This is a genomic window from Mesorhizobium sp. BR1-1-3, from assembly GCF_020165455.1.
GTDB lineage: Bacteria > Pseudomonadota > Alphaproteobacteria > Rhizobiales > Rhizobiaceae > Mesorhizobium > Mesorhizobium ciceri.
In genome coordinates this window covers 55,464-486,832 of record NZ_JAIUIC010000004.1, presented here as the reverse complement: position 1 = coordinate 486,832, position 431,369 = coordinate 55,464, and the positions used below count along the sequence as shown (strand labels likewise).

Annotated in this window: 402 protein-coding genes, 3 tRNA genes, 8 pseudogenes and 2 riboswitches (1 of these 415 only partly in view); of the genes and pseudogenes, 189 read left to right on the top strand and 224 right to left on the bottom strand. The window is 62.5% G+C overall.

Annotated elements, in window-relative coordinates; genetic code table 11:
• Nucleotides 1-3: 3 nt before the first annotated feature.
• Nucleotides 4-912 (bottom strand): LysR substrate-binding domain-containing protein, encoded by a 909-nt coding sequence (locus LB559_RS12470; protein ID WP_127417422.1) that lies wholly within the window; start codon nt 910-912, stop codon nt 4-6.
• A 110-nt stretch (nt 913-1,022) separates the two neighbouring features.
• On the opposite strand from LB559_RS12470, the gene LB559_RS12465 reads away from it, so the two are divergent.
• Together LB559_RS12465 and LB559_RS12460 are read left to right on the top strand one after the other, a co-directional pair.
• Nucleotides 1,023-1,313, top strand: coding sequence for a muconolactone Delta-isomerase family protein (locus LB559_RS12465; protein WP_013532552.1), 291 nt, complete (start codon nt 1,023-1,025; stop codon nt 1,311-1,313).
• Nucleotides 1,314-1,487: 174 nt separating this feature from the next.
• The gene (locus LB559_RS12460; RefSeq protein WP_024503048.1) at nt 1,488-2,486 is read left to right on the top strand and encodes a transporter; all 999 of its coding nucleotides are present in this window, start codon (nt 1,488-1,490) and stop codon (nt 2,484-2,486) included.
• Nucleotides 2,487-2,502: 16 nt separating this feature from the next.
• On the opposite strand, the gene LB559_RS12455 is transcribed toward LB559_RS12460, so the two are convergent.
• From LB559_RS12455 to cysS, 8 genes are all read right to left on the bottom strand, one after another.
• A complete protein-coding gene (locus LB559_RS12455; RefSeq protein WP_224674165.1) occupies nt 2,503-3,189 on the bottom strand; it encodes a glutathione S-transferase family protein in 687 nt (228 codons plus the stop codon).
• Nucleotides 3,190-3,198: 9 nt separating this feature from the next.
• The gene (gene rarD / locus LB559_RS12450; protein WP_224674164.1) at nt 3,199-4,125 is read right to left on the bottom strand and encodes an EamA family transporter RarD; all 927 of its coding nucleotides are present in this window, start codon (nt 4,123-4,125) and stop codon (nt 3,199-3,201) included.
• Between the two features lie 82 nt (nt 4,126-4,207).
• On the bottom strand, nt 4,208-5,830 hold the full coding sequence (gene cimA / locus LB559_RS12445) for a citramalate synthase (RefSeq protein ID WP_224674163.1): 1,623 nt from the start codon (nt 5,828-5,830) through the stop codon (nt 4,208-4,210).
• Nucleotides 5,827-6,783, bottom strand: a complete 957-nt coding sequence (gene pip / locus LB559_RS12440) for a prolyl aminopeptidase (RefSeq protein WP_024503052.1) — start codon at nt 6,781-6,783, stop codon at nt 5,827-5,829. Before pip ends, cimA begins: the two co-directional genes overlap by 4 nt.
• A complete protein-coding gene (locus LB559_RS12435; protein ID WP_013532558.1) occupies nt 6,780-7,256 on the bottom strand; it encodes a GFA family protein in 477 nt (158 codons plus the stop codon). The genes pip and LB559_RS12435 overlap by 4 nt, the downstream gene beginning before the upstream one ends.
• The gene (locus LB559_RS12430) at nt 7,253-7,744 is read right to left on the bottom strand and encodes a GFA family protein (protein ID WP_013532559.1); all 492 of its coding nucleotides are present in this window, start codon (nt 7,742-7,744) and stop codon (nt 7,253-7,255) included. Before LB559_RS12430 ends, LB559_RS12435 begins: the two co-directional genes overlap by 4 nt.
• 6 nt (nt 7,745-7,750) lie before the next feature.
• Nucleotides 7,751-8,137 (bottom strand): VOC family protein, encoded by a 387-nt coding sequence (locus LB559_RS12425; RefSeq protein WP_013532560.1) that lies wholly within the window; start codon nt 8,135-8,137, stop codon nt 7,751-7,753.
• Nucleotides 8,134-9,570: a cysteine--tRNA ligase gene (gene cysS / locus LB559_RS12420; RefSeq protein WP_224674162.1), complete on the bottom strand. Its 1,437-nt coding sequence runs from the start codon at nt 9,568-9,570 to the stop codon at nt 8,134-8,136. Before cysS ends, LB559_RS12425 begins: the two co-directional genes overlap by 4 nt.
• Nucleotides 9,571-9,960: 390 nt before the next feature.
• Here cysS and LB559_RS12415 point away from each other — a divergent pair, with 390 nt between their 5' ends.
• Nucleotides 9,961-10,116, top strand: coding sequence for a hypothetical protein (locus LB559_RS12415; protein WP_013532562.1), 156 nt, complete (start codon nt 9,961-9,963; stop codon nt 10,114-10,116).
• A 61-nt stretch (nt 10,117-10,177) separates the two neighbouring features.
• On the opposite strand, the gene LB559_RS12410 is transcribed toward LB559_RS12415, so the two are convergent.
• Complete coding sequence (locus LB559_RS12410) at nt 10,178-10,939, bottom strand: SOS response-associated peptidase (RefSeq protein WP_224674161.1); 762 nt, start codon at nt 10,937-10,939, stop codon at nt 10,178-10,180.
• 128 nt (nt 10,940-11,067) lie between these two features.
• Between LB559_RS12410 and LB559_RS12405 the strand changes: the two genes are divergently transcribed.
• The 4 genes from LB559_RS12405 to LB559_RS12390 all read left to right on the top strand — a co-directional run bounded on the left by LB559_RS12405 (nt 11,068) and on the right by LB559_RS12390 (nt 13,533).
• Nucleotides 11,068-11,502 (top strand): NUDIX hydrolase, encoded by a 435-nt coding sequence (locus tag LB559_RS12405; protein WP_024503054.1) that lies wholly within the window; start codon nt 11,068-11,070, stop codon nt 11,500-11,502.
• Between the two features lie 81 nt (nt 11,503-11,583).
• Nucleotides 11,584-11,961, top strand: coding sequence for a TIGR02301 family protein (locus LB559_RS12400; RefSeq protein WP_224674160.1), 378 nt, complete (start codon nt 11,584-11,586; stop codon nt 11,959-11,961).
• A 458-nt stretch (nt 11,962-12,419) separates the two neighbouring features.
• The gene (locus LB559_RS12395; protein WP_008874920.1) at nt 12,420-12,677 is read left to right on the top strand and encodes a hypothetical protein; all 258 of its coding nucleotides are present in this window, start codon (nt 12,420-12,422) and stop codon (nt 12,675-12,677) included.
• An 82-nt stretch (nt 12,678-12,759) separates the two neighbouring features.
• Nucleotides 12,760-13,533, top strand: a complete 774-nt coding sequence (locus LB559_RS12390) for a hypothetical protein (RefSeq protein ID WP_013532566.1) — start codon at nt 12,760-12,762, stop codon at nt 13,531-13,533.
• Nucleotides 13,534-13,566: 33 nt separating this feature from the next.
• Here the strand turns inward: LB559_RS12390 and LB559_RS12385 are convergent, their stop codons facing one another.
• On the bottom strand, nt 13,567-14,898 hold the full coding sequence (locus tag LB559_RS12385) for a dihydroorotase (RefSeq protein ID WP_224674159.1): 1,332 nt from the start codon (nt 14,896-14,898) through the stop codon (nt 13,567-13,569).
• A 75-nt stretch (nt 14,899-14,973) separates the two neighbouring features.
• Between LB559_RS12385 and LB559_RS12380 the strand changes: the two genes are divergently transcribed.
• From LB559_RS12380 to LB559_RS12370, 3 genes are all read left to right on the top strand, one after another.
• Nucleotides 14,974-15,834 (top strand): YgfZ/GcvT domain-containing protein, encoded by an 861-nt coding sequence (locus LB559_RS12380; protein WP_224674158.1) that lies wholly within the window; start codon nt 14,974-14,976, stop codon nt 15,832-15,834.
• Nucleotides 15,834-16,469 carry an HD family hydrolase gene (locus LB559_RS12375; protein ID WP_013532569.1) on the top strand — a complete coding sequence of 212 codons (636 nt, stop codon included), beginning with the start codon at nt 15,834-15,836 and terminating at the stop codon, nt 16,467-16,469. Before LB559_RS12380 ends, LB559_RS12375 begins: the two co-directional genes overlap by 1 nt.
• Before the next feature lie 165 nt (nt 16,470-16,634).
• Nucleotides 16,635-18,776 (top strand): putative bifunctional diguanylate cyclase/phosphodiesterase, encoded by a 2,142-nt coding sequence (locus LB559_RS12370; RefSeq protein WP_127368965.1) that lies wholly within the window; start codon nt 16,635-16,637, stop codon nt 18,774-18,776.
• Nucleotides 18,777-18,787: 11 nt separating this feature from the next.
• Here the strand turns inward: LB559_RS12370 and LB559_RS12365 are convergent, their stop codons facing one another.
• A complete protein-coding gene (locus LB559_RS12365) occupies nt 18,788-19,678 on the bottom strand; it encodes a fatty acid desaturase family protein (RefSeq protein ID WP_027162671.1) in 891 nt (296 codons plus the stop codon).
• Nucleotides 19,679-19,790: 112 nt separating this feature from the next.
• Here LB559_RS12365 and LB559_RS12360 point away from each other — a divergent pair.
• Nucleotides 19,791-20,701, top strand: a pseudogene (locus LB559_RS12360) (LysR substrate-binding domain-containing protein).
• A gap of 18 nt (nt 20,702-20,719) precedes the next feature.
• Here the strand turns inward: LB559_RS12360 and LB559_RS12355 are convergent.
• The 19 genes and pseudogenes from LB559_RS12355 to rpoZ all read right to left on the bottom strand — a co-directional run bounded on the left by LB559_RS12355 (nt 20,720) and on the right by rpoZ (nt 39,961).
• Nucleotides 20,720-20,980, bottom strand: coding sequence for a DUF3303 domain-containing protein (locus LB559_RS12355; protein WP_244514281.1), 261 nt, complete (start codon nt 20,978-20,980; stop codon nt 20,720-20,722).
• A gap of 31 nt (nt 20,981-21,011) precedes the next feature.
• A complete protein-coding gene (locus LB559_RS12350) occupies nt 21,012-22,475 on the bottom strand; it encodes a RimK family protein (protein ID WP_127368967.1) in 1,464 nt (487 codons plus the stop codon).
• Nucleotides 22,472-23,578, bottom strand: coding sequence for a peptidase C39 family protein (locus LB559_RS12345; protein ID WP_224674157.1), 1,107 nt, complete (start codon nt 23,576-23,578; stop codon nt 22,472-22,474). Before LB559_RS12345 ends, LB559_RS12350 begins: the two co-directional genes overlap by 4 nt.
• A 310-nt stretch (nt 23,579-23,888) precedes the next feature.
• Nucleotides 23,889-24,680 (bottom strand): anti-sigma factor family protein, encoded by a 792-nt coding sequence (locus LB559_RS12340; protein ID WP_224674156.1) that lies wholly within the window; start codon nt 24,678-24,680, stop codon nt 23,889-23,891.
• Nucleotides 24,677-25,195: an RNA polymerase sigma factor gene (locus tag LB559_RS12335; RefSeq protein WP_013532577.1), complete on the bottom strand. Its 519-nt coding sequence runs from the start codon at nt 25,193-25,195 to the stop codon at nt 24,677-24,679. The genes LB559_RS12340 and LB559_RS12335 overlap by 4 nt, the downstream gene beginning before the upstream one ends.
• A 173-nt stretch (nt 25,196-25,368) precedes the next feature.
• The gene (locus tag LB559_RS12330) at nt 25,369-28,119 is read right to left on the bottom strand and encodes a DUF2339 domain-containing protein (RefSeq protein ID WP_224674155.1); all 2,751 of its coding nucleotides are present in this window, start codon (nt 28,117-28,119) and stop codon (nt 25,369-25,371) included.
• A gap of 82 nt (nt 28,120-28,201) precedes the next feature.
• Entirely contained in the window at nt 28,202-28,720 is a 519-nt protein-coding gene (locus LB559_RS12325; RefSeq protein ID WP_013532579.1) for a PaaI family thioesterase, read from the bottom strand.
• On the bottom strand, nt 28,717-29,493 hold the full coding sequence (gene recO / locus LB559_RS12320) for a DNA repair protein RecO (RefSeq protein WP_224674154.1): 777 nt from the start codon (nt 29,491-29,493) through the stop codon (nt 28,717-28,719). The genes LB559_RS12325 and recO overlap by 4 nt, the downstream gene beginning before the upstream one ends.
• 132 nt (nt 29,494-29,625) lie before the next feature.
• A complete protein-coding gene (locus LB559_RS12315; RefSeq protein WP_013532581.1) occupies nt 29,626-30,771 on the bottom strand; it encodes a porin in 1,146 nt (381 codons plus the stop codon).
• 694 nt (nt 30,772-31,465) lie between these two features.
• A pseudogene (locus tag LB559_RS12310) lies at nt 31,466-32,382 on the bottom strand (aminoglycoside phosphotransferase family protein).
• Between the two features lie 5 nt (nt 32,383-32,387).
• Nucleotides 32,388-33,314, bottom strand: coding sequence for a GTPase Era (gene era, locus LB559_RS12305; RefSeq protein ID WP_224674153.1), 927 nt, complete (start codon nt 33,312-33,314; stop codon nt 32,388-32,390).
• On the bottom strand, nt 33,311-34,066 hold the full coding sequence (rnc, locus tag LB559_RS12300) for a ribonuclease III (RefSeq protein ID WP_013532584.1): 756 nt from the start codon (nt 34,064-34,066) through the stop codon (nt 33,311-33,313). Before rnc ends, era begins: the two co-directional genes overlap by 4 nt.
• Nucleotides 34,066-34,815 carry a signal peptidase I gene (lepB, locus tag LB559_RS12295; protein WP_013532585.1) on the bottom strand — a complete coding sequence of 250 codons (750 nt, stop codon included), beginning with the start codon at nt 34,813-34,815 and terminating at the stop codon, nt 34,066-34,068. Before lepB ends, rnc begins: the two co-directional genes overlap by 1 nt.
• Nucleotides 34,816-34,893: 78 nt before the next feature.
• Nucleotides 34,894-35,307 carry a holo-ACP synthase gene (acpS, locus tag LB559_RS12290; RefSeq protein WP_024503069.1) on the bottom strand — a complete coding sequence of 138 codons (414 nt, stop codon included), beginning with the start codon at nt 35,305-35,307 and terminating at the stop codon, nt 34,894-34,896.
• Nucleotides 35,304-35,903, bottom strand: coding sequence for a DUF2062 domain-containing protein (locus LB559_RS12285; protein ID WP_013532587.1), 600 nt, complete (start codon nt 35,901-35,903; stop codon nt 35,304-35,306). The genes acpS and LB559_RS12285 overlap by 4 nt, the downstream gene beginning before the upstream one ends.
• Nucleotides 35,904-36,157: 254 nt before the next feature.
• A complete protein-coding gene (locus LB559_RS12280) occupies nt 36,158-36,538 on the bottom strand; it encodes a VOC family protein (RefSeq protein WP_224620996.1) in 381 nt (126 codons plus the stop codon).
• A gap of 35 nt (nt 36,539-36,573) precedes the next feature.
• Entirely contained in the window at nt 36,574-37,152 is a 579-nt protein-coding gene (gene pyrE / locus LB559_RS12275) for an orotate phosphoribosyltransferase (RefSeq protein ID WP_024503071.1), read from the bottom strand.
• 50 nt (nt 37,153-37,202) lie between these two features.
• Nucleotides 37,203-39,431: a RelA/SpoT family protein gene (locus LB559_RS12270; RefSeq protein WP_013532590.1), complete on the bottom strand. Its 2,229-nt coding sequence runs from the start codon at nt 39,429-39,431 to the stop codon at nt 37,203-37,205.
• Between the two features lie 128 nt (nt 39,432-39,559).
• A complete protein-coding gene (rpoZ, locus tag LB559_RS12265) occupies nt 39,560-39,961 on the bottom strand; it encodes a DNA-directed RNA polymerase subunit omega (protein WP_013532591.1) in 402 nt (133 codons plus the stop codon).
• Between the two features lie 323 nt (nt 39,962-40,284).
• Here rpoZ and LB559_RS12260 point away from each other — a divergent pair, with 323 nt between their 5' ends.
• Both LB559_RS12260 and LB559_RS12255 read left to right on the top strand, forming a co-directional pair.
• Complete coding sequence (locus LB559_RS12260; protein WP_010915096.1) at nt 40,285-40,866, top strand: NYN domain-containing protein; 582 nt, start codon at nt 40,285-40,287, stop codon at nt 40,864-40,866.
• A gap of 11 nt (nt 40,867-40,877) precedes the next feature.
• Entirely contained in the window at nt 40,878-41,534 is a 657-nt protein-coding gene (locus tag LB559_RS12255; protein ID WP_224674151.1) for a uracil-DNA glycosylase, read from the top strand.
• Between the two features lie 17 nt (nt 41,535-41,551).
• Here the strand turns inward: LB559_RS12255 and LB559_RS12250 are convergent, their stop codons facing one another.
• Genes LB559_RS12250 through dapA form a run of 3 tightly spaced genes read right to left on the bottom strand, consistent with a single transcriptional unit; the run spans nt 41,552 to nt 43,664 of the window.
• Complete coding sequence (locus LB559_RS12250; protein ID WP_224674150.1) at nt 41,552-42,262, bottom strand: GH25 family lysozyme; 711 nt, start codon at nt 42,260-42,262, stop codon at nt 41,552-41,554.
• 15 nt (nt 42,263-42,277) lie between these two features.
• Nucleotides 42,278-42,757, bottom strand: a complete 480-nt coding sequence (smpB, locus tag LB559_RS12245) for an SsrA-binding protein SmpB (RefSeq protein WP_013532594.1) — start codon at nt 42,755-42,757, stop codon at nt 42,278-42,280.
• Nucleotides 42,758-42,782: 25 nt separating this feature from the next.
• Complete coding sequence (dapA, locus tag LB559_RS12240; RefSeq protein WP_013532595.1) at nt 42,783-43,664, bottom strand: 4-hydroxy-tetrahydrodipicolinate synthase; 882 nt, start codon at nt 43,662-43,664, stop codon at nt 42,783-42,785.
• 247 nt (nt 43,665-43,911) lie between these two features.
• Between dapA and LB559_RS12235 the strand changes: the two genes are divergently transcribed.
• Both LB559_RS12235 and LB559_RS12230 read left to right on the top strand, forming a co-directional pair.
• Nucleotides 43,912-45,963 carry a lytic transglycosylase domain-containing protein gene (locus LB559_RS12235; RefSeq protein WP_224674149.1) on the top strand — a complete coding sequence of 684 codons (2,052 nt, stop codon included), beginning with the start codon at nt 43,912-43,914 and terminating at the stop codon, nt 45,961-45,963.
• A 109-nt stretch (nt 45,964-46,072) separates the two neighbouring features.
• Nucleotides 46,073-46,972: an alpha/beta fold hydrolase gene (locus LB559_RS12230; RefSeq protein WP_224674148.1), complete on the top strand. Its 900-nt coding sequence runs from the start codon at nt 46,073-46,075 to the stop codon at nt 46,970-46,972.
• Between the two features lie 59 nt (nt 46,973-47,031).
• On the opposite strand, the gene LB559_RS12225 is transcribed toward LB559_RS12230, so the two are convergent.
• From LB559_RS12225 to LB559_RS12215, 3 genes are all read right to left on the bottom strand, one after another.
• Nucleotides 47,032-48,117, bottom strand: coding sequence for a tyrosine-type recombinase/integrase (locus tag LB559_RS12225; RefSeq protein ID WP_224674147.1), 1,086 nt, complete (start codon nt 48,115-48,117; stop codon nt 47,032-47,034).
• Between the two features lie 241 nt (nt 48,118-48,358).
• Nucleotides 48,359-49,498, bottom strand: a complete 1,140-nt coding sequence (locus LB559_RS12220) for a porin (RefSeq protein WP_224674146.1) — start codon at nt 49,496-49,498, stop codon at nt 48,359-48,361.
• A 139-nt stretch (nt 49,499-49,637) separates the two neighbouring features.
• A tRNA-Ser gene (locus LB559_RS12215) sits at nt 49,638-49,728 on the bottom strand.
• A 451-nt stretch (nt 49,729-50,179) separates the two neighbouring features.
• Here LB559_RS12215 and LB559_RS12210 point away from each other — a divergent pair.
• A complete protein-coding gene (locus LB559_RS12210) occupies nt 50,180-51,328 on the top strand; it encodes a porin (RefSeq protein ID WP_127371729.1) in 1,149 nt (382 codons plus the stop codon).
• A 243-nt stretch (nt 51,329-51,571) separates the two neighbouring features.
• Nucleotides 51,572-51,752, top strand: a pseudogene (locus tag LB559_RS12205) (IS5/IS1182 family transposase); the annotation flags it as partial.
• A gap of 67 nt (nt 51,753-51,819) precedes the next feature.
• Here LB559_RS12205 and LB559_RS12200 read toward each other — a convergent pair.
• Nucleotides 51,820-53,493: a tetratricopeptide repeat-containing sulfotransferase family protein gene (locus LB559_RS12200; protein ID WP_064993362.1), complete on the bottom strand. Its 1,674-nt coding sequence runs from the start codon at nt 53,491-53,493 to the stop codon at nt 51,820-51,822.
• A gap of 117 nt (nt 53,494-53,610) precedes the next feature.
• Here LB559_RS12200 and LB559_RS12195 point away from each other — a divergent pair, with 117 nt between their 5' ends.
• The gene (locus LB559_RS12195; protein WP_224674145.1) at nt 53,611-54,723 is read left to right on the top strand and encodes a pyridoxal phosphate-dependent aminotransferase; all 1,113 of its coding nucleotides are present in this window, start codon (nt 53,611-53,613) and stop codon (nt 54,721-54,723) included.
• A gap of 35 nt (nt 54,724-54,758) precedes the next feature.
• On the opposite strand, the gene LB559_RS12190 is transcribed toward LB559_RS12195, so the two are convergent.
• Entirely contained in the window at nt 54,759-55,751 is a 993-nt protein-coding gene (locus tag LB559_RS12190) for a helix-turn-helix domain-containing GNAT family N-acetyltransferase (RefSeq protein ID WP_013532604.1), read from the bottom strand.
• A 175-nt stretch (nt 55,752-55,926) separates the two neighbouring features.
• Here LB559_RS12190 and LB559_RS12185 point away from each other — a divergent pair, with 175 nt between their 5' ends.
• From LB559_RS12185 to LB559_RS12150, 8 genes are all read left to right on the top strand, one after another.
• On the top strand, nt 55,927-56,211 hold the full coding sequence (locus tag LB559_RS12185; RefSeq protein ID WP_063173625.1) for an acylphosphatase: 285 nt from the start codon (nt 55,927-55,929) through the stop codon (nt 56,209-56,211).
• Between the two features lie 71 nt (nt 56,212-56,282).
• Complete coding sequence (locus tag LB559_RS12180) at nt 56,283-56,933, top strand: TetR/AcrR family transcriptional regulator (protein WP_224674144.1); 651 nt, start codon at nt 56,283-56,285, stop codon at nt 56,931-56,933.
• 63 nt (nt 56,934-56,996) lie between these two features.
• Nucleotides 56,997-58,160, top strand: a complete 1,164-nt coding sequence (locus tag LB559_RS12175; RefSeq protein WP_224674143.1) for an isovaleryl-CoA dehydrogenase — start codon at nt 56,997-56,999, stop codon at nt 58,158-58,160.
• A 2-nt stretch (nt 58,161-58,162) separates the two neighbouring features.
• Nucleotides 58,163-59,770, top strand: a complete 1,608-nt coding sequence (locus LB559_RS12170) for a carboxyl transferase domain-containing protein (protein ID WP_224674142.1) — start codon at nt 58,163-58,165, stop codon at nt 59,768-59,770.
• 93 nt (nt 59,771-59,863) lie between these two features.
• A complete protein-coding gene (locus tag LB559_RS12165) occupies nt 59,864-60,334 on the top strand; it encodes a hypothetical protein (protein WP_318014163.1) in 471 nt (156 codons plus the stop codon).
• A gap of 39 nt (nt 60,335-60,373) precedes the next feature.
• Nucleotides 60,374-60,745, top strand: a complete 372-nt coding sequence (locus LB559_RS12160; RefSeq protein WP_224674141.1) for a hypothetical protein — start codon at nt 60,374-60,376, stop codon at nt 60,743-60,745.
• A 39-nt stretch (nt 60,746-60,784) separates the two neighbouring features.
• Nucleotides 60,785-61,159: a hypothetical protein gene (locus LB559_RS12155; protein WP_224674140.1), complete on the top strand. Its 375-nt coding sequence runs from the start codon at nt 60,785-60,787 to the stop codon at nt 61,157-61,159.
• A 163-nt stretch (nt 61,160-61,322) separates the two neighbouring features.
• Nucleotides 61,323-63,305, top strand: coding sequence for an acetyl/propionyl/methylcrotonyl-CoA carboxylase subunit alpha (locus tag LB559_RS12150; protein ID WP_224674139.1), 1,983 nt, complete (start codon nt 61,323-61,325; stop codon nt 63,303-63,305).
• 77 nt (nt 63,306-63,382) lie between these two features.
• On the opposite strand, the gene LB559_RS12145 is transcribed toward LB559_RS12150, so the two are convergent.
• Together LB559_RS12145 and LB559_RS12140 are read right to left on the bottom strand one after the other, a co-directional pair.
• Nucleotides 63,383-64,504: an ABC transporter substrate-binding protein gene (locus LB559_RS12145; RefSeq protein WP_013532613.1), complete on the bottom strand. Its 1,122-nt coding sequence runs from the start codon at nt 64,502-64,504 to the stop codon at nt 63,383-63,385.
• A 393-nt stretch (nt 64,505-64,897) separates the two neighbouring features.
• Complete coding sequence (locus LB559_RS12140; RefSeq protein ID WP_013532614.1) at nt 64,898-65,164, bottom strand: SEL1-like repeat protein; 267 nt, start codon at nt 65,162-65,164, stop codon at nt 64,898-64,900.
• A 449-nt stretch (nt 65,165-65,613) separates the two neighbouring features.
• On the opposite strand from LB559_RS12140, the gene LB559_RS12135 reads away from it, so the two are divergent.
• From LB559_RS12135 to LB559_RS12115, 5 genes are all read left to right on the top strand, one after another.
• Complete coding sequence (locus LB559_RS12135) at nt 65,614-65,955, top strand: DUF2147 domain-containing protein (RefSeq protein WP_013532615.1); 342 nt, start codon at nt 65,614-65,616, stop codon at nt 65,953-65,955.
• 224 nt (nt 65,956-66,179) lie between these two features.
• The gene (locus tag LB559_RS12130) at nt 66,180-66,338 is read left to right on the top strand and encodes a hypothetical protein (protein WP_224674138.1); all 159 of its coding nucleotides are present in this window, start codon (nt 66,180-66,182) and stop codon (nt 66,336-66,338) included.
• Nucleotides 66,339-66,377: 39 nt separating this feature from the next.
• Nucleotides 66,378-66,572 carry a hypothetical protein gene (locus LB559_RS12125; protein WP_027162961.1) on the top strand — a complete coding sequence of 65 codons (195 nt, stop codon included), beginning with the start codon at nt 66,378-66,380 and terminating at the stop codon, nt 66,570-66,572.
• Nucleotides 66,573-66,688: 116 nt separating this feature from the next.
• Nucleotides 66,689-68,152, top strand: a complete 1,464-nt coding sequence (locus LB559_RS12120) for an AMP nucleosidase (RefSeq protein WP_224674137.1) — start codon at nt 66,689-66,691, stop codon at nt 68,150-68,152.
• 71 nt (nt 68,153-68,223) lie between these two features.
• Nucleotides 68,224-69,270, top strand: a complete 1,047-nt coding sequence (locus LB559_RS12115) for an endonuclease/exonuclease/phosphatase family protein (protein WP_224674136.1) — start codon at nt 68,224-68,226, stop codon at nt 69,268-69,270.
• Between the two features lie 4 nt (nt 69,271-69,274).
• On the opposite strand, the gene LB559_RS12110 is transcribed toward LB559_RS12115, so the two are convergent.
• The 3 genes from LB559_RS12110 to LB559_RS12100 form a co-directional block, all read right to left on the bottom strand.
• Nucleotides 69,275-69,874: a DUF922 domain-containing Zn-dependent protease gene (locus tag LB559_RS12110; protein WP_224674135.1), complete on the bottom strand. Its 600-nt coding sequence runs from the start codon at nt 69,872-69,874 to the stop codon at nt 69,275-69,277.
• A gap of 129 nt (nt 69,875-70,003) precedes the next feature.
• A complete protein-coding gene (locus LB559_RS12105; RefSeq protein ID WP_224674134.1) occupies nt 70,004-71,683 on the bottom strand; it encodes an electron transfer flavoprotein-ubiquinone oxidoreductase in 1,680 nt (559 codons plus the stop codon).
• Between the two features lie 63 nt (nt 71,684-71,746).
• Nucleotides 71,747-71,893: a hypothetical protein gene (locus LB559_RS12100; RefSeq protein WP_155924989.1), complete on the bottom strand. Its 147-nt coding sequence runs from the start codon at nt 71,891-71,893 to the stop codon at nt 71,747-71,749.
• A 10-nt stretch (nt 71,894-71,903) separates the two neighbouring features.
• Between LB559_RS12100 and LB559_RS12095 the strand changes: the two genes are divergently transcribed.
• From LB559_RS12095 to LB559_RS12085, 3 genes are all read left to right on the top strand, one after another.
• Complete coding sequence (locus LB559_RS12095) at nt 71,904-72,548, top strand: hypothetical protein (RefSeq protein WP_013532621.1); 645 nt, start codon at nt 71,904-71,906, stop codon at nt 72,546-72,548.
• 198 nt (nt 72,549-72,746) lie between these two features.
• A complete protein-coding gene (locus LB559_RS12090) occupies nt 72,747-73,628 on the top strand; it encodes a uracil-DNA glycosylase family protein (protein ID WP_024505277.1) in 882 nt (293 codons plus the stop codon).
• 54 nt (nt 73,629-73,682) lie between these two features.
• Nucleotides 73,683-74,495 carry a helix-turn-helix domain-containing protein gene (locus LB559_RS12085; RefSeq protein ID WP_224674133.1) on the top strand — a complete coding sequence of 271 codons (813 nt, stop codon included), beginning with the start codon at nt 73,683-73,685 and terminating at the stop codon, nt 74,493-74,495.
• Here the strand turns inward: LB559_RS12085 and LB559_RS12080 are convergent, their stop codons facing one another.
• Nucleotides 74,496-75,398, bottom strand: coding sequence for a DMT family transporter (locus tag LB559_RS12080; RefSeq protein ID WP_224674175.1), 903 nt, complete (start codon nt 75,396-75,398; stop codon nt 74,496-74,498).
• Nucleotides 75,399-75,469: 71 nt separating this feature from the next.
• The gene (locus LB559_RS12075) at nt 75,470-77,776 is read right to left on the bottom strand and encodes a xanthine dehydrogenase family protein molybdopterin-binding subunit (protein ID WP_224674132.1); all 2,307 of its coding nucleotides are present in this window, start codon (nt 77,774-77,776) and stop codon (nt 75,470-75,472) included.
• Nucleotides 77,777-77,932: 156 nt separating this feature from the next.
• Here LB559_RS12075 and pepN point away from each other — a divergent pair, with 156 nt between their 5' ends.
• From pepN to LB559_RS12060, 3 genes are all read left to right on the top strand, one after another.
• Nucleotides 77,933-80,578, top strand: a complete 2,646-nt coding sequence (gene pepN, locus LB559_RS12070; protein ID WP_224674131.1) for an aminopeptidase N — start codon at nt 77,933-77,935, stop codon at nt 80,576-80,578.
• A gap of 259 nt (nt 80,579-80,837) precedes the next feature.
• Nucleotides 80,838-83,159, top strand: coding sequence for a PAS domain-containing sensor histidine kinase (locus LB559_RS12065; protein ID WP_224674130.1), 2,322 nt, complete (start codon nt 80,838-80,840; stop codon nt 83,157-83,159).
• Between the two features lie 55 nt (nt 83,160-83,214).
• Nucleotides 83,215-83,526 (top strand): type II toxin-antitoxin system prevent-host-death family antitoxin, encoded by a 312-nt coding sequence (locus LB559_RS12060; protein ID WP_224674129.1) that lies wholly within the window; start codon nt 83,215-83,217, stop codon nt 83,524-83,526.
• Between the two features lie 494 nt (nt 83,527-84,020).
• Here LB559_RS12060 and LB559_RS12055 read toward each other — a convergent pair whose 3' ends face one another.
• From LB559_RS12055 to LB559_RS12040, 4 genes are all read right to left on the bottom strand, one after another.
• Nucleotides 84,021-86,969, bottom strand: coding sequence for a bifunctional [glutamine synthetase] adenylyltransferase/[glutamine synthetase]-adenylyl-L-tyrosine phosphorylase (locus LB559_RS12055; protein ID WP_224674128.1), 2,949 nt, complete (start codon nt 86,967-86,969; stop codon nt 84,021-84,023).
• Nucleotides 86,969-88,447, bottom strand: a complete 1,479-nt coding sequence (locus LB559_RS12050) for a sensor histidine kinase (protein ID WP_024505283.1) — start codon at nt 88,445-88,447, stop codon at nt 86,969-86,971. The genes LB559_RS12055 and LB559_RS12050 overlap by 1 nt, the downstream gene beginning before the upstream one ends.
• Nucleotides 88,448-88,454: 7 nt before the next feature.
• Complete coding sequence (locus LB559_RS12045) at nt 88,455-89,129, bottom strand: response regulator transcription factor (protein ID WP_023812818.1); 675 nt, start codon at nt 89,127-89,129, stop codon at nt 88,455-88,457.
• A 292-nt stretch (nt 89,130-89,421) separates the two neighbouring features.
• Nucleotides 89,422-90,975 carry a Do family serine endopeptidase gene (locus LB559_RS12040; protein ID WP_013532632.1) on the bottom strand — a complete coding sequence of 518 codons (1,554 nt, stop codon included), beginning with the start codon at nt 90,973-90,975 and terminating at the stop codon, nt 89,422-89,424.
• 206 nt (nt 90,976-91,181) lie between these two features.
• Between LB559_RS12040 and LB559_RS33010 the strand changes: the two are divergent.
• Nucleotides 91,182-91,405, top strand: a pseudogene (locus LB559_RS33010) (type II toxin-antitoxin system RelE/ParE family toxin); the annotation flags it as partial.
• Here the strand turns inward: LB559_RS33010 and LB559_RS12035 are convergent.
• From LB559_RS12035 to LB559_RS11995, 9 genes are all read right to left on the bottom strand, one after another.
• On the bottom strand, nt 91,402-91,866 hold the full coding sequence (locus LB559_RS12035) for a cytochrome c-type biogenesis protein (RefSeq protein ID WP_013532633.1): 465 nt from the start codon (nt 91,864-91,866) through the stop codon (nt 91,402-91,404). The pseudogene LB559_RS33010 and the gene LB559_RS12035 sit on opposite strands and share 4 nt — an antisense overlap.
• Nucleotides 91,863-93,854: a heme lyase CcmF/NrfE family subunit gene (locus LB559_RS12030; RefSeq protein WP_224674127.1), complete on the bottom strand. Its 1,992-nt coding sequence runs from the start codon at nt 93,852-93,854 to the stop codon at nt 91,863-91,865. The genes LB559_RS12035 and LB559_RS12030 overlap by 4 nt, the downstream gene beginning before the upstream one ends.
• A 32-nt stretch (nt 93,855-93,886) precedes the next feature.
• The gene (gene ccmE, locus LB559_RS12025) at nt 93,887-94,330 is read right to left on the bottom strand and encodes a cytochrome c maturation protein CcmE (RefSeq protein WP_224674126.1); all 444 of its coding nucleotides are present in this window, start codon (nt 94,328-94,330) and stop codon (nt 93,887-93,889) included.
• An 8-nt stretch (nt 94,331-94,338) separates the two neighbouring features.
• Nucleotides 94,339-95,478 (bottom strand): c-type cytochrome biogenesis protein CcmI, encoded by a 1,140-nt coding sequence (ccmI, locus tag LB559_RS12020; protein WP_024505286.1) that lies wholly within the window; start codon nt 95,476-95,478, stop codon nt 94,339-94,341.
• 93 nt (nt 95,479-95,571) lie between these two features.
• Nucleotides 95,572-96,009 carry a hypothetical protein gene (locus tag LB559_RS12015; RefSeq protein WP_224674125.1) on the bottom strand — a complete coding sequence of 146 codons (438 nt, stop codon included), beginning with the start codon at nt 96,007-96,009 and terminating at the stop codon, nt 95,572-95,574.
• Nucleotides 96,010-96,193: 184 nt separating this feature from the next.
• Complete coding sequence (locus LB559_RS12010; protein WP_318014162.1) at nt 96,194-97,627, bottom strand: ATP-binding protein; 1,434 nt, start codon at nt 97,625-97,627, stop codon at nt 96,194-96,196.
• Nucleotides 97,611-98,276 carry a response regulator transcription factor gene (locus tag LB559_RS12005; RefSeq protein ID WP_013532639.1) on the bottom strand — a complete coding sequence of 222 codons (666 nt, stop codon included), beginning with the start codon at nt 98,274-98,276 and terminating at the stop codon, nt 97,611-97,613. Before LB559_RS12005 ends, LB559_RS12010 begins: the two co-directional genes overlap by 17 nt.
• A 119-nt stretch (nt 98,277-98,395) precedes the next feature.
• The gene (locus LB559_RS12000; RefSeq protein WP_013532640.1) at nt 98,396-98,698 is read right to left on the bottom strand and encodes a hypothetical protein; all 303 of its coding nucleotides are present in this window, start codon (nt 98,696-98,698) and stop codon (nt 98,396-98,398) included.
• Nucleotides 98,699-98,872: 174 nt separating this feature from the next.
• Nucleotides 98,873-99,280, bottom strand: a complete 408-nt coding sequence (locus LB559_RS11995) for a DUF3168 domain-containing protein (RefSeq protein WP_064993409.1) — start codon at nt 99,278-99,280, stop codon at nt 98,873-98,875.
• A gap of 292 nt (nt 99,281-99,572) precedes the next feature.
• Here LB559_RS11995 and LB559_RS11990 point away from each other — a divergent pair, with 292 nt between their 5' ends.
• Entirely contained in the window at nt 99,573-100,361 is a 789-nt protein-coding gene (locus LB559_RS11990; protein ID WP_224674124.1) for a 2-keto-4-pentenoate hydratase, read from the top strand.
• Here LB559_RS11990 and LB559_RS11985 read toward each other — a convergent pair.
• The 5 genes from LB559_RS11985 to LB559_RS11965 form a co-directional block, all read right to left on the bottom strand.
• On the bottom strand, nt 100,358-101,161 hold the full coding sequence (locus LB559_RS11985; protein WP_027162976.1) for an ABC transporter permease: 804 nt from the start codon (nt 101,159-101,161) through the stop codon (nt 100,358-100,360). The genes LB559_RS11990 and LB559_RS11985 overlap by 4 nt on opposite strands.
• A complete protein-coding gene (locus tag LB559_RS11980) occupies nt 101,161-101,994 on the bottom strand; it encodes an ABC transporter permease (RefSeq protein WP_013532644.1) in 834 nt (277 codons plus the stop codon). The genes LB559_RS11985 and LB559_RS11980 overlap by 1 nt, the downstream gene beginning before the upstream one ends.
• Nucleotides 101,995-102,017: 23 nt before the next feature.
• Nucleotides 102,018-103,133 carry an ABC transporter substrate-binding protein gene (locus LB559_RS11975; RefSeq protein WP_027162977.1) on the bottom strand — a complete coding sequence of 372 codons (1,116 nt, stop codon included), beginning with the start codon at nt 103,131-103,133 and terminating at the stop codon, nt 102,018-102,020.
• A gap of 67 nt (nt 103,134-103,200) precedes the next feature.
• Nucleotides 103,201-104,295, bottom strand: a complete 1,095-nt coding sequence (locus LB559_RS11970) for an ABC transporter ATP-binding protein (protein WP_127385415.1) — start codon at nt 104,293-104,295, stop codon at nt 103,201-103,203.
• A 120-nt stretch (nt 104,296-104,415) separates the two neighbouring features.
• Nucleotides 104,416-105,312, bottom strand: a complete 897-nt coding sequence (locus tag LB559_RS11965; RefSeq protein WP_013532647.1) for a LysR substrate-binding domain-containing protein — start codon at nt 105,310-105,312, stop codon at nt 104,416-104,418.
• 84 nt (nt 105,313-105,396) lie between these two features.
• Here LB559_RS11965 and LB559_RS11960 point away from each other — a divergent pair, with 84 nt between their 5' ends.
• The 5 genes from LB559_RS11960 (at nt 105,397) to LB559_RS11940 (ending at nt 111,557) form a co-directional block, all read left to right on the top strand.
• Nucleotides 105,397-107,016 carry an amidohydrolase gene (locus tag LB559_RS11960; RefSeq protein WP_206524306.1) on the top strand — a complete coding sequence of 540 codons (1,620 nt, stop codon included), beginning with the start codon at nt 105,397-105,399 and terminating at the stop codon, nt 107,014-107,016.
• Nucleotides 107,013-107,945, top strand: a complete 933-nt coding sequence (locus LB559_RS11955; protein WP_013532649.1) for a dimethylarginine dimethylaminohydrolase family protein — start codon at nt 107,013-107,015, stop codon at nt 107,943-107,945. The genes LB559_RS11960 and LB559_RS11955 overlap by 4 nt, the downstream gene beginning before the upstream one ends.
• Nucleotides 107,946-108,095: 150 nt before the next feature.
• Nucleotides 108,096-110,249 carry a transglycosylase domain-containing protein gene (locus LB559_RS11950; RefSeq protein ID WP_224674123.1) on the top strand — a complete coding sequence of 718 codons (2,154 nt, stop codon included), beginning with the start codon at nt 108,096-108,098 and terminating at the stop codon, nt 110,247-110,249.
• Nucleotides 110,250-110,410: 161 nt separating this feature from the next.
• The gene (locus tag LB559_RS11945; RefSeq protein ID WP_224674122.1) at nt 110,411-110,995 is read left to right on the top strand and encodes a DUF1214 domain-containing protein; all 585 of its coding nucleotides are present in this window, start codon (nt 110,411-110,413) and stop codon (nt 110,993-110,995) included.
• A complete protein-coding gene (locus LB559_RS11940; protein ID WP_224674121.1) occupies nt 110,988-111,557 on the top strand; it encodes a DUF1254 domain-containing protein in 570 nt (189 codons plus the stop codon). Before LB559_RS11945 ends, LB559_RS11940 begins: the two co-directional genes overlap by 8 nt.
• Before the next feature lie 136 nt (nt 111,558-111,693).
• Here LB559_RS11940 and LB559_RS11935 read toward each other — a convergent pair whose 3' ends face one another.
• Nucleotides 111,694-111,882, bottom strand: coding sequence for a hypothetical protein (locus LB559_RS11935; protein ID WP_013532653.1), 189 nt, complete (start codon nt 111,880-111,882; stop codon nt 111,694-111,696).
• Between the two features lie 187 nt (nt 111,883-112,069).
• On the opposite strand from LB559_RS11935, the gene LB559_RS11930 reads away from it, so the two are divergent.
• On the top strand, nt 112,070-113,104 hold the full coding sequence (locus tag LB559_RS11930) for a hypothetical protein (protein ID WP_224674173.1): 1,035 nt from the start codon (nt 112,070-112,072) through the stop codon (nt 113,102-113,104).
• Here the strand turns inward: LB559_RS11930 and LB559_RS11925 are convergent.
• The 3 genes from LB559_RS11925 to LB559_RS11915 all read right to left on the bottom strand — a co-directional run bounded on the left by LB559_RS11925 (nt 113,082) and on the right by LB559_RS11915 (nt 116,004).
• On the bottom strand, nt 113,082-113,429 hold the full coding sequence (locus LB559_RS11925; RefSeq protein ID WP_224674120.1) for a DUF1491 family protein: 348 nt from the start codon (nt 113,427-113,429) through the stop codon (nt 113,082-113,084). The two genes, LB559_RS11930 and LB559_RS11925, sit on opposite strands and share 23 nt — an antisense overlap.
• Before the next feature lie 69 nt (nt 113,430-113,498).
• Nucleotides 113,499-114,296 carry a peptidoglycan-binding protein gene (locus tag LB559_RS11920; protein WP_013532656.1) on the bottom strand — a complete coding sequence of 266 codons (798 nt, stop codon included), beginning with the start codon at nt 114,294-114,296 and terminating at the stop codon, nt 113,499-113,501.
• The gene (locus tag LB559_RS11915) at nt 114,271-116,004 is read right to left on the bottom strand and encodes an ATP-binding protein (RefSeq protein ID WP_063171731.1); all 1,734 of its coding nucleotides are present in this window, start codon (nt 116,002-116,004) and stop codon (nt 114,271-114,273) included. The genes LB559_RS11920 and LB559_RS11915 overlap by 26 nt, the downstream gene beginning before the upstream one ends.
• A 535-nt stretch (nt 116,005-116,539) precedes the next feature.
• Here LB559_RS11915 and LB559_RS11910 point away from each other — a divergent pair.
• Together LB559_RS11910 and LB559_RS11905 are read left to right on the top strand one after the other, a co-directional pair.
• The gene (locus tag LB559_RS11910; RefSeq protein WP_024505540.1) at nt 116,540-116,893 is read left to right on the top strand and encodes a DUF5330 domain-containing protein; all 354 of its coding nucleotides are present in this window, start codon (nt 116,540-116,542) and stop codon (nt 116,891-116,893) included.
• A gap of 100 nt (nt 116,894-116,993) precedes the next feature.
• Nucleotides 116,994-117,422 (top strand): SufE family protein, encoded by a 429-nt coding sequence (locus LB559_RS11905; protein WP_224674119.1) that lies wholly within the window; start codon nt 116,994-116,996, stop codon nt 117,420-117,422.
• A gap of 92 nt (nt 117,423-117,514) precedes the next feature.
• Here LB559_RS11905 and LB559_RS11900 read toward each other — a convergent pair whose 3' ends face one another.
• The gene (locus LB559_RS11900; RefSeq protein WP_013532660.1) at nt 117,515-117,940 is read right to left on the bottom strand and encodes a MucR family transcriptional regulator; all 426 of its coding nucleotides are present in this window, start codon (nt 117,938-117,940) and stop codon (nt 117,515-117,517) included.
• 444 nt (nt 117,941-118,384) lie between these two features.
• Nucleotides 118,385-118,753 (bottom strand): SH3 domain-containing protein, encoded by a 369-nt coding sequence (locus LB559_RS11895; RefSeq protein ID WP_224674172.1) that lies wholly within the window; start codon nt 118,751-118,753, stop codon nt 118,385-118,387.
• A gap of 162 nt (nt 118,754-118,915) precedes the next feature.
• On the opposite strand from LB559_RS11895, the gene LB559_RS11890 reads away from it, so the two are divergent.
• The 3 genes and pseudogenes from LB559_RS11890 to LB559_RS11880 all read left to right on the top strand — a co-directional run bounded on the left by LB559_RS11890 (nt 118,916) and on the right by LB559_RS11880 (nt 122,219).
• The gene (locus LB559_RS11890; protein WP_224674118.1) at nt 118,916-121,039 is read left to right on the top strand and encodes a S9 family peptidase; all 2,124 of its coding nucleotides are present in this window, start codon (nt 118,916-118,918) and stop codon (nt 121,037-121,039) included.
• A pseudogene (locus LB559_RS11885) lies at nt 121,036-121,655 on the top strand (LysE family translocator). Before LB559_RS11890 ends, LB559_RS11885 begins: the two are co-directional and overlap by 4 nt.
• A 156-nt stretch (nt 121,656-121,811) precedes the next feature.
• Nucleotides 121,812-122,219 carry an SET domain-containing protein gene (locus LB559_RS11880; RefSeq protein ID WP_224621034.1) on the top strand — a complete coding sequence of 136 codons (408 nt, stop codon included), beginning with the start codon at nt 121,812-121,814 and terminating at the stop codon, nt 122,217-122,219.
• 1 nt (nt 122,220) lies between these two features.
• Here LB559_RS11880 and LB559_RS11875 read toward each other — a convergent pair whose 3' ends face one another.
• The 4 genes from LB559_RS11875 to LB559_RS11860 all read right to left on the bottom strand — a co-directional run bounded on the left by LB559_RS11875 (nt 122,221) and on the right by LB559_RS11860 (nt 125,359).
• The gene (locus tag LB559_RS11875) at nt 122,221-123,168 is read right to left on the bottom strand and encodes a cytochrome c (protein WP_224621035.1); all 948 of its coding nucleotides are present in this window, start codon (nt 123,166-123,168) and stop codon (nt 122,221-122,223) included.
• Nucleotides 123,169-123,177: 9 nt separating this feature from the next.
• A complete protein-coding gene (locus LB559_RS11870) occupies nt 123,178-123,618 on the bottom strand; it encodes a c-type cytochrome (RefSeq protein WP_027162990.1) in 441 nt (146 codons plus the stop codon).
• A gap of 156 nt (nt 123,619-123,774) precedes the next feature.
• Entirely contained in the window at nt 123,775-124,374 is a 600-nt protein-coding gene (locus LB559_RS11865) for a superoxide dismutase (RefSeq protein WP_013532667.1), read from the bottom strand.
• A gap of 106 nt (nt 124,375-124,480) precedes the next feature.
• On the bottom strand, nt 124,481-125,359 hold the full coding sequence (locus tag LB559_RS11860; protein ID WP_024505546.1) for a branched-chain amino acid aminotransferase: 879 nt from the start codon (nt 125,357-125,359) through the stop codon (nt 124,481-124,483).
• Nucleotides 125,360-125,516: 157 nt separating this feature from the next.
• Here LB559_RS11860 and LB559_RS11855 point away from each other — a divergent pair, with 157 nt between their 5' ends.
• Entirely contained in the window at nt 125,517-126,179 is a 663-nt protein-coding gene (locus tag LB559_RS11855; RefSeq protein WP_024505547.1) for a haloacid dehalogenase type II, read from the top strand.
• A 170-nt stretch (nt 126,180-126,349) separates the two neighbouring features.
• On the top strand, nt 126,350-127,174 hold the full coding sequence (locus tag LB559_RS11850; RefSeq protein ID WP_013532670.1) for a L,D-transpeptidase: 825 nt from the start codon (nt 126,350-126,352) through the stop codon (nt 127,172-127,174).
• Between the two features lie 32 nt (nt 127,175-127,206).
• Here LB559_RS11850 and LB559_RS11845 read toward each other — a convergent pair whose 3' ends face one another.
• Nucleotides 127,207-128,754, bottom strand: coding sequence for a helicase HerA-like C-terminal domain-containing protein (locus LB559_RS11845; RefSeq protein WP_013532671.1), 1,548 nt, complete (start codon nt 128,752-128,754; stop codon nt 127,207-127,209).
• 348 nt (nt 128,755-129,102) lie between these two features.
• Here LB559_RS11845 and LB559_RS11840 point away from each other — a divergent pair, with 348 nt between their 5' ends.
• Genes LB559_RS11840 through LB559_RS11830 form a run of 3 tightly spaced genes read left to right on the top strand, consistent with a single transcriptional unit; the run spans nt 129,103 to nt 132,950 of the window.
• Nucleotides 129,103-130,545: a methylmalonyl-CoA mutase subunit beta gene (locus LB559_RS11840; RefSeq protein ID WP_013532672.1), complete on the top strand. Its 1,443-nt coding sequence runs from the start codon at nt 129,103-129,105 to the stop codon at nt 130,543-130,545.
• Entirely contained in the window at nt 130,542-132,665 is a 2,124-nt protein-coding gene (gene scpA, locus LB559_RS11835; protein ID WP_224674117.1) for a methylmalonyl-CoA mutase, read from the top strand. The genes LB559_RS11840 and scpA overlap by 4 nt, the downstream gene beginning before the upstream one ends.
• A 60-nt stretch (nt 132,666-132,725) precedes the next feature.
• On the top strand, nt 132,726-132,950 hold the full coding sequence (locus LB559_RS11830; RefSeq protein WP_224674116.1) for an AbrB/MazE/SpoVT family DNA-binding domain-containing protein: 225 nt from the start codon (nt 132,726-132,728) through the stop codon (nt 132,948-132,950).
• A gap of 32 nt (nt 132,951-132,982) precedes the next feature.
• Here the strand turns inward: LB559_RS11830 and greA are convergent, their stop codons facing one another.
• Nucleotides 132,983-133,456, bottom strand: coding sequence for a transcription elongation factor GreA (gene greA / locus LB559_RS11825; protein WP_224621039.1), 474 nt, complete (start codon nt 133,454-133,456; stop codon nt 132,983-132,985).
• A gap of 121 nt (nt 133,457-133,577) precedes the next feature.
• Here greA and LB559_RS11820 point away from each other — a divergent pair, with 121 nt between their 5' ends.
• Nucleotides 133,578-134,954, top strand: coding sequence for a TIGR03808 family TAT-translocated repetitive protein (locus LB559_RS11820; RefSeq protein ID WP_027162992.1), 1,377 nt, complete (start codon nt 133,578-133,580; stop codon nt 134,952-134,954).
• On the opposite strand, the gene LB559_RS11815 is transcribed toward LB559_RS11820, so the two are convergent.
• Together LB559_RS11815 and LB559_RS11810 are read right to left on the bottom strand one after the other, a co-directional pair.
• Nucleotides 134,947-135,951 (bottom strand): asparaginase, encoded by a 1,005-nt coding sequence (locus tag LB559_RS11815; protein WP_027162993.1) that lies wholly within the window; start codon nt 135,949-135,951, stop codon nt 134,947-134,949. The genes LB559_RS11820 and LB559_RS11815 overlap by 8 nt on opposite strands.
• Nucleotides 135,952-135,976: 25 nt before the next feature.
• On the bottom strand, nt 135,977-137,143 hold the full coding sequence (locus LB559_RS11810) for an acetyl-CoA acetyltransferase (protein WP_027162994.1): 1,167 nt from the start codon (nt 137,141-137,143) through the stop codon (nt 135,977-135,979).
• Between the two features lie 203 nt (nt 137,144-137,346).
• Between LB559_RS11810 and betI the strand changes: the two genes are divergently transcribed.
• The 5 genes from betI to betB are packed head-to-tail and all read left to right on the top strand — an operon-like array spanning nt 137,347 to nt 143,630.
• Nucleotides 137,347-137,937 (top strand): choline-responsive transcriptional repressor BetI, encoded by a 591-nt coding sequence (betI, locus tag LB559_RS11805; protein ID WP_013532678.1) that lies wholly within the window; start codon nt 137,347-137,349, stop codon nt 137,935-137,937.
• A 2-nt stretch (nt 137,938-137,939) separates the two neighbouring features.
• Nucleotides 137,940-139,463: a choline-sulfatase gene (gene betC, locus LB559_RS11800; protein ID WP_263499030.1), complete on the top strand. Its 1,524-nt coding sequence runs from the start codon at nt 137,940-137,942 to the stop codon at nt 139,461-139,463.
• Complete coding sequence (locus LB559_RS11795) at nt 139,463-140,464, top strand: threonine/serine dehydratase (protein ID WP_224674114.1); 1,002 nt, start codon at nt 139,463-139,465, stop codon at nt 140,462-140,464. The genes betC and LB559_RS11795 overlap by 1 nt, the downstream gene beginning before the upstream one ends.
• Nucleotides 140,457-142,109: a choline dehydrogenase gene (gene betA, locus LB559_RS11790; protein WP_013532681.1), complete on the top strand. Its 1,653-nt coding sequence runs from the start codon at nt 140,457-140,459 to the stop codon at nt 142,107-142,109. The genes LB559_RS11795 and betA overlap by 8 nt, the downstream gene beginning before the upstream one ends.
• A 57-nt stretch (nt 142,110-142,166) precedes the next feature.
• Nucleotides 142,167-143,630 (top strand): betaine-aldehyde dehydrogenase, encoded by a 1,464-nt coding sequence (gene betB, locus LB559_RS11785; RefSeq protein WP_013532682.1) that lies wholly within the window; start codon nt 142,167-142,169, stop codon nt 143,628-143,630.
• An 8-nt stretch (nt 143,631-143,638) separates the two neighbouring features.
• Here the strand turns inward: betB and LB559_RS11780 are convergent, their stop codons facing one another.
• Nucleotides 143,639-145,879, bottom strand: coding sequence for a mannose-1-phosphate guanylyltransferase/mannose-6-phosphate isomerase (locus LB559_RS11780; RefSeq protein ID WP_224674113.1), 2,241 nt, complete (start codon nt 145,877-145,879; stop codon nt 143,639-143,641).
• 11 nt (nt 145,880-145,890) lie between these two features.
• Nucleotides 145,891-147,411 (bottom strand): phosphomannomutase/phosphoglucomutase, encoded by a 1,521-nt coding sequence (locus LB559_RS11775; protein ID WP_224674112.1) that lies wholly within the window; start codon nt 147,409-147,411, stop codon nt 145,891-145,893.
• A gap of 201 nt (nt 147,412-147,612) precedes the next feature.
• Here LB559_RS11775 and LB559_RS11770 point away from each other — a divergent pair.
• The 5 genes from LB559_RS11770 (at nt 147,613) to LB559_RS11750 (ending at nt 149,939) form a co-directional block, all read left to right on the top strand.
• Nucleotides 147,613-147,689 (top strand) — tRNA-Pro (locus LB559_RS11770).
• 522 nt (nt 147,690-148,211) lie between these two features.
• The gene (locus LB559_RS11765) at nt 148,212-148,502 is read left to right on the top strand and encodes a hypothetical protein (RefSeq protein ID WP_224674111.1); all 291 of its coding nucleotides are present in this window, start codon (nt 148,212-148,214) and stop codon (nt 148,500-148,502) included.
• 207 nt (nt 148,503-148,709) lie between these two features.
• Nucleotides 148,710-148,925 carry a hypothetical protein gene (locus LB559_RS11760; protein WP_024503705.1) on the top strand — a complete coding sequence of 72 codons (216 nt, stop codon included), beginning with the start codon at nt 148,710-148,712 and terminating at the stop codon, nt 148,923-148,925.
• A 6-nt stretch (nt 148,926-148,931) separates the two neighbouring features.
• Nucleotides 148,932-149,372 carry a hypothetical protein gene (locus LB559_RS11755; protein ID WP_224674110.1) on the top strand — a complete coding sequence of 147 codons (441 nt, stop codon included), beginning with the start codon at nt 148,932-148,934 and terminating at the stop codon, nt 149,370-149,372.
• A 222-nt stretch (nt 149,373-149,594) separates the two neighbouring features.
• On the top strand, nt 149,595-149,939 hold the full coding sequence (locus tag LB559_RS11750; RefSeq protein ID WP_013532688.1) for a hypothetical protein: 345 nt from the start codon (nt 149,595-149,597) through the stop codon (nt 149,937-149,939).
• Between the two features lie 33 nt (nt 149,940-149,972).
• Here the strand turns inward: LB559_RS11750 and LB559_RS11745 are convergent, their stop codons facing one another.
• The 4 genes from LB559_RS11745 to LB559_RS11730 all read right to left on the bottom strand — a co-directional run bounded on the left by LB559_RS11745 (nt 149,973) and on the right by LB559_RS11730 (nt 155,437).
• On the bottom strand, nt 149,973-151,592 hold the full coding sequence (locus LB559_RS11745; RefSeq protein WP_013532689.1) for an ABC transporter ATP-binding protein: 1,620 nt from the start codon (nt 151,590-151,592) through the stop codon (nt 149,973-149,975).
• Nucleotides 151,593-151,639: 47 nt separating this feature from the next.
• Entirely contained in the window at nt 151,640-152,764 is a 1,125-nt protein-coding gene (locus tag LB559_RS11740) for an ABC transporter permease (RefSeq protein ID WP_013532690.1), read from the bottom strand.
• The gene (locus LB559_RS11735; RefSeq protein WP_127367381.1) at nt 152,757-153,680 is read right to left on the bottom strand and encodes an ABC transporter permease subunit; all 924 of its coding nucleotides are present in this window, start codon (nt 153,678-153,680) and stop codon (nt 152,757-152,759) included. The genes LB559_RS11740 and LB559_RS11735 overlap by 8 nt, the downstream gene beginning before the upstream one ends.
• Before the next feature lie 164 nt (nt 153,681-153,844).
• Nucleotides 153,845-155,437, bottom strand: a complete 1,593-nt coding sequence (locus LB559_RS11730) for a peptide ABC transporter substrate-binding protein (RefSeq protein WP_013532692.1) — start codon at nt 155,435-155,437, stop codon at nt 153,845-153,847.
• A 412-nt stretch (nt 155,438-155,849) separates the two neighbouring features.
• On the opposite strand from LB559_RS11730, the gene LB559_RS11725 reads away from it, so the two are divergent.
• Entirely contained in the window at nt 155,850-156,263 is a 414-nt protein-coding gene (locus tag LB559_RS11725) for a TadE family protein (protein ID WP_174564973.1), read from the top strand.
• On the top strand, nt 156,264-158,045 hold the full coding sequence (locus LB559_RS11720; RefSeq protein ID WP_224674109.1) for a TadG family pilus assembly protein: 1,782 nt from the start codon (nt 156,264-156,266) through the stop codon (nt 158,043-158,045).
• A 10-nt stretch (nt 158,046-158,055) separates the two neighbouring features.
• Here LB559_RS11720 and LB559_RS11715 read toward each other — a convergent pair whose 3' ends face one another.
• The 10 genes from LB559_RS11715 to LB559_RS11670 all read right to left on the bottom strand — a co-directional run bounded on the left by LB559_RS11715 (nt 158,056) and on the right by LB559_RS11670 (nt 174,284).
• On the bottom strand, nt 158,056-159,678 hold the full coding sequence (locus LB559_RS11715) for an alpha-glucosidase family protein (protein ID WP_224621061.1): 1,623 nt from the start codon (nt 159,676-159,678) through the stop codon (nt 158,056-158,058).
• On the bottom strand, nt 159,665-161,680 hold the full coding sequence (gene glgX / locus LB559_RS11710) for a glycogen debranching protein GlgX (RefSeq protein ID WP_224674108.1): 2,016 nt from the start codon (nt 161,678-161,680) through the stop codon (nt 159,665-159,667). Before glgX ends, LB559_RS11715 begins: the two co-directional genes overlap by 14 nt.
• A 199-nt stretch (nt 161,681-161,879) precedes the next feature.
• Nucleotides 161,880-163,508, bottom strand: a complete 1,629-nt coding sequence (locus LB559_RS11705; RefSeq protein ID WP_224674107.1) for an alpha-D-glucose phosphate-specific phosphoglucomutase — start codon at nt 163,506-163,508, stop codon at nt 161,880-161,882.
• 3 nt (nt 163,509-163,511) lie between these two features.
• On the bottom strand, nt 163,512-164,957 hold the full coding sequence (gene glgA, locus LB559_RS11700) for a glycogen synthase GlgA (protein ID WP_063171713.1): 1,446 nt from the start codon (nt 164,955-164,957) through the stop codon (nt 163,512-163,514).
• A gap of 3 nt (nt 164,958-164,960) precedes the next feature.
• Nucleotides 164,961-166,226 carry a glucose-1-phosphate adenylyltransferase gene (gene glgC, locus LB559_RS11695; RefSeq protein ID WP_013532699.1) on the bottom strand — a complete coding sequence of 422 codons (1,266 nt, stop codon included), beginning with the start codon at nt 166,224-166,226 and terminating at the stop codon, nt 164,961-164,963.
• A gap of 52 nt (nt 166,227-166,278) precedes the next feature.
• Nucleotides 166,279-168,492, bottom strand: coding sequence for a 1,4-alpha-glucan branching protein GlgB (gene glgB, locus LB559_RS11690; protein WP_063171712.1), 2,214 nt, complete (start codon nt 168,490-168,492; stop codon nt 166,279-166,281).
• A gap of 107 nt (nt 168,493-168,599) precedes the next feature.
• Nucleotides 168,600-171,068 carry a glycogen/starch/alpha-glucan phosphorylase gene (locus LB559_RS11685; protein WP_224674106.1) on the bottom strand — a complete coding sequence of 823 codons (2,469 nt, stop codon included), beginning with the start codon at nt 171,066-171,068 and terminating at the stop codon, nt 168,600-168,602.
• Between the two features lie 232 nt (nt 171,069-171,300).
• A complete protein-coding gene (locus LB559_RS11680; RefSeq protein ID WP_023760533.1) occupies nt 171,301-172,083 on the bottom strand; it encodes an ATP-binding cassette domain-containing protein in 783 nt (260 codons plus the stop codon).
• Nucleotides 172,084-172,085: 2 nt separating this feature from the next.
• Nucleotides 172,086-173,147, bottom strand: a complete 1,062-nt coding sequence (locus tag LB559_RS11675; protein ID WP_224674105.1) for an ABC transporter permease — start codon at nt 173,145-173,147, stop codon at nt 172,086-172,088.
• A 159-nt stretch (nt 173,148-173,306) separates the two neighbouring features.
• Nucleotides 173,307-174,284, bottom strand: coding sequence for a sugar ABC transporter substrate-binding protein (locus LB559_RS11670; RefSeq protein ID WP_395316708.1), 978 nt, complete (start codon nt 174,282-174,284; stop codon nt 173,307-173,309).
• A gap of 267 nt (nt 174,285-174,551) precedes the next feature.
• Here LB559_RS11670 and LB559_RS11665 point away from each other — a divergent pair, with 267 nt between their 5' ends.
• From LB559_RS11665 to LB559_RS11650, 4 genes are all read left to right on the top strand, one after another.
• Nucleotides 174,552-175,778 carry an ROK family protein gene (locus LB559_RS11665; protein ID WP_224674104.1) on the top strand — a complete coding sequence of 409 codons (1,227 nt, stop codon included), beginning with the start codon at nt 174,552-174,554 and terminating at the stop codon, nt 175,776-175,778.
• Entirely contained in the window at nt 175,778-176,224 is a 447-nt protein-coding gene (locus LB559_RS11660) for an RbsD/FucU family protein (RefSeq protein ID WP_027164094.1), read from the top strand. The genes LB559_RS11665 and LB559_RS11660 overlap by 1 nt, the downstream gene beginning before the upstream one ends.
• Nucleotides 176,221-177,144, top strand: coding sequence for a carbohydrate kinase family protein (locus tag LB559_RS11655; protein WP_064995169.1), 924 nt, complete (start codon nt 176,221-176,223; stop codon nt 177,142-177,144). Before LB559_RS11660 ends, LB559_RS11655 begins: the two co-directional genes overlap by 4 nt.
• A gap of 247 nt (nt 177,145-177,391) precedes the next feature.
• Nucleotides 177,392-178,534, top strand: coding sequence for a DegT/DnrJ/EryC1/StrS family aminotransferase (locus LB559_RS11650; protein WP_024503690.1), 1,143 nt, complete (start codon nt 177,392-177,394; stop codon nt 178,532-178,534).
• 1 nt (nt 178,535) lies between these two features.
• Here LB559_RS11650 and cysQ read toward each other — a convergent pair whose 3' ends face one another.
• The 3 genes from cysQ to cysD are packed head-to-tail and all read right to left on the bottom strand — an operon-like array spanning nt 178,536 to nt 182,195.
• Nucleotides 178,536-179,339 carry a 3'(2'),5'-bisphosphate nucleotidase CysQ gene (gene cysQ / locus LB559_RS11645; protein WP_224674171.1) on the bottom strand — a complete coding sequence of 268 codons (804 nt, stop codon included), beginning with the start codon at nt 179,337-179,339 and terminating at the stop codon, nt 178,536-178,538.
• Nucleotides 179,340-179,349: 10 nt separating this feature from the next.
• On the bottom strand, nt 179,350-181,287 hold the full coding sequence (cysN, locus tag LB559_RS11640; protein WP_024503688.1) for a sulfate adenylyltransferase subunit CysN: 1,938 nt from the start codon (nt 181,285-181,287) through the stop codon (nt 179,350-179,352).
• Between the two features lie 2 nt (nt 181,288-181,289).
• The gene (gene cysD / locus LB559_RS11635; protein ID WP_013532711.1) at nt 181,290-182,195 is read right to left on the bottom strand and encodes a sulfate adenylyltransferase subunit CysD; all 906 of its coding nucleotides are present in this window, start codon (nt 182,193-182,195) and stop codon (nt 181,290-181,292) included.
• Here cysD and LB559_RS11630 point away from each other — a divergent pair.
• The 3 genes from LB559_RS11630 (at nt 182,194) to LB559_RS11620 (ending at nt 184,908) form a co-directional block, all read left to right on the top strand.
• Nucleotides 182,194-182,607, top strand: a complete 414-nt coding sequence (locus tag LB559_RS11630) for a hypothetical protein (protein WP_224674103.1) — start codon at nt 182,194-182,196, stop codon at nt 182,605-182,607. The genes cysD and LB559_RS11630 overlap by 2 nt on opposite strands.
• A 70-nt stretch (nt 182,608-182,677) precedes the next feature.
• Nucleotides 182,678-183,976 carry an O-antigen ligase family protein gene (locus LB559_RS11625; RefSeq protein WP_063171706.1) on the top strand — a complete coding sequence of 433 codons (1,299 nt, stop codon included), beginning with the start codon at nt 182,678-182,680 and terminating at the stop codon, nt 183,974-183,976.
• A complete protein-coding gene (locus LB559_RS11620) occupies nt 183,973-184,908 on the top strand; it encodes an NAD-dependent epimerase/dehydratase family protein (RefSeq protein ID WP_224674102.1) in 936 nt (311 codons plus the stop codon). Before LB559_RS11625 ends, LB559_RS11620 begins: the two co-directional genes overlap by 4 nt.
• A gap of 35 nt (nt 184,909-184,943) precedes the next feature.
• Here the strand turns inward: LB559_RS11620 and LB559_RS11615 are convergent, their stop codons facing one another.
• The 8 genes from LB559_RS11615 to LB559_RS11580 all read right to left on the bottom strand — a co-directional run bounded on the left by LB559_RS11615 (nt 184,944) and on the right by LB559_RS11580 (nt 194,345).
• The gene (locus LB559_RS11615; RefSeq protein ID WP_013532714.1) at nt 184,944-185,480 is read right to left on the bottom strand and encodes a sugar transferase; all 537 of its coding nucleotides are present in this window, start codon (nt 185,478-185,480) and stop codon (nt 184,944-184,946) included.
• Nucleotides 185,481-185,602: 122 nt separating this feature from the next.
• Nucleotides 185,603-186,538 (bottom strand): glycosyltransferase family 2 protein, encoded by a 936-nt coding sequence (locus LB559_RS11610; RefSeq protein ID WP_224674101.1) that lies wholly within the window; start codon nt 186,536-186,538, stop codon nt 185,603-185,605.
• 93 nt (nt 186,539-186,631) lie between these two features.
• Nucleotides 186,632-188,617, bottom strand: coding sequence for a nucleoside-diphosphate sugar epimerase/dehydratase (locus LB559_RS11605; RefSeq protein ID WP_063167692.1), 1,986 nt, complete (start codon nt 188,615-188,617; stop codon nt 186,632-186,634).
• 384 nt (nt 188,618-189,001) lie between these two features.
• Nucleotides 189,002-189,880 (bottom strand): sulfotransferase family protein, encoded by an 879-nt coding sequence (locus LB559_RS11600; RefSeq protein ID WP_224674100.1) that lies wholly within the window; start codon nt 189,878-189,880, stop codon nt 189,002-189,004.
• A complete protein-coding gene (locus LB559_RS11595) occupies nt 189,877-190,704 on the bottom strand; it encodes a glycosyltransferase family 2 protein (protein WP_224674099.1) in 828 nt (275 codons plus the stop codon). The genes LB559_RS11600 and LB559_RS11595 overlap by 4 nt, the downstream gene beginning before the upstream one ends.
• A 74-nt stretch (nt 190,705-190,778) precedes the next feature.
• Nucleotides 190,779-192,290: an ABC transporter ATP-binding protein gene (locus LB559_RS11590; RefSeq protein ID WP_224674098.1), complete on the bottom strand. Its 1,512-nt coding sequence runs from the start codon at nt 192,288-192,290 to the stop codon at nt 190,779-190,781.
• Nucleotides 192,280-193,059, bottom strand: a complete 780-nt coding sequence (locus LB559_RS11585) for an ABC transporter permease (protein WP_224674097.1) — start codon at nt 193,057-193,059, stop codon at nt 192,280-192,282. The genes LB559_RS11590 and LB559_RS11585 overlap by 11 nt, the downstream gene beginning before the upstream one ends.
• A gap of 356 nt (nt 193,060-193,415) precedes the next feature.
• Nucleotides 193,416-194,345 (bottom strand): class I SAM-dependent methyltransferase, encoded by a 930-nt coding sequence (locus LB559_RS11580; RefSeq protein WP_224674096.1) that lies wholly within the window; start codon nt 194,343-194,345, stop codon nt 193,416-193,418.
• Nucleotides 194,346-194,631: 286 nt separating this feature from the next.
• Between LB559_RS11580 and LB559_RS11575 the strand changes: the two genes are divergently transcribed.
• A complete protein-coding gene (locus LB559_RS11575) occupies nt 194,632-197,370 on the top strand; it encodes a hypothetical protein (protein ID WP_224674095.1) in 2,739 nt (912 codons plus the stop codon).
• 183 nt (nt 197,371-197,553) lie between these two features.
• Here the strand turns inward: LB559_RS11575 and rfbD are convergent, their stop codons facing one another.
• The 5 genes from rfbD to LB559_RS11550 form a co-directional block, all read right to left on the bottom strand.
• Nucleotides 197,554-198,456 carry a dTDP-4-dehydrorhamnose reductase gene (rfbD, locus tag LB559_RS11570; RefSeq protein ID WP_224674094.1) on the bottom strand — a complete coding sequence of 301 codons (903 nt, stop codon included), beginning with the start codon at nt 198,454-198,456 and terminating at the stop codon, nt 197,554-197,556.
• On the bottom strand, nt 198,453-199,523 hold the full coding sequence (gene rfbB, locus LB559_RS11565) for a dTDP-glucose 4,6-dehydratase (RefSeq protein WP_224674093.1): 1,071 nt from the start codon (nt 199,521-199,523) through the stop codon (nt 198,453-198,455). The genes rfbD and rfbB overlap by 4 nt, the downstream gene beginning before the upstream one ends.
• Nucleotides 199,524-199,545: 22 nt before the next feature.
• Entirely contained in the window at nt 199,546-200,100 is a 555-nt protein-coding gene (gene rfbC, locus LB559_RS11560) for a dTDP-4-dehydrorhamnose 3,5-epimerase (RefSeq protein ID WP_013532726.1), read from the bottom strand.
• Nucleotides 200,101-200,982, bottom strand: coding sequence for a glucose-1-phosphate thymidylyltransferase RfbA (gene rfbA, locus LB559_RS11555; RefSeq protein WP_224674092.1), 882 nt, complete (start codon nt 200,980-200,982; stop codon nt 200,101-200,103).
• 143 nt (nt 200,983-201,125) lie between these two features.
• A complete protein-coding gene (locus LB559_RS11550; protein ID WP_224674091.1) occupies nt 201,126-202,313 on the bottom strand; it encodes an O-antigen ligase family protein in 1,188 nt (395 codons plus the stop codon).
• Between the two features lie 120 nt (nt 202,314-202,433).
• Here LB559_RS11550 and LB559_RS11545 point away from each other — a divergent pair, with 120 nt between their 5' ends.
• From LB559_RS11545 to LB559_RS11520, 6 genes are all read left to right on the top strand, one after another.
• Complete coding sequence (locus LB559_RS11545; protein ID WP_224674090.1) at nt 202,434-202,859, top strand: calcium-binding protein; 426 nt, start codon at nt 202,434-202,436, stop codon at nt 202,857-202,859.
• A 49-nt stretch (nt 202,860-202,908) separates the two neighbouring features.
• Nucleotides 202,909-203,688: a thermonuclease family protein gene (locus LB559_RS11540; RefSeq protein ID WP_224674089.1), complete on the top strand. Its 780-nt coding sequence runs from the start codon at nt 202,909-202,911 to the stop codon at nt 203,686-203,688.
• A 187-nt stretch (nt 203,689-203,875) separates the two neighbouring features.
• The gene (locus LB559_RS11535) at nt 203,876-204,586 is read left to right on the top strand and encodes an SOS response-associated peptidase (protein ID WP_013532730.1); all 711 of its coding nucleotides are present in this window, start codon (nt 203,876-203,878) and stop codon (nt 204,584-204,586) included.
• Nucleotides 204,587-205,144: 558 nt separating this feature from the next.
• Nucleotides 205,145-205,324 carry a hypothetical protein gene (locus LB559_RS11530; RefSeq protein ID WP_013532732.1) on the top strand — a complete coding sequence of 60 codons (180 nt, stop codon included), beginning with the start codon at nt 205,145-205,147 and terminating at the stop codon, nt 205,322-205,324.
• 11 nt (nt 205,325-205,335) lie between these two features.
• Complete coding sequence (locus LB559_RS11525) at nt 205,336-205,545, top strand: hypothetical protein (RefSeq protein WP_224674088.1); 210 nt, start codon at nt 205,336-205,338, stop codon at nt 205,543-205,545.
• Nucleotides 205,546-205,551: 6 nt separating this feature from the next.
• Complete coding sequence (locus LB559_RS11520; protein WP_013532734.1) at nt 205,552-205,845, top strand: hypothetical protein; 294 nt, start codon at nt 205,552-205,554, stop codon at nt 205,843-205,845.
• A 22-nt stretch (nt 205,846-205,867) separates the two neighbouring features.
• Here LB559_RS11520 and LB559_RS11515 read toward each other — a convergent pair whose 3' ends face one another.
• Nucleotides 205,868-206,893, bottom strand: a complete 1,026-nt coding sequence (locus tag LB559_RS11515; RefSeq protein ID WP_064995160.1) for an NAD-dependent epimerase — start codon at nt 206,891-206,893, stop codon at nt 205,868-205,870.
• Nucleotides 206,893-207,045, bottom strand: coding sequence for a hypothetical protein (locus tag LB559_RS11510; RefSeq protein ID WP_224674087.1), 153 nt, complete (start codon nt 207,043-207,045; stop codon nt 206,893-206,895). Before LB559_RS11510 ends, LB559_RS11515 begins: the two co-directional genes overlap by 1 nt.
• Before the next feature lie 491 nt (nt 207,046-207,536).
• Between LB559_RS11510 and LB559_RS33120 the strand changes: the two are divergent.
• Nucleotides 207,537-207,593: pseudogene (locus LB559_RS33120) on the top strand (Fic family protein); the annotation flags it as partial.
• A 3-nt stretch (nt 207,594-207,596) separates the two neighbouring features.
• Nucleotides 207,597-208,109 carry a hypothetical protein gene (locus LB559_RS11505; RefSeq protein ID WP_245321920.1) on the top strand — a complete coding sequence of 171 codons (513 nt, stop codon included), beginning with the start codon at nt 207,597-207,599 and terminating at the stop codon, nt 208,107-208,109.
• A gap of 92 nt (nt 208,110-208,201) precedes the next feature.
• Here LB559_RS11505 and LB559_RS11500 read toward each other — a convergent pair whose 3' ends face one another.
• Nucleotides 208,202-208,792: a biotin transporter BioY gene (locus LB559_RS11500; protein WP_027164125.1), complete on the bottom strand. Its 591-nt coding sequence runs from the start codon at nt 208,790-208,792 to the stop codon at nt 208,202-208,204.
• Nucleotides 208,793-208,909: 117 nt separating this feature from the next.
• Between LB559_RS11500 and LB559_RS11495 the strand changes: the two genes are divergently transcribed.
• Nucleotides 208,910-209,818 (top strand): MBL fold metallo-hydrolase, encoded by a 909-nt coding sequence (locus LB559_RS11495; protein WP_224674086.1) that lies wholly within the window; start codon nt 208,910-208,912, stop codon nt 209,816-209,818.
• Between the two features lie 31 nt (nt 209,819-209,849).
• Here LB559_RS11495 and LB559_RS11490 read toward each other — a convergent pair whose 3' ends face one another.
• Complete coding sequence (locus LB559_RS11490; protein ID WP_024503644.1) at nt 209,850-210,635, bottom strand: DUF1499 domain-containing protein; 786 nt, start codon at nt 210,633-210,635, stop codon at nt 209,850-209,852.
• Nucleotides 210,636-210,715: 80 nt separating this feature from the next.
• On the bottom strand, nt 210,716-212,344 hold the full coding sequence (locus LB559_RS11485) for a fatty-acid--CoA ligase (protein WP_224674085.1): 1,629 nt from the start codon (nt 212,342-212,344) through the stop codon (nt 210,716-210,718).
• A gap of 182 nt (nt 212,345-212,526) precedes the next feature.
• On the opposite strand from LB559_RS11485, the gene LB559_RS11480 reads away from it, so the two are divergent.
• A complete protein-coding gene (locus LB559_RS11480) occupies nt 212,527-212,883 on the top strand; it encodes a hypothetical protein (RefSeq protein WP_013532740.1) in 357 nt (118 codons plus the stop codon).
• A gap of 147 nt (nt 212,884-213,030) precedes the next feature.
• Nucleotides 213,031-213,420 (top strand): DUF427 domain-containing protein, encoded by a 390-nt coding sequence (locus LB559_RS11475; protein ID WP_013532741.1) that lies wholly within the window; start codon nt 213,031-213,033, stop codon nt 213,418-213,420.
• A 35-nt stretch (nt 213,421-213,455) separates the two neighbouring features.
• Here the strand turns inward: LB559_RS11475 and LB559_RS11470 are convergent, their stop codons facing one another.
• The 3 genes from LB559_RS11470 to ppdK form a co-directional block, all read right to left on the bottom strand.
• A complete protein-coding gene (locus LB559_RS11470; protein ID WP_013532742.1) occupies nt 213,456-214,196 on the bottom strand; it encodes a polysaccharide deacetylase family protein in 741 nt (246 codons plus the stop codon).
• A gap of 168 nt (nt 214,197-214,364) precedes the next feature.
• Nucleotides 214,365-215,468, bottom strand: a complete 1,104-nt coding sequence (locus LB559_RS11465) for a glycosyltransferase family 9 protein (protein WP_224674084.1) — start codon at nt 215,466-215,468, stop codon at nt 214,365-214,367.
• A gap of 118 nt (nt 215,469-215,586) precedes the next feature.
• A complete protein-coding gene (gene ppdK, locus LB559_RS11460) occupies nt 215,587-218,265 on the bottom strand; it encodes a pyruvate, phosphate dikinase (protein WP_224674083.1) in 2,679 nt (892 codons plus the stop codon).
• 222 nt (nt 218,266-218,487) lie between these two features.
• On the opposite strand from ppdK, the gene LB559_RS11455 reads away from it, so the two are divergent.
• The 4 genes from LB559_RS11455 to LB559_RS11440 all read left to right on the top strand — a co-directional run bounded on the left by LB559_RS11455 (nt 218,488) and on the right by LB559_RS11440 (nt 222,387).
• Nucleotides 218,488-218,832 carry a VOC family protein gene (locus LB559_RS11455; protein ID WP_013532745.1) on the top strand — a complete coding sequence of 115 codons (345 nt, stop codon included), beginning with the start codon at nt 218,488-218,490 and terminating at the stop codon, nt 218,830-218,832.
• A gap of 127 nt (nt 218,833-218,959) precedes the next feature.
• Nucleotides 218,960-219,034 (top strand) — tRNA-Gln (locus LB559_RS11450).
• 221 nt (nt 219,035-219,255) lie between these two features.
• Nucleotides 219,256-221,346, top strand: coding sequence for an O-antigen ligase family protein (locus tag LB559_RS11445; RefSeq protein WP_224674082.1), 2,091 nt, complete (start codon nt 219,256-219,258; stop codon nt 221,344-221,346).
• Nucleotides 221,347-221,514: 168 nt separating this feature from the next.
• Nucleotides 221,515-222,387 carry a phytanoyl-CoA dioxygenase family protein gene (locus LB559_RS11440; RefSeq protein WP_224674081.1) on the top strand — a complete coding sequence of 291 codons (873 nt, stop codon included), beginning with the start codon at nt 221,515-221,517 and terminating at the stop codon, nt 222,385-222,387.
• A gap of 86 nt (nt 222,388-222,473) precedes the next feature.
• On the opposite strand, the gene LB559_RS11435 is transcribed toward LB559_RS11440, so the two are convergent.
• A complete protein-coding gene (locus LB559_RS11435; protein WP_013532748.1) occupies nt 222,474-223,373 on the bottom strand; it encodes a LysR family transcriptional regulator in 900 nt (299 codons plus the stop codon).
• 128 nt (nt 223,374-223,501) lie between these two features.
• On the opposite strand from LB559_RS11435, the gene LB559_RS11430 reads away from it, so the two are divergent.
• From LB559_RS11430 to LB559_RS11410, 5 genes are all read left to right on the top strand, one after another.
• Nucleotides 223,502-225,139, top strand: coding sequence for an ABC transporter substrate-binding protein (locus LB559_RS11430; RefSeq protein ID WP_224674080.1), 1,638 nt, complete (start codon nt 223,502-223,504; stop codon nt 225,137-225,139).
• A 761-nt stretch (nt 225,140-225,900) separates the two neighbouring features.
• Entirely contained in the window at nt 225,901-227,103 is a 1,203-nt protein-coding gene (locus LB559_RS11425; RefSeq protein ID WP_224674079.1) for an alpha-2,8-polysialyltransferase family protein, read from the top strand.
• A gap of 75 nt (nt 227,104-227,178) precedes the next feature.
• Nucleotides 227,179-228,060, top strand: a complete 882-nt coding sequence (locus LB559_RS11420; protein WP_224674078.1) for a hypothetical protein — start codon at nt 227,179-227,181, stop codon at nt 228,058-228,060.
• Nucleotides 228,061-228,152: 92 nt separating this feature from the next.
• Entirely contained in the window at nt 228,153-228,521 is a 369-nt protein-coding gene (locus LB559_RS11415; protein WP_024503628.1) for a hypothetical protein, read from the top strand.
• A gap of 180 nt (nt 228,522-228,701) precedes the next feature.
• Nucleotides 228,702-228,917 (top strand): hypothetical protein, encoded by a 216-nt coding sequence (locus LB559_RS11410; RefSeq protein ID WP_082827353.1) that lies wholly within the window; start codon nt 228,702-228,704, stop codon nt 228,915-228,917.
• A 262-nt stretch (nt 228,918-229,179) separates the two neighbouring features.
• Here the strand turns inward: LB559_RS11410 and smc are convergent, their stop codons facing one another.
• The 3 genes from smc to LB559_RS11395 all read right to left on the bottom strand — a co-directional run bounded on the left by smc (nt 229,180) and on the right by LB559_RS11395 (nt 234,154).
• The gene (gene smc, locus LB559_RS11405) at nt 229,180-232,641 is read right to left on the bottom strand and encodes a chromosome segregation protein SMC (RefSeq protein ID WP_224674077.1); all 3,462 of its coding nucleotides are present in this window, start codon (nt 232,639-232,641) and stop codon (nt 229,180-229,182) included.
• A 105-nt stretch (nt 232,642-232,746) separates the two neighbouring features.
• A complete protein-coding gene (locus LB559_RS11400) occupies nt 232,747-233,490 on the bottom strand; it encodes a DsbA family protein (RefSeq protein WP_013532754.1) in 744 nt (247 codons plus the stop codon).
• 163 nt (nt 233,491-233,653) lie between these two features.
• Entirely contained in the window at nt 233,654-234,154 is a 501-nt protein-coding gene (locus tag LB559_RS11395) for a DUF721 domain-containing protein (protein ID WP_013532755.1), read from the bottom strand.
• A gap of 53 nt (nt 234,155-234,207) precedes the next feature.
• On the opposite strand from LB559_RS11395, the gene mutY reads away from it, so the two are divergent.
• Both mutY and LB559_RS11385 read left to right on the top strand, forming a co-directional pair.
• Nucleotides 234,208-235,356 (top strand): A/G-specific adenine glycosylase, encoded by a 1,149-nt coding sequence (mutY, locus tag LB559_RS11390; RefSeq protein WP_224674076.1) that lies wholly within the window; start codon nt 234,208-234,210, stop codon nt 235,354-235,356.
• The gene (locus tag LB559_RS11385) at nt 235,349-235,960 is read left to right on the top strand and encodes an HAD family hydrolase (RefSeq protein WP_224674075.1); all 612 of its coding nucleotides are present in this window, start codon (nt 235,349-235,351) and stop codon (nt 235,958-235,960) included. The genes mutY and LB559_RS11385 overlap by 8 nt, the downstream gene beginning before the upstream one ends.
• Nucleotides 235,961-236,026: 66 nt before the next feature.
• On the opposite strand, the gene LB559_RS11380 is transcribed toward LB559_RS11385, so the two are convergent.
• Nucleotides 236,027-237,160, bottom strand: coding sequence for a site-specific DNA-methyltransferase (locus tag LB559_RS11380; protein WP_013532758.1), 1,134 nt, complete (start codon nt 237,158-237,160; stop codon nt 236,027-236,029).
• A 175-nt stretch (nt 237,161-237,335) separates the two neighbouring features.
• On the opposite strand from LB559_RS11380, the gene LB559_RS11375 reads away from it, so the two are divergent.
• Complete coding sequence (locus LB559_RS11375; RefSeq protein WP_224674074.1) at nt 237,336-238,022, top strand: HAD family hydrolase; 687 nt, start codon at nt 237,336-237,338, stop codon at nt 238,020-238,022.
• A 42-nt stretch (nt 238,023-238,064) separates the two neighbouring features.
• Here LB559_RS11375 and LB559_RS11370 read toward each other — a convergent pair whose 3' ends face one another.
• Complete coding sequence (locus LB559_RS11370; protein WP_224674073.1) at nt 238,065-238,796, bottom strand: hypothetical protein; 732 nt, start codon at nt 238,794-238,796, stop codon at nt 238,065-238,067.
• Here LB559_RS11370 and LB559_RS32875 point away from each other — a divergent pair.
• The 5 genes from LB559_RS32875 to LB559_RS11350 are packed head-to-tail and all read left to right on the top strand — an operon-like array spanning nt 238,795 to nt 245,133.
• Nucleotides 238,795-238,923 carry a hypothetical protein gene (locus LB559_RS32875; RefSeq protein WP_263499029.1) on the top strand — a complete coding sequence of 43 codons (129 nt, stop codon included), beginning with the start codon at nt 238,795-238,797 and terminating at the stop codon, nt 238,921-238,923. The two genes, LB559_RS11370 and LB559_RS32875, sit on opposite strands and share 2 nt — an antisense overlap.
• A gap of 1 nt (nt 238,924) precedes the next feature.
• Entirely contained in the window at nt 238,925-240,322 is a 1,398-nt protein-coding gene (gene thrC / locus LB559_RS11365; protein ID WP_024503622.1) for a threonine synthase, read from the top strand.
• A 14-nt stretch (nt 240,323-240,336) separates the two neighbouring features.
• The gene (locus LB559_RS11360) at nt 240,337-241,629 is read left to right on the top strand and encodes a M16 family metallopeptidase (RefSeq protein WP_013532762.1); all 1,293 of its coding nucleotides are present in this window, start codon (nt 240,337-240,339) and stop codon (nt 241,627-241,629) included.
• A 15-nt stretch (nt 241,630-241,644) separates the two neighbouring features.
• The gene (locus LB559_RS11355; RefSeq protein WP_013532763.1) at nt 241,645-242,241 is read left to right on the top strand and encodes a GNAT family N-acetyltransferase; all 597 of its coding nucleotides are present in this window, start codon (nt 241,645-241,647) and stop codon (nt 242,239-242,241) included.
• 3 nt (nt 242,242-242,244) lie between these two features.
• Nucleotides 242,245-245,133, top strand: a complete 2,889-nt coding sequence (locus LB559_RS11350) for an EAL domain-containing protein (RefSeq protein ID WP_013532764.1) — start codon at nt 242,245-242,247, stop codon at nt 245,131-245,133.
• 5 nt (nt 245,134-245,138) lie between these two features.
• Here the strand turns inward: LB559_RS11350 and LB559_RS11345 are convergent, their stop codons facing one another.
• The gene (locus LB559_RS11345; RefSeq protein ID WP_224674169.1) at nt 245,139-245,747 is read right to left on the bottom strand and encodes a YqgE/AlgH family protein; all 609 of its coding nucleotides are present in this window, start codon (nt 245,745-245,747) and stop codon (nt 245,139-245,141) included.
• 170 nt (nt 245,748-245,917) lie between these two features.
• On the opposite strand from LB559_RS11345, the gene LB559_RS11340 reads away from it, so the two are divergent.
• From LB559_RS11340 to LB559_RS11330, 3 genes are all read left to right on the top strand, one after another.
• Nucleotides 245,918-246,724, top strand: coding sequence for a protein-disulfide reductase DsbD domain-containing protein (locus tag LB559_RS11340; RefSeq protein ID WP_027164141.1), 807 nt, complete (start codon nt 245,918-245,920; stop codon nt 246,722-246,724).
• A gap of 85 nt (nt 246,725-246,809) precedes the next feature.
• Entirely contained in the window at nt 246,810-247,292 is a 483-nt protein-coding gene (locus tag LB559_RS11335) for a peroxiredoxin (RefSeq protein WP_027164142.1), read from the top strand.
• Between the two features lie 72 nt (nt 247,293-247,364).
• Nucleotides 247,365-247,841, top strand: a complete 477-nt coding sequence (locus LB559_RS11330) for a DUF2938 domain-containing protein (protein WP_128337998.1) — start codon at nt 247,365-247,367, stop codon at nt 247,839-247,841.
• A 133-nt stretch (nt 247,842-247,974) separates the two neighbouring features.
• Here the strand turns inward: LB559_RS11330 and rnhA are convergent, their stop codons facing one another.
• The 12 genes from rnhA to coxB form a co-directional block, all read right to left on the bottom strand.
• Nucleotides 247,975-248,493, bottom strand: a complete 519-nt coding sequence (rnhA, locus tag LB559_RS11325) for a ribonuclease HI (RefSeq protein ID WP_027164143.1) — start codon at nt 248,491-248,493, stop codon at nt 247,975-247,977.
• Between the two features lie 4 nt (nt 248,494-248,497).
• On the bottom strand, nt 248,498-249,460 hold the full coding sequence (locus LB559_RS11320) for a homoserine kinase (protein ID WP_024503619.1): 963 nt from the start codon (nt 249,458-249,460) through the stop codon (nt 248,498-248,500).
• A gap of 5 nt (nt 249,461-249,465) precedes the next feature.
• On the bottom strand, nt 249,466-250,476 hold the full coding sequence (gene ispH, locus LB559_RS11315) for a 4-hydroxy-3-methylbut-2-enyl diphosphate reductase (RefSeq protein ID WP_013532771.1): 1,011 nt from the start codon (nt 250,474-250,476) through the stop codon (nt 249,466-249,468).
• Between the two features lie 88 nt (nt 250,477-250,564).
• Nucleotides 250,565-251,320, bottom strand: a complete 756-nt coding sequence (locus LB559_RS11310) for an SURF1 family protein (protein WP_224674072.1) — start codon at nt 251,318-251,320, stop codon at nt 250,565-250,567.
• Nucleotides 251,317-251,703, bottom strand: coding sequence for a DUF983 domain-containing protein (locus LB559_RS11305; protein ID WP_024503617.1), 387 nt, complete (start codon nt 251,701-251,703; stop codon nt 251,317-251,319). The genes LB559_RS11310 and LB559_RS11305 overlap by 4 nt, the downstream gene beginning before the upstream one ends.
• Nucleotides 251,704-251,724: 21 nt before the next feature.
• Nucleotides 251,725-252,216, bottom strand: a complete 492-nt coding sequence (locus LB559_RS11300; RefSeq protein ID WP_127365997.1) for a murein L,D-transpeptidase family protein — start codon at nt 252,214-252,216, stop codon at nt 251,725-251,727.
• Nucleotides 252,217-252,307: 91 nt separating this feature from the next.
• Nucleotides 252,308-253,189: a cytochrome c oxidase subunit 3 gene (locus LB559_RS11295; protein WP_013532775.1), complete on the bottom strand. Its 882-nt coding sequence runs from the start codon at nt 253,187-253,189 to the stop codon at nt 252,308-252,310.
• A gap of 1 nt (nt 253,190) precedes the next feature.
• Nucleotides 253,191-253,823, bottom strand: coding sequence for a cytochrome c oxidase assembly protein (locus LB559_RS11290; RefSeq protein ID WP_224674071.1), 633 nt, complete (start codon nt 253,821-253,823; stop codon nt 253,191-253,193).
• Nucleotides 253,823-253,981, bottom strand: coding sequence for a hypothetical protein (locus LB559_RS11285; RefSeq protein ID WP_013532777.1), 159 nt, complete (start codon nt 253,979-253,981; stop codon nt 253,823-253,825). Before LB559_RS11285 ends, LB559_RS11290 begins: the two co-directional genes overlap by 1 nt.
• Before the next feature lie 2 nt (nt 253,982-253,983).
• Nucleotides 253,984-254,928 (bottom strand): heme o synthase, encoded by a 945-nt coding sequence (locus LB559_RS11280; protein WP_024503612.1) that lies wholly within the window; start codon nt 254,926-254,928, stop codon nt 253,984-253,986.
• 75 nt (nt 254,929-255,003) lie between these two features.
• Nucleotides 255,004-256,656, bottom strand: a complete 1,653-nt coding sequence (gene ctaD / locus LB559_RS11275) for a cytochrome c oxidase subunit I (protein WP_013532779.1) — start codon at nt 256,654-256,656, stop codon at nt 255,004-255,006.
• A 38-nt stretch (nt 256,657-256,694) separates the two neighbouring features.
• Nucleotides 256,695-257,594 (bottom strand): cytochrome c oxidase subunit II, encoded by a 900-nt coding sequence (coxB, locus tag LB559_RS11270; protein ID WP_013532780.1) that lies wholly within the window; start codon nt 257,592-257,594, stop codon nt 256,695-256,697.
• A gap of 376 nt (nt 257,595-257,970) precedes the next feature.
• Between coxB and LB559_RS11265 the strand changes: the two genes are divergently transcribed.
• Together LB559_RS11265 and tldD are read left to right on the top strand one after the other, a co-directional pair.
• Entirely contained in the window at nt 257,971-258,525 is a 555-nt protein-coding gene (locus LB559_RS11265) for an invasion associated locus B family protein (RefSeq protein ID WP_013532781.1), read from the top strand.
• Nucleotides 258,526-258,682: 157 nt separating this feature from the next.
• On the top strand, nt 258,683-260,095 hold the full coding sequence (gene tldD, locus LB559_RS11260; protein ID WP_027164150.1) for a metalloprotease TldD: 1,413 nt from the start codon (nt 258,683-258,685) through the stop codon (nt 260,093-260,095).
• A 25-nt stretch (nt 260,096-260,120) separates the two neighbouring features.
• Here the strand turns inward: tldD and LB559_RS11255 are convergent, their stop codons facing one another.
• A complete protein-coding gene (locus tag LB559_RS11255) occupies nt 260,121-260,414 on the bottom strand; it encodes a hypothetical protein (RefSeq protein WP_063167679.1) in 294 nt (97 codons plus the stop codon).
• Between the two features lie 74 nt (nt 260,415-260,488).
• Between LB559_RS11255 and LB559_RS32870 the strand changes: the two genes are divergently transcribed.
• Nucleotides 260,489-260,611 carry a hypothetical protein gene (locus tag LB559_RS32870; RefSeq protein WP_263499028.1) on the top strand — a complete coding sequence of 41 codons (123 nt, stop codon included), beginning with the start codon at nt 260,489-260,491 and terminating at the stop codon, nt 260,609-260,611.
• A 198-nt stretch (nt 260,612-260,809) separates the two neighbouring features.
• On the top strand, nt 260,810-261,469 hold the full coding sequence (locus LB559_RS11250) for a transglutaminase-like cysteine peptidase (protein ID WP_224674070.1): 660 nt from the start codon (nt 260,810-260,812) through the stop codon (nt 261,467-261,469).
• Between the two features lie 16 nt (nt 261,470-261,485).
• Here LB559_RS11250 and LB559_RS11245 read toward each other — a convergent pair whose 3' ends face one another.
• Nucleotides 261,486-262,727, bottom strand: a complete 1,242-nt coding sequence (locus tag LB559_RS11245; RefSeq protein WP_224674069.1) for a class I SAM-dependent RNA methyltransferase — start codon at nt 262,725-262,727, stop codon at nt 261,486-261,488.
• A complete protein-coding gene (locus LB559_RS11240; RefSeq protein ID WP_013532785.1) occupies nt 262,724-263,488 on the bottom strand; it encodes a TlyA family RNA methyltransferase in 765 nt (254 codons plus the stop codon). The genes LB559_RS11245 and LB559_RS11240 overlap by 4 nt, the downstream gene beginning before the upstream one ends.
• A gap of 326 nt (nt 263,489-263,814) precedes the next feature.
• Between LB559_RS11240 and LB559_RS11235 the strand changes: the two genes are divergently transcribed.
• The gene (locus LB559_RS11235; protein ID WP_032809851.1) at nt 263,815-264,810 is read left to right on the top strand and encodes a sterol desaturase family protein; all 996 of its coding nucleotides are present in this window, start codon (nt 263,815-263,817) and stop codon (nt 264,808-264,810) included.
• Nucleotides 264,807-265,958, top strand: coding sequence for a GNAT family N-acetyltransferase (locus LB559_RS11230; RefSeq protein ID WP_013532787.1), 1,152 nt, complete (start codon nt 264,807-264,809; stop codon nt 265,956-265,958). The genes LB559_RS11235 and LB559_RS11230 overlap by 4 nt, the downstream gene beginning before the upstream one ends.
• A gap of 88 nt (nt 265,959-266,046) precedes the next feature.
• Here LB559_RS11230 and LB559_RS11225 read toward each other — a convergent pair whose 3' ends face one another.
• The 6 genes from LB559_RS11225 to LB559_RS11200 all read right to left on the bottom strand — a co-directional run bounded on the left by LB559_RS11225 (nt 266,047) and on the right by LB559_RS11200 (nt 271,063).
• On the bottom strand, nt 266,047-266,340 hold the full coding sequence (locus tag LB559_RS11225; RefSeq protein ID WP_027164153.1) for a hypothetical protein: 294 nt from the start codon (nt 266,338-266,340) through the stop codon (nt 266,047-266,049).
• 148 nt (nt 266,341-266,488) lie between these two features.
• The gene (gene dxs / locus LB559_RS11220; protein ID WP_024503605.1) at nt 266,489-268,402 is read right to left on the bottom strand and encodes a 1-deoxy-D-xylulose-5-phosphate synthase; all 1,914 of its coding nucleotides are present in this window, start codon (nt 268,400-268,402) and stop codon (nt 266,489-266,491) included.
• A gap of 142 nt (nt 268,403-268,544) precedes the next feature.
• A complete protein-coding gene (locus LB559_RS11215) occupies nt 268,545-269,465 on the bottom strand; it encodes a pirin family protein (protein WP_063167672.1) in 921 nt (306 codons plus the stop codon).
• Nucleotides 269,466-269,504: 39 nt separating this feature from the next.
• On the bottom strand, nt 269,505-269,771 hold the full coding sequence (locus tag LB559_RS11210) for a DUF2277 domain-containing protein (protein WP_013532791.1): 267 nt from the start codon (nt 269,769-269,771) through the stop codon (nt 269,505-269,507).
• Nucleotides 269,772-269,881: 110 nt separating this feature from the next.
• On the bottom strand, nt 269,882-270,133 hold the full coding sequence (locus tag LB559_RS11205) for an exodeoxyribonuclease VII small subunit (RefSeq protein WP_013532792.1): 252 nt from the start codon (nt 270,131-270,133) through the stop codon (nt 269,882-269,884).
• 3 nt (nt 270,134-270,136) lie between these two features.
• A complete protein-coding gene (locus LB559_RS11200; RefSeq protein WP_024503603.1) occupies nt 270,137-271,063 on the bottom strand; it encodes a histone deacetylase family protein in 927 nt (308 codons plus the stop codon).
• Nucleotides 271,064-271,184: 121 nt separating this feature from the next.
• Nucleotides 271,185-271,365, top strand: a riboswitch (cobalamin riboswitch).
• Nucleotides 271,366-271,367: 2 nt separating this feature from the next.
• Between LB559_RS11200 and bluB the strand changes: the two are divergent.
• A pseudogene (gene bluB, locus LB559_RS11195) lies at nt 271,368-272,093 on the top strand (5,6-dimethylbenzimidazole synthase); the annotation flags it as partial.
• Between the two features lie 122 nt (nt 272,094-272,215).
• Here the strand turns inward: bluB and LB559_RS11190 are convergent.
• Together LB559_RS11190 and LB559_RS11185 are read right to left on the bottom strand one after the other, a co-directional pair.
• On the bottom strand, nt 272,216-273,199 hold the full coding sequence (locus tag LB559_RS11190) for a hypothetical protein (RefSeq protein ID WP_224674067.1): 984 nt from the start codon (nt 273,197-273,199) through the stop codon (nt 272,216-272,218).
• Nucleotides 273,200-273,488: 289 nt separating this feature from the next.
• Nucleotides 273,489-274,097: a TetR/AcrR family transcriptional regulator gene (locus LB559_RS11185; RefSeq protein ID WP_013532796.1), complete on the bottom strand. Its 609-nt coding sequence runs from the start codon at nt 274,095-274,097 to the stop codon at nt 273,489-273,491.
• A gap of 120 nt (nt 274,098-274,217) precedes the next feature.
• Here LB559_RS11185 and LB559_RS11180 point away from each other — a divergent pair, with 120 nt between their 5' ends.
• Nucleotides 274,218-275,441 (top strand): MFS transporter, encoded by a 1,224-nt coding sequence (locus LB559_RS11180; protein ID WP_224674066.1) that lies wholly within the window; start codon nt 274,218-274,220, stop codon nt 275,439-275,441.
• Nucleotides 275,442-275,478: 37 nt separating this feature from the next.
• On the opposite strand, the gene LB559_RS11175 is transcribed toward LB559_RS11180, so the two are convergent.
• From LB559_RS11175 to aroC, 3 genes are all read right to left on the bottom strand, one after another.
• Nucleotides 275,479-276,021, bottom strand: a complete 543-nt coding sequence (locus LB559_RS11175; protein WP_224674065.1) for a GNAT family N-acetyltransferase — start codon at nt 276,019-276,021, stop codon at nt 275,479-275,481.
• A gap of 33 nt (nt 276,022-276,054) precedes the next feature.
• Entirely contained in the window at nt 276,055-277,155 is a 1,101-nt protein-coding gene (gene ribB / locus LB559_RS11170) for a 3,4-dihydroxy-2-butanone-4-phosphate synthase (RefSeq protein ID WP_013532799.1), read from the bottom strand.
• Between the two features lie 103 nt (nt 277,156-277,258).
• On the bottom strand, nt 277,259-278,368 hold the full coding sequence (gene aroC, locus LB559_RS11165) for a chorismate synthase (protein ID WP_013532800.1): 1,110 nt from the start codon (nt 278,366-278,368) through the stop codon (nt 277,259-277,261).
• A 179-nt stretch (nt 278,369-278,547) separates the two neighbouring features.
• Between aroC and LB559_RS11160 the strand changes: the two genes are divergently transcribed.
• Nucleotides 278,548-278,808, top strand: coding sequence for a DUF1344 domain-containing protein (locus tag LB559_RS11160; protein WP_013532801.1), 261 nt, complete (start codon nt 278,548-278,550; stop codon nt 278,806-278,808).
• Between the two features lie 168 nt (nt 278,809-278,976).
• On the opposite strand, the gene LB559_RS11155 is transcribed toward LB559_RS11160, so the two are convergent.
• The 4 genes from LB559_RS11155 to LB559_RS11140 all read right to left on the bottom strand — a co-directional run bounded on the left by LB559_RS11155 (nt 278,977) and on the right by LB559_RS11140 (nt 282,025).
• The gene (locus LB559_RS11155; RefSeq protein ID WP_013532802.1) at nt 278,977-279,564 is read right to left on the bottom strand and encodes a histidine phosphatase family protein; all 588 of its coding nucleotides are present in this window, start codon (nt 279,562-279,564) and stop codon (nt 278,977-278,979) included.
• Nucleotides 279,565-279,608: 44 nt separating this feature from the next.
• A complete protein-coding gene (gene fabI, locus LB559_RS11150; protein ID WP_013532803.1) occupies nt 279,609-280,427 on the bottom strand; it encodes an enoyl-ACP reductase FabI in 819 nt (272 codons plus the stop codon).
• Nucleotides 280,428-280,533: 106 nt separating this feature from the next.
• Nucleotides 280,534-281,463, bottom strand: a complete 930-nt coding sequence (locus tag LB559_RS11145) for a DnaJ C-terminal domain-containing protein (RefSeq protein ID WP_024503598.1) — start codon at nt 281,461-281,463, stop codon at nt 280,534-280,536.
• A 100-nt stretch (nt 281,464-281,563) separates the two neighbouring features.
• The gene (locus tag LB559_RS11140; protein ID WP_013532805.1) at nt 281,564-282,025 is read right to left on the bottom strand and encodes an RT0821/Lpp0805 family surface protein; all 462 of its coding nucleotides are present in this window, start codon (nt 282,023-282,025) and stop codon (nt 281,564-281,566) included.
• A gap of 72 nt (nt 282,026-282,097) precedes the next feature.
• Here LB559_RS11140 and pdxH point away from each other — a divergent pair, with 72 nt between their 5' ends.
• Nucleotides 282,098-282,715, top strand: a complete 618-nt coding sequence (gene pdxH, locus LB559_RS11135; protein ID WP_013532806.1) for a pyridoxamine 5'-phosphate oxidase — start codon at nt 282,098-282,100, stop codon at nt 282,713-282,715.
• A 9-nt stretch (nt 282,716-282,724) separates the two neighbouring features.
• Here the strand turns inward: pdxH and LB559_RS11130 are convergent, their stop codons facing one another.
• Together LB559_RS11130 and LB559_RS11125 are read right to left on the bottom strand one after the other, a co-directional pair.
• Nucleotides 282,725-283,477, bottom strand: a complete 753-nt coding sequence (locus LB559_RS11130) for a crotonase/enoyl-CoA hydratase family protein (protein WP_224674064.1) — start codon at nt 283,475-283,477, stop codon at nt 282,725-282,727.
• A 19-nt stretch (nt 283,478-283,496) separates the two neighbouring features.
• A complete protein-coding gene (locus LB559_RS11125; protein ID WP_224674063.1) occupies nt 283,497-285,266 on the bottom strand; it encodes an acyl-CoA dehydrogenase in 1,770 nt (589 codons plus the stop codon).
• A 214-nt stretch (nt 285,267-285,480) separates the two neighbouring features.
• Here LB559_RS11125 and LB559_RS11120 point away from each other — a divergent pair, with 214 nt between their 5' ends.
• Together LB559_RS11120 and LB559_RS11115 are read left to right on the top strand one after the other, a co-directional pair.
• A complete protein-coding gene (locus tag LB559_RS11120) occupies nt 285,481-285,699 on the top strand; it encodes a hypothetical protein (RefSeq protein WP_013532811.1) in 219 nt (72 codons plus the stop codon).
• 246 nt (nt 285,700-285,945) lie between these two features.
• Nucleotides 285,946-287,055, top strand: a complete 1,110-nt coding sequence (locus LB559_RS11115; RefSeq protein WP_224674168.1) for a glycoside hydrolase family 25 protein — start codon at nt 285,946-285,948, stop codon at nt 287,053-287,055.
• 13 nt (nt 287,056-287,068) lie between these two features.
• Here the strand turns inward: LB559_RS11115 and purD are convergent, their stop codons facing one another.
• Nucleotides 287,069-288,346: a phosphoribosylamine--glycine ligase gene (purD, locus tag LB559_RS11110; RefSeq protein ID WP_224674062.1), complete on the bottom strand. Its 1,278-nt coding sequence runs from the start codon at nt 288,344-288,346 to the stop codon at nt 287,069-287,071.
• A 278-nt stretch (nt 288,347-288,624) separates the two neighbouring features.
• Nucleotides 288,625-289,440, bottom strand: coding sequence for a phytanoyl-CoA dioxygenase family protein (locus LB559_RS11105; RefSeq protein ID WP_013532814.1), 816 nt, complete (start codon nt 289,438-289,440; stop codon nt 288,625-288,627).
• An 89-nt stretch (nt 289,441-289,529) separates the two neighbouring features.
• Between LB559_RS11105 and LB559_RS11100 the strand changes: the two genes are divergently transcribed.
• Complete coding sequence (locus LB559_RS11100) at nt 289,530-290,441, top strand: LysR family transcriptional regulator (RefSeq protein WP_224674061.1); 912 nt, start codon at nt 289,530-289,532, stop codon at nt 290,439-290,441.
• A gap of 68 nt (nt 290,442-290,509) precedes the next feature.
• A complete protein-coding gene (ubiA, locus tag LB559_RS11095) occupies nt 290,510-291,493 on the top strand; it encodes a 4-hydroxybenzoate octaprenyltransferase (protein WP_024503590.1) in 984 nt (327 codons plus the stop codon).
• Between the two features lie 167 nt (nt 291,494-291,660).
• On the opposite strand, the gene LB559_RS11090 is transcribed toward ubiA, so the two are convergent.
• The 3 genes from LB559_RS11090 to LB559_RS11080 all read right to left on the bottom strand — a co-directional run bounded on the left by LB559_RS11090 (nt 291,661) and on the right by LB559_RS11080 (nt 294,827).
• A complete protein-coding gene (locus LB559_RS11090) occupies nt 291,661-292,227 on the bottom strand; it encodes a DUF6101 family protein (RefSeq protein ID WP_024502652.1) in 567 nt (188 codons plus the stop codon).
• A 186-nt stretch (nt 292,228-292,413) separates the two neighbouring features.
• Nucleotides 292,414-293,844, bottom strand: a complete 1,431-nt coding sequence (locus LB559_RS11085; protein WP_224674060.1) for an FAD-binding oxidoreductase — start codon at nt 293,842-293,844, stop codon at nt 292,414-292,416.
• An 8-nt stretch (nt 293,845-293,852) separates the two neighbouring features.
• The gene (locus tag LB559_RS11080) at nt 293,853-294,827 is read right to left on the bottom strand and encodes an L-threonylcarbamoyladenylate synthase (protein WP_224674059.1); all 975 of its coding nucleotides are present in this window, start codon (nt 294,825-294,827) and stop codon (nt 293,853-293,855) included.
• A 192-nt stretch (nt 294,828-295,019) separates the two neighbouring features.
• Between LB559_RS11080 and LB559_RS11075 the strand changes: the two genes are divergently transcribed.
• Complete coding sequence (locus LB559_RS11075) at nt 295,020-295,505, top strand: hypothetical protein (RefSeq protein ID WP_224674176.1); 486 nt, start codon at nt 295,020-295,022, stop codon at nt 295,503-295,505.
• A 178-nt stretch (nt 295,506-295,683) separates the two neighbouring features.
• Nucleotides 295,684-296,073, top strand: a complete 390-nt coding sequence (locus LB559_RS11070) for a hypothetical protein (protein ID WP_024502648.1) — start codon at nt 295,684-295,686, stop codon at nt 296,071-296,073.
• 105 nt (nt 296,074-296,178) lie between these two features.
• Here LB559_RS11070 and LB559_RS11065 read toward each other — a convergent pair whose 3' ends face one another.
• Together LB559_RS11065 and glyS are read right to left on the bottom strand one after the other, a co-directional pair.
• Nucleotides 296,179-296,472 (bottom strand): ATPase, encoded by a 294-nt coding sequence (locus LB559_RS11065; protein WP_224674058.1) that lies wholly within the window; start codon nt 296,470-296,472, stop codon nt 296,179-296,181.
• Between the two features lie 109 nt (nt 296,473-296,581).
• Nucleotides 296,582-298,702 carry a glycine--tRNA ligase subunit beta gene (gene glyS, locus LB559_RS11060; RefSeq protein WP_224674057.1) on the bottom strand — a complete coding sequence of 707 codons (2,121 nt, stop codon included), beginning with the start codon at nt 298,700-298,702 and terminating at the stop codon, nt 296,582-296,584.
• A gap of 88 nt (nt 298,703-298,790) precedes the next feature.
• Here glyS and LB559_RS11055 point away from each other — a divergent pair, with 88 nt between their 5' ends.
• Nucleotides 298,791-299,105: a hypothetical protein gene (locus tag LB559_RS11055; RefSeq protein ID WP_224674056.1), complete on the top strand. Its 315-nt coding sequence runs from the start codon at nt 298,791-298,793 to the stop codon at nt 299,103-299,105.
• A 3-nt stretch (nt 299,106-299,108) separates the two neighbouring features.
• Here the strand turns inward: LB559_RS11055 and LB559_RS11050 are convergent, their stop codons facing one another.
• A complete protein-coding gene (locus tag LB559_RS11050) occupies nt 299,109-300,029 on the bottom strand; it encodes a glycine--tRNA ligase subunit alpha (protein WP_174299093.1) in 921 nt (306 codons plus the stop codon).
• Between the two features lie 218 nt (nt 300,030-300,247).
• Here LB559_RS11050 and LB559_RS11045 point away from each other — a divergent pair, with 218 nt between their 5' ends.
• Nucleotides 300,248-300,709 carry a GNAT family N-acetyltransferase gene (locus LB559_RS11045; protein WP_224674055.1) on the top strand — a complete coding sequence of 154 codons (462 nt, stop codon included), beginning with the start codon at nt 300,248-300,250 and terminating at the stop codon, nt 300,707-300,709.
• Nucleotides 300,710-300,790: 81 nt separating this feature from the next.
• Here LB559_RS11045 and LB559_RS11040 read toward each other — a convergent pair whose 3' ends face one another.
• The 5 genes from LB559_RS11040 to LB559_RS11020 form a co-directional block, all read right to left on the bottom strand.
• Entirely contained in the window at nt 300,791-302,566 is a 1,776-nt protein-coding gene (locus tag LB559_RS11040; RefSeq protein ID WP_224674054.1) for a tetratricopeptide repeat protein, read from the bottom strand.
• A 255-nt stretch (nt 302,567-302,821) separates the two neighbouring features.
• Nucleotides 302,822-303,265 carry a DUF1284 domain-containing protein gene (locus LB559_RS11035; RefSeq protein ID WP_224674053.1) on the bottom strand — a complete coding sequence of 148 codons (444 nt, stop codon included), beginning with the start codon at nt 303,263-303,265 and terminating at the stop codon, nt 302,822-302,824.
• Nucleotides 303,262-303,855, bottom strand: coding sequence for a biotin transporter BioY (locus tag LB559_RS11030; RefSeq protein WP_224674052.1), 594 nt, complete (start codon nt 303,853-303,855; stop codon nt 303,262-303,264). Before LB559_RS11030 ends, LB559_RS11035 begins: the two co-directional genes overlap by 4 nt.
• 106 nt (nt 303,856-303,961) lie before the next feature.
• Complete coding sequence (locus LB559_RS11025; protein ID WP_027164176.1) at nt 303,962-304,630, bottom strand: GntR family transcriptional regulator; 669 nt, start codon at nt 304,628-304,630, stop codon at nt 303,962-303,964.
• Nucleotides 304,631-304,735: 105 nt separating this feature from the next.
• Nucleotides 304,736-305,752, bottom strand: a complete 1,017-nt coding sequence (locus LB559_RS11020; protein ID WP_013532830.1) for a polyprenyl synthetase family protein — start codon at nt 305,750-305,752, stop codon at nt 304,736-304,738.
• 201 nt (nt 305,753-305,953) lie between these two features.
• Here LB559_RS11020 and LB559_RS11015 point away from each other — a divergent pair, with 201 nt between their 5' ends.
• From LB559_RS11015 to moaB, 6 genes are all read left to right on the top strand, one after another.
• On the top strand, nt 305,954-306,178 hold the full coding sequence (locus LB559_RS11015) for a DUF2007 domain-containing protein (protein WP_027164177.1): 225 nt from the start codon (nt 305,954-305,956) through the stop codon (nt 306,176-306,178).
• Entirely contained in the window at nt 306,178-306,978 is an 801-nt protein-coding gene (locus LB559_RS11010) for a tRNA1(Val) (adenine(37)-N6)-methyltransferase (protein ID WP_224674051.1), read from the top strand. The genes LB559_RS11015 and LB559_RS11010 overlap by 1 nt, the downstream gene beginning before the upstream one ends.
• A 79-nt stretch (nt 306,979-307,057) precedes the next feature.
• Complete coding sequence (locus tag LB559_RS11005; protein WP_027164178.1) at nt 307,058-307,921, top strand: S49 family peptidase; 864 nt, start codon at nt 307,058-307,060, stop codon at nt 307,919-307,921.
• An 83-nt stretch (nt 307,922-308,004) separates the two neighbouring features.
• On the top strand, nt 308,005-308,190 hold the full coding sequence (locus tag LB559_RS11000; protein ID WP_027164179.1) for a membrane protein: 186 nt from the start codon (nt 308,005-308,007) through the stop codon (nt 308,188-308,190).
• 20 nt (nt 308,191-308,210) lie between these two features.
• Nucleotides 308,211-309,110 (top strand): 4-(cytidine 5'-diphospho)-2-C-methyl-D-erythritol kinase, encoded by a 900-nt coding sequence (locus LB559_RS10995; RefSeq protein WP_224674050.1) that lies wholly within the window; start codon nt 308,211-308,213, stop codon nt 309,108-309,110.
• Nucleotides 309,097-309,651 carry a molybdenum cofactor biosynthesis protein B gene (gene moaB, locus LB559_RS10990; RefSeq protein WP_024502637.1) on the top strand — a complete coding sequence of 185 codons (555 nt, stop codon included), beginning with the start codon at nt 309,097-309,099 and terminating at the stop codon, nt 309,649-309,651. The genes LB559_RS10995 and moaB overlap by 14 nt, the downstream gene beginning before the upstream one ends.
• A 20-nt stretch (nt 309,652-309,671) precedes the next feature.
• Here the strand turns inward: moaB and LB559_RS10985 are convergent, their stop codons facing one another.
• Both LB559_RS10985 and LB559_RS10980 read right to left on the bottom strand, forming a co-directional pair.
• Nucleotides 309,672-310,646 (bottom strand): hypothetical protein, encoded by a 975-nt coding sequence (locus LB559_RS10985; RefSeq protein ID WP_224674049.1) that lies wholly within the window; start codon nt 310,644-310,646, stop codon nt 309,672-309,674.
• 143 nt (nt 310,647-310,789) lie between these two features.
• A complete protein-coding gene (locus LB559_RS10980) occupies nt 310,790-311,314 on the bottom strand; it encodes a glycosyltransferase (RefSeq protein WP_013532838.1) in 525 nt (174 codons plus the stop codon).
• Nucleotides 311,315-311,463: 149 nt separating this feature from the next.
• Here LB559_RS10980 and LB559_RS10975 point away from each other — a divergent pair, with 149 nt between their 5' ends.
• Together LB559_RS10975 and LB559_RS10970 are read left to right on the top strand one after the other, a co-directional pair.
• Entirely contained in the window at nt 311,464-312,618 is a 1,155-nt protein-coding gene (locus tag LB559_RS10975) for a PA0069 family radical SAM protein (RefSeq protein WP_023808673.1), read from the top strand.
• 152 nt (nt 312,619-312,770) lie between these two features.
• The gene (locus tag LB559_RS10970) at nt 312,771-313,472 is read left to right on the top strand and encodes a ribonuclease HII (protein WP_224674048.1); all 702 of its coding nucleotides are present in this window, start codon (nt 312,771-312,773) and stop codon (nt 313,470-313,472) included.
• A 274-nt stretch (nt 313,473-313,746) separates the two neighbouring features.
• Here the strand turns inward: LB559_RS10970 and LB559_RS10965 are convergent, their stop codons facing one another.
• From LB559_RS10965 to LB559_RS10935, 7 genes are all read right to left on the bottom strand, one after another.
• Entirely contained in the window at nt 313,747-314,238 is a 492-nt protein-coding gene (locus LB559_RS10965; protein WP_013532841.1) for a F0F1 ATP synthase subunit B, read from the bottom strand.
• A gap of 10 nt (nt 314,239-314,248) precedes the next feature.
• A complete protein-coding gene (locus LB559_RS10960; RefSeq protein WP_013532842.1) occupies nt 314,249-314,848 on the bottom strand; it encodes a F0F1 ATP synthase subunit B in 600 nt (199 codons plus the stop codon).
• Nucleotides 314,849-314,911: 63 nt separating this feature from the next.
• Entirely contained in the window at nt 314,912-315,136 is a 225-nt protein-coding gene (locus LB559_RS10955) for a F0F1 ATP synthase subunit C (protein WP_006206606.1), read from the bottom strand.
• Nucleotides 315,137-315,221: 85 nt separating this feature from the next.
• On the bottom strand, nt 315,222-315,980 hold the full coding sequence (locus tag LB559_RS10950) for a F0F1 ATP synthase subunit A (protein WP_013532843.1): 759 nt from the start codon (nt 315,978-315,980) through the stop codon (nt 315,222-315,224).
• A gap of 59 nt (nt 315,981-316,039) precedes the next feature.
• Nucleotides 316,040-316,447, bottom strand: a complete 408-nt coding sequence (locus tag LB559_RS10945) for an AtpZ/AtpI family protein (RefSeq protein WP_013532844.1) — start codon at nt 316,445-316,447, stop codon at nt 316,040-316,042.
• Between the two features lie 254 nt (nt 316,448-316,701).
• On the bottom strand, nt 316,702-317,886 hold the full coding sequence (locus LB559_RS10940) for a cell wall hydrolase (protein ID WP_013532845.1): 1,185 nt from the start codon (nt 317,884-317,886) through the stop codon (nt 316,702-316,704).
• A 144-nt stretch (nt 317,887-318,030) separates the two neighbouring features.
• Nucleotides 318,031-319,320, bottom strand: coding sequence for an MFS transporter (locus tag LB559_RS10935; RefSeq protein ID WP_224619719.1), 1,290 nt, complete (start codon nt 319,318-319,320; stop codon nt 318,031-318,033).
• A 119-nt stretch (nt 319,321-319,439) separates the two neighbouring features.
• On the opposite strand from LB559_RS10935, the gene LB559_RS10930 reads away from it, so the two are divergent.
• A complete protein-coding gene (locus LB559_RS10930) occupies nt 319,440-320,348 on the top strand; it encodes a LysR substrate-binding domain-containing protein (RefSeq protein WP_013532847.1) in 909 nt (302 codons plus the stop codon).
• A 32-nt stretch (nt 320,349-320,380) separates the two neighbouring features.
• Here LB559_RS10930 and der read toward each other — a convergent pair whose 3' ends face one another.
• Together der and LB559_RS10920 are read right to left on the bottom strand one after the other, a co-directional pair.
• A complete protein-coding gene (gene der, locus LB559_RS10925) occupies nt 320,381-321,814 on the bottom strand; it encodes a ribosome biogenesis GTPase Der (protein ID WP_224674047.1) in 1,434 nt (477 codons plus the stop codon).
• Complete coding sequence (locus tag LB559_RS10920; protein WP_013532849.1) at nt 321,811-322,476, bottom strand: tetratricopeptide repeat protein; 666 nt, start codon at nt 322,474-322,476, stop codon at nt 321,811-321,813. The genes der and LB559_RS10920 overlap by 4 nt, the downstream gene beginning before the upstream one ends.
• Before the next feature lie 213 nt (nt 322,477-322,689).
• Between LB559_RS10920 and LB559_RS10915 the strand changes: the two genes are divergently transcribed.
• Nucleotides 322,690-323,697, top strand: a complete 1,008-nt coding sequence (locus tag LB559_RS10915; RefSeq protein ID WP_013532850.1) for a polysaccharide deacetylase family protein — start codon at nt 322,690-322,692, stop codon at nt 323,695-323,697.
• A gap of 33 nt (nt 323,698-323,730) precedes the next feature.
• On the opposite strand, the gene sbmA is transcribed toward LB559_RS10915, so the two are convergent.
• The 3 genes from sbmA to LB559_RS10900 all read right to left on the bottom strand — a co-directional run bounded on the left by sbmA (nt 323,731) and on the right by LB559_RS10900 (nt 326,602).
• The gene (sbmA, locus tag LB559_RS10910; RefSeq protein ID WP_013532851.1) at nt 323,731-324,990 is read right to left on the bottom strand and encodes a peptide antibiotic transporter SbmA; all 1,260 of its coding nucleotides are present in this window, start codon (nt 324,988-324,990) and stop codon (nt 323,731-323,733) included.
• A gap of 113 nt (nt 324,991-325,103) precedes the next feature.
• A complete protein-coding gene (locus tag LB559_RS10905) occupies nt 325,104-326,264 on the bottom strand; it encodes a YbfB/YjiJ family MFS transporter (protein ID WP_224674046.1) in 1,161 nt (386 codons plus the stop codon).
• Nucleotides 326,265-326,380: 116 nt separating this feature from the next.
• On the bottom strand, nt 326,381-326,602 hold the full coding sequence (locus LB559_RS10900) for a hypothetical protein (RefSeq protein WP_024502627.1): 222 nt from the start codon (nt 326,600-326,602) through the stop codon (nt 326,381-326,383).
• Between the two features lie 94 nt (nt 326,603-326,696).
• Between LB559_RS10900 and LB559_RS10895 the strand changes: the two genes are divergently transcribed.
• From LB559_RS10895 to LB559_RS10885, 3 genes are read left to right on the top strand one after another with little or no spacing between them, the layout of a single operon-like run.
• Complete coding sequence (locus tag LB559_RS10895; RefSeq protein WP_013532854.1) at nt 326,697-327,689, top strand: LysR substrate-binding domain-containing protein; 993 nt, start codon at nt 326,697-326,699, stop codon at nt 327,687-327,689.
• Entirely contained in the window at nt 327,686-328,942 is a 1,257-nt protein-coding gene (locus LB559_RS10890) for an aminopeptidase (RefSeq protein WP_127369392.1), read from the top strand. The genes LB559_RS10895 and LB559_RS10890 overlap by 4 nt, the downstream gene beginning before the upstream one ends.
• Nucleotides 328,943-328,963: 21 nt before the next feature.
• On the top strand, nt 328,964-329,317 hold the full coding sequence (locus LB559_RS10885) for a DUF488 domain-containing protein (protein ID WP_224674045.1): 354 nt from the start codon (nt 328,964-328,966) through the stop codon (nt 329,315-329,317).
• A 213-nt stretch (nt 329,318-329,530) separates the two neighbouring features.
• On the opposite strand, the gene LB559_RS10880 is transcribed toward LB559_RS10885, so the two are convergent.
• From LB559_RS10880 to LB559_RS10840, 9 genes are all read right to left on the bottom strand, one after another.
• Complete coding sequence (locus tag LB559_RS10880) at nt 329,531-329,881, bottom strand: ArsC family reductase (protein ID WP_063167640.1); 351 nt, start codon at nt 329,879-329,881, stop codon at nt 329,531-329,533.
• Between the two features lie 173 nt (nt 329,882-330,054).
• Complete coding sequence (locus LB559_RS10875) at nt 330,055-330,408, bottom strand: nuclear transport factor 2 family protein (RefSeq protein WP_224674044.1); 354 nt, start codon at nt 330,406-330,408, stop codon at nt 330,055-330,057.
• A gap of 136 nt (nt 330,409-330,544) precedes the next feature.
• A complete protein-coding gene (locus tag LB559_RS10870) occupies nt 330,545-331,150 on the bottom strand; it encodes a 2'-5' RNA ligase family protein (protein ID WP_027164192.1) in 606 nt (201 codons plus the stop codon).
• A 177-nt stretch (nt 331,151-331,327) separates the two neighbouring features.
• A complete protein-coding gene (locus tag LB559_RS10865) occupies nt 331,328-332,413 on the bottom strand; it encodes an ABC transporter ATP-binding protein (protein WP_224674043.1) in 1,086 nt (361 codons plus the stop codon).
• Entirely contained in the window at nt 332,403-333,011 is a 609-nt protein-coding gene (locus LB559_RS10860; RefSeq protein ID WP_224674042.1) for a cupin domain-containing protein, read from the bottom strand. The genes LB559_RS10865 and LB559_RS10860 overlap by 11 nt, the downstream gene beginning before the upstream one ends.
• Before the next feature lie 259 nt (nt 333,012-333,270).
• Nucleotides 333,271-334,341, bottom strand: coding sequence for an ABC transporter substrate-binding protein (locus tag LB559_RS10855; RefSeq protein ID WP_024502621.1), 1,071 nt, complete (start codon nt 334,339-334,341; stop codon nt 333,271-333,273).
• A complete protein-coding gene (locus LB559_RS10850; RefSeq protein ID WP_224619729.1) occupies nt 334,326-335,195 on the bottom strand; it encodes an ABC transporter permease in 870 nt (289 codons plus the stop codon). The genes LB559_RS10855 and LB559_RS10850 overlap by 16 nt, the downstream gene beginning before the upstream one ends.
• The gene (locus tag LB559_RS10845) at nt 335,192-336,076 is read right to left on the bottom strand and encodes an ABC transporter permease (protein ID WP_224674041.1); all 885 of its coding nucleotides are present in this window, start codon (nt 336,074-336,076) and stop codon (nt 335,192-335,194) included. The genes LB559_RS10850 and LB559_RS10845 overlap by 4 nt, the downstream gene beginning before the upstream one ends.
• A gap of 104 nt (nt 336,077-336,180) precedes the next feature.
• Nucleotides 336,181-337,461: an NAD(P)/FAD-dependent oxidoreductase gene (locus LB559_RS10840; RefSeq protein WP_224674040.1), complete on the bottom strand. Its 1,281-nt coding sequence runs from the start codon at nt 337,459-337,461 to the stop codon at nt 336,181-336,183.
• Between the two features lie 237 nt (nt 337,462-337,698).
• Here LB559_RS10840 and LB559_RS10835 point away from each other — a divergent pair, with 237 nt between their 5' ends.
• The 6 genes from LB559_RS10835 (at nt 337,699) to LB559_RS10810 (ending at nt 343,597) form a co-directional block, all read left to right on the top strand.
• Nucleotides 337,699-338,856: a fumarylacetoacetate hydrolase family protein gene (locus LB559_RS10835; RefSeq protein WP_224674039.1), complete on the top strand. Its 1,158-nt coding sequence runs from the start codon at nt 337,699-337,701 to the stop codon at nt 338,854-338,856.
• A gap of 76 nt (nt 338,857-338,932) precedes the next feature.
• The gene (locus LB559_RS10830) at nt 338,933-339,478 is read left to right on the top strand and encodes a hypothetical protein (RefSeq protein WP_064995104.1); all 546 of its coding nucleotides are present in this window, start codon (nt 338,933-338,935) and stop codon (nt 339,476-339,478) included.
• 321 nt (nt 339,479-339,799) lie between these two features.
• Nucleotides 339,800-340,735 (top strand): substrate-binding domain-containing protein, encoded by a 936-nt coding sequence (locus tag LB559_RS10825; protein WP_063167633.1) that lies wholly within the window; start codon nt 339,800-339,802, stop codon nt 340,733-340,735.
• A 114-nt stretch (nt 340,736-340,849) separates the two neighbouring features.
• Nucleotides 340,850-341,836 (top strand): ABC transporter permease, encoded by a 987-nt coding sequence (locus LB559_RS10820; RefSeq protein WP_013532869.1) that lies wholly within the window; start codon nt 340,850-340,852, stop codon nt 341,834-341,836.
• A 3-nt stretch (nt 341,837-341,839) separates the two neighbouring features.
• Nucleotides 341,840-342,631 (top strand): ATP-binding cassette domain-containing protein, encoded by a 792-nt coding sequence (locus tag LB559_RS10815; protein WP_013532870.1) that lies wholly within the window; start codon nt 341,840-341,842, stop codon nt 342,629-342,631.
• A gap of 138 nt (nt 342,632-342,769) precedes the next feature.
• On the top strand, nt 342,770-343,597 hold the full coding sequence (locus tag LB559_RS10810) for a LacI family DNA-binding transcriptional regulator (protein ID WP_224674038.1): 828 nt from the start codon (nt 342,770-342,772) through the stop codon (nt 343,595-343,597).
• A 131-nt stretch (nt 343,598-343,728) separates the two neighbouring features.
• Here the strand turns inward: LB559_RS10810 and LB559_RS10805 are convergent, their stop codons facing one another.
• Both LB559_RS10805 and LB559_RS10800 read right to left on the bottom strand, forming a co-directional pair.
• Nucleotides 343,729-343,923, bottom strand: a complete 195-nt coding sequence (locus LB559_RS10805; protein ID WP_013532872.1) for a hypothetical protein — start codon at nt 343,921-343,923, stop codon at nt 343,729-343,731.
• Between the two features lie 199 nt (nt 343,924-344,122).
• Nucleotides 344,123-344,713 (bottom strand): TetR/AcrR family transcriptional regulator, encoded by a 591-nt coding sequence (locus LB559_RS10800; protein WP_013532873.1) that lies wholly within the window; start codon nt 344,711-344,713, stop codon nt 344,123-344,125.
• Between the two features lie 241 nt (nt 344,714-344,954).
• Here LB559_RS10800 and LB559_RS10795 point away from each other — a divergent pair, with 241 nt between their 5' ends.
• From LB559_RS10795 to LB559_RS10785, 3 genes are read left to right on the top strand one after another with little or no spacing between them, the layout of a single operon-like run.
• Nucleotides 344,955-345,209 carry a hypothetical protein gene (locus LB559_RS10795; protein WP_013532874.1) on the top strand — a complete coding sequence of 85 codons (255 nt, stop codon included), beginning with the start codon at nt 344,955-344,957 and terminating at the stop codon, nt 345,207-345,209.
• Nucleotides 345,203-348,379, top strand: a complete 3,177-nt coding sequence (locus LB559_RS10790) for an efflux RND transporter permease subunit (protein ID WP_224674037.1) — start codon at nt 345,203-345,205, stop codon at nt 348,377-348,379. The genes LB559_RS10795 and LB559_RS10790 overlap by 7 nt, the downstream gene beginning before the upstream one ends.
• 15 nt (nt 348,380-348,394) lie before the next feature.
• Nucleotides 348,395-349,546, top strand: coding sequence for an efflux RND transporter periplasmic adaptor subunit (locus LB559_RS10785; protein WP_013532876.1), 1,152 nt, complete (start codon nt 348,395-348,397; stop codon nt 349,544-349,546).
• Between the two features lie 22 nt (nt 349,547-349,568).
• Here the strand turns inward: LB559_RS10785 and LB559_RS10780 are convergent, their stop codons facing one another.
• Together LB559_RS10780 and LB559_RS10775 are read right to left on the bottom strand one after the other, a co-directional pair.
• Complete coding sequence (locus tag LB559_RS10780; protein WP_224620052.1) at nt 349,569-349,754, bottom strand: hypothetical protein; 186 nt, start codon at nt 349,752-349,754, stop codon at nt 349,569-349,571.
• A 109-nt stretch (nt 349,755-349,863) separates the two neighbouring features.
• Nucleotides 349,864-349,995: pseudogene (locus LB559_RS10775) on the bottom strand (LysR family transcriptional regulator); the annotation flags it as partial.
• Between the two features lie 132 nt (nt 349,996-350,127).
• Between LB559_RS10775 and LB559_RS10770 the strand changes: the two are divergent.
• The 7 genes from LB559_RS10770 to LB559_RS10740 all read left to right on the top strand — a co-directional run bounded on the left by LB559_RS10770 (nt 350,128) and on the right by LB559_RS10740 (nt 359,042).
• The gene (locus LB559_RS10770) at nt 350,128-350,820 is read left to right on the top strand and encodes a GntR family transcriptional regulator (RefSeq protein WP_063167630.1); all 693 of its coding nucleotides are present in this window, start codon (nt 350,128-350,130) and stop codon (nt 350,818-350,820) included.
• Nucleotides 350,821-350,855: 35 nt separating this feature from the next.
• The gene (locus tag LB559_RS10765) at nt 350,856-351,962 is read left to right on the top strand and encodes a mandelate racemase/muconate lactonizing enzyme family protein (RefSeq protein WP_224674036.1); all 1,107 of its coding nucleotides are present in this window, start codon (nt 350,856-350,858) and stop codon (nt 351,960-351,962) included.
• A 1-nt stretch (nt 351,963) separates the two neighbouring features.
• Nucleotides 351,964-353,148 carry a mandelate racemase/muconate lactonizing enzyme family protein gene (locus LB559_RS10760; protein WP_224674035.1) on the top strand — a complete coding sequence of 395 codons (1,185 nt, stop codon included), beginning with the start codon at nt 351,964-351,966 and terminating at the stop codon, nt 353,146-353,148.
• Nucleotides 353,149-353,395: 247 nt separating this feature from the next.
• On the top strand, nt 353,396-355,060 hold the full coding sequence (locus LB559_RS10755) for an ABC transporter substrate-binding protein (RefSeq protein WP_224674034.1): 1,665 nt from the start codon (nt 353,396-353,398) through the stop codon (nt 355,058-355,060).
• 100 nt (nt 355,061-355,160) lie between these two features.
• Nucleotides 355,161-356,144, top strand: coding sequence for an ABC transporter permease (locus tag LB559_RS10750; RefSeq protein ID WP_181172681.1), 984 nt, complete (start codon nt 355,161-355,163; stop codon nt 356,142-356,144).
• Entirely contained in the window at nt 356,141-357,019 is an 879-nt protein-coding gene (locus LB559_RS10745; RefSeq protein ID WP_082827345.1) for an ABC transporter permease, read from the top strand. The genes LB559_RS10750 and LB559_RS10745 overlap by 4 nt, the downstream gene beginning before the upstream one ends.
• Complete coding sequence (locus LB559_RS10740; protein WP_224674033.1) at nt 357,012-359,042, top strand: ABC transporter ATP-binding protein; 2,031 nt, start codon at nt 357,012-357,014, stop codon at nt 359,040-359,042. The genes LB559_RS10745 and LB559_RS10740 overlap by 8 nt, the downstream gene beginning before the upstream one ends.
• A gap of 33 nt (nt 359,043-359,075) precedes the next feature.
• Here the strand turns inward: LB559_RS10740 and LB559_RS10735 are convergent, their stop codons facing one another.
• Nucleotides 359,076-359,978: a LysR family transcriptional regulator gene (locus tag LB559_RS10735; protein WP_224674032.1), complete on the bottom strand. Its 903-nt coding sequence runs from the start codon at nt 359,976-359,978 to the stop codon at nt 359,076-359,078.
• Between the two features lie 112 nt (nt 359,979-360,090).
• On the opposite strand from LB559_RS10735, the gene LB559_RS10730 reads away from it, so the two are divergent.
• The 7 genes from LB559_RS10730 to LB559_RS10700 all read left to right on the top strand — a co-directional run bounded on the left by LB559_RS10730 (nt 360,091) and on the right by LB559_RS10700 (nt 368,421).
• The gene (locus LB559_RS10730; RefSeq protein ID WP_224674031.1) at nt 360,091-361,746 is read left to right on the top strand and encodes an ABC transporter substrate-binding protein; all 1,656 of its coding nucleotides are present in this window, start codon (nt 360,091-360,093) and stop codon (nt 361,744-361,746) included.
• 17 nt (nt 361,747-361,763) lie between these two features.
• On the top strand, nt 361,764-362,633 hold the full coding sequence (locus LB559_RS10725; protein ID WP_032898906.1) for a DUF427 domain-containing protein: 870 nt from the start codon (nt 361,764-361,766) through the stop codon (nt 362,631-362,633).
• An 80-nt stretch (nt 362,634-362,713) separates the two neighbouring features.
• The gene (locus tag LB559_RS10720; RefSeq protein ID WP_013532887.1) at nt 362,714-363,478 is read left to right on the top strand and encodes an SDR family oxidoreductase; all 765 of its coding nucleotides are present in this window, start codon (nt 362,714-362,716) and stop codon (nt 363,476-363,478) included.
• A 419-nt stretch (nt 363,479-363,897) separates the two neighbouring features.
• Nucleotides 363,898-364,872, top strand: a complete 975-nt coding sequence (locus LB559_RS10715; RefSeq protein ID WP_224674030.1) for an ABC transporter substrate-binding protein — start codon at nt 363,898-363,900, stop codon at nt 364,870-364,872.
• Nucleotides 364,873-364,949: 77 nt separating this feature from the next.
• The gene (locus tag LB559_RS10710) at nt 364,950-366,035 is read left to right on the top strand and encodes a glycine betaine/L-proline ABC transporter ATP-binding protein (protein WP_224674029.1); all 1,086 of its coding nucleotides are present in this window, start codon (nt 364,950-364,952) and stop codon (nt 366,033-366,035) included.
• Nucleotides 366,032-368,014, top strand: a complete 1,983-nt coding sequence (locus LB559_RS10705; RefSeq protein WP_224674028.1) for an ABC transporter permease — start codon at nt 366,032-366,034, stop codon at nt 368,012-368,014. The genes LB559_RS10710 and LB559_RS10705 overlap by 4 nt, the downstream gene beginning before the upstream one ends.
• Nucleotides 368,015-368,043: 29 nt before the next feature.
• The gene (locus tag LB559_RS10700) at nt 368,044-368,421 is read left to right on the top strand and encodes a GFA family protein (RefSeq protein ID WP_013532891.1); all 378 of its coding nucleotides are present in this window, start codon (nt 368,044-368,046) and stop codon (nt 368,419-368,421) included.
• A 15-nt stretch (nt 368,422-368,436) separates the two neighbouring features.
• Here the strand turns inward: LB559_RS10700 and LB559_RS10695 are convergent, their stop codons facing one another.
• The gene (locus tag LB559_RS10695; protein WP_224674027.1) at nt 368,437-369,795 is read right to left on the bottom strand and encodes an NAD(P)-binding domain-containing protein; all 1,359 of its coding nucleotides are present in this window, start codon (nt 369,793-369,795) and stop codon (nt 368,437-368,439) included.
• A gap of 318 nt (nt 369,796-370,113) precedes the next feature.
• Between LB559_RS10695 and LB559_RS10690 the strand changes: the two genes are divergently transcribed.
• Nucleotides 370,114-370,830: a helix-turn-helix domain-containing protein gene (locus LB559_RS10690; protein WP_013532893.1), complete on the top strand. Its 717-nt coding sequence runs from the start codon at nt 370,114-370,116 to the stop codon at nt 370,828-370,830.
• A 154-nt stretch (nt 370,831-370,984) separates the two neighbouring features.
• On the top strand, nt 370,985-371,356 hold the full coding sequence (locus LB559_RS10685) for an endonuclease domain-containing protein (RefSeq protein ID WP_224674026.1): 372 nt from the start codon (nt 370,985-370,987) through the stop codon (nt 371,354-371,356).
• Between the two features lie 119 nt (nt 371,357-371,475).
• Here the strand turns inward: LB559_RS10685 and LB559_RS10680 are convergent, their stop codons facing one another.
• From LB559_RS10680 to LB559_RS10665, 4 genes are all read right to left on the bottom strand, one after another.
• Entirely contained in the window at nt 371,476-372,516 is a 1,041-nt protein-coding gene (locus tag LB559_RS10680; protein ID WP_063167621.1) for a heme-dependent oxidative N-demethylase family protein, read from the bottom strand.
• A 9-nt stretch (nt 372,517-372,525) separates the two neighbouring features.
• On the bottom strand, nt 372,526-373,491 hold the full coding sequence (locus LB559_RS10675) for a PDR/VanB family oxidoreductase (RefSeq protein WP_224674025.1): 966 nt from the start codon (nt 373,489-373,491) through the stop codon (nt 372,526-372,528).
• Nucleotides 373,488-374,084 carry a dimethylamine monooxygenase subunit DmmA family protein gene (locus LB559_RS10670; RefSeq protein WP_224674024.1) on the bottom strand — a complete coding sequence of 199 codons (597 nt, stop codon included), beginning with the start codon at nt 374,082-374,084 and terminating at the stop codon, nt 373,488-373,490. The genes LB559_RS10675 and LB559_RS10670 overlap by 4 nt, the downstream gene beginning before the upstream one ends.
• A gap of 142 nt (nt 374,085-374,226) precedes the next feature.
• Nucleotides 374,227-375,360, bottom strand: a complete 1,134-nt coding sequence (locus tag LB559_RS10665) for an aminomethyltransferase family protein (protein ID WP_224674023.1) — start codon at nt 375,358-375,360, stop codon at nt 374,227-374,229.
• Nucleotides 375,361-375,646: 286 nt separating this feature from the next.
• On the opposite strand from LB559_RS10665, the gene LB559_RS10660 reads away from it, so the two are divergent.
• The 16 genes from LB559_RS10660 (at nt 375,647) to LB559_RS10585 (ending at nt 393,236) form a co-directional block, all read left to right on the top strand.
• Complete coding sequence (locus LB559_RS10660; protein ID WP_013532898.1) at nt 375,647-375,934, top strand: hypothetical protein; 288 nt, start codon at nt 375,647-375,649, stop codon at nt 375,932-375,934.
• Nucleotides 375,935-375,946: 12 nt separating this feature from the next.
• Nucleotides 375,947-376,324: a hypothetical protein gene (locus LB559_RS10655; RefSeq protein ID WP_013532899.1), complete on the top strand. Its 378-nt coding sequence runs from the start codon at nt 375,947-375,949 to the stop codon at nt 376,322-376,324.
• A gap of 35 nt (nt 376,325-376,359) precedes the next feature.
• The gene (locus LB559_RS10650) at nt 376,360-376,521 is read left to right on the top strand and encodes a hypothetical protein (RefSeq protein ID WP_013532900.1); all 162 of its coding nucleotides are present in this window, start codon (nt 376,360-376,362) and stop codon (nt 376,519-376,521) included.
• A 14-nt stretch (nt 376,522-376,535) separates the two neighbouring features.
• On the top strand, nt 376,536-377,939 hold the full coding sequence (locus tag LB559_RS10645; protein WP_024502594.1) for an APC family permease: 1,404 nt from the start codon (nt 376,536-376,538) through the stop codon (nt 377,937-377,939).
• Nucleotides 377,940-377,984: 45 nt separating this feature from the next.
• The gene (locus LB559_RS10640; protein ID WP_024502593.1) at nt 377,985-378,674 is read left to right on the top strand and encodes a hypothetical protein; all 690 of its coding nucleotides are present in this window, start codon (nt 377,985-377,987) and stop codon (nt 378,672-378,674) included.
• Nucleotides 378,671-378,994 carry a hypothetical protein gene (locus LB559_RS10635; protein WP_013532903.1) on the top strand — a complete coding sequence of 108 codons (324 nt, stop codon included), beginning with the start codon at nt 378,671-378,673 and terminating at the stop codon, nt 378,992-378,994. The genes LB559_RS10640 and LB559_RS10635 overlap by 4 nt, the downstream gene beginning before the upstream one ends.
• Before the next feature lie 115 nt (nt 378,995-379,109).
• On the top strand, nt 379,110-380,006 hold the full coding sequence (locus tag LB559_RS10630) for a class II glutamine amidotransferase (RefSeq protein WP_063167616.1): 897 nt from the start codon (nt 379,110-379,112) through the stop codon (nt 380,004-380,006).
• Nucleotides 380,007-380,010: 4 nt separating this feature from the next.
• On the top strand, nt 380,011-380,736 hold the full coding sequence (locus LB559_RS10625) for a GXGXG domain-containing protein (RefSeq protein ID WP_013532905.1): 726 nt from the start codon (nt 380,011-380,013) through the stop codon (nt 380,734-380,736).
• Between the two features lie 6 nt (nt 380,737-380,742).
• Nucleotides 380,743-382,071 (top strand): FMN-binding glutamate synthase family protein, encoded by a 1,329-nt coding sequence (locus LB559_RS10620; protein ID WP_010914750.1) that lies wholly within the window; start codon nt 380,743-380,745, stop codon nt 382,069-382,071.
• 60 nt (nt 382,072-382,131) lie between these two features.
• Nucleotides 382,132-383,439 carry a type III glutamate--ammonia ligase gene (glnT, locus tag LB559_RS10615; protein ID WP_024502590.1) on the top strand — a complete coding sequence of 436 codons (1,308 nt, stop codon included), beginning with the start codon at nt 382,132-382,134 and terminating at the stop codon, nt 383,437-383,439.
• A gap of 36 nt (nt 383,440-383,475) precedes the next feature.
• Entirely contained in the window at nt 383,476-384,729 is a 1,254-nt protein-coding gene (locus LB559_RS10610) for a sarcosine oxidase subunit beta family protein (protein WP_013532907.1), read from the top strand.
• 16 nt (nt 384,730-384,745) lie between these two features.
• Nucleotides 384,746-385,021, top strand: coding sequence for a sarcosine oxidase subunit delta (locus LB559_RS10605; RefSeq protein ID WP_224674022.1), 276 nt, complete (start codon nt 384,746-384,748; stop codon nt 385,019-385,021).
• Nucleotides 385,021-388,002, top strand: a complete 2,982-nt coding sequence (locus LB559_RS10600) for a sarcosine oxidase subunit alpha (RefSeq protein ID WP_224674021.1) — start codon at nt 385,021-385,023, stop codon at nt 388,000-388,002. Before LB559_RS10605 ends, LB559_RS10600 begins: the two co-directional genes overlap by 1 nt.
• Nucleotides 387,995-388,618 carry a sarcosine oxidase subunit gamma gene (locus tag LB559_RS10595; RefSeq protein ID WP_224674020.1) on the top strand — a complete coding sequence of 208 codons (624 nt, stop codon included), beginning with the start codon at nt 387,995-387,997 and terminating at the stop codon, nt 388,616-388,618. Before LB559_RS10600 ends, LB559_RS10595 begins: the two co-directional genes overlap by 8 nt.
• 147 nt (nt 388,619-388,765) lie before the next feature.
• Nucleotides 388,766-391,135, top strand: coding sequence for a DUF1989 domain-containing protein (locus LB559_RS10590; protein WP_224674019.1), 2,370 nt, complete (start codon nt 388,766-388,768; stop codon nt 391,133-391,135).
• A 391-nt stretch (nt 391,136-391,526) separates the two neighbouring features.
• Nucleotides 391,527-393,236 (top strand): APC family permease, encoded by a 1,710-nt coding sequence (locus tag LB559_RS10585; protein WP_224674018.1) that lies wholly within the window; start codon nt 391,527-391,529, stop codon nt 393,234-393,236.
• A gap of 68 nt (nt 393,237-393,304) precedes the next feature.
• Here the strand turns inward: LB559_RS10585 and LB559_RS10580 are convergent, their stop codons facing one another.
• The 4 genes from LB559_RS10580 to LB559_RS10565 all read right to left on the bottom strand — a co-directional run bounded on the left by LB559_RS10580 (nt 393,305) and on the right by LB559_RS10565 (nt 400,558).
• Entirely contained in the window at nt 393,305-396,451 is a 3,147-nt protein-coding gene (locus LB559_RS10580; protein ID WP_224674017.1) for an efflux RND transporter permease subunit, read from the bottom strand.
• 199 nt (nt 396,452-396,650) lie between these two features.
• On the bottom strand, nt 396,651-397,802 hold the full coding sequence (locus LB559_RS10575) for an efflux RND transporter periplasmic adaptor subunit (protein ID WP_024502583.1): 1,152 nt from the start codon (nt 397,800-397,802) through the stop codon (nt 396,651-396,653).
• A 56-nt stretch (nt 397,803-397,858) separates the two neighbouring features.
• Nucleotides 397,859-398,464 carry a TetR family transcriptional regulator gene (locus LB559_RS10570; protein ID WP_013532915.1) on the bottom strand — a complete coding sequence of 202 codons (606 nt, stop codon included), beginning with the start codon at nt 398,462-398,464 and terminating at the stop codon, nt 397,859-397,861.
• Between the two features lie 453 nt (nt 398,465-398,917).
• Entirely contained in the window at nt 398,918-400,558 is a 1,641-nt protein-coding gene (locus LB559_RS10565) for an acyl-CoA synthetase (RefSeq protein WP_013532916.1), read from the bottom strand.
• Nucleotides 400,559-400,748: 190 nt separating this feature from the next.
• Between LB559_RS10565 and LB559_RS10560 the strand changes: the two genes are divergently transcribed.
• Nucleotides 400,749-401,714, top strand: a complete 966-nt coding sequence (locus LB559_RS10560) for a sugar-binding transcriptional regulator (RefSeq protein ID WP_013532917.1) — start codon at nt 400,749-400,751, stop codon at nt 401,712-401,714.
• A gap of 91 nt (nt 401,715-401,805) precedes the next feature.
• Nucleotides 401,806-403,860: a bifunctional aldolase/short-chain dehydrogenase gene (locus LB559_RS10555; RefSeq protein WP_027163848.1), complete on the top strand. Its 2,055-nt coding sequence runs from the start codon at nt 401,806-401,808 to the stop codon at nt 403,858-403,860.
• Nucleotides 403,861-403,913: 53 nt separating this feature from the next.
• Here the strand turns inward: LB559_RS10555 and LB559_RS10550 are convergent, their stop codons facing one another.
• The 4 genes from LB559_RS10550 to LB559_RS10535 form a co-directional block, all read right to left on the bottom strand.
• The gene (locus LB559_RS10550; protein ID WP_224674016.1) at nt 403,914-404,759 is read right to left on the bottom strand and encodes an acyl-CoA thioester hydrolase/BAAT C-terminal domain-containing protein; all 846 of its coding nucleotides are present in this window, start codon (nt 404,757-404,759) and stop codon (nt 403,914-403,916) included.
• A 101-nt stretch (nt 404,760-404,860) separates the two neighbouring features.
• Entirely contained in the window at nt 404,861-405,913 is a 1,053-nt protein-coding gene (locus LB559_RS10545; protein WP_224674015.1) for a substrate-binding domain-containing protein, read from the bottom strand.
• A 51-nt stretch (nt 405,914-405,964) separates the two neighbouring features.
• Nucleotides 405,965-406,960 (bottom strand): ABC transporter permease, encoded by a 996-nt coding sequence (locus tag LB559_RS10540; protein ID WP_224674014.1) that lies wholly within the window; start codon nt 406,958-406,960, stop codon nt 405,965-405,967.
• Nucleotides 406,961-407,026: 66 nt separating this feature from the next.
• A complete protein-coding gene (locus LB559_RS10535) occupies nt 407,027-408,550 on the bottom strand; it encodes a sugar ABC transporter ATP-binding protein (protein WP_224674013.1) in 1,524 nt (507 codons plus the stop codon).
• A gap of 135 nt (nt 408,551-408,685) precedes the next feature.
• Here LB559_RS10535 and mtnK point away from each other — a divergent pair, with 135 nt between their 5' ends.
• Nucleotides 408,686-409,960, top strand: a complete 1,275-nt coding sequence (gene mtnK, locus LB559_RS10530) for an S-methyl-5-thioribose kinase (RefSeq protein ID WP_063171611.1) — start codon at nt 408,686-408,688, stop codon at nt 409,958-409,960.
• Nucleotides 409,957-411,051, top strand: a complete 1,095-nt coding sequence (mtnA, locus tag LB559_RS10525) for an S-methyl-5-thioribose-1-phosphate isomerase (RefSeq protein WP_224674012.1) — start codon at nt 409,957-409,959, stop codon at nt 411,049-411,051. Before mtnK ends, mtnA begins: the two co-directional genes overlap by 4 nt.
• A gap of 10 nt (nt 411,052-411,061) precedes the next feature.
• Here the strand turns inward: mtnA and LB559_RS10520 are convergent, their stop codons facing one another.
• On the bottom strand, nt 411,062-411,601 hold the full coding sequence (locus tag LB559_RS10520; protein WP_013532925.1) for an Lrp/AsnC family transcriptional regulator: 540 nt from the start codon (nt 411,599-411,601) through the stop codon (nt 411,062-411,064).
• A 49-nt stretch (nt 411,602-411,650) separates the two neighbouring features.
• On the opposite strand from LB559_RS10520, the gene LB559_RS10515 reads away from it, so the two are divergent.
• From LB559_RS10515 to fba, 3 genes are all read left to right on the top strand, one after another.
• Complete coding sequence (locus tag LB559_RS10515) at nt 411,651-412,826, top strand: MFS transporter (protein WP_224674011.1); 1,176 nt, start codon at nt 411,651-411,653, stop codon at nt 412,824-412,826.
• Between the two features lie 66 nt (nt 412,827-412,892).
• Nucleotides 412,893-413,107, top strand: a riboswitch (FMN riboswitch).
• Nucleotides 413,108-413,184: 77 nt separating this feature from the next.
• Complete coding sequence (locus tag LB559_RS10510) at nt 413,185-413,658, top strand: 6,7-dimethyl-8-ribityllumazine synthase (RefSeq protein ID WP_224674010.1); 474 nt, start codon at nt 413,185-413,187, stop codon at nt 413,656-413,658.
• 163 nt (nt 413,659-413,821) lie between these two features.
• Nucleotides 413,822-414,886, top strand: a complete 1,065-nt coding sequence (fba, locus tag LB559_RS10505) for a class II fructose-bisphosphate aldolase (RefSeq protein ID WP_224674009.1) — start codon at nt 413,822-413,824, stop codon at nt 414,884-414,886.
• A gap of 57 nt (nt 414,887-414,943) precedes the next feature.
• Here fba and ftsZ read toward each other — a convergent pair whose 3' ends face one another.
• The gene (gene ftsZ / locus LB559_RS10500) at nt 414,944-415,978 is read right to left on the bottom strand and encodes a cell division protein FtsZ (protein WP_013532929.1); all 1,035 of its coding nucleotides are present in this window, start codon (nt 415,976-415,978) and stop codon (nt 414,944-414,946) included.
• A 483-nt stretch (nt 415,979-416,461) separates the two neighbouring features.
• Here ftsZ and LB559_RS10495 point away from each other — a divergent pair, with 483 nt between their 5' ends.
• Nucleotides 416,462-417,817, top strand: coding sequence for a glutamine synthetase family protein (locus LB559_RS10495; RefSeq protein WP_013532930.1), 1,356 nt, complete (start codon nt 416,462-416,464; stop codon nt 417,815-417,817).
• 6 nt (nt 417,818-417,823) lie between these two features.
• Here LB559_RS10495 and LB559_RS10490 read toward each other — a convergent pair whose 3' ends face one another.
• The 4 genes from LB559_RS10490 to LB559_RS10475 form a co-directional block, all read right to left on the bottom strand.
• Entirely contained in the window at nt 417,824-418,621 is a 798-nt protein-coding gene (locus tag LB559_RS10490; protein ID WP_224674008.1) for an aspartate/glutamate racemase family protein, read from the bottom strand.
• Nucleotides 418,618-419,889, bottom strand: a complete 1,272-nt coding sequence (locus tag LB559_RS10485) for a dicarboxylate/amino acid:cation symporter (protein WP_224674007.1) — start codon at nt 419,887-419,889, stop codon at nt 418,618-418,620. The genes LB559_RS10490 and LB559_RS10485 overlap by 4 nt, the downstream gene beginning before the upstream one ends.
• Before the next feature lie 92 nt (nt 419,890-419,981).
• Nucleotides 419,982-420,821: a substrate-binding periplasmic protein gene (locus LB559_RS10480; protein WP_224674006.1), complete on the bottom strand. Its 840-nt coding sequence runs from the start codon at nt 420,819-420,821 to the stop codon at nt 419,982-419,984.
• A gap of 206 nt (nt 420,822-421,027) precedes the next feature.
• On the bottom strand, nt 421,028-421,717 hold the full coding sequence (locus LB559_RS10475; RefSeq protein ID WP_224674005.1) for an SDR family NAD(P)-dependent oxidoreductase: 690 nt from the start codon (nt 421,715-421,717) through the stop codon (nt 421,028-421,030).
• Between the two features lie 371 nt (nt 421,718-422,088).
• Between LB559_RS10475 and LB559_RS10470 the strand changes: the two genes are divergently transcribed.
• Entirely contained in the window at nt 422,089-423,204 is a 1,116-nt protein-coding gene (locus LB559_RS10470) for an anhydro-N-acetylmuramic acid kinase (RefSeq protein ID WP_224674004.1), read from the top strand.
• Here the strand turns inward: LB559_RS10470 and LB559_RS10465 are convergent.
• The 3 genes from LB559_RS10465 to LB559_RS10455 are packed head-to-tail and all read right to left on the bottom strand — an operon-like array spanning nt 423,201 to nt 426,966.
• Nucleotides 423,201-423,623, bottom strand: coding sequence for a GNAT family N-acetyltransferase (locus LB559_RS10465; RefSeq protein WP_224674003.1), 423 nt, complete (start codon nt 423,621-423,623; stop codon nt 423,201-423,203). The two genes, LB559_RS10470 and LB559_RS10465, sit on opposite strands and share 4 nt — an antisense overlap.
• Entirely contained in the window at nt 423,620-425,011 is a 1,392-nt protein-coding gene (locus LB559_RS10460) for a sigma-54-dependent transcriptional regulator (RefSeq protein WP_224674002.1), read from the bottom strand. The genes LB559_RS10465 and LB559_RS10460 overlap by 4 nt, the downstream gene beginning before the upstream one ends.
• Nucleotides 425,008-426,966, bottom strand: coding sequence for an ATP-binding protein (locus tag LB559_RS10455; protein WP_224674001.1), 1,959 nt, complete (start codon nt 426,964-426,966; stop codon nt 425,008-425,010). The genes LB559_RS10460 and LB559_RS10455 overlap by 4 nt, the downstream gene beginning before the upstream one ends.
• A 169-nt stretch (nt 426,967-427,135) precedes the next feature.
• Here LB559_RS10455 and LB559_RS10450 point away from each other — a divergent pair, with 169 nt between their 5' ends.
• Complete coding sequence (locus LB559_RS10450) at nt 427,136-428,464, top strand: dicarboxylate/amino acid:cation symporter (protein WP_224674000.1); 1,329 nt, start codon at nt 427,136-427,138, stop codon at nt 428,462-428,464.
• A gap of 67 nt (nt 428,465-428,531) precedes the next feature.
• Here LB559_RS10450 and LB559_RS10445 read toward each other — a convergent pair whose 3' ends face one another.
• The 4 genes in view from LB559_RS10445 to LB559_RS10430 are tightly spaced (each overlapping or abutting the next) and all read right to left on the bottom strand, a layout consistent with a single transcriptional unit that may run on beyond the window.
• Complete coding sequence (locus tag LB559_RS10445; RefSeq protein WP_024502565.1) at nt 428,532-429,560, bottom strand: ROK family protein; 1,029 nt, start codon at nt 429,558-429,560, stop codon at nt 428,532-428,534.
• On the bottom strand, nt 429,557-430,279 hold the full coding sequence (locus LB559_RS10440; protein ID WP_013532941.1) for a ribulose-phosphate 3-epimerase: 723 nt from the start codon (nt 430,277-430,279) through the stop codon (nt 429,557-429,559). Before LB559_RS10440 ends, LB559_RS10445 begins: the two co-directional genes overlap by 4 nt.
• Nucleotides 430,276-431,109 (bottom strand): alpha/beta fold hydrolase, encoded by an 834-nt coding sequence (locus LB559_RS10435; RefSeq protein WP_063167593.1) that lies wholly within the window; start codon nt 431,107-431,109, stop codon nt 430,276-430,278. Before LB559_RS10435 ends, LB559_RS10440 begins: the two co-directional genes overlap by 4 nt.
• Nucleotides 431,109-431,369, bottom strand: the final stretch of a protein-coding gene (locus tag LB559_RS10430; RefSeq protein WP_224673999.1) for a sugar phosphate isomerase/epimerase family protein. The gene runs 558 nt beyond the window's last position; only the last 261 of its 819 coding nucleotides appear in the window; the start codon falls outside the window, past its right edge; the stop codon is at nt 431,109-431,111. Before LB559_RS10430 ends, LB559_RS10435 begins: the two co-directional genes overlap by 1 nt.

The following is a 431,369-nucleotide window of genomic DNA, read 5'->3' as shown; positions in this document are numbered from 1 at the left end:
CCCCTACTCCCCTACTCCCCTACTCCCCTCTTCCGCCGCAGCCTGCCGCAAATCGGCAATCACCGCGCGCCGGTCATGACGCCGCCAAGCGAGATGGAGTGAAACCGTGCGGTCGAACCACGGCAGGTCGCGAAACACGATCCGCGGCGGCGCGGCGGCACGCAGGCTGGCTTGCACCGTCGCCAGGCCGAGACCCGCGCTGACAAGGCCGAGCGAGGTCAGCGGGTCCGCCGTCTCATAGGCGATGTCGGGCAAGAAGCCGGCTTTGGCGCAGGCGGCAAGGAACTGGCCGCGATTGGTGTCGTCCGGCTGGCGCACGACGGTGATCCAGGTGCGACCGTCAAGATGGTGCGGCCCGATCTCTGGCACTTCAACGAGTGGGTCATCTTCGGGGATCGCCAGCACCAGCGGCTCATGCCGCAGCGCCATGGCGGCGACATCCGGATCATCATCGGGTGGCGACGAGTAGACAAAGCCCAGATCCAGCGACCGCTGCCGTAGCCCTTCCAACTGCGCCGCCGAACGCAGGCTTCTCAGCTGCAGGTGGAAATCCGGCCGGTCGCGACGGAACTGGCGCAGCATCCCGGCGACAAGCCCGGCATGAACGGCCCCTTCGACATAACCGATGGCGAGCCGGCCGACGGCACCGCTGGCCAGGTTGCGGCCGAACTCCTCCACACGTCGCGCATTGGACAGCAGCGCGCGGGCCTCGGGGAGGAAGGCGCGGCCCTCGGCGTTGAGATGGACCCGCTGCTTCGACCTCTCAAAGAGGGAAACACCCAACTGCTCCTCGAGCTGGATGATCTGCCGGCTGAGTGGCGATTGGGAAATATGCAGCATTTCGGCTGCGCGCCCGACATTTCCGGTTTCGGCGACCGTGACGAAATAGCGGAGCTGGCGCAGGTCGAACATTTCTCCTCCAAGGCTCAAGTCCCTTTGGGTCTCAACTTTAGCCTAATCAGTCTTGGACTGTCTGACCAGCCAAAAGCGATAATCGGCCATCCCAACCAAAGGAGACCGCCATGCAGTTCTTTGCCCTTCTCGCTCGCAACACCGAAAAATTTACCGATGCCGATTTCGCTCCACTTCTGCCCGGCGAAGCCGAACAGCGGCGCACGCTCTACGCCGAAGGGGCGGTACGTCAGGTGTGGAACCGAGGCGACATCCCGGGCAGCGGCATGATGCTCGAGGCTGCTGATGATGCTGAGGTTCGCGGCCACCTCGCCACCTTGCCGTTGGTCAAGGCCGGCATGATGGACATTGCCGCAATCGTGCCCCTCAAGCCCTACCCCGGCTTCGGCCCGAAGCACTGACAGGGCACATCCGGGGGTGACGAAGGCGTCACCCCCGGATTGACACGGGGGATCGACAGACTGTGATCGGCTGTCAAGAAACCGTCACACGAAACCGGCTTCGCGCGTGCTAGGAATCAGTATCAGGCAGCCGCCGTGCGGCGCCATCTTCGGAACATGCGTCTGGCACCGCCCATGGACATCACTCTCGCCCCGGAAGGCACCGATCTGTCGCCCTACCTGCCCGACGAGCACGGACTGTTCTTCATCTATCACTTCACCGCTGAGGGCGTGCGAACCAGGGACGCCGCCGCCGCGCACTGGACATGGCGCAGCTACCAGCTTTCCGACATGCGGGCCCGCCACGAAATCGGCGCCGATCGGGCTTTGCCGGCACCGGTGCGTGAAGCTTTCCTGTCCGCCAGCCATGGCTGCCACATCGACCTCGAGGACGACTGGCTCTATGGCGATCTGCCGGACCTGCGCCATGACTATTCGGCGGAAGCGGGCGGGCTTGGCCATTTCCGCTTCGCGCTCAATGACACGATGCTGGTCGGCGCCCGCAAGCAACCGCTGCAGTCGGTCGACAACATCCGCAAGGCGATCGAGAATGGATCGCGCAAGTTCCGCTCGCCAGCCGAGTTGATCGAGGCTGTCGTCGGCCAGTCGTTCGATGGCATGGTGGCAGAACTCGCGGCACTCGGCGACAGTCTCGACGGCATCGAAGACCGTATCGTCTGCGACGCATGGCACAATGAACGGCAATCCCTGGTCGACGCGCGCCGGCATCTGGTGGTGATCCACAGGCAGATGGCGACGCTGACCAATCTGTTCCGTCACCTTGATCATTCGCACCGCAACGACCTGCCAGACAGCATCAACGACATGGCCGCGCGCCTTTCACACCGGGCGCAGACGCTGCACTATGACGGCGAGCAATTGCAGGCGCGCGCCCGGCTATTGCAGGACGAGCTTATGGCAAAGCTGACGACGCAGTCGAACCGGCTGCTGTACGTCCTGTCGGTAATGACGGCGGTGCTGTTGCCGATGACCATCATCTCAGGCCTGTTCGGCATGAACGTTGGGGGCCTGCCGCTGGTCGACACGCCAATGGGCTTTTGGGTGGTGACGGCTGTGTCGATGGTGATCGCGGGCGCGACCTATCTCTTTGTCAGGCGGCTCGGACAGATGTAGCACCCGCCGGCAGCTTTCACGCAGTGACGCGAAGATCCTCGATGATGGTGCCGGCGGCGGCCACTTCCGCTTCGTGATCGGGCTCGCGCCAGGTCTCGGCAAGCCCAGCCGCATGCCATTCGCGCATCGCCGGCAGAGCAAGCAACTGCGCCGGATACGCTGCAGCCGCACCTTCGAAGGAGAGCCCATAAGACTGTGCGCGGAACGCCACCGGGGCAAAGAAAGCATCTACTGCGGTGAAATGAGCGCCCGCCAGAAATGGTCCGCCGAAACGAGCAAGACCATCATTCCAGAGGTCGCCGAGGCGAAAGAGGTCCTGCTTCAGCGCATCGGACATCGGAAACGGCTCTACCCGCACGCCGCAACTCATCGGACAGGCGCTGCGCAATGCGGTGAAGCTCGAATGCATCTCGGCGGCGGCCGAGCGCGCCCAGGCGCGCGCCTTGGCTTCGACGGGCCACACGCCATGGTGGCGTTCGGCCAGATATTCGACGATGGCCAGCGAATCCCAGACCGCCCAGCCGTCGTCGACCAGGCACGGCACGCGGCCGCTCGGCGAGAAGGAACGGTACAGATCCCAGCTCGATCCGGTCGGGAATGGCGTCAGCCATTCCTCGAATGGGATATCCAGCGCGCGCATCAGCACCCAGGGCCGCAGCGACCATGAGGAATAATTTTTGTTGGCGATATGCAGCAGGTACATCGAACCCCCTTACCGTGCGGGCTGCGGCGCGGCGCGTCGCGCTGTCGTCAACATCGACCAGGAATAGACCGCCAAAGCCGCCCAGATCAGCGCAAAGGCGATGGCCTGGATGGTGCCGAAAGGCTCGTCGAAGATCAGAACGGCGATCAGGAACACCATGGTCGGCGCGATATATTGCATGATGCCGATGGTTGACAGCCGCAGCAGCTTGGCGCCGAAGGCGAACAGCAACAACGGCACCGATGTGACTGGACCGCAGCCGATCAGCAACGCCGTATCCGTGCCACTGCTGGATACGATGTGGTCCTGTCCGGTCGCGATGAGATAGACGATGTAGCCAAGTGCCGGCACCGACAGCAGAAGGACTTCGAGCAAAAATCCCTGGCTCGGGCCGATCGGCAGCGTCTTGCGGAAGAAGCCGTAGGCGGCGAAGGAAAACGCCAGTGCCAGCGACACCCAGGGCAGCTTGCCGCCTTCGATGGTCAGCACGGCGACGGCGACGGCCGCCAGCACCACCGCCGCGATCTGCAGCCGATCGAGCCGCTCGCCGAGCAGCAGCGCGCCGACAACGACGCTGACCAGGGGATTGATGTAGTAGCCGAGCGCGGTTTCGACGGTGCGGTCGACCGCGATCGCCCAGACATAGATGCCCCAGTTGACCGAGATCAGCGCCGCCGTCAGCGCGGCCATGGCGATGGTGCGCGGCGAACGCATCGCCGCCTTGAAATCCGCCGTGCGGCCGGCCCAGATCAGAACGGCGGCGGCGATCGGCACCGACCAGACGATGCGATGGGCAATGACTTCCGCGAGCGGCAGATGAGCGACCGCCTTCATGTAGAAGGGCAGCAATCCCCATAGCAGATAGGCGCCGAGCGCCAGCAGAAAGCCGCGCCGGGCCTTGGACTCTGCATCCAGGGTAATTGCTTCAGTGGCCATGGGCCACGCTATGGCCCAGTCACCTTGGCAAGACCATCGCAAAGTTCTGATGGATCAATGGACTTTCGCTGATGGTTCAACCCTATTCGGCGGCCACCAGTCCGGCCATCTCGCGGTTCTTCATCAGCTTGTAGACGATGGAATCCATCAGCGCCTGGAACGAGGCGTCGATGATGTTCTCGGAAACGCCCACCGTCCACCAGCGCGCGCCGGTGCCGTCATGCGATTCGATCAGAACGCGGGTGATCGCCTCGGTACCGCCATTGAGGATACGCACCTTGAAGTCGGCCAGCTCCATGTCGGCGATCTCGCTCTGGAATTTGCCGAGGTCCTTGCGCAGCGCGATGTCGAGCGCGTTGACCGGGCCATGCCCCTCGGCCACCGACATCTTCTCCTCGCCATCGACCACCACCTTGACGATCGCTTCGGAGACCGTCTTCAACTGGCCGTTGGCGTCGAAGCGGCGCTCGACCATGCAGCGGAACGAGGTGACGTTGAAGAATTCCGGCAGGCCGTGCAGCATCGTGCGGGCGAGGAGTTCGAAGCTGGCATCGGCGCCTTCATAGGCATAGCCCTCGGCCTCGCGCTCCTTGACCACGGATATCAGCGCGTCGAGCCGGTGATCGTCCTTCGGCACCTCAATGCCGCGTCGCCTCAGCTCGGCGAGGAAATTGGCCTTGCCGCCCTGGTCCGAGACCATGACACGGCGGCGGTTGCCGACCGTTTCGGGGGGGACGTGCTCATAGGTCGCCGGCTCCTTGGCGAGTGCGGAGGCATGAATGCCGGCCTTGGTGGCGAAGGCGGAAGCGCCGACATAGGGCGCTTGCGCCTCTGGCGCTCGGTTCAGGAGTTCGTCAAATGCGCGCGACAACCTGGAAATGCCTGTCAACGCCTCAGCCGAAATGCCAGTTTCGAAACGATCGGCGAAGGCCGGCTTTAGCGCCAGCGTCGGCACGATCGAGATCAAATTGGCGTTGCCGCAGCGCTCCCCGATGCCGTTGAGCGTGCCCTGGATCTGGCGCACGCCAGCCTCGACAGCGGCGAGGGAATTCGCCACGGCCTGGCCGGTGTCGTCATGGGCATGGATACCGAGATGATCGCCTGAAATGCCCGACGAAATAACCTTCTCGACGATGGCGCGGACTTCCGATGGCTGCGTGCCGCCATTGGTGTCGCACAGCACCACCCAGCGCGCCCCGGCATCATAGGCGGTCCTGGCGCAGGCCAGCGCGTAGTCGGGATTGGCCTTGATGCCATCGAAGAAATGCTCGCAGTCGACCAATGCCTCCTTGCCGGCGGCGATCGCCGCCTCGACGGAGGCCTTGATGGCGTCGAGGTTCTCCTCATTGGTGCAGCCGAGCGCGACACGGACGTGGTAGTCCCAGCTCTTGGCGACGAAGCAGATGGCATCCGACTTCGATTGCACAAGAGACGCTAGGCCGGGATCGTTGGACGCCGACACCCCTGCCCGCTTGGTCATGCCGAAGGCGACGAATTTGGCGCGCTCCGTGCGCTTCTCCTGGAAGAAGGCGGTGTCGGTCGGGTTGGCGCCGGGATAGCCGCCTTCGACATAGTCGAGGCCAAAAGCGTCAAGCAGTTTTGCGATGGCGATCTTGTCCTCGACGGAAAAGTCGATGCCCGGCGTCTGCTGGCCATCGCGCAATGTGGTGTCGAAGAGATAGAGGCGCTCGCGGGTCATGGTCATTTGCCTGCAAACTTGTCCGTCGCGCGGATCAGCCGGTCGAGGATACCCGGCTCCGAATAAGCATGGCCGGCGCCCTCGATCAGATGGAAATCCGCCTTTGGCCAGGCCTTGTGCAGCGCCCAGGCATAGCGCGCCGGGCATGGCATGTCGTAGCGGCCATGGACGATGGTGCCGGGGATGTCGCTCAGCCTGTGCGCGTCGCGCAGCAATTGTCCCTCTTCCAGCCAGCCGGCATGGACGAAATAGTGGTTCTCGATGCGGGCGAACGCGACGGCATAGTCGTCCTGCCCAAACGGACCGCTTGTCTCAGGCTCCGGCAACAGCGTGATCGTTTCGCCTTCCCACAGGCTCCAGGCGCGGGCCGCCTCGATCTGCGCCTTTCGATCCGTGCCGACCAGCCGCTTGCGATAGGCGGCCATCATGTCGCTGCGCTCGGCCTCCGGGATCGGCGCCAGGAAGCGCTCCCATTTGTCCGGGAACATTTCCGAGACGCCGAACTGATAGTACCATTCCAGTTCCGCACGCGTCAGCGTGTAGATGCCGCGCACCACCAGTTCGCTGACGCGTTCTGGATGGGTCTCGGCGTAGGCGAGCGCAAGCGTCGACCCCCAGGAGCCGCCGAACACCAGCCATTTGTCGAAGCCGGCCATTTCGCGCAGCCGTTCGATGTCGGCGACCAGGTGCCATGTCGTATTGGCTTCGAGCGAGGCGTTGGGCGTCGATTTTCCGCAGCCACGCTGGTCGAACAGGATGACATCGTAGAGCTTCGGGTCGAACAGCCGCCGGTGTTTTGGCGAAATGGTGCCGCCCGGCCCGCCATGCAGGAACACCGCCGGCTTGGCGCCTTTGGTGCCGGAACGCTCCCAGTAGACCTGGTGGCCGTCGCCGACATCGAGCATGCCGGAATCGAACGCCTCGATCTCGGGATAAAGCGTACGCAATTGACTGCTCATAGTTGTAAACCTTTGGTCGGCCAGTCCGGCGTTTCATGGTCTGGGTGCTGGAAGGAGATGATGGATTCCTGCCTGTTGTAATAATCAGGATCCTGGTGGACGGGCTGATCGAAGATCGTCTCCACCCAGGGCAACCGCGCGGCATAGTTGACCTGGATCTGCGGTGCCAGGTCCGAACGGTCGTCGAAGGCACCGATCGCGATTTCCAGCCCGCCGGGCTGCCGATATGTCAGCGGCGTGCCGCAGCGGGCGCAGAAACCACGATCGATGTTGACCGACGACTGGAAGTAACTCGGCTCTTCATGGGTCCATTCGACGCCATCTCTGGGCACCGTGACCAGCGCGCCGAAGAACGAGCCGAACTGCTTCTGGCACATGCGGCAATGGCAGATGGACGGACGGCCGAGCGCTCCATGAACGCGGAAGCGCACGGCGCCACACTGGCAGCCGCCGGTTCTTACCTGATCGGTCATGATCTTTCCTTTGGCGGCCATTGTTCGGTGTCGTGGTCGGGGTGCTGGTAGGAAACGAGATCGGCCAGATAGGAGGCCGACGACATGTCGGCCATGGTGTCCTCGCCCGGCAGTTGCGGGATCGAGTCGACATAGGGCAGCTTTGCCTCGATCCCCCATTGAATCAGCGGCACGATCTCCGCTGGATTGTCGAACGCACCGATGGCGAGGCCAACCCCGTCCGGCGCGGTGAAGGTCAGCGGCGTGCCGCAATCGGCGCAAAAACCGCGATCGACATGGTTGGACGAACGGAAGTATTTCGGCTCGCCGCGCGTCCAGTCGAGCCTGGCGCCACGCACCGAAACCAGCGGCGCGTAGAACGCGCCGAACGCCTTCTGGCACATGCGGCAATGGCAGACCGAAGCGTCGCCCAAAGCGCCTTCAACGCGAAAGCGCACCGCGCCGCACTGGCAGCCGCCGGTGTAGATCGGTCGGTTGTCGAGGCTCATCGCTGATCACTCCGGCGCATGGCAGACGGCCTCGACGTTGTTGCCGTCGGGATCGAGGACGAAGGCGCCATAGTAGTCCGGGTGATAGTGCGGGCGCAGGCCCGGCCCGCCATTGTCCTTGCCGCCGGCGGCAAGCGCCGCAGCATAGAAGGCTTCGACCTCGGCGCGGCTGCGCGCGGTGAAGGCGACGTGCTGATGGGCCTTCTGACCATCCTTGCCTTCCTGCAGCCAGAATACCGGCCGATCGCGACCGTAGCCACCGACCTTTTTACCGCCGGTGTACTCCAGCGGCACCATATACAACAGCGCGGCACCAAGCGGCGCCATCGCCTTGTCATAGAAAGCCTTCGAAGCGTCGAAATCGGCAACGTTGATGCCGAGATGATCGATCATCTTTTTACCTCCCAGGTGGTGATGCGTTCGCCTGTGACCGGATCCTTGCCGTCCTTCAACTGTATCCCTTGGGCCAGCAGGTCGTCGCGGATGCGGTCGGCTTCGGCCCAGTTCTTGGCGGCGATGAACGCGAGACGCTTGGCGATGGCCTTGCCGACGTGGCCTTCATCAACCTTCGCCGACGCGACGTCGAAGCCGAGGAACAGCAGCGACGCCTTCAGCGATGCAGCGGCATCGTTGCCGTCCATTGCCTCGCCGGCCAACTGGGTCAGGACCTGGAAGGCGGCATAGGTGGCGAGATCGTCCGACAAGGCGTCAATGATCTCCACGGGCACCTGTCCCGCCGCCGTCGGCGCGAGGTCGGCCCCCCGCTTCCATTTTCGCAGGGTGTTCTCGGCCTCTTCCAGCTTGCGCACGGAAAAGTCGATCGGCTCGCGATAATGCGTCATCAGCATCGCCAGCCGCAGCACCTCGCCCGGCCATTTGCGGCCGCCGAAGGTCTCGGTCTCCAGGAGTTCGTTGATCGAGTAGAAGTTGCCGAGGCTCTTCGACATTTTCTGCCCTTCGACCTGCAGGAAGCCGTTGTGCATCCAGATGTTGGCCATCATTTCGGTGCCATGGGCGCAACGCGACTGGGCGATCTCGTTTTCATGATGCGGGAAGATCAGGTCGAGGCCGCCGCCATGAATGTCGAAGACCTCGCCGAGATAGGCGGCCGACATCGCCGAGCACTCGATGTGCCAGCCCGGCCGACCCCTGCCCCATGGCGAATTCCAGCCCGGCTCCTCCGGTGACGACAACTTCCAGAGGACAAAATCGCCGGGATTTTTCTTATGCGCGTCGACGGCGACGCGAGCACCGGCCTGCTGCTCGTCGAGATTGCGCTTCGACAGCTGGCCGTAGTCGGGCATCGACGCCGTGTCGAACAGGACTTCGCCCGCAGCAACATAGGCATGGCCGCGTTCGATCAGGCTTTGAATCAAGGTGATCATGTCGACCTTGCCGTCGGCACGGGGCTCGACGAATTCGGTGGCGCGCGGCTCGACCGTCGGCGCCAGGCAGCCGAGAACCGCCACGTCGCTGTGGAACTGGTCGGCGGTCTTTTCGGTGACCCGCCTGATCGCCTCATTCAACGACAGCGTGCCGGAAGCGATCTCGCCGCCGAAATCGCGCAAAGCGCGCGCATTGATCTTGTCGTCTACGTCGGTGATGTTGCGCACATAGGTGACGTGCGTCTGCCCATAGAGATGGCGCAGCAAGCGGAACAGCACGTCGAAGACGATCACCGGCCTGGCATTGCCGATATGAGCAAAGTCGTAGACGGTCGGGCCGCAGACATACATGCGCACGTTCAGCGGATCGATCGGGACGAAATCCTCTTTCGTCCGCGTCAGCGTGTTGTAGAGGCGCAGGCCCTGCGATGCGTCGGACATTCGTGCCTTCCCGGTTCAGAACTCAATTCGACGAAGCCAGCCCTGCGCGAACGCAAATCAGGCTCCAGCCTGCTGGCCGGGGCGTTTGTCCAATCTGGGGAGAGATGAGGCGAAAACGTCCGGACCAGCGCGAGGCTAGCCAATAATGCAAATGCCACAAATGGCGAAAGACGTTTTCATGGGCGGCTTTATCGCCTTGGCTTGTGTTGCCGTCAAGTCGCAAGTTTCGGCAAAACCGTCGCTGGGTCACAGGTAATGATGCACTGAAACATTTTATTAAACATGTCGGCACAGTCATGAAACATTCGCCGGCTAGATCAGCAGGCGTCACGATTTGGTCAGAATCGGCCATCAAATGCAGACACGAAAATGTTACCAGGGAAGAGAGACATGCCCCGAACCAAGCAGGAAGCCAACCGCGCCAAGCAGCCGGCGCTGGCCAACCACTATCGCGCAATCGGCCCGGCCGCGATCGTCGCCGCCCTTCTCCATACCGCCAAGAAGAAAAAGCCGGCGCAGAAGATCGTTTCGCCCCGCGCTGCCTGAAGGGGTGTGCGACCGGCGCCAATGGCGCCAGAAATGAAGGCGCCGACGCGCGCGCCCTCTGCTAGAACAACCTCATCTGACTGTCGTCCGCGCCGGACTTCTGGCGCTTGACCTTCTCGGGCTCCGGCCCGATCTCGCCCCGCTCCTGAATCTCCGGTCCGGTGTTGGCGACCTTGTTGACGAGGTCGGAGACCGGAATTGCCTCGAAGAAATCGAGCTGTGCCGGTCGCAACAGATCGGCGACATCGCGCGGTTCGAGCGTGCGGCAATCCAGCCAACGTGTGAAATCCCTGGGATCGATCACCACCGGCATGCGGTCGTGGATATGCGCGATGTCGGCATTGGCGTTGATGGTCAGGATGGCGCCGGTGTCCATTTCCGAACCCCCCGGCTCGGCATAGGTCTCGATCAGCCCGGCGAAGGCAACCAACCCGCCATGCCTGGGGCGTATCCAGTAAGGCTGCCCCTTCTTGCCACCGGTTTGCCGCCATTCATAAAAGCCGGACGCCGGCACCAAAGCGCGGCGATGGCGCATGGCGGCCTTGAACGACGCCTTTTCGGCAGCCCCTTCGGAGCGCGCGTTGAACAGCAGCGGAAACTCGCGTGTATCCTTCACCCAGGTCGGGATCAGCCCCCAGCGCACCAGCATTGGCTGCCGGTCCGGCAGATTGGAGTCCGGCGCCTGCGGAGGGCCGGCGACCGCCATCAGGATCGGCTGCGTCGGGGCGATGTTGTAGCGCGCCGGGAAATCCTCAAGCCCCGCCACGTCCAGAAAGGCAGCGGTCTGATCCGGCGTCGCGGTCAAGGCGAAACGTCCGCACATGGTCGATTGATGCCCTTCGAAAGGTTCGGTTTCTGAAAGTGGCGATGGAACCTGCGTTGCGCAACCGCTAAAACTTGTCCACGCTGGCCGGTCCACAACTGACCGGCCTTCAGCCTGATTGGGAATCCATGAACGAAGCGCGCAAAATACTTCCGGCAGTCTCGGTCGCCGTCGTGCGGGCAGACACCGTGCTTCTGGTCAAGCGAGCCCGGCAACCGTCGCAAGGGCTCTATGCCTTTCCGGGCGGCAAGGTCGAACCTGGTGAGACGCTGGAGGCAGCGGCAGAGCGCGAACTTCAGGAAGAAACCGGTTTGCGTGCCACAAATTATCGCCCGCTGCGGGAAATCCACATCGACGGCCGGGATGACAGCCACCCGGTCGATTATCTCCTCACAGTCTTCGGCGCCGCCTATGCCGGCGGCGAGGCCGTGGCCAGCGATGATGCGGAGACGGCGGCCTTCTATACGCTCAGCGAGATGGCGGCGCTGCCGCTGGCAGGCTCGGTATTCGCGGTCGCCGAAGACTTGTTGGCCCCCGGCGGAAACGCCGGACTGCTGTCCTGAAATCAACTTGCGGGCGACAAATTGTTTCGCCACAAAGACTTATGCTGTTTAGCAGAGCCACGCAGCTGGTAGAGAAGGCTTATGAATCGTCCATCCATGCTCCTCGCCATGTGTCTTGCGGTCGGCGCGACCGTTTCGATACGGCCCGCGCTCAGCGCCGAGTCGCCGTTCGAGCCCGGGTTGATGCGGCTGGCGGAGGTTCTGGGCTCGCTGCATTTCCTGCGCAATCTGTGCGGCGAAAAGGGCGACCAGTGGCGTGTCGAGATGACAAAACTGCTCGATTCGGAAAATCCGGACGCCGAGCGGCGCGCCCGCTTCATTGCCAGCTTCAATCGCGGCTACCGCTCCTTCGGCGGCACCTATACGAGGTGCACGCCCTCGGCGACCGAAGCCATCAGCCGCTACATGAAGGAAGGCGAGACGCTGTCTCGCGATATCGCCTCGCGTTACGGCAACTAATGCATGTCGCCCAAAAGTGGCTGCGGTTTTGGGAGAACGATACGCATAAAAACGAAAACCTAAAGCGCCTCGCCTGAATCCGTTCAAACGCGGCGCGCTTTAGGCACTCGCTCATCGACAACTATCCGAACCATTGCTGGGTACAGCCGATATATCGGCTTGTGCCAGGCGATATCTTGGTGCAATCCTCATGTTGCACTTCTGCAACAGTATTAACGAAACCTTACCGCGCGAAAGCGGAATTAACTCAAACTGAAGGTTTTCGCCCCGCAGGCCGCCCCAATCGGCTAAGTTTGACTCGAACTGAACGCAGCTTCGCACAAGGCAATCGGGCTTTGTAAAAGACGATCAAAAAAATGTCGTATTTACAAATACTTAATTGTCCCTGCGTGTGAAATGAACAGATCAGGCCTGATCCACATCAATGGATCGCAGCTTGAAAGGGTGGACATTCGCTTATGGAACATGGTGTCAACGACATCGACGCGCTGGTCAGGGAAGAAAAACGCTTGACCGCCGTGGAAAGCCACAGCGAGGCCTGGGCGGAAGGTCTCTCCGCCGGGATAGAGCCCGAGATCATTGCCGAAGCAGCGCTCGAAACAGCCTTCGGCGAGATGTTGCGTGCCAATGGCGAGACCTCGGCCCTTGCCCTGCTCGACCGGATGCGTGAAAAGGTGATTGCTGGCGCCTTCGAACCTGAACGGCTGCGGCACTGAACCGACGTCCGGTTCTTTGACGGCAATATGCCGCTCGGGCGTCATGCCCGTAAGCAGGGAGAAACGGGCAGTGAGTTTTTCGATGTCAGGCAAGCCGCGTGGCTTGGTCCTTCGCATCTCTTTCGCCGCTTGCTGTGCCGCGATTCCCCTGGTTGTGTGTCTCGCGAGCAGCCCCGCCTATGCGCTGAGCGAAATCAAGCGCGAAGAGCTCCCCCCGACGGTCACGCCGCCGGCCGACGACATGTCGCCCCCCGGAAGCACCGTGCCAATGCCCAACCCGGTCGGGACGCCGCCGCCGTCTAGCCAGCCGACTGCTCCTGCCGAAGCCGAGCCGGACAGTCCGGCGGATGGCGGCGTGACCAGGCCACGCGTCGATCCGGACACGCCGGTGCCCGAGGTCATCTACGATCTCGGCAAGCTGCCGGAACCAGTGCGGCGCATGCATGATTTGATCGTCGAAGCCTGCAAGGGCGGCGATATCGAAAAGTTGCGGCCGTTGATCGGCACGGGCGACAACACAACGCAATTGTCCCTAACCGACATTGATGGCGATGCCGTCGCTTTCCTCAAGGGCCTCTCGGGCGACCCGGACGGCCAGGAAATCCTGGCCATCCTGGAGGAGGTGCTTGATGCCGGCTACGTCCACCTCGATGCCGGCACGCCACAAGAGCTCTATGTGTGGCCGTATTTCTTCGCCCTACCGCTGGACAAGCTGGACGCCAAGCAGCGGGTCGAACTGTTCAAGATCGTCACCGCTGGCGATTTCGACGACATGAAGCAGTTCGGCGCCTATATTTTCTATCGCGTCGGTATCACCCCTAGCGGACAGTGGTCATTCTTCGTCGCCGGGGATTGAGAGCGGCTCTTCCCACCCACGGGGGTAGGGAGCCTAGCGGGGCAATGCCTCAGAAAACTCCACCGCCCTACCCTGGCTTGGCGTGGCGATCTCGCCTTCCCACATCACGCGGCGGCCGCGAATGACGGTGCCGACCGGCCAGCCGACCACTTCTCTCCCGTCATAAGGCGTCCAGCCGGCTTTCGAGCCGGCCTGCGCATTGGTGATGGTCTGGCGCCGCTTCATATCGACGATGGTGAAGTCGGCCTCGTAGCCGGCAGCGATGCGGCCCTTTCTCGCCATGCCGAAGATCCGCTGCGGGCCGTGGCTAGACAGGTCGACAAAGCGCTGCAAGGTCAGCCGGCCGGCATTGACGTGGTCGAGCATGATCGGCACCAGCGTCTGCACGCCGGTCATCCCCGACGGTGAGGCCGGATAGGGCTTTGCCTTCTCGGCCAGCGTGTGCGGCGCGTGGTCGGAGCCGAGCACATCGACGATGCCTTGCGCAATGCCATGCCAGACGCCATCGCGATGGCGCGCGGCACGCACCGGCGGGTTCATCTGGATCAGCGTGCCAAGCCTGAGATAGTCGTCGGCGCTCAGCGTCAAATGATGTGGCGTCGCCTCGCAGGTCGCGACATCCTTGTGTTGTTCGAGGAACACAATCTCCTCGGCGGTCGAGATGTGTAGAACATGGATGCGGGCACGGGCGTTTCGCGCAATGCGTACCAGCCGTTCGGTACAGCGCAAGGCGGCGATCTCGTCGCGCCAGACAGGGTGCGATGCCGGGTCGCCTTCGATGCGTTCGCCAAGGCGCTCGCGCAGCCGGAATTCGTCTTCCGAATGAAAGGCGGCGCGCCGGCGCGTGTTTCTCAGGATCGACGCCACGCCCTCGTCATCCTCGACCAGCAGGTCGCCAGTGGACGAGCCCATGAAAACCTTGATCCCGGCCGCACCCGGCAGCCGCTCAAGCTCGCCGACATCCCCGGCATTCTCGCGGGTGCCGCCGACCCAGAAGGCGAAATCGCAATGCATGCGCCCCGTGCCGCGTCGGACCTTGTCGGCAAGCGCTGCCTCGCTGGTGGTCAGCGGATTGGTGTTGGGCATCTCGAACACGGCGGTGACGCCGCCAAGCACGGCAGCGCGCGAACCCGTTTCCAAATCTTCCTTGTGCTCCAGTCCCGGCTCGCGAAAATGCACCTGGCTGTCGACGACACCCGGCAGGACATGCAGGCCGCGGCAGTCGATCGTCTCGCCGGCCGAGGCCTGGCGGAGATCGCCGATGGCAGCGATGCGCCCGTCCTTCACGCCGATGTCGCGGGCCCCTTCGCCGTCATGGTTGACCACTGTGCCGCCTGTCAGGATGAGGTCGTAGATCATGGCCATGCTCTCTTGCGGGGGGAGTGCCAGCGGCTTACGTAAAGGCCGACCATTTTGCAAGATCAGGTTGCTTTTCCGCCCATGCCCTGTGCCCAGCTCAAAGACCGCGCCCTCATTTCCGTATCAGGTGCGGATGCCGAGCATTTTTTGCAGAACATCCTGACCACCGATCTCGACATCCTGGCTCCCGGCGAAGCCAAACCCGGTGCGCTGCTGACGCCGCAAGGCAAGATCCTGTTCGATTTCCTGATCTCCCGCACCGGCGAGAATGCATTCCGGCTCGAATGCCGTGCCGACATATCGGACGATTTCGTACGCCGGCTGACGCTCTACAAACTGCGCGCCAAGGTCGAGATTGCCAAATCCGATCAGGCGTTTGTCACCGTCGCGTGGGGACATGAATCAACACCCTCACAATCTGATTCAACGGCGGCCGCCGACACACGCTTTCCGAAGGGTGCCGTCACGCGTTCCTATGGCGAAACGGATGAGCGCGGCGATCTTGCCGCGTGGCAAGCCTTCCGCATTGTCGGCGGCATTGCCGAAAGCGGCAGCGACTACCAACTCGGAGACGCCTTCCCCCACGATGTGCTGCTGGACGAAACCGGCGGCATCGGCTTCAAGAAGGGCTGCTATGTCGGCCAGGAGGTCGTCTCGCGCATGCAGCATCGCGGCACGGCCAGGCGGCGCGTGCTGATTGCATCGGCCGACAGGCCCCTGCCCGCGCCCGGCACCGAACTGACCGTCGCAGGCAGGCCGGTTGGCACGCTCGGCTCGACCGTAGACACGACCGGTCTGGCCATTGCGCGCATCGACCGGGTCAAGGCGGCGCTCGATGCCGGCCAGCCGATCATGGCCGGGGACGTTCCGGTAACGCTGGCCATTCCCGGTTGGGCAAAATTCGCCTTCCCGCAGGAAGCCGTCAGCGCGGAGGAGGCCTGATGGCGGCCGACCGCGTCGGCGCGCCGGCACGCGCCTGGCAGCGCATGCTGTCGGGCCGCCGGCTCGATTTGCTCGACCCCTCGCCGCTCGACATCGAGATTTCGGACATTGCGCACGGGCTCGCCCGCGTTGCCCGCTGGAACGGCCAGACCAGCGGCGAGCATGCGTTTTCGGTCGCCCAGCACTCGCTGCTGGTCGAAGCGCTGTTCTGCGACCTGGTGCCCGAGGCTTCGGCCGACGCCCGGCTGGCGGCCCTGCTGCACGACGCCCCCGAATATGTCATCGGCGACATGATCTCGCCGTTCAAATCGGTGATGGGCGGCAGCTACAAGGATTGTGAGTTACGGCTGCAGCGCGCCATCCATCTGCGCTTCTCGCTGCCTCCGGAACCAAGTGCTGCGCTGCGCAAGGAGATCAAGCGCGCCGACCAGATCGCCGCCTATTTCGAGGCAACGCTGCTCGCCGGCTTTTCGACCGCCGAGGCGACCGAGTTCTTCGGCCGTCCGCGCGGCTTCAATGCCGACCGCTTCGATTTCACGCCACGTTCGGTGACCTGGGCGCAGAACGCGTTTCTGAAACGGTTTTCGGCGATCGAGACGTCGCGGCATCAGGTTTCGGCGACCGCAATCGGCTAAAGCGCGTCGCGCTGAAACGGATTCACGCGACGCGCTTTAGGTCTTTGTTTTTATGCATGTCATTCCCCCAAAACCGAGGTCACTTTTGGGCGACATGCATTAAAACGCTAAATTAACCAGCGGCGACCACAGTAGCTTGTTCGATCACGGTCCGCAGGCGCGCTCATGCCCGTCGCTGATGCCAAGGATGGTTCGGCCGTCCCGAAACGGGAGGCCGAAGGCATGGACCGCTCCCGCCACATGGAAGACGAACTGCGGGAGCAGAACCAACGCTTTTCGGCTGCGGTCGAGAACATGTCGCACGGCCTGTGCATGTTCGACGCCGACGAGCGGATGATCATCTGCAACGGCAACTACCTACACATCTTTTGCCTCGACGCCAGGGTGATAAGGCCCGGCATCCGGTTCCTCGACATTCTGCGCCACAGCGTCGATATCGGCGTCGCCTCGCAAACCGCCGACGAACTCTACGCCATCCGCAAGCCTTATATCGATCAGGCAAAGCCCTCGACCTACGAAGAAACACTGTCGGACGGCCGCATCGTCAGCATCTCGCACCGCCCTCTGGCTCTGGGCGGCTGGGTTTCGATCTATGAAGACATCACCGAGCAGCGCCGCGCGCAAGAGGATCTCAAGGAGCAGCACCGCCGCTTCGACGCAGCGCTCGCCAACATGTCGCAAGGCTTGCTGATGTATGACGCCGACGGCAAGATGATCGTGCGCAACCGGCGTTTTCTGGAGCTCTACAAGGTCACCCCAGCGGACTTTCCGCTTGGAACGACGCACCGCGACGCGCTCGAACGGTTGCTGGAACTCGGCATCTATACGAAGATCGATGTCGACAGCGAAGTCGCCAAGACCGAAGCCTGTCTGGCGGCGGCAAAAATGCATTCGGCCTATCGGCATCTTACCGACGGCAGGACGGTTTTGGTCACACGTCGGCCGATGGATGGCGGCGGCTGGGTGGTGACCTTCGACGACGTCACCGAACGTCGCCGCACCGAAGAGCGCATGACCCATCTTGCGCATCACGACACGCTGACGGGATTGCCCAACCGCTCGATGTTTCGCGAACGGCTCGACCTTGCGCTGGAGGACACGGCGGCCACGCCGCTGGCGATCTTCTCGCTCGATCTCGATCGCTTCAAGGCAGTCAACGACACCTGGGGACATCCGGCCGGCGACTGGCTGCTGAAGAGCGTGGCCGAGCGGCTGCAGCGCTGCCTGCATAATGAAAACGACGTCGTTGCCCGCTTCGGCGGCGACGAGTTCGTCATCATCCAGGTCAATTTCAAGGGCATTGCCAGTGCTGAAAAACTCGCGAAGCGCATCGTCGAGACAATCGGAAAACCGTTCCGTGACAAGAGCCGCGAGATGCATATCGGCATCAGCCTGGGCATCGCGGTTTTCCCCGACGACGGCGGAGATGCCGACACGCTGCTGAGGAACGCCGATACAGCGCTTTACCGGGCGAAGAGCGAAGGCCGCAATCTGTATCGGTTCTTCGAACCCGGAATGGACGCAATGGTACAGGCACGGCGTGCGTTGGAGGTCGACCTCGGGACCGCACTGTCGCGCCAGGAATTCGACCTCGATTTCCAACCCATCATGAACATCGCCTCCGGCGAGATCGTCGGCGCGGAAGCCTTGATGCGCTGGCATTCCCCAGAACGTGGCATGGTGGCGCCGGACAGCTTCATTCCGGTCGCCGAAGAAACCGGATTGATCGTGCCGCTTGGAGAATGGGCGCTGAGGAAAGCCTGCACGGCGGCGGCACGCTGGCCCGCCGGCCTGCGCGTGGCGGTCAATGTCTCGGCCGTGCAACTTAAAAGCGGCAGCTTCGCCCGCAGCGTCATCTCGGCGCTGGCTTTCTCCGGCGTGCCAGCCGGTCGGTTGGAACTGGAGATCACCGAAACCGTGCTGATGGACGAAAGCGAGGTGGTGCTAAGGACGCTGCGGCAGTTGCGCGAACTCGGCATCCGCATCGCGCTGGACGATTTCGGCACCGGCTATTCGTCGCTCGGCTACCTCAGGCGTTTTCCTGTCGACAAGATCAAGATCGACCGTTCGTTCATCCACGACCTCGGCAATCGCGACACCGCGGCGATCGTTCGCACCGTCATCGGGCTGGGTGCCGAGCTTGGCATCACTGTCACCGCCGAGGGGGTCGAGACCGAGGTGCAACTCGACATCCTGCGCAGCAATGGCTGCACCGAGGCGCAGGGCTTTCTGATCGGCGCGCCGTCAAAGGCGGCCGAGATCCAGCGTCTGTTGAGATCCCGGGCGCCGCACAGCCAGACCGGCTAGGCCGGCCATCGTCAATGCAGCGTCTCGATGTACTTTTCGTGGAAGCTGACATAGCCGGGCTCGACCACCTTGAGATGCCGCTCGATCAGCGCATGAAACCGCGGCAGTTGATGAAACGGCACGCCGGGATAGGCATGATGCTCGGCATGGAACGGCATGTTCCACGCCAGCTTGCGGACCAGCCAGTTGGTCAATGTGGTCCTGGTGTTCTCCAGCATGTTGGCGACGAACGGACAGCGACCATGCTCGGCCAAGAGATAGAGGCGCAGAAACGGCTGCCCCAACAGAGCGGGCAAAATCCAGACATAGACAAGCACCGAGAGCCGGAAATAGACGGCCAGCAGAAGGAGCACGGCATAAAAGGCAATCATGGCGCGTGCCTCGATGCGCACCTTGTCATAGCCCTTTGGCGGAACGTAGCTTTCGCGACCACGATCCGCGGCGTTGGCATAAAGCGTCTTGATGTGGCCCCACCATAACGGGATGCCGGATATGTGGACGAGGTATTGCCGCCATGTCTCCGGCTTGGGGAACGCCAGTTCCGGGTCATTGTCGGGATCTTGCGTGTATCGATGGTGGGCAAAGTGGAAGTAGCGGAACCAGTCCGCCGGCAGCGCGATCGCCAGGCTGCACACCCGCGCCACGACATCGTTCAGCCGCTGCGCCTCAAAGGCCGTGCGATGAACCGTCTCGTGCAGCAGCGTGAACAGGAACACGATGAGGAGACCTTGCGGCAGCATCAGCAGCGGCCAGAACGGCACTTTGGCGGCGATCAGCGATCCGAGGATCACGATCGCACCCCAATGAGCGGCAAGCTGAACGAGGCCCGCGGCATCAGACTTGGCGGTCAGCCGGTTGCGCTCCTCCTGCGTCAACGATGAAATTACGTCGCGATGATCCACGGGCTTCGATCCAGGCTGGGATTTGATAGAATCCACTGTAGCGCATGAAAAACCTTTCCAAAAATGACGATTTCTGCGATTTAGATAAGCTGAACTTATCTATTCGGTGATCATGGCCGTACTTCCCTCTCTCAAAGGACTTCAGGCTTTCGAGGCTGCGGCCCGTACAGGCAGCTTTGCGGGGGCGGCGGAAGAGCTTTCTGTATCCGCCGCCGCCGTCAGCCAGCTCATCCGCACCGTCGAGGAGCAGATGGACCGCAAGCTGTTCCATCGCGTCAACCGGCGCGCCGTCCTCACCGAGGCCGGCGTCGAGATGCTGCCCAGGCTGACCATGGCCTTCCAGGAGATCGGCAGCGTCGCGCGCCAGCTGGGCGGCGATGCGTTCCGCCCGCGCCTCGTGGTGTCGGTGCCGCCATCCATGGCCATGGGTTGGCTTTCGCAGCGTCTCACTGGTTTTGTCTCAAGCCATGGCGCCGTCGACATATCGCTCAGAGGCGAGGATGACCCGGTGCCGTTCGACCGTGAGTTGATCGACATCAGGCTCACTTATGGGCCGCATTATCGCGAGCACCCGACCGAGGATATCGTCCAGGACGCGGTCTATCCCGTGTGTGCACCCGGGCTGGCCGACACGATCAAACCCGAAGGCCTCGCCAGCCTGCCGCTTATCCATACCGGCTGGGGACCGACCGGTGCGTCCTTTCCGTCGTGGCACAACTGGTTCGAGGCGGCCGGCATCGAACCCGGCCGGGCAGCGCAGCGCGGGCTCTCGGCCACTCGTCGCGCGCGGCACTCGACCTTGCCATTTCGGGATTGGGCGTGGCGCTGGCGCAAGGGATCTACTGTGCCGAGGCGCTGGAGGACGGCCTACTTGTCAGGCCCCTCGCCCAGATGGTCGAGCTGCGCCAGCCCTATTGCCTGACGATCCCGGAGCGCAGCGCCAGACGCGATGTCGTGGACGCGTTTCGCCAGTGGCTGATCGACGAGTGCCGGCGCGCAGTCGGCTCGCCGGCACTGCGTTGACGTGACACGCGGCAATGGTCAGAGGTGCCCGCTCAATGCCTCAGCCATGTCCTTGTTTGTCGCCACGGGGATGATCTCGAATTCCACCAGATCCGCCCATTCGATGACCCAACGCTGCAGCAGCGTGACGTCATCGGCCTCCACCAGCAGGAAGCAGCGGCTCATGTCCGCCGCGATCCAGCTGTGGTGGACGAGCAGCTCGTCCGGTTTCAGGCGGCCGCGGTCGCGAAAGCGGCGATAGATCTCCTTGCGATCACAGCCGGTGAAGTCCTCGATCACGATAAATTGCATGTCCTACCCCCCGATCAAATTACCGCCCCGGCCGGTCCAATCGCTCCAGGAACCACTGCGTCAGCCGCACCCAGACCTCGTCCTTCTCACCGGAATCCTCCCAGCCATGGTCGAGGTTGGGATTGTCATTCACCTCGATGACGAAGACGCCGTCCTTGGTCTCCTTGAGGTCGACGCCATAGAGCCCGTCGCCGATGCAGCGCGCCGCCTTCACTGCCGTCTCGACGACATGCGCCGGCGTTTCCTTCAGCGTGAAGGTCTTGATGCCGCCCTGGTCGGGCTTGCCGTTGGCCTTGTGGTTGACGATCTGCCAGTGCTTCTTGGCCATCAGATAGTGCACGGCAAACAGCGGCTGGCCGCCGAGCACGCCGACACGCCAGTCATATTCGGTCGGAATGAATTTCTGCGCGATCAGAAGGTCGGAATCCTCCAGCCATTCGGTGGCGAGCGTCTTCAGTTCCTCGACGTTGGCGCATTTCTTGACGCCGCGCGAGAACGACGAATCCGGGATCTTCAGCACCAGCGGAAAGCCCAGCGTCTGCGCCGCCAGTTCGAGATCCGAGGTGCCGGCGATCATCACCGTCGGCGGCACCGGCACCTTGTTGTAGGCCATCAGCTCGTTGAGATAGACCTTGTTGGTGCAGCGGATCATCGACAGTGGATCGTCGATCACCGGCATGCCTTCCTGCTGGGCGCGGCGGGCGAAACGATAGGTGTGGTTGGAGATCGAGGTGGTCTCGCGGATGAACAGCGCGTCGTAATTGGCGAGCTTGGCCAGGTCCCGCTTGGTGATCGGCTCGATTTCGACGCCCATCTTCTCGGCGATCTTGGCCCAATAGCGCAGCGACGAGATCTCCGAGGGCGGCAATTCCTCATGCGGGTCGACCAGCGTGGCGAAGGTGTAGCGCGCCGGCGTACGGCCCTTGGTGTCGCGCCACTCCCGGTTGGTGTAGGTTTCCAGGCACTGGATGAAGCTTTTTTCCTCGTCCTCAGTCATCCGCGCCAATGGATGAAAGCCGATCTTGCGGATCGAGGCCCATTCGGCGCTGTCCTTGATGTGGACTTCGAGCGCCGGTGCGCGGAACCAATCGAACAACAGCTTGGCGAAACGGTCCCAGATTTTTGACGGCCCGATGCCGAAGAAGATGCAGACCTTTTGCGGAAAGGCGCCACCAAGATCCTTGCGGCATTTGTTGAGCGCCAGTTCCAGTTCCGGCAGCGCGTGCTCATAGAGCTTGCGTTCCGACAGGTCGATCATCGTCTCGACGGTCGGGATCACCTTGTGGCCGCGCGAGCTTGCCAGCAGCGAGGCATAGTAGCCGCGGCTCTGGTAGGCGTAATTGTTCGACAGGTTGATGACCTTCGGCCGCTGGCCGCGAAACAATGACGGATGCGCGAGATAGTCGCGATTGGTGATGATCTTGTGCGGTGTCGCCACCTGGTCGAGATCGCTCTGCCTGCCGGTAAGGATGACCCAGGTCATTGTCTGTCACGCTTTCCCAGAGTGATGGCGGCACGCAGTCCATCGCGACCGAACTGCGCCATGTTCATGAAGATGCCGTAAGGCACGGGAATGTTGGCTGCATCAAGGATGGTCTCCTGCCTTTCATCCTCGACCCAAGGGTCGTGGATCAGGATATGGTCGCCGTCATCGCCGATCGCCAGCACCCAGTGCGGCACCTTCTTGCCGAACATCAGGAAGCCGCTGATCAGCACCAGCACCAGCTTTCCCCCAGCGATCGCAGCGCGGATATCGTCGATTGTGAATGCACGGTAATTCACCGGGATGCCGTAAAGTTCCGCGCGTCGGCGAAAGTCGACCTGCGCCAGTTCCATTACCCTGCGCTTGTCCTCGCTGCGCACCGATTGCAGGAACAGCGCGCCATAGAAGGAGACGTAGATCTCCACCGCGAGCCCGCTCTCGTAGCCCGAGACAGCGAGGCCGAACGGCTCGCAACCGCCGGGACCCGACATCATGAAGACGGTCGTCGCTTCACGCCACAGGCGGATTTCCATGACCGGATCCGGCACGAAGCCGCGATCGAAATTGGCCATCGCCATCATGAGGCAGCACGGACCGCAGGTGAATTCGCAGGTCTGCTGGTAGAACGGCACCTTGGTGGCGATCGGAATGTCGCCACGCAAGGTTTTTTCGTAGCGAAGTGCCGTTTCGCCATCCTCATAGTAGCCGGGCTCACGCCCGATCTTGCGATAACCGGCCCGTTCGTAGATGCGGATCGCGCGGCTGTTGTCTTCGCGAACTTCGAGACGCAGCATCATGCGGTCGTGCTCGAAGGCGGCATCTTCGGCGGATCCGAGCAGGATGCGGCCGACACCCAGCCCGCCGAAAAACGGACTGGTCGCAATCGAGTAGAGGCGCGCCACGCCGCTGCCTTTGCGAAACAGCACGATCGCATAACCGGCCACGCGGCCGTCGACTTCGGCGACCAGCGTCTCGGCGGTTTCACGCTCGATGAACAGTCGGAAGGAGCGGCGGGAAATACGGTCGCTTGAGAAAACAGCTTTCTCGATGGCGGCGAGATCATCGACGTCAGACGCGCGGGCCGTGCGGATCTCGGCAGGCATGCGGCTTCAGAAAACCTCGATTGGTGGTGGAAATGGCCCTACTCGAACACGTCCATGACGCCAACCAGGGCGTTGGGAAAACCGGCGTCCACCTGGGCGCACGAAGTCCGCTCCACCACCTTGAATCTTCGCCTCGTTTTTCCAAAAACCGTTTCCGATTTTCGGGGCGATGCGACGGCATTCATCAAGCGCTATCGCACCTCGATTAGGGCCGAATTGTGACAAATCCGACGCCGATCCGACGGGCGCAAAAGGTCCTTCGGCCGGATCGGCATTCGCGGATCGACGGCACCGGCAAAAGCGGTGCCGTTCAGCTTGCCAGCCCGTTTACAAGTTGCGTGTAGGCGTTCCTGGCGACCTCGTTCAGCCGCTCGCGCGGCAAGGAGCCGACGACGGCGCAGCCATAGCCCTTGTCCAGCCAGTAGACGGCCTCGGGTCCGTCTTGCGTGGCGGCGTAGGTGCCCTTGGCATTCTCCGTCGATTCCGTGGTGACGAACAGCGATATACGCTGCCCATTGCCGTCCTCGTAAAGCAGCATGGCGGCCTTGCTCTCGCCTGCCGGAAGCAACCGGCCGCCGACCAACTGGAAACCGTTCGCGGTCAAGTCGGGTGCCACCAGCTTCAGCCCTACCCGGTTGGACAGCCAGGTCTGCAGATGGTCCTTGTCGCTGGCCGGAACCTCGACGGCATGCCGCTTTTCGGCGGCATAGATGACATGGGCCGCGATTGCCTGCTCGGCCAGCCGATCTTCCGCCGGGTCCTCCTGCCCGATGCCGTCGACGCCGGCAAGGTAGCCACCAAGCCCGCCGGCGACCAAAAGCACGGCGGCAGCAGCGGCAAGCCACCAGCGCGAGCGTGGCACAGCTGCCTTGACCGGCGCCTCGCCAAGCACGACCTTGCGCAACCGCGCAGGCATGGCTTCGTCCAGCACCCCGGCGAAGGCGGCCTGCAGCGCCGCCCGGTCGGCGGTGAAACGGGCGCTCCTGGCCTTCATCTCGGGATTGGCGTCGAGCCAGGCGTCGTAAGCGGCGCGCTCGTCTGCAGGCAGCTCGCCATCGAGCGCCATGTGGATGTCCCGTTCGGAAAAGTCGCGGCGGATCATTTCTCGACGATCCTTATCGCGCGGCGACGCGCCGTATCGTCCAGCAACCCGCGCAATTCCTCACGTCCGCGCGCAATGCGCGACATCAGCGTGCCAGCGGGGACGCCCAGAATGTTGGCGGCTTCGGCATAGGAAAAACCTTCGATGGCAACCATGACAAGAGCTGCGCGTCGATCGGGGCTGATCGCCTGCAACGCGTCGATGATCTCGCGCGAGGCGATACTCTCCACCTGCTCTGCCGGCTGGGCAACGGCCTCGCCCGCCTCCAGCGGCAACATCGCCGCCTCGCCGCGGCGGTTCACCTTGCGCATCTGGTCGATGAACAAATGATGCATGATCGTAAACAGCCACCTCCGGGGGCTTTCTCCTGTCTGCCAGTTGTCGAGCCGCACAAGCGCCCGCTCGAGGCAATCCTGGACAAGGTCGTCGGCAGCGTCGCGGTCGCGCAAAAGCGAGCGTGCGTAACGGCGCAGGCGCGGTATTTCGCCAAGGATTGCTGCCTTCTTTTCGTCCATGACCGCTGGTTTCGAGGTCGCCCTTGTTGATCTGGATTGAACGCGCCTTCCGGGCGCGGCGCAAGCGGCCAGCGCGAAGCGGTCTCCCGCCCCGGTCACCCAAGCAATGAGATAACGAGCCCATTGGCCGATTTATTCCCGGTCGGGGTGAATCTTATTGTTCTTGCTTGCCTTTATCCGTTTTCCCTCGCCGCCCGTGTCAAAAGCCGCTGATAGAACAGGCCGATACCGATCAGAACCGCGCCGAGGCCGATGAAGGATAGCGCCCGGAGTACGCCTTCCAACTCCGACATGTCGAATATGAAGACCTTCAGCACGGCGATCGCGATCAGCGCGGCCGAAGCGATGCGCAGCACCTGCGATTTCAGCCAGACGCCAGCTGAGAGCAGCGCAACGCCAATCACCAGCCAGAGCGCCGAATAGGTGTAGGTTTCCAACTGGCCGAGGCCGCTCCACAGGCCGATGAATTCGCCCTTGAACAGGCGCCTCACCGACAGCGTGGCATAGGCGAAGGCAAGCGCGGCAGCCACCACGGCCAGCATCTGCGCATACCATTTTGGCCGCTTGTCCCTGGCGTAGAGCGCCAGTCCCCCGGCGGCGACCGCCGGCAGGAGATAGGCGAGGAACAACAGGTTGAACACCGGGATACGGCCGGTCGATTCGTCGGTAAGCAAAGGATTCAGCACCACGAAATGCCTGACAACGATGAAAGCGACCGAGGCCACACCGGCGGCCATCGAACCATAGCGCAGCACCGAGCTTGGCGAGCGCATGTCGATGGCGACCAGGATGGCGCCGGCGCCGATGGCGATCAGGGTGTAGATCGACTGTTCGGCGAGCGTCATGGCACCCGTGTCGATGACGCCGCCATGCATGGCGTGGCGCACCAGCATGGCGAGCGTGAGCAGCGCAAACAGCGCCGCCGCCGCTTCCATGGCAAGGCGCGGCCGGCCATTCGTTGTGCGCGCAAGCTGCCAGGCGGCAAAGCCGAAGGCCAGTGCGGGCACGCCGTAGCCCGGCAGCAGCCAGTTGAACACCGGCGTCGTCGACAGGAACCCGGCGCCGACAATGGTCGGGTCGAAGGCGACACGGCCAAGCACCGCGATCACCGCGCCGACCGAAATCCAGCCGAGCACCGGATAGGAGCGCCAGCGCGTGGCCAGCGCCGGCACGATGGCCGCCGCACCGAGCAGGATGGTGGTCCAGCCGGAATCGAAAGCCATATGCATGAGCAGGAGCCCGGCGATGGCCGCGCCGCCCAGGGCAAACGAGACCGCGACACCGCCCTTGAGCGGCGGCTCCTCGGCCCGCGCGATCCACTCGCCGCCGGCGGCGAAAATGACGACCAACAGTGCCGCTGCGGCGGCGTAGACAGGGTCACGGTCGAGATTGCCGAAAGTGAACCAGAGCGCCAGCAGGACGACCAGCGGGACGTTGACGCCCCACGCCGCCCATGAGGCCGCACGTATCTGTGTCCCAGCGGCGAACCGGCGCGCGGCCCAGAAGCCGGCGCCGATGAAGACCAGGCCGAGTGCGATGCCGATGCGCAAGGTCAGCGCGTTGGACGTGGCCACCGGCAGTCCGTCGACGCCCAGGGCGCCGCCCGAAAAATCGGAAGCGATCGAGGTTGGCGGGATAATGCCGAGATAGATCAGCACCGTGACCAGTCCCGCGGCATAGAGGAGCGGCAGCGCCAGCGGACGATAAAGCGTGACCGCCACCATCGCGGCGATCACCACCGCGCCCGGCAAGGCATAGCCGGCGGCAGCAAAGGCCGGGTCTACCGACAGGCCCAGTGCCGAGAATGCGACGAACAGGCCAGGCACGATGGACGGCCAGTCGAAAGCCCTGTCTGGCGTGGTTTCGTCGCCACGGCGAGCGAGCCAGACAAGGGCGAGCACGGCCAGCGTGACGGCGTCGATGAGCAGGATCGCAGAGAGGTTCGCCCCCGGCGCATCGGTCATATAGAGGATGGTCCAGGCACCGGTGCCGAAAAAGGCAGCCGCCATCAGCAATTTCCAGTCGCGCATGCGGGCGATGACGCCGCTCGCTGCGAGCACGATCGCAAGATAACCGAACAGCGCCCAGGGATTGGGTGCCTGCGAGGCGACGAGCACCGGCGTCACCATGGCACCGACAAGGCCGATGCCGGCCAGCGCCTGGCCATGGACAAGGGCTGCCGCGATCGTCGCCACGCCGATGACGCCGAGCAGCGTGAAGGCGAGTGCCGGGCCGATGAAGCCGTAGATGCCATGCGCGGCATAGACGGTGCCGAACAGGATGAAGGCACCGGCCGCTGTCAGGATCGCCGGAATATAGGCGCCCGCGGCGCCTTGTACGGGCATCTTGAAGCCGGTGCGGCGGATGAACTCGCCGCCGGCGACCAGCACAAGGCCGAGCGCGCCGGCCATGGTCAGCCGTACGCCGGGGCCGAAAATGCCGGCTTCGATGGTGTAGCGGATCAGGAACAGACCGCCCAGCGCCAGGGCGATGCCGCCGACCCAGACCGCCCAGCGGGTGCCGAGCGCGGTTTCGACATCGGATTGGCGGGCGGCTTTCGTCGCTCCGGGAAGCTCCGCGGGTTCCACCGCCTTCGGCGCCGGTTCTGGAGCGGTCCACGGCCCGGACACGATCTCGCCGGTCGAGTCTTCCGTTTCCGTGGCTGGCGCCGGTGCGGCGACCGGCTCGCTTGTCGCTGGAGAGGGAATGTCGGCCGCTGCCGCAACGGCTGGAATCACATCGGCGGGCACGTTGTCGGCCACCGCCTGTTCGGACGGCTTGGCCGCAGGCGGCACGGCTCCCGAGAGCACAAGGCTGCGCAGCGCGCCAAGCTCGCGCTCGACAAGGCCGATGCGGCTCTGCTGGCGCGAAATGATGACGAACAAGGCGATGATGGCGACTAGGCCAATCAGGCTTTCAAACATGGCGGTTCCCCCAAACCAGGCCAGTTTTCACTGACATTCGTCGTACTGACATTCAAATGCGGCGGCCAAGCGGCCAGAAAACTCAGCGCGCCGCCAGATTGGCGGCCGGAAAGATCGAGCATGTTTCGGTGCCGAAAGCCAGCAGCTTGCCGCCGCCATCCTTCAGCGTCGCTTCCGACACCGCCAACGTGCGGCCCTTGTGAACAACCCTGCCCTCGCAGACCACTTCGCCGGTCTTCGGCGTGATGGGACGCGTCAAATTCACCTTGAACTCCGCCGTCGTATAGGCCTCGCCCTTTTCGAGCAGCGTCTGCACGGCACAGGCCAGTGCCGAATCGAGCAGCGTCGCCGCCCAGCCGCCATGCACGCTGCCCAGCGGGTTGAGATGGCGCTCGCTCGGCATGCCACGAAAGACAGCGCGCCCTTCCGAGACTTCGGTGAGAGTGAAATTCAGCTGGAAGGAAATCGGCGGCGCCGGATACTTGCCGTCGACGATGCGCTGCAGCAATTCCAAACCGGTGTATTTCAGGATGTCGGCGTGCGGAATGGTGCCGAGCCCGAGCGGTGAGACCCGGCCAGGATAAAGTTCGACTTCGCTCATGTGAGGATTTCTCTGGCTGCGTCCTCGCCAGCTATGGCCTTGCCGCGCGCGTGATGTTTGCGCAAGGCGGCGAGGAAGCCGGTACGAGCGTCCGGCGGCTCGATGCCGCGCGGCTCATAGACGTGCCGGGTGAAAAAGAAGCCGGTGAGCCGGAAGGCGTCCTCGACATCAGCCGCATCGGCGCGCAGGCCAGAGCCGCGCTGCAGGAAGGCCGGCAGAGCCAGCATCTTGTCGCGCCATGGCAAACCGGCTTCGCGCGATACCGCGCGTCCCGACTTCGGCGAGACATAGGCCAGGTCCTGTCGCGTGCCGGTGGCGGCGCATTGGCTGAGATCGAGGCCGAAGCCGAGTTCGTCCAGCACCAGAAGCTCGAAGCGCGCCACCAGTTCGCCGGCAACGTCGGCGTCGTCGAGATGGACGATCATCACGGCAAGCGTTTCGTAGAGACCTTCATGCGCGTCGCGCTCGGGCAGCAGGCGCAGATGCGCGGCCATGGTCTGCAAGCCGTAGACGGCGACGGCGCTGTCGATCAACCGGGCAGCATTCATCTCGATCGCCTCGGCCTGGAACGTGCCGAGATGCTCGTCAAGGCGTGCCCGCCACAACAGGTCGACGCGATTGCCGGGCTGGAGGACGGGCTGCTGTTTGCGCGAACGGCCGCCGCGAACAAGGCCGAGATGACGGCCATGCGCTCGCGTCAGCACCTCGAGAATGGCGCTGGTTTCGCCATGCTTGCGGGTGCCGAGAATGATTCCCTCGTCGCGCCATTCCATTTCAGGAGCTTTTCACCGATCGGGTGGCGAAATCAAGGTATGGGCTTGGCTCCTGGGTAACTCTCACACCAATGCATAAAAAACCGCCCGCAGCGATGTGCTGCGGGCGGGCTGGTGAGGTCAGTCGATCTGCTAGAAATTGCGCTGGAAGCGGACGATGCCGCCGACGCTGCTCTTCTTGTCGGCCTTGGTCCAGTTGTTGAAGTCGAAGTCGTCGAATTTTCCTGCATTGAGGTAATCGACTTCAGTCGTGACCGTAAAGCCGGGCACAATGGTATAGGCAACGTTGGCAGCGACGCCGAGGTTCTTCCAGTCGTCATAGGAAATCTGGGCGTTGAACGAGGTCTTCTCGTTGAACTTGTAGGTGCCGCCACCCCAGACTGCCCAGTTACCGCCCCACGGCTTGTATTGGGTACGGCCTGTGCCGAAGTCGTTGATGTTGTCGTTGGTGCCGTAGCCGCCCATGACGAACAGCGTCAGTTCCTTGCTGACGTTGACGTCCAAACGGACCTTGCCGGCCACTTCCTCATAGTTGCTGTCATAGGCCACGACGCCAGTGATCGCACCCCAGTCGCCCTTGTACTTCAAGCCGCCGACGACATGCGGAACATAGCTGTCGATGGTGTTGACGGCGGTGCCTTCCTCAAGCGAGACCACGCCCGTGAAGCCGCTGCCAGCGTCGAAGTAATAGCTGATGAGATTGGTATCCTTGACACCATACGGGATGAGCGTGTCCTGGATGACATTGCCGGCATAACCGATGAACTGGTCGTATACCGTTTCATCCTTACCGACGCGCAGGCCACCGAGCTGGATCCAGGCGAAATTGAGGGTGGTGGTCTTGTTGCCGGCCTGCCAGCCGTTGTTGGCCGGGGTCTGGTCGGTATAGTCGCCGGAGGAGTTGCCGAACTGGAAGCGAGTTTCGGTGAAGGTTTTCAGCGTGCCGAGCTCGGTTTCCTGGCCGGTATAAGTCCTCAGCGTGAAACGCATGTTCTTATACCAGGTGTCGTTCGTTCCGCCGTCCATGTGATCGGGAACGTTGTTGGCGCCATCGAGCGAGCCGGAATCGCCGACGCCCATGTCGTAGCGGAGGTAGCCGCCGATGCGCAGGCAGGTCTCGGTGCCCGGAATATAGAAGTAGCCGGCGCCGTAGACGTCGCAAATCTTGACGTATTCGGCCGGTTCCGGTTCGGCGACGACGACAGCGTCGGCGGCGCGTGCGCCGCTGACCGCGATCAGGGCCGCGGCTGAGCCGAGAAGGAGGCTCTTGATGTTCATTTTCTGACCTCTCCAGTCATAGTTTTAAATGGCTTCGGATTTGTGGCTGGCGGCAATGTTTTCCCGCCTCACCCCCACAACGAAAAAGGCTCACACCGCTCGCCCTTTTCAGCGGCGAACATACCCATCGATCATCTGCCTTCAATGACGATTTCCGAAATAATGCCAATTCCGCGAACAGATTAATGCTGTGTTGCACAAATAACACTTGCCGCGATGGCGAATGGCACAAGTGGCACAACGTCACACATTGAATATATATACGGATACTTTCGCGACTAAATATAACTACGACGTTTTATATTTCTAAAAGACCGCACAATGTGGAATATCTACCTGGTTTTCGCCGACATCGACCTGAATCTTGCCGACCCCTCTATCGCCAGGTGACGCCCATTCGCCAATCCCACTCTGATGCCGAGGCGAAAAGCGGGATGACGCTTCCAAGCCTGTCTGCTTCTTCCAAGACGATCGAAACCCTGGAGCGCTGTGGTGTCCCCGATTGTGACAGCAGCCAAACGTTCAAAACGATTCCTCCGTGACGCCTCTCAGTCGACCTTGGCGACACGGGCGACGTGGTCGTCCGCCTCGATCAGGCGGATCGGCACTCCCGGGAAGCATGGCGTCGGTCGGAATGTCCCTGGTCGCGCCATGCGACGGCGGATGTTTGGCGACGGGACTGGGTTCTGGTTGGCTAGAGTGGCTTATCGTTCGGCGCTTCACGCTCGCGCGCGCGGTCGGCAAGGACTTCATCGATTACGTGACAGGATTTCTCAACCTCAACAGGGTTGGCGTCGATCTGTCCAGCGACCGTGATCAGCGCCTTCCAAAGCGTCCAGCCACGACCGCGCGCCCACATCGCCTCGTCGGTCGGAAGCCCGGCACGAAACGCCTCCCGGCTTTTGCCTTCAAACAGCGTCCACGCAATCGCCAGATCGCAGGCGGGATCGCCGACGCCGGAGGTTCCGAAGTCGATCACCGCGCTCAATCGGCCTTGCCTGACCAACAGGTTTCCCCAGCTGACGTCACCGTGGAACCAGACCGGCGCACCGTGCCATTGTGCGGCAAGTGCTGCCTCCCACACCGCACTGGCTGCGGCCGTATCGATCTTGCCTTCGAGGGCGGCAATCGCTTGCCGGGCCTCGCCATCGTAGACGCTGAGTGCTCCGCCGCGAAAGAAATTGTGCTGTCCCGGCGCCGGTCCACCGGTGGCATCGATACGCTGAAGGGCGACCAGGAACGCGGCCAGGTCGGTCGCAAATTGCGGCAGGCTGGCATTCCGCTCGCGCTCTGCCGTCTCGCCTTCGATCCAGCGGTAGACGGACCAGTGCCAGGGATAGCTTTCGGCCGGAACTCCCATCGCCAGCGGCACCGGGATCGGCAGCGGCAGCAGAGGTGCGAGCCTCGGCAGCCAGCGATGCTCCTTTTCCACCTGCAGGGAATAGGCCGCGGCGCTTGGCAGTCGCACGGTCATCTCGCCGCCCAGATGAAAGGTCCTGTTGTCCCATCCGCCTGATGCAACCGGCCTGACCGGAAGATCCTTCCACTTGGGAAATTGCGTGGCGTCAATCGGCTGACAAGCGTTATGTCGATGTTCGGCTTGCTGACCATCGAGCCTAGCGCGGAAACTCGAGCCCCATTTCGCGGTAGCGCTCGGGGTCGTCGCCCCAGTTCTCGCGCACCTTGACGAACAGGAACAGGTGCACCTTCTGTTCGAGGATGCCTGCTATCTCCATGCGCGCCGCCTGGCCGATGGCGCGGATGGTCTCGCCCTTGTGGCCGAGAACGATCTTCTTCTGGCTGTCGCGCTCGACATAGATGGTCTGGTCGATGCGCACCGAGCCGTCCGGCTTCTCTTCCCATTTCTCGGTCTCGATATGCGAGGAATAGGGCAATTCCTGATGCAGCCTGAGATAAAGCTTCTCGCGCGTGATCTCGGCCGCGAGCTGGCGCATCGGCAGGTCCGAGATCTGGTCTTCCGGATAGTACCAGGGACCGACCGGCAGAGACTCGGCCAGATAATCGAGCACGTCCTTGCAGCCGGAACCGGTCAGCGCCGACACCATGAAGGTGCGCTTGAACGGCACCCTTTCGTTCGCTGCCGCCGACAGAGCCAGCAGCGCTTCGTGCTTGACGCGGTCGACCTTGTTGAGGATCAGCACCATCGGCTGGCGCACATCCTTCAGCCGCTCAAGGATGGCGTCGGCGTCGCCCCTGATGCCGCGCTCGGCGTCGATCAGAAGCAGTACGATATCGGCGTCCTTGGCGCCGCCCCAGGCGGTGGTCACCATCGCCGTGTCGAGCCTCCGCTTCGGCTTGAAGATGCCGGGCGTGTCGACGAAAACGATTTGCGCATTGTCATGCGTGGCGATGCCGCGCACGATGGCGCGGGTCGTCTGCACCTTGTGGGTGACAATCGACACCTTGGCGCCGACCAATTGGTTGACCAAGGTCGACTTGCCCGCATTGGGCGCGCCGATCAGCGCGACAAAGCCGGAATGCGTGGCGGCGGCTGTGCTCGCCGGCTCTTCGGTAGCGGTCATGCCGCGCTCCCTTCACTGGAGGGCCGCGAGCCCCCCGATTTTTGGGCCGATGCGGCGGCCCAGACGCCTTCGCGCACAAGAAATGCCGAAGCCGCCGCTTCTTCGGCCGCCCTGCGCGAGCCGCCGGTGCCGCTTATCGGCGCAAAGCCGCGGACCTGCAAGGATACAGTGAAGACCGGCTGATGGTCGGGTCCCTCGCGCTTGTCGATCACATATTCGGGTCTGATATCGCTGGTCTTGGCAATCCATTCCTGCAGATCGGATTTCGGATTGAGCGGCTTTGCGATCACCGTATGCGAGCGCGGTTCCCAGTAGCGCAGGACGAACCGCCGCGCGGCCTCGATGCCACCGTCGACGTAAACCGCCGCAATCAGCGCTTCGACCGCATCCGCCAGATAGTTTCCGCCCGAGCCCCGCGACCGCATCTTCAAGGCAGAATCGGCGCGGACCAGATCCTCCAGCTGCATTTCGATGCCGATTTCGGAGCAGGTCCGCGCATCGACCAGCGCATTGAAGCGCGGCGCGATTTCACCTTCCGGCGCATCGGGAAATTTTTCGAAAAGCATATCGGCGACGACAAGCCCGAGCACGCGGTCGCCAAGAAATTCAAGGCGCTGGTTGTTGGTGGCCGCCTTGACCGCACTGGAATGCGTCAAGGCGGTCTCGAGCAAACGGATATCCTTGAAGACGTAACCGGTCTTGGCCTTCACCAAACCGGCCAGTGTTTCGCCTGTCGGGCGCTTCAAAGCCATCAATTGACGAAGTGAAACAGGCGCGAAGCGCGCATCAGCGACGGCCATTTCCAGATTTCGAGAGGGCTCGCCTTGCCGGCGATCGAGAAGAAGACAAGATTGGCGCGGCCAACCAGATTTTCCGCGGGAACGTAGCCGACAGTGAAACGGCTGTCGGCGGAATTGTCCCGGTTGTCGCCCATCATGAAATAGTGGCCGGGCGGCACGTCGAATTCGCGGGTGTTGTCGCCGATCGAGTTCGAATTCAGGTCAAGCGTATCGTAGCTGACGCCGTTGGGCAGGGTTTCGCGATAGACATCGATCGGGCGCGATTCCTCGGTGATGTCGGGATTGTCGATCTGGCCTGTTTTCACGCGCGGCACGCCGACGCCGTTGATGAACAGCTGGCCGTCCTTGACCTGGATCTTGTCACCCGGCAGGCCGACCACGCGCTTGATGTAGTCGACGGACGGATCAGGCGGGAATTTGAAAACCGCCACGTCGCCGCGCTTCGGCTCGGAGCCCCAGATGCGGCCCGAAAAAATATCGGGTCCGAAAGGCAGCGAATAGCGCGAATAGCCATAGGACCATTTGGTGACGAACAGATAGTCGCCTTCCAAAAGCGTCGGCCGCATTGATCCCGATGGGATCGAAAAAGGCTGGAACAGCAGCGTGCGAATGACCAGGGCGAGCAAAAGCGCCTGGACGATGACGCTGACGGTCTCGCCAAGCCCGCCGGATTTCTTCTCGGATTTTTCAGCCACGCTCATGTCGTCCTCGATTGTGCGTTGGATGGTATAGAGTCTCGGCGCGCGCTGGGCAACGTCAATGCCGGTCGTCAGAGGCAATCAATGTGGCGCTTCTTCGACGGGCAGCGCCTCGATGATCACAAAGGCTTGAGCGAGCGGGAAATCATCCGTGATGGTGAGGTGGATTGCCGCCCGATGGCCCTTTGGCAGGATTTTGTCCAGCCTGGCCTGCGCTCCTCCCGTCAGCGCCATGGTCGGCGCGCCACTGGGCAGGTTGACGACACCCATGTCGCGCCAGAACACGCCCTGCGCCAGTCCGGTGCCCAGCGCCTTGGCGCAGGCCTCCTTGGCGGCGAAGCGCTTGGCATAGGAGGCCGCGCGGGCGCGTCGATTGTCCGAACGCGCCTGTTCGATGTCGGTGTAGATTCTCTGGACGAAGCGCTGGCCGTGACGCTCCAGCGATTTCTCGATGCGTCTGATGTCGATCAGGTCGCTGCCGATGCCGATGATCATCGCGCAGTGGAACCGATGCTTGCGCCGGGATGGGACGATTGCGCATGCCGGCTTGCGCGCTCGGCCAGGCGTTTGCGCCGCTGTTCGCGGAAAGCGTTCATACCCCAGCGCGTGATGGCGTAGAACAGCAGCCCGAAGATCAAGCCGAGCGGAACCGCACCGATCAGCATCGGTTCAAGGACCGGTTTCCACAATTGCGCGAAGGAGAGGTTGTGCAACATCTCGCCCAGATGCGCCGGCGGCCCATGTGTCGGCAAACGGTCATGCAGGATGAGCTTGCCCGTTTCCCACGACGCGCCCCATAGCAACGGGAAGGTGAGCGGGTTGCCGAAAAAAACCGCGCCAAGCGCCGCCGCCACCAGATTGCCGGCGATCACCCAGCACAGGATGGCAGCGATGATGAAATGGAAACCGACGGGGAAGAATGAAGCGAAGACACCGGCCGCAACGCCGGCCGCCACCGCATGCGGTGTGGCCTTCAGCCGCAGGATGCGCTTGGAAAAATACTGAAGCGAGCGCGAAAACGAGCGGCGCGGCCAAAGATAGGTACGCACCCGCTCATAAAGGCCATCAGGCTTGCGGCGTCGAAATAGCACTCTGTTCCCGTTCCACAGCGCCCGCAACGGCACCTTCAGCCGGGCGTGGCAGCCACATCTTGCGCTTGACGATCACCCTATGGCAATCGCCAGCTTATATAACAACGCGCTGGCGCAAGAACAACCAAACACCTTTTGTGCGCCGCGCTTGTCGCCGCCCTTCGGGGCGGCAGGTCTTGCTTCGAACATTGGACAATCGCGGCAAATTTAAGGAACGGCAGTCGCATCGCCGAAAGGCACAGCGCCGCCAGCGGCTACGGCAGGTATTCGCTGACCTCGACCAGATTGCCGTCCGGGTCGCGGAAATAGACCGACATCATCGGACCTCGGGCCCCGACACGTTCAACCGGGCCGAGTTCCACCACCACACCATTGGCCGCGAGCCGCGCACGGACCTCATCCAGTGGCCGCTCGGTGATCAGGCAGAAATCACCTGATCCTGATGTCGGCGACTTCGCCTTTGGCTCGAAAGTCCGGCCGACCTCATGCACATTGATCTTATGGATACCGAAAGCCAGCGCCGTCGGTCGATCGGCCGCGTCGATGCGCTCAAAACCCAGCACGCGCTGGTAAAACTCACAGGTCACTTCCAGCGAAGCGACCGTCAGCACGAAATGATCGATGCCGGCGATCATTTCCAATTCGTCTTCACGCATGTCGGCATGCCCCGTCAGATGTTGCGGCTGCCGGGCTTGATCGCCGGGATGGCGGCAAGCTCCGGCGGCAGCCGGTCGGCCGGATAGGCCGGGACCTCATACTCGGCAAGCGCGATGAGCGGCACGCCGACATCAGTCTTGCCGGCCGAACGGTCGATGATGCAGGCCGCGGCAACCACCTCGGCGCCAAGATCGCGCAGGCACTCGATGGTCTCCCGGATCGACAGGCCGGTGGTGACGATGTCCTCGACGATGACGACACGCGACCCCCTGGCGATCTCGAAGCGGCGCAAGCGGAACTCGCCCCCTTCCCGCTCGACCCAGATCGCCGGCACGCCGAGATGACGTGAGGTCTCATAGGCCGGGATCAGCCCGCCGATCGCCGGGCCGACGACATAGTCGATCTTGCCGGGCACGCCTGCGCGGATCTTCTCCGCCAGCGCCTTGCACAGAAGCTCGGTCTTGTCGGCATGCATGAACACGCGCGCCTTCTGCAGGAAGACCGGACTCCGCAGGCCCGAGGTCAAAATGAAATGCCCTTCCAGAACAGCACCCGCCTCGCGGAAAATGCCCAGCACTTCATCGGTGTTCATGTCTGCCTCTTTTTGATTGACCATGATGTTGTCCGAAACCGGAGCATGGTCTAGCCATTGACGCGTCTTGCATCGCTGACGCTCGAATTGTCCTTGAGCTGCGATAGCAGCCGGTTGAGGTGCTTGAGATCCCAGACTTCGAGATCGATCAGCATTTCGGTGAAGTCGGGCGCAGTGCGCACCATCGACAGCGTGTGGATGTTGGCGTCGTTCGAGGCAACCACCTGCGCTATATCGGCGAGTGACCCCGGCGCGTTGATGGCGGTGACCGATACGCGCGCCGGAAAGCGTTCCTTGGTGCGCTCATCGATGTCCCAGCGCACGTCGATCCAGCGCTCGGGCTGGTCATCGAACGCCTGCAGCGCTGGCGACTGGATCGGATAGATAGTGATGCCGGTGCCCGGCTGGACGATGCCGACGATGCGATCGCCAGGCACTGCCCCTTCCGGCGCGAAGCGCACCGGCAGATCGCCGCGCACGCCGCGGATCGGCACGGCTCCATCGCGTGGCTGGTCCTTGTCCTTGCGCGCGGCACGACCCGGAATCTGGAACAGCATGCCGGCGGCATTGCGGATCTTCGACCAGCCCTCCTCTCGCGGCTTGGGGACGGCCGTGGTGACGCGCTCATCCTTGTAGTCAGGGAATACCGCCTTCATGACATCAGTGGAGGCGAGCTCGCCACGCCCGACAGAGGCCAGCACATCCTCGATGTCCTTGCGCGCCAACCTGTGCAGCACCTGCTTCAGGCTCTCCTTGGTGAAGGTCTTGCCGGCACGCTCGAAGGCGCGTTCCAGGATGCGGATGCCAAGACCCGAATATTGCTTGCGGATGGCGTTCTTGGTGGCACGGCGGATGGCCGAGCGCGCCTTGCCGGTGACGACGACCGATTCCCACGCCGCCGGCGGCACCTGCGCCTTGGAGCGGATGATCTCGACCTCGTCGCCGTTCTTCAGTTCCGTCATCAGCGGCATGATGCGGCCGTTGACCTTGGCACCGACGCAGGTGTCGCCGACATCGGTGTGCACCGCATAGGCGAAGTCGATCGGTGTCGCGCCGCGCGGCAGCGCAATCAACATGCCTTTCGGGGTGAAGCAGAACACCTGGTCCTGGAACAGTTCCAGCTTGGTATTTTCGAGGAAATCCTCAGGGTTGTCGCCTTCGGCAAGCTGCTCGATGGTGCGGCGCAGCCAGGCGTAGGCGTTGGTTTCCTTTGAAATCGCGTGGGCGGCGCCATTCGTCTTGCCGCCGGTATCCTTGTAGATCGAATGGGCGGCGACGCCGTATTCGGCGATCTTGTTCATCTCTCGGGTGCGGATCTGCAGCTCGACACGCTGGCGCGACGGGCCGACAATGGTGGTGTGGATCGAGCGGTAGTCGTTCTGTTTCGGCGTCGAGATGTAGTCCTTGAAGCGACCCGGCACCATAGACCACGCGGTGTGGATGGCGCCAAGCGCCCGATAGCAGTCCTCGACCGTGTCGACGACGACGCGAAAGCCGAAGATGTCAGAGAGCTGCTCGAAGGACAGCGCCTTGGCCTCCATCTTGCGGAACACCGACCACGGCTTCTTCTGCCGGCTCTTTACGCTGGCGTTGATCGCATGCTTCTCGAACAACGTGGACAGTGCCTTTTCGATGTCCGTCAGCACGCCCTTGTTGCGTTCGAAGATTTCGGCAAGCCGTGCGGTGACGGCGCGATAGGCTTCAGGATTAATGAAGCGGAAGGCGATCTCCTCCAGCTCTTCACGCATGCCTTGCATGCCCATGCGCCCGGCCAGCGGTGCGTAGATATCCATCGTCTCCTCGGCGATGCGCAGGCGCTTGGCCTCCGGCATGTGGTCGAGGGTGCGCATATTGTGCAAACGATCGGCGAGCTTGACCAGCAGCACGCGGACATCTTCCGAAATCGCCAGCAGAAGCTTTCTCAGGTTTTCCGCCTGCTCGGCCTTCTTCGAGACCAGATCGAGCTTCTTCAACTTGGTCAGGCCCTCGACCAGCTTGCCCATTTCGGGACCGAACAGATCGTCGATCTCGGCCCGCGTGGCGGTCGTGTCCTCGATGGTGTCGTGCAGCAAGGCGACCGCGATCGTCGCCTCGTCCATATGCATTTCGGTGAGGATGGCGGCGACTTCGAGCGGATGCGAGAAATACGGATCGCCGGAAGCGCGCTTCTGGTGGCCATGCTTCTGCATGGCATAGACATAGGCCTTGTTGAGCAACGCCTCGTTGACGTCAGGCTTGTAGCGCTGGACGCGCTCGACAAGCTCATACTGACGCATCATGGGCGGAATCTCGCGGTGCTGAAATGATTGATGCGCCGCACTAGCGTACGGCGCATCCCATAGATAGCCACGAAACTGACTGGACGGAAGTGCCGGAAACGTATTCCAGGCAGGTCCAGAACGCTGGCTTAGTAGTCGTCGCTCTTTTCCGGCGGCACCAGGCCCTCGATGCCGGCCAGGAGGTCTTCCTCGGTCATCCGGTCGAAGGTGATGTTCTCCTCGGCGTCGTCGGCGTCGGTGGCGGCAACGGCGGTGCCGGTCTGATCGGCAATCGCCTCGCCATCGGCCTCGGGCTCGTCGACTTCGACGTGCTTCTGCAGCGAATGGATCAGATCTTCCTTGAGGTCGTCGGGCGACAGCGTCTCATCGGCGATCTCGCGCAGCGCCACAACCGGATTCTTGTCGTTGTCACGCGGCACTGTGATCGGCGCGCCCTGGCTGATCTGCCGGGCACGATGGCCGGCAAGGAGCACCAGCTCGAAGCGGTTGTCGACCTTGTCGATGCAATCTTCAACGGTTACGCGGGCCATGGATTGCCCCTTTCATGCGATGGATTTGATGGAAAACAGGCGCGGTCCATAACCCGAACGCCGCCAAAATACAAGCATCATGGCAATGGCTGGGTTGCATGGCGCCCAAACCTTGGTTCAAACACCCGATTTGGCAAAACCAGTCTGTCTTATGTGTTCGGTGTCCCGATCACAATTGCTTGCAGTGCCGCACGCGCCCTTGGATTGCCGCGAAACTGGCGCTATCTCGGATGGCATAGAGGTCAGCCGGTTTATTATGAGCCTGACCGAACGCTATCGCATTTGGTTTAGACGGGTGTTTATTTCGAGAAGGAATATTTTCCATGTTCGACCCTCGTGAAAAAATCGCCCTATTCATCGACGGCGCCAATCTCTACGCGACGTCGCGCGCGCTCGGCTTCGACATCGACTACCGCAAGCTTCTGTCGAGCTTCCAGAAGCGCGGCTATCTGCTGCGCGCCTATTATTACACGGCGCTGGTCGAGGATCAGGAATACTCCTCGATCCGTCCGCTGATCGACTGGCTCGACTATAATGGCTTCAAGGTGGTCACCAAGCCGGCCAAGGAATTCACCGACTCGACCGGCCGCCGCAAGATCAAGGGCAATATGGACATCGAGCTCACCGTCGATGCGCTGGAACTCGCCGATGTCGTCGACCACTACGTCATCTTTTCCGGCGACGGCGATTTCCGCACATTGGTCGAGGCATTGCAGCGGCGTGGCCGCAAGGTATCGATCGTCTCGACCATGGCCTCGCAGCCGCCGATGATCTCCGACGATCTGCGCCGCCAGGCCGACCATTTCATCGACCTGACGACGCTGAAGAACGAGGTTGGCCGTGACCCGTCCGAGCGCCCGGTGCGCAGGCCCGAGCCGGCCGAAGTCGACGAGGACGATTATTGAGGCCGGTCGCCTTGACCGTGCTTTCCGCCTCCGAACCCGGCCGCGATTGCCCGCTCTGCCCAAGGCTGCATGACTTCATCGCCGAGTGGCGGCAGCGCGAGCCGTCCTGGTTCAATGCGCCGGTGCCGACTTTTTTACCACCCGAGGGTGACGCGGCGGTTCAGTTGCTGATCGTCGGGCTGGCGCCTGGCCTGCGCGGTGCCAATCGAACGGGCCGCCCGTTCACCGGCGACTATGCCGGCGACCTGCTCTACTCGACGATGATATCGCACGGTTTTGCGCGCGGAGAGTTCAAGGCGCGGCCAGATGACGGATTGGAGCTGGTCGGCACCGCGATCACCAACGCGGTGCGCTGCGTGCCGCCGGAGAACAAGCCGGTGGGCGCCGAGATTGCCACCTGCCGGACATTCCTGGTGCCGACGATCGCCAGGTTCCCGAACCTGCGCGCCGTGCTGGCACTGGGATCGATCGCGCATCAGTCGACGGTGCGGGCATTGGGCGCGCGTGTCGCCGCCTATCCGTTCAAGCATGGCGGGCAGCTGCCGGCCGGCAGCATCACGCTGTTTTCGAGCTACCATTGCTCGCGCTACAACACCAACACCGGTGTGCTGACCGAAGCGATGTTCGTTAGCGTTTTCAGCCAGATAGCGGCGTTCCTGCAGAAATAGAGTCGGGCGCCAGCGGATCAGCTTGATGGCGCAAACAGTGCAGCCAGCACCGCCGGCCCACCCTTCAGCACGTTCATATCGACATCGCCATTGATGCCGTCGACGCGACCCCTGTTGTGGTACTGCCAGTAGACCCAGTCGTCGCGGTCCGGCTCCAGGAGCAACGAGCGGAGCCAGAGCGGACGGGCAGCAATGCGCCCTGCATAGGTCTGCGCTGCCTCATCGGTCAGATAGACGATCGCAGGTTTGCCGAACGTCGCCTCGACTGGAGCGAGGAACGCGGCCAGTTCGGCGTTCAATTGTTCGGGCGTCGGCCGCTGCGGGCAGTTGCCGCCGAACTCGATGTCGACGACCGGCGGCAGCAGCGGCTGGTCGTGCGGCACAACCGAGATGAAATTCTTCGCCTGGTCGGCGCCAGGTCGGCAAAAGGTGAAAAAGTGATAGGCGCCGACGGCGAGACCGGCGGCGCGGGCCTCTTCCAGATTCCTCGCGAAGGCATCGTCGACATGATCGCCGCCTTCGGTCGCCTTGATGACTGCGAAAGCGACATCGTCGGCGGCGACACGCGGCCAGTCGATCCGGCCCTGATGATGGGAAACGTCGATGCCCCTGAGCGGATATTTGTCGCGGTCCGGCGAGAATGCCTTGAAATAGATGTAGCCGCCTGCTGCGACGAAACATACCAAGACCAGACTGGCCAGACCAAAGAGGACAATTCGGTTCTTCAAGCGAATGGCCCCAGCCTACCCACGCTCTTTTAACAGCCGGCCCTTCTCGCGCGACCAATCGCGCTGCTTCTCGCTCTCGCGCTTGTCGTGCAGTTTCTTGCCGCGGCCGACAGCGAGCAGCAGCTTGGCGCGGCCCTGGTCGTTGAAATAGATCTTTAGTGGCACAAGCGTCATGCCTTCGCGGTCGACGCTTTGCGACAGTTTCGCCATCTCGCGCTTGTTGAGCAGCAGCTTGCGGCGCCGCCTGGGCTCGTGGTTGAAGCGGTTGGCCTGCAGATATTCCGGCAGATAGGAATTGATCAGCCAGATCTCGCCGCCTTCGACCGAGGCATAGCTGTCCTGGATATTGGCCTGGCCCTGGCGCAGCGACTTGACCTCGGTGCCGGTCAGCACCAGACCGGCCTCGACCGTGTCGAGCACCTCATAGGAAAACCGCGCCTTGCGGTTTTCCGAAACGGTCTTGTTGTTGGGATCGGCTTTTCTGACTTGATTCATGATGCGGAGAGGTGGCGCCTCATCCCTAATTAATCAAGCCGGCGTGCTTCATAGCCGCATCGATCTTGTCGGCAGTCGACTGTTCGATCGTCACCAGCGGCGAGCGCAGCACGTTTTCGACCTTGCCTAGCTTCGACAGCGCGTATTTGGCGCCGGAAACGCCAGGCTCGATGAAGATCGCCTTGTGCAGCGGCAGCAGGCGATCCTGCAGATCCAGCGCCTTGGCGCTGTCGCCGGCAAGCGTTGCCTCCTGGAATTCGGCGCACAGCCGCGGCGCGACGTTCGACGTCACCGAAATACAGCCGACGCCGCCATGCGCGTTGAATCCAAGCGCCGAAGCATCTTCGCCCGAAAGCTGGATGAAATCCTTGCCGCACGTGGCACGCTGCTCGGAAACCCGTTCGACCTTGCCGGTGGCATCCTTGACACCGACGATGTTCTTGAAGTCGTGCACGAGCCGGCCCATCGTGTCCGGCATCATGTCGATGACCGAGCGCGGCGGGATGTTGTAGATGATGATCGGCAGCTTGGTCGCCCTGGCGACCGCCGCGAAGTGCTCATACAGGCCGCGCTGCGTCGGCCTGTTATAATAAGGCGTGACGACCAGGGCGGCATCGGCGCCGGCCTTCTCGGCATACTGCACGAGCCCGACGGCTTCCTCGGTGTTGTTGGAACCAGCGCCGGCGACGACCGGAACTCGTCCCTTGGCCACCTCGATGCATACCTTGACGACCTGGCGGTGCTCGTCATGCGACAGTGTCGGCGACTCGCCGGTGGTGCCGACCGGCACCAGGCCCGTCGTGCCCTCCGCGAGTTGCCATTCGACGAATGCGCGAAAGGCTTTCTCGTCGAAACGCCCGCTCTTTTCGAACGGTGTCACGAGCGCAGTAAGCGAGCCTCTCAGCATATCGTCCAACTCCTTGGCACTTCTGGTGTTTTGTGTCGGTGTTTGTGGTCGCGCCTTCTAACCGAAAGCGAAGCGGCGCACCATAGTCTCGACATGGTTGCGCGGCAAGCATTGCCATGGTGCCAGCAAGCGCAATTCGAACGGCCTCGCTAACTCTTTGTTTACGGGCTCTTCACGACCTAAGTTTAGGCTTCGAGGCATCTTCGCCAGCTTGTGGAATGCCAGGACAAGGAAAGATTTAAGGATCATGCCGGGCGGTCGGCCTCACCTTCTCGCGCTGCTTGGCGCCGCGCTCGCGCTGATGCCGGGCATGGCGATCAGCGGCAGCGTGGACGCACGGGTCACCTCAGCCATTCCGATTCCAGGCGCGGCAATTGCGCTGCCAGACCTGCAGGACAGAACGCGACAGGCGCCCTTGCCCGACGTCGCCCCTCTGAAAAGCGGACTGGATGCGTTGGCGCAGGGTGATAGTCCCCGCGCTCGTGGCGTGCGCGATGCCCTTCCGGCGCAGTCGCTCGACCAGCATATCCTTGCCTGGGCGATCGCGCTTTATGGCGGCGACAAGGTTCCGAGCGATGATATCACTGCCGCGGCCAAGATGCTGCCCAACTGGCCGGGGACCGTAGCCCTGCGCAAGAACAGCGAGCGCGCGCTCTATCGCGAGAACCCTGCCCCCGACATCGTCATCAGGGCGTTCGATGGCAGCCAGCCGCAGACATTCGAAGGCGTGATGGTTCTCGCCCGCGCCTATGTGGCGTCCAGCAATACCAAGGCGGCGCGTTCCGTGCTGTCGCCCTTCTGGCGCACCGCGATCCTGGAGGCCAAGGACGAGGCGGCGCTGATCAAGGAATTCGGCAGCCTGATCCCGGCCGCAGACCACCGCTTTCGCATGGAGCGCATGTTCTATGCCGACCGCGCGAATTCCGCGCTGCGCGTCGCCGGCCTCGCCGGCGCCCAGCAGCTCGCCGATGCATGGGCGGCGGCCGACAAAGGCGACAAGAACGCGCCCAAGCTGCTGAAGGCCGTGCCGGCAATGCAACGTTCGGCCGGCTACTTCTTCGCGCAGGCCGAATATTTGCGCAAGCAGGAGGATTTTGCCGGCGCTGCAGCCATTGTGATGCAGGCACCGACCGATCGCGAAGCTCTGGTCGATCCGGATGCCTGGTGGGTCGAGCGCCGGGTGCTGTCGCGTGAACTGGTCGACCAGGGCGACATGAAGGCCGCGTACAAGATCGTCGCCACACACGCTGCCGAAAGTGCCACCAACGCGGCCGACGCCGAATTCCATGCCGGCTGGTACGCGTTGCGCGGCCTGAACGACCCCAAGCTTGCCGCAACGCATTTCGCTCGCATCGCCGACCTTGCCCAAGGGCCGATGACGCTGTCGCGCGCGTATTACTGGCTCGGCCGTGCCGCCGAAGTCGGCGGCCCGGGCAACGCCAAGGATTATTTTGCGCGCGCCGCTGCCTACGGCACGACATTCTACGGCCAGCTTGCCGCCGAACGTGTCGGCCGGCAGGCGCTCAACATCGTCTATCCCTCGCCAAGCGCCGCCGACCGGCAGAACTTTGCCGGCCGCGAGGCCGTCAGCGCCATCAAGCGGCTGCAGGAAGCGGGCTACGACCGCTATGCCGAGACGCTCTATCGCGACCTTGCCGGGCAGTTGACCAGTCCAGGCGAACTGGCGCTGCTCGCTGTCCTTGCCGAAAAGCAAGGGAACCATTTTATGGCGCTGAAAATCGGCAAGATCGCCGGGGCGCGCGGCATCGATGTCGGCGCATTGTCGCATCCGCTCGGCGTCATTCCCGATTCGGCTGACATTTCCGGCTCGGGCAAGGCGCTGGCCTATGCGATCGCCCGCCAGGAAAGCGAATTCAACATCGGCGCCGTGTCCAGCGCCGGCGCGCGCGGGCTGCTGCAGCTGATGCCGGGAACCGCAAGGCAACTGGCGAAGAAGGCCGGGTTGCAGTTTTCGCAAACACGGCTGACCACCGATGCCGGCTACAACGCGACGCTTGGTTCGGCCTTCCTCGGCGAACAGCTCGACCGCTTCAACGGCTCTTACGTGCTGACCTTCGCCGGCTACAATGCTGGCCCCAACCGGGCCAGCCAGTGGGTGGCCAGATATGGCGACCCGCGCGGCAAGGACATCGACGCGGTCGTCGACTGGATCGAGCGGATTCCCTACACGGAAACAAGAAGTTACGTTCAGCGCGTGATGGAGAATTACGAGGTCTATAAGATGCGTATTTCCGGCAAATACGACATTGTCGGGGATCTGGTGAACGGGCGGAGTTGAGCCTTTCTGTCCTTCTCCACTTGTGGGAGAAGGCAAGAGCGCCTTTTATTGACCATCCCTGCCCTCGCCTGTAGCTGTCCAGATTGATACAGCGAGGTCGCACATTCCGATGGCAAGCGGGCAACTTTTTTCCGACTTCTTCTACAGCGCACCGGACGGGTTAAAACTCCATGCGCGCGTCTATGGCGAGGCCAATTCCGGACCCTGGCCGGTTGTCTGCCTGCCTGGCCTGACCCGCAATGCCAGGGATTTTCACGAGCTGGCGCTCTATCTGTCGACGCATGCGGCAACTCCACGAAAGGTCATCGCCTTCGACTACCGCGGGCGCGGGCAGTCGGCTTATGATCCCGACGTCAAAAATTACAATGTCGGCGTGGAGGCCGGCGACATTCTCGCCGGGCTGGCGGCGCTGAACATCGGAGAAGCGGCCTTCATCGGCACCTCGCGCGGGGGATTGATCATTCATGTGCTCGGGACGATGCGGCCATCCGTCCTGAAAGCCATTGTTTTCAACGACATCGGACCGATGATCGAGACGGCCGGACTTGCCCATATCCAGTCTTATCTCGAGCGCGACCCGGCACCGAAAACCCGCACACAGGCGGCGGCCGCCCAGCGCAGCGTGCATGGCGAAGACTTCCCCGCTCTTGCCGGCGCCGATTGGGATCGGATGGTATGGGCTCTCTACCGCGAAACGGATGGTGGGCTGGTGCCGGATTTCGATCCGAAGCTGGTGGATACCGTTGCCAGTCTCGATCTGACGCAGAAGCTGCCTGACCTATGGCCGCAATTCGAGGCGTTGGCCGCCATACCGTTGCTCGCCATACGTGGTGCCAATTCGAGATTGCTGTCGATAGACACGCTCAAGCAGATGAGAGAGCGCCATTCCATGATGGAGACGATCACTGTCGAGGACCAGGGCCATGCGCCATTCCTCGAGACCGGCAGCCTACCGGGCTACATAGCCGCCTTTCTCGATCAAGCCGAGCGGAAGAATATCCTGAAGTAAATCCCATGACCGAACAAGGTCACGGGATAGATAAGATAGTATAGGCAAGTTTCTTCAGCCTACTTGGCTTTTGAACTTTTCCGAGTCGCTTTCGGCGACTCCTTAGCGGCGGCGGCTGCCCCGTCCCTCTTTTTCCGCTCTGCCGTCGGCGACGAAGGCGTCGTCACGGGCGAAGAAAACATGGGGCCTTCAGCGCAATTGCCGCCCGGCTGAGTCGATCGAGGCGTTTCCAGCACGATGACACAGCCATCGAGATCGTTGGTGGCCAGATGCGCGTAGCGCATCGTCATCGACAGCGTTTGGTGGCCGAGCCACATCTGCACGCGCCTGATGTCGATGCCGCCCTGGACAAGACGCGAGGCGCAGGTATGGCGCAATATGTGCGGCACCACCTGATCGTCGGCGCCGAGGCCGACTTCGGCCTTCGCGTCGTTCCAGATGGCACGGAACTGTGCCTGGCTGAGCTTGGTGAACGGTCCTTTGGGCCGGCGACCCTCAGTGGGAGGCAGCTTGATGACCTCCTTGACCCGCTCGGTCATTGGAATGGTGCGGCTGCGGCCGGATTTGGTGATCCAGAAGGAGACGCGATGCTCCTGGATGTCGTTCCAGATCAGCCCGAGCGCCTCGCCAAGACGGCATCCGGTGTCGACCAGGAAGACGGAAAGCCTGTAGGCATCCTCGCTGCGGCTCTTGATGGCGGCGAACAGGCGCGCCTCTTCGTCCCTTTCGAGGAAGCGAATCCGACCGGCCCGCTCCTTCTGGCGGCGGAACTCGGGCAGGCTGTGGATATCTCCCATCTTGTAAGCCTTGCGCAGCAGTTTGCTGAGGGCAGCCATCTTTCGATTGATGGTTGCGTTGCTGTTGCCGCGCTGGCGCAAGGTGCCGATAAGGTTGTCCAGGGTACTTTGGTCAAAGGCGCTGAAACGCTCCCCAAGGAGGATCTCGTCTATCTCGCCGATGAACGAGCTGACATTGTACTTATGCCGCCCATCATCCCATAATATGTCTCGATATGCTGAAAAAAGATCTCCGACCCGATGCGACTTTACTTCTCTTATTTTATTGAAGCTGTATTTTATTTTTTGAGAAGAAAACATCGCAAAGGGATCAGAGGACACGCCCCCTTGAATTGCTTCGTTTGTCATTTATTCGCCACACCCCCGAGTGGATAGATCAGACCTATCCGCTTGGAAGCGTCCTTTCAAGAGATTTTAATCACGCAGTTGTGATCTCATCCGCGCATCAGCGGATCCCACGAAACCACTCCACGGATTCATTCAGCTACCGTTACCCCCATCCTTCTGTTTGCCTTGATCCAGTCACGAAACAAAAACAGCCCGGGCGTTTGCGCGCCCGGGCTGGATTTCACCTGTAAGGAACCAGCCCTTAGAACGAGCGCTGGAAGCGGAGGATGCCGCCGATGCCGTCGTAGCTGTCATGCCAGTCGCTGTCGGCCGCATTGACGTAGTCAACTTCGCCGGTGATGGTGAAGCCGGGGACGATGTCGTAAGCAATGTTAGCGGCCAGGCCGAACTTCTTGCCATCGTCATAAGAAGCCTGCACGTTAAACGAGGTCTTCTCGTTGAACTTATAGCTGCCACCACCCCAGATAGCCCAGCTGCCGTCCCACAGTTTGAAGAAGTTGTGGCCCGTGTTCGGATCCAGGAAGTCGTCGTCACTTCCGTAGCCGGCCATCAAGAACAGCGACAGCTCGTTAGTGGCATTCACATCCAAGCGAGCCTTGCCGGCCCATGCTTCGTAGTTGCTGTCGTAAGCAGCAACCGCGGTGATGGCGCCCCAGCCCTGCGTGTACTTCACGCCACCGACGACATGCGGAACATAGCTGTCGATCGTGTTGTCGCCCGAGCCTTCTTCGAGCGAAACAACGGCCGAGAAGCCGTTGCCAGCATCGAAGTAGTACTGAACCACATTGGTATCGAAGGTGCCGTAGGGCACCAGCGTATCCTGAATGACGTTGCCAGCGTACCCGACGAACGTATCGAAAGCCGATTCATCCTTACCGACGCGGAGACCACCGAGCTGGATCCAGGCGAAATTCAGCGAGACACCACTATTACGAGCCTGCCAGCTGTCACCAGTCAAAGAACCGGCGCCATCCGGATCACCGAAGGCATAATCCCCACCGCTGTTGCCGAAATTGAAACGGGTCTCGGTGTAGGTCTTCAACGTGCCGAGTTCGGTTTCCTGGCCGGTCCAGGTCTTCAGCGTAAAGCGGGCGTTCTTGTAGTAGGTGTCGTTGTCATCACCGTCCAGATGATCAGGAACGTTGTTGACGCCGTCGAAAGAAGCCGCATCACCCACGCCGATGTCGTAACGGACATAGCCGCCGATACGCAGGCAGGTCTCGGTGCCGGGGATGTAGAAGTAGCCAGCGCCGTAGACGTCGCAAATCTTGACGTATTCAGCGGGTTCCGGCTCGGCGACGACGACAGCGTCGGCGGCGCGCGCACCGGAAACTGCGATCAGGGCCGCAGCGGAGCCGAGGAGAAGGCTCTTGATGTTCATTTTCTGACCTCCAGTCAGAATCGAATGAAACAGTGGCTTGCGGAGAGTCAGGCGACGCCACAGGAACGGCGCTTCCTTCGACTATCAATTTGTTATTGTTAGGAGATTTTTCCTGCGAAGCGCGCAGCGCGAAGCAGGATGGCGGAGAGGATGGGATTCGAACCCACGAGAAGCTTTTGACCTCTACTCCCTTAGCAGGGGAGCGCCTTCGACCACTCGGCCACCTCTCCGTTGCGCCGCTGGATAAAGAAAAGCGCCGGCACAATCAACAAGCCCGCATCATTATCTGAAAAAATAAGAAGGCGCCGAACCGCGATCTTCCATGCATGTGGCGGTTCTGCGGTTGTTTCCTGGCTAGCGACTCGGGAACTCGCCATGATTCCGTCGGTCCATCGCCGGATTCGGCGGCAAACAAGGGGTTGCGGCGGGCCTGATGGTTAACGAGAGCTTTCTGAGTGAGGCCAAATCGTGTCATTTGTGCAACAACGCCAGGGGATAGCAGCCAGGCAGCCCTTTCACCGGTACGATCGTGGTTGAACGCCGCCGCCTCATGAGTAATGTCGATTTCGAAGGAGCGGCGCGGTGCGCATCTTTTTCGGTAGTGGGGATGGGGCAGGGAACGCTGTCCTTCAGCAAAGAATACCCAGACCCGTTTTTTAACTTTTGACTGGAGGTCAGAAAATGAACATCAAGAGCCTTCTCCTCGGCTCCGCTGCGGCCCTGATCGCAGTTTCCGGTGCGCGCGCCGCCGACGCCGTCGTCGTCGCCGAGCCGGAACCCGCTGAATACGTCAAGATTTGCGACGTCTATGGCGCTGGCTACTTCTACATCCCCGGCACCGAGACCTGCCTGCGCATCGGCGGCTACATCCGCTACGATATCGGCGTGGGCGATCACGGCACCAACGATGGCGTCAACAACGTTCCGGACCGCATGAACGCCGGCGACGAGCACGACACCTACTACAAGCAGGCTCGCTTCACGCTGAAGACCTGGACCGGCCAGGAGACCGAACTCGGCACGTTGAAGACCTACACCGAAACCCGCTTCAACTTCGGCAACAACACCGGCGACTATACCGATGAGTTTGCCGGCGACTGGCAGGCTCACAACAAGGGTACCACGCTGAATTTCGCCTGGATCCAGCTCGGCGGCTTGCGCGTCGGTAAAGACGAATCGGCCTTCGATACGTTCATCGGCTATGCCGGCAACGTCATCCAGGATACGATTGTTCCCTACGGCGGCTTCGACACCAATGTCATCCAGTACTACTTCGACGCCGGCAACGGCTTCTCGGCAGTGGTCTCGCTGGAAGAAGGTTATGGCGACTACTCGATCGACAGCTATGTTCCGCATGTTGTCGGCGGCGTGAAGTGGACGCAGGGCTGGGGCGCCATCACCGGCGTTGTCTCGTATGACAGCAACTACGAAGAAGTTGCCGGCAAGGTTCGCCTGGACGTGAACGTCTCGAACGAACTGTCGCTGTGGGTCATGGGTGGCTACGGCTCCGACGACAACCTCGGCGATGATCCGCTGGTCGGAGCTGGCGGTCGCGGCATGTACAAGCAGTGGGGCGGCAACTGGGCAGTGTGGGGCGGTGGCACCTACAAGTTCAACGAGAAGACCTCGTTCAACGCTCAGGTCTCGTATGATGACTGGAAGAACCTCGGCATTGCGGCGAACGTCGCTTATGACGTCGTTCCGGGCTTCACGGTCACGGCCGAAGTCGACTACCAGAACGTCGGCAGTGACGACCTTAACAAGGGTTGGTTCGGCGCTGACAAGAAGAGCAACATCGGCGGCATTCTCCGCTTCCAGCGCTCCTTCTAATAGACGTCTAGACATCGCTTCGGCGAGATCGAAAACCCGGCGGGCAACCGCCGGGTTTTTTTAAGCTTTTATGCGACCACTACACATGGTGCTGCAGCTCGCTGTCTTACCTTTGGTTCGGCCTCAACAGCGAAGCTCACGGACGCCTTGCCGCAAAGTTCGTAGCAAATTTCGGAATTGGATTGGTCGACCGCGAACTATCCACAAGCCATTGGTCTGGCAAGGCCTTCACCGCCGGCCAGAAGCATCAAGCGCCAGATGCGGCGGCGCTCGCGGTCGAGCCCGGCAACATCAAGAGCGAACACAGAATGGGCCGCAACTACCTCTCCGGCCAGCAGGCGATGCCCTCAACGCCATCCTGGCAGCCGCCGGCTATGACTTCTCCTCCCTGCTCATATGGCTGAAGAGATTTTTGTCGCTCTAGATCACCCTGCCTCACCTCCGACCCAGGTCGGTCGCCGCTTAGGTCCGGATTGTTCACAGTCGACGGATTATTTGTCCGCCAGGTCGCCCAATGCATCAATCAGCGGCTGAATTTCATTTTCATAATTTTTCCAGCGCTTGACCGACGATGTATAGATCGGTTGGCGGACCTGCCAGCGGCTGGGCGTGTTGACCGAACCATCCCTGTCGAAAAAACGCAGGCAGGCGTCATCCCAGGGCAGCCCAAGGTAATCTATGAGGCGGCGTGACTGCGCCTCCTGATCCTCGACCAGCGTTTCGTAGCGATTTTCGAATATAAGGCCTGGAAAAACCTCGTTCCAATGGCGCATCAGTCGGTCATACTCACGATAGTACAGACCCAGTATCCGCAAATCAGTATTGTAGCTGTGTCCTTTGTTGAAGGTCTGGACAAAGCAAGAGACGCAATTGTCGATGGCGTCACGGCGGCAATGAATGATGCGCGCGTTGGGAAAGAGAAGACCGATAAGGCCGATCATTTCAAAATTGTGCGGCATCTTGTCGACCACGCGAAGCGCGGCAGGCGCCCACTCCCTAAGGTAGGACAGATGCTCTTCCGCCAGCGTTCTGGACAGGTCTTGCGTGACCGACATGGCCGGCCGGCTCAAATCGCCGGCCGATGAGGTTTTAAGGCCGATTGCATTGGCGACCCGCCTCAATTTGTTAAGCTCGCCTGCCCCTTGAACATCGGGATGGCTGGCGCAGATCTGTTCCGTGAGCGTTGTGCCCGACCGCGGCATGCCGACCACGAACACAGGCACTTCGGAAGGATTTCCATAGCCGGCCCTGGCCGCCAGAAAGTCCGGCGTGAAGGTTTCAATCAGGGAGTCGATCCAGCGGCGATACAGATTGATATCGAAGGTGTAGCCGGAGGCCCGTTTCGCCCTGTTAAAATGGTCGAATGCCTCACTGTAGCGCTTGAGGTCGTTCAGTACCTTGCCGGCAGCGTGATGGAGCTTGTAAGCACCGTCCGGATCAAGCTTGGGATTGCCGAGTTCACGCAGGATGGATTGGAGTTCCTCCGGCTCTTCGGTGAATTTTTTCGTCTGTACAAGGTCGTTGTAGGCAGCCGGCACGTCGATGCGACGTCCGATTGCTTCTTTCAGAAAGGCGGCGGCCTCATCCATGCGCCCCAGGCCGCTGAGCGCGCTGGCCAGCCCCGCCCGCACTTTGGGATGATCGCGGTTGATCTTGAGCGCCTTCTCGTAAAGCGGCAAAGCCATGTCGGGTTTGTCAAACTTGGTGTAGGCGCGCCCCAGTGCACAAAGCACCTCGATAAGGCCGGGCTGCAGTTCCAAGGCATACAGCATATGCTTGATGGCAGGCGAATATTCGCTGACCTTCACATAGGCCTCGCCAAGGCTGAGGTGGTAGTAGGGGTTTTTAGGTTCCTCGCCGACCGCCCGCGCGAAATATCGCAAGGCCATCTCGTCATCGTAACGCTGGTATAGGGTCCCCAGGATATACAGAGCGAGCGGATGGTTTGGCGTGCGCGCCAGCACCCGAAGGCACAGATCCTGGGCCTCGTCGAGCCGCTGGGCCTGCTGAAGGGCATAGGCCTGGTTCAGCAGCGCTTCGTCGGCCTGCGCTCGCGATTGAGCGTTTCCTTGGCTCATTGTCGGCTTGAGTATCGGCCCCTTCGCTTTCGGCGCGGGTCCGGGCTTGATGTGCTTTGACCAAGCAGGCGGCAGACGGTTGTTCATCACGTCTCGCTAGCAAAAGCGGCCGAAAGAATCCAGCGTTACGGATCTGCCCAGCGGCAACTTGCACCGACCCATCCGGCGCGCTAGCAAGAAGGCCCTTTCAAGCGAGCTTCCACCATGCATCAGCGCCCTCCCCTCATGCCGCTCATCGCAGCGCTTCCCTCGACGGTGCCGTTTGTCGGCCCCGAAGCGCAGGAGCGCGAGCGTGGCCGCGCTTTTCGCGCCCGCATCGGCGCCAATGAGAGCAGCTTTGGTCCCTCGCCGCGCGTCATCGCCCGCATGGCCGAGATCGCCGGCGACATGTGGATGTATTGCGATCCCGACAATCACGATCTGAAGGTGGCGGTAGCCGCGCATCACGGCGTAAAAGCAGAGAACGTCGTTGTCGGCGAAGGCATAGATGGCCTGCTCGCCCTGGTGGCACGCATGTATGTGGCGCCCGGCGATGCTGTGGTCACCTCGCTCGGCGCTTATCCGACCTTCAACTTCCACATCGCCGGTGTCGGCGGACGACTGGTGACGGTCCCTTACGAGAACGACCGGGAAAGCCTGGATGGCCTGCTGGCGGCGGTGCACAGGGACAAGGCCCCGCTGGTCTATCTCTCCAACCCCGACAATCCGATGGGCAGTTGGTGGGAGGCGAGCGAGATCATCCGCTTCATCGAGGCGCTGCCGGAAACCACCATGCTGGTGCTCGACGAGGCCTATGGCGAACTCGGGCCGGCCTCGGCGCTGCCGCCGATCGATATCTCCAGGCCAAACGTCATCCGCATGCGCACCTTCTCGAAGGCGTACGGGCTGGCGGGCATACGCTGCGGCTATGCGATCGCTGAGGCCCAGGTGATCCGCGACTTCGAGAAGATCCGCAACCATTACGGCGTCAGCCGCATTGCGCAGATCGCCGGCGTCGAGGCGCTCGCCGATCAGCACTATCTGCAAAGCGTGGTGGCGCGGGTCGCGGCCGGCCGCCGACGCATCGCCGGCATTGCCGAGGCGAACGGGCTGAAGCCACTGGCGTCGGCGACCAATTTCGTCACCATCGATTGCTGCGGCGATGGCGCCTTCGCGCTGAAAGTTCTGCAAGCCCTGCTGTCACGCGACGTCTTCATCCGCAAGCCGATGGTGCCACGGCTCGACCGCTGCATCCGCGTCAGCGTCGGCCTCGATCACGAGCTCGACATTTTTGCCGAGGAACTTCCCGGTGCTTTGGCGGCAGCGCGGGGTAATTAGGATACCGCTGGCGCGCAACCGGCAGCAAAAGCCGCCTACAAATCCATTTCCCAGGTCTGGCCGGTCAGATCCTTGCCGAAGCTGCGGTGGTGCTCCTGCGAGACCAGCCTGAAGCCGGCACGTTCGTAGATCGCGCGCGCCGCAACGAGGATGTCGTTGGTCCACAGAACTAGCTTGGCGTAGCCGCAAGCCCGGGCCTGGTTCACGCATTCCGCCACCAGTCGTTTGCCGATGCCGAAGCCGCGCGCCGACGCCTCGACATGCAGCATTCTCAGCTTGGCCACCTTGTCATCCTGATGAACCAGGAACACCGCGCCGACCGGCTGACCACCGCGCTCGGCGATCCAGCAGAAATCGCGGCCGGGCACGAAATTGCGAATGAAATCGGCGCCGATCTCGGCGAGCATGGCCTCGAACTCGATCGTCCAGCCATATTCCTCGGCATAAAGTTGGGCCTGGCGCTGCACGACCCAGCCGACATCGCCGACGCGGTGCGGCCGCAACGTCACCTCGCCGCTTTCACGGGTGGGATCACCCAGCAATTCCCCCGCCTTGCGCAAGGCGCTGCGCAGTTCATGCAACCTGTCGTCGGGTACGCTTTCGATCAGCCGCGCCGTATCCCGATCGGCCGCCGCCTGCAGCCTGGCAAGCGCTGCCTCGCCCCTTGCGGTCAGCGAGAGGACCCTTCGGCGCCGGTCAGCCGGGTCCGTTCTGGCCTCGGTCAGCCCCTGGCCCGCGAACTTGCGCAGGATCCGCGTCAGATAGGCGGCATCGACACGCAACTGTCTCGATATTTCGGAGGCCGCCGGGCCATTCTCCAGCCGAAAAGCCCCAACCAGGAAACCTCGCTCGCCGGCGATTTCGGCGGAAGCCGGGTTGCTGCGGTGACCCAGTTCGAACAGCACGCGCGCCTCGGTCAAAGTGAATGCACTTTGTGTCAGCGTCTCGTCGAGAAGGCCGACAGTGCGCGTGTAGAAGCGATTGAAGCGCCGGACATCGGCCACCAATGCGTTGCGTTCGTCCAACATTTGCGGCCAGCTCCTAATAAAGCAGTTCCATTTTCCTAAATTAGTGGACTGAGTCAATTAAATTCAAGGCCAGAAGGCCAGCTAAAGCCGGAAGGCCCAGCTATTGCGTCCGCGCGCAGGTTGCATTCCTCAGGCCGTGCGCCAGATTCAAAACGAGACAGGCTTGGAGAGATTCATGGCTGGTCATCGCAGGAAAGTGCACGCACGCGTCTACGGCAACGTGCAAGGCGTCGGCTTCAGAGCCTGGGCCCGGGATGAGGCCACGGGCCTTGGTCTTGCGGGCTGGGTTTGCAATGAAGCGGACGGGTCCGTAACGGCCGAGATCGCAGGCCTCGATGAGGCGGTCTCGACAATGATCGAGCGCCTCTGGAAAGGGCCGGCCGGGGCTTTGGTTTCCAAGGTCGACGTCGAGGAGTTGGAGGCAGACAACGCCTCTGTTGGGTTCAGGATCGTGGCATGAAGGCGGATTTGGATTGAGCGCCTTGAATTAATTAAACGTTCGTTTTATTATTGCTCCGCAGAGGAGCTGACATGGCACGCACCGCCGGGTCTGATGGCGAAAAGACCGAAGCGACCATTCGTGAGGCGGCGGTCAATCTGATCGCGCGTTTTGGCTACGAGGCGATGTCGATGCGACAGCTCGCCGCCGAGGTCGGCGTACAGGCGGCCGCACTCTACCGCTACTTTCCGACCAAGGAAGAGCTTCTGTTCACGCTGATGCGCGAGCACATGGAAGGTTTGACCGAAGCGTGGGAAACAGCTCGCCCGGTTAATGCCGATCCCGTGCAGCGGCTTTCGGCCTATGTCGAAAACCACATCACTTTCCACATCGAGCGACGGCACGCCACGCATGTGTCGAACATGGAATTGCGCAGCCTGTCGCCGGAAAGGCTGACGCAGATCCTGCGCATGCGCACTGCCTACGAGAAGGAGCTGCGCACCATCCTGCGCGACGGCGCCGAGACGGGCACCTTCAGCATCGACGACACCGGGCTGACCGCCATGGCGCTGATCCAGATGATGACCGGCGTCATCGTCTGGTTTCGGCCGGGCGAACGGCTGTCGATCGCTGAAGTGACCACAACATATCTTTCAATGACAATGCGGCTCGTCGGCGCGAAGATCGACGCCTACAGCGCCGCGCGTCCCTTCGGACGCGCAAAGGACGCTGCAGCATTTTGATTCGCGCATGATCCCTTTTCGAATCAAAGTCGATTTTCGGGGTCATGCGCAGGGAGGAGAAAAATGTACACCAACACGCTCAGCTTCGGGCATGACGAAGAGATCGAGGCGCTGCGCGACATGGTGCGGCGCTTTGCCCAGGACCGGATCGCGCCGATCGCCGCCGACATCGATCGCTCGAATGAATTCCCGGTGCATCTGTGGGGCGAACTCGGTGCGCTCGGCCTGCTTGGCATCACCGCCGACCCCGATTTCGGCGGCAGCGGCATGGGCTATCTCGCCCATGTGATCGCCGTCGAGGAGATTTCGCGCGCTTCGGCCTCGGTCGGCCTCTCCTACGGTGCCCATTCCAACCTCTGCGTCAACCAGATCAACCGCTGGGCGACGCCGGCGCAGAAGGAAAAATACCTGCCGCCACTGTGCTCGGGCGAGCGAGTCGGCGCGCTGGCGATGTCGGAATCCGGCGCCGGCTCGGACGTCGTCTCGCTGAAGCTGCGCGCCGAAAAGCGCAATGACCGCTACGTGCTCAACGGCACCAAGATGTGGATCACCAACGGGCCGGACGCCGAGACGCTGGTGGTCTATGCCAAGACGGATCCGGACCTGAAATCGCGCGGCATCACCGCCTTCATCGTCGAGAAGGCTTTTGCCGGATTTTCCGTGGCGCAAAAGCTCGACAAGCTCGGCATGCGCGGCTCCAACACCGGCGAGCTGGTGTTTAGGGATGTCGAGGTGCCCTTCGACAACGTGCTGCATGAGGAAGGGCGCGGCGTCGAAGTGCTGATGTCTGGCCTAGACTATGAGCGCACGGTGCTTGCCGGCGGCCCGATCGGCCTGATGGCGGCGTGCCTCGACGTGGCAATCCCCTATGTGCATGAGCGCAAGCAGTTCGGACAGGCGATCGGCGAGTTCCAACTGGTGCAGGGCAAGCTGGCCGACATGTACACGACGCTGAATGCCGCGCGCGCCTATGTCTATGCCGTCGCCGCCGCCTGCGATCGCGGCCAGACGACGCGCAAGGATGCCGCCGGCTGCGTGCTGTTTGCCGCCGAGAAGGCGACGCTGATGGCGCTCGACGCCATTCAGCTGCTTGGCGGCAACGGCTACATCAACGACTATCCAACCGGCCGCCTGTTGCGCGACGCCAAGCTCTACGAGATCGGCGCCGGCACCAGCGAAATCCGCCGCTGGCTGATCGGCCGCGAGATCATGGCGGAGGGGGTGTAGGTATGGCCACGCTGCAAACCCAGATCTCCCCCTCCTCCGAAACCTTCCGTGCCAATGCCGAACGCATGCGGGCGCTGGTCGCCGACATTGCGGAGAAGGCTGCCACCGTCGAGCTCGGCGGTTCGGAGGAAGCGCGTGAGCGCCATGTCTCGCGCGGCAAGCTTCTGCCGCGCGAGCGCCTTGCGCAATTGCTGGATGTCGGCTCACCCTTCCTCGAGATCGGCCAGTTCGCGGCATGGTCGATGTATGGCGAGGAGATCTCTTCGGCCGGCATGATCGCCGGCATCGGCCGCGTCGAAGGCACCGAGGTGATGGTCGTCGTCAACGACGCCACCGTGAAGGGCGGCACCTATTATCCGCTGACCGTGAAGAAGCATTTGCGGGCGCAGGAGATCGCGCTGCAGAACAATCTTCCCTGCATCTACCTCGTCGACAGCGGCGGCGCCAATCTGCCCAACCAGGACGAGGTGTTTCCCGACCGCGAGCATTTCGGCCGCATCTTCTACAACCAGGCCAACATGTCGGCATCAGGCATTCCGCAGATCGCCTGCGTCATGGGTTCGTGCACGGCGGGCGGCGCCTATGTGCCGGCGATGTCCGACGAGACGATCATGGTGCGCAATCAGGCAACCATCTTCCTCGGCGGCCCGCCGCTGGTGAAGGCGGCGACGGGCGAGGATGTCAGTGCCGAGGATCTCGGCGGTGCGGATGTGCACACCAGGCTTTCCGGTGTTGCCGACCACTATGCGCTGGACGACGACCATGCCCTCGCCATCTGCCGGCGCATCGTCAAGAACCTGAATCGGAACAAGACTGTAAGCCTGAACTCTAGGAGAGCGATTCCGCCGCTTCATCCGGCGGATGAACTTTATGGCATCGTGCCGACCGACCTGCGCCAGCCCTATGACGCGCGCGAGGTCATCGCGCGCGTCGTCGACGGTTCCGAATTCGACGAGTTCAAGCAGAATTACGGCACCACGCTGATCACCGGCTTTGCCCATCTCCATGGCATGCCGGTCGGCATCATCGCCAACAACGGCGTGCTGTTTTCCGAAAGCGCGCTGAAGGGCGCGCACTTCATCGAACTGTGCTGCCAGCGCAAAATTCCATTGGTCTTCCTGCAGAACATCACCGGCTTCATGGTCGGTCGAAAATATGAAGCAGGCGGCATCGCCAAGGATGGCGCCAAGCTGGTGATGGCGGTTGCCACCGCCAGGGTGCCGAAGGTGACTGTCATCATCGGCGGTTCGTTCGGCGCCGGCAATTACGGCATGTGCGGCCGCGCCTATTCACCGCGCTTCCTGTGGATGTGGCCGAACGCCCGCATCTCGGTGATGGGCGGCGAACAGGCGGCAACGGTGCTTGCCATGGTCAAACGCGAAGGCATCGAGCGCAAGGGCGGAGAATGGAGCGCCGAGGAAGAGGCGAAATTCAAGAAGCCTATCCTGATGAAATACGAGCATGAGGGCCATCCGCTCTATTCGTCCGCACGCCTCTGGGATGACGGTATCATCGATCCTGCAAAGACGCGCGACGTGCTGGCGCTCAGCCTGTCGGCCGCGCTCAACGCCGAAATCGAGGACACGCGCTTTGGCGTGTTTCGGATGTGAGAATGGACGGTCAACTTCGACAGCCAAACGGCGGAACTATACCGGCAGGCCGTTGCTGCCGTGTGAAAAGGCTGAACTGTATGGACCAAGCGATTGGTCAGTATAGGCGGCTTCGAATCTCAAACAGTGAACTGGCGGGGGGACAAAATATTCGCTACTGTTTATCCAGCATGGGACAATGGGGACGGGCTGGAAATGAAACTGAAATATTGCCAGGGAACGGCTGCTTCGATACTTTCCGCATTTCTAATATTAACGGCGACCGGCATCAGCTCGGCGGAATCGCTCGCAGGACGCAAGGGAGACGTGCGTTTTCCGCCGACCTTGGGTTCGGGCGAATGCAACGTTGCCTACAAGGGTTACGTCGCGGCGAGCGGCCATTCGGCCTACGCCACAACCTTTTATTCGCGCGTTGTCGACCTCTACATCATCTGCGGGACGAAGCTCAACGCGCCGTCCCAGAAGGCGGCGGAAGAGACGGCGCTGCGCAATTGCCAGGCCGGGTTGACACGGTGGAAGCTCAAGACCGCGAGTGGCGGCTGCGCAATCTCGTCATCGAAATAAGCAACCGGCCGAGACTTTTTTGCGAATGGGGGAAGCAGAATGAAATCCGGGACCTGCAAACGAGCAGCCACCCCCATAGTGGCAGGCTTGCTGATGGTGGCGGCCTCCACCGCTGCCATGGCCGGATCGCTGGCAGGCAGCAAGGGCGACGTGCGCTACCCGGTGACCATTCCTATAGGAACCACCGGGGGCTGCGGGAAGGCCTATGCAGCGTATCTCGCAGCCGCAGACCATTCGGCTTTCGCGGCGACGCCAATCGTTCCGGCGACCGAGTACTTCGTTTGCGGCGTGAAGCTGAATGCATCGTCACAAAAGGCGGCGGCGGAACTGGCACTGAAATCCTGTCAGGCCAGCAAAAGCAAATACAAGGTTACCGTCGCCGGCGCCTGCAGCATCGCCGCGTCCAAATAGACCGGAAAGCGCCCGGTTTTTCTCCTTGGGGAAGACAAAATGAAATCCACGAATTCCAAGCGAACAGCCATGGCGATATTGGCTGTATTGCTGGTGTTCGCAGCATCCGGAGCGGGCATGGCCGGCTCACTGGCGGGAAGCGAGGGAGACAAGCGTTTCCCGCCGTACCTGCCGCGAAATCCCAAGGATCCCTGCACCAAGGCCTACAAGGCCTATGTCGCGGCCGGTGGCCATTCAGCGTACGCAACCACTCCCTACGCACGGATAATGTCGTCGTACATAGTTTGCGGCGGCCACCTCAACGCACTATCTCAAAAGACGGCCGAAGAGTTGGCGATGAAATCCTGTCAGTCCACCCGCGGCCACTACAAAGTCACGACCGGCGGCAGTTGCGAGATCGCGGCCTCGAAGTAGGTACAGCCGACCGCAAGGTAGAGCACTTCCCTGGTAAGGGAGAGGTTTACTCCGAGGGCTTAAAAGGCTCGCGGGACAGCACCCCCCTCTGTCCTGCCGGTCAGAGGGGGGTGTTCAAGCGCCATGCTTCCCATGGACTTCGAACCTTACATGCGGAGGCTCCATGTTCGCCAAGATCCTGATCGCCAACCGCGGCGAGATCGCTTGCCGTGTCATCCGTACGGCTCGGAAGCTGGGCGTGCGTACCGTCGCCATCTATTCGGATGCCGACGCAAAATCCCTGCATGTCGAGATGGCCGACGAGGCGGTGCATATCGGCGCCTCGCCCGTCGGCGAAAGCTATCTGCGCGGCGACAAGATCATCGCGGCGGCCCTGGCAACGGGTGCGCAAGCCATTCATCCCGGCTACGGCTTCCTGTCGGAAAATCCCGATTTCGTCGACCAGGTGACAGCGGCGGGGCTTATTTTCGTCGGCCCATCCGCGGCCTCTATCCGTGCCATGGGGCTGAAGGACGCCGCCAAGCGGCTGATGGAAAAGGCCGGCGTGCCGGTCGTGCCGGGCTATCATGGCGAGGCGCAGGAGATCGTGCTGCTTGCCTCCAAGGCGCGCGAGATCGGCTATCCAGTGCTGATCAAGGCGCGCGCCGGCGGCGGCGGCAAGGGCATGCGCCGGGTCGAGCATCCCGATGAGTTTTCCGAGGCGCTGTCCAGCGCACGGCGCGAGGCGAAAGCCGCGTTCGGCGACGACCGTGTGCTGGTCGAAAAATATGTCGACAAGCCGCGCCATATCGAAGTGCAGGTCTTCGGCGACAATTTGGGCAATGTCGTGCATCTCTACGAGCGCGACTGCTCGGCGCAGCGCCGCCACCAGAAGGTGATCGAGGAATCGCCGGCGCCCGGCATGACGCCCGCTTTGCGCAAGGCGATGACGGAGGCGGCGGTGAAGGCCGCCAAAGCGATCAATTATTCAGGCGCCGGCACCATCGAGTTCATCGTCGATGCCTCGCAGGGTCTGAAGGCCGACCGCTTCTGGTTCATGGAGATGAACACCCGTCTGCAGGTCGAGCACCCGGTCACCGAAATGGTCACCGGCACCGACCTGGTCGAGTGGCAGTTGCGGGTCGCGTCAGGCGAAAAGCTGCCCAAGACGCAAAGCGAGATCGCGCTCGTCGGCCATGCCTTCGAGGCGCGCATCTATGCCGAGGACGCGGCAAAAGGGTTCCTGCCGGCGACCGGTACGCTGCATCATCTGAAATTTCCGGATGCGGCCCCGCAAGGCGCCACGATGCGCATCGAGACTGGCGTGCGAGCGGGTGACGCCATCTCGCCCTATTACGACCCGATGATTGCCAAGCTGGTCGTCCACGCAACGGACAGGCAGGCGGCTCTGGAGGCGCTTGGCGCGGCGCTATCCCGGACCGAGATCGCCGGCTCGACCGTCAACACCGCCTTTCTTGCCGCTCTCGCCGCCGATCCGGATTTCGCCGCAGGCGATGTCGACACCAGCCTGATCGCCAGGCACCAGACGGCGCTGACCGAGGTCGCGCCGCCGACCGGCGAAACCATCGCTGCCGCGGCCGTTGCGGCCTCCGGCGCCGGAGCATCGCCGTCACCCAACGATCCGTGGTCGTCGCTTGCCGGTTATGCGCATTTCCACAGCGTGGCGCGACGCACACGTTTGAAGTTTGGCGAAGACGAAATCGTGGCGAAAGTTTCGGTGCGGTATGACGGGCGGTTCCAGGTGACGCTGGACAAGCCCTATGACGACACCAATTCGCATGATTTTCGCTCAACACCACGCCTCGCCCGCTGGCCAGGCCACATCACCGTGTTCGAAGGCGCCGTCGGCTACACCTTTACGGTGCCGGACCCGCTGGCACGGGCCGACGAGGCAGCGGCGGGTTCAGGCAGCCTGCGCGCGCCGATGCCGGGACTGGTCAAGCTGGTGCGCGTGGGAAAGGGCGATGCCGTGATCAAGGGCCAACCGCTGCTGATCCTGGAGGCGATGAAGATGGAACATACCATCGCCGCGCCGCATGACGGCGTGATCGCCGAGATTGCCACCGAGGGCGCGCAGGTGACCGACGGGACAGTGCTGGTGCGATTCTTCGAGGAACAAGCTATCCCGACCGCTGTAGCCAGCTGACGGTTTGAAGGTAAACAACAAAATGGCCGGGACGAACCCGGCCATTTCTCTATGCTATTCAGTCGCCGGGCCGGCGATTACTGCGCGATCGGCGCATATTTTCCGTCATGCCACTGGTTGATGTCGTAGCTGGCATTCTTGAGATCGCCCTTCTCGTCGAAGGTGACATTACCGACAACGGTGCTGATCGGCGTGCCGTTCTTCAGCGCCTCGGCAACCTTGGCCGGATCGTCGCTGCCGGCACGCTTGATGCCTTCGGCGAATGCCTGGATGGTGGCGTATGAGAACAGCGTGAAGCCCTCCGGCACGAAACCGCCGGCCTTGATTTTCTCGACGGCTGCCTTGGCTTCCGGCTTTGCCTGCGGATCCGACGGGAAGACGAACATGGTGCCCTCGCCGGCCGGGCCAGCGACCTGCCAGAATTCCGGCGAGGCGATGGAGTCCGGCATGATCAGCTGGAACTTCAGGTTCTGTTCCGCCGACTGACGCAGGATCAGGCCAGCTTCAGGATGGTAGCCGCCGAAATAGACGACGTCGGCTTTCAAGTCCTTGAGCTTGGTGACGAGAGCCGAATAGTCCTTCTCGCCAGCGTTGATGCCGTCATAATAGACCTCCTTGAGGCCGCCGGCATTCATCGTTGCCCTGACGGCGTCAGCCACGCCCTGTCCGTAGGCGCTCTTGTCGTGCAGGACGACGACATTCTTGCCGGCGAACTTCTTGGCGATCCATGGGCCGATGAAGGCGCCCTGCGCATCGTCACGCGTATAAAGGCGCATGATCGTCGGCCAGCCGGCCTTGGCGGCCGCGTCGGTCAGCACCGGGTTGGAAGAAGCCGGGCTCATCATCAGCGCGCCGGCTTCGGCATAGACGGCCGAGGCCGGAATGCTCGAACCCGAGCAGGCATGGCCGTCGATGAACTTGACGCCATCGGCGACGACGCGGTTGGCAACCGACACCGCCTGCTTGGGATCGCACTGGTCGTCTTCGATATCAAGCTTGATCATCGAGCCGTTGACGCCGCCAGCGGCGTTGATCGCATCGGCAGCGGCCTGTGCGCCCTGCTTGAACTGATCGCCGATGGTGGCGAGCTGTCCGGTCATCGGGCCAATCACCGCAAAGGTGATATCGTCGGCGAATGCGACCGGCGTGCTCATCATCAGGCCGAATATGGCCGCGTTCAAAATACTCAATTTTTTCATGATGGTAGAACTCCTCCACTCACGCGCGGCCGCCCCGGCCACGCTTCTTCCAGAGAGGCGGGACAATTTCATCCTTCATTCGGCCTGTCTAGGCGCATTGGCGCCGCTCGATTGGGCCTGCAAGACGTGATCCACGCAAAAAGCCACGCCAGCCTTGTTCCGGCTGGTCGTGGCTTTTTTGCCCGTCGAGCAATCTCCAGGCGCCCCCGCCCCTAAAAATCCCGCTCAGCTTCCCTGTGTCGCGCACGACTGGGCCTTGCGGCCTGCCGCGTTCTTTCGCTTGCCCTCGTGACCGTCTTGCGCGGCCTTCAATTTCGCCGGGTCCGGCCGTCTGTGCGGCCTTGATCCCGGAGCTTCCCTGTCTTCGATAGGCCTGTCTGCGATTGGCAGATTTCAGTGCATGGTCATCCATTCGCGGGCTTCGCGAAGCGCCGTGGCGATCTCGACCTTCGACATGGCCGCCGACAGTTCCGAGCGCAGTTCCGCGGCGCGGGCCGAGCCCTTGATGGCGGCGATGTTGAACCATTTGTGGGCGGCAACGACATCGGTCTCGCAATCGCGGCCGGTCGCATACATCATGCCCAGTTCGAAAAGGATGTCGGCCTGGGCAGTTGCCCCCATGGCGCCGAAACCTGCTTCAAGCATTTCAAAACGTGCCATTTCAATCCCCTGTTTCCGGCCCCTGTCAGGCTCCCGAGAGCTGCCTTCTTTCGTCCTTGGCGGCTGCTCTTCCGATGCTTTCGAGAATGCCGTGCAGGCTTGAATCCGTCGTTAAATGGCGTGCTTAATTTGAGGAAAACAAAGCTAAAACAAGAGGTAAACGCGGAAATTCGTTAAGGATACAAAGCCAGCAATTCAGCCTGCTTGCGTCAAATTTGACGAAAATTTCCCGATGCCAATTCAAGACTTCGCTAACCACAGGAGACAAAGGCGATGCGCCGATCGTTTCATTTCCTTGGCCAGGAGGCGCATTCGGGGCCCTTCAAAATCCGAAAGTCTTCCGTTGCGGCACCGCTTTTGTTTTGCCGGGAGCTGGATTAGCTTACGTTTGCGTAAGCGGCAGACCGGCGAGGCGGAGCATCCGGCCGGACATCTAAAGGGAGGAAGACATGTTTCGAAGAGTGAGCCTGGCCCTTGCGGCCACGTTGATCATGGCCGGTGCGGCCTGGGCCGATCCGATCGAGGGCAATTGGAAGACGCAGGCCGGCGACACCGCAGCCATCGCTGGCGGCGGCTCGTTTTCCATCACGCTCAAGTCCGGCAAATATGCCGGCAAGACCATCGGCTCGCTCAAGGCGACGGGCGACAACAAATATGCCGGCAACATCACCGATCCGGCAAACGACAAGACCTATTCGGGCAAGGCGACATTGTCGGGCACCTCTCTCAAGATGAGCGGCTGCGTGCTCGGCGGGCTGATCTGCAAGAGCCAGACCTGGCACAAGCTCTGATCGAGCGCATCTTTCCGACCTGATGACGGGGCCCCGACGGGCCCCGTTTTCGTTTTGTCGATACATCCTGCGCCGGTGATGCTCGATGGAGGCCGGCGGCTATCCAACCGACGCCGGCGCCGTCGAAACCCCGTCAATCATCTTGAACCGCAGATGAACGCCGCCATCAGAGCCGGTTCAGTTGCATCAGGGCATTCTCCGGCGTGTTGAAGGAGACCGACCCAATGCTTGCTCGCCGCTTCACCATCGTCTGCCTGCTGGTGAGCCTGTTTGGAATGTTCTTCGCCATCCTCGTCGCTGAAGTGGGCCGTCCGGCCCGCGCCTGGGACGAAGCCAGTTCCAGAACCTGCCGCCTCGCCTGCCCCACCCATCTTCGCAACTGAACAAAGAAACCAAGACCTCGAAAAGAAAAGCTGAACGCCATGAACCGCATCGCCGCCAACGCTCTCAAGACCCTTCGGCTTCTGCCGCGGGCGGCGCTTATCCTGACGGTTCTGGCCGCTCCGGTCCTGGCCGTACCGATGATGCGCGCCGACACCGGCTCGACGATCGACGCACCGGCCCTGAAGAAGTCCGGCGTCGGCTTTGTGCTTCTGGTCAGCCTGCAGCGCGGTTGAAGAAAAACGGCGCTTTGACCGCCTTCGGTCGCGACACCCCTCCCAAGTGCCGATCCAAGTCTCTATATTGAGCCATGGAAAAGCGAATCTACCCACAAGCCATCGAATCTGTCGTCATGCCGGAGCCTTTTGGCCGGCAAAGCTTTGATAGCGCCGAAAAGGCCGTCAAGGCACTGCAGGCGCTTTACGATCGCAACACCAGGTTCCTGCGCGACTCCTTCGCAGAATTGGCGGCAGCAGGCGGTGATAATGGCAAGCGCTACCGGGCCTTCTATCCGGAGATCGGCGTCACCACCAACTCATTCACCCAGATCGACTCGCGCCAGGCCTATGGGCATATGCCGACGCCTGGGCATTTTTCCACCACCATCACCCAGCCGGGCCTGTTCGAAAGCTACCTCGTCGAGCAGTTGCGCCTGATCATGCGCAATCATGGGGTTGCGGTCACGGTGTCGGAATCGACCACACCCATCCCGCTGCATTTCGCCTTCCTTGAAGGCACCCATGTCGACGGCGCGGCGGCAGAGCGTATCAAGCGGCCGATCCGCGACCTGTTCGACGTGCCCGATCTCGACGGCACCGACGACCAGATCGCCAACGGCACCTTCGAAGTCGCCTTCGGCGAGCCGAGGCCTCTGGCGCCCTTCACGGCGCAGCGCATCGACTATTCGCTGCACCGGCTGTCGCACTATACGGCAACCACGCCGCAGCATTTCCAGAACTTCGTGCTGTTCACCAACTATCAGTTCTACATCGACGAATTCGTCGCCCGCGCCCGCGACCTGATGGCCAATGGCGGCGGCGGATACACGGAGTTCGTCGAGCCGGGCAATGTCATCACCAAGGGCGGGCAGAGCGCGCCCAGCGAAGGCGTTGCACCGCCGCGCCTGCCGCAGATGCCGGCCTATCACCTGAAGAAGTCGGGACATGGCGGCATCACCATGGTCAATATCGGCGTCGGGCCTTCCAACGCCAAGACCATCACCGACCATATTGCGGTGCTGAGGCCGCATGCCTGGGTGATGCTCGGTCACTGCGCCGGCCTGCGCAACACGCAGGCGCTTGGCGACTATGTGCTGGCGCATGCCTATGTGCGCGAGGACCACGTGCTGGACGACGATCTTCCGGTCTGGGTGCCAATCCCGCCGCTGGCCGAGATCCAGGTGGCGTTGCAGGAAGCCGTCGCCGAAGTCACCGGCCTTTCGGGCTACGACCTGAAGCGCATCATGCGCACCGGCACCGTCGCCACCATCGACAATCGCAACTGGGAACTGCGCGACCAGCGTGGGCCGGTACAGCGTCTGTCGCAATCTCGCGCCATCGCACTCGACATGGAATCGGCGACCATCGCCGCCAATGGCTTCCGCTTCCGTGTTCCCTACGGCACGCTGCTGTGCGTTTCGGACAAACCGCTGCATGGCGAGTTGAAGCTGCCCGGCATGGCGACCGAATTCTACAAGCGCCAGGTGGCGCAGCACCTGACCATCGGCATCAGGGCTATGGAGAAGCTCGCGGAAATGCCGATGGAGCGGCTGCATTCGCGCAAGCTCAGAAGTTTTTCGGAAACGGCGTTCCAGTAGGCCGGTTCCACGCATCGCATGGGCGTTTCGCCATCTTGATTGAGCCGCATTTCTGCCGATAAGCAGGCGGCATGGAGAAAGCGGGCTTCGGGACATTGCTGATTTCGGTTGCATTCCTGGCAATGCTGGCCTGTTCGATCGCGCTGGTGGCCGGGTTTTTCGGAACGCTGCATCCCGCCTTCGATTCCTTCTCGCATTTCCGCGTCCACCTTGCCGTGCTGATGGCGCTTTGCGCACTGCCGCTGCTGGCCACGACATTTCGACTGCAAGCGGCCGTGGCACTGCTTTTTGCCGTGGCGGCCTTCGCCACCACTTCCGGCTCGGTGTCCTTCTCCCGCCTGTGGCCGGTTCAGGCGGCCTATGAAGCCAAGAACGAAGACCGCGCGATCTACAAGCTGCTGCAGATGAACCTGCGCTACGACAATCCAACGCCGAAGAAGGTGCTGTCGCTGATCGGCCGGACCAATCCCGACGTGATCACCCTCGACGAGGTGTCGGCGATGTGGGCGACCGAGCTTGGCTATATCAGCAGCGCATATCCATACCGTATCCTCTGTCCTTACCCTAACAAGATATTCGGCGTCGCGCTGCTCTCGCGGCGGCCCTTTGCCGCCGGCACCGAGGCGCGTTGCGAAAGGCGTGGTGCCATGGCGACAGCGACCGTCGACTTCGGCGGCATCGACGTCGATGTCGCCGCGATCCATCTCAGCTGGCCCTGGCCACGCGAGCAGTACTGGCAGATCGGCGAGTTGACGGAGCCGCTTTCCGCGCTCGGCGAGACGGCCATCATGGCGGGCGACTGCAATGCCGCCCCATGGAGTGCCGCAGTGCGGCGAGTCGCGGCGCTTGGCGGGCTGACCGTCATGCCTTCCGCCGGCCCGACCTGGATCCACATCAGGCTGCCGGATTTCCTGCGGCGCTTCGCCGGCCTGCCGATCGACCAGGTTTTCAGCAAGGGCGGCGTGACGATCCATTCGGCGATACGGCTGGAAGACACCGGCTCGGATCACCTTCCGGTCATGGTGGAGTTCTCGCTCAGGCTGAACCAGCAAAAGCCGCTCGATGAACATGAAACCGCGACCGCGGCCATTGTCCAGACCGGCAAGACGCCAGGCTGAAGGATCAGGGCCTGACCAAAGCGATGACGAGATGCTGGACATGGCCGCCGTCGCGATGCTCGCGCGCATCGAAAGCGAGCTGCTTGGCCTCATATGCGGCATTGGTGGCCTTGATGCGTCGCTGTGCCTCGCGACGTGTCTTGTAGCAGGACCGGTCGTCGGCAACCCTGAGGCCGGAGATGGATCTTTCCGTGGCCCGCATCATCTCCCTGGCGATGCGGCCATGGGTTTCCTCATGGGCGCGGACGCCGGCGAAGAACCGCGTCCAGCGCTTCCGGAGCGTCGGGGTGGTGGCCGAGGCGACACGCGGAAACGTGTAGAAGAGATTGAGCGTGCCGTTGGCACGCCGCAAGCGGCAGACGCCATTGTCCTGGCTGGTGTCGAGGTCCCAATCCACAGCGTAGCCGGTCAGCGCGATGGCATGCGTCATGAAGCCGTGCTTCGGCCCCTTGCGGTCCATAGCCTGGACTAGTGCCAGCCCCGTGTTCCCGGTGATGTCGTAGGTCCGCGTCTTGACCACCACCCTGGTGCCGGCCGGGGCCGCCGAAGCCAAACCGAACAGCGCACCGATCGCCACAAGGCATGCCAGAACCGCCAGGCGCATTGGCCATCTCCTTATCGTCAAGGAATGGAACCATAAGCGCGCGGCAGTTTCAACAGTTCTAATGTTCCACATGCCACGGGAGACCCCGAGCCATCGTCGGGACCTTTGCGCGCTGCGGCCGGCGCGGGCCTACATGCCCTGATAGACCGGGCCTTCTCCGCCTTGCGGCGGCACCCAGTTGATGTTCTGGTTCGGGTCCTTGATGTCGCATGTCTTGCAGTGGACGCAGTTCTGCGCGTTGATGACGAAGCGCACATCCTTGGCCGTGGGATCGGCGGCGGCGTTGCCGTCCTTGTCGACCCACTCGTAAACCCCGGCCGGACAATAGCGCGTCGAGGGGCCCGCAAAGACATCGTGCTCGGAACGCTTCTGCAGCTCCATGTCGCCGACAAGCAGGTGGACCGGCTCGTTTTCCTCGTGATTGGTGTTGGACAGGAACACCGAGGACAGCCTGTCGAAGGTCAGCACGCCATCGGGCTTCGGATAGGCGATCTTCTTGTGCCGGGCGGCAGGCTCGAGCGTTGCGTAGTCGGCCTTGCCATGCTTCAGCGTGCCGAAGGGCGAGACACCGAACAGCGTGTTCAGCCACATGTCGAGGCCGCCAAGGCCGACACCGACGATGGTGCCGAAGCGCGACCACAGCGGCTTGACGTTGCGCACCTTCTTCAGATCCTTGCCGATGTCGGTCGCGCGCCAGGCTTCCTCGTAGGACGCGAGTTCGTCGTTGGCGCGCCCGGCGCCGATCGCCTCGGCGACATGCTCGGCCGCCAGCATGCCGGACAGCACGGCATTGTGCGAACCCTTGATGCGCGGCACGTTGACGAAGCCCGCGGCACAGCCCATCAGCGCACCGCCGGGGAAGGACAATTTCGGCACCGACTGCCAGCCGCCCTCGGTGATGGCGCGCGCGCCATAGCCCAGCCGCTTGCCGCCTTCGAACGTAGCCGCGATCGCCGGATGGGTCTTGAAGCGCTGGAATTCCTCGAACGGCGACAGCCAGGGATTCTTGTAATTGAGGTGGAGGACGAAGCCGACCGCCACCTGGTTGTCCTCGAGATGGTAGAGGAACGAGCCGCCGCCGGTCTTCAAGTCAAGCGGCCAGCCGAAGGAATGCTGGACCAGCCCCGGCCGGTGGTTCTCCGGCTTGACCTGCCAGAGTTCCTTCAGGCCGATGCCGTATTTGCCCGGTTCGCGGCCATCGGAAAGCTTGTATCTGGCGATCAGTTGCTTGGCGAGCGAGCCGCGAGCGCCCTCCCCGATCAGCACATATTTGCCCATCAGCGCCATGCCGGGTGCGAAACCCGGGCCGTGCGTTCCGTCCTTCTCGACGCCCATGTCGCCGGTAACGACACCGGTGACGGCGCCTTGCTCATTGTAGAGCAGGCCGGCAGCGGCAAAGCCCGGATAGATCTCGACGCCGAGCGCTTCGGCCTTGGTCGCCAGCCAGCGGCAGACATTGCCCAGCGAAACGATGTAGTTGCCGTGATTGTTCATCAGCGGCGGCATGAAAATGTTGGGCAGACGGAACGAGCCGGCAGGACCAAGGACCAGGAAATGATCCGCGGTGACCGGCGTCTTGAAGGGATGGCCGTCCTCGTCGCGCCAGCCCGGCAAGAGCCGGTCGATGCCGATCGGATCGACGACGGCGCCGGAGAGAATATGGGCGCCGACCTCACCGCCCTTCTCCAGGACGACGACCGAAAGCTCGGGATTGACCTGCTTGAGGCGGACGGCGGCGGCGAGGCCCGCCGGACCGGCACCGACGATAACCACGTCGAATTCCATGCTTTCGCGTTCGATGTCGCTCATCAACCCCTCCGCACTGGCTTATCCCATTCGGGTATCTTGCTGGCTCCCGCGCTGCATAGCGCATCAATTGACGACAGGAAACCGGCGCATACGTGACAATGCCGTTTTGGCCAAAAAGTCGCGCATTGCGAGGCTGGAAGACTGCTTTTCGCCTGGCATTGCCTGCGGGGCGCGCGTTTTTAATTGTTCGACGGCTTGCTTATCGGCCATACTTCACGCCATGCGCTTTCCTGGGCCAGCCGGCTTTTCATCGACGCGCTTTCTTTTCCCGCCCGGCCGGATCCGCCGGGCGCTCCTTTTGGCCCTTCTGATGCTGGCGCCGCATCACGCTGCCGCCGACGAAGTGAAGGTCTGGGCGGCGGGCGCCTACTCCTTCTCCGACGAGCTTGGCGGCTTCCACATCACCGGCGCCTCGGGCATCGGCACAAAGGACGATCCGTTCGTCATCACCGAAGAGCTGACTTCGTCAACGCCGGTGACGCTGACGATCCGCACGACAAAGCCGATCCAGGCCTTCGGCAAGGCCGGCGAATTCGCCAACGGCATGATGTATATGCGCATCGAGGTGCTCAACAACAGCGGCCAGGCCTGGGTCGAATTCCAGTTCGAATTGCAGGAGATCCTGAACCAGCCGAGCGTGTTCGGCGACGGGCTTTCCTTCGACCAGCGCAACAAGACGCCGGACAATATCCGGTCGAGCAATTTCGCCGATTTCGATCGCGATTTCGAACCCTATGACCGGCTGCTGTTCAGGAATGGCAAGGTCGACCCGCTGAAAACCGCCAGCTTCGAATTCCTGATGACCGACTACACGCCCAGATGGACCTTCTACCTGGTGCAGGATCCGCGCATACCAACGGGCTGACACGATAGGAATTTTTTCTTGACTCGGTGAGCTCAGCTATGGTACATTTTTGCCTATGGTGCTGAGTTGCGCCAGTGACCCGCCGCACAGGCGGGTTTTTCGTTTGATGCTCCGTCAGCCAACGCGCCGGCGAGAGGCTCCGAAGGAACCCAAGCTGCCAGTCTTGCAAATTGCCGCCACGCGGACGAATGTGAATCGATGACTGCCGCTTCCCCAACCAACAGACCTGATATCGCCGACCTGCTGGCGTTTTACGCCAGCGTGGGCGTCGACGAGGCGCTCGAAGAGCAGCCGGTGAACCGGTTCGCCGAGGTTGCGCCAAAGCCGATGGAGCGCGCGCCGATCGCAGCGCCTTCGGGTGGCACCGCCGCACCGCTGCGCTCGACGACCGTGTCCCGCGGCGAAGCCGGGGACAGAGCAAATGCACCACCCGTTGCGCGGTCGCCGTCTGCGACGACTGCGGTTCCCGACGAAGCGCAGGCGGCACTTGCCCGCCAATTGGCGACCACAGCAACGACGCTGGACGAGCTTCGCCAGCATATGGCGGCGTTCGAGGGCTGCAATCTCAAGGCCACCGCCAAGAACCTGGTGTTTGCCGACGGCAACCCGGAAGCCGCCGTCATGCTGGTCGGCGAGGCGCCCGGCCGCGACGAGGACATCGAGGGCCTGCCCTTCGTCGGCCGCTCGGGCCGGCTGCTCGACCGCATGCTGGCCGCGATCGGGCTCGACCGCACTTCAGCCTATATCGCCAATGTCATTCCCTGGCGGCCGCCGGGCAATCGCACGCCGACGCCGCACGAAACCGAGATCTGCCGGCCGTTCATCGAACGGCAGATCGAGCTGGTCAATCCCAAGGTGCTGATCAACCTTGGCGGCCCGTCGGCCAAGACCTTGCTCAACACCTCGGAAGGCATATTGCGGCTGCGCGGCAATTGGCGCGTTCACACGACGGCATCCGGCATCGCCATCCCGGCCATGCCGACGCTGCATCCGGCCTATCTCCTGCGAACCCCGTCGCATAAGAAGCTGGCGTGGCGGGATTTCCTCGAAGTGAAGGCAAAGCTGCGAGCGCTCACCTAGCGATAACCTTGCAGGTAATTGAAATGCCGTCCTCACCAGCCTAGCCATCCACTCATGACAACAGCCCAAACCTCCGCCGGCAGCCTCATTCGCGAATGGCGCACGCGCCGGCGCATGTCGCAGCTCGACCTCGCCATGGAGGCCGAAATCTCGCAGCGGCATCTGAGCTTCGTCGAAAGCGGCCGCGCCGCGCCCTCGCGCGACATGGTGCTGCATCTGGCCGAGCAATTGTCGATCCCGCTGAGGCAACGCAACCAGTTGCTGCTCGCCGCCGGCTTTGCTCCCAGTTTCGGCGAACGCTCGCTGACCGACACGACAATGGCACCGGCGATGGCGGCGGTCGAAATCGTGCTCAAAGGCCACGAGCCGTTCCCGGCACTCGCTGTCGACCGCCACTGGAACCTGGTTTCGGCCAACGCCGCCATCGCTCCCTTCCTTGCCGATGTCAGCGAGGCTTCGCTGCTGACGCCGCCGGTCAACGTGCTTCGCCTCAGCCTGCATCCCGGCGGCATCGCGCCACGCATCGTCAATCTTCAGGAATGGCGCACGCATCTGCTCGAGCGCCTGAAACACCAGAATGACGCGAGCGGCGACGCGGTGCTGATCGAACTCGAGCGTGAGCTGAGGACTTATCCGTCAGGCTTGACAGGCAGCCGGCCGTCGCCGGTCGAGCCGAACGCCATCGTGCATCCGCTCAGGCTGGCGCATGGCGATCAGGTGCTGTCGTTCATCAGCACCATCACCGTGTTCGGCACGCCGCTCGACGTGACGCTTTCGGAACTGGCGATCGAATCGTTTTTCCCCGCCGATGAACAGACGAGGACGGTGCTGGTTCGGTTGGCGAAGGAGCGAGCCGAGCTGTCGTAATCACCCTTCAGGCAAAGATGCCTTGCGCGTGCGGGTGCGCTCCAGGCCGAGCTGGCGTTCGCGCCAGATGATGAAGATGCCGGCGGCGACGACGATCAGGCCGCCGACAAGCATATGGAGCGTGGCGACGTCGCCGAAGACGAGATAGCCGACGACGAGGCCTAGGATCATCGAGGTGTATTCGAACGGCGCCACGACCGAGGCTTCGGCATGGCGATAGGCCGCCGTCATCAGGATCTGGCCAAGGCCGCCGCAGAAGCCGGCGGCAACAAGAAGGGCCGCCTGGAGCGGCGTCAGCGCCTGCCAGCCGAATGGCAGCGACAGCAGCGACATGACGCTCGCCGTCACCGAAAACCACAGCACGATGGTCGCCGTGCGCTCGCTTTGCACGAGATTGCGCACCAAGAGCATGGCGACGGCCGAGATCGCTGCCGCGACAAGAGCGGCCATGACGCCAAGCACTTCCTGGTCGTCGAGCGCCTCGTCGGAACTCAGCAGCGTCAGTTCCGGCCAGGAGATGATCAGCACGCCGACCAGGCCGACCGCGACCGCACTCCAGCGATACACGCGGATGGCCTCGCCGAGGAAGATGGAGCTGAACACCACCACCAGCAGCGGCTGCGCGTAGTTCAGCGTGATCGCTTCCGGCAGCGGCAGCCGGGTCAACGCGAAAAAGCCGAGCCCCATGGCGCAGACGCCGACCAGGCCGCGGGCGATGTGGTTGAACGGACGCTTGGTGGTGAAGGCAGTGTCGAGTTCTTTCCTGAAGGCCAGGAAGGCGATGATCGGGAAGATGGCGAAGAAAGAGCGGAAGAAGACAATCTGGCCGGCCGGAACGGTGCCTGCGGCTTTGATGCAGGTCTGCATGCCGACGAAGACCGCCACCGACACGATCTTGAGCATGATGCCGGTAAGCGTGTCGTGCCCGCCGGCATCATCGCTGGCTGTGGCCGAGGAGCTGCCGGGGCCTGCTGTCACGCTCCCGACGCTTCTCGGATCGTCGCCCAGATACGCGCCGGCGTTGCCGGCATGTCGATGTGCTTGACGCCATAAGCGCGCCAGAGCGCGTCGGTCACCGCATTGAGTGCCGCCGGGGTCGAGCCGATGGTGCCGGCCTCGCCCGCGCCCTTGATGCCGAGTGCATTGGTCGTCGACGGCACGTTGCGGGTCTCGAAATGGAAGAACGGGAAATTGTCGGCGCGCGGCATGGCGTAATCCATGAAGCTCGCCGTCAAAAGCTGTCCGTCCTCGCCATAGATAGTGTCCTCGGTCAGTGCCTGGCCGATGCCTTGCACGACGCCGCCATGCACCTGGCCGGCGAGCAGGATCGGGTTCACGGTAACGCCGAAATCGTCGACGATGGTGTAGCGGACAATCTCGGTCGCGCCGGTGTCGGGATCGATCTCGACCTCGCAGATATGAGTGCCGTTGGGATAGGTGCATTCGTCCTGCACGAACTCGCCAAAGCCCTTGAGATCGTCAGGCGTCTTGGCGGCCTCGGCGATGCTGGAAAAATCGAGCGAGCGATCGGTGCCGACGATGCGGGCAACACCATCGGACAACTCGATGTCGCCGGCAGAAGCCTCCAGCTCGTCGGCGGCGATGCGCTTGATCTTGTTGGCCAGATCCTCGCCCGCGCGGGAAGCCGACACACCCCCCAGCGGAATGGAGCGCGAGCCACCGGTGCCGCCGCCGGCCTTCAATTCATCGGTATCGCCCTGGCGGACATGGATCTTGTCGATGTCGAGATTGAGCTTTTCCGACAGGAACTGCGCATAGGCGGTGGCATGCCCCTGCCCGTTGGTCTGGGTGCCGATCTTCAGCGTCACCGTGCCGTCGCCATTGAGTTCGACGAAGGCCGGCTCCGAGCCCGGAAAGGCACAGGCCTCGATATAGGTCGCCATGCCGAGACCGCGGATTTTTCCGCCGGCCTTCGACTGCGCCAGCCGCTCCGGAAACGCTTTCCATTCGGATTGCTCAATGGCGCGCTCCATATGGCCTTCGAATTCACCGGTGTCGTAGAGCCGGCCGGTTTGCGTCCGGTAGGGAAATTGCTCCGGCCGGATGAAATTGCGGCGGCGGATCTCCTCGACGGGCAGGCCGAGATCGTGGGCGCAGGCATCGACCAGCTTTTCCAGCAGGAAGGCTGCTTCCGGCCGGCCGGCACCGCGATAGGCATCGACCGGGCAGGTGTTGGTGTAGAGGCCGGTCACCGAGACGTCGAGCGCCTGGATATCGTAGACACCGGTCGACATGGTGACGCCGATATAGGGGATGAACGGACCATATTGCGAGATATAGGCGCCGATGTTGGCGAGCAGGTCCACCTTCATGCCGAGAAAGCGGCCGTCCTTGTCCAGTGCCATCTCGGCCGTGACGAAATTGTCGCGGCCTTGCGCGTCGGTCAGAAAGTGTTCCGTGCGGTCGCCGGCCCACTTCACCGGGCGGCCAAGCCGCTTCGCCGCTTCCAGCACCAGCGGATATTCGCGGTAGACGAAGCTCTTCGGCCCGAAACCACCGCCGACATCAGGCGTGATGACGCGCAACTGGCCCTTCTTGACCTTGAACACGCTGGCCAGGATGTACTGCATGGAGTGCACGCCTTGCGACCCGGTGGTCAGCACGAAGCGCTTCTCCTCGGCGTTCCATTCGCCGATCGCGGAGCGCGGCTCCATGTAGTTGCAGACCAGCCGGTTGTTGACGAACTCGATGCGGGTGACGTGTGCGGCCTTGGCGAAAGCCGCTTCGGTCTTTTTCCTGTCGCCCATGTGGTAGCTGAAGGCGCGGTTGGAACCGAGCTCCGGCCAGACCAGCGGCGTGCCTTCGGCAAGTGCATTTGCGGTCCCGGAGGCTGCGTCTTCGCCGTCATAGTCGACATCGATCAGTTCAGCGGCATCCTGCGCCAAGGCACGGCTGTCGGCGACGACGAAGGCAACGGCATCGCCGACATAGTTGACGCGGTCGCGGCACAGGATCGGGATGTCGCGCGTCGGCGCCTTGGTGCCGTCCGGCTGTTCCTGCATGACGCCGGATTTCAGATCGCCGAGATGGGCAAGGTCCTTGCCGGTCAGTACCAGATGGACGCCAGGTGCGGCCTTCGCCGCCTCGGTCGAACCGATGGTGAAGCTGGCCTTGGCGACCGGCGAACGCAGGACATAGCCATGCAGGACGCCAGCCGGCTGGATGTCGTCGGTATAACGGCCCTGGCCCTGGATGAAGGCGGCATCCTCGCGCCGCAGCACGGATGCGCCCATGCCGAATTTCGGTGTGACGACGGTCATGGATGCCTCGTGATGATGACAGGAGAACGAACGCCTGAAATAGGCATTGCCTCAGTTTTGTCGAGGGGCCGTTTCGTGTAAAGAGCGCGGACTTCAAATTTCTTGGACCAGCGGACACAATCCGCCGCCAAGGCAATCGACAGGAAAACCCACGGAATGCGCACGGACACCGGCCAGGTCTTCAAGCTCGAAGACTATCGCCCCAACGACTACCTCATTCCGCAAACCGACCTCACCTTCCGCCTTTCGCCAGACGCAACGCGTGTCACCGCCGTGCTCACGATAGAGCGCCGTGACGGCGTCTCCGTGTCGGCACCGTTGGTGCTCGACGGCGACGGGCTTACGCTCAAGCGCATCGAGATCGACGGCAAGAAGGTAAAACCGGCGGATCAGCTGGCGACGCCCGACCAGTTGACCATCCTCGAGCCACCGGTGGCGCGGCGCTTCCAGTTGCTCATCGAGACCGAGGTGGCGCCGGCGGGCAACGAAGCCCTGATGGGCCTCTACCGCTCGAGCCACGTCTACTGCACGCAATGCGAAGCCGAGGGCTTTCGCCGCATCACCTATTTCCTCGACCGTCCCGATATCCTGTCCGTCTACACGGTGCGCATGGAGGCAATGCGCGACGAGGCGCCGCTGCTCCTGTCCAACGGCAACCCGCTCGAAAAGGGCGACCTCGGCGACGGCTGGCATTATGCAGTGTGGCACGACCCTTTCCCCAAGCCGTCCTATCTGTTCGCATTGGTGGCCGGCAATCTCGGCCGGCTCGCGGACAGTTTCGTCACCCTGTCCGGCCGCACGGTCGAGCTCGGCATCTATGTCGAGCCCGGCAAGGAGACGCTGGCCGGCTATGCGATGGACGCCCTGAAGCGGTCGATGAAATGGGACGAGGAGGCGTTCGGCCGCGAATACGATCTCGACGTCTTCAACATCGTCGCCGTGTCGGACTTCAACATGGGCGCGATGGAGAACAAGGGCCTCAACATCTTCAACGACAAATATGTGCTGGCCGACCGGGAGACCGCGACGGACGCCGATTTCGCCAATATCGAGGCGATCATAGCGCATGAGTATTTCCACAATTGGACAGGCAACAGAATCACTTGCCGCGACTGGTTCCAGCTCTGCCTGAAGGAAGGCCTGACCGTTTTCCGCGACCACGAATTCTCTGCCGACCAGCGCTCGCGCGCGGTCAAGCGCATCGCCGAGGTGCGGACCTTGCGCGCCCACCAGTTTCCAGAGGACCAGGGCCCACTGGCGCATCCGGTGCGGCCGCGCCGCTACCGCGAGATCAACAATTTCTACACCGCGACGGTCTACGAGAAGGGCTCCGAAGTGGTGCGCATGATCCGCACAATTCTCGGTGCCGACGTGTTTCGCGCCGGCATGGACCTCTATTTCGAGCGGCACGACGGTGACGCGGCGACGATCGAGGATTTCATCAAGGTGTTCGAGGATGCGTCCGGCCGCGACCTGTCGCAGTTCGCGCTCTGGTATCATCAGGCGGGAACGCCGAACCTGACGATCAGTTCGACGCACAATCCAGCCGCGCAGGAGTTCACGCTCGAAATCGAGCAGTCGGTGCCGCCGACACCCTCCGAAAGCCGCAAGCGGCTGATGCACATCCCGCTCGCTTTCGGGCTGATCGGCGCCGGCGGCAAGCCTGTGCCGTATAGCAGCGTCGAGGGCGCCAGCGTCGAGGACGGCGTCATCCATATCCGCAAGCGCCGCCACATGGTGCGGTTTTCAGGCGTCACCGAGCGCCCGGCCGTGTCGCTCAACCGCGGCTTTTCGGCGCCGGTGACATTGTCCGTCGAGCAGAAAGCCGACGACCAGTTCTTCCTTGCCCGCCATGACGGCGACGCCTTCTCGCGCTGGCAGGCTTTCAACACATTGCTGACCGATGCGCTGATATCAGCGTTCCGCGAGATCCTCGGCGGCAAGCAGCCGGCCTTTGCGCCGCGGCTGACCGAGCTCGCCGGCAGCATTGCCGGCGACGAGACGCTGGAGCCGGCCTATCGGGCATTGGCGCTGGCCCTGCCCGGCGAAGCCGACATTGCCCGCGACATCGGCAGGAACATCGACCCCGATGCCATCTATGCGGCTCGCGAGGCACTGGCGCTGGCGATCGGCACTGCGAACCGGGACGTTTTTTCGGGCCTCTACCTCAGCCTTGCCGACAGAGAAGCGTTCAGCCCCGACGCCGCAAGCGCCGGACGACGCGCCTTGCGCAACACCCTGCTGGATTATCTGTCGCTGCAGCCGGGCGGAGCGGAACTCGCTGCCGGGCATTTCCAGTCCGCGACCAACATGACCGACCGCGCGGCAGCACTTGCCGTGCTCGCGCATCGTCACCACGGTTCGCCCGAGGCGGTCGAGGCGCTGGCGGCTTTCGAGACGACCTACGGGTCCGACCCGCTGATCATGGACAAATGGTTCCAGATCCAGGCCAGCGTACCGGGGCCGCAAACCGTCGACACCGTGAAGGCCTTGACCAACCACCCGGCCTTCTCGATGGGCAATCCGAACCGGGTGCGCTCGCTGATCGGCACCTTCTCCAGCGCCAATCAGACCGGCTTCCACCGGGCCGACGGCGAAGGCTACTGGTTCTTTGCTCAAACCGTCCTCGAGGTTGAAAAGCGCAACCCGCAAGTGGCGGCAAGGCTGGCGACGGCGCTCAGATCCTGGCGTTCGCTCGAACCCTTGCGGCAGGCGAAGGCCAGGGAAGCGCTGCTCTCGATCGCCGGCGCCGAAAACCTGTCGGCGGATCTGCGGGATATTGTCGAGCGCACGCTGGCTTAGCCGCTCTCTTCCTTCTCCCCTTGTGGCAGAAGGGAGATCCGTGCACGCCGCCAAGCTGGTGAATTTCAACCAGGACCTGCCAGCAGCGGCTTCCGTTAGGCGCTGCGCCAGCGAAAGCCCATTATTTTAGTCGATTTTTAATCTTTTTTCGCCGGACCACTGGACAAGGCGAATCACCTTTGATTCTTTACTGACGATTCGGAAGTGCGGCGTTTGCCGGATCACCAAGCAGCATAGGCAAATTCGGGGAGTGCCATTTATGGCGAAGGCGGACGCGTGGGGCGCGCCCGGAGGGACGGTTTTTGCGCATCGTGAGACGCGCGGCGACGGTCTTGCCGGGAATACGCGGCTCATCGCCGAACCGGCCTACCGGCGGCTTTTGGCCGCCGAGCCGCTGCTGCGCCGATCAATACCCGTCCTCATCATCACCTTCCTGATCGTCATCGCGGCGTTGCGCGTGCTGTCGCTGATGAACGAGCGCGACGATGTCGAGCGCAATGCCAAGGCGATCCTGACGCTGGCGGCGGGCCAGCTGGCCAGTTCGCTCGCCACCACCTCGGAAACGGTGCCCGGCGCCATACAGGATCTGCTGGAGACCACCAGCCGTCAGGGCGCGATGGGCCGCAGCCATGTGCTTGTCATCACCGACAGCGCTTTCAAGATCGTCGCGGTGACGCCACGCTCGATGCCATGGCAGGGCCATTCGCTGGACGGCCTCGTCGAGGGCGGCCAGCCCTTGTTCATGTTCGGCGATCGTGCCGGCGTCATGGACGTCAACATCGACGGACGGGATTGGTACGCCGCGGTCAGCCTCGCGAATGGCGGAAAGGGTGCATCGGCGGCCCTGGTGCCACAGGACGCGGTTTTCGATGCCTGGCGCAAGACCGTTTCGCTGAACGTCACCCTGTTCGTGCTGACGGCCGGTGTGCTGATCGTCATCCTCTATGCCTATTTCGGCCAGGCGGCACGTGCGCAGGCGGCCGACCGCATCTACCTCGAAGCGCATCAGCGCATCGACATGGCGCTGGTTCGCGGCCGCTGCGGCCTGTGGGACTGGGACATGGTGCGCGGCAAGATGTACTGGTCGCGCTCGATGTACGACATGCTCGGCTACAAGCCTTGCGAAACGATGCTGTCCTTCGGCGAGGTCGATCAGATCATCCATCCCGAGGACGGCGACCTGTTCGAGCTCGCCAACAGAATCGTCGCACGCGAGATCGATCACATCGATCAGGTGTTCCGCATGCGCCATGCCGATGGCCAATGGGTCTGGATGCGCGCACGGGCACAGGTCATCGATCCGGAAGCGCCGGAGATCCAGCTGATCGGCATCGCCGTCGACGTCACCGAACAGCGTCATCTGGCGCTGCGTTCCGAGGCTGCCGACCTTCGCCTCAGAACGGCGATCGAGAACATCAACGAATCCTTCGTGCTGTGGGATTCGACGCAGCGCCTGATCATGTGCAATTCCAAATACCAGCAGGACAACGGGCTTTCGGACCGCGACGTGATGCCGGGCACCGCGCGCGCGGCGCTGGAAGAACGCATGCTGGCCTTTGCTTCCGAAAGGCGGCTTGCCCACACCAGCGGCCTGCAGGGCGGCGCCACTTTCGAGCGGCAGTTGGCCGACGGCCGCTGGCTGCAGGTCAACGAACTGAAGACCCGGGACGGCGGCATCGTCTCGGTCGGTTCCGACATCACCCAGATCAAGCTGCACCAGGAGAAGCTGGTCGACAGTGAGCGACGGCTGATGGCAACGATCCATGATCTCAGCCTCGCGCGGCGGGCCGAAGAGGAGCGTTCGCGCGAACTGGTCGACCTCAACCGCAAATACATGAAGGAAACCGAACGGGCCGAAGCGGCGAACCGGGCCAAATCCGAATTCCTGGCCAACATGTCGCATGAGTTGCGCACGCCGCTGAACGCCATCATCGGCTTCTCCGAACTGATGGAACAAGGGCTGTTCGGCCCGCTCGGATCGGAGCGCTACGAGGAATATGCCACCGACATCAACAGCAGCGGCAAGTACCTGCTGGGCGTCATCAACGATATTCTCGACATGTCCAAGATCGAGGCCGGCCAGTTCTCTCTGGACCGGGAAGAGATCGACCTCGGCCCGCTGATCAGCGAAACCGTACGCGTCGTTTCGCTGCAGGCGGCGCAAAAGGCCATCACCGTGGAAACGCGCATTGCCGATGCGCTGACGCTGGTCGCCGATCGCCGTGCGATCAAGCAGATCGTCATCAACCTTTTGTCCAATGCGGTGAAGTTCACCGGCCAGGGCGGCCACATATCGGTCAGGGCCCGCAACACATCCGGCGCGCTGGTGCTGACGATCGAGGACAATGGCTGCGGCATCCCCAAGGAGGCGCTCGGAAAGCTCGGACGGCCGTTCGAACAGGTGCAGAACCAGTTCTCCAAGAGCCATGCCGGGTCCGGCCTTGGCCTTGCCATCTCACGTTCGCTGGCCGAGCTTCAGGGCGGCGCGCTGAAGATCCGGTCGAGCGAAGGTGTCGGCACGATCGTATCGGTGCGCATTCCGGTGAAGAAGACCGTGCTGGCCGTCAAGGTTGCAGCGTGAAGTTTTTATCACCATCCCAGGCCTGATCCACCTCGTGGACGCGAGGTGAAACGCTTTGACAAAGTTATCTATTTTATCTATTTTGGATAAAAAGAAAGGCCTTGTCATGCGAGTGACTTCAACGGAATTCCAGCAGAATGTCGGGCGTTTTCAGGATGCTGCCCAGCGTGCGCCGGTCGCAATCACAAAGAATGGCCGGACCCACACGGTACTCCTGTCGGCGGCGATGTTCGAGGTCTTGGTCAAGGGACGGGTCGCCCGTCCTGTGGAAGAGCTGGACGACGAGACGCTTAACGCCATCGCCGAAAGCGCCGTATCGAGCGAATATGCCGGGCTTGATGCAATGCTCAAAGACTGGACACCGTGAGCCTGCCCAAACCTATCCCGGGTCTGGTGATTTCCTATTCTTACCTCTGGGTGAGAGAACACGAAAAGGGTGCCGAAGAAGGTCGCAAAAACCGACCATGCGCCATTGTCGCCGCGCGCCGGGTCGTGGAGGGCCGTGAAGTCATAACGGTCGTTCCGGTCACACACTCGCCACCAGCTGACTCCTGCCGATGCAGTAGAAATACCTGCGCCCCTCAAAGCCTATCTCGGCCTTGATGACACGCCATCATGGATCGTCGTCACCGAAACCAATCATTTCCTCTGGCCGGGTCCCGATCTCAGGCCTATCGCGGGGAGCAAACCGTCCCGATTCGACTATGGCATGCTGCCGCCGCGTTTCTATGCCTATCTGCGCGACCGGATTTTGCAGTCTCACGCAAGCCGGGCGCTGCAGCAGATTCGGCGAACAGAGTAGCTGCATGAGACTGGAGGACCACGAAACGTCCCCGATTCCAAGGGACGATCGCTTCCCGGTCATCCCGTACGAAGCAAAAGGTCGAAATCCTTCCTGACCTTCTGCGACGTCTCCTTGAGATGTGCTTCCAGCACACCGAAATCCGGCAGGTCGGTCACCGCCAGAAGCAGATCCGAAAGCCCCGGCGGAACGTCGTCGCGTTCGAAGGCTCCGGTAAGGCACAGCCGCGTCATCTGGGTCAGCGCCAGATAGAGCGCATAGGCGTCGAAAAGCTCCTGCCTCGCCCCGGCATTGGCGAAGCCCGGTGACAGGCGCGAAAGGATTTCGGCGGTACCGGTAACGCGCGGCCCGGCGCCTACCTGCCCGGTGATGACAGCGACTTGGGCGATGAATTCGAGATCGATCAGGCCGCCGGGGATCAGCTTGATGTCCCACAGGTCGCGCGGCGGCTTTTCCTTTTCGATCATGGCGCGCATGTCCGAGGCCTCGGCCATCACCTTGGCGGCGTCGCGCGGCTGACCAAGCACCGCCGCCACTTCCGCTTCAACCTCACTGCACAGGCTGGCGTCGCCAGCTATGGCGCGCGCGCGTGCCAACGCCATGTGCTCCCAGGTCCAGGCTTCCTGGCGCTGGTATTTCTTGAAGGCATCGATATGGGTCGCCACAGGACCCTTGTTGCCTGATGGCCGCAGGCGCAGGTCGAGTTCGTAGAGCACGCCCTCCGCCGTCGGCGCCGACACAGCTGCGATCAGCCGCTGCGTCATGCGGGTGTAGTAATGCGAAGGCGCCAGCGGCTTGTCGCCATCGGACTCCTCGGCGTCCGGCGCGTGGTCGTAAAGCAGGATCAGGTCGACATCCGATCCGGCGGTCAGCTCGCGGCTGCCGAGCTTGCCCATGCCGAGCAGCGCAACCACGCCGCCGGCAATGGTGCCGTGGCGCGCCGCGAATTCGGCCGTCACCGCCTGCAACGCAGCCTCGATGGTGAGATCCGCCAGATCGGAGAAGGCGCGGCCGGCGCGCGCCGGATCGATCGAGCCGGCGAGCAGCCGGACGCCGATCAGGAATTTCTGCTCGGAAGCAAAAATGCGCAGCCGGTCGAGCACGTCCTCATAAAGCCGGTCGCCCTCGACAAAGGCGGAAAGCCGTGCCGACAGATAGGCGCGGTCCGGTAGCTCCGTCAGCAAGGCCGGGTCGAGCAGACCATCGAAGACATGCGGCCGGCGGGTGATGATCGCCGCCAGCCGGGGCGCCGCACCCATGATCGTTGCCAGGAGCTTGAGCAGGGCCGGATTGGACTGCAGTAGGGAAAACAGTTGGATGCCGGCCGGCAGGCCGGCGAGAAATTCGTCGAAGCGCATCAGCGCTTCGTCGGCCCGGCGCGTCTGGCCGAAGGAGCGCAGCAGAGCCGGCGTCAATTCCGTCAGCCGCTCGCGCGCCTCCGCCGACTGGGTGACGCGATAGCGACCGAAATGCCAGCCTCGGATGACGCGGCAGATGTCGCTTGGCCGCTGGAAGCCGAGGCCGTGCAAGGTCTGCAGCGTATCGGGATCGTCGACATCGCCGGTGAAGACGAGATTGCCGATGCCTGTCGAAAGTTCCGGTGCTGTTTCGAACAGTGCCGCGTAGTGGCGTTCGACCTGCTGCAGCGAGGCGCGAAACGCCTGGGAAAAGGCAGGAGCATCGGCAAAGGCGAGCATGCGGGCGATGCGCTCCAAGCCTTCATCATCTTCCGGCAGCGTGTGGGTCTGCTCGTCGGCAACCATCTGCACGGCATGTTCGACGCGGCGCAGGAACCAGTACTGGCGGGCGAGCGCATCGCGCGCCTCGGTGGTGATCCAGCCGCGTGTCGCAAGCTCGCCGAGCATCGGCACGGTCTCGCGGCCACGCAGTTCAGGGAAGCGTCCGCCGGCGATAAGCTGCTGGGTCTGGACGAAGAATTCGATCTCGCGAATGCCGCCGCGCCCGAGCTTGACGTTGTGGCCCTTGACCGCGATCTCACCATGGCCCTTGTGGGCGTGGATCTGGCGCTTGATCGAATGGACGTCGGCAATCGCCGCGTAGTCCATGTATTTGCGCCAGATATAGGGCTGAAGCTCCTTGAGGAAGGCAGCGCCCGCTGCCAGATCGCCGGCCACCGGACGTGCCTTGATCATGGCGGCGCGCTCCCAGTTCTGGCCGCGCGCCTCATAGTAGCGCAGTGCCGCCTCGACCGGGATCGCCAGCGGTGTCGAGCCGGGGTCGGGGCGCAGCCTCAGATCGGTGCGGAAGACATATCCGTGCTCGGTGCGGTCCTGCAGGATGCGAACCAGGCGGCGCGTCAGCCGCGAAAACAATTCGGTGGCGTCGAGCGGGTCGACGACCGCCGGTGCTTCCGGATCGAAGAAAACCACCAGGTCGATGTCCGAGGAAAAATTCAGCTCATGTGCCCCGAGCTTGCCCATGCCGAGCAGGATCCAACCCGACTGTTTCGACGGGTTGTCGACATCCGGCAGTTTGAGTTTGCCCTGGCCGTGCGCGTCGCGCAGCAGGAAGTCGACGGCGGCACGGGTACAGGCGTCAGCGAGGTCGCTCAACCGCCGGACCGTCAGCGCCGTTTCGGCCTCGCCGGCAAGATCGGCCAGCGCGATGAGGAAATGCGCCTCCGCCTTCCACTGGCGCAGCTCCATCATCAGGCCGGATTCCGAAAGGGTCTCCGCCAAATGCGCCTGGTCTATGGCGGCGCCGATCGCTTTCAGCCGAGCCTCGATTGTCTGCTCGAACAGCCCGTCCAGGATTTGCGGCCGGCGACGTGCCGTATCGCGCAGGAACGGCGACAGATCGAAGACGGCGGCGAGGAAATCCTGGCCCTCCCCTTTGCCGGCCAGAAACTTGGCCAGCCGCGTCAGCCCTTCTTCGCGTGCTGCGGACGCGATCTCGGCCAGTTCCAGCCGCGCACGGTCCTCGTCCAGCGGAACAAGCCTGGCCGCCGGCTTCAGCAGCCAATCTTTCGCTCTCGCAGCCGTGCTCATCAGTGATCCTCCCGAACCGGGAAACTCATGACCACGGATAGTCCAGGATTGCCAGGCAAGAGTTCAAGCCGGCCATTGTGGAATGTCATGACGGCCTTGGCGAGGCTGAGGCCAAGACCCGAACCCGGTTGCGAACGGCTCTTCTCCAGCCGCACGAAACGTTCCGTGGCACGCGCGCGGTCGCCATCGTCGGGAATGCCGTGGCCATTGTCGGCAACCGACAGGCGAACGTCCGCACCGGCTCGCTCGAGCGTGACGCGCACCGCCGGCTGGGCATTGGCGCCGGTCGAATATTTGATGGCGTTGTCGACGATGTTCGACAGCGCCTGGCCGATCAGTTCGCGGTTGCCGTTGACGGACACCGCCTCGTGCGCGTCTGCTTCCAGCGACACGCCCGCCTCTTCCGCCACCGGCTCATAGAGCTCGACGACATCGCGTACGGCTTCCGCAAGATCGACGCGGTTCGTATTTTCAGACGAGTAGCCAGCCTCCAGCCGGGAGATCATCAGGATGGCGTTGAAGGTTTTTATCAACTGGTCCGACTCGGCGATGGTGCCTTCCAGCGCCTGCCGGTAGTCGGTGGGCTTTTGCTTGCCCGAAAGCGTCGCTTCGGCCCGGTTGCGCAGCCGGGTCAGCGGCGTCTTCAGATCATGCGCGATGTTGTCGGAAACCTGCTTCAAGCCTTCGTTGAGCGTGGCGATCCTGGCCAGCATGGCATTGAGATTTTCGGAGAGCCGGTCGAACTCGTCGCCAACCCCCGTCACCGGCAGCCTGCCCGACAGATCGCCGCCCATGATGCGACGGCTGGCTTCCGACACGCTGTCGATGCGCTTCAGCGCAGCGCGGCCGACAAAAAACCAGATCAGCAATCCGCCCAGCCCCATCATGCCGAGCGCCAGCATCAGCGCACGGCGGATGACGGCACGAAACCGTTCCGGCTCGCCAAGGTCGCGGCCGACCAGCATGATCATCTGGTTCGGCAGCCGCAGCACCAGCGCAATGGCGTTGTGGCCTTTTTCGCCCTGCGCCTGCGCATCGTTCTGCTCGGATTGGGTGGTGGTACCCTGCTCGGCGGGAAGGTTGCGCAGGCGCTCGAGCTCTCCCTCGCCAAAGCGCTGATAAGAGAACGGACTGCTGGTCCAGCCTTCGGTTTCGAGAACGCCAGGTTCGAGGCTCTGCACGTTGCCGGTCAGGATCTGGCCGTTGGCGTCGGCGATCAGGTAAAGGTTTGCGCCGGGCTGGCGCGAGCGCGCTTCGACCACGCGGACCAGTACCGGCAGGCCGCCGCGCTGATAGGCGCGGGCAAGGCCGAGCACTTCGTCATTGATGGTCTCCTGCGTCTGCGCGGTCAGCATTCGCGCCGACAGCGAGGTCATGTAGAAGACGAGCGCCACCGCGCAGAGCGCGAAGAGCAGGAAGTAGAGCGCCGAAAGCCGCGCTGCCGTCGTCTTCATGATGGCTGGCACGGAAAGAGCCATGCCGCAGCTAACCACTCTTCAGCATATAGCCGGCGCCGCGAACCGTATGCAGGATGGGCTTGTCGAAGCCCTTCTCGATCTTGCCACGCAGCCGGGAGACATGGACGTCGATGACATTGGTCTGCGGATCGAAATGGTAGTCCCAGACATTTTCCAGCAGCATGGTGCGCGTCACCACCTGGCCGGCATGCCGCATCAGATATTCGAGCAAGCGGAACTCACGCGGCTGCAGCGTTATCTCGCGTGACGCACGGCGGACCGAATGCGACAGCCTGTCGAGTTCGAGATCGCCGACGCGGTAGACGGTTTCCGCTTCCTTGGCACTGGCGCGCCGGTTCAGCACCTCGACGCGGGCGAGAAGCTCGGAGAAGGCATAGGGCTTTGTCAGGTAATCGTCGCCGCCGGCGCGCAAACCCGTGACCCGGTCATCGACCTCGCCGAGCGCCGACAGGATCAGCACCGGCGTCGTGTTGCCCCTGGACCTGAGACCGGCAATGACCGACAGGCCGTCGCGACGCGGCATCATCCGGTCGATCACCATCACGTCGTAGTCGCCGGCGTCGGCGAGCGCAAAGCCGGTTTCGCCGTCACCGGCGACATGCGCGGTGTGACCGGCCTCGGCAAAGGCTTTCTGCAAGTAATCCGCAGCCTCGCGATCGTCTTCTATGACGAGAATCTTCATAGGGCTGTTATACGCGATTTCGCCGGAAGGTTGAGTGGCAGACATCTGCATTGTGGCCTTTGCCAAAGCGCACCGCGACCGAGATCGCTCGAAGCAGTGCGCGATAAAGCTGCTCGCTGCCGATGTCGTTGGCATCGGATCGTTGAAGCGCTTTTGAAATTGTGCGGCAGCGGGCGATGGGAAGCCCGCTGCCGCCGGGGGAAGGCGCGATGACTGACTAACGCGCGCTCCTCCATGCTTTCCCGTACGGCGGCTCGGGGGTGTTGAACCGGCGCACGCTCCGGAGCCGACCTCAGCCCTTGGCGACGGGCAGCGCGACGAAACGATTGGTGTCGTCGCGGGTGATCTGCATCAGCACCGCCTTGCGGCCGGATTTGACCGCTTCGGTCATCGCCTTGGTGACGTCGTCGGTGCCGTTCACTTCGGTCGAATTGACCGATGTGATGACGTCGCCCGGCTGGATGCCGCGATCGGCAGCATCGCTGTCGGGATCGACGTCGGTCACCACCAGCCCCTTGCCGTTTTCGGACTTGGTGACGGTCAGGCCGAGATCGGCCAGCGTGTCGGGCTTTGCCGGAGCGGCAGGCTGCGACTGGTCGACAGAGGCCTGCTTGTCGCTCGAGGGCAGTTTGCCGAGATCGACCTTGACCGTCTGGCTCTTGCCGTCGCGCCACACGGTGACGTCAACCGACTTGCCAGGCGAGTAGGCGCCGATCAGCCGTGCCAGTTCCTTCGGCGAAGCGACGTCCTTGCCGTTGACCTGGGTGATCACGTCACCGGCCGTGATGCCCGCCTTCTTGCCGGGACCATCGTCCTGGGCACTGGAAACCAGTGCGCCGTTGTTGGACTTCAGACCAAGCGACTCAGCGATGTCGGAGGTGACCGGCTGGATTTCCACACCGAGCCAGCCGCGCTGAACGGAACCGCTCTTCATCAGGTCCTGAACGACCTGCTTGGCGGTCGAAGCGGGAATGTCGAAGGCGATGCCGACGCTGCCGCCGGACGGCGAGAAGATCGCGGTGTTGATGCCGACGACCTGGCCGTTGAGGTTGAAGGTCGGGCCGCCAGAATTGCCGCGGTTGACCGATGCGTCGATCTGGATGAAGTCGTCATAAGGGCCAGCGCCGATGTCGCGGCCGCGGGCGGAGACGATGCCGGCGGTGACGGTGCCACCAAGGCCGAACGGATTGCCGACGGCCACCACCCAGTCGCCGACGCGAACCTTGGAGTCATCGGCGAAGTCGACATAGGTAAACTTGCCGACGCCATCGACCTTGAGCACGGCGAGATCGGTGCGCGGGTCGGTGCCGATCAGCTTGGCGTCGAGTTCCTTGCCGTCATTCATCACCACGGTGAAGGCCGAGCCTTCCGAAACGACGTGGTTGTTGGTGACGAGATAGCCGTCATCCGAGATGAAGAAGCCGGAACCTTGTGCAACCGGCCGCGGCTGGTCGTTGTTGCGGTCGCGATGGCTGAAGCGCCTGTTGCCGCCACCCTGGCCGTCCTGATCACCAAATCCACGGAATTCCTTGAAGAAGCGGCGCAGTTGCGGATTGTTGGGCAGGTTGTTCATGCCATCCTGATCGTCGGACGGGTCCGAGCCGTCATCGGCGGCCGGGCTGATCTTGGCCTTGACCTTGACGCTGACAACAGCGGGAGAAACCCGCTCGACGACATCGGCGAAGCCCGGTACCTGCGGCGCCTCGACGCGCACGGCATCGGCCAGAACAGGGCTGGTTCCGCTGGTCAGCGCACCGACGCCGATCGCACCGGCCACGGCGACAGACGCGACGGCAGCCATGAGACGCTTGCGGGTGACGGAATATGAACGGGGGGCAATATTCATGGATCTCGTATCCTCTTTCCAAATGGACGCTGCTGATGGGCATCCTCAAGCAAGAGAATTAGAGTGGCGCACATTACAGCGCCATTTCCGACACATGAAACTTTGGTAATGTTTTGGGGTCGGGAGACGCACAAACCCGTTGGCCGCGATGCCCTATGCGCTATCTTGTACACAACTCAGCACAAGGCTTTCATAAATGACAGCAAGCACGCCTGGCGGATCGTATTCGTGAAATGGGCCGAGACCTTGGTGATATGGCGACGGGCCGGCCAGGCCGAGTAACAGGCACATATGAGACGTTCATCAGCCGCCTGCCCCACACCACATCATTGCCTATGAGTTGCGCCCGATCGCTGGCCGTCAGTGCGCCGTTATCCTGCGCGTCATTCACACGTCGCGGGACTGGCCCTCGGAGGAATGGCCGAGCTAATTGCCTAGTATCTTGTCCAGCGCCGCCTGTTCCTCAGTGGTCAGCGCATTGGTTGCCGTCGAGCGACGCGACCGCGCGGTCAGCACGATGAAAACGCCTCCCACCAGCAACAGCAGGACAGGCGTGCCCCACAGCAATGCATTGCGCAGGTCGAAACGCGGCTTGAGCAGCACGAACTCGCCATAGCGCGAAACCACGTAGTCCATGACCTGCTGGTCAGTGTCGCCGGCGACGAGGCGCTGACGCACGAGGACGCGCAGGTCGCGGGCAAGGTCGGCATCGGATTCGTCGATCGACTGGTTCTGGCAGACCATGCAGCGCAAGCCTTCCGAAAGCGCCCGAGCCCGTGCCTCAAGTGCAGGATCAGGCAGCATCTCGTCAGGCTTCACCGCCAAGGCCGTGCCGGCAAAAAACAGCGCCAGCAGCAGGATAATGGAGGTCAGCGAAAGCCGTGCGTTCATGGCAGGGTCGCGGATGGCACCACGCTCGCCTGCTTGCGCCGTCGCGACGGCGCGCCGACGCGCAGGCGCCGGTCCATCAGCGACATCGCCGCGCCCGCCATCATCATCAGGCCACCGCCCCAGATCAACGTCACCAGCGGCTTCCACCACAAACGCACGACGACCGAACCATCTTTGCCCTCGTCGCCGAGCGAGATGTAGAGCTGCGAGAAACCGATCGTCCTGATGCCGGATTCCGTCGTCGTCATCTGCCGCGCCGGATAAAACCGCTTAGCGGAGCTGATTTCGCCAACAGGGCTACCGCTGACGCCGATCAGCTCGAAGCGGCCGCGATCCTCGCTGTAATTCGGTCCCTGGGCCGGATAAAGCCCGACGAAACGCAGCGTATGGCCGGACAGTTCGACGGTCTCGCCGGCATGCATCGACAGGATCTTCTCGGTGCCGAAGCAAAGTGTGCCGACGATGCCGAGCGTGGTCAGGCCGAGGCCGAGGTGAGCGAAGGCTGTGCCGAAGACCGAACGCGGCAAGCCGAGCAAGCGCCGGACCATGATCCCCGTTGCGACGGTCCGAAAGCCCGATTTGACGGCGAGATCGGTGAGCGCGCCAAGGATCAGCCAGACGGCAAGGCCTACGCCCAGGGCTGCGAACACCGAGGCGCCGTCGATGAACAGAGCGGTGACCAGCGTCGCCAGCAGCGCCGCTGCAAAGGCCACCATCAGGCGCTGCGCGACGGCGAAGACATCGCCGCGCTTCCAGGCCAGCAACGGCCCGAACGGAACCACGAGCAGCAGCGGCACCATCAGCGGCCCGAAGGTGAGATTGAAGAACGGCGCGCCGACCGAGATCTTGTCGGCTGAAAAGGCTTCGACAGCGAGCGGATAGAGTGTGCCGACAAGCACGGTCGCCGTCGCCGTGGTCAGGAACAGATTGTTGAGGACGAGTGCCCCTTCTCGGGAAATCGGGTGGAACAGGCCGCCGGTCGTCAACCGGGAAGCGCGCAGCGCAAACAGCGCCAGCGAGCCGCCGATAAACAGCGTCAGGATGCACAGGATAAACACGCCCCGGGTCGGATCGGTGGCAAAGGCATGCACCGAGGTCAGCACGCCCGAACGCACGAGGAAGGTGCCGAGCAGTGACAGCGAAAAGGTCAGGATGGCGAGCAGCAGCGTCCAGATCTTCAGCGCCGAGCGCTTTTCCATGACAATGGCCGAATGGAGCAGCGCGGTGCCCGCCAGCCACGGCATGAAAGACGCGTTCTCGACTGGATCCCAGAACCAGAAACCGCCCCAGCCAAGTTCATAATAGGCCCAGTACGATCCCATGGCGATGCCGCCGGTCAGGAACATCCAGGCGACCAGCGTCCACGGCCGCACCCAGCGCGCCCAGGACGCGTCGATGCGGCCTTCGATGAGAGCGGCGACCGAGAAGGAAAAACAGATCGAGAAGCCGACATAGCCGAGATAGAGGAACGGCGGGTGGATGGCGAGGCCGAGATCCTGCAGGATCGGGTTGAGATCGCGGCCTTCGATCGGCGCCGGGTTGAGCCGGATGAACGGATTGGACGTCGCCAGGATGAACAGGAAGAAGGCGGCGCCGATGGCGCCTTGCACCGCAAGCACATTGGCGCGCAGCGCCGCCGGCAGGTTGGAGCCGAAAGCGGCGACGAGTGCGCCGAAGAAGGTCAGGATCAACACCCAAAGCAGCATCGAGCCTTCATGATTGCCCCAGGTTCCGGTGATCTTGTAGATCAACGGCTGCAAGGAATGCGAGTTTTCCCACACGCTTGCCACCGAGAAATCGGAGCTCGCATAGGCACTCGCCAGCGCTGCGAAAGACAGCGCCGTCAAGGCGAAGCCGGTCACCGCGACCGGACCGCCGACGGCCATCAGGCGCTGGTTGTTCAGGCGTGCGCCAAACAGCGGCACGAGCGTCTGCACCAGCGAAAGCGCAAACGCCAGGACGAGGGCGAAATGTCCGGTTTCAACCATGCCCGTGATCCACTGTCGCTCTCCTGCCGGAGCTATTCACTCTTGCTCTCCTGCCACACGCCCTTGGCCTTGAGGCCGTCTGCAACCTCCTTGGGCATATAGCGCTCATCATGCTTGGCCAGCACGCTATCGGCAACAAAAACCCCGTCCGGGCCGAAACTACCCTCGGTGATGACGCCCTGCTCTTCGCGGAAAAGGTCGGGCAGGATGCCGGTGTAGGTGACCTTGACCGATTTGTGCGTGTCGGTGACCGAAAAGCCGACCGTGGCCCCCTGCCCGCGCTGGATCGTGCCTTTTTCGACCAATCCCCCCAACCGGACGCGCTGGCCAGGCTGGACGCTTGCCGTGGTGAGATCGGCCGGCATGTAGAAATAGGAGGCCTTCTGGCCAAGCGCGTAGAAAGTCAGCCCGGTCGCGGCACCCAGGAAGACCAGGCCGCCCGCGATCACCGACAATCGTTTCTGCTTGCGCGTCATGTCTTGTTCTACTCCGTCGCCGCAAGCCCAAGCGAAGCGGCAAAGGCGGTGAATTTCTTCGCCTGGTCACTGTCGGCCCCAAAGACGGCAATGGCGCGACCGAGCGCCTCACGCGCCTGATCAGCCTTGCCAAGCACGACATAGGAACGAACGAGCCGCATCCATCCTTCCGGGTCGTGCGGATTTTGCCGCAGTTTGTCGTCAAGGCCGGCAACCATGGTGTTGATCATGGCTTCCCGATCCTGCGGCGACATCGAGGATGCGGCGTCGATATCGCCGGCATCGGGGCCGTTGGCGGCGCCGCCGGAAGCCACTTCGGGGTTGCCGGACTTGGCCAGCGCCTGCTCGACGGCACCGCGCCATGGCGAGTCCGGCGGCAATCTGCCCAGCATCGCCTGCCATGCCGTGGTCGCTTCCTTGGCGCGACCCTCCTGCGCCAACGCCATGGCCAGGTAGAAACTGGCCTTCGCATTGGCCGGATCGAGCTTCAGGGCTGCCTCGAAAGCATCCTGGGCATCGGCCGAGACAATGCCGCCTGCCGCGCCGGCGATCGCCTCTCCGAGACCGGCCTGGCGAACGGCGCTGTCGCCATCAAGCCGAATGGCGTTGCGATAGGCATCCGCCGCGTCGGAAAAGCGCTGCATGCGCAGATAGACCGGTGCAAGCACGTCCCAGCCCCTGCCATCGGTGGGATTGGCGGCCAGATGGGCTTCGGCCCGCGCCACCAGTTCGTCGACCGAACTGTCGGCGGGATTCTTGGCCAACCGCTCGCTGAGCGGTTGTGACGGCAGGTCGGGAGAGCCAAGCTTGACATAGAGCCCCCAACTGACCAGCGGCACCGCCAGCACGGCTACGGTTGCCACCAGCCTTGCGGTGGCCGGCGCTCGGCCCGCGTTTGCGCCGCCGGCGGTACCCGCATTGTCAAGGCGAAGGATGCGGCGAGCGATCTCGGCGCGGGCTTCGGCCGCTTCGGCCGGCTGGATCAAGCCACGCGCGGCGTCGCGGTCAAGCTCGGACAGTTGGTCGCGATAGACTTCGAGATCATGTTCGCCGCTCGACGACGCGCCCTTCGCGCTGGCGGCCAGCGGCAACAGCACCGCCAGGCTTGCACCCAGCGTGAGAATGGCGGCTATGACCCAGAACAGCATGGTTCTTCCAATAACGGCAGAGCTCTGCCGTGCCAACAGATGCATGCTGCGACGCTTTGACGACGCCAGCCGCCAATCGTCGGCAGACGGTCGTCAGGTCAGCGGTGTCCAGCTGCCATCGGCGTTGCGGCAAGCGGTTCCGCGCGCCGTGACTCCGGCGCCGCCGGAAAACACCGTCTGCGTGTACTGGCGGCAGTCCTGCGAACCGACGCGGTAGGGCTGGGCCGGAACCACCTCGCCGTAGCGCGAAGCCTGGGCGCCTTTCCACGTCACCTTCTGGCCGCTGGTCGTGTATTCCAGCGCTTTGTACTCAGCCTCGAGCGCGCTGCGCTTCTCGGTCTCGCTGAGGCCGTTGCCGATCGCCCCGCTGATGAGGCCGCCGCCCATCGCCGAAATGATCGTCGTGGTCACCTTGCCGCTGGAAGGAGATGTCGAGGCCGGTGTCGCTGCCACGGTTGGACCCTTGCCGCTCAAGGTGGTGCAGCCGGAAACAGCCAGCAATGCGGAAACAAGCGCGACGCGAATCTTCATGCCAACAACCGGTTTTCTTGAGTTGGACCCTGCCATGGATGCGCCGGGGGCCGCGTCATCGAGAAGTCGGCGTGGCCATAGTATTGATATTTGTCGGAAATTTGGCCGCTGGCCGCTGCGGGACCAATGGACATGCCGCCAACAACATCTCCCGCCCCTCTATGTCGATCGGCTCTGGTGAACATCACTGAAGGCTCCGCAATCGCACCACCGCCTTCAATCCGCCCATACCGGACCGTTCGAGCGCCAGAACGCCTCCATACTCGTTGACGAGGTCTGCGACAATGGCCAGGCCCAGACCTGTTCCGGGCTTTGTCTCGTCCAGACGCCGTCCGCGCTTCAGCGCCTCGCGCGCCTTGTCCTCGGGAATGCCCGGACCGTCATCCTCTATGCCGATCTCGAACAGGCCGGCCGGGTCGTCCTTGCCGGTCAAGGGCACGACCGAGACCTGCACCGCGCTCTTTGCCCATTTCATCGCGTTTTCAAGGAGATTGCCCAGCAGTTCCTCAAGGTCCTCGCGCTCGCCGGCGAAGACGATCTCGCCCGCCGGCAGCGACAGCGACAGATTTGTCTGCGGATTGAGCTTCCGCAGAACCCGCACCATGCGCTGCACCAGCGGCGTCACCGGCGTGCGGTAGACGACGCTGTCGCGTTGTGCCGCGACGCGGGCGCGCTGGAGATAGTGTTCGACCTGCTTCTGCATGGAAGCCGCCTGTTCGGCGATCAACTGCCCCTTGGCGCCGCCGAGCGCGCGGCCCTCGTTGAGCAGTACCGCCAGCGGCGTCTTCAGCGAATGGGCGAGATTGCCGACCTGTGTTCGCGACCGCTCGACGATGCGCCTGTTGTTTTCGATCAGCGCATTGGTTTCGTTGGCAAGCGGTTCGATCTCGGCCGGGAAGCGGCCGTCGAGCCTCTGGGCGGTGCCTTCGCGCACCATGGCGAGCGCGTTCCTGACCCGGCGCAGCGGCTGCAGGCCGAGCAGGATTGCGATCGCGTTGATGGCGATCATGCCGACGCCGAACAGGCTGAGATAGGTCAGCAGGCGGCGCTGAAAGGTGGCGATTTCCTGTTCGAGTTCGCTCTGGTTGCCCATGACGCGGAAACGCGCGGCGCGGTTCTTGGCGTCGAGGACGAATTCGCTCTCGAACACTTCGAGTTGCTCGCCGTCGATGCCTTCGGCTGCGTAGCTGCGCTGGAAGCTCGCGTTGAACGGCACCTCGGCAACGCTCGGTGACGGGATCGTCGTGGTCATCGACGACGAATGGAGATCGCCATGCACGCCTTCCGAAGCGGGCTCAACCGACCAGTACCAGCCCGAATTCGGCTCCGAGAACCGGAGGTCGCCGAGATCTGGCGCGCCGGTCAGCGCACCGCTGTCGGAGATGCCGATCGAACCGATCAGGTTGAACAGATGCGCCGAAAGCAGGCTGTCGAAGCCGCGCTCGCTGGCCTGGCGGTATAGGGTGGTGATCAAGGTGAAGATGACAACGAGCGTCACGATCGCCCAGACCGTGGAAAAGGCGATGACGCGGAACGTCAGCGAACGCGGCCACAAACGCAGCGAAAGCGGCGTCCTTGCGGTTGGTTTGAGCGGTTCCGAGTTACGCCTCCGGCTCACGCATGCGGTAGCCCATGCCGCGCACGGTTTCGATCATGTCGATGCCCATCTTCTTGCGCAGCCGCCCGACAAACACCTCGATGGTGTTGGAATCGCGGTCGAAATCCTGATCGTAGAGATGCTCGACCAGTTCGGTCCGCGAGACGACCTCGCCCATATGGTGCATCAGATAGGCAAGCAGGCGGAATTCATGCGACGTCAGCTTCAGCGGCACTCCGCCGACATCGGCCTTGGAGGCCTTGGTGTCGAGGCGCAGCGGTCCGCAGGTCAGCTCGGACGAGGCATGGCCGGCAGCGCGCCGGATCAGAGCCCGCAGCCTCGCCAGCACCTCCTCGATGTGGAACGGCTTGGTGACGTAGTCGTCGGCGCCGGCATCGATGCCGGAAACCTTGTCGCTCCAGCGGTCGCGCGCCGTCAGGATCAGCACCGGCATCTTGCGGCCGCCGCGTCGCCAGCGCTCGACCACGCTGATGCCGTCCATCTGCGGCAGGCCGATATCGAGCACGACGGCGTCATAGGGCTCGGTGTCGCCGAGGAAATGGCCTTCCTCGCCGTCGAAGGCGCGGTCGACGACATAGCCGGCATCGACCAGCGCATCCGATATCTGCCGATTGAGATCCTTGTCATCTTCGACGACCAGTACACGCATGCGGAGTTTGATACCTGTTGAAGAGCTTTGTCGGATGGAAGAGCTTTGTAGGATTGAAAACTGGGGCAGATATAGGCCGATTCCGGCGGCCTGGGAAACGTGGCCTAAGGTTGATTGGATCAGTTCAGTGGAACGACGATCTCGGAACGGCGCGGACGTTGTCCGTCCTTGCCCGGAACGAGCACGACGATGACACAGACAGGCTGACCGCCGCGCGTCGATTGCGAGGCCTTGGCCAGCGTTCCGCCATTCTGCTCAGCCACCTGTTGGCCGATGGCGTAGCAATCGGAGGCCGCCAGTACGATCGGACTGGCAAGGTCGGGCGGCGCGATGACCGGCATCGCCATCGCCTGCGACGCAAACAGCCCGGCAGCACAAAGCGCCAGTGTCGCGGTTCGGAAGTGGGAGCGAAGCGTTTTCATGACCGGCGTTGTAACGCATCGGTGCTGAACGTGAAATGAACGGTGAACGCCGCTGAAAACATCCTCGCCACACCCCTGCAACGCGAGACAGTCAACCTGGGATTTCACCGCCTCGACAGGCGAAATCCCGCGAAAGTCCAGTCTAGACTCCGTTTTGACCATATTGAAAGCGCATCAGGCATTTTCCTGCGTCATCGCGCGAAAACGCAGCAGCCCGTGATGCACGAGCAGATCCTCGTCATGGCGGGCTTCGGCAAATTCCAGCGACAGTCGTGTCTGGCCGCGAGGGCCGATCACCAATGCTGCGTCGGCAAGGCGCGCCTGGATGGCGGCCATGATGGCTAGCGTTTCGGCATCCCCATGGGCTTTCGACCAGACATGCAGCGTAATCAACTGATCGTCGGTGTTCTCGATGCCCGTATCCCAGTCGAAAGCGGAGGTATGGCCGCAGGTCACGTACGGAAAAGCGGCGTTGTCGGCTGGCCGTTCGAGCAGTCCGGCGCCGCCCAACAAGGCCGACAGCGATGGATCGCTTTTCAGCCTGAGAAACAGTGCCTGCTGTAAATCGCCTGGCGCGGTCATCGTCTTTTCCTCCGGTTCCTGCGCTGCCGACTGTTGCTTTTCGGAAGCTGTCCGCGTTCTGCGTGTTCTGACAGATATAGCCATTCGACGCGCAGAGGCGATGGCGATTCGTCATCGGAATGATGATGCCGATGATCTTGAAAGGGCGGCTTTGCCAAGACCACCGTCGCGGGCACCACGCCGTGAACATGGACTCTCGATTCCTGGTCACATATTCTCGCTCCATACAGCGTCGCATGACGCAATGTTTCCTTGCCGTTTTTGATCCACGAAGCAATTTCGGAAGCTGATGATGCTCGATGCAGAAAAGACCAGGGCTGCGTCGCGGTTGTTGGTAGGCCACTGGGACAAGGGCACCCGTCTCGACGCCATACCCGAGGCGTTGCGCCCACAAACACGGCTCGAAGGTTACGCTATCCAGTCGCATGTCATGGATCGCTCGGCGGCTCCGCTTTTCGGCTGGAAGATTGCCGCGACCAGTCTGGCGGGACAAAGGCACATCAACGTCGACGGCCCCATGGCCGGACGTCTCCTGGCCGAGAAAGCGGTGGAGATCGGCGGGACCGTTTCGCTGGCGACGAGCAAGATGCGCGTGGCCGAGATCGAGTTCGCTTTCCGTTTCGGCCGCGAGCTGCCGCCTCGTGCGGCACCCTATGAAATCGCCGAGGCGATGGAAGCCGTGGCGAGCTTGCACCCGGCGATCGAAATCCCGGACTCACGGTATGACGATTTCTGCGCCGTCGGGGCGCCGCAGCTCATTGCGGACAATGCCTGCGCCAATCTGTTTGTCATCGGCGAGGCGGCGGAAGACGACTGGCACGACGTGGATCTTGCAAAGCACCCCGTGATCGCGTCCGTTTCCAGAAGGTCGCAACATAGCGGATCGGGAGCAGCCGTATTGGGCGATCCTCGCATCGCGCTTACCTGGATCGTCAATGAACTGTCGGGCCTGGGCATAGCGCTTCAGCCGGGACAGGTGGTGATTACCGGCACCTGCGTGACACCGATAAGCGTCGAGGCAGGCGACGAAGTCATCGGCGATCTAGGCAGGTTTGGCCGCGTCTCGGTGCGGTTTGTCTAGGCTCCGCGCTGCCTGGCCACGAAACTGCGCACCGCCAGCACCAGCACGGTGATGATGATCAGGATCACCGACAATGCCGCGATCGCCGGGTCGATGTTGTCGCGCAAGCCCATCCACATGAGCCGCGGCAGCGTGATGGCGTTGACAGAGGTGATGAACAAAGTGACGCCGATTTCTTCCCAGGACAGCACGAAGGAGAGAAGTGCGGCGGTGACGATGCCGAACTTGATGTTGGGCATGATGATGCGGGTGGCGCGCTCCCACACGGTGGCCCCTAAGCCCCGCGCGGCAAGGTCGATGCGGCGGTCGAGCTGGCTGAGAGAGACCAGCATCAGCACCGTGGCGAAGGGCACGGTCATCACCGAATGGGCCATGGCGACGCCAAGCCAGGTGTCGTAGCCGAAGAACGCGCTGAAACCCGAGATCGAGGTGAGCAAGAAGTAGAGCGTGATCGCCGAGACCACCGGCGGCACCACCATCGGCAGCAGCACGAAGCCGACCAGGGCCGCGGTGAAGCGCGGCTGGAACATCCAGACGCCAAGGCTGAAACACAGCGCCAGCACAGTTGAAAAGGCGCTGCTGACGACACCGATGCGGATCGAGAGCAGGATCGATTGGAGCCAGCGCGGGTCCTCGATCAGCGCCCGGTAGTGGCGCAGCGACAGTTCGCCCGACGGCATCGCCAGCATGCGGCTCGGCGTCAGCGACACCGGGATGACCGCGAGCAGCGGCATCAGCAGGAACAGCGCCACGAAAGCGGCAATGATCAGCGAGACGGGACCGGGGCGGTAGGTCGGCATCAGATCAACTGCTTCGGTCTGACATATCGGAACAAGAGCGCCATCAGCGCGCCGACGAACAGCACCAGCACGACGCTGATCGCTGCACCCAAGCCCCAGTCCGGGCTCTGGAATATCCTGAGATAGATCAGCTCGGCAATCATGACGCTGCGGCCGCCGCCAAGGATCGCTGGCGTGACGAAGAAGCCGAGCGAGAAGACGAAAACGATCATCGCCGCGCCTATGATGCCGGAGCGCGTCATCGGCACGAACACCGTCCAGAAGGTGCGCATGCGGCTGGAGCCGAGCCCGCGCGCCGCCAGGAGCACGCGGTCGTCGAGGCTGCGCATGGCCGATGCCAGCGGAAAAACGGCGAAAGGAATGAGGAAGTGCGTCATGCCGACGATGACGCCGAATTCGTTGCGCACCAACGCCAGCGGTTCGGAGATGAAGCCGATCGCCTGCAGCCACGTGTTGATCAGGCCGCGATTGGAGAGCAGCGCCACCCAGCCGAAGGCACGGGTCAGCACGGAAATCCAGAAGGGAACGAGAATGCAGAACTCGGCGATCAGGCGCTGTGCCGGGGTTCCACGCACCCAGACGACGGTGATGGCGTAGGCAGCGGCCACCGAAACCACGGTGACGACCGCCGCGATGCGCAGCGTGCGGATGAACACCGACTGCACCAGATCGTCAGTGAGCAGCGCCTCATATTGGCCGAGGCCGGGCGTCGGCAGCGTAAAACTCCATTTGACGACGCCAAGGAACGGCCAGGCATAGGCCAGGACAAGAAACAGGAGCAGCGGCGCCATCAACAGCGCCGCGCCCATCCTGTCGGAGAGATAGGATCTCATTGACCCGATTACCCCGGCCCTGATCAGGCCGAGATGATCTTGGTGTATTCGTCGAGCGCCGGCCCGTAGTTCTTGGCGTACCAGTCCATGTCGAGCGCGATCTGCTTCTTCATGTTCTCGGGATCGACCGGGTTGATGCGCTTCTTGTCGGCCGTGATCAGCGCGTCTGCCGCCGGGTTTGCAGGACCTTGGCCGAGCTTGTCGAACATGACCAACTGCTTTTCAGGGTCCTGGGCACTGGCGATGAACTTCATCGCAGCGTCCTTGCCGCCGGGGTTGTTCTTGAGCACGGCCAGCGCACCGGGCGAGATCAGTCCCTGGTCCCAGATGAACTTGATCTTGCCGCCCGAATCCTGCTCGATCAGCGAAGCGCGCGTCGACCAGACGATCGCCATCGAGGCCTCGCCATTGAGCAGCACGCTCTGGCTTTCGGCGCCGCCACCCCAATAGGCAACGACGTTTTCCTTGAACGCGGCGATCTTGTCATGGGCGCGCTTGAGGTCGAGCGGGTAGAGCGACGCCGGCGCGATGCCATCGGCCAGAAGTGCTGCTTCCCAGCTCGATACGCCCCATTTGTAGAGCGAGCGCTTGCCGGGGAATTTCTTCACGTCGAAGAAATCGGCCATGCCGGTCGGCGCGTCCTTGCCGTACTTCTCGGAATCATAGGCGATGACATAGGAGAAGAAATAGGTCGAGGCGGCGTATTCCCAACCAAAGCCGGGCCGCATCTTCTTCTTGTCGACGATGTTGTAATCGATCGGCTCGAGAGCCCCTTGGGCGCCGAGCGTGATGGCCGAGAAGGGGTCCACGTCGACGAGATCCCAGGTCGGCGCGCCGCTCTTGAACTGCGCGGCGATGGCGCCTTCAGTCGGACCCGAACCGTCCATTTTGACGGCGATGCCGGTGTCCTTGGTGAAGGCCTGGCCATAGGCGGCATCATAGGCGGTGATGGCATCGCCACCCCAGTTGACCAGCACCAGTTCCTTGGCCTGCGCAAAGGCACCTGTCGAGCGCAGCAGCATCGGCGTGCCGGCCAGCACGAGTGCCGCCAGCTGCGTGAACTGCCGGCGCGAGATCTCGCCGCGACCTGCCCTGGCGGACAGGCTCTCGACGGCTTGTTTTTTGGTGTCATGTGTCATGTCAGTTCCCCTTTTTTGTTGTTGATAGTGCCGGAAAGTGGTGGAGCGATATCTCGCCACACCGTCGTCATTGCCCTCCATGCGGAAGGAGGAAACCCTTTTCCGCCGGCCAGGTGAGCCAGACGGAATTTCCCTTGCTGAGCGCTGCGGCCGCCACCTCGTTCGGCACCGAGACGGTAACCTTGGCGCCTTGCCGTGTCGTCAGGTCGAGCCGCGTCGCAGCACCGAGATAGGTGGAGTTGGTGGCGGTAGCGGCGATGCCATTCTCGCCATCCGCCGCCTCGCCCGATATCGACATGTATTCGGGCCGGATCGCCAGGATGGCATCGCCGCGCACGAGTTCGGCCTTGCAGCCCATGCTGACCGCGCGGTCTTCGCAAAGGCCCGTCGAGCCATTGCCGGCAGGCTTGACGCCCTTCAGCGGCAGCATGTTGATTTCGCCGAGGAACTCGGCGACGAAGCGGTTGTCCGGCCGGTCGTAGACTTCGTCGGGCGCTCCGACCTGCAGCAGTTTGCCGTGGTTGAAGATGGCAACGCGCGACGACAGCGCCAGCGCCTCGCTCTGGTCGTGGGTGACGAAGACGAAAGTGGTTCCGGTTTCCTGGTGCAGCCGCTTCATCTCGGCCTGCATCTGGCCGCGCAGGCTCTTGTCGAGCGCCGAGAACGGCTCATCGAGCAACAGCACGCCAGGTTCGAACACCAGCGCACGGGCCAGCGCCACGCGCTGCTGCTGGCCGCCCGACAGTTGCGCCGGCAGTTTCTTCTCGTGGCCCTTGAGACCGACGCGCTCGATCATCTCGCCGACACGGCGCTTGATGTCGGCGGCCGGTTTCTTGCGCACCTTGAGTGGGAAGGCGATGTTGGCTTCGACGCTCATATGCGGGAACAGCGCGTAGCCCTGGAACACCATGCCGGCGGCCCGTTGCTCTGCCGGTCGGTCGGTGATGTCGACGCCGTCGCTGAACAGCTTGCCCTCGGTCGGCTGCACGAAGCCCGCAAGGATCATCAGGAAGGTGGTCTTGCCCGAACCCGACGGCCCGAGCAGGGTCAGGAACTCGCCACGGCCGATATTGAGCGACAGATTGTCCAGCGCACGGAACGAGCCGAAGCTCTTGCCGATCCCGATTGCCTTGATCTCTGCGGCACGGCCGGGTTGCTGCATACTGCCCTTTCCCTAACGCTTGTCGAAATCGTAGGCAGGGTGCCGGCTCACCGCAACCGAATAGTTTTCGCGTGATCGGCAAATTCCATTCATCTATGGCGAGATGGCGCCGCCTTGCCCTCAATACGGCAGAATGCGGTTCTCCTGGAGTTTCGACCGCAGCCATCCCGCGAACGCTTCCAGCACCGGATGCGAAGCCTTGGCGTGTTCGGAGACCAGGAAATAGGAGCGCGGCGACTTGATCGCGATGTCGAACGGCCTGACCAGCCGGCCCTCGCTCAGCGCCCGCCGGCTGGTCAGTTCGTCGCCCATGGCGATGCCCTGGCCGGCAATCGCCGCCGAAAAGACCAGGTTCATGTCGGAAAAGAAGATGCCACCCTCGATGTCGGGGTTTTCCACCTTGGACAGCGCCAGCCAGCGCGCCCAATCCTCGGTGTCGTCGAGATGCAGCAGGTTGGCGCGAAGCACGTCCGACGGTCGGGAAAAACCGCCGACCTTGTTGAGCAGCGTCGGGCTGCAGAGCGGCGTGAACGAGATTTCGCAGAGCGGCTCGACCGCCCGGTTCGGCCAATTGCCGACACCAAACGCAATGAAGGCATCGGCATCTGCGTTGCTGACATCGTCGAGCCGGCGCGGCGTCAGGATGCGCAGCGCCACGTCAGGATACATCTGCCGGAACTCGCCGATATGGGTGCACAAGAACAGCGAGGCGAAGCCGGGCGTGCAACTGACGGCGAACGAGCCGCCGACGCCGGTGCCGGCGTCCCGCGTCACCGCATCGCCCAAAACGGTGAGCGCCTTGCGCACGTCGCTGGCGTAGCGCTGGCCGCGCGGCGTCAGCGCCACGCCCTTGCCGATGCGTTCGAGCAGGTCGAAGCCGAGATCGCGCTCCAGCAGACGAAGCTGATGGCTCACGGCGCTGCGGGTCAGGTGCAACTCGTCGGCGGCGCGCCAGACGCTGCCATGGCGGGCGAAGCTGTCGAGCGCACGCAGCGCTTGTGTGGATGGTATACGCAAGGAGCCTCAGGTGAACCGAATTTGCACGAACCGGGAAAACATATCACTTTTTAGCGAACCGCTTCACTGCTTTCTTCTCATGCCATGGAGAAACCGGTGGCCACCTCGGCGCAAGCAACCGCCCTTGCCTGTCTCGACGGCATCCAGCCGTTGTTGTCCGCGTGGACACGCATCATCTTCGATTACGGCGAGACCGCGTGGCGGGAATATCAATCCGCCGCCTGGTATGTCGAGCGACTGAAACTCGAAGGCTTTTCTGTCGAAGAAGGCTCCGGCGGCATGCCGACCGCCTTCTGCGCTCATTGGACCAACGGCCCCGGCCCGACCATCGGCATGTACGCCGAATACGACGCGGTGCCGGGCAATTGCCAGGATGCCGCTACGGTCGAGCGTCCGCGCCGGGGACTTGGCAACCAGGCCGGCGGCCACACCGACCCGCATTCCGGGCTGGGTATTTCGAGCCTCGGCGGGCTGCTGGCGACCAAGGCCGCGATGCAGCGCCACGGCATATCAGGCACGCTGCGCTTCACCGGCGAGCCGGCGGAAAAGGTGCGTGGGTCAAAGCCGATCCATGCCGCCAAGGGCTATTATGACGGCCTTGCCGGCATGATCTCCTTTCATCCGTTCTACATGCTGCCGCTCTGCAACACGGCGCGCTGGGACACGCATTGCGGCGCGGCCTACGCGATGATCTATCGCTTCATCTGCGACCAACCGGAGCGCTGGGCGCTGGCTGCGGGCGCTGCACCCATTCCGCAAGCACATTCGGCGGCGCGCGCGCCCGGCGCCAACGACGCATTGATGATGATGTACATGGCCTCCAAGGCTCTGCGCGATTCCATGCTGCCTCACCAGGGCGGCTGGTCGATCAGCGAGGCGATCCTGACGGCGGGGCAAGCGACCGCCGACAATTTGCCGGCGGGGCTGGCCGAGATTCAGTACATGATCCGCGTGCCGACGCTTGCCATGGCCGAGCAGGTCACCGCGGTGCTCGACCGCAATGCCGAGGCGGCAGCAGCGATGAGTGGTTGCCGCACCGAGCGGCATTGGGTGTCGAAGTCACGACCGGGACTTGCCAATCATGCCATGGCCGAGATCGCCTATGAAGCGCTGTCGACGGTCGGGCCGCCGCGCTGGGACGAAGACGCCAAGGCAGTCGCGCGCGAAATACAGGTCAATGCCGGGCGCATGGCGAGCGACGAGCCGTTCATCGAAGAGCTGGAGCGCCTGATCGAGCCGCAGGCGGCGGAAGCGATCCTGCGCCGCGACCTGCCGCCCTCGCAGGTCAATTCGACCTCCGACGATTACACCGACATGAGCTGGCACACGCCGACGGCGCGCTTCTATGTCGCCCGCCCGGCGCTGCGTTCGGAGACCGGCTATCCCTATCCAGCCTGGGTGATGAATGCGCTGGGCGGTATTTCGGCCACGATCGACCCGATGGTGGCCTGCGCCTCCCGCACGATTGCGCTTGCCGCCCTTCGCCTGCTGGAAGACCAGACTGCCCGCGAGGCGGCGATGGACGAGTTCGTTACCCGCACCGGCGGCGGCATCGGCGGTTCGAACTGGATCGCGCCGCTTTGCGACTACGAGCCGCCGATCGGGTTTCGCTGGCCAGAATATGTCACCACCCCGCGTGGACGCGACTGGTGGATACCGAGCAATCAGACACCCCCAAGTCACCTCACGAGGAGCATCCCATGACCGTTCATGACCGCATTGTCGCCGAGCCGTTTTCGCTGCAGCGCCGCAACCCCGCCGGCGGCACCAAGCCGCTGACCGCCTGGGGTTTTGCCAACGAGACCGACGTGCTGACCGACGTCCTGCTCGGTTCGCCCAATTTCCTGCGGCATCTCTCGACCAGCTCGCTGTCGCGCAAGCACCTGCGCGAGGCGCCCTGCAACGTCCAGATCGCGCAGGCACAGCACAAGGACCTGGTCGCCGCCTACGAGCATTTCGGCGTCAACATCCACTGGCACGAGCCGACGCCCGAGCTGCCGATGCAGGTCTATTCCCGCGATTCCAGCGTCATGACGCCCTACGGCGCCTTCATCACCGCCATGGCCAACTGGTGGCGGCGCGGCGAGAACTATGCCGCGATCCGCACCTATGAAAAACTCGGCATCCCGATCTACGACATGGTCACGGCTGGCACCTTCGAGGGCGGCGACTTCAACGTCATCGAGGACGGCGTCGTGCTGATAGGCTGCGGCGGCGCGCGCACGCAGGAGGAAGGTGCGCGCCAGGTGCAGGCCTGGTTCGACAAGGAAGGCTGGGAAACCCGCATCGCTTTCATCGACGAATATTACGTCCATATCGACCTGATGGTGGTGCCGATCGCCGAAAAACTGACCGCCGTCTGCCTTGCCTGCACCGAGCCCGGCATTGTCGACTGGCTGAAGGGCAAAGGCCACGAGATCATCGACGTGCCGTTCCAGGACACGATGGCGCTCGGCTGCAACTTCATGTCGCTGGGCAAGGACCGCGTGATCGCGCCGACCTCCAGCCAGTCGCTGATCGGCCAGCTCAAGGCCCGCGGTTTCGAGGTCGCGGCCGTCGACATGAGCGAGATTTCGAAGACCGGCGGCGGCATCCACTGCATGGCGCAGGCGCTGAAGCGCGAACCGGCCTGAGCCGGCTCGCCCCTCAGCAACAAACCCGATACTGTGTCTTCGCTGCCCTTGTGAGTGCTGGAAAAATGGAGGAATAGTCTTGCGGAATGCATCGCCCTGAAATTGCCGGTTTGCGGTACTCAGGTCGTGCAATTGCTAGCCGGATTCCGAATGGCCAGTCCCGAACCGCGCAAGAGAAGAGGTCCGATCGCCGCCCGGCTGCTGGCGCTCGACGCGTGGATCGATTCCTCGCTCTACGAGATCGGCTTCAAGGCGCGCCAGTTCTGGGAATCGGCGACGATCTTCTCGCGGCGCTTCCGCGTCAACGGCTGGCGCCGTGGCATCATCGAATTGTTGAGCGAAGGTTTTACGCTCGGCGCCGGCGGCATCGTGGTGATGCTGGCGCTGGCCATTCCGGCTTTCCAGGATACGGCCGGCGACTGGCGCGCCCAGGGCGACTTCGCCGTCACCTTCCTCGACCGCTATGGCAACGAGATCGGCCAGCGCGGCATCATCCAGCGCGATTCCGTGCCGGTCGACGAGATGCCCGATCACGTCATCAAGGCGGTGCTTGCTACCGAGGATCGCCGCTTCTTCGATCACTACGGCATCGATGTGCTCGGCCTTTCCCGCGCCATCTTCGAGAATGTGCGGGCCAATTCCGTCGTTCAGGGCGGCTCGAGCATAACCCAGCAGCTGGCCAAGAACCTGTTCCTCACCAATGAGCGCACGCTGGAGCGCAAGATCAAGGAAGCCTTCCTGTCGCTGTGGCTCGAGGCCAATCTGTCGAAGAAGGAAATCCTGCAGCTCTATCTCGACCGCGCCTACATGGGGGGCGGCACGTTCGGCATCGAGGCGGCCGCCGATTTCTATTTCGGCAAGAGCGTCAAGGATCTGAACCTCGCCGAGGCGGCGATGCTGGCCGGGCTGTTCAAGGCGCCGACCAAATATGCGCCGCACATCAACCTGCCGGCAGCGCGCGCACGCGCCAATGTGGTGCTGTCCAACCTTGTCGATTCCGGCTTCATGACCGAGGGCCAGGTTCTGCAGGCAAGGCTGCATCCGGCCGATGTCGTCGACCGCGGCGAGCAGAAAAGTCCAGACTATTACCTCGACTGGGCATTCGACGAGGTCAAGAAGATCGCCAAACCGGGCCAGCACTCGCTTGTTGCCCACACCACCTTCGACGCGAACATCCAGAAGGCAGCGGAAGAATCGGTGGAGTTCCACCTGCGCCAGTTCGGCAAGGAGTACAACGTCACCGAAGGTGCCGTCGTCGTCATCGAGACCAACGGCGCCGTGCGCGCCATCGTCGGCGGCCGCGATTATGGCGCCAGCCAGTTCAACCGCGCCACCAAGGCGCTGCGCCAGACCGGCTCGTCATTCAAACCCTATGTCTATGCAACGGCGATGGAACACGGCTTCACGCCCAACTCCATCATCTCCGGCGGCCCGATCAGCTGGGGGTCCTGGTCGCCGCACAATTACAGCGGCGGATCGGCGGGCAATGTAACTCTGATCATGGCTATGGCCAAATCGATCAACACCGTGCCCGTTCGGCTGGCCAAGGATCACCTTGGCATCGGGCCGATCAAGGCCATGGCCGAGGCGATGGGCGTGGAATCGCCGCTCGAAGCGCACAAGACGATGGTGCTGGGCACCTCGGGCATGACGGTGATGGACCAGGCGACGGGCTACAGCGTGTTCGCCGACAACGGTTTCGTCGGCTTCCGGCACGGCATCAGCCAACTCGTCACCCGCACCGGCGAGGTGGTTTATGATTTCGCCAAGGATGCGCCGCCGCCACACCGGGTGTTGTCGGAGCAGGCGCTGAAATCGATGAACACCATGCTGGCGGCAGTACCAGTGATGGGCACGGCGCGGCGGGCCCAACTTCCCAACATCGTCGTCGCCGGCAAGACGGGCACGACGCAATCCTACCGCGACGCCTGGTTTGTCGGCTTCACCGGCAACTACACGGCGGCAGTATGGATGGGCAATGACGATTTCACGCCGACCAAGAACATGACCGGCGGCTCGCTGCCTGCGATGGTATGGCAGCGCCTGATGGTCTATGCGCACCAGAACATCGACCTCAAGCCGATCCCGGGCATCGACAAGCCCTTCGTCGACGAGGAGATCGCTGCCAAGGCCGAGGAAGCACAGAAGAAGAGCGACGCGCAGGCGGTGGCTGATGCAGCCGCCGAACGGCCGCCGGTGCTGTCCAGCCGCACGACGCAGACGCTGCGGGACATGACCAACCTGTTCCAGTCGGCGCCCGTCCTCAATACGCCTCAACCGCCGGAGACGCTGTCGGCGCTGTGATGGCGCGCCTGGAACACCCCTCATCCGACCGAGCTTCGCTCGGCCACCGTCTCCCGCGGGGGGAAGGAAGAGGCGGCTGCAATTCTACATCGGCCCGCTTGCCACAAGGCCCTGCGCCGCGATATCCCCGAGCGGCAACTCTTCGGTGTCCCCGGCCCTTCATGCTCAAAACTGCCTTCCTGACGTTGCTTTCGCTTGCCATAGCCGTCATCGGCGGTGGCGGCAGCGTCTGGTATGCGCTGAAAGTCCAGGATGGCGTCGGCGCCATCCGGATCGGTCAATGGACAGCCTTTCCCGATATCGGCACGCCGTCCGCCGATCCTTATTCCAAGGCTCGCGTGGCGCGCGAGGGCGTGCTTGCACTCGGCCGCGCCGAGGGGCTGTCCTTCGTCGCCGAGCGAGACACGGGCGGCGCCGAGCTCAAGCGCGAATGCACCTACACCATCGAGGGCGGATTTCCGACGGCGCGGTTCTGGACGCTCTACGCCGCCGACCAGTCGCTCAGCGTGGTCGAGACCGGCAAATCCCGGCTGGCGGCGCTGCAATCCTACGGGGTGGTGCGCCAGCCCGACAATTCGGTGATCATTTCCGCCGGCCATCACCCGATGCCCGGCAATTGGCTGCTGACAGACGGCTTCGGCAGGATGTATTTCGTGCTGACCTTCTACGACACGCCAATCGCCAGCAGCACGGGCCTGTCGGACGTCTCGCTGCCGCGGATCGTCAAGGTCGGCTGCAATGCGTAGTTTTTACGCTGCGACGCGCGGACTTCTGCATGCCGTCCTGCTCGGCCTGCTCGGTGCCGGCATCGTGCACATCGCCGTGCTGCTGCTGGTGCCTGAGTTTTCCGAGCGCGATGCCTGGTCGCGGCTGTCAATGGCGTCGGACCTCTACAAGATGACGCGGCTCGATGCCGAGGCCGGTGGCGCGCCCGTGGTGAAATCCGTCGACCCGCTGTTTTATGCAACGGCGTGCCGGTTCGACCTGGGCGAAGGTTTGGTCCGCGTCAAGGCACCTGGACATGTCCCGTTCTGGTCGGTGTCGGTCTATGATCGCAGCGGCCACAACATCTATTCCTTCAACGACCACACAGCGACCGGCGGCGTTCTGGATGCCGTGGTGCTGACGCCGGCGCAGATGATCGACGTGCGCAAGGACCTTCCAGAGGATCTTCAGGGGGCGATCTTCGTCGAAGCGCCGATCGAGGAAGGCATTTTCGTCATCCGTGCCTTCGTCCCCGACAGCAGCTGGAAGCCGATCGTGTCGCGCTTCTTCGAACAGAGTTCCTGTGAGTTGCAGGACTTCTAGAACGTGACGCGTCTGAACGGATTCAGACGACCCGCTTCAGGTCTTTTTTATGCATGTCGTTCTCCCAAAACCGGGGTCACTTTCGGGCGACATGCACTAGACATGATCCCGGACCAAGGTCCGTGGCCGCCGAAACTCAGTGGTGCGGGACCGGCTTCGTCCCTGGCGACCCCGTCTTGTCGGGATCGACCGGCCGCACTTCGCCGGCATGCGACCGCTCATAGCGGATGCCGGGAAAGATGATCACCGCCGCCGGCATTTCGGCGGTTTGCTTTGCTCTGGTGTTTGGTGCCGTACGCGGCACGAAAGACAGTACCATGCCCATGGTTCGCGCATTCCTCTCGGTTTCCCCGGAGCACAACGCAACGCCTCCAAATGTCATTAAGGCCGGCAGAGGGTTAACGGAACGCTAACGGATCGTCGCTAACTTGATCTTTGTTCTTGGCGTTCGCGAAACCGACATAGTCCCGGTGGAGCGCGCCAAGCTTGTGTCGAGTACGGGCGTATCCTTCGTGTCATCTTCGGACTTCAGGCAAATCGCGGTACGAAAAGACTCGGGAAAGGCCGAAAGGCTCTTCCGCGCCGCGGTGTCGGCGTTCTGCTCGCTCACCCGCCCTTCACGCCGCGAGATCGGCCAGCTCGAAGACCTGACGCTGCCGCTGTTCAATGACGTGTCCGTCGAATCCCGCCGTTACGTGGCAGCCGCCCTTTCCGAATGCGAATACGCACCCGCCGCCCTGGTGCGCCGTCTTTGCGAGGAACCGGTTGACATTGCCGCGCCGCTGCTCATCCGCTCACGCGCCGTCAGCGACATCGATCTCATCGCCCTGATCGGGCGGCATGGCCTGCCGCATGCGCGTGCCATCGCACGCCGCAAGGGCTTGAACCCGACCATTGCTGACCTGATCAGGGCCCTCGAGAGGCCAACCCTGGTGCGCGCGCCGGACCCGGATGCGAACGCCGCCGCGGCAGACAAGATCGCGCCAGCGAGCGCGGATACCGCCTCCGGCGAGCCAGCCCGGGAACAGACACTCGGCATCGCGGCCGAGAATGCACGGCGCAGGCTGCGCTCGATGATGCGCACCGGCGACGAGAAGACAGCGACCGCCGAGCCTTTCAAGGGCGCCGACACCTATATGAAATTGCGCGAGACAGCGCTGACGGGAAACGCCGCGTTCTTCCAGACCGCTCTCGCCGATGCACTCGACATCGATTTCGAGATCGCGCGATCGCTCACCGCCAACCAGAATTATGCCTCGCTGCTTGTCGCCTTGCGCTCGCTCGACCTCAGCGAAGACAGGGCCTTCCTGGTCACGGTTGCCGTCTATCCCAGCCAGTTCCCGCACCCGCAGGCTATCCGGACTTTCCTCGACCGCTACCGGCTGCTGCATCGCGAGGCGGCCCAGGACAAGATGCGGTCGTGGAGAGCGGAAATCCTTTCAAGGGTGGTTCGCGGCGCAGCACCTGCCAACAGCGATACACGCACCGCTTCGAACAGCGACGATGCGGCGGCTTCGTCCAGCCTCAGGGCGTCTTCACGGAAATAAGCTCCTCGACGGGCACGGCACCGGCCTCGATTTCGACCACCCAGATGTCGGGATCGAATTTTTTCTCCCGTTCCAGCTTGGCTTCGAGCACCGCGGGATCGTCACCAGCTCCGAGCAGAGTGAAAAACCGGTCGTCGGGCTTGGCCGAATCATAGCTTGTCTGCGGCGCCGGCCCGAACAGGGCAACCTCACCCAGCCTGCCCCGCGCCAGCACGAACACAGCGCCGGCCTCGGTCGCGCCACGCTTGACCACGGCGGCAAATCCACCGGCGCCGAAAATCCGGCGCAACAGGGCCGAAACCCACAGATCCGATGTGACGCGCATGAGAGAGCTCCCGAAACTGCCGGTTCTCTATCGATATTTCCGCCGCTCGGCGAGCCGTCGTTTCGGCCGTCAGTTGGTCAGGCCGATCTCGCGCATCTTGACATAGACGATCTCATCGGGCTCGCCGGTCTGCGGCAGCCCGAACAGCGACTGGAATTCCTTGATCGCCGCCTTTGTGCGCGCGCCGACGACACCATCCAGCTGCATGTCGTCATTGCCGAACGCCTTGAGCCCGGCCTGGATCTTGACGATGCGGGCATCGGGCGCTTGCGTCGCGGCATCCGCCTGCCCGGAATTTGTCTGTCCCGAACCTGTCTGCAAAGACACCGGAACGGCGGCCGGCATATCCGGGCGCGGCTGCGGTCTGGGCACGACGGAAGCTGTCTTCGGCGTCGCGCCCAGTTGATCGAGCAGAAGCGCGTCGATCTCGCCGGACGTATTGAGCCCGACCTTCTGCTGATAGTCCTGGATGGCCTTGCGGGTGTTGGGTCCGGAAATGCCGTCGACCGTCCCGGAATAGAAATCGAGATCCTTCAATATGCCTTGCACCTGCTCGACAACCGGATCGCCCTTGATCGGTGCCGGCGCGCCGGATGGCCGCACGATGTTGAATGTCGTCTCCGGTTCGTCGGGCGTCGCGTGCGGAAAGCCCGCAATGCTGCGGGTCGCAAAAAATGCGCCGGCATGCGGGAAGGGTTGGTACCACAAGGCATTGGCCGAGACGTAGAACAGCGTCACCAGGAATGCCGTCGAGCCGCCCACCAGGACGGGATTGCGCGAGATCATGCCGCCGACGGCGACAGCGCCGTCCTGAAAGGCATTGCTGCGGCGCTTGACCGCCTTAGCCGGTTTTGCGGAGCGAGCCATCTCTGTCCCCTTTCGCCATCGCCACAGGCATGGTCAGCACGCCGGCTTTCTCCGCCTGATGTCCCTTCGGTCCGTTCACCGGCAGGCTGATGGTCACCGTGGTGCCCTCGCCTGGCATGCTTTCGATGGACATCGTGCCCTCGTGCAGCGCCACCAGGCCCTTGACCAGTGAAAGGCCAAGACCAGTCCCCTCGAAACGGCGCGTATAGTCGTTCTGGATCTGCATGAAGGGCTTGCCGAGATTGGCGAAATCCTCCTCGGCGATGCCGATGCCGGTGTCCCTGACCCAGAAATGCAGGCGCGAACCGATCCGCTTGGCGCCGACGACGACGTCGCCGCCGTCGGGAGTGAACTTGATCGCGTTGGAGACCAGGTTGATGAGCATCTGCTGCACGGCGCGCTGATCGGCATTGATGTCGCCGGCGTCCGGCGCGATCTGCGCCTGCAGATCGATGTTCTTGGCCTGCGCCTGCAGTTGCATCATCGACTGGCACATGCCGACCGCTTCCGCGAACCGGAAAGGCTCGGGTTCGGTCGCATAGACGCCCGATTCAATCCTGGACACGTCGAGTATCGAGGTTACGACGGCGAGCAGATGCTGGCCCGAATCCCGTACCAAGCCGACATATTCTTTCTGGCGCGGATCCTTGAAGGCGCCGAACATCTCATGCAGCAGCATATCCGAGAAGCCGATAATGGCATTTAACGGCGTGCGCAGTTCGTGGCTGACCACCGCCAGGAAGCGTCCCTTCGCCACCTCGGCGGACGCGGCCGCCTCATTGGCTGCCGCCAGATCCTCGCGCAACCGGGCGATCTCGTCATTCTGCCTCAGAACGAACGTAAAGACATCACCTTGTTCCTCACCACGCACGAGATCAAGCGAGAACGGCCGGTAATTGTCGGCCGTCAGGCCATTGCCATTCTGAGGCAGCCGGATGCGCAATTCGAGCCGGCGCGACAGTGCGCCGTCGCGCATGTCGGCCATTGCGCTGAGATAGGAAACGCGATCCGACAGATGGACGCGATCGAAGAGGCCGTTTCCGGACAGCAGTTCGGGCGGCAGTTTCAAAAGCGTGCGCGCTTTTGGCGACGCGTCCAGGACCTCGCCATGACGGGCGACGCGCAAGACCACCGCATCGATGATGTCTTCGAGCCGGTCGGCAGTGTCGAGCACATCAGCCGCATCGGCCGTGTTTTGAAATGCCGATGCGCGCGGGATCAGTGTGAGCGTCCAGGCCAACGGCACCAACCAGTGCCACGCCGCGATCTGCGCTCCTGCGAACGGGAATACGGTTCCAGCCAAAGGCTGAGCCAAGATGGCTACAGCGGCCGACACGGCTCCCCACAGTGCCGCGCGCCGCGAAGCGCCGATCCACCAGGCTTCAAAAGGCAGCGCCACGACAAGCATGGCGACAGGCGAACTCAGCCCGCCCGCGGCGGCAATGAGACTGCCGAGAGAAATGCCGGCCAGCACCAGGGCGACCCAACTCGCTATCGCCATCTTGCCGGTCGCCGCTACCAGCAAGGCGACGAACCAGCACAGGCCAAAGGCGGCGAAGATGGCGGCCATGGTGACGGCGACGCCCATGCCTGAAGTAACCAGCGTGACCGCGGCACCGGCGACAAAGAAAGGAGCGGCGAGCATGACGCCGATAAAGCGGCGCTGGCGCTCGCGGTCGCTCCGCCCAAGGATGGACGGATGGACCATACGTTCGCAACCGGCCGAAATCGCGCCAGGCAATTCAACGTATCTGGCCTTGATTGAACTCAACTCAACGCACTCGCACTTGTCGTGGACAGCTCTGCTTTGCAGATGGTTCTGGTTGGCTTTGAAACTCGCATCCAGCGTTTAAGGAATGGATAAGGCAGGGCCGACCAGGGCCCGGCCTGCGGCAAATATCGGGATGCCGGCGGCCGAAAGCACGGACAAATGCAGCCATAGTAAACGGAGAGTTATCCGCCGACTGCACCCATCGGCCGGGCGCACTCGGCACCTGGACTTCCCTATTTCAAGAAAAACACAGGGAAATCATGGGGATATATGGTTATTTGTTGTTAAGGAAAATTGCTCGGATTTGAGACAAATCGATTGCAGAACGGTTCGTTTCGAATTTGCCTAAAATTTGAGGAAAATTCTCTCTTTGCCCGCAAGCCGTCCTTTGCGCCTGTGTGCCAAAATCCTGCCTACAAAAGAGGTCATGCCATATGGATGCATGATCCGGTCACGACGAGAGGGCAAGGGCATGGTCTTCCTGATAAGAATGGCTTTCTGGTTTTCGCTGGTGCTGCTGGCGCTGCCATTGAGTGTCGGCCCCGATGAAGCGGGGCATGAAAGCGTCGGACCGATCCAGGCCTTGTTTGCGGCACGCGAAGCGGTTGGCGATATCGCCGGCATTTGCGAACGCAAACCCGATGTCTGCGAGACCGGCAAGTCGGCGATGCACACCATTACCGCCCGCGCCAAGGAGACCGCCAAGATCGCGGCAGCGATGATGGACGACAAGTCCGCCGCCGGCCCCGACACGTCGACGATGACCGGCAGCCTGCCCGAAGGAATCGTCTTGCCCGAGACCGTCAACCTGCCGCCTCAGAATTAAGCCGTTTCGACGGCGCACCGCGGGCTGTCTGCCCTCTCGACGCCCGCGGTGTCCTTGTTTTTTCCGTGACGCGGAGCCGCCGCGTGACTATATCCCAGACATGACCACCACGATCCAGACGATCCGCGACGACTTCTCGTTCCTCGAGGAATGGGAAGACCGCTATCGTTATGTCATCGAACTCGGCGAGGCGCTGCCGCCGTTTCCGGACGAGCAGCGCAGCCCCGCCAACAAGGTGCCGGGATGCGTCAGCCAGGTCTGGCTGACCACCGAACGCGGAGTTGGAGCCGATCCTGTCATCACCTTCACCGGCGATTCGGACGCTCATATCGTGCGTGGGCTGGTCGCGATCATGCTGGCGCTGTTTTCCGGCAGGACCGCCAGCGAAATCCAGAAGACCGATGCGGAAGCGACATTGAAAGAACTCGGCCTCGACGAACATCTGTCGCCGCAGCGCGCCAACGGCCTTCGCTCGATGGTCAAGCGCATCAAGCGCGACGCCGAGGCAGCGCTGAAGCAGACCGCCTGACGCTTCCCGACCCGATCCGCGCGTCGCGGCTCGCAAAAATCAAACGGCGCCCGAAGGCGCCGTTGATGTCGATCCGATCTGGCTGGCAGCGATTACCGCGCTTTGCGCTTGCGGCCGAGACCCATCTTCTTGGCGAGCTGGGACCGGGCAGCTGCATAGTTGGGTGCAACCATCGGATAGGTCGGGTCGAGGTTCCACTTTTCGCGATACTGGTCCGGCGTCAGGTCATAGTGGGTCATCAGGTGGCGCTTCAGCGACTTGAACTTCTTGCCGTCTTCAAGGCAGACGATGTAGTCGTCATGAACCGACCGCTTCGGGTTGACCGCCGGCTTCTGCTTGTCGGCAGGCGGCTGTTCGGCGGTTCCGCCCACACGCCCGAGTGCGGCATGGACATCGGATATCAGGTTCGGCAGTTCGCCGACCGGCACGGGATTGTTGCTGACATAGGCGGCCACCACATCGGCGGTCAATTCGATCAGCGCATCGCTGTTTCTGGAAGGTGTTTCGACAATATCCATGGTCTTCGGTCCCCAACAAGAGTTACATCGATCTGCGCCCTTTTTTACAAGCAGGGCATCGCACGAATTTTGTGCAGGTAGAGTTTCTACGATTCGTGTCGCGGGCACATCAATGAGCGTGCAGACCAAGTAAGTCAATTCGCCCCTCGCGCTATATTGAACGATATTGATCAAATGTTCCGCGATCAGCTTCAATCTTTCGTGCATTGTGTAATTTATCGATATTTCGCGTTCCCGTCGGCGGCGGCTGACGTAACGTCAGATCGCCGTTACATTCGTGGCAACTCACGAAACGGGTTTTAATGTTTGATCTTGCTTGGCTATCGCTCGAGAAATATTGGTTGTTCGCATTTGTCCACAAAACCACAGGTTGCCGTGGTCATACACAAGCAATCAGGCGACATGCCAGTCATCCGACCGATCGGCTGATTGCTGCCGCGTCAATCAATACGGGATGATGTATTTGCCATAGGCCCAGCCGGTGACGAAATTGCCGTTCTGGACCGGATCATGCCAGACTTCGCACCAGCGATAGCGAATCTTTTGTGCCTGCTTCCATGCCGGCTGGTTGGCGATGTCGAGCAGGTTTATTCCGCCGGTGCATCGCCCGGTCATCTGCAGAACGGTGCCATTCGGATATCCCGCCTGCTTTTGGGATGTGCCCGAAGGGTACTTGCGTACATTGAGCGTGTCGCCGAACGGGACATTGGCCACTTGCCAAGCCGCAAATACGGTCGCATGAGACTGGCCGGCAAAGCCCAGAGTTAGCGAAGCAACGGCGAAAGCCGCAGCAGTCCGAGACCAAATAGTCATCATCTCTCCTCCCGGCTCATCTCCTGGAGCCGACACAACCCATACGCTCCGGCTCTTGAACCTGCCCTGATCGGCGTGTTCATTTGCCATTCAAGATATTTCTCCATTCGAGATGGCCCTTCAAGGTACTGGCCATTGAAGATACTGGCAAAGCGAGACGCAATGACCAAGACATCCATATTTCCGATCGTCAGCCCGCCAACGCCCGAGAAGTGGCCGGTTTCCGACACGCATCACGGCATCACGCGAACCGACGACTATGCCTGGCTACGGGCCGATAACTGGCAGGAGATGTTCCGCGACCCGTCATTGCTCGATGCGGGGATCCACGCAGAACTCGAGGCGGAGAATGCTTACCAGTCGAAGCTGATGGCCGATACGGTCGAACTGCAAAAGCAGCTTTTCAAGGAGATGAAGGGCCGTATCAAGGAAGACGATTCTTCCGTGCCGATGAAGGATGGGCCCTATGCCTACGGCTCGTCCTTTAAACTTGGTGGCGAGCAGCCGCGCTATTTCCGCATGTCGCGCGACGGCGGCGCCGAGCATATCCTGCTCGATGGCGACGCGGAGGCCGCGGGCAAGGCCTATTTCCGTCTTGGCGGTGTCGACCATTCGGCCGACCACGCCAAGCTGCTATGGGCATTCGACGACAAGGGCTCCGAATTCTACACGCTTCGCGTGCGCGACCTTGCCGATGGCAAGGAGCTTGCCGACCAGATCCCCGACACCGGCGGTTCAGGCGTCTGGAACGCAGGCAATGACGGCTTCTTCTACACGCGTCTCGATCCCAACCATCGCCCGTCCAAGGTACTGTTCCATGCGCTGGGCGACAGCCCGGACAGCGACCGGCTGATCTATGAGGAAACCGATCCCGGCTTCTTCATGAATGTCGACGGCACCCGCAACAACGAATGGATCATGATCGGCATCAACGATCACGAGACTTCGGAATACCGCCTGATGCGCGCCGACGATCCGTCTGCCGAACCGAAACTGGTGTCGCCGCGCGAGGTTGGCCTTCAATACGAGTTGGAAGAAGGCGGCGATATCTTCTTCATCCTGACCAATGCCGACGGCGCCAAGGACTTCAAGATCATGACGGCGCCGGCGAGCGATCCCGTGCGCGCCAACTGGCAGGAACTGGTGCCGCACGAGCCCGGCCGGCTGATCCTGTCGGTGATCGGCTTCAGGGACCACATGGTCCGGCTCGAACGCAAGGAAGGCCTGCCGCGCATTGTGGTGCGCGACCGTATCAGCGGCGAGGAGCATCTTCTGTCCCTCGACGAGGAGGCCTTCTCGCTCGGCCTGTCGGGTTCCTATGAGTACGACACCGAGATCATGCGCTTTTCCTACTCGTCGATGACGACGCCCGCGCAGGTGTTCGACTATAACATGCGCACCCGCGAGCGGGTGCTGCTGAAGACCCAGGAAGTGCCGTCCGGCCATGATGCGGACCATTATGTCACGCGGCGGCTGATGGCGCCGGCCAGCGATGGCGAACTGGTGCCGATCTCGCTTTTGCATCATCGCGACACGCCGCTGGACGGATCCGCACCTTGCCTGCTTTACGGCTACGGCTCCTATGGCATCACCGTGCCGGCCGCCTTCAACACCAACTGGTTCTCGCTGGTCGACCGCGGCTTTGTCTTCGCCATTGCTCACGTTCGCGGCGGCAAGGACAAGGGCTATGGCTGGTACGATGACGGCAAGCGGGAGAACAAGATGAACACGTTCACCGATTTCATCGCCGTCGCGCGCCATCTGGTCACGGAGCGTTACACGGCGCATGACCGTATCGTCGCGCAAGGCGGTTCGGCCGGCGGCATGCTGATGGGTGCTGTCGCCAACATGGCGCCGGATTGTTTTGGCGGCATCGTCGCCGAGGTTCCCTTCGTCGATGTGCTCACCACCATGCTCGATGCGACCCTGCCACTGACGCCGCCGGAATGGCCCGAATGGGGCAACCCGATCGCGTCCGCCGACGACTATCGGACGATCGCTGCCTATTCGCCCTATGACAATGTCTCTGATCACGACTATCCGCCGATCCTGGCGCTGGCCGGTCTCACCGACCCGCGCGTCACCTATTGGGAACCGGCCAAATGGGTGGCCCGGCTGCGCGACCGCAAGAGCGGGGACAATCCGGTTCTGTTCAAGATCAACATGGATTCCGGTCATGCCGGCGCTTCCGGCCGGTTTTCGCGGCTGGAAGAGATCGCCTACACCTATTCCTTCGCGCTGAAAGTGATGGGCAAGGCGCAGCTTACGGGAGCAACCAACAAATGATCGACCTGACCACCCTGATCGCCTACATCGCGGTCGTGCTCGGCTTCGTCTTCATTCCCGCCACCCTGCTGACGATCGCCCGGGCAACGAGTTCCGGAACCAAGGTCGGCATCGCGACCGGCGCCGGGATCGCTGCCGGCGACGTCTTTCATACCGTCATGGCCATGATCGGCATCTCGGCGATCATCGCCGCGTCGGCGACGCTGTTCAGCGTCATCAAGTATATCGGCGCGGCCTACCTGGTTTATCTCGGCATTCGCGCGATCATCGAGAAAACACCGGCCAACCCGGCGGCCGGTGCGTCGCGATCTCCGCCGGCAAGGCGTTTCGACAGGCTGTCCTGACCGAAGTGCTCAATCCCAAGACCGCGCTGTTCTTCCTCGCTTTTCTGCCTCAGTTCGTGCGGCCTGAAAACGGATCGGTGATGCTTCAGATGGCCGCGTTGGGGGTCATCTTCGTCATACTGGGCCTTTTCAGCACGGTCGTCTTTGCCGTGAGCGCTGGCCGGCTCGGCACGTTCCTGCGCCGAAATCCGTCGGTGTTACGATTGCAGGGCAAAGTTGTCGGCGGCATCTACTGCGCTTTGGGCGTCCGTCTGGCGCTGCAGCAACGCTGACTCTGGACGATGATCGATGCACCCTTGCCAGAGGGCTGGGTGTCAGGACTTTTTGAAGCTCCCGTCGCTCATTTTCACTCGCAATTGCGACGACCGCGCGCTACCCAGTGCGCGGCTTTTCCGGCCTGACAGCCTCCAATCGCGTAAAGGTTCATTATGCTGCTCGTCGACGTCTATCTCGACAAATCACCCATCCAGGGAATCGGCGTCTTTGCCAAGAACCACATTCCTCGCGGTACTCTGATCTGGAAGTTAGACCCAAGGTTCGATCGGCTCATCGAGGTCGAGACTTATGAGCGGGCGGCCGGCCCGGTGAAGAGCTATCTCGACCGCTACTCCTATCCTGACCGCCGCGATCCGAACTACATCGTCTTCGAAGCCGACGACGCGCGCTACATGAACCATGCCGACGAGCCTAATTGCGACGTCTCCTCACCCGAGGAGAGTTTTGCGCTGCGCGACATCGCGCCTGGCGAAGAGTTGACCTGCAACTACAACCATTTCTTCGAAACGGGCTTCGATTTTCTCGGTGACCGCCACCTGTCATCCGCAGACTCGGTCTAGACTAGTTCGCCCTCTTGCGGGCCGGATAGCCGTTTGGATGCGCGGGTATCGCCTTGAGATAGGCGGCGATGGCAGCACGGTCCTGCGGCGCCAGCTCGGCCATGTTTCGCTGCACGTCGACCATGGCGCCGCCGACGGAATCAAAATCGGGCGTGAAGCCGGTTTCGAGGTAGTTGACGATGTCGGCTTCCGACCAATCGCCTATACCGCCCTCGCCCGATGTGATGTTCGGCACGACGCCGCTGCCTTCGGCAGCCACCGCACCGGCCAGCCACACGTTCTTTTTCGTACCACCTGCGAGGTCGCGCGGCGTGTGGCATTCGCCGCAATGGCCCGGCCCCTCGACCAGATAGCGGCCGGCCATGACCGGATCGGGCGTGCCAGCGGGAAATGGAACGACCGGCTGGTCGCTAAGATAGAGCAATTTCCACAGGCCGATGCCGCGACGAATGTTGAAGGGAAAACCGAGCGAATTTGCAGGCGCCTTGCCGGCGACGGCCGGCAGCGTCTTGAGGAAGGCATAGAGATCGCCAATATCGGCCGGATTCATGCGCGCGTAGGACGCATAGGGAAACGCCGGATAGAAGTGTCGGCCCGAAGGCGACACGCCCTTCAGCATGGCATTGGCGAGGTCCTCGACCGACCATGCGCCGATGCCGTCCTTGGCGTCTTGCGAAATGTTGGGCGGCACGAAGGTTCCGAACGGCGTCTTGAGCTCGAGACCGCCCACGAGTTGAAGCCGCGCATCGCCCTGTGAGCCCGGCTTTGCATGGCAGGATGTACAACCGCCGGCATAAAAAATGCGCTTGCCCCTGGCTGCGTCGCCAGGACCGAGCTTGGCCAGGGTCTCCCTGTCGAGCCTCACCGGCGCCGACCCGACCCACCCGGCAACCGCGCCGACGCCGCCGAGGATGACGATGGCGCCGACGAGTTTCTTTAGCCAGGACATCGCCCGCTATCAGCCTTTTTTCACCCGGTAGGTCTGGTGGCAGGTGCCGCAATCGGAGCCGATGGCGCCGAATTGCGCCTTCAACGCATCAACGTCGGCAGGAGCGGCAGCGGCCGCGGCCTTGACGTCGGCGACATATTTGGCGTTGGTGGCCTTGAAGCCGGCCATGTCTTCCCAGATCTTCGGCGACGCAGTGGTATCGCCGCCCGTGTCGCTGCCCGCCGGAAACAGCGCGTCTACGTCGACTTTCTCGGCATTCGCATGCAGCGCCTGCAGCGCCGTCAGCACCGCGGCGGCATCAAACGGCTCCTCGCCCTTGACCACTTTCGACAGGCCGCCGACGATCTTTCCACGTTCCTTCATCAGTGCCTGCCGGTCGAGGATCGGGTCGGCAAAGGCCGCCGAAGCCGCGAGTGCGAGCACAGAGATGGCGATAACAAGCTTTCTCATTCAATTGGCTCCATGATGAAGGCATTTCGGGACAGGACGTCAACGGATGCTACAGAGGGAAAATTCCCTTCCCCCTGATGATTTTTGCCGGACCTTTGCTCTTGCGGGACGCAGAAAAGAAAAGCCCCGGGTGATACCGGGGCTTCTGGAAATCGATCACTTCGCCTTTTCGTACAATTCCAGGACATGGTCCCAGTTGATCAGGCTGTCGACGAACGCCTCGAGATATTTCGGCCGGGCGTTGCGGTAGTCGATGTAGTAGGAGTGCTCCCAGACATCGACGCCGAGGATCGGCGACGCGCCATGGACGAGCGGGTTTTCGCCGTTCGGTGTCTTGGAGATCGCCAGCTTGCCATCCTTGACCGAGACCCAGGCCCAGCCGGAGCCGAACTGTGTCGTGCCAGCGGCAATGAAGTCGGCCTTGAACTTGTCGTAGCCGCCGAGATCGCTATCGACTGCCTTCTGCAAGGCGCCCGGCAGCTTGTTGCCGCCGCCGCCTTTCTTCATCCACTTCCAGAAATGGATGTGGTTGTAATGCTGGGCGGCATTGTTGAAGAGGCCGGCATTCTTGCCGAACGACTGCTTGACCACCTCTTCGACCGACAGATCGCCCAAGCCGGCCTCGGCGGCGAGTTTGTTGCCGTTATCGACATACGCCTTGTGGTGCTTGTCGTGGTGATATTCCAGCGTCTCTTTCGACATGTAAGGCTGCAAGGCCTCATAGTCGTAAGGCAGAGCGGGCAATTCAAAGGCCATGGATAGTACTCCCTCGTGGAAAAATCCGGTGTCGATACCGGAGTAAGATAGGTCTGGAACGGGTTGGGACAACTCCGGATGAAGCGTCGATCGCCTTTTTATCCGCTCAAACAGCAGAAGTCGAATGCGCCCAATCCCAATAGAGTTCGCGCGCTTTTTTGGCCACCGGCCCGGGTTGCAGATTGCGATCCTCGATGCGCGTGATCGGCACCACCTTGGAATGGTTCCCGGTCGAAAAAATTTCGTCTGCTTCGAGGAAATCGCGCACCGACAGCGTCTTTTCCGTGGTCCTGAAGCCATATTCGCCGAGCAGCGCTATCGTGCGCGAGCGGGTGATGCCGGATAGGAAGGTGCCGTTCGGCGCAGGCGTAAAGACGTGGCCATCCTTGACCAGGAAGATGTTCGAGGTTCCGGTCTCGGCGACGTTGCCCAGCATATCGAGCACCATTGCGTTGTCGAAGCCGCGCATCTTGGCTTCAAGAATGGCCCTACCGTTGTTGGGGTAAAGGCAGCCGGCCTTGGCGTTGGTCGGCATGGTTTCAATGGTCGGACGCCGGAACGGCGACACGGTCACCGAAAAGCCAGTCGCCGGAATCATCGGTGATTCATAGAGGCAAAGGCAAAAGCGCGTCGAGGCGGGATCGGCCGGCACGCCCATATAGCCGCCATGCTCGGCCCAGTACATCGGCCTGATATAGACCGCCGTCTTGCCGTCGAACTTCTTCAACCCATCCCATGTCAGCCCGACGATCTTGTCGGCGCTCATGTTCGGCTTCAGGCCGAGCGCAATCGCCGAGGAATTCACCCTGGCTGCGTGGAAGTCGAGATCCGGCGCCACGCCTTCGAACCAGCGGCCGCCGTCAAAAACGCTGGTGCCGAGCCACATGGCGTGGCTGCGCGGCCCCAGAATGGCGACGTTGCCTTCGTGCCAATCACCATCGACGAAAGTCCATGTCGTGGATTGCGCCGCAGCCGCCAGTGTCATCATCTCGTCCCGTCTCAATCGGTCTCGTGTGACAGCCATTGGAAGATGCTTTGGCGGGCGCCGTCAACCGGCATCATGGAGTTTTGTTGAGGCCAGTGCCGGGGCGCAATGCAATCAAAGCTTGCACCTTGTCGCGCCTGCCCTCAAAACTGCTGTCATGCAATACGCCGCCTATGTCTTCGACGCCTATGGCACGCTGTTCGACGTGCATGCCGCCGTACGCCGTCATGCCGACCGGATCGGGCCGGACGGCCAATTGCTGTCCGAGATCTGGCGCGCCAAACAGCTCGAATATTCCTGGGTGCGCACGCTGATGGGCGCCTATGCCGATTTCTGGCAACTGACCGAACAGGCGCTCGATTTCGCCTTGCGCAAGGTTCCCTCGGCCGACCCCGGTCTCAAGGCGATATTGCTGGATGCCTATTGGCGGCTCGATTGCTATCCGGAAGTGCCGGCCGTGCTCAAGGCGCTCAAGGCTTCGGGAGCGAGGCTGGCGATCCTGTCCAACGGCTCGCCCGAAATGCTGCAGGCGGCGGTCAAATCCGCCGCGCTCGACCAGGTTCTGGACGATATCTATTCCGTCGATACGGTGCGGCGCTTCAAGACCGATCCCGCGGTCTACGACATGGTCGCCACCGGCTGGCGCCTCTACCCCGGCGCGGTTTCCTTCCAGTCGTCCAATCGCTGGGACATTGCAGGCGCCACCAAATTCGGCTTTCGCACGGTGTGGATCAACCGCTCCAACCAGCCCGAAGAATACCGGGACTTCCCACCGGCCCTGATCCTGCCGTCGCTCGAAGCCCTTGTGCCCGGCAGCTAAGAGACCTGTGTCTCTGGCGCCACAGTAGCAGCCTGGTCACAGCTTCGCCTTTCTTTGCCCACGTTCGGGCCAGAATCGGAACCGCCTATCGCCCCAGGTGTTGTCAGGCACCCGCGTAACTGTCGGCGAATTCACGCTTTGTTGCGATTTGAGACTTAAAGAAGGCAACCATGTCCATAACCGAAATCGAATCTTTTCGCCTGAGCCGTCGCGGCTTTCTCAATGCCGCAGCCCTGGGCGCCGCTTCGATCGCGGTTTCCGCATGCGCCACCACCGGGCCGGGTCCGGTCGAGCCGCCGCCACCAACCTATGTCGAGCCGCCTCTGGCGGACTATGTGACGATGTATGCAGCAGTCAGCGACGGCGGCTTCGATTTGCCGGCCATCCCAGTCGACAAGATCGATCCGCAATTCCTGCGTCAGATCGTTCCCGACCCGACGGGACAGAAGCCGGGAACCATAGTCGTCGATACGACCGGCCACTTCCTTTATCTGGTTCGTCCAGGCGGTCAGGCGATACGCTACGGTGTCGGCCTTGGCCGCGCCGGCTTCGAATGGTCCGGCGACGCCGTCGTTCAGTGGAAGCAGAAATGGCCAAAATGGACGCCGCCGGACGAAATGATAGCCCGCCAGCCGGAACTGAAACCCTACAGCGCCGACAATGGCGGCATGCCCGGCGGCCTGAAGAACCCGCTCGGTGCACGCGCGCTCTATCTGTTCCAGGGCAATGTCGACACGCTCTACCGTCTGCACGGCTCGCCGGAGTGGCGCTCGATCGGCAAGTCGGTGTCGTCAGGCTGCGTGCGTCTGATGAACCAGGACATTATCGACCTCTATGATCGCGTGCCCTCGAAGACGCCGGTCATCGTGACCAGCGACGCCAGCCAACCCATGGTGGCGACGGCCAACCGACAGGCGATCCCGATCGATGCCGGCGTGCCGGACGGTTCGGTGCTGCTTGGACCGGTCAAGGCGATCACGAATTCGATTTTCTGAGCTGACTAGGCAGCGGCGCCCGCTGCCTCCAGTCACCGCCCGCGCGACAAGCTCCCCAGAATGCCGCGCACGATTGCCCGACCGACCGAGGAGCCGACCGAGCGCACCACCGACTTGATCGCCGCCTCTGCGACCGTCTGGCGGTTGGACGGGCGCGGTGCAGATGTGCGCCTGCCACCGGATTGCGGCGCGGGATCGTCATTGCCGAAGCCCGGAATGGTCCAGCGCGAGCCGCCGCTGCCGGCCTGCTGGGCCTGCTCTTCGGCATCCTGCGCGTCCTTGGCCTTTTTCTGCAGCATTTCGAAAGCCGATTCGCGATCGACGGCCTGATCGTACTGGCCGGCGACCGGGCTTTCCTGGATCAGCTTTTGCCGCTCAGCGGCCGTTATGGGCCCAAGCCGCGAGGATGGCGGGCGGATCAGTGTCCGCTGCACCATGGACGGAACACCCTTGGCTTCCAACGTCGAGACCAGCGCCTCGCCAGTGGCAAGCTGTGTAATGGCGGTCATGCAGTCGAAATCGGGATTTGGCCGGAACGTTTCGGCCGCCGTCCGGACTGCCTGCTGCTCGCGCGGTGTATAGGCGCGCAGCGCGTGCTGGACGCGATTGCCGAGCTGGGCCAGGACTTTTTCAGGGATATCCAAAGGGTTCTGGGTGACGAAATAGACGCCGACGCCTTTCGAGCGGATCAGTCGGACGACCTGTTCGACGCGATCGATGAGCACCTTGGGTGCTTCGTCGAACAGAAGATGGGCCTCGTCGAAGAAGAACACCAGCTTCGGCTTGTCGGGGTCGCCGACTTCCGGCAGCACCTCGAACAGCTCCGACATCAGCCATAGCAGGAAGGTCGCGTAGAGCCGCGGATTCATCATCAGCTTGTCGGCGGCAAGCACGCTGATGGCGCCGCGTCCGTCGCGGGTGGTGCGCATGATATCGGCGATACGCAGTGCCGGTTCGCCGAAGAAGTTTGCGGCCCCCTGCTGTTCGAGGACCAGCAGCGTGCGCTGAATAGCCCCGACCGATGGCTTCGTCACGTTGCCATAGCGTGAGCCGATCTCGTCGGCGCGCTCGGCGATGTTGGCGAGCAGCGCCTGCAGGTCCTTCATGTCGAGCAGCAGCAGACCTTCCTCATCCGCCAGGCGGAAGGCGATGTTCATGATGCCTTCCTGCGCCTCGGTCAGGTTCATCAGGCGTGACAGCAACAACGGCCCCATTTCCGAGACCGTGGCGCGGATCGGATGACCCTGCTCGCCGAACAAGTCCCAGAAGATAACGGGAAATTCCTGGAAGTCATACGGATCGAGCTTGACCTGTTCGGCCCGCTTGACGAGGAAATCCTGTGCCGTGCCCATCATCGCGATGCCCGACAGATCACCCTTGATGTCCGCGCAGAACACCGGCACGCCGGCGTTGGAAAATCCTTCGGCCAGGATCTGCAAGGTGACGGTCTTGCCGGTGCCGGTGGCGCCGGTCACCAGGCCGTGACGATTCCCATATCGCAGCAACAACTGCTCGGCACGCTGATAGCTGTCGTCGGGCTTTCGGCTGGCGCCGATGAAAATACTGGTCTCGTCAGCCATATGTCCGGTCTCCGCAAACTGATGTGTCTAAAGCCAGTGGCCTTGCCGCAGGTATAGTGAGGCCATTGCACAGCGACAATGCCATTCGTCCAAATCGGGGCCATTCGTCCAAATCGGGGCCATTCGTCCAAATCCGGGCCATTCGCCCAAATCGGCCCCATTCGTTCAGATCGGGTTTTTGGAGCTTGCGGATTTTGCCGCTGTTTGGCAATCGTCGTCCACGCGGACTGACCTATATCTGATGGATCGAATCCGGTCTCTGAAAGCGCATTGCATTGCGATATCGGACCGGGGACCGTAGACTGAACCGCTCCCGGCTGGTGCGGCCGCATGAAACGAGGAGGACGGATGGGCGCCGGAGCCTTGATCCAGGATGTGGAACCCGAGAACGCCGAGCGTCAGCGATGGCTCGCCTTGGCGGAAAAGGCATTGGCAGGCGCTTCCTTCGAGGAAAAGCTGGTCTCGCACAGCGATGACAACATCCGTATCGAACCGCTCTACGACCGCAGCACCGCGGCGGAACCGATCGTGCGTACAAACCCGAAATCGCCATGGATCGTCAGCCAGCGCATCGACGATCCGGACATCGACCGTGCCAGAAGCCAAGCGCTGGAGGATGTTGCACAGGGTGCCACGGGATTGTCGCTGGTCTTCGAAGGGGCACCCAACGCGTTCGGCTACGGCTTGCCGAGAACGGCGGAGGCGCTGGAGGCAGTGCTGGACGGCATACCGCTCAACCGCATCCAGGTTCGCATCGACGCCCATCCCTGGAGCCGCGCCGTGGCCGACTGGTTGGTCGCGTTCCTGAGCAAGCGGCGATCGGACCCGGCAAAGCTCAACCTCTCCTTCGGCATCGATCCAGCGGCGATCTTCGCGGGAACCGGTCGGCTGCGCATGTCGATCGAGGCGCTGCAGGCCTCTATGCCACAGTCGCTGGCGCACTTCTTCGCGATGGGCGTTCCGGGCGTGCTGCTGGAAGCTGACGGGCGCGTGTTCCACAATGCCGGCGCCACGGAAGCGCAGGAACTTGGCATCATGCTGGCTTCGGCTGTCTCCTATCTCAGAATGTTCGAGACGGCGCGGCAGCCGCTTGTCTATGCCGCACCCCATATCGGTTTTGCGCTCAGCGTCGACCAGGACCAGTTGCTGTCGACGGCCAAGATGCGAGCACTGCGCAGGCTATGGGCGCGGGTGCAGGAGGCTTGTTCGATCCCGACATCCACCGCCAATATCCATGCCGAGACGTCGTTTCGCATGATGACGGCGATGGATCCGGAGACCAACATCCTGCGCACCACCATTGCATGCTTTGCCGCGGCGTGCGGCGGCGCCGATTCGATCTCCATCCTGCCGCACACGATCGCGCATGGTCTGCCGGCGGGTTTTGCCCGTCGTGTTGCCCGCAACACGCAGCTGATCATGGCCAATGAAAGCCATATCGATCATGTCACCGATCCCGCCTATGGTTCCGGCGCCGTCGAGGCGTTGACCGCGGAGTTGTGCGAGTTGGCGTGGACGGAATTGCAGACGATCGAAGCCGAGGGCGGTGTCCTGTCCAGCCTTCAGGACGGACGCATCCAGAAGCGCGTCCACGCAGCTGCGGAGCAGCGCAATGCAGCCTACCGCACAGGCCAACGGGCCATCATCGGCACCACGCTCTATCCATCGAAAGACGAACGTCCGGTCGAGACGCTGGCGGCGGAACGGCGGCCGGCCTTCACCGAAGGCGTTGCCGTCTGCGAGGCGCTGTTTCCAGTCCGCATCGACCAATCGATCGGAGCGGGCTCTTGATCCCGGACTTCGGCCAAATCGGCTGGGTCCCGCCACGCCGCGCTCCCGTCGAGGTCAAAGGCCAGCGGACCACGCCGGAAGGGCTCGTCGCCAAGCATCTGTACAATCAAAGCGACCTCAAGGGGTTGCCACATCTCGACACCTATCCCGGCCTGCCGCCCTTCGTGCGCGGCCCCTACCCGACCATGTATGTCCAGCAGCCCTGGACCATCCGGCAATATGCCGGCTTCTCGACGGCCGAAGAATCCAACGCATTTTACCGACGCAACCTTGCCGCCGGTCAAAAGGGCCTGTCGGTCGCCTTCGATCTCGCCACGCATCGCGGCTATGACAGCGATCATCCGCGCGTTGCCGGCGATGTCGGCATGGCTGGCGTCGCCATCGATTCCATTCTCGACATGCGGCAGCTCTTCGACGGCATTCCGCTCGGCGAGATGACGGTATCGATGACGATGAACGGCGCGGTGCTGCCGATCATGGCGCTCTACATTGTAGCGGCGGAAGAACAGGGCGTTGCGCAGAAAGATCTCGCCGGCACCATTCAGAACGACATTCTAAAGGAGTTCATGGTCCGCAACACCTACATCTATCCGCCAAAGCCCTCGATGCGGATCGTGTCGGACATCTTCTCGTACACATCGAAGAACATGCCGAAGTTCAATTCGATATCGATCTCCGGCTATCACATGCAGGAGGCCGGCGCGACGGCCGACCTTGAACTCGCCTATACGATCGCCGATGGCATCGAGTATGCCCGCGCCGGCGTCGCGGCCGGCCTCGACATCGACCGCTTCGCGCCGCGCCTGTCCTTCTTCTGGGCCATCGGCATGAATTTCTTCATGGAAGTCGCCAAGCTGCGGGCCGCGCGCCTGTTGTGGGCGACCCTGATGCAGAAGAATTTTTCGCCCAAGGACGAGCGCTCGTTGTCGCTGCGCACCCATTGCCAGACTTCTGGCTGGTCGCTGACGGCGCAGGATCCCTACAACAACATTGTCCGCACCATGATCGAGGCAATGGCTGCAACGCAGGGCCACACCCAATCGCTGCACACCAATTCCTTCGACGAGGCGATGGCGCTGCCGACCGACCATTCGGCGCGGATCGCCCGCAACACCCAGCTCATCCTGCAAAAGGAATCCGGCACCACGCGCATCATCGACCCGTGGGGCGGTTCGGCCTATCTTGAACGGCTGACGCATGATCTGGCGGCGCGCGCGCTTGCCCATATCGAGGAGGTCGAGGCGCTCGGCGGCATGGCGGCGGCGACCGAACAGGGCATTCCCAAGCTGCGCATCGAGGAAGCTGCCGCGCGCACGCAGGCGCGGATCGATTCCGGCGAGCAGATGCTGGTCGGCGTCAACGCCCATCTGCCCGAGACAGACATCGAGGTCGACGTGCTGAAGATCGACAATGCCGAGGTCAGGGCCCGGCAATTGTCGAAGCTGCAACGGCTGAAGGGCACGCGCGACGTCGCCGCCGTCGAAAGCGCACTCGATGCGCTGACCCGTGCCGCGCAAGGCAATGAAAACCTGCTGGAATTCGCCATCCGAGCCGCGCGCGCCAATGCAACGGTCGGCGAGATTTCATTCGCGTTGGAAAGGGCGTTTGGGCGCCACGTCGCTACGGTGCAGACCATTTCCGGCATCTATCGCAAGGCGCTTGGCGATCATCCCGTGGTCGACGGGCTGCAGGACAAGCTTGACGCCTTCGAGAAGAAGACCGGCGGCAAGCCGCGCATTCTCGTCGCCAAGATGGGCCAGGACGGCCACGACCGTGGCCAGAAGGTCATCGCTACGGCCTTCGCCGATCTCGGCTTCGACGTCACCGTCGGCGCGATGTTCCAGACACCGGATGAGATCGCCAGGCTGGCGGTCGCACAGGACGTCCACATCGTCGGCGCCTCGTCGCTGGCGGCGGGACATCTGACGCTGATCCCCGAACTGCGCGACGCGCTTAAAAAGCTCGGCCGCGGCGACATGCTGATCGTCGCCGGCGGCGTCATCCCACCGCAGGACTATGACGCGGTGCGGCAAGCCGGCGCTGCGGAAATCTTCCCGCCGGGCACAGTCATTCCAGAGGCAGCGGATCGCCTGCTGGACCGCCTGCTGGCCACGGACTAGGACTGCTGCATCTCTGAAAAGGTTGTGCTAGACTGACACTGCAACCAAGGCGCGGTAACCGTGAAGACGACCATCCACAAGCTCGACGACGGATCAGATGCCCTGATCTTGCCACGGGAAATGCTGGACAGCTTGAATCTGCAATCGGGCGATCAGCTCCAGATCATCGAAACTGATCACGGCATCATTTTAAGACCGGTGGCCGACAGGTTCGAACGGCAGATAAAGGCCGCGCGCGAGGTCATGGACAAATATCGGGTCGGGCTTCAGAAACTCGCCAAATGACCCGCCAATCAGTGCGGCGGATTTGAGACGTCCTAGCTCTCGGAGAGCTTGACGATTTCCCATTCCTTGCCGTTGACGCTGGCCACGTCGCCGATCTTCTTGCCGAACAGGGCGACAGCCATTGGCGAAACATGCGAAATGCTGCCCTTGGTGGGATCAGCCTCGTCCTCGCCGACGATCTTCCAATGCACCTTCTTGCCGTCATCGCTCTCGATCGTGACGCCCATGCCGAAGCGCACAACGTCACTGCCCGGCTCCGGCACCGAGAGTTCGGCGCTTTCGCGCCGGGCGGTCCAGTAACGCAGATCGCGCGACACGACCGCTATGCGCTCGCGGTCGGCTTTGCGTTCGGCCTTCGCCAGTATGTCGCGCAGATCGGCCAGATTTTCCTCGATCTGCGCCAGGCCGCGTTCCGTCACCAGATTGCGATGCTGGCTGACCGGCCGCTCACCGACACCGGCGATGGCATTTTCGCTGTCTTCCTCGCGGGTGAAAGCTCTGCTCATTTCCTGAACTTAGGCCCGCAGAGGCTGCTCGACAAGCCATTGTCGTTTCCGTCCAGAGGAGAGGCAAACCGTCTGGCACGATTCCTGCGACGCCAAGGTTGAACGCTGGGATTCTGTGCCGATGTTGAACAGACGAACGCTGCTGACTGGAACCGCCGGCTTTGCCGTCATGGGCCTTGCGCTCGGCAAGGCGGTAGCCGCAAGCTTGAGCGGCATCGAGAAAGCCTCGATGCGCGGCTCGATCAATGCCACCGAACTCGGCGTGCAGCCCGGCACATCAGACGATCAGAGCAAGGCCTTCGCCAAACTGCTGCGTGACGCAAACAGCCGCGACATGCCGGTGTTCCTGCCGCCCGGCACCTATGTCGTCTCCAATCTTTCGCTGCCCGGCCGCGTACGTCTTTCCGGCGTGCCGGGCGCGACGCGCATCGTTTACGGCGGTGACGGCCACCTGTTCATGGCCGAACAGGCCGACCATATCGAACTGAGCGGACTGGTCTTCGATGGTGCGAACCGCGCGATGGGCGATTACCCGCAAGGGCTGCTCGATCTGCGCCGTGTCGCGCACCTCGCCATCGACAATTGCCAGATCACCGGCAGCGGCAAGAACGGGCTGGCGCTGGAACACGCGATCGGCCGGATCGAGCGCTGTGAGATATCGGGCGCCGCCGATGCCGGCATCTATTCGGTCGAAGCCGGCGGGCTGGCCATCACGGGCAACACCGTTTCCGACTGCGCCAATGGCGGCATCCTCGTACACCGCTGGCAGTTGGCCGAAGACGGCACCATGGTCACCGGCAACCGCGTCCAAGGGATCCAGGCACGCAGCGGCGGAACCGGGCAGAACGGCAACGGCATCAATGCCTTTCGCGCCGGCAATGTCGTCATCTCGGGCAACATCGTCTCGGACTGCGCCTTCTCGGCCATCCGCGCCAACAGCGCCAGCAACCTGCAGATATCGGGCAACACCTGCTCGCGCTCTGGCGAAACGGCGATCTATTCCGAGTTCTCGTTCGAAGGCGCCATCATCAGCAACAACATCGTCGACGGCGCCGCCAACGGCATCTCGATCGTCAATTTCAACGAAGGCGGCCGCATGGGCGTCTGTTCCGGCAACATCGTGCGCAATCTGTCGACCAGCGGCCCCTACCCCGCCGACTCGCCGGGATTTGGCGTCGGCATCGGCGTTGAGGCCGACACCACCGTTTCTAACAATGTCATCGAGAACGCGCCACTCTATGGCATGCAGATCGGCTGGGGCCCGTACCTGCGCAATGTCGTCGCCACCGGCAACATCATCCGCAAGGCAGGAACCGGGATCGTCGTATCCGTGGTCGAGGGCGCCGGTACGGCCGTCATTTCAGACAATGTCATCGACGGCGCGCTGAACGGTGCGGTTGTCGGCCAGCGCTGGGCGGAGCCCGCGACAGGCGATCTCGCCTCGTCAAACGGTAGCGGTTACGCGCATCTGACCGTCGAGCGCAATCACGTCACTTGAGAGTTGCCGTCGGCCTCAGCGCTCCGACTTTGGCACCGTTGCGATTTTCGATGGGCGTGTTTGCCAATTCGAGCAGCTTCGCCGCCAAGGCCTCGTCGGCACGCAACAGTTTGGCAAGGACGGCGGCAACCATGGCTTCGCCGGCGCGGCCGGCGCCATCATCGCATTTGAGTGCGATGCCGAGGCCAAGTTCCGGAATTGCGGCACAATGGACGCCTTCGGCGCCGCCCTTCGTGAAAATCCGTCCTGGTGCGGCCTCCATCAACGCGACGTCTTCGCGGCCGCTACCGGAAACGAAGAAGGGTTCGGCCATGCAGGCGGAAAGCAGCCGCTTTGCAGCCTTGGCTCGCTCTGGGCCAAAACCTGATGTCGTGGCCATGCGGGCAAAGCCGAGCGCGAAGCTCCTGAGCGGCACCGCGTAGGTCGGGATCGAACAGCCGTCGATGGCACGCTGGTCCTCACCATGGACAGCGCCCGTCACCGACTGCATGGCGTCGCGCACCATGTCCTGCAGGCCGTGTCCCGGCTTGACATAGCCGCGATGCGCAATGCCGGCGTGGACGCAGGTGCAGAGGAAGCCGGAATGTTTGCCGGAACAATTGTTGTGCAAGGCGTTCGGCGAGCCGCCGGCGCGGGCGAGCGCAATCTCGGCGTCATGATTGGACGGCCAATGCGTGCCGCATTCGAGCCCTGATCCGTCCAGCCCAGCCTTGGCCAGCATGGATCGCGCAAGGTCGACATGTGCCGGCTCGCCCGAGTGGGAGGCGCAGGCGAGCGCCAGTTCGCGGTTGCCGAAACCATAGGCATCCGCCGCCCCGCTTTCGACCAATGGCAAGGCCTGGATCGCCTTGACCGCCGAGCGCGGAAACACCGGCTTGGCCGTATCGCCGATCTCCCACACGGGCTTGCCGTCGCCATCGAAGACCGCGACTGAGCCGCGATGCGCGCTCTCGACGATCGCGCCGCGCAAGACTTCGATCAAAACCGGATTTGTCATGTCACCTCCCGCAAATGCGGGCGGTTTATCTGATCCGGTCGAGAATGGAAACGTAGTTGGCGACCGCCGCACCGCCCATATTGAAGATGCCGCCCAGTTTTGCGCCCGGCACCTGGATGCCGCCGGCCTCACCGACAAGCTGCATGGCGGTCAAGACATGCATGGACACGCCAGTGGCGCCGATCGGATGGCCTTTGGCCTTCAGCCCGCCGGATGGATTGACCGGCAGGCGACCATCCTTGGCCGTTGTGCCGTCCAACGCCAGCTTCGCCCCCTCTCCCGGCTTGGCAAGGCCCATCGCCTCGTACTCGATCAGTTCGGCAATGGTGAAGCAGTCATGCGTTTCGACGAAGGACAGATCGTCGAGCGTCACGCCGGCCGATTTCAGCGCCCGGTTCCAGGCCTGCTCGCAGCCTTCGAAGGTCAGAATGTCGCGCTTCGACATCGGCAGGAAATCCTGCACATGTTCGTTGGCGCGGAAGGCAACGGCACGGCGCATCTTCAGCGCCGTGGCGGTGTCGGCAAGGATAAGGGCGGCGGCGCCGTCGGAGACCAGCGAGCAGTCGGTGCGCTTCAGAGGACCGGCAACGAAGGGGTTCTTCTCGCTCTCCTGGCGGCAGAACTCGTAGCCGAAATCCTTGCGCATCTGCGCATAGGGATTGTCGACGCCGTTCTTGTGGTTCTTGGCGGCAATCATGGCCAGCGCATCCGACTGATCGCCATAACGCTGGAAATAGGCCTGCGCGATCTTGCCGAAGACGCCGGCGAAACCCGCGGGTGTCTCGCCGTCCTCGGGCAGATAGGACGCCTTGAGCAGGTTTTTGCCGATCTCCGGCCCCGGCGTCGTCGTCATCTGCTCCGCGCCGACCACCAGCACGATGCGAGCGGCATTCGCGTCGATGGCGCGGATGCCCTGGCGGACCGCCGCCGATCCGGTGGCGCAAGCGTTCTCGACACGCGTCGCCGGCTTGAAGCGCAGCCGGTCGTCGGCCTGAAGCACCAGACTGGCGGTGAAATCCTGCGCCGAAAAACCGGCGTTGAAGTGGCCGAGCACGATCTCGTCGACCTCGTCGGGACCGATGCCGGCATGGTCGAGCGCGTCCGTTGCCACCTTGACGATGAGGTTTTCGAGCGTTTCGCCCTCAAGCTTGCCGAAGCGCGAATGCGCCCATCCGACGATGCATGCGGTCATGGCGGTCTCCATCCTTGGCGCCGGCCTGGCATGTCGGCTCACGGCGCATTTCGCATCTATTGTTCAAAGATAAACAATCATGCCGGTTTCGTGAAGGGCTGGAGGCGTACAATCGCTTGGTACAGCCGAGATCGGGGCCGATTTTTTTGTTGATTGACGCGTCAATAAAAAATAATCCTGTTTTCTCAAAGGATCATGGCGAGATGCCGAAAATCGGAATGGAACCGCTGCGCCGCAAGGCGCTGATCGACGCGACGATCTCGGCGATCGGCGAGCGCGGTTCGCTCGACGTGACCATGTCCGAGATCGCCGGACGCGCCGGCGTGTCGTCCGCCCTTGCCCATCATTATTTTGGTGCCAAGGACGAGCTGCTCTTGGCGACGATGCGGCACATACTGGCGGAGCTTACAGCCGATACGTTGCGCGCCCTTGGCTCGGCCAATAGCGCGCGCGAAAGGGTCTCGGCGGTGGTCGCTGTCAATTTCTCCGACATCCAGTTCCAGCCGGAAACCATCGCCGCCTGGCTCGCCTTCTATGTCGAGGCGCAGAAATCATCGGCCTTGCGCCGGCTGCTCAAGGTCTACGCGCGGCGGCTGCACTCGAACCTGATGAGCGGGCTGACCGGGATCTTGCCCAGAGCCGAAGCCGACCGCGCCGCCGAAGCGACCGCGGCGATGATCGACGGACTCTACATCAGGCGGGCGCTGAAAGACGGCGTGCCCGATGCCGCGACCGCGATCGCACTGGTCGAGGACTATCTCGAAACCAAACTTGGCGAGCGGCGCAAACAGTGACAATGAAGCCAACCAATTTCCTGATCGTCATGGTCGACCAGCTCAACGGAACCCTGTTTCCGGACGGACCGGCGGAGTTTCTGCATACACCGCATCTGAAAGCGTTGGCCGCGCGTTCGGCGCGCTTTGCCAACAACTACACGGCCTCGCCGCTCTGCGCGCCGGGCCGTGCCTCGTTCATGAGCGGGCAATTGCCGTCGCGCACCGGCGTCTATGATAATGCCGCCGAATTCGCCTCATCGATCCCGACCTTTGCCCATCATTTGCGCGCCGCCGGCTACTACACCTGCCTGTCGGGCAAGATGCATTTCGTTGGGCCGGACCAGTTGCATGGTTTCGAGGAGCGGCTGACGACCGACATTTATCCAGCCGATTTCGGCTGGACGCCGGATTACCGCAAGCCCGGCGAGCGTATCGACTGGTGGTATCACAATCTGGGCTCGGTGACCGGTGCAGGCGTCGCCGAGATCACCAACCAGATGGAGTATGACGACGAGGTCGTGTTCCTGGCCACGCAGAAGCTCTATCAGCTTTCGCGCGAACAGGACGATGCGAACCATCGGCCTTGGTGCCTCACTGTCTCGCTGTCGCATCCGCACGATCCCTATGTCGCGCGCAAGCAATATTGGGATCTCTATGAGCATTGCCAGGCGCTGGACCCGGAAACCGGGTTCATCGCGTATGATCAGCAGGATACGCATTCCCGGCGGCTGTACCACGCCAGCGACTATCCCTCTTTCGAGATCACACCGGAGCAGGTGCGTCGTTCGCGGCAGGGCTATTTCGCCAACATCTCCTATGTCGACGACAAGCTGGGCGAGATCCTGGACGTTCTCGAGCGTACACGCATGGCGGACGACACAATCATCCTGTTCTGCTCGGATCACGGCGACATGCTCGGCGAGCGCGGCCTGTGGTTCAAGATGAGCTTCTTCGAGGGTTCGGCGCGGGTGCCGCTGATGATTGCCGGCAAGGGCGTTCGCGCCGGGCTGATCGAGACGCCGGTCTCCAATCTCGACGTGGCGCCGACGCTTTGCGATCTCGCCGGCATCGACATCGCTGCGATCGCGCCGTGGACCGACGGCCAGTCGCTGCTGCCGCTCACCGAGGGCATCGAGCGCACCGCGCCGGTGTTGATGGAGTATGCGGCCGAAGGGTCCAATGCGCCTTTGGTGGCGATCCGCGACGGCAGATACAAATTCGTCCATTGCGAACTCGATCCGCCGCAACTGTTCGATCTCGAAGCCGATCCGCTCGAACGGGACAATCTGGCCGACGACGCGGCCAATGCGGGCTTGGTGGCGGCATTCATGGACAAGGTCCAGACACGCTGGGACATGGCCGGCTTCGACGCCGCTGTCCGCGAAAGCCAGGCGCGCCGCTGGGTCGTCTATCCGGCGCTGCGCAACGGCGCCTATTACCCCTGGGATTTCCAGCCCCTGCAAAAGGCGTCCGAGCGCTACATGCGCAATCACATGAACCTCGACAATCTCGAAGAGAGCAAACGGTATCCGCGAGGCGAATGATGTCAGACCTTCTCGTCCCCTCCCTTGACCATCTCAAGCAGGCCTATGCCGTCACCTCCAGGGCGACGCAGATCACGCCGCTGCTGGAATCGACGGCACTAGCCCGCGAGACCGGCGCCGCCCGCGTCTTCATCAAGCCGGAATCGCTGCAATGGGCCGGCTCATTCAAGGTGCGCGGCGCCTATTGGCGCCTGAAGCAGCTTTCAGTTGACGAAGCGAAGAAGGGCGTCGTCGCCTACTCCTCCGGCAATTTCGCGCAAGGGCTGGCGGCTGCCGGCCAGGCGCTTGGCATTCCCGTCACCATCGTCATGCCGATCGACGCACCGGCCGCCAAGCGTGATGCCGCGGCGGGCTATGGCGCCCGCGTCGTGCTGACCGACCATGGCGAGCGCGCGCGGGAGGAAGTCGCCGCCGCCAAGGCGCGCGAGATCGCCGAGACAGAGGGCCTGGCGCTGCTGCATCCATTCGACGATCCGGAGATCGTCGCCGGCCAGGCGGGCGCCGGTCTCGAAGCGCTTGACCAACTCGAAGCCAAAGGTGCCAGCGCCGACCTCTTGTTCTGCTCGGTCGGTGGCGGCGGGTTGATCGGCGGCGTTTCGCTTGCCTTCCATTATCTGTCGCCAGCGACAGAGATCATCGGCGTCGAGCCGGAAGGTTTCAATGGCATGGGCTCGTCGCTGGCGCATGGCGCTATCGAGACGATGCCGATCGGGCCGAAATCGATCTGCGACGGTTTGATGTCGCGACGGCCGGGCGATGCTCCGTTTGCCGCGGTCAAGACGGCGGGTGTTCACGGCATCACCGTCGACGACCAATCGGTGCGGCGCGCGATGCGGATCGCCTTCGAGCGCATGAAGCTGGTGCTCGAACCGTCGGGGGCGGCGTCGATCGCGGCATTGCTCGGCGGCAAGGTGGATGTGAAGGACAAGACCGTCCTTGTTGTGGCTACCGGCGGCAATGTCTCGCTCGCCGATTTCATGGCGCATATGAACCATGCTTGAAGCGGATTTCGTCATCATCGGCTCCGGCTCGGCCGGCTCGGCCATGGCCTATCGCCTGTCGGAAGACGGCAAGCATTCGGTCATCGTCATCGAATTCGGCGGCAGCGATATCGGGCCGCTGATCCAGATGCCGTCGGCGCTGTCGATCCCGCTCAACATGAGCCTGTACGACTGGGGCTTTGCCAGCGAGCCGGAGCCGCATCTCGGCGGCCGTGTGCTGGCGACACCGCGCGGCAAGGTTATCGGCGGCTCGTCCTCGATCAACGGCATGGTCTATGTGCGCGGCCACGCCCGCGACTTCGACCATTGGGCCGAAGAGGGTGCGGCCGGCTGGGGCTTCGCCGACGTGCTCCCCTATTTCAAGCGCATGGAGGATTCGGATGGCGGCGAGGATGGCTGGCGCGGGCACGGCGGGCCGCTGCATGTGCAGCGCGGCTCGCGTAAAAATCCGCTCTATGGCGCCTTCGTCGAGGCTGGCCGCCAGGCCGGGTTCGAACTGACGGAGGACTATAACGGTTCCAAGCAGGAAGGTTTTGGGCCGATGGAGCAGACCATCAGCGGCGGCCGCCGATGGTCGGCGGCATCAGCCTATCTGAAGCCGGCGCTGAAGCGCAAAAACGTCAGTCTGGTCAAGGGCTTTGCGCGGCGGGTGATCATCGAGAATCAGCGCGCCATCGGCGTCGAGATCGAAGCTCACAAACAGATTCAGGTCGTTAAGGCGCGACGTGAGGTAATCGTCGCCGCATCGTCGATCAATTCGCCCAAGATCCTGATGCTGTCCGGCATCGGTCCGGCCGAGCATCTGCGCGAAAACGGCATTCCGGTGGTGGCCGACAGGCCCGGCGTCGGCCGCAACCTGCAGGACCATATGGAGCTCTACATCCAGCAGGAATCATTGCTGCCGATCACGCTCAATTCGGTGCTGAATCCGTTCTCGAAAGCGCTCATCGGGGCGCAGTGGCTGTTCCTCAAGAACGGGCTAGGCGCCACCAACCATTTCGAAGCGGCGGCCTTCGTGCGATCGCGTGCCGGCGTCGACTACCCCGACATCCAGTACCATTTCATCCCCGCGGCAGTCCGCTATGACGGCAAGGCGGCGGCCAAGTCGCACGGCTTCCAGGCGCATGTCGGACCGATGCGCTCGAAGTCGCGGGGGTCGGTGACGCTGCGCTCGCCGGACCCGAAATCGAAACCGATGATCCACTTCAACTACATGTCGCATCCAGACGACTGGGCGGAGTTCCGCCACTGCATCCGGCTGACCCGCGAGATCTTCGGCCAGTCGGCGTTCGATCCCTATCGAGGCAAGGAGATATCGCCGGGCAGCCACGTGCAGTCGGACGACGATCTCGACATCTTCATCCGGGATCACGCGGAGAGCGCCTACCATCCTTGCGGCACCTGCAAGATGGGCCGCGCCGACGACGTGATGAGCGTCGTCGATCCGGAGTGCCGGGTCATCGGCGTCGAAGGATTGCGGGTCGCCGATTCCTCGATCTTCCCGCGCGTCACCAACGGCAATCTCAATGCGCCGTCGATCATGACCGGCGAGAAGGCATCCGATCACATCCTTGGCCGCACGCCGCTGGCGCCGTCCAACCAGGAACCATGGATCAATCCGCGCTGGCAGGCGTCGGACAGATAGAGCATGATCGTGTGACTGCACGATCCGCATGCCGCGAAAGACAATCTGGAGACTTCCATGCGCGCTCAGCCCACGGCATCGCACTATGTCAACGGACGCTACATCGAGGACGAAGGCGGCGCCCCGCTGCCGGTCATCTATCCGGCAACCGGCGAGACCATCGCCATGCTGCGTTCGGCAACGCCGAACGTGCTGGAACTCGCCGTCGAGGCCGCGCGGGCGGCGCAGCCCGCCTGGGCGCGGCTGAAGCCGGTCGAGCGCGGGCGCATCCTGCGCCGCGCCGCCGACATATTGCGCGCCCGCAACGCCGACCTCGCTCGCATCGAGACGCTGGACACCGGCAAGGCGATCCAGGAAACGTTGGTGGCGGATGCGCCCTCGGCTGCGGACTGCCTTGAATATTTCGGCGGTGCCGTTGCCGCCTACAACGGCGAGTCGGTCGATCTCGGCGGACCCTTCGCCTACACAAGGCGCGAAGCGCTCGGCGTCTGTGTCGGCATCGGCGCATGGAACTACCCGATCCAGATCGCCGGCTGGAAATCGGCACCGGCGCTCGCCATGGGCAATGCCATGGTGTTCAAGCCGTCGGAAAACACGCCGCTGTCGGCGCTGGCACTGGCCGAGATCTACAGCGAAGCGGGGCTACCCGACGGCTTGTTCAACGTTGTGCAGGGCTATGGCGATGTCGGCGCCGGGCTTGTCGGCCACGATGTCGTCGCCAAGGTCTCGGTGACCGGTTCGGTGCCGACCGGCCGCAAGGTGCTGTCGCTTGCCGGCTCGAAGATGAAGCACGCGACGATGGAACTCGGGGGCAAGTCGCCGCTGATCGTGTTCGACGATGCCGACATCGAGAACGCCATTGGCGGCGCCATGCTCGGCAATTTCTATTCGACCGGACAGATCTGCTCCAACGGCACGCGCGTCTTCGTGCAGAGCGGCATCCACGACCGCTTTGTCGACCGTCTGATAGAGCGGACCAAGAAAATCCGCATCGGCGACCCGCTCGATCCCGAAACCCAGATGGGACCGCTGGTCTCCAAGGCGCAGCACGACAAGGTGGCCGGCTATATCGAGATCGGCAAGCAGGATGGAGCGACGCTTGCTTGCGGCGGCAATGTGCCTTCGCTGCAGGGCTTTCAGGGCGGCTTCTTCGTCGAGCCGACGGTGTTCACCGGCGTGACCGATGGCATGCGCATCGCCCGTGAAGAAATTTTCGGACCAGTGATGAGCGTGTTGAAATTCGACGGCGAGGACGAGGTGATCGACCGCGCCAACGACACCGAATTCGGCCTCGCTGCCGGCGTCTTCACGCGCGACCTGCCGCGCGCCCACCGCGTCATCGCCGAACTGCAGGCCGGCACCTGCTGGATCAACGCGTATAATCTGACGCCGGTGGAAATCCCGTTCGGCGGCTTCAAACAGTCAGGCATCGGGCGTGAGAATTCACTGGCCGCACTGGCGCTCTATTCGCAGCTGAAGTCGATCTATGTCGAGACCGGGGATGTGGCGAGCCCGTACTGAGGCTGCCCTTACGCCTTCAGGTCGGCCGTGCTGTCCAGATACTGGGTCAGCGCGCAGACCAGATGATAGAAGATGCTGGCCGGAACGTCCGATGCCAGTGAGCGGCCGCGCTCGTCGATGCGGTCGATCCACAGGCCGAGCGGCGCCGGGTCGATGTGCCAGCGGAACAGCCGGCCGACGCGCGCTTCGATCTCGGGCTTCAGATCGGGGCCGCCCGAGCCATCCAGTGCGATCGCCGCCTTCACGGCTTCGGCCTGCGGCCAGCTGCGCGATATCAGGTCGAGCGGCAGGCCCTGCCGCGCCCCGGCGCCATAGGCAAGCCCGGTGGCGCGGTTGAGGCCATTGGCGATGGCCGAGGCGTAGAGTTTCCTGGCAAAGCCGCTCAACTCGGCCTGGCCGCTGCGCCCAGCGAAATCGACCAACAAAGAGGCCCATTCGAAATGGTGGCCAGGCTCGGTCCACGAGCCTTTCTCGCCGGCGGATGGTTTCCATTCGGCATCGAAATACTCGCCAAGCGTCCAGCTTTCCGGATCGAAGAAATGACTGCGGAAGAGGTCGATGATGCGCGCTGCGCGGCGCAGATGGGCGCGCTCGCCGGTCGCCTGGTGCCAGGCGAGGAAGGCCTCAAGCAGGTGCATATGCGGGTTGGAGCGGCGCTCGCCTTTGCCATCCGATGTCTCAAGGAAGCCGGTCATGCGGCTGTCTTCGAGATGCGCATCGAGAAAGGCGAAGGTTTCCTCGCCGAGGCGCAAGGCGTCGGGATTGCCAGACATATGCGCATGCGCCAGTGCCAGGAGCACGCAGGAATGATCGTAGGCATCCTCGGTGGCGTCGGCAACCGAACCGTCAACATTCAGCGTCCGAACCCAGCCGCCCTTGTCGGTGCGGCCCTTGCCGGCCATGAAGGCGATGCCGTGGCTGATCAGCCGGTCGGCCGGACCGTCCCAGCCGCGCGCCCGGGCAACGGCGAAGGCATAGACCTGCCTCGCCGTGGTGCGCATGCGCTTGGGCTTCATCAACGGCGAAGCGTCCAGGCCAAGCGCTTCGTGAAAGCCGCCATGGCGTTCGTCGACGCCCGATGTCGACCACAGCGGCAAGGTCTCCTGAAACAGCCAGTGATGCACGCGCCGCCGCCAGGCGCCGCTTTCGATGACGCGGTCATGCGCCGGCGTGAACCTGGTTTCCAGGCGACCCGATTTTTCGAGCTGCTCGACGATCTTCTTGACGTGTTGGCTGTGGCTGACCGGAGCGACGAAGGTGGCATCCGATGTCGAAACGATGGCGATGTCCTTCATGCCGATCGCCGACAGCAGGCGGCCGTCACTGCGAATGTAGGAATTCTCGCAATCGATGGCGACGACGTCGCCGATGATGACATTGCCCCGGTCGTCGGCGGGGCCGACATCGAGCAGCGACTGCCATGAGCCGAGATCGTTCCAGCGGAAGCCGGCCGGCACCATCGCGATGTCTTTTGCCCGCTCCATGATGGCGTAGTCGATCGAGTTCGACGGAATGGCGGCGTAGAGTTCTAGCGGCATGTAAAGGCCGGACAAATCCGATGTCGCTGCCTTGTAGGCTGCTTCGGTGGCCTGCCAGATATCCGGCTGGAACGCTATGAAGGCATCACGCATGGCGCTGGCGCGAAAAAGGAAGATACCGGTGTTCCAGTAGAAATTTCCGGCCTTGAGATAGCTTTGCGCAGTCGCAAGATCCGGCTTTTCGACGAAGCGCGACACGTCGAAGATGCCGCCGCTTTCGGCCGCAACCTCGATATAGCCGTAGCCGGTCTCGGGCTGTGTCGGCCTGATGCCGAACACCACCAGCCGGCCGCTACGCGCTGCTTCGGTGCCGGCTTCGACGCTCTGCCAGAACTGGCGCGGGGTCGATATCTCATGGTCCGACGGCACCACCAGCACCAGGCTGTCGCCGAACTCGGACAGTGTGCGCAGTGTCGCCAGTGCGACGGCGGCGGCTGTGTTGCGCCCGGTCGGCTCGAACAGCGGCCCGCCGCCGGCGAGGTCGAGGCCGGCAAGATCGGCGTGAACGCGGTCGGCATGGCGCTCCGCGGCAATCAGGAAGATCGGCGTTTCGCCTTCCGGCCGGGCCGTCAGCCGGCGCAAGGTCTTGGCCAGCATCGAGCCGTCGCCGGACAGATCGTGGAACTGCTTGGGATTGTCCTCGCGCGACAGCGGCCACAACCGCGAGCCGACGCCACCGCTCATGACAAAACTGACAATCCGCTCGGTCATTCAACCACCATTCAAAAGGTCTGGTTGTAGGCGCCCACCTCGGGGCTGCGGCGCAGCACGGTGTCGACAGCCTCGAACATCTCCCGTCGACGCTGCGACGACACCGGGCTTTCGACGACCACGACCAGTTCCGGCTTGTTCGACGAGGCGCGCACCAGTCCCCAGGTGCCGTCTTCGGCGACAACGCGCGCACCGTTGACGGTGATGAGGTCGGCGATCTTCTGGCCCGCAAAAACCGTTCCATCCCGCTTCATGGCCTGAAAGTCGGCAACCACCCGCTCGACAACGCCATACTTCACATCGTCCGCGCAGTGCGACGACATGGTCGGCGTGCCGAAGGTCAGCGGCAGCGCGCGGTAGAGATCGGCCATCGAACTGCCGGGGCTGCGGTCCAGCATCTGGCAGATGGCGATGGCGGTGACCAGCCCATCGTCATAACCCCGCCCGACTGGCGGGTTGAAGAAGAAATGGCCCGACTTTTCGAAACCGGCGACGGCGCCAAGCTCGGCGACGCGGCGCTTGATGTAGGAGTGGCCGGTCTTCCAGTAGTCAGTGACGGCGCTGTTGGCGCGCAGCACGCTGTCTGTGTTGAACAGGCCGGTCGACTTGACGTCTACGACGAAGGTCGAGCCCGGATGCTGGCTGGAGATATCGCGCGCCAGCATCACACCGACCTTGTCAGCAAAAATCTCATTGCCCTCATTGTCGACGACGCCGCAGCGGTCGCCGTCACCGTCGAAGCCAAGGCCGACATCGGCTCCAGTCTCAAGCACCTTGTCCCTGATGGCATGCAGCATCTGCATATCCTCGGGATTGGGATTGTAGCGCGGAAAGGTGTGGTCGAGTTCGACATCGAGCGGGATGACCTCGCAGCCGATGCGCTGCAGCGCTTGCGGCGCGAAGGCGCCGGCGGTGCCGTTGCCGCAGGCGGCGACCACTTTCAGCTTTCGGGTGATGCGCTTGTCCTTGGTCAGATCGTCGAGATAAGTAGCGCGAAAATCGCGAACGAAATCGTAGGAGCCGCCGCCGACGAGATCGAAATCGCCGGCCAGTACAATCTGCTTCAGCGCGCTCATCTCTTCCGGCCCGAAAGTCAGCGGCCGCGCCGCACCCATCTTGACGCCGGTCCAGCCATTCTCGTTGTGCGAGGCGGTGACCATAGCGACCGAAGGCACGTCCAGTGCGAACTGGGCGAAATAGGCCATCGGCGACAACGCCAGTCCGATGTCCCTCACCCGAGCGCCTGCAGCCATCAAACCGGACACCAGCGCCAGCTTGATGCCAAGCGAATAGGAGCGGAAATCGTGCCCGGTGACGATATCGGGACCGGCACCGACACGGCGGATCAGCGTGCCAAGCCCCATTCCGAGCGCCTGGACGCCAATCAGATTGAGCTCCGGCAGTTGCGCGGAGCCGGGATGGCCAAACCACCAGCGCGCATCATATTCTCGAAAGCCGGATGGCTTGATCAGCGCTTCGGTTTCGAACTCGAAACTGTTGGGCCGGGCGTCGCCAACGATGCTGAAGGACAAGACTGGAAAACTCCGAGTGGCGGAAATTACGAGTTGTCGAGGACTGCGGCTTAGCACAGAAGGCTTTAAGCCACGTTTATCCCAGGAGGGAATCCGAGCCTTTCGGGCTATGCTCGACGAAAGCCGATGAAATGCGACAGAAGTGCTGCCATGCCGCTTGCAGGAACGAAGTGTGGCGGCTATAAGCCCGCGGTCTGGTCACGGAGTGTAGCGCAGCCTGGTAGCGCACCTCGTTCGGGACGAGGGGGTCGCAGGTTCAAATCCTGCCACTCCGACCAGAAAAAACAAAGAGTTAGCGCATCCCGACTTCGGCGCTCCACCTGCCCCTCAAGCGAGATTACTCGCGTCTCCCCGCCGGCCGACAGCGATGCCTGTTGCACTGGACAGCAACCAGACGGTCTCAACCGGCCGCCTGATGCCTTCGTGCGTGCGCTCGCGACAGATTCCGGAAAACATCTCAACTGGTACGCGCGTCCGGCTAGCGGAGGCCAAAAAAGCTCAAGATCGCTATCACGATGACCACAGCTCCAACGAGCCAAATGATATTGTTCATGATCTCTCTCCTGTTGCCTGGGGGAAGCCCGCGCCTCTTGCGGAGAACGCGGGCCGACCAGTCTTTGCCGACTGATCCGCAGCAGACACCAAATCGTAATCCCGGCTGCGAGAAATAAAACCATCAGGCACGTCTAATGTTCCGTCGTTGACGAGATCCGGCGGTGACAGTGAACGTTCGGGCCGATGCCGGACCACCGGAACCAAAGCGATCAGGGGCAGTTAATCCAGAAAACGGAGAAATTGCAATGAAAACAATGATCATGTGCGCGTTGGCGCTTTCCATTGGACTGCCCGTCGTGGCTTCGGCAGCCGAAGCCGATGTGGTTGTTAGAACCCATCATCGACATCACGGCAGCGTCAAGATCATCAACGAAGAGGGTCAGCGCTTGCACCACCGCCGCCATGGTACTGTGGCGTTCTACGACCATGGGCGCCGGCATCATCACCGCGATACCGTTGTCGTGACAGGTTCCGTCTCCACCCATCGCCACCACCATCGGCACCATCCCGTGGTGATCGAGAACGACGGGTACTGACCACAGATCTCCGGCCCGATTCTTGAAGGAATCGGGCCACGAGAGGCCCTTTGATCATGCTTTTGGCAGCACCGTCGGCAAGACAATTGCCCCTAGCCAGACTTAGGTCTGACCCCTGCCCGACCGAAGTCCAGGTTGGAAACGCATGCGCTTGCCCCAAATTCGGGGTGGCGGGCAAAAATGATCGATGAAACCAAGAGCAGCAGCATGTCGAACCGTGAGACCAAACGATCCGATGCCCTGAGCACGCGAGTAACAGAGATCAAGGCCAGGATGCAGCAAGCCCAGATTACCGAAGACGAGATGAAGACCTTCCAGAAGGTCGCGGCCATCATGGAGGGCGGCGAGGGCCGAATCGAGGTTGACGACCTGATTGCCGCGTCATTCCTCACCGACACACTGCTGAACAGCCCGAAGCGTTAAGCGACCATGCCGACGATTAGCAGACTTTTTGATTCCCACGCCGATGCGACGCGGGTCGCTAGCGACCTGGTGGCGGCCGGAATTCCTCGCGTACAGATCGCGATCATCGGGCCTTACAATGACGGGGCAGGATCTGTTTGGGTTTCCGCTTTGGGATCGGTACTGGGCGCTGCTGCCGGCGGGTTGGCATGTCTGAGCGCCGTTGCGGCAGTTGGCATCAATCCTGTTGCTGCGAGCGTATTGCCAACAGCCGTGGCTGGCGCGGTCTGTGGCGGCGTTGCCGGCGGTCTGTTTGGAACATTCGCCCTGCACGCCATGAAGGCGGATGATCAGGACGTGGCCGAGGGCGTCGTCCTGGTGACGGCGCATGTCGATGAAAATGACGCCGAGATCGCTCAGACAGTGCTCGGCGGTCCCCCGTCGACGTTGGTGGCCGAAGCAGCTTAGGAAAGCCGCCTCGACGTCGCCGGAACCGGCACTCTCCGTTTGCCAGCGATTGAACTCCACACCCGGCAGATAGCAATTCAGACTGGGGATGTTCCTGCCGTCGGCCGCATGGCCGAACCCTGTGGCAGGTTCCTTCGCGGCCGCATATTTTGACGAAAAGGCCCGTCGGCTCTAGGGTCGATTGACCTGATGGAATGAGTGAAACGGCGGGCCGAGTGCGACATGAATTTGAATTCAACCACAGCCCCGCCCTTGATTCTTGTGATGACGCTGGTTCTCGTCGCTGGCTGTTCATCGCTCGGCAGAACCGTCGATCCAGCGAAATACGATTCAATGACGTGCACCGACCTCAACAGCGCGATGGGAGACGTCGCCCGTGACATCTCGCAAACGGCAATCACGCGCGGCAAGGTCGCCAACACCAATGTTCCACGCTGGCTGCTCGGCGGCTCACGCGTGAAGACCGCGGTAGCCAACCGTGAAACAGCCAGGATCGACCGGCTTAAGCAGCAACAGGATGCCATTGCCGCCGTGCGAGCGCGCAAGTGCCAGAGGTCCGCGAATTGAGCGGACAGCCAACGCCTCCGTGCAGAGCCCGGTTCAGGCGCTCAGGCGAAATCGCGTCACGTCGATCGCGGCGGCCATCAGCGTCTGTGTGTAGGCGTGCTGCGGATTGCTGAAGATCGCCTCGGTCGGCCCTTCCTCGACGATCTTGCCCTGTTTCATGACGATGATGTAGTCGGCCATGGCGCGCACGACCGACAGATCGTGGCTGATGAAGAGATAGGACAATTCGTGGTCCGCCTGCAGCTTGCGCAGCAGTTCGACGATCTGTTTCTGCACAGAGCGATCGAGCGCCGAAGTCGGCTCATCCAATACCACCAGCCTGGGCTTCAGGATCATGGCGCGGGCAATGGCGATGCGCTGCCGCTGACCGCCGGAGAATTCGTGCGGGTAGCGGTTGCGGGCGTTGGGGTCGAGGCCGACCTCGCGCAATGCCTCGACCGCGCGTTGATCACGCTGCTTGCCCGAAAGGTCAGGCTCATGCACCAGAAGTCCTTCGGTGATGACCTGGCCGACAGTCATGCGCGGCGACAACGAGCCGAACGGGTCCTGGAAGACGAGCTGCATCTGGCGCCGCAGCGGCCGCATCGCCTGCCGGTCGGCTTGGGAAATGTCGCGATCGCCGAAACGGATGAGCCCGTCACTCGGCAACAGCCGCAGCAAGGCGCGGCCAAGCGTCGATTTGCCCGAGCCGGATTCACCAACGATGCCGATGGTCTGGTTGCGCTGCAGCCGGATCGAGATGTGATCGACTGCACGCAGCATCAGCGGTTCGCCAGCAAGAAACCCGCCGCCGATCCTGAACGTCACTTCGACATTCCTGCCTTCGAGCAGCACTGGGGCGTTGGCGGGCGGCGGCGCCTTGCTGCCGGTCGGCTCGGCCGCCAGCAGCATTTTCGTGTAGGCATGCTGTGGGTTGACGAAGATGGCCTCCGCCTCCCCCTCCTCGACAACCTCGCCCTGGCGCATGACATAGACCCGATCGGCAAAGCGGCGGACGATGCCAAGATCGTGGGTGATGAAGACGATCGCCATGCCGAGCTTGCGCTGCAATTCGGCCAGAAGCATCAGGATCTGCGCCTGTATGGTCACATCGAGCGCCGTCGTCGGCTCGTCGGCGATCAATATGTCAGGGTCGTTGGCGAGAGCCATCGCGATCATCACACGCTGGCGCTGGCCACCCGACATTTCGTGCGGATAGGATTTCATCCGCCGCTCGGGATCGGGAATATGCACCAGCCGCAGCAGTTTGAGCGCTTCTTCACGCGCCTCCGCGACATTCAGGCCCCGATGACGGCGGATCGGTTCGATCAACTGGTTGCCGATCGAATAGAGCGGATCGAGCGAAGTCATCGGCTCCTGGAAGATCATGCTGATCTTGCGGCCACGGACCTTGTTGAGCTCGGATTTGCTGAGTGTTAGAAGATTGCGGCCACGATAGTCGACGCTGCCTGTCGCTTCGCCATTCGACGCCAGCAGGCTCATCGCCGCCATCATCGTCTGGCTTTTGCCGGAGCCGGATTCGCCGACCACGGCAACGGTCTCGCCCGATTTGACATGGATGTTTATGCCCTTGACCGCCTCGACGGCGCCGTCGAGCGTGCGGAAGCGGACACGCAAATCCTTGACGCTGAGGATCGTTTCGGAAGCAGCCATCTCAGCGGTCCCCCTCTTTATCGATCCGCATCTTAGCGATCCCCATCTTAGCGATCCCTCGGGTCGAGTGCGTCGCGCAGGCCGTCGCCGACGAAGTTCAGCGCAAACAGCGTCGAGACGAGGAAGAAGGCGGGGAACAGGAGCAGCCAGTTGGCGGTGCCGATGTTCTTGGCGCCGACCGAGATCAGAACGCCCCAGCTGGTCATCGGCTCCTGCACGCCGAGGCCGAGAAACGATAGGAAGCTTTCCAGGATGATCACCTGCGGCACCAGCAGCGTCATGTAGATGACCACCGGGCCGAGCAGGTTGGGGATGACGTGGCGCAGCAGGATGCCGCGCTGGCCGACGCCCATGGCTTCCGCCGCCTGGACATATTCCTGGCGGCGGATCGACAGTGCCTGGCCGCGCACGATGCGCGCCATGTCGAGCCACAGCACGGCGCCGACGGCCAGGAACATCAGCACGAAGTTGCGGCCGAAGAACACCACCAGCATGATGACGAAGAAGATGAAGGGCAAGGAATAGAGCACGTCGACGATGCGCATCATCACCTCGTCGACCTTGCCTCCGGCAAAACCGGCAGCGGCCCCGTAGACCACGCCGATGACCACCGCCACGACGCCCGCGAGCAGGCCGATGGCCAGCGATATACGCCCGGCCATCAGCGTGCGCGACAACAGGTCCCGTCCGGTGTTGTCGGTGCCGAACAGGAAATATTGCTGCTTGATCGAGGCGCTCATCGTCACTTCGAGACCGTCCGGCGACTTGCTCTCGATCTTGGTGTCGTCAAAGGCATCGGATCGGTCAAGATAGCGGATGTTGCGATCGTCGATCGGCCTGGTCGACTTGACGGTGACGAAGACCTGGTTGCCTTCCTGCCGCCATTCCTTGATGTCGACCCGCATGCGCTTGATCGCTTCGGTGAGCGCCGTCTCGATCATGTCGGCCTTCGGATAGGCTGACAGGCTTGGCGGCATGCGCACATAGTCGGCATAAATGGTGGTGTATTGATGCGGCACGAACCACGGCCCGAACACGCTGACAACCCCGATCAGGGCAAGGTAATACAGGCTGAACATGGCGGCGCGATTGGCCTTGAGCCGCGCCCAGGCATCCCCCCAGAGCGAACGGCCGATGACGGTGGGGGCGACTGTGGCCGCGATGTCAGTCATAGCGCACCCTCGGATCGACGACCGCGTACATGACGTCGACGATCAGGTTGAAGACAATGGTAAAGATGGCGATCACCACCACCGTTCCCATCACCAGCGTGTAGTCACGATTGAGCGCGGCATCGACGAAATAGCGGCCGACGCCTGGGATGGAGAAGATCGTCTCGACGATGACCGAGCCGGTCAGCAGTGCCGCCGCCGCCGGACCGGTGAAGGAGACGATCGGCAGGATGGCGCCGCGCAAAGCATGCTTGACCACCACCGACCAGTCGGACAGGCCCAGCGCGCGCGCCGTGCGGATGTGGTGGGACCGCAAGGATTCGATCATCGAGCCACGCATCAGCCGGGCGACGATGGCGATCTGCGGCAGGGCGAGCGTCAGCACCGGACCGACCTTGTTGATGAAAGCGCCATCGCCCCACCCACCGATCGGCAGCAGCCTCCAGGTCAGCCCGAACAGGAGTTGGATCACCGGCGCGATGACGAAGGTTGGGATGGTGCTGCCGGCCGTCGCCAGCGCGATCACCGTATAGTCGCCAAGCTTGTTCTGATTGAGCGCCGCAATGGTGCCGAGCACGGAACCGAGCAGCAGCGCCAGGACAAGCGCCGAGGCGCCGAGCTGGACCGAAATCGGCAGCCCCTTGGCGAACAGTTCCGAGACGGTGAAATCCGGCATGTTGTAGCTCGGACCGAAATTGCCGCGCAACAGATTGCCGAGATAGTGGACGAATTGCAGCCAGAGCGGGTCGTTGAGGCCGAACTGGGCTTCGAGATTGGCCCTGATCTCGGGACTGAGCCCCCGCTCCTGGTTGAATGGACCGCCCGGCGCGACGCGCATCAGGAAAAACGCCATTGTCACGATGACGAACAGCGTTGGAATGGCGGTCAGAAGCCGCCGTAATACGTATCGCAGCATCGGTGCCCCGCTTGATCCAGAGCCGCGCGCGTCCAGTTGGACGGCCGCGCTCCAGCTTTCAAATCTTCGCACCGACATTTGCCGAAATCGAATTCCGGTACCCGGGCCGATGCGATGGCAAACCATCGCCACCGCGCCTGGAGGGCGCGGTGGCTTGGCCAGGGTTAGTCCTTGCTGACGAAGCGCGACGGATGCACGTCCATCACGTTGTCGACGAAGCCATGCAGCTTCGAGGAGACGATATCGTGGTAGCTGTAATAGAGGAGCGGTATCTGGCCGACGTCGTCGACCAGGATGCGTTCGGCGTCGGCCAGTTCCTTCATGCGCTGTTCGGGGTTGCCGCCGGCGGCGGCCGCCTTGTCCATGGCCGCTTCATAGGCCGGGCTGTTGTAGTCCGAATAATTGTTGCCGCTGGCTTTGCGCGAGATGCCGAGGAAGGTTTCCGGATCCTTGTAATCGGCGATCCAGGCGGCACGTGCCAGATCATAGTTGCCCTTCTGCTCGAGGAAGGAGTAGTGGGTCTTGGTGTCGGTGTTGAGCAGCGTGACGTCGACGCCAAGCGGCTTCAGCTGTTCCTGGATCGCCACCGCAGTGTTCTTGTGGTTTTCCGACGTGTTATAGCGGATTTCCATCTTCAGCGGCTTTTCGGGCGTATAGCCGAGTTTCTCGAGGATCTTCTTGGCCGCATCCTCGCGGTCGATCTGCGGCATGTCCGCATATTTGGCCATTGCCGGCGTGTAGCCTTCGATGCCGGGAGGCACCATCGAATAGCCGGGTAGCATCGAGTTCTGCCAGACTTTTTCGGCGAGGAAGTCGCGGTCGATCGCCATCGAGATGGCATTGCGCAGCTCTACATTATCCCACGGCGCCTTGTCGGTCTTGATCGCATAATAATAGGTGCCGAGATACGGTCCAACGTGGATCTGGTCGCCAAACTTGGTCTTGAGATCGGCGAGCTGTTCAGTCGGAAGGTCGTCGTAGCTGTCCAGTTCGCCTGCCTCGAAGCGCTTCATCGCCGAAGAGCGGTCCTCGGTCGGGATGTAGTTGACGACGTCGAACTTGACGGTCGCCGCATCCCAGAATTTCGGGTTCTTGACCAGCTTCATATGATCGTTGGGAACCCATTCGGCCAGCGTATAGGCGCCGTTCGAAACGAGATTGCCGGGCTTGATCCAATCGGCGCCGAGCTTTTCGATGGAGGCCTTGCTCACCGGATAGGTCGCCTGGTGGGTCAGCATCTCCAGGAAGTAGGGCGTCGGCGCCTTCAGCGTGACCTCCAGCGTATTTGCGTCAATCGCCTTGACGCCCATGTCCTCAGGCTTGCCCTTCTTGGTGTTGACGTCCTCCGCACCCTTTACCGGATACAGCATCGAGGCGTATTCGGCGCCGGTCGCCGGATCCTCCAGCCGGTGGAAGGCATAGACGAAATCGTCAGCCGTAACCGGGCTGCCATCCGACCACATGCCGTCCTTGCGCAGCTTGAACGTATAGACGGTTCCGTCGTCCGAAACCGTCCAGCTCTCGGCGGCACCAGGAATGAGATTGGCCTTCTGGTCCTGCATGACCAAGCCCTGGAACAGGTCGCGCAGGACATTGGCTTCGTAAACCGTCGAGGTCTTGTGCGGATCGACCGACTCCGATTCAGCGGCGGTGCCCCTGTTATAGACGGTCTCGGCAAAGGCCTGCGTGTAGAACGTCCCGGCGGCCAGCGTCATCGTCGTGGCGAACACAGTCGCCTTCAGCATGTTTTTCAGCATGAAGTTCTCCCTGTCGGCGCCGCCGTTGGCGCGCCTATTAAGTGTTGACGCCCTGGAGCCGATATCTGACCCCTTTGAGCGCGCCGCTGGTTCCCGTCCTGCGGCTCGTGCCCAGACACTAACGCGGAGAATTTTTATTTCAACAGACTCTCTGGGTCACCCAAAGTAAGGCGGACGAAAGCTATGGTGTGGCCGCTGAAACACCAGCCGAAACCAAAAGCTTGACTTGGTTTCTTCACCTCGACGCTATTTTTCACCGCGAATCGGGAGCCATGCCAGTTTGCCGGAATGTCTTAATGCGTTCTTAAGCAACCTGAGGTTACATTACGAGTACCTTCTATACGGTTCGAGCTTCAGACGCGCGGCGGCTATGAGTAACGGAGCAAGTAAATTGCCCAAAATCCGTCAACTAATGCGGAAATTTCAAGAAGAGCGCGGTACCTCTGCGGTTGAGTTTGCCTTACTTTCACCGATTTTCATTCTTCTTCTACTCGGAATGGTTGCATACGGTATATACTTCGGCGCCGCCAACTCGATCCAGCAGATCGCAGCGGATGCCGCCCGCACGGCAATTGCCGGGTTGAACCAAACCGAACGTCAAACGCTCGTAGCCAGCTTCGTCACCAACAATGCCGGCGGATATCCCTTCGTGGATGTCAGCAAGTTGACCTACCAGGCCAACGACAGCTCGGCCGATGGAAGCCAGTTCGTGGTGTCCATACAATACGACGCCCGCAACCTGCCGATCTGGAACCTTTTCCCGGGCATCGCCATGCCCGGGACCACGATCAGGCGCCAGTCAACGATCAGGGTCGGGGGCATTTGAATGCTGCTGCATGCGTGCAATGGGATCGGTCGGCTTGCCCGGTTGATGCTGAGTGACAGGAAAGCAAACTTCACCGTCATGGCGGCATTGAGCGCGCCGGTGGCGCTGGCGCTGGCCGCAGTGGCCATCGACGAAGCCTCGATCTACACCGAGCGCCGCGAAGCGCAGGCAATGGTGGATCTGGCGGCGATCACCGCCGCCTCGAACATGACCAATGTCAATACAGCGGTCGTTACCACGCTGACCGACAACGGCATGCCAGGGGTTGTCGTTCAAAGCTCGGGACAGACGATCGAGCCGGCGGTCGGCAAAACCGTCGTGACGGTCACGCCCGGGCGATATGTGGCATCCGGGGCCAATGTGGGCCAGCGTTTCCAGGCCAGCATAACCCCCTACAATGCCGTCCGCGTCACCCTGAAGAAGATCCCCGCCCGCTATTTCGCGAGTTCGCTGATCCCCACTCCCGTCATCGGCACCCAAGCCACCGCCAGCATGACGCCACAGGCGACATTCTCGGTCGGATCGAGGCTCGCCAGCCTCGATGGCGGTATCCTCAACGCGCTTCTCGGCGGGCTTCTCGGCAGCAACATCTCGCTCAGCGTCATGGACTACAACGCGCTGATCTCCGCGGATGTGAGCGTGCTCTCCTTCGTGGACGGCCTTGCCACACAGCTGAACCTAACCGGCGTCTCGTATTCGGATGTGCTGGCATCGAAGGCGACCGTCGGCCAGATCGCCACGGCCATGGCCAATGTGCCTGGGCTTGGCAACACGGCCAAGGTCGCCCTGCAGACGATCGCGTCCAAGTCGACCAGCACGGTCCAGATCCCGCTCAGTCATCTGGTCGATCTCGGCTCCGTCGGCAAGTTGGGCCTCGGGCAAAGGCCCGCCGGCCTCGGCGTCGACGCCAGCGCCTTGGGAATGCTGACGGCCGCCGCCGGACTGGCAAACGGTTCAAAACAGGTCGACGTCGCCCTCGGCGCCACCATTCCCGGGGTGCTGTCGACCACGCTCGCCATCGCCATCGGCGAACCGCCGCAATCCTCGCCATGGCTGGCGGTTGGAGAAGCCGGCACCGTGGTTCGCACCGCGCAAACGCGCATCAAGCTGCTTGTCACGGTCGGCGTCGGCAACCCAAACCTGGGCGGCGGTATCAGCCTGCTGTCGGTCAAGCTGCCGCTGAATGTCGAAGTAGCCTACGCCGAGGCCAAGCTGACCGACATCAACTGCCCGACCGGCCCCGACAGCCTGAAGGTTACCATTGCCGCGAAGCCCGGCATCGCGGCGGTGAACCTTGCCGCCAGCGATGCCGATAACAGCCCCACCGCCTTCGCCGATTTCAGCAACCCGCAGTCGTTCTCCGACGCCAACATCGCGGATGTCAGCCTCAATCTGCTGCTGTTAAAAATCCCGCTAATACTGGTGAAGGGTTCGGCGGGAGCCGACATCACCAACGTCAGCCCGACCAATCTGGTCTTCAACAAAACCGAGATCGCCGCCAAAACCATCAAGACGACGCCGACACGGGACATTACCCAGACGCTGACGACGTCACTGGTCGACAAGTTGTCGCTTTCCGTCAATGCGCTTGGTATCCTCGGGCTTGACGTAACGGCGTTGCTCGGCACCGTGAAGCCAGCTGTGACGACGCTTCTGAAAACCGTGACCGCACCAGTCGACACATTGCTTTACAGCCTGCTCGATACGCTCGGCGTGCATCTCGGCGTGGCCGATGTCCGGGTCACCGGCGCGACATGCGGACGTGCCGTGCTGGTGCAGTAACGTCGGGATATCAGTCGAGCCTGCCCAAAAAGGCTCCGAGCGCTGGCAGCAAAAGCTCAGTCTCGACGACCGCGGCATTGCCATCCAGCTGCGCAACCGCTCGGATGTCCCCCGGCAACGGCCAATTGGCCGGTCCTCCGGCGAAATTGAAGACACAGAGCAGTCTTTCACCGCCGCCGTCGCGGATGAAAGCGAGCAGGTCACCCTCGGCGTCGAGAAAGCGGATCGAGCCGGATATCAGCGCCTCATGCTCCCCGCGCAAGGCCAGCGCAGCCCGGTAGGACGCGAGCACAGAGACCGTGTCGGCATTCTGGACGTCGACGGCGCGAGCGCGATGGCTGGCCGGTATCGGCAGCCAGGGCCTGGCCGTGGAGAAGCCTGCATTGTCGGCGCCGGCCTCCCACACCATCGGCGTGCGGCACCCATCCCTGCCCTTGACGCCTGGCCAGAAGCGGATGCCGACGGGATCGCGCAGATCTTCATAGGCCAGCTCCGCCTCCTCCAGCCCGAGTTCCTCGCCCTCATAGAGGCAGATCGAGCCGCGCAGGCAGGCGAGCAGCATGATCGAGAATCTTGCGACCGCGTCGGGCTCGCTGTCCGGCCTTGTCCAGCGGCTGACATGGCGCGCCACGTCATGGTTGGAGAAGGCCCAGCAGACCCAGCCGTCGGAGACGGCCGCCTCGAAGGCTTCGACGCAACCACGCACATGCGCAGCCGAGAACTGCGGACCGAGCAGGTCGAAGGTGTAACACATATGCAGCTTGTCGCCGCCTGAGGTATAGGCGGCGAGCGTCTGCAGCGAGCGGCCTTCATCGCCGATCTCGCCGACGGCAGCACGGTCGTCATATTCGTCGAGCAGCGCCCTGAAGCGGCGCAGGAACGCCAGGTTTTCCGGCTGCGTCTTGTCGAACAGGTGCTCCTGGTAAAGGTAGGTGTTGGTCTCGCTGTTGGTGCCGGCGACGCTTGATGCCAAGGGTGGATTGCTGCGCAACCAGCGGTCGTGGACATAGTAATTGACCGTATCGAGCCGAAAACCGTCGACGCCGCGCTCCAGCCAGAAGCGCACGGTTTCCAGAAGCGCGTCCTGAACCTCCGGATTGTGGAAATTCAGATCGGGCTGCGAGGGGAGGAAATTGTGCATGTAATACTGCCGGCGGGTAGAATCCCATTCCCAGGCCGGGCCACCGAAGACGGAGAGCCAGTTGTTTGGCGCGCTGCCATCTGGCTTGGTATCGGCCCAGACATACCAGTCGGCTTTGGGGTTATCGCGGCTGGCGCGGCTTTCGACAAACCAGTCGTGCTTGTCGGATGAATGCGACAGCACCTGGTCGATGATGATCTTCAGGCCGAGACGATGCGCCTCGGCGACCAGCGCATCGAAATCCTCGAGCGTGCCGAACATCGGATCGACATCGCAGTAGTCCGACACGTCGTAGCCCATATCGGCCATCGGCGACTTGAAGAAAGGCGACAGCCAGATGGCGTCGACACCGAGCGAGGCGACATGGGCGAGCCTCGATGTGATACCGGCGAGATCGCCGCTGCCATCGCCGGTCGTGTCCTGGAAGGAGCGCGGATAGATCTGGTAGATGACGCAACCGCGCCACCATCCCTTCTTGTCACTCGCCGCCATTGCGCTTCTCCCTTGTGCCGGCCTGCGCTCGTTCGATCATGAAGATCATCGTCCGCCCGGATATTGGCCGCGAGATATCCGCCGCATCCGGCGCTTCGATAGCTGGGGCCCAGAAGAATCCGTCTCGTTCAGGCAAGGTGAACATGCAGGCCCGGCGATCGCCGTTGACAAGCACCGCAAGACGGCGGTCGTCGTCGCTGGCGCCACTCAGGACCATGACAAGACGGTGCCGCTGCGGATCCTGCCAGCTCTGTTCATCGAGCGGCGCGCCCGTCTCAGCAAGCCATGCGACGTCCGGTATCTCCGAACCTGCCGGCGGCTGGCCAGTGAGGAAGCTTGTGTCGGAAAGCGCCGGCATCGATCGGCGCAGCCTCGAGAGTTCCGCCGTGTAGCGCTCCAGCGCCTGGTCGCGGCCGGCCCAGTCGAGCCAGGTGATCTCGTTGTCCTGGGCATAGGCGTTGTTGTTGCCTTGCTGGGTGCGGCCGAACTCGTCGCCCGCGGTCAGCATGATGGTGCCGCGCGAGGCAAACAACGTGGCGAGCAGCGCGCGCTGATCGTTCTGGCGAGCCGCTGCCACGGCCGGGTTGTCCGCATCACCTTCCACGCCGTTGTTCCAGGACAGGTTTTCATTGTGGCCGTCGCGGTTCTGCTCGCCATTGGCTTCGTTGTGCTTGCGCTCGTAGCGCACGATGTCGGCGAGCGTCATGCCGTCATGGGCGGCGATGAAATTGACACTGCGGCTGGCGCCTTGCCCGTTCGCGGCAAACACATCGGACGAACCGGCGAGCCGGGTCGCCAGGGCGCCGACCATGCCGGCGTCGCCGCGCCAGAACCGTCTTACATCGTCGCGATACTTGTCGTTCCATTCGAGGAAGGGCGCTGGAAAATTGCCGAGCTGATAGCCGTCGGGGCCGATGTCCCACGGCTCGGCGATCAACACGCGATCGGCCAGCAGTGCGTCATCGCGCATCGCTCTCAGCAGCGGCGCCTCGGCATCGAATGTGCCCTCGACCCGCCCCAGAATGGGAGCGAGGTCGAAGCGGAAGCCATCGACACCGGCATCCCTGACGAAATGGCGAAGCGTGTCGAGGACCATCTCCTGGACCACAGGATGGTCGCAAGCGACTGTGTTGCCGGTACCGGTGTCGTTGGCCAGCCTGCCATCAGGTGTGTGCCGGTAGTAGGCCTGGTTGTCGAAGCCGCGCAGCGACAGCGTGGGACCAAGCCTGTCGCTCTCGCCGGTGTGGTTGAAGACGAGGTCGAGGATGACGCCGATACCAGCCTGGCGCAGCACAGCGACCGTGTTTCGCAGTTCCATGATGCCGCCCGGCGCAAGGCGCGGATCGAGGGCCATGAACGTCACGGGATTGTAGCCCCAGGCGTTGCGCAGCCCGAGCGGCGGCAGATGCCGTTCGTCGATCGACGCGGTCACCGGCATCAGTTCGACCGCGCCAACGCCGAGTTTTTTCAGGTGCTCGACGATCGCCGGTTGAGCAAGTGCGGCGACTGTTCCGCGCAATTTTTCGGGAACGTCCGAATGCAGCATGGTGAAGGCGCGCACCGGAATTTCGTAGACCAGGCCGCCGGCGCGGAAGAGCGGCGGCGCAGCCTGCACAGGCTTCGGTAGCGCAGCCGCGATCGCCTTCGGCATCAGCGACGCGGTATCGCCCCCCTCGCCCCGGCGATCGGCCAGCCGCCAGTCGTAGGCATAAGGCCTGTCAATCTCGACGGCGTAGGGATCGGTCAGCAATTTGTCGGGGTCGAACCACAGTCCATGCTCCGGCGCATAGTCCCCGTCGGCGCGGAAACCGTAGCGGGTTCCGGAGCCAAGACCTGCAACGAACAGCGCGTGGACGCCCTCGCCTTCCCGCTGCAGTTCGAGCCGTTCGATTTCCCGCATGCCCTGTTCGTCGAAGATCGAGACCCAAAGCCGACGGGCGGCCTGCGACCAGGCGGCAAAGCGGATGCCTTCGCGGGTGACTGTGGCGCCGAGCTGGGTCATGCCCGCGCCTCACCTTCTCCCCTTGCGGGAGAAGGTGGATCGGCGCGCAGCGCCGAGACGGATGAGGGGTGTTGGAAGGACCGCGGCGTTGGTGATCTGGACATCGGTTTGCGCCAAGCTGGAGCACCCCTCATCCGACCGAGCTTCGCTCGGCCACCTTCTCCCACAAGGGGAGAAGGTGAAACGCGCGCAGCCACTCTCAAGTGATCACGCTCGGCTTGGGGCGGCCGGTATGGCTGTGAATCCCGGCAATATCGTCAGCCGCGGCAATCAGATCGGCAAGGGCGGCCTGAGTGTCGAGATCGTGCCGAGACTTGTCCGGCTCGTAGCGCTCGATGTAGACGCGCAACGTCGCGCCCGACGTGCCGGTGCCGGACAGCCGAAAGACGACCCGCGAACCACCTTCGAACAGAACCCTGATGCCCTGATGCTCGCTGATCGAACCGTCGACCGGATCGTGATAGGCAAAATCGTCGGCGCTGGCGATTTTCAGGCCGCGCACGCTGTTGCCAGGCAGCGAGCCGAGCTTGGCACGCAGTTCGTCGACCAGCGCGTTGGCGCGGTCGCTCTCGACCTCTTCATAATCATGCCGCGAATAGTAATTGCGCCCGTAGGTCGCCCAGTGCTCGGTGACGATCTGCTTGCAGCTTTCGCCACGCGCGGCAAGGATGTTGAGCCACAAAAGCACCGCCCACAGGCCGTCCTTTTCGCGGACATGGTTGGAGCCGGTGCCGGCACTCTCTTCACCGCAGATCGTCGCCATGTCGGCATCGAGCAGATTGCCGAAGAATTTCCAGCCGGTCGGCGTCTCATAGATGCCGACGCCGAGTTTTTCAGCGACGCGATCGGCCGCGCCACTGGTCGGCATCGAGCGTGCAATGCCTTTCAAACCGGCCTTGTAGCCGGGCGCCAGACGCGCATTGGCGGCGAGCATGGCGACCGAATCCGACGGGGTAACGAAAATGCCCTTGCCGATGATCAGATTGCGGTCGCCATCCCCATCCGAGGCGGCACCGAAATCCGGCGCGTCCGGTCCCATCATCTCGTCATAGAGGTGTTTGGCGTGGACAAGATTCGGGTCCGGATGGTGGCCGCCGAAATCCGGCAGCGGCTTGAAATTGCGGCAGGTGCCATTGGGCGCGCCGAGCCGGTTTTCCAGGATCTCCTTGGCGTAGGGACCGGTCACCGCGTGCATGGCGTCGAAGCGCATGCGGAAGCCGGACTTGAAGAGTTTGCGCAGGGCGTCGAAATCGAACAGGCTTTCCATCAGCGCGGCATAGTCCACGACCGGATCGATGATCTCGACCGTCATGCCGGCGGCCTTGACCGTGCCTGTTGTGTCGATGTCGATCGGATCGATATCGGCGATCTTGAAGCTCGAAATCGCCTTGGTCTTTTCGAAGATCGCGTCGGTAAGCTTTTCCGGCGCCGGGCCGCCATTGCCGGCATTGTACTTGATGCCGAAATCCTCATGCGGGCCGCCCGGATTGTGGCTGGCCGACAGGATGATGCCGCCAAAGGTCTTGTATTTGCGGATGACATGCGAAGCGGCTGGCGTCGACAGGATGCCGCCCTGCCCGACCATCACCTTGCCGAAGCCGTTGGCGGCTGCGATGGCGATGGCCTTCTGGATGACCTCGCGGTTGTAGAAGCGGCCGTCGCCACCGATCACCAGGGTCTTGCCCTTGAAACCGTCGAGCGCGTCGAAGATCGACTGGATGAAATTCTCGGCATAGTGCTCCTGCTGAAAGACAGGCACCTTCTTGCGCAGGCCCGACGTGCCGGGCTTCTGGTCGGAATAAGGCTTGGTGGGAACGGTCCGTATCATGCTTCAGGCAACCCTTTTCGAAAGCAGCGAACGATAGAGTTCGACGTATTTTTCCGCGCTCTTGTCCCACGACACATCGGCTTTCATGCCCTGGCGCTGCAGTGATTCCCAGACCGTCGGACTGGCATGGGCGTCGACGAGGCGGCGGATAGCGTGCAGCAAGGCGCCGCCATTGTTGGGCGCGAACTGGAAGCCGGTGGCGACGCCGGCAGAGACGGCAGCCTCATTGGCGTCGATGACCGTGTCGGCGAGGCCGCCGGTGCGGGCAACCACGGGCACGCAGCCATAGCGCAGGCCGTAAAGCTGCGTCAGCCCGCACGGTTCGAAGCGCGAGGGGATGACGATGGCGTCACAGCCGCCCTGCATGATGTGCGACAGCCCCTCGTCGTAGCCGACGACGACGCCGATGCGGCCGCGATGCCGGGCGGCAGCGGCAAGCAGCGCGCCTTCGAGACCGGCATCGCCCGATCCCAGGATGGCGAGCCGCGCACCCGTCGCGACAATGCCGTCGACCACCAGCGCCAATATGTCCATGCCCTTTTGCCAGGTCAGGCGGCTGACCACGCAGACGATCGGGCTGTCATCGCGCTCAAGGCTGAAGCGATCTTCCACGGCAGCCCTGTTGGGTGCGCGCGCCTTCAGCGTGCTGCCCGTGTAGTTGGACACCAGATGCTTGTCGGTTTCCGGATCCCAGATGCCGGTGTCAATGCCGTTGACGATGCCATAGAGATCGCTGGAGCGCATGTTGATGAGGCCGTCGAGGCCCATGCCGAATTCGGGCGAGCGGATTTCCTGCGCGTAGGTCGGACTGACCGTGGTGATCGCCCAGGCGGCCTGCAGGCCCGCCTTGAGGAAGCCGACACCACCATAATATTCGACGCCGTCGAGCGCCATCGCCGCCGCCGGCAAGCCAAGCTCGCCGAAAATGCCGGCGCCGAACTGGCCCTGGAAGGCGAGGTTGTGGACGGTCATCATCGAAGGCACGCCGACCGCCTTGCCATAGCGCATATAGGCCAGCGTCATCGCCGACTGCCAGTCATGGGCGTGCACGATGTCGGGCTGGTAGCCCGAGATGGCGCCGCCGGCAATGTCGCCGCCGACCTGGCTCAACGCCGCGAAACGCCGCCAATTGTCTGGCCAGTCGACGCCAGTCGCATTGCCATAGGGGCCGCCGGGACGGTCGAACAGATGCGGCGCATCGAGCACGAACAGTTCGAGCCCGGCGAGTTGGACGGAATGGACAGAGGCCTTGCCGCCCTGCAGCAAGGGGTATTGCAGAACCGCCCGCTTTTTCTTGAAGGCGGCCATGACGGTCGGAAAGCCGGGCATGAGCGTGCGCACGGTCACGCCCTTGGCCGCCAAGGCAATTGGCAGCGCGCCGGTCACGTCGGCAAGCCCACCGGTCTTGATGAGCGGGAAAATTTCCGGCGTGACCGACAGAACCTGCATGCGTCAGAGCCCCAGCTTGTCGATCATGTCCTGGGTGACCAGGCAGATGCCCTTTTCGGAAACGCGGAAGCGCTTGGCGTCGAGAATAGGATCTTCGCCGACCACCAGCCCTTCCGGTATCCTAACACCATGGTCGATGACCACGCGCTTCAACTTTGCGTTCCGGCCGACATGAACGTCGGGCAGCATGACGACTTCTTCGAGCGTCGAATAGGAATTGATGCGCGCGCCGGTGAAGATCAGGCTTTTTTTCAGCGAAGCCCCCGAGACGATGCAATCACCCGAAACCAGCGAAGACACAGCCGAACCGCGGCGGCCATCCTCGTCATGCACGAACTTTGCCGGCGGCTTCAATTCGGCATAGGTCCAGATCGGCCAGTCGCGGTCGTAGAGGTCGAGCTCCGGCGTGATATCGGTCAGGTCGATATTGGCTTCCCAATAGGCGTCGACCGTTCCGACATCGCGCCAGTAGGCCTCGTTCTCGGCGGTCGAGCGGACGCAGGACTTGGCGAAGCGGTGCGCGATCGCCTTACCGTGCTGGACGATATAGGGGATGATGTCCTTGCCGAAGTCGCGGCTCGACCCCGGCTCGGCCGCATCGCGGCGCAACTGCTCCATCAAAAACTTGGTCTTGAAGACGTAAATGCCCATCGAGGCCAAGGCAAACTCCGGCTTATCGGGAATGCCGGGCGGATCGGCGGGCTTTTCGACGAAGGCGATGATGTTGTCCTTGCCATCGACATGCATGACGCCGAAGCCGGTGGCTTCCATGCGCGGCACTTCGAGGCAGCCAACGGTGACGTCGGCATTGGCGTCGACGTGCTGGCGAAGCATCATCTCGTAGTCCATCTTGTAGATGTGGTCGCCAGCCAGGATGACCATGTATTCGGGTCCGTAGGCCTCGATGATGTCGATGTTCTGATAGACGGCGTCAGCCGTGCCCTCATACCATTGCGTTTCCGAGACGCGCTGGCTGGCCGGCAGGATGTCGAAGCTTTCGTTTCGCTCGGGGCGCAGGAAGTTCCAGCCGCGCTGCAAATGACGGATCAGCGAATGTGCCTTGTACTGGGTGGCAACGCCGAGGCGTCGAATGCCGGAGTTAAGCGCGTTGGAGAGCGCGAAGTCGATGATGCGCGTCTTGCCGCCGAAATACACGGCCGGCTTGGCGCGCCGGTCGGTCAGTTCCTTGAGGCGGCTGCCACGGCCGCCGGCCAATACATAGGCCATGGCATCGCGCGCCAGCGGCTGGGTCCGTTTCAAGTCTGCCATTTCTACCCTCCCAAGTTACTCGATCTCGACATGTTACTCAGTGTCGATGGGTTCAGTCGGCGACGAGCTCGAGCATGATCGTGGACAGCGGCGGCAAGAGCATCGTCGCGGCGATGCTTCCTTCCTCCGCCCGCGCCTCGACCATGCCGCCATTGCCCTTGCCGGAACCGCCATATTCAGAAGCGTCGGTGTTGATGATCTCGCGCCATTTGCCTGATGTCGGCAACGGCACGCGATAATTATCGCGCGGCACCGGCGTGAAATTGGAAATGACGGCCACCGGGCTGCCGCCCGGCGCACTGCGCAGCCAGGCAAAAACCGAATTCTGGCTGTCGTCGACGATCAGCCAGGAGAACCCTTCCGGTTCGCAGTCGCGGCCATGCAGCGCCGGGCGCGAACGGTAGAGATAGTTGAGATCGCGCACCGTCTGCCAGACGCCGCGATGCGGCCTGAACTCCAGCAGATTCCAGTCCAGCGCGCGCGCCTCGCTCCATTCTCGGCGCTGCGCGAACTCCTGTCCCATGAACAGCAGCTTCTTGCCGGGATAGCCCCACATGAAAGCGTAGTAGGCACGCAGCGTCGCAAACTTCTGCCAGTCGTCGCCGGCCATCTTACCGAGCAACGTGCCTTTGCCGTGCACGACCTCGTCATGCGAGAGCGGCAGCACGAAATTCTCCGAGAAGGCGTAGGTCAGGCCGAAGGTGAGGTCGTTGTGGTGGTGTTTTCGGAAGATCGGCTCCTTGGAGAAATACTCCAGCGTGTCGTGCATGAAGCCCATATTCCACTTGAAGCCGAAGCCGAGGCCGCCTTCATGCACCGGTGCCGAGACCTTCGGCCATGAGGTCGATTCCTCGGCTATGGTCATGACGCCCGGATGATGGCCGTAGACCTCCTTGTTCATCTTCTGCAGGAAGCTGACCGCCTCGAGATTCTCGCGGCCGCCCTTCTCGTTGGGGATCCATTCGCCGGCTTTGCGCGAATAGTCGAGGTAGAGCATCGAGGCGACCGCGTCGACGCGCAAACCGTCGACATGGTATTTCTCGGCCCAGAACAGCGCATTGTTGACCAGGAACGACACCACCTCGCGGCGGCCGAAATTGTAGATCGCGGTGTTCCAGTCGGGATGAAAACCCTTGCGCGGATCGGCATGTTCATAGAGCGCGGTGCCATCGAAATTGGCCAGGCCATGCGCGTCGACCGGGAAATGTGCCGGCACCCAGTCGAGGATGACGCCGACGCCGGCGCGGTGGGCGCCATCGACGAAACGGGCAAAGCCGTCCGGGTCGCCAAAGCGGGCTGACGGCGCGTAAAGGCCGGTCGTTTGGTAGCCCCAGGACGGGTCGTAGGGATGTTCAGAGATCGGCATGAATTCGATGTGGGTGAAACCGGTTTCGACCACATAGGGGATCAGCCGGTCGGCCAACTCGTCCCATGACAGGAACGTTCCGTCGTCGCGAAGCTGCCAGGAGCCGGCATGGACCTCGTAGATCGAGATGGCTTCTCGCCGGTGATCGGCATTGCGCCAGAAATTGCGATGCGCCTCGTCGCCCCACTCGTGCGCCGGCGGCACCGCCACGACCGAAGCAGTAGCCGGACGCAGTTCGGATTTGAAGGCGAACGGGTCGGCCTTCAGCGGCAGCCTCACACCATCGGGGCCGATGATCTCGTATTTGTAGGGTCGTCCGGCACCGATGTCGGGTACGAACAGTTCCCAGATACCGGTGTCGCGCCGGTCTCGCATGGTGTGCCGGCGGCCGTCCCACTCGTTGAAGTCGCCGACCACAGAGACGCGCCGCGCATTGGGAGCCCAGACGGCGAAATGCACTCCGGTGGCGCCTTCGTGATCGATGACATGGGCGCCGAGCTTGTCGAACAGCCTGAGATGCGAGCCTTGGGCGATGTAGTAATCGTCCATCGGGCCCAGCACCGGACCGAACGAATAGGGATCGGTCAGCCACCAGTCGCCGCCGGCGTTCCTGGCATGATAGCGCAGGGGTTGCCGCTTCTTGATCGAGAGCTTGCCTTCGAAAAAGCCGCCATCGTCGCGCCTGGACAGTTCACCCGCGATGGTGCCGGTCAGCGTGTAGGCGGTGACGAATTCGGCATTCGGAACAAAGCACCGGGCATACAGGCTCTTGCCGACCTCATGGACACCAAGGACGGCGAAGGGATCTCCGTGCGTGCCGGCAACAATCGCCGCGACATCGCCGGCTGGCGCCAGTCCATCCGGCCCGCTTGTCGCAGCGGTCGCGCGCGGCTTCTTCATCAGGCAGTGTCCCTCCCCGGGCACCAAGTGTTTGTTTCTAGTGATGTGAATCCGACATTCAATTCACATCACCGGGACCACATTGTTTGCGGCCTCATGCAATCACATCAGACAGGCACGTTCCAGATTTCTTTCGCATATTGGCGGATCGTGCGATCGGAGGAGAACCAGCCGACACGCGCAACGTTGCGGATTGCCCGGGCGTACCAGTCGGGACTGTTGCGCCAGACCGCATCGACCGCGCGCTGGGCGGCGGCATAGGCATCGAAATCGGCGGCAACCATGAACCAGTCGCTGTTGTAGAGACCGTTGATGAGATCGCGGTAACGCTCCGGATCGTCCGGCGAGAAGACGCCTGACGAAACAGCCGCAACCGCTTGCGCCAGCTCAGGCGAGCCTTCGATGACGGCGCGCGGATCGTAGCCGTTGTTGCGCCGCTCGGCGACCTCGGCGGTGGTCAGGCCGAAGATGAAGATGTTGTCGTCGCCGACGCATTCCTTGATCTCGACATTGGCGCCGTCGAGCGTGCCGATGGTCAGCGCACCGTTCAGCGCGAACTTCATGTTGCCGGTGCCCGACGCTTCCATGCCGGCGGTCGAGATCTGTTCGGACAGATCGGCGGCCGGCATCATGATCTCGGCAAGGCTGACATTGTAGTTCGGCACGAACACCACCTTCAGCAGACCGCGCACGGCCGGATCGCGGTTGATGACCTTGGCGACATCGTTGGCGAGTTTGATGATCAGCTTGGCATTGTGGTAGCTGGGCGCCGCCTTGCCGCCGAAGAATTTCACGCGCGGCATCCAGTCGCGCTCGGGATGCGAGCGGATCTGGTCGTAGAGGGCGATCGCCTCGAGGATATTCAGAAGCTGGCGCTTGTATTCGTGGATGCGTTTGATCTGGATATCGAACAGCGCCGAGGGATCGACCTTGATGCCGAGCCGGTCGGCGACGAGGTTGGCCAGCCGCGCCTTGTTGGCGCGCTTGACGGCGGCGAACTTGTCGCGAAAGGCGGCATCGCCGGCGAAACCGTCGAGATCCTTGATGGCGTCGATGTCATCGAGAAAGCGGTCGCCGATCGCCTCGCGGGCAAGCGACGTCAGCCCGGGATTACACTGGATCAGCCAGCGCCGCGGCGTGATGCCGTTGGTCTTGTTGTTGATGCGATCGGGATAGAGCTTGTGCAGATCGGCGAACACCGTCTCCTTCATCAGGTCGGTGTGAAGCGCCGAAACGCCGTTGATCGAGTGCGAACCGACAAAGGCCAGATTGCCCATGCGCACCCGGCGGTCGCCATTTTCCTGGATTAGCGAGATGCGGCCGATCTGCTCGTCCGAGAACTGGTTGGACGCACGCGCCTCCAGAAGCACTTCAGCGTTGATGGCATAGACGATCTGCATGTGGCGCGGCAAAAGCCGCTCGAACAGCGGCACCGGCCAGCTTTCCAGTGCCTCGGGCAGCAGCGTGTGGTTGGTGTAGCCGAAGGTGCGCTGGGTGATGTCCCAGGCCTGATCGAAGTCCATGCCGTGGACGTCCATCAACAGGCGCATCAACTCCGGCACAGCGATGGCCGGATGGGTGTCGTTCAGGTGGATCGCAGCCTTGTCGGGCAAGGACTTCAGGTCGCCATATTGGCTGAGATGGCGCTGGACGATGTCCTGCAGCGATGCGGTGGAGAAGAAATATTCCTGCCGAAGCCGCAGTTCCTGCCCGGCCTTGTGGGAATCGGCGGGATAGAGCACGCGCGACAAGGCATCGGCCTTGTTGCTTTCGGCGAGCGCGCCGATGTGGTCGCCGGCATTGAACTTGTCGAGCAGGATCGGATCGACCGGCATGCCCGACCAGAGCCGCAGCGTGTTGACGCGGTTGGCCCGCCAGCCGACGACGGGCGTATCATACGCGACGGCCAGCACATGCTCGGTCGGCTTCCAGACATGGCGTTCGAGGCGGCCGTCCTTGGAGGTGATCGATTCCACCGAACCGCCGAAACCGACCTCGAACGAGCGCTCACGGCGTTCGAATTCCCACGGGTTTCCGTGATCGAGCCAGGTTTCAGGCAATTCGACCTGCCAGCCGTCGTGAATCTCCTGGCGGAACATGCCGTTGGCATAGCGGATGCCGTAGCCATGCGCGGGAATGTCGACGGTCGCCATGCTTTCCATGAAGCAGGCCGCAAGCCGCCCGAGGCCGCCATTGCCAAGTGCGGCATCCGGCTCGAGTGCGGCGATGAGATCGAGATCGACGCCCAGAGACGACAGGGCCTCGCGCATGTTGTCCATCAGGCCGAGATTGGAGAAGGCATCGCGCATCAGGCGGCCGATGAGGAACTCCAGAGACAGATAATAGACGCGTTTTTCCTTCTGATCGTACGCCTCCTTCGTCGCCTGCATCCAGCGATCGACGATCCGGTCGCGCACGACCTTGATCGAGGCGGTCAGCCAGTCGTACTGGGTCGCAACGGTGGTATCCTTGCCGACCCGGTATTTGAGGGCCACCAAGACTTCACGTGCGAGTGTCTTGGGATCAGGATTTTCGAGCAGTGGAGGAAGGGGTTCGGATGTCATCGCGCTCGTCATGATGCCTCTCGTGCGGTTGCCATGATCATACCGGCTTTCATCGCTCCTCCCAGCCCATGCTAGCTGATACCGCTATATATTCAATCGATTTAAACATGCCCGAACCGGCATGCCCCCTGCGGCAATTTGGCAATTCGCAAGTGTGACGCGCCAAGACGGTCGCGCGACGCGCTTCAAATTCCTGTTCCGTGCTTGCCGTGCCGCCAACCCTCCAGCACTTGGGCGACATGTATCAGGCCGCCAGCGCTGCCTCGGGCGGAACCTTTGCTCCGGTCATGAAGGCCACGGCATCGGACATCGTATATTGCTTGGGATCGATGACGCAGAGGCGACGGCCGAGCCGGTGGATGTGAATGCGGTCGGCCACTTCGAAGACATGCGGCATGTTGTGCGAGATCAGCACGATCGGCAGGCCGCGCTTCTTGACGTCGAGGATCAACTCGAGCACGCGGCGGCTTTCCTTGACGCCAAGGGCGGCCGTCGGCTCGTCCATGATCACCACACGACTGCCGAAGGCGGCCGCGCGCGCCACCGCAACGCCCTGCCTCTGACCGCCCGAGAGCGTTTCCACAGCCTGGCTGATGTTCTGGATGGTCATCAGGCCAAGCTCGGTAAGCTTGTCGCGGGCGCGCTTTTCCATCGCCGGACGGTCGAGCATACGCAGCCAATCGCCCAGAAAACCCGGTTTGCGGATCTCGCGGCCAAGGAACATGTTATCGGCGATCGAGAGCGCCGGCGACAGTGCCAGATTCTGGTAGACGGTCTCGATGCCGGCTTCGCGTGCCTCCATCGGCGATTTGAAGGCGACGGGTTTGCCTTCAAGCCGGATCTCGCCTTCGTCGGGCACGGCCGCGCCGGAAATCGCCTTGATGAGCGACGACTTGCCGGCGCCGTTGTCGCCGATGACGGCGAGGATTTCGCCGGGATAAAGGTCGAAGTCGGCATTGTCGAGGGCGGTGACACGGCCATAGCGCTTGATCAGGCCACGCGCAGTGAGGATGGGTTCCTGGGTCATGGTCATGCCGACACCTTTCTGATCCATTGGTCGACTGCCACGGCGCCGATGATCAGCACACCGGTGAGCAGCACCTTCCATTGCGGATCGGCGCCCAGCATGTTGAGGCCCATGGAAACGACGCCGACGATCATCGCGCCGAACAGCGTGCCCAGGATGGAGCCGCGTCCGCCGAAGAGGGAAATACCGCCGATCACCGTCGCGGTGATGGCCTGCAGATTGTAGTCGGTGACGGCAGCCGACGGCGAGATCGAGCCGTTGCGGCCGATGGAGACCCAGGCCGCGAAAGCGGCGATCAGGCCGGCCAAGGTGTAGACCGTCATCAACACCTTCTTGGTCTGGATGCCCGACAGCTTCGCCGCCTCCTGGTCATCGCCAACGGCGTAGACATGGCGGCCCCACGCCGTGTGATTGAGCACGTACCAGAGGATCATCACGAGCAGGACCGTGGCAATGACGCCGAGCGTCAGCACCGCAGTGCCGACCTTGAAACTGATGGCAAAGAGATGCAGCAGCGGCGCCTGGGTATCGACGTCGGTGTCGCGGATCGTCTCGTTGGCCGAATAGATGAAGTTCGTGGCCATGACGATGTTCCAGGTGCCAAGCGTCACGATGAAGGGTGGTAGCTTCATGTAGGCGACAAGCACCCCGTTGAGCAGCCCGCAGGCGGCGCCGGCGGCAAGCCCGATCGCCACTGCGAGCGCGCTCGGCATGCCGTAGGAGACCGCGCAATTGCCCATGATCACCGCTGAAATCACCATGATCACACCGATCGACAGGTCGATGCCCGCGGTCAGGATGACCAATGTCTGCGCAGCCCCCAGAATGCCGATGATGGCGATCTGCTGCAGGATAAGCGTCAGCGTGTAGGACGAAAAGAAACGCCCACCGATGGCGATGCCGAAGACGATGATCGCCAGAACCAGGACGATCAGCGGCACCGCGGCCGGCGTCGAATGCAAGAAATGCTGGATACGCTTGACGGCCGATTTGTGCTCGTCAAAAGCAGCAACGCTGGTGTCGCTGCTCGAGAGAACCTTCTCGAATTCCTGAGCTTGAGCCATGTTTTCTCCCCGTAGGCTTCAGCCAAACGCCGACGCCAGTCCACGCCTTTCCGGTCTGCTGCCGGGATTGTTCGCGGTCACGCGAGCCATCGTCCACCCGAAGCGGCCGGGGATCAAGCCCCGACCGCTCAGGTTCCTTGGATGCCGGTCAGAACGGCATCAGCCCCAGCACTTGGCGAGGCCTTCCTTGGTGTCGATGGACTTGACGCCGGTGGCCGGCTTGTCGGTCACCAGGTTGACGCCGGTGTCGAAGAAGTTCTTGCCTTCGGTCGGCTTCGGCTTGGTTCCGTCCTTGGCAAAGGCGGCGATCGCCTCGATGCCGAGTGCAGCCATCTGCAGCGGGTATTGCTGCGAAGTGGCGCCGATGACACCTTCGGCCACCGACTTCACGCCGGGGCAGCCGCCGTCGACGGAAACGATCAGCACCTGGCTTTCGAGGCCGACAGCCTTGAGCGCCTGGTAGGCGCCGACAGCGGCCGGCTCGTTGATGGTGTGGATGACGTTGATGGTGTTGTCCTTCTGCAGGAGGTTCTCCATCGCCTTGCGGCCGCCCTCTTCGTTGCCGTTGGTGACGTCATGGCCGACGATGCGCGGATCGGTCTCGTCGCCGATCTTGTTGGGATCCTTCACGTCGATGCCGTAGCCCATCATGAAGCCTTGGTCGCGCAGCACGTCGACAGTCGGCTGCGAAGGCGTCAGGTCAAGGAAACCGATCTTGGCGTCCTTGGCCTTGTCGCCGAGCGTGGCGGCGGCCCAGGCCCCGATCAGCTTGCCTGCCTCGAGATTGTCCGTCGCGAAGGTCGCATCGGCGGCGTCGATCGGATCGAGCGGCGTGTCGAGCGCGATCACCAGCAGGCCGGCATCACGCGCCTTCTTCACGGTCGGCACGATGCCCTTGGTGTCGGATGCGGTGATCAGGATACCCTTGGCGCCGTCGGCGATGCAGCTTTCGATCGCCGCGACCTGGCTCTCGCTGTCGCCGTCGATCTTGCCGGCATAGGTCTTGAGGTCGACGCCGAGCTCCTTGGCCTTCGCGGTCGCGCCTTCCTTCATCTTGACGAAGAAGGGATTGGTGTCGGTCTTGGTGATCAGGCAGGCGCCGACACCGGCGGCGGATGCGGACGAGGCAAACGCCATCAGCCCCAGAGCCGCGGCGGCAAACACGGTCGATTTCAACAATTTTGTATTGGTCACGATTTTCCTCCCAGTGGAACCATTCCGATGCCGGCCAACCGGCACCTGCAGCGCATCCAACGAAATTCTCCCAGCGTGGACGCTGCCTTAACAGACACCAGGCCGAAGCCCCTGTCAATAATTAAATCACTCTTATTTATTATTGACAGCATTGCTTCGTTCACCCATTCTGGCCCAAAAGCATTGAGGGGAAACGACGGGAGGAACAGGGTGGAAACGGCCATTGCGAGGCACGGTTCGCCCGAGGTGAATGACAGTCTCATTCACCGCGGCACCAACCAGAGCGGCATGCGCGACCACAATGAGCGGTTGGTGCTGTCGCTGGTGCGTCAACACGGCAGCCTGGCAAAATCCGACATCGCCCGCATGACCGGACTTTCGGCGCAGACGGTTTCCGTCATCATGCGCGAGCTGGAGGAAGAAAGCCTCCTGCTGCGTCAGGCGCCGTTGCGCGGCAAGATCGGCCAGCCTTCCATCCCGATGGCGCTCAATCCCGAAGGCGCTTTCTTCATCGGCCTGAAGATCGGCCGCCGCAGCGCTGAACTGGTGTTGATCGATTTCCTTGGCAATGTCCGTTCGATGCTGCAGCATTCCTATCGCTACCCGGCGCCGCGCGAGACGGTGGACTTCGTCAGCAACGGCATGCGGCAGATGCGCGGCGAGCTCACGCCCGCGCAAGACAAGCGCATCGCCGGGCTGGGCATCGCCATGCCGTTCGAATTGTGGAACTGGGCCGATACCGCCGGCGCCCCGCGCGACGTGATGGACGAATGGCGTCACCGCGACATCAGGGCCGACATCCAGGCGCAATGCGATTTTCCGGTCTATTTGCAGAACGACGCCACGTCGGCCTGCGGCGCCGAACTCGTCTTCGGGCAGGCGGGCGCTGCGCGTGACTTCGTCTATTTCTATATCGGCGCCTTTGCCGGTGGCGGCATCGTGCTGAACGGCCGGCTTTTCGGCGGCCCGACCGGCAATGCCGGAGCGCTCGGCTCCATGCCCGTGCCCGGGCCGGACGGCAAGCCGACCCAACTGATCGATGTCGCTTCCATCGCCATGCTCGAAAAGGCGCTCAATGCGCGCGGCATCGAGGCCTCGCATCTGTGGACCTCGCCGGAAGACTGGGGCGAGATCGGACCCGAACTCGACGGCTGGATCGCCAGCGCCTCAAGGGCGCTCGCTTACGCCATCGTCGCCGCATCCTCGATCATCGATTTCGAAGCGGCGGTGATCGACGGCTGGATGCCGAAGGCGGTGCGCCGCCAGCTGGTCGACGCCATCATTGTGGCAATCGCCACGATCGACGGCGAAGGCTTGAAGCTGCCCGCCATTCGCGAGGGAACCGTCGGTATCCATGCCCGGGCGCTCGGCGGCGCCAGCCTGCCGCTTTCCGAACGCTTCCTGATCGGCTCGACGACGATTTCCAGGAGCGCCTGATGCTGATCGGAATCCCGGCGCTGCTCGGTCCGGAGCTTCTGGCGATCCTGCGCGGCATGGGCCATGGCGACGAAATCGCCCTTGTCGACGGAAACTATCCGGCGGAACAGCAGGCAACCCGACTGGTACGCGCCGATGGCCACCCTCTTATCCCGGTACTCGACGCGATATTGAGTGTCCTGCCTGTCGATGACGCCGTGCCGGAGGCGCTGTTTCGCGCCTCGGTCCGAGGCGATCCCTCGCTTGCCGATCCTGTCCATCATGAGATCGAAGCGATCTGCGCCAAACGGGTACCAGGCCGCAAGGTGGTTGCGCTGGCCGGCGCCGACTTCTATGCACGGGTCAAATCGGCGCATGCCATCGTCGCGACAAGCGAGCCGCGGCTCTACGCCAACATCATCATACGCAAGGGCGTGATCTATCCGCCGGAGACCAAGAAGCCATGATCCTCTGCTGCGGCGAAGCCCTGATCGACATGCTGCCGCGCACGACGACAGCGGGCGAGCCGGCCTTTGCGCCTTATGTCGGCGGCGCCGTGTTCAACACGGCAATCGCACTTGGCCGGCTCGGCGCGCCGGCCGGCTTCTTTTCCGGCCTGTCGTCGGATCTGTTCGGTGGCCAATTCCGGGATGCGCTTGGGGCGAGCAAGGTCAGTTCCACCTATGCACACACCTCGCCACGGCCAACCACGCTGGCCTTCGTCAAGCTCACCAACGGCCAGGCGACGTACACTTTCTATGACGAGAACACCGCCGGACGCATGCTGACGATCGACGATTTGCCGCAGCTCGGCAACGAGATCGAAGCCATGCTGTTCGGCGCCATCAGCCTGATTTCCGAGCCCGCCGGCAGTGCCTATGAAGAGTTCATGCGGCGCGAGCATGAAAGCCGCGTCATGATGCTCGACCCCAACATCCGGCCGAACTTCATCCCGGACAAGGCCAAGCACCTCAAGCGCATTCGCACCATGATGGCGATGGCCGACATCGTGAAACTGTCGGACGAAGACCTGAACTGGTTCGGCGAAGCCGGCTCGCATGAGGATGTCATCCGCAATTGGCTGGACCGCGGCCCGAAGCTGATCGTCGTCACCCATGGCGGCGAAGGCGCGGTCGGCTATACCAGGGAACATGCGGTTGCCGTCGTGCCCGAAAGGGTCGAGGTGGTCGACACGGTCGGCGCCGGCGACACGTTCAACGCCGGCATCCTCGCCTCGCTGCACGAGCAAGGCCTGCTGACGAAGGCGGCGATTTCCGGACTGTCGGAAGACGCCATCCATAAGGCGCTGGCGCTCGGCGCGAAGGCGGCGGCAGTGACCGTGTCGCGGGCCGGCGCCAATCCACCCTGGCGACATGAAATCGCCTGAGCAACGCTCAACATAAGTTGAGCCCAATCGATCACTTTATGTTTCGCAGGGGCTCTTTCCAAGGCTATAAGGGCGGGATGGCGCCCGACGAAGCCCGGATTTCCGGCATCTGACTGACATTCGCCGGGAAAACTGGTAACGGACTGCGACACTTCCGCAATTTAGGGCTCCGCCTGCCCGGCTTTCTCGGCAAGCGCAACTCTGGTACCAGCGGCCGATTATCTGGCTAACCCATTTTGAGGCCGACATGCAGTTCATCGATCTTGGCGCGCAGCGCGAACGAATCCGCGACCGGCTGAAGGCCGCGATCGACCGTGTCGTCGACGAGGGCCGCTATATTCTTGGCCCGCAAGTCACCGAATTCGAGAACAAGCTTGCCGCCTATATCGGTACCAAGCATGTCGTGGCCTGCGCCAACGGCACCGACGCGCTGCTGTTGCCGCTGTTTGCAGCCGGCGTCGGCCCGGGTGACGCGGTGTTCGTGCCGAGCTTCACGTTCGCCGCCACCGCCGAAGTGGTGGCGCTGGCCAAGGCCGAGCCGGTGTTCGTCGATGTCGACCCGCACAGCTACAACATCGACATTGCCAGCCTCGAAGCGGCCATTGCCATGATCAAGAAGGAAGGAAGGCTGAAGCCGAAGGCAATCATTCCCGTCGATCTGTTTGGCCTTGCCGCCGATTACGAGGCGATCATGGCGATCGCCAACCGCGAAGGCCTGATGGTGATCGAGGATGCCGCCCAGTCGATGGGCGGTTCGCTCGACGGCAAGATGTGCGGCTCCTTCGGTGCGGTCGGCTCGACCAGCTTCTATCCGGCAAAACCGCTTGGCTGCTACGGCGACGGCGGCGCGATGTTCACCAATGACGATGCGCTGGCCGAACAGCTTCGCTCGTTCGCCTTTCATGGCAAGGGCGAGACGCAGTACGACAATGTCCGCGTCGGCATCAATTCGCGGCTCGACACGATACAGGCGGCGATCCTCATCGAGAAGCTGGCCATTCTCGAAGACGAGATGGTCGCCCGGCAGGTCGTGGCAAAGCGCTATGCCGATGGGCTTGGCGACGTCGTTACCGCCGCCCGCAATCTGGACGGCAGCCGTTCGGCCTGGGCGCAATACGCTATCGAGACGCCGAAGCGCGACGGGCTGAGGGCGCATCTCGGCGAAAAGGGCATTCCGTCTGTCATCTACTATGTGAAGCCGCTGCATGCCCAGGTCGCTTATCGCGACTATCCGCGTACGCCGACCGGCCTTGCCGTTTCGGAAGACCTGCCGAAGCGGATCCTGTGCCTGCCGATGCACCCTTATCTCAGCGAAGCCGACCAGGACCGCATCATCGAGACGATCCGCAACTATATAGGCTCGAATTCGGCGCAGGCAGCGGCCGAGTAAGCTACCGGGCCTTCTCAGGCGGGGCTGACCCCTGCCCTCCGCTGGCAATGAAATGCGGATTGGCGAAATCCTCGTCGTCGCTTTGCCGGCGCTTCCCATAGACCAGAGGCTGGCCATCGAGCGTGCGCGTCATGCCACCGGCAGCGCGCAGGATGGCGTCGCCTGCCGCCGTGTCCCATTCCATGGTGCGGCCGAAGCGCGGATAGACATCAGCCTCGGCACTGGCGAGAAGGCAGAATTTCAAGGACGAACCGACCGAGACGATTTCGGCGGCACCAAGGTCGCGAATATAGGCCTCGGTTTCCGGCGTGTTGTGGGAACGGCTGGCGACGACGGCCAGCGGCGCCACGGCCGTTCTCACCGAGATCGGCCGGCGGCCGACGATCTGGTAGCCGCCATCGATCTCGAGAGATTCCGCCCTTCCCGGCAGGCCGGAAAAGAAGCGGCCCGTGCAGGGCGCAAAGACGACGCCGACCTCCGGCACACCATCGCGAACCAGCGCTATGTTGACGGTGAAATCGGTGCGGCGGTTGACGAATTCCTTGGTGCCGTCGAGCGGATCGATCAGGAAGAAAGCCCCATTTAGGTCGGGCGGCACGACACCGGCGGAAGCTTCTTCCTCGGCCACGCAGGGGATATCGGGAAATGCGGCACGCAGTCCGGCGAGAATGATCTTTTCGCTCTCGCGGTCCGCCTCGGTCACCGGCGAGGCGTCGGACTTGCGGTCAACCGCACAGCCGGCGTGGAACACGCGCATCACCTCGCGCCCGGCCGACAAGGCCAGGCGCTCGAAGATTTCAAGCATCAGCCTGTCGTCAGATGCCGCCGCCGCTATCGTATTGGTCTTCGGCAATGTCGCGCTCGTTCAGCCAGTGTTCCAGGGCGTCGACCATCTCTTCGGCCGATTTGCCGAGTGTCTGCAGATGGATCTCCGGGGTTTCCGGCGCTTCATAAGGGGAATCGACGCCGGTGAAATTCTTGATCTCGCCATTCAGCGCGCGCGCATAGAGGCCCTTCGGATCACGCCTGGCGCATTCCTCGAAGGGCGTATCGACGAACACCTCGACGAATTCTCCGTCGGCCATCAATTCACGTGCCATGCGCCGTTCGGCGCTGAACGGCGAAATGAACGAAACAATGACGATCAACCCGGCATCGGCCATCAAACGCGCCACCTCGGCGACGCGGCGGATGTTCTCGACGCGATCGGCATCGGTAAAGCCAAGATCGCGATTGAGACCGTGACGGACGTTGTCGCCGTCGAGGATATAAGTATGACGGCCGGTGGCGAACAGCTTCTTTTCGAACAGGTTGGCGATGGTCGACTTGCCGGATCCCGACAGCCCGGTGAACCAGAACACGGCGGGCCGCTGGTTCTTCATGTCGGCGCGCACGCGCTTGCCGACATCGAGCGACTGCCAATGGATGTTTTCGGCACGACGCAGCGAGTGCAGGATCATGCCGGCGCCGACCGTGGCGTTGGAGATGCGGTCGATCAGGATGAAGGCGCCGGTTGTGCGGTTTTCGGCGAAGGGATCAAAGGCGATCGGCGTCCGCGTCGAGATGTTGCAGATGCCGACTTCGTTCATTTCGAGCGACTTGGCCGCTTCATGGGCAAAGTCGTTGACGTTGATCCGGTATTTCAGATCGGTGACGGTGGCGCTGGTCTGGTCGGTCTCGGTGCGCAGGATGTAGGAGCGGCCCGGCAGCAGCGCATGCTCGTCGAACCAGACGATGTTGGCGGCGAACTGGTCGGCGACCTGCGGCCGTGCGGCAGGCGAAACCAGCATGTTGCCGCGCGAGATTTCGACTTCGTCGTCGAGGACGAGCGTGACGGCCTGTCCGGCAGCCGCCTGGGCGAGATCGCCGCCATACGAGACGATCCGCTTGACGCGCGAGGATTTGCCCGACTTGGCGACAACGACCTCGTCGCCGGGCGCAACCGAGCCGGAAGCGACCGTGCCGGCAAAGCCGCGAAAGTCGAGATTGGGACGATTGACATACTGGACCGGGAAACGGAACGGCAGTTCGACCATCGCTTGGTCGACCGACACGGTTTCGAGATGCTCGATCAGCGTTGGGCCGGAATACCATTCCATGCTTTCCGACCGACGGCTGACATTATCGCCATAACGGGCCGACATCGGGATCGGCACAATGGTCTGGAAGCCGAGATCGCGCGAGAATTGCCCGTAGTCTTCGACGATCCGGTCGAAAACCGTCTGATCGAAATCGACAAGATCGATCTTGTTGACGGCCAGCACGACGTGGCGGATGCCGAGCAGCGAGGCGATGATCGAATGTCGCCTTGTCTGGCGAAGCACACCCTGCCGGGCATCGATCAGCACGATCGCCAGGTCGGCGGTCGAGGCGCCGGTGGCCATGTTGCGGGTGTATTGCTCGTGACCAGGTGTGTCGGCGACGATGAATTTGCGCTTCGGCGTGGCAAAGAAACGGTAGGCGACGTCGATGGTGATGCCTTGCTCACGCTCGGCCTCGAGGCCGTCGACCAGCAGTGCGAAATCGATGTCGTCGCCCGTCGTGCCATGCTTGCGCGAATCGCGTTCGAGCGCGGCGAGCTGGTCCTCGAAAATCTGCTTGGTGTCGGACAGCAGGCGCCCGATCAGCGTCGACTTGCCGTCATCGACCGAGCCGCAGGTCAGGAAGCGCAGCAGCGACTTCTTCTCCTGCGCCGCCAGATAGTCGCGAACGCCGTCGGTGGGGGCGAGGCTCTTTGCCATGATGTGGCGCATGGTCAAAAGTACCCCTCGCGCTTCTTCTTTTCCATCGAGCCGGCTTCATCGCGGTCGATCAGGCGCCCCTGCCGTTCGGATGTCCGTGCCGTCAGCATTTCGCCGACGATGGCTTCCAGCGTGTCGGCCTCCGATTCGATGGCGCCAGTCAGCGGATAGCAGCCAAGCGTGCGGAACCGCACGAGCCGGTTCTCCACTGTCTCGTCGGGGCGGAGTTTCATGCGCTCGTCGTCCCGCAGGATCAGCATGCCGTCGCGTTCCACCACCGGCCGTTCCTTGGCGAAATAGAGCGGCACGATCGGGATACTTTCCTGCAGGATGTACTGCCAGATATCCAGCTCGGTCCAGTTCGACAGCGGAAAGACGCGGATCGATTCACCCGATGCGATGCGGGTGTTGAATATCTTCCACATTTCGGGGCGCTGGTTCTTCGGATCCCACACATGCTGGGCATTGCGGAAGGAAAAGATGCGCTCCTTGGCGCGCGATTTCTCCTCGTCGCGACGTGCGCCGCCAAAGGCCGCGTCGAAGCCGTATTTGTCGAGCGCCTGGCGCAGCGCCACGGTCTTCATGACATGGGTGTGGGTGTTCGAACCATGGTCGAACGGATTGATGTTGTCGCGCACGCCGTCTTCGTTGACATGAACCAGGAGATCGAAGCCGAGTTTCTGCGCCATCTGATCGCGAAAGGCGATCATCTCGCGGAACTTCCACGTCGTGTCGACGTGAAGAAAGGGAAATGGCGGCTTGGCGGGATAAAACGCCTTCATCGCCAGATGCATCAACACGGATGAATCCTTGCCGACCGAATAGAGCATGACCGGCTTGGCAAAGGCGGCCGCAACCTCGCGGAATATATGGATGGACTCGGCCTCAAGCCGCTGAAGATGCGTAAGCGCTGTTGTCATGGACCGTGGGCGTTCTTTCGTATTTCCAACAGAAGACCTGCCTCAAATCATCGAGCTTTTGCGCCCGGTTCGAGCCTTGTTTCTGGACAATCTTCCTCGTGCCGGCGTTCTAGCAGATCGCCGTTGTCAAGAACAATGCAAGACTGGCCCGGCCGCACATGGTTCGAGAATGAATTTTCCACAGATACCATCAAACCCGGAAATTCCTGCCCGCAAGCTCAACAACCGAGAAAACGCGGGGAAAATATTGCTTGAATGGCCGGCTACGGCTTTCAAGCGACTTCCCTTGGCCGACCGTCGCCTGCCGCCGATTTTCGGTGGCAATCCACCAGATACACTATCGAAAACGGGGGGCGGCCGCTATACCAGCTTCGGCAGCGGGCAAGCGCGTTATGAGGCATGGGCAATTTAAGGCGAGCGCATTCAACTTCGCTAAACAAGATCCGCCGCATGACACTTGCCGAAAACAGCGAGCCCGAAAATTGAACCGGCTTTCATCCCTCACACAGCAATTCTCGCCTTCGCGGATCAACAACTACTTCTCCATCCTTTGCTTCTTTTTTCCACCGGTTCTGGGGTCGGTGGTCAGCTTTGTGTTCAATTGCGGAGGCCTTTCGTCCGCCCTGCTGATTGCTTTAGGGAAAAGGCGCTTCAACGCCGACCGGCCCATGATCTGGATGACGGTCGCGATCTATGCCTACTGCGCCGCCAATCTCCTGGCGTCCATCGTCAACAACTCGTTTGTCCGGGATGCGCCGCATCTTATCCCGCTCGTCACCTTCCTGTTTTTTCCCGTGTCCTATTCGACCTGGAGCAACACGCAGAAAACCACGCTTGCCCGCATCGTCGTGCTTTCCAGCATGGCCGCCTGCTTTGTCGCGCTGCTCATGGCCGTCATCCAGCAATATTGGATTGGCGTCAGGGCGGAGGGGGGAGCCGGAAATCCGATCGTCTTCGCAACCGTCGTCTGCCTTGCCGTGGTGACGTGTGTGGCTGGCGCCTTGTCCAGTATTGAGCAAGCCCGGACACCCCTCTTCTACGCGACACTGGCCGGGACGATCGCCGTCATCTATTCCGGCTCGCGTACCATCTGGCTGGCACTGCTGATTGCCGGCATAGCCGTCATGTTGATCAACCGGCACAGGCTCAGGGGCAGGAATGCCGTTCGCCTGCTGCTGCTGCTGGCGGCAGTCGGCGTCGTGATCGCCGCTTCCAGCTTCCAGGCGATATCCGGGCGGGTCGACTTTTTGCGCTCCGATTGGGGTGCGCTTGGAGCTAGCGGCAACTACGACACCTCGTTGGGAATACGTGTTGCGCTTTGGGAGATCGGCCTCAAAGCATTCCATGACATGCCACTGTTCGGGCACGGTGTGGGTGCAACCCAGCTTCTGATCAAACAGGGCTTTCATGAGCAGTTCGCGATGGACACAGGCTTCAACCATTTCCACAACGGCTTCCTGACCGCCTTGGTGCAAGCAGGAATTCTGGGCGCCGTGACGCTGGCAGCGATCTTTATCGTTGCCGCTGGAAATGCCGCCCGGGTCTTGCGAAACAGCAGCGATCCGAACGAGCGGTTCGGCGCCACCATGATTGTCGTCGTGGTGATCACCTATCTGACGGCCGGAATGACAGGCATCCTGGTCGGCCATGACATTCTGGACTCGGTGCTGATGGTCTTCCTGGTGAGCGGAACATATCTCGCCTCCGGACGTCATGTTCCTTTGCTGGACGAACCGGCACTTGCACCAGTCACGCAAGACCTGTCTCGGGCAAGGCCATGAAGGTTCTGGTCACGGGCGCGACAGGTTTCATCGGGCGTCTTGTCGTGCGCCACTTACGCGAAGCCGGTGCCGAGCTTCGCCTCGCCTCCCGCCATCCCGAGAGGCTTGGTTCGGAGAACGAGACTGTGCCGATGCCCGGCTTCGATGCGCCGGCCGCCGCCTTCCTGGAACTGACCCGGCATATGACTGACGTCGTCCATTGCGCTGGCCTCAACAATGATCGGGGAAATGCAACCGAAGCCGATTACCAGGCGGCCAATGTGGAACTGAGCGCAAGGCTGGCGCATGCAGCGGCGGCCCAGATAAGCGGACGTTTCATTCATCTCTCCTCGATCCGGGCGGTGATCGGCGCGCACGTCAGCGCAACGATCGACGAGGACACGCTTCCTGCCCCACAATGCGCCTATGGACGCTCGAAGCGCGAAAGCGAGATCACGGTTTTGGACGCCTATGCGTCGCATGGCCGCTCCGACGCCGCCGTGTTGCGCCTGCCTCCGGTCTATGGAAGTGGCATGAGGGGAAATCTGGCAACGCTGATGCGCCTTGCCGATACGCCGCTGCCGCTGCCGACTGGTGCCTTGACCGGAATCCGTTCGCTGATGTCTTCCGAGGCCGCGGTGCGAGCAGTGTCGCACCTGCTTAGCCATTCCGGGCCGCTTCGCCCGATCTATGTCGGCGCCGATGTGCCGCCGGTCGCCCTCGACGCCGTCATCGCCGCCTTTCGCAGAGGTTTGGGGCGGCCTGTGCGCCTGATGGCGATGCCGGCCGGGCTGATACGGCCGGTGGTGGCCGCACTCGGCAGGCGGGCGTTCTGGGACAGCCTGACCGCGACACAAATATGCGACCCCGCCCTGCTGGTATCGCAGGGGTGGACGCCCGAAGCCGGCACGCTTGAGCGGCTGGCCGAGCTGGCGCGGCTCAGCAGATCCTGACTTTCTTGCTTGACCATGGTCTTTTCATGGTCTGCTCAGCGGTAGAGCGTTCCAAACAGGATCCGAAGATCGAGCCAGAACGACGCGGTGCGGAGGTAGGCAGCATCCGTTTGCGCCAAGAGCTCCGGGTTAGACATGTCGATGCCCCTGATCTGGGCCAGGCCGGTTATGCCCGGCAGCGCCGCCAAAACCCCCAGCCGCCTGCGACACTCGATCAATTCCGTCTGGGTCGGCAGGCAGGGCCGCGGCCCGACCAGGCTCATTTCCCCCTTCAAGACGTTCCAGAATTGCGGCAGCTCATCGAGCTTGAACTTCCGCAAGACCTTTCCAACCGATGTCACGGAATCCGCCGGCGCCTCATGCGAGGGTAGCGACGGCGTCCCGACATACATCGTGCGCAACTTGTGGCAGCGGAAAAGCCGACCGTCACGGCCGACCCGCACCTGTGAAAAAATAGCCGGGCCCGGCGACGATGCCCGAACGGCAAGGACGGTGAGCGCCAAGACAGGAGATGTCGCCACCAGCAGCAGAGCCGCACCGGCAAGATCGAAGATTTGCTTGGCTGCCTTCATGAACGGCCGATAGTGCTCCCTGCCGAAGTCCCGAGGCAATGCCGCAGGCCAATGCCGTCAATCCGGTCGACGTAGCATGAGCCGATCTCTTGACCAAGCGCGCCACGCAGCCGTCGCAATGTTCAGATGCGCCCCAGGATGAAGGCGAGATAGAGCCCCAGGTTTCCGGAAACGGTCTGCCGATAGACGCCGCTTTGGTGCAGGCCTGCCAAGCGGCGGAAAAGGCCGCCGCTGCGCCCGCGGGTGAAAAGGTCGAGGCACGCCGCCGCGTCCTCGGTCAGGAGGTCGCGATTGACGGCGAGGCCATCAAGGTTGAGGTCCGTCCAGCCGGCGAATTCCCCCTTGAACAGGCGGCCAAGCCGGGACACCCTTGCTTTCCAGGACACGTTGGCGCCGACCAGGTTTGCCGCATGCTGCCGGTAGCGCACCAGCGGCCGCGGATCGTAGCGGACGATGCCGCCGGCAGCGGTCACGATGAGATAGGCCCACCAGTCGTGGCTGACGAACCCGGTCCGCGTGGAGGCCATGGCCAGCAGGTCGCGTGCCGCTGCATTGAGCAGGATGGTGTTGCCGCCGGCGATGCTTTGCACAAGCGCGTTGCGAAAGGTTGGCGGCCGGGCAAACAAAGGCGAATGGCCGACAAGGCTTCCCGTTTCCGTCATGGTCGCGGTTCGCGAACAAAACATCAGCGGGATTTTCGCATCCTGGGTCCGCATCCAGTCGATAGCGCTCTCCAGCCTGTCGGGCTCCCAGATATCGTCCTGGTCGCAGAAGGCATAGCAGTCCGCCTCGATGCGTCGATCGACGATCATGGAGCGGAAATTGGCGGCGAAGCCTTGCCGCGGCCCCTCGACGAGCGTCATTCGACCCTTGGGCCGCCAGCGGGATTTCCATGTCTCGATGATGGCGGTCGTGCCATCGGTGGAGCCATCGTCGGATATCCACAGGTCGACCAGAGGGTGCGACTGCTCGAGCAGGGACTGCAGCTGCTCCTCGATGAAGGCGGCGCCGTCTTTCGTGCCCATCAGGACCGCGATGCGCAGATCATCTTTGCTCACGAGCAAGATCGCTTTCTGATTCTGATTGGATCTATCTCTTTGATTTGGCGCAATTCCCAAAGGTAAGCGCCGTGCGCTTTTCCCGGAATTGTTCTAGGTCGCCTGCCCGGCCGTCTTCGGAATCGCGTCTTGACGTGCACTTGCCCTGGCCTTCTTGGCGCGGTCGAGACCTGCCAATGCGGCGAGCGCGGCAGCCTTGTCCTGGTTTTTCGCCGACTGCTGCAGCGCCGTGAGCGCGACCTGGACATCCGACCATTCCACGACGTCCGTGCTGAGGCCGAAAATCTTCGAGATGCCGAGTTCGACGAGTTCCTCGTCTTCGCCATGCAGCGTTTCGTGGAGTTTTTCACCCGGCCTTATGCCGGTGAACCGGATCGCGACGTCCTTGTATGGGCTCTTTCCGGACAAGCGGATCATCGTTTCGGCCACTTCAAGGATCGGTACCGGCTTGCCCATATCGAGCATATAGACGGCATAATCGTCTCCGCTCTGCCGCGACGCGGCATCGGCCGCCGACATGATGACGAGATCGACGGCTTCGGCCACGGTCATGAAATAGCGCGTCATGCGCCGGTCGGTGATTGTGACGGGCCCTCCGGCCTCGATCTGCGCCTGGAATATGGTCGCCACCGAACCATTGCTGCCGAAGACGTTGCCGAACCGCACTGCAATGAACTTGGTGGCCGGGCGACGCCCGCTTGTCTCGCCTGCCGGCGTGCCATGCAAGGCGCTGATGATCTGTTCGGCGGCCCGCTTCGTCATGCCGAGCACTGACGAGGGATCCACCGCCTTGTCGCTCGATATCAAGACAAATTGCGCAACCCCGCACTTGGCGGCGACCTCGGCACAGACGAGCGTTCCGAAGATATTGGTCTGGATGGCCGAATCCCAGTTTTCCTCGAGCAGCGGAACATGCTTGAGGGCCGCGGCATGAAAGATGATGTCCGGCCGGAATTCCGTGACGACACGCGTTATCTGGCGCCGGTCCGCGACATCGACGATGCGGACCTTGAGGCGGTCGTGGTCCTTCTCGTCAACATACTGGCTCAGCTGGAAAATGCCGAACTCGGAGTTGTCGGCGACCAGCACCGCCTCGGCTCCGAGTTCCAGCGACCGCCTGACCAGCGTCTGACCGATAGAACCGGCACCGCCGGTCACCAGAACGCGTTTGCCGCCGACAAAGGCGCCGATGCGCTGGATATCGGACGCGACCGTCGGCCGGCGCAGGATCGTTTCCATCTCGACGGTGTCGAGAACCAGCTTTCCGTGCTGTTCCAACTCCGAAAGGCCTGAGAACTGCACCACATTTATGTCGCCGTGCCGGGCAATGCGCACAAGTTCCGAATAGTCCTCGATTTCGTGCTCGGCGCCGCTACCGAAAATCAGCAAGTCCAGGCTCTTGGTGCCGGTCGCATAGTCTTCCAGGACATCGATCAGGCGCGGCATTGTCGCCACCACGGGAACACCTTGAATCCGCGTGCCCAACGGTGCGCCGCGCTCGGTGGCCATGATGCCTGCGATGGAATAGTCCGCCGGTTGCGCCGTGCGGGTGAAGCGAATGATCAGGTCGGCCTCGCCGAGCCGGCCGACGAACAGAGCGCGCTTGGCCTGCTGGTCGGTCTTGCGGCTCAGAATCCCCCAGCTCGCGCCGTCACGCAGGAAGCGGTAGAACAGCCGGGGTGCCGATATGATGGTGAAGGAGACGAGGAAGAAGACGATGAACTGACGCTCGTTGAGCCCCGCCACCGGCCGGTAAAAACGCAGCAGCAGCGACGCCATGTAAAGAGTGAACGTCAAAATCGCGCAGCTCTTCAGGATGTTGAAAAAGTCCGGCGTCGAGGCGAAGCGCCACACGGTGGTGTAGAGGCCACTGTAGCGGAACAACAAATGGCTGATGACGACGATGCCCGCCCATGTCGCCAGACCCTCGTTGGAGAACGCTTCGAACGAAAGATTCGACCGCGAAAGAATAAGGCTGAGTGCCACGGCGACCAGGACCATGACCACGTCCTGGACCATGATGAAGGCGCGCCGCATCTGTGGCCTGAGCCCGAACACAGCTTCAAGGTGGGAATTCATTGGACGGCACTAGACTCCAGGCTCAAGGGCATCGACACCAGCGAAGTGCGAACACGAAGATACTTCGCGACCAATCCACCTTAAGTGCCATCCCCGGCCCCCGCCGTGGTGTATCGCATACTGCGGCGCGGAGGGCATAGCCAGAGGTTTTTTCGACAGGCGGTCCGCTAGAGACGCCTCCCACTCGAGGGCCCGGTGTGAATCCGAGCAGAATATGGTTTCTGTCGAGGCATGGCGGCTTAGAGCAACAGGCACAACGGAAAGCAAGCCTCTTTTATCTCTGCAATACTCGCAGCAACATCTGGTCATGTGGGAAATCATGTCTCATCAAATCGCTTGAGCCATTTGATGGCGAGGCCAAGAAGCAGCCCCCCTCCCATGTATCTAATAGTATCCAAGTCTAGACTGCATTTCTCCCGCTATGTCCCGGAATATCTTCTCCGAGGCACTGTCCAATTCAGATCTCCACCGACCTATGCTCCCTTCTGAGGGAGGCAATAAAACATTCTTGTGTATCTTAGTTCTCAGTTCACGAGAGACAACACCGGTTCCAACAGTCAGATCACGCAGCTCTTGTAACCGAACTCTCGCCCTTTCATAGTAAGAAAGCATGCCGTTATCATATTCAATATCTATAAATTTGCAGATGTCGGCTATTGTTTCCGACGGCCGAGACACCAAGTCCTCATATCGAACGACCATGGTCTGATGCCGGAATGCTTGGCTGTCAGCATCAAATCGCGACAGACGGTCCACCCAGCCTCGAGCGATATCGCTGATCGTCATTCGGCTGCCGAACCAACTATCACGAACCGAGCACGCTACGTCACGACCATCACGCACAATGTGTATGAAGTGCGCCTCCGGCAAGATAGAGAAAATCTCGGCGGAACAGATTACATGCTGCGGCGTTTTGTCTCCCCACCTTCGCTTTCCCTGCTTTTCAGCATATAATTTCCAGAATTCCGCAAAGCATCTTCCGGCAGAAGCCCCCTCCGGAACGCTTGCAATGCTTGCACTCATCTCACTTTCACTCAGATTAAAATCGTTCCATCTGGGATGCTGCACAATCTTCTGTAGGAGCCCACTACGCAAAGCCGGCGTTACAGGTCCTGATGACGACAAAAATTTGAATAGATCACAAAAATGCGTCTCAGGAGGTATTGCCATGTCAGGATGCGCATCGAGCATCATCCTAAGCAACGTTGATCCGGAGCGCGGGTAACAGACGATGAATGGAAAGGGTTTCTCTTTACGATTCATTCAACCTTCTCGCAGAAATCATCTCTCTTGACCGTCCCATTCGCAATGTGTGTCGCTAAATCCTCGTCGCTCAAAAAGAATGAATTGTACTCTTCTTCAATCTTTCCTTCGTCTTGCAGTTTCAGCCAACGACGAATGTGCCAAGAGACAAGAGGAGAGACGTTGCACTCTTGCCGGAACCTTTCTCTTGCGTGGTCAAGCTTCGTTAAGAATTGGCTATACCTCCCTACGGGAAAATGCCGAATTAGAGCATCCTCGGAAGTGACCCTTTCGCTTATCTCGTGTTCAACGCCGTGATTGCCACGAGCAATGGAGCGCAGCCCTCGCAAAGGAAAAAACACTTTTCCGGGCATTCTCCGAAGCATTATTGGCAACTGAGTTTGGAGCGGCTTAGCCACCCGGTATCTGGTAGCGTCGAATGGAGCTACCATAAACCTACCGAGATCAGACTTCGCTGGTAACATGTTGTGCCTTTGCAGAATTAAAGGCGTTTTCGATTCAGATGAAATTTCTCTAAACGTAGACTTTGTTGGCATTATAAACTCATCGGCATCCAAGCTAATTGCAAAATCTATACCTATCTGAGAAAGATATCCAGCTAGCTCTGTCGCCCAAATATCCTGTCTATAATCAGTCTCCAATTTTGAGAATATTTTCATCGGAACGTCCCTAGAGATCTCCTCGATAAGTTCCCGAGTTCCATCTTTTGATGAATTATCCATTATTGCGAAGTAATCAAATCCCTGATTCGCATGAAAAAATATATTCTTTTTTATTATATCAATCTCATCCCTAACTATCATTATGATACCGAGGCTGCTCATCTTTTACCCACATATGAAATGAAACCGAGTGTGACCTTTGGAAAGCAGAGCATTCGCCGACATTGGCTAGCCCGCTACAGAGAACCCGATGATCGCCCTTCTAACGATACCGTTAGCATTGGTTCCAAATTGACATACCCAATCGCAAGGAGATCTGGTTCAGGCAAAACGCGAAAAAGCTCAGCGTCCATAACCCTGTGCATTATGCAGCCTTCGCCTGCGATGGTGCCAGTTACCCCACAATTTGCAACGTAGGTCCCGGGCAAAAATCTGCAATCAAACTCGAATTGTACGCAATATGTCGTCCCCTGCGATACCGATTTCAACAGTGATCCGGATGTGCGATTGCTGTTGGCGCCTCCAAGGCCAGCACCGTTCAGGCACTTGATGAACATTCCAAAACCGACGCTATTAGCATCAATCAAGAAATCTACAAAATACTGGAATAGATATCGCCTACCAACCTGCATTGTATTTACTCGCTCCCCCGACAGGGTGCGGATGTTTACATCTCGGATTCGCGCTCCCCGTTCGTCCAGATGGGTAATGGATTGCGATAGGAGCGTTGAATCGAAATGTTCAGCCTGTACTAGGACTTGAACCTGATTTTTTGATCGCGCGACCGAAGCTTCATTCGGTAATTCCGATGTTGGGATTCTGTCGGACGTGATTTCACTCCACAGATAATCGACAATAGCGGTTTCAGCCTGTTGCGTTGCTGCCCCTTGTTGATGGCTGGAATCTTGCATTTCGAGGATCCCGGCACGGATTCCGCTTGTAGCCTGCGGGCTCGCATTCACAAGCCTTTGGTATTGGTTCACAACTGCTTTCGCAGTGCCCTCGAGAATCTTATTCCCGCCATCAATCAAAATAGCTCGCGTGCATAGCTGGACAATGGCCTGAGCACCGTGGCTAACAAACAGGATTGTGCCACCTTTGTCTTTAATGTCCTCGATGCGGGCATAGCATTTTCGCTGGAATGCCTCGTCGCCGACGGAAAGTGCTTCATCGACCACCAAGATATCCGGGTCGACATTGATAGCGACGGCAAAGGCCAGCCGGACATACATTCCAGATGAATAGGTCTTCACAGGCTGATCGAGGAAAGGGCCGATGTCCGCAAAGCGCGCTATGTCATCGAAGCGCCACTCCATCTCCTTGCGCGGCACGCCGAGGATGGATGCGTTGAGGAACACGTTTTCGCGCCCGGTGAATTCGGGATTGAATCCAGCACCAAGTTCCAGCAGCGCGGCGATGCGGCCGTTAACCTCGACAGAACCGCTTGTTGGCTGCAGCGTTCCGCAAATGATCTGTAGCAGCGTCGACTTGCCTGAGCCGTTACGGCCGATGATGCCGATGGTTTCGCCACGACCGACCTCGAAAGAAATTCCGGACAAAGCGGCGAAGTCGCGGAAATAGCGACGCGGCGGGCGACCGATCAGCCGTTCCAGCCGCGGCACGATCATTTGTTTGAAGCGATCTTCCGGTCGCTCGAACATCACATAATGCTTGGACACATCGCGCACGCGAATGGCAAAATCCGAAGCATGCCTGCGTGCCTCGACGTCAAACTCGTTAGAGGACATCGGCAAAGCCCCTGCGGGTCTTCTGGAAAAATTGATAGCCGAAGCCGGCCACCACAATCGCTGCGCCCGAATAGTAAGCAAGCGAGGTCCAGTCTGGCATCGTGCCGAAAATGACGACGTCGCGGAAACTCTCTACTGGAATGGCGAGCGGGTTGAGAGATAGCCAGGGTTGCAACCAAGTTGGCAGCGACGTTCTCTGGAAGAAAACCGGCGACAGGAACATGGTCGCGGTCACCACCGGCGTTACGATCTGACTCATGTCACGAAAATAGACGCCGATCGATGCCAATATCCAAGCGATGCCAAGCACAAGGGCAATCAGCGGCGCAAAAACCACTGGTGCCAAGACAACCGTCGCGGGAACGCGACCGAAGATGATAAACCCGAAAACGAGTAGGATCAGCAAACTGACGGCGGCCTGAAACAATGCTGCGCCAGATGAAACAACCGGCAGAATTTGAATCGGGAACACGATTTTCTTGACATAATTGGCGTTGCTAACGATCAGGTTGGGTGACAGCGAAACCACCTCGGCAAAGAACTGGAAGACAATCAATCCGCAAAATAGGATGACTGCAAACTCGCCCGTCGAATGTGCAGCACTATGCTGATCAGGCATTGTCCAGCGCGACTTCATCACGACGCCGAACACGAAGGTGTAGACAGCGAGCATAAACAGAGGATTCAGCAGCGACCATAACAGCCCCAACACAGAGCCGCGATAGCGACCGGTGATCTCGCGCTTGATGAGGGAAAAAATCAGTAGCATCTGACTCGATCCAAAGGATTCGACCAAGCGAGCATGATCAGGTCGGTCTCGCCGGACGGGCTCGACGAACAGTGCCTAGGAAGATAGTGCCACCCAACCAGTCACCCATTGGACCACTAAGGCACACGGCCAAATTCGGACTAAACCCGAAGAACGCTTTCAAATGACGATTCATGAGATGATGGTAGCTCCGGCCTTGAGGGATGGGCGACGGCAAAGCACGAACACGGATCATCGTGGCCAATCAATGTCACAGTTCTATCCCGGCCCCCGCCGTATCGCTCGCATACTGCGAAGTTGGCGTTGCCGCCAGATATTTTTAGACGCACTACCGACCGGTAGTATCTTGGCGCCTTCTATTTTTTGGCAAAGGTATCGACCACCTCATACCAGAGACTCTGTCCACCCGACTCGAATTTGCCGTTCATTAGCTCATCAAGAGCGTCGGGGCGCCGCTTTCGAAGCAGCGCATTCGCCAGCAGCACTTTGTAGCGGGTTCGATTGTGAAGGTGAGCCATCAGTATGTACTGCTCCCCCCAATTCATCCTGCGATGGATCAAATTTGCCTTGGGCGTTGCGAATGGCAGGCTAACGTCGTGCGCGTGTACCAATGTGCCAACTGGCAAATAAGGGAGGATGCTCAGATAGAAAAAAACCGTGTCGCTACCAGATTTGATAGTGTGAGAGCCGTCATAGAAAACGAAATCGCCAGGAGCGATAGCATCGCGGAAAAAGTCCGGCGATATCGATTGGACCGGCTGTCGAATAAATTCAACCCCTGGCAAACGTGCAACCTCGGCTCGAGGCTCCGGATCTACGCACACTATACGTCCACCGCCCGTCAACGCCAACGCTTCACTCGCCAGCCTGGTACTGTGCCCCGATCCGATCTCGATGATGTTTTTTGGGCGTCTCGACACAACTAACGCAAAGAGTGCGGCGGCATCTGAGTAGCTGAATTGCTCATTTCTCCAGTAGAAACGTGAACTGCCATCGTCATCTAGTGCCGGGTCGAACCCAGCCAAAAACGGCGATAGCGACCGGGCAAAAACGTCCATTTGGTCTACGTCAAAAATCAATGGATCATCATAAACAGAAAGCTGAGTACCAGCCCCGTCGTATTCGAAGGATTGGTCTATTTCGGCAATCGTCGGCGATTCCGAATAGAAGTCCGCTCTTGTCAAGTTTATTCCGTTGACCTCGAGTAGGGATCTGGTCCGTTCATCAGCCCATAAGTATTTTGATACCAGACCTCGAAGCGTCTCGATATCCTCATCAAGAGTCATTTTAGTCATATCTTAATTTACAGCTCTGATCGGTGCGAAATGTACATAGTTGCATATCAACATCAGTGACGACGGATCGAATCGTTGCCGATACCCTTAGCACCCGATAAACGACATGTCGCCCTCGAAACAAGTGCTACCCTGGACCCTGACTGCGCCGGAGACAGCCTGGAACTCGAGCCGTCCGAACCCAATTGTTTAGACGCAGCAAGGTCGGTATAGGAAATGCTGCGAACGGGCGGTGGGCCAGACTAAGCAGTTTCCAGTTGATTGCCCAGGAGCAGGAATGGACGATATTTCAAAATTTGACGCACGCGACGTTGATCGCCCGCGGAACCGAGTGTGCCTGTTGGTGCTTGGGATGCACCGCTCGGGCACAAGCGCTTTGGCGCAGGTAATAAGCTTCCTCGGTGCTGCACCGCCGAAAGATAGAATTGGGGAACACCCGACAAATCCTACCGGCCATTGGGAGCCAAGGCGCCTGGTGCTACTTAATGATGAACTGCTGGCAGAGCTTGGCAGTTCATGGAATGACTGGCGGGCGCTGAATTTATCGACCTTGTCACCCGAACGATTAGTCTACTACGAGACACGAATTCGTGACATTATTGATGAGGAATACGGCGACGCCGCCGTAATGGTACTGAAGGATCCGCGTATATGTAGATTGGCCGCGCTGTACCGGCGTGTTCTGGAGCAATTGGGGGTGCGCGTCTGTCCTATCATTATCCTGCGCAACCCATTGTCTGTGTCGGCATCTCTTGGAGCGCGTGACGGTCTTAAGATTTCTGCTTCGCAGCTTTATTGGCTCCGGCATGTGATTGACCTCGAACGCGATACACGCGGCCTGAGCCGCGCGGTCATTACGTTTGATGAACTTCTAAGCGATTGGCGTGGGACTGTCGAAAACATTGCTAAAGCGCTTAGCCTCGTCTGGCCAGTCAGCCTGCAGGAGGCCGCGTCAGAAGTTGAGAAGACGATCTCCTATGATCGCGTACACCATGGTGAGACGCTTGCGGAACTGGATAAGAGCCAAGCGATTACACCTTGGGTGAAGGATGCTTTCGCTGCCATGCTGGAAATGCGAGCCTCCCCCACCACAGCCATGAGGAAGATCAATAAAATCTCTGCCGCCGCCGACCCGTTTTTACACAATGCTGCGGAAGATCCAGATTTGGCGGTTATTCAGTCCATTAATGCTGTGCAAATTCCAGCGCTTACAAAGCGTGTTGATGATCTCAAGAGAATCAACGATGCGCTTCGGCGCGCCGCCAAGACTGCCAATTCCAGCCGCGATCAAGCAATGGCCGAACTCGGCATGATCCAGCAGAGCCGATCATGGCGCTACACCGAGATAATTCGTAAAATCAAATCTCTGCGCAATATGCCCCCCCATCGGGTCGCACGTATCGTTGCGAATAAGACCAAGCGCATCCTCGTCGGCAGCAACCTGCCATCGGTCGCTCCCGCCTTTAGCGAGATCGGCTGCCTAATTGTAACCCCCCCCCATACGGCGCATTTGGCAAATCTCTATGCCGAACTGCTGCGAGAGTGCGGGTTCGCAGTTACTGTCTCGGATTCGCTTGAACATCAGGCCGCGTATCAGCATCTGTTTGTGTTTTGCCCCAATGTGTTCAACGACATTCGCCCGGGGTATTTTGCTGTTCAGATGGAACAGTGCGTCTCTTCGCGATGGTTCAATGACGATTACATCGCAAAGCTAACTCAAGCGTCAGTAATCATCGATTATTCCATCGAAAACATAGCGTTCTTGCGAGATATTGGTTTTCCCTTGAATAAGGTTTTCCACGTTCCAGTTGGCACTTCTTCCGCAGGAATCGCAGAATCTTCCTACGAAGAGCGCGACATTGACGTGTTGTTCTATGGAGATATTCATTGTGATCGGCGCAAGATTATATTGGACCAATTGTCGAACGAATTCTCTATTCGCATTGAAAGCAACCTGTTCGGCCCACCGTTACATGCATTAGTGCGTCGTAGCAAGGCAGTTCTGAATATTCACTACTACGAAGACGCTCTTCTGGAAACGACACGGCTTTGTGAATGTCTGTCTCTCGGAACACCTATCGTTAGCGAGACATCGACCGACGCGAATCAGATGGCCTTATTTGATGGCGCGGTGGAATTCGCGCCTGCAGACAAGCCAAAAGAACTAGCGGACGCCCTACGCAAGGTCTTGTCGCCTAAAATATGGCAATCGATGACTCAGGCTGCCGCGCAAATAAGAACAGACCGTCACGCCCTTTTCAAGCGCCAATTCTTTCGATTCCTTTACGCGCAAAACATGATCGGCCTGAATGACCTCACTGCGGTTGTTTTGCCCACAGTCCCCCAGAGCCCTGCTGATGGCATCCCGCGGATATGCCTGACGTTGTCTGAGACACCTGACCGAACTCTTGCCTTCAACCTGATGCCGCAGGCCTCACAATTCCAGAAGTTCGATGGCATTCGACATAATCCGGGATGGATCGGATGTGGCCTTAGTTACAAGACCATCATGCAGGCAGCAAAAGAACGTGACTGGAACCGACTTGTCATCTGCGAGGACGACGTTTGTTTCCCACAGGATTTTGATAGAAGAAATCGGGCGGTGGAAGAGTACCTTCTTGAGAACGACGGAAAATGGGATGTTTTCTCAGGATTTATGGCCGATATCGGCGACGACGTTAAAATTATAAAAGTAGAAGAGAAGGACGGGGTTCAATTTATCTGGCTCGATCGATGCATCAGTTTCGTTTATAATGTGTATTCTAGTCGGGCTATTGAAGAAATATGTGAATGGTCCCAGACAAATACTGAATTTTCAAACACTATCGACCGATACCTCGAGTCAAAAAAACTTCGCGTTATTATGGCCTATCCCTATCTGGTAGGTCACGCCGAGGAACTGCACTCTACTCTGTGGGGTTTCAAGAACACTCAGTATCAAAGCCTTCTCGATAAGTCTGAAATTTCAATCGCCAAGTTTCTCCGGAACCACAAAACGAAGACTGCGTCCATGTAACGAATCAGCACAACAAATGCGCGTTGCCAGATGGGGCCGACAGCTTTGGCCTTGGCCTCAGAATCCGGAAGATCCACTTCAGGGACAATCGTAAGCTGCCGATCGCGACCCAATTTGCCGTCCGAGGGGATCGTGCTCCATCAAAGGCTTGTACCTTCTAAGGGAGCATCCTCTGATGCTTGTTCATGCCGTCAATGCCTGTTTCGTCTCACCGGCTAGAAGCCGGCGCACCACCGCCTCCGTCGATTGACGCCACTCCGGTGCATTCCAGCCGAACACGTCGGCGAATTTCGCGCTCGATAGCCGGGAATTGGCGGGGCGGCGCGCCTTGGTTGGGTAGTCCATCGTAGCAATGTCCCGTACCCGCGCCCAGGGACCACCCAACACGCGGCTTGTGTCGAGGATATGGCGGGCAAAGCCGCTCCAGTTGGCCTCGCCGGTTCCGGCCAGATGATAGATGCCGGATGTGGCGGCGCCCTCGTGCAGCCGTGCCGCCGCATGCAGGATCGCGTCGGCGATATCAAGTGCCGATGTTGGATTTCCCCACTGATCGGCCACCACCGCGATCTCGTCGCGGTCGGCGGCCAGCCGCAGCATGGTTTTCACGAAATTCTTGCCGAACGGGCTGTAGACCCATGCCGTGCGCAGGATCAGATGGCGCGGATTGGCCGATGCAACCGCCTGTTCGCCGGCAAGCTTGGAGGCGCCATAGACGCTGCGCGGTGCAGTGGCGTCGGTCTCGACATAGGCGCCAGGGGCGGTGCCGTCGAAGACATAGTCGGTCGAAAGATGGATGATGGGAACGCCAAGCTCCGCCGCGGCTTGCGCCACCTTGCCGGCGCCGACGGCGTTCACCGCGAATGCCAGATCGGGCTCGTCCTCGGCCTGATCCACCGCCGTGTAGGCGGCAGCCGACACGACGATATCCGGCTTCGCGGCCGCGATGGCTTCGATCACCGTGTCGGGTCTTGCAAGGTCGAGTTGCGGACGGCCAATGGCGATGACCTCAACGCCGGCGGCCGCCTGGCCGGCCTCCAGAAGGCTTGCCGCGACCTGTCCGTCGCGCCCGGTGACAACCAGCCTCACGCCGCCCCCTTGCGTGCTTCGCCCAGCCGTTCACCGGCATAGCGCTGCTCGCGGATCGGTCCCCACCACCATTTGTTGTCGAGAAACCAGTCGATGGTCTTGGCGAGGCCGCTGTCGAAATTCTCATTGGGCGTCCAGCCCAGGTCCCGGCCTATCTTCGAGGCGTCAATGGCATAGCGGCGATCGTGACCGGGGCGGTCGGTGACGAAGGAAATCAGGTCGCGATAGCTCTTGCCCCCTGCCCGCGGCCGCCTGCTGTCGAGCAGATCGCAGATCGTCTCGACGACGCCAAGGTTCGTCCGCTCGGAATTGCCGCCGACATTGTAGCTTTCGCCCGGCAGTCCCCTGGTCGCGACAAGTTCCAGCGCGCGTGCGTGATCCTCGACGAACAGCCAGTCGCGCACATTGGCGCCGGCGCCATAGACCGGCAGCGGCTTTTCGTCGAGCGCATTGAGGATGACCAGCGGGATCAGCTTTTCGGGAAAGTGATAGGGTCCGTAATTGTTCGAGCAATTGGAAAGCACGACCGGCAGGCCATAGGTTTCGTGCCAGGCCCGCACCAGATGGTCCGAAGCCGCTTTCGAGGCGGAATAGGGCGAGGATGGCGCGTAGGGCGTTTCCTCGACGAACATGCCGCCATCGAAGGGAAGATCGCCGAACACCTCATCGGTCGAGACGTGATGAAAGCGGAAATGGCTCTTCCTGTCCTCGGGCAGGCCGCGCCAGTATTCCAGCGCGGCATTGAGCATCTTGTAGGTGCCGACGATGTTGGTCTCGATAAAAGTGCCCGGCCCATCGATCGAGCGGTCGACATGGCTCTCGGCGGCAAGGTTCATGACGATGTCGATGTCGTCGCGCCGGAGGATGTCGAGCACGGCCCTTTCGTCGCAGATATCGGCCTGCGCGAAGCGATAATTGTGTGCGTTCTCGATCGGCCGCAGCGAGGCCAGGTTTCCCGCATAGGTCAGCTTGTCGAGATTGGTCACCCGACAGGCCGGGTTGGCGCATAGATGCCGGCACACCGCCGAACCGATAAAGCCAGCACCGCCCGTCACCAGAAAATTCATGCCGCTGTCCTCAAATAACCCATCAGGCGAACACCTCGGCGGCAGCCAGCAGCGGCGCCTTGAGGTCCTTGTCCGAGAGCTGGAACCCGCCAGTCAATGACGGCCATTCGATGCCGATGGCGGGATCGTCGAAACGGATCGACCGGTCATGCGCCTGCGAATAGGTATCGGTCACCTTATACAGGACCTCGGTGTCGGGCACGAGCGTCACGAAGCCGTGCGCGAAGCCTTTCGGCACCAGAATCTGGTTGCCCTTTTCGGCCGACACTTCGAGAGCGACCCATTTTCCGAAAGTTTTGGAACTGCGGCGAATGTCGACCGCAACGTCGAGAATGCTGCCCCGGATGACGCGCAGCAGCTTGTCCTGGGCGCGCGGCGCAAGCTGATAGTGAAGCCCTCGCAAGACGCCCGCCGCGGCGGAATAGGAATGATTGTCCTGCACGAAAGCCAAGTCTATGCCGGCCTGCGAAAAGCGCTCGGCATTGTAGGTTTCCACGAAGAAGCCGCGCGCGTCGCCATGTCGCTTCGGAACGATTTCCAGCACGCCATCGATGCCAAGGGGCCTGACTTCCAGCACCTAGCCCTCCGACAGGTCGACGACACGCCGGCGCAGATAGGCGGCATATTCGTTCTTGCCCAAATGGTCGGCGCGACGCAGAACCTGGTCCACAGACAGCCAACCCTGTTCGAAGGCGATCTCTTCGGGACAGGCGACCTTGATGCCCTGGCGGTGCTCGATGGTGCGCACGAAGGACGAGGCCTCATGCAGGCTGTCATGGGTGCCGGTGTCGAGCCAGGCATAGCCGCGCCCCAACCGATGCACATGCAACTGGCCGCGCTCAAGGTAGACGTTGTTGACCGCCGTGATCTCGAGCTCGCCGCGCGCCGAGGGACGGATGGCAGGGGCGATGTCGACGACGTCGTTGTCGTAGAAGTAGAGACCGGTGACCGCCCAGTTGGATTTCGGCACCTGCGGCTTTTCCTCGATCGTCAGCGCCGTTCCCGTGGCCTTGTCGAAGGAAACCACGCCATAACGCTGGGGATCCTCGACATGATAGGCGAACACCGAAGCGCCCTTTTCGCGCGAGGCAGCGTCGCGGCAAAGCTGCGACAGCCCATCGCCGAAATAGATGTTGTCGCCGAGGATCATCGACACGTTGTCCTTGCCGATGAAATTGCGGCCGATGATGAAGGCTTCCGCCAGCCCGTTGGGCTGCGGCTGCTCGGCATAGGACAGGTCGAGCCCGAACTCCGATCCATCGCCAAGCAGATCGCGAAAAACCGGCAGGTCACGCGGCGTCGAAATGATCAGAATCTCTCGGATACCCGCGAGCATCAGAACGCTCAGCGGATAATAGATCATCGGCTTGTCGTATATCGGCAGAATTTGCTTAGAGACTGCTAATGTTAGTGGATAAAGACGCGTTCCACTGCCTCCAGCAAGGATAATTCCTTTCAAGAAGCTCTCCTTGACATGCCTGAACCCCCCGGCCCTAGCCGCCCGTGCTTAGGTTCCATGCACTGGCTTGTCAATCTCGGCGTTCGTCAAATGACTGGGTCACGATCCGGCGCCAATCCATGGCCAATTCAGGCGACGCATTGCTATCGTCTTGCCAAAGCCGGCCTGGCGTGAACAAGCAGATTGTCATCATGGGCGGCGGTCGACTCGCCTCTCTGGCTCAGCCGCTCAGCAAGTCCCTTGTGAAAGATAACGCCATTCATATAGGCGAAGGTCATCGCCAGTGCCGCCGTTCGCAAGGGATAATCGACCAGGGAATGAACGAGCAGAAACGATACTGAGAGAAACGCCATTTTCTGCAGCGGATCTCGCCGTGCCGTAACGGAAAACGCAAAAAGCAATATCGCGTAAGCTGCGACCAGAAAGACAACAGGAGCGCCACCTTCAAGCGCCAATTCCAGATAATCATTGTGGGCGTGATTGACGTAGGGCTTGAAGATCATCTCTCCCTTTTCGTAAATCTGATAGACCTTCGGAAAACTGCCAAAGCCGACGCCCGTCGCCCAGTTCTCTTCAATTCCCGCGATCGTCGTGCGGGCAAATTCGGCCCGTCCAAAGGCCGGGTCAACCACTTCCGCATCGATCTTCGTCCACGCCCCGATCGTGTAGAGTGAAAGCCCGATGAAGACAGCGGGTATTCCATACCCGCCCAGCCTCGAGCGCGCGGACAGAAAGACGACTGATACCATGGTGATCGCCAGCCCTATCAGAATACCGGCGCGCGAACCGGCGGCCAGAAGCAACAGCAGCAGCGTTATCAAGCCGAGCGACCCGGACAGAAGGTGCCCGCGAAACAGGCCGTAGTAGACAACGAAGGGGATGGAGACGAAGAGCAAAGCTGAAAAATGGTTCTGGTTGGCAAACAGTCCCGCATTGATCGTGAACGGCAACAAACCCTGTATGGCAACCCTATCGGAGAGCGAATACTGGATCGCCGCAGCCAGTCCGTTACAGATGACACCCATGAAAAAGAAGGGCAGAAGGCCGTAGACCTGATCTGGGCGCAAGCGGGTGACGCTCAGAAAGAATGCAGCCATCGCCACGAAATACAACAGACACTCGATCGTACGTCCCACGCCGACACTGACGAAACGCAGCCCGGTTTCACCGCTCAGCCACGGATTTGCAAGTAGAACCTCAGGCCGCAATCCGCTCAACAGGGCGGCGGGCAGCGGCACGATTTGAAAACAGAACACGGCCCCTTTGAATTCGTCGATCTCCGAGACCAAAGCAAGGGTTTCAGGGGTGATTTGCAGGAAACCGATCTTCATGGCCATACCTAAAAAAATACCCAAAAATACCCAATAGCTCAAGAATCGACCTTACCCAATAAAGCACTCCCGGCGCCTTGTATGGGAAAACGCCCAGTCACAAGGCAAACGGATTAGAGAGTGGATTCGACAACAAAATTCAAAAGGTGCATGATGGGTTTGGTGTCGGGGGATACCTTCATGAATTGGCGTTGGTTTTCGACCGCAACAGTTGTTGCGTTCATCTCAGGCTGCACTGCCGACTATTTGAATAATTATGACTCGGTGACGCTCGCTGCCGGCGATGCGAACCGCTCAAATATGCTTTTGCAAACTGTCGATCCGTTCAATCCGAATAGCCAAAACACGCGTATTGAAGGCGACGGAGCGCGCGCGGTGGCAGTCTTCAACGGATACCGAGGTGCGACCCGAGCCCGTAGCGCTGATTTGGACTGTGCAGGCGGCAGCGGAAACAATGCGGTGGTTGCCCCTGGGGTGCAGATCACAGGCTCTGATCCTAACGGGCTCGATGGTGATCGCGACGGCATTGGGTGCGAGGGAAAATAGGTTGTCTCGAACAAGGAAAGGAGGGCTAGGCTGGCTCGCAGTCATTGCGTTGGCCGCGTATTATTATCCCGTTCCGTACCAGAGACCGGGCATTGCCTCGCCAAATCCAAAGGCCACCGTTGAGATCAGACCGGAGGCCAGCAATCTCACCCAGAGCGTTACACGGCAGGTCGAGGAACCGGCCGCACCCGGTCAGCAAACCAACGGGGAAGTGCTTCAAGGCCGCGCATCGGCAGTTGATGGCGATACAATTGAGATCAATGGGACGCGCGTTCGGTTCAACGGCATCGACGCACCCGAGTATGATCAACAGTGCGAGGATGCGAAGCACTTTCGGTATTCATGTGGATGGCAGGCCAAAACTTCCCTCGAAAAATTCATGGCTAAATCGAAGCCCTTACGATGCGAGTTTGTCACTTGGGATCAATACGGACGCTTCGTTGGCAATTGCTACCGGGCGGACGGAGCCGACGTGGCGGCCTGGCTCGTCAAGAATGGGCTGGCCCTCGACTGGCCCAAATACAGCCATGGCGGCTATGCATCCCAACAAGCGGTCGCCAAGGCTGCCAAGCTCGGCCTGTGGAAAGGCTTCTTCGAAGACCCATGGACGTGGCGCGCCGAGCACGCCGAAGATACGCAGCCCGCGGCCAATCAGCCTCTCGGTATCATAGGCCGTCAGGCTCAGTCACAAGGCTATTCGTGCGAGCCTCGCCGTAAATGCTCTCAGATAAGCTCTTGCGCTGAAGCCCAATGGTATCTCAGCAACTGCTCATGGGGCGGCAGGCTGGATCGCGATAGTGACGGGATTGCGTGCGAAACGCTTTGCTAGATACCGAGAACGACGGAGGACTGGTCAGTGGCCCAACAGTCGAGAAATTCCGGAGCCCCTCTTTCTCTCTTTTGGTCGGTGCGGGTACACTGGTTTGATCCTACGGTGATCTATTACCGGGGCTAGTCGCAACAGGATATCCCCGTTGGGGCTTGCTGATCGGTTCGCTGCTAGGCACATTCACCGCATGTGCAATCTCTACAACATCACCACGTCACAAGAGGCGGTCCGCCAGTGGACCCGGACTTTGCGGGACATCCTAGGCAACCTTGAACCGTCCGTTGACATCTATCCCAACCAGCCCGGCCCAGTGGTGCGTAACGCCCCTGAAGGCCGTGAGCTAGCCAATCTCCTGTGGGGAATGCCGACGCCGGCCGAGCGCGTCAAGGGCAAGGCTGACTACGGCACTACCAACATTCGCAACCCGCAGTACAGCCATTGGCAACAGTATGTCGGCGTCGAGAACCGTTGCGTGGTGCCGGTAACAAGCTTCGCAGAGCCCAGCCCAACTCCCGGCGATAAAGACCGCGAGACAGGCATTCAGCGGAACTATTGGTTCGCGCTCAATGAGGACCGCCCGTTATTCTTCTTCGCTGGCCTCTGGACGCCATGGCATGGGGTCCGCAAGGTAAAGGACGGCCCCGGCGATTTCGAGCTTTACGGTTTCATGACGACCGCGCCCAATGCCCTCATCAAGCCGATCCATGAAAAAGCTATGCCGGTGATCCTGAGGACGCAAGAGGAAACAGAGACTTGGCTGACAGCGCCATGGTCGGAAGCGAAGCGGCTACAACGCACGGCGCCGGATGATGCTCTTGTGATTGTCGAGAAGCCTGCCACACAGATCAAGTTTCCCGAGCAGGCACCAGTACCGCCAAGCCAAGGCTCGTTGTTCTAGATGGCTGGCCTTCGGATACTCTCGGACGTTGCACCGGGCCTTGCGATTGCCATCTTTCTTACAATCTTGGTCGTGATGTTTTTTCGTCGTAAGCGGCGCTAAGCAAATCGGCGGCACGTGATTGAAATGTTGGGCTGTTAGCGCCAGTTATTCATCCCTCCAGATCACGCGTCGTACCATGCGGATTTCAACAAGTCGCCTCACGCGTATCTTCATGCCCTCCGATGCGCTTGGCAGCAGAATGTCCACATCAAGCTCGCGGCGTTTGCAGCGCTCGCAGCGCATGTGCCGGTCAACGTCCCAAAACGGAATGTCCCCCACCAATTTGGCGAGGTCCCCGGGGAGATAGTGGCGTGTAATGTTGCAGTTGATGCACCGGACACGGATTAGCTGACCAACCTCATGCGCTCGGCACAGGGTCTGGACAAGGCGGCGCGGTCGTCTGCTCTGTTCCGGCATAGCCAAAAATAGGAATGAGTTCCTCGCCGAGTCAATTCACTCTTGACATTTATGTTCCCTTTTTGTTCACTACGCCCATGCAGCGTATGGAGTAATGCCATGGATCGAATTGTGACACTGAACAGCCGCCAGGAGGCTGCCCTCCAGGCCCACGCCGAGGATTTCATTGCAGTCCACAAGGGTGATGTGATGAAAGCGCTCAAGGAAATGATCGTGCTCAACGGGCACCTTCAGGAACGACTTGACGCACTCACCCCGCAGCGCCGCGCGACGCGTTAGGAGTAGGCACCATGGGCAGAATGCACTTCGACACCGAAGCCAAATCCGAACTGCACTCTGAAGCGGTGAAGCTGATCGCCCGCTACGACAGCCCTCTTGAGACCGTGAAGGCGCTCATGGCCTACAACTGTGAGCTTGAGACCCAGATACTCGCCATCGCCCATCGGCATCCGGGGATAGTTTCAATCGGGTACGATCCTACTCCGCCTGTGCTGGAGTGACCTTCAATGAGCCGCCTGATCTTTGCAGGAGAGCTTGAGAGCGCCGCCGACCAGATAGCGGACATATCCCGCGCCGACCTTCAAATTGTACTTCGTAGGGCCGCCCTGATGCTTAGAAACGTCGCCGGTGTCGATCTGGGCACGAGAACAGACGAATTACTTTTTGGAATCGCAGCGGAGATGGAAGTTTCCAAGTCCGATTTGATCAAAACGATCGTCAGCGATTGGCTAATTGCCAATGCTTATCTGCCTGTTCCGCTAGAGCTTGACGAAGGCAACGAGACACCATTTAAAATCTGAGCATGAAACCCGGCGTCTTCCGCTATGCCCGCGCAAAATACGCCTTGTACCACTCGACGAACCGCCCGACGCCCTCGGTCACCGTCGTTGTCGGGCGGTAGCCGACCGCCTGCTCCAGCGCCGAGGTGTCGGCGAAGGTATCGGGCACATCGCCGGGCTGCAGCGGCAAGAGTTCGACGATGGCTTTGCGGCCAAGCGCGTTTTCCAGCGCCTCGACATAGGCGGTCAGCTTAACCGGGTTGTTGTTGCCTATGTTGAAGATGCGCCAGGGGGCGCTGCTTGTGGCCGGATCGGGACGGCTGGAGTCCCAGGCGGCATTGCCCGTGGCCGGGTTGTCGCTGGCACGGATCACGCCTTCGGCGATGTCGTCGACATAGGTGAAGTCGCGCGTGTGGTTGCCGTTGTTGAACAGCTTGATCGGCTCGCCAGCAAGGATGTTTTTGGTGAACAGGAACAGCGCCATGTCCGGGCGCCCCCAGGGGCCATAGACGGTGAAGAAGCGAAGCCCGGTCGTCGGCAGCCCGAACAGATGGCTGTAGCTGTGCGCCATCAGCTCGTTGGCGCGCTTGGTCGCGGCGTAGAACTGGAGCGGGTGGTCGGCCGGCCTGTGCTCGGAAAACGGCATATCGGTGTTGGCGCCGTAGACACTCGAGGTGCTGGCATAGGTCAGGTGCGCGACGGCGCTGTTGCGGCAGGCCTCCAGCATGTTGGTGTAGGCGATGATGTTGCTTTCGACATAGGCATGCGGGTTTTCCAGGCTGTAGCGAACCCCGGCCTGGGCGGCGAGATGGATCACCCGGTCGAATGCGTGGTCGGCAAAGCAGGCGTCGACCACGCTCTTGTCGGCGAGATTGCCGCGGATGAAATGGTAGCCGGCATTGGTCTTGCGGCTCGCCTCGTCCAGAAGCCGCAGCCTCGCCTCCTTGATTTCCGGATCGTAGTAGTCGTTGACGTTGTCGATGCCGACGACCTCGTCACCGCGCTCCAGCAGCCGCTTGGCTACGTGATACCCTATGAAGCCGGCCGCGCCGGTGACCAGAACCTTCATCAGAAGCGCCCATCCGTGACATGCCTGGGAAACAGACCCTTGATGTCGTAAATGACGCCGGGGGTCTTGCAAAGAGCCTGCAGGCCGTCGACGCCCAGCGCGCGGAACTGCCTGTGGCCGATGGCCACGATAACGAAGTCAATGTCCTTCATTCCTCAGGTCCGGACAATTTTCCTCAAAGGCCACCCCCATCACCAGAATCCGACTGCCAACGACCAAGAGCTACGACAGCGCGGCTGCTCCAGCAAGCATCTATTTCTCGGATCGACAGTGCGGGAACTTTTGGTCAACAGCATTGCTTGATGCGATTGAAAAGATACCGTCTGCAACGCACCAACGCCGAACGATAGGGCCAATAATGCGATGTAATTTCCAGCACCGCTTCGGCGATCAACCCCTTGGCAAGTCGCCTGGGAGCCGAGACAGATCGATCTAGAGAGCGGAGATATTGCGTTCCGAAGCGGCTGTATGTTGGTGTCGTCGGGACGGCAACCTAGTCAGATGCGTATGGCCGGCGGAAGCCGGCACGGTACCGATCATCGGCCATAAGATCGGCCAAATATCCGGGCAAATTCGAAATATATCTTTATAATTACGTATTTAGCAGAAGCCAAGATCGGCCAGACATGGAAGAAAGCGTTTCAACTACATTCACCCGTTCCCCGACGGCAATGGCCGCGTCAGCCGTTTGATGAGCCACGCCATGGCCCATGAGGCTGGGATCGCCGCGCACGGGCTGTGGTCGATCTCACGCGGTCTAGCGCGCGGCGTGAAAAGCCGCACGGACTACAAGCGCATGATGGATCATGCCGATATGCCCCGCCAGGGTGATCTCGACGGACGGGGCAACCTCTCCGAGCGCGCACTCGGCGACTTTACGCTATGGTTCATGCAGGTGTGCATCGATCAGGTGAACTTTATGACCGGCTTGTTCGATCTCGACACGCTCGCGAAGCGGCTGCGTCGCTACGTCGAGCGCAGTGGCCTCAAACCCGAAGCCGCCCGCCTCCTGGAGGAAGCGCTAATGCGCGGCGAATTTGAACGCGGCGAAGCGTCTCGCATTAGCGGACTGCCCGAACGCACGGCGCGTCGCGTGTTCAATGAGGTGATCGCACTCGGTCTGTTGGCGTCGGAAACACCCAAAGGTCCGGTGTCGCTACGCTTTCCGGCCGACGCATTGGATTCACTGTTTCCGAAGCTGTTTCCAGAAACCTAAGTGTGACTACTTGGCAGACGCCACGCTGAAATCCGCCAATCACCCCATGCCAGCCAAGGCTTGATTGCTCAAGCCGCTGGTCTGCTCGGGCTTCAGCCGCGCTTGAGCAGCGTCCAGACGGCCGGCACCAGGCTTGCCGCGAGAGCCACCTTGATCAGGTCGCCGACGATGAACGGCACGACGCCGAACTGCCACGACTTTTCCGGACCGATGAGCAGCGCCAGCCAGGCAAAGCCCATCGCCATCATGACGACTTCGCCAACCAGCATGGCGTTGAAAAGCTTGATCGGGTGGCGGTCCCAGCCGCGATCCGCCGCCCAGCCGACAATGGCCGCCATGACCACGAAGCCGGCGAGATAGCCGCCGGTCGAGCCGAGCATGTAGGCAATGCCGAGACCCTTTTCAGGCGTGCTCTGGAAGACGGGAAAGCCCATGGCGCCCTCGGCCATGTAGAGCAGCAGGGTGGCGACGCCGAGACGCATGCCGAAGGCGGCGGCAATCAGCAGCACGGCCAGCGTCTGCATCGAAATGTCGACCGGCCCGAGCATCACCTTGGTCTTGGCCGACAGTGTCAGCACAAGCGTTCCGGCGATGGCCAGGAAAAGCTGCGTTGCCAGCCGCGCCGCGCCGCTTTGCGGCAGAGCCAGAGAAACAAGCGGACGCATCGTAGTTGCAATTGCCATGGTATTTCCCCAATCCGATTGCCGCTACCAGATGTTCGCGGCCTCACATCCTCCTATATTGGCTTGCGTGTTATGCGGCAATCGGTTTTGCCGTTTCCCCAAACAAGGCACCGATGCATGGCACTGAAGTTCGATACCGGCTTCGACCCCCTCTATGGCCAGGGGGTGAGCGTCGCGCCCGATGTCCAGCGCATCACGGCCCGCAATCCAAGCCCTTTCACCTTTCACGGCACCAACAGCTACATAATTGGCCGCGATACGCTGGCGGTGATCGATCCGGGGCCGGATGACGAGGCGCATCTGCGGACCCTGCTCGAGGTGATCGCAGGCCGGCCGGTCAGCCATATCTTCGTCAGCCATACGCATCGCGACCACTCCCCGCTGGCGGCCCGGCTGAAAGAGCGCACCGGCGCCATCGTGCTGGCCGAGGGGCCGCACCGGCCGGCAAGAGCCCTGCACATCGGCGAGACCAATGCGCTCGACGCCAGTGCAGACATGGCTTTCGTTCCCGACATCGCCCTTTCCGACGGCGAGGCGGTCGATGGCGACGGCTGGTCGATGAGGACGGTTCTGACCCCGGGCCATACCGCCAATCATGCGGCGTTCGCACTGGAAGGAACCGGCATCCTGTTTTCGGCCGATCATGTCATGGCCTGGGCAACCTCCATCGTCGCCCCGCCGGATGGGGCGATGGCCGATTACATGGCCTCGCTGGACCGGCTGATCGACCGCGAGGACCGCTTGCTGCTGCCCGGACATGGCGGGCCGGTGACGGCGCCGCGCGCTTTCATGCGCGGGCTGAAGACGCACCGCAAGATGCGCGAGCGCGCCATCCTGGAGCGGGTCCGGGCCGGCGACCGGACGATTCCCGACATGGTCAGGGCGATCTACAGGGATACCGATCCGCGGCTGCATGGCGCCGCCGGATTGTCGGTGCTTGCCCATCTCGAGGATCTGACGGCGCGCGGTCTGGTTGTGACCGATGCCGCACCGGCCATCGACGGCATTTTCACGCCGGCCGGATAGGCAACGCAGCCCACTGCCAAGTGCCCGTGCCTCACTCGGCCGGCGCGGCGCCAACCTGACCGGCGACTTCCTGGTCGAGCTCGGCAAGGAAATCGACAATACGCGCGGCATTGTCGCCAAGGTCGTAGCGACCGTAGCGGGACGCCGACCGCATGTCGACGATGACCGTATCGCCATCGTCCGTCACGCGGATCGCCACATCGGCGGGAAGGCCGATCACGAAGCCCTTGGCGACGGCGGTGATGGTCACCTCGCTTTGCCCGGCGAGATCAGGATAAGGTTCCGATAGATCCCAGTCGCGCCGATCGAGTACAGTTTCGACGGCATTGACGACAGTCTCGAACGGCAGGTCGTAGCTGCGTGCGCTGACCAGCGGATAGCTATCGGTCTGCAGCCGCTGTTCCCCAGGCGTCGACGGCGCAAGCACGTTCATATCCTTCGTGCGGTCGCTCACGTCCAGCGCCGGCGGTTCGTCGAAATCCGTCGAGATGTCCCTGAGCGGCGGATAGATCGTCGCCCAGTAGGCGGCGACGCCGTAGGGTGCGAGCACCAGCAGCGCCAGCAGCGCGCCGACCGTCAGGTCGCGACCGCCGCGGTCGCCGAAATTCCAGAGCCGCGAAAAGGCAAACCCGGCAAACAACAGCGCCATCGCCGCCAGCAGCGCGACAATGCCGAGCACCCACAGAAAGACAGGTGTTTCGACGAGATCGAAGCGATGGCCGACAAAGACCGTCAGCAGCAGCACCAACGAAAAAGCGGCCGTGCGCCGCGACCATCCGGCCGCCCTCGACGTTTGCCGTTCAGGAATACTTGCCATCGATTGCCGCACCACCCCAACCCGAACGGAGACTTAGAACCTTTTTGCGATGCCATGAAGCCGAAACATGCGACATCGCGTCAATCCGTCGGCAGGCGATAATCCTTGAACTGCTGGCGCAAGGTGATCTTCTGGATCTTGCCGGTGGCGGTGTGCGGAATTTCACCGACGAAGGCGACATCGTCCGGCATCCACCATTTGGCCACCTTGCCGTCCATGAAGTCGAGAATATCAGCCTTGCTCGGTTCCTTGCCCGGTTTGCGGACGACGACCAGCAGCGGCCGTTCGCCCCATTTCGAATGGTGGACGCCGATGGCTGCCGCCTCGGCGACATCGGGATGGCCGACAGCCAGGTTCTCGAGGTCGATGGTCGAAATCCATTCGCCGCCGGACTTGATGACGTCCTTGGCGCGATCGGTGATCTGCATATAGCCGCCCGCGTCGATGTGGGCGACGTCGCCGGTATCGAACCAGCCGTCCCCGTCGAACTGCTCCACGCCGGCGCCGCCATAATAGGCACGGGCAACGGCCGGCCCACGCACTTTCAGGCGGCCAAATGTCTTGCCGTCCCAGGGTTGCGCATTGTTGTCGTCGTCGGTCACCTTCATTTCGACGCCGAACGGCGGATAGCCCTGTTTCTGCTGGACATCGAGCCGGGCTTCGCCCTCAAGACCAGCATAGTCCGGCTTCAGGGTGCACAGCGTGCCGAGCGGCGACATTTCGGTCATGCCCCAGGCATGGATGACCTGGACATCGTAGTTCTGCTGAAACTTCGTCATGATCGCGCGCGGGCAGGACGAGCCGCCGATGACGACCTTATTGAGATAGGGAAGCTTCTTGCCGGTCTCCTCCAGGTGCTGCAGCAGCATCATCCAGACGGTCGGCACGGCCGCACTGAAGGTCACCTTCTCGATATCGAGCAGTTCATAGATCGAGGCGCCGTCCATCTTGCAGCCGGGCATGACCAGCTTGGCGCCGATCATCGGCCCGCTCTGGCCAAGGCCCCAGGCATTGGCGTGAAACATCGGCACGACAGGCAGGATCGTGTCGCGCGACGACAACCCCATGGCGTCGGGCATGGCGGCGATCATGGCGTGCAGCACGTTCGAACGGTGGCTGTAGACGACGCCCTTGGGATCGCCCGTGGTCCCGGAGGTGTAACACATGCCTGCGGCGGTGCTTTCGTCGAAGGTCTTCCAGGCGAAGTCGCCATCCGCCTCCTCAAGCCACTCTTCATAGGCGACCACATTGGGCAACGTCGTCTGCGGCATGTGTGCCTTGTCGGTCAGCACGATCACCTGTTTCAGCGACTTGACGGCGCCGGCGATCTTCTCGAGCAGCGGCACGAAAGTCAGGTCGACGAAGACTGCCTTGTCCTCGGCATGGTTCATGATCCAGACGATCTGCTCGGGAAACAGCCGCGGATTGAGCGTGTGGTAGATGGCGCCGATGCCCATGATGCCGTACCAGGCCTCGATGTGGCGGGCGGTGTTCCAGGCCAGCGTCGCGATGCGGTCGCCCAACCCATAGCCGTCGCGCTCCAGCCGCTGGGCGACCTTCAGGGCGCGACGATGGATGTCGGCGTAGGTGGTGCGCACGATCGGCCCCTCGATCGAGCGTGACACGATCTCGCGCATGCCATGCTGCCGCTCGGCATTGTCGATGAGCTTATGGCAAAGCAGCGGCCATTCCTGCATCAGTCCCAGCATTCGATCCTCCCTCACGCTTTTGCGTTGTGCTTTTTGTCCCATTGTGGAGCGAACCGACGGATTGTCCAGCCGCCAATACGGCCGAGCACTGCATTGGGAACAACCGCCACAATCCGGCCATCGTCGGCGTTAAGCTTCGTTAACGGGCAAAGGGGTGCGATTGGCGACTGAAAGAGGTTCGCATGGACGCGCAGCTCGACGACAAGGCTCTCGAGAGTACGCTTGCCGAAAGTCTGGCCGATCTGGTGCCGGACACAAAGACTGTTTCCGAAGATGAATTTGTTGAAGTTGTCGGCGGCGCGCTGGAAGCGGTCGGCGGCACGTTGCTGTTCAAGATGTGCGTCCAGAACCAGGGCGAGGACCAGCACGTCGCAGCCGCGTCAGTCGGCGATGGCGGAAACCGCCAGTTCCTGCTGCTCACCTTGCCGACCGGCGGTGGTTCCCTGAAGGTCGAGACCGTATCGAGAAGCAGCAACCCGGTCGCCGGTATCGCTGCCGCCTATGCCGGTCTCATGGACGTGTTCAAGGCCGCTGCCTGACAGCTGACGACAAGTATCGAGGATATTCGGAGGCGCGATCCGGCAGTGCCGGCCTGGGCAGGTGTTTGCGTGTTGCATGGCGACGGCAGGCCTTGAACAATGCGTTTGCGCGACACATCTCAAAGTCGACGCAAGGAGAGCCGCCGCATGGATCAGATCGCCAACCCCGCACCCGGTTTCCAACGCAACCCGGACAAAATCATCACCATCGAGCCCTATGCCGGCACCGTTACCGTCCGCGCCGGAGACGTGGTCATCGCTTCAACAGCGAAGGCCAAGGTGCTGACCGAAGCTCCCTATCCGGCGGCCTTCTACATTCCGTTCGCCGACATCGATTTCGGCAAGCTTGGCCGCACCGACCACTCGACCCATTGCCCCTACAAGGGCGATGCAAGCTATTGGAGCGTGCTGCCTGCCGGCGAGACCGGCCAGAACGCCATGTGGGCCTATGAACGGCCTTTCGACGAGATGGCTGAAATCGGCAACCACGGCGCATTCTACGCCAGCAAGGTCACGATCGAAGCCAAACCGGACTGAGCCAACGCCGAAGCGGGATACGCTCGGCTGGCCACTCACTCCGTGGTGCCGTTATTGCCGATGCCCTCGGCATCGTCGAGCCGCACAAAGGTCAAGCCCTTGGCCTTGAGCGCCAGCAGCCCCTGCACCACGCCTTCGCCGGCCGCATGGGTCGGCTGGTTGATATGCGAGATAATGACGTCGCCGTCCTTGGCCGCCGCGATGCGCCGCGCGGTTTCCTTGGCGCCGAGCAAGGAGCCGCCGTCGCCGTTTATCGAGAATCCCGCGACCTTGAAGCCAAGCTTGCGGATCATGGCGATTGCCGACGGGCTGTATTCGGCGGTTGCGCCACGAAACCATTTCGGCGCCGGCTCGCCGGTCCCGGCAAGAGCGGCGGCCCCCGATTCGACCTCGGCCAGCACCGCATCGGGGCTGCCGGCGCTGCGGATGCCGTAGATTTTCCGCGGCGTGTCGACCGCCGGGATGTGGTGGCCGCCGTGATTTTCCAGTTCGAACAGATCGGGATGCGCCCGCATGATCTCGACGGCGGCGGCGTTTCGCTTCAGCCAGATGCCGGTCACGAAAATGGTGGCGGGGATCTTGTTGTCCACCAGCGCCGAAAGGATCCGGCTGTCGGTCTGTCCGCCGCAGGCATCGAGCGTGAGTGCCACACGGCCGGCGCCGCTCGCCTGCGGCCTGATGTGCAGCGTCGGCTCGACGAGCGGCGCGGCATGGCCGGCGGATGCCATCGCCAACGACATGGCGATCATCCAGAGATTTTTTTGCAGCAGGCGCATCAAACCGATTTCCTGACCCGTCATTTCAAGCAGGCATCCCAAAGACCCGCATGAAGGCGGAAATCAGGATGATGCATAGCAGAAAAGCGCTCCACGCGACAATGTGACCGTTCCTGCGGCGAAGGGGTCATTCTACCGCGTCGAGAGTCGTGCATGCGATGCATGATCTCAGATGACGCGTTCCAGCTGCATTTCGGTGCGCGAAAGAACCTCGCGCACCGCCTCGACCACCGGCTTGACCTCCAGGCCCCAGACGCAGCATGCCTTGCTGGGATCCGGCGCGCGGCAAAGGTCCTCGGCCATGCAGGCGCAAGGCATCGGCGGCTGGAGCGAGATGCTGGGCACGCCGACGGGACCCCAGCGCGACGGCTCCGTCAGACCGAACAGCCCGACAACCGGGGTCCCAGTGGCTGCCGCCATGTGCATCGGGCCGCTCTCATTGCCGAGAAACAGCCGGGCCTGTTTCAGCACCGCCAGCAGGCTTCCAAGCGACAGGTCACCGACGAGATTGACGACCGGCGGCGCGGTCCTGGCGACGATGCGTTCGGCGATCTCGCGCTCGTCCGGGCCGCCCACCAGGACGACGTCCAGGCCGGTCTCGCCGGCAATCTCGACGATCGCTGCTGCAAACCGCTCCGGCTGCCAACGTCGCCCCTCGAAGCTTGCACCCGCATGCACGGCGATGAAGGCATTTGGCCGCAGATGGTGCTTATCCAGCAGCGCCAATGCTTTCGCCGTCTCCAATGGCAGCGGCTGAAGGTTCGGAATCACCGTGCGAAGTTCAATGCCGAGCGCTTCGAGCGGCGAGAGGTAGCGGTACAGGAAATGCTGGCCATCAAAGCCGTAGGGCTTGGCAAGGACGTTGGCGGGCTGCCGCTCCAGCATACGCAAGGGTCTTTCGGAAGGATTGTATCCGACACGGGTCTTTGCGTGGACGAGCCCGGTGAGGATGCGCGACGTCTTCGAATCGGTCAGGTCGATGGTCAGGTCGAAGCAGAAGCGGCGCAACGCCCGCACCATGGCGTAGAGCTCCTTCCCTCGCTCCAAGGGGGTGCCGCGCATGCGGTCGCGCCTGAATGCGACGACCTCGGAAGCGATACCATGGGCGATCACGAAGCTCTCGAAGCGGGCCTCGCACAGAAAGACGATGCTGGCGCCGGGGAATTCGAGCCGCAGGTTCTTGGCGAGCGCCGAGGCGAGGACGAGATCTCCTATGAACTTGGTTTGAATGACCAGGATCGAGCGGAGCGGCGCGGGAGAGATCTGCAGCATCTGTTTCCGGGAGCAATTTGCGGATGGCCGCAAATTGGGCAGGAACAATGTCGAGATTACGCGACGCCGCCAGCACGTTCGCGTGAATTGTCTTACAAAACGGTAAGCTGGATGGATCCTATCCGCGGCCTGTTTTCGCAACCAGCACCGCTGCCTGCGCTGCCGCCAGCCTGGCGATCGGCACGCGATAGGGCGAACAGGACACGTAGTCGAGGCCGACCTCTTCGCAAAAGCGGATCGAGGCCGGATCGCCGCCATGTTCGCCGCAGATGCCGAGCTTGATGTCGGGCCGCGTCGCCTTGCCCTTTTGCGCGGCCATGCGCACCAGTTCGCCGACGCCCTCGATGTCGAGCGAGACGAACGGGTCCTGATCGATAATGCCCTTCTGGCGGTAGGTTTCCAGGAACGAGGCCGCATCGTCGCGCGAGATGCCGAAGGTCGTCTGAGTCAGGTCGTTGGTGCCGAAGGAGAAGAATTCGGCTGATTCTGCAATGACATGCGCGCGGATGGCGGCGCGGGGAAGCTCGATCATCGTGCCAGTGAGATAGTCGATCTTGACGCCGGTTTCCTCCATGACGCTCTTGGCAACCGCATCGATGCGCGCCTTGACGTAGTCGAGCTCCTTCACCAGGCCGACGAGCGGCACCATGATCTCGGGGACCACCAGGGCGCCGGCCTTCCTGCCTGCCTCCACGGCCGCCTCGAAAATGGCCCGCGCCTGCATCTCGGCGATCTCGGGGTAGGAGACGGCCAGGCGGCAGCCGCGATGGCCGAGCATCGGATTGAACTCGTGCAGCGCCTCGGTGCGCTGCCTGAGCTTGTCGGGCGACACGTTCATGGCGGCGGCGACCTCGGCGATTTCAGCCTCGGTCTTGGGCAGGAATTCGTGCAGCGGCGGATCGAGCAGTCGGATCGTCACCGGCAGGCCGGCCATGATCTCGAACAGTTCGAGGAAATCCGAGCGCTGCATGGGCAGAAGCTTGGCGAGTGCGGCGCGCCGGTCCTTTTCGGTGTCGGCCAGGATCATCTCGCGCATGGCGACGATGCGGTCGCCGTCGAAGAACATGTGCTCCGTGCGGCAAAGCCCGATGCCTTCGGCGCCGAAGGAGCGCGCCATGCGCGCATCGAGCGGTGTTTCGGCATTGGTGCGCACCTTCATGCGCCGCACCGCGTCCGCCCATTCCATGATGGCGGCAAAATCGCCTGACAGTTCAGGCTGCAGCATGGCAACCGCGCCCTTCAGCACCTGGCCGTTGCCGCCATCGATGGTGATGATGTCGCCTTTGCGGAAGGTCTGCCCCATCGAGAGCAGCGTGCCGGCCCTGTAGTCGACGCGCAGCGAGCCGGCACCCGAGACGCAAGGCTTGCCCATGCCGCGCGCCACCACCGCGGCGTGGCTGGTCATGCCGCCGCGCGTGGTCAGGATGCCTTCCGCCGCATGCATGCCGTGGATGTCTTCGGGACTGGTTTCGATGCGCACCAGGATCGCCTTGCGCCCTTGTGTCTTCAAGTCCTCGGCGTCAGCTGAGGAAAAGACGATCTCGCCGGTAGCGGCACCGGGCGAGGCCGGCAGTCCGATGCCGATGACGTCGCGCGCGGCCTTGGGGTCGATGGTGGGATGCAGCAACTGGTCGAGCGAGGCCGGGTCGATACGGGCAACGGCTTCCTCTTTCGTGATCAGCCTGTCCTGCGCCATCTCGACGGCAATTTTCAGCGCCGCCTTGGCGGTGCGTTTGCCGGAGCGGGTCTGCAGCATCCACAATTTGCCGCGCTCGATGGTGAATTCGAGATCCTGCATGTCGCGGTAGTGCTTCTCCAGACTATCGGAGATGGTGACGAAGGACTGGAACGCGTCAGGCATCAGCTTCTGCAGCGACGGCTTGTCCGAGCCTGCTGCGATACGCGCCGCTTCGGTGATGTTCTGCGGCGTGCGGATGCCGGCAACGACGTCCTCGCCCTGCGCGTTCACCAGGAACTCGCCATAGAGCATCTTTTCGCCGGTCGACGGGTTGCGCGTGAAGGCAACGCCGGTGGCCGAGGTTTCGCCCATATTGCCGAACACCATGGCCTGGACGTTGACCGCCGTGCCCCAGCTTTCGGGAATATCGTGCAGGCGGCGATAGGTGATGGCCCGGTTGTTCATCCAGCTCGAGAACACGGCTGATATCGCGCCCCAGAGCTGCTCATGCGGATCCTGCGGAAACGGCCTGCCAAGCTCTTCCTCGACTTTGGCCTTGTAGAGCGCGATGACGCCCTGCCATTCGAGCGCCGTCAGTTCGGTGTCGAGTTCGTGCCCGAGCCCGCCCTTCTGGTCCTCCAGGATTTCCTCGAACACTTCGTGGTCGAGACCCATGACGACATCGGAATACATCTGGATGAAGCGGCGGTAGCTGTCATAGGCAAAGCGCGCATCGCCGGAATCGGCGGCCAGCGCCTCGACCGTCTCGTCGTTCAGGCCGAGATTGAGGACGGTGTCCATCATGCCGGGCATCGAGGCGCGAGCGCCGGAACGCACCGACACCAGCAGCAGTTTCGACGGGTCGCCGAACCGACGACCGGTCAGCCGGCCGATGTGATCGAGCGCGACCGCGACATCGGCTTCCAACCCGGCCGGATAAATACGGCCGTTGGCGTAGTAGGCGTTGCAGACCTCCGTGGTGATGGTGAAGCCCGGCGGCACCGGCAGCCCCAGGCTGCACATCTCGGCCAGGTTGGCGCCTTTGCCGCCCAGGAGATTCTTGTCGCTGGCACGGCCCTCCGCCGCACCATCGCCAAAGGTGAAAACCCATTTGGTCATGCATCGCTCTCCGGTTGCAGGAGATTGGAAAGATTGGCGAAACGGAAAGTTCCGCCGGTCCGTCCTTGGAGCGATATGATGCTGCAGTGCGAAAGGCAAGGCGTCGGTAAAGCCGTCCGGCCACTACAATCGATTAAGCAAAGCCGTGCCTCAGGATGCGGCAAAAAGACTTGCTATTCAGGGGATTCTGGAGTAGAACATATAGTGAACAAAGAGGTGGCTATGAAACTGTCCGGAAAACTCGACTATCTGGAAATGCCGGCGACGGGCGGGACGCTGGACCGGCTGAAGGCCTTCTACAGTTCCGCCTTTGCCTGGTCGTTCACTGACTATGGGCCGACCTATTCGGCCTTTGCCGAAGGCCTGGACGGGGGTTTTCAGGCCGACGCCGCCGAAGCGCCATCAAAGCCGCTGCCGGTGCTCTACAGCAGGGATCTGGAGGCGACCCTCGAGGCTGTCGAAAACGCCGGCGGCACGGTCGTCAAACCGATCTTCGCGTTCCCTGGCGGCCGCCGTTTCCACTTTGCCGATCCGGCCGGCAACGAGATGGCGGTGTGGTCCGAATAGCCAGCTCGTGCCGTCTGGCGGCGTTGCTTTTGCTGCCCAAACAGGCGTTCTCACCACCATTCATGGGGCATTGTGCTTTTTGGCTGCTCTGCTAATAACGCGCCGCACAAGCGACTCTGACGGCAATTGGGGCGTCGCCAAGTGGTAAGGCATCGGTTTTTGGTACCGACATTCCCAGGTTCGAATCCTGGCGCCCCAGCCATCCCGCTCAGGTCCGTTCCGGACACTTAGGACCGAGAGTACCTTTGCGATCTTCCATGAAGCCGATCGGCTAACAGTTCGATTGTGTCATAAATTCAGATGAGCCAAAGCCATCGCGGCAAATTCAGGTCTTGCACATGATCTGGACAGTCTCGCCTTGAACATCTCCTTCTTTCCATACATAGGTCGGCCGGGTGGGTGGCGGCTCAACATGGAACTTCAATGAACCTTCCTATCTTCGCCATCAACCTCGATCGCGAGACCCAGCGCTGGAGCGAATTGCTCGCCAGCGCCGAAGCGGCAGGCCTGACCTTGCAGCGCATTGCCGCCGTCGACGGCCATGCGCTTGCCAAAGAGGCCTGGACGGAGATCGATCTGCCAGCCGCACGCAAGCTGAGCGGGCGCGACATCCTTTCCGGCGAATATGCCTGTTACCGCAGCCATATCCAGGCGCTGGAAACGTTCGTGGCCGGTGGCAGCGCCCATGGCCTGATCGTCGAGGACGACGTCCTCTTCAGCGAAAACACCATGCGGCGCATCGAGGCCGTCATCGCGGCGGTGCCGGATTTCGACGTCATCAAACTGGTCAACCATCGCATCAGCTTCTTCATGCGCGCCGTCGAGACGGCGGAAGGCGACGAGATCGGTCGTGCGCTGCATGGCCCGCAAGGCTCGGCCGCCGCCTATCTGGTGACGCGGGAGGGCGCGCAGGGTCTGTTGTCGGCGCTCGCCGTCATGAAAATGCCATGGGATGTCGCGCTCGAACGCTTTTGGGATACCGGCCTGAAGGTCTATTCCGCCCGCCAAAACGTGCTTGGCTTCGCCGCCAGCAGCGAGATCTCCGGCATAGCCGGTCCCTCGGGAAGCTACAAATCCGCAAGGTTGGGCGGGCCGAGCCGGCTACGTGCCGGGGTGTTGCGGGCCGGTGACGAGTTGCGCCGCCTGCATCACGTCCTGCTGCGGCCCCCTTTGCCGCGAGATACCCTGGACTATGCCAAGGACAACGCGCCGCGCCACACCTTGCTTCTGTTGCTTGCGGCACTCGCCGTTCTCGCCATGGTTTCCGCGGTGTGGCGCGAGGCAGACACCTACCGCTATGCGGGCCTGGCGCTGGCCCTGGTCGCGGTCATCCGCTGGTTCAGGGTGGATTTGTGGACCTACAGCAAACCACTGATCGGTTGGGTCGGCTTCCTGTGTCTGGGCTGGTCGCTCTATGTCTTCATCCGACTGGCGATCGTCTATTTCGGCACCCACCAGTTGGGTGGCGCCGAAGGCATTTACATGTTTCCGCTGTTCTATGCGACGACCGGATTCGCCTTTCTGCTGTTTGTCAGGCAGCCCGCACGGCTGGTCCTCTGGTTCATGATCCTCAGTCTTGTCTTCCTGGCGGCGGACACCGCCTGTTCGAACATGTTTCAGGATATCCAACCGGCCCCGTGGCTTTTCAACAATCCCATCCACGCGTCGGTGGCGGCCGGTTTCATCTTCCTCTGCACGCTGCAATTCATGGCTTACACGGCCCAGAGAACGGACCTCGGGAAAGCAACCAAGAACCTTTATTGGGCGCTGTCGACAGCCGTCCTGCTGCTTGCCGTCGTCAATATCATCGAGATGCGGTCAAAGGGCGTGTGGCTTGCGCTTGCGCTTGCGCTGCTCCTGTTGACGGTCATGACCCTGGCGAGAGGCCATCGCCGCGAACTGTTGGTTTCGGGTGGCGTGCTGGCGATCGTGGCGGCCGGCATTGTCGCAACACACAACATCTTCTCGTCCACCGCCGGCGACACCATGACCTTCGTCAAAACCCTGGTTCCGGATGTGTTCAGGCATGGCGTCCTTCCCGCATTCGACCGCGCCATCGCGAGCGATGCGGTTCCGCTTGCAGCCAAGGAAAGGCTGATGCTGTGGGCGGATGCGATCGATATCTGGAAACGCCACCCGATCTTCGGAGCCAGTTCCAGCTGGCTGACCGAGTGGGAGAACAGAACCTATCATCCCATGATCTTAAACGTCTTCCACAATGGTTATCTGGAAATTGCCGTGCGCTATGGTGTGGTCGGACTGGCGTTCTTTGCCTTTCTCTACACCTGGTCGGCCAGGCAGGTTCTGCTGGCCATGCGAGCCAAGCTTGTCGCTCCGGCCGCATGGTCCTGCTACATCTCCACACTGGTTTTCTTCGCCCTCAGTATCCTTACCAATTCCAACAACCGGCTGGCCATGGGTGAGGCCTTCATGTGGTTTGCCGCGGCGTTCGGCTTCTATTGTTTTTATGTTCGCCAGCAGAAGAACCTTGTCGCGCCGCGAACCTATTTTTAGGGCCTGCCGGCGCAGCACGTATCTGATCAGCCGGTTGCGGCCAATGCACCTTTGAGGCCCCGCTCAATTTCCCGATAATCGGGAAAGTCGATGCCAAAATCCACGGCTTATCGCCGGCAACCCGTTTGTTACGATCGACACAGATCACAGACGGGGGTTGTCACGGATATGCTGACGGACAGGCAGGCACGCGAAGCGGTGGAGCAGTACCGCGAGGAAGGATATGCGGTCGTTCGACAATTCGTCGACGGCGACGAGATGATCCGGCTGAAGAAGGAAACCGATGCGGTCTATGCCGAAGGCCTCAAGCATCACGCCACTTTCCGGCACGGCAACCTGAATTTCCAGATCCTGCCTGAATCGGACTTTGGCCAACGCTATGTGCTGCAGGCTTACTGGTTTTCCTGGATCAATTCCTATTTCGAGCAATTCCGCCGCAATCCCGACTATCTGAAGCTGCTCGAGGGTCTGATCAGCCGCGACATAAAACAGATCGCCCAACAGCTGCACTGGAAGCCGCCCGGCGCCAATGTCACGGGTTATCGCTTCCACCAGGATCTGCGCTTCCGTAACCAGGCCGCCTTCGACAATGTCGCCGACGCCACCGTGACAACAGGCCTCGCGGTCGATCGGGCGACGCTGGACAATGGCTGTCTTCAGGTCGTGCCCGGCAGCCACAAGCTCGGCTATCTCGGCCTGTCGGACGAGGGAACCGGCGAGCTGATGAAGGGTCTGACCGCCGAAGAAGAGTTGCGCAAGGTCGGCATCGACCCGGCGACCATCGTTCCGCTGGTGCTGGAGCCGGGCGACCTTGCTTTATGGGGGCTGCTCACCGTGCACGGCTCCTCGCCCAATAGGTCACAGCACGACCGCGCCTTTGCACTGTCCAGCTATGTGCGGGCGGATACGACGCAACGTGGCGAATGGGCGTTCAGGGACGGTGTTTCGGTACCGCTCGGCAAGACGCCGGCATTGTGCAAATACGAAAAGCTCTTCGAGGAGCCGGGACCGATGTACGACACCACCGCCTGGTGGAAATGACGCTGCCGCGTCGGGCGACGGGGGCAGCAGGGGCCTGGCGTTCGCGCCAGGCCCCTGACGGCGTTGGCCGGCAATCGGGCAGCATTTCAGGCGGTGAAGTCGGCCGACAGTTCGCGGATCAGGAAATCGACGAACGCGCGCACCTTGGCCGCAATATAGGTGCGGTGCGGATAGAGTGCGTAGATCGGGCTGGAGCCGGGGCGAAACTCATCCAGCTGCACTTCCAGCCGGCCGTCGCTGATCGCAGCATCGACCAGCAGGCTGGGCAGATTGCCGATGCCGAAACCGGCGGTGGTCATCTGGTAGGCGGCCTCGACGCTGTTGGTCGAGATGCGCCCGCCGACAGCCGCATCGAAAGGGCCGTCTGGTCCGATGAAAGGCCATGTGCCAAGCCGCTTGGCGAAATTGCTCAGCACGCAGGAATGGCTTGCCAGCTCATCCGGGTGGACCGGGCGGCCGTTTGTGTCCCAATAATCGGGCGTGGCGCAGACATAGTTGCGAACTTCCCCAAGCCGGCGGGCAATCAAGGCGGAATCGGCCTGACCGCCGAAGCGGATGGCGACATCGTAGCCTTCCTCGACAATGCCGACGACATAACGCGCGGTGAGGTCGAACTCGATCGTGGTGAGCGGGTTCTCTTCGAGGAATTTCGGCACCAGCTTGGTTATGCGCGTGTGGCCCAGAACATTGGAGCAGGAAACCCGGATCAGGCCGCGCGTCTCCTTGTGAAGGCCGCGCGTCGAATCCTGCAGTTCGGAAATGTCGTCGAGCAGGATGCGGGCACGCGGAGCATAGTCGCGGCCCGCCTCTGTGAGGCTGAGGCGCCTTGTGGTGCGATTGATGAGCCGGACGCCGAGGTCGTCTTCCAGTTCCTTGATGGTGCGGCTGACGGCCGTCGTCGACATGTTGAGATCGCGCGCCGCCGCCGACAGGCTGCCCAGCAGGCAGACCCGATCGAACACCCGCATCGCCGTCAGAAGATTCATCTTGCCTTCCCCTCGCCGTCGCGGCCCCGCCGCCATCGGCTGCGTCTTGTAGAAAACAGCGCCCAGCAACGACGCGGCAAGGGCATTCCACCGAATTTGGGCGTAAAATCAACAATGGGAGAACCGATATGACATCCAGACCTCTTCATCCGGCGATCGGCGCATTTGCGAAAGGCGCGAAGAGCGGCGCGCTTGGCCGCCGCGAGTTCCTGGCGTTGGCCAGCGCCTTCGGCGCCAGCACGGCGATTGCCTATGGGCTCATCGGTCAACCGGTCCCGGCGCGGGCCGAGGAAGCCGCCCAACCCAGAAAGGGCGGCGTGCTGCGTGTTGCCATGCAGGTGATGGAGCTGGAAGACCCGCGCAAGTTCAAGGTTTCGCAGATGGGCAACATCGCGATGCAGTTTCTCGAACCGCTGGTGCGTTGGAAGCCGGATTTCACCTTCGAGCCGGTGCTGCTGCAGAGCTGGGAGATCAATGCGGACGCCACGGAATATGTGCTCAAGGTGCGCCCAGGGGTGAAGTGGTCGAACGGCGACGATTTCACCGCCACGGATGTCGCCTTCAACATCACGCGCTGGTGTGAGAAGGATGCCGCCGGCAACTCGATGGCGGGGCGCATGACCGCCCTGATCGATCCCGACACCAAGGTGGCGCGCACTGGTGCCATCGAGGTTCGCGACGACCACACCGTGGTCCTGAAACTGTCGCAGCCCGACATCACCATCATCCCTGCGATGACCGACTACCCGGCATTGATCGTCCACCGCACGTTCAATCCGAAGGCAGCGCCACTGTCGGCCAACCCCGTTTCCACGGGTCCGTTCGAGCTTAAAAAACTCGATGTCGGCGTTGCTGCCTCGGTGCGCAAGCGGCCGGACGGGTCGTGGTGGGGCGGTGAGGTGTTCCTCGACGGCATCGACTGGACCGACTACGGCACCGACTCGGCCGCCACCGTCTCCGCTTTCGAATCCGGTGAGATCGACCTGAACGGCCAGACGCAGTCCTATGACGTCGCCATGCTCGACAGGCTGGGCCTGAAGAAAAGCGAGATCGTCACCGCCGCCACCCTGGTCTCGCGCTGCAACGTCAACGCCAAACCCTATGACGACAAGCGCGTGCGCAACGCCATACAGCTTGCGGTCGATAACGAAGCGGTGCTGCAACTGGGCGCCGACGGCATGGGCATCGTCGCGCAGAACGATCATGTCGGACCGATGCATCCCGAACACGCCGACCTGCCGCCGATCAAACGTGATCCGGCCCGGGCCAGGGCATTGCTCGAGGAAGCCGGCCAGCTCGATTTCGAGTTCGATCTGATCTCGGTCGAAGCCGACTACCGCAAGGAAAGCTCCGATGCCGTCGCCCAGCAGATGCGCGACGCCGGCTTCAAGGTGAAACGCACCGTCATCCCGGAATCGGCGTTCTGGAACGACTGGACGAAGTATCCCTTCGCGACGACCAATTGGAACGCCCGACCGCTCGGCATCCAGACCTATGCACTTGCCTATCAGACCGGTTCGGCATGGAACGAGACGGGGTTCGCCGATCCAGACTTCGACGCCAAGGTCCACAAGGCCAATTCCATCGCCGATCCGGAGCAGCGCCGTGTGGTAATGAAGGAACTGCAGGTCATGCTGCAGGATTCCGGCATCATCGTTCAGCCTTACTGGCGAAAGCTGTTCTGCCATATGAAACCTGCCTTGATGGGCTACCAGATGCATCAGGCCTATGAGCAGGATTTCACACGGGCCTGGCTCGCCGCCTGATCGCGGACGACCCCTCCGACGGGGCGGCGCATTTTCCGGCACCGCCCTCAGAGCAGTTCACCGTGTCACGGAAACGGCGACCTGCTCTAACCCTTTGTTTTGAGGCAATTTTCGACGGAAAACCGCTTCACACTTTTCCTAGAATTGCTCTGGCCTGCTCACCGGGGACGTTGCGCCGAAGCGTCGGCCTCAAGGGCGTTCGAGGGGCAGTGCGGGCTTCGCATCGGACATGATGCGCAGATGCGCCCACACATGCCCTGCCTTGGCAGGTCGGCCGGGATTGCAGGCCGCCGCACCGGACCGGGCGGCACATCAAGCGTGTGAAACATTCTGGTTTCTGCCTCTGTCATCATCTAGCTCCGGTTCATGGCTGGAGCTTACTTTTGACTGGGGGAAGCGAAACCCGCTTTCCCGGGCAACGACCTTCCCGAAAACCGGGAGAATTCGTGCTCTTGGTGCCGAGAGGGACCCGAAGCAGCAAGACGACCGCATGAGCGGTCTGCCGCACCGGGTGCTATTGCCGGATCTCGACAGGTCTCTGCCGCTCAGTTGAAGTGAATTCGCCTGCCTATTGTGCGGAACTCTAGCCTGTCTTGGACGTTAGACCCGCCATCTGAAAGATATTTCCTGCTGACGCGATAGGCAGTATTACGAAGCGGGTGGGACGCCCCGAGCCACACGGCCTGTCGGATATGAAGCAATTTTGCGGTTGAGATCGCGGAACATGCAGCGTTATTTCCATCCGATCTGGAGATCTTAAATTGCCAGCTCGAATATGCTGCGTCTTTGGCAGCTGGCAATTGCTCAGCCTGGTTGCCTCACTTCGCCAATCAACAATGGATGGAAGCTCCCCGGCGGATCAGGAGCATGAGGACTATCTCCTGCTTTATGAAACGGCCGGCGTTTCCGAGCATTTCAAGACCGGTCTTGCTGAACTTGCGTCTAAAGTATGGACCTGGAGACGGATCATATGGGCGTACGACCTTCTGACGTCCGAGCGTAAATATGGGCAACTGCAAATTTTCCGGATCCATCGTCTGATCCGAGACACAATTGGTCTCGACGCGAGTTCCGTAGCTGAAATCTGGGCCTGCTTCGTTAACCGGCCGTCGGAAAAAATACTGCTGGATTCATACCCTGAAGCCAAGATCGTTTTGTATGAGGATGGCTTGACGTCATACCTTCCATTCGAGATGGCAACCATGTCACGGCCGCCGGGCACAAGGTTTCGACGACGCATCACCGCGGCCTTGATTGCAGGACTCTCTGCAATTTCACCGGCGTTCCGATTGAGGAAAGCGGCCGACAGGATAGAAAGACACCATCTGAGACGGGTGACGAAGTTTTATTCTTTGCTTCACGAAATCCCCATTCACGATGCACTGGAGAACGTACCGAGATTTCAGGTCGGCGCTTCGCTGATGCGCGACGTAATAGATGAAGCCTGCAGGGATGCGCTTTCCGGCGGCGATGAACATTGCCGTGCGTCAGCCAACCCACGGATCCTGCTGCTCGGCCAGGCATTGTCGCGAAACCGCATAATGTCGTACGCGCAAGAGGCGGCGATCTATAGACGAATTGCGGAGCAGATCGTCGAGAGGGGATACGACGTCGTCTGGAAGGAACATCCCAGAATAAGCAAGCCCTTCTTCCCCGAATTGCTGGATGCAGTTGGCAATGTGACGGCCGACGCCAACACCAGGATCATGGCAGCTAACCTGCCACACATATATCCGATAGAGCTTGTCGTATCCCGGATGAACATCGTTGGCTGCGTCTCCGGCACGTCAGCTGCCCTTCTTTACCTGAAGTGGCTTTACGGCATCAAAACATACACATTTGCGGAAACCCTGATCCCCCTCATGACTGGCGCGGATATTCTAATGAGCGAAATGGTAAAAGCCCATGCGGAGCCCTTTTCAACGCTCCAATCTTTGAACGAGACGCAGAAAGGGATCCGTTGAAAGGCGGTAACCCGAACAGGTTGAACACGATCCTCGCTGTCCAAATTCGGACAAACTCGATCTGGGACACCATCGATGTCAAAGCCGCTTTCAGTCCTTCAACGAGCCACCAAGGCCGACGTTCGATCGGAGCCGTTTCCACACATCATCCTGCCTGACGCCCTTCCCCTCGATCTCTACCAGGAATTGGCCGGCACGTTTCCCGCTCCGGAAACGCTCGAAATCGATACACGCCGCAACAACACCAGGTGGGATTATGAGGCCCACCGCGTTCGGTCGAACGAAGCCGTGCCGCAAATATGGCGCGATTTTATCGCCTACCATGTATCGCAAGGATTTTTCGGCGAGGTCGCCGACCTGTTCTACGACGATATTCACAAGCTTTACCCTGATTATTACCCCAATTATGAACGCCTCAAGAATATGAAAGCGGGCATCAGGTTTAGTGACACCTATGCAACGCGCGACATACTGATGGATGCGATGCTCAGCGGGAACACGCCGGTGACCAATGCCGGATCGGTGCGGACAAGCCACATCGACAATGGCGACAAGCTATTTTCTGGCCTGTTTTATATGAGGCCGGAAGATTATGATGCCGTTGGCGGGGACCTGACAATTAGTCGTTTCCAGTCCAAATACGCCACGCTGAAAGCCAAAGCGACACTCTTCAATGATGCCTATGTCGACGACACCCATTTGGAATGCGTCGAAACAGTTCAATACGACAAGAACATTCTTGTATTGTTCATCAATTCGATTGAATCGGTCCACGGCGTCACAGTCCGCCAACCCACCAACAAATCCCGGCTTTTCGTCAATCTGGTTGGAGAAGTCGAAAAGCCATTCTACATCAAAGGAAAAAAGATACGGCCGCGCTACGTCCCGGCGCATCAAAATCAGGATGAGGCGGAACAGACCTGGCTGAAAAAGCTCAAGCAAAAATTGCGGCTTTAGAAGAACAACGCCGTCGATCCGAGTTTCAGCCTGAACTGCCAATACCGAGCCGGATTCGACTTTCCCGGCGGCCAGGCAAAGATTGGAACAGAATGAGATTTTATCCAGCCGTCGAACGGATCGCCTTTTTCGCCACGCTTGCCGCTGTTCTTGCCCTTGCACTGCTGCCTATACCCCGACTCGAAGAGTACGGGATCGATATCGGTTTCCGTTCCGACAAGCTGAACCACGCCAGCGCCTTTGCCGTCATGACTTTCCTTGGAGGGCTCGGCTGGCCCGATCGAAAAACAAGACTAATCGTCTTCCTGGCCATGATTGGAGCGGCGATCGAGGTCCTGCAGGGCACGGCGCTGATACGGCGCGATCTGGATGTGTTCGACTGGTTTGCCGATTGCGCCGGCATCGCATGTGGCCTCGTGGCCGTGATCTGTGTGAACTGGATCTTGCGGCGCAGAGGTTGAGCCCGCTCTCAAGCCTTATCTGCACGGCGCCGATAGCCACAGGAGTTCGCCCTCGGCTCCATTGACTCAGCGAAATCGGATTGCAACGATCCGATCCGAGAGTGAGCAATTTTTCTAACTTGGCCGGACAGATATTTTGGGCGCGGCACCCAGGAAGTTCGCCATCAGTATTGAGGGACGATGACGATCAAGATCAGGCTTCCGGGCGGTGTGTTGAAGGTCAAGCAACGTCATGAGTTGCGGCGGCGGGAGCACAAGGGCGAAGTCCCGGTCTGGCAGTTTGGCAAATATTTCGTCATCTGGTGGCCCAGTACAATTCCTGATCGACCATCCAAGAGCTCGAATACTGATGAGGAACTTGAAATGAATCTTCCATCGTCTGGAGAAAGCACGTAAGCTCTATGCATCATGGCTTTGCGAATCAGATTGCCGGGGGGCACACTGAAGGTGAAGACCTACCGCGAACTGCGTGATCGCGAGCGGGATCGCAGGGTGCCTGTGCTGAAACTGGGATCGCTCTATTTCGTCTGGTCCCCGGCCAAACATCATTCGCACAGGCACAGTCCGCGGCCCTGACATTTTTTGCCGGGCGAGAACCGCTTGCACACTTTTCCTGAAATTGCTCCGGTGCGGCCCATTCCAGCCAGCGCGACCTGGGTCAGCTTGCCTCGCGCATGGCCTCGGCCGCCTGCAGGTCGACCGACACCAATTGGCTGACGCCCTGTTCGGCCATGGTGACGCCGAACAGCCGGTTCATGCGCGCCATGGTGATGGGATTGTGGGTGATGATGACGAAGCGCGTCTCGGTGGTGGCGGCCATTTCGTCCATCAGGTTGCAGAAGCGCTCGACATTGTGATCGTCGAGCGGGGCGTCGACCTCGTCGAGCACGCAGATCGGCGCCGGATTGGTCAGGAACACCGCGAAGATCAGCGACATCGCCGTCAACGCCTGCTCGCCGCCCGACAGCAGCGTCATGGTCTGCGGCTTCTTGCCGGGCGGGCGGGCGAGGATTTCGAGGCCGGCCTCGAGCGGATCGTCGGATTCGATCAGCTGCAATTCCGCCGTGCCGCCGCCGAACAGATGCGAGAACAGCCGCTGGAAATGGCCGTTGACGACATCGAAGGCGGCAAGCAGCCGCTCGCGGCCTTCGCGGTTGAGGCTCTGGATCGCCTGCCTGAGCTTGCGGATCGCCTCGATGATGTCCTCGCGCTCCGACACGATCGCCTCCAGCCGGTCGGAAAGCTCCTTCTGCTCTTCCTCTGCGCGCAGATTGACGGCGCCCAGCCGTTCGCGCTCGATCTTCAGCCGGTCCAGCTGACGCTCGATCTCGGGCATCTCAGGCATCGGGCTGTCAGCCTCCAGACCGGTATGGCGAATAACCAGATGCGGCGGTGTGTTCAGCGTTTCCTGGATGCGCGCCTCGACCTCCAGCCGGCGTTCGTCGGCCGCGGTCAGCCGCTCTTCGGCTCGAACGCGGGTCTCGCGCGCCTCGGCCAGGAACTGGATGGCGCCGGTGGCGGCCTTGTCCAGTTCGGATTGCCGGTTCTCCGCTTCCTGCAGACGGTCGGCCGCCGCCTTGCGCAAGGTTTCGGCCTCGGTGAGTTGCGACAGCAGGGCGCGCCGCTTGGCGTCGATTTCATCGGGAGCATCGGCCAGCCGCTCGCGTTCGGCCTCGGCCTCGGCCTTGCGTTCGCCAAGCGAGGCGATCTGCGTCGAGGCGTTTTCGGCCCGCTCCAGCCAATTGCTGCGCTCGGCGCCAATGGCATCGAGCCGGCGCGTGCGCGCCTCGGCTTCGCGGCGCAGCCCCTCATGCACCGCACGCGCATCGGCAAGCGCGGCGCGGTCGCGGGCGACATTGGCCGAGGACTGTTCGAGCTGCAATTGCAGATCGCCAAGATCAGGCGCGTCCTGCAGCAGCATTTCCGCCTCGGCGAAGGCGGCCGAAATCTCCTCATGGCTGTCGACGATGCGGGCGCGCGCTTCATCGAGTGCTGCGCGCCGGCTCTGCAATTCGCCGCCGGCCCTCTCGGCCTCGGCCAGTGCATTGCGGGCAGCGTCCAGCCGATGCTGTGCGTCACGCCCGGCCTGGCGCGTGTTGCGCTCGGCCTCGCTTGCCAGGCGGAGCGCCTGTTCGGCCTCTCCCAGCGCCTCCTCGGCCTGGCGCAAGACGAGCGTCGCCTGTATCGCCTCGGCATCGAGCTCAGCCAGCCGGTTCTTCTGCGCCAGCCGTTGCGCCGCGGCGGTCGGCGCGTCGGCACTGGCGGTAAAGCCGTCCCAGCGCCACAGTGCGCCCTCGCGGCTGACCAGCCGCTGGCCGGGAGCAAGCAGCGGCTGCAACCGGCGACCATCGCCGGCGGCATCGACGATACCGATCTGCGCCAGGCGGCGGGCGAGCTGTGCCGGCGCGTGGACCACGCTGGCCAGGCTCTTCACGCCTTCCGGCAGAGCCGCGTCGCCGGGTTGGATCGCGCCTTCGCCCCAATGCACCGGCGCGCTGCGGTCGAGCGGCACGTCGAGGTCTTCGCCAAGGGCTGCACCCAGCGCCGTTTCGAAACCGCGATCGACGCTGATCTGCTCCAGCACGGCCGGGAAGAGATCGCCGCTGGCGGCATTGAGGATTTTTGCCAGCGTGCGCGCTTCGGTTTCGATCCTTGCCAGCTCGGCCCTGGCATCCTGAAGCGGTGGCCGGGCAGCGTTTTCGGCAGCGCGGGCATCGATGACCGACTGCTCGGCCTCGGACACGGCAGCCTCGGCCTCCTCCAGCAGCGCCATGGCCTGTTCGACCAGCACGCGCTTCTCGGCCGGATCGGGCAGGCCAGCGACCTTGGAGAGTATCTCCGACAATTCCCGGTCGACATCGGCAAGCTGACGCGCGAAGCGGTCGCGGCGCTCGGCGGTATCGCGCAGCGTCCGTTCGATCTGGTTGCGCGAGGCGGCAGCCTCGGCCCGCTCGGCAGTCAGCGCGGCGAGTTTGGCTTCGCTTTGTGAAAGCGTAGATGCCGCTTGTTCGAAAGCCGCGCGGGTGGTGGCCTCGCGCTCGGCGGCACCAGCATTTTCCGAATTGAGTGCCGCCTCTTCGGCGCGCAGGCGCTCGAGAATGTCCGCGTTGTCGCGGACCATGCGCTCCTCGCGCGCGATATCGCCGTCGAGCTGCTGCAGCCGGCGCTCGAGTTCGCTCTGACGGGCGCGGATGCGGCCGGCTTCCTCTTCGATCTGCGACTTGGCGATCGAGAGGCGCTGGAAGGCAGCGGCGGCGGCGGCTTCCGCGTCGCGCAGGTCCGGCAGCCGATGGGCGCCTATGCCTTGCTCCCTGGCGGCGGCCATCTGGGCCGCGGCGCGGTCGCCGACCAGTGCCGTGGCAACCGCCAGCGCCGATCGCGCCTCGCCTTCCTGGGTTTTGGCCAGCGTCCAGCGCAGATGCAACAGCGTTGCTTCGGCCTTGCGGATATCGGCCGACAGGTTCTTGAAGCGGGAGGCCTGGCGCGCCTGGCGCTTCAGGCTTTCGATCTGGCTTTCCAGCTCGCCGACGACGTCGTCCAGCCGTTCGAGGTTCTGCTCGGCCGCCTTCAGCCGCAGTTCTGCCTCGTGGCGGCGGGTGTGCAGGCCGGAAATGCCTGCCGCCTCTTCGAGCAGGGCGCGGCGTGCCTGGGGCTTGGCCTGGATCAGTTCGCCGATGCGGCCCTGGCCGACCATCGACGGCGAACGCGCACCGGTCGACTGGTCGGCGAACAGAAGCTGCACGTCCTTGGCGCGGGCCTCCTTGCCGTTGATACGGTAAAGCGAGCCGGCCTCGCGCTCGATGCGGCGCGACACCTGCAGTTCGTCGGCATCGTTGAAGGCAGCAGGCGCCGAGCGGTCGCTGTTGTCGAGGAAAAGCGTGACTTCGGCGGTGTTGCGGGCGGGCCGAGTGCCCGAGCCGGAAAAGATGACGTCGTCCATGCCGGACGCGCGCATGTTCTTGTAGGAGCTTTCGCCCATCACCCAGCGCAGCGCCTCGACAAGGTTCGACTTGCCGCAGCCATTCGGTCCGACAATGCCGGTCAGGCCGCGTTCGATGACGAACTCGCCGGGCTCGACGAAGGACTTGAAACCGAGGAGGCGAAGGCGCGAAAACTTCATTCGCGCCGCCCACTAAGCGGACTTCCGTGGTTTTTCGAAAGGAATTCGCGGCACGACAAGAAACCGCGCACGCCGAAGCGCCGCCGCCTCAGGGCTGACTGGACGTCAGAGCAGAGGGTCGATGATGGCCGACATTTCCTCAATCGACATCGCCCCCTTGTAGGTCTTACCGTTGATGAAGAAGGTCGGTGTCGAGTCGACCTTGAATTCATTGGCGCCGCGCTTCTGGACCGATCTCACATCGTCCAGAAGTTTCTGGTCCGTCAAGCAGGCCTCGAAGGACTCCTGTGTAAAACCGGCGAGCTTCGAGATTTGCAGCAGCGCATCCTTGGTATTCTGGACGCCAACCCAGTTCGCCTGCTGCCGGAACAGGACGTCGACCATGGGGTAATAGTTATCCTTGGCGCAGCGCGCCAGCATAAAACCGGCTTCGGCGCTCGGGTCGAACGGGAATTCGCGCAGGATGTAGCGAACCTTGCCGGTGTCGATGTACTTGGTCTTCAGGTCCGGAAAGGTGGTCTCGGCGAAATGCGCGCAATGCGGGCAGGTCATCGAGGCGTATTCGACGATGGTGACCTTGGCGTCGTCCTTGCCAAGCTGCTTGTCGGGCAGCGCGCCCGGCTTCATCAGTTCCGTCATGTCCACGGTGCCCTGGGCCTCCGGCGCGGTGGCGGCGGCCGGCGTGGCCGGCTTTGCGGGAGCGGCCGGCTCAGCGGGCTTCACATTCGCGGCCTTCGCCTCCTCGCCAGAGTCGCTGCAAGCCGCGAGCAGGGCCACCGCCGGAATGGCGGCCAGCGAAGACAGGACGTTTCTGCGAGACAAGCTTTGGCCAAACGGGGGACGGTTCATACGAATCACCTGACAAGGGTTGGATTTTGCAACGCAAAGACACGAAAAGGCGAGAGTTGGCGCGAATTAAGGCATCTCGATCCCCAATCCAATCGCGAGACCTGACAAGGGCGATCACGAATGCGAGATATAGACGACGAATCCATGACTTTCTTCAAGACGCCTATGATTTTCTCTCCCCAATAATGGTCGCGCCAAGTTTCTCCAGCGAGGCGCGCAGTCCTTCATTATCGACCAGGCCGACAGTCCCCGACAATTTCGTCTTCTCAGCCGCGGTCAGCGGTCTCAGGGCCGGTCTGCGCTTTCCTTTGTCGGCTGTCACCGGCTTCTGCAGAATCCTGATGCGGTTGATGGCGGTGAAGCCGAGGAAGGCGTTGACCCGGTTGATGATCTCGCCCGTCTCGTGCTGCAGATGAAGTGCCGCCATGCCTTCGCAGGCAATGACCAGCACGGCCGGCTCGAACGGATCGTCCTCATGCATACGGCGCGGCCACTGGATTTTTTCGGGGCGCGAGTGGCTGGCCAGCCGCGGGCCGGCGATCTCGTCCCATGACTGGACGAGGCCGATCGAAATGCCGGCCCGCTTGCGCAGCACCGGATCGAGGATCCTGGTCGCGAGATCGCTGACCGGGACGGGATTGCCGTAGGGCGTTCTCCCTGCCATGTACGTCCTCCAGCGACGACCCAGCAGATACCGGCCAGGCCAATACAAGATCAATGGCACCAGCAGACCAGACCCGCAAGACCGCATCCTGGGATAGTGGCAAAGCCACATCCGGAGATATCGCATCCCGCCTGCTAGACTGGTACGACGTTCATCACCGTGAATTGCCGTGGCGCATCACGCCCGGTGAGCATGCACGCGGCGTGCGGCCTGATCCCTACCGCATCTGGCTCTCCGAGGTCATGCTGCAGCAGACCACCGTCGAAGCGGTGAAGGCTTATTTCCGGATTTTCGTCGAGAAATGGCCCGATGTCGAGGCGCTGGCCGCGGCGCCGACCGAGGACGTGATGAAGGCGTGGGCGGGGCTCGGTTACTACTCCCGCGCCCGCAATCTCAAGGCCTGTGCCGATCTTGTGGCCGAGCGTGGCGGCCGGTTTCCCGACACGGAGACGGGTTTGAGAGAGCTGCCCGGCATCGGCGCCTATACGTCGGCGGCCATCACGGCGATTGCCTTCGACCGCCCCGCCGCGGTTGTCGACGGCAATGTCGAACGTGTCATCTCCCGGCTGTTTTCGATCACAACCCCGCTCAGCGAAGCCAAGCCCGAGATCCGCGCCCATGTCGAGCGCATGGTGCCCGGGATAAGGCCTGGCGACTTCGCCCAGGCGATGATGGATCTCGGCGCCACCATCTGTACGCCACGCCGGCCACGCTGCATGCTGTGCCCGCTACGCGAAGACTGCGACGCCGTCGTTTCAGGCGATCCCGAGCACTTCCCGGTGCGCCTGCCCAAAGCCGACAAGCCGCAGCGGCACGGCGCGGCCTTTGTCGCCGTGCGGGCCGACGGCGCCATCCTTCTGCGCAAACGGGCGGAGAAGGGCTTGCTCGGCGGCATGACCGAGGTGCCGACGACAGGCTGGACCGCGCGGATCGATGGGGCAACCACGCAAGCGGCCGCGCCGTTTCCCGCCGACTGGCGGCATGCGGGCCGCATTGCGCATGTCTTCACGCATTTCGCTCTCGAACTCGAAGTCTTTCACGCTCACATCAAAGGTGATGCGCCAGACGGGCATTTCTGGTCGCTCGCTCACGAGATTTCCGGCGAGGCGCTGCCGACTGTCATGAAAAAGGCAATCGAGGCTGCGATACCCGGCGCGACGAAAAAGCCGTCGCCACACAGTGCAAAGAGGCCCCATGACTGAAATACGCCACATCGTTTTCGACATCGGCCGCGTGCTGATCCACTACGATCCCAACATTCCGTTCAGCCGCCTCATTCCGGATGCCGAAGAGAGAAAGTGGTTTTTCGACAATGTCTGCACGCATGATTGGAACATCGAGCAGGATCGCGGCCGGACCTGGGCAGAGGCCGAGGCGCTGCTGATCGCGGACCATCCCGATCACGCGGAAAACATCCGCGATTTCCGCCGCCACTGGCACGAGATGGTGCCGCATGCCTATGAGGACAGCGTCGCCATCATGGTCGGTCTGATCGAGAGCGGCCACGACGTGACCATGCTGACCAATTTTGCCAGCGACACGCTGGCCGAGGCCCGCGAGCGCTTCGATTTCCTCAATCGTCCGCGCGGCGTGACGGTGTCGGCTGACATCCGCCAGATCAAGCCCGACCGAGCCATCTACGATCACCACGTCGCCGCATTCGGCCTCGAACCGGCCGCGACGCTGTTCATCGATGACAGCCAGAAGAATGTCGACGGCGCCAAGGCGGCAGGCTGGCAATCGGTGCTGTTCACCGACGCAAGGACGCTTCAAGCAGACCTTGAACGTCTCGGAATCAAGGCCTGATTTGAATCGCTTCGCGCGATCCGTTGAGCCTTTGAATCAACGGCATTCGAAGCAATTGGCAGGGGCTCAGGCCCCTGCCCGCTCCATGCCGAGCCGCGCGATGCGGCGAAGCTCGTCGATCGGGGTCAGGCCACCGCTGCGCTCATAATGCCAGAAGGTCCAGCCGTTGCAGGCATCCAGCCCCTGCACTTCGGCGCCGACCTTGTGGATCGAACCGGCGCTGTCGCCGATCGCCACCGTGCCGTCGGCCCGCACCTTGGCCGCCCAGCGCTTCTTGGCATCGTAGAGCGTCGCACCCGGCATCATCAGGCCGGTGTCGATCAGGCTGACGAAGGCAACGCGCGGCTCGGCGCGCTTGCCCGTGAGAACGGTGAGATCGGCACCATCCAGCGGCCGCACCGCGTCGATGCGCTCGTTGGCGGCGTCGATGTAGGCCTGCTCGCGCTCGATGCCGACGAAATGGCGGCCGAGGCGCTTGGCCACCGCGCCGGTGGTGCCGGAGCCGAAGAACGGATCGAGCACGATGTCGCCCGGTTTGGTCGAGGCCATCATGATGCGGGCAAGCAGCGCTTCCGGCTTCTGCGTCGGGTGCAGCTTGTCGCCATTGTCGTTCTTCAGCCGCTCGCCGCCGGTGCAGATCGGAAACAGCCAGTCGGAGCGCATCTGGATATCGTCGTTGGACGCCTTCATGGCTTCGTAGTTGAAGGTGTAGCCCTTGCCCTTCTGATCGCGCGTGGCCCAGATCATCGTCTCATGCGCGTTCTGGAAACGGCGGCCACGGAAATTCGGCATCGGGTTGGTCTTGCGCCAGACCACGTCGTTGAGGATCCAGAAGCCCAGATCCTGCATCTTGGCGCCGACCCGGAAGATGTTGTGATAGGAGCCGATGACCCAGATGGTGCCGTTGGGCTTCAGCACCCGGCGCGCCGCCAGCAGCCAGGCACGCGTGAAAGCGTCATAGGCCTCGAAACTCTCGAACTGGTCCCAATCGTCGTCAACGGCGTCGACCTTCGACTGATCGGGGCGGTGCAGGTCGCCGTCGAGCTGCAGATTGTAGGGCGGATCGGCGAAGATGACGTCGATCGATTTTTCGGGCAGCCGGTCTAGCGCGGCAACGCAGTCGCCCTTGAGGATCGTGTCCAGCCATTCGGATTGCTGGGGAGCGTGGGAAAGCTCGTCGAGAAGACGCACGGCAGACATTCTGACACCCAAGGCACGCGTTACTGTTTACTCCTGGTTATGGTTACCGATCAGCGTAAATATTCCGTGAAGGCCAAGGGACGGGTGTGGCGAATTTGCGAAGGCGGCCCTGTTGGTGTATGCCGCGCCGCCTGAGCCTTCCGAGGCACTTCGCCCTCCCATTGTCCGGATCACCATGCCCCAGCCAGACCTTGTCATCTTCGATTGCGACGGCGTGCTCGTCGATTCCGAGATCATCGCCGCCCGCGTCGACGCCGAGCTTTTGACCTTGGCAGGATACGAGATATCGGCTGAGGAGATTTCGGAGAGCTATGCCGGCCTGACCTTCAAGGACATCATGCTGCGGGTCGAGGAAAAGTCCCGCATCCCCTTCCAGGCCTCTCTGATCGACAGGGAGGAACAATTGGTCGACCGCAAACTGCGCAGCGACGTCCGCGCCATCGATGGCGCGCGCGAGGCCGTTGCCGCGGTAACCGTGCCGCGCTGTGTCTGCTCGAATTCACGCTCCGAGCGGATCGAATTCATGCTGGAGAAGGTGCATCTTCTGCCGTTTTTCACCGACCGGATTTTTTCGGCGATGGAAACACCGACCGGGAAAACGAAACCGGCGCCGGACGTGTTCCTGTTTGCGGCGGAGAAACTCGGCGCCGACCCGGCGAACACTTTCGTTATCGAGGATTCCGTGCACGGCGTCCACGGCGCAAGGGCGGCGGGCATGCGGGTGATCGGCTTCACCGGCGCGGGACACAGTTATCCCGGCCATGCCGACGCGCTCACCGAGGCCGGCGCCGAAACGGTGATCCGCCGCTGGGCAGAGTTGAAAAGCGTGATCGCCGCGCTGTCGGAGTGGTCGGACGCCTGAGAAGCGTGCGCCGCGACGCACGCCTCATGCAACTGCCGAGACCTAGTTCGTCGCGGCAGCCCTCTTGCGGCGGGTCTTCTTCGACTTGTCGGCCGCTGCCTGATGCGCGGTTTCGTCATAGCCGGCAAAGGCCTGATAATCCTGGGCCGTCGGCTCGGGCACGACGACATTGGAATCGGTGAAGACGAACTGCGTGGCAACCGAAGGATCGGTGACCTGGACCTGATACTGGTGGAGCTGCGAATAGAGGACCTCGGTGCCGTGCATCACCGCCGTTCGGATCGGCATGGTGATCGTGCCTGGAGAAAACTTCGGTCCGGGGACAATCTTGCCGGCGACCGCAATCTTCATCGTCAACTGGCCGTTGGCACGGCTGCAGTCGCGTGTCACGTCGCTGACCGACGCCTGGTAGATGATATTGGCCGAATCGTCGGGCGGCGTTGCAGCTGCGGCGTCAGCCTCGGCCTGGGCCGCGGCATCCTGCGCGGCATCGCCGGTCTTCTTGATCCTGGGCTTGGGCTTCTGAGCTTCCCTGGAATAGGTGTTGAAGAAGGCCGTGCCGTCCCGCACCGTCACCCTGGGACAATAGGCCTGCAACTGGCTGGCCAGGATCTTCGGATCCTGCGGCGGCGGTGGCGCCGTCGGGTCCTCCTTCTTGCGGATGCCGAGGTTCAGGATGCCATTGTCGCCCGATTGGCAGCCGGCGGCGGCAAGCATAAAGCCGGTGAGCGCAAGACCCGCCAAAAAGCGACCACTGAATGTACGAAACGCCATGAAACTGCACTTCCCTCTCGCAAAGCTGGTGACGTATATCAACCGCGCGGCAAAAATGCGACTGAGCCAGTGCAGAATTAACCACCTTGCGGTGGACGGAAAAAGCCAGGCAGTAACGGAATTGTGACATGCACTATGTGAGTACCCGCGGGGAAGCCCCCGTTCTTGGATTTTCCGACGCCGTGCTGGCTGGGCTGGCGCGCGACGGCGGGCTCTACGTGCCGCGCGAGTGGCCACAGTTTTCCGCCGCCGAGATCCGCGCCATGCGCGGCCTTGCCTATCCCGACCTTGCCATCCGCGTGCTGTCGCCGTTCCTTGGCGGCGAAATCCCGGCGCCCGTCTTCGAGCGGCTGGTCCGCGAAGCCTATGCCACCTTCCGCCACGAGGCCGTCTGCCCGCTGGTGCAGACCGGCCCCAACACCTTCGTCCTGGAACTCTTCCACGGGCCGACGCTCGCCTTCAAGGACGTGGCGATGCAGCTTCTGGCCCGGCTGATGGACCATGTGCTTGCCGAACGCGACCAGCACGCCACCATCGTCGGCGCCACCTCGGGCGATACCGGCGGGGCTGCCATCGATGCCTTTGCCGGTCGCAGCCGGACCGACATCTTCATCCTTTTCCCGCATGGCCGCGTCTCGCCGGTGCAGCAGCGGCAAATGACGACGTCGACGGCTGCAAACGTCCATGCGCTGGCGATCGAAGGCAATTTCGACGATTGCCAGGGCCTGCTCAAGGACATGTTCAACGATCACGGCTTTCGCGACCGGGTGGCGCTTTCGGGCGTCAATTCGATCAATTGGGCCCGCATCATGGCCCAGATCGTCTATTATTTCTCCTCGGCGCTGTCGCTCGGCGCGCCGGACAGGCAGGTTTCCTTCACCGTGCCGACCGGCAATTTCGGCGATATCTTTGCCGGCTATGCCGCCAAGAAGATGGGCTTGCCGATCGATCGGCTGGTCATTGCCACCAATGACAACGACATCCTGGCGCGCACTTTTTCGACCGGCGAATACCGCACCAAGGGCGTCTTTGCGACCACGTCGCCGTCGATGGATATCCAGGTGTCGTCGAATTTCGAACGCTTGCTGTTCGAGGCCTCCGGCCGTGACGCCGCGACCGTGCGGCGCTACATGGACGGCCTGAAGCAGTCCGGTGCTTTCACCATCGAACCCCACCAAATCGCCGGGATGCGTTCCGAATTCGACGCCGGCCGCGCTGATATGGACGAGGTCGCCGCCACCATCCGCTCGACGCTCGCGACCAGCAACTATCTGCTCGATCCGCACACCGCGGCAGCCGTGCATGTCGCCGCAGGCAAGGCGTCAGGCGCCGTGCCGATGGTGGTGCTGGGTACCGCGCATCCGGCAAAATTCCCGGCCGCCGTCGAAGCCGCCAGCGGCGTGTCGCCCGCACTGCCCGCGTGGCTAGGTGGGTTGATGACATCGGAGGAAAAATACACGGTACTTCCATCCGACCTGAAAATGGTGGAAGATTACGTCGGCCGCCGCGCGCGGGCGGCGCGTTAGGGAGTAGTAGCCATATGGGTGTTGAGGTAAGCCGTCTGTCGAACGGCCTGACAGTCGCCACCGAAACCCTTCAAAGCATCGAATCGGTTGCCCTTGGTGCCTGGGTCAAGTCGGGTGCCCGCAATGAACGTGACGACGAGCATGGCATGGCCCATCTGCTCGAGCACATGGCGTTCAAGGGCACGAAAAGGCGGAGCGCCTTCGAAATCGCCTCGGAGATCGAGGACGTCGGCGGCGAAATCAACGCCGCCACCAGCGTCGAGACCACCTCCTACTATGCCAGGGTGCTCTCCGACGACGTGCCGCTGGCCGTCGACATTCTTGCCGACATCCTGCAGGAGTCCGAATTCGACCCGCAGGAACTCGAACGCGAACAGCATGTGATCCTGCAGGAGATCGGCGCCGCGCACGACACGCCCGACGACATCGTCTTCGACCGTTTCACGGAAACCGCCTATCGCCATCAGACGATTGGGCGCTCCATTCTCGGCACGCCCGAAACGGTCAAGTCCTTCACCTCGAAACAACTTCACGACTTCATAGAGCGGCAATATGGCGCCGAGCGCATGGTGATTGTCGCCGCCGGCGACATCAAGCATGACAATTTCGTGCGCGAGGTCGAAAAGCAGCTCGGCGGCTTCCGCAGCAAGGCCGACAGCACCATCCCGCAATATGCGCAATATGTCGGCGGCGATTTTCGCGAGGACCGCGACCTGATGGACGCGCAGATCGTGCTGGGGTTCGAAGGCCGGGCCTATCATGTGCGCGACTTCTACGCCTCGCAGGTGCTGTCGATGATCCTCGGCGGCGGCATGTCGTCGCGCCTGTTCCAGGAGGTCCGCGAGAAGCGCGGCCTGTGTTACTCGGTCTATGCCTTCCATTGGGGCTTTTCCGACACCGGCGTCTTCGGCGTCCATGCAGCGACCGGCCAGAGCGACATCGCCGAACTGGTGCCTGTCATCATCGACGAACTGCAGAAGGCCGGCGAGAAGATCCTGCAGGAAGAACTCGACCGGGCGCGCGCCCAATATCGCGCCGGACTGATCATGTCAGCCGAAAGCCCGGCCAGCCGCGCTTCGCAGATCGCACGGCAACTGCTTCTGTTCGGCCGGCCGATCGCCAAGGAGGAACTGATGGAACGGCTGTCGGCGCTGACGATCGAGCGGCTGACCGATCTATCGTCGCGTTTGTTCTCGACCAAGCCGACGCTTACCGCTGTCGGGCCTGTGGGCACACTGGCGCCCTACGAGGCGATTCTCGAATCGCTCGCGGGCACGCAGACCGCGGCCCGCAAGCTCGCCGTCTAAGCCCCTCAAAGCGCCATGTTCGCGCTCCCTTTCTTTCGCCGTGACCTGCCGGCACTGAAGGGCGACCGTGTCACGCTGCGCGTGCCGTTCACCAACGACTATCGCGAGTGGGCGGCGGTGCGCGGGGAAAGCCGCGCCTTCCTCGAACCATGGGAGCCACGCTGGACTCCCGACGAACTCGACCGCAACGCATGGCGGCTGCGCATCAGCCGCTACCGCGAGGATTATGCTCAGGGAACCGCTATCGCCTTCTTTATCTTCGAGAGGAGCAGCGGCAAGCTTGCCGGCGGCATCACGCTCGGCAACATACGCCATGGCGTCTCGCAAAGCGGCCATGTCGGCTACTGGATCGGCGAGCGCTTCGGCGGCCGCGGCCTGATGACCGACGCGGTCAAGGTGGTGACCCGCTTCGCCTTCGATACGCTGAGGTTGCACCGCATCGAAGCGGCCTGTATTCCCGACAATATCAGGTCGATCCGCGTGCTTGAAAAAGCCGGATTTCGGCGCGAAGGACTGCTGCGATCCTATCTCAGGATCAACGGCATCTGGCAGGACCACTACCTCTACGCCCGGATCGCGGACGATCCGCCGGGCGTTGGAACGAAGGACTGATTTTTGACGAAATTCCTGCGCAACGGGCCGCTGTTCGCCATTGTCCTCGCGACACTCCTGACGCTGTGGGCGGCATCGTCGGCCTTCGCCGTCGAGCCGATCAAGATCGCCCGCGACGACGTCGCGCTCGACCTTTCCGGCGCCGTCGAGATCTACCGCAACCAGGGCGAGAATTTCCAGGTGTCGACCGCGCCGGGTCCGGACGGCATCGTGCGGCGCATCGAGGTCGAGGCCAATGATGCCCGTTCGACCGGCGACTGGGCTGTCTTCGCGCTCGCCAACACCACCGACCAGCAGCTCGACCGGCTGATCGTCGCACCGCATTTCCGCCTGGTGAATTCCGGCATCTTCTGGCCGGATCTGGGCTCGACCCGCATCGCTGCCATCACGCCCAGCGAAGGCTTCGCGCTCGACCGCCAGACCAGCCCCGACGCCGACGTTTTCCGGGTGACGCTGAACCCCGGCACGGTGATCACCTTCATCGCCGAACTGGCCTCGCCGAAGCTGCCGCAGGTCTACCTCTGGGATCCCGAATCCTACAAGGACTCGGTCAATTCCTACACGCTGTTTCGCGGCATCGTCATCGGCATTGCGGGCCTGCTGGCGCTGTTCCTGACCATCCTTTTCGTGGTCAAGGGGACCTCGATGTTCCCCGCGACCGCCGCGCTTGCCTGGGCGGTACTGGCCTATATCTGCGTCGATTTCGGCTTCCTCAACAAGGTCATCGAGATCTCGCCCGGCAATGAGCAGATGTGGCGGGCGGGAACGGAGGTGGCGCTGGCGGGAACCTTCGTGGTGTTCCTGTTCGCCTATCTCAACCTCAACCGATGGCACGGCCATTTCAGTTATGGCGCACTGGTCTGGATCCTCGGGCTGGTGCTGATCGCCGGCGTCGCGATCGTCGATCCTGCGGTCGCCGCCGGCATCGCCAGGCTGTCCTTCGCCGCCACCGCACTGACGGGGCTTGGCCTGATCATCTTCCTCGGGATTCGTGGTTATGATCGTGCGATCATGCTGGTGCCCAGTTGGGTCATGGTGCTGTTGTGGCTATGCGGATCGTGGATGGCGATCACCGGCATGCTCGACAACGATATCGCCCAGCCGGCCCTGGGCGGCGGGCTGATCCTGATCATCCTGCTGATCGGCTTCACTGTCATGCAGCATGCCTTTGCCGGCGGCGCGCTGCATCAGGGCCTGTTCTCCGACCTGGAGCGGCAGGCGCTTGCCGTCGCCGGATCGGGCGACACGGTGTGGGACTGGGACGTGCTGCGCGACCGCGTCGTCACCAAGCCCGATGTCAGCATCCAACTCGGGCTGGCGCCGAACAGCCTCGGCGGTGCGGCGCGTAACTGGCTGCCGGTGCTGCATGCCGACGACCGCGACACGTTCCGCACGACGCTCGACGTCGTGCTCGAGCACCGGCGCGGCCGGGTGTCGCAGAACTTCCGACTGCGCGGCGCTGACGGCCACTATCACTGGTTCTCGCTGCGTGCGCGCCCGGTCATCGGATCCGACGGCGAAGTCATCCGCTGCGTCGGCACCATGGTCGACGTGACGGAGCAGAAAAAGTCCGAGGAAAGGCTGCTGCACGATGCCGTGCACGACAACCTGACCGGCCTGCCGAACCGCGAACTTTTGATGAACCGGCTGGAAGCGATCATCTCGATCGCGCGCACCGAAGAGAAGGTGCGCCCGACCGTCTTCGTCATCGACATCGACCGTTTCAAGCAGGTCAATGACGGGCTCGGCATCTCGGCCGGCGACACCATCCTCTTGACCATCGCGCGTCGCCTGCACCGGCTGCTCAAGCCGAAGGACTCGCTGTCGCGCTTTGCCGGCGACCAGTTCGCGCTGATGCTGTTGTCCGAACAGGACCCGGCCCGCATCGCCGCCGTGGCGGATGCCATCAAGCATGCCATCAACAATCCGATCACCTTTGCCAAGCGCGAGATCGTGCTGACCGCCTCGATCGGATTGATCACCTGGAATTCGCCACAGATGTCGGCCGAGGACATGGTCAAGGATGCCGAGCTTGCCATGCATCAGGCCAAGCGCTTCGGCGGCGACAGGATCGAGCCGTTCCGTCCGGCTTTCCGCACTGTCGGCACTGACAGGCTGCAGTTCGAATCCGACCTGCGCCGCGCCATCGAGCGACGCGAATTCACGCTTGCCTACCAGCCGATCGTGCGGCTCGAGGACGGCAGTGTCGCCGGCTTCGAGGCGCTGCTGCGCTGGGACCACCCGCGCCGCGGCATGATCCCGCCGGCGGATTTCATCCCGGTCGCCGAAAGCTGCGGACTGATCGTGCAGCTCGGCCTGTTTGCCATGCAGCAGGCGGCGGAAGACCTCGCCAGCTGGCAAAAGCAGATCGGCGACGCGCCGCTGTCGGTCTCGGTCAATCTGTCCAGCCGGCAGTTGATCCGCCGCGACCTGGTCAGCGACGTCCGCTCGGTCATCGCTCGGGCCAACCTGAAGCCGCGCTGCTTCCGGCTCGAACTCACCGAATCGCTCGTCATGGACAATCCCGAGCAGACCGCCCATGTGCTGACCAAGCTGAAGCAGCTCGGCATCGGCCTGTCGCTGGACGATTTCGGCACCGGCTATTCCTCATTGGCCTATCTGACGCGTTTCCCCTTCGACACCATCAAGATCGACAAGAGCTTCGTCGACGACAACACGCCCAAGCGCGCGGTGCTGCTGAAATCGATGGTCAACATGGCGCATGAACTCGGCCTGTCCGTCGTCGCCGAGGGCATTTCGGACGAGAGCGACGCGCTGGAACTGCGCCAGATGGGCTGCGAATATGTCCAGAGCTTCATGTTCGGCGCGCCAATGCCGGGCGACCAGGTGCTGAAGACGCTGAAAGAGCAGTATCCGCTGACGCAAGCGTAAACGGATCAGGCGTGTCCGGCAGCGAGGCTGAGATGCGCAAGGTCGATACCGATCGAGGCGAGGATCCGGTCGTATTTGCGCTCGATATCGGTGTCGAACAGAAGCTCGGCACTGGCCGGACAGGTCAGCCAGCCATTTTCTGCGATCTCGGTCTCCAATTGGCCGGCGCCCCAGCCGGAATAGCCGAGCGCCATCAGCGCATGACGAGGCCCGCGGCCGGACGATATGGCGCGCAATATGTCGACGGTCGCCGTCAGGCAGATGTCCTCGGAAACGGTCAGCGACGATTCCACCCGATAGTCGCCCGAATGCAGGACGAAGCCCCGGCTGCGATCCACGGGGCCGCCATTGCGCACGACGAAATCGCGGGCCTGAGCCGGCAAGCGGATTGCCTCCTGCTCGTTCATGATGCCCAGTTGCACGAGCAAGTCCGGAAACAGCATCTGCTGCGTCTGGTTGATGATCAGGCCCATGGCGCCTTCATCAGAATGGGCGCAGACATAGATGACCGAGCGCGTGAAACGGTCGTCCTTCATGCCGGGCATGGCAATCAGGAACTGATCGTCGAGAAAGCCGCGACTGGCGACCGTCTTCTTGTGGCGCAACAAGTCCATGAAGGGAGCGTAACGCGTTTCCAAAGCGCCGAAAAGATGCGCCGTGCTGGATTCGACCAAAGCCTGTGGCGGCGGCTCGAACATTCTTCTCCCTCGAAGTCACGCAAATATGATACCGGCAAGGCCATGAAATCATTGCGCGGCCACGAACGGACGATCAAATCACCGCCATGCGAAGCTTGAAAATCCTGCTGCTCGGCGCCGCCATCGGATCGGCCACCGCTCTTCCCGCCGCCGCCTCTTCGTCGGCGTGGTACAACAGCGAAGGCGGCAAGGTCCGGCTGGTTACATCAGGCAAAGCCGACGATGCCGGCCGCATACAGGGCGTTCTCGACATAGCGCTCAAGCCCGGCTGGAAGACATATTGGCGCGATCCGGGAGACGCGGGCGTGCCGCCGCAACTCGACATTTCGGCCAGCACCAACATCGCCGACGCCGCTCTGTCGTTTCCGGCGCCGCAGCGCCATGACGACGGCTATGGCAAATGGGCGGGCTACAACTATCCGGTCTCTCTGCCGGTGACATTCACGCTGGCGACGCCGAACCAGCCGGCGGTGATCGATGCCGACATCTTTCTCGGCATCTGCGAAACGATCTGCATTCCGGTGCAGACGCGGCTGACCGTCGACCCCGCCTCCGATCCGGACAATGCCGAGGACGCGGCGCTGGTGAAGGCGAGTTTTACGGCACTGCCAGCGCCCGCGAGGTCCGATTTCGGCATCAATGTGCTGCCGGGCGACCATGAGACGCTGATTGTCGAGGCGAGCTTTCCCGGCGATCCGGCGGCGGCGGATTTCTTCGTTGCCGGCGAGCGGGACTACATGTTCGGCACCCCGGCCCGCAGCGAAAAGGACGGCAAGCTGATTTTCACCGTGCCGATCCTCGACCGCCCCTCGACGACGCCGACCGATGGCGGGCTTCACTATACGCTGACGAGTGCGGCGGGCGCTGTCGAAGGGGTTCTGCCTTTCCCTTGATCCAGCCCATCGCAACGGTTGCAGGAAGCCGTTGGGTTCGCTACGCAAAGACACGCCCTTCCCCATTTTCCCAAGCGAGGAATCCATGACCATTTCCGTTGGCGACAAGCTGCCTGACGTGACCTTCAAGACGATGACCGACGACGGCGCCAAGCCGATCACCGGGGCCGAGATCTTCCCGGGCAAAAAGGTCGTTCTGTTTGGAGTTCCCGGCGCCTTCACGCCGACCTGCAGCAACAACCACTTGCCCGGCTATCTCGAGAACCATGACGCCATCCTGGCGCGCGGCGTCGACACCATCGCCGTCGTTTCGGTCAATGACGTCCATGTCATGGGCGCCTGGGCGCGCTTCACCGGCGGCGAGGGCAAGATCCTGTTCCTGGCCGACGGCAGTGGCGATTTCGCCAAGGCAGTGGGCCTCGACAATGACCTTTCCGCCAGCGGCATGGGGCTGCGTTCGAAGCGATTTTCGATGATCGTCGACGACGGCAAGGTCACCGCGCTCAATGTCGAGACCAAGCCCGGTGTCGACGAGTCCGGCGCGGCCCATATTCTGGGACAGCTCTGAACTTCAGTGCGCCTTCGGCCGCAACGGCGATGGCGCTTGTGGTTCATGGCTTGCTTTGGGGGGATCCTAGCGATGTTTGACATCTTCTGGCGCGCTATCGCGATCGGCGTCGGCGCCACCGTGCTGATGGATCTCTGGGCCATCTTCCTGCATAAGGCGTTCGGCCAGCCACGGCCGAACTGGGGGCCGGTCGGCCGCTGGGTCTGGCATCTCCGTGACAAGGTCTTTCACGACGATATCGGCGATACAGCACCTTACGCGCATGAAAAGGCGCTGGGTTGGGCCTTTCATTATTTTGTCGGCATCGCCTACGGCATCATCCTGGTAGTGCTGGCCGGAGCGGGCTGGCTTGCCGCGCCGACATTTCTGCCGGCCTTCATCCTCGGCATTGTCACCGTCGGGGCCGGCTGGTTCCTGCTGGCACCCGGCATGGGCGCCGGCTGGGCCGCCTCGAAGCGGCCCAACCCGATGCGGATCCGGGCGCTGAACCTGGTGTCGCACACGGTGTTCGCACTTGGGCTTTGGGGCACGGCGCTGCTGATACGATAAGCGCTTACGGCTGTGTCGGCCTGTCGATCGGCTGCCAGCCGTAGACAACGGAATGCGCGCCGATATCGTAGTAGTTGCCGCCGCCCGCTGGCTGATCCGCTTCTTCGTACCCGAGCCGCGCCGCTCCTGAAATTCAATAGCTCTGGGTCGAGCGCCGCACCTTCGCGATTGCCGGCGCAGCAGGCTTTGGCGCTGCTGCAGGCTTGAACGGGCCTTTCTTGAACGGCGCCATGCCTTCGCGCGCGAGTTCGTCGGCGCGCTCGTTCTCGACATGGCCGTCATGGCCCTTGACCCAGTTCCAGGTGACCTTGTGGCGCTTGTTGGCCTCGTCGAGCGCCTGCCAGAGTTCACCGTTCTTGACAGGCTTCTTGTCGGCGGTCTTCCAGCCGTTCTTCTTCCAGCCGTGGATCCACTTGGAAATGCCGTCCATGACGTATTTGCTGTCGGTGTGAAGCTCGACCGTGCACGGTTCCTTCAGCGCGTTCAGCGCCGAGATAGCGGCCAACAGTTCCATGCGGTTGTTGGTCGTCTCGGCCTCACCGCCGGAAAGCTCCTTGGTGGTGCCGTTGAAGCGCAGGATCGCGCCCCAGCCGCCAGGGCCGGGATTGCCCGAACAAGCGCCGTCGGTGAAGATCTCAACCTGTTTGCTCATGATATCAGGCCAATCCATATTCCGAAGGAGATTTGATCGCCCGGTGGAACCGCATCCTTCTGATGTATTCGGTCGGATCGCGTTTCATCACCAGCCCGCCATCGGGGACGGTCAGCCAGTCGTATAGCCGGGTCAGCATGAAGCGCAACGCCGAACCGCGCGCCAGCATCGGCAGCGCAGCCTTTTCCTGGTCGCTCAGGGGCCGGACGCTCTGGTAGCCGGCGAGCAGCGCCTTGCCCTTGGTCAGGTTGAAGGAAAAATCCTTCTCGAAGCACCAGGCGTTGAGGCAGGTGGCGACATCGTAGGCATAGAGGTCGTCGCAGGCGAAATAGAAGTCGATCAGGCCGGAGAGCTTTTCGCCGAGGAAGAAAACGTTGTCCGGGAAAAGATCGGCATGAATGATGCCTTGCGGCAGGTCTTTGGGCCAGTTGCGCTCAAAATCGGCAAAGTCGGCATCAACCTCGGCCGCCAGGCCCGGCTCGACCTCGTCGGCGCGGTCGCGCGCTGCGTCCCAGAGCTTGCGCCAGCCGTCGATGGCCAGGGCATTCGGACGCGTCATCGAAAAATCGGCGCCGGCCAGATGCAATTGCGCCAACGCCTTGCCGACCTCGGCACAATGCGTGGCTGTGGGCCGCCGCAACGAAAGCCCTTCCAGGAAGGTGATGATGACCGCCGGCCGGCCGGCGAGCGTGCCGATGACGCTGCCGTCATGCGCGGTCACCGGCAGCGGGCAGGACACGCCCTTGTAGGCGAGATGGCCCATCAGCCCGAGGAAAAACGGCAGATCCGCCTTCTCGACGCGTTTCTCATAGAGCGTCAGGATGTAGGAGCCGCTCGAGGTGTGCAGCAGGAAGTTCGAGTTCTCGGTGCCTTCGGCGATGCCCTTGTAGGACAGGAGATCGCCGACCGGATAGTGTTTCAGGAATGCGCCGAGTTCGCCTTCCGCGACGTCAGTGTAGACCGCCATGTGCCTTACGCGGCTCCATTGACGAAGGCCATGTCGGCCCGCGTCAGTTCGACATCGCGCAGTACCCGCATGACCGGAAAATCCTCCGTTTCCGTGGCCGTGATGGCCAGATCGATCGTGACATCGAAGCGCTGCCGGAACGCGTCGATGATCTCGTCGACGATGATTTCGGGCGCCGACGCGCCGGCCGACAGGCCGAGCGTCGAAATGTTGCCGATGTCATTCCACGGAATCTCGGCGGCGCGCTGCACGAGAAGCGACATGGTGGCGCCTGCACGCTCCGCCACTTCGACAAGTCGTCGCGAATTGGATGAATTCGGCGCGCCGACGATCAGGTAGAGATCGGCGCCCGGCGCGGTGTCCTTGACGGCTTCCTGGCGGTTGGTGGTGGCATAGCAGATCGATTCCGCCGCTGGCGCCTGCAGCGCCGGAAAGCGATCCTGCAAGGCGCGGATGATGCCGGCGGTGTCCTCGACCGACAATGTGGTCTGGGTGACGAAGCCTAGCGCCTGCGGATCGACGGGCGAGAGCTTTGCGGCATCGGCTTCGGTTTCGATCAGGGTCACCGCTCCGTCCGGGAGCTGGCCCATGGTGCCGATCACCTCGGGATGTCCGGCGTGACCAATCAACAGCACATGACGGCCGAGCCGCTGATGGCGCATCGCCTGCTTGTGGACCTTCGACACCAGCGGGCAAGTGGCATCGAGATAGAAGAGATTGCGCGCCTTCGCATCCGCCGGCACCGATTTCGGCACGCCATGCGCCGAGAACACGACGGGCGACTGCCGATGTTCGGCCGGGATCTCGGAGAGTTCCTCGATGAAGACGGCGCCAAGGCTTTGCAGCCCCTCGACGACGTAGCGGTTGTGCACGATTTCATGGCGGACGTAGACCGGCGCGCCATATTTCTTCAGCGCCAGCACGACGATCTGGATGGCACGGTCGACACCGGCGCAAAAACCGCGCGGCTGGCAGAGCCGGATCGTCAGAGGTGGTTTGGTGGTTGTCTGAAGCATTAAATCCGGGCCGGTTGATCAAAGCCGAAATGAGGTGCGCACCCCTGCCCTGTCAAGGGCATCGGTAGAAAGGGGGCGTCGCTCGCGTTCATTCCTTTTTCGCGGGGCGACGAAGCCGCAGGATGAGCACGGCGGCGAGCGCGGCGGCAAGCCCGTACCAGGTGACGGCATATTGCAGATGGCTGTTCGGCAGGTCGATGATGGTGACGCCGCCAACCGGCAATCCGCCTGGATTTGGAGTCTTGTCTGCGTCGATGAAGATCGGCACCAGCGTGAACCCAGCCGGCAGGCCCGCGCTCGCCGCCATGACGTCGCGGTCCTTCCAGTAGAAGATGTTCTTCGCCACATCGTTGTCGGGCAGCATCATCGACGGCTTTGCTGGCAGGGGGTTGCGGGCGAGCCCCGTGACCGTCACTCTGCCAGTCACCTGTCCCTTGGCGCGCTTGGCGGCATCCTTCAGATCGTAAGGCACGAAGCCGCGATTGATCAGGACGAAGCGGCCGTCGTCGAGCGCCAGCGGCGTGTAGACATTGAAGCCGGCATCGCCTTCCCAGGTCGCGTAAAAATGCCGTTCGCCTTGATGCAGGAACGTCCCGGTGACGGTGACGGGCGTATAATCGACGTCCCCGGTGGCTGCGAATTCTTTCTCGACCGCAACCAACGGCAAGGAAGCCGAATGAGTGCGCTGGTCGATGGTCTGCAGAAGGCCTTCCTTCCAATAAAGGCGCTGCACCTGCCAGGTGCCGAGCACCAGCAGGATCAGTATCAGCACAAGGCCAAGGCCGAGCAGCAGTGCCGTCCTAGGCCGCGATCGGCCATCGGCTTTAACGGTTGCCTCGCTCATTCGCCGCGATCCAACCGGCCTTCGGCCGCCTTGTTGCGGTATTGCAGCGTCAGCAGCACGCCTTTGATCAGCCGCAGCGCCGCCAGGCACAGCACGACAGCCAGCGGAATCCAGACCAGCAGATGCAGCCAGAGCGGCGGGCTAAGCGTGACTTCAACCCAGAGCGCCAGGCCGACGATAAGGAAGCCTATGATCAGGATGACGAACACCGCCGGCCCGTCGCCGGCATCGGCGTAGGAATAATCAAGGCCGCAATTGACGCAGCGCTTGCCGACAGTGAGGAAGCCGGAGAACAACCGCCCCTCGCCGCAGCGCGGGCAGCGGCCATGCAGGCCGGCCGAGATCGGATCGATCGGCGGCCAGATCGCTCTGTCTTCACTCATGGGAGCGTCGTCGCTCATTGCTTACCGCTCGATTTCGATCGGTGTGCCATCGGCCACCAGCGCCCAGATTTCGTCCATGTCGGAGTCCGTAACCGCAATGCAGCCGTCGGTCCAGTCGACCAATTGAAGCAGCCAGCCCCACCAGCCATAACCATTCGGCTGGCCGTGGATCATGATCATGCCGCCCGCGCCGACATTGCGCGCCTTGGCGGCGGTCTCATCGTCGGCATTGGGGTACGAAATATGGATCGATTTGTGCGCGATGCTGTTCGGGTTGCGCCAGTCGAGGACATAGTTCCCCTCGGGCGTGCGCTGATCGCCCTCCTGGTGCTTGTGCCCGACGGGATCGCCGCCGAGCGCGATGCCGTAGTTTCGCAGGACCTTGCCGTCGCCGATCAGTTCCAGCCGGCGTTCGGCCTTGTGAACACGCACCAGGTCCACCTTCTCGCCGGCAAAGGCCGGGAGTGCCCCGATCATCAATGCGCAAATAGCCCGGAAGATTGTCAGTCGCATTGGCTATCGATCAGCGATCATTGCGCCAAAAAGAAGAAGGCGGCCACGTTGCCGCGGCCGCCTCCAGAAATGAAAATCCCTCAGGCCTGGATCAGTGGCCCTCGATCACCGCGCCGACCGATCCCCAGACGTAGATCGAGGCGAACAGGAACAGCCAGACCACGTCGACGAAGTGCCAGTACCAGGCGGCCGCCTCGAAGCCGAAATGCTGCTTGGGGGTGAAATCACCCTTCATCGCCCGGATCAGGCAGACCAACAGGAAGATGGTGCCGATGATGACGTGGAACCCGTGGAAGCCGGTCGCCATGAAGAAGGTGGCGCCATAGATGGAATCCTTGAAAGCGAACGGAGCGTGCATGTACTCGTAGGCCTGCACCATGGTGAACAGCATGCCGAGGCCAACGGTCAGCACCAGGCCGTTGATCAGCCCCTTGCGGTCGCCGTGAAGAAGCGAATGGTGCGCCCAGGTCACCGTGGTGCCCGACAGCAGCAGGATGACGGTGTTGTAGAGCGGCAAATGGAAGGGATCGAGAACCTCCATGCCCTTCGGCGGCCAGACGCCACCAGTAAATGTGGCGCGCGCGTAGTTCTGTGCCTCACCGGCAAAAAGGCTGGCATCAAAATAGGCCCAGAACCAGGCAACGAAGAACATCACCTCCGAGGCGATGAACATGATCATGCCATAGCGCAGGTGCAGCGACACGACCCGCGTATGATGACCCTCATGCGCTTCCTTGATCGTGTCCGACCACCAGGCGAACATGGTGTAGAGGACGATCACGAGGCCGATGAAGAACAGCCACGGATTGGCGATGTTGAAGCCGAAGACCGGGAACGACCCGCCCTTCAGATATTCCATCAGGGCGACACCGCCAAAGGCCATGACGAGCGCCCCTACCGAGCCTAGGAAAGGCCATGGGCTCGGGTCGACGAGATGATAGTCATGCTGTGGTTTTGCGTGCGCGTCTGCCATATCAACCCCCGAGATTTGCTTCGGTATTCGAAATTGTCTTGCTGTTGCCATCGGCCGGCGCCGAGGAGGCGACCGGCTTGGTCTTCTCGACCGGGAACATCGTGTAGGACAGCGTGATCGTCTTCACGTCCTTGAGCTCCGGCACATTGACGATGTCGGGGTCCACGTAGAACAGGACCGGCATGTCCAGCGTCTCGCCGGGCTTCAGCGTCGTGTCGGTGAAGCAGAAGCACTCGACCTTGTTGAAATAGGGTCCCGCCAGCTCAGGCTGCACGTTGAAGGTGGCGCGGCCGGTCACGGGACGATCGAACTTGTTGGTAGCCTGATAGTGCGCCTGCACGGTCTCGCCGATCTTCATCGTCATCGAGCGCTGGACCGGCTGGAACTCCCACGGCACGCCGGCGACGTTGGCATCGAAGCGGACGGTGATCTCGCGGTCGAGCACGCGGCCGGCATACTGCTTCTCGGCACGTTGCGTCGTGCCGCCATAGCCGGTCGCCTGGCAAAACATCTTGTAGAGCGGCACCGCGGCATAGGCCATGCCGATCATGCCGGTGAAGAAGGCGAGGCAGACAGCCGCGACGATGACGTTGCTGTTCTTGCCCGCCGCTTTCCTGGACTTCTCGACGCTCATCACATCGTGCCCAGATTGTGGCCGAACTTCACGATCGTCGCGATGTAGAAAATGACCACCAGCAGCGCCAGCGCCACGCCGATGGCGATAGAACGGCTGCGCTGCGCCTTCTTCTGACGCTCGGTCAACGTGACGGTCTCGAGCTTTTCCTCGATCATGGTCATGCTCCACCCATGGCAAGCGCGCGTTCGACAACGCTGTCGGCCAGATAGGCAGCGAAGATGGCGAAGAGATAAAGCAGCGAATAGGCGAACAGGGCCTTGGCCGGTTTCATGACGCGGTCATCGTCGGCCATGCCAAGCACTTTCCACGCGTACCAGGCAAAACCGACCCCGAGCAACAGGGCGGCCACGCCATAGAAGGGCGTGGTATAGCCGAGCATCCACGGCAGCACGCCGACCGGGGCAAGCACCAGCGCATAGGCGAAGATCTGGCGGCGCGTCGAAGCGTGGCCGGCGACGTTGGGCATCATCGGAATACCGGCCTTGGCGTAGTCCTCGGACTTGAAAAGCGCCAGCGCCCAGAAATGCGGCGGCGTCCAAAGGAAGATGATCAGGAACAAGACAACGCTTTCGAGGCTGACCGTCCCGGTCACCGCGGCCCAGCCGATCACGGGCGGAATGGCACCGGCGGCCCCGCCGATGACGATGTTCTGCGGCGTCCAGCGCTTCAGCCACATCGTGTAGACGACGGCGTAGAAGAAGATGGTGAAGGCCAGCAGCGTCGCCGCCAGCCAGTTGACCAGCACGCCGAGCGTCATCACCGACAGCACCGACAGCACCAGCCCGAAGGTCAGCGCTTCGTGCGGCTGGATGCGACCGGCCGGGACCGGGCGGCTGGCGGTCCTGGTCATCACGGCATCGATATCGGCATCGTACCACATGTTGAGCGCGCCGGAGGCGCCAGCACCTATCGCAATAGCCAGGATGGCGATCACCGCCAGCAGAGGGTTGATGGTCACGGGGGCGGCGACCAGGCCGACAAAGGCGGTGAACACCACCAGCGACATGACGCGCGGCTTCAGCAGCGCGAAGAAATCGCCCGCCGTCGCTTCCGACATGCGAAAGCCCGCTTCGTCAATCAATGGGTCGTCGACAAGGGCCATGCGTACTTAAGTCCATCATCCGTTGGCCAAAACCGCCGGCGGACCGGCGGTTTCGTATTCGAGCGGGCAGCCGCCTTACTTGATCTTCGGCAGCTGTTCCCACTGGTGGAAGGGCGGCGGCGAAGGCAGCTGCCATTCGAGCGTCGTTGCGCCCTCGCCCCATGGGTTGGCGCCGGCGATCCGCTTCTTCTGGAAGGCCTCGAACACGCCATAGAGGAAGATCAGGACGCCGACGGCCGAGATGTAGGAGCCGATGGACGACACATAGTTCCAGCCGGCAAACGCATCGGGGTAGTCGATGGTGCGGCGCGGCATGCCGGCGAGACCGAGGAAGTGCTGCGGGAAGAAGATCAGGTTCACGCCGACGAAGGTGACCCAGAAGTGGGTGTTGGCGATGACGGGCGAATACATGTAGCCGGTCATCTTCGGGAACCAGTAGTACCAGCCGGCGAAGATGGCGAACACCGCGCCCAGCGACAGCACGTAGTGGAAGTGGGCGATGACGAAATAGGTGTCATGCAGCGAGCGGTCGAGGCCGGCATTGGCCAGCTGGACGCCGGTGACGCCGCCGATGGTGAACAGGAAGATGAAGCCCAGCGCCCACAGCATCGGCGTCTTGAACGAGATCGACCCGCCCCACATCGTCGCGATCCAGGAGAAGATCTTCACGCCCGTCGGCACCGCGATGACCATGGTGGCGAAGACGAAATAGCGCTGCGTATCGAGCGACAGGCCGGTCGTGTACATGTGGTGCGCCCAGACGATGAAGCCGACGGCGCCGATCGCCACCATGGCGTAGGCCATGCCGAGGTAACCGAACACCGGCTTCCTCGAGAAGGTCGAGATGACGTGGCTGATGATGCCGAAGCCCGGCAGGATCAGGATGTACACTTCAGGGTGACCGAAGAACCAGAACAGGTGCTGGAACAGGATCGGGTCGCCGCCGCCGTCGGGCGCAAAGAAGGTGGTGCCGAAATTGCGGTCGGTGAGCAGCATGGTGATGCCGCCGGCCAGAACCGGCAGCGACAGCAGGAGCAGGAAGGCGGTGATCAGCACCGACCAGGCAAACAGCGGCATCTTGTGCAGCGTCATGCCAGGCGCGCGCATGTTGAAGATGGTGGTGATGAAGTTGATGGCGCCGAGGATCGACGAGGCACCGGCAATGTGGATCGACAGGATCGCCAGATCCATGGCCGGCCCGGGCTGGCCCGAAGTCGACAACGGCGGATAAAGCGTCCAGCCGCCACCGACGCCATAGGCACCCGGTGCGCTCGGCATGAACATCGAGGTGAGCAGCAGGATGAAGGCCGGCGGCAGCAGCCAGAAGGAGATGTTGTTCATGCGCGGGAACGCCATGTCCGGCGCGCCGATCATGATCGGGACCATCCAGTTGGCGAAACCGCCGATCAGCGCCGGCATGACCATGAAGAAGATCATGATCAGGGCGTGCGCGGTGGCGAAGGCATTGTACATGCTCTTGCCGCCGTCGATCGCGGCGTCACCGTTCATGCCGTAGACCATCTGCGCCAGACCGCTGAAGATCTGGATGCCAGGCTCCTGCAGCTCCATGCGGATGGCGACCGACAAGGCGCCGCCGATGATGCCGGCCATGATCGCGAAGATCAGGTAGAGCGTGCCGATGTCCTTGTGGTTGGTCGAATAAACCCAGCGCACCCAGCCGTGATAAGGCTTGTGGTCGTGCCCGTCGTGAGCTGCAGCGTCTGCCATGTTCCGCTCCGTTCCCTAAATCTTGCTAACCCGCGGCATCAGTTGCCGGCGGCCGCTACCTTGTTCTGGCCGTCGACCTCGGCCATCAGCGTCTTGTTGGCGCCGGGCAGATCGGTCTTGGCTGCCGCCAGCCAGGTCTTGAACTGCGCATCGGAGACGACGCGGATGGCGATCGGCATGAAGGCATGGTCCTTGCCGCAGAGCTGCGAGCACTGGCCGTAAAAAATACCTTCCTTCTCCGCCTTGAACCAGGTCTCGTTGGTGCGACCAGGAACGGCGTCGATCTTGATGCCGAACGACGGCATGGCGAAGGAGTGGATCACGTCGGTCGCGGTGACGAGCACGCGGGTCATGGTGTTGACCGGCACGACCAGCTCGTTGTCGACGGCCAGCAGGCGCGGGTAGACCTTGCGGTCCTCCTTGCCGGCAGCGGCGCGTTCGGCGTCCTGGAGGATCGCGGAGTTGAAAGAGAGCGTGTTGTCGGTCTGGTACTCGTAATCCCAGTTCCACTGGTTGCCGGTCGCCTTGACGGTCAGCTTTGCTTCTTCCGGCGGCGTGTATTGCGCGGTCAGCAGCTGGAACGAGGGGATAGCGATGAGGAGCAGGATGACGACAGGTCCGATCGTCCAGATCAACTCGATCCACGTGTTGTGGCTGGTCTTGGACGGAACCGGGTTGGCGCTCGCGCGGAATCTGATGATGCAATAGGCGAGAAGAATCAGCACCAGGATGGTGATCGGGACGATGAACCACATTGTGTAGTTCCCGAACCACTCGATCTGCCGCATCATGTCGGTCGCCGGCGCCTGGAAGGTTGTCTCCCAGTTCTTGGGCTGGTCGGCATGGGCGGATGCGCCGGCGAAAAACGTGATAGCGGCACAAGCACTTAGAAACTTGGCACTTGCTGGAACCTTGGCGTTTGCCAGGAAATTTCTCATCGCCCTCATCGTCTCCCAGTTCCTCGCTGTGGTACCCACGAGAATAACGAACAATGCCGGGACGGGAATCCCGACAGTTTCAAGCTGGTTCAAACCATACTCTTTTTCCCTCCGCAAGAAAGGAGCGGACGAAACCGTGCGGCATTTTTGCGCGCAAGCCCGGATGTGCCTTTGGAGGCAGCCGCGGCAGCCCCGAATCGCCTACATTGAACCCACAGCGGCATTCCCGCGGCGCGCACGTGCCGAACGTCGCAATTCGGGCGAAATTGGCAGGGAAAAGCGCCGTATTGGCTTTTTCGGGGCAGACCTGGTGCGGTCTCGTCCTTTACTTGGCTTTGGCGCGGCTTAAAGTGCCGTGATTCGCAATGGAGCCGTCATGAATTACTGGCTTTCGAGAAACTCTCGGTTTTCGAGAAACTGGGCGAAGGTCATCTTTTTCGCCGCCCTGTCTGGCATCGGCTTGTCCGCGATCGTGTCCGGCACGGCGAACGCCGCGCAACCGAGCGGTACCGTTCGCTCGACGCATGGCGCATGGTCGATCATCTGCGACACGCCGGCCGGTGCCACCTCGGAACAATGCGTGATGATGCAGAACGTCGTCGCCGAGGACCGTCCGGAGATGGGACTGTCGGTCGTCGTGCTGCGCACCGCCGACAACAAGGCGGAGATCCTGCGCGTGCTGGCGCCGCTCGGCGTGCTTTTGCCCAACGGGCTTGGCCTCAATGTCGACGGCAAGGACATCGGTCGCGCCTATTTCGTGCGCTGTTTCCAGGACGGCTGCTATGCCGAGGTTATCCTCGAAAAGCCGCTTCTCGACACGCTGAAGACCGGCACGTCGGCCACCTTCATTGTCTTCCAGACCCCGGAAGAAGGCATCGGCATCCCGGTCGACCTCAAGGGTTTTGCCGACGGCTTCGCCGCCCTCCCCTGAAAGCCCGGCGACATCACCGGCTTCATCAACCAGAAGTGACGTCGACGGTCTGCTGGCAAACCGCTTTTGTCTTCACAATGCGGCTGAGCGATTGTCTCGGCGCACCTTCGCGCCTACATCGTGGCAAAGACCCATTCCTCCTGTGAACGGACGCGCCATGAACAGCCTGATCGGCCAATTCGACATTTCAGACGATCGCATCAAGCAGATCGTCGCCGAAACCATCAACGGCGCCGATGACGGCGAGCTGTTCCTCGAATACAGCGAGAGCGAAGCGCTGATGTTCGACAATGGCCGGCTGAAGACCGCCAACTTCAACACCGACCAAGGGTTTGGCCTGCGCGCGGTTGCCGGCGAAGCCAGCGGCTATGCCCATTCCAGCGATCTCTCCGAAGCTTCGCTGCTGCGCGCGGCCGATGCCGTTTCGACCGTCAAGGGCGGCTATTCCGGCACGCTTGCCGCCGCACCCGCCCGCACCAACCGCCATCTCTATGGCGAAGAGAACCCGATCCCCTCGCCCTCCTTCGAGGCCAAGGCAAAGCTCCTGCAGGAAATCGACGCCTGGCTGCGCGCCGAGGACCCGCGCGTGCGGCAGGTTTCGGCATCGCTCGCCGCATCCTGGCAGCATGTCGAGATCGTGCGCGCCGACGGCCAGGTGGTGCGCGACATCCGCCCGCTGGTCCGCGTCAACGTCTCCGTCGTTGTCGGCAATGGCGACCGCCAGGAGAGCGGCTCCTACGGCATGGGCGGCCGCAAGGCGTTTGGCGAATTCCTGGTCGAGGACAGCTGGAAGCACGCCGCCAAGGAGGCGCTCAGGCAAGCCCTGGTCAATCTCGAGGCGATACCGGCGCCGGCCGGCACTTTCGACATCGTTTTGTCCAGCGGCTGGCCGGGCGTCATGCTGCACGAGGCCGTCGGCCATGGGCTGGAAGGCGATTTCAACCGCAAGAAGACCTCGGCCTTCGCCGGACTGCTCGGCCAGCAGGTCGCCGCCAAGGGGGTGACCGTCGTCGATGACGGCACGATGCCCGAGCGGCGCGGCTCGCTGACAGTCGACGACGAAGGCACGCCTTCAGCCCGCAATGTGCTGATCGAGGACGGCAAGCTGGTCGGCTACATGCAGGATCGCCAGAACGCCCGGCTGATGGGCATGAAGGCAACCGGCAACGGCCGCCGCGAAGGCTACGCACACCAGCCGATGCCGCGCATGACCAACACCTATATGACGGCGGGCGACATGGAGCCGGACGAAATCATCGCCTCGGTCAAGAACGGCATCTATGCCGTCTCCTTCGGTGGCGGCCAGGTCGACATCACCTCGGGCAAATTCGTGTTCGGCTGCACCGAGGCCTACATGATCGAGAACGGCAAGGTGACGCAGCCGATCAAGGGCGCGATGCTGATAGGCAACGGTCCGGACGCCATGCATCGCGTCTCGATGATCGGCAACGACATGAAGCTCGACACCGGCATCGGCATGTGCGGCAAGGCCGGACAGGGCGTGCCGGTCGGCGTCGGCCAGCCGCATCTGCGCATGAACCAGATGACGGTGGGCGGCACGCGGGTCTGAGCGAACGGCCCCGCTGGCCGGGCCGTTATGCCTTGCCGATAGACCGGCGCGAAGTCGTGTAGAGAATCAGGAAGGCGATGACGCCACCGATCGCATATTTGACCCAAGCACTCAGGTAGTCGACGGTCCCGTCGTGGCCGGAGACATACAGCGCAGCTGCGACAAACGTCATGGCCGCGATGCCAAGTGCATAGGACGGCAATAGCCCGGTTCGAGCGATCTTTCGCAAAATCCAGGCGACGAGCGCACCCGAGAGCGCCATCATGAGAGTTGCGCCGGCGCTTACGTTATGCGGCGCCTGACATCGCGCTGCGGACATTTGGCGGGCTCCCAACAGTAGAGGTCGCGGACAGCGCGGTGGTGTCGTCCGCACTCGACCTCGCGAAGAAGGGAATGGATTTCGCAGATGCTCTGCATCTGGGGAAATCAGCTCATTGCGCTGGCTTTGCAACCTTTGATCGTAATTTCCTCAAGGCTGCAAAGACGGCGGGATATGACAGCTTGCAGGAAGCATGACAAAGGTCCGTCGCTGGCGCCCTGATGGTCGAGTCAGACCGAATGCGCCCGCTGATGCTTGCGTTTTCCAGTTTGAATTCCCGGCTGCACCTTGAAGTGAACACAATCGGCATTAGGAAATTGTTAGGTGTTTAACTGCCTGGGCTGCCGTTTCCGCACGAACGCAGTGCCGGCCCTCTGGTTGCGGTGGTGTTGGCAATGCGGCATTTCCCCGGCGTCCTGACCTCCTCTTTCCTGCTTGGCTTCGTTTCGTTGATTGGCGCGACATGGTTGCAAGCCAGTCCGGCGGCGGCACAGTCGACATTGTTCAAGTCGCGATCGACGCAATCTGCCGCAGTTGGTGGAAGCACCAGCGTCCCCTACGGTTGGGTCGATTTCTGCCATCGCCGGCCAAAGGAGTGCAAGGTGCCCGCTCTGCCGGCCGCGAATATCAAGCTGACCGCGCAGAACCTACGCATCCTCAAGCGGATAAATCACAAGGCGAACAGCGCCATCAAACCCGTCAGCAATTTCGATCACTGGGGTACGATGGCGGATCACTGGGACTATCCGGTAGACGGCAAGGGCGACTGCAAGATCTACGCGCTCTACAAGCGCAAGCTTCTTCTGGCAGCGGGATTCCCCCGGCAGGCGTTGCTGATGACCGTGGTGCGCGACCTGGACAATGAAGGCCACACCATTCTGACGGTGAAAACCGACAAGGGTGATCTTGTCCTGGACAATCTGGTCAATGAGATCAGGCCCTGGAATGCGACGGGCTATTACTTCGTGAAACGTCAGTCGCAGCAGAACCCAAATACCTGGGTGTCGATCAACCAACGCGGCGGCACGTCGAAACGACTGTCGCCAAGTTCGTAGGGCCGAAGCCTCCAGGCTATCGCCGCTTCTTCGGCTTCTCCAGCAGTGCCACCGCTTCGACATGCGGCGACCACAGGAACTGGTCGATCGGCGTCACGCTCTTCAAGGCGTAGCCGCCGTCGATGAGGATGCGCAGGTCGCGAGCCAGCGTCACCGGATTGCAGGATACCGCGGCAACGTAGGGAACATCCGAGCGGGCGATCTGCTTCGACTGGTCCTCGGCGCCGGCGCGCGGCGGGTCGAACACCACACCGTCGAACGCATTCAACTCCTTGAACGTCAGCGGCCGGCGGAACAGGTCGCGGCGTTCGCCCGTCACCCGCTTCAAGCCGGTGGCGAAGCGCGATCCACGGTCGAGCGCGGAAAGCGCTGCCGCATCGCCTTCCACCGCATGGACTTCCGACTTCGCGGCCAGGCGCAGAGCAAAGCTACCGCAACCGGCGAAAAGATCCGCCACCTTCTTGGCACGCTTCAGATGTCCGCCGACGATGTCGGCCATCGCCTGTTCGGCGGCCTCGGTTGCCTGCAGGAACGCGCCCGGGGGCAAGGCGACAGCGACGCTGCCGAACATGACCACCGGCTTTTTCGGCTCGATGATGATTTCGTCATCGATGGACAGCCTGGCAAAGCCCTGCGCCATGACGAAGTTAGCCGCGATCCGGCGCTGGTGCTCCCCGAGCTTGCCGGATTCGTGAACTGCGACATCGAGCCCCGAACCGGTCACGGTGACCGCCAGCCGGAACGATTTGGTGGTTGCGCAGACCAATTCGGCGAGCGCCTTCAAGCGATCGAGCGCGGCAACGATCTCCGGCAGCGAGATCGGGCATTCCGATATGGCGACGATCTCCGGCGACAGATGGCGATGGAAGCCGAGCAGCATGCCTGTCTCGGTGCGCCGGGCGGCAAGCACGACACGGCGGCGCGTCTGCGGTGCGCAGGCGACCAGGTCACCGATCTCGCAATCGATGCCCTTGCCCTTCAGGATGTGCGCCACTTTTTCGCGTTTCCACCTGCGATAGGCTTCGGCTTCGAAATGCTGGAGCGCGCAACCGCCGCATTCGGTGAAGTGGCGGCAGGCGGGATCGATGCGCAGCGGCGAGGCCTCCAGCACCGCCATCAGCATGGCGCGATCCCTTTCGCGCGCGGCGGTGACCGTTTCACCGGGCAGTGTGAAGGGAATGAACAGATCGCCTGTCTCGGTCTCGGCGACACCGTCGCCCTGGGCGCCAAGTTTCCTGATGCTGAAGCGCGCGCTCATCGGTCCTTGATCCCACCGAGCAGGAATTCGCGATTGCCGTCGCCGCCATCGATCGGCGACAGATGCAGCCCCAGCGAGCGCCAGCCGGGAACGGAGTCCAGCCAATCCTGCAGCAGGCCGGCGACACGGGCGGCATCGAAGGGATCCTTCAACAGACCACCCTTGCCGATCGCTTCCCTGCCGGCCTCGAATTGCGGCTTGACCAGAAACATGGCCTTTGCGCCAGCCTTGGCCAGACCAAGGGCCGGCGGCAGCGCCAGTTTCAGCGAGATGAAGCTGACGTCGGAGACGATGAAATCCGGAATACGCCCGCCGAGATCGGTGACGGCGAGGTCGCGGGCGTTCAGCCCTTCGATCACCGTCACACGCGGGTCGCCGCCGATATCAGGATGCATCTGGCCATGACCGACATCGACGGCGGTGACATGGGCCACGCCGCGCTCGAGCAACACCTGGGTGAAGCCGCCGGTCGAGGCGCCGATGTCGAGCGCTTCACGGCCGGCAGGATCGAGGCCGAAATGATCGAGCCCGCCGATCAGCTTGAGTGCCGCGCGCGACACATAGCCTTGCGCCGGATCATCGATGGCAACGTGACATTGCGGCAAAACGCTCTGGCCGGGCTTGCGCGCAATGACGCCGTCGACGGTCACAGTGCCGCGCTCGACCGCGTCGCGGGCACGCGAGCGGCTGGCAAACAGCCCGCGCTGGACGAGCAGGTCGTCGAGCCGCTGGCGTGCGCTGGCTGGCAGAGGCGAATTCATCGGCCTTCATGGCGAAAGCCGACGACGATGGCAAGAGCGCCACATGGAAGCATTTCGTCTCCCGTTCCCATCATCACGCTCAGCATCTTGCACGGCGACGATGGTGAGGCGTCCCGTCCCGCCGACCATCCTTATGAATACCCATGCGTTACGCCGGTTGAGACGGATGACCGCCGAAGCATGAGGTCTCACCGCCTGCGGGTAAATACCAACAATCTAGAAAGCCTCATGATTTCTTAACCAATTTTCATCGCATTTGCTTGAGGACTTCAATGTTATGACCGCGACGACCGGAAAACCCGGATGGAGAGGCGGCAACTTTGGAAATGGCCAGCGACATCGTCTACAAGGTTCTTGACCGGATTTCCGGCGCCGGCCTGCTGGCGACCGGACTTCTGTTGCTGACTGCTTTGGCCAGTGCCCTGGTCGCCTATTGGCGCACGGTCGAGAAAAAGAGCTGGAAAGAGTTCTTCGAGTTCGCGGTGCCGCATGAGGTCATCACGCATCCTTCGGCGAAAGCCGACCTTTTGTTCTGGGTGACGCGGAAGGCGCTGATGCCATTCCTCATGCTGCCCGCCGGCGTCGTCTTCGTCAGCGCCGTCGGCTATGCGACGAACTGGTTGCTCTCCACGCTGCTGGCAATCCAGCCGCCTCTGATCGAGGGGCCGGCGGGGCCTGTGACGGTGACGATCTTCACCCTCACCATGCTGCTTGCCTACGACATTTCGTACTATCTCTATCATGTCGCCCAGCACCGCTACCCGGTGCTCTGGGAACTGCACAAGGTGCACCATTCGGCCGAGGTGATGGTCGGCATCACCAAGGATCGCGTCCACCCGCTCGACGAATTGATGAACCGGGCCTGGGACGGCGTCATTCCCGGCATCTGCTTCGGCATCTGGTCGCTGGTGTCGCTGAACCTGGTTGAACTGACGGTCTTCGGCGTCAACGTCTACATCATACGCAACATCCTGATGATGGATTTCGTCAGGCACACGCATTTCAAGATCTCGTTTGGGCCGTTGAACAATCTGATCCTGTGCCCACACTGGCATCAGTTGCACCACAGCACCGACCCGCGCCATTACGACAAGAACTTCGGGCTGCTCTTCTCGTTTTGGGATCGGCTCTTCGGAACTCTGTGCGTTCCGAGACCCGACGAGGACTTCAAATTCGGTTTGATCGAACGCAACGTGCGCGACTACCAGTCGCTCGCAGGCCTCTATGTCATGCCGCTGCAGCGGATGTGGCGGCAGATCGCCAGACATTTCCGCGCCGACAAGCCCGAGCCACAGCAATCGCCGCAGGGGGGCAAGCCATGAACGGACCGGCCGTGTTCCGGATGCAGCAAGCGCACCGGATCGAAATTGCAACCTCGCCAGAGCGACTGGCAGAAATCGCGCCCGCCTGGGCAGCGCTCTGGCAACGCGCCGGCGGCCTCGTTTTCCAGCATCCCGACTGGATATCGGCCTGGTGGCACACCACACCGCATCAGGACCGCCGCGGCCTCAGGATCGGCCTGGTCTGGAGCGGCGAGCGCCTCGAGGCGGTCATTGCGCTCGCGACCTTCTGGCGCTCGGGCATCCGTATGCTGGAATGGGCGGCGAAGGATCACTGCGACTATGGAGATGTCCTGCTTGCTCCCGATGCAGAGCCACAGATCCTGCCGCAACTCTGGCAACATATCCTCGACGATGGCGGCTTCGATCTTGCGTATCTCAATCGGCTGTTGCCCGATGCTCGATTCCGGACCCTGCTTGGTCCCGCCGCCCCAGGCCAGGGCAGCATTTTGCAGCCGAGCCACCGCAGCGAGGTCAGCTACCGAGTTTCCAGCGCCGGACAACGCGGCGCACAATGGTTTGAAAGCCAGTCGAAGAAAACCCGGCAAAACTATCGCCGTGGTTACAAATTCATGGAGGAAGGCGGCGCGCTGCGTTTCCGCCTGATGGATGCGCACGAAGCCCGCGAGCCGGTGCTGGAACGCGTCGCCGCGCTGAAACGGCTATGGCTCGCAAAACACGGCCGCGTCTCGGACCTGTTCGACGAAGGTTCCCCCGCGCTGCCGGCACTGATCTCGGTTCTGGCCGGGCTTGGGTTGCTGCGCATCTTCGTGCTCGAACGCGAAGACGAGATCATCGCCATATCGATCAATTTCGAGCAGCATGGAACGATGATGGCTTTCGTCACCACCTATGATCCGGCCTTCGAACGGGCCTCGCCGGGCATGGTCTTGATGATGGATTACATCCAGTGGTCGTTCGACAGGGGCTTGACCACGATCGATTTTCTCTGCGGCGGCGAGGATTTCAAGCGCCGCTTTGCGACGCATTCGGTGATCTTGTCGTCAGTGGTGGGTGGACGAAACCTGCGCGGACGCCTTGCCGCCCTGGCAGACCGCGCCCGCCACGCGGCGCAATCCTGGCGCCCCGAGAAACCGGCGCAACAAGCGGAGCTGGTGGCGGCGGAGTAGCAGTGCCGACGCCTTTAGATCACCCGCACAGCGGCAAAGCACGATGAAACGATCGGGCAATCCCGATCAGGGCTTGCTGGTCTCTAGCTCAGAATACGCTTCGCGAAACCGGGCGCTCGACGGCCGGAGACAACCCATCCGCACGCCCTCCCGATGCTTGCTCGCGTGAAGGCTCGATGGCAACCGCAGGTGCGGGAACGGGGGCCGGCAGAACCACCAGTTGCGGCACCTGCTTGAAGGAAAAGCCGCCGCGGATGTCGCCCATCTTGCCGGCGACGATGCCCATGGCCGCCTTTTCGAGGCTGCGATCATAGCGCGTTTCGGCTGTGGCCGGCGCGACGACGACGCCGCAAAGCGCTGCGCCCCACAGAAGCGTTTTCATTGTTGCTGTCTCCCTGCCTGATCACGATCTAGCAGGGCGCCGTTGAAAAACGGCCAAGAGACACGGTAAGCAAAGCGCCAAACGGCAGCGTAAACAACGCGTTAAGAACGTTGGCCGGCAAACTGATTCAAGTCACTGAGACTTTGATTCAGGCGCGCTGGGCGCGAACCGTATGCCCGAGCGCGACGAACACGGTGCGCACGATGCCGGCAGCATCGAGCCCGGCATCGGCATACATCTTTTCCGGCTTGGCGTGGTCGGTAAACACGTCGGGCAGCACCAGCGGGCGCACCTTCAGGCCGCTTTCCAGCAGGCCTTCATGGGCGAGGAACTGCAGCACATGGCTGGCGAAGCCGCCGACGGCGCCCTCCTCCACCGTCACCAGAACCTCATGCGAGCGGGCCAGCCGCCGGATCAGATCCTCGTCGAGCGGCTTGGCGAAACGGGCGTCGGCGACCGTGGTGGAAAGCCCGGCAGCCCCTAGCTCCTCGGCGGCGATCAGGCAATCCTGCAGCCGTGTGCCGAAGGACAGCAATGCTACCTTGGTGCCCTCCCTGACGATGCGGCCCTTGCCGATTTCGAGCACGGAGCCACGCTCCGGCATGTCGACGCCAACGCCATTGCCGCGCGGATAGCGAAAGGCGATCGGGCCGTCATCATAGCTTGCCGCGGTGCGTACCATGTGGCGCAGCTCCGCCTCGTCGGCCGCCGCCATCACCACGAAGCCCGGCAGTGTCGCCAGGAAGGTGGTGTCGAAGGCGCCGCAATGGGTGGCGCCATCGGCGCCGACGAAGCCGGCGCGGTCGATGGGAAAGCGCACCGGTAATTTCTGGATGGCGACGTCGTGGACGACCTGGTCGTAGGCGCGCTGCAGGAAGGTGGAATAGATGGCCGCGAACGGCTTGTAGCCTTCGGTGGCGAGGCCGGCGGCGAAGGTCACCGCGTGCTGTTCGGCGATGCCGACATCGAAGGTCCTCGACGGGAACGCTTCGCCGAACAGGTCGAGGCCGGTACCGCTCGGCATGGCTGCGGTGACGGCGACGATGCGGTCGTCCTCGCGGCCCTCCTGGACCAGGCTTTCGGCGAACACCTTGGTGTAGGCCGGTGCGTTGGCCGGCGCCTTGGCCTGCGCGCCGGTGATGACGTCGAACTTGTTGACGCCGTGATATTTGTCGGCGGCGGCTTCCGCCGGCGCATAGCCCTTGCCCTTCTGGGTGACGACATGGATGAGCACCGGGCCTTCGCCATTGTCTCGGACATTTTTCAGGACCGGGATCAGATGCTCCAGATTGTGGCCGTCGATCGGGCCGATGTGATAGAAGCCGAGTTCCTCGAACAGCGTGCCGCCGGTGACGTAGCCGCGTGCATGCTCGACCGCCCTTGTGATCGCACGATCCGCACGCTTGCCGAGATAAGACGTCAGTTTTTTGCCGAAATCGCGCAGGCCGATATAGGCCTTGCCGGAGGCCAGCCGCGCCAGATAGGCGCTCATGGCGCCGGTTGGCGGCGCGATCGACATGTCGTTGTCGTTGAGAATGACGATCAGCCGTGCATCGAGCGCGCCGGCATTGTTCATCGCCTCGTAGGCCATGCCGGCAGACATGGCGCCGTCGCCGATGACGGCGATGACATTGTTGCGGCCGCCGGAGAGATCGCGGGCCGCGGCCATGCCGAGGCCGGCCGATATCGATGTCGAGGAGTGGGCAGCGCCGAATGGATCGTACTCGCTCTCGGCGCGGCGGGTGAAGCCGGATAGGCCGCCTTCCTGGCGCAGCGTGCGGATACGGTCGCGGCGGCCGGTCAGGATCTTGTGCGGATAGGCCTGGTGGCCGACATCCCAGATCAGCCGGTCGTCCGGGGTGTTGAAGACATAGTGCAGCGCCACTGTCAGCTCGACCACGCCAAGGCCGGCGCCCAGATGACCACCCGTGCGGGATACCGCGTCGACCAGTTCGGCGCGAAGCTCGGACGCCAGTTGCGGCAGCTCACTCTCGGCAAGCATGCGCAGGTCGGCCGGGATGCGGGCCTTGTCGAGAAGCGGCGTATGCGGCGTTGCGTTCACGGTGCTCAGGCTTTCGGTTGATGGGCGAAATAGGCCGCCGGCCGGCGAAAGTAAATGCGTGTCAGTGACGCGGATCAGACTGTGGTCTTTTGCTTCTATGCAGGTCGTTTCCCCAAAACCGGGCCACTTTGGGCGACAGGCATCAGCTTTCCGGCAGCGGAATGAACTCTTCCTCGTCTCCTGGAACGATGTCGAAGCGGCCTGTCTTCCATTCCTCTTTCGCCTGTTCGATACGCTCTTTCGACGACGAGACGAAATTCCACCAGATGTAACGCTTCGAACCAAGAGAGGCGCCGCCGAACAGCATGAAATGCGCCCCGGTCTGCGACGACACGACGATCTCGTCACCGGGACGGAAGACCAGCAGCCGTTCGGCTGGGAACACATCGCCCGAAATCGAGACCTCGCCTTCCAGCGTGTAAATGGCGCGCTCTTCCGCATCGGCAGGGATTTTCACGCTGGCGCCGGGCGCCAGGCGCAGGTCGGCGTAGAGCGTCTCCGAATCGGCCCTGACCGGGGACCGTAATCCTTGGAAATCGCCGATGATGAGGCGCCCGTTGACGCCTTCGGCATCAATCTCGGGAAGCCTGAGCGCTCCTGTGTTCTCGAACACAGGAGCCACCTCTTCCTTGTCGTCCGGCAGCGCCAGCCATGTCTGCAGGCCGGATACCGACATCGGCGCGCCACGCAGTTCCTCCGGCGTACGCTCCGAATGGACGATGCCGCGGCCGGCGGTCATCAAATTCACGTCGCCGGGCTGAATGACCATTTCGGTGCCGAGGGAGTCGCGGTGCCGGATCTTGCCGTCGAACAGATAGGTGACCGTCGACAGTCCGATATGCGGATGCGGACGGACGTCCAGCGCCTGGCCGGCCCGCAGGATCGCGGGACCCATGCGGTCGAAGAAGATGAACGGACCGACCAACCGCCTTTTTGCCGTTGGCAGGGCACGGCGCACCTGAAAACCACCGATGTCCTTGGCGTTCGGAATGACCATCAATTCGATCTGATCGCTGGCGAACGCATCGCCCACCTCAGGGTCTTTCCCGGGGAAGAAGCTCATGGACTCTCCTTGTCGGTGGTCGAAGGCCGCCTGGCCGCATCAGGCAAAGCGGATGGCCGCCTTTGCCCGCAGCTTGGCCGCCACCTCTTCGCGATTGCGCGGATGCTGATGGGTTTCCAGGGAATCGAGCAGTTCGCGCGCCGAGGCCGCGATGGCGTCGACGGCATGATCGAAGGCGTGCTGGTTCTGCTTCGAGGGTCGCGTCGTTCCGCTCAGCTTGCGGACGAACTGAAGGGCCGCGTCGCGCACCTCGTCATTGGTTGCCGGCGGATCAAAATTGAACAGGGTCTTGATGTTTCTGCACATCGCTTCCGTATCTCCTCTTGTCCTTGAGCTGTTTCAATCGCAACGAGTTATAGCCTCGGTCATGATCATGTCCAAAAACCGGTGAGGCGAGGCCATCGTTCGGACCGGCCTCAATCCGCGTCGAGCGGCTCCGTTCCAACCGGCTTGCCGTCGCGCGACAGCCTGATCTTCTCGACCTTGTCCTCGGCGGCCTTCAGCAGCCGGTCGCAATGCGCCTTCAGCGCCTCGCCACGTTCATAGATCCTGATCGACTGGTCGAGCGGCACGTCGCCACGCTCCAGATCATCGACGATCTTCTCCAGCGCATCGAGTGCCTGCTCGAAGCTCATCGCCTTGACGTCTTCGTTGGTCTCACCAGCCATCGTTCATCCTTTCATCAGTCGCCCGACATGGGCGGCGACCGAAAATGCCAATCCCTGCAGATCGTAGCCGCCCTCGAGCAGGCTGACGAGCCGGTTGCCGCTGTGGCGTGCCGCGCGCTGCATCAGCTGGCCGGTCGCCCAATCGAAATCATCCTCGGTCAGATTGATCTCGGCCAGCGGATCGCGGTGGTGCGCGTCGAACCCGGCCGAAATGATGATCAGGTCGGGCGCGAAATTGTCGAGCGCGGGCAGGACGCGCGACAGGAAGGCATCGCGAAACACTTCGCTGCCGGTCTGCGGCGCCAGCGGTGCGTTGACGATGTTGCCGGCGCCCGTTTCGGTCTTCGCTCCGGTGCCGGGATAAAGCGGCATCTGGTGTGTCGAGCAATAGAGCACCGAGGGATCGTCCCAGAAAATATCCTGCGTGCCATTGCCGTGATGCACGTCCCAGTCGACGATGGCAACGCGCTCGACACCGTGTTTCTTCTGCGCATAACGCGCCGCGATCGCCGCCGTGTTGAACAGGCAGAAGCCCATGGCCGTGGTCTTTTCGGCATGATGGCCGGGCGGCCGGGCGGCGACGAAGACGTTGTCGGCGCGGCCCGAAAAGACATCATCGACGGCGGCGTTGGCGGCGCCGATCGCGGTGATCGCCGCTTGCCAGCTCTTCGGACTGGCAGTGGTGTCGGCATCGATGCGGGCAATCCCCTCGTCGGGGATGGCGGCGCGCACGCGGGCGACGAAATCGGCGGGATGCGCGTAGAGGATGGTGGCCTCGTCGCCTTCCGGCGCCTGGATACGATCGAGCGCGGCAAAGGCTTCCTCATCGAGCACGCGCTCGATGGCGCGCAGGCGGTCGGGCCGCTCGGGATGTCCGGGCGGCGTGAGATGCTCGAGGAAGATCGGATGCGTGTAGAGACGGGTGGTCATCGTCCTAATCTAGTGACCCGGATCGACAAAGGCCATGCACGGGCGGCCGATGACTGGGGAAAATCGCGCCTGCGTCCATTCGCGTCGCCGCGGGCATTGGCCTCGCCGGCGCTTCGGCGTAAGGTTCTTGGTACTGCCTGGTGCCCGCCGCAAGCGGGAGAATCGGGAACACGGTTGAATTCCGTGGCGTGCCCAACGCTGTGAGGGGGACCGCGCCGGTAAATGCCACTGTCGATGACGGGAAGGCACCGGACGCGGGTTGATCCCAAGCCAGAAGACCGGCCTGGCAGGCATCGTCATCCGCATGGTCGGGCGGGTGGCATCAGAGCGACGTGCGTCCATTTGGACGCACAAAGTACGCTCTGACCGTTTTGAATCTGCAATCGCAAGGGGACAAGCGATGCCGGAACAGATGACCGCTGCCATTGACGATGGATTCGACCAGAATGCGCGCGATGCGGTCTATCGCGCCATGTTCACGCGGCGCGACGTGCGCAGCCATTTCCTGCCCACCGCGATCGATGACGACGTGCTGGCGCGGCTGCTGCTTGCCGCCCATCATGCGCCATCGGTAGGCTTCATGCAGCCATGGAATTTCATTGTCATTCGTGACATCGAGCGACGCGAAAGGGTGCGCGACCTGTTCCTGGCCGCGCGCGAGCAGGAACTGCCGGCGATCGAGGCGGAAAAACAGGCGCTGTACCGCAAGCTCAAGCTGGAAGGCATCTGCGAGAGCGCGCTCAACATCTGCATCACTTGCGACCGGCAGCGCTCGAAAGGTTCGCCGCTGGGACGCTGGCACAATCCGGAGATGGATCTCTACAGCACCGTCTGCGCGGTGCAGAATTTCTGGCTGGCCGCGCGTGCCGAGGGCGTTGGCGTCGGCTGGGTGAGCATCATCGAGGCTGAGGCGCTGAAGCGGCTGTTGGCCATTCCGGATCACGTAACGCCAATCGCCTATCTCTGCGTCGGCCGTGTTTCCGAGTTCGCTTCCAAACCGGACCTTGAAACGCATGGTTGGGGACGGCGGCTGCCGCTGCCGGAACTGATCATGAGCGAGACGTTTTCCGGGCAAGGCGAGACACAGCTCAAGTCCACCGTGGCGCGCCTCAACACCGTTTCTGCCTCACCAGACACCACCTGCCCGGCCGATCAGGGTGTGGCGCCGGCCGTACCCCAGCGCGAACCGCCGAAGGAGGCGAGCGCCTTGTCCTTGAGCTCCCTGAACTTCGACGACGCCTCGGCCAACCGGGCGTCCCAGGCCGGATCCGGCACCTGGCCCGCGATGGTCTTGAAATAGACCTGCATCAGGCAAGCGATGGCGAAAGGCTCGATGAAGGCCGCCTTGAACGCCCAGGCGAAGACGACGGCGAGCACGAAGGCCCAGCCGGCGAGCTGGCCGGGCATCAGGAACAGAATGGCGCCGGCAGGCGCCAGCATCATCAGAAAGATGACGAACGACACGCCCCACATGATGACCGCCAGCCAGACGGCGTTCTTGACCATGACCTTGCCGTTCTGGGCATAGAGCACGACGCCTTGGCGCGCCGTCTCGAAGGGTGAGGCTGAATTGATGCGGATGTTGTAGCCGAGGATGATCTCGTCGACATAGGTCAGCGACAGGCGGATCACCGTGTTGATGAAGGAGACCAGGCCGCTCAGGCCCGGTATCGGCAGGAAGGCGGCGATACCGCCGAGCAGGCCGGTGATGGCGCGGATGGCACCCTTGACGAGTTGGTCGACGACGAAAAGGATGTTGGCCTCGGCGAAACGCTGGGTCACAACATCCCTGGCGTAGGCGATCTGGTCCTGACCTGCGGGAATGTCGCGGCCGTCGATCAGATGAACTATGACGGCGATGTGGCCGGCCTTGACGATATAGAGGATGTATTCGCGGATCCAGTAGACCGCGATCGAGACGATGCCAAACCCGACCACGCCGCCCCACAGGGCAAAGGACATGGGCCCGTCGGGATCGGTGGAGATATGGCCGACGCCATAGCCGACCGAGGCACCGGTGCCGGTCGCCATGATGTAGGCCAGCGTGATGCCGAAATAGACGATCATACGAAAGAAGATGAACGGCCAGGTCCGCATCATGATGGACACCGACCGGCCGATCTCGAAATCCCACATGTGCCCCGAATCTCCGCCTCAGAGATGGTGGAAGAAGATGAACTCAACCCGGCGATTGTCAATTGCCGGCCCCTGACGCCGAAGCGCGACGAATTCGGGGCAACGGTTTTCTTTCGCAGCCTTTCGCCGGCGCGTTGTCTGACGGAGCATCAAACGAAAAACCCGCCTGTGCGGCGGGTCACCGGCGCAAATCAGCACCATGGACGAATATGTACCTTAGCTGAGGGCAGATGTCAAGAAAAAATTCCTATCGGGAACAGCTGCCGGCACGAAAGCTCCGGTGGGAACTTCAATTCGACTGCGGATCCGGCTTCTTGAGCAGGCCTTCGAGCAGTTGCTTGAACGCCGTCACCACCTTCTTGGACGTCGCTTCGGGGTCGTCCGAATTGGCGATCCGTTGCGCTGCCTGGCTGCTCGCTCCGTTGATCAGTCGCGAGGCCGTCTCGGGGTCGAGGCTGGAGACAACGACCCCCTCCTCCTGCAGCGCGGTCAGATGATCGGTCATTGACACGATGCACGCACTGGCATTCGGCCATTGCGCTGGATCCCCCAGCACGGCCGGGCCATCCCGGAACATGATGCGCTGGATTTCCGGCTCCAGCGCCATCTCGATATAGGTCGAGCACTCGTCGACGAAATGCTGCCAGCGGGTCGGCGCTCTCGACGCGACCTCATTGATGCGCGCCGCCATCTCGCCGTCGATCTGGGCTATGACCGCCTGCAGCAGCCCCTTCTTGTCGCCGAAATGATGATAGAGCGCGCCGCGCGTCAGCCCGGCCGAAGCGGTGAAATCATCCATCGAGGCTTCCGCATAGCCTGTTGTGCCGAAGGCATGGCGGGCCGCCGCGATCAGCTTTGCGCGCGTCTCGGCGATCATCTCCTTGCGGGGTCTGTGCATGGCTTCCGGCCCTATTCACATACGTAACGTATGCCAATTGACATACGCGGCGTATGCTCTATTTAACAATCATACGCTTCGTATGTAATTGCCGAATCGTCCTTTGTCGAGGAACCACTCATGCAAAATCCCTATGCGGAAATCTTTCGTGCCCCCGGAGCCAAGGGCTTTGCGGCCGCCGGATTCATGGCGCGCCTGCCGATCGCCATGGCGCCCATCGGCATCGTGGCGATGCTGTCGCAGACGCGTGGCGAATACTGGCTGGCCGGAGCCGTCTCGGCAACATACGCTCTGGCCAACGCTTTCGTTGCGCCGCAGATATCGAGATTGGTGGACCGCCTGGGCCAGACACAAATCGTCGTGCCCACCACCATCATCGCGGTGCTGGCTTTCGCCGTCCTGATAGCGGCGGCCAACCAGGACTGGCCGGTGTGGACGCTGTTCGTGTCGGCCCTACTGGCCGCGGCCATGCCAAGCATGCCGGCGATGGTGCGGGCGCGCTGGACAGAGATTTTCCGCGGACGGCCGCAGATGAACACCGCATTCGCCTTCGAGTCCGCGGCCGATGAACTGGTCTATATCGCCGGGGCATCGCTATCGGTCGGTCTCAGTGCTGCCCTGTTCCCGGAAGCCGGCGTTCTGGTGAGCACATTATTTCTCGCATTCGGATCAGCGGCCTTCATCCTGCAACGCTCGACGGAGCCGCAAGTGCGGCCGGTGGACCATGGCTCAAGCGGCTCGGCGATCCGCCTGCGGCCGGTTCAGATCATCACCTTCGCCCTGATCTTCATCGGCGCGACCTTCGCGACGACGGAAGTCAGCACCGTAGCGATCACCAAGGAGCTTGCCCAGCCCGGCGCCGCCAGCCTTGTCATCGGCGTTTATGCGCTGGGATCGTTCGTGCTCGGCATCATCGTCGGCGCGCTCAGCCTGAAGGCGCCGCTGCAACGCCAGCTCGCCATCGCGGTCGCCCTCGTCGCGCTCGGCACGCTGTTGCCGCTCACCGCCGACACCGTGCCACTGCTGGCGCTGACCGTGTTCATCAGCGGCGTGGCGATCTCGCCGACCTTCATCACCGCCTTCGGCCTGATCGAGCGGCATGTGCCGGAGGCGATGCTGACCGAAGGCATTACCTGGGTCATGACCGGCATCGGCATCGGCATGGCGCTCGGCTCGTTCGCGGCCGGCGCGGTGGTCGATGCGTTCGGTGCCCAGAACGGGTTCTGGGTCTCTGTGGCTTCAGGCACGATCGCGCTGGCCACGGTGCTGCTTGGCCAGCGCAGCCTTGCCACGGCTGAGTGCGAGACGGACGGATGCGAAGCAGCCGCGATTGCTGCGGAATAGTTCCGGCGCGCCCGGGCCTTAGGCCGGGCCCGCCGCTCTAGGCGGCCGGGCCTGAAATATTGACTCTTCTTGGGTGCGCCAATGCCAAAACTATCGTTGGCGCCCCGTGCAGCATCACCTCTTTTTCGAAGACGAAGCCACATTTCTCCAGCACCCGTCGCGAAGCCGGATTGGCGGGGCGGACGAGGCCGACAACCCGATCGGCACGCAAGGGGCCGAACGCGGTGCGCAGTGCTTCCATCACCAATTCCGTGGCATAGCCATGTCCCCAGCTCGCCGGATGAAGATGATAGGACAGGTTCAGACCGTCGAAATCCGCCGATACCGTGACGCCGCCGAAGCCGATCAACTTTCCATCCGCCTCGACCGCCCAGCGGCCAAAGCCGTGCTTGTCCCAATGGCCGATGTCGCGCGTCAGCCGCGCGACGCTCTGCTGGGGTGTATCCGGAACAGGGTCGGGGCGATGCGCAACAAGTTCCCGGCGCGAAAAGAGATCGATTAGGAAATCCAGATCAGTCTCTTCTGGGCGGCGCAGCAAAAGCCGCTCGCTGCGCTGGCTGGTAGGCAGAGACGCATTCATCCGTCTTCTCCGGCAACCGGATCGGCGGGAGGCTCAGAGGATCTCCGTCTTGGCGATGTGGATGCCAAAACCTTCGAGGCCGACATAGTGGCGTTCGCGCGAGGCGATCAGGTTGATCGAGGAGATGCCGAGATCCTTGAGGATCTGGGCGCCTAGCCCGATCTCGCGCCACTCGTTTTCGCGGCGGCGCGCCTCTTCGTGATCCTCGCGGTCGCCGCTTGCCGGCCGCTTGCGCTCCTGATGCGCAACGCCGACGGAGCCTTCTCTGAGATAGACGATGACACCGCGCCTGCGCTCGCCCATTGTCTTCATGATGGCGTCGAGCCGGTGGCTGGTGCCGAAGACATCGGTCACCACATCCTCGGAATGCAGACGCACCGGCACGTCCTCGCCGTCACGAATGTCGCCGAAGACGATGGCGACGTGATGCATGGAGTCCCACGGCAGCGTGTAGGTGAAGACCTGTGCCTTGCCGCCGAGCGTGTCGATTTCCGAGCAGGCGACGCGTTCGACCAGCGTTTCCTTGCGCTGCCGGTAGGCGATGAGGTCGGCGACCGAAACCTGCTTGAGGCCATGCTCCTCGGCGAAAGCCTGCACCTGCGGACCGCGCTTGACGGTGCCGTCATCATTGACCAGCTCGGAAATGACGCCAACCGGCGGCAGGCCGGCGAGCTTGCACAGATCGACCGCTGCTTCGGTATGGCCTGAGCGCATCAGCACGCCGCCTTCGCGCGCAATCAGCGGAAAGATGTGGCCGGGCCGGACGAAATCCGAGCCACCGACATTGCCGTTGGCAAGATTGCGAACGGTCAAAGTGCGATCTTCGGCCGAGATGCCGGTCGTGGTGCCATGCTTGAAATCGACACTGACGGTGAAAGCGGTGGTGTGGGCGGAATCGTTGTCGGCGACCATGGGGGCAAGGTTCAGCCGCTTGGCTTCTTCGCGCGGCATCGGCGTACAGACGATGCCGGAGGTGTGGCGAACGATGAACGCCATCTTTTCGGGCGTGCAGTGGACAGCGGCGACGATCAGGTCGCCCTCGTTCTCGCGCCCGTCATCATCCATGACGACGACGATCTCGCCGCGTTCGAAAGCACGCAGGGCTTCGACGATTTTCTTCTGGTCGTAAGGCATAAGTGCTCGCTTTGCTCGCAGGGGAATAAGGGAGTAGGGCAGTAAGGGAGTAGGGAAAAGCAAAAAGATTTGGCCGGCCGGGCTAAGAGCGAAACATATTCCCCTATTCCCCTATTCCCCTCCCCGTCTGTCCCCGATGCCGCAGATAATGATCGGCGATCGCACAGGCAACCATTGCCTCGCCGATCGGCACTGCGCGGATGCCGACGCATGGATCGTGGCGGCCCTTGGTCATGATCTCGACGTCCTTGCCGTCCTTGTCGATCGACTTTCGCGGGGTCAGGATCGACGAGGTCGGCTTGACGGCGAAACGGGCGACGATCGCCTGGCCGGTCGAGATGCCGCCGAGGATGCCGCCGGCATTGTTGGACAGGAACACCGGCTTGCCGTCATTGCCGATGCGCATCTCGTCGGCATTCTGCTCGCCGGTGATGCGGGCGGCCTCGAAGCCGTTGCCGATCTCGACGCCCTTGACCGCGTTGATCGACATCAGGCCGGAGGCGATGTCCTGGTCGAGCTTGGCATAGATCGGCGCGCCGAGGCCCGGTGGAACGCCGTCGGCGACGATCTCGATCACCGCACCGACCGAGGAGCCCGCCTTGCGGATGCCGTCGAGATACTGCGTGAAGACAGGAACGGAAGCCGGATCGGGGGTGAAGAACGGATTTTCCGCATCGCCGATGAAATTCCAGTTCCAGTTGGCGCGATCGATGGATTTCTCGCCCATCGACACCAGCGCACCGCGCACCACCACGCCGGGCACCACCTTGCGCGCCAAGGCACCGGCCGCCACTCTGGCTGCCGTCTCGCGGGCCGAGGAGCGGCCGCCGCCACGATAATCGCGCACCCCGTATTTGACGTCATAGGTGTAGTCGGCATGGCCGGGCCGGTACTGGCGGGCGATCTCGCCATAATCCTTTGAACGCTGGTCGACATTCTCGATCAGCATCGACACCGGCGTGCCGGTGGTGATCATCGTCTCGCCGTCCTCGTCGAGGATGAAACCTGACAGCACCTTCACTTCATCTGGTTCGCGACGCTGCGTCACGAAACGTGACTGTCCCGGCCGGCGCTTGTCGAGTTCGGCCTGGATCTCGTCGCGCGTAAAGCGGATGCCGGGTGGACAGCCGTCGACCACGCAGCCGAGCGACGGGCCATGGCTTTCGCCCCAGGTGGTGACGCGGAAAAGGTGGCCGAACGTGTTGTGAGACATGAAATGACCCTGCCCGGCATCGGAGCCGGCTGAAGATTGCGTTCTATTGGCGTTTTTCACAGGGGTCAAACTGTGATCTGGCGGATTTAGTTTTGACACATTCGGTTGGTTTCTGCTCTGCTCCATCCGCTGTTGAACAGCCCGCCGCCATGCCGGTGCAATGATAAAGAGGAACGATTATGCGTACCCTGATTAGCGCCGTTGCCGCCACGCTGCTGCTTTCCACCGCCGCTTTCGCCGGCCAGACCGAAGGCCTGATCAAGAAGATCGACAAGGACACGGCGACGCTGACGCTGGATGACGGCAAGTCCTACAAGCTGAACGCAGAGACCGATCTCGACGCGCTGAAGCCGGGCATGGACATCGTTATCGCCTACGATGTGACCAATGGCGAAAACGTCATCACCGACATGGAACTGCCGGACAGCTCAGCCAATTAGAGCGTCCAACCTCAATTGAATGCAGTGTTTGCGGTTCAGCTTTCGCCGAGCCGCCTGCGAAATGGCCTAGAGCGTGTCGCGTCTGAACGGATTCAGGCGACCCGCTTTAGGTCTTCGTTTTATGCATGTCGTTCTCCCAAAACCGGGGCCAATTTTGGGTGACATGCATCAAAGCCACTCCAGACTCTTGCCTTCGAGCTTGAGCAGGCGATCCTGCGGTATTTCCAGGTTCGCTGCCTCGTCCTCGGCCAATCCCAGAACGAAACGAAACAAGGTGCGCATGACGCCGCCATGGGTCACGCATATCGTCTGGCGTTCGATCGCGTCGAAGCATGGCCTCACCCGTTCGAGCAGCATCTGATAGCTCTCGGCGCCTTCGCCGGGCGGCTGGAAGTTCCACTTGTCCAGAGCACGCGTCCCGCTTGCTCCGGGATACCGCGTCTCCAGCTCGGGAAAGGTAAATCCCTGCCAATCGCCGAAATTGACCTCGACGAGGCGCGGATCGGTTCGATAGGCATCCGGATCCAGCTTCATCGCGGCGCGAATACGCTGCATCGTTTCGCGCGTCCGTTTCATCGGACTGGCGACGAAGTCGAATTCCCAGGGATCTGGAACCAACGCAGCTAGCCGAAGCCCGTTGCCGGTCGCCTGTTCGCGGCCAAGAGCATTGAGATCGGTGTCAGCCTGCCCCTGAAGCCGCATTTCGGCGTTCCACGCGGTCTGGCCGTGGCGCGCGATATAAACCAGCGGGTACATCAGGTCTTCCGGTGCGGATCGGGACGGACGACGGTTGGGGGGTGCTAGTCCTTGACCGTCGAAATATCAGGCGCGTCGACCGCCTTCATGCCGACGACGTGGTAGCCCGAATCGACGTGGTGCACTTCACCGGTGACGCCGCGCGACAGATCGGACAGGAAATAGACGCCGGAATCGCCGACTTCCTCCTGCGTCACCGTCTGCTTCAGCGGCGAATTGTACTCGTTCCACTTCAGGATGTAGCGGAAATCGCCGATGCCGGAAGCGGCAAGGGTCTTGATCGGGCCGGCCGAAATGGCGTTGACGCGGATCTTCTTGGCGCCGAGATCGACCGCCAGGTAGCGCACGCTGGCCTCGAGCGCCGCCTTGGCGACACCCATGACGTTGTAGTGCGGCATCACCTTTTCGGCGCCGTAGTAGGTCAGCGTCAGCAGCGAGCCGCCATCGGTCATCAGCGCCTCGGCGCGCTTGGCGATGGTGGTGAAGGAATAGACCGAAATGTCCATTGTGCGCAGGAAATTGTCGCGTGAAGTCTCGACATAGCGGCCGGTCAGCTCATCCTTGTCGGAGAAGGCAATGGCGTGGACGAGGAAATCAAGCTTGCCCCAATGTTTGGCGACATTGGCGAAAACCTCATCCAGGCTCGCCGGATCGGTGACGTCGCAATGGCCGGCGACAAAGGCGCCTAGTTCCGCCGCCAGCGGCTCGACACGCTTCTTGAACGCCTCGCCCTGATAGGTCAGCGCTATCTCGGCGCCATGATCGACGCAGGCCTTGGCGATGCCATAAGCGATCGACCTATTGTTGGCGACGCCAAGAATGAGGCCGCGCTTGCCGGCCATTAGGCCCTGTCCACCCGCCATGTGAGCGCTCTCCGCAAGATTTCAGCTTTGTGGGTTGCCCTATCGCACAGGCACAGAGCCCCTTCAAGCGCTCAAAACGGACAGTTCAGGGGACAAAAGCCGCCGATCAGCCTTTTTGGCTGCGCAACAGCGCTTCGAGTGCGCTATCACCGCCTTCCGGCAGCATGATACGCACATGAGCGTAGAGATCGCCGTGACCGCCGGCCTTTTCCGGCAGGCCCCTGCCCTTCAGCCGCAGGACCTTGTCGGAGCTCGACCAGGCCGGAATGTTGACCGCCAGCCTGCCGGTCGGCGTCTCGACAGGCACCTTGGCGCCGAGCACGGCATCCGCCAGTGCCACCGGCAGATCGGCGTGCAGGTCGCGGCCTTCGATGCGGTAGCGTGGATGCCGGCGCAGATGGATCTTGACCAGCGCGTCGCCTGGCTGGCCCGGCCCCTGCTCGCCTTGGCCCTTGAGGCGGATGGTCTGGCCATCCTCGACATAGGCCGGCAGCTTGACCGCCACCTTGCGGCCGTCGGGGAACATCGCCGTCACCTTTTCAGCGGTCGCCGCTTCCTCGATGGTGACGTCGAGCGTCACATTCAGATCGGCAGCGGTCGCCTGCTGGCGGCGATCGCCCATGCCGGGACCGCGCGCGCCAGAAAAAGTGTCGCCAAAAATCTGGCTGAAGATGTCGCTGTTGCCGTCGAACGGATCGCCACCGGGTCGACCGGAGCGGAACTCGAACCGCGACCCGCCCGGACCTTGCTGCCGGCGAAAGCCGCCAAACGGATCGCCGCCACCGGCAGCGCCCTCAAAGCCCTGGAATCGCGGCTTGCCGTCGGCGTCGATCTCGCCGCGATCGAAAGCGGCGCGATTCTTTTCGTCGCCGACGATCTCGTAGGCCTGGTTGGCTGCGGCAAAACGGTCCTTCGCCTTTGGATCATTCGGATTCTGGTCCGGATGATGCTTTTTGGCGAGTTTCCGGTACGCCGACTTTATGTCTTTGGCCGATGCGTTCCTGGCAACGCCCAGCACCTCATAGGGGTCGCGCATGCTTACTGCCCTGGAGAAGAGTTGAGTCTCTGGTTGCCTCTTATATGCGCTCCCATAGGAAGAAATTCCAGTGCTGGAGCCGCATATCAGACGCGGAAAATCAGAGCGCCTTGAAGTCCTGCATGCGCCAGCCGCCGGCGCTGGCCAGGCACAGTTCGCCTTCGAACATGGCAACGCCGTCAAAGCTTTCGCGCGAGGCCTTGAAGCGGCGGCAGGTCTGGCCGTTGTCCTTCAATTCCGCCAGATCGGTGATGGAACCGCGCGAGCCGGTACCGGCATTGGCCCATGGGACGGCCTGCCCGCCGAGCTGCTCGATGTCGGCCGAGGAGACTGCATTGCCGATCGTCGTCTGGTCGGAGTCGCGATCCAGACTGGCCGGCGCGGCCGAGGCCGATGTGCTGCTGGTCAGAATCGAGCGGTCGACTTCGGCTTTTTCCAGGCTGAAGCCGCCGGCGCCACAAGCGGCAAGCGGCAAGGCGACCGCCACGATCGCGGCTTTCGCGCTGGCCGAAGCGATAACGCTCCATTGCCTGCTGTCAAAAGCTTGCGCGATAAGCGACAATCGGCAGCCTCCCCCTTGCTTCGTTAAGAATCTTGGCTTTGTAAGAATCTTCGTGACAATTTGAGAAAAACTATGAGTGACACTGAGTTAACAAGCGGTGACTTTACCGAGGCTGCCGAGCCGTTTCGCCTGTTTGCCGCATGGCTGGACGACGCCACGAAAAGCGAGCCGAACGACCCCAACGGCGTGGCCCTGGCGACCGTCGATACCGACGGCATGCCGGATGTGCGCATGGTTTTGCTCAAGGGGTTCGATGAAAGCGGGTTTGTCTTCTACACGAATTTCGAGAGCGCCAAGGGCCAGGAGATTCTTGGCAGCATGAAGGCGGCGATGTGTTTCCATTGGAAATCACTGCGCCGCCAGGTACGCATTCGCGGACCGGTGGAGATCGTCAGCGACGCCGAAGCCGACGCCTACTATGCGACACGGCCGCGCGGCAGCCGCATCGGCGCATGGGCCTCGAAACAATCGCGGCCGCTGGAAAGCCGCTTTGCGCTGGAGAAGGCAGTGGCCGAATACACGGCACGCTATCCGATCGGCGAGATCCCGCGGCCAAAGCACTGGTCCGGCTTCCGAATCGTGCCCACGACAATCGAGTTCTGGCACGACAGGCCGTTCCGCCTGCACGACCGGCTCGTCTTCAGCCGCAACGCGAAAGGCGCCTGGGACAAGACGAGGCTTTATCCCTGAAGAAGAGGCTCAGGCCTTCTTTCTCGTCATGAACGCGGTGAGCGCGGCGCGCGCCTCATCGGACTTCAGGCGCTCGCGAAAATGCTCGCTTTCCTCGCCGATGCGGGCGACGAGGTCGTCGCGCGAGCCGCGCATCAGGTCGCGCGCGATCTTCAACGCCTGCGGCGGCTTGGCCGCGATCTGGCCGGCGGCCGCCAGCACCGAGGCCTCCAGTGCTGCTTCCTCGACGATCTCGTAGATCAGGCCGGCGGCCTTCGCCCGTTCAGCCGAAAAGCCCTCGCCGAGGCCGAGCAGCGCGAAGGCACCCTGCTGCCCGAGGATGCGCGGCGCCAGGAGGCTCGATCCCGCCTCGGGCACCAGGCCAAGGTCGACGAAAGGCGTCCTGAATACGGTGCGCGGCGTGGCAAAGGTCAGGTCGCAATGCAGGTTGAGCGTCGTGCCAATGCCGACCGCGATGCCATCGACGCCGGAGACCATGGGTTTTTCGACCCTGGCCAGCGCCATCAGGAAGTCCCAGACTTCGGTGCCGCCGTCACCGCCGGTGGCGATGACCATGAAATCGGCAAGGTCGTTGCCTGAGGAGAAGGCGCCGGGCACGCCGAGAAAGACATGGACGCGGATCTCCGGGTCGGCGTCGCCTTCGGCCAGACTTTTTGACATTTTCGCATACATGGCGCGCGTCAGCGCGTTCTTCTTGTCCGGCCGGTTCATGCGGATGATCTGGATGGCGCCCTGGCGCTCGACGAGGATATGGTCTGTCACGGTTCTTTCCTTGTGAACGTCAGGCGGAAATCAGCGTTTTTCCGGCAGCGGCGAGGCTTTCGGCGCCATCGATGACGCGTGCCCGCAAAGCGCTGACCTCGCCGAGCAGGTTTTCGGCGAAGAAGCGGCAAAGGGGAATACGGCCTTGATCGGCAAGAGCGCCGCGCGCCAGATAGGCGCCGCCGGCGGCAAGCGAGATCAGCCTGAGATAGGGCGTCGCGCCCGCCAGCGCCTCGTCCGCCCGGCCTTCGGCCGCCAGTTTCTGCAGGAAGCGGGTCGCTTCGCTGAGATCGCCAAGTGCCGCGTCGAGAGCGTCGGCGGTGCGGCCGAAACCCTGCAGGTTCGAGGTCCGCACCGCTGCGGCCATATCAGCCAGTTCGGCGATATAACCATGCACATGGTCGCCGCCGCCGAGCGGCAGCTTGCGCATCACCAGATCGATCGCCTGAATGCCGTTGGTGCCCTCGTAGATCGGGGCGATGCGCGCATCACGATAGAAGGCGGCCGCTCCCGTCTCCTCGATGAAGCCCATGCCGCCATAAACCTGGAGGCCGAGTGAGGCAACCTCGACGCCGATATCGGTCGAGAACGCCTTTGCCAGCGGCGTCAGCAGATTGGCGCGGTCGCGCCAGTGGGCCGCCTCGTCACCGGCGGAGACACGGGCCATGTCGATGGCGTGGGCACAGGAATAGCTGATGGCGCGCGCGGTCTGGGTCAGCGCCTTCATGGTCAGCAGGTTACGCTGGACATCGGGGTGATGGACGATAGGCGCCATACCCGTGCCAGTGTAGCTCGCGGCCTTGCCCTGCCGGCGTTCATTGGCATAGGCGATCGCCTTCTGCGTTGCGGCTTCCGCGACCGCTACCCCCTGCATGCCGACACAAAGCCGCGCATTGTTCATCATCGTGAACATGCAGGCGAGGCCCTTGTTCTCCTCGCCGATCAGCCAGCCGACGGCGCCGGGCTTGGCGCCCTGGAAACCATCGCCATAGATCATGGTGCAGGTCGGCGAGGCATGGATGCCGAGCTTATGTTCAAGTCCGGAACAGAAGACATCGTTGCGCGCGCCGAGCGCGCCATCGTCGCCGACCAGGAATTTCGGCACCAGGAACAGCGATATGCCGCGCGTGCCGGCCGGCGCATCGGGCAACCGCGCCAGCACCAGATGGATGATGTTGTCGGTGAAGTCGTGCTCGCCATAGGTGATGAAGATTTTCTGGCCGAAGATGCGGTAGCTGCCGTCACCCACCGGCTCCGCGCGGGCGCGCAAGGCGGCGAGGTCCGAACCGGCTTGCGGCTCGGTCAGGTTCATCGTGCCCATCCACTCGCCGGAGACGAGCTTTTCGAGATACTTTGCCTTGAGGTCTGTGGAGGCGTGTTTGTCGAGCGCTTCGACAGCGCCCATGGTCAGCGTCGGGCCGATGCCGAAGGCCATGGCGGCGGAGTTCCACATTTCGAGCGCGGCAACGCCAAGCATGGTCGGCAGCGCCTGGCCGCCATATTCCTCAGGCCCGGAGAGCGCATTCCAGCCACCATCGATCCAGCGGCGATAGAGTTCCTTCCAGCCGGGCGGTGTGGTGACGGCAGCGTCCTTCAGCACGGCACCTTGCCGATCGCCGATCGTGTAGAGCGGTGCGACCTCTTCAGTGGCGAAGCGGCCGGCCTCGCCAAGAACGGCATCGACCAGGTCATCGCCGAGATCGCCGAACCTGCCGGCATCGAGCGCCGATTTCATGCCGGCGACGTGCTTGAGCGTGAAAGCAATATCCTCGACCGGTGCCCTATACATGCCGCTCACTCCTCCCGATGCATCGGCCCGTCCAATCCTAGAGCCGGTGCCGCTGCAAAACCACCCGCCGTATCAGCGCTCTCCCATCTTCTTTTTACGTAAACGTCAAATTTTGTCACGCGGATTTTGCAATCGCGGCGGCGCGTATTAAGTTCAATCCATGCCGGATCAAGTCGACCGGCGACGGATCAGAACCAGCCAACCGGAACCGCCCATGCTTGCCAGACCCGACGCCTATCGCTGCATCGAATGCGGCCTGCCCTATCGAGCGGAGGGGTTCTGCTACCATGGCGGCAGACTGGACCACGGGGCCGCCTACTGGTCGGATCGCGGCATATTATGCTCGCCGCAATGCTCACTCGCCCACCACCGCAAACGCGCCGCCGAGGGCACGCTGCGGCAAGAGCCGGCTCCGGACCCGTTTGAATTCTAGCAGCTGATGCGTCGCCAGCTTTTCTGAAGTCAGCCCCGAAAGTACTTCCTTAACCATAGCCGTTCAGGATTTGTCTTTGATCAACGGGGATTCCCTGTTTTGGAAAGGACGGCGCGCCTCCTTCGCCGCTTGAAGAGTGTCGTGCCGACGCCCTTCAAGCCATTGTTTCCTCCGCATGTCGTTGCCCCAAAACCGCTGCACACTTTTGGGCGACATGCGCTGGCGCTTCTCGCCTTGGCGGCGACGATGGCGCTGTCCACGGCGGCAAAGGCTTCGGATTTTTCCGAACCCTGGAAGAACGCCGACCGCGCTTTGGTGGTCGATGCCTACGAATACAATTCCATCGGTTGGGCCCAACTCGCCACCGACAAGCGGGTCGTCGGCTTCATCAACAAGGCCTCCGACGGCATGCCGCCGCCCTATTTCTGCCTGGGCAACGACATTGAGGTGAAGCTTTGCAAGGCGCTGTGGAAACGCCATGCGGTGACGCGCGAACTGTTCCAGACGCGCCGGGTGGTGGCCAAGGCACTCGGCCTGAAATGGGGCGCCTATCACCTTGCCCGCCCCGGCAATCCGGTCGAGCAGGCCAACAATTTCCTCGATTTCGCCGAGCCTGCGCCGGACGATCTCATGGCTCTCGACATTGAGGGCAATGATCCCTCGCAATGGATGTCGCTCGACGACGCCGAGGAGTTCGTGCGCCAGGTGCATCGGCGCATCGGCCGTTTCCCGGTGCTGTACACCAACGGCAAGACCGCCCAGTACATTGCCGACAACAGCTACCGATACCGGCTCCTGTCGCGGCTACCGCTCTGGTATGCCCGCTACACCAACGACATCGACGTGCATTTTCCGATGGGCAACTGGCAAGGCTACGCACTGTGGCAGTTTTCGGCGCAAGCCAATTGCGGCCGTTTCCGCTGCCCTTACAGGGTTGCCGGCACGCCTAACGACATAGACGTCAATGTCGCGCCGACAGACGCCGCAACGCTGCGCGCGCAATGGCCGTTCGGCGGGCTTATCGACGTGCCGCCGGACTATCTCGCCTCCATACCGCTACCGGTTTCACGCGAGGCCGGCCTCGCCGGCAATGTCACCATCACCTATGCGTCTGTGGCCGCGCCGCCGACTTTCGAGGACATGGTCGCAGCGTTGAGCACACGCTGGTCCCGTTTCCGCGACGGCTTCCGCATGCCAGTCGTGAAGACGGTGCCCAGGAGACCGAGTTTCGGCATTGTCCAATATGTCGCCTGGAAGCGGACCGAGCGGCGTTCGCCCGCACAACTCGACGCTGCCTTTGCCGCTGCCGATCCGCTCAGCACCGCGTCCACCGAACTCGATCGCGGCCAGCGGTAAGCCAACGCGGACTTCAGGCTCCCTGTTCGCGCGCCACCGCCTGCCAGCCGATATCGCGGCGGCAGAACCCGTCCGGCCAGTCGATGCGGTCGAGCGCAGCATAGGCTCGTTTCTGTGCCTCGCCGACCGTGGCGCCTGATGCCGTCACGTTGAGGACGCGGCCGCCATTGGCCACCAGCGCGCCGCCATTGATGGCGGTGCCGGCGTGGAAGACCTGGACGCCGTCGTTTGCCGCATCTTCGACGCCGCGGATGACCGAGCCCTTTTCCGGCGTGCCGGGATAGCCTCTCGCCGCCATCACCACGGTCAATGCCGCCTCGTCGCGCCAGCGCACCGAAGTATGTGCCAGCTGGCCGTCGGTTGCCGCGTTGAGCAGGACCAGCAGATCATCCTTCAGCCGCATCATCAGCACCTGGCATTCCGGATCGCCGAAGCGGGTGTTGTATTCGATCAGTCTTGGCCCCTTGTCGGTGATCATCAGCCCGGCAAACAGCACGCCGGAAAAAGGCGCGCCCAGTTCGGCCATGCCGCGCATGGTCGGCTCGATGATCTCACGCATGGTGCGCTCGACCAGTTCCGGCGTCATCACCGGTGCCGGCGAATAGGCCCCCATGCCGCCAGTGTTCGGACCGGTGTCGCCGTCGCCGACGCGCTTGTGATCCTGCGCGGTGCCGAAGGGCAGTGCGGTGGTACCGTCGCAGAGGCAGAAGAAGCTCGCCTCCTCGCCGGTCATGAATTCCTCGACCACAACTTCCGCGCCGGCGGCGCCGAAGGAACCATCGAAGCAGGCATCGAGTGCTGCCTGTGCTTCACTGAGCGTCATGGCGACGGTGACGCCCTTGCCGGCAGCGAGCCCGTCGGCCTTGATGACGATCGGCGCCCCGGTCTTTTCGACATAGGCTTTGGCCGAGGCCAGGTCACTGAAACGGCCATAGGCGGCGGTCGGGATGTTGTAGCGGGCGCAGAGGTCCTTGGTGAAACCTTTCGAGCCTTCCAGCCGTGCCGCTGCCTTGGAGGGACCGAAGACGCGGATATTTTCGGCGCGCAGATCGTCGGCAATGCCGGCGACCAGCGGGCCTTCCGGACCGACCACGACGAGGTCGATTTTTTTCTCCCGGCAGAATGCGGTGACCGCGGCGTGATCGGCGATGTCGAGCTTGACCAGTTCGGCCTCGCCGCCAATGCCCGGATTGCCGGGGGCGGCATAAAGCTTCGTCAGCAGCGGCGACGCGGCGATCTTCCAGGCGAGCGCATGTTCGCGGCCGCCGGAGCCCAGAAGAAGAACGTTCATGGCCACCTCTTGATGCCGAAATTCTGCTCTGGCGGCCATCTGATGGCGTTTTCTGCGCTTCCCGTTCTACTGCGTGCAGTAGAACTGAGCTCACGGACCAAATGTCCGCTCCGCTGCGGTTCTCGAAACCACCACCATATGACTCGCCAGAGCGAATTTCGAAACAGTCTCTTGGAGACCCGCTATTGCTCTCCGGGCGACGGGTCAAGGCATCAGGGTGTTTAGATCGCAATTGCGCACGGGAACGTTATCCCCGCGGCCAATTTTCTGGCGATTCGCTAGGCGGAGAAAACCACCGGAAACCAGTCCTCGCGCAGCCTCTCGCCCGGCTGCATGCCATGGCCGTGATAGGGCGGCGAGGTACGGCCCGGCCGCTCGACATAGCGCGCATCGTCACCGACCCAGCGCAGCGACAGCGCCCGGCGCCGCGCCGCGGTCATATTGCCACGCGCGCCATGCGCGGTCCTGAAGTCGAACAGGATGGCGTCGCCCGGCTCCATTTCCCATTCGAGCACCTTCATCGACGGATCCTTGTCGGGATCGGGCACCGGCAGATAGTCGCCCTCGCCGGCATAGAAATTGCTATCGTCGAGCCAGCGCACCGGCAGGATCATCTTGTCCCATTTGTGCGAGCCGGCGATCAGCCGCAGCGTCGCCTCTTTCACCGGGTCGATGGGTATCCAGAAGCTCACCGTCTGTTGGCCATCGACGAAATAGTAGGGGATGTCCTGATGCCAGGGCGTCGGCTTCTGCGTGCCGGGTTCCTTCACCAGCACATGATCATGGAAGAACTGCGCGGTGCGCGACTGCATCACCGCCGCCGCCAGTTCGGCGGCGGGTGAGTCCCGTACCAGGCTGACGAATTCGGGGATGCGCTCCCAGTTGCAGTAGTCATCGAAGAAACTACCGCGACCGTTGGCTATGTCGGATGCGGTGGCGCTGCGGTTCTGCATGTTGCGTTCGATGCCGGCGGCAATCGTGTCGACCCAGCCCTTGAAGGCGCCGCGAATGCAAACAGCGCCGTCACGCTGATAATCGGCAATCGTGGACGCGCCGATCCTGGTGGCGTCGAGGGTGGCAGTCCGGGAAGCCATGGCGTTCTCCTCTTGGAATAAAGCCACTATCGCAACAGTTAGTCATTCGGTAAAATAATAACTTTCGATCTGACATATAGAATGCCCCTATGAGTGTGACTCTCACGCAGCTGCGCTATCTGGTTGCCGTGGCGCGTCACGGCAGCGTCACCGGCGCGGCAAAGATGCTGAACGTCTCTCAGCCTTCGATTTCGGTGGCGATCGACGCGGTTGAAAAGAATTTCGGCCAGAAACTGTTCGTCCGCCAGCGGGGAAGCGGCGTGTCGCCGACATCGTTCGGCCGCGCCGTCGTGGCCAAGGCAAGGCAGGTTCTCACCGAAACGGAGGAACTCATCGGCCTGGGTTCAAGCAAATCGGCTGTCAGCGGCGAGTTGGTGTTGGGATGCTTCGAGGATCTGGCGCCTTTCTTCGCGCCGGCTTTGATCCGCGCCTTCTCCGAACGCTATCCGGCCGTCAAGATCGTCGTTCGCGACGAGACGTTCGAGACGCTGGGTCGACGGCTGGGTGACGCGGCCATCGATCTCGGCCTGACTTATGATCTCAGCCTGCCGACGCATTTCGCCCGCATCATGCTGCGTGAACTTCGCCCGCACGCGCTGTTGCCGGCAGGCCATGCCCTGGCGGATCGCCCGTCGGTCAGCCTTGCCGATCTGGCCGCCTATCCGCTGATCACCACCGACCAGCCGCACAGCTGGCAGCATATGCTCGACCTGTTCCGCAGCCGCGGCCTTTCGCCTGTGGCCGACATGACGACAAGCTCGTTCGAACTGCAACGGAGCATGGTCGCCAACGGCTTCGGCGTTGCGGTCAGCTACACCCGCCCGCATGGCGACCGCAGCTATGACGGGCTGCCGCTCATCTGCAGGCCGCTGTCCGATCCGCTGCCCATGCAGCGGATCCTGCTTACCCATGACACGCATCAGCGTGTGTCGAATGCAGCGCTGGCCTTCGTCGAGGTGGCCAAGGACTGGTTCGCCACCCGCGACATCTTTGCCTCGTGAAAGGCTGACGGGCGCCGCGTCTCCGCTTGCCGCTTGACGGTTTCCGCCGCTGCTGCCACTCCATGGGCATGGAAACCATCCAGTCGAAAGCGGCCCAGGGCCGTGTCGCCGATGCGCCGAACGGCCATTGGGTCTACCGCGTGCTGCCGCGCTCGATATGGCCCTATGCGCAGCTTGCGCGGTGGGACAGGCCGATAGGCTGGCAACTGCTGCTGTGGCCGTGCTGGTGGTCGGCGGCCTTGGCGGCGAGCGCCTATCCGCGTCCGGGCGACCCGCTGCTCTCGCTGCTGCCGGCGCCTTTGTATCTCGTGCTTTTCCTGGTCGGGGCCATCGCCATGCGCGGCGCCGGCTGCACCTACAACGACCTCGTCGACGAGGACATCGACAGCCAGGTGGAGCGCACGCGCTCGCGACCGCTGCCGTCAGGCAAGGCGACGCGCCGGCGGGCATGGCTGTTTCTCGTCCTGCAGGCCCTGGTCGGCCTCGTCGTGCTCATCCAGTTCAACAGCTTCGCCGTCCTGCTCGGCATCTGTTCGCTGGCGGTCATAGCCATTTACCCGTTCATGAAGCGGATAACCAACTGGCCCCAACTTGTGCTCGGCCTTGCTTTTTCCTGGGGCGCGCTGATGGGATGGGCGGTCGAGTTCGGCGATCTCGATGGGCCTGCTGTCATGCTCTATATCGGCTCGATCCTGTGGGTGATCGGCTACGACACGATCTACGCGCACCAGGACAAGGAAGATGACGCCATTGTCGGCGTGCGCTCGACGGCACGCCTGTTCGGCGACAACACCAAGGCCTGGCTGGCCGGACTTTATGGCGGCGCGCTGATCTGCTTTGCCATCGCCTTCGCGTCGGCGCAGGCGCCGGTGGTGGCGCTGGCCGGGCTGATCGCCGCCGGCGCCCATATGGTGCGGCAGATCGCCGTGTTGGATATCGACAATCCGGACCAATGCCTACGGCTGTTCAGGTCGAACAACCAGGTCGGCTGGCTGATCTTCCTCGGCCTGATCGGCGGCGCTGTGTGGGTGGCTCTGAAGCCGCTGGTTTAGCGGGCTTTTTCCCTTCTCCCCTTGTGGGAGAAGGTGGATTGGCGCGCAGCGCCAAGACGGTTGAGGGGTGCTGGACGGAGTGCCGGCGTTGCCAAGCTGGAACACCCCTCATCCGACCGAGCTTCGCTCGGCCACCTTCTCCCACAGGGGGAGAAGGAAGATCCATCCTAATCCCTCGAAATGATCTCCTGGCCGTCGATGACCAGCCTGAGACCGAGGTCGCCAGCTCTGCGGCGAGCGAGGAAACGCGGGCGGCGCGTGTTCGAAATCCGCCCCTTGCGCCGATCCTGCGGCGGCAGCGTCTTGATGGCGGCGCCGAGCGATTCTTCCAGGGTGCGGGCAACGCCGTCCGATTCGATGAGCAGCATCGGCAGGCGGTAAGCGTCGGCCCAGGCGCGCCAGTCGGCTGCGACATCGTCGAGATCGTCGGCCACCAGCAGCGGCACCGACAGCATCGGGTCGTTGTGCAGGAGTTCCAGGGTCACCGTGACATTGCCGTCCGGATCCTCCATGGCGCGGGCGGCAACGCCGCGGAACGCATTGGAAGGCAGAACGATGATCGCGGGCAGGCCGCTCATCTCGAGCAAGCGGCGGATCACGGCGCCGCGCTGGTCGATGGTGAAGGTTACATCGCCGTAGTCGTCGCGAGTCGCGTAGCTCACCACTTGCGGCAGGCGGAATGGGTCGAGACGCATGTTGCGTCCCGCCCAGACTGGCTTCAGTCCGGTGTTCATAGAGTGGCCTTCCTGTCTGTCTCCTGAGAGCCGGTGTCCGGTTCTCTCCGGGCCGGTTTTTCCAGCCTCGTTTGTATGGAGACAGTAGCGCGGGCTCCTTACCGCCCCGCTTAAGAAAGTCGGTTAAATTTTGCTGATCTCAGGGATGGTTATCGGAATCCCACCAACCACAAGATGTCGAAAGGATCAGATAACCTTACCCGGATTCATGATGCCGGCCGGGTCGAAAGCGGCCTTCACCCTTCGCATCAGATCGATCGCCGTCGGCGGCGCGGTGGCGATCAGTTCGTCGCGCTTCAACTGGCCGATGCCATGCTCGGCCGAGATCGAACCGTGCAGGCTGCGCACCACATCGTGCACCGCCTTGTTCATGGGGTGATAGAGAGCGAGGAACGCCTCATCGTCGCCGTCGACGGGCCGGGAAATGTTGTAGTGGAGATTGCCGTCGCCCATATGGCCGAAGCAGACCACGCGCGCGCCGGCGCTCACCGACGCCACCGCGCCGGCGGCTTCTTCGATAAAACGCGGGATCGAGGCAATAGGCACCGAAATGTCGTGCTTGATCGAGGCGCCCTCCGGTTTCTGCGCCTCGGGCAGCAACTCACGGAAATTCCAGAAGGCATCGCCCTGCGCGAGACTCGCGGCAATGACGGCGTCGCCGACGAATTCCTGTTCGAGGCCAGCCGACAGCACATCCTCGATCAACGCTCTCGAATCCTCCGACGAACGGCCTGATGAAATCTGCATCAGCACGTACCACGGCCAGTCCTCGATCAGCGGCCGCACCACACCCTGGGCATGCGCCAGGGTGAAATCATATGGCCGCCTGCCGATCAGTTCGAAAGCGGTGAGTGCTGCCCCGGCACGGTCCATGGCCAGGCCGAACAGCGAAAGTGCCGCCTCGGGCGACGACAGGCCGACGAAGGCGACTTCGCGCCCCTTCGGCTTCGGGAACAGCTTCAGCACGGCGGCGGTGATGACGCCGAGCGTGCCTTCGGCGCCGACGAACAGGTTTTTCAGATCGTAGCCGGTGTTGTCCTTCTTCAGCTTGCGCAGGTCGTCGAACACCTCGCCGGTCGGCAGCACCACCTCGACACCGAGGCAAAGTTCACGCGCATTGCCATAGGCAAGCACGCCGGTGCCGCCGGCATTGGAGGAAAGATTGCCCCCGATCTGGCAGGAGCCTTGCGCGGCCAGCGACAGCGGGAACAGCCGGTCGGCGGCGTCGGCTGCCTCCTGCAGCGTCTGCAGGATGACACCGGCCTCGACCGTCACCGTGTTGGACAGGATATCGATCTCGCGGATGCGGTTCAGCCGCGACAGCGACAGGACGATTTCGCGCCCGGACCTGTCCGGCACCTGCGCGCCGACCAGCCCGGTGTTGCCGCTTTGCGGCACGATCGGCGTTCCCGTCTCGGTCGCCAGCCGCATGATCCGGCTGACCTCGTCGACGCTGCCCGGCCGCAGCACCAGCGACGTCGCGCCGTGCCAAAGCCCACGTCGCTCAATGAGGTAGGGCGCGATGTCCTGCTGATCACGCAGTGCATATCTGTCGCCGACGATCGCCGTGAAGCGATCGATGAGGGCGGGATCGAGTGTCTTTGTGATTTCGATCATGGGGGAAACTATGTTGCGGGTTGCGTGATGTCACGAGGGGCGGCTGCACGCGACAGCCGATCGTTGATCGCTTCGCCGAGCCCGTCGCAGGGAATAGGCTCGACGGCGATGGTGCGCGCGCCGCTGCGGTCGAGTGCCTGCATACAAGCGAACAGATTGCTTGCCGCTTCGCGCAGGTCCCCGGTTTCGGACAAATTGAGGAAGGCTTCGGCGCGGCGCCAGCCGTCCGCCCGTTGGCTGCCGAAGCCGAGCAAAGCCTCGCCCTCGCCGACCGTGCCGGCATTGAGCCGCATCGCGGCACCTGGCGCATAATGCGAGGCAAGCATGCCCGGCGCCTCGATACTGGCGGTGCCGCCGCGCAACAGTTCCATGCCGATGGCCGCCTCGATCTCCTCGGCGGCGATGCCGCCGGGCCTCAGCAGCCGCATTCTTTCCCCCTCGGCCTTGAGAATCGTCGATTCCAGCCCGACCGGGGTCGCGCCGCCATCGACCACCAGCTTTATCCGCGCACCGAGATCGGCTGCCACCGCTTGCGCGGTCGTTGCGCTGATCCTGCCGGATGAATTGGCGCTGGGCGCGGCAAGCGGGCGGCCGAGCCTGGCGATCAGATCGCTACCAAAGCCCCTCGGCATGCGCAAGGCGATTGTATCGAGCCCGGCGGTGACCAGCGGATGGATGCCGTTGCCGGGCCGTTGCGGCAGCACCAGCGTCAGCGGACCGGGCCAGAACGCCAGCGCCAGTTTCCTGGACAGCGGATCGAACAGCGCGAGGCGCTCGGCCATCGCCATGTCGGCGACATGGGCGATCAGCGGGTTGAAGCGCGGCCGCCCCTTGGCTTCGAAGATGCGCGCGACGCCGATGCCGTTGGTCGCGTCGCCGGCCAGCCCGTAGACGGTTTCCGTCGGGATGGCGACGACATCGCCCTCCCTGAGCAGCGCCAGCGCCCGCTCCAGCGCCTCGCCCGAGCCAAGTATTTCAGCCACTCTCGTCACCTCACAGATGCGGGGTGCGTAGTACGATGGCGGCCATTGGGCAAGTCGGCTGTTGGGTAACCGTTTGTTGGCGAGCAGGAGCATTGGCGATTTATCAATCCCTAAAATGCTATGTTTCCACGAAAGCCGGCATCAATTCCGGCCTGCTATCGAACAGCTTCTGGGCAAAGGGGAGCGACATCAGTGTCTGCGCGTATCCTGCTGGGTATCATTCTTGCTGTTGCGGCCGGCGAAGCCCAGGCGTCATCCCTGGTTTTTCCAGGCGCGCCATCCTCCACACCGTCGATCGTCAGGATCGGCGCTCCTAACCAGCCTGGAACCGCCGATGCAGTCAACGCCAGCGATGCGCTGTCGGTGGTGGCAAAAGGGGAAGCACAGCCCGACGTCACCGATGAAAAGGTAGCGGCGATCCCGGACAAGCCCGCGACCGGGCACGGCTTCCAGCCAGGCCCGATGGTCATTCGTGGCGGCGTTACCGGTCCCGATTTCCCGGCACCCGCGCCAACCTCTGCACCAGCGACCGGTGCCGCGCCGGCCGCTGGCACCGCGCCGGCAACGGCCACCGCTTCCGCTGCCCCCTCAGGGAACGCCGAGAACCAACCCGCCCCGCCGAGCGCTCCGGCCCCGGCAGCAGGGCAGCGCATGCCTCCCAACGGCTACACCAAGTAGCCCCGCCTCAAAGACAGCCGACATCGAAGGCGTGACTTGACGGCGATCTGGCGCCCGGCGCACGATTGCCAAACAAACTCGGTTTCGGTTTATTTCAGCCGCCAGACGCCATCGCCTGTATTTCGTCAGGCGGTTCTGGCAGACGGGATTTCATCGCTAAGGGGTAAAGGGGGAAAGCATGAGAAAATCTGGAATCGTGACCGGAGCAGGCCTATTGCTGGCGTCACTGCTTGGCGTCGTCGCGGCTCATGCCGACGACATGCTGGGATCCTATGTCGCGCGCATTTCCGATCGGGATCATCAGGCGAGTGACGGCTATGCGCTGGACAATGCCGCGCAGATGGTGCGGCAGGACCGCGCCAACTGGCACAAATTCCACCGCCGTGACAGCGACGACGAGGCTGATGGCTGGTTCAGGACCAACGACCAGCGCGCCGACCTGCAGCGCATGCTGGAACGCGGCGGCGCGATGAGTTCCTCGACCAAGCGCGCCATCGTCAATGGCGAACCGCTGATCCAGGTCGACGTCTACGAAAACAGCGTGCGCGTCAGCATTCTCGAGAACTGAGGGGCCGTCGCCGGGGCGGCTGACAGTCGGCTTCGGGGACGGCTGATAGCAAAAGGCGGCGCCTCGGCGCCGCCTTGCCATCGATAGACTCGGCGGCTGAAAAGATCAGGCCGCTTCTTCCTTGTCGTCGTCGTCTTCTTCTTCGGACTCGTCGCCTTCAGCCTTCACGCTGTCCTCGGCGTCGTCTTCGTCCTCGTCTTCATCTTCGTCGTCATCCGAGAGCGTGGCAGCTTCGGTGGACTCTTCGCCTTCTTCATCGTCGCCGTCTTCGTCGTCATCAGACAGGTCAGCGGCTTCGATCGCTGCGGCGGCGGCATGATCGAGAATGGTTTCGGAAGCGGATTCAAGCGCCTCGGCGGGAGTTTCTTCTGTCACTTCGATGTCGTGATCGGAATTCATGGAAGCCTCCGTGGGGTTGGGGAACATATCCCTTTTGCCACGGACAGATCATCGCCATATGACTGTAAGCCGGCTCGAACGGCCGGTAGCAGAGAATATTTTCTTCGCCTTAACCTGCGATCCTGGAGAAATCCGCGACCTGACCGGTGGCCGCGCGGATGCGGGCGAGCAGCGCCAGGCGGTTGGCACGCACCGCCTGATCCTCATCGTTTACAAGAACATGCTCAAAGAATGAATCAACCGGCTCGCGCAACACGCTAAGCGCCAGCAAGGCGCCGGAAAAATCATCGTTTTGAATCGCTTCGCCGGCTTGCTTCTCAGCCTGGTTCACCGCCGCAAACAGCGATTTCTCGGTATCCGCGCGAAACAGCGCCGGCTCAACGGTTTCGGCGACCGCCGTTTTCTTTTTCTCCTCGGCAGCCAGAATGTTGGCCGCGCGCTTGGTGCCGGCGAGCAGGTTCTTGCCGTCCTCGGTGTCGAGGAAGGCGCCGAGCGCCTCGACGCGGCGGACGATCTGCAAGAGGTCGTCGGACTGCGGCGTGATGACGGCATCGATGAGATCGTGCCGGGCGCCCTGATCGCGGAGGTAGACTTTCAGGCGGTCGTGGAAGAAGGACAGAAGGTCAGACGCTTTCCCGACGATGGCTGCCAGCGCCAGTCGAATATCATTCTCGACCAATATTCTAACCACACCCAGCGCCGCTCTACGCAGCGCATAGGGATCCTTCGACCCAGTCGGCTTTTCGTCGATTGCCCAGAAACCGACCAGCGTATCGAGCTTATCGGCAAGCGCCACTGTGATCGAAACCGGATCGCTCGATACGCGATCGGACGGGCCTTGCGGCTTGTAGTGTTCCTCCGCTGCAGCGGCGACCGATGCGTGCTCGCCCTGAAGCAGCGCATATTTGCGGCCCATGGCGCCTTGCAGTTCCGGGAACTCGCCGACGACTTCAGTGGTGAGATCTGCCTTGGCCAAGACGGCAGCGCGGCGCGCGAGTGCGGGATCGGCGCCGACGATCGGAGCCAGTTCTTCCGCCAATCGCTTGATCCGCTCCACCCGTTCGCCCTGCGTGCCGAGCTTGGCGTGGAAAGTCACGCCGAGATGGTCGAGGCGGGCCATGCGCTGGTCGAGCGGCTTCTTGAGATCAAGCCCGAATTTTTCCGCCGATGCCTCGAGCTCAGCCAGGTCAGGCAAATCGCCCTGGTCGGTCGTCCAGAAATAAAGCGCGTCGGACAGGCGGGCGCGCACCACCTTGCCGTTGCCGTGGGCGATCTCCTTGCCGCCATCCCTGGCTTCGATGTTGGCGGTTAGAATGAAGCGATTGGAAAGCGCGTCGTCGACACCCTGCGGCCGCGTCACAAAGCACTTCTGGTTGGCGCGGATGGTCAGTCGGATCACTTCGGCTGGAATGGCAAGGAATGCCTCCTCGAACTCGCCCATCAGCACGACCGGCCATTCGACCAGTCCGGACACCTCCTCCAGCAACCCTTCGTCCTCGACCAGATCAAGCCCGTTGGCGAAGGCGAGATTGCGGGCATCGGCAAGGATGATCTCCTTGCGCCGGTCGGCATCGAGCACGACCTTGGCCGCTTCCAGCTTGGAAACATAGTCGTCGAAGCGGCGCACCGTGATGGCATCAGGCGCATGGAAGCGGTGGCCATAGGTGATGTTGCCGGAGCGGATGCCGTCGATCTCGAAATCGATCACGACAGGCTCCTCTGTCTCCGGGCCGAACGTGCACAGGATCGATTGCAGCGGGCGCACCCAGCGCAGTGAACCGGGCTTGGCCGAAGCCGGCCCCCAGCGCATCGATTTCGGCCACGGAAAATTGCGGATGATGCCTGGCACCAGTTCGGCGATGATCTGTTCGGCCGCCCTGCCCGGCTTCGAAATGTGGGCGACATAAAAATCGCCCTTCTTCGGATCGGAATGGACATGCGCCTCGGCGATCGAGGAAAGTCCGGCCTTGCGCAGGAAGCCTTGGACCGCCTGTTCGGGCGCCGATGTCGAAGGCCCCTTGATCTCTTCGTTTATATCCTTCGAGCGCGCGGTCAGGCCCCTGATATCGAGCGTCAGACGCCGCGGCGTCCAGTACTCGCGCGCCGCTTCATAGGTCAGTCCCGCCTCGACCAGGCCGTCAGTCAGCATCTTCCTGAGATCGCCAGCCGCCTTGCGCTGCATGCGGGCGGGAATCTCTTCCGAGCGGAGTTCTAGAAGCAGGTCAGGCATGGATGGGGCTCACGCGGCAAAATGGTCCGGGCGGGGGCATAGCAACTCGGCTGGCCGCTGTCACCCTTTCCGCACGGGGATCGCCGATTTGCGCCCGTTTCCAGAAATTTTGGCCATCCTGTCGGGACGAGACCGCGCCACCCGTCCTTGGATCAAAGATTTCCATGAACCGAACGCAGCGCTGAAGCGACCCACGCTCAGGCAGGGAACTATTGGCTCAAAGACCATGAAAACGGCATCCAGACTTCTGCAGATCCTCGCACTCGGCGCCTGCTTCACCGCGCAGGCTCACGGTACCTTCTCGATGCCGGGCGTTCGACAGGCATTGCGCACAATCGACGGTGCCAGCAGCCAGAACATACTGCCGATCAAAGCTTCCTTCGAGATGATGAAGCGGGCCTGAGACTCAGGCCGCCAGGCCACCCGCCTGCGTCTTCAAAAACGCCTCACCGCAGGCCTTCGCCAGATTGCGCACCCGCAGGATGTAGCTCTGCCGTTCGGTGACCGAAATCACGCCGCGCGCGTCAAGCAGGTTGAAGACATGGCTGGCCTTGATGCACTGATCATAGGCCGGGAAAACCATGCGGTGCATCGGCAGATTGTCGTTCGATGCCGGCGCGCCGGCATCGAGCAGCGCCTTGCATTCGGTCTCGGCGTCCTCGAAGTGGCGCAGAAGCATCGCCGTGTTGGCGTGTTCGAAATTGTGGCGCGAATATTCCTGCTCGGCCTGCAGGAAGACATCGCCATAGGTGACCTTGTCGGCGCCTTCCCGGCCGTTGAAGTTGAGGTCGTAGACATTGTCGACGCCCTGCACATACATGGCCAGCCGCTCCAGCCCGTAGGTGAGTTCGCCGGCCACCGGTGCGCATTCGATACCGCAGACCTGCTGGAAATAGGTGAACTGCGAGACTTCCATGCCGTCGCACCAGCATTCCCAGCCGAGACCCCAGGCGCCCAGCGTCGGGCTTTCCCAATCATCCTCGACGAAGCGGATGTCGTGCAGCAGCGGATCGACGCCGATCGCTGCCAGCGAGCCGAGATAGAGTTCCTGCAAGTTGGGCGGGTTCGGCTTCAGGATCACCTGGTACTGGTAATAATGCTGCAGCCGGTTCGGGTTCTCGCCATAACGCCCGTCCTTGGGGCGGCGCGATGGCTGGACATAGGCAGCGTTCCAGCGTTTCGGGCCGAGCGCGCGCAGCGTCGTTGCCGGATGAAAGGTGCCGGCACCGACTTCCATGTCGTAGGGTTGCAGGATGACGCAGCCATAGGCCGCCCAATAGTTGTGCAAGGTCAGGATCAGCCCCTGGAACGAGCGGCTGGGATGCATATGGGCGGGGATTTCAATTGTCACGGGTGGCCTCGACAGCACAGGCTAGCTTGCCGGCACGTCCTAGAGACACGGCGGCGAAGCGTCAAGCAAAGCACGCCGATGCGGTCGCGCCGACATTATGGAGAATGTTGAGAGCTTTGCAGGGGCTGGCCCATTGCCCATCTCTCGGGCCTGCGCTCTGTTCGCCTGTGCAGCAACGACAACAGGTTCCAGCCATGCCCAGCCCGATCGTCATCCGCCCCGTTGCGCGACAGGATTTCGAGCAATGGCTGCCGCTGTGGGACGGCTACAATGCATTTTATGGCCGCTCGGGCGAAACGGCCCTGCCGGGTGAGATTACCCAGATGACATGGTCGCGTTTCTTCGATGCCTATGAGCCGGTCCACGCGCTGGTGGCCGAAAGCGAGGGACGGCTTTTCGGCCTCGTGCATTATCTCTTCCATCGCAGCACAACGGCGATCGCGCCGAATTGTTATCTGCAGGACCTTTTCACCACGCAGGCATCGCGTGGCAAAGGCATCGGACGGGCGCTGATCGAGAGCGTCTACGAGCGCGCCCGGGCAGCCGGTTCAGGCCGGGTATACTGGCTGACGCATGAGACCAATCACACGGCAATGAAGCTTTACGACAAGGTCGCCGAACACTCCGGCTTTGTCGTCTATCGCAAGCTCTTCTGAGGCAGCCAGCCGGATACGCGGTTCAAACGAAAACGGGACCCTGAAAAGAGCCCCGTTTGCGTTGAATTCAAATGGCTGACTTCATCCCTTCGGGGCGGGCACCGGCTCCGGCTTGACCTTCGGGGTCTCCTGCGCCGTGTTGGATTCGATCGGCGGCAGGCCCTTCATCAGCTTCTGCTGCAAGTTGGCCAGCACATCGGGATCCGGCTTCAGGTCGCGAGCCTGATTCCACTGGAAGGTGGCTTCCAGCTTGCGGCCGACGCGCCAGTACGCATCGCCCAGGTGGTCGTTGAGAACCGGATCTTCCGGCTTCAGCGACACGGCGCGTTCCATTTCGCGCACCGCGTCATCGAACCTGCCGAGGCGGAAATAGGCCCAACCCAGCGAATCGACGATGTAACCGTCGCTCGGCCTGAGGTCGACGGCCTTCTGAATCATCGCCAGCCCTTCCTTGAGATTCATGTTCATGTCGACCCAGGAATAGCCGAGATAATTCAGCACCTGCGGCTGGTCGGGGAACAGTTCCAGCGCCTTGCGGAAGTTCGGCTCGGCCTTGGGCCATTCCTTCAGGCGCTCATAGGCGATGCCGCGCTGGTAGAAGATGTTCCAGTTGGCTGCGGTCGGCGTCTTCAGCGCCTCGACAGCCTTGTCGTAGAGTGTGGCGGCCGAACGGAAATCCTCCTTCGAGGAATAGACGCCACCGAGCGCCAGATAGGCGCGCATGTCATTGGGATGGGCGTCGACGAAAGCCTTCAGATGAGTGATCGCTTCTTCGTGACGGTCGAGATCGGCAAGGTTGAGGCCGAGTTGCAGGTCCGAAAGCTCCTTCAGCGGCGAACCGGCGGGAATCCGGCGATAGAGCGCGATGGCGCCTTCGCCGTCCTTCAATTGCTCGGACACGGCAGCGAGTTGCACAAGGGCAGCGTCGCTATCAGGCTTCAAAGCAAGCGCATATTGCAGATAGAGGCGCACGAACGGCTCGCCGCCGCCACGGTTGAGCGCGGTGGCGAGGTCGAGCAGGATTTCGGAGCCGCCATCGGATGGGCCGGCCACCAGGGGCGCAATCTTGTCGCCTTTTGCAATTCGGTCGCGCAAGGCGACGATTTCCAGCTTGCCAGGCGAAAACGCCTCGGCCTGGTCGAGCACCGACAGCGCCTTGGTCTTGTCGCCCTTGCGGGCCAGGAACGAGGCGTAGGCCTGGGCATTGCGCATCCAGGTTTCGGGAGCGGCACCACCGGCGGCGGTATCCTGCATTGTCGCGGCGTAGATCGCCTCGGCCTTTTCGGGCATGCCGGATGCATCAGCGATCAGGGCGCGGTGGAACGACTTGAACAGGCCGAACCAATCCGGCCCCTGCAGCTTGTCGATTGACGCCATCGCATCGGCAGGCTCGCCGGCGCCTTGCTGCGCCCAGCCGGACATCACCCCGGAGATCAGCCGGTCGAGATCGGATTCCAGCGACAGCTTGAGCCAGTACTGCGCCTTGGTGAAATCCTTCTTGTGGAAAGAATCGACGGCGAGCGCCAGCCGAGAGAAACGCTCGACGTCAGGCACTTCCTTGAGCTTGTCGGCATAGACCAGGGATTCGTCGAAGCGCCCTTGCGCGATCAGCGACAGCATCAGGCTCTGCTGCAGGCCGGTGTCGCTCGGGTCGAAGGCCAATGCTTGCTTGTAGTAGGCGATTGCGCTGTCGAGGTCGTTATCGCCTTCGGCGATCCGGGCCGCCAGATAAGCGCCCGAAAACGACGTGATCTTGACCGGTTCGGTGGTTTGCTTGGCATAGGCCGGCAAAGCCGAGATCGCCATGCCTGTCACAATTGCCAGCCTTGTCAGCCAGCGCGCACGTCCTTGCCGCATCGTATCCCTTTCAGCCAGGCGCCATCTCCGCGTCAGCGGGATGGGCGTAGACTCGATCTTTCCAGGCAAAGCATGGCCTTTTTGGGGTCGCGCTTCAATCCGCCTCGAATTCACAATCCGGGCACCCGATTAACAAATCATGGCGGCGGGCACCAGTTTCCGATCTTGGATTTCGGCCACGGCCCTACGCGGCGCCGAATATATCACAGATTCGACGCTGAGGCTCCGCTTCGACCGCTAAGGCTCGGGCCAATATCAGCCCTCGCCTGGCGAGGCAGACCGTTGCACCAGCGTGTCGCTGTAGCAGCCGGCCGCTATCGTGCTGCACAGTTCGTTCCATTCGCAGCCGCCGCAGGCCTTGCGTACAAGGCCAGCCGAAAAGGCCTGCCGCATCCGGCCCAGCATCGCAGCATCGAGATCAAGACGGGTGCCGACGCGGATTGGCCGCGCCAGCAACTCGCCCACATCCTGCGTGGCGAGCCGGTCCCGCTCGACGACACTCTCGTTGAGGCAGTGCGGTTCCGGCTCGTCGAGCAACGGGGCGCAGACATCGTCCGGGCCGGAAACGAGGAGGATGTCCTCGCCCCGGCTCAGGCGCTCCGCTACGCGATCATAATTGGCGGTGAAGGCGGGGCTGTATCCCTTGCCCACATAGGTGAGCAGGCAAAGGAGGTGATGGGCGCGCAGCCTGATCGTCACGGATTGACCGGCTTGGCCTTACCGCCGGGAAGGGCCATGAGGGTCGCGGCACCCAGCGCCGACTTGAGCAAGCCGCCGACGATGAACGGCAGGAAGCCGAAGGTAACGGCCTGTTCGGCTCCAATCATGACGGCAAGCCATGCTGTGCCCAGCACGAGGCAGGCAAGATTGCCAAGCAGCATGGCGACAAATGCCAGCACCACTCTGTTGCCGTTCCAGCCGCGTTCGGCCAGCCAGCCGACGAGGGCGCCGACAAGCGGGAAGGCGAAGAGATAGCCAGCCGTCGGCCCGACGAAATGCGCCGCACCCGCTGCCCCTCCGGACAGAACGGGAAAGCCGACCGCACCCTCGACCAGCCAGGCGGCGATGGTGAGCGCGCCAAGCCGCCAGCCATAGAGCGCGCCGACCAATGTCACGGCGAAGGTCTGCATCGTCACCGGGACCGGCACCATCGGCACTTCGACGTAGGATGACAGCGCCAGGAACAGGGTGCCGAGCACAACGGCTCCAATCTGCCAGGCAAGAGAACGATCCTGGAGCCGGAGCGGGCTGAACGACGGCTTGCTGGACGAGAATGCGACGTCTGTCATTGGGATTCCTTCGATCGATTGCAAATTATAGATAATTTCTGTTTTCGATCTATTATCGAATCCACACTTCCCTGGAGATTGCAAGCCCTGGCTTGGCAGAGGCCGTCTAGCCTACGATGGCGAAGGCTTCGCGCGTCGTTCCGGAAGCCGTCCGGACCGGCTTGCGGCCAATCCATTGGACATGCCGCCCCAGTGTGACGGCCGCCGATTCGGTGTTTCCCTGCCGCAAGGCGGCGAGGATCGCGCGATGGTCCTGATCGGTGCGTGTCTCCCACTCCGAGCGCCATGCCGCGAACAGGAAACGGGCGCTTGCCGCGTGCAGATCGTCGATGGTGGCGAGCAGGCGCGGCATGCCGCATGGCGCGAGGATCAAGCGGTGGAAGGCGCGGTTGGCTTCCTCCCACGACCTGACATCGCGGGACTTGTCGCCGGCCTTGGTCGCCTCCTCGGCGAGATCGAGAATGGCCGATGTCAGATGCGGCGCGGCGTGGCGCAGCGCCAGCACTTCAAGGGCGGCGCGCATTTCGGCGACTTCCTTGACCTCGCCCAGATCGAAAGACGCCACACGCACGCCGCGGCGCGGCTCGCCGATGGCCAGCCCTTGCGCCTCGAGGCGGCGGAAGGCCTCGCGCACCGGAACATGGCTGGTTTGGAATTCCTCGGCGATATGATCCTGCCGAAGCCTGGCCCCCGGCTCGATCGCACCGGAGATGATGCGGTCCGCCAGAACCTTGCTGATGCGCACCGCGATGGTGTCGTCTGTGCCCTTTGCCATGTTTTATAGATAATTTGCGGCAGGGCGGCTTGTCGAGACGGCGGGACCGAATTCCTAAACTTCCTCTTAGCGCAGGCCAGAGATAGCGTCGCGAAAGTCCAGCCTTTAGTTGACCCGGCTGATGCAGAAATCGATGACGTCGATCAGCGCCGATTTCTGCGGCGTCGCTTCGAGCGGCGCCAGCGCGTCGCGGGCAATCTCGCCGAAATGGCGCGCACGCCCGATCGTGTCGGCAATGGCGCCGTGGCGGGTCATCAGGCCGGTCGCCTTTTCCAAGCCGGCGTCATCGGCGACATTGTCCTCGATGGCGCGCTTCCAGAAGGTGCGCTCGGCCTTGGTCCCGCGCCGATAGGCGAGAATGACCGGAAGCGTCACCTTGCCCTCGCGGAAATCGTCGCCGACGTTCTTGCCGAGATCCTTGCTGGTGCCGCCATAGTCCAGCGCGTCGTCGATCAGCTGGAAGGCCAGGCCGAGATTCATGCCATAGGAGCGCAGCGCCGCACGATCGTTGCGCGTCGCCTGGGCGATGACCGGGCCGACCTCGGCAGCAGCCGAAAAAAGTGCGGCGGTCTTGGCCTTGATGACGGCGAAATGCTCGTCCTCGGTGGTTTCGAGGTTCTTGGCGGCGGCAAGCTGCATGACCTCGCCCTCGGCGATGATCGAGGCTGCACTCGACAGGATGTCGAGCGCCTCGAGCGAGCCGACATCGACCATCATGCGGAAAGCCTGGCCGAGCAGGAAGTCGCCGACCAGCACGCTTGCCTGGTTGCCCCAGATCATGCGGGCGGTCTTCTTGCCGCGGCGCATGCCGCTCTCGTCGACGACATCGTCGTGCAGAAGCGTCGCGGTGTGCATGAATTCGACGGAGGTGGCGAGCTTGACGTGGCCCTCGCCGGCATAGCCGAACATCTGGGCTGCGGCCAGCGTCAGCATCGGCCGCAGCCGTTTGCCGCCGGACGAGATCAGATGGTTGGCGACCTCCGGGATCATCTCGACGTCGGAGCCGGCCTTGGACAGGATCAATTCATTGACGCGCCCCATATCGGCGGCAGTCAGATCGATCAGATCCTTGATGGAGGCGGGCTCCCGCTTCCCGTTTTCGATGTTGAGAACGACACCCACGACAATCACTCCCGTCTTGGTATAGAGCGTGCGACGGCACCCTTAGTCCCTGTATGGACTCTAGGGCGGCGGACATGGGCACGGCAAGTGGCGAATTGGCGCGGCGGCGGCGACAGAATGTCAACGACCCCCAAGGGAACGGCTCTGCCCCGGAATCCCCTGCCCGTTTACATCAATAGCGCAAACTGCGAGTTTCGTACGATGATAGAACTAGTCCGCACCAACGATGCCGTGATCATTTCCTTTGTCGAATCGCTGATGCGCGACGCCGGCATTGCCTGCTTTGTCGCCGACCAGAATATGAGCATTCTCGAAGGGTCGATCGGTCTTTTGCAGAAGCGCGTCATGGTCGACGCCGACCAGGCCGACGCGGCACGGCGCATCCTCAGGGATGCCGGCATCGCCAACGAAATCCGCGGAAGATAATGTCCGCCGCGCCCGCCGCCCTTGTCCCGGACACGCCGGCCCATACGGTCGACGCTTTCCATCGCGGCCGGTTCTGGCTGGTGCAGCCCAAGCAAGGCGGTCATCGCGCCGGCATGGATGCGATGATCCTGGCGGCCTCCGTGCCGTCCTCTCTTGCCGGTCGTCTCGCCGATTTCGGTGCCGGTGCCGGGGCCGCCGGCCTGGCGGTGCTGTCGCGCTGCCCGGCCGCTGAGGCGGTGCTTGTCGAACGCGCGCCGGAAATGGCGGCCTTCGCGGCAGCCACCCTTGCCCATCCCGGCAATGCCCATCTGAGCGATCGCGCCTCCGTGCTGGTCGCCGATGTCACCGTATCGGGCCGGGCGCGGGCGGCCGCCGGCCTCGCCGACAATGATTTCGACTTCGTCATCATGAACCCGCCCTTCAACGCCCCCCGGGACCGCGCCTCCCCCGATCGCCTCAGAAAAGAGGCCCATGTCATGGAGGACGGGGTGTTCGAGAGCTGGATCCGCAGTGCGGCGGCGGTTGTCAGGCCGCGCGGCGGGCTTGCCGTCATCGCCCGCCCCGAACAGCTCGGCGCCATTCTCGATGCGATCGCAGGGCGCTTCGGCGATGCCGAAATGCTCGCCGTCCACCCTCGCCCAGACGCCGCGGCAATCCGCATCGTTGTGCGGGCAGCGCTCGGGACACGGGGAAAGCTTGCCATCCGCCCGCCCCTGATGCTGCACGCGCAATCAGGCAACGGCCCCGACGAGCGCAGCGAAATGATCACCAACGGCCTCGCCTCGCTGTTCGGAGATTGAGCTATTCTGCCTGGCCACATTGCCGTTGGCCGGGAAATCCCTACATGCCTGCAACCTATCGACCGGAGACCGCGCCCTCGTGAAACGCCTTATCAACCGCCTGCTGCCGAAATCCTGGCGCTCCACCGTCGTCACCATTCCGGTCATCCGGCTGCACGGCACCATCATGGCAGGCGGTGGCCAGTTCCGGCCGAGCCTGTCGCTGGCCTCCACCGCTGGCCTCATTGAGAAGGCGTTTTCCTACGACGCCCCGGCAGTCGCCATCTCGATCAATTCGCCCGGCGGCTCGCCGGTGCAGTCGCGGCTGATCTTCAAGCGCATCCGTGACCTGGCCACGGAAAAGAACAGAAAGGTACTGGTCTTCGTCGAAGACGTGGCAGCGTCGGGTGGCTACATGATCGCGGTTGCCGGTGATGAGATCTTCGCCGACCCATCCTCCATCGTCGGGTCGATCGGCGTGGTCTCGGCTTCGTTCGGCTTCCCGGAACTGATGAAGAAGATCGGCATCGAGCGACGTGTCCACACCGCCGGCCAGAACAAGGCGGTGCTCGACCCGTTCAAGCCCGAGAAAAAGGAAGATGTCGAGCGGCTGAAGGCGCTGCAGCTCGAGGTGCACGGCACGTTCATCGACCTCGTCAAGGAGCGGCGCGGCGCGAAACTGAAAGACGACCCGGACCTGTTCACCGGCCTGTTCTGGACCGGCATCAAGGGCCTTGAACTCGGCCTGGTCGATGCGCTCGGCGACATGCGCACGGTGCTCAAGACCCGTTTCGGGGCGAAAACCCAGCTCAGGCTGATCACGACACCGCGCGGTTTCCTCAGCCGCTTCGGCCTGTTTGGCTCAAGCAAGGGCTTTTCAGCGCCCGAGATCGCAGGCGCTGCCGCCAGCGGCCTGATCGATGCGGCGGAAGAGCGCGCATTGTGGTCTCGCTTCGAGCTTTGAAAACCCGGCAAAAGCGTCTAGCATGAGAGCTTAACCGACCCGACCGGCCACCTTCGCCGGCCCAGCGTGGGAGGAGTTTTGGTATGCCGCAGATCATTTTCTTCACCGTCGTTGGCGTCGCCGCCTATTTCGGCTACCGCACCTTCATCCGCGAAGCCGAACGCGTGACCGCCAAGGTGCGGCGTACCGAAAAGCAGACGGCCAACGGCGCGATGGGCACTTTGGTCAAGGATCCGAAGACCGGCGAGTACCGGCTGGCCAAGGACTGAGCACCATTTCGCAGACCATTGTGGACACCGACATCGGGTCGCGTAGCTGGCACGCGCACGCCAAGATCAATCTTGCGCTGCATGTCACCGGCAGGCGCCCTGACGGCTATCATCGGATCGAAAGCCTGGCGGTGTTCACGCGGTTTGGCGACAGGATCGCAATCGCGCCCGCCGACATCGATGAATTTACCGTGTCCGGCCGCTACGCCCCGGCCGTTCCTCTCGACGCCAGCAATCTGGTGCCTAGGGCGCGCGATGCCCTGCGACAGGCGGTCGGGCACGAGAGAACACCGCCGGTCGCTATCCGGCTGGAAAAGAACCTGCCGGTCGCCTCCGGCGTCGGCGGCGGTTCGAGCGACGCGGCGACCGTGCTGCGCGGGCTGGTGGAGACATGGGGCCTGGATATAGACGACGCTGAGCTGGCGCGGATCGGCATTTCGCTCGGCGCCGATGTGCCGATGTGCCTGGCGGCAAAGCCGCTGGTCGCGCGCGGCATCGGAGATGAACTGTCGATGGTGCCGGATTTTTCGGCGCTTGGCCTGGTGCTGGTCAATCCGGGCACCCCGGTCTCGACGGCGGACGTCTTTGCGGCGCTTTCCCGGCGCGACAACGAGGCCTTGCCGCCGCTGCCGCGCAGCATCGATTTTCATAGCCTGCGCAACTGGCTGGAGATCACCCGCAACGATCTCGAGCCCGCCGCGCTGGCGATGCAGCCGGCTATCGGCAGGGCGCTTTCCTGGCTGAACAAGGCCGGATCGGGTTTTTCACGGATGTCCGGGTCCGGCGCCACCTGCTTCGGCCTGTTCGAGACCGGCAATGTCGCCAAGCGCGCCGCCGCCGAAATCCGCGGCCGCCAGCCCGACTGGTTCGTCGCGGCGACGCGCAGCATCGCATCGGAGGGATCGGATGGCCAGAATTGACGAGAGCCGCTCCTTCATTCCCGTGCGCATCGCGGTGCTGACCGTTTCAGATACGCGCAGCCTCGCCGACGACAAATCCGGCCAGACGCTGGCCGACCGCATCACCGAGGCCGGCCATATGCTGGCGGCCCGCGATATCGTCACCGACGATCGGGAAAAAATCCGCGACACGGTTCTGGCGTGGTCGCGAGACAAGAATATCGATGTCGTCATCACCACCGGCGGCACCGGTTTCACCGGCCGTGACGTGACGCCGGACGCGCTGGAGCCGATCTTCGAAAAACGCATGGATGGCTTTTCGGAAGTGTTCCACCGGATCTCCTACGACAAGATCGGCACCTCGACGATCCAGAGCCGGGCGACCGGCGGCGTCGTTAACGCCACCTTCGTCTTCGTGCTGCCGGGTTCGCCAGGCGCCTGCAAGGACGCGTGGGACGGCATCCTGAAGGCACAGCTCGACTACCGGCATATGCCGTGCAACTTCGTCGAGATCATGCCGCGCCTGGACGAGCATTTGCGGCGCGGCAAATCAGCTCCGTAAAGCCGAGGCAAGCGTCGCTCTCAGCGGATGACCGGCTCGCCATGAAACCGCCGGCGCGACGGCGGCGAGACGCCGAAGCCGACTTCCATCATCAGTCGGGGCGTGCGTGCCGGCACGGTGCCCATATGGAAGCCAAAGGGGTCCTCGACGAACCCGAGACCGGCCTCGCCGGTCAGCGTCACCGGGCTCTGCTCGCCATAGACATCCAGGACCTGTTGCGCGGGGTGGCCAACCAGAAGCGTGAGCTGGTGCTTGAGGCTGCGGCGCTTGTGGCTGCCCCTGACATAGACATGCGGACCGGTGTCGGCGTCGACCGGCTTGAGGTAGAAGAAGAATTTCAGCATGCGCCAATCATCGAGGTCGAAATGATACTTGCCGAGCGAGGCGAGGTTCTTGTCGGCGTCCGAAGCGGCACCGGTTGGAAAACTCCACCAGACGCGCGTCGTGATCAGTTTTGCCTGGCCGCCGAGATAGTGCGCGGCAATATCCAGAAGCAGCGGATCGCGCTGGATGGCAAGCGCCGCCGGGCAGTCGAGGATGCGCTCGAAAAAATGCCCGCTGAGCAGCGAGCGGCCAAGGCGTTTCTCGGCCTCGGCATGTTCCCCCGGCATGAATTCGAGACGGCGGTCGAAATTGCCGAAGCAAGGCGTGCGCCCGGCGAAGTCGGCGATCTCTTCATGGATATCAGGCGGCAGGACCAAGCCTGAGAACAGCCCGTCGAAGCACAACGCATCGACGACCGCTCCCCGTTCGACACCGGCAAACATCGTATCCCCGGCATTGGCGACCGGGCGGGCGCGTTTTGCGCCCAGCCAATGCATGCGGCGTCCAGGCATTGTGCGCGCCAGCACGAACATCGGCAGCCAGGCGGGGTTTTCGCGCAGGTCCTTGAGATAGGTCGGAATGCGCACCGCGATGCGTCGCAACAGACTGCCGTCGCGCGCAATAGCCTCGAGACTGGCCGCGCCGGATGTGTCGGGGGTTGAAAGCTTCATTGGGTCCTCGGCTATGAGAGCACCACCGATGCCGCATCGGTGCTCGCCACTCGGCATGTCCCAAACCCAATTCCCGCTTGAACGGAAGCTAACCCCGCGTCAGATTTTGTGCAATGCACAATGGCCTGAGCAACTGCAAAAAATCATGTCGAGGAGCGGCGTTCCTGCTTGGCGGGCGCCATCCAGATCTCGGCGTCGAGCCGCTTCGTTGCGAGGCCGCGGGCGATGGCCTCAGCACTGCCGGCACTCTTGGCCGCGGCCGCCGCCTGACGCTTGCTGATCAGCAATCCGTCGGCCAGGGCGCGGTTTCCCGAAAAGACCCGTGCCAGGAATGGCGTGCGGCTGGCCCGCGTGCGCGAAAACCGTGCGGCCATGGTCTGCCTGGCCGTATGCGCGACAACCTCATCGATCCAGCCCTCCACCAACCGCGCGCCCGGTTCCAGGAGCAGCAACCAATCCCCCTTGGCCTGGCGGATGCCGGCAGCGACACCGCCGGTCACGTACTGACAGCCGGCATGCTCGGCCACACGATGCGTCTGGTCGGTGGAGCCTGTGTCGCAGACGATGACTTCACGCACCACGCCTTCGACCGCGCCGCCAATCAGCGAGGCGAGCGTGCGGGCGAGGCCCTCCTCGTCATTGCGGGTTTCGATGAGAACACTGAGCATCCTTAGCCGAATAGCGGAAAGCGCCGCACAGCGCCAGTTTTGCATCGCACCATAGAAAGTTCTTGCTTTGTTCTCATCGACGAAATAGGAATAATTTCATGAACAGAGCGATTCGACACAACACGGACAGTCCCTGGGAGCGGGCGAAAATGGAACAGATCGTGCGCGCCGACATTGCAGCTTTCGGAGCAGGAAGAGCCGAGATGGCCAATGCGATGGTCGAGCAGAGCGGCATGCGTGTCCGCCCGGACCGCAACCGCGGCAGGTCGGCCGGCATCAACCCGTCCGGCCGATTCGAGCCAGTCAGCCGGCACGTGTTCGACGATGGCTGGAATTCGCTGGAAGAACTGCCCCCCTTCAAGACCGAAGTGCAGGTCGAGAAGCCGCGCACCATCATCACCCGCAACGAATCGCCCGACATTTCCTTCGACCGTTCCATCAACCCTTATCGCGGCTGCGAGCATGGCTGCGTCTATTGCTTTGCCCGCCCGACGCACGCGTTCATGGGCCTGTCGCCGGGTCTGGATTTCGAATCGAAGCTGTTTGCCAAACCTGATGCGGCGCGCTTGCTCGACAAGGAGCTTTCGAAGGACAGCTATCAGCCGCGCACCATCGCCATCGGCACCAACACCGACCCCTACCAGCCGATCGAGAAGCAATACCGGATCATGCGCGAAATCCTCGAAGTGCTGGAAGCGCGCGGCCATCCGGTCGGCATCGTGACAAAGTCCGCCCTGGTGACGCGCGATATCGATATCCTGTCGCGCATGGCCGAACGAGGGCTCGCCAAGGTGGCGCTGTCGGTGACGACGCTCGACCGCATGCTGGCGCGCACCATGGAGCCGCGCGCGTCGACGCCGACCAAGCGGCTGGAAGCGATCCGGCAGCTTTCGGATGCCGGCATTCCGGCGTCGGTCATGGTGGCGCCGATCATTCCGGGCCTGACCGATCCGGAGATGGAACGCATCCTCGATTCGGCACGTGCGGCCGGCGCGCGCGAGGCGGGTTATGTGATCCTGCGGCTGCCACTGGAGGTCAGCCCGATCTTCAAGGACTGGCTGCTGCGCCATTATCCCGACCGTTACCGCCATGTGATGTCGCTTGTCCGCTCCATGCGTGACGGCAAGGACTACGATTCGGAATGGGGCAAGCGCATGAAGGGCGCCGGTCCCTATGCCTGGCAGATCGGCCGGCGCTTCGAGATCACAGCCAAGCGGCTTGGTCTCAATGCCGAACGGCGCACGCTGCGGACCGATCAGTTCGTTGCCGCCGGGAAAGACCAGGTGCAACTGACGCTGCTTTGAAGAGACAATTCGTCGCGATGGTTTGATCCGTCGCGCACCAAGAATCCCGTCCGGCCTGCCCCGGCCTGCAGACGGTGCCCTCCCGGTCCGGCGCCCCACCCGACCCGGAGGGACTTGCGGAGAATCGGAGCCGATGCGAACCTCGCCGCAACATGGCTCGCGCGCGTTCTGATTCTCCGCCTCTCTTTGAGATCATCGAGAAGCCCGACTTCTCCTTCGAGACGAAGGCGATGGCGGAGGGCCTGTGGCCGGTCGCCGGGATGGACGAGGCAGGCCGCGGCCCCCTGGCCGGGCCGGTGGTCGCCGCAGCGGTGGTGCTCGATCCCGCCAACATTCCCGACGGCCTCGACGATTCCAAACGCCTCAGCCATTTACAGCGTGAGGCCCTGTTCCTGCGCATTCTCGGCTCCGCACAGGCGGTCTCGATGGCCTCCATCAGCGCCGAGGGCATCGACGGCAGCAACATCCTCAAGGCAAGCCTGGAAGCCATGCGGCGCGCGCTGGTAGGGCTGTCGATCCGGCCGAAGCTTGCGCTTGCCGATGGACGCAACGTGCCGCCGGGACTGCCTTGTGAAGGGCGCGCGCTGATCAAGGGCGACCAGCGTTCGCAGTCGATCGCCGCCGCCTCGATCGTCGCCAAGGTGATGCGCGACCGCATGATGTGCGGCTGCGGCAACCATCACGACCGCTACGGGTTCGAAGTCCATATGGGCTACGCCACGGTTCGCCATCGCACCGCGATCGAAGCGCATGGCCCGGTGGCGCGGCTGCACCGCGTGTCGTTTGCGCCATTCCGGCTGGGTGGGGCCGAGGTGGACGTGGTGGAAGAAGAGAGCTTCGCCGGGCTGGATTGAGCGACGACGACGACAAGCCAATCTCCCCCTTGTGGGGGAGATGTCCGGTAGGAGAGAGGGGGGCGCTGTCCCGCCGGCCTCTCAATCGATTGCAGTTATGCCCTCAGGCTTGTCCCGATAGACCTTAGGACAACAAAGGTTAGCGTTCCTTCACGCCCCCCTCTGCCCTGCCGGGCATCTCCCCCACGAGGGGGGAGATTGGCAGCTTCAGCGCCGCAACAAAAAAGCCGCCGGGTTGCCCGGGCGGCTTTCGATGACTGGCTAGACGAACCGCCTAATTCAGCTTCGACTTCACGTCCGCGAGCGAAGCCTTGAACAGATCTGCACCGGCCTTGGCGTCGATCTTGCCGGCAAGCAGCGCGCGTGCTGCCTCGACGGCGATGTCGACGGCGCTGGCGCGCACTTCGCTGATGGCATCACGCTCGGCCTGACCGATCTTCTGTTCGGCAAGCGCGGTGCGCCTGACGACATAGTCCTCGGTCTTCTTATGCGCGTCGGCGGCAAGCATGTCGGCTTCGCGCTTGGCGGCAGCGACGATGTCGGCGGCCTCCTGCTCGGCTTCCTTGCGCTTGCGCTGGTACTGGCCGAGCAGCTGCTGGGCCTCCTCGCGCAGCCGGCGCGCTTCGTCCAGTTCATTGCTGATCCTGGCGGCACGGGCGTCGAGCGCCTTGGCGATCATGCCAGGCACCTTGATGTAGACGGCAACGCCGAGGAAGATGATCAGGGCTATCGTGGCCCAGAGCGTCGCGAGAGATGTGTAATCCATGATGCGCTCCTCACCGGGCCACGGATTTGACCGCGGCCGCGATCTCGGCCTTGCTGGCCTTGCCGCCAACCAGAGCCTCGACGATCGCCGAAGCGGTGTCCTCGGCGATGCTGCCGACTTCCTTCATGGCATTGGCCTTGATGGAAGAAATGCGGGCTTCGGCTTCGCCAAGCTTCGCGTCGAGCGCGGCCTCGACCTTCTTGCGAGCGGTGTCGGCCTCGGCCTTGGCAGCGTCGTTGGCCTGCTGGCCGATCGCGTTGGCCTTGGTCTTGGCTTCCGCCAGTTCCTGCTCGTAGGCAGCAACGGCGGCGTCGGCCTCGCCCTTCAACCTGGCCGCCTGGTCGAGGTCCTGCGTGATGCGATCGTTGCGGACATCGATGATGCCGCCGACGCGCGGCATCACCACCCGCTTCAGGAAGAGATAGAACAGCCCGAAGGTGATCGCCAGCCACAGAAGCTGCGACGGGAACGTCGCCGGATCGAATGGCGGAAACGTGCCATGCGCTTCAGCAGGCACGCTGGTGCCGGAATGCGTGTCGCCTTCCGTCGCAGCGTGGCTGGTATCGGCTGATGGCGCGGACTCTTGCGCAAAGGCAGATGTCACGAACATGGACTATCCCCGAAATTCAGGCCCGCCGCTTGCGCGGCCGGCCTGTCCAATCTTCCCGAGTGCTCAGCCGAACAGGGCCAGAAGCGCGATGAGAAGCGAGAAGATGCCCAGAGCTTCGGTCACGGCAAAGCCGAAGATCAGACGGCCGAACTGGCCATCGGCGGCCGACGGGTTGCGCAGTGCGCCCGCCAGGTAGCTGCCGAAGATGTTGCCGAGGCCAATGCCCGCGCCACCCATGCCCAGGCAAGCGATGCCGGCGCCGATGTACTTTGCTGCTTCTGCGTCCATTTGTTCAACTCCTTTGGATCTAAAATTCCGTTGCGATTCCATCCGGCGCCAATGTTGGAAATCTTTGGGCCGGAAACTTTTGGACCTAGTGCCCTGGATGCAGGGCGTCGTTGAGATACATGCAGGTCAACACGGCAAAGACGTAGGCCTGCAGGAAGGCGACCAGCAGTTCCAGTGCCGTCAGCGCCACCGCCATCGCCAGAGGCAGGATCGAGCCGGCGACGCCAACCGCGCCGAGCGCGCTCAGGCTGACGACGAAGCCGGAGAACACCTTCAGCGTGATGTGGCCGGCGAGCATGTTGGCGAACAGACGAACCGAGAGGCTGACCGGGCGCGACACGAAGGAGATCACTTCGATCAGCACCACGAGAGGCAGCAGGAAGACCGGCACGCCGTGCGGCACGAACAGTTTCAGGAAGCCAAGACCATGCTTCATGAAGCCGTAGACGACCACGGTTGCGATCACCAGCACGGCAAGGCCGAAGGTGACGATGATGTGGCTGGTGACGGTGAAGAAATAGGGGAACAGGCCAAGCAGATTGGCGACGAGCACGAACATGAACAGCGAGAACACGAGAGGGAAGAACTTCATGCCCTGCGTGCCGGCGGCGTCGCGCAACATGTTGCCGACAAACTCGTACGCCATCTCGGAGACCGACTGAAGTCGCCCGGGAACCAGGCTGCGGCTCGACGTCGTGAGAAACAGGAATCCAGCCGCGACGATCACGGTTGCGACCATGAACAGCGCCGAATTGGTGAAAGACAGGTCATAGCCGCCGATGTCGATCGGAATCAGCTTGTTGATATGGAACTGGTGGATCGGATCGACCTTGTCAGCTGCCACGTTCAAACCCCGTCAATGCCGCGTACGGCCTCGTTACCATTACCGCACATGGTGCGCGGTCATTTCTTGTCGTCTTGGCCACGGCGCGATTTATCGCCCTGTCCAAATTCTGCCACGACGCCGGCGGAACGCATCACATTGAGCACTCCGGCGCCAAAACCAAGCAGCAGAAACACGATCAGACCCCATGGCGATGTCCCCGCCAAACGGTCGATGACCCAGCCGATGCCGGCACCCACCACCACCCCGGCGATAAACTCGCTGGAGAGTTTGAGCGCCTGACCATAACCGGCCACACTGCCCGCTTTCGCGTCGTCTTTCCCCTCGAGCCGGCCCGGCCGCCTTGTCGCAAGCGAAGCTTCAAGGTCGCGGCGGCGGCGCTCAAGATCGTCGTCGCGGATGTCGGGTTCATGCTGATTGCCGCGGCCGGTTTCTCCGGTTCCGTCTGGCCCATTCTTGTCGGCCATCGCAACCCCCCTGCCCGGTCAGACCGTCACCGTCCGTCCGCTTCTAAAGTCGCCGGCAACATAGTTAGAGGGTTTGCGCCCGTCAAGCCACGGGCGGAAGTTCATTGCCATGTATTTTAGGCAATAAAATCAATGAATTACGAAGGTGCGACATCGTGCCCGCCAGGATGACGAGGATGCATGGCGCGAATCCCCCGCGCAATGGCTCTTTGATCGGCTGCGCGCCACATCAAGGATCAGCGGCTGCTCCGCACTCAGCTCCAGCCGCCGCCATAGGTCCGATAGAAGATATGCAGACCGATCTTGGTCATCTTCTGCATCGTGCGCGCCCAGCCGGGATGGACATATTGGGCATAGTAGTGGGTCGACGATCCGACTTCCGGAATGAAGATCTTGCCGGCGGTGACGGCCATGGCGATCTCCTGGGCGGTCTTGTAGGCGGCTGGGCTATCGATGCGCTTCTTCCTGCCGTCGCAGGCGAAGGAGAACTGGCAACGGTTGAACCAGCTGTCGTTCTGGTAGACAACGCCGCAGATCGAATTCGGATAGGTCGGATTGCGGACGCGGTTGAGGATGACCTGGGCGACAGCGGCCTGGCCGCGCACGGATTCGCTCCTCGCCTCGAAATAGATTCCGTTGGCAAGGCATGCCTGCTCCTTCTTGGAGAAGACACTCGCCGGCAGCGGGTTCTGGATCCACGAATGATCGCCCTTGGCCATCGGCGGAATGAAGCGGCCCTCATTGGGCTGCTCGTCCTGAAGCAGGGCCTCGAAGGGCGATGCCTTGGCATAGTCCGGCTCGGATTGCGCATAGGCGGTGGCCAGCACATCCGGATGGTCGTTGTTGACCAGCGCCGCCAGCATGGCCGGCATGCCGGGATCCGGCTTCTTGTCCTCGCGCACATGGAATGCGGCGGCGATCTGGATTTCCTTGCCTTTGATCTGCGGCTTGGCGAAAGCCATTTTCAGGCCGCTGTCCATGCTGGGCCGGAGCAAGGAGGAGGTGCGCTCGAAGATCGAGCCGGCGTTGAAGTTCTTTGGCGGTGCGACGGGAGACATCTGGACGATGCGCCCTTTCTTCTCGGCGCGCACGACGCGGTCCTCATCGGGCGTGGCGCTGACCTTGCCGCCCTTGCCGCGAAACGACACGTTGCCGACACCGGCCAGGTGGACGCCCGATCCGGAAATGGAGCCGGTGACATCGGAATCGACAAAGGGCATCTCAGCCGCATGGGTCGAGCCGGCAACGGATTTCTCGACATAGGAATTCCAGCGCGTGCTCGATGCTTCGAGGCCGGAAACGAGGCTCGTCATGTCCTGATAGGCGGCGACGGTCGGAAAGCCGATCCAGATGCCGAAACCGATGACGAGCGGACCCAGAAAGCCACGTTTTCTCTCACCGGCGGCGGCAACCAGCCGCTTCAACACACGTCGATGCACGGAACTCTCTCCAGGAACGCTACAGACCCCACTGGAGAGCAAAATGATGCATTAACCTTGATGGGACGTTAACGGATTCGATCGGGTTTTCCCGGTCGGCCCGAGGTCGTGGTTGCGAAGTCGGGCGATTTTGCGGCCGACTATTCAGGCCGGACGCAGGAAGATCGGCCGGGCGATCAGCGCGCAGATGGCGGCCGCCAGCCAGACGCCGGACCAGGACCAGAGGTGCAAGAGCCCCGGAATGGCCACCGGCACCAGGAAGAAGCCGACGAAAACAAAGGTGTTGGCAAGGCTGAGCGCGGTTCCGACATGGCCGGCGCCGGCAAGGGTGGCAAGCTCGGTGTAGGCGACGCCGTGCCAGGCGGAGACAGAGATGCCTGCGACAATAAGCACGACCGGAAGAACCGCCGACCAGATGAGCTGGCCGCCCGGAATGGTTGGGCCGAACAGGACCAGCAGCCAAAGCATGGCGAAGGCAAGGGCGCTGAACGCGCTGCACAGGCGAAGAAATTGGCGGCGGTTGCCGTGACGGTCGGTGAAGCGGCCGCTCCAGATGCGCATGACCATGGCGCCGATCTGCACCGCGGCGAGGCTGGCACTGATTGCCGCCGTTCCCAACCCAACGAAGTCGTGCAGGAATACGGAGGCGAAGGTGAGCACGGCCACCTGCGGAAAGCAGAGCAGGCCGATGGCGGTCGCGATACGCCAGACGTCGCGATTGCGCAGCGGCGCCGGTCCGGCCACAGCCGAAGCGGGATGGCCCTCGCCCGCCGTCGGCGGCTCGTGCAGCCAGCGCCAGGCGAACAGGGCAGACAGAGCGGATGCACCCGCCAGGACCCCGAACACCGCGGCAAAGCCGAAAGCCAGCGCAAGCGAGGGCAGCACGAGCGCGCCAAGGCCGCCGCCAAGCGGCACCGCCGTCTGCCTGATGCTCATGGCGAAGCCGCGCTCGTTTTCCCGGAACCAGCCCATGATGGCGCGGCCGCTCGAACCGTTGACGCTGCCGCCGAGCAATCCGGTGATGAATAGGCTCGCGGAGAGCAGCGTGACATCGGGAGTACCGGTCCTTGTCGGCACGACCAGCATCGCCATGACCAGGAGCCACGCCGCCGTCGCGCCGAGCCCGATCAACAGCACGCGGCGGTCGCCCCAGCGATCGGTGAGCAAGCCCCAGGGCAGTTCGCTGAGCGCGACCCCAAGCCCGAGAAGGCCGAGCGCCAGACCGAGTTCGGCATTGCCTAGGTGATAGCCCTGGCGAAGAACGACCGCCGTCGCCGGGATGCCGGAGAACGTAGCCGAGAAGGCGGCATTGGCGGCAACGCCGATGCCCAGGACTTTCCAGCGATGGCCCGGCGTGAACACCCTCCCGGTGGAACCGGTATCTTCCAGAAGTTCCGACGGCTGCCGGTCGGTGCAATTGACAATGGCGGACATGACTTCATTTCCCGTGCTGGCCAGCGGTTCGGCCTTGACGATCCGTCCCTACCGCCATAATTTCGTCCTGAAAATCAGGAAGTTTTTAACTTACAATCCTGAAAATCGGGACTTCCAACATGCGACGCGTGACATTCGACCTCGACGTCCTGCGCAGTTTCGTCACCGGCATGGAGCTGGGTAGCTTTGCCAAGGCCGCTGATCGGCTTGGCCGGTCGACGTCGGCGGTCAGCGCGCAATTGAAGAAACTGGAAGAACAGGCGGCGACGCCGATCTTCCGCAAATCAGGACGGGGCCTCGCTTTGACCGAGGCCGGCGAGACCATGCTCGGCTATGCGCGCAGGCTGATCGAATTGAATGACGAGGCGGCATCCGCCATCCACGGTGTCGAGCTGGAAGGCTGGGTACGGCTCGGCTTGCAGGAAGATTTCGGCGAGGCGGTGCTGCCGGACGTGCTCGGCCGATTTGCCCGGGCGCACCCCAAGGTGAAGATCGAAGCCAGGATCGCACGCAGCCACGACCTTGCCGAAAGGGTCCTGTCAGGCAGCCTCGATATCGCGCTCGCCTGGCACTGCGGCGAAACGCTGCCCTACAGCCAGCATGTCGCCGATGTGCCGATGCGCTGGATCGGGCCGGCAAAGCGTATCGAGACCAGCCTGCGCAACAGTGAGCCGCTGCCGCTGGTGGCGCTCGAAGCGCCATGCCTTCTGCGCACGGTGGCAACCGAAACGCTCGACCGCGCCGGCCTGTCGTGGCGGATGGCCTTTTCCAGCCCGAGCCTTGGCGGCATCTGGGCAGCCGTGGCGGCGGGGCTGGGGCTGACAATCCGCACCGACATCGGCCTGCCGGCCAGCGTCAGCGCGATGACGCCGGAGATTGCCGGGCTGCCTGCATTGCCCAAAATGGCGTTGGTGCTGCACCAGAAGGATGCTGAACTGGATCCGGTGGCAGCGCGACTGGCCGACATATTGCTGCAGGCGGCGTTGCAGGCGCTGCCACGGGACGAGCGGTTGAAGGAGGTCGCTTAGACAGCCGGAACAGGTATCCAGCGCCCGACCGCTTATTTACGCTTGTTCGACCTGCCGGCGAACGGATTGTCCGACGTGCGCAGCGCGATGCGGATCGGCACGCCGGGCATGTCGAAGGCTTCGCGCAGGCTGTTGGAGAGATAGCGGACATAGGATTGCGGCATCGCATCGGGCCGCGAGCACTGGACAATGAAACCCGGCGGCCGGGTCTTGGCCTGGGTGACGTATTTGACCTTCAGCCGGCGCCCTGCCACGGCAGGCGGCGGATGGTGTGCCAGGATGCCTTCCAGCCAGCGGTTGAGCTTGCCAGTCGAGACGCGGCTGTTCCATACCTTGTGGGTCCTGATGACGGCATCCATCAGCTTGTCGAGGCCGCGCCCGGTCTCGCCGGAGACAGGTACGGCCTGCAGGCCGCGCGCCTGGGGAAGAAGCCGTTCCGTCTTCTCGCGCAGTTCGGCCAGAAGCTCCTGGGGATGGTCGATCAGGTCCCATTTGTTGAAGGCGATCACCGGCGCCCGGCCTTCCCTGATGATCAGGTCGGCGATCTGCAGATCCTGCTTCTCGAAGGGAATGGTGGCGTCGAGCACGATGATGACGATCTCGGCGAAGCGGATGGCGCGCAGGCCGTCCTGCACCGACATCACTTCGAGCTTTTCGTGAATCCTGGCCTTGCGGCGCATGCCGGCCGTATCGAACAGCTTCAGGCGGCGGCCATGCCAATCCCAATCGACCGAGATCGAATCACGGGTGATGCCGGCTTCCGGTCCGGTGAGCAGCCGTTCTTCGCCGATCAGCGCGTTGATCAGCGTCGACTTGCCGGCATTGGGACGGCCGACGACGGCGATGCGCATCGGCTTGGTGTCGTCATAGGTGTGCTCGGCATCCGGATCGGCGATATCCTCGCCGATCAGCACCTCGCCGGCAGCGATCTCTTCGTCTTTGCTATCTTCGTCTTCGCCGAAGGCGCGCGCTTCGCCGAGCGCGCCGATCACGGCGTCGCGCAAATCGGGCATGCCCTGGCCATGCTCGGCCGAAACCGGGATCGGCTCGCCAAGGCCGAGCTCCCAGGCTTCCAGCATACCGCCCTGGGCGCCCTTCGCCTCGGCCTTGTTGGCGACCAGCACGACCGGCTTGCCGGACTTGCGCACGATCTCGGCGAAGGTCCTGTCATCAGGCAAAAGGCCGGACTTGGCGTCGATGGTGAAGAAGATCAGGTCGGCCTCGCGGATAGCGATCTCGGTCTGCGCACGCATGCGGCCGGGCAAGGTCGAGGCACCAGCGTCCTCGAAGCCGGCGGTGTCGATGACATCGAAATGCAGGTCGTAGAGCTTGGCGGCGTGGACGCGACGATCGCGGGTGACGCCCGGCGTGTCGTCGACAAGCGCCAGCTTTCTTCCCACCAGCCGATTGAAGAGAGTCGATTTGCCGACGTTAGGTCTGCCGATGATGGCGACTTTGAAGGTCACGACGCACTGCCCGACCCGCGGATCAGCTCGGACATCAATGTTGCGCGCTCGCGGGTGTTGCGCGGGGCGCCGTCATCGGCGGCGATCTGGTCGAACAGTTTCAGCGCGTCCTGCGTCTTGCCTTCCTTCCAGGCGGAAAGGCCGAGCGCCTCGCGCGCCGTGTGGCGCAGCGTGTTGGTGTCGGATGTCAGCGCTTCGACACGGCTGGACACGTCGGCGAACGAGCCATGGTCGACGAGCAGCAGCGCTGCCCGCAGCCGCGCCATGTCGCGAATGCTCTGGGGAATGGCCGTGTCGGCGGCGACTTCGTCGAAATCCTTGACGGCGGCGGGAACGTCGCCCTTGTTCGCCTTGACGGTCGCGCCGCGCATGCGTGCGAGCAGCGGATAGGCGCCGTAGCCATCCTTCTCCAACTGATCGAGCGCGGTCAGCGCCTCATCGTTCTTGCCGTCATTGGCAAGCTTCAGCGCCTGCGAGAACGCATCGCCCGAGCGGTTGGCGCGCGTCTCGTCCCAATAGCGATAGCCGACGAAGGCTGCGGTGCCGAGCACCACGAGGATCGCAACGACAATCAGGGCTGGGCCAAAACGGTCCCACAGCGCCTGCGCCTGTTCGCGACGGATCTCGTCGTTGACTTCACGGATAAAACTGTCGTCGGACATCAAATCAAACCATTCCTGCCCGGTCGGGCCTTTGTCAGCCCGCGTTTTAGCGAAATTTTGCCGGCATGGAAGGGGTTCAACCGGAAAATCGCTATTGTCCGGGGCAAACGGATGTTTGCCCCGGACGAGCAGCCGAAGAGGCCCATCGCACCCGCGCCACATTTAGGCGATAGCCGGCTTGCAGACGTTCCCCGAGTTAAGATCAGATTTCCTATGCTTCGTCCGTTCCGCGTTGTTGCGTTTTCACTTGCCGCGCTCGTCACTGCCGGCGTGGCTCTGGCCGACCCGCCCGCGCCACCGGTGCCGGCAAAGCCCAAGCAGGTCGTCATCATCTCGTTCGACAGCGCCCGCGACATTTCGCAGTGGAAGCGCAGTCGAGCACTGGCTGAGCGCACCGGCGCACATTTCACCTATTTTCTGTCCTGCGTCTTCCTGCTGTCGACGGAAACACGCAAGGAATACACCGCACCCGGCAGAAGCGCCGGGAAATCCAATATCGGCTTTGCTGCCTCGAAACAGGAAGTCACCGACCGGCTCGAGCAGATCGGGCTTGCCGCGCATGAGGGCCACGACATCGCCAGCCATGGCTGCGGCCATTTCGACGGCAAGGACTGGAGCAAGGCCGACTGGCTGAAAGAGTTCGGTTCGTTCGAGCACATTCTCGAGAACGCCTATGCCATCAACGGCATTGCGCCCGAGCCTGAGGGCTGGCGCGATTTCGCACGGCATGCGGTTGTCGGTTTTCGCGCGCCGTATCTGTCGACGGGCAAGGCGCTCTATGAAGCGCTGCCGGCCGCCGGCTATCAATTCGACGCCAGCGGCGTCTCGCAGGGCCCCGCCCGACCGACGGCCAGCAACGGCGTCATGCACTTTTCGCTGCCGCAGATTCCAGAAGGACCGAAGTCACGGCCGGTGATCGCCATGGACTACAATCTCTATGTCAGGCATTCCGGCGGCTTCGAACGGCCAAGCCAAGCGGGCGAGTTCGCCAACCGGACCTATGATGCCTTCCGCGCCGCCTTCGACAAGCAGTATGCCGGCAAGCGCATTCCGCTGGAGCTCGGCTTCCACTTCGCGCTGATGAATGACGGCGCCTACTGGAACGCGCTGGAGCGCTTTGCCGGCGAGGTCTGCGTCAAGGCCGATGTCGAATGCATCAGTTTTCGCGATTATGTTTCGCGCCAGGATGCCGGCCAGAGGCAGGTCTCGGTCGGCGGCTGAGCCGCCAACCCGGTTCGTTTCCAACCTCGATCTTTAGGCCGGATCCTCAGCGCCCTGCCTTGCCAGATAGCGCTGGTCGATATCGGGCAGCGGCTCGCCTTGCAGCGTCGCCTCGAAGGCGCGCAGGCGCTTGTGGACCGATTGCAGCTCGACGATGGTCGACCAGGAGGTGAGCAGAAACTGCAGTGAACCGGTCACCTTGCCGAATGCGTTCGAAATCTGGTTCAGCGCGCCGAACGTGATCTTGTGCGCCACCAGCGAGGGACCGAGGATCAGCAGCGAGAAAATGTTGTCGGCCTGCAGGTAGGTGTAACGGACGACGTTGAAATAGATGTAGTGGAAATAGAGCCTGAAATAATTGTGGCGAACATTCTCGAACAGCTCGGCCGTGGTGGCCGGCTGGGCCCGGTCCGCGTGATCCTCGCCGTAGACGAGTTCCTTGCGGTAGGCTGCCTCAACGCGCTGGTTGCGGAACTGCAGCCCTGGAAGTTTCAGACCTGCAACCATGACCGAGATCGTCCCGAACAGACACCAGGCAAGGGCTGCGACAACCAATGGCTGTGGAATCGCGCCGATAATCGGCAACTCGGTGATATGGGCCTGCAACTGGATCATGACCGGCAGGAATGCGATCAACGTCATAATCGACTGGACGAAGCTGGAGCCGAGATCTTCCATGATCTGCGAGAACCGCATCGTGTCTTCCTGGATGCGCTGCGAGGCACCCTCGATATGGCGTAGCCTGCCCCAATTCTCGACGAAGTAGTTGTTCATCGCCGTGCGCCAACGGAAGATCCAGTGACTGACGATGAAGGCGTTGACCACCTGCACATTCATGCCGACCAGGGCGAGCCACGAAAAATCAGCCAATCCGATATAAAATTCGCTGTTGGTCGACTTTCCAGTCCCCGACATCAGCCCCTGCACATAGTCGAAGAAAGGCCCATACCAGGCGTTGACGGCGACGCTGACCTGCACATTGAAATAGATGAAGAACAGGATGACCGCGGTCATCAGGATCGACCAGCGTTGCCATGGATGCGGCGAATACCAGCTCCAGAATGCGTAGAAGACGAGCACGCAGAACGCGAAATAGAGATAGAACCAGAGGAACGGCTTCGATACGAGGATGGCGATGCCGATGATGGGCGGCGCGCCGGCCGCGGCGGGCGGCAATCCGAAAACCGTACCTAATTGTTCACCACCGAAGAACCAGAACAGGATCGCCGCAAGGCTCCAGACGGCGGCCGAAGTGAAGAACAGCTTCGGCTGCGGGAAAAAGGATACGAACACTGTGGCGAATTCCTCGATCTAGGCACAAATCAGCTGACGACAGCGGGCATAAAGTCACACATTAGTGGGAAAGAAAATGCCCGTGCCCGATGCCCGGCACAGCAAGCCCACAATCATGGCGATTTTGGCGCAGCCGACCATGTGATGGCGCCGGAGACGACCAGCACGATCGCGGCTGTGATCGAGGCGAGGAAGAAATCGCCGGACATCTGCGCCAGAAACCCGGCGGCGACCGGCCCGATGATCTGGCCAAGGCCGAACGCAGCCGTCATCAGGGCGAATATCCGCCGCGGCGCGCTTGGCGCCTGCTGCCGGGCGGCCTGCAGGCCAAATGCGGTGATGGCAATGAAGGTGCCACCGAGCAGCACGCCGGCAAGCAGCGGCCCGGTGGCGCCGCCGATGGCGACGCTGGCGGTGACGCCGGCAACTTCGATGAAGCACGCCAGCGCATAGGCGGCATAAAGGCCGGTCCGGGCCGCGATCTTCTGCCAGAGCCAGACTGAGGGAAAGCCCGCAAGACCGGCGACCATCCACACCATGGCCTCGAAGACGCGGCTGCCGCCGCCTTGCCGGACGATGGCGACCAGGAATGTCGCCGTCACCACATAGCCAAAGCCGAACAGGCCGTAGGCGACGATGACCTTGACCAACGACCGGTCCATCCGCAGTGCCGGCTCGCGGGTGGCTTCGCCGTTGCCGAGCGGACCCTCATTGGCCAACAGCGCAACGAGGACGAAACCACAGGCCGAAATCGCCGCCGACCACAGCCAGCCTGCAGCCCAGCCCGAATGCTCGGCGACCAGCACCGCCATCATCGCCGCCGATGCCGCTATGCCGAGCCCGACGCCGCCGAAATGCCAGGCCTGCAGGTCGTTGCGACCGGCAGCCGCGATGTGGCTGAAAACGATGCTGGCCATGAACACCATGACGAAGGCGCTGGCCAGACCGGCCAGAAAGCGGATAGCGAGAAAGGCCGTCATCGCTTCGGTCAGCCCCATCAGCGCGGCAAGGACCGTACTGGCGCCAAGCCCCGCCAGCATCAGCAGGCGCTCGCGCCCATGCGCCCAGCCGCCCGCCGCTGCCAACGCGCCGACGAGATAACCGAGATAATTGGCCGACGCGATCCAACCGGCATCGGCAGGCGACAGATGCAATTCCTGCATCATGCCGGGCAGGATCGGCGTGTAGACGAAACGGCCGATGCCCATGGCAACCGCCATGGCAATCATGCCGGCGAAGGCGAAACGCAGCGCTGTCGAGGTGGCTGATGTCATTGCACTGCACAATAAGTGCAGGGGTCGCTGAAACAATCGCCATCTGTTGGGCCAGCGCGTGCGCGGGACGTGGTGCTCGCCTCGACTTTCCTCAAGCCGGAACGCTTGGCGCCTGCTCAGCAGCGGCCGCCGGCGTGCAACGGGGCCGTCTCGTGCACTGTCCGCCGTGCCGTCAGCCTGAACGGCACATCGCCCAGTTCGCGTTCCGACATGGTGTTCAGCACCGGATGCGAAAGCGGATCGGTCAGCCATCTCTGCGTTTCGCCGTCCGGGTGCGGCTCATACGGCGTACTCGCAGCGAAAAAGACCTTCAGCGACGACGACAAGATCCTCAGCATTTCCGGCTCCACAGGTCTGTCTCTTCCGATAAAATCCGCCGTTTCGACATGCCTTTCAATTGAGATTTCAGCCGGATCAGTTTAGAAAAACTCAATGGCCATGCTCAACCGCGTCCACCTCAACGGCCTGCGCGCCGTCGAAACCGTTGCCCGTCTCGGATCGCTGGCGGCGGCCGCCGGTGAGCTCAACGTTTCCGTCAGCGCCGTCAGCCAGCAGATAAGCCGTACCGAAAAACAGCTCGGCCAGGCGCTGTTCGAGCGAACGGCGAGCGGTCTGGTGCTGACCGAATTCGGCGCCGTCTTCGCGGCCCGCCTTGGTGCTGGATTTCGTGAGCTTTCCCAGGCCGTGGCGCTGGCCGACGAGGCTACGCAATGCACATTGGTGGTTTCGGTGGCGCCGGCCTTTGCCTCGAAGTGGCTGTTGCCCAGACTATCTCGCCACTTCGACCGGCATCCCAACGTGCTGCTGCGCATCGACGCTTCGGTGCGGCTGGCCAATCTCGATCACTCAGACATCGACATCGCCATCCGGCTTGGCGACGGCAAATGGCCGGGCGGGCGCACGGAACTGCTCTTGGCGCAGGAAGTCTTCCCGGTCTGCGCGCCGGCGATTGCCCAAAAACTGAAGTCGATCGAGGACCTTGCCCAGACCTGCGCGATCACCGACGAGCGGGCAATGATCAACTGGGAAAGCTGGTTCGAGACGGCCGGTGTCCCACCTGTCAGCTTCCTCAAGGGTGCGCGTTTCACCGACCCGATGCTGTGCCTGGAATCGGCGATTGCCGGCCATGGCGTGATGCTGGGCTGGCAATTGCTCGCCGCGGATGCGCTGGCCGACGGGCGGCTGGTGGCGCCTTTCGGCATCCGCGCCCAGAGCGGGCTCGGCTATTGGCTGGTGACCTCGTCCGTGAAGGCGGAAAGCCGCAAGGTCCGGGATTTCAAGGTCTGGATCAGGGAAGAGATCGAAGCAACCATGGCGCGGTTCGGGTCCGCAAACCCAAAACCCGCCGGCGCGATCGCGGTGGAAAGCGCCGCGCCGCCGCTCTATGGTAGGTCGGACATCAAACTACGACAGGCAGGATCATGACCACACATTCGCGCGGCGTTTCCGCATCAATCGACCCGGTGAAGCTCGACAGGCTGGCGGAAGTCGCCATCAAGGTCGGGCTGCAATTGCAGCCAGGGCAGGATCTGGTGCTGACGTCATCGATCGCGGCACTGCCGCTAACCAGGCGGATCGTCGAGCATGCCTACAAGGCCGGCGCCGGCCTGGTGACGCCGATCTTCAACGATGACGAGATGACGCTGGCGCGCTACCGCTTCGGCGCCGATGCCGGTTTCGACCGCGCCGCCGGCTGGCTCTATGAAGGCATGGCGAAGGCCTTCTCCAACAATGCGGCCAGGCTTGCGGTGCGCGGCGAGGATCCGTCGCTGCTCTCCGCACAGGATCCGGCGAAAGTGGCGCGCGCCAACAAGGCCAATTCGATGGCTTATCAGCCGGCGTTGGAAAAGATCACCGGCTTCGACATCAATTGGAACATCGTCGCCTATCCGGACCTCGCCTGGGCCAAACAGGTCTTCCCCGGCGATGCCGACGATGTTGCGGTCGTGAAACTCGCCGATGCCATCTTCGCCGCGTCGCGGGTCGATGTGGAGGATCCGATCGGCAACTGGAGGGCGCACAACGCGGCGCTGCGCAGCCGCACCGAATGGCTCAACGGCCATAATTTCCATGCGCTGCACTTCACCGGACCGGGCACCGACCTGACGGTTGGACTGGCGGACGGCCATGAATGGATGGGCGGCGCCTCGACCGCCAAGAACGGCATCACCTGCAACCCCAACATCCCGACCGAGGAGGTCTTCACCACGCCGCATGCGAGGCGAGTCGAAGGCCATGTCTCCTCGACCAAGCCGCTGTCCTACCAGGGCACGCTGATCGACGACATTTCGGTGCGTTTCGAAGAAGGCCGGATCGTCGAGGCCAAGGCATCGAAGGGCGAGGACGTGCTGAAGAAGGTGCTCGATACAGACGAGGGCGCGCGCCGTCTCGGCGAGGTGGCGCTGGTGCCGCATTCCTCGCCGATATCGGCCAGCGGCCTGTTGTTCTTCAACACGCTGTTCGACGAGAACGCCGCCTGCCACATCGCGCTCGGCCAATGCTATTCGAAGTGCTTCGTCGACGGCGCCTCGCTCAGCCAGGACGAGATCGCGGCGCGCGGCGGCAACAAGAGCTTCATCCACATCGACTGGATGATCGGCTCGGACAAGATCGACATCGATGGCGTCCACAAGGACGGCGCCCGCGTGCCTGTCATGCGCAAGGGCGAGTGGGCCTGAGGGTTCCAGCCAGGAGGTGTGATGGCCTTCAAGATCGCGGTCAAGCGTATCTACGAGCCACCTGCTCCCGATGACGGGCAGCGGGTTCTGGTCGACCGCATCTGGCCGCGCGGCGTCAGCAAGCAAGACGCCGCGCTGACGCTGTGGTTGAAGGACATCGCGCCGAGCGACGAGTTGCGCAAATGGTTCGGACACGAGGCGGTGCGCTGGGCGGAGTTTCAGGAGCGGTATGGCGCTGAGCTGGATGGGAATGGCGCGGCGGTGACGCAGTTGCGAGGCCTGCTGGGTAACGGCAAGGTGACGCTGCTCTACGGCGCGCATGACGAGGCGCACAACAATGCGGTGGCGCTGGCGGGGTATCTGCGCGGACGCTGAGATTTTATGGCGGTCGGCGGGACAGCGCCCCCCCTCTGGCCTGCCGGCCATCTCCCCCTCAGGTGGGGAGATCCGCTGTCATCATCTTCTTCGCAAATCCCGAACGTGACAGGAATGGCGGAGCGGCGAAGCTGCCAATCTCCCCACTTTAGGGGGAGATGTCCGGCAGGACAGAGGGGGGCGCCACGGAACACCGTGGACCGAGAGGCAGCTCTACTCCCCCACCGCCGCCTCATAGACATCAGCCTTGAACCCGACCATAACCCGGTCGCCTACCTCCAGAACCGGCCGCTTGATCATGGTCGGCTTGGCCAGCATCAGCGCCTTGGCGCTCTTCTCGTCGAGACCCTGCTTTTCCTTGTCCGGCAGCTCGCGGAACGTCGTGCTCGCCTTGTTGAGCAGCTTTTCCCAGCCGACCTTGCCCGCCCAACCATCCAGCCGCTTCGCGTCCAGTCCCTCGGCCCTGAAATCGTGAAACCGGTAGGCTACGTCATGGCCTTCCAGCCAGACGCGCGCCTTCCTGACCGTGTCGCAAGTGGTGATGCCGTACATGGTGATCGTCAAAAGCGTGCTTCCTTGGCTGACTGTCGAATCCGTTCCACAGACTAAACCACCCTTTCCGCTTTGCCAGAGCCGTTGCCATATCTCCGTTCCACATGACGGCCAGGACAATGTCCTGGCCGTCTAACCTCCAGATCATGCAGCAGCGATGTGAGCCGGAAGCCGGGGGGCCGGCCTCAATAATAGAAGCGCTCTTCGGCAATCTTGCCGTTTTTCACCGTGTAGAGGCCGACTTCATCCATGGTGACACGCTCGCCGGTAGCCTTGGGCGTTATGTCGAACTTGAAGCGCACCGCGAATTGGTCGCCATTGACATAGGGGCCTTCGACAGAGCCGCCATGGACTTCATTGTTCTCCTGCCACCACTGGCCCTTCTGCCTGAGAGCCTCCTTGCCACGGGAGATGGCCATCGGCCCCTCCATGGCTTCGTAGCTCACGATATCGTCGGAATTGTACTTCTCGGCGGCAGCTTCGTTCTCGCCCTGCTTGAGCAGCTCGGTAAAATCCTTGGCAATTTCCGCGATGGTCATTTGCGTTCCTCCTGTTCAGACGCACTGCAAATAGGCAACGACTCGCTGGCCTGCCATCGTCGGACCACGGGGTAGCTGACAAGCCATGTCAGGATGATGGATATCGCTCGGAGTATGTGACGACGATGTGAGCACATCACATCGCGCTCAGCGGCCAACATTCCGGGAAAACGTACTTCTTCAGTCCGCGCAAGCTGTGCACAAGGACGAACTCTCGTGCAACAAAGCTGATTGGGCCCATAGGCTGTTTGGGGACAAGTTTTCGGTCATATGCAAGCGTCAGATGCGGAACGAAACCATCTGACGCCTTGAGGCCTTCGCGCAGCATTTCGACGCCGAGCTTCCTGCTCAACTCACAAACCGGTCCGTCATCGGCGAGAAGCACGAAAGGGTGTTTGGCTGGCTTGCCCCTAGTCGCCGGTCGGCCGGGAAAGCTACTGGCATAGCGAAAGGTAACCTCGAACGGGGCCATCGCAATGCGCCGTCCCGATCGGGCGGCCGCAAAAAGAATTTTGGACCGTAGCCTTTTGTAATCACCGACATGCTGCAGGCTGACGTGAAAACGCTCCGGTAGCAGTTGGTCGCCGGTTACCCCGCATTGGCCGCATAGCCGATTTTGACAATCGGCAAAGCGCGAATGGTCCTTAGAATGCAAAAACAAACCGAAGAACACGCGCTCGGGCCGTTTAGGCCGCCATGGCGGCTCTGGAAGTCCATAGTCGAATTCGCCTTGCAGATACATACGCACACGCCCGGCAAAGAACGCTCCTGTTTTGCTCCATTCCGGAACAAAACAGGAACACTCTCCTTGAGTCAAGCCTGGAATCTATTCGAGCTCACGCCCAGCAGCCGATGATACCCTCGACCTCGAGGAAATCGTGGATCGCCCAGTTGGCCCCGGTTTTTAGCGTTCGATGAACTAACCTGGCAGCACTGGGCAGTTGGCGCCACGGCGCAGGCTGATATGCGCCACGTCGCCGACCTGGAAGCGAAAACCCTCGGCCTGGCGCGGCGCGTCGATGACGACAGGTGCGCCCTGCCCGAGTTCGGCATGCAGGCGCAGCGTGCGGCCGTGAAAGACGACGCTGTTGACGCGCGCCGGTGCGGTGCCGGGCGCGGCCTCGGTCATCGCCAGCAAATCCTCCGGGCGCACGCCGATGGTGCGGGTAGCGCCCTCGGCAGGTGCCTCGCCGGTTTCAGAAATAGCCTCCAGCGGCAGGGTGCCGGCGGTGAAACGCAAGCGATCGCCATCGCGGCCGACAAACCGTGATTGCAGGAGATTCATGGTGCCGATGAAGCTCGCCACAAACTTCGTGGCAGGCCGGTCATAAAGTGTGGCCGGCGGTGCGATCTGCTCGATGCGGCCCTTGTTCATGACGACGATGCGGTCGGAAATCGACAGCGCTTCGGTCTGGTCGTGGGTGACCATGACGAAGGTGGTGCCAAGCCGCGACTGCAGCCGCTTCAGCTCAACCTGCATCTGTTCGCGCAGATGCGCGTCGAGCGCCGACAGCGGCTCGTCGAGCAGCAGCACGCGCGGCTCGCAGACGATGGCACGCGCGAGCGCGACGCGTTGGCGCTGGCCGCCAGACAGTTCGGAGACGCGGGCGCCAAGCTTGTCGGCGAGACCGACCATGTCGAGGGCCTCGCCGGTGCGCTTAGCCTGTTCGGCTCCAGACAGTTTGCGCAGCGACAGACCGAAGCCGACATTTTCTGCAACATTCATGTGCGGGAACAGTGCATAGTCCTGGAACACGGTGTTGACCGGCCGGTCGAACGGCCGAAGGGCCGTGATATCGCGATCATCGAGCAACACCTTGCCGCTCGACGGGCTTTCGAAACCGGCGATGACGCGCAGGCTGGTGGTCTTGCCGCAACCCGACGGCCCGAGCAGCGTGATGAACTCGCCGCTGATAATGTCGAGATCGACGGCGTCGAGCCCGACGATGCCGCCAGCAAAAATCTTCGAGACCGCCTGCAGCCGGACGAGTGGATCAGGCGCCATCGCGAACCTCGGACGGCTTCGTGGTGTTGACCCAGAGAACCTGGCAACGCTCGGCGCCCGGATTGCGGAAGGCATGCAAAAGCGTGCTCTTGAAGGCAAAGCTGTCGCCCGCCTTCAGCCCGTATTTCGTCGAATCCACCACCAGTTCGACCTCACCGGCCAGCACGAAGCCGAATTCATGGCCGGCATGCGCATAGGCCTCGGCCGTGCCGCCGCCGGCTTCCACTGTCACCAGCATGCCGGTCAGCGTCGCGCCCGGCGGTGACAGCAGCGCCTTGGCAATGCCTTCCGATTTCACCGGGATTTGCCGCCGCTTGTCGGCACGCACGCAATAGAGATCGTTGGCCGCATCGTTGCCGTCGGCGATCAGCGCCGACGGCTCGATGTCGAGGGCGGCGGCGAGCGGCCAGATCACCTTGACGCGAAGCGAGGACATGCCGCGCTCGATCTGGCTCAATGCACCGATCGACACGCCGGCCTTTGCCGCAAGATCGGCCAGCGACAAATTGCGCTCCAGCCGCAGCGCCCGCACGCGCCGGCCGACGCGAACGTCGGCATCGTCCTTCGGCTTCCCAGCCGCTTCATCCAGCATGTCCATGCATTCGTCCTCGTCTTGTTCCCTTCTCCCCTTGTGGGGTGAGAAGCGGTTCGCGCAGCGAACGAAAAGCCAATTGCTTTTCGAGCTTCGAACGCCCTGAGCCTGAAGGGCCGGGCGTGGTTAGTCGATCCACCTGCCGGGTCCCCGCTGCTTCGCAGCGTCCCGGCGTTCGCCGGCCTTTCATCGTGCCACTGGCACGATGAATTCGCTTACGCGAACCGGCTGCTCACCCCAAAGGGGAGAAGGGAAGACCTCGGCGTCAACCTCCCGCCTTGACCTTTTCGAACATCTTGGCGAGGTCGTCATTCTGTTTCATCGGTCCGGTGAAGATGGTGGTCTTCAGCATCACCTCCGGGTCGGACGGCAGCTGCAATTTCTCCAGCTCCTCCTTCGGCACCGCCGCGAAGGCCGAACTGGTCGAGCTGCCATAGCCGTAGGCCTCGATCAGGTATTTGCCGGAATCCGTCTCCAGCCGGCTGTTGATGAAATCATAGGCGAGGTCGACATTCTTGGCGTCCTTGAGCATCACGAAGCCGCAGGCCCAGGTCAGCATGCCCTCCTTGGGCTTCATGAACTCGACCGGCACGCCCTGCTTCTTGAGCGAGGTGGCCGACGCGTTCCAGGTCATGGCGGCGACCAATTGGCCGCTGGCCAGCGCCTGTTCGACGGAGGTCATGTCGGTGGTGTAGTTGGAGAGCAGCGGGCGCTGCTCGCGCAGCTTCTCGGCCACCTTGTCCATTTGCTCCGGCGTCATGTCGAACGGATTGACGCCGGCGAGCAGCGCCGCCACGACAGGCGTGTCATGCACCGCGTCGATCGTCGCCATGCGACCGGCATACTGCTTGTCCCACAAAAGGTTCCAGCTCGCTTCCGGGTTCTTCACCAGATCGGTGCGGTAGAGGATCGAGGTGTTGCCCCAGTCCCACGGCACCATCCAGACCTTGCCGTCGCCAGCCTGCAGGTCTGGTAGGTTCTTGAACACCGGGAAGATCGAGTCCCAGTTCTTGATGCGCTTGGTGTCGATCGGCTGCAGCAGGCCTTCCTTGTTCCAGCGCGCCACCTTGTCATAGCAGGGATGCGCAATGTCGGGTCGGAAGCCGGCCTTGACCTTGGTGAAGGCGTCATCGTCGTCACCGAAGATCGAGGCCTCGACGCCATCGGGATGCGCGGCAAGGAAGCTCTTGTTGAAGTCGGGCAGTTCATAGCCCGACCAGGTGAAATATTGCAGCTTGTCGCCGGCGAAAGCGACGGTCGACGACAGCGCCAGCGCGAACGCCGTCAATCCAGCGCAAACAGTCTTTGCAGAGATCGATTTCAGGTCGAATGCCATTGCAGTTCTCCTCTCTTGGTTTGTTTTGGTTGTGATGGATCCGCAGGCCTTGGCGCCGTGGCGGACAAGCCGCGATGGCGCAGGATTTCAGCTGCTGCAGCGATGACGAAGGACACCGCCAGGATCGAAGTGCCGAGCGCCATCACCGTCGGCAGCGACCGGGGAAAACGCAGCTGGCTCCAGATGTAGAGCGGCAGCGTCGGCTCGGTGCCGGCCAGGAAGAACACGACGATGAATTCGTCGAAGGAGATCAGGAAGGCCAGCATGAATGCCGAGACGATGGCCGGCAGGCTGAGCGGCAGCATGACCCGCCGGAAGGTCGTCCAGTCGGAGGCGCCGAGATCGAGTGCCGCCTCGCGAATGGTTTTCGGGATGGCGGCGAAGCGGCTGCGCATGATCACCACGGTCGTCGGCAGCGCCACCAATATATGGCCGAGAACGATGGCGACGCGCGATGGCCCAAGACCAACGAGGTTGATGAGGATCAGCAGCGATATGCCGACGATGACGCCCGGGATCAGGATCGGCAGCCTTGCGATGGCGCTGATGGTGGCGGCCAGGGGCGAGCGGCCGTAGAGGTCCATGTAGGATACGGTGATTCCGCACAGCGTCGCACCCGTGGCGGCGATGGCGCCGATGGCGAGGCTGTTCAAGAGTGCACCGGTCAGCGCCGAATTACCGAACAGCGTCGCGTACCATTGCAAGGTAAAACCTTGCAGCGGAAACGCTGCCTGGATCGAGTTGTTGAAGGAAAACAGCGGGATCAGCAGCACCGGCAGATAGAGAAAGACCAAATAGGCGGCGACATACATGCCGAGCCAGCGGCCACCTCCCTGCGTGCGTGCAGTGCTCATGTGCGGCTGCCAAATCTGCGGTCGGCGAAGCGGGCGACCAGCACCACGCACAGGATGACCAGCATGACGGCGACGGAGAGTGCTGCGCCGAACGGCCAGTGATTGGCCTTGCCGAATTGCGCCTGGATCAGCGTGCCGATCATGGTGCTGGCCGGGCCGCCGACGAGCGCCGGCGTGACATAGTCGCCGACCGTCGGCACGAAGACGACGAGGGCTGCCGCCAGCACGCCCGGCATCGAATTGGGCAGCACGATCCGGCGGAAAGAGGTGAATGGCCGCGCGCCGAGATCGGAAGCGGCCTCGATCAGCGATTTCGGGATGGTGTCCAGCGCCACGTAGATCGGCAGGATGGCGAAAGGCGCATAGGCGTGCGCCAGCGTGACGACGACGGCGGCCGGCGTGTTGAGAAAGGCCAATGTCGGCTCGGACCAGATGCCGCTTTCGATCAGCGCCGAGTTCAAAACGCCATTGTAGGCGAGCACGATCTTCCAGGCGAAGACGCGCAGGAGATAGCTGGTCCAGAACGGCAGCGTCACCAGGAACAGCAGCAGGCCGCGCCGCCGGCCGGCGTGGAAGGCAAGGTAGTAGGCGACGGGATAGGCAGTGACGACCGTCGCCAGCGTGACCAGAGCGGCAATGATCAGCGAGCGCAGCGTCACCGTCCAGTACAGCGGATCGGACACCACGGTGACGAAGTTCGCGACGGTGAAACCGGCGCCGAGCAGCGAACCGTCATTGCCGCGGAAGGCGAGGAAAAGCACGAGGCCAAGCGCAAACAGGATCAGCAGCAAGGTGACCAGCGCGCCCGGCAGCAGCATGGCGACCCGGAAGCCCTGGGAAGACCGGGCCTCTGGCGCTGATGTGGCAACTAGGGTCGACATCGACCTGCCTATTGGAAATTTGAAATTGGCTTAGAGTTTTTCATATTCATGAAACTGTCAAGCAGAATCCCCTAACGGAGCCCCAAGGGGATGAAGCGCCCTGGTCAGCGCTCCAACGCATCGAGCAGGCGATACCAGGCGATGGTCGCGGCGACGCCGACCTGGCGGAAGGCGTGAAACGGGATCGGCCGGATCGGCGAGACCGGGAAAGGCAATTGCCTGGCGTCGCCACTTTGGAGGTAGCCGGCGATGCGCTCGCCAAGCGCAGTCATCAGGCCGACACCACGACCCTGGCAGCCGACCACGGCGAGCAGGCCTTTCTCCGGCTCGTGGATGTGCGGCAGGTGGTCCGGCGTCATCGCCACCCGGCCGAACCAGCGCTTCTCGATGGGAACGCCGGACAGCGAGGGATAGAGCCGTACCAGCGCACGCTCGAGATGCGCCCAGTCGCCTGCGCTCGTCGGCAGCGCCATGCGGCCCCGTCCGCCAAGCACCAGCCGGCCGTCGGCGCTCTTGCGGTAGTAGACGAGGATGCGCCTGGAGTCCGACACCGCCTGCCCTTCCGGCAGGATCGTGGCCGCCAGGTTGGACGGCAGCGGCGCTGTGGCGATCTGGAAAGAATGCAGCGGCACGATCGTCTGGGCGAGACCGGGGATCAGACCGTCCGTATAGGCGTTTGTCGCCAGCACGACCGCCTTTGCCTGCAATTCCAGGCCATTTTCGGTCGAAACACGCCAAACACCGGCGGCATTGGCGAGCCGCACGACCCTTTGGCGCTCTGCTATCCTCACGCCAGTCGCGGTCCCGACCCGGGCAAGTTCAGACGTGTAGGCGAGCGGATCGATCACACCGGCGCGGCGGTCGAGCCAGCCGCCGAGATAACCCTGTGCGCCGGTCCTGGCTGCGGTCTCCGCTGCGTTCAGCAACCGGACGTCGGCACCGCGCGCGTGCCATTGCCGGTCGCGGTTCGTCGCCGCCTTCAGCGCGGCCTCGGTGTGCGCCGCCTGGATCCAGCCATTTCGAACGAACGGCACCGCCAGATTCTCGTCGCGGATCAGCTCGAACACCGCGTCGGCGGTCGACGCCGCGAAATTGACAAGAGCCTCGCCGCGCTCCGGGCCAAAATGCTCAAGCAACCATTCCGGATCGTATTTCAGGCCGGGAATGACCTGGCCGCCGTTCAAGCCTGATGCGCCCTGGCCGATCTCGCCGGCGTCCAGCACCTGCACCGACAGGCCAAGCCGGGCGGCATGCAAGGCAGTCGACAAGCCCATGATGCCACCGCCAACGATGGCGAGATCGACCCGTTCGCCATTGGGAAGCGATTGAAACGTGGAAGCTGCCTGCGGCCTGCGCCAGATGGGATCGGAGAATGCTGTCGCCAAGGGTCACCTGAATGCGCTGCGATTGGTGAAAATCCTAGTCAGAATTTCACAATTTTGAAAGAGCACCATGGCTTTCGCCTGTGGACTGCCGCCGAGACGACCGGAGACCCAGAGTTCCGATCGCCTGCGACGGGATAGACCTTTGATGGGAATCCGGTGAAAGTGCCACGCCGATCCGGCTAGCCCACATTGTCGATCACTTCACCACATTGCCGATCACTAAGAGGACAGAGCGCCATGACGAACCCGATCCACCTGCCCAGCGAGGGCCTTTTTGTCGGACGCGCCAGAAGCAGCGGTGCTGCATACCCGCTGGTCGTCACGGTTCGCGATGGCACGGTCTTCGACATCACCTCGCGTACGGCACCGACCATGCGCGACCTTTGCGAGATGGCCGACCCGGCTGGGCATGTCCGCTCGGCCGAAGGCAGACCGATCGGTTCGCTCGATGACATCGCCGCCAACAGTTTTGAAACCGGGCGCGATCCAGCAAAACCCTACCTGCTCTCCCCGGTCGACCTGCAGGCGGTCAAGGCATCGGGCGTCACCTTCGTCGTCAGCCTGCTGGAACGGGTGATCGAGGAACAGGCGCGTGGTTCGGCTGAAAAAGCCGATGCCATCCGCGCCGACATTGCCGGACTGATCGGCCACGACCTGTCGAAGCTGAAGCCCGGTTCGCCCGAAGCGATGGAGATCAAGGCCAAGCTGATTTCGCGCGGCGCCTGGTCGCAATATCTGGAAGTGGGCATCGGCCCCGATGCCGAGATCTTCACCAAGTGCCAGCCGATGGCCTCGGTGGGCTTCGGCGCCGATGTCGGTCTCCACCCGGTATCGACCTGGAACAATCCGGAGCCCGAGATCGCCATGATCGCCGCCTCAAGCGGCAGGATCGTCGGCGCCACTATCGGCAACGACGTCAATCTGCGCGACGTCGAAGGGCGTTCGGCGCTGCTGCTCGGCAAGGCCAAGGATAACAATGCCTCGGCCTCACTTGGCCCCTTCATCCGCCTGTTCGACGACAAATTCTCCATCGATGACGTCAAGCGCGCCGTCGTGCGCCTGAAAGTCGAGGGCGAGGACGGGTTCTCGCTGGAGGGCGCAAGCTCGATGGCCGAGATCAGCCGCTCGCCGGAGGAACTGGTCGCCGCGGCCATGGGGCCGCACCACCAGTATCCGGACGGGCTGGCGCTCTATCTCGGCACCATGTTCGTTCCGTCCAAGGATCGCGGCGAGAAGGGCAAGGGTTTTACCCACAAGGTCGGCGACATCGTCACCATCTCGTCGGAAAAATTCGGCGCGCTGGTCAACCGCGTGCAGCTGTCGCCAGACTGCCCGCACTGGACCTACGGCGCCAGCCATCTGATGCGGGAGCTGGCGAAGGCCGATCTTATTTAGCCAAGCCTTGGCCCAGGGCCACCATCAACGCAATGTTGGCGCCTTATTACTCGTGACCTCGTCGGACTGGAATCCAATGACGATACTTGATGTTCGCCGGCACACCATGAGGCGCAAGCCTGGCGCGCACCTTTCTCGAGAAGGAATCGAACTAGCGCGGTTTGTAGCCCAAGGGGCTGACTCTTATGAACTTGTTGTCACAAGCGAAATTCCACGGGCAATCGAAACCGCAATTGCGATGGGTTTCGAAGTAAATGAGTTGATTGCCGAACTTGGAATTCTTCCCAAAAATATACTCGAAACGATCTCGTGGCCGAGCCCGTTGGCGGAGGTAGAACGTGTACTCCGATCGGACGTAGACTGCATTGCATTTGCTAACACCCAAGTGCGACTGTGGACGAGCATAGCTGCCCGAGTTCCCAACGAAGCGACGGGCTTATTGGTGACGCACGGTGGGATCATCGATCTCGGCGTTGTCGCGTTCCTGATGGCCAGCAAACGTCCTATCGAGGGAGAAGCCATCGGATACTGCGAGGGGCTCCGACTAGAGTTCACCAGCGGAAGACTCACCAATGCCGAAATGCTGCGAGTGCCCGAGCATCTGCATTTGTCGGATACCTAACGGAACAAATCGCCTTGCTCGCCTGGCGGCCGATCGGCTGTGGAGCAACCTGCGCGCCGACCATGACGAGGACTATCTGCTCGGCTAGCCTCGACACCAATTATCCGACAGTCGGAAAATCACCTCAACTGATGCAATCTGATGGGACGGCTGATGACGCCCCGTCAGGCGCCCACTACACCTGCAGATGGAGGTCTGGCAGATGGAGGCTTGCCATCCGTCGAAAAAGGGGATGCTCTGACGCATCCGATCGGCGCTGGCAAAAGACGCAAAACAAGGGACGGATTTTGAACTGACGATCTACAAACGGGAGGAAATCAAATGCTGACACGGCTAAGACGCGTTCTATACGGCCTGTTGGTGGCGCTGATGGTGGTACCAGCAGCGGCACAGGCCAAGACGTTCTACTGGATTTCGCATGGCGGTCCGGCCGATCCGGTCTGGACCTACTTCCTGGCCGGCGCCAAGCAGTGGGCCAAGGACACCGGCAACACGGTCAACACCTCTTTCCACAACGGCGATGTCGCCTCGCAGCAGGAAGCGGTTCGCGCCGCCCTCTCCGCCAAGGCCGATGGCATCGTCACCACGAGCCCCGATCCGGGCAGCCTGATCGAGATCGTCAAGGAAGCGCGTGCGGCGAAAGTGCCGATCATCAATTTCAACACGCCTGATCCGAAAGCCGACTTCAACGCCTATGTCGGCGGCGACAATGTCACCTTCGGCAAGCATTGGGCACAGTATCTGGTCGACAAAGGCCTGGTGAAGAAGGGCGACTTCGTCTGGATGCCGGTCGAAATCCCCGGCGCCACCTATGGCGTGCAGGAAGAGGAAGGCATCAAGAGCGTTTTCGAGCCGCTCGGCATCACCTATGAAATCACGGAAGCGACGCTTGATCAGGCTGAAGTGATCAACCGCATGGTCGACTACCTCACGGCGAACAAGGCCAAGGTCAAGGCGATCATCGGCCTAGGCGACCTCGTCACCGGCTCGATCAAGCGGGTGTTCGACCAGGTCGGCATCAAGCCGGGCGAAATCCCGGTCGTCGGCTGGGGCAATTCGCTCGACACCACCCAGGAAGTGCTGAACGGCTATGTCAATGCCGGCCAGTGGCAGGATCCGCAGGCGACCAGCTATGTCGCGCTTTCGCTGGCCAATATGGCCGCCGGCGGCATTCCTCCGGGCTTCAACGTCATCACCGGCGCGCTCTATGAAAAAGACACCGCGCAGATCTACGACGACATCCTGTCCGGCAAGTAACATCCAATCTCAACAGTCGCGGCCGCCCAACGGTCGCGACTGGCTCTCCATTTCGCCGAGCCCTTCGCACGCGATGTGCAACGCTCAGCCTTCCACTCATGTCGCGGATTGCCTGTGGAAAATCATTCGCTCGTCCCACGCCTGATCGCACGGCCGGAATTCGGCCCTTTCGTGCTGCTCGTCGTCGAGATCGCCGTTTTCTGGAGTTTCAACCACGACTTCCTGTCGCCGCAGAACATCTCCAACACGCTGGCTTTCACGGTCGAGCTCGGCCTGATCGCGCTGGCGATGACGCTGTTGATGACGTCCGGCGAGTTCGACCTCTCGGTCGGCTCCCTGTTCGGCTTCTCGCCGGTCTTGATGTGGACCCTGTTCAACAGCGGCCTGACCTCGCTCGAAGCCGGCTTTGTCGCCGCGCTGCTGGTCGCCGCCTTCATCGGGCTGGTCAATGGCTGGTTCGTGACGCAGCTCAAGATCCCATCCTTCCTGGTGACGCTCGGCATGCTGCTGGTGGTGCGCGGCACCGCCCTTTTCGTCACCGACGGTTTTCCCCAGCGCACCTGGAGTGCGGAGGGCAGCTGGCTGGCGGAAGCGCTGGTCGGCGACTTCTTCATCGGCCCGTTCCGCATCTACATGTCACTGTTCTGGTTCATCGCCGCGGCGATCGCGCTCGGCTACGTGCTGACGCAAAGCCGCACCGGCAACTGGATCCAGGCGGCCGGCGGCAACCCGAGCGCGGCGCGGGCGCGCGGCGTCAATGTCAGCGGGGTCAAGATCGGCCTGTTCGTGCTGTCGTCGGTCATGGCCTCGCTTGCCGGCGTCATCTCTTCGTTGCGCACGTCCGCCGCCAACCCCAACAGCGGTACCGGCTATGAGTTGGAAGTCATCGCCATGGTGGTGATCGGCGGTACCGCACTTACCGGCGGGCGCGGCACGATCATCGGCACCGTGCTCGGCATCCTGATCCTGCGCGTGATGCGCAACGGCATCGTGCTGATCGGCGTGCCTGGTCTTGCCTACAACATCTTCATCGGTGCCATCATCCTCGGCATGATGGCACTGCATTCATGGCTGGAACGCCGGCATCAGGCGGGGACTTGAACCATGGCCGAGCCACTGATCCGCATGACGAACATCCGCAAGTCCTACGGCCGCGTGCAGGCGCTGGAGGATGCCAATTTCCATGTCAATGAACGGGAGATCGTCGGCTTGCTCGGCGACAATGGCGCCGGCAAGTCGACGCTGATCAAGGTGCTTTCGGGTGCCGTTCCGCTGACCAGCGGCGATATCTTCATCCGTGGCAAGAAGGTGAGCCTGCGCAGCACCAGCGACGCCATCGCCCATGGCATCGAGACGATCTACCAGGACTCCGCACTGGTCACGCAACTGTCGATCGCCCGCAATCTGTTCCTCGGGCGCGAGCCGATCAAGCCGCCGCGCTTCCTCAACCGGATGGACCAGGAGGCGATGAACACGGTTGCCCGCGATTTGCTCAAGCAGGTCGGCATCTCGAAGAACATCCCGCCAACGACGCCGATCGGCTCGCTCTCCGGCGGCGAGCGTCAGGCGGTGGCGATCGCGCGCGCCATGCATTTCGACAGCGACCTGATCATCCTCGACGAGCCCACCAACAATCTGGGCGTCGCCGAAACACAGGGCGTGCTGAGTTTCGTGCGCAGCGCCCGCGATTCCGGTCACTCCTGCATTTTCATCGCCCACAACATCCACCATGTCTTCCAGGTGGTCGACCGCATCGTCGTCATGCGCCGGGGCAAGGTGGTCGCCGACGACATCGACCCGAAGACGACCAGCGTGGCGGAGGTAGAGCGGATCATCACCGGCATGTCGGACAAGGAAATCCGCGATGCCATCACCGATGGCAAGCCGTCGCACTGACTATCGGGTGATGGGCGGCAATCATCCGCCACCTCAGATCGCATCGCTTGTCTGACGCGCCACCGCATGGCGAACAGGATTGCAGCATGAAAGCCACCGTCTCGAATATTGCCCGCAATGCGGGCTGTGGGTAGCGGCATGAAAGCCACCGTCTCGGACATCGCCCGCAATTGCGGGCTGTCGACCGCAACGGTCGACAGGGTGCTGAACAACCGGCCGGGTGCGAGTGCGGCCAACCGCCAGCGCGTCATGGAGGCGGCCAAGCAACTCGGCTACCTGCCGGTCGCCGATCAGGTGACGCTGCCCTCGCGGCCCGCCCACCTCGAATTCCTGCTGCCGATCGGCAGCAATGCCTTCATGCGCGATCTCGCCGGGCATATCGAGGACTACGCCGCGCGTCTGCCGCTTGTCGCCTCGTGCCGGATCCACAATCTCGCCGGTATCTCGCCGAACGCGCTGCAGAGCGCTGTCGAAAACCTGTCGCTCAGGGCCAATGGCGTCGGCGTGATCGCTGTCGATCATCCGCGTACGCGCAACATCCTGCGCGACGTCGTCGAAGCCGGCATGCGTCTGGTGACGCTGGTGTCCGATGTTCCGACGGCACCGCGCGCGGCCTATGTCGGCATCGACAACCGGGTGGCGGGACGAACGGCGGCGCTGCTGATGGGACGCTTCCTTGGCGGCCGCACCGGCCATCTGGCGATGGTCGTCGGCTCACGTTCCTATCGCGGCCACGAGGAACGCGAGATGGGTTTCCGCTCGGTGCTCAACGAGGAGTTTCCCAATCTGACCGTCAGCAGCGCCGTCGAGATCAACGACGAGCCCGATGCCAGCTACACCGAGACCATGAAGGCACTGCACGACGAGCCGGAGTTGCTCGGCATCTATTGCGTCGGAGCTGGACATTCGGGCGTTGCAAAGGCGATCCGCGAGGCCAGGCCGAACCGCAAGCCGGTGTTCATCTGACACGACCTGACCAAGGACACGCGCGGTCATCTCGTCGACGATCTCGCCGATGTCGTCATCGACCAGAATGCGCGGCTGATCGCCGAGCAGTCGGTCATTCGCCTGCTCGGCTCGATTGCCTCCTCCGCACCCTATCTGACGCGCAAGTTCATCGAACCGCGCTTGATCTTCAGGGAAAACGTGCCGGTGCAGTGAAGCAGGCGGCCTGCAAAAATGCCTGTTGCCGGATTTGTATGATAATTGGCACGGCAAATCTGCACAGCAGCTATGCAAGTTTCTTTGTTGCCGAATCGTTGGGCAACTCGTAGGTTCTGGTTGTCGGCCATCTACTCCTCCCAGATGCGATGCCGACGCTGAATGGGGTGCACCTCCTCCCGCGCCACATTCGAAAATCGAGCCCGCTGCCACCTCCTCCCGGCAGCGGGCTTTTTTCGTTTGGCCGCCGGAGTTTCCATACCGCCTGGGTCAAAGGCGTACGCGGCCCTCCGTCATAGAGCCGTAACCCGCCAACAATCGTGGCGAATCTCAACCGGCGGCAGCGCCCCGGAACGAAACGATCAGCCCTTCGGCCATGCGCACGAACTGGGTGCTCGGACCTTCGGTACCCACGGTCTGCACGCTGACACGCGCGCCCTCGAACAGCAGCGACAGCGTATCGGCGAGCAGTTCGGCCTGACCAATGCCGGCATCCCGACATAGCGTCACAAGGCGCGCGCGCTGGGCCTCCTTGAGCTCCTTGATCACCAGCCTGGCCGGATGGTCCGGCTCGGTCAGCTCAGCGGCGGCATTGGCCATGTCGCAGCCGCGGCCGTCCGCATTGAGCATGGCAGCCGCCTTGCGAACCCAGGCATGCAGCTGGGCAAGCTTGTCACCAGGGAATTCGGCCTCGAATGCTTCCCACATAGCGCCGGCCTTGGCCGCATTGGCGCGCAGGCATTCGACGATCAGTTCGTCCTTGGATTCGAAGTGACGATAGAGCGTCATCTTGTTCGTGCCGGCAGCTTCGGTGATGGCGTCGACGCCGACGCCCTTGATGCCATGCTTGTGGAACATGTCGCGTGCCGTCTCCAGGATCCGATCCCGGGGACGAGAGCGCTCCACGATGCCGTCTGCCATCATGATCTCCTTTCGTTTCCAAAAAACCCTCGGCCACCTCTTGACTAGGGTGTTACCGGTCTGTAACTTCCAGAATGTTACTTACTGGTAACACCTATATCGTCCACCGTCAATAACAAGGCCGTGAACGGCCCTGCCAGACGAGAGGGGCGAGAAACTGCCAATCATGCGGCCTCGGCCGGTGAAGAAATGAAAACGGTTCGCGAGCACGGGCTGCGAATCGACAGACAAGGAGCCGGCCATGCCACAGCGCCGCGATCTTACCATAGATGAAGCCGTCCGGGATCCGATGATCCGGCTGGTCATGAAAGCCGATGGCGTCGACCCGCGCGCCTTCGAGACGATGTTGCGCTCGCTCGCCGATACGCAGCGTGGCGAGGTGCGGTTGCTGCGTTCGCGGGACGACCTCGGTGACAAGCGCGGCCAAAGGCTGTCCAGGGTTGCCAGCGCCTTCGGGCGGGCAACAGCAGCCGGAGAGGCGTGCGTGTCGTGGTAAACTTTTTCATTCACCGTCCGATCTTCGCCTCGGCGATCGCCATCATCATGGTGCTCGCCGGGTCGATTTGTTATTTCCTGCTGCCCGTCTCGCAGTTTCCCGACATCACGCCGCCGCAGGTCGTGGTCAGCGCCCATTATCCGGGCGCCAGCGCACAAGTGGTGGCCGACACGGTGACGACGCCGCTGGAGCAGCAGATCAACGGCGTGCAGGGCATGACCTACATGTCGTCGACGAGTTCCAATGACGGCTCCTCGACCATCACCATCACCTTCGATGTCGGCTATTCGCTGAGCACCGCCGCCGTCGACGTGCAGAACCGCGTCTCGCAGGCCGCCTCGTCGCTGCCGGCGATCGTCAACCAGGGCGGCGTGACGATCAAGAAGCAGAATCCGAACTTCGTCCTGATCGTCAACCTGACTTCGCCCGACAGTTCGGTCGATCCGGTGGCGCTGAGCAACCTTGCCTATCTGCAGGTGGTCGACCCGCTGAAGCGGCTGCCCGGCGTCGGCGACGTGCAGATCTTCGGCGAGCGGCGCTATTCGATGCGCGTCTGGCTCGATCCCGACAAGCTCGCCAATCTCGGCATCACCGCCGTCGATGTGCAAAACGCCATCGCCGAACAGAACGTCCAGGTGGCGGCCGGCAAGATCGGCCAGTCGCCGGCACCCGCCGGCACCGCCTTCGAGATGCAGGTCAACGCCGTCGGCCGCTTGAGCGATCCCAAGGAATTCGGCGACATCGTCGTGCGCGCCAACACCGATACCGGCTCGCTGGTCAGGCTGCGCGACGTCGCCCGCATTGAACTCGGCGCGCTGCAATATTCGTCGTCCGCCTTCTTCGGCAAAGACCCGACCGTGGTGCTTGCCGTTTACCAGATGCCCGGCTCCAACGCGCTCGATCTGCAGCAGCGCGTCAAGGACAAGATGCAGGAGCTGTCGGGCCGTTTCCCGAAGGGCGTGTCCTATGCGATGCACTACGACACCACCCGCTTCGTCTCGGCGTCGATGCATGACGTGCTGATCACGCTCGGCGAAGCGCTGGTGCTGGTCGTCGCCGTGGTGTTCCTCTTCCTGCAAAGCTGGCGCACGACGATCATCCCGACCATCGCCATTCCGGTGTCGCTGGTGGCGACGCTGGTCGTCATGGAGATGCTCGGCTTCTCGCTCAACATGCTCTCCCTGCTCGGCATGGTGCTGGCGATCGGCCTCGTCGTCGACGACGCCATCGTCGTGGTCGAGAATGTCGAACGACAGCTGGAGGCCGGGCTCAAACCGCTTGCGGCGACCAAGGCCGCAATGACCGAGGTCACCGGCCCGATCATCGCCACCACCGCGGTGCTGATGGCGGTGTTCGTGCCGGTCGCCTTCATTCCCGGCGTCTCCGGCAAGCTCTACAACCAGTTCGCACTGACGGTGGCGATCTCCGTCGGCATCTCCGCCTTCAACTCGCTGACGCTGAGCCCCGCGCTCAGTGCCGCCTTCCTGCGGCATCGCGGCGAAACGCAGTTCGCCCCGTTCCGCTGGTTCAACACCGGCTTCGACAGGCTGTCGCACGCCTATGCCAATGGTGTGCGCATCCTCATCCGTTTGCGCTGGATCATGCTTGGCCTGTTCGCGGCGGGGCTGGTCGCCACCTACTTCGTCTGGCAGCGGCTGCCCTCGACCTTCCTTCCGGTCGAGGACCAGGGCTATTTCTTCGTCGTCATCCAGTTGCCCGACGGCGCGTCGCTGGAACGCACCGACGCGGTGGCGCAGAAGGCGCGTGACATCCTGCAGGCGACGCCCGGCGTCGACATCGTCGGCTCGATCAGCGGCCTGAACTTCCTGACCAGTGCCGCGCAATCGAATTCGGCGGTCGAATTCGCCATCCTGAAGCCATGGGAGGAGCGGGGCCCCGACCAGAGCGCGTCGAAGCTCGTCGCCGATGTGCGCGGCAAGCTGATGCAGATCCCGGAGGCCTTTGCGCTGAGCTTCGATCCGCCGTCGATCCCCGGTATCGGCACGACGGGCGGCTTCGAGTTCGTCGTCGAGGATCTGACCGGCCGCGGCAGTTCAGCCCTCAACGATGCGACGCAAGCCGTGATCGCCGAGGCGCGCAAGCAGCCGGAAATCAACCCGCAGCAGCTGTTCTCGCCGTTCTCGACCTCGACGCCACAGTTCAACTACGACCTCGACCGCAGCAAGGCCAAACTGCTCGGCCTCAACCTGCCCGATGTCTTCAACACGCTGCAGATCTATCTCGGCTCGCTCTACGTCAACGACTTCAACCTGTTTGGCCGCACCTTCCGGGTGACCATCCAGGCCGACAAGGATGCACGTGCGGGTGCCGCCGACATTTCGCGGCTCTATGTGCGCAATGCCTCCGGCGGCATGGTGCCGCTCTCGACGCTGGGCAAACTCGTGCCCTTCGTCGGCCCGGAGACCGTGCCGCACTACAACAACAATGCCTCGGCCTCGATCAATGGCGGCGCCGCACCGGGCTTTTCCTCCGGCCAGGCGGTTGCCGCCATGGAACGGGCCGCTGCAACCGCGCTGCCAAGGGATTTCGGTTTCGAATGGACCGGCATCACCTTCCAGGAGCTCAAGGCAGGATCGATCGCGTCCGTCGTCTTCGGCCTCGCCATTGTCTTCGTCTTCCTGATCCTGGCGATGCAGTATGAGAGCTGGGCGATGCCGTTCATGGTGCTGTTGGCGGTGCCACTGGCCCTGTTCGGCGCCTTCGCAGCGTTGTTGCTGCGTGGCATGCAGATCGACGTCTACTCGCAGATCGGCTTCGTCATGCTGATCGGCCTGGCGGCCAAGAACGCGATCCTGATCGTCGAATTCGCAAGGCGACGGCGCGAGGAAGGCCTCAGCATCGTCGACGCGGCGATGGAGGCGGCACGGCTCAGGCTGCGGCCGATCCTGATGACGGCCTTCGCCTTCATCCTCGGCGTGCTGCCGCTGATGTTTGCGACCGGCGCCGGTGCGGCAAGCCGGCAGTCGATCGGCACCACCGTGTTCGGCGGCATGGTCGCGGCGACCATCCTGTCGCTGGTGTTCGTGCCGGTGTTCTACGCGGTCATCGAACAGCTGCGCGAACGCCGCGGCAAAGACGAGCCCGCCTCTCAAGACAATGAACCAACTGCTGAGCACGCTTTACCGCCCCTGGCGGAAGCGGCCGAATAAGATTGGAGACTGATCATGCGTAAATGGAAAATCGCGTTGGGAACGGCTGTCGCGCTGGGTGCGATCTCGGTGGCCAGCGTCCACCTGCTCGATATGGGCAATCTCAGCCTCAATGCCGGCACGGCAGGTGCGGCGCCCGCCCCGGCGGCGTTCGTCATGCCGGTGCCGGTGGTCAGCGTCGTCAAGAAGACGATCCCGATCTACCTCGACTATGCCGCGCGGACAGAGCCGATCCGCAGCATCACCTTACAGGCGAGGATTCCCGGCTATCTGCAGGAGCAGACCGCAGCCGACGGCGTCGACGTCCGGCAAGGCGATCTTCTCTACAAGATCTCGCCTGACGACTTCCAGGCGGCGCTCGACCAGGCCAAGGCCCAAGTGCAGCGCGACACGGCGACGCTCGACTATGCCCGCTCGAATCTTGGTCGCGGCACCGAGCTCGCAAAGAGCGGCTACCTCGCCAAGGACGGCTTCGACCAGCGCACCAGCACCTTGCGCGAAGCGCAGGCATCGCTGGCGCTGAACCAGGCGGCGGTCCGCACGGCAGAGCTCAATCTGAGCTACGCTGAAATCCGGGCGCCGTTTGCCGGGCGCCTTGGCCGCAACCAGGCCTCGGTCGGAACGCTGGTGAGCGTCGCCGGCACCGTGCTCAACACGCTGGTGCAGCTCGACCCGATCTACGTCACCTTCAACCCGAGCGAGACGGATCTGACCGAGATCGAGCAAGCCCGTGCGAACGGCCCGATCGAAGTGGATGTCCTGCTCCCCGGCCAGACCGAGGCAAGCCAGAAGGGCGAGCTTACCTTCATCGACAATTCGGTCGACCGCTCGACCGGCACGATCACGGCGCGCGCGACGATCGGCAATGGCAAGTTTACGCTGCTGCCGGGCCAGTATGTCCGTGTCCGGCTGCATGTGAGAGAGCAGGCCGATGCGCTGATGGTGCCCCAGACGGCGCTGGGCTCAAGCCAGCTCGGCAAATATCTCTATGTCGTCGGCAAGGGCAACACGGTCGACCAGCGGCTGGTTTCGCTCGGACCGACGAGCGGCGATCAGGTCGCCATCCTCAGCGGCGTCGCCGAGGGCGACCAGGTGATTACGGGCAATCTGCAGAAGATCGGCCCCGGAGCGCCCGTATCGCCGATACCGGAAAAGCCGGCCACCTGAACACCCCCGTCAGGATCCGGCTTCAGCGCGGCGCCCCGGCCTTCCCACAGGTCGCGGGCGCCGCTCGACTGAGCAGTTCCACCAGGCCGGCAACATCGGCCCGGTCGGCCTTGGCCGGCGGCATGAATGCACAATAGGGGTGCCCGAGGCGCACCGAGACGGAGGAGAGCGCAATCAGCCGACCGGCCTCCAGATCGGCGCGCGCCATGACCCGCTGGCCAAGCGCGATGCCCAGGCCGAGCCTTGCCGAGGCGATCGGCGTCGGTGAGCGCGATGCGGTTGCCGCTGCGCACGAACAGCTGCTTGCCGAACCAGGTTTCGAGATTGCGTATCTGCTGGCTGACCGCTGCAGAGGACACGCCGAGTTCAGAGGCGGCCAGAGTGAAGCTGCCGGCACGGGCGGCAACTTCAAAAGTCTTGATCGCATTCAGCGGCGGCAACCGTTCCACAGCGGCTCCATATGACTCGCCAGAGGGAATTTCGAAACGGTCTCAGCAGCGTTGGCCAATCAATTGAGATAGCCTCTTGTTAGATTGTCGACAATCTGCTTGTCTTGCTTTCGGTTTCCTGGGAGTGGCCGAATGGCGAAAGCGGATTTCAGTCCGATCGCGGATACGACGCGACGCGCCGAGATCGTTGCGCTGTTGCGGCGCGCGATCCTGACCGGCCAGCTCGCGCCCGGCCAGAAGCTCAACGAGCTCCGTATCTCCGAACAGATGCGGGTCAGCCGCGCGCCGCTGCGCGAGGCGATGCGCGAGCTGGTCCAGGAAGGGATCCTGACCAGCATCCCCTATGCCGGCACCTTCGTCATCGAGGTCACAGCCAAGGACATCGACGATGCCTATTCGTTCAACAAGGTGATGGACGAGCTGGCCATCGAGCGGGCGTGGCCGCTGCGTGACCAGCGCTTCTTCGACGAGCTCGACCGGCGCCACGAAGCCGTGAAGCAGGCGACCCGCGCATTGGACACGACACGCCAGATCGAAACCGCGCTGCAACTGCATGGCCTGATCTACGAATGGGCCGACAATTCGGTGCTGCTGGAAACCTGGCAGCGGCTGACCAGCCGGCTGCAGATGTATTTCGCGCTCCACCAGCATGCCCGCAACGAGCCGGTGCCGGCCGAAGACGTTCACGAAACCTATGTGCGGTTGCTGAAGGGCAAGGACATGCGTGCGGCCCAGCGCCATGCCAGGGAGCATATCGATCTCGACTTCGAGGAGTTGCTTGCCTACGCGCGCAGCCTCGAACAACGCCCATCGAGGGGCGCCTGACCCGTTCCCAACACCACAGACAGCGGACAAGACACGTGCAGATCGAGACCATCAAGGCCTACCACGTCATGCAGCCCTTCGTTGACGGGCCATACCGCATGTCGAAGGGGCGCGAGGCCGACGCCTTCGACGCGGTGATCGTGTCCATGACATCAGACAGCGGCATCACCGGCTGGGGCGAGATGGCGCCGCTCGGCAATTTTTACTCAGCCGCCTTCCCCGCCGGCGTTCGCGCCGGCGTGGTCGAGATCGCGCCGCATCTGATCGGCCGCGATCCGCGCGGGCTGGCCAGCATCGGGCGGCTGATGGACACGGTGTTCAAGGGCCATCCCTACATCAAGTCGGCGCTCGACATGGCCTGCTGGGATCTGGCGGCGCGCGCAGCCGACGTGCCGCTGGTCACGCTGCTCGGCGGCAAGGAAAGCGACACCGCGGAACTCTACAAGGTCGTCACGCACGGGAGCGTCGACGCCATGGCCGCGCTGGCCAAGCGCATCGTCAAGGACGGCTTCCACCGGCTGCAGGTCAAGGTCGGCGGCAATGTCCATGACGACATCGAATGCGTCATCGCGGTTGCCTCCTCGGTGCCGAAAGGCACGGTCATCTTCTGCGACGCCAATGCCGGCTGGACTCCCTATCAGGCGCGCCAATTCGCCGATGCCACGCGCGCCATCGACTACACGTTCGAGCAGCCCTGCACCACGATCGATGAAAACATGTCGGTGCGCCGCATGCTCGACAAGCCGATGGTGCTCGACGAATCCGTCACCTCGCTCGAGGCGATGCTGGAAATTCATCGCCTGGGCGCGGCCGACGGGCTGACGCTGAAGATCTCGCGCCTTGGCGGCGTGACAAAGACGCGCCAGATCCGCGACATTGCCGTCGACCTCGGCTTCATGATCACGGTCGAGGACACGGGCGGCGCCGAGATCGACACCGCGGCGATGGCGCATCTGTCGCTGTCGACGCCGGAAGAGCGCCGGCTGCACGCCATCGCCTTCCATGAATGGGTGACGGTGCGCACGGCATCGAACATGCCACCGGTCACCGGCAGCCGCATGGGCATTCCAGACGGGCCGGGTCTCGGCATAGACGTCGTTCCCGATCTGCTCGGCGCGCCGTTCTTCGAGGTCGGGCGCTGAGATGAAAATCCGCAGCATCAAAGCCACGCCGATCAATTTGCGCCTCGAAGCGCCCTATGCCTGGGTGTTCGGCGAACTCGACGGATTTTCACCGACCGTCGTCGAAGTCGAGACCGAGGATGGCCTGGTCGGCCTCGGCGAAGCGCCGACGCCAGCGGCGGCCGCGATCATCAATGATGTCCTGGCGCCGCGGCTGGTCGGGCGCGATGCCTTCGACATCGCCGGCGCCGAGCATGTCTGCCTGCCCTTTTGGACCGGCGTGCAGTCGATCAACGACCGCACACGCATCATGGCTTTCGGCGCCATCGAGATGGCTTTGTGGGACCTGCGCGGCAAGGCGTGGAACCAGCCGCTCTACCAGTTGCTCGGCGGCGCCGTACGCAAGGATATCCCGTTCACCGACTATTTTTCGCTGCGCGGTAATGGGCCAAAGGTGAAGGGCGAGACGGCGCCCGAGGAAGTCGCCGACTATTGCGTCGAATTGCACGAGACGCATGGAACGACTTTCTTCGAAGGCAAGTTCTCGACCGAAGATCCGAAAATCTCGCTCAGGATGGTCGAGCTGATCCGCAGAAAACTCGGCGACGATGCGATGATCCGTGTCGATTCCAACCAGGCCTATTCGCTCAGCACTGCGCGGCGGCTGGCGCGCCCGCTGGAAGAGTTGGGCGTGCGCAACTGGGAGGATCCGGTGGCGACCATCGAGGAGATGCGCGAGTTGCGGCGCCATTGCTCGATCCCGTTCTCGACCCACAACATCGACATTGCGCGCGCCATGGAAACCAAAGTGCCGGACGCGTTCGTCGGCAACCCGACGACGCATGGCGGCATCGGCCGGCTGCTGCGCTTCGTCGGCGCCTGCGAGCATGCCGGGATCGATTTCTGGTGCTACAGCGGCGACAGCGGCATCGGCAGCGCCGCCTATCTGCATCTGTGCGCGGCACTCGGCTGGATCAGGGAGCCGAACCAGTCGCTGTTTCGCATGCTGCCGATGGATGTCACCGAGGAAGGACCGTTTTCGCCGAAGAACAATTTCGTGCGCGTTCCGGAAGGTCCCGGTCTCGGCGTCACCTTGTCGCGCGAAAACCTCGCTGCCTGTCACAGAGACTTTACCGAGAAAGGACCGTGCAACAAGTATCATGACCCGGCAAAGCCCGGAACCTATCGCCGTTTGCCGCTGAACTAGATGACGGCTAGCGGCCAAGACCGACGGCCAGACACGAGAAGCCAACCGCCGCGATTTCGGTCGGGAAGGTTGGACAAAGACGGTGGAAGCCGTGCAACCAACAACCCCGAGCGTCCACGCCACGACTGGATGGACCGGACAAAACCGCATGCTAAAGTTCCGGTAGACAGGCCTCCGGTGCCGGGAAAATGGAGCAATCCACGAAAATTTCGTCAACCATAAGAAATAGGGGAAAGGGTAAAAACCCATGAGCAAGAACCACAGCATTCTCGACCTTATCCGGCGCAATCGCACGCCGCTTGAAAATCACCTGATCGACGGCCTCGTCGACGGCCGTGTCAGCCGCCGCGACTTCGTCCGTCACGGCAGCCTGCTCGGCCTGTCGCTGCCGCTGCTGGGCCGCATAGGCATGGCCGCCGGCCTTGGCGGCATGCCGTCGCTGGCGCGCGCCCAGGGCGCGCCGGGCGCCACAATCCGCGTCGCCAGCAGTGTGCCGGCGGCGACGATCGACCCGGTCAGCATTGCAGACGCCGGCGGCCTGCTGATCATGCAGCAGGTTGCCGAATTCCTTTGCGTCGACGGCCCCGATCTGGTGCTGCAGCCGGCCTTGGCCGAAAGCTGGAAGCCGAACGACAACGGCACGGTGTGGACCTTCAAGCTGCGCAAGGGCGTAAAATTCCACAGCGGCGGCGAGATGAAGGCCGACGACGTCGTGGCCAGCATCGACCGCCTCGCCGACCCGGCCAACTCGTCCAATGCGCTGTCGGTGTTCACCGGCATCCTGCAGAAAGGCGCTTCAAAGAAGGTCGACGACTACACGGTGGAATTCCACCTCGATGCGCCGAACGGCAACTTCCCCTACATGGTGTCGTCCGACAACTACAACGCCGTCATCATCCCGGCGAGCTACAAGGGCGACTACGAAAAGAGCTTCGACGGCACCGGGCCGTTCAGAATTGAGAAATACACGGCAAAGGTCGGCGCGTCCTTCGTCCGCAACGAGGACTATTGGGGGCCGAAGGCCTTGCCCGAGCGCACCGAATTCACCTTCTTCACCGACATGCAGCCGCAGATCCTGGCGCTGCAGGGCGGACAGGTCGACATCATCAACCAGATGCCGGTGTTGGCCGGCGTCGCTCTGCTCAACGATCCGAACATCGACATCATCAGCCTGAAGTCGTCGGCCCATCAGCAGCTGCACATGCGCTGCGACGAGGGTCCGTTGAAGGATGCGCGCGTGCGCCGAGCCATTGCGCTCTGCCTCGATCGCGACAAGCTGGCCGCCGGCCTGATGAAGGGACGCTCCGCCCTGGGCAATGACAGCCCGTTCGCCGCCGTCTATCCTTCGACCGATACGAGCGTGCCGCAACGCAAGCAGGATATCGCCCAGGCCAAGCAGCTCATGGAAGCAGCCGGCCTTGGCCAGGGCTTCAAGATAACCCTGACCACCGAACGCTACCTGGAAATCCCCGAATACGCCCAGCTCATCCAGAACTGGGTCAAGCAGATCGGCGTCGAGCTCGACCTCAACATCCTCGACCAGAGCGGCTATTACGGAGACGCGGTGTTCGGCAAGTCGAACTGGCTGGATTCGGTGATGGGCATCACCGACTACGGCCACCGCGGCGTGCCGAACGTCTATCTTGCGGCACCGCTGAAGAGCGAAGGCACCTGGAATGCGGCGCATTTCAAGAACAAGGACTATGACGCGCTGGCGACCAGCTACATCGCAGCCCTCGACCTCGAGGCGCAGAAGGCCGACGCCGGCAAGATCCAGAAGCTGTTGCTCGAGGAAACGCCTGTTATTTTCGGCTATTTCTACGACTATCTGACGGCGACGGCGAAGGGCGTGGCCGGCGTACAGCCGACCGCCATGTCGCAGCTGTTCCTCGACAAGGCATCGAAAGCCTGAACTAACTCTTTGTTGGAGCATGACCTTTTCCGAAAACCGGTCCCCACTTTTCGGGATCATGCTCAAAGGGAAAGCCAATCCTCTAACAGCCAGCTCCCGCATGGGGCTGGCTCCACAAGGAGTCTTAGCCATTCTCTCCTTCCTTGCCCGGCGTGTCTCGCTGTCGCTGGTGACGCTGTTCCTGCTCAGCATCATGGTGTTCCTGGGCGGCCAGGTGCTGCCCGGCAACGTCGGGCGCGCCATATTGGGTCCATTCGCCGACCAGCGCGCGGTCGACGCGCTCAATCACACGCTCGGCGTCGATCGCCCGCTGCTGGCACAGTACTGGGGCTGGATCTCCAATTTCGTCCAGGGCGACATGGGCACGTCCTACATCTTCCGCTCGCCGGTCGCGCCTTTCGTCATCGATGCGCTCGGCAATTCGATGAAGCTGGCGGCGGTCGCCTTCGTGCTGGTGGTACCGATCGGCATCCTCGGCGGCGTCGTCGCCGCGCTCAACCTCAACCGCCCGCTCGACCGCATCATCAGCCTCGGCGGTCTGTCGGTGACGGTGCTGCCGGAATTCGTCACCGGCATCATCCTGATCCTGATCTTTGGTGTCTGGCTGCGCTGGCTGCCGATATCGGCCGCATGGCCGCGCGACGCCGGCTTCTTCACGCAGCTCTACTACCTGATCCTGCCGTCGCTGCCGCTGTTCCTGGTGCTGTTCGGCTACATCGCCCGCATGGCGCGCTCCGGCATGATCGAAGCGCTCGATTCCGACTACACGCGAACGGCCGTGCTGAAGGGCCTGCCCTGGCGCACGGTGATCTGGCGCCATGTGCTGCGCAATGCGCTGCTGCCGACCATCACCGTTATCGCCACGCAGACCGGCTACCTCATCGGCGGCCTTGTCGTCATCGAAACGCTGTTTCGCTACCAGGGCATCGGCTCGCTGATCTTCACTGCCGCGCGCGGCAAGGATTTCCCGATGCTGGAATCCGGCATCCTCACCATCGGCATCGTCTATGCCGTGGCCACTCTTGTCGCCGACTTCCTCTATTCCGTGCTCAATCCGCGCATCCGGCTGGGGTCAGACCAATGAGCACCATCCAGACCACCTCCCCGACACCCGACGACACGCGCCCGCGCGGCCCGCTGGCCGAGGTCTTCTTCTCGCTGCTGCGCTCGCGAACATTCCTTGTCGGTTTCGCCATCGTGCTGTTCTGGGTTGCCTGCGCGCTGTTCGGCGAGCACTTCGCACCCTACGACCCGCTCGCCGACGACATCATCAACGCGCTGGCGCCGCCTTCTTCCGAACACTGGTTCGGCACCGACCAGATCGGCCGCGACGTCTTCTCGCGCGTCATCGTCGGCTCGCGCGACATCCTGACGGTCGCCCCGCTGGCGACCTTGCTGGCGACAGTGGCCGGCACGGCGCTCGGCCTCGTCACCGGCTATTTTCGCGGCCTCGTCGACGATGTCGTCAGCCGAATCCTGGAAGCCTTCATGGCGATCCCGGTGGTCATCGTTGCGTTGCTGGCGATCGTTGCGCTCGGCACCTCGAAGACGACGGTCATCGTTGTCATCGGCTTAAGCTTCGCGCCGATCATCGCGCGCACCGTGCGCTCCGCGGTGCTGGCCGAGCGTGAACTCGACTATGTCGCTGCCGCGCAGCTAAGGCATGAAAGTGCCCTGCATACGATGTTCGTCGAGATCCTGCCCAACGTCATTCCGCCGATCCTGGTCGAAACCACCGTGCGGCTCGGCTATGCCATCTTCGCCGTCGCCACGCTCTCCTTCATGGGTTTCGGCATCCAGCCGCCCTCGCCCGACTGGGGGCTGTCGATCTCCAACAATTACGGCATGATCGGCGGCGGCTTCTGGTGGACGGTGCTGTTCGATGCGCTCGCCATCGCCTCGCTGGTCATCGGCGTCAATCTGGCGGCCGACGGCGTTCACGGAGCGCTCAATGACTAACTCCGCCAAGGCCGAAAACGCACTCGAAGTCACCGATCTTTCGGTTGCCTACCGCGTCGCCGGCCGCAACCGCGCCGTGCTGCGTAACCTCAGCCTCACCATCGGCCAGGGCGAAGCCTATGGGCTGGTCGGCGAATCCGGCTGCGGCAAATCCACCGTGGCGCTTACGGTGGTGCGCTATCTGCCGAGAAACGGTTCTATCACCGGCGGCACGATATCGCTCGACGGCCAGAACGTGATGAAACTCGACGCCGAGGCGCTCAGGCGGGCGCGCGCGGAAAGCGTCTCCATGGTCTATCAGGACCCGGGCAAGGCGCTGAACCCGTCGATCCGCGTCGGCCGTCAGTTGACCGAGATTTTTGAACTCGGCGGTATTTCGGGACAAGCGGCCACCGACCGGGCGATTGCGATGCTCAATCGCGTGCGCATCTCCGATCCGATGAGCGTGATGCAGCGCTACCCGCACCAGCTTTCTGGCGGCATGCAGCAACGCGTGGCGATCGCCATGGCGCTGGCCAACGATCCCTCGATGCTGATCCTCGACGAGCCGACCACCGGCCTCGATGCGACGGTGGAAGCCGAAGTGCTCGACCTGATCGCGCAGCTGCGGCAAGAACTGTCGGCCTCGATCCTGTTTATCAGCCACAACCTCGCCGTCGTCTCCAACATGTGCGACCGCGTCGGCGTGCTCTATGCCGGCATGCTGGTCGAGGAAGGGCCGACGGAGGTCGTCTTCAACGACCCGCGCCATCCCTACACCGTAGCCTTGCTGCGCTGCCTGCCGCGCGGGGGCCAGCGCAAGGACCAGGGCCGCCTCGACACCATTCCGGGTTTCCTTCCCGGCATCGGGGCCGACATCAAGGGCTGCGCCTTCGCCGATCGCTGCGCGCTCGCCGACGACCGCTGCCGCAGCGAATTGCCACCGCTCTACGATCTGGGCGGCCGGCTGTCGCGCTGCTTTCATCACGACAAGGCGCAGGCGCTGCCGCGTGCGACACCGAGCGATGTGGCGCCTGTACCAAGGGCGGCGGCAGCGCCGGTGCTGCGCGTCACCGGGCTGAACAAGACCTATGCCAGCCATGGCCATGCACTGCGCGCCGTGAAGGACGTGTCGCTCGACCTGCGGCCTGGCGAAACGCTCGGGCTGGTCGGCGAATCCGGCAGCGGCAAAACGACCTTCGCCAGGCTGCTGCTCGGCCTTGTGCCGCCGGACGCAGGCGGCACGATCGAGCTGGAAGGCAAGGCGCTGGCGCCCAGGCTGGAGAACCGCAGCGACCACCAGATCAAGGCGATGCAGATCGTCTTCCAGAACCCGGACTCCGCACTCAACCGATCGCATTCGATCCGGCATCTGATCGGACGCGCGCTGAAGCGGCTGGCGGGCCTCTCCGGCAAGGCGCTGGAGGCTCGTCTCAACGACCTCGTCCGCTCGGTGCGGCTCACCGACCGCCATCTTGCCGTCAAGCCACGCCAGCTCTCCGGCGGCCTGAAGCAGCGCGTCGCCATTGCCCGCGCCTTCGCCGGAGACCCGCGCATCGTCGTCTGCGACGAGCCGACCTCGGCGCTCGACGTCTCGGTGCAGGCTGCCATCCTCAATCTGCTCGCCGACCTGCAGTCGAAGGAAGACGTCAGCTACATCTTCATCTCGCATGATCTGGCCGTGGTGCGTTACCTCTCCGACAAGATCGCCGTGCTCTATCTCGGCCGCATCATGGAGCTCGGACCGTCGGAAGAGGTCTTTTCCGGGCCGCATCATCCCTACACCGAAGCGCTGCTGTCGGCCGTGCCCAAACTCGACCAGACCGAGACGGCGCGCATTCGTCTCGACGGCGAAATCCCGAGCGCCACCAATCCGCCGTCGGGCTGCGTGTTCCACACGCGCTGCCCGCGCAAGATCGGTCCGATCTGCGAACAGCAGGAGCCGCCGCTGAGCGAGGCCCAGCCCGGCCATTCGATCCGCTGCCACATTCCATATGCCGAACTGGCCAGGCTGCAGAGAGCGGCCGTGACCGAGCCGGCATAGCGAGCGTCACCATCACCCGCGTGGCTTGGCCGGTCAGATCTGGCCGGCCATGCTGAGAGCACGGTCACCTTCCGAAAAGCCCTGCCCTTCGGCCCAGTCCCTGGCCAGCGTGCGCAGGCCTGTGAGCGCGACATCCAGGACATCCGAAGAAACAGGATTGGAGGGATAGGCGAGGTAGATCGGCCGCTGGAACACCGGCGCGTCGTCGATGCGCCGCATTTCGCCGCGCTCGATATGGCCGCTGACGGCGCTGAGCGGCAGATAGGCGGCGGCTTGCTGCGACAGGACATGCTGGAGGCCGATAAAGACCAGTCCGGCCGATATGGCGGGCTTGACCATGCCGGCAAAGGCGCGGTCGTGCTCGATGCGGAACTCAAGCCCCCAGTCCATCAGGATGTAGTTTTCGGTCCACGGCCTGGTCTGCGCGGCGTGCTGCACCAGCACGACCTGATCGACGGCCAGCGTTTCGTAGACGATGCCGGGGTGCGGCCGCGGCAGATAGAGGATGCAGATATCGAGCAGGCCTTCCGCCAGTTGGTCGATCGCCGAGTCCGGAAAGCTGCCTTCAAGCCGCAGCGCCACGTTCGGCCGCCTGGTGCGCATCCACTCGACCCATGGCGAGGTGATGCGGTCCCACAGATAGGCAGGCGCGGTCAGCCGCAGCAAGGTCTCGTAGCCATCGGGAACGGCGATGTCCTGCCGCGATTGCTCCCAGGTGCGGGTGATGGAAGAGGCATGTGGCAGGAACTGCCGGCCGGCCGGCGTCAGCGTGACGCCATCGCGGTCGCGCACGAAAAGCCGGCGGCCCAACTGCTCCTCCAGCCCCCTGATCCGTGCGCTGACGGTGGACTGCGCGAGGTTGAGCCGGCTGGCTGCGACGGTGAAGCTGCCATGGGTGGCGACTTCGAGAAAGCTGCGCAGATTTTCAGTGTCCATGCCCACCTCTACATCGAAAATTTCGATGACCCCTATCAAAAAATATCGCTTTCCGGCGGCAGTCAACAATGAACTAGATGGCCGAACCCCAAGACAAGCGAGGAATCCAGCCATGCCCAAGCATTTCCGGATGATCGACAACGCTCGCAGAACGCTCACTGCAATCGAAAATTCCGCTGTCGACGAATTGCTGGCCGGCAGGATGGACCGCCGCGACTTCCTGCGCCATGGCAGCGTGCTTGGTCTCTCACTGCCGTTCCTGGGCAGCCTTGTCGCGGCCGCCGGCCTCGGCACGCAGCAAGCACGCGCGGAGGGCAAGCCGGGCGGCACGGTGCGCGCCGGCGTGGCGACGCCGGGCGGCGCCATCGATCCCGTCACCTATTATGACAGCGGCAGCTACCAGCTGGTTTTCCAGACCGCCGAATTTCTCTGCATCACGCAGCCGGACCTCACCTTGAAGCCGGTGCTGGCGGAGAGCTGGGCGCCGAACGAGGACGGCAGCGTCTGGACGTTCAAGCTGCGCAAGGGCGTGAAATTCCACAATGGCGAGGATTTCAAGGCCGACGACGTCGTCGCGACCTTCGACCGGCTGGCCGACCCCAACGGCGCTTCCAATGCACTTTCCGTGTTCAAGGGGCTGCTGTCGAAAGGCGGCACCCGGAAGGTCGACGACCACACCGTCGCCTTCCATCTCGATGCGCCGAATGGCAGCTTTCCCTATTCGGTGTCGATCGACAATTACAACGCCGTCATCCTGCCGGCGAGCTACAAGGGCGACTACGAAAAGACGTTCGAAGGAACCGGGCCATTCCGGCTGGAGACCTACACGCCAAAGGTCGGCGCGACCTTCATCCGCAATACCGACTATTGGGGCGAGAAGGCGCTGCCTGACCGGCTCGAATTCAAATTCTACGGCGACGTGCAACCGCGCATCCTGGCGCTGCAGGCCGGCGAGGTCGACATTCTCGACGCCGTTCCGCTCGATGTAAGCCAGGTGGTGCTGAACAGTCCTGATATCACGGTGCTGCGTGTCGCTTCGACCGCGCACCGGCAGCTTCACATGCGCTGCGACACCGGCCCCTTCACCGACAAGCGCGTGCGCCAGGCGCTGGCGCTGTGCATCGACCGCTCCAAGCTGGTCGACGGGCTGTGCCGCGGCATGGCGGCGACCGGCAATGACAGCCCCTTCGCACCCGCTTTCCCCGCAACCGACAAGACGGTGCCGCAGCGCGTCCAGGATATCGCCAAGGCCAAGCAGTTGCTGGAGGCGGCGGGCCTTGCCAGTGGTTTCGACATCACGCTAACGACGCTGCGCTATTCCGACATTCCCGGCTACGCGCAATTGTTCCAGAATTTCGCTAAGGAAGTCGGTGCCCGCATCTCGCTCAACATCGAGGACCAGGACAAATATTACGGCAAGGCGGTGTTCGGCCAGTCGGACTGGCTGGACAGCCCACTTGGCATCACCGACTACGCCCATCGCAGCGTGCCGAACGTCTTCCTGAAGAGCCCGCTGGTCAGCGACGGTCCGTGGAATGCGGCGCATTTCAAGAGCCCGGCCTATGACGGCATGGTCACCAGCTATCTCAAGGCGCTCGATGTCGGCGCGCAGCGCGCTGCCGCCTCCGACATCCAGAAACTGCTGCTCGACGAGACGCCTGTCATCTTCAGCTATTTTCCCGATCTGCTGGTGCCGGTGCGCAAGAATGTCAGCGGCTTGCCGCCGATCGCCGCCGGTCTGCTGCTCGATCGCGTGTCCCTGAGCTGATCGTGCCTCAACGCCCGATGACAAAAGAAACAAAACGGGAGACTACCATTCGCAAGCCTCATCTGCGCGGCCGCGGGCCGCATTTTCCCTTGCTCGACACCATCGTGCAGTACGACTTCGAGCCGGGCTACATAGCCTTCACCATGCCGACGCAGAAGCGCCTGCGTGTGCAGGTGGGGTCAATGACCGTGGCCGATACGACCAACGCCTTGGTGTTCTACGAATCCGATCATCTGCCGGTCTACTATTTTCCGATCGGCGACGTTCGCGAGGAGTTCCTGCTGCCGAGCAAGACCACGACAGAGGACCCATTCAAGGGCACAGCCACCCACTATTCGCTCAACACCGGCATCACGCTGGTCGAGGACGCGGCCTGGCGCTATCTCGATCCGGTCAAGGGCTGTCCGCCGATATCGGACTACATGTCTTTCACCTGGAGCAAGATGGGACACTGGTTCGAGGAGGACGAGGAGATCTTTGTCCACGCCCGCGATCCCTTCCGCCGCGTCGACTGCCTGCCGTCGTCGCGGCGCGTGCAGGTCATCCTCGATGGTGAGCAGGTCGCCGATTCACGCCGCGGCGTGTTCCTGTTCGAGACCGGCCATCCGGTGCGCCACTATCTGCCGATCGCCGACACGCGGCTCGATATGTTCGCGCCCAGCCGCTACATCTCGCGCTGTCCTTACAAGGGCATCTCCAACTACTATCACGTGACGACCAAGGCCAAGCGCCACGAGAACCTGGTCTGGTATTATCCTGAGCCGGTGCACGAGGCGGAGCGCATCAAGGGGCTGGTCTGTTTCCACCACGAGCTGGTCGACAAGATCCTGGTCGATGGCGTCGAAATCCCGAAGGAAGCCACGGCCGCGTCGAGCGGTTATTTCTAGGCATCGACGCCGCTTGCGCGCGGGCGCTTGATCGAAGCACGGGTCAGCGCATACCCTCCCTGGGACAGGGAGGACACTCGATGGATCTTTTCAAGCTGGATGGCGATGTCGCGCTGGTCACCGGCGCCGGCAGCGGCATCGGCCAGGCCATCGCGATCGGGCTGGCCGAGGCAGGCGCCGACATCGCCTGTTTTGGCCATGCGTCGAAAGGTGGGCTGGATGAAACGGCGCACCGGATCACGGCACTCGGCCGCAAGGCGCTGGTGCTGAACGGTACAGTGACATCGCAGAGCGATCTGGCGGCGGCGATCGATCGAGTCGAGAGCGAACTCGGTGCGCTGACCGTTGCGGTCAACAATGCCGGCATTGCCGGCTCCGAACCCGCCGAGACGATGCCGCTGGAGACGTGGCAGAAGGTGCACGAGGTCAATGTCGCCGGCGTGTTCCTGTCCTGTCAGGCCGAAGCGCGCAAGATGCTGGTGCGAGGCAAGGGCTCGATCATCAACATCGCCTCGATGTCGGGCACCATCGTCAACCGGGGCCTGACGCAGGCGCACTACAATTCTTCGAAGGCCGCCGTCATCCACATGTCCAGGAGTCTCGCTATGGAGTGGGCCGATCGCGGCCTGCGCGTCAATGTCGTCAGCCCGGGCTACACACTGACGCCGATGAACAAGCGGCCTGAGGTGGCCGAAGAGGTCAAGATCTTCAAGCGCGACACGCCAATGGGGCGGATGGCGGCGCCGGAGGAAATGGTCGGACCGACGGTGTTCCTGGCCAGCCGCGCAGCGAGCTTCGTCACCGGCCTCGACCTGATTGTCGATGGCGGCTACGTCTGCTGGTAGAGGTTCAACTTCGCCTGCAGTCTGAATTTATACGCCTCGCGCGGTGTTAGTCGTTGCGCGACATGAACCTTGATATATATAATTTCATCCCATGAAACTGGCTTGGCGAGATGGCGCTTGCCGGGTCGACAGCCGAGAACATGAGACCTTGATGGCTCGCACCTTGCAAGGCGCCGCAAGACTGGCAATCGATCCGCAGATGACCGCCCCCGCAGCGATCCGTCGGCAACCATGACGCCGACACTGCAGTCCTGTTCCATCATCACTAGAATTGAGCACCATCTTGCCTGCGCCGGCCAAAGCCGGGGCAACAATCTGGCGCCGACGGCCTTGCGCAAAGACCAGCCTTTCCAACACAATCAAGAAAAGCCGCAAGAAGGGAACGAACGATAATTTTCACAGCTTGAAGGAGAACAAGCATGTCACTTCGCAGTGTGATTTCGAACTTAACAATGGGAACCTTCGCACTCGCCGCGGCGAGTGCACTGACACCTTCCGCCCAAGCCGCCGCACCAGAATCCAACGATCCGATCAAGATCGCGCTGTTCGACTGGACCAGCGTCAATCTGAACGCCAAGATCCTTGGCGGTATCCTGGAAAAGCTCGGCTATACCGTCGAGTATCCCACGGCCGACTACCTCTCCAGCCTGACCACGGGACTCACCAATGGCGATCTCGATGTCGGCCTGGAGTTCTGGGACACGACCGCCGGCGAAGCCATGAAGGCCTCCGATGCGACCGGCCAGACCGAACGGCTGGGCAAGCTCGGACCCAAGGCCAAGGAAGAGTGGTGGTTTCCGGAATACATGAAGGAGAAATGCCCGGGCCTGCCCAATTGGGAAGCGCTGAAGGACCCGAAATGCGCCGAAGCCTTCTCGACGGCGGAGACCGCACCGAAGGGACGCTATCTCGGCGGCCCGGTGACATGGGAAGGCTTTGACGACGAGCGCGTCGAGGCGCTGAAACTGCCCTTCACCGTCATCCATGCCGGCACCGACGCGGCGATGTTCGCCGAGCTCGATTCCGCCTATCAGCGCAAGGCGCCGATCATGCTGTGGATCTATTCGCCGCACTGGGCGCCGGCCAAGTACAAGGGCGAGTGGGTTGAATTCCCGGAATACACGCCCGAGTGCTACAACGACCCGAAATGGGGCGTGAACCCCGACGCCAAATATGACTGCGGCAAGCCGCATGGCGAGATCTGGAAATACTCCTGGTCCGGCATGAAGGACAAATGGCCGGTCGCCTACAAGGTGGCCAAGGCCTACACGATTGACACCGATGAGCTCAACAAGATGAGCGGCGAGATCGATCTCGGCGGCAAGACACCGGAGGACGTCGCAGCTGCCTGGATCTCCGCCCACGAGGCCGACTGGAAAGCCTGGGCGCAGTGATCGTTCCGACTGGAAAAATGAGACCCGGCTGCTGACCAGCCGGGCCTCACTTGTTGATATTCCAGAGGGACGTTCGAATGACGGACAGGACTGAACAGGAGCCAAACACGGCGGGCGCGCCAAAAGACGCCCGTCCGGTAAAGCTTGCCTGCCGCAATGTCTGGAAATTGTTCGGATCGAACGCGGCCAATTTCATCCGTGAACGTGACGGCAAGGCCAGCATGGCCGACGTCACGGCTGCCGGGCTGGTCGGCGCGGTGCGCGCCGTCGACCTTGAAATCCGCCAGGGCGAGATTTTCATCATCATGGGCTTGTCGGGCTCCGGCAAGTCGACGCTGGTGCGCTGCATGTCGAGGCTGGTCGAGCCGACCCACGGCAAGGTCGAATTCGAGGGCAATGACCTGCTGGAAATCTCCGATGCAGCACTCATCGAATTGCGACGACACCGCATGGGCATGGTGTTCCAAAATTTTGCGCTGTTGCCGCATCTCAACGTGCTGGAGAACATCGCCTTCCCACTCAGCATCCAGGGGCAGGACCGGGCGACACGCGAAGCAAGGGCGCGCGAGGTCATCGAGCTTGTCGGCTTAAGGGGTCGCGAGCATTTCTATCCGCGCGAACTGTCCGGCGGCCAGCAGCAGCGTGTCGGCATCGCCCGCAGCTTGGCGACAAAACCGGAAATCTGGTTCCTCGACGAGCCGTTCTCGGCGCTCGATCCGCTGATCCGCCGCGAGATGCAGGACGAGCTGATGCGGCTGCAGATGATGCTGCACAAGACCATCGTCTTCATCACCCATGATTTCGACGAGGCCATCCGGCTGGCCGACCGCATCGCCATCATGAAGGATGGCGAGGTCATCCAGATCGGCACGCCGGAGGAACTGGTGGTCAATCCGGCGACCGACTACGTCGCCGAGTTCACCCGCGACGTCGACCGCGCCAAGGTGATCTCGGCACGCAGCCTCATGCGCGCCTGCGACGGCTCGGAGCACGGCGGAACGGTGGCGCCGGAGGCCAAGATATCCAGCTTTTCCGCCAGCATCGTTGCCGCCAACAAGCCGTTCGCGGTGGTCAACGGCACCGGCAAACCGATCGGCGAGGTGACGCCGCAAGCGGTGATCGATCTGCTGGCCGGCATTGAGCGTTCCGGAGCCGGCACATGACGGTGACGGCAAGCGCCGGCGAAACGCGGTCGCGCCCGGTTCAGGTCTGGCTGCTCGTCTGGGCGGTGGCACTCGCGGCCGTGCTTGTCGTGTTCCTGTTGCAAGACCGCCTGCCCTGGGCGGTCAATTATCCGGCCAGCGCCGTCGTGCCGGTCGCCGATTGGGTCAGCGCGCTGATGCGCTGGATCAAGTCGAACCTGTCCTGGTTGACCCGCTCGATCACCGCGGTGCTCGGCGTTCCGCTCGATTTCGCGCTCAATCTGCTGGCCAAGAATTTCAAGATCGGTCACGGCGCAGAAGCCTATGTCCTGCCGCGGCTGTCCTGGGTCGGCGTCTGCGCTGCCGCCTTCATCGCGGGGCATGCAGCCGGCGGCAGAAAGCTCGGCCTGCTGGTCGGCGGCTGCTTTCTCTATATCGCGCTGTTCGGCCAATGGACCAGCGCCATGCTGACGCTTGGGCTGATCTCCATCGCCGTGCCGTTCTGCATCGTCACCGGGCTGTTCGCCGGCATTTGGGCGTGGCGCAAGCCGTGGGCCGAAAGGCTCATCGTCTCCCCTGCCCTTGACCTGATGCAGACGATCCCGACCTTCGCCTATCTCATCCCAATGCTGCTGCTGTTCGGCAACAGCCCGGTCTCGGCGACGATTGCGACCGCCATCTTCGCCACCCCGCCGATGGTGCGAGCAACGATGCTCGGCCTATCGCGGGTGCCGTCGGAGATCGACGATTTCAGCGAAATGGCCGGCTGCACGGCGCAGCAGAAACTGTGGCGGGTGCTGCTGCCGTCGGCGCGGCCGACATTGATGGTCGGAGTCAACCAGGTCATCATGCTGGCGCTGAACATGGTGATCATCGCTTCGATGATCGGTGCCGGCGGCCTCGGCTACGACGTGCTCCTGGCGCTACGCGCGCTGAAGGTCGGCGAGGCGATGGAAGCCGGCCTTGCCATTGTGGCACTCGCCATCGCACTCGACCGGCTGAGCCAGGCCATCGCGCACAGCCAAGCAAAGGGCCATGTCCATCAGGAGGTAAGCCCGAGCCTCTGGCGGCGCTACCCCAACCTGACGCTGGCCATCGCCATCCTTGTCGTGACAACACTGCTCGGCCTGTTCGTGCCGGCCTTGGCAGTGGTGCCGAAAGCGATCACTTTCACCACGGCGCCGCTGTGGAAGGCGGCGGTGAACTGGGTGACCATCAATTTCTTCGACACGATCGAAGCGTTTCGCGTGGCGCTCATCCTCAATCTGCTGAACCCGCTGCGCGCCTTTTGCGAGGGCTTTCCGTGGCTCGGCGCCGTCTTCCTGCTCGGCCTTGCAGGCTATCAACTCTCCGGCCTGCGTCTCGCCGTCCTCGTCGCCGCGCTGACCGCCTTCTGCGCCATCACCGGCCTGTGGGAAAAGACCATGGCGACGGTCTATCTCTGCGGTATCTCGGCCTTCATCGCCTGCCTGATCGGCATCCCGATCGGGCTGATGGCTTCACGCAGCGACCGGTTCGAGAAAATCGTCACGCCGGTCATCGATACGCTGCAGGTGCTGCCATCCTTCTGCTTCATCATCCCGGTGGTGATGCTGTTTCGGGTCGGCGACGTCACCGCCATGATCGCGACGATCGCCTTCGCCGTGGTGCCGGCGATCCGCTACACCAATCACGGCATCAGGCAGGTGCCGCCGGCGCTGATCGAGGCGGCCAAGGTGTCGGGCTGCACGCCGCGCCAGACCTTCTTTCGCGTGCAACTGCCGCTGGCGCTGCCGGAAATCATGCTGGGCGTCAACCAGACGATCCTGATGGCGCTGGCAATGATCATCATCTGCGCCATGGTCGGCACCCGCGATCTAGGCCAGGAAGTGTTCATCGCACTGTCCAAAGCCGATTCCGGCCGCGGCATCGTCGCCGGTCTCGCCATCGCCTTCATCGGCATCGTCGCCGACCGGCTGTTCAGCGCCTGGACGGCGAAGGCGCGCGCAAGGCTGGGTTAGGATTAGCCGCCCCGACACAGGAGAGAATGATGACTGGCCGGATCGCTCACTGCACCTGCGGCCAATTGCAGATCCGCTGCCCGCAAGAGCCGGCCAAGGTCTCGCTTTGCCATTGCCTGGACTGTCAGCGGCGGACCGGCAGTCCGTTCGGGATCGCCGCTTTCTTCGATGCCGCCGAGACCGAGATCAGCGGCTCATTCCAGACATTCCAACGCGATTCCGACAGCGGCTTTCCCGTCACCTTCCATTTCTGCGGAACGTGCGGCTCAACGGTCTTCTGGTATCCGTCACGAAAACCGGCGGCGGTAGCCGTCGCAGTCGGCTGCTTCGGAGACCCGGCATTTCCGGCGCCGACGCAGTCTGTCTATGGCGAGAGTCGCCACGGCTGGGTCGAGGCGCCGGCCTGACGGCAAGCCCACTCGTTATTCCGCCGCAACGCTCTTCACCTCGAGATAGCTCTCCATCGAATCATCGAGCGCCTGCAGCCACGGCGTATGATGCAGCGGCGCCATGGTGCCGGTCATCAGCGAGCGGTAGGCGTGGTCGCGGAAGCTCATAATGTCTTCGCCCTTGTGGTGTTCCCATTCCATGAAGGTCTGGTTGACCGCCTCGACGTCGAAACCGGGATAATCGGTCTGGTCCATCAATTCCTTGGTGTAGTCGCCCTGGAACCAGATCATCTGCTCGGCGTCTTCCAGCGTTTCCTCACGCGCGCGCCACTTCGCGCCGTGCGCGGCCATCGCCTCGGCCGAGGGCAGCTTGATGCGGCCCATGATGACGTCGCGGGCAAACCAGGCCTGCGCGTCGAACATGTTGAAGGTGTAGAACTGGTCCTGCATGCCGATATAGGAAAGCTGTGGATTCTTCTCCCAGACGACGCCTTCATAGAGATCGAGCGGCCACATGCGGTTGGCTGTCTTGAGCTTCAGATCGTCGGTCAGGAAGGGGAAGGAATGCAGGTACCCGGTGCACAGGATGATGGCGTCGACATCCTTGGTCGTGCCATCCTTGAAATGCGCGGTCTTGCCGACGACCTTCTGCAGCAGCGGCACCTCTTTCCAATTGTCCGGCCATTTGAAGCCCATTGGCTTGGAGCGGTAGCTGGAGGTGATGGATTTGGCGCCGTATTTGTAGCATTGCGAGCCGATGTCCTCGGCCGAATAGGAGCGGCCGATGATCAGGATATCCTTGCCCTTGAACTCCATCGCGTCGCGGAAATCATGGCTGTGCAGGATGCGGCCATTGAAGGTGGAGAAACCCTCGAAATAGGGCACGTTGGGTACCGAGAAATGCCCGGAGGCGACGACGACATTGTCGAACTCTTCGGAATAAGTGACGTCGTTGGTGCGGTCATGCGCGGTGACGGTGAATTTCTTCGTCTCGTCCGAAAACGTCACCATGCGCACCGGGCTGTTGAAGCGCACCCATTTGCGCAGGCCTGATTTCTCGACGCGGCCCTTGATGTAGTCCCACAGCACGGCGCGCGGCGGATAGGAGCCGATCGGCCGGCCGAAGTGCTCCTCGAAAGTATAGTCGGCGAATTCCAGGCATTCCTTTGGTCCGTTCGACCAGAGATAGCGATACATGGAACCGTGCACCGGATCGCCATGCTCGTCGAGACCGGTGCGCCAGGTGTAGTTCCACAGGCCGCCCCAGTCCGACTGCTTTTCGAAGCAGACGATCTCGGGAATGTCGGCGCCCTTGTCGGCCGCCGATTTGAAGGCCCTGAGCTGTGCCAGGCCGGATGGGCCGGCTCCGATGACGGCAACGCGACTTTTCATGGCAGGCCTCCCGATCTGGTTTCGACTTTTGCCTTGACGCAACTCCCAAGGGGAAAGCGCTATGCGCTTTTTCCGGAATTGCTCTTACGAAACAAATTTCACTCACAGGGACAGTAATTGGCCCTTTCGTGCTGTCAACAGCCCGGTGCGGAAACAACGTTCCGCCGATGTGGATTTCCCGCAAAAAACCGGACGCGGCCAAACGCCGGATCGTGCGCATGCGCTTTCAGGCGACTTGCCGTCGCAGTTGCGCTGCTGTATCGGCACCTGACATGTTCACCTAGAGTGAAATAAATCCGCAGGAGTGCCGGGGGCGACATGGCGAAGAAGGTTTCCGATTCCAAGGCTGGTCCAGCCGGTGCAAAGGCCAAGCCGCAGCCAAAGGTCTCGGCCGACGGGAAAACCATCCGCGCGCCGCTGACGCAGAACCCGCATGCCATTCGCGACACGCGCGAAAAGGTGCTGGAGGTGGCGATCGGCCGCGAGGTGCGCGCCTTCCGCAAGAAGCTCGGCATCACCGTCGCCGATCTGGCGGTCGCCACCGACATTTCGCTGGGCATGCTGTCGAAGATCGAGAATGGCATCACCTCGCCGTCACTGACCACCTTGCAGGCGCTGTCGCGGGCGCTCGGCGTCCCGGTCACCGCCTTCTTCCGCCGGTTCGAGGAAGAGCGCAGCGCCGTTTTCGTCAAGGCCGGCCAAGGCCTCGATGTCGAGCGCCGCGGCACGCGCGCCGGTCACCAGTACAATCTGCTCGGCCATATCGGCTCCAATACCAGCGGCGTCGTCGTCGAGCCCTATTTGATCACGCTGACCGAGGATTCCGACGTGTTTCCGACCTTCCAGCATGAGGGCATGGAGTTCCTCTATATGCTCGAGGGCGAGGTCGTTTACCGGCACGGCAGCAATCTCTACCCGATGAAGCCCGGCGACAGCCTGTTCTTCGACGCCGACGCGCCGCACGGGCCGGAACAGCTGACGAAACTGCCGATGCGGTATTTGTCGATTATCTGCTATCCGCAGAGCGCGGGTTGAGCGGGACTCGATCTCCCCTTGGTCTCTCGTGAGGCAAATCGGCTTCGCGACGGCTCCTCTTTTGCAGCACTGGTAATTGGCGAAAGCCGAAGTGACATTCGATCTCCCCCCTTGAGGGGGAGATGTCCGGCAGGACAGAGGGGGGCGAGCCGCGATGACACACAATCTGGTATCCGCCAAGAACCGCCGCAATGCGCGCACGATGCGCAAGGTGATGACCGATGCCGAACTAAAGCTTTGGAGTGAGATCAGGGCACACAGGCTAATGGGACTAGGATTTCGGCGCCAGATGCCTATCGCCGGCCATATCGTCGATTTTGCATGCCCGGACAAAAAGCTGATCGTCGAGCTTGATGGTTCTCAGCATGGCCAGGCCGAAACGTCGGAATCAGACGCTGCAAGAACTGCCAGGTTTGAAGCGCTGGGCTGGACGGTCCTGCGCTTCTGGAACGACGATGTCATTCGCGATATCGACAATGTCTGCCAGCATGTCGTGATTATGGCTGGGCTGGACGACGCGTCGTAAGCGCGGAGGTGGAGATTGGGTAAGGCAGGCGCTCCACGGCGCCCCCCTCTGCCCTGCCGGGCATCTCCCCCTCTTGGGGGGAGATTGGCTGCTTTGGAGGCAGCGCCAACATCAGCTATTCAATCCGGTCCGAACCCAGGGCTCGTCGGGCTGCCGTCGTCGAGCTTCGACAGCCACTCGACCAACGTTGACCTATATCGGGTCAGGCCCTTGTAGTTGCCGAGTTCGTCGGGCAGGTCGCGGATGACACGGTGCAGGCGCCGGGCCCATTTTGGTTGCGTCACCAGCTCATCCATCTTGATCAGATAGCAGCGGATCGGAAAGACGATGCCGTTCGAGCGCGGCAGGCGCCAAAAACTCTGCAGCTCGACGCGCAGATGCACTTTGTCGCCGACATTCTCCGGCGTCACCGTAGCCCGGTCCGGACCCCATTTGTGATAGTTTTCGGGGCTGGTGTCGAGGCGCGGATTGATGGTCATCGTCCAGTTCAGGCGCCTGGCCGGCTTGCCTTGCTGGATGTTGGTGAGGAATTTCAGCGCCCTGACAAAAATCCCCTTCTCATGCGCCAGCGGCACCGGCGCGTGCCATTCGAAAAAGTTCATGCCGATGTCGAAATCGAGCGACCAGTCGGCTTGGGTGGTGACCATGCCGGCATCCATCCACAGATTGCCGTCGCGCTGGTCGAGGATGCAGAAGTCGCCCTGGCTCTGGCGGGTGATGTACTCCATCGGGCCGTAAGGCAGCGTCGAGGTGTCGCCGAAGGTGAAGGTGTCGTCGATGCCGAGCGGCCGGTTGATCCAGCGCCAGCGGTCGCCGTCGCGGGTCAGTGTGAAATGTTCGGGATAGCCCAGCGCCTGCTGCTCCATCAGCAGTTCCAGCAGGTCCCAGCCGGCCAGCGTCATGTGCGGCAGCGACTGGCAGCGCAGCGGGTCCTCGGCCAGCACCAGCGCCCGGTCCTGCATCTCGGCGACATAGTGCTCGTCGACGTCGATCAGGTTTTCCAGCACGCTGCCTTTCGGCCCGACGACATGCGGCTCGATGTTGACCGCATACATGTAGGCGTCTTCGTGGAAAGGGAACGGGAAGCGCCTGATGTGCTCAGGGCTGTTCCTGAAGGTGAAGTCGTCGCGGAACGTTTCCTTGCGAAAGGTGATGCCCATGATTTCCTCCTAGCGCTCCAGGACCAGCGACCGGCCCTCGAAGCGCGACACGCACGGCATGATCTTCTTGCCCGAACGGTGCTCTTCCTCGCTCAGCCAGTGGTCGTTGTGGATGAACTTGCCGTCGCAAGAGATGACGTTGGTTTCGCACTGGCCGCAGACGCCGCCGCGGCAGAGATAGGGCGGATCGACGCCGGCCGCTTCGATCGCTTCCAGCAGGCTCTGCTGCTCATCGACGCGGATCGTCTTGCCGCTGACGGCAAGCGTCACGTCGAAAGGCAGGCCAGGCTGGGGGGCCGCGAAATGCTCGAAATGCACAGTTTCCGATGGCCAACCGAGGCTTGCCGCGCGATCACGCACCCAGTTGATCATGCCGGCCGGGCCGCAGACATAGAGATGCGTGCCGAGCGGCTGCGCCGACAGCAGCCGGTCGAGTTCGATGCGCTCGTCAAGGTCGTCATGATAGAGCCTGACCCGTCGGTCGTAGCGCTCGCGCAGCACATCGGCGTAGGTGCCGAGCGATGCGGTGCGGCAGGTGTAGTGCAGTTCGAAATTGCCGCCTTCCGCCGCAAGCTGAGCGGTCTGCGCCATGAACGGCGTGATGCCGATGCCGCCGGCCAGCATCAGATGCTTTTTGGCGCGCAGGTCGAGCGAGAACAGATTGACGGGATAGCTGACCACCATCTCCATGCCGGGCTTGACGTTCCGGTGCATGAACAGCGAGCCGCCGCGGCCGACATCGTCGCGGCGCACCGAGATCGTGTATTCGCGCGTGTCGAGCGGCGAGCCCATCAGCGAATAGGGGTTGAGCCTGGTGCGTTCGCCGTCGCGCATCTCGACCACGATATGGGCGCCGCCGGAAAAGGTCGGCAGCAACTCGCCGTCGCGCCGGCGGAAATGGAAGCGGGTGACGAGGTCGTTGACCGGGACGACGTCGCTGACCACGACATCGAGTTTTGTGGTTCCGGTGCTCATCGGAAAACCTCCTCCATCGGAGGAATCTCGCTGCGATCCTCGGCGTTGATGCAGACGCCCTGGAACGCCGCGATGCGCCTGGAATAATGATCGCGCACCAGAAGCAGCAGGCCGCAATGCGCGCAGGTCGCCGGCTGCGTCGTCACATTCTCGGTGATGCCCTTGCAGTGGACGCATTGCATGCGCCGCGCCAGCGAACCGCGGCGCTCGGTCTGGATCGAAGTGTGGTCGATGCCGGCTTCAAGCGCCACCTGCATCGCCTGGCCGATCAGGCCCTCAGTGCCGGCGAGATAGAGGCGCAGGCCCATATGCGCATTTGCCAGTGTCTGCCTAAGCCGTGGCAGCAGGCTGGCGAAGGATGGCGACAGATGAAACTGCACCGGTCTCAGCGCTTCGAGGGCTGCGGTGTGTTTGCCGTCAGGCCCGGGAATGAAGACGATTTCGGCGTCGTCGAAAAACCCGGGCGGCGCCCTCCCGGCCATCTCCGCTATCGCCAGCGCCCCTTCCGCATCCGCGATAAAAAGATGATGCTTGCCGGGCTGCGGAGACAAGGTTCCGTAAACAGGCCGGCTGATGATGCTTTTGGCTGCCATTTAAGTCTTCGTGCCTTCGAGCGCTTCACCGTTTCATAGAAACGGCGGACCGCTCTATCTCTTTGCTTTGACGCAATTCCGGACGGAAAACCGTTTCACACTTTTCCTGGAATTGCTCGAACCCCTCGCCGTCGACTATGCCTCAACCTTTCGCCGTGCGCTTGGTCTTCTTGGGATCGTCGAATGGCAATGGCTGGGCGATGGCCTTGATGGCGCCGCTCCTGTTGCGGATTTCGAGCTTGGTGTCCTTGACCGCGCAGTCGACGTCGAGGCGGGCGATGCCCATCGATTTCTCGACCAGCGGCGAATACATGGCGCAGGTCACCACGCCCACCTTCTTGCCGTCACGATAGACCGGCGCACCCTCATCGGCCGGCTCCTTGCCGTCGAGCAGAAGGCCGTAGATCTTGAAGCGCTCCTTACCCTTGAGGCGATAATGCTCTTCGGCGCCGCGAAAGCCGGTCTTTCCGGGGCTGACGGTGAAGTCGAGGCCGAGTTCCCACAGCGTGTCGCCGGGTCCTTCATTGTCGAACGGGTATTTCTGCGAATTGTCGTAGGGGTAGAACAGCAAGTAGCTTTCCACCCGCAGCATGTCGAGGGTGGTGAAGCGGCACGGAATGATGCCGGCGCTCTTGCCCTCGTCGAGGATCCTGTCCCAGATCGTGCCGGCATCCTGGCCGCGGCAGAAGATCTCGTAGCCGCGCTCGCCGGTATAGCCGGTGCGCGAGATCATGACGGGCAAGCCGAACAGTTGCGTCTGCATATGATGGAAATAGTTGAGGTCGCGAATCCCCGGCACATGCGTGGCCAGATAGTCGACGGCGGTTGGCCCCTGCAGCGACAGATCGTGCAGATTGTCGTCGAAGCGCAGCGACACGTCGCGGCCCATAGCCGCCCGCTGCAATTCTTCATGGCCGGTGCCCGAACCATGCACGACCATCCAGGCATTGGGGCCGGTGCGGTAGAGGATGCAATCGTCGGTGAATTTTCCCGCCTCGTTCAGCATGCAGGCATAGGCCGACTTACCGGGGTAGATCTTTTCGACGTCGCGCGTCGTCGCCAGGTCGATCAGGTGTGAAGCATGCGGCCCGGTGATGTGCACCTTCTTGAGGCCGGAGACATCCATCAGGCCAGCCTTGGTGCGGATGGCGATGTACTCCTCGTCGGCATCCTTGTCGTAGGTCCAGGCGGTTCCCATGCCGCTCCAGTCTTCGAGCTTCGAACCGAGCGCTCGGTGGCGATCCGCCAGGGTCGAAAATCTCCAGGATGCCGTCATCCGCTCGTCCTCCGTTTCGATAATGCTCTGCTGTTCCCTGCCCCCTGCGCAGTGGCGGGAGCTTTGACCGAATATTGATCGCAAACGCCAGGACGCCGCAATACCCATAAGCAATTAATTTCATTGTCAGGCAAAATCCACCGCGCAAAGCAAACAGTTAACCTCACGTAAATCGCGCTTGACAATTGCGGGATTCGGACTGAATTTATGAAAAAAATTTCACTCTCTTGAAAGAGGGCAGCGGCCGGCCAATTCGGGGCCTGGCGTTGGAAAAAGGGGAAAACCGATGTCAGACATGCAACAGCGCATCGAAGCGCTGTACCGCTCCGACGTGCGCGGATCCGCGCTCCTGATCGTCTGCCTGTGGGCGACGATCCTCTTCGTCCTGCTCATGACATGGCCCTACATCCCGCACAGCGGCATCAAGGCCGTGGTCGCGATCGCCGCCGCCGCCGTGCTGATCTTCAACACGGCCGCCATCCTGGCGATGGTCAAGCACTACAAGGAAGACAAGGAATTCATCTACGGGCTCGACATCAAGAACGCCGACGCATTCCGCAACCGCAAGTCCTGAGGGGTAGAAGAAATGTCCCGCTACACGCCGCCGGAGCAGAGCAAGGCCGGGCAGGTTTTCGACATCGCTGTCGTCGTCGTCGCCATTTTCGTGGCGCTGTGGCTGCCGCTGAAACTGGGCCTCGCCGGTGCGGCGAAATCCATCGACGCGCTCGACGCCAAGACGTGGGAAGCGCTCGGCCAGAACCCGACCATGGCCTCGATCTGGGAAAAGCTCGGCTACACGCCCGAGACCGCGCACGACATCATCCAGAACCGCTTCCATTATGTCATCGACTGGCCGACGCTGATCATAATGGCTGCGGTGCTGATAGGCTATTTCGTCTTCCTGTTTCGCGCATCCGACCGCGAATATCGCGACGTCATCAACGAAAAATTCGACGACAAGTAAGAGTTCTGAGGACGATTTAATTCGGGGACACGATCATGTGGGTGGCACTCTCTTACGCATGCTGGGGCATCTCGATCGTGCTCGCTTTGTGGATGCTCTACGACTGGTTCAAGGTCGACACGACCTTCTCCGAAGAGGTGCTGACCTCGTCGCGCGAAGGCGAACTGGAAGCCACTTCCGAAAAACACCGGATCTGAGTGAGGATTGAACAATGACGATCGCACTTGAACCGGCTGCCCCGGCTGTCCAAGGGGACAGAGTTTCACTCCTGCGCGTGCTCGGACCGGCCCATGTCTGGGCGCTCGGCGTCGGCATCGTCCTGGTCGGCGAATTCACCGGCTGGAATTTCTCGGCGGACAAGGGTGGCGCGCTGGCCGCGCTGATCGTCTGCTGGGTCGTCGGATTGCTCTACACCTCGGTCGCGATGATCGATTCCGAGGTGACATCGACCGTGGCCGCCGCCGGCGGCCAGTATGCGCAGGCAAAGCACATCGTCGGACCGCTGATGGCGTTCAACGTCGCGCTGTTCCTGGTCTTTGCCTACACGATGCTCGAAGTGTCCGACGCCATCCTGCTCGGCGACACCATCGTCGCCAAGGCCGGCGTCGAAGGGCTCACCCACAATTCCTTCATCGCCGCGACCATCGTCGTGCTGGCGTGGCTGAACTATCGCGGCGTGCTGATGACGCTCAACGTCAACTTCGTCATCACCGCGATCGCCTATATCTCGATCGTCATCCTGTTCTTCTCGGTCAGCCCGTGGACGCAAGGCGCGGTGCTGAAGCTGAACGAACTGGTCACCCCAGGCAATGCGCTTCCCTATGGCTGGATCGGCGTCATCGCCGCGTTCCAGTTCGGCATATGGTACTATCTCGGCATCGAAGGCACCACACAGGCCGCCGAGGAAGTGCGCTCCCCGGCCCGCTCGCTGCCTTACGGCACCATGGCCGGCATGATCACGCTTTTGATCGCAGCCGCCATGACCTGGTATGTCTGCGCCTCGCTGATGCCGTGGGAATATCTCGGCATCACCTACTATCCACTGTGGGACGCCGGCAAGCTGACCGGCAGCCCGCTGCTCGAGAACCTGTTGTTCGTCGCCACGCTGCTGGCGGCACTGGCGTCGGCCAATGGCTGCATCAACGATGCGGCGCGCGCCTGGTTCTCGCTCGGCCGTGACCGCTATCTGCCGACATGGTTCTCGGCCGTGCATCCGAAATATCGCACGCCCTATCGCTCGATCCTGTTCCTGCTGCCGATCGCGCTGGCCTTCGCCTTCATCGCCGACCTCAACCAGGCGATCACCTTTTCGATCCTGTCGGGGGTGCTGCAATACACGTTCATGAGCATCAACATCATCATGTTCCGCAAGAAGTGGCCGCTGGGCTCGATCCGCCGAGGCTACACCCACCCCTTCCATCCGATCCCGGCAATGGTGCTGTTCTGCCTGTGCGTGGTGACCTTCTTCGCAATCTTCCTCGGCTTCGGCTCGCAGTTGATCGCCATGGTCGCCTTCTACTTCCTGATCTCGCTGTGGTTCCACTTCTACCGTTACAAATTCGTGCGGCGCGGCGACCAGTTCACCATGCCGTGGCCAAAGCCGCAGGGTTATTGATGGGAGTAGGCCCGTCCGGATCCCGGGCGGGCCTGGCATGAGAAAATGTCCGATCTGACATCAGCACTGCTGGCCGGGGCCATTGTCCTGGTTGTCGTTCTCCACCTTGCCTGGCAAGCGCGTGCCAGCCGCAGCAGGGCATCGATGGCGCTCGCCGTCGAGCAGGACCGCATCCGCACAATCATCGCCGATGCTGCCAATGTTTCGGATGGCACCGCCGGCGTCATCACCTGGGAAGGATCCTGGAACAGCAAACGTGTCCAGGTGCGCACCATCGTCGATACGCTGGCGACGCGCAAACTGCCGGCGCGCTGGCTCAGTGTTTCGATCACCGAAGAGGTCGCGGTACCAGCCACCTTCGACATGATGATGCGGCCGGGCTCGCCGACGACCTTCTCCAATTTCGATCATCTCGAGCATACGCTGCCCAAGGCTCCGGGATTTCCCGCCGAGTCGGTGCTGCGCACCGACCGCAGGGCGGCGCGCTTTCCGCAAGGCCTGATCGCCAGCCATATCGAGATCTTTTCCGAAGGGCGCGCCAAGGAACTGCTGATCACGCCCAAGGGTATACGCATCGTCTGGCTTCTGGCCGAAGCCGAGCGGGCGCGCTATGGCGTTTTCCGGCAGGCCGAATTCGGCGACGCCGCACTCGATCCCGCGCTGATCGAAAGGCTGCTGATGTCGGTGTCGGCGCTTCGCGACGCGATCAACAAAAGCGAACGGCAGGCCGCATGACCAGTTCCGCCACTGCACCCACCAATCCCTATCTGGTTCTCGGCGCCGCAATCGTGCTGCCGGGAAGCGGGCACGTCATTCTGGGCGTGCCGGTGCGCGGCCTTCAATTCCTTTTCTTCATGGTGATCCTGGCATGGGTGACGGCCAAGATCGCGCCGCCCGATGCCAGCTTCGTCGGCCGTCACGCCGGCGGCTTCCTGATCTATGCTTTGTCGATCCTGGACGCCTACAAGCTCGCCCGCATCCGCACCGCCAAATGGGTTCACAACGCCCGGCAAGGCAACGATAGTGGGCAGAGCGGCATTGAGACGCATAGGTAACGCATAGGTAATTAGAGGAATATTTTTTTCATACGATTGAATTTGCGGACCTCATTCGATACATCATTTCAGAGTTGCAAACGATCTCTTAGCTACAAAACGTCGGGAGGCTGACATGTGTGGAATTGTCGGACTGTTTTTGAAGGACAAGTCGCTGGAACCCCAGCTTGGCGCGATGCTGTCGCAGATGCTGATCTCGCTCAGCGATCGCGGTCCCGATAGCGCCGGCATCGCCATCTATGGCGCGCCGTCCAAGAATGAGGCCAAGATCACCATCCAGTCGGCCAAGCCCGACCGCGATTTCCGCGGCCTCGAGGCGGAGCTCGCTAAGGCCATCGGCACGCCGGTGACGATCGCGGTGAAATCCACCCATGCAGTCGTCAGGACCACGCCTGCCAAGATCGATGAAGCGCGCGAAACCATCCAGGCGCTGCGCCCCGACATCCGCATCATGGGCGCCGGCGACGTGGTCGAGATCTACAAGGAAGTCGGCCTGCCCGAGGCAGTCGTCGATCGCTTCGATGTCCGCAAGATGACCGGCACACATGGCATCGGCCATACCCGCATGGCGACGGAATCGGCGGTGACGACGATGGGCGCGCATCCGTTCTCGACCGGCGCCGACCAGTGCCTGGTGCACAATGGCTCGCTGTCGAACCACAACAATGTCCGCCGCGAACTGATCCGCGAAGGCATGACCTTCGAAACCGAGAACGACACCGAGGTTGCTGCCGCCTATCTCTCGTCACAGATGGCGCATGGCAAGAATCTCGGCGAGGCGCTGGAAGGCACGCTCTCCGACCTCGACGGCTTCTTCACCTTCGTCGTCGGCACCAAGAACGGCTTTGGCGTGGTGCGCGATCCGATTGCCTGCAAGCCAGCCGTGATGGCCGAAACCGACCAATATGTCGCCTTCGGCTCGGAATATCGCGCGCTGACCAAACTGCCCGGCATAGACAATGCGAGGGTCTGGGAACCCGAGCCCGCAACCGTCTATTTCTGGGAGCATTGAGTTCATGCCGGCAACCACGCTTTCTAAAACCGCGGCACACGACCCTCGGGTCTTCGATCTCGACCAGTTGTCGCTGCGCGAACTCAACCAGGCGCTGCACAATCTGGCTCCCGGCTCGAACGAAACGGCATGGGAAGTGCTGAACCCGAAAGGCAGCCATTCGGTGGCCGTTGGCGTCGACCAGCCTGTTGCCATCGATGTGCGCGGCAGCGTCGGCTATTACTGCGGCGGCATGAATTCCGGCAGCACCATTACCGTGCATGGTTCGGCAGGGCCTGGAGTCGGCGAGAACATGATGTCGGGCTCGATCACCATCAAAGGCGACGCCAGCCAGTATGCCGGCGCCACCGGCAAGGGCGGCCTGCTGGTCATCGAAGGCAACGCCTCGTCGCGCTGCGGCATTTCGATGAAGGGCATCGATATCGTCGTGCATGGAAATATCGGCCATATGTCGGCCTTCATGGCGCAGTCAGGCAATCTGGTGGTGTTGGGCGATGCCGGCGATGCGCTCGGCGATTCCATCTACGAGGCGCGGCTCTTCGTGCGCGGCAAGGTCGACAGCCTCGGCGCCGACTGCATCGCCAAGGAAATGCGGACCGAGCATCTGGAATTGCTGCAGGGCCTGCTCGACCGCGCCGGCGTCACCGGCGTCAAGCCGTCGGAGTTCAAGCGCTACGGCTCGGCGCGTACCCTCTATAATTTCAATATCGACAACGCCGACGCGTATTGAGGCAGCATGACCTACAGGAACCCGCCGACGACGCCGCGCAAATCCGCGACCTTCGACGACTACACGCTTTCCGAAATCCGCCGTGCCGCGGCGACCGGCATCTATGACATCCGTGGCGCCGGCGCCAAGCGCAAGCTGCCGCATTTCGACGACCTACTGTTCCTCGGCGCCTCGATCTCGCGTTACCCGCTCGAAGGCTATCGCGAGCGCTGCGACACATCGGTCGTGCTCGGCTCTCGCCATGCCAAGAAGCCGATCGAGTTGAAGATTCCGATCACCATTGCCGGCATGAGCTTCGGCTCGCTGTCGGGTCCGGCCAAGGAAGCGCTCGGACGCGGCGCTACCCTGTCGGGCACCTCGACCACGACGGGCGACGGCGGCATGACCGAGGAGGAGCGCGGCCATTCCAAGCAACTGGTCTATCAATATCTGCCGTCGCGCTACGGCATGAACCTGCGCGATCTGCGCCGCGCCGATGCGATCGAGGTCGTCGTCGGCCAGGGCGCCAAGCCGGGTGGCGGCGGCATGCTGCTTGGCCAGAAGATTTCGGATCGTGTCGCCGAAATGCGCACGCTGCCGAAAGGCATCGACCAGCGCTCGGCCTCACGCCACCCCGACTGGACCGGACCCGACGATCTCGAGATCAAGATCCTCGAATTGCGCGAAATCACCGACTGGGAAAAACCGATCTACGTCAAGGTCGGCGGCGCGCGCCCCTATTATGACACGGCGCTTGCCGTGAAGGCCGGCGCCGATGTCGTTGTCGTCGACGGCATGCAGGGCGGCACCGCCGCCACCCAGGAAGTGTTCATCGAAAATGTCGGCCAGCCGACGCTTGCCTGCATCAGGCCGGCCGTGCAGGCGCTGCAGGACCTCGGCATGCACCGCAAGGTGCAGTTGATCGTCTCCGGCGGCATTCGCAACGGCGCCGATGTCGCCAAGGCGCTGGCGCTCGGCGTCGACGCGGTCTCGATCGGCACGGCGGCCCTTGTCGCGCTCGGCGACAACGATCCGCGCTGGGAGGCGGAGTACAACGAGCTTGGCACCACGGCCGGCGCTTATGACGATTGGCACGAGGGTCGCGACCCCGCCGGCATCACCACGCAGGATCCGGAACTGATGAAGCGGGTCGATCCGGTGGCTGCCGGGCGCCGGCTGGCGAACTACCTCAAGGTGATGACCCTTGAGGCTCAAACGATCGCCCGCGCGTGCGGCAAGAACAGCCTGCACAATCTCGAACCCGAGGACCTGGTCGCGCTGACGATCGAGGCAGCCGCCATGGCCGGCGTGCCGCTGGCCGGCACCAACTGGATACCGGGGAAGAACGGCTTCTGATCAACGAAGGGCCGATTCCCGCATACTCGGGAACAACAATCGATAAAATGGGGAACTACCGTGGCAACTGATCTTGCTGAATTCGCAAGGGCGAAAAACGTCAAATATTTCATGATTTCCTACACTGACCTGTTCAGTGGCCAGCGTGCCAAGCTGGTGCCGGCGCAGGCGATATCAGACATGCAGAAGGACGGCGCCGGCTTTGCCGGTTTCGCCACATGGCTGGACCTGACGCCGGCGCATCCCGACATGCTTGCGGTGCCGGATCCGGATTCGGTGATCCAGCTGCCGTGGAAGCCTGAGGTCGCCTGGGTCGCGGCCAACTGCATCATGGACGACAAGGAGGTCGACCAGGCGCCGCGCAACACACTGAAGCGGCTGATCGCGGAAGCCGCCAGCGACGGCATGCATGTCAAGACCGGCGTCGAGGCCGAGTTCTTCCTGATCTCGCCTGACGGCAAGACGATCTCCGACGAATACGACACGGCCTCAAAACCCTGCTACGACCAGCAAGCGGTGATGCGCCGCTACGACGTCATCGCCGAGATCTGCGACCACATGCTGGCGCTCGGCTGGGGCGCCTATCAGAACGACCATGAGGACGCCAACGGCCAGTTCGAGATGAACTGGGCCTTCGACGACGCGCTGGCCACCGCCGACAAGCACTCGTTCTTCAAATTCATGGTCAAGTCGATCGCGGAAAAGCATGGCCTGCGCGCGACCTTCATGCCGAAGCCCTTCCAGGGCCTGACCGGCAATGGCTGCCATGCGCATATCTCGGTCTGGGACAAGGCCGGCAAGACCAACGTCTTCGCCGACAATTCGATGGAGCTCGGCCTGTCGGCCAAGGGCAGGAATTTCCTCGGCGGCATCATGAAACATGCCTCCGCACTGGCCGCGATCACCAACCCGACGGTGAATTCCTACAAGCGCATCAACGCGCCGCGCACCATTTCGGGCGCGACCTGGGCACCGAACACGGTGACCTGGACCGGCAACAACCGCACCCACATGGTGCGGGTGCCCGGCCCCGGCCGCTTCGAGCTGCGGCTGCCGGATGGCGCCGCCAATCCCTATCTCCTGCAAGCGGTCATCATCGCCGCCGGCCTCGACGGCATTCGCTCGAAGGCCGATCCTGGCAAGCGCTACGACATCGACATGTACCAGCATGGCCATACGGTAAAGGGCGCGCCAAAACTGCCGCTCAACCTGCTCGACGCCTTGCGCGAGTTCGACAAGGACAAATCGCTCAAGGCGGCGCTGGGTGAGGAATTCTCGTCGGCCTACCTAAAGCTGAAGCACCAGGAATGGAATTCCTATGCTTCGCACTTCACGCAATGGGAGCGCGACCACACGCTGGATATTTGACCACCAGCGCGACGCGAGCGACCTCGGAATGAACTGATGAAATATTCGATCTTCTCGCTCGCTCGTGCCGCCCTGTCCGGCCACAAGAACTGGCAGCGCACCTGGCGCGACGCCACGCCGAAGGATCGCTACGACGTGGTGATCATCGGCGGCGGCGGGCACGGGCTGGCCACCGCCTGGTTCCTCGCCAGCGAGTACGGCATCAAGAATGTCGCCGTGCTCGAAAAAGGCTGGATCGGCTCCGGCAATGCCGGCCGCAACACCACCATCATCCGCTCCAATTACGGTCTGCCCGGCAACACCGGCTTCTACGAATTGTCGATGAAGCTGTGGGAGCGGATGGAGCAGGACCTCAACTACAATGCGATGGTCAGCCAGCGCGGCGTCATCAACCTCTACCATTCCGATGCGCAGCGCGACGCCTATGCGCGGCGCGGCAACACTATGCGCATCAACGGCATCGACGCCGAACTGCTCGACCTCGCTGCCGTCAGGAAGATGATCCCGTTCCTGAACTTCGACAATGCGCGCTTTCCCGTACAAGGCGGGCTCTTGCAGCGGCGCGGCGGCACGGCCCGGCACGATGCGGTGGTCTGGGGCTATGCGCATGCGGCGAGCGAACTCGGCGTCGACATCATCCAAAATTGCGAAGTCACCGGTTTTGTCAGGGACGCCAATGGCAAGGTGACCGGCGTCGAGACGTCGCGCGGCAAGATCGGCGCCGGAAAGGTTGGCATGGCGGTCGCCGGCTCCTCGTCGCGCGTCGCGGCAATGGCCGGCCTGCGCCTGCCGATCGAGAGCCATGTGCTGCAGGCCTTCGTCTCCGAGGCGATCAAGCCGCTCATCCCGGGCGTCATGACCTTCGGCGCCGGCCATTTCTACGTCAGCCAGTCCGACAAGGGCGGCCTCGTCTTCGGCGGCGATATAGACGGCTACAATTCCTACGCCCAGCGCGGCAACATGCCTGTGATGGAAGACGTCTGCGAGGGCGGCATGGCGCTGATGCCGATGATCGGCCGCGTGCGCCTGCTGCGCCAGTGGGGCGGCATCATGGACATGTCGATGGACGGTTCACCGATCATCGACAAGACGCCCGTCGACGGGCTCTATCTCAACGCGGGCTGGTGCTATGGCGGCTTCAAGGCGACGCCAGGGTCCGGTTTTGTCTTTGCGCACCTCCTGGCTCGCGACGAGTCGCATGAAGAAGCGGCACGGTTCCGCCTAGACCGCTTCCGAACTGGCGCCATGATCGACGAAAAGGGCCAGGGCGCCCAACCGAACCTGCATTGAAGGCGGTTTAGAAGAAATGCGCATTGCCTGTCCTTTCTGCGGTGAACGCGAACTCGGCGAGTTCACCTATCTCGGCGACGCCAAGCCGGTGCGGCCCGAGGCCAACGCCTCGGAAGACGAGGTCTTCGACTATGTCTATCTGCGCGACAATGTCGCCGGCGCGACCAGCGAATACTGGTACCATGGCGGTGGTTGCCGGGCTTGGCTGAAGGTCACCCGCAACACGCTGACGCACGAGATTTCCCCCATCGAACCGGCGGCTGGTGCCGGCGCTGCGAAGGTTGGTGCGTGATGGCCGGCGCGCAGACACACCGGCTCGGCAATGGCGGGCTTGTCGACCGCTCGGCACCGCTGAACTTCCGTTTCGACGGCAAGGCTTTCTCCGGCTTCCAGGGCGACACGCTCGCCTCCGCGCTGATCGCCAACGGCGTCAAGCTGGTCGGCCGCTCGTTCAAATACCACCGCCCGCGCGGTATTCTCACCGCCGGTTCAGAAGAACCCAACGCGCTGGTCGAGCTGCGCACCGGCGCACGGCGCGAGCCGAACACCAAGGCGACGACGGCCGAACTCTATGACGGGCTCGAGGCCGCCAGCCAGAACCGCTGGCCGTCGCTGCGCCATGACGTGATGTCGGTCAACCAGCTGTTCGCGCCGATCTTCGTCGCCGGCTTCTACTACAAGACATTCATGTGGCCGGCGAAGTTCTGGGAAGCGATCTACGAACCGGCGATCCGCCGCGCCGCAGGCCTTGGCCGTGCCGCCGGCCTTGCCGATCCCGACCACTACGACAAGGCATGGGCGCATTGCGACGTGCTGATCGCCGGCTCCGGCCCGGCTGGTCTGGCCGCGGCGTTGGCAGCCGGCCGCGCAGGCGCCCGCGTCATCCTGTGCGAAGAGGATTTTGTCCTCGGCGGCCGTCTGCTGTCGGATGGCGGAATGATCGACGGCGAACCTGCGGCCGAGTGGATTTCGCGGACGCTGGCTGAACTGGCTGATATGCCCGACGTCCGCATCATGACCCGCACGACGCTGTTCGGGGTCTACGATGGCGGCACCTATGGCGCCATTGAGCGGGTCAATGACCATTTGCCCTCGCCGCCCGAGCACCAGGTGCGCCAGCGGCTGTGGCGGATCGTGGCCAAGCGCTGCGTCGTCGCCGCCGGCGCCATCGAACGGCCGATCGTCTTTGCCGGCAATGATACGCCCGGCGTGATGATGGCGTCCGCGATGCGGACCTATGTCGCGCGCTACGCCGCGGCGCCGGCCAAACGCGTCGCACTGTTCACCAACAATGAGGATGGATGGCGCACGGTCGAGACCGCACTTGGTGCCGGACTGCAGATCGCAGCGGTCATCGATGCGCGGCCCGAAATTTCGCCGGCGCATCGTTCGCTGGCCTCCAAGGGCGGCTTCCCCGTGCTGCACGGAGCCGTCAGCAGCGTCGATGGCGGTAAGGACGGCGTCAGGAAAGTCGCGGTAGCGCTGACTGGCGGCGCGCGCGCGGAAGTCGAAGCCGACGGGCTTGCCGTCTCCGGCGGCTGGAATCCGGCGGTCGGGCTGACCTCCTACCATCGCGGACGGCCGAAATGGCGCGACGATATTGCTGCTTTCGTACCGGACGGCGCGCCGCCCGGTATGGTCGCAGCGGGCGCCGCCAATGGCGACTTTGGCCTCGGCGCCTGCCTGAGCCAGGGATTTGCCGCTGGCGCGGCAGCGGCGCGTGACACGGGGCACAATGGTACGGCGGGCGCCGCGCCTGCCGCCGATGACGAGGCTTTTTCGCTGACGCCGCTCTGGCATGTCGCGGGCAAGGGAAAAGCCTTTGTCGATTACCAGCACGATGTCACCGCTTCCGACATCGAACTGGCGCAGCGCGAAGGTTTTGAATCGGTCGAGCACCTGAAGCGCTACACGACGCTCGGCATGGCGACCGACCAGGGCAAGACCTCGAATGTCGCCGGCCTCGCCATCATGGCTGCGGTCAGCGGCCGTTCGATCCCCGAGACCGGGACAACGATCTACCGGCCGCCTTACGTGCCCGTCGCCATCGGCGCCTTCGCCGGCCATCACCGCGACGAGACTTTCCATGCGACGCGGCTGACGCCGTCGCATCACTGGGCCGTGGAACAAGGTGCTGTCTTCGTCGACACCGGCCTGTGGAAGCGGGCGCAGTGGTACCCCCGCGCGGGCGAGAAGGACTGGCTGGAATCGGTGACGCGCGAGGTCAAGGCGGTGCGCTCAGGCGTCGGATTCTGCGATGTCTCGACGCTCGGCAAGATCGACGTGCACGGTCCGGATGCCGGCGCCTTCCTCGACCGCGTCTACATCAACACCTTCTCCAGTCTTGCAGTGGGCAAGGCGCGCTACGGTCTGATGCTGCGCGAGGACGGCATCGTCTATGACGACGGCACCACGTCGCGGCTGGCCGAAGACCACTATTTTCTCACCACCACCACGGCCAAGGCCGGTCTGGTGATGCAGCATCTCGAATTCTGCCGCCAGGTGCTGTTCCCGGAGCTCGACGTGCAGCTCACTTCCGTCTCCGACCAGTGGGCGCAGTTCTCGATCGCCGGACCGAGCGCGCGGGAGTTGCTGAAACAGATCGTTGATGAGTCCGAGGACCTTTCCAACGAAGGCTTTCCGTTCATGGGCGCGCGCGAAGTGACATTGCGCGGCGGCCTGAAGGCGCGGCTGTTCCGCATCTCGTTCTCCGGCGAAATGGCCTTCGAGATCTCGGTACCGGCACGCTTCGGCGATGCGATGGCGCGCAATCTGATGCTGGCCGGCGCGCCATTCGGCGTGACGCCTTACGGCACCGAGGCGCTCGGCGTCATGCGCGTGGAAAAGGGCCACATCGCCGGACCGGAACTGAGCGGCACGACGACAGCGGCCGATCTTGGTCTGGGCAAGATGATGTCGACCAAGAAAGACTATATCGGCCGCGTCATGGCCGGACGCGAGGCGCTGGTAGCCCCGGATCGCCAGGTCGTCGTCGGCATCAAGCCGACGGACGAGACACGCCGGTTGCGCTCCGGCGCACACATCATCCCGAAGGGGCAGACGCCCGGCCCGGGCAACGACCAGGGCTATGTCACCTCGGTCTGCTTCTCGCCGACGTTGGATCAGTGGATCGGGCTCGCGCTTGTCGAACGCGGCCGCGAACGCATCGGCGAGATCGTGCACGCGCATGATCCATTGCGCGGCGAAGACTATGACGTCGAACTCTGCAATCCCGTCTTCTACGACCCGGATGGAGGGCGCCAGCGTGGTTGAGTTTTCCTGGGTTTCTCGCAGCCCACTCGAGCATGCGCTTGTCGCCGGTACAGATGGCGCACGCGGTATCGAGGCCGGCGTCTCGCTGACCGAGATCCGCAATTTTGATCTGATCCAGGTGATGGCGCGGCGCGGCCAGGCGGCCGAGCTGGGACAAGCCGCCAAGGCTCGGTTTGGTGTTGCTGTCCCTGATGCGCCCAAGGCGGTGCGGACTTCGGACGCAACGCTGATCTGGTCGGGACCGGACCAGTTCTTCGTGCTGTCGAAGGGCGGCAAGCACACGATGCAGACGCTGGAGCCCGCATTGTCCGGCTCGCTGTCGGACCAGTCGCATGCACGGGTTCTGGTCAGCATCTCCGGCGCCAAGGCGCGGACAATGCTGGCGAAACTGTCGTCGATCGATTTGCATCCCGATGCGTTTCCGGTTGGCGCCGCCGCCGCGACGTCGATGGATCACACCAGCGTCACGCTCTGGCGCGACAGTGATCGGACGGATGGGCAGGCGGTGTTCAACGTTCTGATGTTTGCGACGTTTGCCGAGAGCCTTTGGCATACGATGCTGGATTCGGGCGTGGAGTACGGCGTCGACATCAACCATACAGAGAGACCGGCTTAGCCTTGGCTCGTCTTCCCTTCTCCCACACAAGGGGAGAAGGGAAAGCGCGCGCCACCTCCGCCTTGCCAAACCCAACCGCACTGCTATTCTTGCTGCTAAAATAATTTCACGCACAGGCAAACTTGTTTCTCGAATCGCAAGGCTGAGATGAGCCAGTCGCCCTACCCCGCAATTGCTGCCGGACCGCCCAAGCCTAGCCTCATCCTGAGGCCCGGCCAGATCGCGCTGCCGCCGGGCATGGAGCGTTATACGATCCAGGGCAACGGCGCGGTGCTGATCGACATCGAGGCCGGCGACGCGATCACCGTGCGCAATGTCGAAGGCGGCCAGGCCTGCGAACTTCTGGCCTGGGACAGGACCGGCGCGACCGATCCCGGCATTTTTGGTGAAGCATCGAACAGCAACGCTGCCGGCATCAAAGCGCTGCTCATAGAGGGCGACGACAGTCTCGCATCCCTGCGGAGCGGGCTCGCCCGCCGGCAGGTGCAGCTTGACCACGCCAAGGCCGTGCGGGTGTTCGGCGTCACGACACCGGCCGGCACCGAGCAGGCTTTCACCGTCGCACGCGATGGTGCGGTGCTGATTGCCGCCCCCGGCGGGCCGATGCTGGTCGATGGTTATGACACGGCGACACCGCTGACCGTCTTCGTTCGCCGCGCCACGATCCGCCCGGCGGCGAAATCGGTATTGGCTGATCCGCTTGCCGACCCGGTGCTCGATTTGCGCGTCCATTCGGCGACCGCGGAGGCCTATTTCGTTAGGGCTGGCGACTATCTGCAGATCATCGATGTCGACGGGCGCCAATGCACCGATTTCCAGTGCTTTTCGGCGCGCAAGCTGGACAGGGGACTGGATCATCCGCTCGACGTGACGACGACGCGCACGCTCATGGGTGCGAGCTACCCGATGCCCGGCCTGCATTCCAAATACTATGACCAGGACATGGAGCCGCTGGTCGAGGTGGTGCAGGACACATGCGGCCGGCACGACGCCTTCGCGCTCGCCTGCGCCGCCAAATATTACGACGACATCGGCTATCCCGGACACACCAACTGTTCGGAGAATTTCAACGGCGCTCTGGCCGGCAACGGCGTCAATCCCCGCGCGGGCTGGATGGCGATCAACTTCTTCTTCAACACGGCGATCGACGCGCATGGCGTCATGGTGTCCGACGAGCCGTGGTCGCGGGCGGGCGACTATGTGCTGCTCAGGGCGCTCACCGACATCGTTTGCGTTTCCTCCGCCTGCCCCGACGACACGACGCCGGCCAATGGCTGGAACCCGACCGACATCCATGTGCGGACCTATTCCGGCCAGCACAAATTCTCGCGAGCGATCGCCAGACGCATGACGCCCGATTCGGAACCGAAAATGACCCGCGAGACCGCTTTTCATTCGAGCTTTGCCAAGCACACCCGCAACTTTCAGGAGTACAAGGGCTATTGGCTCGCCAATTCCTTCGCCAAGGACGGGCCGATCGCCGAATACTGGGCCTGCCGCCAAGACGCGGTGATCATGGACCTGTCGCCGCTGCGCAAGTTCGAGGTCACCGGCCCGGATTCCGAAGCGCTGCTGCAATACACGCTGACCCGCGACGTCAAGAAGCTCGGCGTTGGCCAGGTGGTCTATTCGGCCATGTGCTACGAGCATGGCGGCATGATTGATGACGGCACCCTGCTGCGGCTGGGCAAGGACAATTTCCGCTGGGTCGGCGGCGACGATCTGTCTGGCGAGTGGCTGCGCGACACGGCGACGAAACTCGGCCTCAATGTCCTTGTGCGTTCCTCCACCGACCAGATGCACAATGTCGCCGTGCAGGGACCGAAGAGCCGCGACATCCTCAGGGAGGTGATCTGGACCTCGCCGCTGCAGCCGTCGATCGACGAACTCGAATGGTTCCGCTTCGCCGTCGCCCGCATTGGTGGCGGCAACGGCATTCCGGTCGTCGTCTCGCGCACCGGCTATACCGGCGAGCTCGGCTACGAGATCTGGTGCCATCCGCGCGACGCCGAAAAAGTCTTCGACGCCATCTGGGAAGCCGGCCAGCCGCACGGGCTGAAGCCGATGGGACTGCAGGCGCTGGACATGGTGCGCATCGAGGCCGGGTTGATCTTCGCCGGATACGAATTTTCCGACCAGACCGATCCGTTCGAGGCCGGCATCGGCTTCACCGTGCCGCTGAAGAGCAAGACCGACGATTTCGTCGGCCGCGAGGCGCTGATCCGCCGCAAGGAGCACCCGCAGACGAAGCTGGTCGGTCTCGACATCGACGCCAATGTCGACGTCGGCCATGGCGATTGCGTGCATGTCGGCCGTGCCCAGATCGGCGTGGTCACGTCAGGCATGCGCTCGCCGGTGCTGAACAAGACCATCGCGCTGGCCAGGCTCGATGTCACCCATTCGGCTGTCGGTACCGAGGTCGAGATCGGCAAGCTCGACGGCCATGCCAAGCGGCTGCCGGCGCGAGTCGTCGCCTTCGCCCACTACGATCCGCAAAAGACCAAACCGCGTTCCTGACGGCCCTTCCCTCCCAAGACAGTGAGGCCGTGCTGCAGTTCGTGATAGGAATTTTTTCTTGACCTGCGGAGGGCAGCTATGCTACATATTCGTCCATGGTGCTGATTTGCGCCGCGACCCGCCTCCGGCGGGTTTTTCGCTTTCCTGACCCTTGGTCCTTTTCCGAACAATCCCACCGCGGCAGTGTGAAGCCGACATGTTTCGCAAGCGTGATGTGCACGGCGCGACAAATCGCTTGACCTGAAAGCGCGCCGGATCAATCTTCACTGTTAAGAAAAAAATGCGACTGAGTGGAAACACCGACAGCCGCCCAAAGCATGCGTCGATGATGAAGCCTCGCGAAGTCGCGGCCGTCACGAACGGGGAACATCAAAATGGGGAACAAAGACATATGAGCACGATAACGACTGTCCTGGAGCCGCTTGCCGAAGGCAAGTTGCACCGAAATATTGACTGGCGCGGCGCCTTCTGGGTGGCGAGCGGCGTGCCGGCCCTGGTCCTGTTCTCGATCGGCGGCATTGCCGGCACGACCGGCACGCTGGCCTTCGCGATCTGGATCTTCTCCATGATCATGGGCTTCCTGCAATCCTTCACCTATGCCGAAATCGCCGGCCTGTTTCCGAACAAGTCGGGCGGCGCGTCGATCTACGGCGCCACCGCCTGGCTGCGCTATTCCAAGTTCATCGCGCCGCTGTCTGTCTGGTGCAACTGGTTCGCCTGGTCGCCGGTGCTGTCGCTCGGCTGCTCGATCGCCGCCGCCTACATCCTCAACGCGCTGGCGCCAGTGCCGCTGTTCACAGAAACCTCACCCGATGTCATCGCCTATATAGCCGCGCATGCCGGGACGAGTGCCGCCGACGCCATCACAGCGGTGACCGCGGCGGCGACGCCGGCAATCCGCAACTGGACGCTTTACAGCCACACGCTGGGACCGGTCTCGTTCACCTTCAACGCGACCTTCTTTATCGGCGCAGTGCTGATGCTGATCATCTTTGCGATCCAGCATCGCGGCATTCTCGGCACCGCCAATGTGCAGAAATATATCGGCCTCTTGGTCATCGTCCCGATGCTGATCGTCGGCGTGGTGCCGATCGTCACCGGCCAGATCAACTGGGCGAATTTTTCGCCGCTGGTGCCGCTGGCCGCAGCCTACGCGCCCGAGCCCGGTGCCTGGAACATCGCCGGCTGGACGCTGGTGCTTGGTGGTATGTTCATCGCCGCCTGGTCGACCTACGGCTTCGAGACCGCCGTCTGCTACACATCCGAGTTCAAGAACCCCGGCACCGACACGTTCAAGGCGATTTTCTATTCCGGCCTTCTGTGCATGCTGCTGTTCATCCTGGTGCCGTTCACCTTCCAAGGCGTGCTTGGCCTCAACGGTATGCTGGCGACGCCGATCGTCGACGGCTCCGGGGTCGCCGACGCGCTGGCCGGCATGGTCGGCGGCGGCGCGCTAGTCCACAGCCTGTTGGTGATGCTGATGATCCTGGCGCTGGTGCTGTGCATCATGACGGCCATGGCCGGCTCTTCGCGTACGCTCTACCAGGGCTCGGTCGACGGCTGGCTGCCGCGCTATCTCAGCCATGTCAACGAACATGGTGCGCCGACACGGGCAATGTGGACCGATCTCGTCTTCAACCTGATCGTGCTGGCCATCGCCTCGGCCGACGCGACGAGCTTCTTCTTCATCCTCGCCGTGTCGAATTGCGGTTACATCATCTTCAACTTCCTCAACCTCAACGCCGGCTGGATCCACCGCATCGACAACGGCCATATCGCACGGCCCTGGAAGGCGCCGAGCTGGCTGCTCGGGATCGGGGCGATCTTCGCCTATGTCAACGCGATCTTCATGGGCGCCGGTGCCAAGGTATGGAACCCGATGGCGCTGTGGGCCGGCCTGATCACGGCAGCGCTGATCATCCCGGTGTTCTGCTTCCGACACTACATTCAGGACAAGGGCAAGTTCCCCGACCACATGCTGGCCGATCTCGGCATGACGGGGGCCGACCTCTCGGTCAAAAAGGCGGGCATGCTGCCCTATCTGACGCTGGTCGCCGGCGTGGTGGTGATGCTGCTCGCCAACTGGTTCTTCGTCATCTGACCTCATAAAAAGGAAAAGGATCGGGCGCGCTTCGGCGCGCCCGATCCTTTTCGACTGGCGTGATCGATCTATTCGGCGGCCAGCGCCAGTTGCGGCTTTTCGGCTTCCTGGCTCAGTTCCAGATCGTCCGTCGGTCCCTCCGCCCCGCGCTTCTTCGGCTCCCGGCCGAAGAACAGGGCGTAACCGGCCGGCAGGACCAGGATGGTCAGCACCGTGGCAACCAGGATGCCGCCCATCATGGCGTAGGCGAGCGGACCCCAGAAGACGCCGCGCGAGATCGGGATCAGCGCCAGCACCGCCGTCAGCGCCGTCAGCGTGATCGGCCGGAAACGGCGAACGGCCGAACCGATGATGGCCTCGTAGCGGTCCATGCCCGCGGCGATGTCCTGGTCGATCTGGTCGACCAGGATGATCGAGTTGCGCATGATGATGCCGAGCAGCGCGATGACGCCGAGAATGGCGACGAAGCCGAACGGCGCACCGCTGATCAGGAGTGCCGCGGCAGCACCGATAATGCCAAGCGGACCGGTCGCCAGCACCAGCATCGCCTTGCCGAAGTTCTGCAGCTGGATCATCAAAAGCACGACAATGACGGCCAGCATGATCGGTGCCTTGGCGGCGATCGAAGCCTGGCTTTCCGCCGAATCCTCCGCACCGCCCTGGATTTCGATCTTGTAACCGGGCGCCAGACCCGCACGCAGGTCCTTCATGTCGTTGTACATCTTGGTGACGACGTCGTTGGACTGCACGCCGTCGGGCAAGGTGGCGCGCACGCTGATGGTCGGCAGGCGGTCGCGGCGCCATTCGATGCCTTGCTCCAGCACCGGCACCACCTTGGCCACCTGCGACAGCGGCACGAAACCGCCGAAGTCGGTCGGGATATAGACCGAGTCGACCGAGGACAGCAGGCTGCGGCTGGCATTCGGCTCGCGGGCGACGATGGACACCGTCTCCTCGCCGTCGCGGAAGTCGTCGAGCGGCGCGCCGGACATCGTCGCCTGCAGCATCTGGCGGATGCGCTGCGAGGTGACGCCGAGTGCGCGGGCACGATCCTGGTCGATGACCAGCTTCATCGCCGGAACCGGCTCCAGCCAGTCATCATGCACGGCGCCAAGCAGCGGATCTTCACGGAACTTCGCCTTCACCTGGTCGGCGATGCGGCGCACCTCCTGGCGATCCGGCCCCATGACGCGCATCTGCACCGGCCAGCCGGTCGGCGGACCGAGGAACAGACGATCGACCTTGGCACGGATGGACGGGAAGTCTTGCGCCAGAACGGTGCGCAACTTGACGATCAGACGCTCGCGCGCCGGTTCGTCATTGGCCATGACGAGCAACTGGGCAAAGTTGGGGTTGCTCAGCTGCTGGTCGAGCGGCAGGAAGAAGCGCGGCGCGCCCTCGCCGATATAGGTGGCGATGAAACGCTTGTCCTTGTCGTCCATCATCTTGGTCTCGAGCGCCTTGGCCTGCGCCTCGACTTCCTTGATGCTGGTGCCTTCCGGCAGCCAAAGGTCGACGAGGATTTCCGGCCGCGACGATTGCGGGAAGAAGTTCTGCGGAATGAACTGGAAAGCCCACAGGCTGGTGCCGAAGGTGACCAGCGTCATCACCAGGACGATGATGCGATGGCGCACGGCCCAGCTGACGGTGGCACGAAGCCGGCGGTAGAAACGCGTGTCGAAGACATCGTGATGGCTGCCGGCATGCTTGCGCTGCTTGAGGATCATGTTGCCGAGCCATGGCGTGAAATAGACCGCGACGAACCAGGAGACGATCAGCGCGATGCCGACGACATAGAACAGCGTGCGGACATATTCGCCGGCGGTCGAGGCCGCGAAGCCGACCGGAATAAAGCCGGCCGTGGTGATCAGCGTGCCGGTCAGCATCGGGAAGGCGGTCGAGGAATAGGCGAAGCTCGCCGCCTCGACCTTGACCATCCCCTCCTCCAGCTTGCGCTCCATCATCTCGACGACGATCATCGCGTCGTCGACCAGAAGACCGAGCGCGATGATCAGCGCGCCGAGCGAGATGCGCTGCAGGTCGATGCCGAGCTCGTACATGATGGCGAAGGTCGCGGCCAGCACCAGCGGGATGGCGATGGCGATGACCAGGCCGGAACGCCAACCGATCGACAGGAACGAGACGACGAGCACGATCAGCAACGCTTCGCCAAGCGCATGCATGAACTCCGCCACCGCATCGGTGACGACGCCCGGCTGGTCGGAGATCTGGTCGACGGCAACGCCGTAGGGCAGCGCCTCTTCGAAACGCTTGTAGGTGGCCTCGACATCCTTGCCGACATCGGTAACCTTGAAGCCCTTGGCCATGACGACGCCCAACTGCACGCTGTCGTGACCGTTGAAGCGGTACTTTCGCTGGAACGGATCCTGCAACCCCGAACTCACCGTGGCGATGTCGCCCAGCCTCGTGACCTGACCGCCGGCGCGCAGGCGCAGGTTCCTGATATCCTCGACCTTGCCGACATCGCCCTCGACGGAAATGCGCACCGAGTTGGTGCCGGTATCGACGGAGCCGGCCGGGTCGACATTGTTCTGTCCCTTGATCGCATTCTGCAGATCGGTCAGCGTCAGGCCGCGTTCGGCCAGGGCCTTGGACGAGACGTCGATATAGAGCTTTTCAGGCTGGTCGCCGATGATGACGGCCTTCTCGACGCCGGGCGTCGTCAAAAGCATGTCGCGCGCCTGGATGGCGAACTTCTTCAGCTCGGGATAGCTGAAGCCGTCGCCGCTGATCGAATGCAGGGTGATGAAGGTGTCGCCGAATTCGTCGTTGAAATAGGGGCCGAGCAGACCTTGTGGCAAGTCACCGGCAATGTCACCGACCTTCTTGCGCACCTGGTAGAACGCGTCGGTCACCTCGGCGGTGTTGGTGTCGCCCTTGATCTGCACGGTGATGATGGCGCTGCCGGCGCGGGTGAAGGAGCGCACGAAATCGAGATGCGGCGTTTCCTGCAGCTTGCGTTCGATCTTGTTGACGACCTGGTCTTCCATCTCCTGGATCGAGGAGCCCGGCCAGATCGCCTGGACGACCATGACCCGGAAGGTGAAATCGGGATCTTCCTTCTGGCCCATGCGCATCAGGCCGAGCGCGCCGGAAATGATGATCAGGCCGAACAGGAACCGCGCAATGGCGGGATGGCCGATTGCCCAGCGCGACAGGTTGAAGGGCCGCTTCTCTTCCGTGGAATTGGTCATCGACGCTGGTCCATCTATCTAGCGCAACAAAATCGAGGGTTCGTAGTGGCTTCCGGGCGGCAAGGCTCTCCCAGCGGAGAAGCACTCATCGCGGTGGGACGCGAAATCGATGTGGGGGTGACATCAATCGAGCGTCTCGGTCGGGCGCCTGCCGCCCGGAAACCAGCGGCTGCGGGAACGCGCAGCCGGTTGTCTGTCGTCAGCGCACCTGCTTGGCGTCGCCGTCCGCCGCGGATGCCGATTGCAGCGCCGTATCACCGGCGAGCTTCACCTTGAGGTTCTCGGTCATGAATTGCGTGCCGGCGGCGACCACGACATCGCCGGGTTTCAAACCCTCCGCGACACGCACGCCATCGGCGGCGAACTCGGCAACCTTGATCGGACGAGCATGAACGGTGTCGGCGCCACGATCAACGGTCCAGACGATCGATTGGGTGCCTTGCTCGGCCAGTGCGCTCAGGGGGATCGAGACCAGCTGCCGCTCATTGGCCGCCGTGGCTTCGATGCTGGCGGTCATGCCGAGCAGCACACGCGGATCGTTGGGCAGGCTGACGCGGACGGCAAAGGTGCGTGATTGCGGATCGGCGCTGCCGGCGACTTCGCGGACCTTGCCGTCGAGCGCCAGCGCATCATCCGACCAGAAGCCCGCCTTGACCGCCTTGCCCGCCTTGAATTCGGCGATTTCCATTTCCGGGACGGCGATCAGCACTTCCTTTTCGCCGTCGACAGCGACAGTGACAACCGGCGTGCCGGAACCGACCACCTGGCCAACGTCGGCGCTGACCGTGGTGACGATGCCATCCCTGTCGGCCTTGAGATCGGTATAACCGACCTGGTTCTTCGCCTGAGCCAGTGTCGAAAGGGCGGAATCACGGGTGGCGACCGCTTGGTCATAGGTCAAGGTCGCCTGTTCGAGCTGTGATTTCGGGGCAAAATTCTTGGCAAAAAGCTGCTCGGCACGCTTGCGGGCGAGTTCCACGGTCTCGACCTGCCGCTCGGCGGCATCGAGCGCTGCCTGCGCGCTCTTGACCGAAAGGTCGTAGTCAATGGGATCGATGCGGGCGAGCACATCGCCCGAGGCCACATGCTGGCCGATATCGACGAGGCGCTCGGTGATCTTGCCATTGACGCGGAATGCCAGAGCGCTCTCGGTGCGGGCCCTCACCGACCCGGAATAGGAGAGCGTGCGGGTGTCATGTACCTTCGCGATCTCGACAACCTTGACCGGGCGGATGATATCCTTGACTTCGGCTTTTTCCTGGCTGCAGCCGGCAAGCCCGAGAGTGGCGGTGACAAGCAGCACCGGGCCTACAGCGGGCAACCTGCCGATGATTGAACTGAACGAAGACACGCGCGTACTCCCGAAATGGAGATGAATCGTTGAAACCGGCGCCCGACGGGCGGAGGCTACTTCAAGGCCTTGATTGCATAGTCGACGAGGTCGTCAGGCATTGCCCGGTTGGTCTTGGCAAGGCATTGCGCCACCATCTGCGGGTGACACAGGATGACGGTCGCGGCGCCGAAACAGCGAGACGCGATAACCGGATCCTGTTTTCTGAACTCACCGGCCTCGATCCCGTCACGAATGATTTCCGCGAACAGGTCGTGAATGCTGTCGACATGCTTGTCGATCACACCCCAATCCCGTTCGAGGGCGACGATGACCATCTCGTGGACCTTCTGGTCGTCGAGCATGACCTCCATCGTCATCTTGTATTGCGCATGCACGTAGCGCCGGAGCCGCTCCTCGGCGCTGATCGGCAGGCGCGAAATCTCGTAGGCCATCTTGTAGCTGGCGCCGAGCATCCGGCCGCAGACGGCCTGGTGGATTTCGACCTTGGAGGCGAAGAAACGGTAGATGTTGGCCGGCGACATGCCGAGCTCACGCGCAATGTCGGCGACATTGGTCTTGCCGTAGCCATAGTGCCGGAACAGGCGCTCGGCGCAATCGAGAATGCGCGTTACATTTTCCTGTCGGGCGGCTTCGGCGACTATGGTGGCGGCTTCGGACATGATCCTCTATCGATTTACGAGTGACGAATTTTGATTTTCATCACTCGTAAATCGAAAAGAAGGACCTGTCAATGCGGATTCGGTATACACGTACGAATGGTGACAGATGGTGACAGTGAGAAGGTGGAATCGACGATCGCCGTTAGCGGCTGGCCCTGATGAATTCGTCATCCTAGGGCGAAGCAAGGAGCGAAGCGACGCGGCGCAGACCCTAGGATCCATGCCGCGACGTTGGTCAAAGAGTGCGACGGATCAACAGGTTTACACCGGTCAGCGAGCTGTAGCCTGCAGCCGCCATTCTCGACTGTCGGAGCTCGGCCGCAAGGTGACGGCATGGATCCCTTGGGCTGCGGAGCAGCTCCCGGGTTTCCGCGACGTCGCTCGCGACTGCTACACCCTAGGATGACGAAGCCCGCGACAAATTGTCGAGGCGAAGCATGGGTGGCGATGCAGCTAAGCCCCCTTGGCCATCTCGCGTAGCCGGAATTTCTGGATCTTGCCGGTCGAGGTTTTCGGGATTTCGGCGAAGATGACCGCCTTCGGCACTTTGAACCGGGCAAGCAGCGCGCGGCAGTGATCGATGATCTCGGCTTCGGTCGCGACCTTGCCGGGTTTCAGCTCGACATAGGCAACAGGCACTTCGCCCCATTTGTCGTCGGGCCTGGCGACGACGCCGCAAGAGGCAACCGACGGGTGCTTGTAGAGCGCGTCCTCGACCTCGATAGAGGAAATGTTCTCGCCACCGGAGATGATGATGTCCTTGGAGCGGTCCTTGAGCTGGATGTAGCCATCGGGGTGCATGACGCCGAGATCGCCGGAATGGAACCAGCCGCCGGCGAAGGCTTCGTCGCTCGCCTTGCGGTTTTTCAGGTAGCCTTTCATGACGATGTTGCCGCGGAACATGACCTCGCCGATTGTCTCGCCGTCGGCCGGTGTCGTCCGCATCGTCTCGGGGTCCATGACCGTCAGGCCTTCGAGCGCTGCATAGCGCACGCCCTGCCGCGCCTTCCTGGCGCTGCGCTCGCCCTTTTCGAGATCATCCCAGGCGCCGTGCCATTCGTTGACGACCGCCGGGCCATAGGTCTCGGTCAGGCCGTAGAGATGGGTGACGGCAAAGCCGGCATCCGCCATCCCCGACAGCACGGCTTCCGGCGGGGGTGCTGCAGCCGTGTTGAAAGTGACCGTCTGCGGAAATGCGCGCTTGTCCTCGTCCCTGGCATTGATCAGCACCGACATGACGACCGGCGCGCCGCACAGATGGGTGACGCCCTGATCGGCGATCGCATCGTAGATCGGCTTCGGCCGCACCCAGCGCAGACAGACATGGGTGCCGGCCTGGACGGCGAGCGTCCAGGGAAAGCACCAGCCATTGCAGTGGAACATCGGCAGCGTCCACAAATAGACCGCGTGCTTGGCCATGCCGGCATGGATGGTGTTGGTGTAGGCCATCAGGGCCGCACCGCGATGGTGGTAGACGACGCCCTTCGGATTGCCCGTCGTTCCGGACGTGTAGTTGAGCGAAATCGCATCCCACTCGTCGTCGGGCATCGACCAGGCGAAGTCCGCGTCGCCGCCTGCGACAAATGCCTCATAGTCCAGTGAGCCTACCCGCTCGCCCTTTGGGTACGGCGCGTCGGCGGCGTATTCGGGATCGTCATAGTCGATGACCAGCGGCTTGACCCTGGCCAGTTCCAGGGCCTGCTTGACGACGCCGGAGAATTCGCGGTCGACGATCAGCACCTTGGTCTCGGCATGATCGAGTTGGAAGGCGATGACCGCCGCATCGAGGCGGGTGTTGAGCGAATGCAGCACCGCCTTGGTCATCGGCACGCCGAAATGCGCCTCCAGCATCGGCGGCGTGTTTGACAGCATGACGGTGACGGTGTCGCCCTTGCCGATGCCGCGCTTCTGAAGGGCCGAGGCAAGCTTCAGCGACCGCTGCCAGAAAGTGCGATAGTCGATGCGCTGGCGGCCATGGATGATGGCGATATGGTCGGGATAGGTCTTGGCCGCGCGCTCCAGATAGGTGAGCGGCGTCAGCGGCTGATGGTTGGCCGCGTTCTTGTCGAGATCCTGTTCGTAAGGATTGCCCATCCCATGCTCCCCGCGATTTTCTTTCAGACGTTCTAATCACAGGCTCGGGCCGCGTCACCACAAACGATGCCACGACAGAGCGCATTCGGCACAATGATGAACCAGATTCGGCGCAAGCGGGAGCATCGCATACCTCTGCCCAGTTTGACTTTTGTCGAGAGCCGTGAATAATGTCAGCTGAGGAGACGGCATGGCGATCCGACCGGCAGAACAACTCATCCACAAGGCCGCCTGGCTCTACTATGCCCATGGCCTGCGGCAGGACCAGGTGGCGAGCCAGCTTAACATTTCCCGTGCCTCGGTCGCCATGTACCTGCGCAAGGCGCGCGAGACCGGCATCGTCAACATCTCGACTTCGACCCAGCTTTTCACCGACGACGTGCTGGCGCGCAAGCTCGAGGATGCGCTGAGCCTCGACGCCGTCTGGATCGCGCCGGAGAATGATCATATTGCCGACCCGTCGACGGAAATCGCCGTGCTGGCGGCGAGCGTCTTTCTCGAACTGGTCAAGAAGGGCGACCGCATCGGCGTCGCCTGGGGCCGCACCGTCTATATGATTGCCGACGTCATGTCCTATGCCGATCTGCAGGATGTCACGGTGGTGCAGCTCTGCGGCAATCTCGGCGCGCCCTATTCCTATCGCCCCGACCAATGCACTATGGAAATCGCGCGGCGGCTCAACGCCAAAGGGCTCAATTTCTACGCGCCGCTGGTGCTGTCTACGGAAGAACTTGCGCGTGCGCTGCGTGCCGAGCCGGTGATCCGGGAACAATTGTCGGGTGTCGGCGAATGCGACCTGGCGTTATACTCGGTCGGAGCGGTCGACGCCGACAGCCATCTGGTCAAATGCGGCGCGCTGACGCCAAGTGAAATGGCGGATCTGCGCAGCCAAGGCGCTGCCGGCGTAATTGCCGGGCAGATCATAGACGCCGAGGGCAAGGTGCTCGACTGCAGTTATAACAGGCGGGTGATCTCCGCCGAGCTTGCATCGCTGCGCGCCATCGCCAGGCGGTTGGTGGTGGTGCAGGAGGACAGCAAGTTCGAACCGCTGCTCGCGGCGATCGCCGGCGGCCTTTGCACGCATCTGGTGGTCGGCGCGCACATGGCGCAGCGGCTTCTGGACCATGCTGCTGCCACGACAGAAAAGGCCTCCTAGGAAATCCCCTCTCCGTCGCCGGCGCATTGTCATCAAAGCGTCGCGGCATTCCTGTTTCACCATCAAAGACAAACAACCGGACGAAGCGAACATGAAGAATTTGTGGAATGACGAAGCCGCCGAAAAACTCGTCGCAGACTACGCGAAAAAGGGTGTCGGCCGCGACCTGGCGCTGCGCGTCTACACGACCCGGCTGCTCGGCGGCGAACCACGGCTGGTCCTGCATGGCGGCGGCAACACCTCTTGCAAGACGACGGCAACCGACCTCGTCGGCGACCAGTGGGACGTGCTGTGCGTCAAGGGCAGCGGCTGGGACATGGGCGTCATCGAGCCGCAGGGCCTGCCGGCGGTCAAGCTCAAGCCGCTGCTCAAGGCGCGCGCGCTGAACAGGCTGGCCGACGAGGACATGGTTGCCCTGCAACGCGTCAACCTCATCGATCCGTCCTCGCCCAACCCGTCGGTCGAGACGCTGCTGCATGCCTTCCTGCCGCACAAGTTCGTCGACCACACGCACTCGACCGCCATTCTCGCCATCGTCGACCAGGAGGACTCCAAGCCGCTGGTGAAGACGGTTTTCGGCAGCAAGATGGGTTACGTGCCTTACATCATGCCCGGCTTCGACCTCGCCAAGGCGGCTGCCGACATCTTCGACGCCGATCCTGACGTCGAGGGCCTGATCCTCGACAAGCACGGCATCTTCACCTTCGGCGACGATGCGAAGCAGGCCTACGACCGGATGATCCATTATGTGAACGTCGCCGAGGACTATATTGCCGCAAGCGGCAAGCCGAAGGCGGCAAAGGCAGCCTTGCCGGCAAAGCTCGCGACGCCGGCGTCGATCGCGCCGATGCTGCGCGGCGCGGTGGCGGTAGCGCGCGGCGAAGGCCGCTTCGACCGAATGGTCAGCGATTTCCGCACTTCGCCGGCAATTGTCGATTTCATCAATTCAGCCGAGATCGCCGATTATGCCGGGCGCGGCGTCTCGACGCCCGATCTGTCGATCCGCATCAAGACCGGGCCGATGGCGCTGCCGGCGCCCGACGCGGACAAGGCCGGCGACTACAAGGCGGTGATCAAGAGCCATGTCGACGCGTTCGCCAAGGATTATCGCGCCTATTTCGAAACCAACGATGCGCTCGACGACGTCAAGCGCACCATGCTTGACCAGATGCCGCGGCTGACGCTGGTGCCCGGCCTCGGCATGTTCGGCCACGGCCGCACCCTGAAGGACGCGAAGATCGCGTCGGATGTCGGTGAGATGTGGATCGAGGCAGTGCGTGGCGCCGAGGCCGTCGGCCGGTTCCATCCGCTTTCCAAGGCCGACCTGTTCCCGCTCGAATACTGGTCGCTGGAACAGGCCAAGCTCGCCTCCAACAAGCCGAAGCCGCTGACCGGCCAGGTGGTGCTGATCACCGGCGGTGCCGGCGCGATCGGTGCAGCGACGGCAAAGCTGTTCGCCGACAATGGCGCCCATGCCGTCGTCGTCGATCTCGACGCCGAAAAAGCCGCCGATGCAGCGAAGAAAGCCGGCAACAATTCGATCGGCGTCGCCGCAGACATCACCGACCCGGCACAGGTGCGTGCCGCCTTCGACAAAGCGGTCGCCGTGTTCGGCGGTGTCGACATCCTGGTTTCCAATGCCGGCGCCGCCTGGGAAGGCCGCATCGGCGAGCTCGACGATGCACTTTTGCGCAAGAGTTTCGAGCTCAATTTCTTCGCCCACCAATCGGTGGCGCAGAATGCCGTGCGCATCATGCTCGAGCAGGGCACCGGCGGCGTGCTTCTGTTCAACACCTCCAAGCAGGCCGTCAACCCCGGCCCGAAGTTCGGCGCCTATGGCGTGCCGAAGGCGGCGACGCTGTTCCTGTCCAGGCAGTACGCGCTCGACTATGGCGCGCATGGCATCCGCTCGAACGCCGTCAACGCCGACCGCATCCGCTCGGGCCTTTTGACCGACGCCATGATTGCCAGCCGCTCAGGCGCGCGCGGCGTGTCGGAGAAGGACTACATGTCCGGCAATCTGCTCGGCCAGGAAGTGACGGCGCAGGACGTGGCGCAGGCCTTCCTGCATCACGCGCTGGCCGACCGCACCACCGCCGACGTGACGACCGTCGACGGCGGCAATATCGCGGCAGCGATGCGGTAGGGGAAACCGGCCGAGACTGACGCAAAACAGGCGAAGGTATTCGGGATCTGCAGCTACAGCAGTTCTCGGATGCCTTCCCACGCCATTCTGCCCAACCGTGATTCGGCCTCGTCATTGCCGCCATGTGCATGCAATGTCGAGCGTGGTGTGTTCTCGCCAGGCAAGAGAATGCGATGCCCCGCATCCGGCGATGACACGAGATGTGTGATCTTGCCTGCTTCGCTGCGCCGCCGAACAATTTCTGTCGCGAACCATAGGGAGGGCCACAGCGCATCGTCGCCGCCTGCGACCAGCAGGATCTCGGCCGATGCGGTCTCAACGGGAATGGTCGCCGCAGCCGCTTCCTGCCTGAAGGTTTTCAAGCAATGTTCGAAGAGTCCCCTGTAGGATACCAAGCCATCCACGTATTCTGGTGTCCAGTTTGGATCCGTCGGCACAAACGGCAGGGGGATTCCGTCGAGCGACCATGAGGATCGTTCAGGCCAACTGACGCCATCCGGGCCAGCACCAATATTTCCCCAAATCACCGATGACGGGCTGATGGCGACCACAGCGTCGATGCGCGGGTCATGGACCGCCGCAAGCAGTGAGGCCTCGGCACCCTTGGATGTGCCGACATAGACGATGCGGTGGCATCCTGTTTCAAGGAGACAATCGGTTGCCGCGAAGAAGGTTTCGAGGGGAATTTCGCATATTCCGGGAGGCTGGCCCTCACCGCTAAACCATTGCAGGGCCAAAGCCGACGAGCCCTCGTTTGCAAAGAGCCGTGCGCGCCCGACATCGACGCGGCCACTCGACCCACCCAGCACCACGACACCCGTGGTGGCCTGCGGGCATCGAAACAAGGTTCCGGCGACGGCGCCGGACAGGTTTTCCTCGATTGCCGCTTGGACTTCCATATACGCACCGAACCTTGGGCCGGAGCCTGGCGCCGGCTGCAGATATTCGGCAAAAAGGGCGCCTGCAGCAAGCGGCTGCAGGCGGCCTTCGATTGCGAAAGTTACTTGGCGTTCGGGTTCGGCATCCAGGCCGGCATCGCGACATCAGCGTGGGCGAACTGCGGCAGCTTGGCCGACAGGTCCTCCATGTTCTTGATGTCCTTGTCGATGAGGTCCTTCTGGGTGATCAGTGTCGGCGGCACGACGACGCTGTGGCCCGGATCTTCACCGGCCAGCAGCTGCGCCAGCGCACGCACCGAGACCTGGCCGACGACGGCCGGGTTGGTCGCGGCGGTCGCGGCCCAGGCGCTGTCGGGCTCGCGCATCGCAGCGATGTCCGAGGTCGAAATGTCGGCCGAATAGATCTTGATGCCCTTGTTCAAGCCCGCTTCGTCGACAGCGATCTTCACGCCCTTGGCGAATTCATCATAGGGAGCGAACATCACCTTGATGTCGGGATGCGCCGTCAGCACCGAACGCGCCTGGTTGGCGACGGAGTTGGCGATCGGATTGTCGAGCGTGCCGAACATCGCGACTTCCTTGATGCCGGCATATTTCTTCTTGACGTCAACCCAGGTCTCATTGCGGCGGTCGAGCGGCGCGATGCCGGCGACATAGACATAGCCGGCATTCCAGCTTTCGCCATTGTCCTTGACCGCCTGCTCGAGCGCAAGGCGGGCCAGGTCGCGATCGGACTGTTCGATCTGCGGGATCTTGGGGTTTTCGACATTGACGTCGAAGGCCACAACCTTGATGCCGGCGTCGACCGCACGCTGCGCGGCATCCTTCATCGATTCCGTCAGGCCGTGCTGGATGATGATGCCCTGCACGCCGAGCGCGATGGCCTGATCGACCATGTCGGACTGAAGAGCGGCATCCTGGCGGCTGTCGAGGACGCGCAGGTCGATGCCGAGCGCCTTCGACTGCGCCTCGACGCCCGAGAGATAGGCCTGGAAGAAGTCACCGGTCGAGAGATAGCGCACCAGCGCGATCTTGACGCCGGGCTTGTCGAAGGGCGCCGGCTTGTCCGCGGCAAAAGCCGGAAACTGCATCAGCATGGTTGCGCCGGCCAATCCGAGCGCCACCTTCCCCAGAAGTCTTCTTGTAATGCTCACTTTGTTTTCCTCCACTCTTGTTGAACTCGAAAATCCTGTTCCGGTCGAAAGCTATCTCCTGCCCCTGCCCGAAAGCGCAAAGGTGAAGACAAGGGCGACGACCAGAACCACGCCCTTGATGAAATCCTGCGTGTAGTAAGGCGCGTTCATCATCGTCAGGCCTTGCAGCAAGATGCCGACGAACAGCGCGCCGATGGCGGTGCCGAACGCATTCGGCTTGGCGGCACCCAGCACCGCGTAGCCGATCAGCGCTGCGGCAACCGCATCGAGCAGCAGATTATTACCCGAGGCGATGTCGCCGCGTCCAAGCCGGGCAGCGAGCAAAATGCCGCCGATCGAGGCAAAAACACCTGAAATGACGTAAGCCCAGATCTTGTATGCCTTGACAGGCGCACCGGCGAGTTCGGCGGCGCGCTCATTGCTGCCGACGGCATACATCATGCGGCCGAAACGGGTGTATTCGAGGAAGAACCAGATCAGCACGGCGAGCACGAGCAGCACCACCACCGACACTGGAATGAGGTTCGGGATGAAGAAGTCGAAGCGGTGGCGGCCGAGCGCCAGGAAGGCGTCGGAGAATTTGCCTTTGGCGACCGAACCGTCCGGCATGGTCATGCCGGTGGCGATCGAGCGGCCTTCGGTTGGAATGCGCTGCAGGCCGACTAGCAGGAACATCATGCCGAGCGTCGCCAGCAGATCGGGCACACGCATGTAGACGATCAGCCAGCCATTGATCAGGCCGACGATGGCGCCGATGAGCAGGCAGACGACGACCGCGACAAGGGCGTTCTGCTCCAGCACCACCATGACATAGGCGGCCGCCATCATGGCTGAGGTGGCGACCGAGCCGATCGACAGATCAAAACCTCCGACGACCAGCGTGGCGGTGACGCCGAGCGCCAGCACGCCGGTGATGGCGACCGACTGGAAGATGAAAACCGCACTTTGCGGCGAAACGAAACCGTCGGCGGCGATCGAGAAATAGGCGACGAGCCCGAACAAGAGCACGATGAATCCGTAGCGGATGGCGTGGTCGCGCAATGTCATTCGGCGCTCCCGCGCGCTGCTGCCGTTTTTAGCCAATCCGAACCCATGCTCTTTCCATTCCCATTCCTAACGCCCGTGCTCAGGCGCACTGTGCAGCGGCCCGCCGGCGACCTCGGCCAACAGGCGGTCGAGATCGACATCGGCATTGCGGTGCTCGCCGACGATGGTCTGTTCCGACATGACCAGGATGCGATCGGCGGTCTCCAGCGCCTCGTCGAGTTCGGTGACGAACAGCAGCGTGGCGCGTCCGTTTGCACTGGCCCTGAGCTTGGCGGCGATGTCGCGCCGGGCGGAAATATCGACGCCCTGAAACGGCTCGTCCAGAATGAACAGTCTCGCATGCTGGGCCATCCAGCGGGCGACCATCACCTTCTGCTGGTTGCCGCCGGAGAGCTCCGACATCTCGTCCTTCTCGGAGCGGCAGACGATGCCCAGCTCCTCGATCTGCCGGCGCGCCGTGGCGCGTTCCAGACGGCGCTTGAGAACAGCGAAACGTGACATGCGCTTGTGAAACGGCAGGCTGATATTTTCCTGGATGTTGAAGCCGCCGACGATGCCGTTCTCGCCGCGGTCCTTGGCGACGAGGAACACGCCGGCGGCGATCGCCTCGCCGGCTGTTTCAGGCGCATAAGGCCTGCCGATCAGCGTCATTGTGCCGGCGAGCGGCTGGCGCACGCCAAACAGCGTCTCGGCAAGCGCCGTCTTGCCGACGCCGACGAGGCCGGTGATGGCAACGACCTCACCGTCGCCGAGCGTCAGCGAGATCGGCCGTGCGCCTTGTGCGATGCGCAGACCGTCTATCTTGAAGACGGCATTGGCCGAATCCCTGACAACAATCCGGTCGAGATGGATCTTGCGGCCGAGCATGGCGTTGACCGCGCCTTCATAGTCGAGCGGTTTCTTGTCGAAAATGCCTGAGATGATCCCGTCCCGCATGGAGACGATGCGGTCGGCCAGCCGCCTTATGTCCGACATGCGGTGCGAGATGTAGAGGATGGCCACGCCTTGCTCGCGCAGCCTGTCCATCAGGGCAAACAGCCGATCAGCCTCGGCGCTGGAGAGCGATGAGGTCGGCTCGTCGAGGATCAGCACTTTCGGCTTGTGCGCCAGCGCGCGGGCAATCGCCACCATCTGGCGATCGGCCAGCGAAAGATCACTCACCCGCGCCTTCAAATCGATGGCCAGCCCCATGCGGTCGGCAACCGCCTTGGCCTCTCGCCGCACGCGCATTGGATTGAACAGGGTCGGCGCACCGCTGCCGCTCAGCCGGTCCAGCGTCAGGTTGGTGGCGACGTCGAGATCGGCGACGACACCGTCGTTGATGTTCTGATGCACGGTGACGACGCCGGCGCGGATCGCCTCGGCCGGGGTTTTCGGCGCGAAATCCTGGTCGGCGAGCGCCATCGTCCCGCCGCCGCGTTCGTAGACACCAGAGATGATCTTGACGAGGGTGGATTTGCCGGCGCCGTTGGCGCCCATCAGCACGGTCACTTCACCGGCATGCAGTTCCAGCGAGACGCCGCCAAGCACCTCGTTATGGCCAAAGGATTTCCTCAGTCCCTCTACGCGGAACACGGCATTGCCGACCATGCGTTCCTCCCTGACATGACGCTATGGGCTGTATCGGCAATTGTCAACACGATTGACAATTGCCAGATCGCTTCCTAGCTTGGCCCGGCCGCCACGCCTCCGTTATGTTGGAAGCGCATATGCGGGAGGATAACGATGACTGAAGAATTGCCGTTCGAAGCCCTGTCGGTCGAAACCCTGGCTGCACGCCTTGGCGGCAACGAGGCGCTGTGCGCGAAGATCGGCAAGGACACCGGCGCCTGGAAGGTCCGCGAGGTCGGCGACGGCAATCTCAACCTGGTGTTCATCGTCGAGGGCGCCAGCGGTGCGGCCGTGGTCAAGCAGGCCCTGCCCTATGTCCGCCTGGTCGGCGACAGCTGGCCGCTGCCGTTGAAGCGCTCCTTCTTCGAATATCACGCGCTGACCAGGCAAGAGGCGCGCGCGCCGGGCTCGGTGCCGGCGATCCATTATTTCGATGAAGGTCAGGCGCTGATCATCATGGAATATCTTGCGCCGCCGCATATCATCCTGCGCCGTGCCCTGATCGACGGCCGCCAACTGCCGAACATCGCCCGGGATATCGGCCTGTTCATGGCCCGCACGCTGTTTCGCGGCTCCGACCTGCATATGGCCGCCAAGGACCGCAAGGCCGATCTGGCGCTGTTCGCCGACAATGTCGAGCTTTGCGACATCACCGAAAACCTGGTGTTCTCCGATCCCTATTTCGATGCCAAGATGAACCGGCACACCTCGCCGCAGCTCGACGGCCTGGTCGCCGAACTGCGCGCCGACCGCGACCTCAAGGTCGAGGCGCAGCGGCTGAAGCACATCTTCGCCGCCAATGCCGAAACGCTGCTGCATGGCGACCTGCATTCCGGTTCGATCATGGTCACCGACACGGAGACCCGGATGATCGATCCGGAGTTCGCCTTCTACGGCCCGATGGCTTTCGACGTCGGCATGCTGCTTGCCAATTTCTGGATGTCCTTCTTCTCGCAACGCGGTCACGAACAGAAGGGCAAGCGCGACGCCATGCGCGCCTATCTGCTCGGTGTGACGGTCGAGACCTGGTCGGTGTTCCGCGCCGAGTTTTCGCATCTATGGCGCAGCGAGCGCACCGGCATGCTCTACCAAAAGAGCCTGTTCGAGGACCAGGGCGACATCCTTGCCTCAGAGCAGGCGCGCGACCATGTGCTGCACCAGATCTGGACCGATCTGCTAGGCTTTGCCGGCGTCGAAGTGCACCGGCGCATCCTCGGTCTCGCTCACAATGCCGATTTCGAGACCATTGCCGACGAGGATCTGCGCGCCAGTTGTGAAGCAAAGGCGCTGAAATTTGGCCGCCACCTCGCCGTCAACCGGCGCCAGATCCACAGCATCGACGAGGTCAACCAACTGGCCGCGCTGATCGAACAGGAGAGCAGCATTTGAACGTCGGCGACCGCCACTATCGCACCATCTGGCTGAGCGACGACGGGCGTTCGGTCGATATCATCGACCAGCGCTGGCTGCCGCATGATTTCCGCATCGAGAGGATCGGCACGGTTGCCGGCATCGCCACCGCCATCCGCGACATGTGGGTGCGTGGCGCGCCTCTCATTGGCGTCACCGCTGCCTATGGCGTCGCCATGCAGATGGCCGACGATGCGTCGGATGCAGCGCTCGACGCCGTGTGGGAGACCCTGCACGAGACGCGGCCGACCGCGATCAATCTGCGCTGGGCGCTGGACGAAATGCGGCGCTTCCTGCGGCCTTTGCCTACCGAACAACGCGCCGCAGCCGCCTATCGGCGGGCCAGTGAGATCGCCGACGAGGATGTCGGCCTCAATCGCGCCATCGGCGAGAACGGTCTCGCCATCATCAAGGCGATCGCGGCACGCAAGCAGAAGGGCGAGCCGGTCAACATCCTGACCCATTGCAATGCCGGCTGGCTGGCGACGGTCGATTACGGCACGGCGACCGCGCCGATCTACCTGGCCACAGAAGCCGGCATTCCGGTCCATGTCTATGTCGACGAGACGCGGCCGCGCAACCAGGGCGCCCAGCTGACCGCCTGGGAGATGGCCGGGCACGGCGTGCCGCACACGCTGATCGTCGACAATGCCGGCGGCCATCTGATGCAGCGCGGCGCAATCGACATGGTCATCGTCGGTACCGACCGCACCACGGCCGACGGCGATGTCTGCAACAAGATCGGCACCTATCTCAAGGCGCTCGCCGCCGCCGACAACGACGTGCCGTTCTATGTCGCGCTGCCGTCGCCGACCATCGACTGGATGGTGCATGACGGACTGGCCGAGATCCCGATCGAGCAGCGCTCGGCCGACGAAGTCTCGCTGGTCTGGGGCAAGACCGCTGCCGGCGAGATTGCCCAGGTGCGCATTTCGCCGGAGACGACGCCCGCGGCCAACCCGGCCTTCGACGTGACGCCGGCGCGACTGGTGACCGGCCTGATCACCGAACGCGGCGTCGCCAAGGCGTCGCGCGAGGGCCTGAAGCAGATGTTTCCCGAGCGGGCATAGCCGCCCGCTTCTAGTACAGAGGCTCGGCCATGTGCTTGGGTGTCGGCCAAGTCTCGGTGATACCCGGCTGCACCGGCCGCTCCAGGTAGGTCGAGAGCACCACATAGCTGCGCGTCGAGGTGACGCCCGGCGTTTCGTAGAGGCGCGCCAAAAGGCCTTCGAGGGCCCTGGTGTCTTCGGTGCGGACCTTCAGCAGCATGCAGGTGTCGCCGGCGACGGTATGGATTTCCTCCACTTCGGGATATTGCGAGACCGCCATCAGTTCCGGCGTCTTTCCCCAGCCCCTGGTGTCGATATGGACAAAGGCAAGCAAAGGCTTTTTCACCGCCCGGGGATCGATAATGGTGACCGTGTTGCGGATGGCGCCGCTGCGCCGGAGCCGTTTGACCCGCTCATGCGCTGCCGGTGGCGACAAGCCGACGCGATCGCCGAGTTCGGCGTAGCTGATCGTGGCATCATCGACCAGGACACCTAATATTCTTCGGTCTATCGCGTCGAGATCGCGGGCCGCCGGCCTGTTCTGCAGAATGCCATCTGTTTCTTCATCCATGGCGAAATTCCTGGTTCTCCGCTGAATAGAATACGGCCATTATGCCGATATGTCGAACATTGATCAACTTGCACCATTGACTACGGACGCCCGAGCCCCGATCCCGGCGCTTGCCTATCTGTTGACGGGCTGCATCGCGGTCATCGGCTCGAACTCGCTGGTGCTGGGTCCGATTGCACCGGCTGTCGCCTCGTCGTTCGGCACCAGCGTGCCGGCCGTGATGATTGCGGCGGCCGCTTTCGGCCTCGGCACCTCCGCAAGCGCACTGTTCCTGGCGCGCTACATCGACCGGCTCGGTGCTCGCAGAATGCTGCAGGGCGCACTGCTGCTGTTGGCACTGGCGCTGGTCGCCAGCGCCGCGGCACCCACGGTGCTCATGCTGGTCGCCGCACAGCTGCTGGCCGGCATCGCCGCCGGCGTCGCCATGCCGGCGATCTATGCCAGCGCGGCCGCCATCGCTCCTCCGGGCAGGGAGAGCGGCACGATCGGCGTCGTGCTGACCGGATGGACACTCAGCATGGTTGCCGGCGTTTCGCTTTCGGCCGTGCTTGCCGATCTGGTGCATTGGCGCGCCGTTTTCGCAGCGGTCGCGGTGCTTGCGGCCCTTGCATGGATGGGGCTGACAGCGACGTCGCTCAGCGACACCAGGAAGGCCGGACCGGCGCCCGCCCCGCTGGAAGCGCTCGGCATTCCCGGAATCCTGCCGCTGCTGGTCGCGTGCGCGGCCTTCATGACTTCGTTCTACGGCGTCTATGGCTATCTCGGCGACCATCTTCATGTCGGGCTTGGACAGCCGGTGAGCGCCAACGGCCTGGCGGCGCTTGCCTACGGCATAGGCTTCGGGACGGCTGCTCTGCTCGACGGCATCATCGACAGACTGGGTGCGCGGCGCGTCATGCCGTTTGCCTATCTTCTTGTCGCCGTCGTCTACGTCGCGATGGCCGCGACGAGCGACAGTTTCGGGCTGACGCTGGCCATGGTGGCAATCTGGGGACTGGCCAATCATTTCGGCCTGAATGTTCTGGTGATGCGCCTGTCGGCGCTCGATCCGTCGCGGCGCGGCACGATCATGGGGCTGAACAGTGCGGTGACTTACCTCGCGGTCTTTGTCGGCACCACCAGCTTCGGGCCGCTTTATTCCAACTTCGGCTTTGCTGTCTGCGTGATGGTTGCAGCACTGCTCATGCTGATCGCCGCATCGGCGGCGGCGTGGCGCACGCGGTAGTCGAACGGACTTGGCCCAACCTTCTCACGGTTGACAGCAGCGCCCTGCCCTTTCATACAAAGCCGTTAATGTTCTCAGGGCGGGGTGAAAGTCCCCACCGGCGGTAAGGGTTTCTACCCAAGCCCGCGAGCGCTTTCCGGTCCACGCATCAATGCGTGGATTCTTAAGTGCTAGAGCGTCCTTTACGCGTCCAAGGGACGCGTGGCGCTCTAGTGGAAAGGTCAGCAGATCCGGTGTGATTCCGGAGCCGACGGTTACAGTCCGGATGGAAGAGGACGAAACGGAAGCCGGCCCGCTTTTTGCGGGCTTAATCCGTATCGTGCGTCCTGATTCTGGTTCGAAACGGAAGGATGGACCCATGAATCAGCATTCCCATAAAGACTATGAAACGACCCGCATCGCCGTTATCCGCGCGCGCTGGCATGCCGACATCGTCGACCAGTGCGTACAGGCCTTCGAAGCTGAACTGGCCTCTCTGGGAGGCGAGCGCTTCACCGTCGACATCTTCGACGTGCCCGGCGCCTATGAAATTCCCCTGCATGCCAAGACCCTGGCCGGGACCGGCCGTTATGCCGCGATCCTCGGCACAGCCTTTGTCGTCAATGGCGGCATCTACCGGCATGAGTTCGTCGCAAGTGCTGTCATCGACGGCATGATGAACGTGCAGCTGTCGACCGGCGTGCCGGTGCTGTCGGCGGTGCTCACCCCGCACAACTACCACGACAGCGCCGAGCACCACCGCTTCTTCTTCGAGCACTTCACCGTCAAGGGCAAGGAAGCGGCGAACGCCTGCGTGCAACTCCTGGCAGCGCGGTACCTGATCGCGGCGTGAGGTCGTCAAACTGGCGGGATTTCAGCCCTGCAACAAGAATTGCGATCGAGAAGAGCTCTGAAGGTTGCGGTTCCGTTGAAATCCCGCCAGAAGCATCAAGGGCCGACCGGCAACCGACCGGCCCGCGACGTTGCGCTTGAAACCAGATACGGGAGACTATTGGGTGGCTCGCATAACACTGAGACAATTGCTCGACCACGCCGCCGAATACGGCTATGGCGTGCCCGCTTTCAACATGAACAACATGGAACAGGGCCTCGCCATCATGGAGGCCGCCGAGGAGACCAATTCGCCGGTCATCCTGCAGGCTAGCCGCGGCGCGCGCGCCTATGCCAATGACGTGGTGCTGGCCAAGCTGATCGACGCGCTGGTCGAAATCCATCCCGACATTCCGGTCTGCATGCATCTCGACCATGGCAACAACGAAGCCACCTGCGTCACCGCGATCCAGTACGGCTTCACCTCCGTCATGATGGACGGATCGCTGAAGGAAGACGGCAAGACGCCGGCCGACTACGCCTACAATTCCGGCATCACCAAGCGCGTCGTCGACATGGCGCATTGGGGCGGCGTGTCGGTCGAAGGCGAGATCGGCGTGCTCGGCTCGCTCGAGAGCGGCGGCGGCGAGCAGGAAGACGGCCACGGCGTCGAAGGGGCGATCAGCCACGACCAGCTTTTGACCGATCCCGAACAGGCGGTCGAGTTCGTCAAGGACACCCATGTCGATGCGCTGGCGGTTGCCATGGGCACCAGCCATGGCGCCTACAAATTCTCGCGCAAGCCGGACGGCGCGGTGCTGGCCATGAACGTCATCGAGGAGATCCATCGCCGCCTGCCGAACATGCATCTGGTCATGCACGGCTCGTCCTCGGTGCCCGAGGACCTGCAGGAGATCATCAACAAATATGGCGGCCAGATGAAGCCGACCTGGGGCGTGCCGGTCGAGGAGATCCAGCGCGGCATCAAGCACGGCGTGCGCAAGATCAACATCGACACCGACAACCGCATGGCGCTGACCGGCGCGATTCGCAAGGTGCTGACCGAGAACCCGAGCGAGTTCGACCCGCGCAAATATTTGACACCGGCCATGGCCGCCATGCGCAAGCTCTGCAAGGAGCGCTTCGAACAGTTCGGCACCGCCGGCAACGCGCAGAAGATCAAGCCGCTGCCGGTCGCCGAAATGGCCAAGCGCTACAAGTCGGGCAGTCTGGACCCGAAGTTCGGCTGAGCTGAACGCTGGTATCGAGGGCAGGAGCGCGGCAGCGCCCTGCCCGTTTACCGAACACTATTGAAGCGTCCGCGCCGGCTGACCGGCGTGGTCGCGCGCGATGCCGGCGTCGGCATCCTCGGCGCCAAAAGCACGGTCGAGGCCCGTCGCCACGACCGAGACCCTGAAGCGGCCTTCCATGCCCTTGTCGAAGATGGCGCCAACGATGATGTCGGCATCCTCGTAGACCTCTTCGCGAATGCGGGTGGCGGCCTCGTCGACTTCAAACAGGGTCATGTCCCTGCCGCCCGATATCGAGACCAGCACGCCCTTGGCGCCTTTCATCGACACTTCGTCGAGCAGCGGGTTGGCGATCGCGGCTTCGGCCGCCTTCATCGCGCGGCCTTCACCGGAAGCCTCACCGGTGCCCATCATGGCGCGGCCCATGTCGCGCATCACGGATTTGACATCGGCGAAGTCGAGATTGATCAGGCCTTCCTTGACGATGAGGTCGGTGATGCAGCTGACGCCGGCATAGAGCACCCGGTCGGCAATGACGAACGCATCGGCAAAGGTGGTCTTGGCATCGGCGATCCTGAACAGGTTCTGGTTCGGGATAACGATCACCGTGTCGGCGCTCTCGCGCAGCCGCTCGATGCCTTCTTCGGCCATCTGCATGCGGCGCCGGCCTTCAAAGGTGAACGGCTTGGTGACGACGCCAACCGTCAGGATGCCGGCTTTGCGCGCCGCCTGGGCGATGATTGGAGCCGCACCGGTTCCCGTGCCGCCGCCCATTCCGGCGGTGACGAAACACATATGCGTGCCGGCCAGATGATCCATGATCTCGTCGAGCGATTCCTCGGCCGCGGCGCGACCGATCTCGGGAAGCGATCCGGCGCCCAGCCCTTCGGTGACATGAGCGCCAAGCTGGATCAGCCGCGTCGCCTTGGACATGGTCAGCGCCTGCGCGTCGGTGTTGGCGGCGATGAATTCGGTACCCTGAAGCTGCTCGGCGATCATGTTGTTGACGGCATTGCCGCCGCCGCCGCCGACGCCGATAACGGTGATCTTGGGTCTCATCTCGGAGATTTCGGGCTTCTTGAACTCGGCCATGCCTGTTTCTCCTTCGTCAATTGCGCGCGCTTCACGACCCACCCGCAGACTGCCTTGGGCATATTGCAATCGAGCGGCATGACGCGAATCAGTCCGTTGCGATGGGTACCCCAAAAAGCCAGACAGCGGCCAGAGGTGCAAGTGCATGCGAGGTCAAGATTTGTGATGACCGTTTTGCACAGCGTGGCTCGGGCGCTGCGTGCGCCAGATCTTACCGCAGCGAGCTCGCCGCTCCCGCCGATAGCGGCTGCGCGCTGGTTTACCGGCTCGTGCTTGGCATTCCGCCCTCCAACCTCTATGTTGCGATCGCAGATCGCGCAATTGGTTTTGAAATGCCTCCCGACATACCAGCTAGTGACTTGAAAAAATAAGGAAAAGCGCTTGGCGACAGCCACGTCTGTTTTCCTAAAACTCACCAGCTATTTTTACCAGGGACGTGCGGCCGGTCAGGCTGCGGCACCTTCGAAAACCAGAGGTTTTAAATTGAGCGATGCAATTGCGGACGTTTTGAACTGGCTTGAAAGCAGAACCGACATCCAGAGCCTGAGGGCGGCGGTGTGCGACCTCAACGGCATCATGCGCGGCAAGCGCATTCCCGTCGAGCAGGCAAGAAAGGCGCTGGAAGGCAAGCTGCGCATGCCTTTTTCGCTGATCGGACTGGATGTCTGGGGCGAAGACATCGAAGGCAACAGCCTGGTTTTCTCGACCGGCGATGCCGATGGACTGTGCCAATGGACCGGGCGCGGCATTCTGCCGGTGGCCTGGACGGCGCATCCGACGGCACTTGTCCCGCTGTGGCTTGCCGACGAAAGCGGCGCGCCCTATCTCGGCGACCCGCGACGGGCGCTGGCCCGCATCCTCGATCGCTACAAGGCCCTGGGCCTGACCCCGGTCGCGGCAACGGAACTCGAATTCTACCTCGTCGATCCGCAATCGCAGCGGCCGGTCGGCCCTGTCTCGCCGGTGACCGGACGCCGGCTCGATTCCGACGCGGCGCTGTCGATCGACGAAATCGACGATTTCGAATCCTTCATCCATGACGTCTACGAGGCTTGCCGGACGCAAGGCATTCCCGTCGACACGGCCATCGCCGAAAACGGCGTCGGTCAGTTCGAGATCAATCTGAACCATGTCGCGGACGCGTTGCGGGCGGCTGACGATGCGGTGCTGTTCAAGCGCACGGTGAAGGGCATTGCCCGCAAGCACGGCTTTGCCGCCTGCTTCATGGCCAAGCCCTATGGCGACCGGGCGGGCAACGGCTTTCACGTTCATTTCAGCCTGGTCGACGGTGAAGGGCGCAACGTCTTCGACGACGGCACCGACCAGGGCTCGGAGACCATGCGCCATGCAGTCGGTGGCCTGCTTGCGGCAATGGCCGAGAGCACGCTGGTATTCGCGCCGCACTTCAATTCGTACCGCAGGCTGCGCCCAAGATCCTATGCGCCAACCGCGGTCGCCTGGGGCTATGAGAATCGCATGGTCGCGATCCGCATTCCGGGCGGGCCGACCGCTGCTCGCCGTATCGAGCACCGCGTATCGGGAGCCGACGCCAATCCCTATCTGGTGCTTGCGGCCATATTGGGCGCCGCGCTGACCGGCATCGAAAGACAGTTGTCGCCAGGTGATCCGATCGGCACAGACGGCCAGGGACTTCCGCCGGCAAAGCTGCCGCCGGACTGGGCATCCGCGATCGCCGCCTTCGAGAGCGGGACGCATGTGGCGGAGATTTTTCCAGCCATCCTGCGCGACTCCTTTGTGGCCTGCAAACGCCAGGAGCTGAACACGTTCGCGCTCAATGTCAGCGATTTCGAGATCGAGACATACCTCGAGAGCGTCTAGATCGGGTTACGCCAGTACGGCCAAGCTGCCGCGCATCGGCCAATCATGTCCTGGCGGCCGCGATACGGTCGGCAGCCCTCGGGCTTCCTGCGTACCGAACCCTAATCGCGTCAGGCAGGCTCGCGCCAGGGCCGCATTGCTGTCGATGACGAGCAATCCATTCACGTCGTTGAGGCTGGCAGCCACCACCGACAGTTCGGTGCAGCCGAGCAGGGCGGCATCGGCGCCGGCCGCTTGCGCGATGTCGAGCGCGCGCTCGGTTTCAACCGCCGCATCCACGATCGAACCCGCCTTGACGAGGCTGATCGCGCTGTCGACGCACGCCTGAAATTCGATGTTCGAGGGAAGGCAGAGCTCAAATCCCGCCGCCGACATCCTGTCCTGATAGAAGCCGGAGACCAGCGTGCCCTGGGTGGCTAGAACAGCAACCCGGCCCCGCTCCAGGCTGCGACGCGTCTCCGCCACCACGGCGTCGCCGATATGGATGATTTCCGCGCGCGAATTCGCCGCCAGTTGGTCGTACCAATGATGGGCGGTGTTGCACGGCATCGCGACGCAGGCGACGCCGAGCGTATTGAGCGTCGCGACCGCGGCTTTCAAAGGCGCCAGCGGCCCGTCATGGCCGGCAAGGATGGCTTCGGTCCTGTCGGGCAGCTGCGGTACGCTGAGGATCACGGCAGGCACATGTTCGTTGTCTCTGAACGCCTGGGTTATCCGGGTCAATTTGAAGTAGAAGTCAGCCGATGCAAGCGGCCCGAGGCCGCCGATAATGCCGAGTTGGGGACGGATGCTGTCGTCGATCATCCGGCAGGCTCGGCTTCGAGCTGCTCCGAGACGTTTTCAGGCTGTGTCGCCTCCCTGTGGCTGGGAGCGATCATTGCCGTGCTCGCTGCGACGGTGCAGACGCTGGCCAGCGTCATGAACGTGTCCACGGCCGCATCCACCGCAACGAACAAAGCGAACGCCGCCTCGAAGGGAAGCTTCAGGTAGCCGCAGACGATGGACATCTGCGACAGGATGAGCAGGCTGCCCATGCCGCCGGTGGTGAGCGCAAGAAGCGCCGAGATGATGCCGACGAGCACAAGGTCGGGGACTGCAAGCGGATGGCCGTAGAGCTGGGCGATGAACAGCGCACCCGAAGTGTAGAGCAGCGCCGGGCCTGTACGCAGCAAAGCCGCCTGCAGCGGCACCAGCAGTTCCACGACCACCAGGCTGAACCGCAGGCGCTCGCTCAAAAGGTTGATGACCCATGGCAGCGAGGCGACCGTAGAGCGTGTGGTGATGGCCACCATGAGAAGCGGCTGGCAGGTCTTGATCGTCGTCCAGTAGCTTCGTCGCGACCGGATGGCGATAATGGCAAAGGCCCCGGCAACGAATATGAGGCAGGAAAGACCCATCACCAGCAGGTAACCGCCCATCAGCGTGAGCGGCTTGGTTCCGGTCGACGCGGTCTGGTCCGCGATCAGGATGAAGGTTGCAAAGGGCAACCCCCAGATGAACCAGTTGGTCAGCACCGTACAGGCCCTGTAGACCGCGTTGAGCGCCTGCGTCAGGCTCATGGACGAGGGCTGGGGAATCTTCCCCATCGCGAGCCCGAAAAGCAGGCAGAACAGCAGAACCTGGATGGTCTGTCCCGAGGCCAGCGCATTGAAGACGTTGTTCGGCACCAGGTCGAGCAGGATCGAATGCCCGCCGCTGGGATCCCCATTGGAGGGCGGCGGCTGGAACGGGAAGGCGAGATCGGTGGACACGCTGCCTTGCGAATTGATGAACTCGCCAAGCTCGATGCGCGACTGGGGATTCTCGATCTGGCCCGGCTGCAGGATCAGCGACAAGGTGCCGCTCACCAGCACGGCCAGGAACGACACGACCAGCACGGCCATACCCACCTTACCGAGGTAGCGGACCGATTTCGGGTCCTGGACCATCGCCGTGATGGAGAAGATGACCGACGAGACCAAATAGGGCAGGACGACCATCTTGAGGAAATTCAGGTAGAGTTGTGCGACAGGGCTGATCGCATGGGCAAAGTCTGGATAGTAGAGGCCGCACAGGATTCCTGCAGCAATCATCGCAATCGTCGTCACCGGCGATCGCAAGATACGCCTTGCCGCGAGACGCCAATCGAAAGGCAGGGGTCCGGCTACGTCGGAGAGGGCCATTGTCAGGCTTTGCTCCCCAGGCGATAGCGGGCGATGATCTCGTCCGTGTTGAGAATCTGCTGACCCCGCGCGAGGTCGAGATACAGATCGACAAAGGCCGCGAGATGCGGATTGTCCGGCCGCACGCCGACTGCGATCGTATCGACCTTGTCGGTCAGCGTGATGGAGCGCGCTACGACTGTCATCGACGGATCGTCGACCATCAGCTTCTTGATCTCGAAATCATCGCGATAGGCCATGTCGATCGTCCCGTTTCGGATCGCATCGATGATCAGATCCCAGCTTGCCAAGCGATGGATTTGCGCATGTGGGAAAGTCGTGGCCGCATAAGTGGCGAAGGAAGAGCCCTCGATCACGCCGAGATCGCCTGAGAAATCACGGACAATCTGTTCTGGCGGCTTGCCTTGCGCGATACGCGCCAGGTTGAGGCGGTTGGCGATCAGCCCTTGCCGCAGCATGGCGTAGGGGCGGGAATAGATGATCGACCGGCCGCGCTGAAGCGTCCTGCTGAGCTTGCCAATCGCCATGTCGGCCTGTCCGGAACTGACCTGTCTGACGATATCGTCGAACGTTGCGGCGGATCGGTCGAACACCGGCTCGACGCCAAGCGCCGCGGCGATGCCGTGGGCCAGTTCCATGTCTATGCCATTGTCCCCCGATCCGTCGGCCGGGAAGAACGGATTGGAAGCGAAGGCCGGCATTGCGATGCGCAAGACATCGCCGCTCGCGATCGGCGTTGGGGCGTTCTCCGCCTGCTGTCCTGGAGTGTTGGCCGCCTGGGCTTGCGAGATCAGCAACCCGCCGCTCCCGGCCGCAAGCAGTGTACGACGTGTAACCGGCATACGCGTTCTCAATTAGACCGGGAAAGCCAGCAAGATGCACAACCGACGTTAAACAAACGTATATATTACACTGGGCTTTTTTATGTATCGGATAAGCAGCTCAGAGCCACAAAATATTAGTATCGCCTAATGTAAAAGGAGTGGCGGAAGGATCGCGTTACTTCCCGCCAGGCGATCAGTTGGCCCCTAGGCGATCAGCTGCACTGTCAAAACGTCTCTGCCCAGGGCCGCAGCTCAAGCTCCGAGCTCCAGGCGCTGCGATGCTGGCGATGGGTTGTAAGATAGGCCTCGGCGATGGCGTCCGGCGATAGACGGCGGTCCGGCCGGCCGGGATCGGCCACCTGTCCGGGCGGCTCGATCTGGCCGTCGATGATGAAGTGGGCGACGTGGATGTTCTGCGGAGCGAGCTCGCGGGCCATGGACTGCGCCAGGCCGCGCAGGCCGAATTTCGGCATGGCGAAGCCGGCTGAGCCGGGAAATCCCTTCACGCTGGCGGTGGCGCCGGTGAACAGGATCGATCCGGAACCCCGCGCAAGCAGCCGGCGCGCCGCCTGCTGGCCGACCAGGAAGCCGCCATAGGCGCCGACCAGCAATGCCTGTTTGACCGCTTCGGCATCGAGCTCGGCGATCGGTCCGCGGGTGCGTGCGCTGGCGTTGAACACTGCAAGCGCCAGCGGGCCGGCCTTGTCTGCGGTGTCGAACAGGCTGGCGACGGACGCGACGTCGGCAACATCCGTCTCGACGGCCAGCGCACCGGTTTCGTCGGTCAGAGCGCTGAGCTTCTCGACATTGCGGGCGGCCAGAACCACGCGAAAGCCTTCCTGGGTGAGAAGGCGCGCAAGCGAGGCGCTCAGACCAGCGCCGGCGCCTGCAATGACGGCCACATCGGATGCCATGATTTTTCACTCCTTGCGGATTTCGGCGGAAGCGTTCGCCAGATCAGGCAAGGTCGCGCCTTCGGGGCTGACAGGCAAGAGGTGGCATCTCGGCGGTTGTTGAGCCAGACGGCTGCAGAACCAACGTTGCGCGGTCCAGCATCGCCTGTGGCGCTACGAAGGCCGCTCGGCCTTCAGCACCGAGACCGCCGCTTCGACAGTGGCAAGGCTTGGACCTTGCCCGCCAACCGGATTCATCCGACCGATATTTTAACGGTAGAATCGTCAGGCTTCGCAAAGCTATCGGCGATCTCATCGATGGGGACTGGAGCATGGTCCCGAAAAGTGGGAAACGGTTTTCGGAAAAGATCATGCTCAACGAGGAAACGACTATGGAACCAATCTGGGCCGTCGGCCTGATGACCGGCACGGTGCTGGACGGCAACATCGACGTCGCGCTGATCAAGACCGATGGCGAGCAGATCGAGGATTTCGGCACCTATCGGTTGATGCCCTATCCCGCGTCGATCCGCTCGCTGCTGGAAGAGACGCTGACGGAGGCGCGGGCGTGGAATTTCGTCGGGCCGGAGCCGGCGATCTTCCGCACCGCGGAGGATGCCCTGACACGCGCGCAATCGGCGGCCGTCAAGGAGTTGGTCGAAGGCTGTGGCATGACGATGGCCGATATCGGCATTGTCGGTTTTCACGGCCAGACCGTTCTGCATCGTGCGCCGCAGGTTGGACGGCTGGGCCAGACCCGGCAGCTCGGCGACGGTGAGCTGATGCATGCCATACTGGGCACCAAGGTCGCATACGATTTCCGCTCGGCCGACATGCGCGCCGGCGGACAAGGCGCGCCCTTGGCCGCGGCCTACCACACCGCGCTGATGCGCAGCGCCGGCGCCAGCGGCGAGGTGGCGGTGCTCAATCTCGGCGGCGTCGCCAACATCACCTGGTGGGACGGTGCCGACAATGTCGTTGCCTTCGATACCGGCCCCGCCAACGCACCGCTGAACGATTTCATCAAGTCGAAAGGGCTCGGCGAAATGGACCGCGACGGCGCGCTTGGCGGGGCGGGCAAGGTGGACGAGGAGCGCTTGGCAAAGCTGCTGCAGCACCCTTATCTCAGCAAAGCCTACCCAAAATCACTGGACCGTTTCGACTTCGGCGCGGCGATGGCGGACGGCCTAAGCGCCGAGGATGGCGCGGCGCTGCTCACCGCCTTCACCGCTGCGGCCGTCGGAAAGGCGCTCGACCTCTTGCCGCACCGGCCGAAGAAACTCGTGGTCAGCGGCGGAGGTCGCCATAATCCGACCATGATGGCGATGCTGGCCAGCCGGGCCGGCGTCGAGGTGGTGCAGGCCGAGAGCCTGGGCTGGAGCGGCGACGCGGTGGAGGCGGAATGCTTTGCCTTCCTCGCGGTTCGCGTGCTGCGCGGGCTGCCGATCAGTTTTCCGAGCACGACCGGCGCACCGCGGCCGATGCAGGGCGGAAAACTCGCCGGTTAAGCCAGTTTCTTCTGCAGGAAGATGCGGCTGCGGCCGACGGGGAAGTCGGCAAGTGTTCCAAAGGGCTGATAACCCTGGCGCTGATAGACCTTGGCGGCATTCGGATTGAAGGTGTCGATCCAGGCGTTTTGACAGCCGCGCGCCACCGCTTCATGTTCGGCCGCGTCCAGCATCTTGCCGGCCATGTGCTGGCCACGCAGCCGCTCATCCACCCAGAGCCATTGCACATAAAGCCATCCCCAGGCGGTGTAGCCGGAAATGCCGGCGACGACCGCGTCGGCGTCGTCGCGCACGAATACCGCAAGCGCATGCCTTTCGGACGCGCCGACATCGCCGTGGTTGAACGCCGTCAGCCTTTCGCTGAGAAAAGTGAGGTCTTGCGGCGAGGGATTTGCCGTCGTTTCCAGTGTCGTGTTCATCGCTTTTCCGAGATGGGTTGCGTATCGGCATCGCCGCCACTGCGAAATTCGGACGCGGCAATGCCGTAGCGCTTGAGCTTGTCATAAAAGGTCTTACGCGGCACGCCGAGCGCGTCGATGGCGGCGCGCACGTCGCCGCCATGGTCGCGTAGCGCATCGCGGATCAGTTGCGCCTCATAGTGGCCGACCCGTTCGGGCAATGCTGCCGCAGGCTCCGGCGAATACGCGCGAACCGTTTTCATCTCCTCGTCGGGGCCGAGACCGAGCGCGACGCGATCGGCGAAATGGGCGAGCTCGCGCACATTGCCCGGCCAGTCATGCGACTGGAGATGATCGCTGACGGCTGCATTCACCTTGGCGACAGGCCGGCCAAACCGTTCGGCCGCCTTGCCGAGGAAATGCCCGAACAGCATCGGGATATCGCCGCGGCGTTCACGTAGCGGCGGAATGCGCAGCGTCACCACGTTGAGGCGAAAATACAGATCCTCGCGAAAATCGCCGCGCTGGTCCGGCCGCCCGAGATCGACCTTGGTCGCCGCGACGACCCTGAGATCGATGCGCCGGATCTCGTTCGAGCCAAGCGGCGTGAGGCTGCGCGTTTCGAGCACCCGCAGCAGCTTGACCTGGAGCGCAGGCGGCATGGATTCGATCTCGTCGAGAAACAGCGTGCCGCCGCTGGAATGCTCGATGCTGCCAATCCGCCGCCGCTGCGCGCCGGTGAACGCGCCAGCCTCGTGGCCGAACAACTCGCTTTCGATGACCGTCTCCGGCAGGGCGCCGCAATTCAGCGCCACGAAGGGTTTTGCGCGCCGCCGCCCCCAACGGTGCAGGAGGTCCGCCACCACTTCCTTGCCGGTTCCCGTTTCTCCCTCGACCAGCACATCGACATCCATGTCGGCGATCTGGCGCAAGGTCTCGCGCAACCGCTTGATGGCAGGTGCCTCGCCGATCAGCGGCAGGCCGTCGGCGGCCAGTGCCGCGGCTTCGCGCAGCCGCCGGTTCTCCATCACCAGCCGCCGCTTCTCACTCGCCCGTTTCAGCGCCTCGAGAAGGCGATCGCCGGCATAGGGTTTCGAGATGAAATCGTAGACGCCGTCCTTGAGCGCCGCCACCGCAAGATCGACGTCGCCATGGCCGGTGACCAGGATCACGGGTATATCCGGATCGATCGCCTTGATGCGATCGAACAGCTGCAGCCCGTTCATGCCCGGCATGCGGATATCGCTGACGACGACGCCCTCGAAATTCCTGTCGACGACGGCAAGTGCTGCCTCGGCGGCGTCGAGTGCGACCACCGTGAAGCCGGCAAGCTCGAGCAATTGCGTGGTGGCGTGAAGGAGGTCCGCATCGTCGTCGACGAGCGCGACCAGCCCTGATCCGTCTGTCATTCAATTCGCCTCAAATCTATGGTGAAGGATGCGCCGCTGCCATTGCCGGGATCGAGCCGCAGCGTGCCGCCCAATTCCTGGGCGATCTCCTGCGAGATCACCAGCCCGAGACCAAGCCCCTTCTCCTTGGTGGTCTGGAACGGCATGAACAGATTGCCAGCCGCCTCCGGACCAAGGCCGGGGCCATTGTCGCGCACCGAAATCAGCACCCTGTCGTCGCGCTCGGCAAGTTCGATCTCGATGCGGGGATCGGGCTGGTCCTTCATCGCGTCCAATGCATTTTGCAACAGATTGACCAGGATCTGCTCCAGCCGGATGCGGCTCGCCATGACCACCGGCGAGGCATTGCCACGCGGCCTGACGATGGTGACGCCGGAATCGCGTATGCGGCCTGACAGCAGCGACAGCGCGCCGTCGATCGCCTCGCGCACCGGCAGCGGCGAAGCGGCGATGCCCGGCCGGCGGGCGAAAGTGCGCAAGGTGCCGGTGATCGCGCCGATGCGTTCGGTCATCGAAACGATCGATGTCAGATTGCCACTGGCCGATCCGGTCTTGCCGCTGTCCAGAAAACGACCTGCATTCTCGGCATAGGTGCGGATGGCGGCGACCGGCTGGTTGATCTCATGCGCCACGCCGGCGGCGATCTGGCCGAGGATGGAAAGCCGGTTGGCCTGGGCGAGATCGTCGCGCAGTCGGCGGACCTTGGCTTCGGCATTCTCGCGCTCGGTGATTTCGCCGGCAAGTGCGGTGTTGGAGCGCGTCAGCTCGGCCGTTCGCGTGCTGACCCGGCTTTCGAGCTCGGCATTCATGCGCGCCAGCGCTTCCTGCCGCAGCCTGCGCGTTCGCCGGCGCCGGGTCAGCACGTAGGCAATCAAGCCTAGAAGCAGCAAGCCCAGGAGCGTGGTCAGGCGCGCCGTATTGGCGGCCGAGGAGAGAGCAGCGTCGGCGGGCGTCAGCAGCCACAGACGCCAGCCTGGGACTGCACCGGGCAAATCCTGCACCACCTCGACGAACTGGCGTGGTTTTCCGGCGTTGTCGATCGTCGCCAGGCCATCGCCGGCGCCGCGTCTGAACGGCAGCGGCTCGAAGGCAGCATCGGCCAATTGCAGTTGCTCATGGGCGGCGGCCACGTCCTCGGCCGACAGTGGTGCCAGCGCACGAAACCGCCAGTCGGGCTGGCTGGTGGCCAGCACGACGCCTCGTTCATCGGTGACAAAGACAAGGAAACCGCTGGAACGCCAATTTGCCTCGACGCCGTCGAGCTCGACCTTCAACACCGCAACGCCAAGCGGCTTGCCGTTATCGTCGACGCGGCTCGAAAGGTAGAGTCCCGGCCGTCCGCTGATCGTGCCGAGGCCATATTGGCTGGCAGCACCTTTCGCCATCGCCTCCTGAAAATAGTGCCGGAAATTATAGTCGATGCCGACAAAGCTGGTCGGTTCGCCGGCATTGCTGGCTGATATGGCGATGCCTGCCGTATCGATGACATAGATGGCGGAGGCCGAGGCATCGCCGGCAATCGCCTTGAGCTTGTCGTTGAGGGCCGCTTCTTGCATCTTCCCGGCCCGGCGCAGCGCGCCCCGCACAGCATCGTCGCGGGCCAGCACCAAGGGAACCAGGCGCTGCTTTTCGATTTCGCCGGTCAGCGTTCCCGCCGCCAGCGGCAGAGCGGCAAGTGCTGTGTCGCGCAGATTGTCGGCCGCCTGGCCGGAGGCGATGCGCCCGGCGATGGCGATCGCGCCAGCCAGGACGGCAAGGGCTGCGACCACGGCAAGCCAGCGGCCATCGCGCAGCCGGGCCACCGCCTCGCGCAGCAACTCACGGCCGGCAAACCCTTGGGATTCGCTATCGGTGCCTGCCTGCGGCGTCTGCCCTCTCCCTTTTCTTCGCGGCTTTCCGGTCAGTGTAATGCGAAAATCCGCCCAGGCAAACGCCACTTGTGCGGAAATCCGCACAAGTATTGTCCGCGCGACCTCTGACAAAGGCGGAAATCCGCGATTCCGGCCTTTCCCCGATCTGGCACGACGCTTGCAAAACTGTTTTCAGCGGCGTGCGACCGGAGCGCCGCGATGGGAGAAGTCACGCAGGCGATCCGTTTTCGCCCATCCGGCCAGGGAGAGTTCGATGCACATCGCAGACCAATCAGGCGCGCTTGCCGCGCAGCGCAAACCTTTCTATGCCCAACTCTACGTGCAGGTGCTCGTCGCGATCACCGTCGGCATCCTGCTCGGCCATTTCTATCCGTCGGTCGGCGAGAGCATGAAGCCGCTCGGCGACGCCTTCATCAAGCTGGTCAAGATGATCATCGCCCCGGTCATCTTCCTGACCGTGACAACGGGCATTGCCGGCATGAGCGACCTGCAGAAGGTCGGGCGTGTTGCCGGCAAGGCGATGCTCTATTTCCTCACCTTTTCGACGTTGGCGCTGATCATCGGCCTTGTCGTCGCCAATGTCGTGCAGCCGGGCGCCGGCTTCAACATCGACCCGGCGACGCTCGACGCCTCGACCGTCAACACCTACGCCGCCAAGGCGCACGATCAGTCGGTCACCGGGTTCCTGATGAACATCATCCCGTCGACCATCGTCGGCGCCTTCGCCGACGGCGACATCCTGCAGGTGCTGTTCTTCTCGGTGCTGTTCGGCATCGCGCTGGCGCTGGTCGGCGACAAGGGCGAGCCCATCCTCAATTTCCTGCAGGCGCTGACGACGCCGATCTTCAAGCTGGTCAGCGTGCTGATGAAGGCCGCCCCCATCGGTGCCTTCGGCGCCATGGCATTCACCATCGGCAAATACGGCATCGGCGCGGTCATCAATCTCGCCATGTTGGTCGGCACCTTCTACGTGACGTCGTTCCTGTTCGTGTTCATCGTGCTGGGTGCGGTCTGCCGCTACAACGGCTTCTCCATCCTGTCGCTGATCCGCTACATCAAGGAAGAGCTGCTTTTGGTGCTGGGCACCTCCTCGTCGGAGGCCGCCCTGCCCTCGCTGATGGAAAAGATGGAGAAGGCCGGCGCCAAGCGCTCGGTGGTCGGCCTGGTCATCCCGACCGGCTATTCCTTCAACCTCGACGGCACCAACATCTACATGACCTTGGCGGCGCTGTTCATCGCACAGGCGACCAACATCCACCTGTCGATGGGTGACCAGATCCTGCTGCTGCTGGTGGCCATGCTCTCGTCCAAGGGTGCCGCCGGCATCACCGGAGCGGGCTTCATCACCCTTGCCGCCACGCTGTCGGTGGTTCCGGCGGTGCCGGTCGCCGGTATGGCGCTGATCCTCGGCGTCGACCGCTTCATGTCGGAATGCCGGGCGCTGACCAACTTCGTTGGCAATGCCGTCGCCACGCTGGTGGTGGCGCGCTGGGAAGGCGAACTCGACGAGGCCAAGCTGGCGAGGGCGCTGGCGGGCACGGCTGACGACAGCCTGCCGGCGGATGTCGTCCCCGCCGAGTAACCACGCGTGGCTTATGCGTAAAAGGCCGGAGGCATGCTGCCTCCGGCCTTTGTCATGCAGTCGCACGTCAGACGGTGCCGATCTTGCTCAGTGGTGTGTCCGGATATGTGCTTGGGCCGACAGGCATGCGGGCTGCCAAAGTGCCCTCGTCGTCGAACAGCACAAGGCTGGCGGCGCCGACGAGCCCAGCATGGCGGCCGAGCTGTGCTGGAACGACCGGTACGTCGCGATAGGCGCGCATGGCCCGCTGCCTGATGGTTGCCTCGATGGTCGGCGCCATCAGGTCGAGCCCATTGGCGATGCCGCCGCCGACGACCAGCACATCGGGCGAATAGAGATGTAACAGGTTGGTGAAGCCGACGCCCAGCCAGCGGGCTTCCTCGTCCAGCAAGGCCGAGGCAAGATCGTCGCGCAGCCGTGCCGCCTCGACGACGTGGCGGCCGGTCACCTCCGCATCCGCTGACAGGCGCCGCAAGGCAGAGCCGTCGCCGGCCGCCGTGGCGGCGGTGGCGCGGCGGCCGAGCGCGGTTCCCGAAGCGATGGCCTCGAAGCAGCCGATGACGCCGCACACGCAACGCTCGCCCTCATTGGTGATGGTCATGTGACCGATCTCGGCGGCAAGGCCACGGCGGCCATGCAGGATGCGCCCATCGACGACGACACCGCCGCCGATGCCGGTCGACACCGTGACAAAGACCAGCGAGCGAGCGCCATGGCCGGCGCCGAAGCGCCATTCGCCGAGCGCCGCGGCATTGGCGTCGTTCTCCAGACGGACCGGCAGGCCGAGCCGCCGCTCGAGGATGTCGGCAAGCGGTACATCCAGCCAGCCGGTGAGAGTCGGCGGGCCGACGGCGATGCCGGCCAGCGGATCAAGCGGTCCCGGCGCACCGACACCGACGCCGACGACCGACAGTGCCGGGGCTTCGGCATGGACGGTCGCCGCCAGCGCCTCGATCTGGCCGATCACCACGTCTGGACCGGCCTGCGCCTGCGTCGGCACCGCCGCGAATGCCAGGATCTTGCCTTCGCGGTCGACCAAGGCGGCGCGAAGCTCCGTCCCGCCAAGATCGATCGCAAGGGCGGCTTCCGTTGTCATGCCGCGACCTTCAAGCCGTGCAGCCAGCCGATGCGGCCGGCGAGGTCCTTGTCACCGAAGGCGAGCGAACCGAGAACCACGGTTTCGGCGCCGGCGGCACGCAGCAACGGCACGGTCTCGTGGCGGATGCCGCCGTCGGCGGCCAGAACCACTTGCGCCTCACGGCCGGCCTTTCTCAGGATAGCGCGGGTAGCGCCCAGCCTGTCGCAGGCCTTGTCCGACAGGCTCTGTCCCTTGACGCCGATTGCGGTTCCAAGAAGCGTTACGAAGGCGACTTCCGGGACGAAGGCCGTCACCGCTTCCACAGGCGTCTCCAGCCTGAGCACGACGCCCGCCTCGGCGCCGAGCTCCCGCGCCAGCCGCACGGCGCGCAATCCCGCCTCGCCATTCTCGGCATGGACGCTGATCATGTCGGCGCCGGCTTCGATGAACTGGCGCGTCTGCGCCTCGACGATTGCTTCATCGACCATCAGGTGGACATGGATCGGCTTGGCCGTCAGCCCGGCGATGCGGGCGACGAGGTCGGGGAAGAACAGGAAGGACGGGGCGAAATGACCGTCCGCCACATCGATATGATGAAGATCGACATAGGGTTCGATGCGCTTCAAGTCGTTCTCGAAATTGGCAAGATTGGCAGACCAGAGCGAGAATTCGGCGATCATGCGATCGCGTGGCAGTTCGGCGATGGCGGCCGGGCCGGAGAGAGATTTCGAGATCATGATTGGTCCTGCTTGTCAAAATTTGTGTTGAGAAAGCTGCCGATGGCGGCGCGGATTTCGGCGAAATGGCGCTCCTTGTCGGTGGCCTTCGGCGTCACCTCGACAAAGGCGGCATTGGGGATGGTGTCTGCAAGGCTGCGCGCGGTGGCCAGCGGATGGACGAGATCGATGCCGCTGCCAATGACGAGTGTCGGGAGCGCGAGGCCGGCGGCCGCTGCCCGCGTCACGCCGGGCCCATCGTTTGCGATCGCTCGCATCACCTCGGCGAAAACATTCGCATTGGCGCGCGCGAAAAAGCCGAGCAGGGAAGCAAGATTGTCCGGCGCCTCGATGCGAAAGCGAGCCGCCGTGGCGGAGGCCGCAAACGCATCGCGCGCGTCATCCAGCGGACGGCCGCGGATGAGCTCCGCCACTTCCACGTAAGGGCGCATGTTTTGCGATGCCGCGTCGAAAGCCCAGGCAGGGCGAACAAGCACGAGACCTGTGACCCTATCCGGGTGCCGGGCCGCAAGCCGCAAGGCGATTGCCGCGCCCATCGAGATGCCGCCGGCGACGAAACGGTCGAGGCCGGCGGCATCGGCGGCAGCCAACACGTCGTCGGCGAACATCTCGATCGAAAAAGGACGCTTGCTGCCGGCGCCGGAGCCGCCCTGAGCGCGACATTCGACGGTCAGTCGGCGGTATGAAGGACCATCGGGAAAGTTCTGCGCCACTTGTGCCGCATCACCGCCGAGGCCATGCTGGAAGACGACGGGAGGCCTGCCCTGCCCCGTGTCGAAGACACGAAGCGATGCGTCGTCGCGAAGCAGGATCGCCGGCGCGGCGCCCATCAGAGGAGTCCCCGCAGAAAGGCTGCGACGCCGGGGGCTTCATCGGCGGACAGCCCGTGGGTGACGAGCGATCCGTCGAAGCCCGCTGCCTTCAGCCGTGAAACAAAATGCGGAAAATCGACGATGCCTTGTCCGGCGGTGGCAAAGCGGCCGTCACCAGAGCGATCCTTGGCGTGCGCCATGGCGATATGGCCGGCAGCCTCGTCGATCGCGGCGGCGACGATGGCGCGCGCTTCGTGTGGCGTCGCGTGCTCGAACAG

Excerpts from the sequence above, each read along its gene's own strand:
- LB559_RS11590 (WP_224674098.1), bottom strand. The coding sequence starts at position 192,290 with ATGTCCTCTAACGAGTTTGACGTCGAGGCACGCAGGCATGCTTCGGAT.
- LB559_RS11765 (WP_224674111.1), top strand. The coding sequence starts at position 148,212 with ATGAAAACAATGATCATGTGCGCGTTGGCGCTTTCCATTGGACTGCCC.
- LB559_RS11025 (WP_027164176.1), bottom strand. The coding sequence starts at position 304,630 with ATGGCAAAGGGCACAGACGACACCATCGCGGTGCGCATCAGCAAGGTT.
- LB559_RS10580 (WP_224674017.1), bottom strand. The coding sequence starts at position 396,451 with ATGACCAATTCCACGGAAGAGAAGCGGCCCTTCAACCTGTCGCGCTGG.
- LB559_RS12385 (WP_224674159.1), bottom strand. The coding sequence starts at position 14,898 with ATGGCCATGATCTACGACCTCATCCTGACAGGCGGCACAGTGGTCAAC.
- LB559_RS11280 (WP_024503612.1), bottom strand. The coding sequence starts at position 254,928 with ATGGCCCTTGTCGACGACCCATTGATTGACGAAGCGGGCTTTCGCATG.
- LB559_RS11715 (WP_224621061.1), bottom strand. The coding sequence starts at position 159,678 with ATGGCGGCGAGTGACAAGAAGGGATGGTGGCGCGGTTGCGTCATCTAC.
- LB559_RS10515 (WP_224674011.1), top strand. The coding sequence starts at position 411,651 with ATGTCGAACATTGATCAACTTGCACCATTGACTACGGACGCCCGAGCC.
- LB559_RS12175 (WP_224674143.1), top strand. The coding sequence starts at position 56,997 with ATGTACACCAACACGCTCAGCTTCGGGCATGACGAAGAGATCGAGGCG.
- LB559_RS11285 (WP_013532777.1), bottom strand. The coding sequence starts at position 253,981 with ATGATCGAGGAAAAGCTCGAGACCGTCACGTTGACCGAGCGTCAGAAG.
- LB559_RS11245 (WP_224674069.1), bottom strand. The coding sequence starts at position 262,727 with ATGAGCGCGCGCTTCAGCATCAGGAAACTTGGCGCCCAGGGCGACGGT.
- LB559_RS11010 (WP_224674051.1), top strand. The coding sequence starts at position 306,178 with ATGTCCGCCGCGCCCGCCGCCCTTGTCCCGGACACGCCGGCCCATACG.
- LB559_RS11945 (WP_224674122.1), top strand. The coding sequence starts at position 110,411 with ATGCTCAAAACTGCCTTCCTGACGTTGCTTTCGCTTGCCATAGCCGTC.
- LB559_RS11030 (WP_224674052.1), bottom strand. The coding sequence starts at position 303,855 with ATGACAGACGTCGCATTCTCGTCCAGCAAGCCGTCGTTCAGCCCGCTC.
- LB559_RS11580 (WP_224674096.1), bottom strand. The coding sequence starts at position 194,345 with ATGACTCTTGATGAGGATATCGAGACGCTTCGAGGTCTGGTATCAAAA.
- LB559_RS10750 (WP_181172681.1), top strand. The coding sequence starts at position 355,161 with ATGGGGCTGGCTCCACAAGGAGTCTTAGCCATTCTCTCCTTCCTTGCC.
- LB559_RS12345 (WP_224674157.1), bottom strand. The coding sequence starts at position 23,578 with ATGCCTGCCGAGATCCGCACGGCCCGCGCGTCTGACGTCGATGATCTC.
- LB559_RS12330 (WP_224674155.1), bottom strand. The coding sequence starts at position 28,119 with ATGTTTGAAAGCCTGATTGGCCTAGTCGCCATCATCGCCTTGTTCGTC.
- tldD (WP_027164150.1), top strand. The coding sequence starts at position 258,683 with ATGAACAGCCTGATCGGCCAATTCGACATTTCAGACGATCGCATCAAG.
- LB559_RS11415 (WP_024503628.1), top strand. The coding sequence starts at position 228,153 with ATGAGATTTTATCCAGCCGTCGAACGGATCGCCTTTTTCGCCACGCTT.
- LB559_RS12080 (WP_224674175.1), bottom strand. The coding sequence starts at position 75,398 with ATGCTCAAGATCGTGTCGGTGGCGGTCTTCGTCGGCATGCAGACCTGC.
- LB559_RS12395 (WP_008874920.1), top strand. The coding sequence starts at position 12,420 with ATGGAACATGGTGTCAACGACATCGACGCGCTGGTCAGGGAAGAAAAA.
- rarD (WP_224674164.1), bottom strand. The coding sequence starts at position 4,125 with ATGGCCACTGAAGCAATTACCCTGGATGCAGAGTCCAAGGCCCGGCGC.
- LB559_RS11420 (WP_224674078.1), top strand. The coding sequence starts at position 227,179 with ATGTCAAAGCCGCTTTCAGTCCTTCAACGAGCCACCAAGGCCGACGTT.
- LB559_RS11200 (WP_024503603.1), bottom strand. The coding sequence starts at position 271,063 with ATGACCACCCGTCTCTACACGCATCCGATCTTCCTCGAGCATCTCACG.
- pdxH (WP_013532806.1), top strand. The coding sequence starts at position 282,098 with ATGAGTGACACTGAGTTAACAAGCGGTGACTTTACCGAGGCTGCCGAG.
- LB559_RS11895 (WP_224674172.1), bottom strand. The coding sequence starts at position 118,753 with ATGACTATTTGGTCTCGGACTGCTGCGGCTTTCGCCGTTGCTTCGCTA.
- LB559_RS11000 (WP_027164179.1), top strand. The coding sequence starts at position 308,005 with ATGCCGCAGATCATTTTCTTCACCGTCGTTGGCGTCGCCGCCTATTTC.
- LB559_RS10800 (WP_013532873.1), bottom strand. The coding sequence starts at position 344,713 with ATGGCAGACGGCATCGTGGAGCGCTCTCGTCCCCGGGATCGGATCCTG.
- lepB (WP_013532585.1), bottom strand. The coding sequence starts at position 34,815 with ATGAGCGTGGCTGAAAAATCCGAGAAGAAATCCGGCGGGCTTGGCGAG.
- LB559_RS10550 (WP_224674016.1), bottom strand. The coding sequence starts at position 404,759 with ATGGAAGTCCAAGCGGCAATCGAGGAAAACCTGTCCGGCGCCGTCGCC.
- LB559_RS11730 (WP_013532692.1), bottom strand. The coding sequence starts at position 155,437 with ATGCTGAAAAACATGCTGAAGGCGACTGTGTTCGCCACGACGATGACG.
- LB559_RS11295 (WP_013532775.1), bottom strand. The coding sequence starts at position 253,189 with ATGGCAGACGCGCACGCAAAACCACAGCATGACTATCATCTCGTCGAC.
- LB559_RS11070 (WP_024502648.1), top strand. The coding sequence starts at position 295,684 with ATGAGAAAATCTGGAATCGTGACCGGAGCAGGCCTATTGCTGGCGTCA.
- LB559_RS11320 (WP_024503619.1), bottom strand. The coding sequence starts at position 249,460 with ATGGCGGTCTACACTGACGTCGCGGAAGGCGAACTCGGCGCATTCCTG.
- LB559_RS11375 (WP_224674074.1), top strand. The coding sequence starts at position 237,336 with ATGCCCCAGCCAGACCTTGTCATCTTCGATTGCGACGGCGTGCTCGTC.
- LB559_RS12430 (WP_013532559.1), bottom strand. The coding sequence starts at position 7,744 with ATGAGCCTCGACAACCGACCGATCTACACCGGCGGCTGCCAGTGCGGC.
- LB559_RS12380 (WP_224674158.1), top strand. The coding sequence starts at position 14,974 with ATGCCCTGTGCCCAGCTCAAAGACCGCGCCCTCATTTCCGTATCAGGT.
- LB559_RS11875 (WP_224621035.1), bottom strand. The coding sequence starts at position 123,168 with ATGTCCTGGCTAAAGAAACTCGTCGGCGCCATCGTCATCCTCGGCGGC.
- LB559_RS10815 (WP_013532870.1), top strand. The coding sequence starts at position 341,840 with ATGGCCGAGCCACTGATCCGCATGACGAACATCCGCAAGTCCTACGGC.
- LB559_RS11755 (WP_224674110.1), top strand. The coding sequence starts at position 148,932 with ATGCCGACGATTAGCAGACTTTTTGATTCCCACGCCGATGCGACGCGG.
- LB559_RS12195 (WP_224674145.1), top strand. The coding sequence starts at position 53,611 with ATGCATCAGCGCCCTCCCCTCATGCCGCTCATCGCAGCGCTTCCCTCG.
- LB559_RS11915 (WP_063171731.1), bottom strand. The coding sequence starts at position 116,004 with ATGGTCCATCCGTCCATCCTTGGGCGGAGCGACCGCGAGCGCCAGCGC.
- LB559_RS11385 (WP_224674075.1), top strand. The coding sequence starts at position 235,349 with ATGACTGAAATACGCCACATCGTTTTCGACATCGGCCGCGTGCTGATC.
- LB559_RS10975 (WP_023808673.1), top strand. The coding sequence starts at position 311,464 with ATGGAACAGATCGTGCGCGCCGACATTGCAGCTTTCGGAGCAGGAAGA.
- ccmI (WP_024505286.1), bottom strand. The coding sequence starts at position 95,478 with ATGCTGTTCTGGGTCATAGCCGCCATTCTCACGCTGGGTGCAAGCCTG.
- LB559_RS12110 (WP_224674135.1), bottom strand. The coding sequence starts at position 69,874 with ATGCGCCTGGCGGTTCTGGCATGCCTTGTGGCGATCGGTGCGCTGTTC.
- LB559_RS11410 (WP_082827353.1), top strand. The coding sequence starts at position 228,702 with ATGACGATCAAGATCAGGCTTCCGGGCGGTGTGTTGAAGGTCAAGCAA.
- LB559_RS11210 (WP_013532791.1), bottom strand. The coding sequence starts at position 269,771 with ATGTGCAGAAACATCAAGACCCTGTTCAATTTTGATCCGCCGGCAACC.
- glgB (WP_063171712.1), bottom strand. The coding sequence starts at position 168,492 with ATGAAGAAGCCGCGCGCGACCGCTGCGACAAGCGGGCCGGATGGACTG.
- dapA (WP_013532595.1), bottom strand. The coding sequence starts at position 43,664 with ATGCTGAGAGGCTCGCTTACTGCGCTCGTGACACCGTTCGAAAAGAGC.
- LB559_RS11490 (WP_024503644.1), bottom strand. The coding sequence starts at position 210,635 with ATGGCAAGTATTCCTGAACGGCAAACGTCGAGGGCGGCCGGATGGTCG.
- LB559_RS10835 (WP_224674039.1), top strand. The coding sequence starts at position 337,699 with ATGACGAACCCGATCCACCTGCCCAGCGAGGGCCTTTTTGTCGGACGC.
- LB559_RS10560 (WP_013532917.1), top strand. The coding sequence starts at position 400,749 with ATGGCGATCCGACCGGCAGAACAACTCATCCACAAGGCCGCCTGGCTC.
- LB559_RS12160 (WP_224674141.1), top strand. The coding sequence starts at position 60,374 with ATGAAATCCGGGACCTGCAAACGAGCAGCCACCCCCATAGTGGCAGGC.
- LB559_RS10640 (WP_024502593.1), top strand. The coding sequence starts at position 377,985 with ATGTCCGATCTGACATCAGCACTGCTGGCCGGGGCCATTGTCCTGGTT.
- LB559_RS11310 (WP_224674072.1), bottom strand. The coding sequence starts at position 251,320 with ATGAGCGAGGCAACCGTTAAAGCCGATGGCCGATCGCGGCCTAGGACG.
- LB559_RS12405 (WP_024503054.1), top strand. The coding sequence starts at position 11,068 with ATGAACGAAGCGCGCAAAATACTTCCGGCAGTCTCGGTCGCCGTCGTG.
- LB559_RS12370 (WP_127368965.1), top strand. The coding sequence starts at position 16,635 with ATGCCCGTCGCTGATGCCAAGGATGGTTCGGCCGTCCCGAAACGGGAG.
- LB559_RS11960 (WP_206524306.1), top strand. The coding sequence starts at position 105,397 with ATGGAGAAACCGGTGGCCACCTCGGCGCAAGCAACCGCCCTTGCCTGT.
- LB559_RS12090 (WP_024505277.1), top strand. The coding sequence starts at position 72,747 with ATGACTGCCGCTTCCCCAACCAACAGACCTGATATCGCCGACCTGCTG.
- LB559_RS11920 (WP_013532656.1), bottom strand. The coding sequence starts at position 114,296 with ATGGCTCGCTCCGCAAAACCGGCTAAGGCGGTCAAGCGCCGCAGCAAT.
- LB559_RS11970 (WP_127385415.1), bottom strand. The coding sequence starts at position 104,295 with ATGCAGCAACCCGGCCGTGCCGCAGAGATCAAGGCAATCGGGATCGGC.
- pyrE (WP_024503071.1), bottom strand. The coding sequence starts at position 37,152 with ATGAACACCGATGAAGTGCTGGGCATTTTCCGCGAGGCGGGTGCTGTT.
- LB559_RS12005 (WP_013532639.1), bottom strand. The coding sequence starts at position 98,276 with ATGCGTGTACTGGTCGTCGAAGATGACAAGGATCTCAATCGGCAGATA.
- LB559_RS11485 (WP_224674085.1), bottom strand. The coding sequence starts at position 212,344 with ATGCTGGGACTGATGCAGGAATGGCCGCTGCTTTGCCATAAGCTCATC.
- LB559_RS11680 (WP_023760533.1), bottom strand. The coding sequence starts at position 172,083 with ATGACCCAGGAACCCATCCTCACTGCGCGTGGCCTGATCAAGCGCTAT.
- greA (WP_224621039.1), bottom strand. The coding sequence starts at position 133,456 with ATGAGCAGAGCTTTCACCCGCGAGGAAGACAGCGAAAATGCCATCGCC.
- LB559_RS10870 (WP_027164192.1), bottom strand. The coding sequence starts at position 331,150 with ATGTATCTGCAAGGCGAATTCGACTATGGACTTCCAGAGCCGCCATGG.
- LB559_RS10670 (WP_224674024.1), bottom strand. The coding sequence starts at position 374,084 with ATGGCAGCCAAAAGCATCATCAGCCGGCCTGTTTACGGAACCTTGTCT.
- LB559_RS11760 (WP_024503705.1), top strand. The coding sequence starts at position 148,710 with ATGTCGAACCGTGAGACCAAACGATCCGATGCCCTGAGCACGCGAGTA.
- LB559_RS12315 (WP_013532581.1), bottom strand. The coding sequence starts at position 30,771 with ATGAACATCAAGAGCCTCCTTCTCGGCTCAGCCGCGGCCCTGATCGCG.
- LB559_RS10740 (WP_224674033.1), top strand. The coding sequence starts at position 357,012 with ATGACTAACTCCGCCAAGGCCGAAAACGCACTCGAAGTCACCGATCTT.
- LB559_RS11205 (WP_013532792.1), bottom strand. The coding sequence starts at position 270,133 with ATGGCTGGTGAGACCAACGAAGACGTCAAGGCGATGAGCTTCGAGCAG.
- LB559_RS11865 (WP_013532667.1), bottom strand. The coding sequence starts at position 124,374 with ATGGCCTTTGAATTGCCCGCTCTGCCTTACGACTATGAGGCCTTGCAG.
- LB559_RS10755 (WP_224674034.1), top strand. The coding sequence starts at position 353,396 with ATGAGCAAGAACCACAGCATTCTCGACCTTATCCGGCGCAATCGCACG.
- LB559_RS12280 (WP_224620996.1), bottom strand. The coding sequence starts at position 36,538 with ATGATCGCCGGCATCGATCATTTCGTGCTGACGGTCGCTTCGCTGGAA.
- LB559_RS10540 (WP_224674014.1), bottom strand. The coding sequence starts at position 406,960 with ATGACATTGCGCGACCACGCCATCCGCTACGGATTCATCGTGCTCTTG.
- LB559_RS10650 (WP_013532900.1), top strand. The coding sequence starts at position 376,360 with ATGTGGGTGGCACTCTCTTACGCATGCTGGGGCATCTCGATCGTGCTC.
- LB559_RS11855 (WP_024505547.1), top strand. The coding sequence starts at position 125,517 with ATGCAATACGCCGCCTATGTCTTCGACGCCTATGGCACGCTGTTCGAC.
- LB559_RS11480 (WP_013532740.1), top strand. The coding sequence starts at position 212,527 with ATGGACGCGCAGCTCGACGACAAGGCTCTCGAGAGTACGCTTGCCGAA.
- LB559_RS10760 (WP_224674035.1), top strand. The coding sequence starts at position 351,964 with ATGAAAATCCGCAGCATCAAAGCCACGCCGATCAATTTGCGCCTCGAA.
- pip (WP_024503052.1), bottom strand. The coding sequence starts at position 6,783 with ATGAGCAGTCAATTGCGTACGCTTTATCCCGAGATCGAGGCGTTCGAT.
- LB559_RS12180 (WP_224674144.1), top strand. The coding sequence starts at position 56,283 with ATGGCACGCACCGCCGGGTCTGATGGCGAAAAGACCGAAGCGACCATT.
- LB559_RS12260 (WP_010915096.1), top strand. The coding sequence starts at position 40,285 with ATGTTCGACCCTCGTGAAAAAATCGCCCTATTCATCGACGGCGCCAAT.
- LB559_RS10485 (WP_224674007.1), bottom strand. The coding sequence starts at position 419,889 with ATGATTGCTGCAGGAATCCTGTGCGGCCTCTACTATCCAGACTTTGCC.
- LB559_RS12455 (WP_224674165.1), bottom strand. The coding sequence starts at position 3,189 with ATGTACCTGCTGCATATCGCCAACAAAAATTATTCCTCATGGTCGCTG.
- LB559_RS11975 (WP_027162977.1), bottom strand. The coding sequence starts at position 103,133 with ATGACACATGACACCAAAAAACAAGCCGTCGAGAGCCTGTCCGCCAGG.
- LB559_RS12425 (WP_013532560.1), bottom strand. The coding sequence starts at position 8,137 with ATGATCGATCATCTCGGCATCAACGTTGCCGATTTCGACGCTTCGAAG.
- LB559_RS11510 (WP_224674087.1), bottom strand. The coding sequence starts at position 207,045 with ATGAAGGACATTGACTTCGTTATCGTGGCCATCGGCCACAGGCAGTTC.
- rfbB (WP_224674093.1), bottom strand. The coding sequence starts at position 199,523 with ATGAATTTTCTGGTGACGGGCGGTGCTGGCTTTATCGGTTCGGCGGTG.
- LB559_RS12045 (WP_023812818.1), bottom strand. The coding sequence starts at position 89,129 with ATGAAGATTCTCGTCATAGAAGACGATCGCGAGGCTGCGGATTACTTG.
- LB559_RS11305 (WP_024503617.1), bottom strand. The coding sequence starts at position 251,703 with ATGAGTGAAGACAGAGCGATCTGGCCGCCGATCGATCCGATCTCGGCC.
- LB559_RS10490 (WP_224674008.1), bottom strand. The coding sequence starts at position 418,621 with ATGATCGACGACAGCATCCGTCCCCAACTCGGCATTATCGGCGGCCTC.
- LB559_RS11950 (WP_224674123.1), top strand. The coding sequence starts at position 108,096 with ATGGCCAGTCCCGAACCGCGCAAGAGAAGAGGTCCGATCGCCGCCCGG.
- LB559_RS12465 (WP_013532552.1), top strand. The coding sequence starts at position 1,023 with ATGCAGTTCTTTGCCCTTCTCGCTCGCAACACCGAAAAATTTACCGAT.
- LB559_RS10810 (WP_224674038.1), top strand. The coding sequence starts at position 342,770 with ATGAAAGCCACCGTCTCGGACATCGCCCGCAATTGCGGGCTGTCGACC.
- cysS (WP_224674162.1), bottom strand. The coding sequence starts at position 9,570 with ATGTCCGACGCATCGCAGGGCCTGCGCCTCTACAACACGCTGACGCGG.
- LB559_RS11475 (WP_013532741.1), top strand. The coding sequence starts at position 213,031 with ATGGATCAGATCGCCAACCCCGCACCCGGTTTCCAACGCAACCCGGAC.
- LB559_RS11615 (WP_013532714.1), bottom strand. The coding sequence starts at position 185,480 with ATGAAGGCAGCCAAGCAAATCTTCGATCTTGCCGGTGCGGCTCTGCTG.
- ubiA (WP_024503590.1), top strand. The coding sequence starts at position 290,510 with ATGGAAACCATCCAGTCGAAAGCGGCCCAGGGCCGTGTCGCCGATGCG.
- LB559_RS11630 (WP_224674103.1), top strand. The coding sequence starts at position 182,194 with ATGGACCGTGGGCGTTCTTTCGTATTTCCAACAGAAGACCTGCCTCAA.
- LB559_RS12100 (WP_155924989.1), bottom strand. The coding sequence starts at position 71,893 with ATGGCCGATAAGCAAGCCGTCGAACAATTAAAAACGCGCGCCCCGCAG.
- LB559_RS10855 (WP_024502621.1), bottom strand. The coding sequence starts at position 334,341 with ATGGCATTCGACCTGAAATCGATCTCTGCAAAGACTGTTTGCGCTGGA.
- LB559_RS11355 (WP_013532763.1), top strand. The coding sequence starts at position 241,645 with ATGTTCGCGCTCCCTTTCTTTCGCCGTGACCTGCCGGCACTGAAGGGC.
- LB559_RS12095 (WP_013532621.1), top strand. The coding sequence starts at position 71,904 with ATGCGCTTTCCTGGGCCAGCCGGCTTTTCATCGACGCGCTTTCTTTTC.
- LB559_RS10900 (WP_024502627.1), bottom strand. The coding sequence starts at position 326,602 with ATGCTGAGGATCTTGTCGTCGTCGCTGAAGGTCTTTTTCGCTGCGAGT.
- LB559_RS12335 (WP_013532577.1), bottom strand. The coding sequence starts at position 25,195 with ATGGACGAAAAGAAGGCAGCAATCCTTGGCGAAATACCGCGCCTGCGC.
- LB559_RS10475 (WP_224674005.1), bottom strand. The coding sequence starts at position 421,717 with ATGGCATCCGATGTGGCCGTCATTGCAGGCGCCGGCGCTGGTCTGAGC.
- LB559_RS10850 (WP_224619729.1), bottom strand. The coding sequence starts at position 335,195 with ATGAGCACTGCACGCACGCAGGGAGGTGGCCGCTGGCTCGGCATGTAT.
- LB559_RS10645 (WP_024502594.1), top strand. The coding sequence starts at position 376,536 with ATGACGATCGCACTTGAACCGGCTGCCCCGGCTGTCCAAGGGGACAGA.
- LB559_RS10700 (WP_013532891.1), top strand. The coding sequence starts at position 368,044 with ATGACTGGCCGGATCGCTCACTGCACCTGCGGCCAATTGCAGATCCGC.
- LB559_RS10955 (WP_006206606.1), bottom strand. The coding sequence starts at position 315,136 with ATGGACGCAGAAGCAGCAAAGTACATCGGCGCCGGCATCGCTTGCCTG.
- LB559_RS12410 (WP_224674161.1), bottom strand. The coding sequence starts at position 10,939 with ATGTGCGGACGTTTCGCCTTGACCGCGACGCCGGATCAGACCGCTGCC.
- LB559_RS11190 (WP_224674067.1), bottom strand. The coding sequence starts at position 273,199 with ATGTGGGATTTCGAGATCGGCCGGTCGGTGTCCATCATGATGCGGACC.
- LB559_RS10620 (WP_010914750.1), top strand. The coding sequence starts at position 380,743 with ATGACCTACAGGAACCCGCCGACGACGCCGCGCAAATCCGCGACCTTC.
- LB559_RS10630 (WP_063167616.1), top strand. The coding sequence starts at position 379,110 with ATGTGTGGAATTGTCGGACTGTTTTTGAAGGACAAGTCGCTGGAACCC.
- LB559_RS11370 (WP_224674073.1), bottom strand. The coding sequence starts at position 238,796 with ATGGCGTTTCGTACATTCAGTGGTCGCTTTTTGGCGGGTCTTGCGCTC.
- LB559_RS12030 (WP_224674127.1), bottom strand. The coding sequence starts at position 93,854 with ATGGTTGAAACCGGACATTTCGCCCTCGTCCTGGCGTTTGCGCTTTCG.
- LB559_RS10805 (WP_013532872.1), bottom strand. The coding sequence starts at position 343,923 with ATGGCCGACAACCAGAACCTACGAGTTGCCCAACGATTCGGCAACAAA.
- LB559_RS10460 (WP_224674002.1), bottom strand. The coding sequence starts at position 425,011 with ATGACAGACGGATCAGGGCTGGTCGCGCTCGTCGACGACGATGCGGAC.
- LB559_RS10780 (WP_224620052.1), bottom strand. The coding sequence starts at position 349,754 with ATGGCGCGCGCCGATCTGGAGGCCGGTCGGCTGATTGCGCTCTCCTCC.
- LB559_RS10655 (WP_013532899.1), top strand. The coding sequence starts at position 375,947 with ATGTCCCGCTACACGCCGCCGGAGCAGAGCAAGGCCGGGCAGGTTTTC.
- LB559_RS11600 (WP_224674100.1), bottom strand. The coding sequence starts at position 189,880 with ATGAATCGTAAAGAGAAACCCTTTCCATTCATCGTCTGTTACCCGCGC.
- betB (WP_013532682.1), top strand. The coding sequence starts at position 142,167 with ATGCGCGCTCAGCCCACGGCATCGCACTATGTCAACGGACGCTACATC.
- LB559_RS11175 (WP_224674065.1), bottom strand. The coding sequence starts at position 276,021 with ATGAATGCGTCTCTGCCTACCAGCCAGCGCAGCGAGCGGCTTTTGCTG.
- LB559_RS12040 (WP_013532632.1), bottom strand. The coding sequence starts at position 90,975 with ATGAATATTGCCCCCCGTTCATATTCCGTCACCCGCAAGCGTCTCATG.
- rpoZ (WP_013532591.1), bottom strand. The coding sequence starts at position 39,961 with ATGGCCCGCGTAACCGTTGAAGATTGCATCGACAAGGTCGACAACCGC.
- cimA (WP_224674163.1), bottom strand. The coding sequence starts at position 5,830 with ATGACCATGACCCGCGAGCGCCTCTATCTCTTCGACACCACATTGCGC.
- LB559_RS11905 (WP_224674119.1), top strand. The coding sequence starts at position 116,994 with ATGACCACCACGATCCAGACGATCCGCGACGACTTCTCGTTCCTCGAG.
- LB559_RS10770 (WP_063167630.1), top strand. The coding sequence starts at position 350,128 with ATGGCGAAAGCGGATTTCAGTCCGATCGCGGATACGACGCGACGCGCC.
- LB559_RS11045 (WP_224674055.1), top strand. The coding sequence starts at position 300,248 with ATGCCCAGCCCGATCGTCATCCGCCCCGTTGCGCGACAGGATTTCGAG.
- LB559_RS10660 (WP_013532898.1), top strand. The coding sequence starts at position 375,647 with ATGTCAGACATGCAACAGCGCATCGAAGCGCTGTACCGCTCCGACGTG.
- LB559_RS11660 (WP_027164094.1), top strand. The coding sequence starts at position 175,778 with ATGCTGATCGGAATCCCGGCGCTGCTCGGTCCGGAGCTTCTGGCGATC.
- LB559_RS11520 (WP_013532734.1), top strand. The coding sequence starts at position 205,552 with ATGAGCCGCCTGATCTTTGCAGGAGAGCTTGAGAGCGCCGCCGACCAG.
- LB559_RS11340 (WP_027164141.1), top strand. The coding sequence starts at position 245,918 with ATGCGAAGCTTGAAAATCCTGCTGCTCGGCGCCGCCATCGGATCGGCC.
- LB559_RS11670 (WP_395316708.1), bottom strand. The coding sequence starts at position 174,284 with ATGGCGTTTGCCTCGTCCGCATCCGCCGCCGGTGTCGGCGCCTGCCTG.
- LB559_RS11980 (WP_013532644.1), bottom strand. The coding sequence starts at position 101,994 with ATGAGATCCTATCTCTCCGACAGGATGGGCGCGGCGCTGTTGATGGCG.
- LB559_RS11985 (WP_027162976.1), bottom strand. The coding sequence starts at position 101,161 with ATGCCGACCTACCGCCCCGGTCCCGTCTCGCTGATCATTGCCGCTTTC.
- LB559_RS12075 (WP_224674132.1), bottom strand. The coding sequence starts at position 77,776 with ATGACCGTCGTCACACCGAAATTCGGCATGGGCGCATCCGTGCTGCGG.
- LB559_RS12120 (WP_224674137.1), top strand. The coding sequence starts at position 66,689 with ATGCCGGAGCCTTTTGGCCGGCAAAGCTTTGATAGCGCCGAAAAGGCC.
- LB559_RS10690 (WP_013532893.1), top strand. The coding sequence starts at position 370,114 with ATGGCGAAGAAGGTTTCCGATTCCAAGGCTGGTCCAGCCGGTGCAAAG.
- glgC (WP_013532699.1), bottom strand. The coding sequence starts at position 166,226 with ATGGCAGACTTGAAACGGACCCAGCCGCTGGCGCGCGATGCCATGGCC.
- LB559_RS11910 (WP_024505540.1), top strand. The coding sequence starts at position 116,540 with ATGGTCTTCCTGATAAGAATGGCTTTCTGGTTTTCGCTGGTGCTGCTG.
- LB559_RS11435 (WP_013532748.1), bottom strand. The coding sequence starts at position 223,373 with ATGAATCTTCTGACGGCGATGCGGGTGTTCGATCGGGTCTGCCTGCTG.
- LB559_RS10680 (WP_063167621.1), bottom strand. The coding sequence starts at position 372,516 with ATGGGCATCACCTTTCGCAAGGAAACGTTCCGCGACGACTTCACCTTC.
- LB559_RS11440 (WP_224674081.1), top strand. The coding sequence starts at position 221,515 with ATGCTGACGGACAGGCAGGCACGCGAAGCGGTGGAGCAGTACCGCGAG.
- LB559_RS10600 (WP_224674021.1), top strand. The coding sequence starts at position 385,021 with ATGGCCGGCGCGCAGACACACCGGCTCGGCAATGGCGGGCTTGTCGAC.
- LB559_RS11795 (WP_224674114.1), top strand. The coding sequence starts at position 139,463 with ATGTCAGACCTTCTCGTCCCCTCCCTTGACCATCTCAAGCAGGCCTAT.
- LB559_RS10590 (WP_224674019.1), top strand. The coding sequence starts at position 388,766 with ATGAGCCAGTCGCCCTACCCCGCAATTGCTGCCGGACCGCCCAAGCCT.
- LB559_RS11650 (WP_024503690.1), top strand. The coding sequence starts at position 177,392 with ATGCAGTTCATCGATCTTGGCGCGCAGCGCGAACGAATCCGCGACCGG.
- LB559_RS11360 (WP_013532762.1), top strand. The coding sequence starts at position 240,337 with ATGGGTGTTGAGGTAAGCCGTCTGTCGAACGGCCTGACAGTCGCCACC.
- LB559_RS11740 (WP_013532690.1), bottom strand. The coding sequence starts at position 152,764 with ATGACTGACATCGCGGCCACAGTCGCCCCCACCGTCATCGGCCGTTCG.
- LB559_RS12170 (WP_224674142.1), top strand. The coding sequence starts at position 58,163 with ATGGCCACGCTGCAAACCCAGATCTCCCCCTCCTCCGAAACCTTCCGT.
- LB559_RS10625 (WP_013532905.1), top strand. The coding sequence starts at position 380,011 with ATGCCGGCAACCACGCTTTCTAAAACCGCGGCACACGACCCTCGGGTC.
- LB559_RS10435 (WP_063167593.1), bottom strand. The coding sequence starts at position 431,109 with ATGGGCGCCGCGCCGGCGATCCTGCTTCGCGACGACGCATCGCTTCGT.
- LB559_RS11225 (WP_027164153.1), bottom strand. The coding sequence starts at position 266,340 with ATGAAAACGCTTCTGTGGGGCGCAGCGCTTTGCGGCGTCGTCGTCGCG.
- LB559_RS11040 (WP_224674054.1), bottom strand. The coding sequence starts at position 302,566 with ATGCGGCAAGGACGTGCGCGCTGGCTGACAAGGCTGGCAATTGTGACA.
- ribB (WP_013532799.1), bottom strand. The coding sequence starts at position 277,155 with ATGCCTTACGACCAGAAGAAAATCGTCGAAGCCCTGCGTGCTTTCGAA.
- LB559_RS11115 (WP_224674168.1), top strand. The coding sequence starts at position 285,946 with ATGGCGCTGTCCACGGCGGCAAAGGCTTCGGATTTTTCCGAACCCTGG.
- LB559_RS10465 (WP_224674003.1), bottom strand. The coding sequence starts at position 423,623 with ATGAACACGACACTGGAAACGACGGCAAATCCCTCGCCGCAAGACCTC.
- LB559_RS10710 (WP_224674029.1), top strand. The coding sequence starts at position 364,950 with ATGACGGACAGGACTGAACAGGAGCCAAACACGGCGGGCGCGCCAAAA.
- LB559_RS12435 (WP_013532558.1), bottom strand. The coding sequence starts at position 7,256 with ATGACCGATCAGGTAAGAACCGGCGGCTGCCAGTGTGGCGCCGTGCGC.
- LB559_RS11185 (WP_013532796.1), bottom strand. The coding sequence starts at position 274,097 with ATGCACAGACCCCGCAAGGAGATGATCGCCGAGACGCGCGCAAAGCTG.
- LB559_RS11605 (WP_063167692.1), bottom strand. The coding sequence starts at position 188,617 with ATGAATTCCCACCTTGAAGCTGTGTTCGGGCTCAGGCCACAGATGCGG.
- LB559_RS11815 (WP_027162993.1), bottom strand. The coding sequence starts at position 135,951 with ATGACAAATCCGGTTTTGATCGAAGTCTTGCGCGGCGCGATCGTCGAG.
- LB559_RS11925 (WP_224674120.1), bottom strand. The coding sequence starts at position 113,429 with ATGCGCGTCACATCGGATCTGTGGGTTTCGGCCCTGTTGCGCCGGATT.
- LB559_RS10875 (WP_224674044.1), bottom strand. The coding sequence starts at position 330,408 with ATGACCATCGCGGAAATTGCCAAGGATTTTACCGAGCTGCTCAAGCAG.
- LB559_RS11085 (WP_224674060.1), bottom strand. The coding sequence starts at position 293,844 with ATGATCGAAATCACAAAGACACTCGATCCCGCCCTCATCGATCGCTTC.
- LB559_RS11345 (WP_224674169.1), bottom strand. The coding sequence starts at position 245,747 with ATGGACTTGTTGCGCCACAAGAAGACGGTCGCCAGTCGCGGCTTTCTC.
- betC (WP_263499030.1), top strand. The coding sequence starts at position 137,940 with ATGAAGCCAACCAATTTCCTGATCGTCATGGTCGACCAGCTCAACGGA.
- LB559_RS11120 (WP_013532811.1), top strand. The coding sequence starts at position 285,481 with ATGCTTGCCAGACCCGACGCCTATCGCTGCATCGAATGCGGCCTGCCC.
- LB559_RS11750 (WP_013532688.1), top strand. The coding sequence starts at position 149,595 with ATGAATTTGAATTCAACCACAGCCCCGCCCTTGATTCTTGTGATGACG.
- LB559_RS12115 (WP_224674136.1), top strand. The coding sequence starts at position 68,224 with ATGGAGAAAGCGGGCTTCGGGACATTGCTGATTTCGGTTGCATTCCTG.
- LB559_RS12050 (WP_024505283.1), bottom strand. The coding sequence starts at position 88,447 with ATGGCTCTTTCCGTGCCAGCCATCATGAAGACGACGGCAGCGCGGCTT.
- LB559_RS11575 (WP_224674095.1), top strand. The coding sequence starts at position 194,632 with ATGGACGATATTTCAAAATTTGACGCACGCGACGTTGATCGCCCGCGG.
- LB559_RS11050 (WP_174299093.1), bottom strand. The coding sequence starts at position 300,029 with ATGCATCCCAGCCGCTCGTTCCAGGGGCTGATCCTGACCTTGCACAAC.
- coxB (WP_013532780.1), bottom strand. The coding sequence starts at position 257,594 with ATGAGAAATTTCCTGGCAAACGCCAAGGTTCCAGCAAGTGCCAAGTTT.
- glgX (WP_224674108.1), bottom strand. The coding sequence starts at position 161,680 with ATGACCCAGCTCGGCGCCACAGTCACCCGCGAAGGCATCCGCTTTGCC.
- LB559_RS10695 (WP_224674027.1), bottom strand. The coding sequence starts at position 369,795 with ATGAAAAGTCGCGTTGCCGTCATCGGAGCCGGCCCATCCGGCCTGGCA.
- LB559_RS10985 (WP_224674049.1), bottom strand. The coding sequence starts at position 310,646 with ATGAAGCTTTCAACCCCCGACACATCCGGCGCGGCCAGTCTCGAGGCT.
- LB559_RS11255 (WP_063167679.1), bottom strand. The coding sequence starts at position 260,414 with ATGTCCGCAGCGCGATGTCAGGCGCCGCATAACGTAAGCGCCGGCGCA.
- ppdK (WP_224674083.1), bottom strand. The coding sequence starts at position 218,265 with ATGACCAAATGGGTTTTCACCTTTGGCGATGGTGCGGCGGAGGGCCGT.
- LB559_RS12325 (WP_013532579.1), bottom strand. The coding sequence starts at position 28,720 with ATGAGCGAAGTCGAACTTTATCCTGGCCGGGTCTCACCGCTCGGGCTC.
- LB559_RS10570 (WP_013532915.1), bottom strand. The coding sequence starts at position 398,464 with ATGTCCGAAGCCGCCACCATAGTCGCCGAAGCCGCCCGACAGGAAAAT.
- LB559_RS11675 (WP_224674105.1), bottom strand. The coding sequence starts at position 173,147 with ATGGCTCAAGCTCAGGAATTCGAGAAGGTTCTCTCGAGCAGCGACACC.
- LB559_RS10675 (WP_224674025.1), bottom strand. The coding sequence starts at position 373,491 with ATGAGCACCGGAACCACAAAACTCGATGTCGTGGTCAGCGACGTCGTC.
- LB559_RS10610 (WP_013532907.1), top strand. The coding sequence starts at position 383,476 with ATGAAATATTCGATCTTCTCGCTCGCTCGTGCCGCCCTGTCCGGCCAC.
- LB559_RS12225 (WP_224674147.1), bottom strand. The coding sequence starts at position 48,117 with ATGACAAACGAAGCAATTCAAGGGGGCGTGTCCTCTGATCCCTTTGCG.
- LB559_RS11240 (WP_013532785.1), bottom strand. The coding sequence starts at position 263,488 with ATGAATTCGCCTCTGCCAGCCAGCGCACGCCAGCGGCTCGACGACCTG.
- LB559_RS10795 (WP_013532874.1), top strand. The coding sequence starts at position 344,955 with ATGCCACAGCGCCGCGATCTTACCATAGATGAAGCCGTCCGGGATCCG.
- LB559_RS12210 (WP_127371729.1), top strand. The coding sequence starts at position 50,180 with ATGAACATCAAGAGCCTTCTCCTCGGCTCCGCTGCGGCCCTGATCGCA.
- LB559_RS10970 (WP_224674048.1), top strand. The coding sequence starts at position 312,771 with ATGGCTCGCGCGCGTTCTGATTCTCCGCCTCTCTTTGAGATCATCGAG.
- LB559_RS11330 (WP_128337998.1), top strand. The coding sequence starts at position 247,365 with ATGTTTGACATCTTCTGGCGCGCTATCGCGATCGGCGTCGGCGCCACC.
- LB559_RS10830 (WP_064995104.1), top strand. The coding sequence starts at position 338,933 with ATGACGATACTTGATGTTCGCCGGCACACCATGAGGCGCAAGCCTGGC.
- glyS (WP_224674057.1), bottom strand. The coding sequence starts at position 298,702 with ATGCCTGACCTGCTTCTAGAACTCCGCTCGGAAGAGATTCCCGCCCGC.
- LB559_RS11100 (WP_224674061.1), top strand. The coding sequence starts at position 289,530 with ATGAGTGTGACTCTCACGCAGCTGCGCTATCTGGTTGCCGTGGCGCGT.
- LB559_RS10665 (WP_224674023.1), bottom strand. The coding sequence starts at position 375,360 with ATGACGGCATCCTGGAGATTTTCGACCCTGGCGGATCGCCACCGAGCG.
- ctaD (WP_013532779.1), bottom strand. The coding sequence starts at position 256,656 with ATGGCAGACGCTGCAGCTCACGACGGGCACGACCACAAGCCTTATCAC.
- LB559_RS10605 (WP_224674022.1), top strand. The coding sequence starts at position 384,746 with ATGCGCATTGCCTGTCCTTTCTGCGGTGAACGCGAACTCGGCGAGTTC.
- LB559_RS11530 (WP_013532732.1), top strand. The coding sequence starts at position 205,145 with ATGGATCGAATTGTGACACTGAACAGCCGCCAGGAGGCTGCCCTCCAG.
- LB559_RS11235 (WP_032809851.1), top strand. The coding sequence starts at position 263,815 with ATGGCCAGCGACATCGTCTACAAGGTTCTTGACCGGATTTCCGGCGCC.
- LB559_RS10860 (WP_224674042.1), bottom strand. The coding sequence starts at position 333,011 with ATGGACATGCTGGATGAAGCGGCTGGGAAGCCGAAGGACGATGCCGAC.
- LB559_RS12150 (WP_224674139.1), top strand. The coding sequence starts at position 61,323 with ATGTTCGCCAAGATCCTGATCGCCAACCGCGGCGAGATCGCTTGCCGT.
- LB559_RS11300 (WP_127365997.1), bottom strand. The coding sequence starts at position 252,216 with ATGCGACTGACAATCTTCCGGGCTATTTGCGCATTGATGATCGGGGCA.
- LB559_RS11145 (WP_024503598.1), bottom strand. The coding sequence starts at position 281,463 with ATGCGCGACCCCTATGAGGTGCTGGGCGTTGCCAGGAACGCATCGGCC.
- LB559_RS12470 (WP_127417422.1), bottom strand. The coding sequence starts at position 912 with ATGTTCGACCTGCGCCAGCTCCGCTATTTCGTCACGGTCGCCGAAACC.
- LB559_RS12015 (WP_224674125.1), bottom strand. The coding sequence starts at position 96,009 with ATGAAGATTCGCGTCGCGCTTGTTTCCGCATTGCTGGCTGTTTCCGGC.
- LB559_RS11535 (WP_013532730.1), top strand. The coding sequence starts at position 203,876 with ATGTGCAATCTCTACAACATCACCACGTCACAAGAGGCGGTCCGCCAG.
- LB559_RS10960 (WP_013532842.1), bottom strand. The coding sequence starts at position 314,848 with ATGTTCGTGACATCTGCCTTTGCGCAAGAGTCCGCGCCATCAGCCGAT.
- LB559_RS11430 (WP_224674080.1), top strand. The coding sequence starts at position 223,502 with ATGACATCCAGACCTCTTCATCCGGCGATCGGCGCATTTGCGAAAGGC.
- LB559_RS11395 (WP_013532755.1), bottom strand. The coding sequence starts at position 234,154 with ATGGCAGGGAGAACGCCCTACGGCAATCCCGTCCCGGTCAGCGATCTC.
- smc (WP_224674077.1), bottom strand. The coding sequence starts at position 232,641 with ATGAAGTTTTCGCGCCTTCGCCTCCTCGGTTTCAAGTCCTTCGTCGAG.
- LB559_RS32875 (WP_263499029.1), top strand. The coding sequence starts at position 238,795 with ATGAAACTGCACTTCCCTCTCGCAAAGCTGGTGACGTATATCAACCGC.
- LB559_RS11160 (WP_013532801.1), top strand. The coding sequence starts at position 278,548 with ATGCGTACCCTGATTAGCGCCGTTGCCGCCACGCTGCTGCTTTCCACC.
- LB559_RS11940 (WP_224674121.1), top strand. The coding sequence starts at position 110,988 with ATGCGTAGTTTTTACGCTGCGACGCGCGGACTTCTGCATGCCGTCCTG.
- LB559_RS11505 (WP_245321920.1), top strand. The coding sequence starts at position 207,597 with ATGGCCCATGAGGCTGGGATCGCCGCGCACGGGCTGTGGTCGATCTCA.
- LB559_RS10935 (WP_224619719.1), bottom strand. The coding sequence starts at position 319,320 with ATGTCCGCCATTGTCAATTGCACCGACCGGCAGCCGTCGGAACTTCTG.
- LB559_RS11655 (WP_064995169.1), top strand. The coding sequence starts at position 176,221 with ATGATCCTCTGCTGCGGCGAAGCCCTGATCGACATGCTGCCGCGCACG.
- pepN (WP_224674131.1), top strand. The coding sequence starts at position 77,933 with ATGCGCACGGACACCGGCCAGGTCTTCAAGCTCGAAGACTATCGCCCC.
- LB559_RS11705 (WP_224674107.1), bottom strand. The coding sequence starts at position 163,508 with ATGATACGGACCGTTCCCACCAAGCCTTATTCCGACCAGAAGCCCGGC.
- LB559_RS10915 (WP_013532850.1), top strand. The coding sequence starts at position 322,690 with ATGCTTCGTCCGTTCCGCGTTGTTGCGTTTTCACTTGCCGCGCTCGTC.
- LB559_RS12375 (WP_013532569.1), top strand. The coding sequence starts at position 15,834 with ATGGCGGCCGACCGCGTCGGCGCGCCGGCACGCGCCTGGCAGCGCATG.
- LB559_RS11725 (WP_174564973.1), top strand. The coding sequence starts at position 155,850 with ATGCGGAAATTTCAAGAAGAGCGCGGTACCTCTGCGGTTGAGTTTGCC.
- LB559_RS10980 (WP_013532838.1), bottom strand. The coding sequence starts at position 311,314 with ATGCTCAGTGTTCTCATCGAAACCCGCAATGACGAGGAGGGCCTCGCC.
- ispH (WP_013532771.1), bottom strand. The coding sequence starts at position 250,476 with ATGCTTCAGACAACCACCAAACCACCTCTGACGATCCGGCTCTGCCAG.
- LB559_RS11550 (WP_224674091.1), bottom strand. The coding sequence starts at position 202,313 with ATGAAGATCGGTTTCCTGCAAATCACCCCTGAAACCCTTGCTTTGGTC.
- LB559_RS10510 (WP_224674010.1), top strand. The coding sequence starts at position 413,185 with ATGAATCAGCATTCCCATAAAGACTATGAAACGACCCGCATCGCCGTT.
- LB559_RS11745 (WP_013532689.1), bottom strand. The coding sequence starts at position 151,592 with ATGGCTGCTTCCGAAACGATCCTCAGCGTCAAGGATTTGCGTGTCCGC.
- LB559_RS11935 (WP_013532653.1), bottom strand. The coding sequence starts at position 111,882 with ATGGGCATGGTACTGTCTTTCGTGCCGCGTACGGCACCAAACACCAGA.
- LB559_RS11735 (WP_127367381.1), bottom strand. The coding sequence starts at position 153,680 with ATGCTGCGATACGTATTACGGCGGCTTCTGACCGCCATTCCAACGCTG.
- LB559_RS12400 (WP_224674160.1), top strand. The coding sequence starts at position 11,584 with ATGAATCGTCCATCCATGCTCCTCGCCATGTGTCTTGCGGTCGGCGCG.
- LB559_RS10865 (WP_224674043.1), bottom strand. The coding sequence starts at position 332,413 with ATGGCGCCTGATCCACTCGTCCGGCTGCAGGCGGTCTCGAAGATTTTT.
- LB559_RS10920 (WP_013532849.1), bottom strand. The coding sequence starts at position 322,476 with ATGTCCGACGACAGTTTTATCCGTGAAGTCAACGACGAGATCCGTCGC.
- LB559_RS11515 (WP_064995160.1), bottom strand. The coding sequence starts at position 206,893 with ATGAAGGTTCTGGTCACCGGCGCGGCCGGCTTCATAGGGTATCACGTA.
- LB559_RS10730 (WP_224674031.1), top strand. The coding sequence starts at position 360,091 with ATGCCCAAGCATTTCCGGATGATCGACAACGCTCGCAGAACGCTCACT.
- LB559_RS12145 (WP_013532613.1), bottom strand. The coding sequence starts at position 64,504 with ATGAAAAAATTGAGTATTTTGAACGCGGCCATATTCGGCCTGATGATG.
- LB559_RS12230 (WP_224674148.1), top strand. The coding sequence starts at position 46,073 with ATGGCAAGCGGGCAACTTTTTTCCGACTTCTTCTACAGCGCACCGGAC.
- LB559_RS11380 (WP_013532758.1), bottom strand. The coding sequence starts at position 237,160 with ATGTCTGCCGTGCGTCTTCTCGACGAGCTTTCCCACGCTCCCCAGCAA.
- LB559_RS11860 (WP_024505546.1), bottom strand. The coding sequence starts at position 125,359 with ATGACACTGGCGGCTGCGGCGCAATCCACGACATGGACTTTCGTCGAT.
- LB559_RS12140 (WP_013532614.1), bottom strand. The coding sequence starts at position 65,164 with ATGGCACGTTTTGAAATGCTTGAAGCAGGTTTCGGCGCCATGGGGGCA.
- LB559_RS10480 (WP_224674006.1), bottom strand. The coding sequence starts at position 420,821 with ATGCCGGTTACACGTCGTACACTGCTTGCGGCCGGGAGCGGCGGGTTG.
- LB559_RS11900 (WP_013532660.1), bottom strand. The coding sequence starts at position 117,940 with ATGGATATTGTCGAAACACCTTCCAGAAACAGCGATGCGCTGATCGAA.
- LB559_RS12000 (WP_013532640.1), bottom strand. The coding sequence starts at position 98,698 with ATGAAAACGCTTCGCTCCCACTTCCGAACCGCGACACTGGCGCTTTGT.
- LB559_RS11620 (WP_224674102.1), top strand. The coding sequence starts at position 183,973 with ATGAAGGTTCTGGTCACGGGCGCGACAGGTTTCATCGGGCGTCTTGTC.
- era (WP_224674153.1), bottom strand. The coding sequence starts at position 33,314 with ATGACCGCTACCGAAGAGCCGGCGAGCACAGCCGCCGCCACGCATTCC.
- LB559_RS11880 (WP_224621034.1), top strand. The coding sequence starts at position 121,812 with ATGCTGCTCGTCGACGTCTATCTCGACAAATCACCCATCCAGGGAATC.
- betA (WP_013532681.1), top strand. The coding sequence starts at position 140,457 with ATGCTTGAAGCGGATTTCGTCATCATCGGCTCCGGCTCGGCCGGCTCG.
- LB559_RS11720 (WP_224674109.1), top strand. The coding sequence starts at position 156,264 with ATGCTGCTGCATGCGTGCAATGGGATCGGTCGGCTTGCCCGGTTGATG.
- LB559_RS11400 (WP_013532754.1), bottom strand. The coding sequence starts at position 233,490 with ATGAACCGTCCCCCGTTTGGCCAAAGCTTGTCTCGCAGAAACGTCCTG.
- LB559_RS10895 (WP_013532854.1), top strand. The coding sequence starts at position 326,697 with ATGGCCATGCTCAACCGCGTCCACCTCAACGGCCTGCGCGCCGTCGAA.
- LB559_RS11845 (WP_013532671.1), bottom strand. The coding sequence starts at position 128,754 with ATGGCTGACGAGACCAGTATTTTCATCGGCGCCAGCCGAAAGCCCGAC.
- LB559_RS10565 (WP_013532916.1), bottom strand. The coding sequence starts at position 400,558 with ATGGGCAATCCTTACGAACAGGATCTCGACAAGAACGCGGCCAACCAT.
- LB559_RS10555 (WP_027163848.1), top strand. The coding sequence starts at position 401,806 with ATGAAGAATTTGTGGAATGACGAAGCCGCCGAAAAACTCGTCGCAGAC.
- thrC (WP_024503622.1), top strand. The coding sequence starts at position 238,925 with ATGCACTATGTGAGTACCCGCGGGGAAGCCCCCGTTCTTGGATTTTCC.
- LB559_RS10470 (WP_224674004.1), top strand. The coding sequence starts at position 422,089 with ATGGAACCAATCTGGGCCGTCGGCCTGATGACCGGCACGGTGCTGGAC.
- smpB (WP_013532594.1), bottom strand. The coding sequence starts at position 42,757 with ATGAATCAAGTCAGAAAAGCCGATCCCAACAACAAGACCGTTTCGGAA.
- betI (WP_013532678.1), top strand. The coding sequence starts at position 137,347 with ATGCCGAAAATCGGAATGGAACCGCTGCGCCGCAAGGCGCTGATCGAC.
- LB559_RS11250 (WP_224674070.1), top strand. The coding sequence starts at position 260,810 with ATGCGGCATTTCCCCGGCGTCCTGACCTCCTCTTTCCTGCTTGGCTTC.
- LB559_RS12270 (WP_013532590.1), bottom strand. The coding sequence starts at position 39,431 with ATGATGCGTCAGTATGAGCTTGTCGAGCGCGTCCAGCGCTACAAGCCT.
- LB559_RS11890 (WP_224674118.1), top strand. The coding sequence starts at position 118,916 with ATGACCAAGACATCCATATTTCCGATCGTCAGCCCGCCAACGCCCGAG.
- cysD (WP_013532711.1), bottom strand. The coding sequence starts at position 182,195 with ATGACAACAGCGCTTACGCATCTTCAGCGGCTTGAGGCCGAGTCCATC.
- LB559_RS32870 (WP_263499028.1), top strand. The coding sequence starts at position 260,489 with ATGGATTTCGCAGATGCTCTGCATCTGGGGAAATCAGCTCATTGCGCT.
- LB559_RS11265 (WP_013532781.1), top strand. The coding sequence starts at position 257,971 with ATGAATTACTGGCTTTCGAGAAACTCTCGGTTTTCGAGAAACTGGGCG.
- LB559_RS12135 (WP_013532615.1), top strand. The coding sequence starts at position 65,614 with ATGTTTCGAAGAGTGAGCCTGGCCCTTGCGGCCACGTTGATCATGGCC.
- LB559_RS11455 (WP_013532745.1), top strand. The coding sequence starts at position 218,488 with ATGAAACTGTCCGGAAAACTCGACTATCTGGAAATGCCGGCGACGGGC.
- LB559_RS12350 (WP_127368967.1), bottom strand. The coding sequence starts at position 22,475 with ATGACCTGGGTCATCCTTACCGGCAGGCAGAGCGATCTCGACCAGGTG.
- LB559_RS11870 (WP_027162990.1), bottom strand. The coding sequence starts at position 123,618 with ATGAGAAAGCTTGTTATCGCCATCTCTGTGCTCGCACTCGCGGCTTCG.
- LB559_RS11230 (WP_013532787.1), top strand. The coding sequence starts at position 264,807 with ATGAACGGACCGGCCGTGTTCCGGATGCAGCAAGCGCACCGGATCGAA.
- ccmE (WP_224674126.1), bottom strand. The coding sequence starts at position 94,330 with ATGACGCGCAAGCAGAAACGATTGTCGGTGATCGCGGGCGGCCTGGTC.
- LB559_RS11595 (WP_224674099.1), bottom strand. The coding sequence starts at position 190,704 with ATGAGCAGCCTCGGTATCATAATGATAGTTAGGGATGAGATTGATATA.
- LB559_RS11015 (WP_027164177.1), top strand. The coding sequence starts at position 305,954 with ATGATAGAACTAGTCCGCACCAACGATGCCGTGATCATTTCCTTTGTC.
- LB559_RS11810 (WP_027162994.1), bottom strand. The coding sequence starts at position 137,143 with ATGACCGCATGCATCGTCGGATGGGCGCATTCGCGCTTCGGCAAGCTT.
- LB559_RS10890 (WP_127369392.1), top strand. The coding sequence starts at position 327,686 with ATGACCACACATTCGCGCGGCGTTTCCGCATCAATCGACCCGGTGAAG.
- LB559_RS10735 (WP_224674032.1), bottom strand. The coding sequence starts at position 359,978 with ATGGACACTGAAAATCTGCGCAGCTTTCTCGAAGTCGCCACCCATGGC.
- LB559_RS10885 (WP_224674045.1), top strand. The coding sequence starts at position 328,964 with ATGGCCTTCAAGATCGCGGTCAAGCGTATCTACGAGCCACCTGCTCCC.
- LB559_RS12235 (WP_224674149.1), top strand. The coding sequence starts at position 43,912 with ATGCCGGGCGGTCGGCCTCACCTTCTCGCGCTGCTTGGCGCCGCGCTC.
- LB559_RS12105 (WP_224674134.1), bottom strand. The coding sequence starts at position 71,683 with ATGAGCGACATCGAACGCGAAAGCATGGAATTCGACGTGGTTATCGTC.
- LB559_RS12200 (WP_064993362.1), bottom strand. The coding sequence starts at position 53,493 with ATGAACAACCGTCTGCCGCCTGCTTGGTCAAAGCACATCAAGCCCGGA.
- LB559_RS11335 (WP_027164142.1), top strand. The coding sequence starts at position 246,810 with ATGACCATTTCCGTTGGCGACAAGCTGCCTGACGTGACCTTCAAGACG.
- LB559_RS11215 (WP_063167672.1), bottom strand. The coding sequence starts at position 269,465 with ATGAGCTTCTTCCCCGGGAAAGACCCTGAGGTGGGCGATGCGTTCGCC.
- LB559_RS11470 (WP_013532742.1), bottom strand. The coding sequence starts at position 214,196 with ATGCGCCTGCTGCAAAAAAATCTCTGGATGATCGCCATGTCGTTGGCG.
- LB559_RS11105 (WP_013532814.1), bottom strand. The coding sequence starts at position 289,440 with ATGGCTTCCCGGACTGCCACCCTCGACGCCACCAGGATCGGCGCGTCC.
- LB559_RS12185 (WP_063173625.1), top strand. The coding sequence starts at position 55,927 with ATGGCTGGTCATCGCAGGAAAGTGCACGCACGCGTCTACGGCAACGTG.
- LB559_RS10715 (WP_224674030.1), top strand. The coding sequence starts at position 363,898 with ATGTCACTTCGCAGTGTGATTTCGAACTTAACAATGGGAACCTTCGCA.
- LB559_RS12035 (WP_013532633.1), bottom strand. The coding sequence starts at position 91,866 with ATGAACGCACGGCTTTCGCTGACCTCCATTATCCTGCTGCTGGCGCTG.
- LB559_RS10450 (WP_224674000.1), top strand. The coding sequence starts at position 427,136 with ATGCACATCGCAGACCAATCAGGCGCGCTTGCCGCGCAGCGCAAACCT.
- LB559_RS10825 (WP_063167633.1), top strand. The coding sequence starts at position 339,800 with ATGCTGACACGGCTAAGACGCGTTCTATACGGCCTGTTGGTGGCGCTG.
- LB559_RS10945 (WP_013532844.1), bottom strand. The coding sequence starts at position 316,447 with ATGGCCGACAAGAATGGGCCAGACGGAACCGGAGAAACCGGCCGCGGC.
- LB559_RS10520 (WP_013532925.1), bottom strand. The coding sequence starts at position 411,601 with ATGGATGAAGAAACAGATGGCATTCTGCAGAACAGGCCGGCGGCCCGC.
- LB559_RS10745 (WP_082827345.1), top strand. The coding sequence starts at position 356,141 with ATGAGCACCATCCAGACCACCTCCCCGACACCCGACGACACGCGCCCG.
- LB559_RS11290 (WP_224674071.1), bottom strand. The coding sequence starts at position 253,823 with ATGAGCGTCGAGAAGTCCAGGAAAGCGGCGGGCAAGAACAGCAACGTC.
- LB559_RS12130 (WP_224674138.1), top strand. The coding sequence starts at position 66,180 with ATGCTTGCTCGCCGCTTCACCATCGTCTGCCTGCTGGTGAGCCTGTTT.
- LB559_RS10845 (WP_224674041.1), bottom strand. The coding sequence starts at position 336,076 with ATGTCGACCCTAGTTGCCACATCAGCGCCAGAGGCCCGGTCTTCCCAG.
- LB559_RS10445 (WP_024502565.1), bottom strand. The coding sequence starts at position 429,560 with ATGACAACGGAAGCCGCCCTTGCGATCGATCTTGGCGGGACGGAGCTT.
- LB559_RS11445 (WP_224674082.1), top strand. The coding sequence starts at position 219,256 with ATGAACCTTCCTATCTTCGCCATCAACCTCGATCGCGAGACCCAGCGC.
- LB559_RS12085 (WP_224674133.1), top strand. The coding sequence starts at position 73,683 with ATGACAACAGCCCAAACCTCCGCCGGCAGCCTCATTCGCGAATGGCGC.
- LB559_RS12190 (WP_013532604.1), bottom strand. The coding sequence starts at position 55,751 with ATGTTGGACGAACGCAACGCATTGGTGGCCGATGTCCGGCGCTTCAAT.
- purD (WP_224674062.1), bottom strand. The coding sequence starts at position 288,346 with ATGAACGTTCTTCTTCTGGGCTCCGGCGGCCGCGAACATGCGCTCGCC.
- LB559_RS11125 (WP_224674063.1), bottom strand. The coding sequence starts at position 285,266 with ATGTATAGGGCACCGGTCGAGGATATTGCTTTCACGCTCAAGCACGTC.
- LB559_RS12460 (WP_024503048.1), top strand. The coding sequence starts at position 1,488 with ATGGACATCACTCTCGCCCCGGAAGGCACCGATCTGTCGCCCTACCTG.
- LB559_RS11585 (WP_224674097.1), bottom strand. The coding sequence starts at position 193,059 with ATGCTACTGATTTTTTCCCTCATCAAGCGCGAGATCACCGGTCGCTAT.
- LB559_RS11495 (WP_224674086.1), top strand. The coding sequence starts at position 208,910 with ATGGCACTGAAGTTCGATACCGGCTTCGACCCCCTCTATGGCCAGGGG.
- cysN (WP_024503688.1), bottom strand. The coding sequence starts at position 181,287 with ATGCGCCACATCATGGCAAAGAGCCTCGCCCCCACCGACGGCGTTCGC.
- LB559_RS12155 (WP_224674140.1), top strand. The coding sequence starts at position 60,785 with ATGAAATCCACGAATTCCAAGCGAACAGCCATGGCGATATTGGCTGTA.
- LB559_RS11820 (WP_027162992.1), top strand. The coding sequence starts at position 133,578 with ATGTTGAACAGACGAACGCTGCTGACTGGAACCGCCGGCTTTGCCGTC.
- LB559_RS10930 (WP_013532847.1), top strand. The coding sequence starts at position 319,440 with ATGCGACGCGTGACATTCGACCTCGACGTCCTGCGCAGTTTCGTCACC.
- LB559_RS10685 (WP_224674026.1), top strand. The coding sequence starts at position 370,985 with ATGACACACAATCTGGTATCCGCCAAGAACCGCCGCAATGCGCGCACG.
- LB559_RS11465 (WP_224674084.1), bottom strand. The coding sequence starts at position 215,468 with ATGCTGCAGATCTCTCCCGCGCCGCTCCGCTCGATCCTGGTCATTCAA.
- LB559_RS11995 (WP_064993409.1), bottom strand. The coding sequence starts at position 99,280 with ATGACCGCGCCAGGCGATTTACAGCAGGCACTGTTTCTCAGGCTGAAA.
- recO (WP_224674154.1), bottom strand. The coding sequence starts at position 29,493 with ATGGAATGGCGCGACGAGGGAATCATTCTCGGCACCCGCAAGCATGGC.
- LB559_RS10705 (WP_224674028.1), top strand. The coding sequence starts at position 366,032 with ATGACGGTGACGGCAAGCGCCGGCGAAACGCGGTCGCGCCCGGTTCAG.
- LB559_RS10440 (WP_013532941.1), bottom strand. The coding sequence starts at position 430,279 with ATGATCTCGAAATCTCTCTCCGGCCCGGCCGCCATCGCCGAACTGCCA.
- LB559_RS11500 (WP_027164125.1), bottom strand. The coding sequence starts at position 208,792 with ATGGCAATTGCAACTACGATGCGTCCGCTTGTTTCTCTGGCTCTGCCG.
- LB559_RS10535 (WP_224674013.1), bottom strand. The coding sequence starts at position 408,550 with ATGGTCGGCAATGCCGTGTTCCGCGTAGAGGGACTGAGGAAATCCTTT.
- LB559_RS10905 (WP_224674046.1), bottom strand. The coding sequence starts at position 326,264 with ATGACATCAGCCACCTCGACAGCGCTGCGTTTCGCCTTCGCCGGCATG.
- LB559_RS10585 (WP_224674018.1), top strand. The coding sequence starts at position 391,527 with ATGAGCACGATAACGACTGTCCTGGAGCCGCTTGCCGAAGGCAAGTTG.
- LB559_RS11840 (WP_013532672.1), top strand. The coding sequence starts at position 129,103 with ATGGGCGCCGGAGCCTTGATCCAGGATGTGGAACCCGAGAACGCCGAG.
- LB559_RS12340 (WP_224674156.1), bottom strand. The coding sequence starts at position 24,680 with ATGATCCGCCGCGACTTTTCCGAACGGGACATCCACATGGCGCTCGAT.
- aroC (WP_013532800.1), bottom strand. The coding sequence starts at position 278,368 with ATGTCTCACAACACGTTCGGCCACCTTTTCCGCGTCACCACCTGGGGC.
- LB559_RS12055 (WP_224674128.1), bottom strand. The coding sequence starts at position 86,969 with ATGAGCACGGCTGCGAGAGCGAAAGATTGGCTGCTGAAGCCGGCGGCC.
- LB559_RS12390 (WP_013532566.1), top strand. The coding sequence starts at position 12,760 with ATGTCAGGCAAGCCGCGTGGCTTGGTCCTTCGCATCTCTTTCGCCGCT.
- ftsZ (WP_013532929.1), bottom strand. The coding sequence starts at position 415,978 with ATGGCCGAGTTCAAGAAGCCCGAAATCTCCGAGATGAGACCCAAGATC.
- LB559_RS12125 (WP_027162961.1), top strand. The coding sequence starts at position 66,378 with ATGAACCGCATCGCCGCCAACGCTCTCAAGACCCTTCGGCTTCTGCCG.
- LB559_RS11090 (WP_024502652.1), bottom strand. The coding sequence starts at position 292,227 with ATGAACACCGGACTGAAGCCAGTCTGGGCGGGACGCAACATGCGTCTC.
- LB559_RS11685 (WP_224674106.1), bottom strand. The coding sequence starts at position 171,068 with ATGACGAGCGCGATGACATCCGAACCCCTTCCTCCACTGCTCGAAAAT.
- LB559_RS12065 (WP_224674130.1), top strand. The coding sequence starts at position 80,838 with ATGGCGAAGGCGGACGCGTGGGGCGCGCCCGGAGGGACGGTTTTTGCG.
- LB559_RS11065 (WP_224674058.1), bottom strand. The coding sequence starts at position 296,472 with ATGAATTCCGATCACGACATCGAAGTGACAGAAGAAACTCCCGCCGAG.
- LB559_RS11850 (WP_013532670.1), top strand. The coding sequence starts at position 126,350 with ATGTCCATAACCGAAATCGAATCTTTTCGCCTGAGCCGTCGCGGCTTT.
- LB559_RS11780 (WP_224674113.1), bottom strand. The coding sequence starts at position 145,879 with ATGACCGAGCGGATTGTCAGTTTTGTCATGAGCGGTGGCGTCGGCTCG.
- cysQ (WP_224674171.1), bottom strand. The coding sequence starts at position 179,339 with ATGCTTGAAATCTTCGAGCGCCTGGCCTTGTCGGCCGGGCGCGAGGTG.
- acpS (WP_024503069.1), bottom strand. The coding sequence starts at position 35,307 with ATGATCATCGGCATCGGCAGCGACCTGATCGACATCAGACGCATCGAG.
- LB559_RS12220 (WP_224674146.1), bottom strand. The coding sequence starts at position 49,498 with ATGAACATCAAGAGCCTTCTCCTCGGCTCCGCTGCGGCCCTGATCGCA.
- rnc (WP_013532584.1), bottom strand. The coding sequence starts at position 34,066 with ATGGCTTTGAAGCGCCCGACAGGCGAAACACTGGCCGGTTTGGTGAAG.
- LB559_RS11155 (WP_013532802.1), bottom strand. The coding sequence starts at position 279,564 with ATGTACCCGCTGGTTTATATCGCGCGCCACGGCCAGACCGCGTGGAAC.
- mtnK (WP_063171611.1), top strand. The coding sequence starts at position 408,686 with ATGACTGAAGAATTGCCGTTCGAAGCCCTGTCGGTCGAAACCCTGGCT.
- LB559_RS10720 (WP_013532887.1), top strand. The coding sequence starts at position 362,714 with ATGGATCTTTTCAAGCTGGATGGCGATGTCGCGCTGGTCACCGGCGCC.
- glgA (WP_063171713.1), bottom strand. The coding sequence starts at position 164,957 with ATGCAGGTTCTGTCGGTCACGCCGGAAATTTTCCCGCTCATCAAGACC.
- moaB (WP_024502637.1), top strand. The coding sequence starts at position 309,097 with ATGGCCAGAATTGACGAGAGCCGCTCCTTCATTCCCGTGCGCATCGCG.
- rnhA (WP_027164143.1), bottom strand. The coding sequence starts at position 248,493 with ATGAGCAAACAGGTTGAGATCTTCACCGACGGCGCTTGTTCGGGCAAT.
- LB559_RS11990 (WP_224674124.1), top strand. The coding sequence starts at position 99,573 with ATGCTCGATGCAGAAAAGACCAGGGCTGCGTCGCGGTTGTTGGTAGGC.
- LB559_RS12415 (WP_013532562.1), top strand. The coding sequence starts at position 9,961 with ATGCCCCGAACCAAGCAGGAAGCCAACCGCGCCAAGCAGCCGGCGCTG.
- LB559_RS11525 (WP_224674088.1), top strand. The coding sequence starts at position 205,336 with ATGGGCAGAATGCACTTCGACACCGAAGCCAAATCCGAACTGCACTCT.
- LB559_RS10965 (WP_013532841.1), bottom strand. The coding sequence starts at position 314,238 with ATGGATTACACATCTCTCGCGACGCTCTGGGCCACGATAGCCCTGATC.
- LB559_RS11180 (WP_224674066.1), top strand. The coding sequence starts at position 274,218 with ATGCAAAATCCCTATGCGGAAATCTTTCGTGCCCCCGGAGCCAAGGGC.
- LB559_RS10785 (WP_013532876.1), top strand. The coding sequence starts at position 348,395 with ATGCGTAAATGGAAAATCGCGTTGGGAACGGCTGTCGCGCTGGGTGCG.
- LB559_RS10635 (WP_013532903.1), top strand. The coding sequence starts at position 378,671 with ATGACCAGTTCCGCCACTGCACCCACCAATCCCTATCTGGTTCTCGGC.
- fabI (WP_013532803.1), bottom strand. The coding sequence starts at position 280,427 with ATGGCGGGTGGACAGGGCCTAATGGCCGGCAAGCGCGGCCTCATTCTT.
- LB559_RS11955 (WP_013532649.1), top strand. The coding sequence starts at position 107,013 with ATGACCGTTCATGACCGCATTGTCGCCGAGCCGTTTTCGCTGCAGCGC.
- mutY (WP_224674076.1), top strand. The coding sequence starts at position 234,208 with ATGGCACCAGCAGACCAGACCCGCAAGACCGCATCCTGGGATAGTGGC.
- LB559_RS10725 (WP_032898906.1), top strand. The coding sequence starts at position 361,764 with ATGACAAAAGAAACAAAACGGGAGACTACCATTCGCAAGCCTCATCTG.